The organism is Youhaiella tibetensis (assembly GCF_008000755.1).
GTDB lineage: Bacteria > Pseudomonadota > Alphaproteobacteria > Rhizobiales > Devosiaceae > Paradevosia > Paradevosia tibetensis.
On record NZ_CP041690.1, the window covers coordinates 3,510,172 to 3,865,000 of the forward strand.

Annotated in this window: 334 protein-coding genes, 4 tRNA genes, 2 rRNA genes, 1 other RNA gene, 5 pseudogenes and 1 riboswitch (2 of these 347 running past the window's edge); of the genes and pseudogenes, 171 read left to right on the forward strand and 175 right to left on the reverse strand. The window is 65.0% G+C overall.

All coding sequences use genetic code 11. The features are described from left to right. The 3 genes from FNA67_RS17180 to FNA67_RS17190 all read right to left on the reverse strand — a co-directional run. On the reverse strand, positions 1–1,215 hold the beginning of the coding sequence (locus tag FNA67_RS17180) for a DUF4082 domain-containing protein (RefSeq protein WP_147657184.1). The gene continues 3,951 nt to the left of window position 1, outside the view; the window shows 1,215 of its 5,166 coding nt (coding positions 1–1,215); it begins with the start codon at positions 1,213–1,215; its stop codon lies off the left edge, out of view. A 114-nt stretch (positions 1,216–1,329) separates the two neighbouring features. Continuing rightward, on the reverse strand, positions 1,330–1,557 hold the full coding sequence (locus FNA67_RS17185; protein WP_147657186.1) for a DUF4287 domain-containing protein: 228 nt from the start codon (positions 1,555–1,557) through the stop codon (positions 1,330–1,332). Positions 1,558–1,655: 98 nt separating this feature from the next. Further along, the gene (locus tag FNA67_RS17190) at positions 1,656–2,090 is read right to left on the reverse strand and encodes a PACE efflux transporter (RefSeq protein WP_049708110.1); all 435 of its coding nucleotides are present in this window, start codon (positions 2,088–2,090) and stop codon (positions 1,656–1,658) included. Between the two features lie 101 nt (positions 2,091–2,191). Between FNA67_RS17190 and FNA67_RS17195 the strand changes: the two genes are divergently transcribed. Then, on the forward strand, positions 2,192–3,088 hold the full coding sequence (locus tag FNA67_RS17195) for a LysR family transcriptional regulator (protein WP_147657188.1): 897 nt from the start codon (positions 2,192–2,194) through the stop codon (positions 3,086–3,088). A gap of 64 nt (positions 3,089–3,152) precedes the next feature. Then, the gene (locus FNA67_RS17200) at positions 3,153–4,187 is read left to right on the forward strand and encodes a Gfo/Idh/MocA family protein (RefSeq protein ID WP_147657190.1); all 1,035 of its coding nucleotides are present in this window, start codon (positions 3,153–3,155) and stop codon (positions 4,185–4,187) included. On the opposite strand, the gene FNA67_RS17205 is transcribed toward FNA67_RS17200, so the two are convergent. Continuing rightward, positions 4,184–5,938: a chloride channel protein gene (locus FNA67_RS17205; RefSeq protein ID WP_371874390.1), complete on the reverse strand. Its 1,755-nt coding sequence runs from the start codon at positions 5,936–5,938 to the stop codon at positions 4,184–4,186. The genes FNA67_RS17200 and FNA67_RS17205 overlap by 4 nt on opposite strands. A gap of 169 nt (positions 5,939–6,107) precedes the next feature. Here FNA67_RS17205 and mepA point away from each other — a divergent pair, with 169 nt between their 5' ends. Beyond that, positions 6,108–6,962, forward strand: a complete 855-nt coding sequence (gene mepA, locus FNA67_RS17210) for a penicillin-insensitive murein endopeptidase (RefSeq protein ID WP_147657194.1) — start codon at positions 6,108–6,110, stop codon at positions 6,960–6,962. Here mepA and FNA67_RS17215 read toward each other — a convergent pair whose 3' ends face one another. Continuing rightward, a complete protein-coding gene (locus tag FNA67_RS17215; RefSeq protein ID WP_147657196.1) occupies positions 6,963–8,210 on the reverse strand; it encodes an MFS transporter in 1,248 nt (415 codons plus the stop codon). It lies immediately after the preceding gene. A gap of 182 nt (positions 8,211–8,392) precedes the next feature. Between FNA67_RS17215 and FNA67_RS17220 the strand changes: the two genes are divergently transcribed. From FNA67_RS17220 to fabA, 3 genes are all read left to right on the forward strand, one after another. Continuing rightward, the gene (locus FNA67_RS17220; protein ID WP_147657198.1) at positions 8,393–8,875 is read left to right on the forward strand and encodes a winged helix-turn-helix transcriptional regulator; all 483 of its coding nucleotides are present in this window, start codon (positions 8,393–8,395) and stop codon (positions 8,873–8,875) included. Positions 8,876–9,324: 449 nt separating this feature from the next. Next, the gene (locus FNA67_RS17225; RefSeq protein ID WP_147657200.1) at positions 9,325–9,930 is read left to right on the forward strand and encodes a TetR/AcrR family transcriptional regulator; all 606 of its coding nucleotides are present in this window, start codon (positions 9,325–9,327) and stop codon (positions 9,928–9,930) included. An 8-nt stretch (positions 9,931–9,938) separates the two neighbouring features. After that, the gene (gene fabA, locus FNA67_RS17230; RefSeq protein ID WP_147657202.1) at positions 9,939–10,469 is read left to right on the forward strand and encodes a bifunctional 3-hydroxydecanoyl-ACP dehydratase/trans-2-decenoyl-ACP isomerase; all 531 of its coding nucleotides are present in this window, start codon (positions 9,939–9,941) and stop codon (positions 10,467–10,469) included. A gap of 3 nt (positions 10,470–10,472) precedes the next feature. Here the strand turns inward: fabA and FNA67_RS17235 are convergent, their stop codons facing one another. From FNA67_RS17235 to FNA67_RS17260, 6 genes are all read right to left on the reverse strand, one after another. Beyond that, positions 10,473–11,552 (reverse strand): ABC transporter ATP-binding protein, encoded by a 1,080-nt coding sequence (locus tag FNA67_RS17235; RefSeq protein WP_147657205.1) that lies wholly within the window; start codon positions 11,550–11,552, stop codon positions 10,473–10,475. Positions 11,553–11,579: 27 nt separating this feature from the next. Next, entirely contained in the window at positions 11,580–12,434 is an 855-nt protein-coding gene (locus FNA67_RS17240; RefSeq protein WP_049706313.1) for a carbohydrate ABC transporter permease, read from the reverse strand. Continuing rightward, entirely contained in the window at positions 12,424–13,362 is a 939-nt protein-coding gene (locus tag FNA67_RS17245) for a carbohydrate ABC transporter permease (RefSeq protein ID WP_049706314.1), read from the reverse strand. The genes FNA67_RS17240 and FNA67_RS17245 overlap by 11 nt, the downstream gene beginning before the upstream one ends. An 84-nt stretch (positions 13,363–13,446) precedes the next feature. Next, positions 13,447–14,664 carry an ABC transporter substrate-binding protein gene (locus FNA67_RS17250; protein WP_147657207.1) on the reverse strand — a complete coding sequence of 406 codons (1,218 nt, stop codon included), beginning with the start codon at positions 14,662–14,664 and terminating at the stop codon, positions 13,447–13,449. An 87-nt stretch (positions 14,665–14,751) separates the two neighbouring features. Continuing rightward, entirely contained in the window at positions 14,752–15,537 is a 786-nt protein-coding gene (locus tag FNA67_RS17255; RefSeq protein ID WP_147657209.1) for a DUF4037 domain-containing protein, read from the reverse strand. Positions 15,538–15,569: 32 nt separating this feature from the next. Then, the gene (locus tag FNA67_RS17260; RefSeq protein ID WP_049706317.1) at positions 15,570–16,886 is read right to left on the reverse strand and encodes an alpha-L-fucosidase; all 1,317 of its coding nucleotides are present in this window, start codon (positions 16,884–16,886) and stop codon (positions 15,570–15,572) included. 208 nt (positions 16,887–17,094) lie between these two features. Here FNA67_RS17260 and FNA67_RS17265 point away from each other — a divergent pair, with 208 nt between their 5' ends. The 7 genes from FNA67_RS17265 to FNA67_RS17295 all read left to right on the forward strand — a co-directional run bounded on the left by FNA67_RS17265 (position 17,095) and on the right by FNA67_RS17295 (position 23,998). Next, positions 17,095–18,102, forward strand: a complete 1,008-nt coding sequence (locus FNA67_RS17265) for a LacI family DNA-binding transcriptional regulator (protein WP_049706318.1) — start codon at positions 17,095–17,097, stop codon at positions 18,100–18,102. Positions 18,103–18,430: 328 nt separating this feature from the next. Next, the gene (locus FNA67_RS17270; RefSeq protein WP_147657211.1) at positions 18,431–19,414 is read left to right on the forward strand and encodes a LysR substrate-binding domain-containing protein; all 984 of its coding nucleotides are present in this window, start codon (positions 18,431–18,433) and stop codon (positions 19,412–19,414) included. A gap of 188 nt (positions 19,415–19,602) precedes the next feature. Then, positions 19,603–20,607 carry a TRAP transporter substrate-binding protein gene (locus FNA67_RS17275; RefSeq protein WP_147657213.1) on the forward strand — a complete coding sequence of 335 codons (1,005 nt, stop codon included), beginning with the start codon at positions 19,603–19,605 and terminating at the stop codon, positions 20,605–20,607. 11 nt (positions 20,608–20,618) lie between these two features. After that, positions 20,619–21,092 carry a TRAP transporter small permease gene (locus FNA67_RS17280; RefSeq protein WP_049706321.1) on the forward strand — a complete coding sequence of 158 codons (474 nt, stop codon included), beginning with the start codon at positions 20,619–20,621 and terminating at the stop codon, positions 21,090–21,092. Beyond that, positions 21,089–22,381: a TRAP transporter large permease gene (locus FNA67_RS17285; RefSeq protein ID WP_147657215.1), complete on the forward strand. Its 1,293-nt coding sequence runs from the start codon at positions 21,089–21,091 to the stop codon at positions 22,379–22,381. The genes FNA67_RS17280 and FNA67_RS17285 overlap by 4 nt, the downstream gene beginning before the upstream one ends. 10 nt (positions 22,382–22,391) lie before the next feature. Then, positions 22,392–23,558: an aminotransferase class V-fold PLP-dependent enzyme gene (locus FNA67_RS17290; protein WP_147657217.1), complete on the forward strand. Its 1,167-nt coding sequence runs from the start codon at positions 22,392–22,394 to the stop codon at positions 23,556–23,558. Beyond that, positions 23,555–23,998: an SRPBCC family protein gene (locus FNA67_RS17295; RefSeq protein WP_147657219.1), complete on the forward strand. Its 444-nt coding sequence runs from the start codon at positions 23,555–23,557 to the stop codon at positions 23,996–23,998. Before FNA67_RS17290 ends, FNA67_RS17295 begins: the two co-directional genes overlap by 4 nt. A 181-nt stretch (positions 23,999–24,179) precedes the next feature. On the opposite strand, the gene FNA67_RS17300 is transcribed toward FNA67_RS17295, so the two are convergent. From FNA67_RS17300 to FNA67_RS17335, 8 genes are all read right to left on the reverse strand, one after another. After that, positions 24,180–25,295, reverse strand: a complete 1,116-nt coding sequence (locus FNA67_RS17300) for an alpha-hydroxy acid oxidase (RefSeq protein WP_147657221.1) — start codon at positions 25,293–25,295, stop codon at positions 24,180–24,182. After that, on the reverse strand, positions 25,292–26,161 hold the full coding sequence (locus FNA67_RS17305) for an ATP-binding cassette domain-containing protein (RefSeq protein ID WP_147657223.1): 870 nt from the start codon (positions 26,159–26,161) through the stop codon (positions 25,292–25,294). The genes FNA67_RS17300 and FNA67_RS17305 overlap by 4 nt, the downstream gene beginning before the upstream one ends. Next, a complete protein-coding gene (locus tag FNA67_RS17310) occupies positions 26,154–26,996 on the reverse strand; it encodes an ATP-binding cassette domain-containing protein (RefSeq protein ID WP_082202220.1) in 843 nt (280 codons plus the stop codon). The genes FNA67_RS17305 and FNA67_RS17310 overlap by 8 nt, the downstream gene beginning before the upstream one ends. Before the next feature lie 3 nt (positions 26,997–26,999). After that, entirely contained in the window at positions 27,000–27,902 is a 903-nt protein-coding gene (locus FNA67_RS17315; RefSeq protein ID WP_147657225.1) for an ABC transporter permease subunit, read from the reverse strand. 7 nt (positions 27,903–27,909) lie between these two features. Continuing rightward, positions 27,910–28,917 carry an ABC transporter permease subunit gene (locus FNA67_RS17320; protein ID WP_147657227.1) on the reverse strand — a complete coding sequence of 336 codons (1,008 nt, stop codon included), beginning with the start codon at positions 28,915–28,917 and terminating at the stop codon, positions 27,910–27,912. Between the two features lie 114 nt (positions 28,918–29,031). Next, entirely contained in the window at positions 29,032–29,382 is a 351-nt protein-coding gene (locus FNA67_RS17325) for a RidA family protein (RefSeq protein WP_147657230.1), read from the reverse strand. A 101-nt stretch (positions 29,383–29,483) separates the two neighbouring features. Next, positions 29,484–30,581: an NAD(P)/FAD-dependent oxidoreductase gene (locus FNA67_RS17330; RefSeq protein WP_147657232.1), complete on the reverse strand. Its 1,098-nt coding sequence runs from the start codon at positions 30,579–30,581 to the stop codon at positions 29,484–29,486. Between the two features lie 92 nt (positions 30,582–30,673). Beyond that, positions 30,674–32,281, reverse strand: coding sequence for an ABC transporter substrate-binding protein (locus tag FNA67_RS17335; RefSeq protein ID WP_147657234.1), 1,608 nt, complete (start codon positions 32,279–32,281; stop codon positions 30,674–30,676). Positions 32,282–32,404: 123 nt separating this feature from the next. Between FNA67_RS17335 and FNA67_RS17340 the strand changes: the two genes are divergently transcribed. Continuing rightward, positions 32,405–33,415 (forward strand): LysR substrate-binding domain-containing protein, encoded by a 1,011-nt coding sequence (locus tag FNA67_RS17340; RefSeq protein ID WP_147657236.1) that lies wholly within the window; start codon positions 32,405–32,407, stop codon positions 33,413–33,415. 67 nt (positions 33,416–33,482) lie between these two features. Here the strand turns inward: FNA67_RS17340 and FNA67_RS17345 are convergent, their stop codons facing one another. Continuing rightward, positions 33,483–34,391, reverse strand: a complete 909-nt coding sequence (locus FNA67_RS17345) for a helix-turn-helix transcriptional regulator (RefSeq protein ID WP_147657238.1) — start codon at positions 34,389–34,391, stop codon at positions 33,483–33,485. Between the two features lie 95 nt (positions 34,392–34,486). Here FNA67_RS17345 and FNA67_RS17350 point away from each other — a divergent pair, with 95 nt between their 5' ends. After that, positions 34,487–35,230 (forward strand): SDR family oxidoreductase, encoded by a 744-nt coding sequence (locus FNA67_RS17350; protein ID WP_147657240.1) that lies wholly within the window; start codon positions 34,487–34,489, stop codon positions 35,228–35,230. Positions 35,231–35,448: 218 nt separating this feature from the next. Here FNA67_RS17350 and FNA67_RS17355 read toward each other — a convergent pair whose 3' ends face one another. The 8 genes from FNA67_RS17355 to FNA67_RS17390 all read right to left on the reverse strand — a co-directional run bounded on the left by FNA67_RS17355 (position 35,449) and on the right by FNA67_RS17390 (position 44,383). Next, the gene (locus tag FNA67_RS17355; protein ID WP_170267403.1) at positions 35,449–36,624 is read right to left on the reverse strand and encodes a mandelate racemase/muconate lactonizing enzyme family protein; all 1,176 of its coding nucleotides are present in this window, start codon (positions 36,622–36,624) and stop codon (positions 35,449–35,451) included. A gap of 8 nt (positions 36,625–36,632) precedes the next feature. After that, complete coding sequence (locus FNA67_RS17360; RefSeq protein WP_147657244.1) at positions 36,633–37,544, reverse strand: dihydrodipicolinate synthase family protein; 912 nt, start codon at positions 37,542–37,544, stop codon at positions 36,633–36,635. Next, entirely contained in the window at positions 37,541–38,377 is an 837-nt protein-coding gene (locus FNA67_RS17365; protein ID WP_049706334.1) for a carbohydrate ABC transporter permease, read from the reverse strand. Before FNA67_RS17365 ends, FNA67_RS17360 begins: the two co-directional genes overlap by 4 nt. A 1-nt stretch (position 38,378) precedes the next feature. Then, the gene (locus tag FNA67_RS17370) at positions 38,379–39,320 is read right to left on the reverse strand and encodes a carbohydrate ABC transporter permease (RefSeq protein WP_049706335.1); all 942 of its coding nucleotides are present in this window, start codon (positions 39,318–39,320) and stop codon (positions 38,379–38,381) included. 70 nt (positions 39,321–39,390) lie between these two features. After that, positions 39,391–40,668, reverse strand: coding sequence for an ABC transporter substrate-binding protein (locus FNA67_RS17375; protein ID WP_147657246.1), 1,278 nt, complete (start codon positions 40,666–40,668; stop codon positions 39,391–39,393). Between the two features lie 73 nt (positions 40,669–40,741). Then, a complete protein-coding gene (locus tag FNA67_RS17380) occupies positions 40,742–41,548 on the reverse strand; it encodes an SDR family NAD(P)-dependent oxidoreductase (protein WP_147657248.1) in 807 nt (268 codons plus the stop codon). After that, positions 41,545–42,639, reverse strand: a complete 1,095-nt coding sequence (locus FNA67_RS17385) for an ABC transporter ATP-binding protein (RefSeq protein ID WP_049706338.1) — start codon at positions 42,637–42,639, stop codon at positions 41,545–41,547. Before FNA67_RS17385 ends, FNA67_RS17380 begins: the two co-directional genes overlap by 4 nt. A 13-nt stretch (positions 42,640–42,652) precedes the next feature. Next, positions 42,653–44,383, reverse strand: a complete 1,731-nt coding sequence (locus FNA67_RS17390) for an SMP-30/gluconolactonase/LRE family protein (protein ID WP_049706339.1) — start codon at positions 44,381–44,383, stop codon at positions 42,653–42,655. A 130-nt stretch (positions 44,384–44,513) separates the two neighbouring features. On the opposite strand from FNA67_RS17390, the gene FNA67_RS17395 reads away from it, so the two are divergent. The 8 genes from FNA67_RS17395 to FNA67_RS17430 all read left to right on the forward strand — a co-directional run bounded on the left by FNA67_RS17395 (position 44,514) and on the right by FNA67_RS17430 (position 53,323). Next, positions 44,514–45,665: a mandelate racemase/muconate lactonizing enzyme family protein gene (locus FNA67_RS17395; protein WP_147657250.1), complete on the forward strand. Its 1,152-nt coding sequence runs from the start codon at positions 44,514–44,516 to the stop codon at positions 45,663–45,665. A gap of 8 nt (positions 45,666–45,673) precedes the next feature. After that, complete coding sequence (locus tag FNA67_RS17400) at positions 45,674–46,561, forward strand: 2-dehydro-3-deoxygalactonokinase (protein ID WP_147657252.1); 888 nt, start codon at positions 45,674–45,676, stop codon at positions 46,559–46,561. A gap of 507 nt (positions 46,562–47,068) precedes the next feature. After that, on the forward strand, positions 47,069–49,429 hold the full coding sequence (locus tag FNA67_RS17405; RefSeq protein ID WP_147657254.1) for an autotransporter family protein: 2,361 nt from the start codon (positions 47,069–47,071) through the stop codon (positions 49,427–49,429). 416 nt (positions 49,430–49,845) lie between these two features. Further along, positions 49,846–50,538, forward strand: a complete 693-nt coding sequence (gene modA, locus FNA67_RS17410) for a molybdate ABC transporter substrate-binding protein (protein WP_147657256.1) — start codon at positions 49,846–49,848, stop codon at positions 50,536–50,538. A 412-nt stretch (positions 50,539–50,950) separates the two neighbouring features. Continuing rightward, the gene (locus tag FNA67_RS17415; protein ID WP_147657258.1) at positions 50,951–51,703 is read left to right on the forward strand and encodes a Rossmann-like fold-containing protein; all 753 of its coding nucleotides are present in this window, start codon (positions 50,951–50,953) and stop codon (positions 51,701–51,703) included. Positions 51,704–51,751: 48 nt separating this feature from the next. After that, complete coding sequence (locus FNA67_RS17420) at positions 51,752–52,309, forward strand: alpha-ketoglutarate-dependent dioxygenase AlkB (RefSeq protein WP_147657260.1); 558 nt, start codon at positions 51,752–51,754, stop codon at positions 52,307–52,309. 151 nt (positions 52,310–52,460) lie between these two features. Next, entirely contained in the window at positions 52,461–52,769 is a 309-nt protein-coding gene (locus FNA67_RS17425; RefSeq protein ID WP_147657263.1) for a type II toxin-antitoxin system TacA family antitoxin, read from the forward strand. After that, a complete protein-coding gene (locus FNA67_RS17430; RefSeq protein ID WP_147657264.1) occupies positions 52,766–53,323 on the forward strand; it encodes a GNAT family N-acetyltransferase in 558 nt (185 codons plus the stop codon). The genes FNA67_RS17425 and FNA67_RS17430 overlap by 4 nt, the downstream gene beginning before the upstream one ends. 220 nt (positions 53,324–53,543) lie before the next feature. Here the strand turns inward: FNA67_RS17430 and FNA67_RS17435 are convergent. Continuing rightward, positions 53,544–53,936 (reverse strand): annotated as a pseudogene (locus tag FNA67_RS17435) (recombinase family protein); the annotation flags it as partial. A gap of 445 nt (positions 53,937–54,381) precedes the next feature. On the opposite strand from FNA67_RS17435, the gene FNA67_RS17440 reads away from it, so the two are divergent. From FNA67_RS17440 to FNA67_RS17455, 4 genes are read left to right on the forward strand one after another with little or no spacing between them, the layout of a single operon-like run. Next, positions 54,382–55,137, forward strand: coding sequence for an SDR family oxidoreductase (locus FNA67_RS17440; protein ID WP_147657266.1), 756 nt, complete (start codon positions 54,382–54,384; stop codon positions 55,135–55,137). After that, entirely contained in the window at positions 55,134–55,739 is a 606-nt protein-coding gene (locus FNA67_RS17445) for a glutathione S-transferase C-terminal domain-containing protein (protein ID WP_244616380.1), read from the forward strand. The genes FNA67_RS17440 and FNA67_RS17445 overlap by 4 nt, the downstream gene beginning before the upstream one ends. Positions 55,740–55,761: 22 nt before the next feature. After that, positions 55,762–56,226 (forward strand): carboxymuconolactone decarboxylase family protein, encoded by a 465-nt coding sequence (locus FNA67_RS17450; protein ID WP_147657268.1) that lies wholly within the window; start codon positions 55,762–55,764, stop codon positions 56,224–56,226. Continuing rightward, the gene (locus FNA67_RS17455; protein WP_147657270.1) at positions 56,210–57,085 is read left to right on the forward strand and encodes a sigma-70 family RNA polymerase sigma factor; all 876 of its coding nucleotides are present in this window, start codon (positions 56,210–56,212) and stop codon (positions 57,083–57,085) included. The genes FNA67_RS17450 and FNA67_RS17455 overlap by 17 nt, the downstream gene beginning before the upstream one ends. A 57-nt stretch (positions 57,086–57,142) precedes the next feature. On the opposite strand, the gene FNA67_RS17460 is transcribed toward FNA67_RS17455, so the two are convergent. Both FNA67_RS17460 and FNA67_RS17465 read right to left on the reverse strand, forming a co-directional pair. Continuing rightward, complete coding sequence (locus FNA67_RS17460; protein WP_147657272.1) at positions 57,143–57,883, reverse strand: SDR family NAD(P)-dependent oxidoreductase; 741 nt, start codon at positions 57,881–57,883, stop codon at positions 57,143–57,145. 91 nt (positions 57,884–57,974) lie between these two features. Further along, complete coding sequence (locus tag FNA67_RS17465; protein WP_147657274.1) at positions 57,975–58,562, reverse strand: TetR/AcrR family transcriptional regulator; 588 nt, start codon at positions 58,560–58,562, stop codon at positions 57,975–57,977. A 308-nt stretch (positions 58,563–58,870) separates the two neighbouring features. Between FNA67_RS17465 and FNA67_RS17470 the strand changes: the two genes are divergently transcribed. Then, entirely contained in the window at positions 58,871–59,182 is a 312-nt protein-coding gene (locus FNA67_RS17470; protein ID WP_147657276.1) for a phage integrase N-terminal SAM-like domain-containing protein, read from the forward strand. Positions 59,183–59,210: 28 nt separating this feature from the next. Here FNA67_RS17470 and FNA67_RS17475 read toward each other — a convergent pair whose 3' ends face one another. Then, entirely contained in the window at positions 59,211–60,674 is a 1,464-nt protein-coding gene (locus tag FNA67_RS17475; RefSeq protein ID WP_147657278.1) for a PIN domain-containing protein, read from the reverse strand. A gap of 233 nt (positions 60,675–60,907) precedes the next feature. Between FNA67_RS17475 and FNA67_RS17480 the strand changes: the two genes are divergently transcribed. Both FNA67_RS17480 and FNA67_RS17485 read left to right on the forward strand, forming a co-directional pair. Then, complete coding sequence (locus FNA67_RS17480; protein WP_147657280.1) at positions 60,908–61,192, forward strand: hypothetical protein; 285 nt, start codon at positions 60,908–60,910, stop codon at positions 61,190–61,192. Then, a complete protein-coding gene (locus FNA67_RS17485) occupies positions 61,192–61,959 on the forward strand; it encodes a nucleotide-binding protein (protein WP_308499101.1) in 768 nt (255 codons plus the stop codon). The genes FNA67_RS17480 and FNA67_RS17485 overlap by 1 nt, the downstream gene beginning before the upstream one ends. Positions 61,960–62,092: 133 nt before the next feature. Here FNA67_RS17485 and FNA67_RS17490 read toward each other — a convergent pair whose 3' ends face one another. The 4 genes from FNA67_RS17490 to FNA67_RS17505 all read right to left on the reverse strand — a co-directional run bounded on the left by FNA67_RS17490 (position 62,093) and on the right by FNA67_RS17505 (position 67,814). Then, the gene (locus tag FNA67_RS17490) at positions 62,093–65,683 is read right to left on the reverse strand and encodes an NACHT domain-containing protein (RefSeq protein ID WP_147657283.1); all 3,591 of its coding nucleotides are present in this window, start codon (positions 65,681–65,683) and stop codon (positions 62,093–62,095) included. Next, entirely contained in the window at positions 65,680–66,480 is an 801-nt protein-coding gene (locus FNA67_RS17495; protein WP_147657285.1) for an NACHT domain-containing protein, read from the reverse strand. Before FNA67_RS17495 ends, FNA67_RS17490 begins: the two co-directional genes overlap by 4 nt. Positions 66,481–66,868: 388 nt before the next feature. Beyond that, positions 66,869–66,945, reverse strand: a tRNA-Met gene (locus FNA67_RS17500). A gap of 89 nt (positions 66,946–67,034) precedes the next feature. Further along, positions 67,035–67,814: a UdgX family uracil-DNA binding protein gene (locus FNA67_RS17505; protein WP_342211036.1), complete on the reverse strand. Its 780-nt coding sequence runs from the start codon at positions 67,812–67,814 to the stop codon at positions 67,035–67,037. A 25-nt stretch (positions 67,815–67,839) separates the two neighbouring features. On the opposite strand from FNA67_RS17505, the gene FNA67_RS17510 reads away from it, so the two are divergent. The 3 genes from FNA67_RS17510 (at position 67,840) to FNA67_RS17520 (ending at position 71,425) form a co-directional block, all read left to right on the forward strand. Next, positions 67,840–68,793, forward strand: coding sequence for a ring-cleaving dioxygenase (locus FNA67_RS17510; protein WP_147657289.1), 954 nt, complete (start codon positions 67,840–67,842; stop codon positions 68,791–68,793). A gap of 210 nt (positions 68,794–69,003) precedes the next feature. Beyond that, positions 69,004–70,884, forward strand: coding sequence for a sensor domain-containing diguanylate cyclase (locus tag FNA67_RS17515; protein ID WP_147657291.1), 1,881 nt, complete (start codon positions 69,004–69,006; stop codon positions 70,882–70,884). A gap of 109 nt (positions 70,885–70,993) precedes the next feature. After that, on the forward strand, positions 70,994–71,425 hold the full coding sequence (locus FNA67_RS17520) for a VOC family protein (protein ID WP_147658231.1): 432 nt from the start codon (positions 70,994–70,996) through the stop codon (positions 71,423–71,425). Between the two features lie 46 nt (positions 71,426–71,471). On the opposite strand, the gene FNA67_RS17525 is transcribed toward FNA67_RS17520, so the two are convergent. From FNA67_RS17525 to FNA67_RS17540, 4 genes are all read right to left on the reverse strand, one after another. Next, complete coding sequence (locus FNA67_RS17525; RefSeq protein ID WP_147657294.1) at positions 71,472–72,647, reverse strand: GDSL-type esterase/lipase family protein; 1,176 nt, start codon at positions 72,645–72,647, stop codon at positions 71,472–71,474. Between the two features lie 17 nt (positions 72,648–72,664). Further along, positions 72,665–73,234, reverse strand: coding sequence for a TetR/AcrR family transcriptional regulator (locus FNA67_RS17530; protein ID WP_147657296.1), 570 nt, complete (start codon positions 73,232–73,234; stop codon positions 72,665–72,667). A gap of 122 nt (positions 73,235–73,356) precedes the next feature. Further along, the gene (locus FNA67_RS17535) at positions 73,357–75,360 is read right to left on the reverse strand and encodes a vWA domain-containing protein (RefSeq protein WP_244616381.1); all 2,004 of its coding nucleotides are present in this window, start codon (positions 75,358–75,360) and stop codon (positions 73,357–73,359) included. Then, positions 75,357–75,884 (reverse strand): RNA polymerase sigma factor, encoded by a 528-nt coding sequence (locus FNA67_RS17540; protein ID WP_371874389.1) that lies wholly within the window; start codon positions 75,882–75,884, stop codon positions 75,357–75,359. The genes FNA67_RS17535 and FNA67_RS17540 overlap by 4 nt, the downstream gene beginning before the upstream one ends. A 131-nt stretch (positions 75,885–76,015) precedes the next feature. Between FNA67_RS17540 and FNA67_RS21990 the strand changes: the two genes are divergently transcribed. Continuing rightward, on the forward strand, positions 76,016–76,171 hold the full coding sequence (locus FNA67_RS21990) for a hypothetical protein (RefSeq protein WP_170267350.1): 156 nt from the start codon (positions 76,016–76,018) through the stop codon (positions 76,169–76,171). Positions 76,172–76,422: 251 nt separating this feature from the next. Here FNA67_RS21990 and mnmA read toward each other — a convergent pair whose 3' ends face one another. Further along, positions 76,423–77,571 (reverse strand): tRNA 2-thiouridine(34) synthase MnmA, encoded by a 1,149-nt coding sequence (gene mnmA, locus FNA67_RS17545; protein ID WP_174851706.1) that lies wholly within the window; start codon positions 77,569–77,571, stop codon positions 76,423–76,425. 239 nt (positions 77,572–77,810) lie between these two features. On the opposite strand from mnmA, the gene FNA67_RS17550 reads away from it, so the two are divergent. The 3 genes from FNA67_RS17550 (at position 77,811) to sciP (ending at position 80,327) form a co-directional block, all read left to right on the forward strand. Next, complete coding sequence (locus FNA67_RS17550) at positions 77,811–79,208, forward strand: flagellar hook-length control protein FliK (RefSeq protein WP_147657302.1); 1,398 nt, start codon at positions 77,811–77,813, stop codon at positions 79,206–79,208. Between the two features lie 11 nt (positions 79,209–79,219). After that, positions 79,220–79,879 (forward strand): flagellar hook assembly protein FlgD, encoded by a 660-nt coding sequence (locus tag FNA67_RS17555; RefSeq protein WP_147657304.1) that lies wholly within the window; start codon positions 79,220–79,222, stop codon positions 79,877–79,879. 169 nt (positions 79,880–80,048) lie between these two features. Further along, positions 80,049–80,327, forward strand: a complete 279-nt coding sequence (gene sciP / locus FNA67_RS17560) for a CtrA inhibitor SciP (RefSeq protein ID WP_049706354.1) — start codon at positions 80,049–80,051, stop codon at positions 80,325–80,327. A gap of 92 nt (positions 80,328–80,419) precedes the next feature. Here the strand turns inward: sciP and FNA67_RS17565 are convergent, their stop codons facing one another. Next, positions 80,420–81,118, reverse strand: a complete 699-nt coding sequence (locus FNA67_RS17565; RefSeq protein WP_145976782.1) for a PilZ domain-containing protein — start codon at positions 81,116–81,118, stop codon at positions 80,420–80,422. A 591-nt stretch (positions 81,119–81,709) separates the two neighbouring features. Here FNA67_RS17565 and fliF point away from each other — a divergent pair. From fliF to FNA67_RS17605, 8 genes and pseudogenes are all read left to right on the forward strand, one after another. Further along, positions 81,710–83,350 (forward strand): flagellar basal-body MS-ring/collar protein FliF, encoded by a 1,641-nt coding sequence (fliF, locus tag FNA67_RS17570; protein WP_049706356.1) that lies wholly within the window; start codon positions 81,710–81,712, stop codon positions 83,348–83,350. A 5-nt stretch (positions 83,351–83,355) separates the two neighbouring features. Next, positions 83,356–84,429 (forward strand): flagellar motor switch protein FliG, encoded by a 1,074-nt coding sequence (gene fliG, locus FNA67_RS17575; protein ID WP_049706357.1) that lies wholly within the window; start codon positions 83,356–83,358, stop codon positions 84,427–84,429. A gap of 2 nt (positions 84,430–84,431) precedes the next feature. Further along, complete coding sequence (locus tag FNA67_RS17580; RefSeq protein ID WP_049706358.1) at positions 84,432–85,070, forward strand: FliH/SctL family protein; 639 nt, start codon at positions 84,432–84,434, stop codon at positions 85,068–85,070. A gap of 41 nt (positions 85,071–85,111) precedes the next feature. Continuing rightward, positions 85,112–85,402, forward strand: coding sequence for a flagellar motor switch protein FliN (gene fliN, locus FNA67_RS17585; RefSeq protein WP_244616711.1), 291 nt, complete (start codon positions 85,112–85,114; stop codon positions 85,400–85,402). Positions 85,403–85,412: 10 nt separating this feature from the next. Then, positions 85,413–86,783: a sigma-54-dependent transcriptional regulator FlbD gene (flbD, locus tag FNA67_RS17590; RefSeq protein WP_049706360.1), complete on the forward strand. Its 1,371-nt coding sequence runs from the start codon at positions 85,413–85,415 to the stop codon at positions 86,781–86,783. Positions 86,784–86,953: 170 nt separating this feature from the next. Continuing rightward, positions 86,954–89,091, forward strand: a pseudogene (flhA, locus tag FNA67_RS17595) (flagellar biosynthesis protein FlhA). Between the two features lie 63 nt (positions 89,092–89,154). Further along, positions 89,155–89,592, forward strand: coding sequence for a GNAT family N-acetyltransferase (locus FNA67_RS17600; protein WP_049708116.1), 438 nt, complete (start codon positions 89,155–89,157; stop codon positions 89,590–89,592). A gap of 162 nt (positions 89,593–89,754) precedes the next feature. After that, positions 89,755–90,855, forward strand: coding sequence for a TRAP transporter substrate-binding protein (locus tag FNA67_RS17605; RefSeq protein WP_049706362.1), 1,101 nt, complete (start codon positions 89,755–89,757; stop codon positions 90,853–90,855). 73 nt (positions 90,856–90,928) lie between these two features. On the opposite strand, the gene FNA67_RS17610 is transcribed toward FNA67_RS17605, so the two are convergent. Both FNA67_RS17610 and FNA67_RS17615 read right to left on the reverse strand, forming a co-directional pair. Beyond that, a complete protein-coding gene (locus FNA67_RS17610; RefSeq protein ID WP_049706363.1) occupies positions 90,929–92,320 on the reverse strand; it encodes a TRAP transporter large permease in 1,392 nt (463 codons plus the stop codon). Continuing rightward, entirely contained in the window at positions 92,320–92,883 is a 564-nt protein-coding gene (locus tag FNA67_RS17615) for a TRAP transporter small permease subunit (RefSeq protein WP_049706364.1), read from the reverse strand. Before FNA67_RS17615 ends, FNA67_RS17610 begins: the two co-directional genes overlap by 1 nt. Positions 92,884–93,308: 425 nt before the next feature. Between FNA67_RS17615 and FNA67_RS17620 the strand changes: the two genes are divergently transcribed. Continuing rightward, positions 93,309–94,253 carry a PRC-barrel domain-containing protein gene (locus tag FNA67_RS17620; RefSeq protein WP_147657306.1) on the forward strand — a complete coding sequence of 315 codons (945 nt, stop codon included), beginning with the start codon at positions 93,309–93,311 and terminating at the stop codon, positions 94,251–94,253. 63 nt (positions 94,254–94,316) lie between these two features. Here FNA67_RS17620 and fliJ read toward each other — a convergent pair whose 3' ends face one another. Together fliJ and fliI are read right to left on the reverse strand one after the other, a co-directional pair. After that, positions 94,317–94,736: a flagellar export protein FliJ gene (fliJ, locus tag FNA67_RS17625; protein WP_049706366.1), complete on the reverse strand. Its 420-nt coding sequence runs from the start codon at positions 94,734–94,736 to the stop codon at positions 94,317–94,319. Between the two features lie 63 nt (positions 94,737–94,799). After that, entirely contained in the window at positions 94,800–96,134 is a 1,335-nt protein-coding gene (gene fliI, locus FNA67_RS17630) for a flagellar protein export ATPase FliI (RefSeq protein ID WP_049706367.1), read from the reverse strand. Between the two features lie 405 nt (positions 96,135–96,539). Between fliI and ctrA the strand changes: the two are divergent. Continuing rightward, a pseudogene (gene ctrA, locus FNA67_RS17635) lies at positions 96,540–97,248 on the forward strand (response regulator transcription factor CtrA). A gap of 146 nt (positions 97,249–97,394) precedes the next feature. Here ctrA and FNA67_RS17640 read toward each other — a convergent pair. Beyond that, on the reverse strand, positions 97,395–98,411 hold the full coding sequence (locus FNA67_RS17640) for a VOC family protein (RefSeq protein ID WP_210246396.1): 1,017 nt from the start codon (positions 98,409–98,411) through the stop codon (positions 97,395–97,397). Positions 98,412–98,546: 135 nt separating this feature from the next. Between FNA67_RS17640 and FNA67_RS17645 the strand changes: the two genes are divergently transcribed. Beyond that, positions 98,547–99,599, forward strand: a complete 1,053-nt coding sequence (locus FNA67_RS17645; protein WP_170267351.1) for a LacI family DNA-binding transcriptional regulator — start codon at positions 98,547–98,549, stop codon at positions 99,597–99,599. Here the strand turns inward: FNA67_RS17645 and FNA67_RS17650 are convergent. The 3 genes from FNA67_RS17650 to FNA67_RS17660 form a co-directional block, all read right to left on the reverse strand. Continuing rightward, entirely contained in the window at positions 99,596–99,961 is a 366-nt protein-coding gene (locus tag FNA67_RS17650; RefSeq protein ID WP_049706371.1) for a response regulator, read from the reverse strand. The two genes, FNA67_RS17645 and FNA67_RS17650, sit on opposite strands and share 4 nt — an antisense overlap. A 76-nt stretch (positions 99,962–100,037) precedes the next feature. Then, positions 100,038–100,700 (reverse strand): histidine phosphotransferase ChpT, encoded by a 663-nt coding sequence (gene chpT / locus FNA67_RS17655; protein WP_082202224.1) that lies wholly within the window; start codon positions 100,698–100,700, stop codon positions 100,038–100,040. A 69-nt stretch (positions 100,701–100,769) separates the two neighbouring features. Then, the gene (locus FNA67_RS17660; protein WP_145976783.1) at positions 100,770–101,171 is read right to left on the reverse strand and encodes a YHS domain-containing (seleno)protein; all 402 of its coding nucleotides are present in this window, start codon (positions 101,169–101,171) and stop codon (positions 100,770–100,772) included. Between the two features lie 215 nt (positions 101,172–101,386). Between FNA67_RS17660 and FNA67_RS17665 the strand changes: the two genes are divergently transcribed. Beyond that, complete coding sequence (locus FNA67_RS17665; protein WP_053168024.1) at positions 101,387–101,968, forward strand: DUF1134 domain-containing protein; 582 nt, start codon at positions 101,387–101,389, stop codon at positions 101,966–101,968. Positions 101,969–102,121: 153 nt separating this feature from the next. Then, a complete protein-coding gene (locus FNA67_RS17670; protein ID WP_049706373.1) occupies positions 102,122–103,300 on the forward strand; it encodes a coiled-coil domain-containing protein in 1,179 nt (392 codons plus the stop codon). A gap of 7 nt (positions 103,301–103,307) precedes the next feature. Here FNA67_RS17670 and FNA67_RS17675 read toward each other — a convergent pair whose 3' ends face one another. Next, positions 103,308–103,667, reverse strand: coding sequence for a DUF6476 family protein (locus FNA67_RS17675; protein WP_147657310.1), 360 nt, complete (start codon positions 103,665–103,667; stop codon positions 103,308–103,310). On the opposite strand from FNA67_RS17675, the gene FNA67_RS17680 reads away from it, so the two are divergent. Beyond that, positions 103,666–104,685 carry an RluA family pseudouridine synthase gene (locus tag FNA67_RS17680; RefSeq protein ID WP_147657312.1) on the forward strand — a complete coding sequence of 340 codons (1,020 nt, stop codon included), beginning with the start codon at positions 103,666–103,668 and terminating at the stop codon, positions 104,683–104,685. The two genes, FNA67_RS17675 and FNA67_RS17680, sit on opposite strands and share 2 nt — an antisense overlap. 207 nt (positions 104,686–104,892) lie before the next feature. Continuing rightward, complete coding sequence (rpoH, locus tag FNA67_RS17685; protein ID WP_049706376.1) at positions 104,893–105,777, forward strand: RNA polymerase sigma factor RpoH; 885 nt, start codon at positions 104,893–104,895, stop codon at positions 105,775–105,777. A 60-nt stretch (positions 105,778–105,837) separates the two neighbouring features. Here the strand turns inward: rpoH and FNA67_RS17690 are convergent, their stop codons facing one another. From FNA67_RS17690 to FNA67_RS17705, 4 genes are all read right to left on the reverse strand, one after another. Further along, on the reverse strand, positions 105,838–106,173 hold the full coding sequence (locus FNA67_RS17690; RefSeq protein WP_170267352.1) for a HigA family addiction module antitoxin: 336 nt from the start codon (positions 106,171–106,173) through the stop codon (positions 105,838–105,840). After that, entirely contained in the window at positions 106,145–106,435 is a 291-nt protein-coding gene (locus FNA67_RS17695) for a type II toxin-antitoxin system RelE/ParE family toxin (RefSeq protein WP_147657314.1), read from the reverse strand. The genes FNA67_RS17690 and FNA67_RS17695 overlap by 29 nt, the downstream gene beginning before the upstream one ends. Before the next feature lie 138 nt (positions 106,436–106,573). Beyond that, complete coding sequence (locus FNA67_RS17700; protein ID WP_147657316.1) at positions 106,574–107,335, reverse strand: class D beta-lactamase; 762 nt, start codon at positions 107,333–107,335, stop codon at positions 106,574–106,576. 2 nt (positions 107,336–107,337) lie between these two features. Continuing rightward, positions 107,338–108,021 carry a thiamine diphosphokinase gene (locus FNA67_RS17705; protein WP_170267353.1) on the reverse strand — a complete coding sequence of 228 codons (684 nt, stop codon included), beginning with the start codon at positions 108,019–108,021 and terminating at the stop codon, positions 107,338–107,340. Between the two features lie 27 nt (positions 108,022–108,048). After that, positions 108,049–108,146, forward strand: a riboswitch (TPP riboswitch). Between the two features lie 75 nt (positions 108,147–108,221). Between FNA67_RS17705 and thiB the strand changes: the two genes are divergently transcribed. Genes thiB through FNA67_RS22000 form a run of 3 tightly spaced genes read left to right on the forward strand, consistent with a single transcriptional unit; the run spans position 108,222 to position 111,463 of the window. Beyond that, on the forward strand, positions 108,222–109,232 hold the full coding sequence (gene thiB, locus FNA67_RS17710) for a thiamine ABC transporter substrate binding subunit (protein ID WP_049706381.1): 1,011 nt from the start codon (positions 108,222–108,224) through the stop codon (positions 109,230–109,232). Continuing rightward, on the forward strand, positions 109,207–110,838 hold the full coding sequence (locus FNA67_RS21995) for an ABC transporter permease family protein (RefSeq protein ID WP_170267354.1): 1,632 nt from the start codon (positions 109,207–109,209) through the stop codon (positions 110,836–110,838). The genes thiB and FNA67_RS21995 overlap by 26 nt, the downstream gene beginning before the upstream one ends. Next, positions 110,825–111,463 (forward strand): ATP-binding cassette domain-containing protein, encoded by a 639-nt coding sequence (locus FNA67_RS22000; protein ID WP_170267355.1) that lies wholly within the window; start codon positions 110,825–110,827, stop codon positions 111,461–111,463. Before FNA67_RS21995 ends, FNA67_RS22000 begins: the two co-directional genes overlap by 14 nt. A gap of 143 nt (positions 111,464–111,606) precedes the next feature. Here the strand turns inward: FNA67_RS22000 and FNA67_RS22005 are convergent, their stop codons facing one another. After that, the gene (locus FNA67_RS22005) at positions 111,607–113,769 is read right to left on the reverse strand and encodes a hypothetical protein (RefSeq protein ID WP_170267356.1); all 2,163 of its coding nucleotides are present in this window, start codon (positions 113,767–113,769) and stop codon (positions 111,607–111,609) included. A 47-nt stretch (positions 113,770–113,816) separates the two neighbouring features. Next, positions 113,817–115,106, reverse strand: a complete 1,290-nt coding sequence (locus tag FNA67_RS17730; RefSeq protein WP_147657322.1) for an adenylosuccinate synthase — start codon at positions 115,104–115,106, stop codon at positions 113,817–113,819. Positions 115,107–115,253: 147 nt separating this feature from the next. Here FNA67_RS17730 and FNA67_RS17735 point away from each other — a divergent pair, with 147 nt between their 5' ends. Next, positions 115,254–116,216, forward strand: a complete 963-nt coding sequence (locus tag FNA67_RS17735; protein WP_170267357.1) for a DMT family transporter — start codon at positions 115,254–115,256, stop codon at positions 116,214–116,216. 64 nt (positions 116,217–116,280) lie between these two features. Beyond that, positions 116,281–116,982, forward strand: a complete 702-nt coding sequence (locus tag FNA67_RS17740) for a hypothetical protein (protein ID WP_147657324.1) — start codon at positions 116,281–116,283, stop codon at positions 116,980–116,982. A gap of 57 nt (positions 116,983–117,039) precedes the next feature. Here FNA67_RS17740 and serA read toward each other — a convergent pair whose 3' ends face one another. The 4 genes from serA to FNA67_RS17760 all read right to left on the reverse strand — a co-directional run bounded on the left by serA (position 117,040) and on the right by FNA67_RS17760 (position 121,673). Beyond that, positions 117,040–118,623, reverse strand: coding sequence for a phosphoglycerate dehydrogenase (gene serA / locus FNA67_RS17745; RefSeq protein ID WP_049706387.1), 1,584 nt, complete (start codon positions 118,621–118,623; stop codon positions 117,040–117,042). A 93-nt stretch (positions 118,624–118,716) separates the two neighbouring features. Beyond that, a complete protein-coding gene (locus FNA67_RS17750; RefSeq protein ID WP_147658236.1) occupies positions 118,717–119,889 on the reverse strand; it encodes a phosphoserine transaminase in 1,173 nt (390 codons plus the stop codon). A gap of 124 nt (positions 119,890–120,013) precedes the next feature. After that, entirely contained in the window at positions 120,014–120,715 is a 702-nt protein-coding gene (locus tag FNA67_RS17755; protein ID WP_170267358.1) for an MBL fold metallo-hydrolase, read from the reverse strand. A gap of 127 nt (positions 120,716–120,842) precedes the next feature. Then, the gene (locus FNA67_RS17760; RefSeq protein WP_147657328.1) at positions 120,843–121,673 is read right to left on the reverse strand and encodes a LysR family transcriptional regulator; all 831 of its coding nucleotides are present in this window, start codon (positions 121,671–121,673) and stop codon (positions 120,843–120,845) included. Between the two features lie 95 nt (positions 121,674–121,768). On the opposite strand from FNA67_RS17760, the gene FNA67_RS17765 reads away from it, so the two are divergent. Both FNA67_RS17765 and FNA67_RS17770 read left to right on the forward strand, forming a co-directional pair. Then, entirely contained in the window at positions 121,769–122,173 is a 405-nt protein-coding gene (locus tag FNA67_RS17765; protein WP_147657330.1) for an MAPEG family protein, read from the forward strand. A gap of 106 nt (positions 122,174–122,279) precedes the next feature. Continuing rightward, complete coding sequence (locus tag FNA67_RS17770) at positions 122,280–122,741, forward strand: Lrp/AsnC ligand binding domain-containing protein (RefSeq protein ID WP_049706391.1); 462 nt, start codon at positions 122,280–122,282, stop codon at positions 122,739–122,741. A gap of 14 nt (positions 122,742–122,755) precedes the next feature. Here FNA67_RS17770 and FNA67_RS17775 read toward each other — a convergent pair whose 3' ends face one another. Continuing rightward, on the reverse strand, positions 122,756–123,604 hold the full coding sequence (locus FNA67_RS17775) for a MurR/RpiR family transcriptional regulator (protein ID WP_147657332.1): 849 nt from the start codon (positions 123,602–123,604) through the stop codon (positions 122,756–122,758). A 247-nt stretch (positions 123,605–123,851) separates the two neighbouring features. Between FNA67_RS17775 and FNA67_RS17780 the strand changes: the two genes are divergently transcribed. From FNA67_RS17780 to FNA67_RS17820, 9 genes are all read left to right on the forward strand, one after another. After that, positions 123,852–124,343, forward strand: a complete 492-nt coding sequence (locus FNA67_RS17780) for a GNAT family N-acetyltransferase (protein ID WP_049706414.1) — start codon at positions 123,852–123,854, stop codon at positions 124,341–124,343. A gap of 3 nt (positions 124,344–124,346) precedes the next feature. Further along, a complete protein-coding gene (locus FNA67_RS17785) occupies positions 124,347–125,372 on the forward strand; it encodes a glycoside hydrolase family 3 N-terminal domain-containing protein (protein WP_147657334.1) in 1,026 nt (341 codons plus the stop codon). A gap of 29 nt (positions 125,373–125,401) precedes the next feature. Further along, the gene (locus FNA67_RS17790) at positions 125,402–127,060 is read left to right on the forward strand and encodes an ABC transporter substrate-binding protein (RefSeq protein ID WP_147657336.1); all 1,659 of its coding nucleotides are present in this window, start codon (positions 125,402–125,404) and stop codon (positions 127,058–127,060) included. An 82-nt stretch (positions 127,061–127,142) separates the two neighbouring features. Further along, positions 127,143–128,120, forward strand: coding sequence for an ABC transporter permease (locus FNA67_RS17795; protein ID WP_049706417.1), 978 nt, complete (start codon positions 127,143–127,145; stop codon positions 128,118–128,120). A 3-nt stretch (positions 128,121–128,123) separates the two neighbouring features. Beyond that, positions 128,124–129,011 carry an ABC transporter permease gene (locus FNA67_RS17800; protein ID WP_147657338.1) on the forward strand — a complete coding sequence of 296 codons (888 nt, stop codon included), beginning with the start codon at positions 128,124–128,126 and terminating at the stop codon, positions 129,009–129,011. Continuing rightward, positions 129,008–129,826: an ABC transporter ATP-binding protein gene (locus FNA67_RS17805; protein WP_049706419.1), complete on the forward strand. Its 819-nt coding sequence runs from the start codon at positions 129,008–129,010 to the stop codon at positions 129,824–129,826. The genes FNA67_RS17800 and FNA67_RS17805 overlap by 4 nt, the downstream gene beginning before the upstream one ends. Beyond that, positions 129,823–130,737: an ABC transporter ATP-binding protein gene (locus FNA67_RS17810; protein ID WP_147657340.1), complete on the forward strand. Its 915-nt coding sequence runs from the start codon at positions 129,823–129,825 to the stop codon at positions 130,735–130,737. Before FNA67_RS17805 ends, FNA67_RS17810 begins: the two co-directional genes overlap by 4 nt. Before the next feature lie 69 nt (positions 130,738–130,806). Next, positions 130,807–131,235 carry an antitoxin Xre-like helix-turn-helix domain-containing protein gene (locus FNA67_RS17815; protein ID WP_147657342.1) on the forward strand — a complete coding sequence of 143 codons (429 nt, stop codon included), beginning with the start codon at positions 130,807–130,809 and terminating at the stop codon, positions 131,233–131,235. Then, positions 131,236–131,934, forward strand: coding sequence for an RES family NAD+ phosphorylase (locus FNA67_RS17820; protein WP_147657344.1), 699 nt, complete (start codon positions 131,236–131,238; stop codon positions 131,932–131,934). A 25-nt stretch (positions 131,935–131,959) separates the two neighbouring features. Here the strand turns inward: FNA67_RS17820 and FNA67_RS17825 are convergent, their stop codons facing one another. The 3 genes from FNA67_RS17825 to ybaK are packed head-to-tail and all read right to left on the reverse strand — an operon-like array spanning position 131,960 to position 133,840. Then, positions 131,960–132,853, reverse strand: a complete 894-nt coding sequence (locus tag FNA67_RS17825; protein ID WP_147657347.1) for an NAD(P)/FAD-dependent oxidoreductase — start codon at positions 132,851–132,853, stop codon at positions 131,960–131,962. Next, positions 132,843–133,307 (reverse strand): Rrf2 family transcriptional regulator, encoded by a 465-nt coding sequence (locus FNA67_RS17830; protein WP_147657349.1) that lies wholly within the window; start codon positions 133,305–133,307, stop codon positions 132,843–132,845. The genes FNA67_RS17825 and FNA67_RS17830 overlap by 11 nt, the downstream gene beginning before the upstream one ends. A 59-nt stretch (positions 133,308–133,366) precedes the next feature. Next, positions 133,367–133,840 (reverse strand): Cys-tRNA(Pro) deacylase, encoded by a 474-nt coding sequence (gene ybaK / locus FNA67_RS17835; protein WP_147657351.1) that lies wholly within the window; start codon positions 133,838–133,840, stop codon positions 133,367–133,369. A gap of 182 nt (positions 133,841–134,022) precedes the next feature. On the opposite strand from ybaK, the gene FNA67_RS17840 reads away from it, so the two are divergent. From FNA67_RS17840 to dinB, 4 genes are all read left to right on the forward strand, one after another. After that, complete coding sequence (locus FNA67_RS17840) at positions 134,023–134,985, forward strand: Tim44 domain-containing protein (protein ID WP_147657353.1); 963 nt, start codon at positions 134,023–134,025, stop codon at positions 134,983–134,985. A gap of 386 nt (positions 134,986–135,371) precedes the next feature. Then, positions 135,372–136,235 carry a flagellar motor stator protein MotA gene (motA, locus tag FNA67_RS17845; protein WP_147657355.1) on the forward strand — a complete coding sequence of 288 codons (864 nt, stop codon included), beginning with the start codon at positions 135,372–135,374 and terminating at the stop codon, positions 136,233–136,235. A gap of 18 nt (positions 136,236–136,253) precedes the next feature. After that, a complete protein-coding gene (locus tag FNA67_RS17850) occupies positions 136,254–137,171 on the forward strand; it encodes a flagellar motor protein MotB (protein WP_049706428.1) in 918 nt (305 codons plus the stop codon). Positions 137,172–137,282: 111 nt separating this feature from the next. Beyond that, positions 137,283–138,548 carry a DNA polymerase IV gene (dinB, locus tag FNA67_RS17855; protein WP_147657357.1) on the forward strand — a complete coding sequence of 422 codons (1,266 nt, stop codon included), beginning with the start codon at positions 137,283–137,285 and terminating at the stop codon, positions 138,546–138,548. 456 nt (positions 138,549–139,004) lie between these two features. Here the strand turns inward: dinB and FNA67_RS17860 are convergent, their stop codons facing one another. Then, positions 139,005–140,216, reverse strand: a complete 1,212-nt coding sequence (locus FNA67_RS17860; protein ID WP_170267359.1) for an MFS transporter — start codon at positions 140,214–140,216, stop codon at positions 139,005–139,007. A 94-nt stretch (positions 140,217–140,310) separates the two neighbouring features. On the opposite strand from FNA67_RS17860, the gene FNA67_RS17865 reads away from it, so the two are divergent. Further along, complete coding sequence (locus FNA67_RS17865) at positions 140,311–141,246, forward strand: LysR substrate-binding domain-containing protein (RefSeq protein WP_244616384.1); 936 nt, start codon at positions 140,311–140,313, stop codon at positions 141,244–141,246. Here FNA67_RS17865 and FNA67_RS17870 read toward each other — a convergent pair. Then, entirely contained in the window at positions 141,227–142,390 is a 1,164-nt protein-coding gene (locus FNA67_RS17870) for a hypothetical protein (protein ID WP_147657361.1), read from the reverse strand. The two genes, FNA67_RS17865 and FNA67_RS17870, sit on opposite strands and share 20 nt — an antisense overlap. A 133-nt stretch (positions 142,391–142,523) precedes the next feature. On the opposite strand from FNA67_RS17870, the gene FNA67_RS17875 reads away from it, so the two are divergent. The 4 genes from FNA67_RS17875 (at position 142,524) to FNA67_RS17890 (ending at position 147,085) form a co-directional block, all read left to right on the forward strand. Then, positions 142,524–144,701, forward strand: coding sequence for an FdhF/YdeP family oxidoreductase (locus FNA67_RS17875; RefSeq protein ID WP_147657363.1), 2,178 nt, complete (start codon positions 142,524–142,526; stop codon positions 144,699–144,701). 106 nt (positions 144,702–144,807) lie between these two features. Beyond that, complete coding sequence (locus tag FNA67_RS17880; RefSeq protein ID WP_244616385.1) at positions 144,808–145,335, forward strand: invasion associated locus B family protein; 528 nt, start codon at positions 144,808–144,810, stop codon at positions 145,333–145,335. A 104-nt stretch (positions 145,336–145,439) separates the two neighbouring features. Beyond that, complete coding sequence (locus FNA67_RS17885; protein ID WP_147657365.1) at positions 145,440–146,564, forward strand: winged helix-turn-helix domain-containing protein; 1,125 nt, start codon at positions 145,440–145,442, stop codon at positions 146,562–146,564. 101 nt (positions 146,565–146,665) lie between these two features. Next, the gene (locus FNA67_RS17890) at positions 146,666–147,085 is read left to right on the forward strand and encodes a CBS domain-containing protein (protein WP_049706433.1); all 420 of its coding nucleotides are present in this window, start codon (positions 146,666–146,668) and stop codon (positions 147,083–147,085) included. A 59-nt stretch (positions 147,086–147,144) separates the two neighbouring features. On the opposite strand, the gene FNA67_RS17895 is transcribed toward FNA67_RS17890, so the two are convergent. From FNA67_RS17895 to FNA67_RS17980, 18 genes are all read right to left on the reverse strand, one after another. Further along, positions 147,145–147,846, reverse strand: a complete 702-nt coding sequence (locus FNA67_RS17895) for an outer membrane protein (protein WP_049706434.1) — start codon at positions 147,844–147,846, stop codon at positions 147,145–147,147. Positions 147,847–148,015: 169 nt separating this feature from the next. Continuing rightward, a complete protein-coding gene (gene glmM, locus FNA67_RS17900) occupies positions 148,016–149,359 on the reverse strand; it encodes a phosphoglucosamine mutase (protein WP_049708129.1) in 1,344 nt (447 codons plus the stop codon). Positions 149,360–149,523: 164 nt separating this feature from the next. Further along, positions 149,524–151,455: an ATP-dependent zinc metalloprotease FtsH gene (gene ftsH, locus FNA67_RS17905; protein ID WP_049706435.1), complete on the reverse strand. Its 1,932-nt coding sequence runs from the start codon at positions 151,453–151,455 to the stop codon at positions 149,524–149,526. Positions 151,456–151,599: 144 nt separating this feature from the next. Further along, complete coding sequence (gene tilS, locus FNA67_RS17910) at positions 151,600–152,859, reverse strand: tRNA lysidine(34) synthetase TilS (RefSeq protein ID WP_147657367.1); 1,260 nt, start codon at positions 152,857–152,859, stop codon at positions 151,600–151,602. Beyond that, positions 152,844–153,395: a tol-pal system protein YbgF gene (ybgF, locus tag FNA67_RS17915; protein ID WP_147657369.1), complete on the reverse strand. Its 552-nt coding sequence runs from the start codon at positions 153,393–153,395 to the stop codon at positions 152,844–152,846. The genes tilS and ybgF overlap by 16 nt, the downstream gene beginning before the upstream one ends. Next, positions 153,326–153,871, reverse strand: coding sequence for a hypothetical protein (locus FNA67_RS17920; protein WP_147657371.1), 546 nt, complete (start codon positions 153,869–153,871; stop codon positions 153,326–153,328). The genes ybgF and FNA67_RS17920 overlap by 70 nt, the downstream gene beginning before the upstream one ends. A 175-nt stretch (positions 153,872–154,046) precedes the next feature. Further along, positions 154,047–154,523, reverse strand: a complete 477-nt coding sequence (gene pal, locus FNA67_RS17925; protein ID WP_049706438.1) for a peptidoglycan-associated lipoprotein Pal — start codon at positions 154,521–154,523, stop codon at positions 154,047–154,049. A gap of 216 nt (positions 154,524–154,739) precedes the next feature. After that, a complete protein-coding gene (gene tolB / locus FNA67_RS17930) occupies positions 154,740–156,050 on the reverse strand; it encodes a Tol-Pal system beta propeller repeat protein TolB (protein WP_049706439.1) in 1,311 nt (436 codons plus the stop codon). Positions 156,051–156,100: 50 nt separating this feature from the next. Continuing rightward, the gene (locus tag FNA67_RS22415; protein ID WP_147657373.1) at positions 156,101–157,216 is read right to left on the reverse strand and encodes a cell envelope integrity TolA family protein; all 1,116 of its coding nucleotides are present in this window, start codon (positions 157,214–157,216) and stop codon (positions 156,101–156,103) included. Between the two features lie 4 nt (positions 157,217–157,220). Next, the gene (tolR, locus tag FNA67_RS17940; protein ID WP_308499100.1) at positions 157,221–157,604 is read right to left on the reverse strand and encodes a protein TolR; all 384 of its coding nucleotides are present in this window, start codon (positions 157,602–157,604) and stop codon (positions 157,221–157,223) included. Between the two features lie 70 nt (positions 157,605–157,674). Further along, complete coding sequence (gene tolQ, locus FNA67_RS17945) at positions 157,675–158,376, reverse strand: protein TolQ (RefSeq protein WP_147658239.1); 702 nt, start codon at positions 158,374–158,376, stop codon at positions 157,675–157,677. Between the two features lie 244 nt (positions 158,377–158,620). Continuing rightward, entirely contained in the window at positions 158,621–159,016 is a 396-nt protein-coding gene (gene ybgC, locus FNA67_RS17950; protein WP_049706442.1) for a tol-pal system-associated acyl-CoA thioesterase, read from the reverse strand. Continuing rightward, entirely contained in the window at positions 159,013–159,546 is a 534-nt protein-coding gene (locus FNA67_RS17955; protein ID WP_147657375.1) for a rhomboid family intramembrane serine protease, read from the reverse strand. Before FNA67_RS17955 ends, ybgC begins: the two co-directional genes overlap by 4 nt. Next, on the reverse strand, positions 159,543–160,589 hold the full coding sequence (gene ruvB / locus FNA67_RS17960) for a Holliday junction branch migration DNA helicase RuvB (RefSeq protein ID WP_147657377.1): 1,047 nt from the start codon (positions 160,587–160,589) through the stop codon (positions 159,543–159,545). The genes FNA67_RS17955 and ruvB overlap by 4 nt, the downstream gene beginning before the upstream one ends. Positions 160,590–160,640: 51 nt before the next feature. Further along, positions 160,641–161,258 (reverse strand): Holliday junction branch migration protein RuvA, encoded by a 618-nt coding sequence (ruvA, locus tag FNA67_RS17965; protein ID WP_147657379.1) that lies wholly within the window; start codon positions 161,256–161,258, stop codon positions 160,641–160,643. Beyond that, on the reverse strand, positions 161,255–161,758 hold the full coding sequence (gene ruvC, locus FNA67_RS17970; RefSeq protein WP_049706446.1) for a crossover junction endodeoxyribonuclease RuvC: 504 nt from the start codon (positions 161,756–161,758) through the stop codon (positions 161,255–161,257). Before ruvC ends, ruvA begins: the two co-directional genes overlap by 4 nt. Before the next feature lie 83 nt (positions 161,759–161,841). After that, positions 161,842–162,759, reverse strand: coding sequence for a lytic transglycosylase domain-containing protein (locus FNA67_RS17975; protein WP_082202233.1), 918 nt, complete (start codon positions 162,757–162,759; stop codon positions 161,842–161,844). A 56-nt stretch (positions 162,760–162,815) separates the two neighbouring features. Then, a complete protein-coding gene (locus FNA67_RS17980; protein ID WP_147657381.1) occupies positions 162,816–164,453 on the reverse strand; it encodes a Na+/H+ antiporter in 1,638 nt (545 codons plus the stop codon). A 97-nt stretch (positions 164,454–164,550) separates the two neighbouring features. On the opposite strand from FNA67_RS17980, the gene ssrS reads away from it, so the two are divergent. From ssrS to FNA67_RS18000, 4 genes are all read left to right on the forward strand, one after another. Then, a non-coding RNA gene (gene ssrS / locus FNA67_RS17985) (6S RNA) lies at positions 164,551–164,709 on the forward strand. A gap of 26 nt (positions 164,710–164,735) precedes the next feature. Next, positions 164,736–165,329: a 5-formyltetrahydrofolate cyclo-ligase gene (locus FNA67_RS17990; protein WP_049706449.1), complete on the forward strand. Its 594-nt coding sequence runs from the start codon at positions 164,736–164,738 to the stop codon at positions 165,327–165,329. Then, positions 165,326–166,141 (forward strand): TIGR00282 family metallophosphoesterase, encoded by an 816-nt coding sequence (locus FNA67_RS17995; protein WP_147657383.1) that lies wholly within the window; start codon positions 165,326–165,328, stop codon positions 166,139–166,141. Before FNA67_RS17990 ends, FNA67_RS17995 begins: the two co-directional genes overlap by 4 nt. Positions 166,142–166,219: 78 nt before the next feature. After that, positions 166,220–166,978 carry a YebC/PmpR family DNA-binding transcriptional regulator gene (locus tag FNA67_RS18000; protein ID WP_049706451.1) on the forward strand — a complete coding sequence of 253 codons (759 nt, stop codon included), beginning with the start codon at positions 166,220–166,222 and terminating at the stop codon, positions 166,976–166,978. Positions 166,979–167,054: 76 nt separating this feature from the next. Here the strand turns inward: FNA67_RS18000 and FNA67_RS18005 are convergent, their stop codons facing one another. The 3 genes from FNA67_RS18005 to FNA67_RS18015 all read right to left on the reverse strand — a co-directional run bounded on the left by FNA67_RS18005 (position 167,055) and on the right by FNA67_RS18015 (position 168,616). Continuing rightward, positions 167,055–167,834 (reverse strand): GGDEF domain-containing protein, encoded by a 780-nt coding sequence (locus FNA67_RS18005; RefSeq protein ID WP_170267360.1) that lies wholly within the window; start codon positions 167,832–167,834, stop codon positions 167,055–167,057. Positions 167,835–167,952: 118 nt separating this feature from the next. Beyond that, positions 167,953–168,327: a cell division protein ZapA gene (locus tag FNA67_RS18010; RefSeq protein ID WP_049706452.1), complete on the reverse strand. Its 375-nt coding sequence runs from the start codon at positions 168,325–168,327 to the stop codon at positions 167,953–167,955. Positions 168,328–168,334: 7 nt separating this feature from the next. Continuing rightward, the gene (locus FNA67_RS18015) at positions 168,335–168,616 is read right to left on the reverse strand and encodes a DUF4164 family protein (RefSeq protein ID WP_049706453.1); all 282 of its coding nucleotides are present in this window, start codon (positions 168,614–168,616) and stop codon (positions 168,335–168,337) included. Positions 168,617–168,874: 258 nt separating this feature from the next. On the opposite strand from FNA67_RS18015, the gene tkt reads away from it, so the two are divergent. The 10 genes from tkt to FNA67_RS18065 all read left to right on the forward strand — a co-directional run bounded on the left by tkt (position 168,875) and on the right by FNA67_RS18065 (position 179,569). Beyond that, the gene (gene tkt, locus FNA67_RS18020) at positions 168,875–170,848 is read left to right on the forward strand and encodes a transketolase (protein ID WP_147657387.1); all 1,974 of its coding nucleotides are present in this window, start codon (positions 168,875–168,877) and stop codon (positions 170,846–170,848) included. 57 nt (positions 170,849–170,905) lie between these two features. Next, positions 170,906–171,913: a type I glyceraldehyde-3-phosphate dehydrogenase gene (gene gap, locus FNA67_RS18025; protein ID WP_049706455.1), complete on the forward strand. Its 1,008-nt coding sequence runs from the start codon at positions 170,906–170,908 to the stop codon at positions 171,911–171,913. Between the two features lie 326 nt (positions 171,914–172,239). Further along, entirely contained in the window at positions 172,240–172,527 is a 288-nt protein-coding gene (locus FNA67_RS18030) for a hypothetical protein (protein ID WP_049706456.1), read from the forward strand. Positions 172,528–172,531: 4 nt separating this feature from the next. After that, a complete protein-coding gene (locus tag FNA67_RS18035) occupies positions 172,532–173,734 on the forward strand; it encodes a phosphoglycerate kinase (RefSeq protein ID WP_049706457.1) in 1,203 nt (400 codons plus the stop codon). 109 nt (positions 173,735–173,843) lie between these two features. Further along, on the forward strand, positions 173,844–174,866 hold the full coding sequence (locus tag FNA67_RS18040) for a class I fructose-bisphosphate aldolase (RefSeq protein WP_049708132.1): 1,023 nt from the start codon (positions 173,844–173,846) through the stop codon (positions 174,864–174,866). Between the two features lie 108 nt (positions 174,867–174,974). Further along, positions 174,975–175,586: a thiamine phosphate synthase gene (locus tag FNA67_RS18045; protein ID WP_170267361.1), complete on the forward strand. Its 612-nt coding sequence runs from the start codon at positions 174,975–174,977 to the stop codon at positions 175,584–175,586. After that, a complete protein-coding gene (locus tag FNA67_RS18050) occupies positions 175,586–176,581 on the forward strand; it encodes a tetratricopeptide repeat protein (RefSeq protein ID WP_049706459.1) in 996 nt (331 codons plus the stop codon). The genes FNA67_RS18045 and FNA67_RS18050 overlap by 1 nt, the downstream gene beginning before the upstream one ends. 64 nt (positions 176,582–176,645) lie before the next feature. Further along, positions 176,646–177,440 (forward strand): inositol monophosphatase family protein, encoded by a 795-nt coding sequence (locus FNA67_RS18055; protein WP_049706460.1) that lies wholly within the window; start codon positions 176,646–176,648, stop codon positions 177,438–177,440. Positions 177,441–177,524: 84 nt separating this feature from the next. Next, positions 177,525–178,517 (forward strand): hypothetical protein, encoded by a 993-nt coding sequence (locus tag FNA67_RS18060; RefSeq protein ID WP_049706461.1) that lies wholly within the window; start codon positions 177,525–177,527, stop codon positions 178,515–178,517. A gap of 29 nt (positions 178,518–178,546) precedes the next feature. Next, the gene (locus FNA67_RS18065) at positions 178,547–179,569 is read left to right on the forward strand and encodes a peptidoglycan -binding protein (protein WP_049706462.1); all 1,023 of its coding nucleotides are present in this window, start codon (positions 178,547–178,549) and stop codon (positions 179,567–179,569) included. A gap of 237 nt (positions 179,570–179,806) precedes the next feature. Here FNA67_RS18065 and FNA67_RS18070 read toward each other — a convergent pair whose 3' ends face one another. Together FNA67_RS18070 and FNA67_RS18075 are read right to left on the reverse strand one after the other, a co-directional pair. After that, positions 179,807–180,166, reverse strand: a complete 360-nt coding sequence (locus tag FNA67_RS18070) for a GFA family protein (protein WP_147657391.1) — start codon at positions 180,164–180,166, stop codon at positions 179,807–179,809. Positions 180,167–180,240: 74 nt separating this feature from the next. Then, positions 180,241–182,073 (reverse strand): ABC transporter transmembrane domain-containing protein, encoded by a 1,833-nt coding sequence (locus tag FNA67_RS18075; protein WP_147657393.1) that lies wholly within the window; start codon positions 182,071–182,073, stop codon positions 180,241–180,243. Positions 182,074–182,254: 181 nt separating this feature from the next. Between FNA67_RS18075 and rpmE the strand changes: the two genes are divergently transcribed. Continuing rightward, a complete protein-coding gene (gene rpmE / locus FNA67_RS18080) occupies positions 182,255–182,476 on the forward strand; it encodes a 50S ribosomal protein L31 (RefSeq protein ID WP_049706465.1) in 222 nt (73 codons plus the stop codon). A 131-nt stretch (positions 182,477–182,607) separates the two neighbouring features. Here the strand turns inward: rpmE and rcdA are convergent, their stop codons facing one another. After that, positions 182,608–183,126, reverse strand: a complete 519-nt coding sequence (gene rcdA / locus FNA67_RS18085; RefSeq protein ID WP_244616386.1) for a protease adaptor protein RcdA — start codon at positions 183,124–183,126, stop codon at positions 182,608–182,610. Positions 183,127–183,436: 310 nt separating this feature from the next. Next, complete coding sequence (locus tag FNA67_RS18090) at positions 183,437–183,622, reverse strand: DUF1192 domain-containing protein (protein WP_147657395.1); 186 nt, start codon at positions 183,620–183,622, stop codon at positions 183,437–183,439. Positions 183,623–183,706: 84 nt separating this feature from the next. Between FNA67_RS18090 and FNA67_RS18095 the strand changes: the two genes are divergently transcribed. From FNA67_RS18095 to FNA67_RS18110, 4 genes are all read left to right on the forward strand, one after another. Continuing rightward, a complete protein-coding gene (locus tag FNA67_RS18095) occupies positions 183,707–184,750 on the forward strand; it encodes an NAD(P)H-quinone oxidoreductase (RefSeq protein WP_147657397.1) in 1,044 nt (347 codons plus the stop codon). A gap of 95 nt (positions 184,751–184,845) precedes the next feature. Continuing rightward, positions 184,846–185,574, forward strand: coding sequence for a DUF1013 domain-containing protein (locus tag FNA67_RS18100; protein WP_049706468.1), 729 nt, complete (start codon positions 184,846–184,848; stop codon positions 185,572–185,574). A 47-nt stretch (positions 185,575–185,621) separates the two neighbouring features. Next, positions 185,622–187,529, forward strand: a complete 1,908-nt coding sequence (locus FNA67_RS18105) for a monovalent cation:proton antiporter-2 (CPA2) family protein (RefSeq protein WP_147657399.1) — start codon at positions 185,622–185,624, stop codon at positions 187,527–187,529. 33 nt (positions 187,530–187,562) lie between these two features. Further along, positions 187,563–188,336, forward strand: coding sequence for a sulfite exporter TauE/SafE family protein (locus FNA67_RS18110; RefSeq protein WP_147657401.1), 774 nt, complete (start codon positions 187,563–187,565; stop codon positions 188,334–188,336). Between the two features lie 63 nt (positions 188,337–188,399). Here the strand turns inward: FNA67_RS18110 and FNA67_RS18115 are convergent, their stop codons facing one another. Further along, the gene (locus FNA67_RS18115; protein ID WP_082202235.1) at positions 188,400–188,573 is read right to left on the reverse strand and encodes a YdcH family protein; all 174 of its coding nucleotides are present in this window, start codon (positions 188,571–188,573) and stop codon (positions 188,400–188,402) included. 168 nt (positions 188,574–188,741) lie between these two features. On the opposite strand from FNA67_RS18115, the gene FNA67_RS18120 reads away from it, so the two are divergent. The 4 genes from FNA67_RS18120 to rpsU all read left to right on the forward strand — a co-directional run bounded on the left by FNA67_RS18120 (position 188,742) and on the right by rpsU (position 190,979). Then, entirely contained in the window at positions 188,742–188,948 is a 207-nt protein-coding gene (locus tag FNA67_RS18120; RefSeq protein WP_049708134.1) for a YdcH family protein, read from the forward strand. A 64-nt stretch (positions 188,949–189,012) separates the two neighbouring features. After that, entirely contained in the window at positions 189,013–189,507 is a 495-nt protein-coding gene (gene purE, locus FNA67_RS18125) for a 5-(carboxyamino)imidazole ribonucleotide mutase (RefSeq protein ID WP_049706471.1), read from the forward strand. Further along, positions 189,504–190,595, forward strand: a complete 1,092-nt coding sequence (locus FNA67_RS18130) for a 5-(carboxyamino)imidazole ribonucleotide synthase (protein WP_147657403.1) — start codon at positions 189,504–189,506, stop codon at positions 190,593–190,595. Before purE ends, FNA67_RS18130 begins: the two co-directional genes overlap by 4 nt. Before the next feature lie 150 nt (positions 190,596–190,745). Then, positions 190,746–190,979 carry a 30S ribosomal protein S21 gene (rpsU, locus tag FNA67_RS18135; RefSeq protein ID WP_147657405.1) on the forward strand — a complete coding sequence of 78 codons (234 nt, stop codon included), beginning with the start codon at positions 190,746–190,748 and terminating at the stop codon, positions 190,977–190,979. An 81-nt stretch (positions 190,980–191,060) separates the two neighbouring features. Here rpsU and FNA67_RS18140 read toward each other — a convergent pair whose 3' ends face one another. Continuing rightward, entirely contained in the window at positions 191,061–191,600 is a 540-nt protein-coding gene (locus tag FNA67_RS18140; protein WP_049706474.1) for a cytochrome b/b6 domain-containing protein, read from the reverse strand. Positions 191,601–191,604: 4 nt separating this feature from the next. Beyond that, positions 191,605–191,871, reverse strand: coding sequence for a PepSY domain-containing protein (locus FNA67_RS18145; protein WP_049706475.1), 267 nt, complete (start codon positions 191,869–191,871; stop codon positions 191,605–191,607). A gap of 147 nt (positions 191,872–192,018) precedes the next feature. Between FNA67_RS18145 and FNA67_RS18150 the strand changes: the two genes are divergently transcribed. Further along, positions 192,019–192,675, forward strand: a complete 657-nt coding sequence (locus FNA67_RS18150; RefSeq protein WP_049706476.1) for a response regulator transcription factor — start codon at positions 192,019–192,021, stop codon at positions 192,673–192,675. Beyond that, positions 192,675–194,021: an ATP-binding protein gene (locus tag FNA67_RS18155; RefSeq protein WP_147657407.1), complete on the forward strand. Its 1,347-nt coding sequence runs from the start codon at positions 192,675–192,677 to the stop codon at positions 194,019–194,021. The genes FNA67_RS18150 and FNA67_RS18155 overlap by 1 nt, the downstream gene beginning before the upstream one ends. Here the strand turns inward: FNA67_RS18155 and FNA67_RS18160 are convergent. From FNA67_RS18160 to FNA67_RS18170, 3 genes are all read right to left on the reverse strand, one after another. Continuing rightward, complete coding sequence (locus FNA67_RS18160; RefSeq protein ID WP_147657409.1) at positions 194,018–194,848, reverse strand: alpha/beta hydrolase; 831 nt, start codon at positions 194,846–194,848, stop codon at positions 194,018–194,020. The two genes, FNA67_RS18155 and FNA67_RS18160, sit on opposite strands and share 4 nt — an antisense overlap. Continuing rightward, positions 194,845–195,495: a DsbA family oxidoreductase gene (locus FNA67_RS18165; protein ID WP_147657412.1), complete on the reverse strand. Its 651-nt coding sequence runs from the start codon at positions 195,493–195,495 to the stop codon at positions 194,845–194,847. Before FNA67_RS18165 ends, FNA67_RS18160 begins: the two co-directional genes overlap by 4 nt. 95 nt (positions 195,496–195,590) lie before the next feature. Then, positions 195,591–196,001 carry a hypothetical protein gene (locus FNA67_RS18170; RefSeq protein ID WP_147657414.1) on the reverse strand — a complete coding sequence of 137 codons (411 nt, stop codon included), beginning with the start codon at positions 195,999–196,001 and terminating at the stop codon, positions 195,591–195,593. Positions 196,002–196,080: 79 nt separating this feature from the next. On the opposite strand from FNA67_RS18170, the gene soxR reads away from it, so the two are divergent. Continuing rightward, on the forward strand, positions 196,081–196,515 hold the full coding sequence (soxR, locus tag FNA67_RS18175) for a redox-sensitive transcriptional activator SoxR (RefSeq protein WP_147657416.1): 435 nt from the start codon (positions 196,081–196,083) through the stop codon (positions 196,513–196,515). A gap of 159 nt (positions 196,516–196,674) precedes the next feature. Here the strand turns inward: soxR and FNA67_RS18180 are convergent, their stop codons facing one another. From FNA67_RS18180 to FNA67_RS18200, 5 genes are all read right to left on the reverse strand, one after another. Beyond that, entirely contained in the window at positions 196,675–198,078 is a 1,404-nt protein-coding gene (locus FNA67_RS18180; protein WP_147658240.1) for an NAD(P)(+) transhydrogenase (Re/Si-specific) subunit beta, read from the reverse strand. Positions 198,079–198,086: 8 nt separating this feature from the next. Next, on the reverse strand, positions 198,087–198,449 hold the full coding sequence (locus tag FNA67_RS18185) for a proton-translocating transhydrogenase family protein (RefSeq protein ID WP_035035626.1): 363 nt from the start codon (positions 198,447–198,449) through the stop codon (positions 198,087–198,089). Next, positions 198,450–199,871, reverse strand: a complete 1,422-nt coding sequence (locus FNA67_RS18190; RefSeq protein ID WP_147657418.1) for a Re/Si-specific NAD(P)(+) transhydrogenase subunit alpha — start codon at positions 199,869–199,871, stop codon at positions 198,450–198,452. It abuts the gene before it with no gap. A 179-nt stretch (positions 199,872–200,050) separates the two neighbouring features. Beyond that, complete coding sequence (locus tag FNA67_RS18195; RefSeq protein ID WP_049706483.1) at positions 200,051–200,293, reverse strand: aa3-type cytochrome c oxidase subunit IV; 243 nt, start codon at positions 200,291–200,293, stop codon at positions 200,051–200,053. A gap of 32 nt (positions 200,294–200,325) precedes the next feature. After that, positions 200,326–202,152: a M3 family oligoendopeptidase gene (locus tag FNA67_RS18200; RefSeq protein WP_244616387.1), complete on the reverse strand. Its 1,827-nt coding sequence runs from the start codon at positions 202,150–202,152 to the stop codon at positions 200,326–200,328. Between the two features lie 173 nt (positions 202,153–202,325). On the opposite strand from FNA67_RS18200, the gene FNA67_RS18205 reads away from it, so the two are divergent. Further along, positions 202,326–203,810 carry a sigma-54-dependent transcriptional regulator gene (locus FNA67_RS18205; protein ID WP_147657420.1) on the forward strand — a complete coding sequence of 495 codons (1,485 nt, stop codon included), beginning with the start codon at positions 202,326–202,328 and terminating at the stop codon, positions 203,808–203,810. Between the two features lie 172 nt (positions 203,811–203,982). Here the strand turns inward: FNA67_RS18205 and FNA67_RS18210 are convergent, their stop codons facing one another. Further along, on the reverse strand, positions 203,983–204,402 hold the full coding sequence (locus FNA67_RS18210; protein WP_147657422.1) for an SRPBCC family protein: 420 nt from the start codon (positions 204,400–204,402) through the stop codon (positions 203,983–203,985). Between the two features lie 125 nt (positions 204,403–204,527). Continuing rightward, positions 204,528–204,653: a type B 50S ribosomal protein L36 gene (ykgO, locus tag FNA67_RS18215; RefSeq protein ID WP_035035608.1), complete on the reverse strand. Its 126-nt coding sequence runs from the start codon at positions 204,651–204,653 to the stop codon at positions 204,528–204,530. 195 nt (positions 204,654–204,848) lie between these two features. On the opposite strand from ykgO, the gene FNA67_RS18220 reads away from it, so the two are divergent. Further along, positions 204,849–205,334 (forward strand): response regulator, encoded by a 486-nt coding sequence (locus FNA67_RS18220; protein ID WP_147657425.1) that lies wholly within the window; start codon positions 204,849–204,851, stop codon positions 205,332–205,334. A 92-nt stretch (positions 205,335–205,426) separates the two neighbouring features. On the opposite strand, the gene FNA67_RS18225 is transcribed toward FNA67_RS18220, so the two are convergent. From FNA67_RS18225 to FNA67_RS18260, 8 genes are all read right to left on the reverse strand, one after another. Further along, a complete protein-coding gene (locus tag FNA67_RS18225; protein WP_049706488.1) occupies positions 205,427–206,431 on the reverse strand; it encodes an ABC transporter ATP-binding protein in 1,005 nt (334 codons plus the stop codon). Next, positions 206,428–207,414 (reverse strand): ABC transporter ATP-binding protein, encoded by a 987-nt coding sequence (locus tag FNA67_RS18230; protein WP_049706489.1) that lies wholly within the window; start codon positions 207,412–207,414, stop codon positions 206,428–206,430. The genes FNA67_RS18225 and FNA67_RS18230 overlap by 4 nt, the downstream gene beginning before the upstream one ends. Next, positions 207,414–208,331, reverse strand: coding sequence for an ABC transporter permease (locus FNA67_RS18235; RefSeq protein WP_082202236.1), 918 nt, complete (start codon positions 208,329–208,331; stop codon positions 207,414–207,416). Before FNA67_RS18235 ends, FNA67_RS18230 begins: the two co-directional genes overlap by 1 nt. Next, the gene (locus FNA67_RS18240; protein ID WP_049706490.1) at positions 208,331–209,254 is read right to left on the reverse strand and encodes an ABC transporter permease; all 924 of its coding nucleotides are present in this window, start codon (positions 209,252–209,254) and stop codon (positions 208,331–208,333) included. Before FNA67_RS18240 ends, FNA67_RS18235 begins: the two co-directional genes overlap by 1 nt. Positions 209,255–209,359: 105 nt before the next feature. Further along, the gene (locus FNA67_RS18245; protein ID WP_371874386.1) at positions 209,360–210,949 is read right to left on the reverse strand and encodes a peptide ABC transporter substrate-binding protein; all 1,590 of its coding nucleotides are present in this window, start codon (positions 210,947–210,949) and stop codon (positions 209,360–209,362) included. Between the two features lie 363 nt (positions 210,950–211,312). Next, positions 211,313–212,596 (reverse strand): acetyl-CoA C-acetyltransferase, encoded by a 1,284-nt coding sequence (locus tag FNA67_RS18250; protein WP_147657427.1) that lies wholly within the window; start codon positions 212,594–212,596, stop codon positions 211,313–211,315. A gap of 14 nt (positions 212,597–212,610) precedes the next feature. Next, positions 212,611–214,572 (reverse strand): 3-hydroxyacyl-CoA dehydrogenase NAD-binding domain-containing protein, encoded by a 1,962-nt coding sequence (locus tag FNA67_RS18255; protein ID WP_244616388.1) that lies wholly within the window; start codon positions 214,570–214,572, stop codon positions 212,611–212,613. A gap of 9 nt (positions 214,573–214,581) precedes the next feature. Beyond that, positions 214,582–217,032: an acyl-CoA dehydrogenase gene (locus tag FNA67_RS18260; RefSeq protein ID WP_147657431.1), complete on the reverse strand. Its 2,451-nt coding sequence runs from the start codon at positions 217,030–217,032 to the stop codon at positions 214,582–214,584. Positions 217,033–217,241: 209 nt separating this feature from the next. Here FNA67_RS18260 and FNA67_RS18265 point away from each other — a divergent pair, with 209 nt between their 5' ends. Both FNA67_RS18265 and FNA67_RS18270 read left to right on the forward strand, forming a co-directional pair. Then, a complete protein-coding gene (locus tag FNA67_RS18265; protein ID WP_147657433.1) occupies positions 217,242–218,969 on the forward strand; it encodes a long-chain-fatty-acid--CoA ligase in 1,728 nt (575 codons plus the stop codon). Beyond that, positions 218,950–219,339: a MerR family DNA-binding protein gene (locus tag FNA67_RS18270; RefSeq protein ID WP_049706494.1), complete on the forward strand. Its 390-nt coding sequence runs from the start codon at positions 218,950–218,952 to the stop codon at positions 219,337–219,339. Before FNA67_RS18265 ends, FNA67_RS18270 begins: the two co-directional genes overlap by 20 nt. 47 nt (positions 219,340–219,386) lie before the next feature. Here FNA67_RS18270 and FNA67_RS18275 read toward each other — a convergent pair whose 3' ends face one another. The 7 genes from FNA67_RS18275 to FNA67_RS18305 form a co-directional block, all read right to left on the reverse strand. Further along, positions 219,387–219,692 (reverse strand): UvrB/UvrC motif-containing protein, encoded by a 306-nt coding sequence (locus tag FNA67_RS18275; RefSeq protein WP_147657436.1) that lies wholly within the window; start codon positions 219,690–219,692, stop codon positions 219,387–219,389. An 8-nt stretch (positions 219,693–219,700) separates the two neighbouring features. Further along, positions 219,701–221,278, reverse strand: coding sequence for a cisplatin damage response ATP-dependent DNA ligase (locus FNA67_RS18280; protein WP_147657438.1), 1,578 nt, complete (start codon positions 221,276–221,278; stop codon positions 219,701–219,703). Further along, on the reverse strand, positions 221,275–222,273 hold the full coding sequence (locus tag FNA67_RS18285) for a ligase-associated DNA damage response exonuclease (RefSeq protein WP_147657440.1): 999 nt from the start codon (positions 222,271–222,273) through the stop codon (positions 221,275–221,277). Before FNA67_RS18285 ends, FNA67_RS18280 begins: the two co-directional genes overlap by 4 nt. 183 nt (positions 222,274–222,456) lie before the next feature. Continuing rightward, entirely contained in the window at positions 222,457–225,369 is a 2,913-nt protein-coding gene (locus FNA67_RS18290) for an insulinase family protein (RefSeq protein ID WP_147657443.1), read from the reverse strand. A gap of 42 nt (positions 225,370–225,411) precedes the next feature. Further along, on the reverse strand, positions 225,412–226,092 hold the full coding sequence (locus FNA67_RS18295; RefSeq protein ID WP_147657445.1) for a phosphoribosyltransferase: 681 nt from the start codon (positions 226,090–226,092) through the stop codon (positions 225,412–225,414). A gap of 1 nt (position 226,093) precedes the next feature. Continuing rightward, positions 226,094–227,068 carry an aldo/keto reductase gene (locus FNA67_RS18300; protein ID WP_147657447.1) on the reverse strand — a complete coding sequence of 325 codons (975 nt, stop codon included), beginning with the start codon at positions 227,066–227,068 and terminating at the stop codon, positions 226,094–226,096. Between the two features lie 198 nt (positions 227,069–227,266). After that, complete coding sequence (locus FNA67_RS18305) at positions 227,267–228,865, reverse strand: peptide chain release factor 3 (RefSeq protein ID WP_147657449.1); 1,599 nt, start codon at positions 228,863–228,865, stop codon at positions 227,267–227,269. 97 nt (positions 228,866–228,962) lie between these two features. Between FNA67_RS18305 and hrpB the strand changes: the two genes are divergently transcribed. The 3 genes from hrpB (at position 228,963) to FNA67_RS18320 (ending at position 232,722) form a co-directional block, all read left to right on the forward strand. Beyond that, the gene (gene hrpB, locus FNA67_RS18310) at positions 228,963–231,416 is read left to right on the forward strand and encodes an ATP-dependent helicase HrpB (protein WP_147657451.1); all 2,454 of its coding nucleotides are present in this window, start codon (positions 228,963–228,965) and stop codon (positions 231,414–231,416) included. A gap of 32 nt (positions 231,417–231,448) precedes the next feature. After that, a complete protein-coding gene (locus FNA67_RS18315; RefSeq protein ID WP_147657453.1) occupies positions 231,449–231,691 on the forward strand; it encodes a hypothetical protein in 243 nt (80 codons plus the stop codon). 83 nt (positions 231,692–231,774) lie between these two features. Beyond that, a complete protein-coding gene (locus FNA67_RS18320) occupies positions 231,775–232,722 on the forward strand; it encodes a cation diffusion facilitator family transporter (RefSeq protein ID WP_147657456.1) in 948 nt (315 codons plus the stop codon). 15 nt (positions 232,723–232,737) lie between these two features. Here the strand turns inward: FNA67_RS18320 and FNA67_RS18325 are convergent, their stop codons facing one another. From FNA67_RS18325 to cpdR, 4 genes are all read right to left on the reverse strand, one after another. Continuing rightward, positions 232,738–233,880: a sensor domain-containing diguanylate cyclase gene (locus FNA67_RS18325; RefSeq protein WP_147657458.1), complete on the reverse strand. Its 1,143-nt coding sequence runs from the start codon at positions 233,878–233,880 to the stop codon at positions 232,738–232,740. Positions 233,881–234,038: 158 nt separating this feature from the next. Beyond that, positions 234,039–234,113 (reverse strand) — tRNA-Val (locus FNA67_RS18330). A gap of 34 nt (positions 234,114–234,147) precedes the next feature. After that, positions 234,148–234,222, reverse strand: a tRNA-Val gene (locus FNA67_RS18335). 107 nt (positions 234,223–234,329) lie between these two features. Continuing rightward, positions 234,330–234,689, reverse strand: a complete 360-nt coding sequence (gene cpdR / locus FNA67_RS18340; protein ID WP_049706506.1) for a cell cycle two-component system response regulator CpdR — start codon at positions 234,687–234,689, stop codon at positions 234,330–234,332. Positions 234,690–234,867: 178 nt separating this feature from the next. Between cpdR and FNA67_RS18345 the strand changes: the two genes are divergently transcribed. Further along, positions 234,868–235,749 carry an N-formylglutamate amidohydrolase gene (locus FNA67_RS18345; RefSeq protein WP_049706507.1) on the forward strand — a complete coding sequence of 294 codons (882 nt, stop codon included), beginning with the start codon at positions 234,868–234,870 and terminating at the stop codon, positions 235,747–235,749. 269 nt (positions 235,750–236,018) lie between these two features. After that, positions 236,019–236,843 (forward strand): histidinol-phosphatase, encoded by an 825-nt coding sequence (gene hisN / locus FNA67_RS18350; RefSeq protein ID WP_147657460.1) that lies wholly within the window; start codon positions 236,019–236,021, stop codon positions 236,841–236,843. A gap of 86 nt (positions 236,844–236,929) precedes the next feature. Here hisN and FNA67_RS18355 read toward each other — a convergent pair whose 3' ends face one another. Then, positions 236,930–237,904: an alpha/beta fold hydrolase gene (locus FNA67_RS18355; RefSeq protein ID WP_147657462.1), complete on the reverse strand. Its 975-nt coding sequence runs from the start codon at positions 237,902–237,904 to the stop codon at positions 236,930–236,932. 381 nt (positions 237,905–238,285) lie between these two features. On the opposite strand from FNA67_RS18355, the gene FNA67_RS18360 reads away from it, so the two are divergent. The 5 genes from FNA67_RS18360 to FNA67_RS18380 all read left to right on the forward strand — a co-directional run bounded on the left by FNA67_RS18360 (position 238,286) and on the right by FNA67_RS18380 (position 246,915). Then, on the forward strand, positions 238,286–238,738 hold the full coding sequence (locus tag FNA67_RS18360) for an Hsp20 family protein (protein ID WP_049706510.1): 453 nt from the start codon (positions 238,286–238,288) through the stop codon (positions 238,736–238,738). 664 nt (positions 238,739–239,402) lie between these two features. Then, positions 239,403–244,115, forward strand: coding sequence for a glutamate synthase large subunit (gene gltB, locus FNA67_RS18365; RefSeq protein ID WP_147657465.1), 4,713 nt, complete (start codon positions 239,403–239,405; stop codon positions 244,113–244,115). A 2-nt stretch (positions 244,116–244,117) separates the two neighbouring features. Next, entirely contained in the window at positions 244,118–244,720 is a 603-nt protein-coding gene (locus FNA67_RS18370; protein WP_049708139.1) for a glutathione S-transferase family protein, read from the forward strand. A gap of 9 nt (positions 244,721–244,729) precedes the next feature. After that, entirely contained in the window at positions 244,730–246,157 is a 1,428-nt protein-coding gene (locus FNA67_RS18375) for a glutamate synthase subunit beta (protein WP_147657467.1), read from the forward strand. 200 nt (positions 246,158–246,357) lie between these two features. Continuing rightward, positions 246,358–246,915 carry a DUF2087 domain-containing protein gene (locus FNA67_RS18380; RefSeq protein ID WP_147657469.1) on the forward strand — a complete coding sequence of 186 codons (558 nt, stop codon included), beginning with the start codon at positions 246,358–246,360 and terminating at the stop codon, positions 246,913–246,915. 52 nt (positions 246,916–246,967) lie between these two features. Here the strand turns inward: FNA67_RS18380 and FNA67_RS18385 are convergent, their stop codons facing one another. The 3 genes and pseudogenes from FNA67_RS18385 to galE form a co-directional block, all read right to left on the reverse strand. Then, positions 246,968–248,155 carry an SGNH/GDSL hydrolase family protein gene (locus tag FNA67_RS18385; RefSeq protein ID WP_147657471.1) on the reverse strand — a complete coding sequence of 396 codons (1,188 nt, stop codon included), beginning with the start codon at positions 248,153–248,155 and terminating at the stop codon, positions 246,968–246,970. Between the two features lie 48 nt (positions 248,156–248,203). After that, positions 248,204–249,436 carry a lytic murein transglycosylase gene (locus FNA67_RS18390; RefSeq protein WP_170267362.1) on the reverse strand — a complete coding sequence of 411 codons (1,233 nt, stop codon included), beginning with the start codon at positions 249,434–249,436 and terminating at the stop codon, positions 248,204–248,206. Positions 249,437–249,613: 177 nt separating this feature from the next. Continuing rightward, positions 249,614–250,599: pseudogene (gene galE, locus FNA67_RS18395) on the reverse strand (UDP-glucose 4-epimerase GalE). A gap of 91 nt (positions 250,600–250,690) precedes the next feature. Between galE and galU the strand changes: the two are divergent. Then, a complete protein-coding gene (gene galU / locus FNA67_RS18400; protein ID WP_049706517.1) occupies positions 250,691–251,578 on the forward strand; it encodes a UTP--glucose-1-phosphate uridylyltransferase GalU in 888 nt (295 codons plus the stop codon). A 112-nt stretch (positions 251,579–251,690) separates the two neighbouring features. On the opposite strand, the gene ligD (FNA67_RS18405) is transcribed toward galU, so the two are convergent. Both ligD (FNA67_RS18405) and ku (FNA67_RS18410) read right to left on the reverse strand, forming a co-directional pair. Beyond that, complete coding sequence (gene ligD, locus FNA67_RS18405) at positions 251,691–254,264, reverse strand: DNA ligase D (protein WP_147657475.1); 2,574 nt, start codon at positions 254,262–254,264, stop codon at positions 251,691–251,693. A gap of 3 nt (positions 254,265–254,267) precedes the next feature. Next, positions 254,268–255,119 carry a non-homologous end joining protein Ku gene (gene ku / locus FNA67_RS18410; protein WP_147657477.1) on the reverse strand — a complete coding sequence of 284 codons (852 nt, stop codon included), beginning with the start codon at positions 255,117–255,119 and terminating at the stop codon, positions 254,268–254,270. Between the two features lie 130 nt (positions 255,120–255,249). On the opposite strand from ku (FNA67_RS18410), the gene FNA67_RS18415 reads away from it, so the two are divergent. Together FNA67_RS18415 and FNA67_RS18420 are read left to right on the forward strand one after the other, a co-directional pair. Continuing rightward, entirely contained in the window at positions 255,250–256,230 is a 981-nt protein-coding gene (locus tag FNA67_RS18415; protein WP_049706520.1) for an SPFH domain-containing protein, read from the forward strand. Between the two features lie 9 nt (positions 256,231–256,239). Then, positions 256,240–256,689 (forward strand): NfeD family protein, encoded by a 450-nt coding sequence (locus FNA67_RS18420; protein WP_147657479.1) that lies wholly within the window; start codon positions 256,240–256,242, stop codon positions 256,687–256,689. Here the strand turns inward: FNA67_RS18420 and FNA67_RS18425 are convergent. Both FNA67_RS18425 and FNA67_RS18430 read right to left on the reverse strand, forming a co-directional pair. Then, on the reverse strand, positions 256,686–257,543 hold the full coding sequence (locus tag FNA67_RS18425) for an OmpA/MotB family protein (RefSeq protein ID WP_049706522.1): 858 nt from the start codon (positions 257,541–257,543) through the stop codon (positions 256,686–256,688). The two genes, FNA67_RS18420 and FNA67_RS18425, sit on opposite strands and share 4 nt — an antisense overlap. 16 nt (positions 257,544–257,559) lie before the next feature. Next, positions 257,560–258,330 carry a motility protein A gene (locus FNA67_RS18430; protein ID WP_049706523.1) on the reverse strand — a complete coding sequence of 257 codons (771 nt, stop codon included), beginning with the start codon at positions 258,328–258,330 and terminating at the stop codon, positions 257,560–257,562. A 188-nt stretch (positions 258,331–258,518) separates the two neighbouring features. Between FNA67_RS18430 and FNA67_RS18435 the strand changes: the two genes are divergently transcribed. Further along, positions 258,519–259,781: an outer membrane beta-barrel protein gene (locus FNA67_RS18435; protein WP_147657481.1), complete on the forward strand. Its 1,263-nt coding sequence runs from the start codon at positions 258,519–258,521 to the stop codon at positions 259,779–259,781. A gap of 37 nt (positions 259,782–259,818) precedes the next feature. Here the strand turns inward: FNA67_RS18435 and hemH are convergent, their stop codons facing one another. Both hemH and FNA67_RS18445 read right to left on the reverse strand, forming a co-directional pair. Continuing rightward, the gene (gene hemH / locus FNA67_RS18440) at positions 259,819–260,841 is read right to left on the reverse strand and encodes a ferrochelatase (protein WP_049706525.1); all 1,023 of its coding nucleotides are present in this window, start codon (positions 260,839–260,841) and stop codon (positions 259,819–259,821) included. An 82-nt stretch (positions 260,842–260,923) separates the two neighbouring features. Then, entirely contained in the window at positions 260,924–262,294 is a 1,371-nt protein-coding gene (locus tag FNA67_RS18445; RefSeq protein ID WP_147657483.1) for an Nramp family divalent metal transporter, read from the reverse strand. A 186-nt stretch (positions 262,295–262,480) separates the two neighbouring features. Here FNA67_RS18445 and FNA67_RS18450 point away from each other — a divergent pair, with 186 nt between their 5' ends. Beyond that, entirely contained in the window at positions 262,481–264,583 is a 2,103-nt protein-coding gene (locus FNA67_RS18450) for an ATP-dependent helicase (RefSeq protein WP_244616389.1), read from the forward strand. 119 nt (positions 264,584–264,702) lie between these two features. Here FNA67_RS18450 and xth read toward each other — a convergent pair whose 3' ends face one another. Genes xth through ligD (FNA67_RS18475) form a run of 5 tightly spaced genes read right to left on the reverse strand, consistent with a single transcriptional unit; the run spans position 264,703 to position 270,540 of the window. After that, positions 264,703–265,476 (reverse strand): exodeoxyribonuclease III, encoded by a 774-nt coding sequence (xth, locus tag FNA67_RS18455; RefSeq protein WP_147657485.1) that lies wholly within the window; start codon positions 265,474–265,476, stop codon positions 264,703–264,705. Next, the gene (locus tag FNA67_RS18460) at positions 265,473–266,096 is read right to left on the reverse strand and encodes an alpha/beta hydrolase family protein (protein WP_147657487.1); all 624 of its coding nucleotides are present in this window, start codon (positions 266,094–266,096) and stop codon (positions 265,473–265,475) included. The genes xth and FNA67_RS18460 overlap by 4 nt, the downstream gene beginning before the upstream one ends. Continuing rightward, on the reverse strand, positions 266,093–267,175 hold the full coding sequence (locus tag FNA67_RS18465; RefSeq protein ID WP_147657489.1) for a tetratricopeptide repeat protein: 1,083 nt from the start codon (positions 267,173–267,175) through the stop codon (positions 266,093–266,095). Before FNA67_RS18465 ends, FNA67_RS18460 begins: the two co-directional genes overlap by 4 nt. Before the next feature lie 6 nt (positions 267,176–267,181). Beyond that, a complete protein-coding gene (gene ku, locus FNA67_RS18470) occupies positions 267,182–268,054 on the reverse strand; it encodes a non-homologous end joining protein Ku (protein WP_049706529.1) in 873 nt (290 codons plus the stop codon). 38 nt (positions 268,055–268,092) lie between these two features. Further along, the gene (ligD, locus tag FNA67_RS18475; RefSeq protein ID WP_147657491.1) at positions 268,093–270,540 is read right to left on the reverse strand and encodes a DNA ligase D; all 2,448 of its coding nucleotides are present in this window, start codon (positions 270,538–270,540) and stop codon (positions 268,093–268,095) included. Positions 270,541–270,645: 105 nt separating this feature from the next. Here ligD (FNA67_RS18475) and FNA67_RS18480 point away from each other — a divergent pair. Then, a pseudogene (locus tag FNA67_RS18480) lies at positions 270,646–271,439 on the forward strand (DUF72 domain-containing protein). On the opposite strand, the gene FNA67_RS18485 reads toward FNA67_RS18480, so the two are convergent. Both FNA67_RS18485 and FNA67_RS18490 read right to left on the reverse strand, forming a co-directional pair. Further along, positions 271,436–273,136 (reverse strand): HoxN/HupN/NixA family nickel/cobalt transporter, encoded by a 1,701-nt coding sequence (locus FNA67_RS18485; protein WP_170267363.1) that lies wholly within the window; start codon positions 273,134–273,136, stop codon positions 271,436–271,438. The pseudogene FNA67_RS18480 and the gene FNA67_RS18485 sit on opposite strands and share 4 nt — an antisense overlap. Then, positions 273,133–274,032 carry a LysR family transcriptional regulator gene (locus tag FNA67_RS18490; protein ID WP_147657495.1) on the reverse strand — a complete coding sequence of 300 codons (900 nt, stop codon included), beginning with the start codon at positions 274,030–274,032 and terminating at the stop codon, positions 273,133–273,135. The genes FNA67_RS18485 and FNA67_RS18490 overlap by 4 nt, the downstream gene beginning before the upstream one ends. Positions 274,033–274,180: 148 nt before the next feature. Between FNA67_RS18490 and FNA67_RS18495 the strand changes: the two genes are divergently transcribed. Beyond that, on the forward strand, positions 274,181–274,603 hold the full coding sequence (locus FNA67_RS18495) for a hypothetical protein (protein ID WP_049706534.1): 423 nt from the start codon (positions 274,181–274,183) through the stop codon (positions 274,601–274,603). 114 nt (positions 274,604–274,717) lie between these two features. Here FNA67_RS18495 and nadA read toward each other — a convergent pair whose 3' ends face one another. After that, the gene (gene nadA, locus FNA67_RS18500; RefSeq protein WP_049706535.1) at positions 274,718–275,785 is read right to left on the reverse strand and encodes a quinolinate synthase NadA; all 1,068 of its coding nucleotides are present in this window, start codon (positions 275,783–275,785) and stop codon (positions 274,718–274,720) included. 117 nt (positions 275,786–275,902) lie between these two features. On the opposite strand from nadA, the gene eda reads away from it, so the two are divergent. Both eda and FNA67_RS18510 read left to right on the forward strand, forming a co-directional pair. Then, complete coding sequence (gene eda / locus FNA67_RS18505) at positions 275,903–276,544, forward strand: bifunctional 4-hydroxy-2-oxoglutarate aldolase/2-dehydro-3-deoxy-phosphogluconate aldolase (RefSeq protein WP_147657497.1); 642 nt, start codon at positions 275,903–275,905, stop codon at positions 276,542–276,544. 4 nt (positions 276,545–276,548) lie between these two features. Beyond that, the gene (locus tag FNA67_RS18510; protein WP_049706536.1) at positions 276,549–276,902 is read left to right on the forward strand and encodes a winged helix-turn-helix domain-containing protein; all 354 of its coding nucleotides are present in this window, start codon (positions 276,549–276,551) and stop codon (positions 276,900–276,902) included. Here FNA67_RS18510 and FNA67_RS18515 read toward each other — a convergent pair. The 4 genes from FNA67_RS18515 to FNA67_RS18530 all read right to left on the reverse strand — a co-directional run bounded on the left by FNA67_RS18515 (position 276,899) and on the right by FNA67_RS18530 (position 279,446). Further along, entirely contained in the window at positions 276,899–277,432 is a 534-nt protein-coding gene (locus FNA67_RS18515; protein ID WP_147657499.1) for a hypothetical protein, read from the reverse strand. The genes FNA67_RS18510 and FNA67_RS18515 overlap by 4 nt on opposite strands. 10 nt (positions 277,433–277,442) lie before the next feature. Further along, a complete protein-coding gene (gene rnk, locus FNA67_RS18520; RefSeq protein ID WP_147657501.1) occupies positions 277,443–277,847 on the reverse strand; it encodes a nucleoside diphosphate kinase regulator in 405 nt (134 codons plus the stop codon). A gap of 392 nt (positions 277,848–278,239) precedes the next feature. Next, entirely contained in the window at positions 278,240–278,674 is a 435-nt protein-coding gene (locus tag FNA67_RS18525; RefSeq protein WP_147657503.1) for an RbsD/FucU family protein, read from the reverse strand. Positions 278,675–278,696: 22 nt separating this feature from the next. Continuing rightward, on the reverse strand, positions 278,697–279,446 hold the full coding sequence (locus FNA67_RS18530) for a GntR family transcriptional regulator (RefSeq protein WP_147657505.1): 750 nt from the start codon (positions 279,444–279,446) through the stop codon (positions 278,697–278,699). Between the two features lie 76 nt (positions 279,447–279,522). Between FNA67_RS18530 and FNA67_RS18535 the strand changes: the two genes are divergently transcribed. Both FNA67_RS18535 and FNA67_RS18540 read left to right on the forward strand, forming a co-directional pair. Beyond that, complete coding sequence (locus FNA67_RS18535; protein ID WP_244616390.1) at positions 279,523–281,076, forward strand: UxaA family hydrolase; 1,554 nt, start codon at positions 279,523–279,525, stop codon at positions 281,074–281,076. Further along, the gene (locus FNA67_RS18540; protein ID WP_147657507.1) at positions 281,076–281,351 is read left to right on the forward strand and encodes an acylphosphatase; all 276 of its coding nucleotides are present in this window, start codon (positions 281,076–281,078) and stop codon (positions 281,349–281,351) included. The genes FNA67_RS18535 and FNA67_RS18540 overlap by 1 nt, the downstream gene beginning before the upstream one ends. 302 nt (positions 281,352–281,653) lie before the next feature. Here FNA67_RS18540 and secB read toward each other — a convergent pair whose 3' ends face one another. Together secB and FNA67_RS18550 are read right to left on the reverse strand one after the other, a co-directional pair. Next, positions 281,654–282,142: a protein-export chaperone SecB gene (gene secB, locus FNA67_RS18545; RefSeq protein WP_049706542.1), complete on the reverse strand. Its 489-nt coding sequence runs from the start codon at positions 282,140–282,142 to the stop codon at positions 281,654–281,656. An 86-nt stretch (positions 282,143–282,228) separates the two neighbouring features. Then, positions 282,229–282,663: an FxsA family protein gene (locus FNA67_RS18550; protein WP_147657509.1), complete on the reverse strand. Its 435-nt coding sequence runs from the start codon at positions 282,661–282,663 to the stop codon at positions 282,229–282,231. A gap of 150 nt (positions 282,664–282,813) precedes the next feature. Here FNA67_RS18550 and FNA67_RS18555 point away from each other — a divergent pair, with 150 nt between their 5' ends. From FNA67_RS18555 to FNA67_RS18565, 3 genes are read left to right on the forward strand one after another with little or no spacing between them, the layout of a single operon-like run. After that, the gene (locus FNA67_RS18555; RefSeq protein WP_147657511.1) at positions 282,814–283,539 is read left to right on the forward strand and encodes a Tim44/TimA family putative adaptor protein; all 726 of its coding nucleotides are present in this window, start codon (positions 282,814–282,816) and stop codon (positions 283,537–283,539) included. Positions 283,540–283,565: 26 nt separating this feature from the next. Continuing rightward, positions 283,566–284,171: a Smr/MutS family protein gene (locus FNA67_RS18560; RefSeq protein WP_147657513.1), complete on the forward strand. Its 606-nt coding sequence runs from the start codon at positions 283,566–283,568 to the stop codon at positions 284,169–284,171. After that, positions 284,168–284,545, forward strand: a complete 378-nt coding sequence (locus tag FNA67_RS18565) for a helix-turn-helix domain-containing protein (RefSeq protein WP_147657515.1) — start codon at positions 284,168–284,170, stop codon at positions 284,543–284,545. The genes FNA67_RS18560 and FNA67_RS18565 overlap by 4 nt, the downstream gene beginning before the upstream one ends. Here the strand turns inward: FNA67_RS18565 and FNA67_RS18570 are convergent. Next, positions 284,535–285,257 (reverse strand): hypothetical protein, encoded by a 723-nt coding sequence (locus tag FNA67_RS18570; RefSeq protein ID WP_147657517.1) that lies wholly within the window; start codon positions 285,255–285,257, stop codon positions 284,535–284,537. The genes FNA67_RS18565 and FNA67_RS18570 overlap by 11 nt on opposite strands. 171 nt (positions 285,258–285,428) lie before the next feature. On the opposite strand from FNA67_RS18570, the gene FNA67_RS18575 reads away from it, so the two are divergent. Next, on the forward strand, positions 285,429–287,018 hold the full coding sequence (locus FNA67_RS18575; protein ID WP_049706548.1) for an L-aspartate oxidase: 1,590 nt from the start codon (positions 285,429–285,431) through the stop codon (positions 287,016–287,018). Here FNA67_RS18575 and FNA67_RS18580 read toward each other — a convergent pair. Next, positions 287,015–287,965, reverse strand: coding sequence for a carbohydrate kinase family protein (locus tag FNA67_RS18580; protein WP_170267365.1), 951 nt, complete (start codon positions 287,963–287,965; stop codon positions 287,015–287,017). The two genes, FNA67_RS18575 and FNA67_RS18580, sit on opposite strands and share 4 nt — an antisense overlap. Positions 287,966–288,168: 203 nt before the next feature. Here FNA67_RS18580 and FNA67_RS18585 point away from each other — a divergent pair, with 203 nt between their 5' ends. The 3 genes from FNA67_RS18585 (at position 288,169) to FNA67_RS18595 (ending at position 290,006) form a co-directional block, all read left to right on the forward strand. Beyond that, complete coding sequence (locus tag FNA67_RS18585) at positions 288,169–288,579, forward strand: COG4315 family predicted lipoprotein (RefSeq protein ID WP_082202241.1); 411 nt, start codon at positions 288,169–288,171, stop codon at positions 288,577–288,579. Between the two features lie 111 nt (positions 288,580–288,690). Beyond that, positions 288,691–289,203 (forward strand): sigma-70 family RNA polymerase sigma factor, encoded by a 513-nt coding sequence (locus tag FNA67_RS18590; RefSeq protein WP_049708145.1) that lies wholly within the window; start codon positions 288,691–288,693, stop codon positions 289,201–289,203. Further along, complete coding sequence (locus FNA67_RS18595) at positions 289,200–290,006, forward strand: anti-sigma factor family protein (RefSeq protein ID WP_147657519.1); 807 nt, start codon at positions 289,200–289,202, stop codon at positions 290,004–290,006. The genes FNA67_RS18590 and FNA67_RS18595 overlap by 4 nt, the downstream gene beginning before the upstream one ends. A gap of 12 nt (positions 290,007–290,018) precedes the next feature. Here the strand turns inward: FNA67_RS18595 and FNA67_RS18600 are convergent, their stop codons facing one another. After that, a complete protein-coding gene (locus FNA67_RS18600; protein ID WP_145976914.1) occupies positions 290,019–291,182 on the reverse strand; it encodes an alpha-hydroxy acid oxidase in 1,164 nt (387 codons plus the stop codon). 149 nt (positions 291,183–291,331) lie between these two features. On the opposite strand from FNA67_RS18600, the gene FNA67_RS18605 reads away from it, so the two are divergent. After that, the gene (locus tag FNA67_RS18605; RefSeq protein WP_147657521.1) at positions 291,332–292,303 is read left to right on the forward strand and encodes a DUF1624 domain-containing protein; all 972 of its coding nucleotides are present in this window, start codon (positions 291,332–291,334) and stop codon (positions 292,301–292,303) included. On the opposite strand, the gene FNA67_RS18610 is transcribed toward FNA67_RS18605, so the two are convergent. Further along, entirely contained in the window at positions 292,300–293,652 is a 1,353-nt protein-coding gene (locus FNA67_RS18610) for a chloride channel protein (RefSeq protein WP_082202242.1), read from the reverse strand. The two genes, FNA67_RS18605 and FNA67_RS18610, sit on opposite strands and share 4 nt — an antisense overlap. A 94-nt stretch (positions 293,653–293,746) precedes the next feature. Continuing rightward, entirely contained in the window at positions 293,747–296,272 is a 2,526-nt protein-coding gene (locus FNA67_RS18615; protein WP_147657523.1) for a heavy metal translocating P-type ATPase, read from the reverse strand. Between the two features lie 160 nt (positions 296,273–296,432). On the opposite strand from FNA67_RS18615, the gene FNA67_RS18620 reads away from it, so the two are divergent. The 6 genes from FNA67_RS18620 to FNA67_RS18645 all read left to right on the forward strand — a co-directional run bounded on the left by FNA67_RS18620 (position 296,433) and on the right by FNA67_RS18645 (position 301,428). Beyond that, complete coding sequence (locus tag FNA67_RS18620) at positions 296,433–296,819, forward strand: GNAT family N-acetyltransferase (protein ID WP_147657525.1); 387 nt, start codon at positions 296,433–296,435, stop codon at positions 296,817–296,819. A gap of 57 nt (positions 296,820–296,876) precedes the next feature. Next, entirely contained in the window at positions 296,877–297,788 is a 912-nt protein-coding gene (locus FNA67_RS18625) for an SMP-30/gluconolactonase/LRE family protein (RefSeq protein WP_049706555.1), read from the forward strand. A 61-nt stretch (positions 297,789–297,849) separates the two neighbouring features. Beyond that, positions 297,850–298,596 (forward strand): molybdate ABC transporter substrate-binding protein, encoded by a 747-nt coding sequence (gene modA, locus FNA67_RS18630; RefSeq protein ID WP_147657527.1) that lies wholly within the window; start codon positions 297,850–297,852, stop codon positions 298,594–298,596. A 116-nt stretch (positions 298,597–298,712) separates the two neighbouring features. After that, the gene (gene modB / locus FNA67_RS18635; protein WP_147657529.1) at positions 298,713–299,396 is read left to right on the forward strand and encodes a molybdate ABC transporter permease subunit; all 684 of its coding nucleotides are present in this window, start codon (positions 298,713–298,715) and stop codon (positions 299,394–299,396) included. Further along, positions 299,393–300,466 (forward strand): molybdenum ABC transporter ATP-binding protein, encoded by a 1,074-nt coding sequence (modC, locus tag FNA67_RS18640; RefSeq protein ID WP_147657530.1) that lies wholly within the window; start codon positions 299,393–299,395, stop codon positions 300,464–300,466. The genes modB and modC overlap by 4 nt, the downstream gene beginning before the upstream one ends. A 110-nt stretch (positions 300,467–300,576) precedes the next feature. Next, positions 300,577–301,428, forward strand: coding sequence for a fumarylacetoacetate hydrolase family protein (locus FNA67_RS18645; protein WP_049706559.1), 852 nt, complete (start codon positions 300,577–300,579; stop codon positions 301,426–301,428). Positions 301,429–301,445: 17 nt separating this feature from the next. On the opposite strand, the gene FNA67_RS18650 is transcribed toward FNA67_RS18645, so the two are convergent. Next, complete coding sequence (locus FNA67_RS18650; RefSeq protein WP_170267366.1) at positions 301,446–302,618, reverse strand: FAD-dependent monooxygenase; 1,173 nt, start codon at positions 302,616–302,618, stop codon at positions 301,446–301,448. A 136-nt stretch (positions 302,619–302,754) separates the two neighbouring features. Here FNA67_RS18650 and chrA point away from each other — a divergent pair, with 136 nt between their 5' ends. Together chrA and FNA67_RS18660 are read left to right on the forward strand one after the other, a co-directional pair. After that, positions 302,755–303,936 carry a chromate efflux transporter gene (chrA, locus tag FNA67_RS18655; RefSeq protein WP_210246398.1) on the forward strand — a complete coding sequence of 394 codons (1,182 nt, stop codon included), beginning with the start codon at positions 302,755–302,757 and terminating at the stop codon, positions 303,934–303,936. A gap of 52 nt (positions 303,937–303,988) precedes the next feature. Beyond that, on the forward strand, positions 303,989–304,513 hold the full coding sequence (locus FNA67_RS18660) for a hypothetical protein (RefSeq protein ID WP_147657536.1): 525 nt from the start codon (positions 303,989–303,991) through the stop codon (positions 304,511–304,513). A gap of 12 nt (positions 304,514–304,525) precedes the next feature. Here FNA67_RS18660 and FNA67_RS18665 read toward each other — a convergent pair whose 3' ends face one another. After that, positions 304,526–304,900: a RidA family protein gene (locus FNA67_RS18665; RefSeq protein ID WP_147658245.1), complete on the reverse strand. Its 375-nt coding sequence runs from the start codon at positions 304,898–304,900 to the stop codon at positions 304,526–304,528. Positions 304,901–305,177: 277 nt separating this feature from the next. Between FNA67_RS18665 and FNA67_RS18670 the strand changes: the two genes are divergently transcribed. Genes FNA67_RS18670 through FNA67_RS18680 form a run of 3 tightly spaced genes read left to right on the forward strand, consistent with a single transcriptional unit; the run spans position 305,178 to position 306,825 of the window. Continuing rightward, positions 305,178–305,879, forward strand: a complete 702-nt coding sequence (locus FNA67_RS18670; RefSeq protein ID WP_049706563.1) for a DedA family protein — start codon at positions 305,178–305,180, stop codon at positions 305,877–305,879. A gap of 48 nt (positions 305,880–305,927) precedes the next feature. Further along, entirely contained in the window at positions 305,928–306,500 is a 573-nt protein-coding gene (locus tag FNA67_RS18675) for a tetratricopeptide repeat protein (protein ID WP_147657538.1), read from the forward strand. Positions 306,501–306,519: 19 nt separating this feature from the next. Beyond that, entirely contained in the window at positions 306,520–306,825 is a 306-nt protein-coding gene (locus FNA67_RS18680) for a GNAT family N-acetyltransferase (RefSeq protein WP_049706565.1), read from the forward strand. A gap of 6 nt (positions 306,826–306,831) precedes the next feature. On the opposite strand, the gene FNA67_RS18685 is transcribed toward FNA67_RS18680, so the two are convergent. The 4 genes from FNA67_RS18685 to FNA67_RS18700 all read right to left on the reverse strand — a co-directional run bounded on the left by FNA67_RS18685 (position 306,832) and on the right by FNA67_RS18700 (position 310,499). Further along, complete coding sequence (locus tag FNA67_RS18685) at positions 306,832–307,842, reverse strand: DUF3298 domain-containing protein (protein WP_174851688.1); 1,011 nt, start codon at positions 307,840–307,842, stop codon at positions 306,832–306,834. Positions 307,843–307,937: 95 nt separating this feature from the next. Further along, positions 307,938–308,948 carry a maleylacetate reductase gene (locus FNA67_RS18690; RefSeq protein ID WP_147657542.1) on the reverse strand — a complete coding sequence of 337 codons (1,011 nt, stop codon included), beginning with the start codon at positions 308,946–308,948 and terminating at the stop codon, positions 307,938–307,940. A gap of 15 nt (positions 308,949–308,963) precedes the next feature. After that, the gene (locus FNA67_RS18695) at positions 308,964–309,566 is read right to left on the reverse strand and encodes an alpha/beta hydrolase (RefSeq protein WP_147657544.1); all 603 of its coding nucleotides are present in this window, start codon (positions 309,564–309,566) and stop codon (positions 308,964–308,966) included. Further along, complete coding sequence (locus FNA67_RS18700) at positions 309,567–310,499, reverse strand: VOC family protein (RefSeq protein WP_147657546.1); 933 nt, start codon at positions 310,497–310,499, stop codon at positions 309,567–309,569. Positions 310,500–310,657: 158 nt separating this feature from the next. On the opposite strand from FNA67_RS18700, the gene FNA67_RS18705 reads away from it, so the two are divergent. Continuing rightward, the gene (locus FNA67_RS18705) at positions 310,658–311,458 is read left to right on the forward strand and encodes a siderophore-interacting protein (protein ID WP_147657548.1); all 801 of its coding nucleotides are present in this window, start codon (positions 310,658–310,660) and stop codon (positions 311,456–311,458) included. Between the two features lie 7 nt (positions 311,459–311,465). Here FNA67_RS18705 and FNA67_RS18710 read toward each other — a convergent pair whose 3' ends face one another. Continuing rightward, a complete protein-coding gene (locus tag FNA67_RS18710) occupies positions 311,466–311,909 on the reverse strand; it encodes an Lrp/AsnC family transcriptional regulator (RefSeq protein WP_049706570.1) in 444 nt (147 codons plus the stop codon). Positions 311,910–312,020: 111 nt separating this feature from the next. Between FNA67_RS18710 and rocF the strand changes: the two genes are divergently transcribed. Both rocF and rocD read left to right on the forward strand, forming a co-directional pair. After that, a complete protein-coding gene (rocF, locus tag FNA67_RS18715; RefSeq protein WP_147657550.1) occupies positions 312,021–312,947 on the forward strand; it encodes an arginase in 927 nt (308 codons plus the stop codon). 16 nt (positions 312,948–312,963) lie between these two features. Continuing rightward, positions 312,964–314,184, forward strand: coding sequence for an ornithine--oxo-acid transaminase (gene rocD, locus FNA67_RS18720; protein ID WP_147657553.1), 1,221 nt, complete (start codon positions 312,964–312,966; stop codon positions 314,182–314,184). On the opposite strand, the gene FNA67_RS18725 is transcribed toward rocD, so the two are convergent. From FNA67_RS18725 to FNA67_RS18745, 5 genes are all read right to left on the reverse strand, one after another. Next, the gene (locus FNA67_RS18725; RefSeq protein ID WP_145976800.1) at positions 314,181–314,330 is read right to left on the reverse strand and encodes a hypothetical protein; all 150 of its coding nucleotides are present in this window, start codon (positions 314,328–314,330) and stop codon (positions 314,181–314,183) included. The genes rocD and FNA67_RS18725 overlap by 4 nt on opposite strands. 35 nt (positions 314,331–314,365) lie before the next feature. Further along, complete coding sequence (locus FNA67_RS18730) at positions 314,366–315,844, reverse strand: alpha/beta hydrolase (protein ID WP_147657555.1); 1,479 nt, start codon at positions 315,842–315,844, stop codon at positions 314,366–314,368. Positions 315,845–315,903: 59 nt separating this feature from the next. Then, the gene (locus tag FNA67_RS18735) at positions 315,904–316,983 is read right to left on the reverse strand and encodes a helix-turn-helix domain-containing protein (protein WP_147657557.1); all 1,080 of its coding nucleotides are present in this window, start codon (positions 316,981–316,983) and stop codon (positions 315,904–315,906) included. Between the two features lie 193 nt (positions 316,984–317,176). Beyond that, positions 317,177–317,473 (reverse strand): SH3 domain-containing protein, encoded by a 297-nt coding sequence (locus tag FNA67_RS18740; protein WP_082202247.1) that lies wholly within the window; start codon positions 317,471–317,473, stop codon positions 317,177–317,179. A 123-nt stretch (positions 317,474–317,596) separates the two neighbouring features. Then, positions 317,597–319,918 (reverse strand): Tex family protein, encoded by a 2,322-nt coding sequence (locus FNA67_RS18745; protein WP_147657559.1) that lies wholly within the window; start codon positions 319,916–319,918, stop codon positions 317,597–317,599. A gap of 222 nt (positions 319,919–320,140) precedes the next feature. On the opposite strand from FNA67_RS18745, the gene FNA67_RS18750 reads away from it, so the two are divergent. Continuing rightward, the gene (locus FNA67_RS18750) at positions 320,141–322,516 is read left to right on the forward strand and encodes a DUF3772 domain-containing protein (protein WP_147657561.1); all 2,376 of its coding nucleotides are present in this window, start codon (positions 320,141–320,143) and stop codon (positions 322,514–322,516) included. Positions 322,517–322,539: 23 nt separating this feature from the next. Here FNA67_RS18750 and FNA67_RS18755 read toward each other — a convergent pair whose 3' ends face one another. Next, complete coding sequence (locus tag FNA67_RS18755) at positions 322,540–323,574, reverse strand: trans-3-hydroxy-L-proline dehydratase (protein ID WP_147657563.1); 1,035 nt, start codon at positions 323,572–323,574, stop codon at positions 322,540–322,542. 155 nt (positions 323,575–323,729) lie between these two features. Between FNA67_RS18755 and FNA67_RS18760 the strand changes: the two genes are divergently transcribed. From FNA67_RS18760 to FNA67_RS18810, 11 genes are all read left to right on the forward strand, one after another. Beyond that, a complete protein-coding gene (locus FNA67_RS18760) occupies positions 323,730–324,767 on the forward strand; it encodes an Ldh family oxidoreductase (protein WP_147657565.1) in 1,038 nt (345 codons plus the stop codon). 116 nt (positions 324,768–324,883) lie between these two features. Then, entirely contained in the window at positions 324,884–325,939 is a 1,056-nt protein-coding gene (locus tag FNA67_RS18765) for a LacI family DNA-binding transcriptional regulator (RefSeq protein WP_147657567.1), read from the forward strand. Positions 325,940–326,345: 406 nt separating this feature from the next. Further along, positions 326,346–328,250: an ABC transporter substrate-binding protein gene (locus FNA67_RS18770; protein WP_147657569.1), complete on the forward strand. Its 1,905-nt coding sequence runs from the start codon at positions 326,346–326,348 to the stop codon at positions 328,248–328,250. Between the two features lie 97 nt (positions 328,251–328,347). Beyond that, the gene (locus tag FNA67_RS18775; RefSeq protein ID WP_049706582.1) at positions 328,348–329,334 is read left to right on the forward strand and encodes an ABC transporter permease; all 987 of its coding nucleotides are present in this window, start codon (positions 328,348–328,350) and stop codon (positions 329,332–329,334) included. 10 nt (positions 329,335–329,344) lie between these two features. Continuing rightward, the gene (locus FNA67_RS18780) at positions 329,345–330,493 is read left to right on the forward strand and encodes an ABC transporter permease (RefSeq protein ID WP_049708149.1); all 1,149 of its coding nucleotides are present in this window, start codon (positions 329,345–329,347) and stop codon (positions 330,491–330,493) included. Positions 330,494–330,497: 4 nt separating this feature from the next. Then, a complete protein-coding gene (locus FNA67_RS18785; RefSeq protein WP_210246400.1) occupies positions 330,498–331,532 on the forward strand; it encodes an ABC transporter ATP-binding protein in 1,035 nt (344 codons plus the stop codon). After that, positions 331,525–332,574 (forward strand): ABC transporter ATP-binding protein, encoded by a 1,050-nt coding sequence (locus FNA67_RS18790; RefSeq protein ID WP_147657571.1) that lies wholly within the window; start codon positions 331,525–331,527, stop codon positions 332,572–332,574. The genes FNA67_RS18785 and FNA67_RS18790 overlap by 8 nt, the downstream gene beginning before the upstream one ends. Next, entirely contained in the window at positions 332,571–333,812 is a 1,242-nt protein-coding gene (locus FNA67_RS22125; RefSeq protein ID WP_210246401.1) for an HAD family hydrolase, read from the forward strand. The genes FNA67_RS18790 and FNA67_RS22125 overlap by 4 nt, the downstream gene beginning before the upstream one ends. Next, a complete protein-coding gene (locus tag FNA67_RS18800) occupies positions 333,809–336,271 on the forward strand; it encodes a hypothetical protein (RefSeq protein ID WP_147657573.1) in 2,463 nt (820 codons plus the stop codon). The genes FNA67_RS22125 and FNA67_RS18800 overlap by 4 nt, the downstream gene beginning before the upstream one ends. Positions 336,272–336,314: 43 nt before the next feature. Then, positions 336,315–339,413 (forward strand): alpha-mannosidase, encoded by a 3,099-nt coding sequence (locus FNA67_RS18805; protein ID WP_147657575.1) that lies wholly within the window; start codon positions 336,315–336,317, stop codon positions 339,411–339,413. 23 nt (positions 339,414–339,436) lie between these two features. After that, the gene (locus FNA67_RS18810; protein WP_147657578.1) at positions 339,437–340,546 is read left to right on the forward strand and encodes a CehA/McbA family metallohydrolase; all 1,110 of its coding nucleotides are present in this window, start codon (positions 339,437–339,439) and stop codon (positions 340,544–340,546) included. Positions 340,547–340,610: 64 nt separating this feature from the next. Here the strand turns inward: FNA67_RS18810 and FNA67_RS18815 are convergent, their stop codons facing one another. Next, positions 340,611–341,321 carry a GntR family transcriptional regulator gene (locus tag FNA67_RS18815; RefSeq protein WP_147657580.1) on the reverse strand — a complete coding sequence of 237 codons (711 nt, stop codon included), beginning with the start codon at positions 341,319–341,321 and terminating at the stop codon, positions 340,611–340,613. 68 nt (positions 341,322–341,389) lie between these two features. Here FNA67_RS18815 and FNA67_RS18820 point away from each other — a divergent pair, with 68 nt between their 5' ends. The 4 genes from FNA67_RS18820 to uxuA all read left to right on the forward strand — a co-directional run bounded on the left by FNA67_RS18820 (position 341,390) and on the right by uxuA (position 345,480). Further along, positions 341,390–342,373, forward strand: a complete 984-nt coding sequence (locus FNA67_RS18820) for a C4-dicarboxylate TRAP transporter substrate-binding protein (protein ID WP_147657582.1) — start codon at positions 341,390–341,392, stop codon at positions 342,371–342,373. 61 nt (positions 342,374–342,434) lie between these two features. Continuing rightward, positions 342,435–342,953, forward strand: a complete 519-nt coding sequence (locus FNA67_RS18825; RefSeq protein WP_244616392.1) for a TRAP transporter small permease — start codon at positions 342,435–342,437, stop codon at positions 342,951–342,953. Positions 342,954–342,956: 3 nt separating this feature from the next. Then, entirely contained in the window at positions 342,957–344,240 is a 1,284-nt protein-coding gene (locus FNA67_RS18830; RefSeq protein WP_147657584.1) for a TRAP transporter large permease, read from the forward strand. A 10-nt stretch (positions 344,241–344,250) separates the two neighbouring features. Next, a complete protein-coding gene (gene uxuA, locus FNA67_RS18835; protein WP_147657586.1) occupies positions 344,251–345,480 on the forward strand; it encodes a mannonate dehydratase in 1,230 nt (409 codons plus the stop codon). Positions 345,481–345,580: 100 nt separating this feature from the next. Here uxuA and FNA67_RS18840 read toward each other — a convergent pair. Further along, positions 345,581–345,657: transfer RNA gene (locus FNA67_RS18840), tRNA-Met, on the reverse strand. A gap of 457 nt (positions 345,658–346,114) precedes the next feature. On the opposite strand from FNA67_RS18840, the gene FNA67_RS18845 reads away from it, so the two are divergent. Both FNA67_RS18845 and FNA67_RS18850 read left to right on the forward strand, forming a co-directional pair. Beyond that, the gene (locus FNA67_RS18845; RefSeq protein ID WP_049706641.1) at positions 346,115–346,339 is read left to right on the forward strand and encodes a hypothetical protein; all 225 of its coding nucleotides are present in this window, start codon (positions 346,115–346,117) and stop codon (positions 346,337–346,339) included. 70 nt (positions 346,340–346,409) lie between these two features. Beyond that, positions 346,410–347,063 carry a DUF599 domain-containing protein gene (locus tag FNA67_RS18850; RefSeq protein WP_049706642.1) on the forward strand — a complete coding sequence of 218 codons (654 nt, stop codon included), beginning with the start codon at positions 346,410–346,412 and terminating at the stop codon, positions 347,061–347,063. 46 nt (positions 347,064–347,109) lie between these two features. On the opposite strand, the gene FNA67_RS18855 is transcribed toward FNA67_RS18850, so the two are convergent. Then, positions 347,110–348,435 (reverse strand): tetratricopeptide repeat protein, encoded by a 1,326-nt coding sequence (locus FNA67_RS18855; protein WP_147657587.1) that lies wholly within the window; start codon positions 348,433–348,435, stop codon positions 347,110–347,112. 184 nt (positions 348,436–348,619) lie between these two features. Here FNA67_RS18855 and FNA67_RS18860 point away from each other — a divergent pair, with 184 nt between their 5' ends. From FNA67_RS18860 to FNA67_RS18870, 3 genes are read left to right on the forward strand one after another with little or no spacing between them, the layout of a single operon-like run. Further along, positions 348,620–348,931 carry a (2Fe-2S)-binding protein gene (locus FNA67_RS18860; protein ID WP_049706644.1) on the forward strand — a complete coding sequence of 104 codons (312 nt, stop codon included), beginning with the start codon at positions 348,620–348,622 and terminating at the stop codon, positions 348,929–348,931. Beyond that, positions 348,897–349,382 carry a bacterioferritin gene (bfr, locus tag FNA67_RS18865; protein WP_049706645.1) on the forward strand — a complete coding sequence of 162 codons (486 nt, stop codon included), beginning with the start codon at positions 348,897–348,899 and terminating at the stop codon, positions 349,380–349,382. The genes FNA67_RS18860 and bfr overlap by 35 nt, the downstream gene beginning before the upstream one ends. Before the next feature lie 4 nt (positions 349,383–349,386). Further along, entirely contained in the window at positions 349,387–349,800 is a 414-nt protein-coding gene (locus FNA67_RS18870; protein ID WP_147657590.1) for a VOC family protein, read from the forward strand. A 24-nt stretch (positions 349,801–349,824) separates the two neighbouring features. Here FNA67_RS18870 and FNA67_RS18875 read toward each other — a convergent pair whose 3' ends face one another. From FNA67_RS18875 to FNA67_RS18900, 6 genes are all read right to left on the reverse strand, one after another. Then, positions 349,825–350,430, reverse strand: a complete 606-nt coding sequence (locus FNA67_RS18875) for a nucleotidyltransferase family protein (protein ID WP_147657592.1) — start codon at positions 350,428–350,430, stop codon at positions 349,825–349,827. Between the two features lie 33 nt (positions 350,431–350,463). Continuing rightward, positions 350,464–351,483 (reverse strand): alpha/beta hydrolase, encoded by a 1,020-nt coding sequence (locus FNA67_RS18880; RefSeq protein WP_244616393.1) that lies wholly within the window; start codon positions 351,481–351,483, stop codon positions 350,464–350,466. A gap of 101 nt (positions 351,484–351,584) precedes the next feature. After that, complete coding sequence (locus FNA67_RS18885; RefSeq protein WP_049706648.1) at positions 351,585–351,854, reverse strand: EscU/YscU/HrcU family type III secretion system export apparatus switch protein; 270 nt, start codon at positions 351,852–351,854, stop codon at positions 351,585–351,587. Next, complete coding sequence (fliK, locus tag FNA67_RS18890; protein WP_147657594.1) at positions 351,851–353,539, reverse strand: flagellar hook-length control protein FliK; 1,689 nt, start codon at positions 353,537–353,539, stop codon at positions 351,851–351,853. The genes FNA67_RS18885 and fliK overlap by 4 nt, the downstream gene beginning before the upstream one ends. Positions 353,540–353,682: 143 nt before the next feature. Then, positions 353,683–353,798: ribosomal RNA gene (gene rrf, locus FNA67_RS18895) — 5S ribosomal RNA — on the reverse strand. Between the two features lie 85 nt (positions 353,799–353,883). Then, a 23S ribosomal RNA gene (locus tag FNA67_RS18900) occupies positions 353,884–354,829 on the reverse strand; it runs 1,785 nt beyond the window's last position.

Below are 354,829 nucleotides of genomic sequence, written 5' to 3' on the forward strand. Positions count from 1 at the left end.
GTACCCGTTCTGCTCCAGCCACTGGATCGCCGGAAACTCCTCGCCGAACACGAAGTCCTGCGGACCGGCCAGCAGGAACCCGGTATTGGTCGAGGTGATGATCGGCCGGTTGTAGCTCACCGCATAGGCGCGCCCGATGGCCCCCAGGCCGCAGCCGCAATTGGGCGGCATGTAGGCGATCATGTCATTGGGATTGAGCGGGGTCGTCCCTCCATAGAGGTTGGCACCGCCCCAGGGATTGTAGGCCTGCCAGGTGGTGTCGGAAGTCTGGAAGACGATGTCGCTATGCGCCGAGTCGTCGCGCACGATGAAGGGGATGATGTTTTCGCCCGCCGTCCCGTCCTCGCGAACCAGCTTGGCGAAATACACTCCCGAAACCGCGTCGGCCGGAATGTCCCAGCTTGCCGAAACCGACCAGTTGCCCGCATCGATCAGGCCGATGGAAGCATCCACGATCGGGTGCGGCTGGATCTGCGCGCTGTCCAACTGCTTGTCGACCACGTCGACCAGTCGCGCGCCATCGCCGCCGTAATAGCCCATTCGATAGATTTCGAGGCGATAGTGGGTAGAATCGGTGGCGATCTTGAAATCGACCGTCCCCCCGATATTGGTGCTGATTTCGGTGGCAAAGCCCTGGATGTTGGCATCGCCGATATCGCTCTGCAGTGCCCAGACGCTGCGCGGCGTACCCTGCTTGAGGTTTTCGAGCGCAATCTTGTTGAGCGCTGGTGTCGTTGTCAGTTCCGCAACGACTGGCGCGGCAACCGAGAACGCTGCGACCTGGGGCGCCGCGTCGGTCGTCACCGCCGGATCCGTCGTCGGCGCCACGCTGTCGATGCTGATCGAGAAGGTGCTGGCGCTGCTGGTCGTATCGAGCGTGGCGGCCTGGACCTGCGGCGCGATCGAGATGCCGTCGAACGAGAGCGAGGTCATCACCACCGTCGTGCCGCCGCCAAACATCTGTTGCGGCGTGAAGTTGGGCACGCCCGAGGTTCTCGGTGCCGGATGAGCCTGCCCGCCGAGCACGCCGGCGCTATGGGCCAGCAACTGGGGCGTAGCGTGATCGGATCCGCCCGTGCCGGCTGACGCGGCGCCGCCGCCGGCACTGCCGGTATCGCCCTTGGGTCGGCTACCGCCGTCGGGCAGCGGATCGGCGAGGTTCCCGCCGAATACGCTCAGGAATTCATTGTCGTCTTTGCCACCAGTCTTGAGCATGGCCCACCGCACCGCTTCCGGTACGTCCCAAGAATCCAACTATGGTGACAATCTGCCCCTCTCGCGCGTGAACCGAACAGTAGTCCATTTGGACTGTTTGACGTCGCGACCGCCTCAGTCGCCCGGCTTCTTCTTGCCGCTCAGCAGCGCGTAGATCGCCATGGCGTGGCCATGGCCGAGTTCGAATTCATCGCGCAGCCATTCGACGATCTGTCCGGCCTTTACCTCGGGCTTGAGCCGCCCATCGACCGAGAAACCCTTGGCGTCCGCCATGGCCTGGAAGTCCTCCGGCCCCTTGCCGGTCTTGGCCTTGATGGTGTCGAGGTAGCCTTGAAATGTCATGTCGTCCTCCAGCGATTTGGTCGCCGGGACTGTGGCCGATCCGTTGCCGCAAGGGAACGGACCCATGCCGTCCCACGGGCGCGAAGGTGTGGAAAGGTTCAGCCGGCAAACGCCGGCTGGTTGCTTCGCACCGGGAAGACCCGGTCGTAGGCTATGTTGAAGACGAAGGCGTAGACCACGTAGAAAACCACCATCGACATATCCATCAGGAACGCCTGCACCAGGCTCACGCCCAGGTACCAGGCGATCATCGGCAGCAGCATCGCCAGCAGCCCTATCTCGAAGAGAACCGCGTGCGCCACGCGCACCGCCACGCTCTTGCGGGTATGGCCTTGAAGGCGCAACAGCGCATGGTCGAAACCGAGATTGAACACGAAGTTCCAGAGTGTCGCCACGGTCGCTCCCACGATGCCTATCACGCCCATATGGGCGGCAGGCAGGCCGAAAAGGTAGGAGCCGGCAGGAATCACGATCGCCAGGCCGACGATCTCGAACATCAGGGCATGACGCACGCGGTCAGGGAAAGAACGCATTGCCACGGGAAAATCCTCGTTTCTTTCGTTGTCATTGACGAGGCGCTTTCTATCGGCGATATCGATGAAATCAAGTTAGCTACCATCTCCAATATCGATAGATGAGCATTTCACTCGATCAACTGGAAGCGTTCGTCGCAGCTGCCGAGCACGGCTCGTTCTCGGGCGCGGCGCGCGCCCTGCGCAAGGCGCAGTCCGCCGTCAGCACTCATGTCGCCAACCTCGAGGTCGATCTGGGCCAGCCCCTCTTCAGCCGGGCCGGTCGCAATCCAGTGCTAACGGCCGCCGGCCAGCGCCTGCTGCCCGAGGCACGGGTCATCCTCGATAGGCGCGAGCACCTGATCGGCGTGGCCCGCAGCTTCCAGGCCAATATCGAAACCCGTCTGGTCGTCGCCATCGACGAGCTCTTCCCCGAGCGCGCCGTCGGACAGCTCTTCGCCGACTTCGTGCGGCACTTCCCCCATGTCGAGCTCGAACTGGTGTTCCCGCTCATGGAAGACGTCAGCCGCATGGTGCTGGCCGGTCGCGCCGATATCGGCGTTATGTGGCGCCAGGAAGCGCTGCCGACCGAGTTGGGCTTCCAGACCATGGGCTGGGTCCCGCTCAAGCTGGTGTGCGGCAGGCATCATCCTCTGGCCGGGCTGCGCGTGGATTGGGAAGACCTCAAGCGCTACCGGCAAATCCTCGTGGCCGCCCGCAACGACGGTCCCGAGAAGCAGCGCCTTCGCATTGCGGCCGAGGTCTGGTGGGTGGAAAGCCATTGGGTCATCCTGCAACTGGTCAAGCAGGGCATAGGCTGGGCGCTGGTTCCCGACCACATCATCGCCAACTCGCCCGTAATCGATGACCTCGCAATGCCCGAATTGCAGTTCGACGATGCCGACTGGCCCGTCGCGCTCGAAATGGTCTGGCACAAGCAGCACCCCTTCGGGCCGGCTGCTGAGTGGCTGCGCGAGCGCCTGGCGGCAACCCGTATCGGGCCAGACGCCGCACCATGAACACGCGGTTTCCCCTCGCACCGCATCGGGTGCTACTGCTCCCTCCTGAGGCTGGGAGAATCATATGAGCGTTCTGCGGGTAGGTATCATTGGCTTGGGCATGGCGGTGGCACCGCACGCCGAGGCGCTTCTGGCTCTTCCTGGTCGCATCGAGGTGGTTGCCGCATTCAGCCCCACCGCCTCGCGTCGCCAGGAATTCTCAGATCGCTACGGACTGCCCGTCGTCGACAGCCTTCAGGCCATCCTGTCCGATGCCTCCATCGACGCGGTGCTGATCCTCACGCCCCCCTCCAGCCATCTCGAGCTGGTTGAGCAGGCCGCCCGGGCCGGCAAGCACATCCTGCTGGAAAAGCCGCTCGATATATCCACCGAACGGGCCGAGGCCGTCATCGCCGCGGCACGCGACGCAGGCGTCAAGCTCGGCATCGTTTTCCAGAACCGCTTTCGGCCAGCGAGTCTTGCCCTGGCAGAACTGCTCTCGCAGGGCCGGCTCGGCGACCTCATCTCCGCGTCCGCGCGTCGAGACAACTGGCGCACGCAGAGCTATTACGATGAGCCCGGCCGCGGCACGCTCCAGCGCGACGGCGGCGGCGTCCTCATGAACCAGGCCATCCACACGCTGGACCTTCTGCTGTCCTTCGCAGGCACGCCCCTCGAGGTGACCGGCTATGCCCGGACCAGCCCCATCCACACCATGGAGACCGAGGATCTCGCCGCCTGCGTCCTCCGCTTTGCCAACGGCGCGATCGGCACGATAAGCGCCACCACCTGCGCCTATCCCGGGCTGCCGGAGCGGATCGAACTGATCGGCACGAAGGGAACGGCGGTCCTCATCGGTCCGCACCTGAGCGCCCAGTTCCAGGACGGGACCAGCCTCACGGTCGGAGACCCGGACGCCGGCCGGCTTGCGGATGCACAGATCATGGGTTTCGGCCACCAGTTGCACGAGGCCTTGCTGAGCGACTTCGCCGAAGCCATCGCCCAGGACCGCTCGCCCCGGATCACCGGAGAGATGGCGCTGAGGGCCCACGATCTCATCGACGCCATCCTGCTCTCCTCGCGCGAGGGCCGCGCCGTGACGGTTCGCGACCGGGCCTAGCCGGTCAGATCCTTCCATCCCTTGTCGAGTTCGGACGTATACCGCCGCAGGAGATAGGCCTCGGTCAGCAGGCCGATCACCTGCCGGTTGCCAAGATTATCCACAACGGCCAGCTCTTCGCTGCTGGCCTTCTCGAACATCGCGGCGGCATCGGCCACGTTGAGGCCCGGCAGCAGGAAGCGATCCTTGTACTTGAGCAGGCGCGCGATCGTGTTGCCGGCCTCCGCCTCCCCTTCGGTGGCGCCGTAGGCCTCCGCGACCAGCACGATCCCGGCATAGCGCCCCTTCCTGTCGGTGGCGATGACGCGTTCGGTCGAACCGAGCGGATACTTCTGCCGGAAGGCCTCGATCGTCGTGTCTTCGGGCACCGTCTTGACGTCGGCACGCATCATCTTGCCCACGGTGAGGTTCCGTAGCCGGCCCACGTCGTGCGGCGCCCGGATGGTTTCGCCGCGCAAATGCAGGCGCCAGGTCGAGAAGGAATAGCCGAAGGTCTCGCGCACGAAGATCGACGAGAAGGCCGACGCCACCAGCACCGCAGCGCTGATCGCCAGATCGCCCGTCGTCTCGAGCACCAGGAACGTCATGGTGAGCGGGCCGCCCACTATACCCACCGCCAGCGAGGCCATTCCGACCAGGCTCGAAATCACCGGATCGATTCCCGGCGCCAGACCCGAGGTCGCGATCCCTATCGCGAACAGCCGGCCGAAGAGCGCCCCCAGGAACAGCGAGGCAAAGAACAGCCCACCGCGAAAACCCGCCCCCAGCGACAGGCTGGACGCGGCAACCTTGAGCACGAAAAGCAGCGCGATAGCGCTGACGTCGGCCGCCTGGATGAAATGCACCTGGAGCGCGCCGTGACCCGATGACAGCACCGCCGGCGTGATGAGCGCGAGCGCGCCCACGGCCGCGCCACCGATGATGGGGCGCAAGGGTTGCGGACAGCGCAGCCAGCTGAACCCTCGCTCCACCTGGGTCACGAGCAGCATGATCCCCACCGCCAGCGCTCCCCCGACGATCCCGAGCGCCAGGAACGCGGGGATATCCGCCGATGCCAGCGGATTGATGCCGCCGACTTCGATGGGCGTCTGGAACGCGCTCAGGGCACGTGCCGTGAACGTCGCCGCCAGCGAAGCGGCGATGACGGGCGCTAGCAACGCCACCGAATAGACCCCGATGATGAGCTCGAACGCGTAGAATGCGCCGGTGATCGGGGTGTTGAACGCTGCCGCAATGGCGCCCGCAGCCCCGCACCCGACCAGCGTGCGGATCTCGTTGCGCCGCAGCCGTAGGAACGCCGCCGCCTTCGATCCGAGCACCGAGGCCATCTGCGTATAGCCCGCTTCCAGCCCCACCGAGGCGCCGAACCCGCTCGAGATGATGATCTGCCCCGTCACGATCAGGCTTTCGCGGAAGGACATCTGCCCGCCATGGATCGCGTTGGCCTCGATCGGGTCGACCGGGGGTCGCGCCCGGAAGCGGCGCGAGAGGATGATGCTGATGGCCAGCAGCGCCCCACCCACCGCCGGCACCAGCGCAAGCCATGGCGATTGCAGCACGGCTTGCGCGCTCAGTCGGGAATCGCTCGGCAGGTTGAAAAGCAGGTGATGCAGCGCATTGACCAGCCACCCGATGGCGGTGACCACCAGTCCGGCCGCAACCCCCACGCAGGCGCCAAGCACCACGATGAACACGTTGCGCAGCCTGCCCGATATGAGCTTACGCAGCCTGGGCAAGATGCGCTGTTGCAGCTTATTCACGTCAAGAGCCTCTGAATGGCCCTTTATCGCGCCCAGAGGTTGATATTCCGTCTCGCTCCAGCGCGTGCAGGCCACGTTTGGTAATCGTGATCGCCCCATAAATCGAATGGCGGCGGGATCACGTTATGATCCACCAAACTGATTCACTTCCGGTGCACAGATGAACCTTCCCCGCCTGCTTGGTTTTGCCTCGATCGCCCTATGCCTGCTGCTGACGTCCGCCAACGCCCAGCAACCGGCCCGTGACCTCTTCGGAGCAATGAGCCAGCCCACGGGCGGTCCCTCCATTCCCGTGGGAAGCTACGCCAAGGGGTGTATCGCCGGCGCCGTGCAATTGCCCACTGATGGACCGGGCTGGCAGGCCATGCGCCTTTCGCGCGACCGCCGTTGGGGAACGCCCGAGCTCGTCGGCTATATCGAAGCACTGGCAGGGTCCGCCGCGCAGGACGGTTGGCCGGGCATCATGGTGGGCGACATGGGCCAGGCCCGTGGGGGCCCGATGAAAAGCGGGCATGCCTCCCACCAGATCGGCCTGGATGTCGACATCTGGCTGCAACCGATGCCGAACCACACGCTGAGCGCCGAGGAGCGCGAGAAACTGAGCGCCGTTTCGGTGCTCCGCAAAGGCACCCGCGAGGTCGACCCGAAACGGTTCGGGGAGGCCGAACGCCTCCTTATCTATCGTGCGGCGCAACTGCCAGGCGTCGCGCGCATTTTCGTCGCCCCGGGGATCAAGAAGTCGCTCTGCGCCATCACCTGGCGGGATCGCAGCTTCCTCCACAAGATACGCCCCTGGTACGGCCACGACGACCATTTCCACGTGCGCCTTTCCTGCCCGCCGGGGGTCGCGTCCTGCCTCGATCAGAACCCGATCCCGGCCGGTGACGGGTGCGGCGGCGAACTCGACTACTGGTTCACCGACGCGCCCTATAAGCCCAGCACCAGCCCTCCTGCCCCGCCGCTGACGCTGGCGGACCTTCCGAAAGCCTGTGCGGCGGTGCTCAAGGCCCACTGATCAGGCGGGCTGCAGTTCCCCTGGGCCATCGCCCTCCTGCGCCTTGGCGGGGGGCGGAAAGGCCAGCGCCATCCCGGCCGCTGCCACCCCGACCGCGGCCGAGGCGATATAGAGCCAGTGATAGCTGCCGAACGTGTCGTAGAGCCAGCCGCCCCCGACGGGACCGAAGGCCATGCCGATGCTCGATGTCATGGTGGCGGCCCCGAGCACCGTCCCCATCACGCGCGGCCCGAAATAGTCGCGCGCCAGCACCGCATAGAGCGGCATAACCCCGCCATAGGCCATGCCAAGGATCACGGCGAGCATGTAGAAATGCGTCAGTTCGGAGACGTAGATGTAGGTGTAGATACCCACTGCCTGCAGCGCCAGGCCGCCCACGATGACGCGCCGCACGCCTAATCGATCCGCCAGGATGCCGAACACCAGCCGCCCCACCAGCCCCGACACCCCTTCGACGCTGTAGATGCTCGCCGCCGCCAGCGCCGAGGCACCGCAGATCATGGCATAGCTTACCGTGTGGAAAATCGGCCCCGAATGGGCCGCGCAGCAAAGGAAGAACGTCGTCGCGAGCACGATGAATTGCGGCGTGCGCAGCGCGGCCACGGCGGCGCTGCGCTGCTTGGTCGGCGCTGCTGCCTCGGTCGGCGCTTCGCTCGTCGCAACGGGAGCGGGCGCGTCCTCGACCAGGGGCGGGCGACGAATGAAGAGGCTGGCCGGTATCAGCAGAAACAGCGCGCCAATGGCGATGGTTAGCATGGCGCTGCGCCAGCCATTGGTCTGTATGAGGTAGCTGGCAAAGGGCGTGATGACCATGGGAGCCACGCCCCCGCCCACCGAGACCAGCGAAACCGCCAGGCTGCGATGCTTGTCGAACCAGCCGACGGTCGCCGCCATGATGGGCGCGAAGAAGGCGCCTCCCGATGCCCCCACAAGGCCGCCATAGGCGAACTGAAAAACCAGCAGGTCCGTTGCCCGGCTGGCGACGACGAGCCCGGTCACCAGCAGAACCGAGGCCGCCATGACCACCGGTCGTGCCCCGATGCGATCGCTGAGCGTGCCCCACCCGAAGCCGGCCACGCCCATTACGATGAAGCCGACCGTCATCGCCGCCGAGATACCGGCATGGGTCCAGCCGGTTTCCTCTGCAATGGGTTGAAGATAAACGGGCAGCGCGAACATCGCCCCCATCGCCACACAGGTGATCAGCGCACCCGCCGCCACCATGACCCAACCGTAACGCGTGTTCATTTCTCGGTTCCTCCGGACCTTCTGAGCACTAGACGAACAGGCGATGTGAAATTCGACAGCCGGCGCAGTTTTTCTTCCGGGCTTGCCTTGGACAGCTATCGACACCATAACCACTTGTGAAGTGCAAGCTGTACCCCAACCCGATACCACTTGTAAACTGCAAGTAGTCAGGAACCCCGCCTATGGACGAAATCAGGTCCGGATGCCCGATCAACCTCTCCGTTGAACTGCTGGGAGACCGATGGAGTCTGGTGGTGCTGCGCGACATGATGTTCGGCAACAAGCGCACCTATGGGGATTTGCACGCCAACTCGCTCGAAGGCATCGCCACCAACATCCTGGCCAATCGCCTCAAGCGCCTTGTTGGCGAAGGCCTTGTAACGGCTGCCCCCGACCCGACCCACAAGCAGCGCACCATCTATAGTCTCACCGAAAAGGCGATCGCCCTTGTGCCGGTCATGGTGCAGCTGGGCGCCTGGGGCGCTCATTATCTGCCGGCCAGCCCGCAACTGGCCGCAAGGGCCCTGCTCCTCGAAAAGGGCGGGCCGCAGATGTGGGCCGATTTTCGGGATGAACTGCGCCACCTGCACCTCGACGCCCCCGCCCCGTCCCGCTCGGTCCTTGCCGAACTCGACCGCGCCTACGAAGAGGCCGCCGAGGCGTGACCACCGCGCCGCCGCACGCAGCCCCGTTCGCCGGTCCGGCGCACCCAACCGTATTCGTCCCCTTCCGATCACCGCCCCGTGCGGCCCCACCCATCCGCCCTTGCCGACGCCGTCTCCTCGGGGCCCTTCTTCCACGTGGCATTCACCCGGCCTTCGCCCCTGTCTTCACGCCTATCTCCCCCGGTCTTCACCGAGCATTCGCCGTTGTCTTCTCGCCTATCGCTTCTGCGATCTTCGCCCCCGGATTCGACCCTCAGCTCCCTCACCCCCTCGCCCTCATCTCTCCCCCTCATCTCTCCCCCTCGCCCTTCCGTCACCCTCGCACTCACCCCTCACCCCTCACCCCTCACCCCTCACCCCTCCTTCCCCTTTCTCACGCCGCCCCTCCTCCCCCAATTAGCTCACCCTTCCGTGTTGAATTGAATTCAATTCAGCACTACAAGTACGGTATGACCGACACACGCACCAAGCTGCTTGCAGCCGCCCAGCAGGAACTTGTCGAAGGGCACGGCCATCTCGAGATGCAGGGCGTCGCCCGGCGGGCACAGGTATCCGTCGGCCTGGCCTACCACCACTTCGGCTCCAAGGCCGGGCTCGTCGCCGCCGTGGTCGAGAACTTCTATAACGAGCTCGATGCCGTGGCTTTCGGCGGCGCGCGCCTCGTGTCCCCGACCTGGGCCGGCAGGGAGAAGGAGCGTATTGGCCTCTACCTGCGCTTCCACTACGCGCATCCCTTCGCCCCGCTGGTCGTGGGCGCCTTGAGCCGGGCGCCGGAAGTTCTTGAAGTGGAGGCCGCCTTCACCAGCCGGCAGCTCGCCGACGGCGCCCGCATGCTCGAGGCCGCCAGGCGCGATGGCCGCGTTCCTGCCGATATCGATGCCCACCTCACCATCGCCCTCATGATCGGCGGCATCCGCCAGGCATTGCACGGCGTCCTTTCCGGCCCGACCCGGCCCGATCCCGCGACGCTCACCGACGACATCTGGCGTTTCATCGCCGCAGCCTTGCGGCTCGAGGACGATGACGAAATCCAACCGCCCGTCCCCTCCCCATAGGCAGTCCCGTGCACAACCCTCATGATTTCCACGTCCCGCAGGCGAGCTACTCCAGGGATGACCTGCTCCGATCGAGCGCCGGCGGCTATTTCGGCCCCGGCAACGCGCAACTCCCTGCCCCGCCCATGCTCATGATGGATCGCATCACCGCCATCACCCTGGATGGCGGCCGGCACGGCAACGGCCTCATCGTCGGCGAACTCGATATCGCGCCCGATCTCTGGTTCTTCGCCTGCCATTTCGCTGGCGATCCGGTCATGCCCGGCTGCCTGGGCCTCGATGCCATGTGGCAGATGATCGGCTATTGGCTGGGCTGGTCAGGCTCACCCGGCAAGGGCCGCGCGCTCGGCGTGGGCGAGGTGAAGTTCAGGGGGCACATCACCCCCGAGACGCGGCTTGTGCGCTACGAGGTCAGCCTGCGCCAGGTCCGGCGCGGCAAGCTGGCGCTCGGCATCGCCGATGGCGAGGTCCTGGCCGATGGCCAATCCGTCTATTCGGCCAGGGACATGCGCGTCGGCCTGATCCCGCCCAAGGGCTGAGTCTCAGCCCGGCGACAGCGCAAGCCGCGCGCCCGTCTCCCGGCAGAAGAGGTTCACGCGCTCAGGCAAGCTGGCGATGCCGATGGACGACCCTACCGCCCCCGCGAACCGGTCGCGCAGCACCACCACGATGGAATTGGCGCCGACCTGCACCTGCACATGCGTCTCCGCACCCGTCGGCTCGACATTGACCACCGTGCCGCTGATCGCGCCATCCCGGGTCACGATCTGCTCGGGCCGGATGCCCATGGTCACCGACCGGCCCAGATGCGCGCGCGCTGCCTCGGCAAGGCTCCAGTCCGCCCCGCCATCGTCCCGGAGCACGACCGTTCCATCCTTTTCCATTACCGTCCCCTCGATGAGGTTCATCGACGGCGAGCCGATGAATCCGGCCACGAAACTGTTGGCCGGGTTGTCGTAGATCTCGAGCGGCGTGCCCACCTGCTCGATCTTGCCGGCGCGCATCACCACGATGCGATCGGCCATGGTCATGGCTTCCATCTGGTCGTGGGTGACGTAGATCATGGTGGACCCGAGCCGCTGGTGCAGCGCCTTGATCTCGCTGCGCATCTGCACGCGCAGCTTGGCATCCAGGTTGGAGAGGGGCTCGTCGAACAGGAACACGGCCGGGTTACGCACGATGGCGCGGCCCATGGCAACGCGCTGACGTTGCCCTCCCGAGAGCTGTCGCGGATAGCGATCGAGGAGCGGCTCGAGCGCCAGGATACCGGCGGCACGGTTGACGGCTTCCTCGATCTCCTTGCGGCTGCGGCGCGCCAGCTTGAGGGAGAACCCCATGTTGTCGCGTACGCTCATATGCGGATAGAGCGCATAGGACTGGAACACCATGGCGATGTCTCGCTCCTTGGGCTCCAGTTCGTTGACGACGCGCCCGCCGATATCGATGTCGCCATCGGTGATGCTTTCGAGGCCCGCGATCATGCGCAGCAGCGTGGACTTACCGCAGCCCGAGGGACCGACCAGAACCACGAACTCCCCGTCCTGGGCGGCGAGCGAGACGCCGTGCAGCACTTCCATCGTGCCGTAGGACTTGACCGCGTTGCGGATCGTTACACTTGCCATTGTTGCTAGGCTCCCGTGTTTGCGCCGCTAGCGGCCGCCCATGCCGGCGTTGAGGGCAATGCTGTTGTAGATGAGCTTCTGCAGCAGGATCGCGAGGATGATGCCGGGAAGCATGGAAAGGGTGGCGCCCGCCATGATGTAGTTCCAGGCCGTCGACTGCTGGGTCTGGAAGAGCGTCAGCCCGACGGGCAGCGTGGCGTTCTCGGCGCCCGTCATGACGATGAGCGGCCAGAGGAAGTTGTTCCACTGCGCGATGAAGGTGAAAAGAGAGAGCAGCCCGATCGCCGGCATCGACAGCGGCACGATGATGCTCACGAGGATGCGCAGGCGCGAGGCGCCATCGACCCGCGCCGCCTCTTCGAGCTCGTTGGGGATGGAAAGGAAGAACTGGCGCAAGAGGAATGAGCCGAACGTGCCGAAGGCGACAGGCAGGATCACCCCCTGGAAGGTGTTGACCATGCCCAGGCTGTTGATGATGAGGTAGAGCGGGATGATGAGCATGATGCCCGGCACCATGAGCGTGCCCAGATACCCCATCAGCAACAGGTCGCGCCCGGGAAACCTCAGCCGCGCGAAGGCGTAGCCCGACAGGCACGAGACGACCACGGTAATGGCCGTGACGCTCGTCGCGATGACGAAGCTGTTGAAGAAGAAGCGGCCGAAGGGCTGCTCCGTCCACGCCTTGGCGAAATTGTCCCACTCGAAGACCGACGGCAGGAGCCGCACCGGAATGGCCAGCACCTCGGCATTGCTGCGCACGGCGTTCGACACCATCCAGAAGAACGGGAACAGGAACAGCAGTGCCACCAGCGCCAGGGCGCCGTGATTGAGGATATCGAGCACCAGGGCCCGACGCGCAGCGGCTTTGGACTTAGTTGTCATAATGCACCCACTTGCGCTGGAGCCAGAACTGCATGGCGGTGAGCGCCATGATGAGGGCGAACATGACCCAGGCAATCGATGAGGCGTAGCCCATCTGGAAGGCCTGAAAGCCCTTCTGGTAGACCGCGTAGCCGAGCGTGGCCGTGGCCGAACCGGGCCCGCCGCGGGTCATGACGTAGATCTGGTCGAAGACCTGGAGCGAGGTGATGGCCGTCATCACCGTGCCGAAAAACAGCGTCGGCGAGATGAGCGGCAGGCGGATTCTCCAGAACCGGTCCCAGGCCGTCGCGCCATCGATGCGCGCCGCCTCGAGATAGCTCGCAGGCACCATGTCGAGAGCGGCGTTGAAGAGCACGGTGTTGTACCCGACCCCGGCCCAGAGCGAGACCACCACGACCGCCTGCATGGCCAGCGTCTGATCGGTGAGCACGCCCGGCACGGTCCAGGAGAGCGCGCGCATCATGGTATCGAAAAGCCCGTCGGGCGCGAATATGAGCATCCAGACGATGGCGACGGCGATGGTCGGGGTGAAGGTCGGGAGGAAGAAGATCACCCGGAACCATCGCTGCCCCATCTTGAGGCTGGAGATCCAGACAGCCAGCCCCACGGAAATCACCAGGTTCAGCACCAGGTATTCGGCCGTGAAGAACAGCGTATTGCGCAGGATCGTCCAGAACTGCGGGTCGGCCGTGAAGAGCCGGACATAGTTGGCAAACCCCAGGAACTGCGGTTTGCCCAGCAGCTTCCAGTTGGTGAAGCTGAGCACGAGCGATGCGACGATGGGCACGACCAGGAAGAGAGTCACCCCGATCAGGCTCGGCAACAGGAAGAACAGGGCCGTACGCCCTTCCCGGGCGTCCAGTCGGCTTCGGCGCCGGGTGGTTGCAGCCGAAGCCGTGCTGGCGGCGGTTTCTTGCGCGATTGTCATGGGGCTCCTCCCTTCCGGCCGCGCCTCCGCACGCTGCCGGCAGTGTCGGTCGCCCGGCCGGACTGGCCAGCCGGGCGGCTTAGCTTACGGCAACTGGCTCTGGATGTCCGAGAGCGTCGCGTCGGTGGTCTTCTCACCGGTCAATGCCAGCGGCATGTACTGGGTGATCAGGTTCTCGAACTCGTTCCAGTTCTCGTTGATGCGGAACGGGGTCGAGTGCTCGAACGCATATTCCAGCGTCTCGCGAGTGCTGCTCACATCCTTGGCGGCCACGTCGTACCAGTAGGTCTGCTCGGCGAGGCGGCCGGGCAGCGCGCGGCCGGCAGAAGCCAGGATCTGGGCGGCCTTCGGACCCGTCAGCACCTGCAGAGCCTTGTAGGCTTCGTCCTTGTGCTGGCTGGCGGCCGAGATGCCCCAGCCAGAACCTGCGGTGATGAAGCGCGAAGCGCCTTCGCCGCGCGGCAACGGGGCGACGCCCATCTTGAAGTTGACCGCATCCTTGGTCGAGATCAGCGACCAGGGGCCATCGATATACATGGCCGCATTGCCCGAGGCGAAGCGGCCGCTGGCGGTGGCGGCATTGGTGCCCGAGGCAAAGACCGGCGAAGCCTTGTCCTTGGCGACGAGGTCGACATACTTGCCCACCGCGCCTTCATAGCCGGCATTGGTCAGGTCGAACTGGTCGGAGTCGTTGAAGTACTCCGCGCCCAGGGCAACCGGGGCGGCGATGAAGTCGAAGGCCTGCACGGCATAGCCGTAATTGTCGCCGCTCGTGAGCTTCTCGGCGGCCGCCTTGAAGTCATCGAACGTCCAGTCCATGGCCGGGTCGGCCAGGCCTGCCTCGGCGAACTTGTCGTGGTTGTAGAAGACGATCCACGGGCCCACGTCATAGGGCAGCGCATATTGCGTGCCGTCGTAGGAGAGCCCCTTGATAATCGAGGATTCGAACACCGACGTGTCGAACTTGTCGGAGGCAAAGTGCGCGTCGAGCGGCTCGAGCAGGCTGTAGAAGCTGGGCATGCGCATGGACTGCATGGCCACCAGGTCCCCGATCTGGCCCGACGAGGCGAGCACCGGCAGGCGCGTCCAGTAGTCGTTCCAGCCTGAGATCTGCGGAGTAACCTTGATGTTGGGGTATTCGGCGGTGACCAGGTCGGCAAGGCTCTGCCAGAGCGCGGTATCCTTCTCGTCGCCCCACATCTGCCAGGTCAGGTTGACCTGGTCCTGGGCATGGGCGGCGCCGATGGCGAACAGGGAGCTGCCGGCCATCGCCGCTGCAGCAAGAACAATCGATAGTCTCATAACGGGTCTCTCCTCGGTGACTTTGTGATTATCGGTAGTCGTTCTTAGTGACCCGGGCTTGTCGCCCGGCTTGGAAGCGGCCCCTCCTCAGGCCGCGGCCAGCACCTCCAGATCGGCGATCATGGCGATGAGTTCGGCACGCTGGCGCCCCCAGGCATCGGCATCGTGGCCGGGCTCGAGAATGGAGGTCATGCGTGAAAGAAAATCGGGTGGCAGCCGCTCCAGCTCGGCGGCCATCGGCAGGTTCCAGCCGTCGCCGGGGAAATAGACCCGGTTGAGCGCGAAGACGACTTGCAGGATCGCATTGGCGAGCTTGCCGGTGAGCCCGACGAGAAAGACGAGGTCACGCCGGGCGACCTTGCTTTCGTAGTGATAGTCGGCCGCCCAGTATTGGAGAATTTCCCCGTACTGGCGCAGGATCGAGGCGCGCAGCGTCTCCGGATAGGTGGCCAACTGCCCGCGCCAGTCTGCGAGCAGCCCCTGCGGATCGAAAATGATCTGCTGGTTGGCCAGATCCGTGGGCAGGTGGTAACCCCAGATCGTCCATTCGAAGGTCTTGGGCACGGCCGTGCCGGAAATCCAGGCATCGAGGTCGCGCCGGACGCCCGCATAGCTGCGCATCCAGACCCCATCCATGCGGAAGCCTTCGGCGACCCAGTCGTGCATAGCCGCCTCGAACCGTTTCCATTGTACGCTCTCGCGCACCTCTGGCCCGCGATAGGCGTCGGCATAGACGCGGAAATCATAGTCCGACTTGAGGTCGGACCGCCGCTTGCCGCGCGACCCGGCCAGAGCGACGGCGCCGCGTCCGTCCTCGGCCAGGTCCGCCAGCAGCGGCGTCATGATCGCGATGAGTTCAGCCTCTCGGCTCATGGCAACACCCGGTACTGTGCCTTGGCGCTCCATCAGTCCTTGAGGATCAACTCGACCACGGGCACCACGACATCGGGCTTGATGACGGGGAGTTCGAGCGTGAGCATGCCGTCGCCCACCGCCACGCCGATGTTGGAATCGACCTCGGCATCCGGATCGAGCCACTGGATCTCGCTGGCGTCGTGCAGGAACTGGGCGTACTTGATCTTGCGCCCCAGCCCTTCGATGTGGACGTGCCGGAACGGCCAATTCTGGATGTGGAGGTAGAGCCGGTTGCCGCGTTGGGTGAAGCGGCAGCCATTGGGCGCCTTGTATTCGGATGGCCCTGCCCCGTAGATCGAACGACCGTTGAGATGCATCCAGTCGCGATAGGTTTCGAGCGCCTTGTTGGCGCGGGCGTCGAACGTGCCGCGGGCGGTCGGCCCCACGTTCATCAGCAGGTTTCCGCCGAGCGAAACCGTATCGATGAGAATGTTGATGAGCTGCGGATCGTCCTTCCACGTACTCTCGTCGCGGTGGTAGCCCCAGGAGCCCGAGAACGTGTGGCAGACTTCCCAGCGCACCGGCTTGCCGTTGATGGTGGGCGCCACGCGCGGCGTATATTGCTCGGGCGTCGCCAGGTCCTTGGGGAAGTTGCCGTCGGTGGGCAGGTCCAGGCGGTCGCCCACGATGATGTTGGGCTGCAACTTGCGCACGAGCCCGATCAGTTCCTCGCTTTCCCAGTCCCCACGCCCCTTGCCGGGCATGCCGCGATACTCGCGCTTGGGGTAGCTGAAATCGAACCAGATGACGGAAATTTCGCCGAAATTGGTCAGCAGCTCGGTGACCTGGTCGCGCATGTATTGCGCGTATTTGCGCACGTCGCGCGTCTTGTTCATCTCGAGCGCATCGGGATGGTTGCGCAGCGGATGGATGCCGTCGATCGGGAATTCCGGGTGGTGCCAGTCGATCAGCGAATAGTAGAACCCGACCTTGAGGCCCTCGGCCCGGAAAGCCTCGACATAAGGCTTGAGCAAGTCCTTGCCGTAAGGGGTGTTGGTGGCCTTGTAGTCGGTGAACTTGCTGTCCCAGAGACAGAAGCCTTCATGGTGCTTGGCGGTGAGGACGACGTATTTCATCCCCGCTTCGCGGGCCCGGCGCGCCCATTCGCGCGGATCGTAGAGATCGGGATCGAAGTTCTCGAAATACTTGGCGTAATCCTGGCTGGATATCTCCTCGCGGTGCTGCACCCATTCGTGGCGCGCCGCCAGCGCGTAGAGCCCGAAGTGAATGAACATCCCGAAACGTTCGTTCGTGAACCAGGCCTTGCCGTCCGTGGCATCGCTGCTGGCTGTGAAAGCCTTATCCAACTCGTCCTCCTCTTGCCGGTTATCGAACCGGTTCGATTATTATCCTGTTAGCAGGGGCGCGCGAAGTCAAGATGGAATCTGGCTTCCCCTGCGCGGTAACATTTGCCATTGCATAAAGGGCTGCAAATGGTAGTTACTTCCTCGAAAAGGTTAAGGGGTTGAGGCGTCTATGGCGGCAAATAGGCCGTAGAAGCGGTTCGAGAAATCAATGGCCACCATTCGAGATGTCGCCAAATTAGCCGAGGTCTCCGTTTCGACGGTCTCCCTGGCGCTGAGCAATCCGGGCCGCGTCAGCCAGAAAACCCTGGAGCGGATCCGGGATGCCGTGGCCGCCGTGGGCTATGTCGCCGACCCTCTCGCGCAGAGCCTCGCCAAGGGCCGCAGCCGCATGATCGGCTTCGTAGTCGGCAATGTCGGCAACCCGTTCTTCGGCGACATCCGGCGCGAGCTTGAGAACTACGCGCTCGAGCACGATCACTTCGTGCTCATCACCGATTCCTCCGGCAAGCCCGACCGCGAGCAGGCGCTAGTGGAGCACCTGATCGGCCTCAAGATCGCGGGGCTCGCCCTCTCGCCGTCCTCGTTCGGCCCGGACTACGTGAACTTCGTGGAAGGCCTCAAGATACCCATCGTCTGCTTCGACCAGAAGGTGCGCGGCATCGAGCGAGATTTCGTCGGCTCAGACAATTACCTGGCCGGGGCGATGCTGACCGAACACCTGCTCCAGCTCGGCCACCGGCGCATTGCCTTCATCGCCGGCCCCCAGCACATGCACACGGCTTCCGAGCGCTATCGCGGGTTCGTCGAAACCATGGCCAGCGCGGGAGTCGAGGTGAACCCCAACTATGTGGTGGATGGCCAGTTCACGCGTTCGGCGGGATACGAGGCGGCCATGCGCCTCCTCATCCAGCCCGAGCGCCCCACCGCGATACTGGGCGCCAACAACGCCGTGGCCCTCGCCGCGCTCCAGGCCATGCAGGAGCTCGGCTTCAACTGCCCGGGCGACATCTCTCTGGCCATGATCGATGACGTGCAGTGGAGCAACGTCATCACACCGCGCATCACCATGGTGGTGCAGGACACCCTCAAGCTCGGCGGCATCATCGCCCGCCGCCTTCTCCACCGCATCACCAGCCCCGCCGCCGCCGACGAGCCCCCCCAGGATTTCGTCCTCGCCCCCAAATTCGTCCCGGGCAACTCCTGCCGCCGCATTTGAACTCTCACAAAGGGATTGCAAGCCCACGGCTGCTGCAACCCGGAATGCAACCCCGGCACTCCATGCCTGCGCGCGTCCATCGGACGACTGGACGGGCGGGCAGCACCCACCTCCACGGCGTCTCCAATGTCAACTTACGTGACTGCGCCCCGGGGCAAGCTGCGTTGCACGCGGCGAGAAAATGACTTGCGCGCGTTGGACATCTCAAGTGCCTGCCGCTGTGCGGGCACGTCAAATTTCGGCAAGATCGGCAAATCGAGGGCCGTTGGCGGGAGCTTGAAGCGACTTACATTTTGGACGATCTACTTGTGCTCCGGTGGTTCGCCAAATGTCGTGTCTGATCTCGGCGCCAGCGCATCAGTCAATTGGGAAGAAGACCGTCGAGATGAAACTGAACCCGCTCAGGATATTTCTCGCCATCGTCGACAGCGGTAGCCAGCATGCTGCCGCACGCGCCCTGGGCGTTACGCAACCGGCCGTGACAAAGGCCTTGCAACGGCTGGAGGCCGACCTGGACGTCAGGCTATTCGATCGTTCGGTTCACGGGGCCGAACTCACGGAATACGGCCAGGCGTTGCTGACTCGCGCGCGCCTCATCGATGCGGAACTGAAAAGCTGCATCGAGGCTCTTGATCAGATCAAGGGTCAGCAGCGCGGTTCGATCTCGATTGCCGTCTCGCACCTGCCCGGTACTCTGCTCCTGCCTAAGGTTTTGCACGTCTTCCGGCGAAAATGGCCCGACGTGAACCTTCGGGTCGCGGCCAGCGCCTACCCTTTCCTCCTGCCGCAAGTCCGCGAGGGATCCCTCGATTTCGCCATTGCACCTGCTCCGATAACCAGCTGGCCCGAGGACCTGATCCGCGAGCCGCTGATGGCGACCCGCCTGTCGCCTGTCGTCAGACGCGGTCATCATCTGGCTGAAACCAGGAGCCTAGAGGCGCTCGCCGCTGCCGAGTGGGTCTTGCCAACACAAGAGAGTGCTTCTGCGCAGGCCTTGCAGGCCGCGGCGCAACGGCTGGGATTGCAGCCGCCGACCTGCCGCCTGACTTGCGAAACCTTCACCGCGATGATCATGACCGTGGCGACCAGTGAACTCATCGGCCTCATTCCAAGCGAAATGGTGCCCAACATTGCCACCCTCGCGGGCGTTGTCGAAGTACCGATCGAAGACAGACTTAATGGTGCGGAGTTGTGCCTCATCCGGCGGCGCGCTGGTGTCCTCACACCAGCTGCGGCCGCGCTCGCTGCCGACTTCACTAGTGCCGCCCGCAGGCTCGCGCGGGAGCCCCGAGCTGACGATAGCCAAAGGTAATAGGGATAATTATTGCTCGTCTTATGCCCGCGCGAGGACTCACTATCCTTCAAGTTTCGGGGCAACGGCGATGCGTCGGTACGCGCTCATCTCGCTTCGAATTCATCTAGTTGCCGACATGCTGGGCTGAGGGGTCCGCGGCAACAGGGGTCTCGGGATACCGAGGTCCAACCAAAGGGGAGCATTCCATGAAATCGATACTCAAATCCGCGCTGGTCGCCAGCGCGTTTATCCTGGCCGGGGCTAACTTTTCGGCGGCCCAGGAAATCAAGGTTGGCCTGTCGTTGGCGCAAAACGCCTCAGGTTTCGACTTCGTCAACGGCATGTATGAAACCTTCAAGGCGGAAGTCGAAGCCAATTCGGATATGACCGTCGATCTGGTCTATGCTGGCGCACTCGGCGCTCCCAATGAACGCCTGAATCAAATGCGGCGCGGTGTCATCCAGATGACCGATGCCGCCGACGGCAACTACGCCACGATCCACCGCGACGTCCAGATTCTCAACATGCCGTACCTGTTCTCGTCTGAGAAGGCAGCGTGGACGGTGTTTGACGGTCCCTTCGGGCAGGCGCTGGCTGAAGACGTGCGCAAGAAGACGGGCATCAGGGTGTTGGGCTGGTGGGAATCCGGCGGCTTCAAGCACTTCAGTGCGACCAGGCCGATCAAGGGGCCGGAGGACATGAAGGGCTTGAAGGTCCGCGTGCTCGGCCCGCTCGCCACCATTCCGGTCGAGGCGCTCGGCGCGTCGCCCGCTCCCATCGCCTTCAGCGAACTTTATACCTCACTCAAGACCGGCGTTGTCGACGGCCAGGACAATTCGGTCTCGGTCTTCAACCTGGTCAAGCTCTATGAAGTGCAGCCGAACCTGACACTGACCGGCCACACCTACGCCTTCGGTCCGCTCGGTATCAACGACGCCTTCTTTGCTGGTCTCGACGAGGCAAAACAGAAGGTAATCACCGATGCCGCAACCAAGGCTATCGCTTTCAACCGCGCCAAGTCGCGCGAGGTCGAAGCAGCAGCAATCAGCTTCGCCAAGGATCACGGGGTGACGATGGTAGAACTCGACGCGTCGGCAAAAGAGGCTTTCCGAGACATCATGCAGCCCGCCGCCATCGCATGGCTCAAGGACAACGTCGATACACTCGAGCTGATAGACCAGGCTATCGCTGCTGCCAAGGCCGCCGAATAAGGACCGGTCTGATGTCGCGCATCGTTGATTTTGTTGAAAAGGCGTTGCGCGCCATCGGCGCGCTCTGTCTTGCGCTCCTCACGGCGCTTGTAGTCTTCCAGGTCATCACCAGGTACGCCTTCGGCAGCGTGCCTCTCTTCGCGGAAGAAACGGCCCGTTACGCCATGATCTGGATGGCATTGCTGGCCGCGGCCGTAGGTGTGCGGGAAGCTGCCCATATTCGCATCGACTTCGTGCCTGCGGGTATCGGCGCGGTTTCTCCGCGCGCCCGTCAGGTGCTCGAGATACTGCTCGACGTCATCTCGCTCACAGTGTTCCTGGTGCTGATCTGGTACGGATTTGACACGGTGACGTTCGCCGCCGGACAGACAAGCGAGGGAATGCGCATTCCGCTGTCCTACCCCTACAGCGTCCTTCCGATTGCTTTCTTCTTCGCATCGGTCTTTGCGGTGCTGCGTATTCTAGCCGGAGAACGTCAGTCATGACGTTTTCGCTCACTGCGCTACTTGTCAGCTTTGTTAGCCTTATCCTTACGGGGCTGCCGATCGCCTGGGCGATGATGGCTTCCGTTCTCGTCTGGGTTACCGTAACGGGCAATTGGCACTTTATGCCGGTTGCCTCTGAACGTGTCTACCAAGGCATGGACACGTTCGTGCTGATGGCCGTCCCACTGTTTATTCTCGCCGGAGAGCTGGTCAATGAAGGCAAGATCACCGACCGCTTGATCAACTTCGCGAATGCGATCTTCGGGTGGATGCGCGGCGGCCTGGCCCAGGTGAATGTCGGCGCTTCGATCCTGTTTGCCGGGATTACCGGCGTTGCGCTCGGTGACATCGCCTCGCTCGGTCGCGTATTCATCCCCTCGATGGTGCGCCAAGGATACTCGTCGGCCTACGCCGCCGCGGTCACCGCGTCATCCTCGATCATCGGCCCGATGGTGCCGCCATCGCTGATCGCAGTCATCTACGGTTCGATGACCGATGTCTCGATCGGCGCGCTGATGGCAGCAACACTCGTCCCCGGCTTGCTGATCGGCATCGCTCAAATGATACTGGTGGCCATCCAGGCCCGCATCTACAACTTTCCGCGGGTCGAGATGGACCGTTCGCCAAAGGCGCTCGCCAAGGTGACTGGCCATGCCATCGTGCCTCTGATGATCCCCGTCATCATCCTTGCTGGCATGCTCGGCGGCATCATGACACCTACCGAGGCAGGCGGTGTGGCAGCAGCCTATGCTCTTGTCGTCTCGCTGGTGCTGTTTCGTTCCATCAGGATCTCGGCGCTTGCTGACGTATTTAGTCGTTCGGCGATGTTTTCCGGTCAACTCCTGATCATCGTCGGCTGCGGCGCCGCGTTCTCCTGGGTCATGGGTATGGAAAACGTACCGCACATGATCGGCTCCATGATCGAGGGATGGGGGTTCGGCTATTTCGGCACCATGCTGGTGTTCAACCTCATACTTCTGGTGCTCGGGATGTTCATCGATCCCACGACTGTCATCATCCTGTTCGGACCGCTGTTGTCGTCCGCCGCGACGCAGGCCGGCATCGACCCGCTGCATTTCGGTGCGGTCGCGATCCTCAATCTTAACGTCGGCCTCCTCACTCCACCGCTTGGTGTCTGCCTCTTCGCCGCAGAACGACTGGCTGGATGCGGGATCGGCCCACTCCTGCGGTCCACCATTCCGTTCCTGCTGGTAACAATTCTCACGCTGGCACTGGTGTCAGCCTTCCCTGGTTTCAGCCTGTGGCTGCCCAATGCACTTGGTTTCTGAGAGCATGACGATGCAATCCAATTTCACCCAAGGGGTCGGACCGGCTGATGGTTCGGCGTATTTTCTGTACCACTCGATCGGGATGTACCCTGGCAAGGCCGAAGCCATGGCCGCCGCGTTTTCGGCCTTTAGCCAAAGCTGGGGTGCCTTCGACGATAGCCAGTGGGCGACCGCCCTCGCGATGCGTCAGGAGTTCATCGACCTATGGTCGGATCTGATCGGTGCGCCGCGGGGCACGCTGACTTCCGCCGAAAATGTCACGACAGCGCTCTACAGCCTGGTCGGTGCGCTGCCCGCCGAGCATCTGGATGGCCGCACCGTTCTGGTGGCGGGCGATTGTTTCCCGAGCCTCCATTTTCTGCTCACCGGCCTTGCTCCGCGGTTCGGGTTCACGCTGCGCACCGTGCCGTTGCGGGAAGGCGAGAGCTGGGTGAGGGATGAGGACATGATCTCGGCATGGGACGAAAGCGTCGGACTGGCGCTGCTGACCTTTGTCACCTCCACCGCATCGCACCGCTGCGACCTTGATGCCCTCGTTGCTCATGGTCGAAAGATGGGCAGTCTAGTCGGCGTTGACATCACGCAAGGGGTGGGCCTCCTGCCCTTCCGGGCGGACGAGCCTCAGGTAGATTTTGTCGTCTCCACCAGCCTAAAATGGATCGGCGGAACGCCAGGTGCGGGCGTCCTGCAAGTCGCACCGTCTCTTTTGACGACATGTCATCCGGAACTGCGCGGCTGGTTCAGCCAGGAAAATATCTTCTCCTGGGATCTCGATTCCTTTGCCTATGCCTCCGACGCACGACGCTTCGATCACGGTACGCCATCTGTCCTGGCCTGCGCCGGCTCCGTACCAGCGCTGAGATGGCTGGCTAGTCAGGACCGCACCTCCATACTGCGCCACAACCGCGAATGCGGTCAGACAATCATCGAAGCGGCACCCGCGCTCGGCATGACGCTCGTCACCCCGCCTGAAGAGGCTCGGCGTGGGGGCAGCATCATGCTTCGGCTGCCGGACGGCGCCTCTCCTGCAGAAGTGGTGGAACTCCTGCGCGACAGAAATATCTATGCTGATGTCCGCGGCTGCATTCTCCGGCTCTCGCCGGGAATCGTCACGACGCAAGACGGTATCCAACGCTTGCTAGAAAACCTTGGCGCGATCGTGAGGGCAGCCGCATGAACCCATCGCACGGTTATTCGCATTCGGTTACAGCACTCCTGGACGTGCCGGCCAGCATGGCCTTTGCCTTTATGGCCGATCCGGTGGCGCTCGGCCGCTGGTCAATCGGCTGCATGAACACTCAGCCAACCGGCGGGGACGGAATCTATGCCGGGGTTTCGCTTTTTGATGGCGTTGAGGGTTTTGTCGCGATCGACGCAGATCCTGAACGGATGATCGTTGACTATCGGCTTGGCAAACCCGGGGAAATGCGAGCCCGGATTTCGGCCCGCATCATGGACGCCGAAACCTGCGGCCTGGCAGAGCATCAGTCCTACGTGACGCTGACGGCATGGCGCACCAGCAGCATGGACGTCGCGCGCTGGCATCGTCTCTGCGCCACTCATGAAGCCGAAATACTGCTTATCAAGGCCCAGTGCGAGGCCTTACACCCCGCATAGGCGCAAACGAGGAGCGGATTGCCGGTAACGTCCCTGGCCGCGGCAACGCGATCTGCGCGGTCAGGAGCAGCATGTGAGGTCGAGCCAGCAGACCTGCCTGCTGTGCGTGCCATTCAGACCGCAACCATACGCCGGGTCGATGCCGCTGCTGCTTGGCGCTCAGGACGCCTGTCCTCTGGACTTAGAACAGTGGCGGAACCACCACGCGAGGATTGTTGGGCGTGGCGGCTTGAAGTTCGGAAACGCTCGAACAGCCGAGATGGCCAAGCGTGGTCCAGAACTCAGTCTTGAGCAGTTCGAGCACGCGGCGGGCACCGGCTTCGCCATCGGCAGCGAGGCCGTAGCCTACGGCGCGGCCGAGCGCGACGACGTTGGCGCCCAGTGCGATGGCCGCCGCGATGTCCGAGCCGCGGCGGATGCCGCTATCGAAGACGATCGGCACGTCGTTGCCGACCGCCGCACGCACCTTCGGCAGCGCCGAGATGGCGGAGGGCATGCGGTCGATGCTGCGGCCGCCATAGTTGGAGACGTAAAGGCCGGCAGCGCCGGCTTCCAGCGATTGCAGGGCCTCGCCCGGCTCCATGATGCCCTTGACGAAGATGGGCAGTGGCGAATTGCGGATCACTTCCTTTGCTTCGTCCCAGCCCCAGCGCTTGTGCTCGAACGCGAGCTGTTCGCGCAGCATTTCGGGGTCGGACTTGCCCGGCGCATAGTTGGAATCCTCCATCGTCGTGCCGATGGAGAAACGATCTTCCATCATGCGCTCGCGCCACTGGCGGATGGGGGAGTAGGTGGCGACGATCTGCTGGTAGCCAGCCTGGCGGGCGCGCTCGATCATGGCGAGCACAGAATCGACCTTGCCCACGAAGGTCATCTGGAACATCTGCGCGACGCCGGTGGCACCCGCGATGGTTTCGAGGCTATGGGCGGCGGCGACCGGCACGATCTGGCGGATGCCGACGGCGGCGGCAGCGCGGCCAGTGGCGCAATGGCCTTCGGCATCGAGCAATTGCTCCCCGCCGCCGAAAGGCGCGATCAGGGCCGGAAAGCTCAGTTCGTGGCCGAGGAAGCTGGTGCGCGTATCCGGGTTGGAAATGCCGGCAAAGAGCGGCGTGCGGAACTGCAGCTTGTCGAAATCGGCGGTGTTGGCGCGCAGCGTCACTTCGTCGCCGGTGCCGCAATTGAGGTAGTTCCAGACCACAGGCGACAGCTTCCGGCGCGCCTCGGCCTCAATGCCCCGGTTGGTCGTGAAGCGTTCGCTGGTGGCATAGCGGTTGTCTATCGGTGTGCTGGTCATGGCGTGCCTGCGGGATTGGTTGATCTTTTGCGGGGCGGATCGGCGCGCTTGGCATCGAGCCGCGCCCGGATCGCGTCGACGCCAGTGGAAGGCGTGGCCGCGAAAAGCTGCCTGGTATAGGGATGCTGCGGGGCGCCGAAGATGGCGTCACGCGAGGACGCTTCCACCACTTCGCCCGCCTGCATCACCATGACATCGTCGGCGAGATAGCGCACCACCGAGAGGTCATGGCTGATGAACACATAGCTCAGGCTCAGCTCGTCCTGCAGGTCCTTGAGCAGGTTGAGCACCTGCGCCTGAACCGAAAGGTCGAGCGCCGATACCGGCTCGTCCAGCACTACGATCTTCGGGTTGACCATCAGCGCCCGCGCAATCGCGACGCGCTGGCGCTGGCCGCCCGAAAGCATATGCGGATAGCGCCGGGCATGGCCGGCCGTAAGACCCACACGCTCCAGCATGGCGATGGATTTCTGCCGCCGCATCGACGCGGGATCGTCGGTGTTCAGATAGAGCTGTTCGGCCAGCGCGTCGCCGATATTCTGGCGCGGATTGAGCGAGGCATAAGGATTCTGGAAAACGATCTGCACGGCGCGGCGCAGCTCGATGTCCGGCTTGTGACGGGCGATGTCGACCGGCTTTCCGGTGATGCGCAGGCTCCCCGAAGTCTGGGGGTCGATCATGGTGAGGATGCGCGCCAGCGTGGACTTGCCGCAACCGCTCTCACCAACCACGGCCAGCGTGCTGCCCTTGCGCAAAGCGAGCGAAACGCCCTTGAGCGCGCGTACGCTCTTGCCCTTGGAGAGGAGCCCGGAGCCGCCATAATCGCGGACGAGATTGTCCGCCTCGAGGATGATGTCGTCAGCCATTGCCAAAGCCCTCCCCCAACGCTTCGGAGACGGTAGGCAGGCGTCCGCCAACGGCGTTTTCCGGCAGGGCGGCGAGGAGCGCCCGCGTATAGGGCTCCTGTGGGCTTTCAAAGAGCGCAAGCACGCCAGCCTCTTCGACCTTGCGGCCCATATGCTGGACGATGACGCGATCGGCGGTTTCGGCGACCACGCCCATGTCGTGGGTAATCATGATAAGGCCCATGCCGGTGTCGCGCTGGAGCGTGTTGAGCAGGTCCAGAATCTGCTTCTGGATAGTCACGTCGAGCGCCGTGGTGGGTTCGTCCGCGATCAGCAGGCGCGGATTGCAGGCAATGGCCATTGCGATCATGACGCGCTGGCACTGGCCACCCGACATCTGGTGCGGGAAGCGCCCCAGCTTGGCGGCCGGCTCGGGAATGCCCACCGCCTCCAGCAACTCAACGGCGCGATCCCGGCTGGCAGCACCACTTAGGCCGAGATGGAGCTTGAGCACTTCCTCGATCTGGAAACCGATAGTGAAGCACGGGTTGAGCGAGGTAATCGGCTCCTGGAAAATCATGGCAATGTCCTTGCCGATGATGCGTCGTCGCTGCCTGTCGGTCAGGGTCAGCAGGTCGGCGCCATCGAAGGCCATGCGGTCGGCCTCGACGAGGGCGCCGGCCGGCAGCAGGCCCATGACGGCGAGCATGGAGACGGATTTCCCCGAGCCGCTCTCGCCGACGATGGCGAGCACTTCGCTTTCATCGACCGAGATATCGACACCCTTGACCGCGTGGAAGCGACCGGAATTGGTGGCGAAGGAGACCCGCAGGTTGCGAATATCGAGTAGCGCCATGGCTCAGCCCTTCCTCAGCTTGGGGTCGAGCGTATCGCGCAGGCCATCGCCGACGAGGTTGATGCCGAGCACGGTGATGAGGATGGCGAGGCCCGGGAACGCCGCCACCCACCAGGCACGCATGATGAACTCGCGCGCCTCGGCCAGCATGGTGCCCCATTCCGGCGTCGGCGGCTGCGCGCCCATGCCCAGGAACCCGAGCGCCGCCGCATCGAGAATGGCGGTCGAGAACGACATGGTCGCCTGGACCACGAGCGGTGAGAGGCAATTGGGGAGAATGGTGAGGAACATCAGCCGCAGCGGACCGCCGCTGCCGACGCGGATGGCCGTCACGTATTCCTTTTCCTTCTCGGTCATCACCGCGGCACGGGCGAGACGGGCGAAATGCGGCTGGAGCACGATGGCGATGGCGATCATCGCATTGGTGAGCCCCGGTCCGAGCACGGCCACCAGTACCAGGGCCAGCAGCAGCGAGGGGAAGGAGAGGATAATGTCCATCACACGCATGATGACGGTATCGACCCAGCCGCCGGCATAGCCGGCTACCATGCCGATGACCACGCCGCCGGTCATGGCGATGCTGATGACGAGAAGGCCGACATAGAGCGAATAGCGCGTGCCGTAGATCAGCCGCGAGAGGATGTCGCGGCCCACCGCATCGGTGCCGAAGAGGTAGGCGCTGCGGCCGCCATCGACCCAAGCCGGCGGCACGAGCATGGCGTCGCGGAACTGTTCGGATGGCGAGAAGGGCGCGATCCAGGGCGCGAAGATGGCGACCACGACCAGCACGAGCATGACGCAGAAGCCGATCACGGCGCCTTTGTTGGAGGCGAAGCCGAGGACGAAATCGCGCACGCGCTCCATGCGGGGCGAAAGTTCGGCGGTGGCGGGGGAAGTGTCGCTCATCGCGGGCTCACCTGTGTCGGATGCGGGGATTGATGAAGGCGTAGAGCAAGTCGACGATGAGGTTCACCGACATGACGACGAGGGCGATCATCAGCAGGCCGCCTTGCACCACCGGGTAGTCACGGCGGCTGATGGAATCGACCATCCACTTGCCGATACCCGGCCAGGAAAAAATCGTCTCGGTGAGGATGGCGCCCGTCAGCAGGCCGCCGATCTGGAGGCCGAGCGTCGTGACGATCGGGATCAGCGCATTGCGGAAGGCATGCATGCCGACGATGCGCCTGGGCGCCAGGCCCTTCGCACGCGCGGTGCGCACGTAATCCTCGCCCAGCACTTCGAGCATGGCCGAGCGCGTCTGGCGCGCCAGCACCGCCATGGGGATGGTGGCGAGGACGACGGAGGGCAGGATGAGGTGGCGCAGCGCCGAGACGAAGGCGCCCTTCTCGCCCGAGCGCAAGCTGTCGATCAGCATGAAGCCGGTGGCGTCGGGGAAGTAGTACATGAGCCCGATGCGGCCGGCCACCGGAGTCCAGCCGAGCGTCCCGGAAAAGACGATGATGAGAAGAAGGCCCCACCAGAAGATGGGCATGGAATACCCGGTAAGCGCGATGCTCATTGAGATCTGGTCGAACCAGGAGCCCCGCTTGGCCGCGGCCAAGACGCCGAGCGGAATGCCGATCAGGGCCGCGATGAGGATGGCGCAGACGGCCAGTTCGATCGTGGCGGGAAAGAGCGTGGCGAACTCCTGCAGCACCGGCTTCTTGGTCACCAGCGACAGGCCGATATCGCCGTGGAAGATGTTGCCGAGGAAATCGAAATACTGCACCCAGAGCGGGCGGTCGAAGCCGAACTGGGCCATCAGCTGTGCGTGACGTTCGGGGGTCAGCCCGCGCTCGCCCGCCATGAGCATGATGGGGTCGCCCGGCAGGATGCGGACGAAACCGAAGGCGACGATGGTGATGCCGATGAAGGTCGGCACGATCACCAGCAGTTTTCGCAGCAGGAACCCGATCATCGCTGCGCCTCGCGCATGACGTCGTCTGCTGGTGCTGTGCTGTCGGGCATGGTTCGGTTCCGTCATGGGGATGGAGGGCCGGCGCGCCTGGCGCCAACCCTCCATGAAGCGGGATCAGTCGATGGCGGCGATCGAGGCGATCTCGATCAGGCGACGCGGGTCGCCGAGGTCGGCGACGCCGATGGTGGCGCGGGCCGGAAGATCTTCGCCGCCGAGCCATTCGAGCCAGGCGGTGTTCATCTCTTCCTTCTTGGACATGTCGGTGATGTAGATGCGGGCCTGCAGCAGCTTGGTCTTGTCGGTGCCGCATTCGGCCATGAGCGCATCGAGCTTCTCGCAGATCTCGCGGGTCTGGTCGCCCATGCCCTTTTCGAGGTCGTGCGCGGCGTGGCCGCCGATATAGAGCACGCCGTTATGCTCGACGGCTGCGTGCATGATGCGGGCCTTCTTATGCCGCTTGATCATAGTCATTTCCTTGTCGTTGAGAAAAATCGTCCCCGCGGTCCGAGCCGGTGCGGCTCGGGCCTTGGTGTTTCTGCGTTGTGGGTGTCGATGCCCGGTGCGGCTTACGGCGCGTAGGCGGCGACCGGCATTTCCGGTGTCCGGCCGCTGACGATGTCGGCAAGAAGCTTGCCGGCGAACGGCCCGATGGAGATGCCGCCTGCGCCAAGGCCATTGCCCACGCTCAGGCCTTCGATGCCGGGAATGCGCCCGAAGATCGGCTTGGTGGTGGGACCGGCGGGGCGGAAGCCGATGCGGGTCTCGATGATCTCGGCATTGACCAGGCCCGGCGCGATTTCCATGCCGGCGGCCAGCACCTCGGCCTGACCGGCGGCGGTGACGCGGTAGTCGAAGCCGGAATCGTCTTCGCGGGTGGCACCCACCACGACGCGGCTGTCATCGAAGGTCAGCATGTAGTGGCTGGTCATGGGCAGCAGCACCGGCCATTGCGCGGTGGCGACGCCAGCGAGGCGCAGGTGGATGATCTGGCCCTTCTGCGGCTTGACCGGATGGGTGATGCCCAGCGGCTCGAGGATCTGGCTGGCCCAGGCGCCGGCCGCGACCACGACCTCATCGGCTTCCAGATGCTGGCCCCTGCCGTCGCGGCAGCGCACGCGGCCATTGGCGAGTTCGAGCGTCACGTAGTCGTTGCGGTATTGCGCACCGTGCTTGACGGCGGCGCGGACCATTGCGGCGGAGAGCAGGCGCGCATCGACGCGAGCGCCGCCCGGAATGAAATAGGCTTCGAGCCCTTCGCGTAGCACCGGGAACATGCCCTGCGCTTCCTTTGGCGTGAGCAGGCGCACGTCGCCGGCTTCGGGCGCCGTCCCGACGCGGCGGGCAATGCGTTCGCCGGCGGAGCGCAGCTCGGCGGCATCGGACGAGGTCACGAGCGCCCCGACCTTGCGGTAGCCGAATTCGGTCTCGCCATCCTCGGCAAGCATGGCCACGAGCTGGTCGTAGAAGCGGCCGCCGGCAGCATACATCTCGTACCACTCCGGGTCGTCGATCTTGGTCGCCCATGGGCAGACGATACCGGCGCCGGCCATGGTGGCCTTGCCCGGATGGACGTGGTCGATGATGCTGACCTCGGCTCCGCTGCGGGCCAGCTGGTAGGCCGCGCTGGCGCCGAACATGCCGCCGCCGATTACGATTACGCGCATCTGAATATCCCCTGCCCGGCTCAGGATTGCCCGGCGAACTTTGGTCGGAATTAGCGCCCGTGTCGGCCACGGGCGCCAGAGGTTTGAAGGTCTTACTCTTCGACCGTCACGCCCGACATGCGGGAGGTGCCGAAGATGGCCGGGACGAAGCCCTTGACCGACTTGTTGACCGCCATGAGCTGGTCGGCGCCGCCGAACATCACCCCGGCATAGTCGTCATAGAGGATCTTCTGGGCCTTGACGTAGAGTTCGGCGCGCTTGGCCTGATCCGTGGTGACACCGGCTTCGGCCATGGTTGCGATGAAGTCGGGATTACACCACGAGCCAATGTTCGAGGGACTGGGCTTACCGGCGGAATCGCAGGTGAAATAGTTGTTCGGGATCTGGCTCGGATCGGGGAAGTCGTAGATGCCGCCGAACATGCCCACTTCGGATTCGAAGTTACGGGCACGCTGGATGTATTCGGCCCATTCATAGGTCACGATCTCGGCTTTGACGCCGATCGCCGCCCAATCCGCCTGAATCATCTCGGCCGCGCGACGGCCGTTCGGCATATAGGGACGCGACACCGGTACGGCCCACAGCTGGGTCTCGAAGCCATCGGGATAGCCGGCTTCGGCCAGGAGTTGCTTGGCCTTTTCGGGATCGTATTCATAGGGCTGCAGGTCGGCGTGCCCCCAGAAAGCTTCCGGGATGATGGCGCCGGTGAGGTGACCCATGCCGTTGAACACCGAGTCGATGAGCGGCTTCATGTTGATGGCATGCGCCAGCGCCTGGCGAACGCGGATATCCTGGAACTTCTCCATCTTGAAGTTGAAGGTCAGGAAGCCGGACGAGGCCACCTTGGCGGTGACGAGGTTGAGCTTGTCGCTCTGCTCGATCAGCGGGGCGTCGGCCAGGTTCGGAAAATAGGCGATCTGGCATTCGCCGGCCAAAGCCTGCTGCACGCGCACGGAAGCGTCCGGGCTGATGGTCATGATGATGCCGTCGACAAGCGGCGCGTTCTCGCGCACGCCCTGCTCGGCGCCCCACGTCTGGGCGAAGGGCAGCAGGCGCACGACCGCGTCGGTCTGGTAGGCCTGGAGCTGGAACGGTCCGGTGCCGACCGGGTTGCGGTCGAGGAGTTCGGGCGTGCCGGCAGCGAGAAGCTGGTCGGCATATTCGGCCGACGAAATGGTCAGCGAGCCGTGAGCCATGATACCGATGAAAGGCGCCAGCGGCTCCTTCAGGGTGAAGGCCACGGTATAGTCATCGACCTTCTCGACCGAGACGAGCGCATCGGCGAGCTTGGTGCCGAAGGTGATGTAGTTGCCGCCGTTGACCGCGTGGTAGGGGTGGTTCTCGTCCATCATGCGGGCGAAGGTGAACACCACGTCATCGGCATTGAATTCGCGGGTCGGGGTGAAGTCCGACGTTGTCTGCCACTTCACGCCCTTGCGCAGCGCGAACGTATAGGTCTTGCCGTCGTCCGAGACGGTCCAGCTCGTCGCCAGCGCCGGGGTGATCTGAGAGCCGCCGGCCTCTACAGCGACGAGGCCGTCGAAAATCTGGTCGAGCACCGTCGCCGTCGTGCCGTTGCTGGTGAGCTGCGGGTTGAATGTTTCCGGCGCGCCTTCCAGGCACACCGTCAGCGTGCCTGCCATGGCGGGAGCCGTCAGGCTTGCCATCACAAGTGCCGCCGCAGCAATAGTCTTCTTCATGTCACTGCCTCCAGGGTTCTTCCTGCCGAGCCCGGGCTAGGCCGCTTGCCACAAGGTGGCGCAGCCATTCTCCCTCCAACGGATACCGGCAAGGTGGTTTATGAAAGCTAGGCAACAGAATGAATGTCAAATATCGTTTCGACCCACCAATATAACTCAAACTCATGGTGGCTCATGAACATCCGGCAAATCGAAGCATTCCATGCAGTTATGGAGACCGGTTCGGCAACGCGTGCGGCAGAACGGCTCAACATCAGCCAACCCGCAGTCTCAAAACTGGTGAAGTCGTTTTCAGAAAGCTGCGGTTTTCGCCTCTTCCAGCGCAAGGGCGGCCAGCTCGTGCCGACGCGCGAAGCGCAGATTCTGGCCACGGAAGTCACCAAAGTCTTCGCCGGAGCCGGACGGATCAAAGAGGTTGCCCGGGCGCTGCGCTCCCACGAATGGGGTGACATCTCCATAGCCGCCCCTCCTGCCTTCGCGATCCGCTTCCTGCCGCAGCTGCTCGCCGAGAACATGCAGATGCCCGATTTGCGCATGCAGGTCTTGTCGCGCCCATCCCCTCAGATCATCGACATGGTGGCGACGCAGCAGGTTGACATCGGTTTGAGCGCGATTGCCGTGGATCATCCCGACATCGAAAGCCGACTCCTCGTGACGTTCCCCCTGATTTGTCTGTTGCCGGCAGGCCATCAGCTTGCAGATCGCGACGAGCTGCACGTCAACGACCTACGCAACGAGCCATTCATTTCCCTCCCGTCGAGCGACTGCTCTTTCTCGCGTGCCGAACGCTGGTTCCAACTGTTGGGCGGCACCATGAAACGACGGATCGAAGTGCCGTTTTCCGAGACGGCGGCCATGTTGGTCGCCCAAGGGGCCGGAATCGCCGTGGTGCCACCGATCGCAGGCATGGATATCGATCCGAACCTTGTCGTCCGGCGCAAACTTCTGCCAGCCGAGTACACCGATCTTTGGCTGCTCAAGCCCCGGTTGCGGCATACGCCCCTTGTGGTCGGCTACATCGAGAAACTGCTGGCCGACGCCTGCGACACTATTGAAGGTGATTTCCGTGCGCGCTCGGATCGCGGAGCTTTCGACAGTCGGCTCCCCGAGGACTTTTCCGAAGAATTGAGTTGAACGCCTCCGTCCGCCGGCTTGCGCATGTGAATCCGCGCGTCGATTAGCACCTTGCCTGCCGCGAATTTTACACTGAGGTTGTCTGGTCAGCTCGGCCATATTGGCTGGGTGGCGAGCCGGTAAACTTGGAGAATGCCACGCTGAAGGCGCTGGCTGATCCATACCCGACACGCCTTGCGATTTCTTTGATCCCTCCGTCACGGCGCCGCAGCATGTCCTTGGCCAGAGCCATGCGCCACGACAGCAGATATTCCATTGGGGCCATGCCCGTTTGCTTCTGAAACCGATCGAAGAAAACGGACCGCGACAGGGTCGCCGCACTTGCCAGCTCGTCCACTGTCCATGCCTTGGACGGCGCCTCGTGCAGGAGACGGATCACGGGGCCAAGTTGCCTATCCGCCAAGCCGCGTAATAGGCCGGGCGCTTCAAGGCCGGCAGCATCGGAGCGTAGCGCCTCGATCAAGAGCAACTGGAGTAGACGCTCGAGCACGATGTCTTTCGCGGCCCGGTCCGACTTTGCCTCCTCACGGATCATTCGAACAAGGTTGGTGAGCCGAGCTTGACCACGGATAAGCAGCAGGCAAGGCAGCAACGCGAAGACCAGCGTTGTGTCAGGCGTTTCAAAAGCAAGCCTGCCGATCAGGACACGCATATTGGGCTGCCCTGACGGATCGCCGTGACGCGTTTCATCGCCGATCTTGGTGACCCGCAACGGGTCTTCGCCATCGTCGGCCTCCTCATCGCTGGACATGGTGAAGGTATAGGCCGCTGGGATGAGGACAAAGTCATCCGCTTCCAAGCGGATATCGGGCTGGTCGTTGATCGACAGCCTTGTCGAACCTTCGAGAATGACCGCGAAGAACGGACTGCCATCTCCGGCGCCGTCCACCCGCCAATAACCAGAGCCGCTTGCCGCTTTTGAGAAGGGCAAGCTCGGTTGCAGCATCGAGACGATCTCGGCGAGCGGGTCAATCATTCGGACGATCTCTAACGTAATCAGGATGAAACACTATAGAAGGTCCGAACTTGGCGATCCACATAAGCGTCCTATCCACGGGAAAGGACATTCTCATGAAAACCGTACTCATCACCGGCTGCTCTTCCGGCTTTGGTCTCGACACCGCCCGGCACTTCCTCGAACAGGGCTGGAAGGTCATCGCCACCATGCGGTCACCCAAGCCCGACCTTCTGCCGGCATCCGATAATCTGGTCATCCTGCCGCTCGACGTCACCGATGATGTAAGCGTTCGCAATGCGATCCGCGCCGCCGGTCCGATCGACGTACTGGTCAACAACGCTGGCATTGGTTGGCTCAATGCGCTCGAAGGAACGCCGATCGACGTGGCCCAGGCGGTCTTTGAGACCAACACCCTTGGAACAATGCGCATGGTCCGCGCCGTCCTACCGCAGTTCCGGGAGTGCGGAGCTGGGCTCATCATCAACGTGACATCGAGCGTCACCATGAAGCCATTGCCCCTGCTATCAGTCTATACGGCCAGCAAGGCCGCAGTGAACGCTTTCACAGAGTCCCTGGCACTCGAACTGGCCCCGCTGGGGATCGCGGTCAAGATCGTCCTCCCTGGCGCGGCACCGGATACCAGCTTCGGCAACAACGCGTTGGCCCTTCTAACCGCCAATGGAGGTTTCCCGAACGCCTACTCGGATTTCGCCAATAGCGTTATCTCCGCCATGCGCGCACCGGATATGCTCAAGACACTGCCCTCCGATGTCGTGGACGCCGTCTGGCAAGCAGCTACTGATCCGTCCGCGCCAATGCGTATCCCTGCCGGTGCCGATGCCGTTGCCCTGGCCTGAATCACTGGAAAGTCCTTGGCGCAGTCCCTGGTGACTGCGCCAACAGCTTGAACGGCTAGGCAGGCGGGAAGGAGGTTCAGCCATCCGGACGGCTCTCCAGGCGCATAGCCATGGCTCGTCCGCAAATGGAGGACTGCTGCTTTCGGCACCCAACAATCGAGCCGCTGGATTACTGATAAGTGTTTTGCCCCTACGAGAATGCCTATCGTGCTGGATCGCTAAATTGAGCGACGCACAGCGTAGCGGAAGATTTCCTCAGTCGGTTCAACTCCGAGGCCTGAGCCGGTCGGGAGCAGGTACGCGCCTTGCGCGCACCCCATGTTGCCAGTGGTGTGAGCAAGATTGCGGTCAAAGATCGAGTGTTGGTACTCATGATAGGGCAGGTTCTGCAGAGTTGATGCAGCCTGCAGACTTGCCGCCATGAAGATACCGATGCTGATCGAGGCATGGGGGATGGTATTCATGTGAAAGGCCTGCGCCATGCGGCCGATCTGTATGAATTCGGTGATTCCGGTATGCCCGATTTCGGGCTGGACGATGCTCATGGCGCGGGCTTCGAAACGCGGGCGGAATTCGTAGGTCGTGCGCAACTCTTCGCCCAGCGCAAGAGGAACGCCAATGCCATTGGCCACTCGGGCCTGGCCCTCGAGATTTTCCGGTTGGACCGGCGCTTCGGCGAAATAGAGATTGTAGGCCTCGAGCCTCCGGATCAGGCGGATGGCTTCGGCGGCCTCGAACTTCCAGTGAAGATCGACCATCAGGTCGATATCGGGGCCCACCGCTTCGCGTAGGGCGGCCATTTCGGCGATAATGCCTTCGTCCGAGACGGCAGCGGCGAACTTGATGCCTTTGTAGCCCTTGCTGACCCATTCAAGCGCGAGATCGCAGCGTTCCTTGATGGTCGCACGCGGTAGGCCGGAGACATAGGCGGGAATGGTGTCGCGGCGGCGCCCACCCAGTAGGGTCGAGATCGGTACGTTCAGCACCTTGCCGGTCAGGTCGTAGAGGGCAATATCGACACCGGCAAGGGCGTCCAGGTAAAAGCCACCAAAGAACCCGCGCACCCGCATCAGGTCATAGAGATCTTCGTGGATGACTACCGCATCGGCCGGATCTCGTCCGATGATCACAGGTCCCAGCACATCATCGATGATAGCCTTGGTCGCCTCGGGCGCGACGATGCCATAGCACTCGCCCCAACCCACCTTGCCGCTTTCGCCGGTGACTTTGACCAGAAGCGTCATGTCGGTGGAGGGATAGATCGTGCGGTTGCCCTTGCGAACCAGATAGCCGCGCTCGTTGATCGCCTCACCCTCCTTGAGGGGGCCGAGATAGGGCACCTCGCGGGGGATAGAGATGATGAAGGTTTCAACCCTGACGATGGCATCGACGATGTTTGGCATCAGACGGGCTTGTGGTTCGAGTAGGGCAGATCGGCTTCGGCCAAGAGTAGCGCGAGTTCGGCATGGTCGCCCTCGTCGAATTTGGGACCCTTGCCCCGCACGAAGGTATTCTTGATCACGCCACGGCGGCGCAGCACTTCCTTGGTCATGTGCATGCGGAAGATAGCCTGAAAATTGAGTAGCGGCAGCGACACATTGTAGAGGCGGCGCGTCGTTGCCACGTCGCCGGAATGCCAGGCGTGGATCATCTGGGCATGAATGTCGGCCAGTTCGGCGGCCGGCATGGTGCCTGCAGCGCCGCGCGCCAGTTCGTCGGTGACATAACGTCCACCGGCGCCGCCGAATATGGCGTCGATCGCACCATTGGCTGCGGCCTTGATGCGGGTGAGGTTCTGCCCGCAGGGCGCGGTCTCTTCCTTGACGTACCGGATTTCCGGGACGGCATTGGCAATCGCCGCAACTTCTTCTGGCAGCAGGCCAGCGCCGATCGGCTTGGGTTGGTTCTGCAGCATGATGGGCACCCCTGCCCCGGCGGCGACGGCCTTGAAGTAGGTAGTCTGCGCTTCAATGTTGTTACCCAGGGAAAATGGGGCGATGACCATGGCAGCGGCGGCACCGATCTCGGCGCCCAACGCGATGTGCCTGGCGGCCATCTCCGGATCGGGGTCGCTTGCGCCGATGATGATCGGGATACGGCCGTCAATGCGCTGGGCCAACAGCCTGACCTGGCTCTGACGCTCTTCGGGCGTCAGCGTATCGACTTCGCTGGCGACGCCCGGATAGACGACGCCATCCACTCCGCTTTCGAGCACGAAATCGATGATGGACAGAAAATCGGCAGTGTCGATCTGGCCGTCGTCGCGGAAGGGCGTGGGCAATACGGGAAATGCACCGGCGAGGGGTTTGCTCATTTGACGGCTCCGGCGGTAACGCCTTGGATGAAATAACGCTGAAGGAACATGAAGGCGACGACGATGGGCAGCGACACCATCAGGGATGCGGCCATGGCCCCGCCCCAGTCGGCATTGGTTTCGTTGAGATAGGTGAGCAGCAGGCCGGGCCCGATGGTCCGCTTGTCGTCCGACACGATGATGGTCATTGAATAGAGCAGATCGTTCCAGCTCCACATGAAGGAATAGAGGAACACCGTGACGATGGGCGGGATCGAGATCGGCATGATGATGGTGTGGAAGATGCGCAGGTCACTGGCACCATCGGCGCGCGCGGCGTCGATCAATTCGTCCGGCACCTGGGTGAAGTAGCTGTAGAGCATGTAGGTGGCCACCGGCAGGGCAAAGACGATATAGCTCAGGATCAGGCCCGGCCGCGTGTCCAGCAGCCCCAGATTGCTCATCGTCGGATAAAGGCTGATGAGTAGCAGGCCGAATGGAAACATCTGCGCGCTCAGCATGAACAGCATGACCGGCTGGCGACCGAAATAGCGATATTTGGCAAAGCTGTAGCCCGCATAGAGCGCCAGGAGCGTATTGATGGTGGCGCTCGATCCTGACGTGATCAGGCTGTTGGTCAGGTAGGTCAGTAGCTTGCTCTCGGCGATGGCAGACCAGTAATGGGCGAGCGTGAACTCCTGAGGGAACCAGGTCGGGATGACCCGATAGAGTTCGGCATTCCCTTTGAGCGAGGACGTGACCATCCAGTAGATGGGAAAGAAAAGATAGAAGCCGATCAGCAGGAGCGTGAGGCCGAAAACGACCTTTGCGGTACGGCTGGATAGGTCGAACATCTCAGCGCCCCTTCACCAGTAGTCGCAGATAGAAATAGGCTGGCGGCAACAGGGTCGCGACCCACAGCACGCCGATTGCCGAGGCCATGCCGATGTCCCATTGCTCAAAAGCCTTGCGATAAACCTCGATCGACAGCACCGCGGTGGCCCGCACAGGTCCGCCGCCGGTCAGGGCGTAAATTGTGTCGAAGTCCTGCAGGCCCCCGATCACGCCCAGCACGACCACAACGATCAGTACGGGCCGCAGGTGCGGCAGTATGTGATCGCGCAGGATGGCGAAGTTGCTGGCGCCATCGACGCGCGCGGCATCGAGTTGCTCGCCGTCGACATTTTGCAGCCCGGCAAGGAAGAACGCCATGAACAGCGGGATCGAGCGCCAGATGCGCGTCAGCACCACCGCCACCATCGCCCCTTCGGGCGTCGACAGCCAGGCCTGCGGCACGTCGATCAGCCCCAATTCCAGCAGCATGCCATTGATGACGCCGAAGCGGCTATTGAAAATCCAGGCCCAGATAAAGGCGCTGACCGTGCTCGGCACCACCCAGGGAAGCAGCGTGAGCGCACGAATGGCGCCACGACCTCGAAACGGCTGGTTGAGGATCAGCGCCCAGCCCAGCCCAAGCACCAGCGTACCCGCGGTAGCGGAACCGACATAGATCGCCGTCAGCAGGAAGGACTGCCAGGTGTCGGGATTGCTCAGAACTTCCTTGAAGTTATCCAGCCCGACAAAGATGGGCTCGATGGTCTGCAGCGTATCCTCGAACATGGACAGGCCGAGCGCCTGCGCAAACGGATAGAGAATAATCAGAACAAACGCTGTGGCTGCTGGCAGCAGCATCAGCATGCCGATACGGCGCTGCGCGGCCTGCAACCCGCCACGCCGCGCATGGGGGGAAACCGGATAGTCAAGGCGGCGACCGCCGGGCGGCGCGAGATCGGTCATCGTCACTTCTCTTGTGTGTCGGGAAAGATAAGCGGGCGCCGCGCGTGTCGGGCGCCCGCTCCAGGTCTGCCTATTGCGCGAAACCGGCCTTGGTCATCGAGGCAGCCATGCGCTGGCTCATCGAGGTGATGGCCTCATCGGGCGTCTTCTGGCCCAGCAGGGCTGCCTGTACTTCTTCGGCCAGGATTTCGGTCAGTTCGCCGCCATTGCTCCAGGTGCCGACTTCGTTGACCTGGGGGTGGGTATTGTTCTGAGCCCAGGCGCTAAGATAGGCGTCATCGGCAACCACTGGATTGGCGCGGGCCGAGATCGTGCCCGGCAGGGCGCTCTGTTCCACCGGGAACTGGGTCTCCACCGCATCGTCACCAAGATACTTGACGAACTGCATGTTGGGATCCTTCTCGGTCGGCGGATTGCTCTGCGCGAACGAGATGATCAGGTGGGCCCACTGGATTGACACGGCCTCGTCGCCCTCATGCACGACCGGAACCTGCATCGGCTTGACGTTGACGTCGAAGGCCTTGTCCTGGCCCGAGAAGCTGCGCAGGAAGGCACGCGATTGCGGCGCGTCGAGATAGAAGGCTGCCGCGCTCTGGCCCACCAGGCGACGGGCATCGGGCCGGCCGATTTCGGGAGCAACCAGGCGTTCGTTCATCAGGTCGACGAGAAAGGTCAGGGCCTGACGGCTGGCGTCGCTGTCCACAACGACCTTCCCGCTCGGCTCGATCACGTGGCCGCCGAAATTGTACACCCACATCAAGAAGTCGACGAGGATGTCGCTATTGTTCTTGGTGGCCATGGCATAGGGCACCGAATTGGGCACGGCGTCACGGACCTTGATCAGGTCGGCCTTGAACTCTTCGACGGTCTTGGGCAGCTCGGTAATGCCGGCCTGGGTCAGCACCGCCTGGTTGGCCACCATGCCGATCGAGCCGGACATCAGCGGCAGCGCATATTGCTTGCCGTTGAACTGGCCCATGGCGAGGGCTTCGGGCGCATAGGTCTGGGCGAGGTAATCCTTGCCGAACACCTCGTTGTAGTCGACCAGGCCCGGCAGGGTGCTGAACATGGGCAGCCAGCGTTCGGAAATCTGCGCGACGTCGGGCAGCGTCTTGGAACGGGCGCGCAGGAACATGGTCTTCTGCATGTCGCCGAAGGCGGTGCCGATGGGTTCGACCGTCAGGCCGGTCTTGGCGGTGAAGCCGTCGATAATGCGTTCGACCGAGGGCTTGGCAGAGTCTTCAGCGTAGCTGTAGCCCATCCAGCTCAGATCGGCGGCCTGTACGGCCCCGACGGTGAAGATGCCTGCTGCCAGGGCAGTGGCCATCAGTTTGGTAATCTTCCTCACATTGTCCTCCCTATGGAACTGTGTTTCAAAGTAAAAAAAGTCGAAGCATCGGCATTTTCCCGGCGGTCAATGCCTAGATGACCCCTCCATCGACGATGAAAGTCTGCCCCGTGACCAACCGCGAGTCGTCTGCGGCCAGGAACAGCGCCATGCGCGCGATGTCAGGAGGAAGCAGGTGTTCCTTGAGGCATTGGCTCTCAAGATATTCGCTGAACTTGCTCTGGTAGATGGCCTTGGCGCGCACCACCTGTCGCTCGGTCAAGACCCAGCCCGGCGCGATGGAATTGACCCGGATATTGCGCTCGCCGACCTCGCGGGCCAGCGACTTGGTCATGCCCATCACCGCCGATTTGGCCGTGGTATAGAAGATCAGGCCCGCCGCCCCCTTCATCCAGGAGATCGAGCCCATATTGATGATGGCCCCGCCCCCGGCTGCCGCCATGCCGGGCAGCACCGCCTGCGCGGCGAAAAACTGGTGCCGCAAATTGGTGGCCTGCCGCTCGTCCCAGTATTCCGGCGTCACGTCTTCGATCGCCATGCGATCGTCATTGCCGGCATTGTTGACCAGTACGTGAAAGGCTCCGGTCCGTTCGGCGAGGCGCGCGATGGCGGTCTGCAAGGCGCCAATGTCGCGCAGGTCTGCAACTTCGTAATACGGCCTTGTCCCGCTGGTCTTCTCGACGGCGTCGGCATGGGCCGCGGCAACCGCGCCGTTCAGTTCGATGAAGCCGACCTTGCAGCCCTGCCCGACGAAATGCTCCACCAGCGAGGCACCGATGCCCGAGCCGCCGCCGGTAATCAGCACGCTCTTGCCCACAAGGCTCGGATAGCGCGCGGTGGCGACTTCGACCTTGGCGATCAGTTCGGGATGAATGGTCATAGCGCCTCCAGCGCCACTGCGCGGGCCGAGGCGATGGAGCGGCCATCGGCGGCGAAGACATGGATCATCTCGGGATCGAAGGCGACGCCGATGGGCTGATTGCGCGTGACAGCACGTTCGCCCGACAGCCGAACGACCAGCATGTCATCACTGCCGGCCAGCACCACGTAGGCATAGGTGTCGCTGCCCAGATGCTCGGTCATGCTGACCACGCCGGTCAGGGCATGCGGCTGGCTCAGATCGACCAGTTGGAGATGCTCGGGCCGGATGCCGATCTCCATCGGCGCGGTTGATAGACCTGCGGGAACAGTGACCTCCCCGCCCGCAACGGTGAACCGCTGCTCGCCCACCGCCCCGCCGAGCGTCAGGAAGTTCATCTTTGGCGAACCGATGAAGCCGGCGACGAAGCGGTTCTGCGGTGCGTTGTAGAGATCGAGAGGCGAGCCGACCTGCTCGACGCGGCCGCCATTGAGCACGACAATCTTGTCGGCCAGCGTCATCGCCTCGATCTGGTCGTGGGTGACGTAGACCATGGTGGTGCCCAGCCGTTCTTTCATGCGCGCGATTTCAATGCGCATTTCCACGCGTAGCGAGGCATCGAGGTTGGACAGCGGCTCGTCGAACAGGAAAATACGCGGCTCTCGCACGATGGCGCGGCCGATGGCGACACGCTGGCGCTGCCCACCCGAAAGCTGGCGCGGCTTGCGGTCGAGATAGTTTTCGATACGCAGCACCTTGGCGGCCGTCTCGACGCGCTTGTTGATTTCGTCCTTGCTGGTGCCGGCCAGGCGCAGCGCGTAGCCCATATTGTCGGCCACCGACATATGCGGATAGAGCGCATAGCTCTGGAACACCATGGCGATGCCGCGCTTGGCCGGGGGCACGTCGTTGACGATCTCGCCCTCGATGGCCATCTGCCCGGCAGTGATTTCGTCCAGCCCGCAGATCAGGCGCAACAGGGTGGACTTGCCGCAGCCGGAAGGGCCGACGAAGGCGACGAATTCACCGTCTTCGACGGTTAGATCGATGCCCTTGAGCACTTCGGTAGCGCCGAATGACTTCTTGATGCCGCTGAGTTCGAGCTTGGCCATGATATTCTTTCAATCAGCCGGCAAACATCGGGTCAGCCAGACCCTTGATGCCGGTATCGATAGCGAAGACGCTGCCCGAGAGCGGCGCGTCGGCGAGTTGAGCGGCCGAGAGGCGGATGCGGGCCGTCGTGACGAACAGGGTCTGCATATCGGGGCCGCCGAAGACGCAGGAGGTGGGGCGCGGTACCGGCAGGTTGATGACGCGCTCGACCTTGCCCTCGGGATCGTATCGGGTGACACACCAGCCATCCCAATGAGCGACCCAGACAAAGCCTTCGGCATCCACGGTCAGCCCGTCCGGCTTGCCTTCCGATGCGGGCACGGCGACGAAGGTCCTGCGATTGGCGATGGCGCCCGCTTCAAGGTCGAAGTCATAGGCATAGATCACCTGCTTGGCCGTATCGGCAAAGTAGAAGGTCCTGTCGTCCGGGCTCCAGCCCAGACCGTTGGCAACATGGAAACCGCGGTCCATTTCATAGGTTCGCCCATCAGGATCGAGGCGCCACAGCCGCCCCTGGTCGGGCGAGGTATCAATGGCCAGAGATCCGGCCCAGAGGCGCCCCTTGCGGTCGCATTTGCCGTCGTTGAAGCGATTGCCCGGCCGGTCGGCCTCGGGCCGTGCAATGGTGGTGATGCTGCCGCTGGCCAGGTCTAGCCCGCGAATTTCGCCGTGCATCGCGGTCACGAATCCGCCCCGCGTGCGGGGAATGACGAAGCCAACCAATTCGGGCACCGGCAGGCTCGTGTAGGTCCCCTGGACGGGGTCGCCGGTGTGCACGGCCGGCGCCAGAATATCGACGAAATAGAGCTTGCCGTCGCGCTGGGACCAATGCGGCCCCTCCCCCAGGAAGGTGCTGGCCGGAATCACGCAACGCACGTCGGCTCGGTCGACGCCCAGCGGGCGGGGCTGGATGCCAAGCGACATGGCGAACTCTCCGAAATTGCCGGATGTGCGGCGTGCAGCCTCAATGACCTCGCGTCCCAGCGCATGCAGGCGCTCGGCCGGCAGACGGAAGGACGGGCCGATAATGCCGATGGCCCCGATAGGCTCGCCGCGATGGTTGAGGACGGGCGCGGCGACCGACGAAATCCCGATATTCTGCTCGTCGATTGAGACGGCATAGCCGCGCGCCTTGGTCAGATCGAGTTGGCGGATCAGTTCGTCGAAGTCCGTCGTCGTGTGGGGCGTCAGGGCTTCAAGCGGCGTATCCACCAGCAAGGCGCGCCTTTTTTCCAGCGACATGTGGGCCAGAATGGCCTTGCCCAGACCGCTGGCATAGGCGCTTGCGCGGCTGCCGACGCCATTGTTGAGCCGCAGCGGCTGCGGGACTTCCCGCTGGTCGATGTAAAGGACACTGCCGCCATCCATCACGCCGAGCCGGATAGCCTCGCCGGTGAGGTCGCGCAGGCGCTCCAGTTCCGGCTCGGCGGCACCGCGCAGGTCGAAATCGTCCCAGACCTTATGCGCCCATTGGAAGAGGCGCGTGGCCAGTCGATAGGTCTGGTTACGCGGATCGAAACCCAAGAGCCGCTCTTCGACCAGCGCCTGCAGCAACCGATGCAGCGTGCCCTTGGGCATGCCGGTCTGCTCCAGTAGTTCGGTAAAGCGTAGTCCGGCCGGGGTTGACGCCACGATGTCGAGAATCTGGATTCCGCGCGTCAAAGCCTGCACGCCGGGGGTCGAAGGACTCTCCGCCTCGACCTCCTTTTCCGGCACGATCGTGCTCGACTGGGGCTTGCTCATACTCTCTCCCGCCGCCGGTATTGCCCGGCTGATCGACCCAAGGCTTGCTGGCCATGTTGCCAATCGAATATCTTGGAACTAAGTTCCATGTCAACACGCCAAGCGCGAACGGTCTCGTGCAGGAGGAAAAGTGCGCATCACCAAAGTTGACCATTGGCTGGTCCGAATGCCGTTTACCGAAGACATCTTATGGGGTTCGGGGCGGCGCATCGGCACCACCAGGCTGGTCTGCCGCATCGAGACCGATGCCGGAATCGTCGGCTGGGGCGAGACCATTTCGCTCATAGCCAATGTGCCGGCGGTCTTTGCCGACATAGTCGCGCCACTGGCCATCGGCTATCAGGTGTCCGATGTCGAGCGCCTGCACCGCCACGTCCTCGGCGCCGGCTTCTATCACCACAAACGCGCCGCCGTAATGGCGATCGCCGCGCTGGAAATGGCAATGTGGGATGCGCTGGGCAAGCAGGCCAAATTGCCACTTTACGCACTCTGGGGTGGCAAGTGGCGGCAGGACGTGGAAGCCGCCGCCTATCTGTTTACCAACGAGCCCAAGGGCCTGACCGAGCGCTTGCAGCGCTTTCTCGATCGCGGCTACGAGACGTTCAAGGTCAAGATCGGCTTTGACGAACACACCGACATCATCCTCGCCGAGGCGGCCCGCAAGGTTATCGGTTCGCACCCGCTGCGCCTCGACGTTAACGGCGCCTGGCACCCCGGCACCGCCAAGCGGCAGCTGGAAAAGTTACGCCCGTTCGATCCCGCCTATGTCGAGCAACCCCTCGAGCTTGACGATCTGGCCGGGCACGCCGCACTCGTCGCCAACTCGCCCGTTCCGATCGCCCTCGATGAAAGCGCCTATACCCTTGCCGATGTCGGCAATATCGTTCGTGCCAGTGCAGCCGACGTCGTCTTGCTCGATCCGCATGAAGCGGGCGGCTTGTGGCAGACCATCAAGGCTGCCGCGATCTGCGAAGCAGTCGGCATTCCGGTGACACTGCATTCCGGCGCCGAGCTTGCCTTGTCGCAATCGGCTTACATTCACCTCGCCGCGTCCATTCCCAATCTCTCGCTGGCCGTCGATACGGAACGCGCCTATCTCGGCGGCGATATCAGCCCCAATCCCCCCGTCCTGACCGGTGGCCGCTTTGCCATCCCCGAGGAACCCGGCCTGGGCGTCGACATCGATGTCGACATGCTTGAGCGCTACAAGGTCGATGCCATCGCCGGGGCCTATCTCGATACGTCCCGCAAGAACTGGTTCCCCATCAAACCCGCCTATTGAGGCCCGACATGTATATTGCGATCGAGTGGACCTCGTCGGCGTTTCGCGCCTGGCTCATGCAAGCGAACGGCACGGTCGCGGCTGAACACCAGAGCCTCGCCGGCGTCAATTCCGTGCGAGACGGTTCTTTCGAAGCGTGCCTTCGCAGCGAAATCGGCGCATGGCTGCCCCAAAGCAAGGCGATCCTGCTGTCAGGGATGGTGACAAGCCGCACCGGCTGGGTGGAAACGCCCTTCGCCATGGCCCCTGCCGGAATTGCCGACATGCTGGCCCAGGCCATACGAAGCGACCTGCCAGGCCTCCCGCCGCTCTATTTCCTGCCAGGCATCGCGCGCCTCAGCCCACTGCCCGACGTCATGAGGGGCGAAGAAATGAGTATTTTCGGACTGGAGTTGCCGCTGCCGGATCTACTCGTACTCCCAGGCGCCCATAGTAAATGGGTGCGCACCGATGGCGAACGCATTGTCGATCTGAGCACTTACATGTCGGGTGAAATCCTCAACTTGCTGCGCAAGGATTCGCTGCTGTCGAAACTGATCCCGGCGGACTATGCCCCGAGCGAAGCCGCGTTTGACCGTGGTGTGGCCATCGCTAGGGACAAAGGCGCCCTGCCCGGCGGCGTCTTGCAGCGCCTTTTCTCGGCGCGATCCCTCGTGCTCTTCGATCAGCTCAAGCCGCACGAGATCAGCGATTATCTTTCTGGCGTCATGATCGGCTCGGAAATCGCCGAGGTTCTTGCCGGGCAACCGGACCTGTCGTCGGTGGTCGTTTTGGGCGAGAACCCGGTCGCCCAATCGTACCGGCGAGCCCTGCACCAGTTCGGCATTCAATCGCCCGTAGAAGTCGGCTCGGCTGCTGCCGGGTTTGCGAGGCTGATCGTCGAATTGAGCGCATAGGCAGAAGCTTGCCCTCGCTGCAGGGCCCTATCGCGTTGTTGCAACGCGCGATGGTGGTGGTCTGCTCGAATTTCCCCTGGGACGAAAGGAGAAGCGCGCGGCGCGGGTAAGGCTGGTGTCGAGGACCACGTCGGCCAATGCATCAGCCGCGCTGGGGCGCCGGGGCGCTTGGGCGTCTTCATCGCCCCAGCACGTGCCTCGTCGGGATGGGCGTAACCACCAAAGGTCGTGGCACGGGGCTCCAAGCCCGGACCAGCGGCGACCGATCCGTGCGGGAAAAAGGATAAGGTCTGCCAGCCGCCGCGCCCGGATTAACGCGGAATTAACCGCAGACCTGACGGGGCGCGGGATAGCCCGGAAAAACGCGAGCGGGTCATTTGCAGAACGAATTCAGTCCGCTAACCTCGCCTTCGGGTAACGTACTGTTCCTGTTGAGCAATTCAGCAAGGCCCAACACACCCTTTTGCGGACCATCGGCGCGGCCACTCGCCGACAAAGAGAATTACCATGACCATTTTTGCAAACGCCCGCTCCGGGCGCCAAGGCGATCATTCACGCCGATATCGCGATGCCTCCATATCCACGCTGGCCAGAACGCTGGCGGCCACCTCGACGGCCATGATCGTTCTTGCCACGGGCGGACAGGCCGTGGCCCAGACCTGGAACGGCAGCGCCGACAATGACTGGACCAATGGCGCGAACTGGTCCAGCGGAGGAGCGCCTAGCGGTGCTGCCGGCGTCACCATCAACTTGACCTCGCCCATCGTTCTGGGCGTAAACGGTGCCGCAAGCGGCTTCACCAACGGCCTCATTCTGAACGGAAATCTGACTGTTCAGAGTGGCAGTACGCTGAACAGCGCTGGCGCGGGACTGCTTGCCTCTCCCTCGACTCGCACGGCCACGATGAGCGTCACGGGCGAAGGTTCGCAGTGGATCGTCAACGGAACCCTTGCAGTGGGCAGCGCAGGAATCGGCACGCTCAATATTTCGGACGGCGCACTGGTCAAGGCGCTCAACGGTGTGCGCGTCGGCAGCCAGGCCACCAGCCGGGGCATCTTGAATATCACAAATGGCACGCTCGAAACGACCGGCCTGGAGAAAGGCACGGGCGCCGCCCGGGTCAACTTCGACAATGCGATCCTGCGCGCGGCGGCCAGCGACCCCGCCTTCGTCGACACGCTGACGGCTTCGGAACTCGTCATCGCTGCGGGTGGCCTGACCGTCGACACCAATGGCTTTGCGATCGGCGCCCCCGGCTTCAGCGGCACCGGCAGCCTGACGACGACCGGAACGGGAACGCTGACGCTGAACGATGTCAGCACCTATACCGGCGACACCATTGTCGGCAGCGGCAGCACGCTGGCCCTCTCGGGCGCTGGCGCCATCGCTTCGAGCCGGCTGGTCGCCGACGGCACGTTCGACGTTTCCGGCATGGCAGCTGCGGGCATTACCATCTCGCGTCTTGAGGGGCTGGGAACAGTGGTTCTGGGCGGCAAGACGCTGACGGTAAGTCAGATCGCGCCAGGCGGCAACGCCATCGGCACCCTCACCCTCGACGGCGACTATGCTGGCACCGGCGCCACACTCAACATCCAGTCCACCCTCGCCGGTGACGGCGCCACCTCGGACCTTCTGATCATCACCGGCAACTACAGCGGCAATACCAATGTCGCCGTGACCAAGTCGGGCGGCACGAGCGCGATGACCGTGAACGGCATCAAGGTCGTCGATATCGGTGGATCATCCCTCGGCACGTTTACGCTTCTCGGCGACGTAGTGGTCAATGGCGAACAGGCCGTTGCCGCCGGCGCCTATCTCTATGGCCTCTACCAAGGCACACCAGGCAGCGCCGATGGCGATTGGTATCTGCGCACCCTCTCAGACCCATCCGATCCCGATACACCGCTGGTTCAGCCGGCCGCGCCGGTCGTCGAAGCCTATGTTGCCGCCGCCCTTCAGAGCCTCAACACCATGGAGAGCATGCAGCAACGCCTCGGTGGCCGCTGGTGGGTCGATAAGTCCAATGACGGCGGCGGCCTCTGGGGCCGCGTCGAAGGCGAGCACACGGTCGATGTCCCGGGTGCGTCCACCACCGGAGCCGGCTACACCGTCGATACCATCAGGCTCCAGGTCGGCCTCGACGCGGTGGCGCGCCAATGGGATGGCGGCAAGCTCATCGGCAGCGGCAATCTGCAACTCGGTGGAATCTCGGCCAGCATCGGCTCCACCTCGGGCAGCGGCACGGTCTCCGGCGCCGCCGTTGGCCTTGGCGGCGGTGTGACCTGGTTGGCCGACAGCGGGCTCTACCTGGATGCCCAGGGCAAGCTGAACTGGTTTGACACCAGCCTCTATTCGACCACGCTCGGCCGCTCGATCGTTTCAGGCAATGACGGTTTCGGCTATGCGTTTGGCCTTGAGGCCGGGCAGCGCTTTGCCATCGATGACACATGGTCGGTAGGGCCCCAGGCCCAGCTCTCCTATTCGCACGTGAGCTTCACCGACTTCCTCGATCCCTTCGGCAACACCGTCAGCCTCGATCGCAGCGACAGCCTCGTCGGACGCCTCGGCCTCTCCGCCGATTACAAGTCCGATTGGCAGAACACCGCCGGCAGGGCGGGCAGCACCCATCTCTATGGCCTCGCCAATGTCACCTACGAATTCCTGGACGGCACCGCGACCCTGATCGGCGGCGACAGCGTCGCGAGCAAGAGCGACCCGCTCTGGGGCAGCGTCGGCATCGGCGGCTCGCTCAACTGGCTCGACGACAAGCTCTCGCTCTTCGGCGAGGCCAATGTCACCTCCAGCCTCAACAATTTCGGCGAGAGCTACGGCCTGGGCGTCACGACCGGCCTGACCGGCAAGTTCTGATTCTCGGCCAGGCCCGTCCCGGCCAAGGGCCCTAAGGTCTTAATGATGCAAGCGAGCGGACCGCCAGGCGAAACCCTGGCGTCCGAACGCGTCGCGACGAAGCATGCCCCCCGCTGCGCCCACCAGATGTCGGCAAACGTCACGAACTATCGGCTGTACTTCTGATCGAGATTGGTAGCGGAGGAGCGTTTCGATGCGTACCCCCGCACCGGCCTCTGTTCTCGTATGAAAGACTGACCGGCTGACGTACGTGAATATCCAGCAGGCATTGAAATCGTCGCCTCGGAACCTGACGTCCCCCGGTGGTTTTCACGCCGGGGTGCTGAGGCGCCAGCACTCGCCTTCTTCCCCACATGACACTGAGCAAGCTATAAACGCGATTGAAGGGGCGCTTCCGACCACTTTCAGGTTAGGTCATGAACCAGGAAATCCGGCTTTTTGGCGCCGTTGCGGTCCGACCCGCCGTCCTTGCTCTTATTTCTCAGTTCGAAGCAGAGACAGGACACAGAGTTGGGGTCAAGTTCGAGCTCAATCCGGCAGTAAAGAGGCAGATTGAGGCAGGCGAGCCGTTCGATGTCGTGATCACCAATCCGAACCTGGTAAAGGATCTGACTGATTTGGGAAAGGTCGAGGCGGAGAGTCAGGTGGCCTTTGGCCGGATAGCGATGGGAATGGCGGCCAAGGCAGGCAGTCGACCGCTCGACATAGGTTCCGTGGAAGCGTTCGAACATGTGCTGAAGAGCGCCGGATCAATCGCCTACGCCGCCGACGGAACTAGCGGCGCCTACTTCTCCGGCCTACTGGAGCGTTTGGGAATCGCTGACCAGGTAAAGTCCAAGCTGGTGGGCATTCCAGGAGGACAGACAGCGCTGGCCGTAGCCCGCGGGAAAGCCGAGTTGGGGGTGGTTCCCGTGACTTCCATTCTCGCCGCCGCTCCCGAAGTCATGCTTGTCGGTCGGTTTCCGGCGGAACTCCAAAGCTACATCGACTTTGCCATTGGCATTAGCGCCGATCCAAGGGACACAGAAGCTGCTAGGCGATTGTCGGAGTTTCTGATCTCGGCTGATGTCGATAGCACTCTGGCTGCAATGGGCGTCGATCGCCACTAGTGTGTCCCTGATCAGTTCTTGCGCCGTGGGCTTCCGAACCCCGCAATTCTTAAAAAAATCTGAGGCCAGCGCGTAGTACACGGTCAAAAAATAAATTTAAGATCAATGGCTTAAGCGCGAATGGTAGCGGAGGAGGAATTTGAACCCCAACGCACGGATTATGATAACGCTTTATATATCAATCACTTAGAAACAATTCGACCCAGCCCGTTTCATGGACCGATTGTACGTGTTCAGGAATAAGTCACTGAACTGTCTCAAGCTTTTCAGCCCGTCGCATTCAAGCCCGGTGGTGCCTGCACCCCTATTGCAACCCAGAATACAGCAGTTAAGGGCCTCTCGTGGCAGAGTTATCCCCGCCGTTCGCGCGCGAGTTAACTAACGATCAACGTTTAAACAACGGAGACGGGGCGTGAACCAGAGATTTGCAGAAGCGGCGACGGTGGTGGAAGCAATAGACAAGGCACTTGGAAGACCGACGCCGAGGAATGAGGTGTTCGCTGAAGTGAAGGCTATTCAGGAATTTCTTGAATGGGCCATCGGCGATCAGCTGGTCGTTCACAAAGGAAAACTTGGCAATTTTGATTTTGCGGCTGCTGTATCGACCGGACCAACGTTGTTTGTGGGAGAAGGCAACATGAGCTTCTCTCTGGCGCTAGCCAAGCTGGCACCTAGGGCTGCACAGGACTTTGTAGTGACGACCTTTGAGCCCAGAATGCGAGTTTCTCTTGCGGCATATCAGAATGCAGTCAAGCTGACGAGGATTGGTGCGAAAGTCCTACACGGCGTCGATGCGACACGTCTGGATAGGTATTTCAACGCGACCAGGTTCTCTGCGATTGTTTTCAACTTTCCGAATGTGGCAAGCCGTATCCCTGTTTATGGTCACAACCCTAATCACAATCTCATACGACGCTTCCTACGCAATGCAGCACAGCGGCTCGCGCGAAATGGACGTGTCATTATCACTGTCGTCGACACACCATTTTATTCGGGCGCATTCGGCCTAACGGCGGCAGCGAAATTTGCCGGTTACAAAGAGCCCGACGTCTACGCGTTCAAACCAAGCCATTTTTCTGGCTATGCTCACGCCAATACTCTTGGCGGCCAGAGTGCTTTGGCGAAGTATCGGAACTTCCGCTCTTGGGTATTTCAATTGCCATGACGGGGCATTGATGGACTGTTAGCTTGTGGCCGAATGTGAGATTCGCCAATGTTGCCACCCTCCGCTCGTTATATGCCGGACTATGTCGATGAAGCGTACGAACTCGCGCTCTTGCACTCGATCGATAAATCCACGTGGCTCGGGGACCTCAAGCGGCGTGTTCAACACTATGGCTTTCGCTATGACTACAAGGCCCGACGTGTAACGAACGAATCCTATCTAGGCCCTTTGCCTGATTGGCTGGCGATCCTCTCAGATCGGCTGCGGAAGGATAGCATTTTCCAGGCTCACCCTGACCAGGTGATCGTCAATGAGTATTTTCCTGGCCAAGGCATCGCCCCACACGTGGATTGCGAGCCCTGTTTTGGCGAGATCATCGCGTCGCTCAGTCTTGGCTCGGCATGCTTGATGGAATTCTCAGATATCCATTCCGGACACACCGCAACTCAGGTTCTTGCTCCTCGTAGCCTGCTTGTACTGAGCGACGATGCCCGGTTCAATTGGACCCACGGCATTCCCGCGCGCAAATCAGACGTGATTGATGGCAAGAAAATCGCTCGCGGGCGGCGGGTGTCCCTGACATTTCGGACCGTCATCACAAAATAGACGTTCAAATTCGAAAACCGTCAGAAATGACGCTCAGATTGCACTCTGTGCTTCGGTCTCCGCAGACAGTGACCGTCCAAACTCTTTGGTCCCATTGAAATGTACGTCGCAAGAGCGTACGTTTCCAATCATGGAAATTAAGGAGGCGGCAATGGGCGCTTTCCACGACACGACCAAAGACATTGATGAGCGGGCAACCGAGCGGATGAATTTTCGCACCAAGCCCCATATCAAGGCTACGATCCACCGGGCGGCAACGCTGAGTGGTGTGGACGACAGCGTCTTCACCATGAACGCGGCCTATGCCTCAGCGCTTGAGACCATTGCGGCACACGAGCGCACAGTGCTTGAGCCTGTCGATCACGCGGCCTTTTTCAGCGCTCTCGACAATCCACCACAAGCCACGCCGAAACTGCGTGAAGCACTCGTCCGACACCAGAAGCGGGTTCTGTCCAGGTGACAGACGAGGCAACCGGCACGTTCACCATAGAGCCGTTCGATCCAGACAAGCACGATCGAACGGCTTTTTCCTGTGGCGTCAAGCAGGTTGATAATTTCTTCAAGAAGACAGCCAATAAGCTCTCCAAAGCCGACAATGCACGCATCTACGTGATGACCTCAGCGGATGGCGCCGTCGTTGGATTTTATGCGCTCAACGCTCACGCCATCGATTATCGAGACCTGCCGCCAAAGTTCGCGCGCAACCGTCCGTCGCACGGATTAGTTCCCGCCGCATTCCTATCCATGATCGGAGTCGACCAGCGCTACGCAGGACAAGGATACGGCGGTGATCTACTCGTCGACGCCCTCATCCGCATCGGCACGGCCGCCGAGAGCATCGGCATCGCCGTCGTCATCCTTGATGTGCTGGATGATGGCAACGCGGGCCTAATAGCGCGACGTCAAGCGCTCTACACAAAGTATGGATTTCAGCCCCTGCCCTCGAACCAGCTACGCATGCTCTTGCCGGTGGCAACGGTGAGTAAGCTTCTCGATGAGCAACAGCCAAGCTGATAGGCAATTCTCGAAGACATAGTCCGCGTGTCCAGCGTTCAGGTGGTTGCGGGCTATGCAGCCCATATGCACCCCCGATGCTAACGCCGGGATCATGCAGGAAAAACAGCGATTTCCACGGAAATCGAGCTGAAGAACCCGATGGGCTGCCACAATTCGTCCGCGTGTCGACTGGGCTAACTGACTGAAATAAATTAGAAATTCTGAACGCTAAATTCACCCGTTCAATGCCCTCGCGCTGGCGCTCCCTGATGAAACGTCGCTCCATCTGCGCAACCATGCCCAGCACCGTGATCACCATCTGCCCCATCTCGCCCTTGGTTGAGACCGCGGGGTCGAGCACCGTTACCGAAGCCCCGCGCTGCTCGCATTCATGAACGATGTTGAGGACGTCTCTGGTATCGCGGCCAAGACGATCTAGCCGTGTAACCACCAATTCGTCGCCCGGCCGGAGGAAGGCAATGATGGTTTGGAGTTCATCTCTGCCTGCCCTGCTGGCAGCAGATGCCTTCTCTGCCCGAACGACCGAGCATCCGGCTAGTTCGAGCTTTGCTCGTTGGCCGTCAAGGTCCTGGTCGGTGGTGCTGACGCGAGCATAGCCAATAAGTGCCATCTGTAACCTCAGGGTTTTGACCCAAGGCTAGCGCGTCACAAATAGTGCCCGTCAACCCAGAAGTGACGCAGCTTGACGGCGTAGAGTGACGTAACGGCGGGATATACCCTGATATGATGCCACTAGCGTTTACTAGCGGCAGCACAGCCGCTTCGCGCCCCAAATCAGTCATTTCAGACGGGCGTTGCGGTTTCCCAAAAGCTGCCGACCCTTAATGTCCAGCAGCGCTCGAACCTCAGCGCCAACCGCCATCGACTAATTCAGCTAAGTGCCTAAAGGTGCCTTGGGCTCCGCTCTCAAAGGTTCACTGGTACGTCTCTTCACCACGCCGTTCGGCGGGCGGCCCTGGCGGTTTTTGCTCGGTCGAAGAATAATTCCATTTTGATGTCACGTTGGCGCGCGCCATCTCGTCTTGTTCGTGAAGCATCCCAAAGGAGCCACGAACATGAAGATCCTCGTCATTGGAGGAACCGGCCTGATTGGGTCGAAAACCGTCGCCAAGCTGCGCGAACGCGGCCATGAGGCAATCGCCGCCGCCCCCTCTACAGGGGTGGACACAATCACGGGTGAAGGGCTGGACGCAGCCTTGGTCGGCACTTCGGTTGTCATCGACCTTGCCAACTCGCCCTCTTTCGAGGATGCGGCAGCAATGGAGTTCTTCCAGACCGCGGGCCGCAACCTTCTGGCGGCCGGGAAGAAGGCGGGGGTCGTTCACCACATAGCCCTGTCGGTGGTGGGCACCCCAAAGCTCCAGGCCAGCGGCTACTTCCGCGCCAAGCAGGCGCAGGAAGAGCTGATCGAAGCGTCTGGCACGCCCTATACGATCGTCCACTCCACGCAGTTCTTCGAATTCATGGGCGCCATTGCGCGCGCCGCGACGCAGGGCAACGAAGTCCGGCTGTCTTCGGCGCTGATACAGCCAATCATCTCCGACGACGTGGCTGAAGCCGTAGCCGACATCGCGCTGGGCGCGCCGGTTAACGGACTGGTCGAGATTGCCGGCCCAGACCGCGAGCCGATGGATCGCATGGTCGCACGCTTTCTGGCGGCCGCAAATGATCCGCGCATGGTCGTCACTGATCCTGCATCGCCCTACTTTGGCGTCGTGCTCGAGGAGACCTCGCTCGTGCCGGCTGGAGACGCCAGTCTCGCCAGAACCACGTTCGACGCCTTCCTTGCTCGTGAAGAGCTGCGTACATGAGCCGCCTGAAGCTCTATTACGCGCCAGGCGCCTGTAGCCTCGCCGACCACATCGCTTTGCATGAAGCGGGGGCGTCGTTCGATATCGAGCGCGTCGATCTTTACACCCACAACACCGAGAGCGGCATCGACTTCAGGACCATAAGCGCCAAGGGCTATGTGCCCGCGCTGATCCTCCCAGATGGCCAATTGCTCACCGAGAACATTGCCGTGCTCGACCATCTGGCAGCGCTTTATCCGCAGCTTGCGCCTGCCGGCCCGCTCGGCCGCACCCGGATGATCGAGGCGCTCGCAACGATTTCGACCGAACTGCATCGGGCCTTCAAGCCCATGTGGCATGGCGGCTCCGAGCGCGAACGCGCGCAAGCAGATGCCACGGTGACAGGTCTGTTGCTGATGCTCTCGAAAGGCATGAAGGGCGCATTCCTGTTCGGAAAAGAGCCGACGGTCGCCGACTTCTATCTGTTCGTCATGCTGCTCTGGGCCGAGCGGTTCAATGTGGAGGTGCCCGTCCCAATGGCCGAACTGCGCAGGCGGATGCGTGAGCGGCCTGCCGTCGCAGCTGCCATGGCCGCCGAAGGTCTCGCCGACCTCAAAATCTGATACACTTACCCCGGAGATCATGATGATACCGCGAATTATCGACCCGTTTTCTAAGGCTACCGCAGGCATCAAGGGCATGTATGCCGTCGAGGCCGCCATTGCAGGGAACCTGGACAAGACACTCCTCCACCTCGTCAAGCTGCGCGCCTCGCAGATCAATGGGTGCGCCTTCTGCCTGCATATGCATGCCACTGCCGCCCGTGCTGACGGCGAGACCGAAATGCGCATCTACCTGCTCGACGCCTGGCGTGAGTCCACCGTTTACTCGGCACGCGAGCGCGCCGCGCTCGCCTGGACTGAAGCCCTGACCGACGTCGCGCGCACCGGAGCATCCGACGCAGACTACGAACTGGTGGAAGCCTCGTTCGATGAAACGGAGCGGGTCTATCTGACCCTGGCAATCGGCGCGATCAACCTCTGGAACAGGCTGCAGGTCGGTCTGCGCGCCGTCCATCCACCCGAGGAGAGCAATGGACAGGCTGCCTGAAGCAACCCGTCTGTTCGAGGCGCAGCGGCCAAGGCTGCTGCGCCTTGCCTACCGGATGTTGAGTTCGGTGGCCGAGGCGCAGGACGTTGTGCAGAACGCCTGGCTGCGCTGGCAGCGCGCGGACGTGTCTGAGGTTCAGAACGCGCCGGCGTTTCTGACCCGTATCGTCACCCGGCTATGCCTCGACGCAATGAAATCGGCCCGCGCCCAGCGCGAGACCTATATCGGCAGCTGGCTCCCAGACCCGCTGCCCGAGCCCGACGACGATCTGAGGGCTGACAATCTCACCCTGACGCTTATGCTGGCACTGGAGCGACTGTCGCCGCTCGAACGCGCCGCCTTCCTTCTGCACGACGTGTTTGACACCCCCATGGACGAGATCGCCGCGACGCTTGACCGCGACGTCGCGACCGTGCGGCAACTGGCATCACGCGCCCGCCGTAATGTGCAGGCGGACAAGCCGCGCTATCCTGTTGCTCGCGACGACGGCGAGCGCATTGCCCTGGCCTTCCTCGACGCGACCAGGACGGGAGATGTCGGCGCGCTCCGCACCATCCTTGCCGAAGGGGTCAGGATCGTTTCGGACGGTGGTGGCAAAGTGCTGGCCTTCCCCAATGCCATCGTTGGCCGGGAAAAGGCCCTCCGCCTCTACGAAGGTCTCTTCCGGAAATACGGCGATACCGAAAGCTTGGTTCGGCAGGTCTGGATCGACGGGCTGCCGGGCTATGTCAGCATGTACAACGGCACACTGCAGACGACCTCGTTCGACATCGAGGATGGCCGCATTACCGCGATCTACAAGATACGGAACCCTGACAAGCTTGCGCATGTGTCCGGGCAGATCGGCGCCATACACTAGATGGCACCTCCGACGTCAGGGCCCTCGCTGTGCTTCGGCGAGGGCCAAGTTCACGGATCAGGCGGTCATGGCGCCATCGATGGTAACCGCTGCGCCGTTGATGAAGCCGGCGTCCGGCCCCGCGAGATAGGCCACCAGCGCCGCCGGTTCGGAGGCAGCCGCCATGCGACCCGCCGGTACTCGTCCGATGATGAAGTCTTCCATGCCCGACGTCATGTCGGTCGCGGTCGGCCCGGGCTGCACCGCATTGACCGTGATGCCCCTGGGTGCAAACTCGTGTGCCAGAGAGCGCGTCATGGCCGTCACCGCGGACTTCGACAACCCGTAGACGCTGGACCCGGGCACCGCTGCGCTGACTGCGACATTGCTCGATACGTTGATGATGCGGCCGCCCGCCAGCATATGACGAGCCGCTTCCTGCATGGCAAAGAACGGCGCCCGAACATTGATGGCCATAGTCCTGTCGAAGTCCGCATGGCTCATGTTCTCGAGCAGGGCATGAACCAGGATGCCGGCATTGTTAACGAGGATGTCCAGGCCACCAAGGGTTTCGACGGCTTCGCGGATCGCGTCCTGCAGCCCCGTTGCGTCGGCACTGTCGGCTTGGAGCCCGAAGGCCGAACCGCCACTTGCCTTGATATCAGCGACCAGACTTTGCGCCGCTTCGGCATTTGCCGAATAGGTGAAAACCACGGTCGCGCCTTGCTCCGCAAGCTTGCGAACAATGGCAGCGCCAATGCCGCGTGAGCCGCCAGTGACGATGGCGCGCTTGCCACGCAGAGGTTGGTAGTTGGTCATGTCAAAATCCTTTCAAGAGACATGGATGACGATTTCTGGACTGGTGAGTCCAGAATTGAGTAGGGCTTTTGGTTGAGTAGCTTGAGTGCGCCTACCGCATGGCTTTGAGCGCCTCTATGGTGAAATTGGCGACATCGGCCAGTTCAGCTCGACCGGCCCCGGCCTGGGCACGAACGGTCAGGCCCTGCAGGGCAGCGTAGAGGAAGCCCGCGGCTGGCCCTGCATCGAGAGTTTCTGCTAGCTCGCCGGCCTCCTGCGCGGCCGAAACAAGTTCGACAAGCATAGCCTCGACACCGGCGGCCGTGTTGCGCGCCAGTTCTGCAACCTCCGGTTCGGTGCGGCCGAAGGCGGTCGTGGCGTTGATGCCCATGCAGCCCCTGGCATTTTCCTCCGCGCTCCGGCGGGAAAAAATGGAGAGGAAGCCGTGCAGTACCTTCAACGGCGACGGATTGTCGCCCAGGTGGTCAAAGAAGTTCTTGTGGTCGAGCTTATGGTAGCTGCGCAGGCTCTCGAGGAAGAGCGCATGCTTGTCCCCGAACGTGTCGTACATGGATTGCCGGCCGATTTTCATCGCCCTGAGCAGATCATCAGTCGACGCGCCCTCATAGCCCTTGGCCCAGAACACTTCGAGTGCCCCGGCCAGCGCCGCGTCGCGATCAAACTCTTTGGGTCTTGCCATGACGGCTGGAGTAATGGTTCTGGACTATGGAGTCAAGAATAATGACACCTTCTAGGGAATCTGCCGGGTTGGCATCTGCCGGTCGTCAACGCGCCCCATTTCGGTCATTGGACCGGCACGCGGAGATGCCCGAAAGCGGACACCGCCGAACTGACAGGTCTGCGAGTTGTCAGGCCTGGAAGAACGAACCCGCTGCCGCGGGAGGGTGCGCGCGGTGAGGAACGGCGAAGCACCGGTCGCCACGGTTTGGTTGAGGTTCGCGTGGCTCGGGCGCTCCCTATTGGCGCCTTCAACCCAGGAGCCAAACGATGACGACGACCCTTCCCAACCTCCCTGTCAGCCCCCTGCGCCAGACGCTGATCGATGACATGACCATGCGGCATTTCTCGGCGGCGACCCAGGGCAACTACATCCGCGACGTCGAGCGCTTCGCCAGCTTCCTGCGGCGGCCACCAGTTACCGCGACCACCGAGGATGTGCGGCAGTTCCAGCTGGCCCAGAGCGAGGCCAACGTTCCGGTACCCTCCATGAACAGCAATATATCGGCGATGCAAGTCTTCTTCGCCAACACGCTTGACCGGCCTGACCTTGCTCGACCGCCTCGCGCCGCGATCATCTGAACACTCGACCTCCCCAAAAAGCGGGCGATCAGTCGGGAGCGTTATGGCTTGCACCGGTCGGGCATGTACATGCTCGTGCCGCCAAGTCGAGCTCTTTCCGCAGCGCCCGGGAAAACCTTTCTGGCACAAGTTCTAGCCTGTCTCGCAGATATCGGTGAAACGGGACCATCGAGGGATCGGGTGCAGTGCGCAACGCGGCGGTCAGCGTGGCGCCCTTCGCCAGGTCCCCACCGCGCATGCGCACGGTGATCGCACCCTTCGCATCTGCACGATCGGCCGCGATCAGCATGACGATCGACGACGTCGAATCCTGCCGGAACTCTTCGCACCGCCAGGAGATCATCGTGGTTCCGTCGGATTCGCCCGGAGCGTCCTGCGCATAAAACAGATCGACTCGCCTTGTCTCGGTCGGCAGGTAGGAGGCAGTCGATGCAAGTGGGCCGAATGGCGTAGGCTCGTCCGGTGGCCGGATGAACCCGTCTCCCAGTTCCCGAAAGTCATCGATGTCGAGGAAGCGAAACGGCCCGGTCAAGGACGCTTCCAAATGAACCCTATCGGCAGCGCGATCGCCCTTATTGCCGGCCAGCAGGCGCACGATCGTTATCGGTCCCCGGCGACTGAAGACAACGGGGAGTCCATACGCCCAAGCCTGCACCTGGGTGGCGAACTCCCTGTAGTCGGATTTGTAATCATCGAGGTGAGCTGCTGTCACTTCGCCGAGCCGGGTCGGGAACGGCATGTTGAAAACGCCGGTGCCGATCAGAGCGCTGGGATGGCGCGCCTCCAGCTGGTGTCGCGGTATTTCGGGATAGGCCGCAAGAACCGATCCGGCAACCCTGGCGGCACAATGGAAACATATGGCCTCGGGCGGATATTGAAGGGTGTGAAAGGCGGTTTCTCCATCGCCGTCGTGAAATTCGATGAACAGCTCGGGCTGCGGGCCGAGTTGGCGCCTGAGGTCTGCAATCTGCTGATCCCGCTCGTCGGGACCGTCTGGTCGTCTCCAGCTCACAGGAGGTCTCACGACGGGCAGGCCGGCATGATGGGCGAGACGGATGGGAAGCCCGTCATCGGACATGAAGGTGAGATCTTCGATATCTTGCGCCATCCTAAAGACTTCGGCGACGATCCGATTATCCGCATCGTCCAGATCAAAAAGCTCTCCGTCAAGATCCTTGGTCTTGAACAGCGGCCCGAACTCAAGCGTGACCAACGGTTTCGAGTCGCGCAGCGTTATTGGCGCGTAGCCATTGCTTTCGAGACGAGCCGCCAGGCGGCTGAAGTCAACCGCCCGTTTTCGGAGGCGCCCGCCGCTCGACTTGTGAGCGTCCATCTCCGCACTGACCTTTGTCGGAACGATGACACGGATCGCAGATGCGGCGGGAGCCAGTTCGCTCCATGGCAGATCACCCAAGGCACGAAACTCGATAAGGATGTTAGTATCGATGCAGATAGCAACGCTATCTGTTGAAAGCAGATCGGGGTGTTCCACCGTTGTAGCCTATATCGGATTTCATTCAGGTCCCGTGCGGGACTTACATCTAAGCGTGAGATGCCTCGGAATCCAATGCGTTCGAGGATAACACGGTCGTTTCCTGCGAGAGTCCGAAGGATGCGCTTCTTACACTTCGCCGAACGGAAAAGCAGAAGGACAGAAGCGCTTCAAGGCAACTGGTGCTTTCATGAACAAAAACGGAACTATAATGCCCCCAAGTCGGAGGGGACATGGTCAAAGTGCAGGGTTTCGACAAACTGACGAAGCAACTCGACGAGGCCCAACGGGCTTTCAAGGACTTAGACGGAGAGCTGGGATCTGTAGCATTCAATCCAAACGACCCCGGTAGTATCGAGGCCGCCATCCACCAGATGGAAGCGCTGATTGACGAGCGCCTCGGGCGATACTCGAATAGCCCCATTGTAGGGCCAATGGCCGAAGAGATTCGAGAAAACGTCCGGGCGCAGATTCTCGAAAAGGCCGCGCGGGCAAGGCTCAAAGGGAAGAGTGAGTGATGGCGACGTCGAACGTCTTTGACCAGATCAATAATGCCGTTCTTGACCTGCAGGCTGCAGAATACCAGACCTTCGAACGCCCGCTCAAGGCCTTGGCAAAACTGCTTCATCACCCCGATCTTGAAACCTTCAACCAGAAGTTGATCGCCGCCGCTGACTTGGAAGACTTCTTGAACGGAAATCCAAGCGGTGGCGGTATGGCCGGGAGCGATGTGCTCAACTGGCCCGAGGACACCGGGGCCTATCTCAGCATTTCGCTGCAGCTTATCGACCGCTTTGCGGCAGACCCAAATTTTATGCTGCACTTCGGGCACACGTACTACAATCCGAGCTTAAAACTGATTGCTTCGGTGCGTTCGATCGTCGGGCAACTAATCATTCCGTTCGTTCGTGACTACAAGGAATACGTCATGAATCAGGGCTCAACCCGGCCGCTCCCGCGTTCCATGCAATCGACCAAAGTCTTCATTGTCCACGGACACGACGGGGAAGCGCGTGAATCTGCTGCGCGGTTCATCGAAAAGATCGGCTTTGAGGCCATCGTACTTCACGAACAGGCTAATCAGGGCCGCACGGTCATTGAAAAGGTCGAAGCTGCCAGTGATGTGGGTTTCGCGGTCGTCTTGCTCACCCCTGACGACGAAGGCCGTCGTAAAGGAGACGCAGACTTGGAGGACCGCGCGCGGCAGAACGTAATCCTGGAGCTTGGTTACTTTCTTGGCCGGCTTGGGCGATCCATGTATGCGCTCTCCGCAAAGGCTCAGTGAATATCCCGAGTGATTTCGCCGGTGTCGTGTGGACGGACATGGACGCAAGCAACGGCTGGCAGACGAAGTTGGCCCGCGAACTTGATGCGGCGGGGTATCCGGTGGACTGGAACGTCGTCATGCGGCGTAGCGCCTAAGCCCCCAGCGGGTTCGGCCAGGCCACACCTTGCCTGATGTCTGGATGTCTTGGTTCGGTATCGACCCGGCCATAGTCTGACCTTAACGCTTCAAGTTCGGTCAGGCATCGCTTCCCAAACTCCGCTGCCGCTGCGTCGCCGCCATTGGCAAGACGGAGCAACGCCGCTCGCAAGGGCGATGCATCGACCGGGATAAGCGTGAAGCTTCCACTGCCGCGAACGGGCGGGTCGCGCCTGTAGGCTATGGATTGCAGGGCCATATGCAGCTGTCGCCTTATGGTTTCCCGACCTGCTGGGTCTTCCACGAGCTGCATGAACAATTCCGTCCTGCCGGTTTCCAACATCGCCTTCGCAAGAAACGCTTTAGTGCGAGGGAGAGTCGCAGCGGCAAAGGCGCTGCTTAGATTTTCCAAGCCACTTGGTAGCTGCTCAAGCGCATAGCCCAGATCGCCAGGGAAACTGTATGCCGTCCTGTCGGGAGACCACCCGCTTTCAAGATCGTCCGACATCTCCACGACCACCCGAAGAGCATCCATGGCGTCCAATGAGATCAATGCCTGATACCAGCTGTGATCATGCAGGAAGTCCGGGTGGTGCCTAGCAAGGTCACGAAGGAGACAAGGTCCGCCGTTACCGGGCATGTTGCGTACGGACGTGAGGAGCCCGTCGATGCCCCCGCGCAAGTTACCCCTGAAGTGCTTCGCTACGATATCGAGAGCGTCGAACAGGCTCTCGGGCTTTGTCGATTGGGGGAACAGTTCGAGCCATCGGAATACTTCCCATGGATCATTCTCCAATGACCACATGTTCCGGTCGTTCTCGGCAAACAAAAGCTGCAGGCCTTCAAGCAGGACTGTGTGATCGGGCTTGTGGCCACCCAGGAAAAGCTTGGTGATCAGGTCAAACTTACTCCGTGACGTCACCGCGAACTCGAATAGCCGACGAATGAGCTCGTCGCGATTGCCATGGGGGATCATGAAGCCCCATCCCGCCATGGTGATGGCACGAGCGGGAGCAATCGACTCCGGCAACAGGTGACGCTCTGCCTCAGCGAGTATCGCATCCGCTTCTGGCAAGGACAGGTTTGGGGCGGATTGCCTCGCCTGACGCGCAAGAGCGGCTCGCTTGTAATCTAGCCAGTGCCGGAACACGGGATTGCCTGTCTCTGTAGTGTCGGGTGACGGAGCAAACAGCTGGGCCAGCCCACATGCGGCGTGACTGCCAAATTGCTCATTACCAAGGCGAGCAAGCAGCGCCTGCTTGGCTGCTGTATCGCCAATTTCCCGAAGCAGGTCACGATACGTCCAGTCGTAGGACATGCGCGCATAGCGCACGCCACTGCGGCGCGACTCAGCCAATTCGGTGGTCCGTTCTTCCGCCGCTCCTTTGATATCGGCGTCCAATTGTTCCGCAGCCTTCACCAGACGTGAATCCGGAAAGCGCCGCATTGCGGTGGCCAAATCGTTCATTTGCCCCCGGTTGGTGCCGGGATTTGAAACCAACGCCCCTGTCCATGTGACCAACATGTCGACCACGCGACCCCGCATATCCTCGTCGACCGGTATGACCTTGCTCTCCCTGTCCGAGCCATGGCCGCGCAGGAGTTCGCTGAGCGCTGCGATGGTCTGAGGGTTGGTTTCGTCAGCGAATTGAAGAAGGACGGTCAGAAATGTCGCTGGCTTGGTGGCTTGGATCACGGTTGCCTTGAGGTTCTCAGTATCGCGCTGCTCCTTCGTTGCAGCGCGTCCCAAGGCCCGAATGCCCTGATCAAGGGCAAGCCATTCGTCAATCGTACGACGCACAATGATCGCCCCAACGACGGCGGCCGCGGCCATGCCAACGTCTCGGCTCGTTGCTTCAAGGGCGGCCTGGGCGACGGGGCCGGTATCTTGGGGTTGAATGGTCTCCAGCAGGGCCTCTGAGCCGTAGGGGATCGTCAAACCTTTGCCGAGCCGGGAAACCAGCGCTTTGGCGAGCATTTGCGGGGCTATCTCGTTGAGGCGTGTCAGCGTCCACCCGATGCCCTCTTTGCGCATGTCCAATTGCGGGCTTTCCAAGATGGGTAGTATCTCATCCTCATCCAGCGGGTTGCGCCTCACTTCGAGGATGAGCGACAGCTTGCGCGCCAAGGACGTTTCCCGACCAATGGCGGCGGCACGCTCGGCGCGAAGCCGTGCAATTTGGTCTGGCTTCTCGATGCCCTCCTCGTAATAGCCTTTTGTTGCGACAGCGGCCCAGACATCAGGGCCTGATACTTCCAGGATCTTAGACGCGTGCCGGCCTGCTCGACGGAATATCAGTGATTCAATCACCTCGATCTTGACCTTTGAACTGGCGTCGCCAAGTGCCCACCGGACAGCACCGTCAATGCCGTCCATGCCGCCGGCATCGACAAACTCGCCGAGTAGGGTGGCACGAGTTTCCTCGGCCAATCGGTCATAGCCTGCTGTCAACTGTGCCTCGAAAGCAGTGGGCGTGAACCTTCCCGCCATGCGCAGCGCCTCAAGCTGTTTCTGGCGATCGGACTGGCTGATGAGGGGCCAGACGGTCGCGGCGAATTCCGGGCGGCCCGTCGCCACCATGAATGAAAGTGCAAGGTCCGCGCTGTCCGGTTGATGCCATGCGAAGCTGAACTGCATGACGATCTCCGACACCAAGTCCCAAAGTTGTGCAGAACTTCTCCGAATGACGGCGGCCGCCAAGCTCGGGTCTATGCCGAGGGTGACACGTACGACCTTGGACACGGCCGCCAACCCAGCCGCATCCCGGCGAGAAAGCCGTTCACAAGCGAAGAGCACGCTTTCTTCCCAAGCACGCACGTTGATGACGTCGATGCACAAAGCATCGCTCAACAACAAGTCTGGGAACCTGTGGGCAAGCAGCATCACTTCGACCGTCTGCGAGGCATACCACTCCTGGAGTTGGTGGTGACTGAATCGCACCTTGCCGTCTTCATCACGTCGCAAGGCATGGACGTTGACCAGTGTATCCAGCACCTGTTTCGGGGACGGCAGTCCCGCGAAGGGCAATGACGCAGCGACGCTCGCGATCGCTGCCATGGCAAGCTCTGGACCTATGCTGGTCTGCCCGGCCTTTGTTGCGGCGGTGGCTATTTCTTGCAGCAAGAGCGCGTGCTGGCCGCCGAGTGTGGTCTCGATGGCGTCTGTCCTGCGCCAGTCCTTCTCATGGTCCTTGACCAGAGCAGCGACCACCTCGTCTTTTGTCTCGGGCAACGCCCCGTCCGGTGCCAGACGGAGGAGCGCCGAAAGATAGAGGGGTATGCCAACTAGGTCGCGAAGGCCTGCGGTGCGCCATGCATGATCCAGCATTTCCAGCCCCTCATCCCCATTGAGGGTGCGGGCGATCTCTTCCTGCTGGTCATCGGCGAGTTCTTGAATTTCGACCGTGGCCTTGCCGAACGGGATGTCGAGAGCTTGTCGCCTGGTGCTGATCACGAGCATCATTAGGGGGTATTCACGTCGCAACGTGTCCAAATGGGCGATCAAGCGGCTTCGTGTATCAACCGGCAACTCGTTGAGGCCGTCGAGCAGCAGGATTAGGTCGCCGGAAGCAATCAACTGTCTCATGCTTCCGGCCGGGAGGGCGCGAAGGCATGGAGGTCTGCGGCCCATTCCAACAGGTCCTTCGGGGACCCTGACCATTCGGGCAATGGAATAAGCAGGGGAACAGCGCCACCGGCTGCGATAGCATCACCGAGCTGAACCATTGTCGTCGTTTTGCCGGTGCCTGGCGGGGCGACGAGCTTGATCTCCCGGCTCAGGCGCACGATGCCGACCAACTGGTCGACAGTGAATTCTTGCCCGTTGCCGGCCAGATTGGAGAATGACATCCTTAGCTGCACGGCATGTCGTGGCCATTCGTCCAGCTTCTTAAATGACGCGAGGTGCTCAAGAGATGCCGTTCGGGCTATTTCGACCATGACGACGTGATCGGCGTCGGGCGAAACGGACGTCCATCCGTCGCTAAGTGCTACCCTCGCGCCGCCTCCCGTCATCAATTTGCCCGCAAAGTCCTCAGCGTCCGACTTCCACTTCCTGAGCACTTCGATGGTGAAATGGCTCACGTCGTGGTCGATCTGGTGAGCATGGTTCGCACACAACCAAATCCCGTTGTCGTAGGATGCACGGACTTCAGGGCTAAAGGTCGCGTCGTAACGCGGTCCACCTATGCTTGCGGCCGCGATATGGGCGGCCACGCCGGTTATGACGCTCTTGGCCTCGCCACGTCGGGGACCGATTGTCAGGATGCGGCACCCCGGATTGGAGCACAGGTAGCCCACCCTTTCCGCGAGAAGCCGCTTCGTTTGTGCGCTGAAATTATGGCGCACGCGCACCTCCGCGCTCGAATCGAGCTGCTCTTCCAACGGTAATGGATCTTTAGGCTCCGCCATGGGCAGAGCGTGGCAACTTTCGACGTTTTGTCAACGAGATGCCCGAGTGCCGTGCGCTATTCCACTGAACTGGACTGCGGCAATTTTAAACCGAGAAATTGTGCCGGCTTCCGACGCTCAAGCAGCGGAGGCGACCTTGGAGTCAGACCGCTTTTAGTAACTCAGGTCCCACAAGCCGACGGTCCGCTACCGGCCCCGTTGCGGAAGTTGCCGAGCGTTGCAGGATGAACGCGAGTGACCTGGGTTCCTTAGCGCCCTGCGCGGCATGACCAGCTACCTAGCTGCTACCTAGAGACTCTGCCGTGTGGGCCGTTTCGTTCACTACAACCGACGCAAGATATTGATATAATGAGAAGATTTTTGGTAGCGGAGGAGGGATTTGAACCCCCGACACACGGATTATGATTCCGCTGCTCTAACCAACTGAGCTACTCCGCCCCAGAACGTGGGCGGCGGAGCCGGCCCGGCACTGGCGTGCGGGCTGCTTATTAGGTTTGTGGCCGCGCCCTGTCAAGGGAAAGCCGGCACTAATGCAAAGCCAGTTTTCGCGCCGCCGTCAGATCCTCGATAAACCGCTGTCTTTCGGCCTCCGCCCGCTCCCTGTCGGGCATGCGCAGCAGGAACGAGGGGTGGATGGTGGCGATGAGTTTCGTGCCGTTTTCCAGTGCCATCGGCGTGCCGCGCAGGCTCGATATGGTGGCGTTGCGCTCGAGCAGGGCGCGCAGCGCCGTGGCCCCCAGGGCCACCACCACCTTGGGACGAACGAAACCGAGCTCGAGGCCGAGCCAGAACCGGCAGGCCTGGATTTCCCCCGCATTCGGCTTCTGGTGCAGCCGATTCTTGCCCCGCGGCGCGAACTTGAAATGCTTGACCGCATTGGTGAGGTAGATGTCCTCCCGCGCGATGCCGGCCTCCTGCAGGGCGCCCTCCAGCACCCGACCCGCCGGGCCGACGAAGGGAAGGCCTTGGAGGTCTTCCTGGTCGCCCGGCTGTTCGCCCACCAGCATCAAGGCCGCCCGCGCCGCGCCTGCCCCGAAAACCGCCTGGGTGGCATCGCGATTGAGGTCGCAGCGCCTGCAGGTCTGAACCTCCCGGCGAGCCTCGGCCAGGCTCTCGGGCGCCTCTCCTGACGCCCCTGCCGGGTTGGCGTGTCCATGCTGCTCGGCCATTGCTTTGTCTCCCGCTCCCACCAACAATGTCGCGCGAACGCAGGAGTTGCCGTGTTTCGTTCGCTTGGACGCAACAGTCAGTTGTTGCAATCGGCCTTCAGAATACCAATCGCAGTCTCTACCTTGGCGATGAGACACAACGATCCGCCCTCAGGAGGACGACATGACCTTGCAGCTTTCCGGCATCCACCACCTTACCGCCATTACCGCCCAGGCCCGCGAGAACCTCAAGTTCTATACCGAGGTCATGGGCATGCGCCTCATCAAGCGGACGGTGAACCAGGATGACACCAGCGCCTACCACCTCTTCTATGGCGATGGCGTGGCGAGCCCGGGCGCCGATCTCACCTTCTTTGATTGGCCCGTGGCCCGCGAGCGGCGCGGCACCCATTCGATCGTGCGCACCGGCCTGCGGGTGCGCAGCGAAGACGACCTGGCCTGGTGGAAGCAACATCTCAAGTCCCAGGGCATCGACAGCGGCAATATCAAGGAGCGCTTCGGCTTTCCCTCGCTCGAATTCGAGGATCCCGAAGGCCAGCGCTTCCGGCTCGTCGCCGATCCGGCGGCGGCCGAAAGCCATCCCTGGGAAAAGAGCCCTGTCCCCGCCGAACGGCAGATTCTCGGGCTCGGCCCCGTCACCATCAGCGTTCCCCAGCTCGATCGCACCGCGCGCGTCCTCACCGAGGTCATGAACATGCGCGAAACGCGCACCCATCCTGCCCGCGAGCGCACCGGGGAGGTGCACGTGTTCTCGATGGGCGAGGGCGGGGCCGCCGCCGAGCTCCATGTTGCGGTCGAACCGGACCTTTCCTTTGCCGGGCAGGGCGCCGGCGGGGCCCATCATGTCGCCTTCCGCACGCAGGACAAGGCCGGCCTCGACCAGTGGATCAGGCGCGTCACGGCGGCCGGCCTGCGTTCGAGCGGGGAAGTGGAGCGCTTCTATTTCACCTCGCTCTACTTCCGCGAACCCAACGGCGTCCTCTTCGAGATCGCCACCGACGGCCCCGGCTTTGCGGTGGACGAACCGCTCGAGACGCTGGGCGAGCACCTGTCCCTGCCCCCGTTCCTCGAACCGAACCGCGCCGCTATCGAGGCTAACCTCAAGCCCATCGACTGATCACTTCTTTGTCGAAAAGCCTGGAAGTTCCGGTCGGCAGGATTGACCGGGGCGTCCATGCTAATATCGTGATGGAAAGCCAAAAGCGTCATGGCTTCAAAGCGATATCCCGGCTCGCGGTGAACCGGGACGCATCCCGATGCATTCTATGGTGCCGGCGCCACTCCGGCAGCGTAGGGCGTGAGGAATGACGTGCCAGACAAGCAACCAATGTCCCTGACCCGGCGGACGGTCATCTACGTTATCGGTATCTGTCTCTCGCTCCTTGCGCTCGAGATCTGGCACGAATTCGATACCTATTCCGAAGAGATCGAGCAGGCCGAGACCGAAACCGCCAACCTCGCCGGCTCGCTCATCCAGCACGCCGAAGATACTTTCAACATCGCCGATGGCACGTTGGCCATCGTCGTCCAGCAACTGGGCGATGAAGGCATCACGGCCTCCGCGCTCCGCCATAGCCAGGCGATCATGGATGCGAGCCTGGAGAACGCCCGCCACTTTCGCGGCTTCTTCCTCTACGGGCCGGATGGCAAGTTCCTCACCGGTTCGCACCATTCGGGCAAGCCGGTGCCCGATGTCTCCGCGCGCCCCTATTTCACCATGCATCGGGACGATCCCAACCTGGGCGCGGTCATCGGCCGCCCCTTCCGCGGACAGGCCACCGGCGACTGGCTCATTCCCCTCTCGCGCCGCATCACCGGACCAGATGGCAGTTTCCTCGGCATCGTCCTCGCTGCCATCGACGCCACCTATTTCGCCAGTTTCTACCAGCGCTTCGATGTTGGCCGGCGCGGCTCGATCTCGCTCCTGCTGACCGACGGCACGCTGCTCTCCCGCTCCCCGTTCAATCCCGACGACGTGGGCATAGACCTTTCGAGCGCGGCCCTCTTTACCGACGCCATGCCCATGCAGGGCGCCTACCACCTGGTGTCTTCCATCGATGACACCGCCCGCATTGCCGGCTTCGCCCGCAGCCCGGAATTTCCCCTGGTTACCGTCGCCGGGGTGGCGCGCGACGATGCCCTGGCCTCCTGGTGGCGCGATGCCGCCATTCGCCTCTGCGTCATGATCGCCTTCGTGATGGCCGTGGCGCTGCTCGGGTTGCGCCTTGCCGACCAGCTGCGCCGCCGGCACAAGGCCGAAGCCCAGCTTTCCGCCCGCGAAACCGAGTTCCGCCTCATCACCGAGAGCAGCAGCGACCTCATCTCCCACATCGACAACGATGGCCGGCGCGTCTACGTGTCGCCCGCCGCTCCGCGCGTCCTGGGCTTCGAACCCGAGGAACTGCTCGGTCGCTCGGTTTTCGAGATCGCCCACCCCGATGATGTCGAAAGTCTCAAGGCAGCGGCCGACCGCATGCGGCGCGGTGAGGCCGGCGGGGAAACCCTGGCCTATCGCGCGCTCCACAAGGATGGCCACGAGATCTGGCTCGAAACGGCGCTGACCGTCGTCCCTGGCAAGGACGGTGCGCCGCCGGGCGTCATCTCGGTCACCCGTGACATCTCCGAGCGCAAGGCGCTCGAACTCCAGCTCATTGCCATGGCTCGCGTCGATGGCCTCACCGGCCTTGCCAACCGGCGTGCCTTCGATGCCGCGCTCGATGTCGAGTGGCGCCGCGCCCAGCGCGAGGGCGCGCCCCTTTCGGTGCTGCTCATCGACGTCGACCGCTTCAAGAACTTCAACGACCACTACGGCCATCTCGGCGGGGACGAGTGCCTGATCAAGATCGCCGCGGCCGTCGAAGGCGGCATCGAGCGGCCCGGAGACGTCGCCGCCCGCTATGGCGGGGAAGAGCTCGTGGTGCTGCTGCCGCAGACCGATACCCGGGGCGCCATGGTCATGGCCAACAAGCTCTGTGGACTGGTCGAAGGGCTGGGCCTCGCCCACGAGCACAACCCGCCCTGGAAGGTCGCCACGATCAGCATCGGGGCGGCCTCCGTCGTGCCGAACGAGACTTTCCCGGACCGCACCCCGCAATGGCTTCTCGGCCGCGCCGATGCGGCGCTCTACGCCGCCAAGGCCGCCGGCCGCAACCGTGCCATGTCGGCGCCGGAGCCGCCCGGGCGCAAGCTCAGCCTGGTGCGCTCCTGATCGAAAAAAATCTGCCGCGCGTTTGTCGAGCCCGGCCCAACCTGTTCGTCGTGTCATCGAGAAGTGAGAAGACTCACTCGAAAAATCAGGAGAAAACACCGTGACCAAGATGATCTTCGTGAACCTGCCCGTCGCCGACCTTACCGCCGCTACCGATTTTTACCTGGCGATCGGCTGCACCAAGAACGACCAGTTCTCCAACGAGCGGGCGTCCTGCATGGTGTGGTCGGACAGCATCTTCTTCATGCTGCTCACCCACGAATTCTACAGCACCTTCACCGACAAGCCGATCGCCGACAACGCCAAGGCCAGCGCCATGCTGCTGGCGCTCTCGCGCGACAGCCGCGCCGACGTCGATGCCATCACCGAAACGGCGGGGAAGGCCGGCGGCACCGCCGACGTGCGGCCGATCCAGGACATGGGGTTCATGTATAGCCGCACCTTCGCCGATCCGGACGGAAACGTCTTCGAGCCGATGTGGATGGACATGGCAGCCGCAGCCAACATGAGCGAGGAAGAATTCCATATGAAGGAAGCCTGATCGGGCCGAATTGGCCGGGCGAGGACACCCCTGCCCGGCCAATTCTTCAGGCCCGAAACGGTCTGCCGTCGCCGAACGCCAGATCGGCAAAGCGCTCTCCCATCAGCCGATGCGTCGCCGCATCGGGGTGAAGCCGATCGGGCAGCGGCAGCGCCTCATAGTCGGCCTCGCCATAAAGCGTTCGCCCGTCGAGATAGTGAAGGTTCGCGTCGCTCGCCGCCCGCTGCCTGACGATCCCGGCAAGCGTGTCCCGAATGACGTTGAGCGTCAGCTTGCCTGCGGCCCGTTCGGCGGCGTCGCCAGCCGCCCGGAACATCAGCCGTCCCGCCGCCAGTTCGCTCGTGTCGGTCGCACTCGGGCCCGGCGTGTCCTCGTGGATCGGGCAGAGAATCGGCGACACCACCAGCAACGGCGTGAGCGCGTGGCGCTCCCGGATGATGTCGAGGAACCCGTGCACGGCCGGCGCAAGGGCGCGCAGCCGCATGAGATCGGTATTGACCAGGTTAATGCCGAGCTTGAGGCTGATGAGGTCCGCCTCGGTCCGCGCAATGGTGCGCGCGACGAAGGGATCGAGAAGCGCGCTCCCGCCGAAGCCGAGGTTGATCAACTCCATCCCGCCCAGGCGCGCCGCGATCGCCGGCCAGGTTCCGGTCGGATGCTCGGCATTGGAGCCGTGACTGATCGAGCTGCCATGGTGCAGCCACACGCGCCCCGCCTGCCTGGCGCTCGCCTGGATCGGCGCGTCTGCCCGCAGCCCCACCAGTTCCGTGGTCTCGTTGTGCGGCAGCCAGATCTCGATTTCCTTATCCTCGGTCCCCAGCCCATCGAAGCGCAAGGTCGCGGCCGTGCCCGTCTCGTGGCTGGCCGACCCCGTGCTCATGTCGATGCGCAGGACATCCCCGCCCACGGCGCGTGCCTGCGCCCGCAGCGCGTCATCCACGCACAGGTCATAGACCCCGTCCGGCCGCGGCGGCGCGCCGACATAGATCCTCTTGGTCGGGATGGTATCGAGCTCAATGGTGCGCGCCCTGGTGCGGAACGCCAGCCGTACGCCCGCCGGCTGCGCCTCGGCCATAGTCATCTGCGCGTCCGCGCCCTGTGCCCGCGCCCAGCCCGGCAGGCGATGCGGCAGCAACCCGCGGCTGGTCGCTTCGAGTTCGAGCGCACCGCGCACGATATCGGGCGTGATCGTCCTTGCGATCAGGTGGTCGGAATTGTCCATGATGTGGTCTTTCGTGGTCAGGCCCGCGGCCAGTGCCTCAGCATCTCGTCGAGCGCATCGAGCATGCGCACCCACGACTGTTCGGATTCGGGCTCGCTGTGGCTGAAGCTGCCGGCCGACTCGAGGGTCGTGAACCCCAGGAAGGCGCTCCCGAGCATCCGCACCGCATGCGTCTGGTCGGGTTCGCCCAGCTCATAGCCGCGCAGCACGGCCCGCATCAGTTGCGCCAGCTTGACGCCCGCGCTCCCCGCCGCGGTCTCGGCATCCAGCCGGAACTGCGTGGCCGCAAAGAGCCCCGGGTGCTCCCGGGCGAAGTCGCGATGCACGTTCGCAAGCGCCACCAGCGCCTGCTTGCCCGCGCGCCCGGCCACCGCTTCGGAGGCCTTTTCGGCGAGGTCGGCGAGCGCCAGCAGCGCAATGCGCGTCTTGAGGTCGTTCGAGCTTTCCAGGTGCGAATAAAGGCTCGCCACCTGCACGTCGAAGGCGCGCGCCAATGCCGAAATCGTCACCTGCTCGAAGCCGATCTCATCGGCCATGCGCGCCGCCGCCGTCACCAGCTTCTCGGCAGTCAGTCCCGCCCGTGCCATAGTCTTTCAGCCAAATTCCAATATCATTCTGCCAATTACCTAATACTATTAGTTTTGGATTGCAAGAGGCCACCGCCGCGATCTCCCGCGGCGGTGGCCTCTTGCGCCAGAAATCGAAAAAGCTACTTCGCGTCCGGCTTGAGTGCCGCGGCCGTATCGACCAATTGCACGAACTCGGCCCGATACCCGTCCTCGTCCGTACCGCGTGCCCCTTGCGCCAGCGCCTTGATCGCCGCCCAGCTCATCTCGCCTCCATAGTTGGAGCCCTTGAGCCTCTGCCCGAAAGCGGCGACCGCAGTCGAGAACCGCGCGTCGCTCGAGGCCCTGGCGATATCGTCCACCGCCATGGCGCGTGTGATTGGCGTCTCGATCAGCGTGCTCGTGTCCGAGCCCGGCAGTTTGTAGCGCATCTTGAGGAACGCGATTTCGTCGCCCGCCGGCACCTGGACGCCCTGCCCCTGCTGCTGGTAGCGCAGCGGATCGATCAGTTCGGCGCCCGATCCGGTCGGGGTGATCTCGTAAAGCGCCGTCACCGTCGTGCCCGCCCCCACGTCGCCCGCGTCGACCTTGTCGTTGTTGAAGTCCTCGCGATTGAGCGCCCGCGTCTCGTAGCCGATCAGTCGATATTCCGAGACGAAAGACGGGTTGAACTCCACCTGGATCTTGACGTCCTGCGCGATGGTTTCGAGCGTGCCGCCGATCTCCTTGACCAGCACCTTCTGCGCTTCGCGGAAGCTGTCGATATAGCTGGCGTTGCCGTTCCCGTTCTGGGCCAGGCTCTGCATGGTCGCATCATCGAGATTGCCCTGCCCGAAGCCGAGCACCGAGAGCGAGACGCCTCCCGCCCGCTTGTCCTTGATGAAGCTCTTGAGCGCCTCGGGATCCGAGATCCCCACGTTGAAGTCCCCGTCCGTGGCCAGGATCACCCGGTTGGTCCCATTGGCGAGCTTGTTCTCCTCGGCCAGCCGATAGGCCAGTTCGATCCCCTCGGCCCCTGCGGTCGAACCGCCCGCCTCCAGATTGTCGAGTGCCGCCAGGATCCGCGCCTTCTGGTCGGCATGGGTCGGCTCCAGCACCACTCCGGCCGAGCCGGCATAGGCCACGATCGAAACCGTGTCGGCGGCCGAAAGCTGGTCGACCAGCAGCGCAAAGGCGCGCTTGAGCAGCGGCAGCTTGTCGGCCTCGTCCATCGATCCCGACGTATCGATGAGAAAGACCAGGTTGTTCGGCTTGCGCTCCCCTGCCGGTGGCTCGTACCCCTTGATGCCGATATGGACCAGTTGCGTCTTGGGGTTCCAGGGCGTCGGATAGACCTCGACGGCGGGCTTGAACGGCTCGCTCGAGCTTGCCGCTGCCGGATAGTCGTAAGGGAAATAGTTGATCAGTTCCTCGATCCGCACCGCATCCGGCGCGGGCACGAAACCCTCGCCCAGCATGCGCCGGACATAGGAATAGGAGGCCGTGTCGACGTCGATCGAGAATGTCGAAACCGGCGCTTCCGATACCGCCTTGACCGGGCTCTCGTCGAATTTGGTGAACGTGTCCCCGCTTTCTTGCCGGTTGCCCAGCATGGCCGGGGCCCCTGCGGTCATGGGGCTCGGCGCCATCTCGGTCAGCATCTGCGGCGCGGCCGCGGCCATTGGCGCGGCCATGCTGTCGGCGGCGATCTCGGCCTCGGGTTCGGGAGACACGGGCGCATTGGCCACGCGCTCTTGCGCCACCAGCCCCTCTGTCGCGGGCTTGGCGGCCTCTGCCGGCTGGCTTTGCGCCACCGCAACGGGTGGAGGCGCGGCCTCCCGGCTGGTGACGGCGGCGGGCGGGGTCATCGACGTGCTCGAATAGAGCTGGAGCCCGAGCGGAAAGAGCAGGAGAGCGACGGCGGCCGTGCCGATGGGAATGCGGTAGTCCATGATCCAAGTCCTCTTGCTTGCGAAGATGGACTTGAGACGCCCGGCCCAGCGCGAACCTTGGGCCTGCCCTTGCGTTTTTTTGCTTTCCCCGGCCTGCGCCGCCTCGAACGCCGTCATTGCCGCCGCCATGGCGCGGCGCCGTGCCGCCTCGTCGGGGGCCGGCGTCTGGATGTTTCTCAGCTTGCCGAGCTGATCGTCTTTCATGTCATCGCTCATAAAAGCCCCCTCAGGGTCTTTTTCGCCTCATGGATGTGCCAGGAAACGGTCGCTTCCTTGCAGCCCAGGATTTCTCCGGCCTGCCGGTGGCTCATGTCTTCGGCATAGACCAGCAGCACCGCATCGCGCTGCTGGTCGGGCAGCGCCCGCACCGCGGTCCACAATTCTCCGGCGGCCGTCGCCTCTTCCTGTTCGGCCGGCGCGTCCTCGGGCGAAACCAGCGCCAGCGCGTCGGCGCGCCGCCCCTGCCGTACGCGGGCGCGCTGCATGTCGCGCACCGCATTGAGCGTGACCCGGTAGAGCCAGCTCGAAAATGCCGATCGCCCGTCGAAGCTGCGCAGCGACGTTGCCAGCTTTACGCACACGTCCTGCGCCACGTCCTCGGCGTCCGCCCCATTGCCGCACCATTTGTAGGCGGTGCGATAGATGAGGTCGTAATGGCCCTCGACGATGGCCCCGAACGCTTCGCCATCGCCGTTGACGGCGCGCTTGATAAGCTCGCTGGTTTGCGCCGTTGCGTCCAAGTCCACTTCCAGCTCTTTCCGCCGAACCTGCCTCTTGTCGCGGATAGGACGCCGCGCTGGCAACATTCCTTTGGGTGCTGGACAGGAATTTTTCTTCGGTCTAGGACCGATCCAACGAAAGGCGGCAGGCAATGGCGGAAATCGACAAGACTCGGCAGCGGATCATCATCGCCGCCATGGTGGTGCTGGCGCTCGTGCTCGCCGGCATGACCATCTACAACACCTTCGCCACGCGTGCCGAAAACGCCGCCACCGACACGCCGGCGCCCGCCGCCACATCCAACTAGCGCAGGTCCGGTCAGCTCTCGGGGAAACGTTTCTACCGGCGGGAGTTATGAGATTTTGGGGGCTCGCCCCCGCCGGCAGAACATCAGCGCGTCACACGCCGATAGGTCATGACTTGCGGGGGAAGCGCCAATGGCGCTCGCCGCGCGATGACAATGTGGGATATTCCCATAAAAGCCGGTTTTGAGCAATGATGTCCGGCACGCCGCGATGCAAATCGCGCGTTAGCGTAAATATCGGTTTGGCCTCAGTGCTATGCGACCAGCGCCTGCGGCACCGCTTCGGCGATGAACCCGCCACCGAGCACTTCGGTCGTGGCGCCTTCATCCGCGTAGAATACGCAGGCCTGCCCCGGCGAGATGCCGTATTCGCCGGTAAGGAGGGTAACGAACACCTCGCCCTCCGAGACGAACAGCACACCCTCCTGCGGCGCCCGCGTCGAGCGCACCTTGGCCTGCACCGGCAGCCCGTTGCCTGCTGCGGCGGCCTCGATGGCTCCGGCGCCCAGCCAGTTGACGTCCCGCAGCTTGACGGTATGCGTCTTGAGCGCCTCGCGCGGCCCCACGATCACCCGGCCACTCTTGTGGTCAAGCTTGACCACGTAGAGCGGCTCGGCCGCCGCCACGCCGAGCCCCTTACGCTGCCCGATCGTGTAGTTGATGATGCCCTCGTGCCGGCCGAGCACGCGCCCGTCCATGTGCACGATCTCCCCGCCCGCCAGGGCTTCGGGGTGCATCTTGCGGATGATGTCGGTGTACTTGCCCTGGGGCACGAAGCAGATGTCCTGGCTGTCGTGCTTGTCGGCGATCTCGAGCCCGAATTCGCGCGCCAGCGCCCGCACCTCGGGCTTGGTCATGCCGCCCAGCGGGAAACGCAGGAAATCGAGCTGCTCGCGCGTGGTGGCGAAGAGGAAATAGGTCTGGTCACGGTCCGCATCGACCGGGCGCTTGAGATGGCGCTGCCCGTCCTCGCCCAACACGCTCTGCACGTAATGGCCGGTCGCCAGCACGTCCGCCCCCAGGTCCTGGGCCACGGCCAGCAGGTCCACGAACTTGACCGACTGGTTGCACGCAATGCAGGGCACCGGCGTCTCGCCCTGCCGATAGGCATTGGCGAACGGCTCCATCACCGCATTCTTGAAGCGCTCTTCATAGTCCAGCACGTAATGCGGAATGCCCAGCATCGCCGCCACGCGCCGCGCGTCGTGAATGTCCTGGCCCGCGCAGCACGCACCCTTCCGGTGCGTGGCTTCGCCATGGTCGTAAAGCTGCAGGGTAACGCCCACCACGTCATAGCCCTGGCGGGCAAGCAGTCCGGCCACAACCGAACTGTCCACGCCCCCGGACATGGCCACGACGACGCGCGTGTCCTCAGGGCGCTTGGCAATATCAAGCGAGTTCAACATCTCTTCTCTCATCCGGTTGGGTTCAAGGGCCAGCGGATCGCCGCCTTCTACTGGTTTTCCGCCCGCCCGGCAACGCACGACCCGGCAGCTTTTGCCGACCAGCAGCTTCTCGCCCCGCCACCCGACCAAGCGAGACTTACTAACGCTTTGAATTCACGAATGAAAATCTGACAGACTCAAGTTGGCAAAGCCCTTGCATCTGCATCGGGAGAGTTTCGTTTCAAAGGCATAGGTCCGTGTCAGCCATCCCGACGATCAGCCCCGTTCCCCCGGTCGCGCCCAAGCCGGCCGCGACCCCGGCCGAACCCAAGACCAAGTCCCGCAACGATTTTGCCGACCTGCTGAACAACCAGCCGGCCCAGGACACCAAGGCTCCCGCAGCCGACCCCGCCCAGACCGCGGCCGCTTCCGGCGACAGCACCGCAGCCGTCGACACGACTGCCGCGACCGAAGACGACAAGAATGCCGCCAAGGACCCCGGCAAGACCCTGCTCGATGACCTGCTGGACGCCCTGACCAAACTCGACGCGGCCCTCCAGGGCGACCAGCCCGTCGATCCCGCGCTGGTCGATAACGTCAACGGCGCCCTCTCGGCCTTCGCCAACTACCTGGGCATCGACATTTCGAACATCGATCCCTCGTCCCTGCCCACCGAAGGCGGCAGCAAGGCCATCGATCCGACCTCCCTGCTCGGCCAGCTGACGCAGAAGGCCGGCGACCTCTCCAAGCTTCTCGGGGACACGTCCGAGCTCGCCGGCAAGCTCGACGCCCTGACCCAGAAGCTCCAGTCGAACGGCCTCTCAAGCGAGACCCTCGCCAAGCTCGGCTTCGCGCTGGAGCCCGAACCGCTGCCCGCGCCCGAACTGGCGACGCCCGCGCTCAAGGTTCCCGAGACGAGCACCATCACAAAGACCGCCGAGGCCAGTGCCAAGCCGGCCGAAATCGCTCCCGCCAAGGCCCCCGAGCAGGCACCCGCTCCCAGCGCCACCGAAGCGCATCGCAAAACCGAAAAATCCCCCGATCCGGGCGCCGACGTCGCCGTCAAGAAGGTGGATGACAAGCCCAAGGCCGAAACGCACGCCGCCGCCAAGGTGGACGCCGATGCCGATCCGCAGCCGGCGCAGCTCCCCGGCACCTCGGCCGTGGCCAAGCTCGAAGTCGTGGGCGGCGTCCGCGCCGTGCAAGCCGCCTACCAGGCCGCCCCGACCCAGGTGAACGTGCCCCAGCTCGCCTTCGATATCGTCCGGCACGTCCAGGCGGGCAATTCCAAGTTCCACGTCCGCCTCGATCCGCCTGAGCTCGGCCGGATCGACGTGCGCATGGATGTCGACAAGTCCGGCAACGTCACCACGCGCCTGACCGTGGAGAAGTCCGAAACCCTCGATCTGCTCCAGCGCGACCAGCGCAGCCTGGAAAAGGCGCTCGCCCAGGCGGGCCTCGAAGGCAGCAAGACCAATCTCGAATTCTCGCTGCGCCAGAATCCCTCGTCCCATCGCGACCAGCAGGGTGATGGCGGCGGCTCCCCGTTTGCATCGGGCCCCGGCACCGCTGCCAATGACGATGCGGCCGAGACCGCCACCGTCACCCAGTACCGCGGCACCGCCTCTGCGAGCGGCCTCAACCTCTTCGTCTAGGAGACTTCCTCATGTCCGTCAGCGGCGTTGCCAACAACACCTCGACCAACACCACCTCGCTCACCGGCTCCGGCGCGACCATTGCGGGCAATTTCGACACGTTCCTGCAGATCCTGACGACCCAGCTCAAGAACCAGAACCCGCTCGATCCGCTCGATACCAACCAGTTCACCGCCCAGCTCGTGCAGTTCTCGGGTGTCGAGCAGCAGCTCAAGACCAATTCCTACCTTGAAGCCCTGCTCAACGTGAACGCCACGACCACGGGCACTCAGGCCATGAGCCTGATCGGCAAGCAGGTCACGGCCGAAACTGTCGCCTCCGAATTGCGCGACGGCAAGGCGAGCTGGGTTCTGGACGCCGATTCCCGGGCCGCCAGCGCCAAGATCCAGGTCAAGGACAGCAGCGGCAACGTCGTCTACTCCACCGAGACCTCGCTCGAGGCCGGCGAGAACAGCTTCGTCTGGGACGGCAAGGGCGACGATGGCCAGGTGCGCCCGGATGGCGTCTATTCCATCGCGATCTCGGCGACCAATGCCGCCGGCGGCACGGTTGGCGTCACCTCGCAGATGGCCGGCAAGGTCGATGGCGTCGACCTCTCGGGCGCCCAGCCCTACCTCCTGGTCGGCAAGGCCCGCTTCAGCCTGGGCAGCGTGACCTCGATCCGCGCCTGAGGCCAGACCCTAGCGTGGGTGCCGGCAGGACCGGCGCCCACCAAAGCTTTGCCATCCAGTTCTTCAAATCCCTCAATATCTTAACTGGTTGTAAGTTTCCCCTTAGTCAAATTTTAAGCGCAACGGGCTACCTTCTGAACTTATATGGTCAGGTTCAGTAGAGAGTAAAATGACCGTACAAATGCGTTCTCGCGTTAAGTACGTTATCGGCCCTGATGGCAGTCCATTGACGATTGCCGATTTGCCGCCAACAAACACCCGTCGCTGGGTGATACGCCGTAAGGCCGAGGTTGTCGCCGCCGTGCGCGGTGGGCTGCTGAGCCTTGAGGAGGCCTGTGCACGCTACACGTTGAGCGTGGACGAGTTCCTCAACTGGCAGGCAGCCATCGACAAGCACGGGCTTGCCGGCTTGCGTACGACTTGGATTCAGCACTACCGCGAAGGTTGAGCCTGGCTCGATCGCGAAAAGCTAAAGCCCGTTCCGGCTTGCCGGGACGGGCTTTGTGTTGTCCGCTCGCTCGGTCGGTCGGCGCTGCGCGCTTAGGGCACGACCGAGAGGATTGCGCTGTAGGTCTTGAGATTGGCCAGCCGGACCTCGTCCCCACCCAGGAGGAGCGTCGTCAGTTCGTCCTCGACCACCTTCTCGTCGTGAAGCGCCGGGAAGCCGACGGCGAAGCCGCCCTCGATATGGCGAACCACCCGCCCCAGCACGCCCCCGACTGCCAGCGGCGTACCCGGCGGCGGCTTGACCTCGGCCGACACCGCTACCCCCGAACGCGACAGGTCGATGATGAAGGCGTCCAGCTTCTCGCCATCGGCGAACATGATGCTGGTGCGCGGATTGCGCGGGAACCAGCGCGGATGGGCGCGCTTGTCGATGATGTGCTTGAAGCGCCGCTTCTTGATCCAGGCCAGCTTGGCGCCCACCTTGGCGCGCTCGTCCTCGTCCAGATGCAGCGTCACCGCCAGGCCGGTGGAGAGCTTCTTCTCCACTTCCCCGCGCAGGAGCCCCAGCTCTTCGAGCTTGACCGCCATGCGGTCGCCGGCTTCGCCGAACAGCGCGCCGTCGAGAACCAACCGGTCCGGCGAGATGCTCTGCGTTCGGCACGCATAGACCTTGAGCGCCCCCGTCAGCGGGTCGCGCTTGTTGGAGAGTGTGTAACAGCCACTGAGCACGCCGACATACCGGATGTCGCTGACGTTCACGGGCCGTTCCTGCGGATTCGTGGACACAGTCATGGCGCTTCTCACGCATAGTAAATATGTGTAAATACTCATATTTTCATGTGAAGAAACCCTTAACGACCAGACCAATTTCGGCCCGGTTGGACCAGTATTCATATAGTGGGATATGCGGATATCGTTATCATTCCACACGAGGTCCGCACTGTGATCCAAAAGAACCAGTCGCCGGAGGGCGATTGATCCTCGCCTGCCGCCACCGGTTCGCACCATGACTTCCGCGCTGCCGGGACGGGTCGATCCCGCCACGCCCGGGTAGCCCGTCCCATGATTCGGATCGCGCCCCGCTCCTGGCGCCCGTTTGTTCCCCATATCGCCGGCTATGACCGGTTCCAGGGGTGCGACATGTGTGCCCGTTAACGCCTCTGTTAACGCCTTCTTTCCCATGCCCTGCCGCCGCGCAAAAGCACGCCATGCGCCGGAAATCCTAGCAATTCCAACGATCTCGCCCTGTGCGGCCACCCGGCAATTTTTGCCGCGTGTCGCATTCCGCAACGGCCGGTTAATACAAAATTTACCATCGGCTCGGTAATTTTTGCCTATCGGGCCGCCAAGGAGGCAACGGCGGTCCGATTTAGGGGCTCGGTTGTGGATACTTTAAGTCAGTTTCTAAATCGCCTGGGGCTTGCCCGGGTAGCGGCGATGGGCGTGGTTGCGGTGCTCATGCTGGGATTCTTTGCATTCCTGGTCATGAGGGCTTCAAGTCCCCAGTTAGCGCCACTTTATTCAGGTCTGTCGCTCGACGACTCGTCGGCGATCGTGCGCGAACTGCAATCGATGGGCACGCCCTTCGAGCTGCGCGGCGATGGCGATACCATCATGATACCGCGTGACCAGATCACGACGGTGCGCATGAACCTGGCCGGCAACGGCCTGCCGGCCCGCGGCCAGGTCGGCTACGAGATCTTCGACCAGCAGAACACGCTGGGCGCCACCAGTTTCGTGCAGAACATCAACAACGTGCGGGCTCTCGAAGGCGAGCTGGCACGCACCATTTCCTCGCTGGCCCGCATCAAGAGCGCCCGCGTGCATCTGGTCCTGCCCGAGCGCGAGCTCTTCCGCCGCGAACGCAAGGACCCCACCGCTTCGATCGTGGTGTCGGTGCGCGGCGAGCTCTCGAACGGCGAAATCCGCGCCATTCAGCACCTGGTCGGTTCGGCCATCGAGGGGCTCAACCCCAACAAGGTCTCGATCATCGACGATTCCGGCCGCCTGCTCGCCTCGGGCGCCACCGACGGCGTGGACGGTATGCTCACCGCCGAAGCGCAGGATCGCGTCGTCAGCCTCGAAGAGCGCTACCGCACCCGCGTCGAGGACATGCTGGCCAACGTTCTGGGTGCCGGGCGCTCGCGCGTTCAGGTCAGCGCCGAGCTCAACCTCGATCGCTCGACCAAGACCTCCGAACGTTTCGACCCCGATGGGCAGGTCGTGCGCTCCACCCAAACGCGCGACAACGCTTCCAATTCCAGCAACGGCCAGACCGATGCCGGTGTTTCGGTTGCCAACGAGCTGCCCGGCTCCACCGCCAATGGCGGCGCCGGCAACAACAGCTCGGACCAGCAGCAGAACACCGAGGAAACCACCAACTACGAAATCTCCAAGACCACCGAGACGGCGGTCACCGAGGCCGGCGGCATCAAGAAGCTCTCCGTCGCCGTCGTGGTCGACGGTCGCTACACCACCGATGCCAGCGGCAACTCGGTCTACGCCCCGCGCGACGCCGCCGAGATCGATCAGATCAAGGCCCTGGTGCGCTCGGCCATCGGGTTCGACGAAGCCCGCGGCGACCAGGTCGAAGTGGTCAACATGCAGTTCGCCGAGCGCCCCGACGCACAGGGCCCCGGCAGCGACGGTCCCGGCCTCTTTGATTTCACGCGGGACGACCTGATCAACTGGGCGCAGATGGGCGTGACGCTCATCATCTCCCTGGCTCTGGTCTTCTTCGTGATGCGTCCCCTGGTCAAGCGCGTCCTCGCCCCCGAGGAGAAGGCGCCGCTCGCCCTGCCGCAGAGCGCCGAGATCGAGCCCGGCCTGCCGGCGATCCCCGAACTGCCCGAGGAACCCGTTCCGCCGACGGCGGCCCCCTGGGTCAACGGCGCCAAGGCCATGGGCGAAGCCCAGCTCGAAACGCTCAAGTCGGTCGGCCAGCTCGTCGACGAGAACCCCAAGCAGGCCGCGCTCATCGTGCGCGACTGGCTCTCCTCAAACAGCAATAGCGCTGCGGCGTAATCCAGATGGCCACTTCTCCCCAGCTCACCACCAACAATGCCCCGCGGGGTCCCCAGCTCATCGTCGGCGCCAACGCCACCCAGCGCGCGCTGGGCGGCGACGAGAAGGCCGCCGTGCTGCTGCTGGCGCTCGGCCCGGACTACGGCAAGCCCATCTGGGACGAGCTCGACGACGTCGAGATCCGCACCCTGTCGCGCGCCATGGCCCAGTTGGGTCCCATCACCCAGGAAATGCTGGACGAACTCCTGATCGAGTTCGTCACCAACATCTCTTCCTCGGGCGCCCTGGCCGGTAACGCCGAGACCACCCAGCGCCTGCTCTCCTCCTTCCTCCCCGCCGACCGCGTCGATGCGATCATGGAGGAAATCCGCGGTCCCGCCGGCCGCAACATGTGGGAGAAGCTGTCCAACGTCCAGGAAGACGTCCTGGCCAACTACCTCAAGAACGAGTACCCGCAGACCATCGCCGTGGTGCTCTCCAAGATCGCCGCCGAACACGCCGCCAAGGTGCTGGCCATCCTCCCCGAGGAACTGGCCATCGACGTCGTCCAGCGCATGCTCGGCCTCGACCCCGTGCAGAAGGACATCATCGAGAAGATCGAGCAGACCCTGCGCACCGAGTTCATGTCCACGCTCTCGACCACCAAGCGGCGCGACAGCCATGAGCAGATGGCCGAGATCTTCAACTCCTTCGACCGCCAGACCGAAGCGCGCTTCCTCACCACCCTCGAGGATCGCGATCGCGAGGCGTCCGAGCGCATCAAGGCCCTCATGTTCACCTTCGAGGACCTGACCAAGCTCGAGAACTCGGCGATCCAGACCATTCTCCAGCGGGTCGACAAGAAGGAACTGGCCGTGGCCCTCAAGGGTGCCAGCGATGCCATCAAGGACTTCTTCACCGCCAACATGTCCCAGCGCTCGGCCAAGCTGTTGCGCGATGACATGGCCGACATGGGCCCGGTTCGCCTCAAGGACGTCGACGACGCCCAGAGCCGCCTGGTCGGCATCGCCAAGGACCTGGCCGCCCGCGGCGAAATCGTCATCGCCAAGTCCAAGGGCGATGAGCAGATGGTGATGTAGCCATGGCCAACCCGCTTCGCCGCTTCACCTTCGATCTGGACCTCGGCCGCAGCGCCAGCGAGCCCAAGCAGACCTTTTCGGAGACCCAGTTCTCCGAAGCCACTGCCGATGCCCGCCAGGAAGGCTACGCCCAGGGTTATTCCGATGGCGAGAACAGCGCCTCGGTCCTCGCCGCCCGCGCCCTTGCCACCGCCGCCGAGAACATCGCCGCGCGGGGCGTCGAAATGGCCGCCGCCCTCGATGACGCCCGCGCCGAGACGCTACGCGATGCCGTCGGCCTTGCCGCCTCGGTGGGCCGCAAGCTGGCCGCCTCGCTCATCGCCCGCTACCCGCTGGCCGAGATCGAGGCGCTCATCGCCGAGTGCCTTTCGACCATCGACAACGCCCCGCACCTGGTCATCCGGTGCGATCCGGCCCTGGCCGACGCCGTCAAGGAGATCGCCACTGCCCGCATGGCCACGTCCAGCTTTGCCGGACGGCTCGTGGTGATGGGCGATCCCGAAGTCGCCATGGGCGACTGCCGCATCGAATGGGTGGACGGCGGCCTGGTCCGCGACATGTCCGCCATCTCCAGTGAAATCGACAAACGCATAGCGGCATACGTGGCCGCCCGCGGCGCCGCGCGCCGAGAGGAGAATTGATCATGAGCGATCCCACCGAAAACGGCCTCGACCTCGAAGAGATGGACGCCCCGGGCGCCGCCGACGGCATGCCGCTGACCGGCGAGAAGACCGCTGCCGACCTCGAAGCCGTCTTCGATGTGCCGGTGCGCGTTTCGGTCGTGCTGGGCCGCACCCGCATGCCCGTCGCCAACCTCCTGCGCCTCGACACCGGCTCGATCATCGAGCTCGACCGCCAGGTCGGCGAAGCCATCGAAATCTACGTCAACGACCGGCTGGTCGCCCGCGGGGAAATCGTCCTCGTGGAAAACCGCCTGGGCGTGACCATGACTGAAATCATCAAGGCAGCTTAAGGAGACTACAATGAGACTCCTGATTGTCGGAGCGCTCGAGGGCCAGCTCAGCCAGGCCACCAAGCTCGCCATGGAAGGCGGGGCCAAGGTCGCCCACGCCCCATCGGTCGAAATCGCCTTGGCCACCCTGCGCGCCGGTCGCGGCGCCGACCTGCTGCTCGTCGACGTCATGGTCGACATCCCGACCCTCATCGCCGGCCTCGAGGCCGAGCGCATCGCGGTACCCGTCGTCGCCTGCGGCACCGAGACCAATGCCGCTGCCGCGGTCAACGCCATCCGCGCCGGGGCCAAGGAATATATCCCGCTGCCGCCCGACGCCGAGCTGATCGCCGCCGTCATCGCCGCGGTGGCGCGCGACTCCTCCGAATTCCTCTTCCGCGATCCGTCCATGGGCCGCGTCGTCAAGCTTGCCGACCAGATCGCGCCCTCCGATGCCAGCGTCCTCATCACCGGGGAGAGCGGCACCGGCAAGGAAGTGATGGCCAAGTACATTCACTCCCGCTCCAAGCGCGTCCAGAAGCCGTTCATCTCGGTCAACTGCGCCGCCATTCCCGAGGCGCTGCTCGAGTCCGAACTCTTCGGCCATGAGAAGGGCGCCTTCACCGGCGCCGTCGCCCGGCGCATCGGCAAGTTCGAGGAAGCCAATGGCGGCACCCTCCTGCTCGACGAAATCTCCGAGATGGACATTCGCCTGCAGGCCAAGCTTCTCCGCGCCATTCAGGAGCGCCTGATCGATCGCGTCGGCGGCACCAAGCCGGTCCCGGTCGATATCCGCATCCTGGCCACCTCCAACCGCAACCTTGCCGAAGCGGTGCGCGAAGGCTCGTTCCGCGAGGACCTGCTGTTCCGCCTCAACGTGGTCAACCTCAAGCTGCCCCCGCTGCGCGAGCGCCCCGGCGACATCGCCGCGCTCTCCGAGCACTTCGTGGCCAAGTACACCAGCGCCAACGGCCTGCCGCCGCGCGCGCTCACCAGCGAGGCGCGCGAGGAACTACTGCGCGCGCCCTGGCCCGGCAACGTCCGCGAGCTGGAAAACACCCTCCACCGCGCCGTGCTGCTCGCCTCGGGCGACGCCATCGGGCCGGATGCCATCGCCATGCCCGACGGCACGGGTCTTTCGGACGCCGTCCGCGCCCATAGCCTGGCCAGCCAGGCCGCCCAGACCGCCGAGACCCTCTCGCGCGTCCTTGTCGGCCGCACCGTGGCCGATGTGGAACGCGACCTGATCCTGGATACGCTCGACCACGTGCTGGGCAACCGCACCCACGCTGCCAACATCCTGGGCATCTCGATCCGCACCCTGCGCAACAAGCTCAACCAGTACGCCGACGAGGGCATTTCCGTCCCCGGCCCCGGCGAACAGCGCTCGAGCGCGGCCTAGCTGATGCAAGCATCCGGCACGCTGTCCATCCCCGCTCTGTCCCTCCCCGCAAGGGGAAGGATGCCGCTGGGGCCCTGGCCGCGCCAGACATTCTCCTCCCCCCTTGCGGGGGAGGCCGGGAGCGGGGCGAGCCCCCGCCACGAGACCTCCGGCCCATCTAAGGACCATCAATGAGCGATATTCCGAGCACCGGCCCGAAACTGGGAGGCTTCAAGCTCCCCACCCTCGCCGAGATCAACCGGACGCTCCGCTCCGGCGACATCATCCTGGCGCTCGGGATCATGTCGATCATCGTGGTCCTCATCCTGCCCATGCCGCCGCTCCTGCTCGACGGCTTGCTGGCCATCTCGATCGTCTTCGCCATCCTGATCCTGATGACGGCGCTCTTCATCCAGACGCCGCTCGAGTTCTCGTCCTTCCCGACGGTCCTGCTCATCGCCACCATGATCCGGCTGGCGCTCAACCTGGCCACGACCCGCCTCATCCTGGCCAACGGCCACGAGGGCACCGATGCGGCCGGCCACGTCATCGAGGCCTTCGGCCAGTTCGTGATGCGCGGCAACTTCGTCATCGGCGTCGTGGTCTTCATCATCCTGGTGATCGTCAACTTCGTCGTCATCACCAAGGGTTCGGGCCGTATCGCCGAAGTGGCGGCGCGCTTCAACCTCGACGCCATGCCCGGCAAGCAGATGGCCATCGACGCCGATCTCTCGGCCGGCCTCATCGACGAGAACGAGGCCCGCAAGCGCCGCCAGACGCTGGAATCGGAAAGCGCCTTCTTCGGTAACATGGACGGTGCGTCCAAGTTCGTGCGCGGCGACGCCATCGCCGGCCTGCTGATCACCTTCATCAACATCTGCGCCGGCATGGTCATCGGCATGGTGCAGGAGGGGCTCTCCTTCCAGGAAGCGGGCAACAACTACACCCTGCTCACCGTCGGTGACGGCCTCGTCAGCCAGATCCCCGCCCTCGTCGTTTCCATCGCCGCCGGCATGCTCGTTTCCAAGTCGGGTGTCACCGGTTCGGCCGACAAGGCCCTTGCCAGCCAGTTCACCGGCTACCCCAAGGCCCTGGGCATGTCCTCGGCCGTCATGGCCGTGATGGCCTTCCTGCCCGGCATGCCCTTCATCCCCTTCGTCGCCGTTTCGGGCGCCATGGGCTACCTGGCCTTCACCTCGGCCCGCAAGAAGGCCGCCGCCAAGGTCGAGGCCCAGGTCGAGCAGGCCATGGCCAAAGCCGGCGTCTCCTCGCCCGAGCAGCTCGAGGAAGCCCCGATCACCGACAGCCTCAAGATCGACGAGCTCAAGCTCGAGCTCGGCTACGGCCTTCTACAGCTGGTCAAGGAAGACGAGAACGGGCACCGACCGCCTCACCGAGCAGATCAAGGCCCTGCGCCGCCAGCTCGCCAGCGAACTCGGCTTCATCATGCCGCCGGTGCGTATCCTGGACAACATGCAGCTCGAGCCGAACGACTACAAGGTCAAGATCAAGGAAGTCGAGGCCGGCCACGGCAACATCTACGCCAACCAGCTCATGGTGATGGACCCCGATGGGCAAGGAAATCACCCTGCCCGGCTACCACACCGTCGAGCCCACCTTCGGCCTTCCCGCCACCTGGATCGACCCGGCCCTGCGCGACGAGGCCGAGTTGCACGGCTACTCGATCATCGATCCGTCCACCGTCATCTCCACCCACCTGACCGAAGTGCTCAAGTCCAACGTGGCGGACCTGCTGAGCTACTCGAACGTCCAGACCATGCTCAACGGCCTCTCCAAGGAACAACAGAAGCTGGTGGAAGACATCGTGCCCTCCCAGATCTCGGTCTCGGGCATCCAGCGCGTACTCCAGGCGCTCCTCAACGAGCGCATCTCCATCCGCGACCTGCCCACGATCCTGGAGGGTATCGCCGAGATCGCCGGCTCGGGTCGCTCGACCCAGACCATGGCCGAGCACGTGCGCTCGCGCCTGTCGCGCCAGCTCTGTGCCGCCAACCTCGGTCCGGACGGCAACCTGCCGCTCCTCACCCTCTCCCCGCAATGGGAGCGCGACTTCGCCGAGGCCATGGTCGGCGAAGGCGACCACCGGCACCTGGCCATGGCCCCCTCGCGCCTCCAGCAGTTCATTCTCTCGGTCCAGCAGGCCTTCGAGAACGCCGCCCAGATGGGCGAGCTGCCAGTGCTCATCACCTCGCCCTCGATCCGTACGCACGTTCGTGCCATCATCGAGCGCTTCCGCCCGCAGACGGTGGTCATGAGCCAGAACGAAGTCCATCCGCGCGTCCGCCTCAAGACCATCGGCAGCGTCTAGCCATCGCGGCGGGGAGATTCGCTCCCCGCCCCGCATCCCTGGGAGACGAGGCAATTGCCCGCCATCCGACCCGATTCGCTCGCCATCCTCGAAGTCCCGGCCTTTTCGACCCTCTGCAATGCCGCTTTCGCGCTGCGCCGCGAGGTCTTCGTGCTCGAGCAGCACGTGCCGCCCGAGGAAGAGCACGATGCCTATGACCTCACCGCCACCCATCTCGTCGCCGTCTTGGAGGGCGAGGTCGTGGGCACGCTGCGCATCGTCTTCCTGCCCGAGCATGCCAAGATCGGCCGCGTCGCCGTCCATCGCCTGCATCGCGGCCGCGGCATAGCCCGCACCCTCATGGGCGCGGCCATGGAACTCTCCCGCGCCCGTGGACAGGAGCGATTCTATCTCACCGCCCAGATCGCCGCTCTCGGCCTCTACGAGAAGCTCGGCTTCGTCGCCTTCGGGGAAGAATTCCTCGATGCCGGCATCCCGCACCTTGAGATGAAGACCTACTGAGCCCTCCGGCCCGCGGCCTATGCCGGTAATTGCCCAATGTATCCAACAACAAGCTGGACAGGGCTACGCGACGTTGCTTTGTTAGCGGCAACTGATGCTACCGGCGCAAAGCCCGGGCGTCGGCGGCGTGCGCACGGGGCGCGCGCCTTTGGGAGGAAATTGATGAAGAGACGCGAATTCTTCAAATCGGCGTCGGCAGCTACGATCGGTGCCGCCGCTGCATCGACCCTGGCCGCTCCGGCCATCGCTCAGGGCAACATCACCTGGCGCATGGTCACCACCTGGCCCAAGAACTTTCCGGGCCTGGGCGTGGGCGCCCAGAACCTGGCCGATCGCATCACCAAGGCATCGGGCGGTCGCCTGACGGTCCAGGTCTTCGCCGCCGGCGAAATGGTCCCGGGCCTGCAGGCCCTCGATGCCGTGATCGACGGCTCGGCCGAAATGAGCCACGGCACCCCCTATTACTGGCAGAACAAGAGCCAGGGCCTCTCGTTCTTCACGGGCGTTCCCTACGGCATGACCAGCCGCGAGCTCACCGCCTGGGTCCGCTATCTGGGCGGCCAGGAGCTGTGGGACAAGATTTACGACCAGTTCGGCCTGCAGGGTTTCCTCTCGGGCGATACCGGCACCCAGGCCGGTGGCTGGTTCCGCAACGAGCTGACTGGCGTCGCCGACCTGCAGGGTCTGCGCTTCCGCACTCCGGGCCTGGGCGGCCAGGTTTGGGGCAAGCTCGGCGCCTCGGTGACCAACATGGCCGCCGGCGACATCTTCGCCGCGCTCCAGTCGGGCACGCTCGATGCCGCCGAGTTCGTCGGTCCCTATAACGACCTGGCGCTCGGCTTCTACCAGATCTGCAAGAACTACTACTTCCCCAGCTTCGTCGAGCCGGGCCTGGCCACCGAAATCGCGGTCTCCAAGTCCAAGTACCAGGAACTGCCCGAGGACCTCCAGGAGATCGTCCGCAGCTGCGCCCAGGCCGCCTATGACGACGTGGCCTCCGACATGTACGCCAACGACCCGCGCGCCCTGCGCGCCCTGGTCACCGATCACGGCGTCCAGGTCCGCCAGTTCCCCGAGGAAATCCTCGAGGCCGGCGCCAAGGCCTCCATGGAGCTGATCGCCGAGATCCGCGAAGGCGGCGATGCCCAGACCAAGGAAGTGGCCGAGAGCTTCGTGTCCGCCTTCAACCTGCTGCGCGAGCGCACCGAAGGCACCGACATGCCGTTCCTCGCCGCCCGTCAGAAGTACATCAAGTACACCTGACACCAACGGAACCCACACATCGAAAAGCCCGAGCTCCCGCCCGGGCTTTTCTCTTTTGGGCTGTTGATGCCGCCTAGTGGTAGAGCACGCTCGGCAGCCAGGTGATCAGCTGCGGCATCAGGAACAGGCAGGCCACCGCGATGATCTGCAGGATCACGAAGGGCAGCACGCCCTTGTAGATCATGCCCGTGCTCACCCGCGGCGGCGCCACCCCGCGCAGGTAGAAGAGCGCAAAGCCGAAGGGCGGCGTCAGGAAGCTCGTCTGCAGGTTCACGCCCACCATGACGCCCAGCCAGATCGGGTCGACATCGAGCGCCAGCAGCACCGGCGCGGTGATCGGGATCACGATGAAGATGATCTCGAAAGTGTCGAGGATGAACCCGAGCAGGAACATCACGAACATCACCACGATCATCGCCCCGATCGCCCCGCCCGGCATGGCCGAGAGGAACTCGTGCACCAGGTTGTCGCCGCCCATCATGCGGAAGACGATCGAGAACACCGCCGCCCCGAAAAGGATGATGAACACCATCGAGGTGATGGTGGCGGTCGAGATCACCACCTGGCGCAGGATGCCGAAATCGAGCTTGCGTCGGAACGCGGCCAGCAGCATCGCGCCGACCGAACCCACAGAGGCCGCCTCCGTCGGGGTCGCCACCCCGCCCAGGATCGAACCCAGCACCGCCACGATGAGCAGGAGCGGCGGCAGCAGCGCCACCACCACTTCGCGCGCCAGCGAGCCGCGCTCGGCCTCCGGCACCGGCGTTGCCGGGCAGGATTTGGGATCGGTGATCGCCTTGAAGATCACGAAGCCCGAATAGAGCGCCACCAGCAGCAGGCCCGGAATGATGGCGCCGGCGAAGAGCGCCCCCACCGACACTGGCGCCGGCGCGAAATTGCCCTTGGCCATCTGCACCTGGGCGTTGATGCCCGAGAGCATGTCGCCCATGAAGATGAGCACCGTCGAGGGTGGGATGATTTGCCCGAGCGTGCCCGAGGCGCAGATGACGCCGGTCGCGAGCTTGGGGTCGTACCCGGCGCGCAGCATGGCCGGAAGCGAGATGAGCCCCATGGTGACCACGGTCGCCCCGACCACGCCCGTCGAGGCTGCCAGCAGCGCCCCGACCACGATCACCGAGAGCCCGAGCCCGCCACGCAGGTTGCCGAAAAGCTTGCCCATGGTGAGCAGCAATTGTTCGGCGATGCCGCTTCGCTCCAGCATCACGCCCATGAACACGAAGAGCGGCACGGCCACCAGCACTTCGTTGGTCATCAGGCCCACATAGCGCCCGACGAGCGATGCGTAGTTGGAGGGGTCGTAGACCCCGAGCAGCCAGCCGACGAGGCCGAAGATGAGGGCGGTGCCCGCCAGCGAGAATGCCACCGGGAAGCCGAGCATCAGGACGCCGATGACGCCCAGGAACATGAGGGCGGAGAGGATTTCTCCAAGCATGACGGGATCCATCAGGGCGCCTCTTCCGGCTCGTTGGCGCCGTAGCGCAGGGCGGGCGGCAGCAGGTCCTGTCGGTCCGCCAGCACGAGGATCGAGCGTGCCGCCATGGCCAGGCCCTGGAGTCCCACCAGCACGGCGAACACGATGATGAAACTCTTGAGGATGAAGAGCCCCGGCATGCCCCCGATATTGGCCGACCCCTCGTAATAGCCCCAGGAGCGCGCCACCGCCGTCCAGCTATAGTGCACCACCACGAAAATGAACGGGAAGAGGAAGAACACCACGCCGAACAGGTCCGCCATCGCCTTGCGGCGCACGGGGGCGGGCCTGTAGAAAATGTCGACGCGCACATGGTCGTCGCGCAGCAGGGCATAGCCGGCAACGCCCGTGAACATGGCGCCGCTCATCCACACATAGAGGTCCTGCATCCACAGCACCGAGGTGTGGAAGAAATAGCGCTGCACCACCACGGTGAAACAAACCAGCACACAAGCCAGCGCCAGCCAGCACAGGGTTTCCCCCACGACACGGTTGACGCCGCTGATGGCTCTCACGAGCCAGGCGAGCCCAAGCAACTCTCCAGTCCTCCCGTTCCTGTCTCCAAAGCGGTTGTTGCCACCGCCTTGGTTCGGATTGAACAGCATTGAGGGGTGAGGTCAACTCAAACGCGGCTCCGGCGCGCTGCAAGTTGGTCATAACTCGCCGCGTTCCCCCGGAAACCGTGGCCCCCGCTCTCAGCCTCGGCGCCCGTTCGCTTCGGTAGGATACGGCCCTTTCCGTTAACCAATTAGCAACTGCTTAACCCCAGCCCGGCTTTGCTGCTGCCGCGCCGCGTTCCCTGCGCTATCGTGTTTCACATCAGGAGGGCTGCGCACCGCGCGCGCCTGATCCGCCAGGGAGGCGGCAAGGGCCGGACCCGCAAAGAGCGGGCCGGCCTTTTCACTTGCATGTGGCGGAACATCCCCGCCCCTCGCCGCGTTTGCCGACGAGGAGGTTTGCAATGTTCCCCAATCTGTTACCCAAGACCCTGCCCGTCCTGGTGCTCCTCGCCGCCGCGTCTCCCGCCTTCGCGCAGGATGCCACCAAGCCCTCGGCCCTCGACGCTCCCGTCGCGCCCAATGCCGGCATGACCGAGACCCAGTTGCACCGCCCCACCGTTCTTTCGGAAGGCTACCACCCGCTCTCGAGCGACAACCTCGCCTCGCTCGTCATCGGCATGAGCGTCTTTTCCGGCCCCTCCGACACCGCCGATCTTATCGGCTCGATCGATGACCTTGTCGTCGCCGCCGATGGTCATATCGCCGCCGTCGTCCTGGGCGTTGGCGGCTACCTGGGGATCGGGGAGAAGAGCGTCACCGTGGATTACTCCCAACTCCAGTGGAGCAAGGCGCCCGACGGCACCGACCGCATCGTGCTCAACGTCACCAAGGATGCCCTCGCCGCCGCGCCCGACTTCACCTGGAACCAGGACCTGAGCAACGCCCGCGCCGATCTCGCCGAGCAGCAGGCGGAAGCGGAGAACTTCGCGCCCAACCCCAACGACGCCTCCAATATCAGCCCGGACGCCACCACCGACATGCCCGAGCCCGGCCATGTCGATAGCGCCGCCCTCCAGCCGATCGATGCCGCCGCGCTCACGGCCGAGGACCTCAAGGGCATCGCCGTCTATGGCCCCGATGACGAACTCATCGGCACCATCGGCGACTTTGTCCTCAGCCCCGATGGCAAGGTCGATGCCGTGGTCGTCGATGTCGGTGGCTTCCTGGGCCTGGGCAAGAAGCCGGTCGCGGTTGGCTTCGAGAACCTCTCGTTCTCGGTCGATGCCAACGACAACCGCTATCTCTTCCTCAGCGCCTCCAAGCAGGAGCTCGAGGACCAGCCGGCTTTCGACAAGTCCACCTACGCGGCCGACCGCGCCGCCCAGCGCCTCGTCGTCCATCCCTGACGGATCGCAAAACGAAAGAGGGCTCCGCCTGGCGGAGCCCTCTGATCTCGTTGCGCGATGCGCTCAGCGCCCGTTATTGCGGAACCGCAGCCGGGCGATCTCGTCGAATTCGGCCTGCTCGATCTTGTTCTGCTCGGCCACTTCGCGCTGGTGTTCGCGCTGGTCGAGCAGTTCCACCTTCTTGAGGTCCTCGAGCGCTTCGGCCAGCGCGTCCTGCGCGCTTTCGAGCTTCTCGCGCATGTCGTTGGCCGAGGCCAGCAGGTTGTCGCGCCGTTGCAGCGCAGCCTTGGCGAAGGTCGAATAGGCGAAATGGGCAATGTCGGAAATGCCCGTCTTGGTGTGTTCGATCTCGATCTGCTGATCGAGGTCGGACGCCATGCGTTCGAAATCGGCAACCATCATCTCGATCTGAGTGACCTGCCGGCGCTTCTCGTCCACCTGGAATTTCTTGAGCCGTATGAGGCTCTCGCTGCGCGACTTCACGACTTGTACTCCTTACCCCATCAAGTCCTTCAGAGCCTAAAGGGATAACTGCCCCCGCTCGCCCTAGCCGGCCTGCTGCGCTTCCGCCATGTCCACGATCGCAGCCAGCATGTTGTAGCCGTCGGCGATCGATGTCCGCTCTTCCCGTAGCTGGCTCAGGAACGCCTCCAGCGCCGGGTTGATGGCAATAGCGCGGTCTACCTTGGGATCTGATCCTTTCCGGTATGCCCCCAGCCGGATCAGTTCCTCCATATCGGCGTAGACCGACATCAGTTCGCGCGCCTTGCTGAGCGTTGGCCGCAGGTTCGCTGGAACGCAGCCCGGCATGGTTCGCGAGATGGACCTCAGGACATTGACGGCCGGGTAACGTCCCCGTTCGGCAATGCCGCGTTCCATCACGATGTGCCCGTCGAGAATGCCGCGCACGGCATCCGCTATGGGCTCATTGTGATCATCACCTTCAACCAAAACGGTAAATAGTCCGGTAATAGAACCGGTAGAAGGCGTACCGGGTCCCGCTCTTTCCAACAGGCGCGGCAATTCCGTGAATACCGTCGGTGGATAACCCTTGGCCGTGGGGGGTTCCCCGATCGCCAGCCCGATCTCGCGCTGCGCCATGGCAAAGCGCGTCAGGCTATCCATCATGCAGAGCACCCGCCGGCCCTGGTCGCGGAAGAATTCGGAGAGCGAGAGCGTGAGATAGGCCGCCTGCCGGCGCATCAGCGCCGCTTCGTCGGAGGTTGCCACCACCACCACGGCACGCCGCAGCCCTTCTTCGCCCAGGTATTCGCTGATGAACTCGTGCACCTCGCGCCCGCGCTCGCCGATGAGCCCGATCACCGCCACGTCCACGTCCGTATTGCGCGCCAGCATCGACATGAGCACCGACTTGCCCACGCCCGATCCGGCGAAAATGCCCATGCGCTGGCCATCGCAGATAGTGGTGAAGGTATTGAGCACCCGAACGCCCAGGTCGATCGGCGCGCCCACGCGCACGCGGTCATGGGCCGCCAGCGGGTTCTGCCGCAGCGGATAGGGCACAGCGCCCGTCGCGATCGGTCCCTTCCCGTCTATGGGCTCGCCCACCGCGTTGACCACGCGCCCCAGCCAGGCCGAAGAGGGATAGACCGCCCCGTCGCTCGACTGGAAGATTGCCTTGCAGCCCAGCCGCACCCCCGAGAGCGGCCCGAACGGCAGGCACAGCGCATGGCCCTCGCGAAAGCCGATGATCTCGGCCGGCAGGAACTCGCCCGCCTGCGTCTCGATGGATACGCGCCCGCCCACGCGCAACTCGCGCACCGGGCCCACGATCTCGATCAAAAGGCCCTGCACGGTTTTGACGCGGCCGAACACTTCGACCTCGTCGATGGCATCGATGGCGGTGGTGAGCGACTTCAAGCGGCCCGCTCCGTGCGAATCATTTCGTGATCAGACCGTAACCGAACGTTAAGCAAAAAGCGTTACCAGCGAGTTTGGCGTCACTCCACCCGCCCTGCGTCGGGTTGCCACATTTCGCCACAATTCCCCCTTCCAGACCTGCAATTCAGTGAGTCCAAAGAGTCTCTTATTGGGCCTTCTTAATCCATTTTCTTAAGAAAAGTTGAGACAATTAACCCTTGCAACTCAATGACTTAGCCTAAATTGAGGTTACCAGAGATTGCGTATTGCGGATCAGAATTAAACTTTGTTAACTAATCGGGCTTAGTGTGGAGTCATATCCAGTAGGGTTGGATTGGGGCGGCCGGTCGCGCATGGACGTCGGGCCCCGAGTTCCAGCAGGAACCTGACGGCAAGGGGATTAACATGCGGGTACTCCTTATTGAGGACGACAGCGCTACGGCACAGAGCATCGAACTGATGCTCAAGTCCGAGAGTTTCAACGTCTACACCACCGATCTGGGTGAGGAAGGCGTCGATCTCGGCAAACTTTACGATTACGACATCATTCTTCTGGACCTGAACCTGCCCGATATGAGCGGGTACGAAGTCCTGCGGACCCTGCGCGTCGCCAAGGTGCAGACGCCGATCCTGATCCTTTCGGGTCTTGCGGGGATCGAGGACAAGGTTCGCGGTCTCGGCTTCGGTGCCGACGACTACATGACCAAGCCCTTCCACAAGGACGAAGCTGGTGGCCCGCATCCATGCCATCGTCCGTCGCTCCAAGGGCCACGCCCAGTCGGTCATCCAGACTGGCGAACTCACCGTCAACCTCGACACCAAGACCGTCGAGGTGGTCAACCCAGCGCGTGCATCTGACCGGGCAAGGAATACCAGATGCTCGAACTGCTCTCCACTCCGTAAGGGTACGACCCTGACCAAGGAGATGTTCCTTAACCACCTCTACGGCGGTATGGACGAGCCGGAACTCAAGATCATCGACGTGTTCATCTGCAAGCTGCGCAAGAAGCTTTCCGTTGCGACCGGCGGCAAGAACTACATCGAAACCGTCTGGGGCCGCGGCTACGTGCTGCGTGAACCCGACGAGAACGAAGTCTACTCCGAAAGCGCCTGATAAGCGCTTGGCTCCATCGTCACAAAACCTGACCCCGCTCCAGAATGGTGCGGGGTTCTTGTTTTGAGGGATCGTCAACTCAACCAACAAGACCCGCTTCCCCGGCAAACGCTGGGGTCCGGAAACCGCCGCGCAGTCCCCTCGCCCTACGCGGCACCCACCGCTTCAGCCAGGTAGGGCGCATCGGGCGGCGTCGCATACTCCCAGAAGCTTCCCGGCAGTCCCGTCCCCGTCCACACCGCCGCCACCGGCAACTGCGAAGCCGGCCACCGCACGGTCGCCCAGCTCGGATCGAACACCAACGCGCCCGGATCGCCCAGCATCTCGATGCGGTTGCCTCCCGGCTCGAACACATAGAGGAACGTGGTCTTGCCTATGCCGTGCCGGCCCGGGCCGTGCTCGATCCGCACGCCCTCCTCCCGGCAGAGGTCGGCAAAGTCGAACAGCGCCTCGTTCGTCCCCGCGCAGAAACATGCATGGTGCAGCCGCCCCGCCGCAGGACCAGGTTCAGGGACCAGCGCCATGTCGTGCGAGAGATTGGTGACGCTCAGCCAACTCGCCACCGTCGGCCCGTTCCCATCCACGACCACCGCCTCGCGCTCGGCAAAGCCGAGCGTTGCCGCCAGGAAGTCGCGGGTGCCCTCAACGTCCTTGGCCGTCAGGTTGAAATGGTCGAGCCGGCGGACCGGGATGCCGGTGCGCGGGCGCCGGAACGGCCGGTTGAGGAGCCCGGAGGCCTGGCCATCGGGCGCGCTCGCATAGTCCACCTCCCAGAAGATCTCCCAGCGCTGGCCATTGGGCAGGTCGAACTGATAGGCCGGCCCGTGTCCGGGCTCGCCCTCGATCCAGCCCCGTCCGCGGCCGCTGGCCTCGATCGCCGCCACGCGCCGCGCCAGCGCCGCCGCCGACCGTGTCCGCCAGGCGGCATGACCAAGCCCGGGTCGATCGGACCGCGTGAGCTTGAGGCTATGGTGGTAGCGCTCCTCGTAGCACGCCAGATAGGCCGATTGCCCGCTCCGTTCGGTAATGTGCAGGCCCATCAGCTCGGTAAAGAATGCGACGGACCCCTCGAGGTCCGGTGTCAGCAGTTCGATATGCGCCAGGTGCGCCAGGTCCAGAACCGGCTCGGCATCCATCGTCGTCGGTGAATCAGAAATCGTCATCGTCGGCTCCTTGTCTCGGGTTCGGTCAAGTCGCAGAGAGAGAAATTTGGATCGATCCACAAAATGGATGCGCGCCCGCCGCTCCGGAGTCAAGAAGGATTTGGAACGATCCAAGAAATCGGCTACCGTGTCACCATGAACAGCCAGTCCAAACCCACGCTGGTCGATGTCGCCCAGGCTGCCGGTGTCTCGCGCAGCACCGCCTCGAACGTCTTCGCCCATCCCCAGCGCGTCCGGCCCGCCATCCGCCAGCGCGTCGAGGAAGCCGCCCGTTCGCTTGGCTATCTCGGCCCCGATCCGCGCGGCGGCCGGCTTCGCGCCGGCAAGTTCAACGCCTTGGGCTTCATCATTCCCGGCACCTATGGGCTGGTCAATCTCATCGAGAGCCCCTATGGGCGCGAGCTCATCCTGGGCCTCTCCGACGCCTGCGACGCCGCCGGCGTCTCCCTGACCCTCGTCGATGGCGGGGGCGAACAGGCGAATACCGCCGTCGCCAATGCCCTCGTCGATGGCTTCGTGCTCACCAACACCCGCGACCCCGGCCTCGCCCGGACCATGGCCCAGCGCGCCCTGCCCTTCACCATCATCGACATGCCCGCCGCGCCCGAATTTCCCTCGGTAGGCATCGATGCCCATGGCGGAGCCCTCGAGGCGGCGCGGCACCTTCTCGCGCAGGGCCACCGCCGCTTCGCCATCGTCTCGGTGCGGCACGAGCCCGGCCCCGCGATCGTCCATCCGCCCGGTCGCGGCCGCCGCCTCCATGACGCCTTTCCGCTCGATGAAGCCAAACTGCGCGGCTATGCCGAGGCGCTGGCCGAAGCTGGCCTCTCCATCGACGACATGTCCATCGTCGAAAGCGTCCCCTGGGACCCCGAGATCGGATCGGCCATCCTAGAGGCCGCGCCCGACGCCACCGCTCTCCTCGTCATGTCCGACCGGCAGGCTCTCACGGTGCTGCGCGAAGCGCGCAAGCGTGGCATCGCCGTTCCGGGCGCCCTATCGATCGTGGGGTTCGATGGCGTTCCCGAGGGCGCCCATGCCAGTCCGCGCCTGACCACGGTCGTCCAGCCGATCAGGGAAAAGGCGCGCCTCGCCGCCGCCATGGTGCTGGGGCTGGAGCCGCATGCCCGGCATATCCTGCCGGCACGTCTCCATATTCGCGGTTCGAGCGGTCCCGCGCCCGCCTAGCCGGCGGTCTCGAGCTGGAACTTGGCTTCCAGGATATCGCGGTCGAACGGCTTCATCACGTAGTCGTCCGCGCCCGCCTTGAGCGCCAGCGCGATCTGGCCGATGTCGTTCTCGGTGGTCATGTAGACCACATGCGGCTTCTCGCCCCCGACATAGGCGCGCAACAGCTTGAGGAATTCCAGCCCGCTCATGATCGGCATCTGCCAGTCGAGCAGGATCGCGTCGGGCATTTCCTGGCGGCACTTGTCGAAGGCTTCCTGCCCGTCCTCGGCCTCCCCGACGATGAAGTCGATGTCCTCGAGGATTCGCGCGGCAACCTTGCGCACCACGCTCGAGTCATCGACGATCAGGCAGGATTTCATGGCGCGGCTCGCAAAACGGCTTTCGCCCCGATTATGGGGCGAAAGTCCCTACGAATGGTTAGCGAACGATTGGCGCTCAGGCCGCTTCCGCCGCGGCCGCCTTGGGCGTGGCGGTGAACACGAACTCTTCGTTCTCGATGCCGATCTTGAGTTCCATCTCGGTCATGCGCGCCAGGATGCCGGTGTAGAACGGCTGGATGCCCCGCGCGTCCACGCCTTCCTCGGGCGCGCCCGAGAGCAGCCCTTCCGAGCCCGCCGGGATCAGCGTCTTGGGGCCCTTGGCCGTCAGCCGGAAGGCTTCCTGCCCGGCCGGACCGGAGATCTCGGCCTTGACATACCCGCCGCGCGGCACCGAACCGGCCGCGATCAGCAGCATGTTCATGAAGAGCTTGGCCTTGTGCTTGGGCATCAGGATCGCCGGCACCTGCCAGTCGAGCTCGGCCTTCTCGATCTCGAACAGCAGCTTGGCCACGCGCTCGCATTCGCGCGTATCGAAATCGGTGCCCGCCGTCGAGGACGCCCCATAGGCGAGGCGGGCGAATTCGAGCTTGGCGCGCGACTGCTTGGCCGCGTTGGCGATGAGGTCGCGCGCGAAGGGCGCCATTTCCGCCTGTCCGGGGTCGGCCAGCACTTCCAGCCCGTTGCCGATCGCCCCGACCGGGTTGATCAGGTCGTGGCACACGCGCGAACACAGCATTGCCGCCAGGTCGGTCGCCTTGAGCTCGATGATGTCGGCCATGACATTTCCCCGCATAGAATCAATTTCTGCAACCATGACGCAGCCGCGCGCCTTGGGCAATCAAGCCGATCAGTTTGTCGAAAGGTCTTTGGAGAGTTCGGCCCAGTGCTCGATCGCGTCGGTCATCGCCTTCTTGGGCGAAAGCAGGAACGCGTCGCGATTGGCCGTCGAATAGAAGAGATAGAGCCGCTGGCCCACCATCGTATAGACACGTGGATTGCCGTCCGACAGGAACCCCCGGGCCACGCCCATGGCGCAATAGCCGCCGAACTGGGGGGCGTAGACCTCCGGATCGGCCTTGAACACGTCCAGGTTCGCCTTGTTGGCGAAATACCAGGTGACCCCGCCCCAGTCATAGGCCAGGTCCACGGTGCCCTGCAGCGGTTCCTTCTCGGTGAAATAGCTCACCGGATCGTTCCCATCCAGCGCCACCCCCGTTAAGGGATTGGAAACTATGGCGGTAGTGACCACTGAGGCCGCCAGAGCCGGCGAAACCTGAGCAAATCCGGGCCAGAACGCCGGGATGAGCAGCCCTATGGTTAAGATTTGTTTACGGATTTGCCGCATCATTGCCCCGATGGACGCTCAGCTTGAGCGCGACGTGAATCGGGCATCACCCTAGCGCACAAACCATGAGCCGCAGGTAAATGCCGGATGGGCCGCAAGCCCTTATGGAGGAACTCGAGATGTTCAATCGGCTCGCTAAGGGTCTGATCGCAGGCCTGGTCGTGCTCTCCGGCCTCCTGGCCCCGCAGCTTTCGCTCGCCCAGCAGGGCTCGCTCAGCGATACCTATTCGGGCGAGGAGCTGGTCAACAAGGGCGGCGCTTTCTTCGGCTCGGTCTCCCAGGGCCTGGCTTCGCTGGTCGAAAAAGTGGTGTCCCAGTATGGCCTGCCCAACGGCTATATCCTTGGCGAGGAAGCGGGCGGCGCCCTCTTTGCCGGCGCCAAGTACGGCCAGGGCGTGCTCTATACCCGCAACCTGGGCGAATACCCGGTCTACTGGCAGGGTCCCTCTGTCGGCCTCGATTTCGGCGGCGACGGCTCCAAGGTCATGATGCTGGTCTATTCCCTGCCCGACATCAATTCCATCTACGAGCGTTATCCGGGCGTCAACGGCTCGGCCTATGTCGTGGGCGGCTTCGGCATGACCGTGATGAAGCGCCAGAACGTGGTGCTCGTCCCCATCCGCTCGGGCGTGGGCGCGCGGCTCGGCGTCAATGTCGGCTACCTCAAATTCACCCAGGAGCCCACCTGGAATCCCTTCTGAGACGCATCGAGTCTCCGCCACGCAACAGCCCCTCACATTAGGCTGAGCCGGTAAGGTTAAGCCTTGGCAAGACTGGCCCCTTGCCGCCATAACTGCTTTTTGTCGCGGGGGTGCGCGGTTGCCGCCCTTCCCGCGGGCGTTGCGGAGTGATCCATGGGTATCGAGAACATCATGTACTTCGCGCTGGGGCTGCTGTTGGCGGCCCTTTTGGCGTTGGCGATCATGCCCGCCATCTGGAAGCGCGCCGTACGTCTCACCAAGCGCCGCATCGAAGCGGCCACGCCCATGTCGATGGCCGAGTTCCGGGCCGACAAGGATCAGTTGCGCGCCGAATTCGCCCTGTCCACGCGCCGGCTCGAAATGACTATCGAGACCCTGCGCAAGCGCCTGGCCGAGGAGCTCGGCGACGTCAGCCGCCGCAAGGCCGACATTGCCGGCATCAAGACCGAGCGCGAGCAGCACCAGGCCGTCGTCGCGGACCTTGAGGCGCGCGAGGCCGAGCTCAACCGCCGCGTTGCCGAGCTCGAAAAGGAAAGCACCGACCTCAACCAGCGCCTGCGCATGCGCGACCGCGATTTCGCCAGCCGCACCGAGGAACTGGACAAGGCCCGCAGCGCCATTCGCTCCGAATTCCCCGCCGGCACCGAAATCGATGGTGAAGCCCTCTCGGGCGACTACGACCAGGATACCGACCGGCTCCTGGCCGCGCTTGCCGTCGAACGCAAGCGCGCTGCCTTCCTCGAGGCGCAGACCCGCGCCCTTATCGAAAAGCTCGACGCGTCGCCCAAGCGCTCCGCCGACACCAACGCGGCCATCGCCGAACTGCGCCGCGCGCTGGCCGCCCGCGATGCCGCCGCCGACGCCTTCAATGCCGATCTCGCCACCGCCGAGGCGCGCCTCGCCAGCGCCGAGACCCAGCTCAATGCCCTGCTCCAGGAAACCGCGCCGCCGGCCGACGAGGGCGCCAACAAGGTCCAGCAACTGCTGGCCGAAAAACTCTCGCTCGAGGAAAAGACCGAAAAGCTCAAGCACAAGGTCGCCGGCATCGAATCCATCATCCTGGCCGGCTGGGGCACCCCTGCCGCCGATGCCACGGCGCTGCGCGAACGGCTGGGCGAAATCGCGTCCGACGTCAGCCGCATCGTCTATACGCTCGATGACGAGCCCGCCGCTCCCGAGGTGGAAGAGAGCCTTTTCGACCGCGTGCAGCGCTTTGCCGACGACAGTGCCGAGGTCGAGCCCCTGCCCATGCCTCCGCCGGCCAGTGCCAAGCCACGCGGCCGGGTTTCCAACCGCATGGCGGCTGTCCGCGACATCCAGGGCCGCGGCTAGGCCCGCCTTATTCCACTACGATGTCGAGCTGCTGCTTCATCTCGCCGGTGGCGCCGTCGAAGATCCGCACCTGCATGGCCGGGCCGATCCTGTAGGTCACGCTCACCGTGCCGTTGCTGGCCACGGCCGAAACCACCTCGGCGCCCTGCGGCAGCCGCAGGGCCTGGGCGGCATAGGCGCCGGCCGGAGCGGTTGCGCTCGCCGGCGCGCTCTGCGATGAGCGATAGACAAGTGCTATCGCGATGGCGATAAAGCCCACCAGCAACAAGCCGATCGAAAACATGAACGAGCGCTTGGCCCGCGCGATGATCGCCTGGGCTTCAGGCGACAGGGTTTGATTTTCGGCCGATGGATCAGGAGCGCTCATGCAGGACTTGTCCGGTGAGGAAATCGAATTCGAATACGTCGTCGAGCCCGCCGCGGCCGGCACGCGCATGGACGCCTTGCTGGCCAGGGCACACACCGTCTTCAGTCGCAACCGCATCAAGGATCTGATCCTTGAAGGCGCCGTGACCGTCGACGGGGCACGGGTCGACGAGCCCAAATACCGCGTCAAGGCTGGCGAGACAATCGTTCTCATCGCCCCCGAGCCCGAAGACCCCGATCCGCAGCCCGAGGATATCCCGCTCGACATCCTCTATGAGGACGACCAGCTGATCGTCATCAACAAGCCCGTCGGCATGGTCGTGCACCCGGCCCCCGGCAGTTGGACCGGCACGCTGGTCAATGCCCTCATCTTCCATTGCGGAGCGAGCCTCAAGGGTATCGGCGGGGTCAAGCGCCCCGGCATCGTCCACCGGCTCGACAAGGATACGTCGGGCGTCATGGTCGCAGCCAAGACCGAACGCACCCTCAAGCACCTGGCCGCCCAGTTCGCCGATCACGGCCGCACCGGTCCCCTGCATCGCGCCTATACCGCCTATGCCTGGGGACGCACCGAAAGCGCCCGCGGCACGATCGATGCCCCCTTGGGCCGCGACCAGCACAACCGCCTCAAGCAGGCCGTGCGCCGCGACGGCAAGGAAGCAATCACCCATTACCAGTCTCTCGCCCGCTTCGGCGACGAGGGCTGGGACATCACTAAGCTCACCTGCGAACTCGAGACCGGCCGCACCCACCAGATCCGCGTCCACATGACCCATATCGGTCATCCGCTGGTCGGGGACGCCGTCTATGCTCCCGGCTTCGCCACCAAGATCAACCGCCTGCCCGAGAACCTGCGCGCCATCGTCGCCGGTCTGGGCCGGCAGGCGCTCCACGCCGCCGAACTCGGCTTCGAGCATCCGGTGACCGGCGAGGAGATGTTCTTCGAGGCCGAACTGCCGGCCGATCTGCTGGCCCTGGACGAGGCGCTGCAACCTTACGACCGCGCCTATGCTCGTTAACAAAGCTTAAGGTGATTCCGCCCGCGTCCCGGTCTAGCTTGCAGATGCGCCCTTTCCCGGCAACCTTTCGGAAAATCGCGCATTAAGAGTGACGGGCGGGTCTTATCAGCGCCCAAAATCGACCTATATATGCCCATGTGCCCTCCTGTGCCGTAAAGGACGGGACGGGTGCGCTCTGCCCGCAAAAGCGGGGGAAAGGGGACTACAATGGCCCAGACCAATCTACCGGTTCTCTCGACCGAAGGTGGCCTTAGCCGCTATCTCCAGGAAATCCGCAAGTTCCCGATGCTGGAACCGGATGAGGAGTTCATGCTGGCCAAGCGCTACAAGGAGCACGCCGACCCCTCGGCTGCCCAGAAGCTCATCACCTCGCATCTGCGCTTGGTAGCGAAGATCGCGATGGGTTACCGTGGCTACGGCCTGCCGATCTCCGAGGTCATCTCGGAAGGCAATGTCGGCCTCATGCATGCCGTCAAGCGCTTCGAGCCCGACAAGGGCTTCCGCCTTGCGACCTATGCCATGTGGTGGATCCGCGCCGCCATCCAGGAATACGTTCTGCGGTCCTGGTCGCTGGTCAAGATCGGCACCACGGCTGCCCAGAAGCGCCTGTTCTTCAACCTGCGCAAGATCAAGGGACAGATCGCCGCCCTCGATGACGGCTCGCTCCATCCCGACCAGATCAAGCAGATCGCCACCACCCTCAACGTCTCGGAAGACGACGTGGTGTCCATGAATTCCCGCCTCACCGGCGACGCCTCCCTCAACGCGCCCATGCGCGCCGACGAAGGGGCTTCCGAGTGGCAGGATTGGCTCGTGGACGACACGCCCGACCAGGAGACGGTGCTTGGCGACAGCGAGGAATACGACGAGCGCATGGGTCTTCTGACCAATGCCATGGACGTGCTCAACGACCGTGAAAAGGCCATCTTCCAGGCCCGGCGCCTGAAGGAAAACCCGGCCACGCTCGAAGAGCTCGCCCAGCAATACGACGTCTCGCGCGAACGCATCCGCCAGATCGAGGTCCGCGCCTTCGAAAAGGTCCAGGAAGCCGTCCAGACCGCCGCCCGCGACCGGGCCCGCGAAAACGCCTGAACCCGACGCGATCGATAAAACCAGCAAAGCCGCCGCAAGGCGGCTTTGTCGCATCCGGGATCAGGCCGCCGCGGGCTGATACCGAACGACGTGTATTTCGGCTTCCCGCTTGCGCTGCTGGGCGATGTCCCATCCGGTCTGCATTCGCAGCATCGTCTCCATCCCGATCCCGAACGCCTTCTCGAACCGCAGCGCCATCTCCGGCGAAAGCGACGACCTCTGGTTGAGGAGCGCGGAGAGCGCCGGACGCGTCACCCCAAGGATGTTGGCGGCATCCGTGACCGTCAGCCCATAGGCCTCCACGATCTCGGTCTTGAGAAAGTCGCCGGGGTGCGGCGGCATCATGCCCATCTCTTCCATGTTGGCCTCAATGATAGTCTTCCAGGTCGAGGTCATCGACGATCGGGGGAACACCGACAACGTTGAATGTCAGGCGCCAGTTGGCAGAGATATGCGCCGACCAGACACCCTTGCGGTCCCCAGACAGTTGGTGAAGCCGCCAGGTCGGCAACGCCCGAAGCTCCTCGATCGTCTCCACGTACCTCAAAGCGGCAACGATCTTGCGAATCTTGTCCACGAGGGCGGGCGGCAACCCGGACGGATCGTCCGAGCGATAAAACCTTCGCAACCCCTTATGCCGGATCGTCCCGATGATCATAGCCTGCGAAGGTGTATCGTGTAAAGTTACACGATACACTCATCCCCTGAGCGCCCATTCGGCCGCCAGTCAACCGCAGCGACACGCGTCCGTCTCTTGGGATTTCTCCCATGCCGCTTAGCCGCTGGAATTCGCCGTTCAGATTCCCTTCAGAACACCGGAAATCTCGTTCAGGAATTCATCCTTGGCCCGGGGCCCGGCCATGACCGAGGTCTTTTTCTTGTCCTTGATCAGCTTGGCGAAAATCACCCGTTGCTCGCCCTTGTCGGCCCAGCCGACGAACCAGCCCAGCCGCAGCGGCCCCTTGGCGATGTAGCTCGTGCCGGTCTTGCCGCGCACGGTCCAGCCGCCCGCCTCGAACACCGGCATGGTCTCGCGCGTCTTGGCCAGCGCCTCGAGCGACACCGGCAGCCGGTCCTCCAGCAGCTTGGCGACGAACGCCACCTGCTGGCGCGGTGTGATCCGCAGCGACGTGTTGAGCCAGGCCTTGTTCAGCCCACCCGAGACGTCGGCGTTGCCATAGTCGAAATCGGCCACGAACCGGGCGAAGGTCTCCATACCCATTTGCCGGGTCAGCACCCGCGAATACCAGAGTACGGAATCGCGCAGCCAGGTCCTGGGCGTGGTCGTCGCCTTGTCCTCGGGCTTGTTGACCCCGTATTCGGCCTTCCACGGCAGCGCCGGGTGATCGCCGTCCTTGAGCCAACCGGTCTCGAATCCCATCACCGCCAGCGGCACCTTGAAGGTCGAGGCCGGTGTGTTGGGCTGGTCGCAGTCCTCGCCCGCCTCGTGGATCACCGCCTTGCTTTGCCCATCGACAATGAGCAGGCAACCCTCTTCCGCCATGGCCGGAGTGGCGAGGGCGAGCCCCAAAAAGATACCAGAAACCAAGTGCTTCACGCTTACCTCCGTAATGCGGAGAGCAAGGCCGGCAAGTGTGACTTTTCCACGATCAGCAGCCAGGGCGTATCGTCGGCCGGCTCGATTTCGATGCGTTCGGTTAAGGATTCGTTAGAGGTGCCGATGAGCCCGCCCTGCTCCAGGTGCAACCCGTCGAGGGGGTAGAGCAGTCCTTCCGAATGCACGAAATCGATCGGCGCCAGGGGGTAGATCGAGACCCGCTCGCCCTTGGGAAGACGGAACGCGAACGGCCCGCTCATCGCCAGTGCCACGTCGTGCTCGTCCGAGAGGATGATCCGCCGCTCGCGCGCGAACCGGGTTGCCGCGCTGATGGCCGAAAGCGTGTGGTCGAACCGCCGCCCCGTCATCCCCAGCGCCACCGTCACCGGCGCGCGCGTCGAATAAAGGCTCTTCTCGAAGTCGGTGGTGATCTGCTCGCCGATGTGAAACACCCGCGTCGCCTCCGGCCACCCTTCCGGGTCCGAGATCGAATCCAGGTCCCCGATGATGGCATCGGGCACCAGCCCCGCCTCCATGATGGCATCGCCCCCGCTGTCGGCGCCCACGAGCCGGGCGCCCTGGGCCGAAAGCCGTTTGAGCAGCGGCACGTCCACGGCGCCGCCGCCGACGATCACGAGAAGCCCATCCACGACGAAGGGCAGGCCAGACTGGTTTGGGTCTTGCACGGAACGATAACTCTCTCTATGTCTCAAGCCGTCTCGCTGGGGTGTTCCGGGTTTCCCGGAGCTGAGAGTTACCCATTGAACCTGAACCAGGTCATGCTGGCGGAGGAAGTTCGAGATGGCAAGGGTCGCCCGTCTCGCGTCCCCGACCATTCCTGTTCCCTTCTCGTTACATGACCGCAACGACCCGAAGGGAACGACCCATGGTCAAATCCATCCGCTTCGCGCTTGCGGTTCTTGCCGGCCTTGCCGCGGCTTTGCCCGCGGCGGCCCAGGAAGCGCCCACGCTCACCATCTACACCTATGACGGCTTCGCCTCCGAGTGGGGCCCCGGCCCCGGCCTCAAGAAAGGCTTCGAGGCTCAGTGCAACGGCTGCACCGTCAATTTCGTCGCTGCCGATTCCTCGATCGGCGCCCTGCGCAAGGTCCAGCTCGAAGGCGCCACCACCGAGGCCGACATGATCCTCGGCCTTGATACCGCCACCGCTGGAGAAGCCCGCGCCACCGGCCTCTTCGCCGAACATGGCCTCGATATCCAGGGGCTCTCCCTGCCCGTCGCCTGGACCGACAAGGAATTCGCTCCCTTCGACTGGGGCTATTTCGCCTTCGTCTACAACAAGACCAAGGTCCCCAACCCGCCCAGGTCCTTCGAGGACCTCATCGCGATGCCCGAGAGCTTCAAGATCGTCATCGAGGACCCGCGCTCGGACACCCCCGGCTTCGGCCTCCTTCTCTGGATCAAGGCCGCCTATGGCGACAAGGCTCCCGAGATCTGGAAGGGCCTCAAGCCCCATATCCTGACCATGGCCAAGGGCTGGTCAGAGGCTTACGGCCTCTTCCTCAAGGGCGAGGCCGACATGGCCATGTCCTACACCACCTCGCCCGCCTACCACGCCGTGGCCGAGAACGACGAGAACTACGCCTTCGCCGAATTCACCGAGGGCCATTACCCGCAGATCGAGGTGGCGGGCATCCTCAAGTCTTCGCCGCACCAGGAACTGGCCAGGCAATTCCTCGCCTATCTTACCAGCAAGGAAGCCCAGACCATCATCCCGACGACCAACTGGATGTACCCGGTGGTCGATATCGGCGATGCCCTGCCGGCCGCCTTCAACGCCCAGCCCAAGCCCGCCAAGGTGCTCGAGCTCGACGAAGCCACCATCACCGCCAATTCCAAGTCCTGGATCGATGAAGCCCTCGCTGCCATCCAGTGAGGATCGGCTGATCCTGCCGTCCCGCCCGCTCCGCCTTTTTGGCGGAGCGGCAACGGCCCTCTTCATTGCCGGCCTGGTGGTCATGGTCCTCTGGTCCATCCTCCATGCCGCCGCCAATGAGCCGCAGGTCGCCCAGTCCACCATCGACATTCCGCACCTCCTGCGGATGACTTCGATCCAGGCCGGTCTGACCACCATCCTCTCGCTTGTCGTCGGCACGGCGCTGGCCTGGTGCCTCAACCGCCTCACTTTTCCGGGCCGCGGGCTGGTCGTCGGTCTCTTCGCCGCCGCCATCGTCACCCCGGGGCTGATCGTTGCCTTCGGGCTGCTCTCGGTCTGGGGCCGCAACGGCTGGATCAACGCGGCCCTGTCCCCGCTCGGCCTTTCCATCGGCAACCCGATGTTCGGCCTGCCCGGCATCCTCTTCGCCCACGTCATTCTCGATGCCGCCTTCGCCGCCCGTGTGCTGCTCGCCCGGCTCGACGGCATCCCCACCGCGCGCCTCAAGACCGGCCAGAGCCTGGCGCTCGGCCCCGTCCAGCGCTTCGCCATGATCGATTGGCCCGCCATCCGCGGCGCCCTGCCCGGCCTCGCCGCCATCATCTTCCTCATCGCCTTCACCAGCTTCCCCATCGTGCTGCTGCTCGGGGGCGGCCCCGCCAACCAGACGCTGGAAGTGGCGATCTATTCGGCCGTCCGCCTCGATTTCGACCTGCGCGGCGCCGTCAATCTCGCGCTCGTCCAGATCGGGGTGTGCTCGGCCATCATCCTGCTCGCCTCGGCCCTGGCGCCGGTCCCGACCAGCCTCGGCCCGTCCGGGGGCCAATCCTGGGCCGACCGGCCGGCGGCTCGCGCCTTTCAATGGCTGATCCTCCTCGTCTGCCTCCTGGCCTTCGTGCTGCCACTGCTTTCGGTGCTCATCGATGGCCTCGCTCCCGGCCTGCGCGGCATTCTCGCCGTCACCGGCCGCGACAGCTTCAAGGCCGCCATTGTCACCAGCCTCGTCATCGGCCTGGCCTCGGCCACGCTCTGCGTGCTCTTCGCGCTGTTGCTCGCCATGGCGCGCGCCACTACCGCCCGGCACCTTGCCCGCATCGGCCTGGGCGCCCCCGCCTATGCCTATCTGGCCGTCCCCGCCGTGGTGCTGGCGCTCGGCTTCTTCCTGCTCGTGCGCAACATGGGCATCCGCGCCGACACGGCCGCGCCCTATGTCGTGGTCATCGCCAATGCCCTGCTCTCGCTGCCCTTCGCCATCGCCACCCTCGGCCCGCCGCTCGAGGCCATCGCGCGTGGCCAGGGCCGCCTCGTGCGCGCCCTGGGGCTCACCGGCTGGCAGCAGTTCGCACTGGTGGAATTCCCCCTGCTCGGGCGCGACCTCGGCGTCGCCTTCGCCCTCGCCTTCTGCTTCTCGCTGGGCGATCTCGGCGTCATCTCGCTCTTCGGCACGCAGGATTTCGCCACCCTCCCGCTCCTCATGTACCGGGCTCTTGGCACCTATCGCAGCAATGACGCCGCCGTCATCGCTGCCCTCATGCTCATCCTCGCCCTCCTCGCCTTCATCGGCCTGCCGCGCCTTTTCGAAAAGCTCGCCAATGCTCAAGCTTGATGCCCTGACCTACGCCCATCCGGGCTCCGGTCTCACCTACCGCTTCGACCTGCGCGCCTATCCGGGGCAGGTCACCGCCATCACCGGCCCCTCGGGCTCGGGCAAGTCGACCCTGCTCGATCTCATCGCCGGCTTCCTTCGCCCGACCTCGGGCACCATGACGCTCGACAGCCTCGATCTCGTGCCCCTGCCGCCCGAGAAGCGTCCGGTTTCGCTGCTCTTCCAGTCCGAAACCCTCTTCGAGCACCTCTCCGCCGAGCGCAACATCGCCCTCGGCCTGCCCCCGCGGACACCGCGCGCCGAAGCCGCGTCCCGCATCGCCGCCGCCCTTTCCGAAGTCGGCCTCCCCGAAGTCGGCACGCAGCGCGCCGCGACCCTCTCGGGCGGGCAGAAACAGCGCGTCGCGCTCGCCCGCACGCTCCTGCGCGGCCGCCCGATCCTGCTTCTGGACGAACCCTTCTCGGCCCTCGACGACGAAACCCGCATCGCCACCCGCACCCTGGTGCGCAACCTCACTCAGGCCCACCGCTGGCACACCATCCTCGTCAGCCACCACGCCGACGACGTCGCCTCGATGGCGACCGTGAAATACCGGATCGAAGCGGGAGAACTGGTCGAGGGCTAGGCGCCTCCCACCCGGGCACGACCGGGCCGGCACGTCTCCCTCCCCCTGTTGGGAGGGAGCAAGGTGGGGGTGGGCCAGCATCCCAAAACAAAAGTGGCCCCGACATCGCGTCGGGGCCACCAAATTCATTCGCGTGCCAAACCCTAGTTCTCGGCCAGCGGCGGTGCCTTGGCCCATTCGGCGAACACGTCATCGAAGAGCTTGGCCGCCTCGTCGCTCTTTTCGAGCGTGATGATGGCGCGCTTGCCCGTCGCATAGATGATCGCCAGGTCCATCCACTTGCGTGAGGTCAGCAGGTTCGTGTTCGTCGTCGAATCCGTTGGCGAGGCGCTCAGCGCAAAGAGGAACGAGTTCCCCACCACGCGGGCCGAAGCGCCGATGAGCGGAGTACCCTGCACCAGTTCCTCGTTCTTGAGCAGCACCCCGGGCAGCCCCGCGATTGAACCGCCGATAAAGGTCTGGCTGACGTCGAAATTGACTTCCATCAGGTGGCTGGCCGGCAGGCTCGGATCGGCATTGCGGCGGATGAGCACGTCAACGGTAAGGTTGCGGGCCGGAATCTTGGCCTTGCCCACCAGCGTCGGCTGGCCGACTTCATCCTTGCCCTGCGTCCAATCCACCGTGCCCGAGAACGGCACGGCGCCGGTCGTGCCGTCGTCGGACGCTTCGAGCAGCAGCGACTGGTTGCCCGCCAGGCTTCCCGCCGATGGCGTCGCCGCATCGGCATTGGCCACCTGCGGCGTCCCGGCCGGGTCGTCGCTGGCCGGCAGGCGATCGCTGCTCTTGTCTTCGGCATTGGGCGCGTTGACTTCCACCGGCGGCACCACGGCCGGCGCGGTCGTCTCGGCGGTCAGCCGGTCATCCTGCTTGAGCTCCTGGGTCGGCTCGGCTGTCTGCGCGGTCGCCACGGTATTGCCCGGGCCGGTTGCCGGCTCGGTGGTGGCGTTATCGGCCGTCGGCGTGCTCGCTGCCGCCGGCGTCGGGTCTGCGCTCGCCTCGGCGGCCGGAGCGCTCTGGCCGAACATGGCTGCCGGGTCGACATAACCCTCGCGCCAGGCCCAGTAGCCAGCCCCGCCGGCACCCAGCAGCAACAGCACGAAGACGGCCAGGAAAATGGTCACGGCATTGATGCCGCCACCGCGCCCGCCCTCGACCGGACCGGGCTCGAAATCCTCGTCCTCGTCGGTGAGCGCGATCGAGGGCTTGCCCGGCTTGGCCGGCGCATCCTCGCTCTTGCCGACATCCGGCGCCTCGCTCGCCTCGGCAGCGCCCGCCGGCGTCGCCTCCCCGCGTGCTTCGCGGTCGAGCGTGGCAATGGCACGGTCGATGGTGACCTGCGGATCGTTGGCCGGCGCATCGATCACCGCCGGTTCGACCTCGACCTCGCGCACGCTCGAGAGCGCGACCGCGCCCTGCTGCTCGATGGCGGCGATCGGCTCGGCCACATGCTGGCGCGCCACGGCCTGCGAATGCAGGGACGGCTCGATACGATGGGCGGCTGCGGCTGCGACGTGTCCGTCGCGGCGCGGCTCGAACGTCGGCCCCTTGAGCGGCGCGTTATGCGGCTTGACCGAGGGATTGTTAAAGGCCAGCGGCGTCGATGGCCCGCTCTTGTTCGCCTCGGCGCGCGCCACGATCGAAGGGATGGAGCGCTGGGGCTGCTCGTCCGGCTTTGCCGGCTCGGGCGTCTCGGCCACTTCGGGGGTGACTTCCACCACCGGCTCGGGCGCCGCTTCCACGGGCTCGGCCTCGGCGCGGTCGGCTTCGGCGATCAGCGCCTGGATCTGGTCGACCTCGGCTACCGGTTCTTCTTCCGCCACCGGCTCGGGTTCCGGCTCTGCCTCCGGCTCGGCTTCGATTTCTTCTTCCGGCTCGGCTTCCGCTTTCACCGGCTCTACCGGGGCCGCAACCACCGGCTCCGGCTCGGCTTCCGCGATCGGCTCGGGTTCGGGCTCGACCTCCGGTTCCGGCTCGGGCTCAGGCTCGGGTTCGGGCTCTGGTTCCACGGCCGGGGGCGGCGGCTCCGCCACGGCCTCGGGCACCCGCACGCGTGGCGCGGGTGCGTCTTCCTGGTTCTTGAGGTCCGCGATCACCGCCTCGCTGGCTTCGCGCTCGACCTGGCGGATGCAGTCTTCGAGCTGGAGACGGTGCTGGGTGATCTCGCGGGCAGGCAGGGGCGGATCGATGGCGCGCAGCTGTCCAACAAGCGCGGTCCGCGCCTTCTCATAGACCGCACGCCGAGCGGCGCCGTTGTTTTCAGGCAGGACAGAAATTGCCCGCCTTAACAGCTCTTTGTAATCCGCCATTGCCTACCTGGTACCCACAATTCAACGCGGTGTTTTAACAAATAATCTCAATCTTGGAACGGGTCATGTACCAGGATGGTATCCTCCCGCTCGGGGCTCGTGGAAAGCAATGCCACCGGGGCCCCGATCAACTCCTCGATGTAGCGGACATACTTGACGGCCTGAGCGGGCAATTCCGCCCAGCTCCTGGCCCCAGCCGTGGTTTCCGACCACCCTTCGAGGGTTTCGTAGATCGGCTTAACAGCGGCTTGTGCCCCCATTGAGGCAGGCAAATAATCAATTCGTGAGCCGTTGAGCTCGTAGCCGACGCAGACCTTGATCTCCTTGAGCCCGTCGAGCACGTCCAGTTTGGTCAATGCAATACCGGTAATCCCCGAGGTCTTCACCGTCTGTCTGACCAGTACGGCGTCGAACCAGCCGCAGCGGCGCGGGCGGCCCGTATTGACGCCCACTTCGCGCCCCACGGTCGCCAGGTGCTTGCCGATCTCGTCGTCCAGCTCGCACGGGAACGGCCCCTCGCCCACGCGGGTCGTATAGGCCTTGGTGATGCCCAGCACGTAGCCGATCGCCGTGGGGCCGAGGCCCGAACCGGCCGCAGCCTGGCCGGCAACGGTGTTCGAGGAGGTGACGAACGGATAGGTGCCGTGGTCGTTGTCGAGCAGGGCGCCCTGCGCGCCCTCGAAGAGAATGCGCGCGCCGGCACGGCGCTTCTCGTCGAGGATTTCGTAGACGCGGTCCATGAAGGGCAGGATCTGGCCGGCTACCGACATTAGCTCCTCATAGAGCGCGTTGGCGGAAAGCTCGGTGAGGCCCAGCCCGCGGCGCAGCGCATTGTGATGCGCCAGCAGCCGCTCGATCTTGGGCATGAGCGTCTCGGGCTCGGTCAGGTCGATCAGGCGGATGGCGCGGCGGCCGACCTTGTCCTCGTAGGCCGGGCCGATGCCGCGGCGCGTGGTGCCGATCTTGAGCCCCGAATTGGCGTCTTCGCGGATGCCGTCGAGCTCGCGGTGCAGCGAGAGGATCAGCGGCGCGTTATCGGCAATACGCAGGATTTCCGGGGTGATCTTGACGCCCTGCGCCGAGAGCTTTTCCATCTCGGCCACGAAGTGGTGCGGATCGACGACCACGCCGTTCCCGATCACCGAGAGCTTGCCGCGCACCAGGCCCGAGGGCAGCAGCGCAAGCTTGTAGCTCACCCCATCGATGACCAGCGTGTGTCCGGCATTGTGGCCGCCGTGGTAGCGCACCACCACATCGGCCCGCTCGGAGAGCCAATCCACGATCTTGCCCTTGCCCTCGTCGCCCCATTGCGAACCGACGACCACAACGTTAGCCATTGAAAACTTTCCTCGATCGGAAGGCCATCCGGGCCGGCGGCGGGCCGGGCACAGAGGATGACCGCGTTCAGTTTGACGCCGGTCACGATTAGCAGGTAGGCATGACGGCGCGTTTTTACGGCGCACCAATACATGAGAAGTGCGCCAATGACAAAGCCGCATGCAACGCCCGGTAGCGGCCTAACGTCTCTGGTTATGGACCGGCCCTATCTGCTGCTCACGCTGACCCCGCTGTTCTGGGCGGGCAACGCCGTCGCGGGCAAGATGGCGGTCGATCAGGTCGATCCCTATACGCTCATCGTCATGCGCTGGCTGGCCGCGCTCCTCATCGTGCTGCCCTTTGCCTGGCGGCATCTCAGGGCCGACTGGCCGGCCATTCGCAAGGGCTGGCTCATGCTCACCCTTTATGGCGCCATCGGCTATACCGGCTTCAACGTCCTGCTCTACGGCGCCGCCCACTATACCAGCGCGGTCAACACCTCCATCGAGCAGGCCCTGATCCCGGTGCTGGTCATCCTCGCCAACTTCGTGATCTTCCGGGTGCGTTCGACGCCCCTGCAATTGCTCGGCGTCTTCCTCACCATTTTCGGGGTCGTCTACACCGCCGTCCACGGCGACTTCGGTCGCCTGGTGACGCTCGACGTCAATTTCGGCGACGCCCTGATGATCCTCGCCTCCATTTCCTACGCCGCCTATTCGCTGCTGCTGCGCTACCGGCCCTCGATCCACTGGCTGAGTTTCCTCGTCACCACTTTCGCTGCGGCCCTGATGGCGGGCTACGTCTTCCAGGTGCTGCTGGGCGGCGGGTTCGGCGCCATCTTTACCGGCCTTGCCCACACCACTCCGCTCGGCTGGGCCATCATCGCCTATGTCGCGTTCCTGCCCTCGGTCATCGCCCAGCTCTTCTATGCCCGGGGCGTCGAGATCATCGGCCCCAACCGCGCCAGCCTCTTCATTAACTTGATTCCAGTTTACGGCACCATTCTCTCGATCGTGATCCTCTCCGAGCCGCTCGAGCCCTATCACATGATCACCGCCGTCCTCGTCATCCTCGGCATCGCACTGGCCGAGTTCTCGGTCAGGATGCTCAAGCGTTCCCCTCAGGGCTGAACTGGACTATAAGTGGAGGCGGGGCTCGCCCGGTGACTTCGAGGTAACTTGAAGGGGGCAGGCGATGACCTTGCACTCCGCCACTCCGACCCATCCCAAGGCCGTCAAGGCGCAGGCCGAGTTGCGCCGCATCGCCACCGTCGCGCTGCTCTCCATCGCGCTGGGCTTTTTCATGCAGGTGCTGATCCTGACCTCGCGCCTCCTGGCGGGCGCGGCCCTGCCCGGCATCACCATCCTCGCCGATCTCGCCCAGGGGATAACCTGGTCCTTCTTCGTGTGCACCGGCGTTGCGATAGGGGTCGCCATCGGCAAGGCGCGCAAGGCCCTGGCGGGTCTGATGGGCGTCATCTTCGCTCCGCTCGGGATCGCCCTATCCAAGTCCGCACAGAAGGCCATGCTCGTCGCCCTTGATGCCGCCGAGCAGCCGGCCCTGCTCTCGCTCACCACCATCGGCCTCGTGCGCGCCGTCGAATACGGCATCCTCGCCTGGGTGCTGGCGATCTTTGCCGAAAAGGAACTCTCCCGGCCCCTGCCCTATCTCGGTGTCGGCGCCGCCGTCGGCATTGTCTTCGGCGTCATCCTGGCCGCGCTCACCTGGGTGAGCCTGGAGGCGGCCGGCAAGGCCTTCACCGCCCCACAGCTCGCCGGAACCCTGGTCAACGAGATCGGCTCCCCCATCGGCTGCGCCTTCATCGTCTTCATCGGCCAGCTCGTCGCTCGCAACTTCAAGATCTACAAGGCCCACGTTCCAGCGGCCGCCAAATGAAAAACCGCTCCCCCGAAGCCGGGAGAGCGGTCGAAATTGCTTTCAAATTTTACTGATTCAGAAGCGCAGCGCCTTGGCCTGCTTGACGCCGTCGAGCTTGGCGATCGTGGAAAGCTGGTCGTCGGTGAGCGTACCGTCGATCGAGACGAGCGCGATGGCATCCCCGCCTTCCTCGACGCGGCCGAGGTTGAAGTTGGCGATGTTGACGCCCAGCTGGCCGAGCAGCGTGCCCAGGCGACCGATATGGCCGGGCTTGTCCTCGTTGGTGACATAGAGCATGGACGGGGTCAGTTCCGCCTCCATGTTGATGCCCTTGACCTGGATGATGCGCGGCTTGCCGTTGGCGAACACCGTGCCGGCCACGCCGCGTTCCTGCTTCTCGGTCTCGACCGTCAGGCGCATGTAGCTTTCATAGGCGCCCTGCTGCTCGCGGGTGATGACTTCCACCGAGATGCCGCGATCCTTGGCGATCTGCGGGGCCGAAACCATGTTGACGTCCTGCAGCAGCGGCTTGAGCACACCGGTGAGCGCGGCGGCGGTCATCGGACGCGTGTTGAGCCCGGCCACGACGCCCTCGTATTCGATCCGGATGCCCTTGATGCCCGTCTCGGTGAGCTGGCCGGCGAACGAACCCAGCGCCTCGGCGAGCTTGACGTAAGGGGTCAGGCGCGGGGCTTCTTCCGCCGAGATCGACGGGAAGTTGAGCGCATTGGTGATCTCGCCGGTCATGAGGTAGGCCGAGATCTGCTCGGCAACCTGCAGCGCCACGTTCTCCTGCGCTTCGGTCGTCGAAGCGCCCAGGTGCGGGGTGCAGATGACGTTGGGCAGCTCGAACAGCGGGTTGTTGACCGCCGGCTCTTCGAGGAACACGTCGAGCGCGGCCCCGGCAACCTTGCCGGCCTTGAGCGCATCGTAGAGCGCCGCTTCGTCGATCAGGCCGCCACGGGCGCAGTTGACGATGCGCACGCCGTCCTTGACCTTGGCCAGCGCTTCCCGCGACAGGATGTTGCGTGTCTGCTCGGTGAGCGGGGTATGGAGCGTGATGAAGTCGGCGCGGGCCAGGAGGTCATCGAGCTCGACCTTTTCCACGCCCAGATCGAGCGCGCGCTCGGGCGAGAGGAACGGGTCATAGGCGATGACTTTCATCTTCAGGCCCTGGGCGCGGTCGGCCACGATCGAGCCGATATTGCCGGCGCCGATGAGGCCGAGCGTCTTGTTGGTCACTTCCACGCCCATGAAGCGGTTCTTTTCCCACTTGGAAGCGCGGGTCGAAGCATCGGCTTCCGGGATCTGGCGGGCCAGCGAGAGCATGAGCGAGATGGCATGCTCGGCGGTCGTGATGGAATTGCCGAAGGGCGTATTCATCACGATGATGCCCTTCTTGGTGGCCGCCGGAATGTCGACATTGTCGACGCCGATGCCGGCGCGGCCGATGACCTTGAGATTGGTCGCCGCGGCGATGATCTTTTCGGTCACCTTGGTGGCCGAGCGGATGGCCAGGCCATCGTACTGGCCGATGACTTCGAGCAGCTTGTCCTTGTCCTTGCCAAGATCGGGCAGGTAATCCACTTCGACGCCATTGTCCTTGAAGATCTGGACGGCGGTCTTGGAGAGCTTGTCGGAAACGAGAACCTTGGGCATGTGAGCACCCTTTTTGCCGGAATCCTCAACGGATTCAGAATGAAGATGAACGGGGAGAAGGCGGCCGGATGCACCGGCCGCAGCAGTCCAGCCTTAGTTGGCAGCCTCGAGCGCGGCCTTTTCGGCGGCGAAGGCGTAGTCGAGCCAGGGCGTCAGCGCCGCGAGATCGGACGCTTCCACGGTCGAGCCGGCCCAGATGCGCAGACCCGAGGGCGCGTCGCGATAGGCGCCAATGTCATAGGCGGCACCCGCCTTGTCGAGGCGCGACACGATCGCCTTGGCGAAGGCGGCCTGCTTGTCGGCATCGAGCGCGGCGATCGCGGGATCCGTGATCACGAGACAGACCGAGGTATTGGAACGCTCTTCCGGCTTCTTGGCGAGGAAGTCGATCCACGGGGTCTTGGCGACCCAGTCGGCCAGCACCTTGAAATTGGCGTCGGCACGGGCCTGGAGGGCCTTGAGCCCACCCTCGCGCACGCCCCATTCCATCGCATCCACCGCGTCTTCGACGCAGAGCATGGAGACGGTGTTGATGGTGGCGCCCTCGAAGACGTCGGCCATGAGCTTGCCGCCCTTGGTCAGGCGGAAGATCTTGGGCAGCGGACGATCCGGCTTGAAGGTCTCGAGCCGTTCGACGGCGCGCGGCGAGAGGATCAGGATGCCATGGGCGGCTTCGCCACCCAGCGCCTTCTGCCAGGAGAAGGTGACGACATCGAGCTTGGTGAAATCGAGGTTCTGCGCGAAGGCGGCCGAAGTGGCGTCGCAGATGGTCAGGCCCTTGCGGTCCGCCGCGATCCAGTCGGCATTGGGAACGCGGGCGCCAGAAGTCGTGCCGTTCCACGTGAAGACGACGTCGCGGTCGAAATCGACCTGAGTGAGGTCGGGCAGTTCGCCATAGGGCGCCTTGAGGACGCGCACGTCATCGAGCTTGAGCTGCTTCTGGACGTCGGTGACCCAACCGTCACCAAAGCTTTCCCAGGTGAGCATGTCGACGCCACGAGCGCCCAGCATGCCCCAGAGCGCCATTTCGACGGCGCCGGTATCGGAGGCGGGCACGATGCCGATGAGATAATCGGCCGGCACTTCGAGCAGCTCGCGGGTGAGCTGGATCGCCTTTTCGATCCGCGCCTTGGCGGGCTTGGCGCGGTGCGACCGGCCAACGAGCGCGTTGGCAAGTGCTTCCACCGTCCAGCCGGGACGCTTTGCACAGGGACCAGAAGAGAAATTGGGATTAGCCGGTTTGACCGCCGGTGCGGTTAGGGGCATGTCAGCCATGAGCGACCCTCCCAGGTCGATTGCCTTGCGTTAGGGCAAGGTGTCCTGAGGCGGGAGATATGACGCCGGAGGGGTCGCTGTCAATGGGGAGCCGAAACTCATTTCTCGCGGCAACCTAGCCGAACGCGCGCGCGGCCTCGTCGATGGCCCGCGCGAGGGCCGGCGCGGGATCGCGTATGGCCGGGCCGTGAACGGGAAGCAATGCGGTCGGGGCCAGTGCTGCCAGCTTGCGGGCGCTTTCGAGCGCCTTCGGGCGGCTCGCGGTGGCGAAATAGGGGAACGGGAAACCGAGCCGGAAGACGCCGCTCACATGGAGCCCGCCGCCGGCCGACACCAGGGCATCGCCGCAGAAGACGAACCCGGTGGATACCTGTTGCCAGGAAACGTGCCCGACTGCATGGCCGGGCGTCGCGACCGCCCGGAACCCCGCGTATTCCTCCCCGTCCTCGACCAGGCGGGTCGGGGTCGTGCGGGTGGTTCGGTAGCCGCCCTTGAGCGCCATGCCGGCCTCGTCCGGATCGAGCGAACGATCACCGGACAGCAGGCGCGCCGTGCGCGCCGTCGTGATGATTTCGGCCTGCGGGAAGCGCTCGGCCAGGGCATCGAGCGACCCGACATGATCGGAATGGGCATGGGTGAGGAATATCTGCCGCAGAGGTTTTCCGAGCCGCGCGATCTCGGCCGCGATGCCCGGCGCCGATCCGGGCAGGTTCGTATCGAACAGCGCCAGCCCGTCGCCCCCCTCGACCAGATGGCAGGAAAAGACGCCCAGGCGCACGAGCTGGCGCACATTGGGGACTGGGTTCAATATAGCCATGTCGAGCCTCTCAAGCCTGTTTTCGGGTAACGATCGTGCCCGCCCGGCCCAGATAGAGCGACGGCCCCGCCGCGGCAACGCGCGCATTTGCCCGGCCGGCGTGCAGGCCTGCACGGACCGGACCGGGTCACCGGCCCGACCCCGCAAAGGCTTCGAACAGCGCCCTTATCCGCGCCGTCTGGCGCAGCTCCATCGGCGTCAGCAACCAGATGCCGATGGAAAAGGCCGGCGTTTCCTCGAGGCGAACAAGCCCGGGCGCCGTCTCGGCCAGCGCCGAGGGCACCAGCCCTGCCCCGAGCCCGCCCGCGACCGCCCGGAACATCATCAACGGGGTCGGCAGGCTGGCGCCGGGTCGCACCAGCGGGTGGTTGCGCCGCATCCATCGGCCCGCCGGCTGGCTGCAATCGGTCCCGCCATATTCGAGCCACGGCATCTCCGGGCCGAGATCGGCAAGGTTTGCCGCCGCATAGGGAAAGAAATCGAGACTCCCGAGCTGGCGCCCGAAAAGGTGGTCATCGGGCGCATTGGTTGCCCGCAAGGCCACCTGCGCCTCGCGCCGCGACAGGTTGCGCGGCTCGGCGGTCACCTCCAGCGCCAGCTCGATCTGCGGATGACGCGTGCGGAACTGCGTCAGCGTCGGCAGGTAAAGCCAGGCCAGCGCATCCACCGTGGTCAGCGTGACGTGCCCTGTGAGGCGATGGTCCCGGCCGGCGATGTCGCGCTCCAGCCCTGCCAGTTCGGTCTCGATGCGCCGCGCACTTTCAAGCAGCCGCTCCCCCTCGGGCGTGAGCACCACGCCATCGTCGCGCCGGTCGGCCAGGCGGGTGCCGAAATGGTCTTCGAGCTCCTTGAGCTTGCGCGAAACCGTGGTGTGGGCCACCCCGAGCTGGCGTGCGGCACTCGTGAAGCTCCTGGCGCTTTCGAGAGCCGTGATGATGGCGAGATCAGCTGCCTGCACTGAGCAACCCTGCACAATTGGCGCGCAATTCTGCGCGTTGACGGTGCACGAATGAACCACAAAATACGGGGCCTGACCAGCCAGGGAACAACCGCATGTCCATGACCATCCTGCTCCTCACCACCGGCGCGCTCGTCTTCATCTCGGCCGCCGTCCAGCACCTCAACACGATCTCGGCGAGGGGCCTGAGCTTCGTCTTCACCGACCGCGCGGTCCCCCTCAGCCGCGAGGGCTTTGCGGGTCGGGCCGCGCGGACCTTGCAGAACAATCTCGAATCCGCGGGCATGGTGCTTCCGGTCGCCCTTGTCCTGCTGGTCAACGGCGTCGACAATGCGCTCACCCTGCTTGCTGCCCTCGCCTATGCCGCCGTCCGGATCGGCTTCACCCTGAGCTACTGGACCGGGATCAACCGCCTGCGCTCCTTCTTCTGGGGCCTGGGCATGACCATGATCGCGGTACTCACCATCCAGGCCGCCCTCCTGATCGTTCCGTTGCCCTGACCCCGGGGACGCTACCAAAAGCCTAGTCCGCACTCCTCGTAGCGTGCTTGTCCCTTACCCGCAGATGCCGCATGATGTTCGCCAACTGATCTCCAGAGGCGGGCATATGACGGAATTGGACAGGATTGACCGGCGAATACTTGCAGAACTGCAAGTGGACGGCCGCATCAGCAACGCCGAGCTGGCGCAACGGGTCGGACTGGCCCCCACTTCCATGAGCGACCGTTTCCGGCGCCTCCAGAAGAACGGCTATATCAAGGGGTTTTCGGCCCAGCTCGACCCGCAGCGGCTGGGGTTTGGCCTCTTGGTTTTCGTCGAGGTCCTGCTCGACAAGACCACGCCGGACGTTTTTGCCAAGTTCGCCCAGTCGGTACGCAAGGCCCCCGAAGTGCTCGAGTGCCACATGGTGGCCGGCGGCTTCGACTACCTGATCAAGACCCGCCTGGCGGACATGACCGCCTACCGCCGCTTCCTCGGCGACGTGCTGCTCTCTTTCCCGGGCGTGCGCGAGACGCGCACCTACGCGGTGATGGAAGAGGTCAAGAACGACGGACCGCTACCGCTCTAGGCAGCTGACCGGCCTTAGCCCTTGAGGACCGTGACCGCCATTTCGCTGCGCTGGATGTATTCGTGGGCATCGGCCTGCCGGCGCAGCAGCAGGATGAACAGCATGTCCATCAGCATCAGTTGGGCATCGCGCGAGGTGATGGCCGAGGAGCGCACGCGCTCTTCGTCGCCGATCGTGAAGAGGCTGATATCGGCAAGGTCGAGCAGCGGGTTGGGCTGGAGGCCGGTCACCGAGATGATCGTGGCGCCCCGCTCCCTGGCCAGTTCCGTGATCCGCAGCGTCTCGGTGCTGCGCCCCGAATGGGAGAGCGCCATCACCACGTCCGCCTTGTTGAGGGCCGACGCGTTGGAAATCTGGATGTGGCTGTCGCTGTCCAGAAGCACCGTGCGCCCCAGCTTGAGAAGCTTGTAGGAAAAGTCCTTGGCCACCAGCGAGGAGGCCCCGACCCCGGCCAGCAGCACCTTGCGCGCGCCCATCAGCGCATCGAGAACCGCATCGATCGCCGCCTCGGGATTGGCCGCCGCCGTTTCGCGCATCGAGAGCAGCTTGCTGCCGATCAGCTTCTGCTGGATGGTGTTGTAGTCGTCATGGGCGTCGATCGTGCCGTGAATGACGCCCGGCGGCGGCTGCAGCTCGAGCACCTTGGCCTTGTTCACCGCCAGCTTGAGTTGCTGGTAGCCGTCATAGCCCATCTTCTGGCTGAACTTGACGACGCTCGACTGGCTCCGCCCCGTCTCCTCTGCCAGCGCCGCCGAAGACAGCGCCAGCATGCGCTCGGGATTGTCGATGATGAACTGTGCGATCTGCCGGTCGGCAGGCGTCATCGCTTCCAGTTGCGCGCCAAGTAGCTTGAGAATGGACATGCTCGTCTCCCCGACCCGGCAGGCCGCCCCTGTTTCCTCCCGCGGCGCACCGCGCGAATTCGGAATATAATATTCCAAACTTCGTTGACAGTTGGAATAGCTACTTCTAGCATTCCAGTGAAAAGGCAAGGCGGACGGCTTCTCTGAACGCGTGGCCGGGGCATCGCGTGGGGGAGGCGAAAATCCTGAAGCTGGTATTTGGCTGCTGTCCGGTTGCCACGACCCCGCCAGGCGGTCGAGGCTGAGGATGGACCTTCTCGTCAACCTTTACAGCCGCAAGCTCGCCGAACTTGGCCGCCGCGTCCAAGGCGTCGAGGCCACCATCCGCGTCGCCCTGCCGCCCGAGCAGCACATCATCAAGGATTGGGTGCGCAAGCACTTCAGCGAATACTGGGTGAGCGAAGTCACCGCCGCCATGGCCCACCAGCCTCCGGGGTGCCTGGTGGCCGTGGTCGATGGCGCCCTTGTCGGCTTTGCCTGCTACGACGCCACCGCGCGCGGCTTCTTCGGCCCGACCGGTGTCGACGAGAGCCAGCGCGGCAAGGGTATCGGCCTTGCCCTCTTCTATCACACGCTCGAAGCCATGAAGGCCCAAGGCTACGCCTATGCCGTCGTCGGCTCGGCCGGGCCGGTCGATTTCTACGTCCAGGCGGCCGGCGCCATGCCGATCCCCTCGGACAAGGAGGACATCTACCAGGGCCTCCTTCGCCTCAAACCCAAAGCAGAACCTACGGCCTGACCCATGCCTTCGACCACGCCACTCGCCCTTTTCGTCGGCATGCCGGGCCTCGAGCTCTCCGCCTCCGAGATCGCCTTTTTCCGCGAGGCCAATCCCTTCGGGCTCTTCCTCTTCAAGCGCAACCTGGACAATCCCGACCAGATCCGGCGCCTCTGCGCCCAGTTCCGCGAGGCGGTCGGGCGCGAGGATGCGCCGGTCTATATCGACCAGGAAGGCGGCCGCGTGCAGCGGCTCGATAACGGCAACTGGCCGATCTTCCGCAGCCTGGGCAGCTTCGGCGCCCTTGCCCGCAAGGACCTCGAGCTCGGCAAGCGCGCCATGCGCCTCTCCTCGCTCGCCATGGGCACCATGATGGCGCAGCTCGCCATCGGCAGCGGCACCACGCCCGTCGTCGACCTGGCGCGCAAGGGCACCCATGACGTCATCGGCCAGCGCTCGTTCGGGGACGATCCGGACCTTGTCATCGCCATGGCCCGCGAGGTGATCGAAGCCATGCTCGAAGTCGGCGAGATGCCGATCGTCAAGCATATTCCCGGTTACGGCCGCGTCACGGTCGATCCCCATTTCGATTGTCCCATCGTCGACGCCAGCGTCGAGGACATGCGCGAGACCGACTTCAGGCCCTTCGCCGCCCTCAGGGACGCACCCTGGGCCATGGTCGCGCACCTGATCTTCACGCAGGTCGACCCGGAACACCCGGCTTCCGTGTCGCCCGCCGTGTGCGAGCTCATCCGCCGTGACATTGGCTTTGATGGCGTCATCGTCACCGATTGCCTCACCATGGAAGCGCTCAAGGGCACCTGGCCCGAACGCGTCAAGGCGGCGCTCGATGCCGGCTACGACATCGCGCTCCACAGCCAGGGCGATCTCGCCGCCAGCGAAGCCGCCGCCAGGGCGGCGCGGCCGCTCACCGACGAGAGCCTGGCACGAATTGCCCGCGCCGAGGCGCGGCTCGGAACCCGACGCGTGGACGTCAACGCCGTCCATGCCGAGGTCGAACAGATTTTCAGGGAGAACGGCTTCGCCTGAGCGAAGCTGCAACAAAGGAGAGAACAGCAATGCTGAGAACCACGCTGATCGCCGCCGCTTCGGCAGCGGTTCTGGCCATGGCGGCGCCCGCCGCCGCCCAGACCGTGCTGACAGTGAGCGCCGAACAGACCACCACCTGGGTGCGCAACTTCAACCCGTTCGGCCAGACGTCGGCGCGCTTCACCACGCTCGATTTCATCTACGAGCCGCTGGTGGTGTTCAACCGCCTCAAGGGCAACGAGCCCAATTTCCGCCTCGCCGAGAGCTACGAGCTGGCCGACGATCTCAAGTCGATCACCTTCACGCTGCGTGATGGCCTCAAGTGGTCCGATGGTGAGCCGCTGACCGCCGACGACGTCGTGTTCACCTACGACTACATCAAGAAGTTCCCGGCGCTCGATTTCATCTCGGTTTCCGCCCAGCTCGCCTCCGTCGAGAAGGTCGATGACCGCACCGTGCGCTTCAACCTCGTCTCGCCCAACGCGCTGATCGCCAACACCATCGTCGGCATGCCGATCGTGCCCGAGCACATCTGGTCCAAGATCGAGGATCCGGTGACCTTCGCCAACGAGACCCCGGTCGGCTCCGGCCCGATGACCGAGATCACGCGCTTCACCCCACAGGTCTACGAGCAGTGCCGCAACCCCAACTACTGGGACGCCGCCAACCTCGCCATCGACTGCATGCGCCTGCCCCAGCTCGCCGACAACCCGCAGGTTCTCGCCGCGCTCGCCGACGGCTCCCTCGATTGGGCGACCAGCTTCATTCCGGACATCGACAACACGTTCGTCGCCAAGGATCCGGAGCACCACAAGTACTGGTTCACGCCCTCGAGCCTGGTCTCGTTCCAGCTCTCGATGACCACCCCGGACGAGAACAACCGCAAGGCGTTCAACGACGTCAACTTCCGCCGCGCGCTCTCGATGCTCATCGATCGCCAGACGATCGTGGACATCGCCGGCTACGGCTACCCGCTGGTCAACGAGGATCCCTCGGGCCTGGGCGAGCTCTACAAGGCCTTCGCCAACCCCGAAGTGGCCACCCAGTTCGGCCAGTACGGCAAGTTCGACAAGGACGCCGGCATCGCCCTGCTCGATAGCGCGGGCTATGTCGACGCCGACGGCGATGGCTTCCGCGACAATCCCGATGGCACCCCGATCGCCATCGACATCGAGGTCCCCAACGGCTGGACCGACTGGATCGACGCCGTCCAGATCTCGATGGAAACGCTCCAGGAAGCCGGCCTCAACGTCAAGATGAGCACCCCCGAGGCCGCCGTCTGGACCCAGGACCTGATCGAGGGCAAGTATTCGATGACGCTGAACGCCCTGGCGGCAGCGGCCAACCCGTACTTCCCCTATATCCGCTCGTTCAATCCGGGTGATTTCGGCAAGAGCCGCTTCACGGCCCCGCATTGGGACAATCCGGAAGTGATGGACCTGCTCAACAAGTACACGCAGGTCAAGGATCCGGCCGAGCAGAAGGCGATCATGGACAAGCTCCAGCTGATCGTGGCCGAGGCCCTGCCGCTCATCCCGGTCTACAACAGCCCGTCCTTCTACGAGTACAACACCAAGCGCTTCACCGGCTGGGCCGATGCGGAAAACCCGTTCATCTCGCCCGTCGTCTCCAACGCCAATCCCGGCCGCCTGCTCCAGCTCCTGGCGCTGCGTCCGGTGGCCCAGTGACGCTGAACTGACCTGAACCCGGGGCGCGCCGACGGCGCGCCCCTCCCCGCCTCGCGCGGGCACTCCAAAGAGGGAGAAGACCATGGCCTTTCTGCTGCGGCGTCTCACATTCTACATCGCCGCGTTCCTGTCGGCGGCCACGATCAATTTCTTCCTTCCGCGCATGATGCCGGGCGATCCGATCCAGATCATGTTCGCCAGCGCCGGCTCCGAGCTCTCGCTCGAAAACCTGAATGCCCTCAAGCTCACTTTCGGCTTCATCGACGCGCCGATCGGGGAACAGTACCTCGCCTATCTCAAGAGCGTGCTGACCGGCGATCTCGGCCGCTCCATCAAGTATTTCCCGCTGCCCGTCACTGAACTCCTCGCCCGCGCCCTCGTCTGGACGGTGGGCCTGGTCGGCATGGCCACGCTCTTTGCCTTCGCCCTGGGCACCATCATGGGCATCATGGCGGCCTGGCGACGTGGCACGCTTTTCGATTCCATCGTGTCGCTCTCGGCGATCTTCTCGAGCTCGGTTCCCGCCGTCGTCGTCTCTCTGATCATGCTCTTCGTCTTCGGCTATACGCTGGGCTGGTTCCCCAACGGCTATGCCGTCGACCCGCTGCTCGATCCCGCCTGGAACTGGCAGTACATCTCGAGCGTGATCTACCACGGCACCCTGCCCATGGTGACCATGATCATCGTGCTCACGGGCGGCTTCGCCGTCACCATGCGCAACAACATGATCAACCTGCTGGGCGAGGACTATATCGTCATGGGCCGCGCCAAGGGCCTGACCGACCAGCGCGTCATGTTCTGGTACGCGGCGCGCAACGCGCTCCTCCCCACCGTCTCGAGCCTCGCCATCGCCATCGGCACTGTGCTCGGCGGCTCGCTCGTCACCGAGGTCGTGTTCAACTATCCAGGCCTCGGCAACACGCTCTATCAGGCCATCATCGCCCGCGATTACCCGGTGATCCAGGGTCAGCTCCTGATCATGACCGCAGCCATGCTGCTCTCCAATTTCGTGGTGGACCTGAGCTATGTCGCGCTCGATCCGCGCCTCAAGAAGGCCTGACCGATGACGCTCCTCAAGCAACTGCTCAATAACAAGAAGGCTCTGGTCGGCCTTGCCATCCTGATCATCATCATCCTGGTGGCCATCTTCGCCCCGGTGCTCACCGAATACAGCCCCGTCAAGCGCGTCGGCCGCCCCCACCAGCCGCCCTCCTGGGAACATTGGCTGGGCACCACGCGTCTCGGGCACGATGTGTTCTCGCGCATGGTGCACGGCGCCCGCATCTCGCTGGCAGTCGGCTTCGGCGCCGGCCTCATGATCACCATCATCGGCACCGTGCTCGGCATCATCGCCGGCTACAAGGGCGGGGTGGTCGACGAGATCATCAACTTCTTCACCAACATGGTGCTGGTGGTTCCCAACCTGCCGCTGCTCCTGGTGCTCGCCGCCTTCATCGGCCAGGCCAGCCCGCTGGTCATCGCGGTCATCCTCGCCCTCACCTCCTGGGCCTGGGGCGTTCGCGTCACCCGCTCGGAGACCCTCTCCATCCGCCAGCGCGATTTCGTCAAATCCGCCGAGATGCTTGGCGAGCCCTCCTGGCGCATCATGGCCTTCGAGATCTTCCCCAACCTCATTTCGATCGTGGGCATCAACTTCATCGGCAGCGTCATCTTCGCTGTCATCACCGAAGCGACGCTCGAATTCCTCGGGCTGGGCGATCCCAATACCGTCTCCTGGGGCATCATGCTCTATAACGCCCAGAACGCCTCGGCCCTCTCGGTCGGCGCCTGGTGGGACCTGCTGACGCCCTGCTTCGCGCTGGCGTTGCTGGGCCTGAGCCTTGCGCTCATCAACTTCGCCATCGACGAAATCGCCAATCCGCGCCTGCGCACGGGAGGCATGCTCAATCGCTGGACCCGCATGGTCCGCCTCGGGGAGGGCAAGCTGTGAGCGATCCGGTCCTTTCCATCCGCAACCTGAACATCGACTACATCGGCGCCCAGAAGGACTTCCACGCCGTCAAGGATGTCAGCTTCGACATCGCCCCGGGCGAGTTCTTCGGGCTCGCCGGCGAATCCGGGTGCGGCAAGAGCACCATCGCCTTTGCCGTCAGCCGCCTGCATCGCCCGCCTGCCCTTATCCGGGCCGGCAGCCAGATACTGGTCGGCGGCCGCGACGTGCTCACCCTGGACGATGAAGCGCTGCGCAGCTTCCGCTGGCGCGAAGTCGCCATGGTCTTCCAGAGCGCCATGAACTCGCTCAACCCGGTGCTCACCATCGAGGCGCAGTTCTACGACGTGCTGCGCGCCCACACCCGCATCTCTCGGGCCGAAGCGCGCGAGCGCGCCGCCGAACTGCTGCGGCTCGTCGACATCTCGCCTGACCGGCTCTCGGCCTATCCGCACCAGTGCTCGGGCGGCATGCGCCAGCGCATTGTCATCGCCATATGCCTGGCGCTCAATCCCAAGCTCCTCATCATGGATGAGCCGACCACCGCGCTCGACGTCGTCGTCCAGCGCGAAATCCTCCAGCGCATCGATACCCTGCGCAAGCAGCTCGGCTTCTCGGTGCTCTTCATCACCCATGACCTGGGCCTGATGGTACAGGTGAGCGACCGCATCGGCATCATGCTCGAGGGGGAACTGGTCGAGGTCAACGAGGCCCAGACCATCTACCACGCGCCCCGGCACGACTACACCAAGCGCCTCTGGGCCTCGATGCCCAAGCTCCATGGCGAGCAGATCCGCGAGGAGGCCCGTTCATGAGCCAAGCCACGCCCATCCTGGCGCTCGACAATGTCTCCAAGGTTTTCGGCCGCGCCGACAACCCCGTCTATGCCGCGCGCTCGGTCTCGTTCGCACTCCGCTCCGGACGCACGCTGGCACTGGTCGGGGAATCCGGCTCCGGCAAGACCACCGCCGCCCGCCTCATCATGCGTGAATACCAGCCCGATGAGGGCCAGTTGCTCTTCCGCGGCGCCGCGCTCGGCAAGGCCGACAAGCAGAGTATCGCGGCCTATCGCGCCTCCGTGCAGATGGTCTTTCAGGATCCCTTTTCCTCGCTCAACCCCGCCCACACCATCCAGTATCACCTCGAGCGCCCGCTGCGCCTGCACCATAAGCGCCTTGGCCGCGCCGAGCGCAGGGGCCTGGTCGAGGAGCTGCTGGCCCGGGTCAAGCTCGATCCGGCCCTCGTCATGGCCAAGTATCCCCACGAGCTCTCGGGCGGCCAGCGCCAGCGCATCTCGATCGCGCGCGCCCTGGCGGTCAATCCGCAGGTCATCGTCGCCGACGAACCGACCTCGATGCTCGACGTTTCCGTGCGCCTGGGCATCCTCAACCTGCTCAACGACATGAAGGCGCAGTTGGGCCTGGCCCTGCTCTACATCACTCACGACATCGCCACGGCCCGTTACGTCGCCGAGGAGATCATGGTGATGTATTCCGGCCAGATCGTCGAATGGGGAGATATGGAAAGCGTGCTGGGCAACCCGCAGCACCCCTATACGCGCCTCCTGCTTTCGGCCGTTCCCGACCCCGACCGGCGCTTTGCCGAAACCTCGGCCGACGACGAACTCAACCGCATCGAGGTCATCCGCCGCCAATCGGCGCTGCCCCAGCCCGAAACGCTCCAGGTCGGCGCCAACCACTTCATCCGGCCGATGCCGCAGGCCTGATGGCTTGCACATTGGCCGCAAGACCATCATATGCTATACAAAATGACCCTCAAATGATGGGAGTATGGCATGCAACCCGCCCTTCAGTTCGATCCGCCCGCCTCTCCCCCGCAGGGATTTGCCAGCGAGGCGGATCGCAACCGGCTCTCGCTCGTGGCGCTCAAGGCCTTCCGTCGGCTCGTTGCCGCCTGGGGCCTGACCGGCCAGCAGTCTGCGGCCCTGCTTGGCGTCTCGATCAGCACCTGGGAGCGGCTCAAGGCTGACGAACGCGGCAAGTCGCTCAGCCAGGACCAGATGACGCGCATTTCCGCGCTCACCGGCATCTACAAGGGCCTGCACCTGCTCTTTGCCGACCAGATGGCCGACCGCTGGCCCTCCCTGGTCAACCGCGCCCCGCTTTTTGCCGGCTCGAGCCCCGTCGAGTCCATGATCCAGGGCGGCATCCCGCAAATGCTCGATGTGCGCCGCTACGTCGATGCGGTGCGCGGGGGCCTCTGATTGCCGCCGGACGCCATCCCTGTCGTCACCGAGGCCTTTGCCAGGACCGTGCGCCTCGTCACTACCGCGCGCCTGCGCGAAGCGGTCCTGCGCCCGCTCGTCGACGCCGACGAGGAGATGCGCATGCTTGCCGAGATCGAGGGCGCGACCAGCGCGCGCCTGATCGCGGAGGATCGCGGCATCTCCGGGCTCGCCGCAAACGAACTCGTCTATGACGTGCCGCACGCCCACTTCATCAACGCCGCCTTCGCCTATGCCAAGCCGCGCGAACCCAACCGCTTCAACGGCCCGCGGCGCGGCGCCTGGTACGCCGCGCTCGATGTGGCGACTTGCCTGAGCGAAGTCGGCTACCACCTGACGAACGCCCTGGCCGATGCCGGCGATTTCCACGCTGTCGTCGAATATGCCGAGATGTTCGCCAGCATGTCGGGGGAATTCGTCGACCTGCGCCAGGTTCCCGGCCATCCCGCGCTCGCCCCCGACAAGAAAGCGGCCTACCCCATCGGCAACGCCCTGGCCGAGCAGGCCCGCGCAAGCGGCCTCAACGGCATCATCTATCCCTCCGTGCGCCATCCGGGCGGCACCTGTATCGCCGCCCTGCGCCCGGCCGCCGTGCAGTCGGTGCGCCAGGGCGACGTCTACCGCATGACCTGGGACGGCGCCCCCGAGCCAAGGGTGGAAGGCCCGCCGCCCTCCTGACCCCGTCGGCGCCGGTTGCCGGTTCCTAGAACACCAGCGCCCTGTGGACGCCCGTGCCCGCCATCACCCCGTCCGAGGTCGCCCAGGTAACGTTGTGCGCCGAGCGCGTGATGTCGCCGGCGGCAAACACACCGGGCACGCTGGTCTGCTTCATCTCATTGGTCTTGACCACGCTGCCGAACATCCCGTCCTCGATCTCGCAGCCCAGTTGCTGGGCGATGTCGCTATTGAGCCGGTTGCGCGGCCCGATATAGAGCACGTTGAGCGGCAGGGTCCGCCCGTCCGCAAGGCGAATGCCTGAGAGGCCCGTGCCTTCCCCTTCCAGCCCCGCGACCGGTGTCCGCTCGATGGCGATGCCGCGCTTTTCGAGCTCGGCCAGCGTTGCCGCATCGGGCAGGTCCGCGCCGTTGAGATAATAGGTCGTGGGTCCCCATTCCGAGACCAGCATCGCCTGGTGGCTCGACATGTCGGAGGCGTAGAGCACCCCGATCTGCCGCCCTGAGAACTCGAAACCGTGGCAATAGGGGCAGATGATCACCGACTGCCCCCACCGCTCTGCGAGCCCGGGGAGCTTGGGCAGCTCGTCCGAAACGCCGTAGGCGAGAACGAGATAGCGGCTCGAAACCGTCTCGCCGCTCTCGAGCGCCACTGCGAAGATATCGCCGTCGCGCCGCGCCGTCGCCGCCTTGCCGGCGATCAGGTGCGTGGAGGGATAGGCGTCCACCTGCTCGCGCGCGATGGCCAGCATGTCGAGCGGCGAACTGCCGTCGCGCGAGAAGAAACCATGGGAATGGCTCGCGAACCGGTTGCGCGGCGCGCCCGCATCGATGATGGCGACGCTGCGCCGGGCCCGGGCGATATAGGTGGCGGCGGAAAGTCCGGCAAAACTGCCCCCGATGACAATGGCATCATGAACCATGGTGGTCCTCCAGAGTGTGCGTGCTGCCTCGTTCGAGGTAGCGTTGGTGGAAATCGGCGGCGAGCATGGCCAGCGTCACCTCGCCAAAGCGCTTGAGCAGCAGGGCCTCGGCCTCCTGGAAGGCCTCGTTGAGGGCGGAATTGACTGCCTGCTCCACGATGCATCCCGGCATCTCGGTGCGATTGCTCATGGCCAGCAGGTCCGGGCTACCGAGCGCCGCATAGATATCGCGCAGCGTCACCGCGTCGAGGTCGCAGGCCAGCGTCCAGCCGCCTCCATGCCCCTTCTCGGACTTGACGTAGCCCTCGTCGCGCAGCCCGCCCATGATGCGGCGGATGACGACCGGGTTGGTGCTCATGGCCATGGCCAGCATCTCCGAGGTCATCGGACGATCGAACTCGGCCATGTGCAGGAGGACGTGCAGGACGCCCGAAAGTCGGCTGTCATGTTTCATGTAACTTCATATGTTACATGATTGGGCGTGCGTCAACCCCGCTCCGAAGACGGGCCGTCTCAGGCGACGAGCGGGGCCGCTATCGCCTGGGCTGCGGTGAGGATGTCGGCGGGCGCCATGTGGATCTGCAGCCCGCGCTGCCCGCCATTGAGATAGACGCGCTCGTGGCCGAGCGCCGCCTCCTCGAGCGCCACGCGCACCTTGCGCATCTGCCCGAAGGGGCTGATGCCCCCGACCTTGTAGCCGGTGATGCGCTCGGCATCGGCCGGCTTCATCATCTGCGCCGACTTGCCGCCGAACGCTGCGGCGAGCTTTTTCATCGAAACCTCCCGGTCCGACGGCACGATCACGCAGACCGGCTTGTCGTCCACCAGCGCCATGAGGGTCTTGAGCACGCGCTCGGGCGTTTCGCCCAGGGCCTCGGCCGCCTGCAGGCCGATCCGGTCCGCATTGGGATCGTAGTCATAGGTCTTGACCGCGAAGGCGATACCGGCCTGTTCGAGCGCCTTGGTCGCGCGGGTGGTCTTGGACATCTGCTTCCCCGTGGCGAGATTGCTTGCCGACGAGCCATTTCACTAGGCCCATGATCGGCAAAGAGAAAGCGCTGGATACAATGTCGCGCCCGGGGCAGGAGTTTTTGCGCATCCGCCGCTTACAATGGGCCGCGTCCTACCCTACATCGGGGAAAGTTTTGTCTCCATCGGGGTACTCATCCATGTTCGCTTCCCGGAGCTTCCGGCTCGCCAGTTTGTTCGCTTCCATCGCCATGGTCGCCTCCATGGCCATGGTCGATCAGGCCGAGGCCCGCCGCGGCGGCAGCTTCGGGAGCCGCGGCACGCGCACGTTCCAGGCGCCCGCGCCCACCAACACCGCACCGATGACCACCCCGCCCGTGCAGCGCACCATGACACAGAACCCGCAGACCGGCGCCACCACGCCCGCGGCCGGCGTCGCCCAGCCGCGCGGCGGCTTCTTCGGCGGCTTTGGCGGCGCCATGCTGCGCGGCCTCATGTTCGGCGGCCTTCTCGGCCTGCTCTTCGGCGCCGGGTTCGGCGGCTTCGGCGGCATCCTCGCCATGCTCTTCCAGGTGGCCATCATCGGTGGCCTCATCTACCTGGCGATGCGCCTCTTCCGCTCGCCGCAACGACGCACGGCCACCGCCGGCGGCCCTGATTTCGCCTACGAGGCGCCGCGCGATCAGACCGCGCGCTACAATGCCGGCAACGCGGCCGGCGCCGGCTATGGCGCCAGCCGCCGCCCCGCCGACACCAACGAGATCGGCATCGGCCAGGCGGACCTCGAGGCTTTCGAATCCATGCTGACCCGTGTCCAGGCCGCGTTCTCCCAGGAGAATTACGCCGCCCTGCGCACCCTCACTACGCCCGAGATGATGTCCTATCTCTCCGAGGAGCTGGGCAATAACGCCACCAACGGCGTGCGCAACGAAGTCTCGGACGTGACGCTCCTGCAGGGCGATCTTTCCGAAAGCTGGCGCGAGGGCCGCACCGACTACGCCACCGCCGCGATGCGCTACTCCTCCATCGACGTCACCCGTGACCGCGTCACCGGTCGCGTGGTCGAGGGCGATCCCGACAAGGCCACCGAAGCCACGGAATTGTGGACCTTCACCCGCCCTGTCGGCGGCACCTGGCTGCTCTCGGCGATCCAGGAAGCCTGATCGCGGCAACCTCGCTTTGGCGGGGAGAGACACTCTGTCGCAGGCACGATGCCAAGGCGCCCGGTTTCGGGCGCCTTTTGCCATCTTCAGCTTTTCGCGCGCCGCACGTCGCTTCCCGGTTTCGCACTCTGCTTGCCGAATAAACTGGCCGTTAATGTAAATCCGCTGATTATGCAGTGGAGAGAATGACTTCACATCGACGTGCGGGGGCGGTCGCGAAACTTAATTAGCCGGTAATATTGGTTGCCGAACTACTAATTGCGTCTTCTGCGAGACCTACCGAACCCAATCGCCACGTGCTTCATGACTCGCCGCGTCGGATAGTTGTAAGCCGGGCAAGACCCCAGAGGGTCGTGTATCGGCGCTGAGTGTGAGTACCGAGTACAATGCGCCTCGCCATTGGTATTATTGTAGTTATTGCATCCGTGATCGGCGGTTATGCTGCGATGGGTGGGCACCTTGAAGTGCTCGTTCAGCCTTTCGAAGCCCTGATCATCCTTGGCGCCGCCTTCGGCGCCTTCATCATCGGCAATACCGGGCCGGTGCTCAAGCAGTGCGCAGGCATCTTCGGAACGCTGCTGCGCGGGCCGCGCTACAACAAGGCGGCCTATGTCGAACTGCTCGGCCTCCAGTACAGCATCTTCAAGCTGGTGCAGTCCAAGGGCATGCTGGCGCTCGAGCCGCATATCGAAAACCCCAAGGACTCCTCGCTCTTCGCCCAGTTCCCCAAGTTCGCGGCCAACCACCATGCCGTCGAGTTCATGTGCGACTACCTGCGCATGGTCACCCTGGGCACCAACAACGTCCACGAAATGGAAGCGCTCATGGACGAGGAACTGGAAACCCACCACCAGGAAAACCACCGCGTGGTCAACGCCATCCAGGCCCTGGCCGACGGCACGCCGGCCCTCGGCATCGTCGCCGCCGTGCTCGGCGTGATCAAGACCATGGGCTCGATCAGCGAGCCGCCCGAAGTGCTCGGCCACATGATCGGCGGCGCTCTGGTGGGCACGTTCCTGGGCGTGTTCGTCGCCTATGCCTTCTTCGGCCCGATGGCCCAGGCCCTGCGCAACATCTACGAGGCCGAAGCCAAGTACTTCCTTTCCATGAAGGTCGGCCTGCTCGCCCACATCTCGGGCAACCCGCCGGTCATGGCCATCGAATTCGCCCGCAAGATGCTGATGTCCGAAGATCGTCCGAGCTTCTCGGAGATCGATGAAGCGACCGCCAATCTTCAGGCCGCGGCCTAATCTCGGGATACCCAAGCTATGGCCGGCTACGACCAACCCATCATCATCAAGAAGGTCAAAAAGGGCGACCACGCCCATCATGGCGGCGCCTGGAAGATCGCCTATGCCGACTTCGTGACGGCCATGATGGCCTTCTTCCTCCTGCTCTGGCTGATCAGCATGACCACGCCCGAGCAGAAGAAGGGCCTGTCGGACTATTTCGCGCCCAGCAAGGTCAGCGAGAGCACGAGCGGCGCCGGCGGCTTCATGGGCGGCCGCGCGCTCGACCCCGAAGGCGCCAAGATGGCCGGCCCCTCGCCCAACCAGCGCGAAGTCGTCGCCACGCCGCCCCCGAGCACGCGCCAGGGCAACGACATGGCCGCCATTTCCGGCCTCGACGGCCAGAAGGGCAAGACCGAGGAAACCCGCACGTCCCAGGTCGACATCAAGGCCAAGGACGAACTCGCCTTCAAGAGCGCGGCCGCCAGCATCCGCCAGGCCTGGCAGGCCATGCCCGACATCACCAAGATCCAGGACAACCTGCTGCTCGAGGAGACCCCGGAAGGCCTCAACATCCTGATCGTGGACCAGGAAGGCCGCCCGATGTTCCCGGAAGGCTCGAAATATCCCTTCGAGCTGACCCGCAAGGCCATCGCCGCCATCGCCCCGATTCTCCAGCAGCAATCCAACCAGGTGACCGTTTCCGGCCACACCGCTGCGGGCGGCAACTATCCCAACGAGCACTACGGCCCCTGGCAACTCACCAGCGACCGCGCCAATGTCGTGCGTGAGATCCTTGCCGAGTTCGGGCTTTCGGACGACCACATCAGCTCGGTCGCCGGCCGCGCCACCGCCGAGCCGCTCTTCCCGAACGATCCGTACCTGGCGGCCAACGAGCGCATCAAGATCACGCTCCTGCACGAGCCGCCCCCGGTCCCGGCGGGCATGACACCCTGATCCAATCGGACGCCGTCGCCAGAAGCGACGGCGTTTCACTTTGCGCTCCCGCTTGACCGGCCAAATGTTCTTGTTATGTTCTCATGCAGGATCATCGGGAGCCACCTCGCGATGGCAAGCCAAGCCAGCCCTCCGCAAGCCAACATCCTCCATGCCGACCTCGATGCCTTCTATGCCTCGGTCGAGCAGAAGCTGAACCCGCAGCTGCGCGGCCGCCCGATCGCGGTGGGTGGCGGGGTGGTGCTCGCGGCCTCCTACGAGGCCAAGGCCTTCGGCGTTCATGGCGGCATGCCGGGCCGCAAGGCGCGCGAGCTCTGCCCCGGCCTCATCTTCGTGAACGGCCATTTCGAGCAGTACCAGGAGCTCGGCGACGCCGCGATCCGCGTCCTTGAGGACTTCACCCCGCTGGTCGAGCGCATCTCGATAGACGAGGCCTTCGCCGACGTCTCGGGAACCGAACGGCTCTTCGGCCCACCCATCGCCATAGCGCAGGCCGTCCGGCAGCGCGTCCGCGACGAGCTGGGCCTGCCCATCTCGGTCGGCATCGCCCGAACCAAGCATCTGGCCAAGATCGCCTCCCAGGTCGCCAAGCCCGATGGGCTGGTCCTGGTCGACCCGGCGGGCGAGATCGAGTTTCTCCACGCCCTGCCGGTCGAACTGATGTGGGGCGTGGGACCCGTCACCAGCCAGCGCCTGGCCGAGAAGGGCATCCGCACCATCGGCCAGCTGGCCGAAATGCCCGGCAAGTCGCTCGAACGGCTGATCGGGCATGCGGCGGGCGAAAAGCTCACCGCCCTCGCCTGGAACCAGGATCCCCGATTGATCGAAACCCGGCGCCGCGCGCGTTCGGCCGGGGCGCAATCGGCGCTCGGGCGCCGGCCCTTTGTCGAATCGGTCTTCCGCCCCACCCTGCGTCACCTCGCCGACCGCATCGGCTCGCGCCTGCGCGCCAGGTCGCTGGCCGGACGCACCATCACCGTGCGCGTACGCTTTGCCGACATGCGCGCGGTGACCCGCGCCGCCACCCTGCCTGCCCCCGTGGCCGCCACCGCCATCCTCGCCGAAATCGCCGAAAGCCTCGTCTGGCAGGTCCGCGAGGAATTCGCCTCCGAGCGCTTCATCTCGCTCCTCGCCATCTCGGTCTCCCATCTCGAGAAGCACCCGCTGCTCCAGCTCGAACTGCCGCTCGGCCTTGGCGACGAGCAATCGCGCCCCGGCACCGCCCGCGGCAAGGGACGCTGGACCGCCGACAGGGCGCTCGACGCGGTGCGTGATCGATTCGGCTGGGAAGCCATCGGCTATGGCTCGGCGCTGTTCGAAGGCTCGCGCTCGGTTCCCGACGCCTTCCGCGAACTGGCCGAACGCGACCTCTTCTAGCGCCCCTGGCAGCTTGCAGGACCACGCCGCCCCCGGCACTGCGCTCCGCTCCGCGATGTGATCGTTATCATCGACCAACTGACCGCCACGCGCCCTAAGTGACCGGAAAACCACACCAAAAATGCTTCGCCACTTGCCCGTTGACGAATGGCCGGTAAGCGACCAGCTATGACGCCGTATCGAGTGTTTGGGGGCTCGCCGGAGGACGGCAGCCATGACTCAAGACCGGGACAAAAGTGCCGGACGGTTGCGCCCGGTACTCGCAAGGATCGGTTGGGCGGCTATCGCCGTCCTGCTGTTGCTGATCATCGGCTGGCTCGAAATGTCCCAGCCGGTGCGTGCCGCAAGCGGGTCGGAAGCGGAGGCGCCTCCACGGATGACCGCATCGCCTGCGTCACAAGACTGCTAGATGGGACAGCACCCGGGCCTCGCCTGCGCGAGGGCCGGGTGTTCTTTTCAGGTGGGTCTTGTCCGCAGCGCCGTGAGCGAGGCCGCCGTTCCCGCCGCCAGCAGCACGATGAGGATCCCGCCCGAAAGCAGCGCCGCCGCCACGCCCCAGCTCGCCGCGATGGCGCCGCCCAGCACCGGGGCGGCCAGCATCGTGGCGGTAATCACCGCCTCGCTCGCCGCCGAGGCGCGCGCCATCACCGCCGATGGCACCCGCCTCTGCATCAACACGCGGAACGGCACGGTCATCATCGCGGTGGCCCCACCCATCGCAGCCAGTATGAGGAGGAACGGCGCCAGCGGCATCGCCCAGCCGTTGAGCGCCCAGAGCGCGACCCCGATCGTCGCCAGTCCCGAGATGGAAGCGGCAAGCACCATCAGCCGCAGCGGTTGCCCGCCCGAGAGGCGCCCCGCCAGCAGCGCCCCGGCGATGCCGCCGCCCCCCGAAGCCGCAACGCTCATTGCAAAGCCGCCCTGCCCCAGCCCGAAGAGTTCGGCGACCAGTCCCAGCTGGCTGTCGTAGAGAAAGAACGAAAAGAACGCGCCGGCGGCAAACAACAGCGCCACCATCAGCAGCCGGTCCCGCTGGAACACCGCAAACCCCGCCAGAAAACCGCCGCCTGCAACCTCGGGCGCCTCGGCCCCGTTCCGGCCCCTCCCCACCAGCGGCAGGCAGGCTAGTGCCGCCAGGAGCGAAAGGCAGGCATTGATCGCGATCACCCCGCTGAAGGGCAGCATCGTCAGCAGCACCCCGCCAAAGGCCGGACCGGCCACCTTGGCAGTCTGGTTCAACCCATGATGGAGCCCGTTGACCGCTCCCAGGTCACGGTCTTCGGTCACACGCTGGATCATGGCCTGCCGGGCCGGGGCAAAGGCGGAATCGACGCAGGACCTTAGGAACACTACGCCCAGCAGCACCTCCGTATTGGGCGCGGCCAGCACCATCGCGGTCGTCGCCGCCCGCCCGAGATTGGCGAGCAGCATCGCCCCGCCCGGATTGCCGCGATCCACCCAGCTCGCCAGGAGCGGTCCGACCAGCGCATAGGGTAGCGCCAGGCAGACGGCGAAGCCGGCCAGCGCCATCGGCCCCTCGCCCCACATGAAGACGAGCAGCGAGAGGATTGCCACGTAATCCACCCAGTCGGCGAGGTCCGCCGGGAGCGACACCGCCAGCAGCCAGCGCTGTGCGCCATCGCGCAGGAATGCATACGATCCGCTCATGTATCTACCCGGACTGGACAAGCCTGAGCCAGCAATTGCACAATCGGCCGTTGCGCGAAAATGAAACCTCCCCGGCCTTACATGAGGAATTTTCATGCCTCTGGATCGTACCAGCCTGCCGCCGCTCGCCACCCTGCAGGCCTTCTGCGCCATCGCGCGGACCGGCGGGTTCGGCAAGGCTGCCCAGGAGCTGCACCTCACCCAGACGGCTATCAGCCACCAGATCGCCCAGCTGGAGGAATGGGTCGGCGCCCGCCTCTTTGATCGTGGCCGTCGCGGCGCGGTGCCGACCGCGCTCGGCCAGCGCCTCCTGCCCGAGATCACCCGGGCTCTCTCAGGGCTCGAAACCGCCCTCTGGTCGGCGCGCTCGCAGGCGACTTCGCCCTCGCTATCGCTCTCGGTGACGCCCGAATTCTTCACGCAATGGCTCAGCGCCCGCCTGCCCGAGTTCTACGAGGCCTATCCTAGGGTCGAGATGCGCATGACGGTGAGCTACCGGGTGCCGGACCTTTCGCCGGGCGGCACCGACCTCGCCATCTGGCTGGGCACCGCCGGCCCCGAGGTCATGAGCGAGCCCTTCTGGCGCGACGAGGAGTTCGTCGTGTGTTCGCCCGAACTGGCCAGACGCCTGCCCAAACGCCAGGCGCTGCGCGCTGCTCCTCTGCTCAGCTACAGCGGCGCCCGCCATACCGCGCTCGATTGGCTGCGCTGGTACGAGCAGGGCCTTGCCCTTCCCGAGGATGCCGACACCGCCGCCTTCACCCGTGAAATGCAGCGCGCCATCGTCGACGGCCCGGACTACGCCGCCTTTCCCGAGATGCTCGAAGCCTGCCGGCAGGGCGCCGGCTTCGCTCTCGTGCGCAGTTCCCTGGTCGAGGACGACCTCGAGCGCGGCACGCTGGTCCGCTGCTTCGTCGAAAGCATGCCGGCCGCCGTCAACTATGCCCTGAACTACCGCCCGGGTGCGCTGGATGCGCCCGCGGCCAGGTGCTTTCGCGATTGGCTCCTGGCTAGCGCCAGAACGCCTTGAGCGTGTCCGGGGTGTGCATGTTGCCGTAAAGGTACTGCCAGAACTCGGCCCGGCGTTCGCGCGGCACCGTCTTCCACACGTCGTGCACCGCCATGTCGCCGCACCAATAGGCATAAACGAAGGGCGCGCGCAGTCCGTGGCGGAGGAACCCGAGCCGCGAGGCCGTGGTCGCCACGTCCATGTAGCCGGCCTCGGCATTGGCCGCGGCGATCTCCTCGATCGACTTGCCTTCCACGTGGTGCATCCAGGCCGCATTGCACCGCAGCGCCCCGCGCAGGCGCTGCAGCGCCACCGCCAGCTCGTCCTCGGGCGTTTCCACCAAGTCGATGAAGAAGAGGCCGTTATCGGCAATGCCTTCGAAAAGCGCGCTCGAAGCCGAGCTCGTCACCACCTGGGCGCCGTCGAGCGGCATCTTGCCCTCTGCCACATAGCGCTGGCGCAGCGCCAGATGCACCAGATGCCCCGGGAACGCCTCGTGCGTCGCCAGGTGCTTGAGGGCGTAGATGGTATAGGGGTGGTCGAGATTGAGCAGCAGCTTGCGGCCCGGATAGTCGCAATAGGCCGAGAACGGCACGCCGCGCACTTCGTCCGGCTCGAGCCAGTCGTCGCCCATTTCGTACATGGTCGCGCTGACCTTGGCGCGCGCATCGGCGGTCAGCTTGCGCATGGTGTCGAGCACCTGCTCGCGCGGCACGCGCACATCGGCTTCCCACCGGCGCACGTCGCTGCCCAGGTCCTGCCCGCCATAGCCGATCTCGCCAAGCTTTTCGGCGATGATGGCGCGGTAGCCATCGAGCGTCGCCTCGTCCACCTTCTGGGTCGAGACGCGGATCTGCCGGCGCACGCGGTCGGCAAAGGAAATGTCCTTTTCAGCGAAGGTCGTCACCAGCGCCAGGAGCGAGTCGATCATTTCGCTGACATAGGCGCGGCGCAGGTCGCTCTCGGCCTCGCCCGGCACGCGCGCCAGCAGCGCCTCGAGTGCGTCGGTGGCTTCGTCATAGTCGCGCAGTGCCGCCGGCTCGACCTCGGCCACCGCCACCGGAATGAGCCCTTCCTTGTCCAGGAAACCGTCGCTGCGAGGCGTCGAGCGGTAAAGCTTGTCGATGCCGGCGGTGAGGCGGGCGAGTTCGTTTCCGAGTTTCATGGGGGGACTCACAGTCACTTGCGGTAGTTAGGCGCCGGCAACTTGGGCCAGATGCACCTTCGGTGCAAGATGAGATTGTCGCGGCTTGTCCTTGCCGCGCCCGCCTGCCAGTGTGCCCCCGACGAGGAATATGATGACCGAACACAAGCCGATCGTGGGTGGCGGCCCCAAGAAGGTTCTCTACACTCTGGCAACCGTCTCGCGCATCGGGATCGGCAAGGCCGCCAAGGCGCTTACGGCCAGAAATACCTGCAAGGCCTGCGCCTATGGCATGGGCGGCCAGATGGGCGGCATGACCAACGAGCTGGGCGAGTTTCCCTCGGTCTGCAACAAGTCCGTGCAGGCCCAGTCCACCGACATCCAGCCCGCCATCCCCCACCAGGTCTTCGCGCACCCGATCCCCGATCTCATGGAACTGACGGGCCGCGAGATGGAGCGCCTGGGGCGCCTGGGCAACCCCATCGTCAAGGCGAAGGGCAGTGACCGGTTCCGCGAGGTCACCTGGGACTACGCTCTCGACCTTGCCGCTTCGCGCCTGCGCGCCATCGCGCCCGAGCGTTCGTTCTTCTATTCGTCCGGGCGCTCGTCCAACGAGGCCGGCTTCATCTTCCAGCTCCTCGCCCGGACCTACGGCACCAACAACGTCAACAACTGCTCCTACTATTGCCACCAGGCCACCAGCGAAGGTCTGGCCACCACCATCGGCAAGGGCACGGCCACCGTCGAGCTGGCCGACCTCAGGGGCGCCGACCTCATCTTCGTCATCGGCGCCAATCCTTCCTCCAACCACCCGCGCTTCATCCATATGCTCAAGGCCTGCCGGGACCGGGGCGGGGAGGTCATCGTCATCAACCCGGCGCGCGAGCCCGGCCTGGTCAGGTTCGCTGTTCCCAAGAGCCCCGGCTCCATGCTGGCGGGCGGCACCGAGATCGCCTCCTGCTTCCTCCAGCCACGCATCGGCTCGGACATTGCGCTCCTCAAGGGCATCGCCAAGGCCGTCATCGAGATGGGAGCGCAGGACAGCGCCTTCCTCGCCGCCCATGCCGGCGGCTGGGAGGCCTTCGCGGCAGACCTCGACACCCTCTCCTGGGAGACGATCGTTGCGGCCTGCGGCATCGCCCGGGAGCGCATCGAGGATGTGGCGCGCCGCTACTCCGCTTCCCGGAGCACCGTCTTCGCCTGGGGCATGGGCATGACCCATCACCTGCACGGCACCGCCAATGTCGAGGCCATCGCCAACCTCGCCATCCTGCGCGGCATGCTCGGCAGGCCCCATGCCGGCCTCCTCCCGCTCCGCGGTCATTCCAACGTCCAGGGCATCGGCACTATCGGGGTCAAGCCGGTGCTGGCCGAGGATGTGCTGGCGCGCATGGAAGAGGCCTTCGGCGTGCGTTTCCCCGCCCAGCGGGGCCTCGACACCATGGGGTGCATCGAGGCCGCGCACCGGGGCGAGGTCGATGCTGCCGTCATCATGGGCGGCAACCTCTATGGCGCCACCCCCGACACCGCCTTTGCCGAGGAAGCCCTTTCCCGCATCGGGTTCAAGCTCTTCCTCACCACCACCCTCAACCAGGGCCACGTCCACGGCCTGGGCGAGGGCGAGACCCTCATCCTGCCGGTAACCGCGCGCGACGAGGAATGGGAGCCCACCACCCAGGAATCCATGTTCAACTTCGTCCGCCTCTCCGATGGCGGCATTCGCAGGCTCGGAAACGTGCGGCCCGAAAGCGCCATCCTGTGCGAACTGGGCGAGCGCATCCTGCCCGGTTCACCGGTGCCCTTCGCCCAGCTGCGCCGGCACGCCAGAATCCGCGATGCGATCGCCAGGACGATCCCCGGCATGGAGCAGCTCGCCGACATCGAAGTGGCCCGCCGCGAGTTCCACATCGCCAACCGCGTCCTCCACACGCCGCGCTTCGGCACGCCCGACGGCAAGGCCCACCTTGTGCCGACGCCCATGCCGACCCTGGCGGACACCCCGCTCCGGCTCGCCACAGTGCGCAGCGAGGGCCAGTTCAACACCATCATCTACGAGGAACGCGACAGCTACCGGCACGGAGCCGGCCGCGATGCCCTCTTTCTCAACCGCGACGACATGGCCGCCTTCGGTCTCAGCGAAGGCCAGCGCGTGCGCGTCACCTCCCGGACCGGCGCCATGGAGGCCACCGTCGTTTCCTTCGACCTGCCGCCCGGCAGCGCCCTGGCCTATTACCCGGAGGCCAATGTCCTGGTGGATACCGGCATCGACCCGCGCAGCCGCACCCCCGCCTTCAAGTCGGTCGGCATCAGCGTCGCGCCTCTTCCCGGCTGACCGGCGAAAATAATCCGTCCTTCCCCGTCCGAACGGAGAGTGACAGGCGCGTTTGCCTGGGGTCTTTGCGGCCGATCTGTCCAGCATCGCACCGTGAGAGGCACACATGTCCACTTTCTTCAGGATCGCAGCGCTCGCCGCAACGCTTGCCGCCATGCCGCTTCCCGGCCTCGCCCAGGATGGTGGGCTGCCCGGCGGCGCCTCCCAGCTCCAGGAAACCTATGACGACTGGCAGGTGACCTGCTCATCCCAGGGCGAACGCACCCTGTGCGCCATGGCGCAGAGCCAGATCGACGGCCAGAGCCGCCAGCGCGTGCTCGCCATCGAGATCAACGCCATCAGCGGCGACGGCGCATCGGGCGTCCTGTTGCTGCCCTTCGGCCTTGCCCTGGCCCAGCCCGTGGCGCTCCAGGTCGATGAAGGCGCCGGCACCGGCCCGCTGGCCTACCGCACCTGCCTGCCCGCCGGTTGCCTCGTGCCCCTGGCCTTCGACGGCGGCATGGTCGGTGCGCTGCGCGCCGGCACGGCGCTCAAGGTCGCGGCCATCGCCGATGGCGGCAAGCCGGCCGATTTCTCCGTTTCGCTCAAGGGCTTCAGCAAGGCCCTCGATCGCGTCGCGAGCCTCGCGCGCTAGCCGCGCCGATTGCGAACACAACGAGAACATGCCCTAATGCCGGACCCGTTTGCCGATCAGGATGATTCGCGTTGCCGGCACGATCCAGGACCCGGACCATAACCATGAGCGAGGCGCGCCGTATCTGGCTGCGCGCCCAGAGGCTCGATGAAGCCGCCCCCTTTGGCGACGGCCCCGCCGCCACGCGCCTCGCCACCGAGCACCTGGGCTACGTCCAGATCGACACCATCAACGTCATCGAGCGCAGCCACCACCACATCCTCTTCACCCGCATCCCCGGCTACCGGCGCGAGGATTTGCGCGCCGCCCAGAGCCAGGACAAGAGCATCTTCGAGTACTGGACGCACGCGCTCTCCTACGTCCCCACGCGCGACCTCGTCTATTTCCTGCCGGACATGAAGCAGCACAAGCTCACGCCCAGCCGCTGGTATGCCGACGCCAACCCCGACGACCTGCGGCGCATGCTGCGCACCATCCGCAGGGACGGCGCCATTTCGATCCGCGATATCGACGATGACGAACTCGTCGAGAAGGACCATCCCTGGGCCAGCCGCAAGCCCTCCAAGCGCGTCCTCCAGCTCGGGTTCTACAATGGCGACCTGACCATTTCCGAGCGCAACGGCATGGTCAAAACCTACGAGCTGATGGACCGCCACTTCACCTGGAACCGTCGCCCGCGCCCGGCCACCGACAAGCAGGTGAGCGCCTATTTCCTCGATCGCGCCCTGCGCAGCCAGGGCCTGGTCAGCCTGGATTCGGTGGCCTACATGAACGCCCCGCGCAAGCCGGCGATCAGGGAACTCATCGAGAGCCGCGTACGCCGCAAGCTCCTGGTGCCGGTCGAGATCGCCGGGCTCGAAAAGCCCGTCGCCTATTACGCCGCGCCTGAAACTCTCGACACCCTGCCCGAGGCGCCGGCCGCCCTCACCCACATCCTCTCCCCCTTCGATCCGCTGATCATCCAGCGCAAGCGCACCAGCGCCATCTTCGGGTACGACCACATATTCGAAGCCTACGTGCCCAAGGCCAAGCGCAGGTTCGGCTACTTCACCCTGCCCGTGATCGTGGGCGAGGACATCGTGGCCGCCATCGACCTCAAGACCGACCGTGCCGGGCGAAAACTCCTCGTCCAGAGCTGGACCTGGGTCGGTCCGGGCGAAGCCTCCCGCCACAAGCAGCCCATCGAGGAGGCGCTCGATCGCTTCACCGCTTTCCAGCTCGGCGACTAGGGGCGCGCCGCCGGAACTCTCACGAGCGAGCAGGCGTTGATTCCCATGGGCACGGGATTCCCTCCCCGCCCGTCATTTCCAACCCGCGAGGGAGGCGGAAGATGAAAGTCAAAGACGTTATGCACCAGGGCGCGACCTGGTTCGGCCCCGACACCAGCATCCGCGAAATCGCGCGCGCCATGCGCGACCAGGATATCGGCGCGGTGCCGATCGGCGAGAACGACCGGCTGATCGGCATGGTGACCGATCGCGACATCGTATGCCACGGCCTCGCCAACGGGCGCGACCTCGACCAGATGGTGGCGCGCGACGTCATGAGCGGCCCCATCCTCTACTGCCGCTCGGACGAAGACCTCGATGACGCCGCCCATTTCATGGAGATCAAGGGCGTGCGGCGCCTGCCGGTGATCGACACCAACAAGCGCATGGTGGGCATGCTCTCGCTTGGCGACATCGCGGCCTTTGCGACCCGCGACATGTCCGGCCAGGTCATCGAGGCGGTGAGCGCCCACCACGCCTGAATGCGAAAACGGCGCCCCGCGAGGGACGCCGTCTTCAAGCCTTGTCTGGATCGATCCGCTTAGTTGAAGCGGTAGCGCAGCGTGCCGCGCACTTCGTGGATCCAGTTGTTGTTGATGTTGTAGGCGTTGGTCATGTTCGGCGGCGTGTTGCCGATGGTCGGCAGGTAGACGCCGCGATAGCCCACATCGGCAACCATGGCGCCCATGTCGTAGGTCACGCCGGCCATCACGGCCCCGGCCGCCTCGAAGCTGTCGCCCCAGGCCCAGGCCGTGCCGTCGGCATTGTTGACCGTCGTATCGACCCATGCACCGCCCAGGCCCGCGCCGACATAGGCGCCGAAGCCGCCGGCCGAGCTCGAAAGACCCGAGAAGTTGAAGTCGTAATAGACGTTGGCGAGCGCCAGGCCGCCGCGCAGGTTGGCCTTGCGGCCATTGGCGAAGGCAAGGCCGGTATTGTTGAGGTAATCCAGCGTGACGTCGGCGCGCAGGCCGTTGCCCGCTTCGTAACCGAAGCCGGCGCCCAGGCTGTAGCCGTAGCCCTTGTCGTTAACGTCCATGCCGCAGGCGCAGACGTTTTCAAGGTTGCGAGCCCACCACAGATTGGCGCCCGCGCTGCCGCGCAGATAGAAAGACCCGGCGACACCGTAGTCCACATTGGGCACATCGATGACTGGCGGATAGTACGGCATATCAGCGGCCCGCACTGGGCCGATGGCGAGGGTGGCTACTGCCACCATGACCAATGCGATCAGCTTGCGCATTTTTCTTCGAATCCTTCGTAAGTGCCACGACGCAGTCGTTTCGAAGGGGACTATGCGGGGATTTTCTTAAAGCGGGCTTAACCTTAGCGCTTAACCCTAATGAAATCCTGCAGGGCGCGGATGCGGTGCATCCACGCCCGTCCGCCCGGCACTTGGGCGGGGGATTGGGTCAGGCGACCTGACGGATGACGCTGGTGATGTCTTCCACGATCGAGGCGACGAGATTCTTGTCGTCCGCCTCGCCCATCACGCGAATGACAGGCTCGGTGCCGGACTCGCGGATCACCAGCCGGCCGGCTGCGCCCAGCCTGGCGCGGGCCGCCTCGATGACCTCGACCACCTTCTTGTTCTCGAGCGGCTTGCCCTGCCCGTAGCGCACGCTCTGGAGCAGTTGCGGCACGGGCTGGAAGCGCGAGCAGATCTCGGAAACCGAGCCGCCCGTCTCCTTGACCACCGAGAGCAGTTGCAGCGCGGCCACCAGGCCATCGCCGGTAGTCGTGAAGTCCGAAAGGATGATGTGGCCCGACTGCTCGCCGCCGACATTGAAGCCCTTGGCGCGCATGGCTTCGAGCACGTACCGGTCGCCCACCTGCGTGCGCTCCAGCCCCAGGCCAAGCGTGGTGAGGTAACGCTCGAGCCCGAGATTGGACATGATCGTGGCCACGATCCCGCCGCCCTGCAGCTGGCCGCGGGCCAGCCAGGATGCGGCGATCACCGCCATGAACTGGTCCCCGTCCACCACCGTGCCGTTCTCATCCACGATGATCACGCGGTCGGCGTCGCCATCGAGTGCGATCCCGACGTCGGCGCGCAACTCCCGCACCTTGGCCGCCACCGCTTCGGGCGCGGTGGAGCCCACCTTGTGGTTGATGTTGAAGCCATCCGGCTCGACGCCGATGGTGAAAAGCTCCGCGCCCAGTTCCCAGAGCGCGGTGGGCGCGACCTTGTAGGCGGCGCCATTGGCGCAATCGAGCACCACGCGCAGGCCCGACAGGTCCGTGCGCTTGGGCAGCGTCCGCTTGGCATATTCGATATAGCGCGTGCGCGCCTCTTCGTCGCGATAGGCGCGCCCGATGCCTCGCCCCTGCTGCAGGCGCGGCGTGAGATCGGTGTTCATCAGCTCTTCGATCTGGGCTTCCACCTCGTCGGAGAGTTTGTAGCCATCCGGCCGGAAGAGCTTGATGCCGTTGTCGTCGAATGGATTGTGGGAGGCCGAGATCATCACGCCCAGGTCCGCCCGCAGGGATTGGGTGAGCATCGCCACGGCCGGCGTCGGCATCGGTCCGAGCAGGAACACGTCCATGCCCACCGCGGTGAACCCCGCCGTCAGCGCCGTCTCGATCATGTAGCCGGAGCGTCGCGTGTCCTTGCCGATCACCACGCGATGACGGTAATCGCCGCGCTGAAAGGCAATGCCGGTGGCCATGCCGACCTTAAGCGCCAGTTCCGGCGTCAGTTTCTTGCCGTTGGCCAACCCACGAATGCCATCGGTGCCGAAATATTGTCTCGCCATGTACTCGCCCACATCGGTTCGCGCGGCCGCAATATAGCGCCGCACCATCCCCCTACAACAGAATGTAATCGAGGTTATTAACGCAGGATCGGGGCAAAATCAGGGAGTAGTGGCGGCCTCGCCCGCAACGAAAAGGCCGCCCCGAAGGGCGGCCCTGTGTTTCTTTAGCTGCCGGGCTGGGGCTCGAGGCCCGAATCCGGCTCCGGCCCCGGGCGCTTGCGCACCGACTTGCCGGCCGAGGGAACGCCCGTCGACTTGGGGGCGGTGTCCGAGTCGCTTTCGCGGAACGGGCTCTGCCCGTTCATCAGCCCGCGGATCTCGTCGCCCGTCAGCGTCTCGTATTCGATCAGCGCCTTGGCGATGGTGTGCAGGTCATCGATGTATTCGCGAATGACCTTCTGGGCGGTGCCGTAGCCCTCTTCCACGAAGCGCTTCACTTCCGCATCGACGAGCTGCTGGGTCTCGTCGGACAGGTGCGTGTTGCGCTGCATCATCGAGCGGCCCAGGAACACTTCGTCCTGCGCATCGCCATAGAGCAGCGGGCCGAGCTTGTCCGACATGCCGAATTCGGTGGCCATGGCCCGGGCGAGCCCGGTGGCCATCTTGATGTCGGCCGAAGCGCCCGAGGTCACCTTGTCGTAGCCGAAGATCTCTTCCTCGGCCACGCGGCCACCCATGGCGACGGCGAGGTCGGCGTAGCACTTCTGGCGGGTCAGCGACACCTGGTCTTTTTCGGGCAGGCGCATCACCATGCCCAGCGCACGGCCGCGCGGGATGATCGTCGCCTTGTGGATCGGGTCGGACCCTTCCATCTTGATGGCAAGGAGAGCGTGGCCGGCCTCATGGTAGGCGGTCAGCTTCTTCTCTTCCTCGGAGATGGCGAGCGTCCGGCGCTCGGCACCCATCATGAGCTTGTCCTTGGCGTCCTCGAATTCGGCCATGGTGACGAAGCGCTTGTTGCGCCGCGCCGCCAGCAGCGCGCCTTCGTTGACCAGGTTCATGAGGTCCGCGCCCGAGAAACCCGGGGTACCGCGCGCCAGGACCTTGAGGTCCACGTCGGGAGCCAGCGGCACCTTGCGCACGTGCACCTTGAGGATGCGCTCGCGCCCGGTGACATCGGGATTGGGAACGACGACCTGGCGGTCGAAGCGGCCCGGACGCAGCAGCGCCGGGTCCAGGACGTCCGGACGGTTGGTCGCCGCGATCAGGATGATGCCTTCATTGGCCTCGAACCCGTCCATCTCGACCAGCAGCTGGTTGAGGGTCTGTTCGCGCTCGTCGTTACCGCCGCCCAGACCCGCGCCACGATGGCGGCCCACGGCGTCGATTTCGTCGATGAAGATGATGCACGGGGCATTCTTCTTGGCCTGGTCGAACATGTCGCGGACGCGGCTCGCGCCGACGCCGACGAACATTTCGACGAAGTCCGAACCGGAAATGGTGAAGAACGGCACATTGGCTTCGCCCGCGACCGAACGCGCCAGCAGCGTCTTACCCGTACCCGGAGGGCCCACCAGCAGCACGCCGCGCGGAATGCGTCCGCCCAGGCGCTGGAACTTGCCCGGATCGCGCAGGAATTCGACGATTTCCTCGAGGTCCTGCTTGGCTTCGTCCACGCCCGCCACGTCCTCGAACGTGACCTTGCCCTGCGTTTCGGTCAGCAGCTTGGCGCGCGACTTGCCGAAGCCCATGGCGCCGCCACGACCCCCACCCTGCATCTGCCGGATGAAGAAGAACCACACGCCGATGATGACGATGAACGGCAGCCAGGACGAGAGCAGGATCGACCAGAACGGGCTCCCCTCGGCGGCCTTGGCCGTGATCGAGACGCCGCGCTGTTCCAGCCGCGGCACGATATCGGCGCCGGCCGGAATGACGGTCTCGAACTTGGAGCCGTCGCTCAGCGTACCCGAAACAACGTTGTCGGTGATGGTGACGGACGAAACCTTGCCCGCGTCCACATCGCTCACGAACTGGCTGTAGCTCCTGTCGGCCACCGAAATCGAGCGGGTCGACGATTGAAAGACCTGGAACAGGCCCATCAACATGAAGAGGATAACCAGCCAGATGGCGAAGTTCCGAAAATTGCCGTTCATAAAATCCTGTCCCGGATGGCCGGCTGTTGGGAGGAGCCGGAAGATAGGCCGAATGTAAGGCCAGCAATTGGGCGTTACAAGGGCATGCGGTCCAGCCACTATGCCGCTTTTCGGTTAATGCGCAGTCACGTGTGCTTGTTGCTTCTATTCTGTAAGAAAAGTCACCCTGATGCGCTCGTCGAACGCATGGGTCCCCAGGGAAAGTACCTTGTCCTGGCCATCCACGACCATGGGCGAGGTGCGGATCGCCTCCATGGGCGCTGTGATGCGGAACCCGAAGAGTTCCTCCAGGTGCCGGCGCTGCCAGTATTCGGCCGGCACCACCGCCAGCCCGGCGGCCGATGACAAGTTCGCGATGAGGAACCGCTGGTCCCAGACGAACTCGGTCTGGGGGTCCAGCCGCATCTTTGGAAGCGAGGTCCGCCCCGGCTCGCGCGCCACCGAAATGATCCCACCCGCATTGCGCACCACGCAGCCGAGCACGGTGCGTGTTTTTGACACGTCCCCCGCCACCAGCGCTTCGCGCAGCCGTTCGACGACGCCGAGCGCGCGCGGCTTCTGCTGCCCGCCCACGATGCGCAGCACCCGCGCCAGGATGCGGTCGGCAATGGCCTTGGGCACCGCGGCGAATTGGTCGGCATCCACTTCGGCCGAACCGAACCCGTCCAGCCGCACGATTTCGGCAAAGCTGATATTGGCCGTCACCGCCAGCGCTTCCTCGGCCTGCGCCGCGCGCTGGGAGAACCGGTAGAGAGCGTCGGCGTCCAGCCCCAGCTCGGCGAGCCTGGGCAGCACCTTGCGCCACCGGACGCGCTCGTAATGCGGGTCGTTGTTGCTCGGGTCCTCGGCCGGGGTCATTCCCTCCGCTTCCACCGTCGCCCGCAGCACCTTCGGGTCCACCCCCAGCAGCGGCCGGAAGATCGGCACGCCCTCGACCAGCGAGAACGGCTGCATGGCCGAAAGCCCGTCGAGCCCCGACCCGTGCGCCAGGCGCATGAGCACCGTCTCGGCCTGGTCGTTGATGTGATGGGCGGTGAGCAGGATTTCCGCCCCGTCCTCGGCCATGGCCTGCCCGATCAGCCCGTAGCGCGCCAGCCGCGCCGCCTCCTGGACGCCCGCACCCGGCTTGGCGCCGGTCCACCGCAACGCGCGGGCCGGCAGCCCCAGCCGTTCGGCTTCGCGCACCACCATTTCGACCTCCAGCCGCGCTTCCGGGCGCAGGCCGTGATCGACGCTATAGACGATGATTGCGGGCGGATTGGCGATATCGCGGGCCCAGCGCCGCACCAGCACCATGAGCGCCAGGCTATCGGCCCCGCCCGAGACGGCCAGGCCGATGGCTTTGCACTGGGCAACCGGAGCGAGGGCCGCCGCCAGGCCTTCCGCCGTTACGCTGGCGGACATTGGGCTTTGACTTGCTCCTGGCTCAGCCGCGTTTTGAACGCCGCGGTGAGGTTGGTGTAGCGCTTGGAGACCTCGGCGAAGGTCCGGCAGGCGGTTTCGCGCTCATCGGCGCCGGCCAGCGCGATGCCGAGCTTGAGCAGCAGGTCGGGCGCCCGGGGCGAGCTGGGGAACTTCTGGTAGCCGTCCACCAGCACCTCGGCGGCATCGCCATAGGCATGCCGCTGCAGCAGCGCCTCGCCCAGCCAGTTGGTGGCATCGGCAGCCTGCGCGTTGTCCGGATAGAGCTCCAGGAACTGCTTGAACTGCTGTTCGGCGAACGAATAGTCGCCCTTCACGATCGCGTCGTACCCGGCATTGTACTGGGCCTCCGCGTCGCTCGGCGTCGCCTTGGTTCCGGCGGCGCGGTTGAGGTCGAGCGGCTCCTTGGGCGTGGTCGGCACGTCGAGCGAGCCCTGCGGCAAGGGGGTCAGCGGCGCGCCTTCGGCGCCTTCGCCCGTGCCCAGCAGCGGATCGTGCGAGAGCCCGATATCGTCCATCGGCTGCTCGTCGGCGCCCAGCACCGGGGCGTCGGCCGCCGCGCCGCCGTCCAGCGTCTGGATCGAACCCTGGGGGCATTGGTGTCGGCGGGGGTCTGCGGCGCCTCCCCGGAAGGCGTCACGCCTCCGGCTTGAGGAGCCGCCTCAGTTTTTCCCCCGGCACCGCCCTGGGGCGCCCCGGTGGCGCCGCCTTCAAGCTGCTGGAAGCGGTATTCGTTGTCCTCGTTCATCTTCTGGACGAGCGTCTGCATCTGCGCGAGCTGGAACTGCAGCCCTTCGACCTGGCCGGTCAGGGTGCGGATCTGCTCCTCGAGCTGCTGGATGCGCAGCGCCAGTTGCGCTTCCTGGGCGTTCTGGGCCACCAGGATGCGGTCCTGCCCGACCGCGGCATAGGGGGAAGCCGCCAGCGAAGCGGCCAGCAATGCGGCAATCGTAACCCGTTTGGCGAGGCCGCCCTGGGGTTTTGGGATTGTCACCACGTATGTCTCCAAAGAAAGCGCGTTGAATGGCGGGTAGGCCGCCACTTTACGAATGCAGCCAGCGGCATAAAGACAAATTTTGGCGAAAAAAGAAGCGCCGGGGCCATAAACGCGGCTCCCGGCGCCATTGCCTCCAGTACTCTGGAGTTAGCGGGCTATGCGGGGCGCGTCCTTACTGGACCACGGTCACCGCACGGCGATTCTGCGACCAGCAGGAAATGTCGTTACAGATCGCAACCGGACGTTCCTTGCCGAACGACTTGGACTGGATGCGCTGCGCGTTCACGCCCTGGCTGATGAGGTAGTTGACCACCACCTGGGCGCGGCGGGCGCCGAGGGCGAGGTTGTACTCACGCGTCCCGCGCTCGTCGGCATGGCCTTCGATCAGGATGCGGTAGTTGGTGTAGCGGTTGAGCCAGGCGGCCTGCTTGTTGAGGGTATCCTGGGCGGTCGGGGTGAGCGAGGAAGAGTCGGTCTCGAAGAACACGCGGTCACCCACGGTTACGAGGAATTCCTGCTGGCTGCCGGGCGAGGCGGCGCCGGGACCGAGATTGCCAACGCCGGTCGCCGGAGTGCGCGAGCACGCCGCGACCAGGGCCACCAGGGCGACAAGCGCAAACGTGCGCAAAATGCCGATAACGGGCGTCATAGAGTACTCCAAAGGGATCGAATTTAGCGTTGGTATTTACTGCGCGTTATCTTAAGGCCGCGTTCTCGGGAATGGTTAATCGGGGCTTATTCTGGCCGGAATGTGGCTGGAGGGGGCCGGATTCCCTGGGTGTTGCCGTTATGCACGGGAAAGGGCCCCGACAACGAAAAGGGGGGGCCTAAACCTCCCCCTAACCACTTGACCAGAAAGCGCTCGCTACCCGCGCAGCGGCGACCAGGCCGGGTCCGAAGCGAAGGTCTCGGTCGGGATCTTCTGGATGTTGCGTCCCCACACGTCCACGGTGTGGAGCGCCGGGCCGTCATTGCCGCCCGGATCCTGGAAGAACATGATGACGCGCCCGTTGGGCGCCCAGGTCGGCCCTTCCGCATGGAAGCTCGAGACCAGGATGCGCTCGTTCGATCCGTCCGGACGCATGATGCCGATCTGGAACTGGCCGCCCGACTGGCGGGTGAAGGCGATGAGGTCGCCCTTGGGGCTCCACACCGGGGTCGAGTAGGAGCCCTGCCCGTAGCTGATGCGGTTGGCCCCGCCTCCGCCCGCGTTCATCAGGTAGATCTGCGGGCTCCCGCCACGATCCGATTCGAACACGATCTGGCTGCCGTCGGGCGAATAGGAGGGGCTGGTGTCGATCGCCGCGCCGCTGGTGAGCTGCACAGGCTGCCCGCCCCCGATGGCGAGCGAATAGAGGTTGGTCGCCCCGCCCGCCTCGACCGAGAACGCGATCTGGCGCCCGTCGGGCGAGAAGCGCGGCGCGAAGGTCATCTGGCCGAACGAGCCCAGCCGCTGCTGCTGGCCGGTCGAGAGCTGGAGCAGGTAGACCTGCGGATTGCCCTCCTCGAAATTCATGTAGGCCACCATGTCCGCGTTGGGCGAGAAGCGCGGCGTCAGCGCCAGGGTGCGCCCATCGGTCAGGTACTGCGAGTTGGCCCCGTCCTGGTCCATGATCGCCAGGCGCTTGACGCGGTTGGCCTTGGGGCCGCTTTCGGCCGTATAGACCACGCGGGTATCGAAATAGCCGCCCTCGCCGGTGAGCGAGGTATAGATGGCGTCCGAGATGATATGGGCCACGCGCCGCCAGCTGTTGGCATCGGTCGCATAGGACTTGCCCACCACCTGGGCGCCCTGCGCCGTGTCCCACACGCGCACCGAGGACTGGATCTGCCCGCCGCGCTCGACCGCGCCCATGACCAGGGCATCGGCCCCCACGCCCTTCCACGAACCGAAATCGGGCGTTGCCTGCACATCGCCCACCTGGGTGGGCAGCGAGGCCGGGTCGAGCGGGTTGAACAGACCCGAGCGGCGCAAGTTCGCCCGCACGATATCGGCGATGTCGGCGCCGAACTGCGGATCGGACGAGGCGAAATTGGGGATGGCGATCGGCAGCGGCTGGAAGTCACCACCACCCACGGTGATCTGCACCAGGGCCGAGGCCGGGCGCGCCGCCAACATCGCAGCCGAGCCGGCTATGCCGAGCTTGAGCGCATTGCGCCGGGTCAAGAGAGTCATGGGTCTTCTCCAATCTGGCCGCACCCCGTGGGCGCGGCTCGTCTTTCCTGTCAGAACTGGGCCGGGTCGAAGTTCACTTCGAGCTGCTTCAGCTCATCGTATCTCTGGGCAACAAGGTTGTATGGACCGCAACGGACGACGGCGCGGATGGCTGCGTTGGCCAGGGCCTGTTCGATCGTGGTCGTGATGGTGCTCGACACCTGCGGGTTGCCCTGCACGGTGCCGTCCGGCGAAAAGTCGATGCGCAGCCGCACGATGGCATTGGCTTCCACCGCACCCGGCGGCACCGCCAGGCACGAGCGGATCTGGGCCACGAGAGCGTCGAGTTCGGACTGGGACAGGCGCGCCGCGGTGCCGGTCTGCTTGCCCAGCGTCGGCTCGCCCCCCTGCCCGGTCGTGCCGCCACGCGACTTCTCGTTGTTGATGATGTCCGAGATGCGATCCGCCGCGTCGACGGCCGCCTGCTGCTGCTTTTTCGCTTCGGCTTCCTTCTTGGCCTGCTCTTCCTTCTGCTTGGCCTCGGCCACGCGCTTGGCCTCTTCCTCGGCCTTCTTCTTGGCCGCGTCCTGCTGCTTTTTGAACTCGGCGCGCTTCTGCTCGAGATTGGCGACGCGCGCGGCCGGGGCCGGCGCGACTTCCTGGGGCGTCTCGGCGGGCGTGGGGGTCGAAAGCTCCGGCGTTTCAGGCGCTGGCGTCGGCTCGGGTTCCGGGGTCGGCTCGGGCGTCGGCGCCGGGGTGGGCTCGGACTGCTGGGCCTGGGCGGGTTCGGGGCGCGGCGCCGGCTCTACCGGGGTCGGCGGCGTCGAGGGCGTCGGGGTCGGATCGGGCTCGGGGTCCGGCTGCGGGGTCGGCGCGGTATTGATCGAAGGCGCCGGGGAAGGCGTCGGCGCGATCTCGGGCGTCGGCTGGTCTTCCTGGGTATTGCCCGTCGGCTTGGCGATTTCGGCCGGCTTGTCGTCCTGGACGATCGAAGGGGTGGGCGTTTCCACCACCTGGCTCTCCAGCGAGCCCATGCGGATATTGGTCACGTCCTCGACCGGCACCAGGTCGACCGCGATCGAGTCGACAGCTTCCGGACGCAACTCCTTGGCCCCGCTCAGTCCGAACAGGACCAGAGCGAGGAGGGCTGCGTGCGAAACTGCCGAGACCGCTACGCCGACCTTCATCGGATCACTGCCCCGTCGGCGCCTGTTCCGTGATGAGGCCGATATGGGTGTATCCGGCGCCCGAAAGCGCTCCCATGACCTTCATCACCGAACCGTAATTGGCCTGCATGTCGCCGCGCACATAGATGCGCTGCTCGAGCCCCTCGGTGGCCTGGGTGGCGAGGCGCGCCGTCAGTTCCTCGAACGGCACCGCGTCCTCCCCGATATAGGTGGCCCCATCGGTGGTCACCGTCACGGTCACCGGCTTGCTGTCGGTGTTCAGCTCCTTGGCCTGCGTCTTGGGCAGGTCGATGGGCACGCCCACCGTCATCAGCGGGGCGGCCACCATGAACACGATCAGCAGCACCAGCATCACGTCGACCATCGGCGTGACGTTGATGTCGCTCATCGGCCGGTTGCCGCTTCTGCGTCTGCCGCGCCGGCTGCCGCCGCCGCTGCCGCCAACTGCCATCCCCATCTTACTTGCCCCTGGCTTCGAGCTGACGCGAGAGGATGGTGGAGAATTCGTCGGCGAAGCCTTCGAGGCGCCCGGTCATCTTGTTGGCGTCGCTCGAAAGCTTGTTGTAGGCGATAACCGCCGGGATGGCGGCGACGAGGCCCAGCGCGGTCGCGAACAGCGCCTCGGCGATGCCGGGCGCCACGACGGCCAGGTTCGTGCTCTTGGAGGCGGCAATGGAGGTAAAGGCGTTCATGATGCCCCATACCGTACCAAAAAGGCCAACGAAGGGCGCCGCCGAGCCGACGGTGGCCAAAAAGCCGAGATTCTTTTCCAGCACGTCGCTTTCGCGGTTGATGGCGACGTCGAGCACCTTGTCGAGGCGCGCCTGCATGCCGATGAAGGAGGCCGCGTTCTGCTCGTGGCTGCGCTTCCACTCCTTCATGGCCGCTACGAACACCGCGCCGAAGCCGGGGCTCGGGCGGTCGGACTGGGCCTGGTAGAGCTCCTCGAGCGACTGGCCCGACCAGAAGACCCGCTCGAACCGCCCCATCTCGCGCCGGTAGCGCCCGTAGAGCATCGACTTGTCAACGATGATCGCCCAGCACCAGATCGATGCGGCCAATAGGGCCAGCATCACGAACTTGACGATCCAGTCGGCTTGTACAAACAGACCCCAGATAGAAATGTCGGAGTGCGTGGCTACAGCCCCGACCGCGTCCATGGCTTCCATGAATTGTCCTTTCGGCTCGGTCTTTATGCACTCAACCGGCCCTTGCTGCGGTCCGATGGGGTCGAAATGCGTCAAATTTAAGAGAAAAGCCCCGGCATTCCGGACCTTTGCCGGAGCCTTCATCCATTGCCGCAATTATGGTCAAGGATCGGTTAACAAGCCCCCAAGATGCAGCGGCAGCTTCCCTGCCATGGCGGCGGGAGCGCCGCAACCGTTTCACGCAGCCTTGAGGGGCTCAGGCCCTGAGCGCGGCGAGCATCGTCCGCGGCAGGCGCGCCGCGCCGCCGCCCACCTTGATCGCCACCACCTGGACGCTCGCGCGCGTCAGCACCACGCCGTCGCGCCGGATGGTCTGCTCGAGCAGCAGCCGCGCCCCCGAAAAGCTGGCGACCGCCGTCTCGACCTCGAGCAGGTCATCGATATGGGCCGCTCCCTCGAACTCGATCTGCATCGCGCGCACGGCAAAGGCGATCCCCTCGCCGGCCAGTTCGGCGTGGTGGATGCCCATGTCCCGCAGGAATTCGGTGCGCCCGCGTTCGAAGAACTTGAGGTAGGAAGCGTGGTAGACATTGCCCGAAAAGTCCGTGTCCTCGTAGTAGACACGCACGTTCATGCGGTGCGCCTGGCTCATTGCGGGGCCTTTCCAAGCAGTCCGATCGCGCCGCCCACGAGGAGCGGCGGCCCGTGGATATCGCGATTGGCGATGAGCACCAAGCCTCCACCGAAACAGGCCAGCGGAAAGATGAACCGGGCGAGGACCGGCACTGCCCTGCGCCGCGCCTGCCAGCTCGCCAGCGCCCCGATGAGCCCGCACACGGCCACCGAATTGCCGGCCCCGATGGGCTGCCAGAAGATTCCGGCGATCTCGCCGGAAAGGCCGCCGATCACATAGGCAGCGACCCAGATCCAGCGGCCGAGCACCAGCTCAACGAAGGTCCCCGCGATGGCAAGGGCGGTGAAATTGAAGACGATCTGGCGCGCCCCCTCGTCATGGACGAGCCAGGCGGTGACGAACCGCCAGGCCTCGCCATCCGCCACCATCGAGGGTTGCCGGCGCAGCGCCGGCACCACGCCCGGCCAGGCGAACTGGGCGGCTGTCACCAGCGTGGTGAGAACGAAGACCGAGACGGTCAGCCAGGGAAACCGCCCTGCCGCCCTCATGGCTCTCCTTCCGGCTCTTCGAAAAGGTTGGCCTGGATGCCCACGAACCCCTGCGGCACCGACACACCAAGGTGCTGGAAGGCCAGCGCGGTCAGCATGCGCCCGCGCGGCGTGCGCTGGATGAAACCCTGCTGGATGAGATAGGGCTCCACGATCTCCTCGATGGCGTCGCGCGGCTCGGAAAGCGCCGCCGCGATGGTCTCGATACCCACCGGCCCGCCGCCATAGAACTGGGCTATGGTGTTGAGATAGCGCCGGTCGAGCTGGTCGAGCCCGCGCGCGTCGACATCGAGGCGCAGCAAGGCCTTGTCGGCCACCGAGCGCGTGATCTCGCGGGCATTGTCGACCAGCGCGAAATCGACCACGCGCCGCAGCAGGCGCCCGGCGATGCGCGGGGTGCCGCGCGAGCGGCGCGCGATTTCCATCGCCCCGTCCGGCGCCATGCCGATCCCCATCAGCCGCGCGCCGCGCTCGACGATCAGCACCAGTTCCTCGGGCGTATAGAAATTGAGCCGGATCGGAATGCCGAAACGGTCACGCAGCGGCGTGGTCAGCAGCCCCGCGCGGGTGGTGGCGCCCACCAGCGTGAACTTGGCCAGGTCGATCCGCACCGAGCGGGCCGCCGGCCCCTCCCCGATGATGAGATCGAGCTGGAAATCCTCCATGGCCGGATAGAGGATTTCCTCGACCGCCGGGTTGAGCCGGTGGATCTCGTCGATGAAGAGCACGTCGCGCTCTTCGAGATTGGTGAGAAGCGCGGCCAGGTCCCCCGCCTTGGCGATGACCGGACCCGAGGTCGCGCGGAACCCCACGCCGAGCTCGCGCGCCACGATCTGGGCCAGCGTGGTCTTGCCCAGGCCCGGAGGCCCCACGAACAGCACGTGGTCGAGCGCCGCCTGGCGCTGGCGCGCCGCCGCGATGAACACTTCCAGGTTCGCCCGCGCCGCCGCCTGCCCGATGAACTCGGAAAAGCCGGACGGCCGCAGCGAGACGTCAAGCGCGTCGTCCCGGCCTGCTGTCGAGTTTGTAAGGTCTTCAGCCACGGGGCGCGGTCACTCTCTGGCGGTATGCGAATAGGTCGAACGGAATGGCGGTCACGAACTAAGCTCCCGCAGGCCGAGCCGGATGAGCTTTTCGGTGGCGGTGTCCTCGCCCTCCCTGCTCACTACGCGCGCCACGGCGGCGGAAGCCTGCGCACTCGAATACCCCAGATTGGTCAGCGCCGAAACCGCGTCGGCCACATTGGACGTAGCCACCCCCGCGCCCAGCGCCGACTGCAGCCCGAGCACGCCCGCATCGACCGCCCCGGTCGCCGGCACCTTGCCCTTGAGCTCGGTGACGATGCGCACCGCGAGCTTGGGCCCCACGCCCGAGGCCCGCCCCACCATCGCCTTGTCCTGGAGCGCGATGGCGCTCGAGAGCTCGGACGGCGTCAGTGCCGAAAGGATCGCCAGCGCCACGCGCGCGCCCACCCCCTGCACCGTCATCAGCAGGTTGAACCAGGCCTTCTCGGTCTCGCTGGCAAAGCCATAGAGGCGGATGAGATCCTCGCGCACCAGCATCTCGATGAAGACGACGGCGGCCTCTCCCACGCGCGGCAGCGCCGAGAGCGTCTTGGCCGAGCAATGCGCCTCGTAGCAGACCCCGTTGACGTCGATCAGCACGTGATCGTCCCCGAAGGCATCCACCAGTCCCTTGAGCTTGCCGATCATGCGCCCACCGCCAGCTTGCGGAAGGAGCGGTGATGGGCGTGGCAGATGGCGATCGCCAGCGCATCGGCGGCATCCGCGCCCTTGAACTCGGCAGTGGGCAACAGCGTCTTGACCATCAATTGCACCTGATCCTTGTCGGCATGTCCGGTGCCGACGATCGATTTCTTGACGAGATTGGCGGCGTATTCGCCCACCGGCAGCCCCAGCGAGGCGGGCGTCATCAGCGCGACGCCGCGCGCCTGCCCCAGCAGCAGCGCCGAGCGGGCGCCCTGGTTGACGAACGTCTCTTCCACCGCCGCCTCGTCCGGCCGATAGAGCCCGATGAGATCGGAGAGCGCCGAAAACAGATTGGCCAGCCGCTGGGCCAGGTCCGTCGTGGTAGGCGGCGTCACCGTTCCGGCGGCAACGAAGGCCAGCCGGTTGCCCGTACTTTCGATGATCCCCCAGCCGCAACGCCGCAGCCCGGGATCGATCCCGATGATTCGCACCGTACCTGTCATGACAAACTCTTAGTTGCGTCGGCCGAGCCTACCAAGAGCAAAGTGAACAAACCGGCAACAAGCTGTGGGAGATGCCGAAACGCTCAGCGGTTCTTCTGCACGATGCAGTTCGCCCCCGCCGCCGTCAGCCGGTCGCAAAGGGCGGCGGCCTCCTTGCGGCTGTCGCGGCCGATCATCGCCGAATAGCGCAGGCGCTTGCCGAAGCTGGGGTTGCGCACCTTGACCAGCAGCATCGCTTCCCCGCCCATGAGGTCGGCATGGCGCGCCCTGACGCGCTCGAACACCGCCTGCGCCTTGTCCGGCGAGAAATCCTGCCAGATCAGCACGCCCCAGGGGCGCCAGTCCGCGCTTTGCGGCAGAGCCCTGGGCATCGGCCGCGCGCTGGCCATTTCGATGCAGGCGTCCTGGAAGGACTTCTCGGTCGAAAGGTCGTAGTCGACGCGCCCCGCTTCCCCGTCGAGCCAATGCTCCACCGGATGCCCGGTGATGATCGCCACGTAGTCGCGCGTCTCGTAGGGGACGAACCCGTTGCCCGCCGTCACCCGCGCCAGCGCTCCCTCCCCGGCATTATAGGCCGCGGCGGCGAGCCCCAGGTTGCCGAAGCGTTCTTCGAGGAAATGCAGGTATTCGGCCGAGCGCGCCAGCGCCTCGGCCGGATCGAAGGCGTCCCGCACGCCCCGGATCCGCCCGGTCCCCGGCATGAACTGGGCGATGCCCTCGGCGCCGGCCGGACTCACCGCTGCCGGATCGAACCGGCTTTCCTGCCAGATGAGCCGCGCCAGGAACCCCTTGGGCAGGCGCCAGACATTGGCGAAGGTCGATATGGCCCGGCAGACATCGGCATCGAAGGTGGCGAGCGAGATGCAGATGTCGCGTTGGCGGCCGTCGTCGCGGGTCAGGGTATGGCAGAACCGCTCGTTTGCCGGCGCTGCCGCGCGCACCGGCCCCTGTGCCTCCACCAGCAGGAGGCCGGCCACCAACAATGTCGTCCAGATCCGCAATTTGCCCTCCGGCTGACACCGTCATTGTCGGCACCGGTGCGGCGAAGGCAAGGCCCCTAGATGGGGCCCTCCTGTTCGTTGCGGGCCCAGTTGTCGAGCACGGCCTGCTGCATGTCGAGCTGCTCGAGCGTCTCGCGCAGGAACTCGTCGTCGAGCCGGCGCGCGTCGCGGGCGGCGATGAGGGCGGCGCGGCGGGCCATCAGCACTTCCTGGCCCAGCTCGATCATCAGCGGCCCGCGCCGGCCGCTCTCGGCGGTCTTGGCCTCGTCATGCTCGAGCCGGGAGCGCTCCTTCATCAGCTCGGCGATCTTGCGCCCTTCCTCGCTCGTCTGCCGTTCGGCGAAACGGTTGACGGTTTCGAGCGCCGCCTCGCGGCTGATCTGGCGCGCCAGCTTCTGCTGCCGCTCCAGTTCCTCCGCTTCGTTCGGATCGACCAGGTCAAGCGCCCGGATGAGCCAGGGCAGCGTCAGCCCCTGCACCAGCAGCGTGCCGATCGTCACCACGAACGCCACGGTCTGGATGACCGGGCGCTGCGGAAACGGATCGCCCGAAAGGGTGAAATAGGGAATACCGGCCGCCGCGGCGAGCGTCACCACGCCCCGCATGCCGCTCCATGCAACGACCAGGTTCTCCTTCCAGGTGAAGGGTTCGGCCGGGCGATGGCGTCCGCGCGGGCCCCCACGGGGCGGTCGTTCCCGGATGCGCGCGCCGCGCAGGCGTGAAAGATAGCCGCTCACCCCCACCCAGGCGATGCGCACCCCGATCACCGCGACCAGCACCAGCAGCGAGAAACCGAAGACCTGCCAGAAGTCGTATCCGGCCGCGAACGTATCCTCGACAACGAACCGCAATTGCAGCCCGATATAGGCGAAGACGAAGGCATCGAGCAGCGCATCGACCGTCTTCCAGAACTCGCGCTCCTGGATGCGTTCGGAATAGTCGGCCTCGGCCGCATTGTGGCCGAGCGAGAAGCCGGCCGCGACCACCGCCATCACCCCGGACCCGCCCAGTTCCTCGGCCGCGATATAGGCGGTGAAGGGTACGGCAACCGTGAGGACGGTCGCCAGCGACGGACTGTTGACCGAGAGCCTGATGCGATGCACCAGCATGCCCAGGATGACGCCGAACCCCGCCCCGACGACAGCCCGGTAGAGGAAGAACAGCACCACGTTGTCGGTGGCCAGGTGCACGCCCGTCACCGCCGCAGTGGTCAGGCTGAAAAGCGTCAGCGCCGCCGCATCGTTGATGAGGCTTTCGCCCTTGAGCACCGTCATCAGCCGGCTGGGCAGGTGCAACTGGCGCGCGATGGCCACCGCGCTTACCGCGTCTGGCGGCGACACCACCGCCCCCAGCACCAGCGCCGCCGGCAACGACAGGAACGAGCCGACGCCGAACGCGATCCAGCCGACCGCGAAGGTCGTCACCACGACCAGGAACACCCCCAGGTTGACGATCGAGCCGAGCCTCTTGATGAAGCTTTCGAACGAGAATTCGGTGGCCGCCGAGAACAGCAGCGGCGGCACCACGATCGTCAGGATCACCTCCGGATCGAGCTCGAGCCGGGGCAATCCGGGAATATAGGAGGCGACCAGCCCCAGGGCGACGATCAGCAGCGGCGCCTGGATGCCCTTGCCCTCGGCGAAGATGGAGATGGCGATGGCGCCGATGACGACGATCAGGAGCTGGGAAAACATGCCTGCCTTCCAATGGGGGCGTTTGATAAAGCGATAGTGAAGCAGCCGGTTTTTGGAAAGAACCGCTTTGCGCCGGGGTGGGTAACGCACTATATCAGTGAAGCTGCCCGGCGCGTGTTGGATCATCATTTCCCCGGGGCCTTATCGATCCTTAAGGGAGCTGTCCCTGACCGGGCCCGTGGGTCCGGACATACGGCGCCCACCTACGTGAGTAGGTTCCCGGGATCGCATATCCCACGGCCAGGGCGGCACCTGATTCTACCGAGGGTGCGGCCGCAGCCGATGACCGACGACATGATCGAAGAGGCCAAGGCCGCCCTGCGCACGCGCGCTCACGCCCAGCGCGACGCGATCGGCCATGATGCCCGCGTCGATGCCGGCAAGGCCGTCGCGGCGCACTTCTTCGACGGCATCGTTCTCGATCCCGGCGCCATCGTCGCCGCCTACTGGCCGATCCGCGACGAGCTCGACTGCCAGCCCATCATCATTCGCCTCATGGATAGCGGCCAGCCGGTCTGCCTGCCCGTGGTGCTGGGCGATGCCGAGCCGCTCGAAATGCGCCTCTGGCAGGAGGGGGCGGCTCTCTATCCGGCGGGCTTCGGCACCCTGGCGCCCGAAGACAGCGCCCCCAAGGTCGAGCCCGACGTCATCCTCGTGCCCCTGCTCGGTTTCGACAAGCACGGCACGCGCCTGGGCTATGGCGGCGGCTATTACGACCGCACCCTGGCGGGACTGGCCAGGCGGCCCAAGCTCATCGGGCTCGCCTTCGCTGCCCAGGAGTGCCCCGAGATCCCGCGCGAGGACCATGACGTCCCTCTCGATGCCGTCGTGACCGAGAACGGCGTCACCATGTTTGGAAACCAGGACGAGCGATGAGACTATTGTTTTTGGGTGACGTCGTCGGCAAGTCGGGCCGCGACGCCGTCAGCGATCGCCTGCCGGGCATCATCGAGCGCTACGGCTTCGATTTCGTCGTGGTCAACGGCGAGAATGCCAGCCACGGCCGTGGCCTCACCGAATCCCATTTCAACGGCATCCGCGATGCGGGCGCCGATATCGTCACCCTCGGTGACCACGCCTTCGACCAGCGCGAGACCCTCGTCTATATCGAACGCGAGAGCACCCTCATCCGGCCCATCAACATGCCCCCCGGCACGCCTGGGCGCGGCGCCATGTTCGTGGAAAGCCGTAATGGTTTTCGCGTGCTGGTGATCAATGCCCTGGGCCGCGTCTTCATGGACCCGATCGACGATCCCTTCCGCGCCGTCGAGGCGGCGGTGGCGGCATGCCCGCTCGGTGAACAGGCTGACGCGATTGTCGTCGATTTCCATACCGAAGCCACGTCCGAGATCCAGGGCATGGGGCATTTCCTCGACGGCAAGGTCACGCTCGTCGTCGGCACCCACACCCATATCCCCACCAGCGACCATCGCATCCTGCGCGGCGGCACGGCCCTGATGGCCGACGCGGGCATGTGCGGCGATTTCGATTCCGTGATCGGCGTGGACGCCGAGGAACCGGTCAACCGCTTCCTCACCGGCGTACCCCAGGGGCGGTTCACCCCGGCCGAGGGCGAGGCCACCCTCTGCGGCATCGCCGTCGAGACCGATCCGGGCACCGGCCTTGCCTCCCGGATCAGCCCGGTGCGGATCGGCGGCTCGCTCAGTCAGGCCTTTCCCGAGTTTTAAAGGCGGACGGCTTCACAATCGGCCTCCCCTTGCCTATAACGCCCCACCGAATTCCTGCATCTTTCGAAGGATTACCGAATGGCCGGCCATTCGCATGCCAAGAACATTATGCATCGCAAGGGCAAGAGCGATGCGGCGCGCTCGAAGGTTTTCTCCAAGCTGGCGCGTGAAATCACCGTCGCTGCCAAGCTCGGCGTGCCCGATCCCGCTTTCAATGCCCGCCTGCGCCTGGCAGTCGCCAACGCCAAGTCCCAGTCCATGCCCAAGGACAATATCGAGCGCGCCATCAAGAAGGCCGCCGGCTCGGACGGCGAGAACTATGATGAGGTGCGCTACGAGGGCTACGGCCCCGGTGGCGTCGCCGTCATCGTCGAGGCCCTGACCGACAACCGCAACCGCACCGCCTCGAACGTGCGCTCGACCTTCTCCAAGAATGGCGGCGCGCTCGGTGAAACCAATTCGGTTTCCTTCATGTTCGATCGCGTCGGCGAAATCGTCTATCCGCTCTCGGCGGGCGATGCGGACAAGGTCATGGAAGCGGCCATCGAGGCCGGCGCCGAGGATGTTGAGACCGACGAGGACGAAGAGGATGGTGGCCACACCATCTACACGACCTTCGAGACCATGGGCGAAGTTGCCGCCGCGCTCGAAAAGACCCTTGGGGAAGCGGAGTCCGTCAAGGCCATCTGGCGGCCGCAGAACGAGACCCCGGTCGACGCCGAGAAGGGCGCCACGCTCCTCAAGCTGATCTCGATCCTCGAGGAAGACGACGACGTCCAGAATGTCTACGCCAACTTCGACATCTCCGATGAGGACATGGCCAAGATCGGCGTCTGATTTCATTCAAATTTTATCGATTTGAAAGGCGCGTTCGGGGCAACCGGACGCGCTTTTTCTATTTAATTTCAAATAGTTAGACTATAGCGACCTGGCGCTGCAGGGCCGCGGCGGCCACCACTTCCACCCGATTCCGCCCGAAACGCTTTGCCTGGTAGAGGCTGCGGTCGGCCTGCCGGAAAAGATCGGTGAAGCCGATCCCGGTCTCGAAGACTGCGCCTCCCACGCTCACCGAAAGCTGGCTGGCCTGCCCGGTCGGCGCGAAGACCGCCAGGTTGATGGCCTTGCGGATGCGCTCGGCGAGCGAGGTGGCCGTGTCCATGTCCACCCCGGGCAGGAACACGCCGAATTCCTCGCCCCCGAGGCGTCCCACCAGATCGCCCGAACGCAGGATGGCGCGGATGGAGCGCGCGATGATGGTCAGCGCCTCGTCCCCGTGGTGATGGCCGAACCGGTCGTTGATCGATTTGAAGTTGTCCGCATCGATCACCAGCAGCGCCCCGCGCTGGCCACACGGACTTCCCACCTCGAGAAACCGGTCGATCTCCCGAGCGAAGGCGCCGCGGTTGAGAACATCGGTCAGGCTGTCGGTGGAGGCGTCTCTGCTCAGCCGCCGGTTGGCGCAGCGCAGCGCCACGATCTTGAGCGTCATGAACAGGAACAATGGCGGCGCCACCAGCAGCGGCATCACGATTGCACTGGTGAACGCCTGCTGCATGGCACGGGGTTCGAGCCCGAAAAATGCGGCGCGCATATAGATCAGACCGAACAGCATGCAGCCCAGGGTGCCCAGTGCCGTCCAGCCGATCACGAAGAGCCAGTCACGTGCCGTCGTCTGCTTGAATCGTTCGAGCATCAGGACTTCTCCGAGGGACGGCGGGACCCTAGGCTTGCCCATATAACGAGGTGTTGACCGGATCGATGCAATTGTATGCATCGCCCGCTTTTTCCCCTCTAAACCAATGGTATCGAAATCAATTGGGCGCCTGGCCGGTCTCGTCGATGGCGGTGGCGATGGCCTCGACCTTCCGCGCGGTCTCCGAGAGCTTCTTGGCGAACCGCGCTTCGAGCTCCTGGGCCTCCTGGGCGATGTGCTGGCCGGCATGGGTCAGCTCGGCCACTTCCTTCTGCAGGGTCGCGATCCGCTTCTCGGCTTCCTCGAGTTCATCGAGCGCCGCGATGCCCGCCATCACCGTCAGCCGGTTGTCGCCGATCTCGCCGAAAGCGTTCTTGAGATTGTCGATCGAGCGGTTGAAGCGATCGGCAAGCGCGATGAGGTGCGGCTCCTGCCCCTCTTCGCAGGCCATCCGGTACTTGCGGCCATTGATCTCTACATTGACCTCGGGCATTTCCGCCTCACTTCGTCAGGACTTCGCGCACCGTTTCCATGGCATCGACCAGGCGTCGGGACACTTCGTGCGCACTGTCATCGAGCCGCTTGGCCTTGGCCGAGGCCTTGTCCAGCTCACCGGCCAGCCGGGCGCGGTCGCGCACCAGTTGCTGGGTGTCGGCCTCGATGCGATTGAGCGCACGCATGCGCCCGTTGAGGCTTCTCACGCTCGCCTCGAGCCTGCCCACCGCGCGATCGAGTCGCGCAGACGCGCTTTCATAGCCGTCTTCAAGGGTTGTATCGCCCATTTCGGCTCCCCCGCCGCAATTTCGAATCCGCCACATCACTAAGCCCCAGCGCTCGGGCCAAAGCAACTGGCAGACCCCAGTGCTGCTAGGCTGACACGCCATTTCCGGCGCGATCAAGGCAGCGTGAACGCGCAGAGGAACCAAAGACCCTCTTTCGTTGACTCGATACCGGAACCTGCTATGCCTCGAACCCCGCTGGACCAGGCTGCATGCCGGTTCAAGAGTCCAGGTTTCTCCGAGGGAAGAGCAGGAAATTCGATGACCAATACCGCCCAGCAGAACGATATGGCCAACGCCATCCGGTCCTTGTCCATGGATGCTGTGGAAAAAGCCAATTCCGGTCACCCGGGCCTGCCCATGGGCTGCGCCGATATCGCCACGGTGCTGTTCACCAAGGTCATGAAGTTCGATCCGGCCAACCCCAAGTGGGCTGACCGCGACCGCTTCATCCTCTCTGCCGGCCACGGCTCGATGCTGCTCTACTCCTCGCTCTACCTGCTCGGGTACGGCGACATGACCCTCGACCAGATCAAGAATTTCCGCCAGCTCGGTTCCAAGACCGCCGGCCACCCCGAATACGGCTTTGCCCAGGGCATCGAGACCACCACCGGCCCCCTCGGCCAGGGCATCGGCAACTCGGTCGGCTTCGCCGTGGCCGAAGCCAAGCTCGCCGCCGAGTTCGGCTCGGACCTGGTCGATCACCACACCTGGGTGCTGGCCGGCGACGGGTGCCTGATGGAAGGCATCTCCCAGGAAGCCATTTCGCTGGCCGGGCACCTCAAGCTCAACAAGCTGGTGGTGATCTGGGACAACAACGGCATCACCATCGACGGCAAGGTGTCGAACGCCGACTCCACCGACCAGATCGCCCGCTTCCACGCCTGCGGCTGGAACACCATCGAGATCGACGGCCATGACCAGGCCCAGATCGAAAAGGCCCTGCTCGACGCCAAGAAGAGCGACAAGCCGACCCTGATCGCGGCCAGGACCACGATCGGCTTCGGCGCGCCCAAGAAGGCCGGCACCGAAAAGGTCCACGGTTCGCCCCTGGGCGCCGAGGAACTGGCCGGCGCCAAGGCCGCGCTCGGCATCACCTACCCGGCTTTCGAGGTTCCGGCCGAAATCATCAACGCCTGGCGCGCCGCCGGCACCCGCTCGCAGAACATCCGCGGCGAATGGGAAGCCCGCCTCGCCAAGTCCGACAAGCGCGCCGAGTTCGAGCGCCGCATGGCCGGCGACCTGCCGTCCGATTACGCGGCGGCCATGGACGCCTTCAAGAAGAAGCTCGCCGAGGACAAGCCCAAGGTCGCGTCGCGCAAGGCCAGCCAGAACGCCCTCGACGTCATCAATGCGGTGGTTCCGGAAACCGTGGGCGGCTCGGCTGACCTCACCGGCTCCAACCTTACCAACACGCCCCAGACCCTGCCCTTCACCGATGCAGACCGCACCGGCCGCTACATGCGCTACGGCATCCGCGAGCATGAAATGGCTGCGGCCATGAACGGTATCGCGCTCCATGGCGGCTATATCCCCTATGGCGGCACGTTCCTGGTCTTCACCGACTATGCGCGTCCGGCCATCCGCCTCTCGGCTCTCATGGAACAGCGCGTCATCTACGTGATGACCCACGATTCCATCGGCCTGGGCGAAGACGGCCCGACCCACCAGCCCGTGGAACACCTCTCGGCCCTGCGCGCCATTCCCGAGCTCCTGGTGCTGCGTCCCGCCGACGCCACCGAGACGCTCGAATGCTGGCAGATCGCGCTCGAGCACAAGGATCGCCCCTCGATCCTCGCCCTCTCGCGCCAGAACCTGCCGGCCCTGCGCACCGAATACGTCAAGGAAAACCTCTCGGCCAAGGGCGCCTACAAGATCGCCGGCGACGACAATGCCGACGCCGTGATCTTCGCCACGGGCTCCGAAGTCTCGATCGCTGTCGAGGCCCAGAAGCAGCTCGCCGAAAAGGGCGTGTCCGCCAAGGTCGTCTCGGTGCCGAGCATGGAGCTCTTTGCCAAGCAGTCGGACGCCTACCGCGCTTCGATCCTGGGCAATGCCAAGGCCCGCGTGGCGGTGGAAGCGGGCATCTCGATGAGCTGGGACAAGCTCCTCGGCGACAAGGGCCGGTTCGTGGGCATGCACGGCTTCGGCGCGTCCGCCCCGGCCGAAGCCCTCTACGAACACTTCGGCATCACGGCCAACGCCGTTGTTGAAGCCGTCACGGCACAGTTGTAAGAGAGGCGCTTTCTAGCGCCTCCCTCCGTTACCTTTTCTGCCCTCAAGGAGCACGTCATGGCAGTTCGCGTCGCCATCAATGGATTTGGCCGTATCGGCCGCAACGTTCTGCGGGCGATCATCGAAAGTGGCCGCACCGACATCGAAGTGGTCGCCATCAACGATCTCGGCCCGGTGGAAACCAACGCCCACCTCCTGCGCTTCGACTCGGTCCATGGCCGCTTTCCGCATGACGTGAAGGTCGTCGGCGACACCATCGACGTGGGCCGCGGCCCCATCAAGGTGACCGCCGTCAAGAACCCGGCCGAGCTGCCGCACAAGGACCTGGGCGTCGATATCGCGCTCGAGTGCACGGGCATCTTCACCGCCCGCGACAAGGCCGCGCTGCACCTGGAAGCCGGTGCCAAGAAGGTGCTGGTCTCCGCCCCCTCCGAAGGCGCCGACCTCACCGTCGTCTACGGCATCAACGACGCCAAGCTGGGCAAGGAGCACATCGTCGTCTCCAACGCCTCGTGCACGACCAACTGCCTGGCCCCGCTGGCTTTCGTGCTCAACGAGACGTTCGGCATCGAAAAGGGAATGATGACCACCATCCATTCCTATACCGGTGACCAGCCGACCCTCGACACCATGCACAAGGATCTCTATCGCGGCCGTGCCGCCGCGCTCTCGCAGATCCCGACCTCGACCGGCGCCGCCAAGGCCATCGGCCTGGTGCTCCCCGAGCTCAAGGGCAAGCTCGATGGCGTCTCGGTGCGCGTGCCGACCCCGAACGTGTCGCTCGTCGACTTCAAGTTCATCGCCAAGCGCAAGGTCACTGCCGACGAGGTCAACCAGGCCCTGATCCAGGCCGCCGACGGCAAGCTCAAGGGCATCCTGGGCTACACCCGCTTCCCCAACGTCTCGATCGACTTCAACCACGACTCGCACTCCTCGACCGTGGCGCTCGACCAGACCAAGGTCATGGAAGGCGACTTCGTCTCGGTGCTGTCCTGGTACGACAACGAATGGGGCTTCTCCAACCGCATGGCCGATACCGCCGTGGCCCTGGGCAAGACGCTCTGAGCCGATAGGCCCGACTGAATTGGTGATGGGCCGGCAACTTGCCGGCCCTTTGCTTTTGCGGCACGCCACCGCAGTCGCGGTCACCGCGCCGCAAACCCACTGCCTCCTCCCCGGCGCAGGCCGGGAAGAGGGACTAACGATGCCGAAGCGCCGCCTTCGCCGGCAGGTCTCCCTCCCCCTTGTGGGGAGGGAACAAGGGTGGGGGGAGAAGCAACCTCGGTGTCCCAGGCAGATCCCGAGACAACGACAATCATCCTTCCCCGTCGTCTTCCCGTAACACCCCGCCCCTATCCTCCACCCCGTTGATTCGTTGCGGGGGCAGCGGCGTGCGGGATCTCAAGAGACTTCTGACGGGAACCGTCCTGGCCGGGAGCGCCATCGGCGGATGGTTCCACCAGCCCGCCTGGCTGCTTGCGCCGGCCGCCGTTTCCCTTCTCTTCCTCCTCCTCGAAGACCGCGCCGTGAGAGGCCAGATCGGTGCCGCAGCCTGGGCCAGCGAGGGCTATGCGCGGTTTCTTGTGGGGACGAACCTGTCGCTGTTGCTGCGTAACGCTATTCTGAACGCTGCAATCCTTGCTATAGCATCGGCATTGCATTCAGCGCTTGGTGGATAGACTTATGGCCGGTTTCAAGACCCTCGGCGACCTTGACCTCAAGGGAAAGCGCGTGCTGCTGCGCGCCGATCTCAACGTACCCGTCGCCGACGGCAAGGTGACCGATGCCACCCGCATCGAGCGCATCGTCCCCACCATCCGCGAGATCATCAAGGCGGACGGCAAGGTCATCCTGCTCTCCCATTTCGGCCGCCCAAAGGGCAAGGTCGACCCGCAATATTCGCTCGAGCAGGTCGCCTCGACCGTCGCTGACGTTACCGGCCATCCCGTCGGCTTCGTCGCCACCGACTGGGTGGACGTCTCCGATGCCAAGGCAGCCATCGACGGCGCGCCGGCCGGCAGCATCCTGCTGCTCGAAAACACCCGCTTCCATCCGGGCGAGGAAGCCAACGACGTCGAGCTGGCCAAGCGCATGGCCAGCCTTGGCGACGTCTATGTCAACGACGCCTTTTCAGCCGCGCACCGCGCCCACGCCTCCACCGAAGCCCTGGCGCACCTGCTGCCGGCGGCGGCGGGCCTGGCCATGCAGGCCGAACTAGAAGCCCTTGAGGCCGGGCTGGGCAACCCCAAGAAGCCGGTCATCGCCATCGTGGGCGGCGCCAAGGTTTCGACCAAGATCGACCTGCTTGAAAACCTCGTGACCAAGGTCGACGGCCTCGTCATCGGCGGCGGCATGGCCAATACGTTCCTGCACGCTATGGGCTATGGCATCGGCAAGTCGCTGGCCGAAAAGGATCTGGCCGAGACCGCCAACCGCATCATGGAAACCGCCGAAAAGCACAAGTGCGCCATCATCCTGCCCATCGACGGAGCGGTGGCGTGGCACTTCGAGGCCAACGCGCCCCACCGCTTCTATGGCGTGGACGCCGTTGATCCTGAAGGCATGATCCTCGATGTCGGCCCCTCCTCGATTGAGCGCATCCAGGGCGCGATCGACGATGCCTCGACCGTCGTCTGGAACGGCCCGCTCGGCGCCTTCGAGATCGCCCCCTTCGATACCGGCACCGTCGAAGTCGCCCGCCACGTGGCAGCGCGCACCAAGGCCGGCAAGCTGGTTTCCGTGGCCGGTGGCGGCGATACCGTCGCCGCGCTTGCCCATGCCGGGGTCAAGGACGAGTTCACCTATGTTTCGACCGCCGGTGGCGCCTTCCTCGAATGGATGGAGGGCAAGCCCCTGCCGGGCGTGGAGGCTCTCAAGACGGCCTAGGCCGTCTACACGCCTTCCGGCTTAAATCGAACGTCTAATCGACGCTTCGCGGGCTGCCAGCATAATTTCGCGTCATCCAGTTCTCTTGAGGGTGACCTACATGCCGGCCATGTCGTTGAATGCCATTGCTCGAAAGCTAGTCGAGCCGGGCAAGGGCATTCTCGCCGCCGACGAATCCGAACCGACGATCGCCAAGCGTTTCGCGGCGATCGGCATCGGCAACACGCCCGAGCTGCGCCGCGATTACCGCGAGATGCTGTTCCGCTCGCGCGAGGCGATGACCAAGTACATCTCGGGCGCCATCCTCACCGAGGAAACGCTCAAGCAGGACGGTGCCGACGGCACCGCCTTCATCGCGCTCCTCGCCGATAGCGACGTCATCCCGGGCATCAAGGTCGATCGCGGCACTTTCCCGATGCCGGGTACCGATGGCGAAAAGATCACCGAAGGCCTCGATGGCCTGCGCCAGCGCCTGGCCGAATACGCAGCCCTGGGCGCCGGCTTTGCCAAGTGGCGCGCCGTCATCACCATTGCCGAGCAGGCCCCGACCCGCAACGCAATGCGCGCCAATGCCCATGCCCTCGCCCGTTACGCCATGCTCTGCCAGGAAGCCGGCATCGTGCCGGTGGTCGAGCCGGAAGTCGTCGGCGACGGCGAGCCGGGCGACCACTCCATCGAGCGCTGCCAGGAAGTGACCGAGGAAACCCTCGAAACCGTCTTCAAGGAACTCCGCCTCGCCGGCGTCGACTTCACCGGCATGCTGCTCAAGCCGAACATGGTTCTCGCCGGCCACAAGGCCGAGCGCCAGGCCGATGTCGAGGAAGTTGCGCGCCGCACCGTCGAGACGCTGCGCGCCACCGTTCCCGCCTCGGTCCCGGGCATCGCCTTCCTTTCGGGCGGCCAGACCGATGAGGAAGCCACCGCGCACCTCAGTGCCATGAACCGCCTGCCGGGCCTACCCTGGAACGTGACGTTCTCCTATGGCCGCGCCCTGCAGAATGCGGCGCTTCGCCTCTGGGCCGGGCGCGCCGAGAACATCGTGGGCGCCCAGGCCGCTTTCGCTCATCGGGCCCGCATGAACAGCCTGGCTTCGCTAGGCGAATGGCAGGGCGATCTCGATCGCGCCGCCTGATCGCACAGCAATCCCGACACGTTGATGGCGCTGGCCCTTGCCAGCGACCCTTTTCTTGACAAAATGCGCGGCCACTCAACGGCCGCGTCATTTTGTAAGAAAAAGTACATGTCAGCCCAGATCTTCCTTGTCGCCCCCGCCGATGCGGACATCGCCGCGTTCGCCCCGATCCTGGAGGGCGCGCTGGCCTCGGTCCCCGTTTCGGCCCTGTTCCTGCCGCGCGGCGCCCGCAGCGAGAATGCGTACAAGGATTTCGTCAAGACGGTCGCTCCGATCGCGCAGTCCGAGGGCTGCGCCGTGTTGATCGAAGGCGAACCGGGCTGGGTGCGCACCCTGGGCGCGGACGGGCTGCATGTCTTCGGTTCGGCCAAGGCGCTGCCCGCCACGCGAGAGGCCGCCGCCGCCCTCAAGCCGCAGATGATCGTGGGGGCCGGTCCGGCCGCCAGCCGGCACGACGCCATGGGGCTGGGCGAACTCGATATCGACTACGTCCTTTTCGGCCCGCTCGAGGGCGCGCTGTCCGCCGAAGCGCGGGACATGGCTTCCTGGTGGGCCCAGACCATGGAAGTGCCCGCCGTTCTCTCCGACCCGCAGGCCGATGGCGAAACTGCCGACGCGGCCGGCTGCGAATTCCTGGCCGTGGGTGAAAGCGTCTGGAAAGCGCCACAAGGAGCCGCTATTGCCTTGAGCGAAATCGCCCAGCGACTGGAGACTCTCTGATGCCCAAACGCTTGGCCAGCGCCATCGCCGCACTCATTCTCGCCTCGACCGCCGCCACCGCCACCCTGGCGCAGACCGAGGACGCCCGCGCCATCAGCGAAGACATCTTCGGCTCCAAGACCCCGCCCGACGAGGCCTACGGGGCCTTCCAGCGCGGCTATTACCTCACCGCCCTCGCCCTGGCCCTGCCCCGGGCCGAAAAGGGCGACCCCGCCGCCCAGACGCTCATCGGGGAAATCTACGCCCGCGGGCTCGGCGTCGCCGAGAATGTGGCGCGCGCCTCGGGCTGGTATGCGCTTGCCAGCAAGAACGGCGACATGATGGGCACGTTCGAGCTCGCCCTGCTCTACCAGGATGGCCGCGGCGTGCCCAAGAGCCGCGAAAAGGCCGCCGAGCTGTTCAAGAAGGCCGCCGACGCCGGCTACATGCCCGCAAAATACAACCTGGCCATGCTCTACGTCGAAGGCGTCTACGTCGAACCCAACATGACCAAGGCCGCCGAGTTGCTCAAGGAAGCCGCCGATTCCGGCATGCCTGAGGCGCAGTACGACTATGGCGTCCTCCTCATGGAAGGCGCCGGCGCTGCCCCCAACCCCAAGGAAGGCGCCCACCAGATCGGCCTGGCCGCCGACCAGGGCCTGCCGGCCGCCCAGGTCGAATATGCCACCATGCTCTATCTCGGCAAGGGCGTCGAAAAGAACCTGCCCGAGGCGGTTAAGTGGTACCGCAAGGCCGCCATGGCCGGGAATGCAGTGGCCCAGAACCGCTACGCCAAGCTGCTGGCGGTGGGCGAAGGGGTGGACCTCGACCTCCAGGAGGCCGCCATGTGGCGCTCGCTCGCCAAGCGGCAGGGCCTGAACGATCCGACGCTCGACAAACTCCTCGTCTCCATCCCTGCCGACGAGCTGGCACAGGCGGAAAACCGGGCCCGCTACTGGCCGGGCGAGCCCCCGACCACTACCGCCGATGCGGGCGAACCTGCCAAGGCCCCTTGAACCGGCGCGCTTCCAAGGCTAGAAGCGCCCATCTCCTTTCCGATCCACCTTTTCCGGCTGACCTATGGCCCGCTCCGCACTGCTCAATGTCATGGTTCAGGCCGCCATCAAGGCCGGCAAGTCCCTCACCCGCGACTTCGGCGAAGTCGAAAACCTGCAGGTGTCCCGTAAGGGCCCGGCCGATTTCGTCTCGGCCGCCGACCGCCGCGCCGAACAGATCGTCTTCGAGGAACTGCGCAAGGCGCGCCCGACCTATGCCTTCCTGATGGAAGAGAGCGGCGAAGTCGCCGGCACCGACGGCCAGCACCGCTGGATCATCGACCCGCTCGACGGCACCACCAATTTCCTGCACTCGATCCCGCTCTTCGCGGTCGCCATCGCGCTCGAGCGCGGCGACGAGATCGTGGCCTCCCTGATCTACAATCCCGTCATGGACGAGATGTTCACCGCCGAAAAGGGCGGCGGCACCTGGCTCAACGAGCGCAAGCGCCTGCGCGTGGCCGCCCGCCGGCACCTGGCCGACGCGGTCGTGGCCACCGGCATCAAGGTGATGAACCCATCCGAAGACGCCCTGGCCCTGCGCCAGGTCAATCACATTTCCCCGGCCGTCGCCGGCATCCGCCGCTCGGGCTCGGCCTCCACCGACCTGGCCTGGGTCGCGGCCGGCCGCTTCGATGCCTATTGGGAAAACCAGCTCAAGCCCTGGGACGTGGCGCCCGGCCTGCTGATGGTCAAGGAAGCCGGCGGGTTCGTGTCGGACTATGCCGGCACCGGCGGCAGCATCTGGAACGGCCAGGTCGTGGCCGGCAACGAAACCATCCAGGGCCTGCTGCTCAAGGAAATCAAAGCCGTCAAATAACCGTGCCAAGTCCTTGGGGCCATTGTCAGGGGGTTGCGTTGCACTTAGTGTTGCTAACGATTTGTTAGCAACACCGTGCGGGCCATGGCGACCAGTTACGACCCCTACAATCTGGCGAGCCCGCTCGTCTATCTCGTCAAGATCGTCGTATTTTTGATTCTGGTGGCCCTGATCGCCACGATCCTGGCGCCCCAGATCGTGACCTTCTTCTGGGCCAACCCCTTCATCAACTCGATGATTTTCCTGACCCTGGCGATCGGCATCTTCCTGTCGTTCCGCCAGATCATCCGGCTTTTCCCGGAAGTGAAGTGGGTGAATTCCATCCAGGACGGCACCATGGCCGATGTCCGCCCGCCGGTGCTGCTGGCCCCCGTGGCCGGCATCCTGCGCGACCGGTTGGGCGAAGCCATCATCACCCCGCAGTCGATGCGCTCCATCCTCGATTCGGTCGGCATCCGGCTGGACGAAGCCAAGGACACCTCGCGTTACCTCACGGGCCTGCTGGTTTTCCTGGGCCTGCTCGGCACCTTTTACGGCCTGCTCCAGACCGTGACATCGGTGGCCAGCGTCATCCAGGCGCTCGACGTCAACCAGGCCGATACCACCAGCCTCTTCGCCAATCTCAAGGAGGGCCTCACCGCCCCGCTCGGCGGCATGGGCACGGCCTTCTCGTCCTCGCTCTTCGGCCTTTCCGGCTCGCTGATCCTGGGGTTCCTCGATCTCCAGACCGGGCAGGCGCAGAACGCCTTCTACACGGACCTTGAGGACTGGATGACCTCCATGACCGAGCTCGACCACCCCATGACCGCCTTGCAGGCATCGGGCTTGGGCGTGCAGGGGCCGGAGATGCAGGCGATGTTCGAGCGCCTCGGCTCCACCATGCAGACCACCAATTCCTCCCAGAACGCCATCCGCGCCATGGCCGAGCTGGCCAAGGGCATTGACGGGCTGGTCAAGCACATGCGCGCCGAACAGGACACCTTGCGCGCCCATATCGCCGAGCAGAGCGAGAACAACGCCAAGCTGCGCGAGCTCATCGACGAGATGCTCTCGACCCTCAAGGGCGACCAGAAATGACGGCCCCCTCCGGCGCGCGGATCTAGACCATGGCCCTCAGCCGCCGCTCCCGCGAGGTCACCAATTACTGGCCGGGTTTTGTCGATGCCCTGTCGAGCCTTCTGCTCGTCATCATCTTCCTCCTGTCCCTGTTCATGCTCACCCAGTTCTTCACCAACCAGGAACTGCTGGGCAAGGACACCGCGCTTTCGCGCCTCAACTCCCAGATCGCCGAGCTAACCGACCTGCTCCAGCTCGAGCGCGCCAACAATTCCGACCTCGAATCCACAATCGCCAACCTCACGGCCACCCTGAGTGGGGCCGAACAGGAGCGCGACAGCCTCAAGGGCCAGCTTGCCGGGATCGGCCTGGGCGACACCGGCAAGGACCAGACCATTGCCGACCTCAACGCCCAGCTCGCCGGCGAGAAGGAAGTTTCCCGCGAGGCGGCGGCGCAGGTGGCACTGCTCAACCAGCAGCTCGCGGCGCTGCGCACCCAGATCGGCGCACTCGAGGAAGCCCTCCAGGCCTCCGAGACCCGCGACACCGAATCGCGCACAAAAATCGCCGACCTCGGACGGCGCCTCAACGTAGCGCTCGCCCAGCGCGTCCAGGACCTTTCGCGCTACCGGTCGGATTTCTTCGGTCGCCTGCGCCAGATTCTCGAGGGGCGCGCCGACGTGCGGGTAGTGGGCGACCGCTTCGTCTTCCAGTCCGAAGTGTTGTTCGAGCCGGGCAAGGCCGACATTTCGGAGGGCGGCATCGCCGACCTCCAGGGCCTGGCCCAGGCCATCCTCCAGCTCGAGCAGGAAATCCCGCCCGACATCAACTGGGTGCTGCGCATCGACGGCCATACCGACAAGCGCCCGATCTCGAACGCACAGTTCCCCTCCAACTGGGAGCTCTCGGCGGCCCGCGCCATTTCGGTGGCGAAATACCTGGTCAGCCAGGGTGTCTCGCCCAATCGCCTTGTGGCTGCCGGCTTCGGCGAGTTCTCCCCGCTCGATCCGGGCGACACCGAAGAGGCCTACCGCAAGAACCGCCGCATCGAGTTCAAGCTTACTGAAGGCTGATCCGAACTTTCCGGCCAGACTCCGAAAGCCGCGCGTCCCGACTGGGTCGCACGGTTTCTGTTTGATCGCCGACGCTAGCAGCCCCATCGCTTCCCTCCTCCCTGTGGTGAGGGATTGAGGGTGGGGGTAAGCCAATGGGCTCGTAGCTGCGGCGCCCCACCCTTGTTCCCCCCACAAGCGGGAGGCAGACGTGCCGGCACCTCCTGGCCACAGTGCTCACCAACTGCAAACCACATGCTACCAAAGATGCCGGCCATCCATCTTCGTGATCGTGAGCCCTGACGGATCGAAATCATCGAGCAGGCGTACATTTACGCCGATCCGGAACTTGTCGAGTTCATGGGAGCCATCGAGCGACCACTTGGGGGAAACCCCATAGGTCTGGCAGCCGCAGGTCGGACAGAAGTGGTGCTTGTTGTAGCCGGTCTTCGAATAGACGCGGTCCGGTCCGGCGGCGGAGAAGTCCTCCGGCTCGTAATAGGCCCAAAGGCCCCCCGCCTTGCTGCAATAGGTGCAGTTGCACTCGACCGCCTCGGTCGGCACGGTGGCGACTTCGAAGCGGGTGGCACCGCAATGGCAGGTTCCCGAGATGGTCATGGCACGTGTCCCTTCGTTGTGTTGACGAAGGGATTGTGCGCCGGGGCTGCTGACAAGGCCTGTCAGCAACCGCCCTATTCGGCCGCGCCCGCCTTTTCGACATCCTCGTCGGTGCGGAACTGCAGCTTGGCCAGCTCGGCGTAGCGCCCACCCTTCTTGACCAGCTGGGCATGGGTGCCCTGGTCGATGAGCTGTCCCGCCTCGAGCACGAGGATGCGGTTGGCATCGCGGATGGTGGCAAGGCGGTGGGCGATGACGAGCGTGGTGCGCCCTTCCATCAGCCGCTCGAGGGCGAGCTGCACCAGCCGCTCGCTCTGCGCGTCGAGCGCGCTCGTGGCCTCATCGAGGAGGAGGATCGGCGCGTCCTTGAGCAGGGCGCGCGCGATGGCGAGGCGCTGCTTCTGGCCGCCCGAGAGCATGACGCCGCGTTCCCCCACGATCGAATCGTAGCCATGGGGCAGCTCGACCACGAAATCGTGGACAAGGGCGGCGCGGGCAGCGGCTTCGATCTCGGCCTGGCTCGCCTCGGGCTTGCCGAAGCGAATGTTGTCGGCAACCGTTCCGGCGAAGATCGTCGGCTCCTGCTCGACATAGGCGAAGCGATGGCGCAGCTCGGCCGGATCGACATCGCGCACGTCAACCCCATCCACCAGGATGCGGCCGTCATCGACATCGTAGAAGCGCTGGATCAGCGCGAAGACTGTCGACTTGCCGGCCCCCGAAGCCCCGACCAGCGCCACGGTTTCCCCGTGCCGCACGTCGAAGGAGAGTCCGTCGATGACCTTCTCGTCATCGCGGTTGCGGTAGGCGAAGCTCACGTCCTGGAAGGCCACGGTGCCCAGCGGGGGCACAGGGAGCGCCTTGGGCTTGGGCGGGGCATTGAGGGTGGGCTGGGTGTCGATGATCTCAATCAGCCGCTCGGTGGCGCCCGAAACCGTCTGCAGCGTGCCCCAGATCTCCGAGATCGAGGTAAGCGCGTTGGAGGCCATCAGGGCATAGATCATGAACTGTGTGAGCTGCCCCACCGTCACCGCGCCATCGAAGACGGCGCGGGCGCCCCACCAGACCACGACCACCAGCGCGCTGGTGGCAAGGAACATGATGAGTGCCAGCAGCCCCGCACGCGCGCCCAGGCGCGTGACTTCGGCGTCGTAGCTCTCTTCGGCCCGCTCGGCATAGACGCGCGACTGCTCGGGCTCCTGGACGAAGGACTTGATGGTCTTGGTAGCGCCAAGGGCCTCGGTAGCCATGGCCGACATATCGGCCAGCGCGTCCTGCGTGCGGCGCGACATCCGGCGCAGCCGGCGGCTGAGGAGGATCATCGGGATGATGATCGCCGGGGCCAGGACCACCACGCCCAGCGCGAGGTATGGGCTGGTGAGGAACATCAGCACCACCGCGCCCACGATGGTGACCAGGCCGCGCAGCGTCATCGAGAGGCTCGAACCGATCGCGCCGCGAATGGTGGCGACGTCGCCGTTGAGGCGCGAGGTCAGCTCACCCACCCGGTGGGTGTCGAAGAACGTGGTGTCGAGCGTGAGCAGATGGTCGAACACCGCCCGCCGCAGGTCGGTCAGCACGCGTTCGCCCAGGATCGAGACGAAATAGAAGCGCGCTCCCGAAGCCACGGCCATCACCGCGGCAACGCCGACGATCAGCCAGCCATAGGAGGTGACCATGCCCAGGTTCTGCTCGGTGAAGCCCCTGTCGATCACCCCGCCCGCAAGGCTGGGAATGACGAGCGAGGAGATGGCCGCCACCAGAAGGAAGATGATGGTCAGCGCCAGCCGCCAGGGATAGCGCATGACGAAAGGAAACAGCCGCTTGAGCGGTTGCAGCGATTTTGGCGCAGCTTTCTCCGGCTCCTTGCCGGAGGAAAGTCGCGAACCGCGAACCGGTTCACTCATATCGGAAGGCCCATTGTGAAAACGCCCCTTACATAGGCAGTGACAAAAGCCCCCGCAACTGGTTTTGCCGCGACGATTGCGCCCTTGCGGAGGCAAGCATCTTTCTATATGAACCCGGCAACCAGTTTGACATCGGCTCTCCGGGCGCTCGCGGCGCCCGTTCCATTTGAGGGTAGGCCCCATGAAGAAAGACATCCATCCGGACTATCACAACATCAAGGTTGTGATGACCGACGGCACTGAATACCTCACCCGCTCCACCTATGGCGCCGAGGGTGACACGCTTCAGCTCGATATCGACCCGAAGACCCATCCGGCCTGGACCGGCGCCACCGGCCAGCTCATGGACCGCGGCGGCCGCGTCTCGCGCTTCAAGGAGCGCTTCAAGGGCCTGGGTATCTAGGACTTTCGCTCTGGAGAGAGTTTGGGAAAGCCCGGCATTGCCGGGCTTTTCTTTTTGCCCTGTCGACACCCGCAAAAAAGAAAAGCCGCGGAGGCCCCTGCCCTCGCGGCTCGTCATGGTCGGTTCTGGACTCAGCGCGCGGGCGAAAAGGCAGCGCGCAGGCGCGAAAGCTGGTCGGCAATGCCGTTCTCGCCCCCGCTCGAAAGCTCGGGCACCTTGCCGCGCTCGAGCTGGTCGTACTGCATGACCCGGTCGAAAAGGCGATCGCCCTTGGCGATATAGTCGCGCAGGTTATCGGGAAGATCCTCGAAACCGGGCCCGCCGCGCTCGGACGGGGTCGCGGAAAACTGCACCTTCTCCTTTTCGAGCCGGGCGTTCTCGGCGGAAATCTCACCTTCGTTGACGGCGCGCTGCAGCAGCAACCAGGAGGCGAGCTGCATCAGGCGCGTGGTCAGGCGCATGGATTCCGTGGCGTAGAGGAAGGAGGATTCGCGCGACAGCGCCTTGCTCTCGGCACGGCCGACACCGTCGAGATAGGCGGCAACCTCCTCGATCAGCGACATGCCCTCGCGATAGAGCATGTCAAACCCGCCCGACGCGACGATGCGCGGGCCAATGGCAACTGCCTGCTTTTCAGTAATCTCGCCCACCGGCGGTCCGATCTCTTATGCTGTTCGCGCGGGACTTTATGACTATTCGCCGGGCGCGTCACGGGTAAGGCGCAGGCAAGCTTGCGATAAGCTTAACGCCTTGCCGTCGCTTCGCAAAATGCAACAGCCAAAAAGAAAAAGAGCCGTCAGATGGCGGCTCTCGAAAGTTAACAGGGAGGCGTCAAACAGAGGGAGAAACCACTCTGAAAAATCCAGAAAGAACTGGATAACGTGAGGTTACCCGGAACCTCTTAATTGGAGGTTAACAGGACTCAGTTTCTTAACCTTGCCATTTCACTCCCTCGAAACGTTAAAATTTGAAGAGATTTTGAGCCTCCGACCGGCTCTTCTGGCGCGCCGCGATGGCGGCCTTGAGCCGCTCGATCTCATTGGACAGCAGCGCGATCCGGGCCTCGAGCTCTTCGACCGACATGGCGTCGAGCAGCATGCCGACCTCATGCGCCTTGGGCTTGCTGCGCGCCTCCTCCTCATCCATCTCGCCGCTCCTTTCATCGCTTTGGAGCGCAAGATTTAGCGCAACGGCCTTGCCGCGGAAACGCCTTCGCGGCACCTTGCTTCCATGACCCTGCCCGACGACATGCTGGCAATCGATGTCCGCGCCCCCGGCGGCCCGGATGCGCTTGCGCCGACCCGCGCGCCCCTGCCCGAGCTTCACCCCGGCCACGTGCTGATCCGCGTGGCGGCGGCGGGGATAAACTATCCCGACGTTCTCCAGCGCATGGGCCAGTACGACCCGCCCTCCTGGCATTCGCCGCGCCCGGGCCTGGAAGTGGCGGGCGAAGTGGTCGCCGTGGGCGAAGGTGCGCTCGGCCATGACCTGGGCGCCCCGGTGCTGGCGCTCTGCAATGGCGGGGGCTATGCCGAATACGTGGCGGTGCCGGCCGGCCAGGTCCTGCCGATCCCGGTGGGCCTCGACACGGCCTGGGCCGGCGCCATCGCCGAAACGTGGTTCACGGTCGAACAAACCCTGGTGATGCGCTCCGGGCTCGAGGCTGGGATGACCGTACTCGTCCACGGCGCCGCCGGCGGCATCGGGGCGGCAGCCCTGGCGCAGAGCTCCATCCACGGCGCCCGCCCGATCGCGGTGGTTTCGACGCTGGAAAAGGCCGACTACGTGCGCGAGGAACTCGGGGTTCCCGACGTCATCATCCACAGCGAAGAGGATTTCGTGGGCCGGACCAAGGCCATGACCGACGGCCGGGGCGCCGACCGCATCGTCACCTTCGCGGGCGGCGACATGCTGGCCCGCAACATCGCTGCGGCGGCGCGCGGCGGCACCATCGTGCAGCTCGCCTCGCTCTCACACGCCAATGCCGAGATCGCCATTCCACAACTTTTGGGCAAGCAGCTGGCGATCTTCGGCTCGGTCCTCCGCCCGCAATCGGACGGCACCAAGGCCGCGATCGCACAAAGCCTGAGGCGCCACGCCTGGCCCGCCTTCGCCTCCGGCAGAGTGGCGCGTCCGCGCCTGCGTACCATGCCCCTGGGCCAGGCGGCGGAGGCGCACCGGGCCATGGAGGATCGCGCCTCGTTCGGCAAGATCGTGCTGCTCACGCCCTTCGGGGAGCGGTTTTCCAGCGACAAATCCGTTGCAGAACCCTGACCTAATCCGTATATTTGCATCTATTCCCCTCAGCAAAAAGCAAGAGGCGGAGCGGACCAGTTGAGAACTGGCCGCGCCAACAGAGAGATTTTGCTATGGCCACTACCCTGCTGATGCCCAAGGCAACCGCCGTCTGGCTGGTCGACAACACTGCCTTGTCCTTCGAGCAGATCGCCGCGTTCTGCGCGCTGCATCCGCTCGAGGTTCAGGGCATTGCCGATGGCGACGTGGCAGGCGGCATCATGGGCGTGAACCCGATCCAGAACGGCCAGCTCACCCGCGAGGAAATCGAGAAGGCCGAAAAGGATCCGAACTACCGGATGAAGGTCTCCGAGCCGAAGGTGCGCGTGGCTGCCGCCAAACGCAAGGGCCCGCGCTACACCCCGATTTCGCGCCGCAACGAACGCCCCAACGCCATCAAGTGGCTGGTGCGCAACCATCCCGAACTCAAGGACGCCCAGATCATGCGCCTGGTCGGCACCACCAAGTCGACCATCGACGCGGTGCGTGACGGCACGCACTGGAACACGGCGAACCTGACGGCCATGGACCCGGTGACGCTCGGCCTCACCTCCCAGATCGAGCTCGATCTCGAGGTCAAGCGCGCCGCCAAGAGCGGCGGCCTGCCCATGGAAGACGAGCCGCAGGGCACCATGCTCCTCACCGCCGAGGAAGCCATGGCCAGCGCCAACCGCAGCCTGGCGCCCCAGGAGGGCGAAGAAGGCTCGGCTGACGTCCACGAGCAGGACGAGTTCGACGCCGACTCGGTGTTCGCCAAGCTCAAGTCGCTCAAGAACGACGCCAACGACGACAGCGACGAGTAAACGGGCGCGGTTCTGATCGCCGCAAACGCCCCTGGGAGGAGATTTCTTTGGAAGGCAATCTCCTCCTCGTCATCTTCGTGCTGCTCGCCGCGACCGTGGCACTCGTGCCGCTCGCCAAGTGGAGCGGCACCGGCACTATCCTGGGCTACCTCGCCGCAGGCATCCTCATCGGCCCCTATGGCCTCAAGCTCGTTTCCGACACGCACCTGATCTCCAACGTCGCCGAGTTCGGCGTGGTGATGATGCTGTTCCTCATCGGCCTGGAGGTGCAGCCCTCCGAACTCTGGCGGCTGCGCAACAAGGTGGTCGGCATGGGCATCCCCCAGGTCGCCCTATCGGCAGCGCTCCTGGCGGCCGTATTCCGCCTCACCGGCGTTCACTGGGCCATCGCCCTCACTATCGGGCTGGCGTTGTCGCTCTCCTCGACCGCCATCGCCATGCAGTCGATCGCCCAGCGCGAGATCACCAAGACCGATACCGGCAGGGCGAGCCTGGTGGTGCTGCTGGTCCAGGACATGGCCGTGATCCCGATCCTGGCCGCGCTGCCGATCCTCGCCGCCTTCAGCGGCTCGCCCTCGGCCATCATCCGAACCGACATCGGCAACGCCATCCAGGCCATTGACGATCCGATCGACCTGTTCACCCCGCTCCTCATCATCGTCGCCTTCGTCGGTGCCCTGCTCGGCGCGCGCTTCGTGGTGCGTCCGCTCATCTATTTCGTGGCCCGTGCCCACGTGCGCGAGGTCTTCACGGCCCTGGCGCTCGCCCTCGTCATCGGTGCGTCCCTGCTGACCCAATCGATCGGCCTCTCCCCCGCGCTCGGGGCGTTCCTGGGCGGGGTTCTGCTGGCCGATAGCGAATACCGCCATGAGCTCCAGAGCAATCTCGAACCCTTCAAGGGCCTGCTGCTGGGGCTTTTCTTCATCTCGGTGGGCATGTCGATCACGTTCTCGGTGTTCCTCGATGCCCCGCTCACCATCCTCGCCATCCTCCTGGCCATGATGGCCATCAAGATGGCGGTGCTCTATGGGCTGGGCTCGGTCTTCGGCATGCACTCGGCCGATCGCATGCTCTTCGCGATCCTGCTCTGCCAGGCCAGCGAGTTCAGCTTCGTGGTGCTGCAGGCCGGCGTTTCGGCCGGCGGCATCGGTCAGCACGACTACGAAGTGCTCAGCCTGATCGTGGCCCTCTCGATGGCCACGACCCCGCTCTTGCTCTTTGCCTTCGACCGGCTGATCGCGCCGCGCCTGCATGCCAGCCCCACGCCCGAGCCGAGCGAACCGATGAACTCGGACCAGAAGGTCATCGTGCTTGGCTACGGCCGGTTCGGCCAGATTGTCACGCGCCTGCTGCGCTCGCAGGGCTTCGAGATGACCCTGATCGACGACGACCCAGCCCAGATCGCGCTGATGCGCCGCTTCGGCATCAAGGTCTTCTATGGCGATGCCTCGCGCCTCGACCTGCTCGAGGCGGCCGATGCGCGCCATGCCCAGATGATCATCGTCGCCGTGGCCGGGCGCGAGCGCATCCTCTCGATCGTTTCCTCGGTCCGCCGCCACTATCCGCACGTCAAGATCGCGGCGCGCGCCGTCGACCGCGCCCACGCCCATCGTCTGATGGCCCTTGGCGTTGACGTCTTCGAGCGCGAAACTTTCCGATCCGCCCTCACCCTTGCCACCAGCTCTCTGGTCGCCCTCGGCTACGAACCGGAGCGCGCCCAGCGCCTGGGCGAAGCCTTTGCCGACCACGACATCCGCATGCTCCACCAGAGCTACGAGCTGCGCGACGACGAGGACGCCTATATCGGCTTCGTGCGCCAATCGGTGGAAATGCTGGGCAGCGTGCTCGAGGCCGACGAGGCGCGTGGCGAGGAAAACGGACACTCCACCGGCGATTCCGATCGCGCCCGCGACCGGCGCGATATTGACAACGGCTCCGCCGCAGGGTCGAGATAGCGCTCCAACCTTCCCGCCCCGGCTTTCCCGCCTATGTACGATCCCTATTTCCTGACGGTCTGCGTGATCGCGGTCTTCCTTGTCGCCCTTTCCAAGGCCGGCCTGCTCGGCAGCTTGGGCGTGGTCGGCGTACCGCTCCTGAGCCTGGTCATGCCGGCGCGCGACGCCGCCGGCATGATGCTGCCCGTGCTTCTTGTGATGGATGCCATCGCCGTCTGGTCCTACCGCAAGGAATGCGACTGGAGCATCCTCAAGATCATGCTCCCCGGTGCCATGGTCGGCACCCTCATCGGCTGGGTGCTCTGGTCCTTCGTCTCCGATTCGCTCGTGCTGCTGTTCGTCGGCGTGATCACGGTGCTGTTCATCCTCGACGCAGTCTTCCCCATCCGCAAGGCGTTGGTGGGCCTGTCCTCGCCGTCCACCGGCTGGGGCCGGTTCTGGGGCGCGTTTGCCGGCTTCACCAGCTTCGTCAGCCACACCGGCGGCCCGCCCTTCCAGATCTACGTGCTGCCCCAGAAGCTGGCGCCCGCGCTCTATTCGGGCACGTCGGCCTTTTTCTTTGCCATCGTCAACACCTCCAAGCTCGTGCCCTATTTCTTCCTGGGCCAGCTTTCAGTCAGCAATCTCGAACTGGCCGCGCTCCTGGCGCCAGTGGCCATCGTCGGGGTGCTGATCGGGGTGTACCTGGTGCGTCGCATCTCGGCCCGCTTTTTCTACCAGATCGCCTACGGGCTGGTGTTCCTGCTGGCGCTCAAGCTCATCTATGACGGCGCGATGGGCCTCTTGGCCGGGTCGGGCGTGGCCTGAGGCCCAACAAAAAAGGCCGCGTGGTGCGCGGCCTTCTCCCACAACTGAAATCGTTTGGCGCCGTCAGGCTTCGGCGCTGGAGAGTCTGGTGAGTTCGTCCTTCACCTCGAGCTTCTTTCGTTTCAGGGCCGAAATGTAGAGGTCGTCTTTGAGGTAGTTCTGCATCTCGGATTCGATCTTCTGATCGAGCTCCCGGTGACGCCGCTCGAGTGCGGCGATGTAGCCTTCAGTCGTCATGACAACTCCTTTGAGCTTGGTCGGACTCTGTGATCGTCACAAAAAATTCACGTCTTGTCGACTCAGACGAAGGGCGAGCGGGAAACCCCGTGCAAAATCGCTTTCGATCAGCTAACCAAGACCTCAGGCGTCCATAAGCATAAAGAAGTCGCGCGCCCGATGCTGCCTTTGACCAAGGAACAGGAAGCCGCTCTCGGCCTCGAACTGGCGACCAAACGCCAGGAACACGCTGATCTTGATGCGGCAATCGCCACGCTGGCGGCTTCGCACGTGGCCGACCGGATGCTGATCCAGCGCCTCAAGAAGCGCAAGCTGGTGCTCAAGGACCGGATCGTCCAGCTCGAAACCATCCTCATTCCAGACATCATCGCGTGAGGGCGCGCCTTGCACCTCACGACCTTTTGAGCTACACGCGCCTTTTGCAGGGGGACCGGGCCATATGCTGACCACGCCGCTTGTCGCCATCGTCATGGGAAGCCAGTCCGATTGGCCCACCATGCGGCATGCCGCCGAAGTCCTCGACAATCTCAAGATCGAATACGAAGCCCGGATCGTGTCGGCCCACCGCACGCCCGACCGGCTCGTCGATTTCGCCAAGAGCGCCAAGGCCGACGGCTTCAAGGTCATCATCGCGGGGGCCGGCGGCGCCGCGCACCTGCCCGGCATGATCGCCTCAATGACCACCCTCCCCGTCTTCGGCGTCCCCGTGCGCTCCAAGGCCCTTTCGGGCCAGGACAGCCTGCTCTCGATCGTACAGATGCCGGGTGGCATTCCGGTCGGCACCCTCGCCATCGGCGAGCCGGGCGCCATCAATGCCGCGCTTCTGGCTGCCGCCGTGCTGGCGCTCTCGGATGCCGAGATCGATGCCGCGCTCGATCGCTACCGCCGTGACCAGAGCGGCGCCGTCCCACTCTTTCCCCAAGACGACGAATGACCGCCACTGATCCCCTGCCGCCCGGCAGCACTATCGGCATCCTGGGCGGAGGCCAGCTCGGCCGCATGCTCGCCCTCGCCGCGGCGCGCCTGGGCATGAAGACCCATGTCTATTGCCCCGACGCCCTCAGCCCCGCCTTCGAGGTGACCCCGCACAGGACCGTGGCCGCCTATGACGACGAAGCCGCGCTCGCCGCCTTTGCCGAGGCCGTGGACGTGGTGACCTACGAATTCGAGAACGTGCCGGCGCAAACGGCGGAATTCATCGCCGCGCGCGTTCCGCTGCGCCCGGGCGCGCGCGCCCTCGCCGTCTCCCAGGACCGGCTCGAGGAAAAAGGCTTCCTCTCCGATAGCGGCGTGCCGGTGGCGCCCTACCGCCCGGTCTATTCGCTCGATGACCTCGAGGCCGCGCTCGCCGAACTGGGCACCCCCGCCGTCCTCAAGACCACGCGGCTGGGCTATGACGGCAAGGGCCAGCGCATCGTGCGCAGTATCAATGAGGCGGCCGCGGCATTCGACGCGCTTGACCCCAAGCCGCTGGTGCTCGAAGCCTTCATCGGATTCGACAAGGAAATCTCGGTAATTGCGGCGGGCAATGCCAGGGGCGAAGTGGTGAGCTTCGAGCCCTCCGAGAATGTTCACCGCGACCACATCCTCAAGACCTCGACGGTTCCCGCCGCCATCTCTGCCGAGCTCGCGGCCAAGGCCGCCGACGCGGCCAGGCGGATCGTTGGCGCGCTCGACTACGTGGGCGTGATGGGAATCGAGTTCTTCGTGCTGCCCGGTGGCGAGGACCTGCTCGTCAACGAGATCGCCCCGCGCGTCCACAATTCGGGCCACTGGACCGAAGCGGTATGCGTGACCGATCAGTTCGAGCAGCACATCCGCGCCGTGGTCAACTGGCCACTGGGTGATGTGACCCGCACCGCCGATGTCGTGATGGAAAACCTCATCGGCTACGAGGTTGATTCCATTGTAGAACTTCTCGGTCCCGGCATCCGCCCCCATCTTTACGGAAAGACCGAGGCCCGCCCCGGGCGCAAGATGGGACACATCAACCGCGTTGGCGAGCAAACCGGCAGAAAATAAGCAATTTGCACGGTTTGGGCAGTGGACAAGCCGCCGGGGTTGGACTATATACCCCGACCACGGTGACTGGCTCGGCCGGTCGGCGCAAGTACCATATGGCCCTTGCGCCCCACATCAAACACTGACGAGAATTCTGGAAGGCGGTTACGCTTGCAAGTAGTTGTCCGCGATAACAATGTCGATCAGGCGCTCCGCGCGCTGAAGAAGAAGCTCCAGCGGGAAGGCGTTTTCCGCGAGATGAAGCTTCGCAACTATTACGAGAAGCCCTCCGAGAAGAAGGCGCGCCAGAAGGCTGAAGCCGTGCGCCGCGCCCGCAAGCTGGCACGTAAGCGCGCCCAGCGTGAGAGCGGTGTCGCTGCAGCAGCCCCGCGTCGCGCCTCGTAAGCTTCGAGCGCAGACAAGATTTGAAACGCCGTCCTTCGCAGGGCGGCGTTTTCGCTCGTTCGGAAATGGGAATTGGGCGCCTCAGGCGATGTCTTCGGGCCCTGTCTCGCGCTTCCAGCCGGTGATCATGGCCCAGGGCAGGTTCTCGCGATGGCGCAGGCTCGCCAGGACGACCCCACCGATATGGACCACGACCAGGACCAGCAGCAGCTTGGCGAGCAGCTTGTGGCCATCCTCCACCCAACCCACTCCGAAGAACTGATCGGTCTGGGATAGCCAGCCAGTGAAGGCGAGCGAGCCCATGGTGAGGATCAGCGCCACGATCATGGCCCCACCCGCCGGATTGTGCCCCAGGTAGCGGCTCTCCTTGCCGGTGACGATATCGCGCAGGTAGCCGAGCACCTTGGAAGGGTGGTGCACGAACTGGCTGAACCTGGCATAGCGCGTACCCAGCAGGCCCCAGACCAGACGCAGCGCGATCAGAGCGCCGGCGGCATAGCCGGCCCAGTGGTGCAGCGTCTTGGACTGGTCGGCGCTGAGCCACGCCACCGCGAAGCTCAGCACCAGGCCCCAATGGAAAACGCGAACGACCGGATCCCAGACTTTCACGATCCCCGCCATGGCATCAGTCCGCCGGAACGTCGACGAGGTCCAGGGTGGCCGGATCGAACAGCGATTCCATGCGCGTGCCGTCGGTCTTGACCGCATAGGCCTCGTAGCAACCCTTGTCCTTCTTGATCTGGCGCACGGTCCAGCCTTCGCTGGTGAGCTTGGCGGTCAGTGCCTCCTCGGGCTGCCACTTGTCGGCGGCCACGGTACAGGCATCGGCCGCGAAGGCCGGAGCGGTCGCCAGGGTCATGAGGGCCGCGGCGGCGAATGCGATTTTCTTCATTGAAGCTTTCCTTGTGTCACTATGCCTTTGCTTGGCATGGCGCCAAGCTGGCGGCACTGGCTGACAACAAGCTGAACGCAGGCACCGATGCCGTTCAGACTGGTGTCAGCTTGGGCGCCTAGGCAGGTGCGATTCTAGTGGGGCAAGATGCGCGTATTGCTGATCGAAGATGACCGGGACCTGGGCGGCGCCGTGCGCGACCACATCGCCGCCGAGGGCTACGCGGTCGACTGGGTGCGGTTCCTCGAGGAGGCGATCGACGCCACCCTCGGCACGGTCTACGACCTGGTGCTGCTCGACCTCAACCTGCCCGACGGCAAGGGTCTCGATTTTCTGCGGCGCCTGCGCAAGCGCGGCGACACGACGCCCGTCATCATCCTCACCGCCATGGACCAGGTCTCATCGCGTATCGAGGGCCTCAATGCCGGGGCCGACGACTATATCGTCAAGCCCTTCGACCTGAGCGAGTTGTCGGCACGCCTCGCCGCCGTCGCCCGGCGCTATTCGGGCAACCCCAACCCCCTGCTCGCCTTCGGCGAAATCGAGATCGACCAGGCCCATAAGCTAGTAACGGTGGGCGGCAAGCCCGTCGACATCACCGCCCGCGAATGGGCAATCCTCGAACGACTGGTGCGGCACCCGGGAATCGTGGTCTCCAAATCACAGATGGAAGAGACGCTCTACGAGTTCGGCGCCGAGATCGAAAGCAATACAGTGGAGGTCTATGTGAGCCGACTGCGCAAGAAACTCGGGCGCGACTTCATCCACACCGCCCGGGGCGTCGGCTACAGGATCGAACGCTGATGGGTGGCCGGCTCAGCCTCACCGCCCGCCTCGTGCTGACGCTCACGGTCGGCGCCACCGTGCTCTGGATCCTCGCCGCGGCGGTGACCGTCAATATCCTGCGCGAGGAGATAGACAGCGCCTTCGATACGGGCCTGCAGGAGACCGCCCAGCGCCTGCTGCCGCTGGCCATGCACGGCCTGCGCGAAGCGGCGCGCGAGGGGCATGGCGACGACGATGGCGGCGAAATCCCGCTGCTGCGCGAAGGGGGCAGCGAATATATCGTCTACCAGATTCGCGACGCCTCGGGCGCCCTGCTGCTGCGCTCGCACGATGCCCCCACCACCGCCCTTACCGAAACGGTGCAGCCGGGCTTCGCCACCTCCAACAACCTGCGCGTCTATACCGAAGGCACTCGCGACGGCACCTTCCTGATCCAGGTCGCCGAATCCCTCGACCATCGCCAGAAATCCCTGCTCGAAAGCGCCACCGCCCTTTTCCTGCCGCTGGCGCTCCTGATCCCGCTTTCGGCGCTCGGCATCGGCCTCGCCGTGCGACGCGGGCTCGCCCCGCTCCACGAACTGAGCCAGGAGGTGAGCACGCGTGGCGCCGCCAACCTCGCTCCGCTCGAGCCGCACGTGCTGCCGGTCGACCTGCGCCCCATCGCCGAGGCCACTGACCAGCTTATCGCCCGGCTGCGCTCCGCGCTCGAAGCCGAACGTGCCTTCGCCTCCAACAGCGCCCACGAATTGCGCACTCCCATCGCAGCCGCCCTGGCCCAGACTCAGCGGCTCATCGCCGAACTGGGCACCAACCCCGAGGCGGCGCGTGCCCGCCAGGTTGAGGACGCGCTCAAGCGCGTGGGCGAACTCTCCGAAAAGCTGCTGCAACTGGCACGCGCCGATGCCGGCATGGCCGCGAGCGCCGTCGAGAGCGATCTGATGGCGGCCGTCCGCCTGCTCTGCCGCGACAGCGCCAGCCGCGCCGGCACGCCCGAGCGCGTCATCCTCGAGGCACCCGCCGGAACGCAATTGCTCGCCCCCATCGATATCGACGCCTTCGGCATCGCCTTCCGCAACCTGCTCGACAACGCCATCGCTCATGGCAGCCCCGAGGAGCCGGTCAAGGTGAGCGTGGGCGAGAAATGGGTGGCGGTGACCAATGGCGGACCGGCCATAACGCCAGACGTGCTCGAGGCGCTCAAGCGCCGCTTCGTGCGCGGCCAGACCCACAGCAGCGGCTCGGGCCTGGGCCTGGCCATCGCCGAGACCATCATGGCGCAGGTGGGCGGGGAAGTGCGCCTCTCCTCGCCCGCCCCGGGGCGCCAGGACGGGTTCGAGGCGCGGCTGGTGTTTCCTAGGGCCTAGGCTGCCGGCTTGGCGGCAGCGTATTCGGCATCCTCGAAGAAGGTCTTGGCCTTGCCCCAGATGCCACGGGCCCACAGGTCCCCATGATCGGCACCCGGCTCGATCCAGAGATCGTATTTGTGCGGCACGATCTGATAGAGGCGCTCGCCATTTGTCACCCCGATCGTCTGGTCGGCGGTGCCGTGAGCGATGAAGACGGGCTCCTCGACCTTGGTGATCCATTCGTTGACCGGGAACTGATCATCCATCAGCAGCCCCACCGGCAGGTAGGGATAGCGCTCGAAGGCGACGTTGACTGCCGACAGGAACGGCGTTTCGAGCAACAGCGCGTCGGCCTCGCGCACGCTCGCCACATAGGTCGCCGGCCCGGTGCCGAGCGAGCGGCCCCAGATGACGATGGGGAAGCCCTTCTCCTTGACCCAGTCGAAGGCGTGGGTGGCGTCATCGAGGATATGCTGCTGGCTGATCTCCCCGGGCGAGAGCGGGAAGCCGCGGTAATCGAAGGCGAGAAAACCGTAACCGTCCGCCGTCCAGGCTTCGAAGCGCTCGTGCTCTTCCGAGAAGCTCCCCGAATTGCCCTTGTAGTAGATGATGATCGGCTTGCCCGGCGAAGGCGGCGCATACCAGCCGTGGACCACCGCGCCATCGGCGGTGGGAATGGTGACTTCCTCGGCTCCGCTGAGCTTGGTGTCGGCCAGCGCCGTGATCTCTCCGGTCGCCGTGTACTGGAGCGCCCGCTGGTTGAAATAGATGTATCCGAGAACCGCCACGTAGGCGACGACCACGACGGCAAGCAGCGCGATGGCTACGCGGCGGAACAACTTCACTGGGAGGCAACCTCAGGGTTGAGCAGTTCGGCGAAGACCTGCTGGAAGACTTCCTCGGGCTGGGCGCCGGACATGGCGAACTTTGCGTCGAACACGAAGAACGGCACGCCGCTGATGCCCTGGTGGGCAGCGGCAGCCGCAAGGCGCTCGGTGGTTTCGAGCTCGTGCGGATCGTTCATCAAGCGCAACGCCTCTTCGCGGTCAAAGCCATACTCAGCCGCGATATCGGCAAGAACGGCATCGTCATTGATCTGCCGGTGCTCCAGGAAATAGGCATCGGCGATCGCGTTGGCCAGAGAATGCTGAGTACCCAGCGATTTGGCAAGCCGGGTGATGGTGTGCGCCTTGGCCGTGCGGAACATGCGCGGCTGGCGCGACAAGTCGAGATCGACGCCGGACTTCTTCGCCTCGGCCTGCGGGCGCGCCCACATTTCCTGCGGGTCCCGGCCATACCGGGATTTGAGCATCTCCCCGACATCGACGCCATCGGCGGGAACATTGGGATCGAGGTAGAACGGGTGGTTCTCGACTTCGACCTCGACGTCCTCGGGCAGTGCGGCAATGGCCTTGTCCAGCCGCACCGAACCGATGAGGCACCAGGGGCATACGACGTCGGTGAAGATGTCGACCTTGAGCTTGCGCGCCATGAGTCGCAGTTCCTTTCAGTAACTTTGGCTCTGAAATGGCGCGAAGTGCAGGTGAATGCAAGCAGGCACCCGCAGGTGACCGGGATCTCCCGCCCTCAGCTGAAAGCGAGAACGGCGGCGATGATTACCCCGAGCAGCGCCAGGCGGGACACCCAGGCGGCAACATTGGCCGCTTGCCTCATGCCTTGGGCGCGAAAGCGGCCTCCGGCACCCATGGCGATGGCGACAATGACGACGAGCCCCATCTTGACCCAGAACCACACCCCGATGCCATCGACCCCACCATAGCGCAGCCACACCATGAGGATGCCGGTGAGAATGAGCACGCCAAATGCGGCGCGCGAATTGCGCCCGAGCAGTTGTGCAATGCCGCCGAAACGCTTGCCGACCTCGGGCCCTGCGCCCGCCAGCTCGCGTCCGACAATGGGCAGCGCCACCACCGAGCCGCCTGCCACCATCAGCGCCAATAAATGCGCCACCAGACAAATCTGAAACAACAAATCCATTTTCTTTGCGTCCTTCACGTTGAAAAGGCGAGCTTCTGGTACGACCTCAACTTAACTTGAGGTCAAGGGGGAAACCGGCATGGCGAGGGAATTGACGGTGGGCCAGGTGGCCGCGCGAAGCGGCGTCTCGGTCTCGGCGCTGCACTTTTACGAATCCAAGGGACTGATCCGCTCCAGCCGCACAGCCGGCAACCAGCGGCGCTACCGCCAGGACGTGTTGCGGCGCGTGGCGATCATCAAGGTCGCCCAGGAGGTGGGCATTCCGCTGGCCGAAGTGGGCCGCTCCTTCGCGGCGCTGCCCGAGGACCACATCCCCAATCGCAGCGATTGGACGGCGATTTCCACCGCCTGGGCGGCCGACCTCGACCGGCGGATCGCGCAGTTGAAGAAGCTGCGCAACGGCCTCAACGGCTGCATCGGCTGCGGGTGCCTATCCTTGGACCAATGCCAGTTGTGGAACCGCCACGACCGCCTGGGCGCCGCGGGGCCAGGCCCGCGCAGATTGATGGTGTGAAGGCGCTGGCCGCCCTTAGGCTAGGCCCGCCAACCTTGTTCCCTGCCCACAAGGGTGGGGAGACCACTACGAGGCCCCGCGAAGGATCCAGCCAGCCCTCGCAAACAAAAAAACGCCCGCCGGTTTCCCGGCGGGCGCTTCGATCTCGTTCGGCCCAGCTTAGTGGCCGAGTGCCTTGACGATTTCTTCGGTCACCTTCTTGGCGTCGCCGAAGAGCATCATGGTGTTGTCACGGAAGAAGAGCTCGTTCTGGACGCCGGCATAACCGGCGGCCATACCGCGCTTGATGAAGAGCACGGTCCCGGCATCTTCCACGTTCAAGACCGGCATGCCGTAGATCGGCGAGGACTTGTCGGTCTTGGCCGCCGGGTTGGTCACGTCGTTGGCGCCGATGACGAAGGCCACGTCGGCCTGCGCGAACTCGGAGTTGATGTCCTCGAGCTCGAACACCTCGTCATAGGGCACGTTGGCTTCGGCCAGCAGCACGTTCATGTGGCCCGGCATACGGCCGGCAACCGGGTGGATCGCGTACTTGACCTCGACACCGGCGGCCTTGAGCATGTCGGCCATTTCGCGCAGCGCATGCTGGGCCTGGGCGACGGCCATGCCATAGCCGGGCACGATGATGACCTTGCCGGCGTTCTTCATCAGGAACGCAGCGTCGTCGGCAGCGCCCTGCTTGACCGGACGGGTCTCTTCCTCGGTCGAGGCGGAAGCGGACGTATCCGCGCCGAACCCGCCCAGGATCACCGAGATGAACGAGCGGTTCATCGCCTTACACATGATGTAGGAGAGGATCGCACCCGACGAACCCACCAGGGCACCCGTGACGATGAGGGCGGTGTTGCCCAGGGTGAAGCCCACAGCGGCCGCGGCCCAACCCGAATAGGAGTTGAGCATGGAGACCACCACCGGCATGTCGGCGCCGCCGATCGGGATGATCATGAGACCGCCCAGCACCAGCGCCAGCACCGTGATCGCCCAGAAGTAGATCGGGTTGGCGGTGGCGACGAGCTGCCAGATCAGGAACACCAGCAGCAGGCCCAGCACGATATGGATGAGGTGCCGGCCCGGCAGCAGGATCGGCTTGCCCGACATGTTGCCGTTGAGCTTGGCGAAGGCGATGACCGAACCGGTGAAGGTGAAGGCACCCACGGCGACGCCGAGGGCCATTTCGACCAGGGCCTGGCCATGGATTTCGCCGACATGGCCGATGCCGAAGGCTTCCGGCGCATAGAGCGCGGCGGCTGCCACGAACACGGCGGCAAGACCGACCAGCGAGTGGAAGGCCGCCACGAGCTGGGGCATGTCCGTCATCTTGACGTTGCGGGCGAGGTAGGCGCCGATGCCGCCACCAATGGCGAGACCGGCGATGATGAGGGCCCAGGACACGAAGTCCGACGGGGCGGCAAGAGCCAGCGTGGTCAGGATGGCAATGGCCATGCCGATCATGCCGAACTGGTTGCCGCGGCGCGAGGAAGCGGGGCTGGAAAGGCCGCGCAGCGCCAGGATGAACAGCACGCCCGAGACCAGATAGAGGACGGCTGCGATATTGGCGTTGATCATCTAGGTCAGCCCTTCTTCTTGTACATTGCCAGCATGCGCTGGGTGACGAGGAACCCACCGAAGATGTTCACGCTCGCAAAGACGAGGGCGATGAACCCGAAGACCTTCGAAATCCAGCTCGCATCCGAAGCGAGCTGCACGCCGACGGCGAGAAGGGCGCCAACCACGATCACCGAGGAAATGGCGTTGGTCACGCTCATGAGCGGGGTGTGGAGAGCCGGAGTCACCGACCAGACCACGTAATAGCCCACGAAAATCGCGAGCACGAAGATCGAAAGCCGGAAGATGAAGGGGTCGATCGCCCCGCCGGTGGCAGCGCTCGCGGCAGCAGCGGCCGCATCGGCCACGTTTTGTGCGGTCTGTTCCATTTACTTGGTTTCCTTGGGCGTGGCCGACTTGGCCGTGCTGGACTTGGTCGCTGCGGGCTTGGCAGCGGCAGGCTTCTTGGCAGCCGGCTTCTTGGCCGGGGCCGCGGCGGCAGCGTCCGCCGGCTTGGCGGCCGCCTTTGGAGCGGCGGCCTTCCTGGCCGGAGCCGGCTTCGCCTCGGCGGGCGCGGCAGCCTCGGCCTTGACGGCCGGAGCCTTCTTGGCTGCGGGCTTGGCAGCGGCCTTCGCCGCCGGAGCAGCCTTTGCGGCACGGGCCTTGGCCGCCGGAGCGGCGTCTACCTTGATATTGGGGTGGACGACGGCGCCATCCTTGGTGAGTACGGTCGCCTTGACCAGCTCGTCGTCCCAGTTGACGGCAAGCGCCTTGGCCTTCTTGTCGATCAGCGTATCGAGGAAGGCCAGGAGGTTGCGGGCATAGAGCTGGCTGGCGCTGGTCGGGATACGGCCCTGCGCGTTGACGAGGCCGAGGATGGTGACCCCGTTATGGACCACGACCTTGTTGGGCTGGCTCAGCTCGACATTGCCACCACGCTCGGAGGCCATGTCGATGATGACCGAACCGGGAGCCATCGACTCGATCATCGCCTTGGTGATCAGGCGCGGCGCCGGACGGCCCGGGATAAGCGCGGTGGTGACCACGATGTCCTGCTTGGCGATGTGCTGGGCGGTGAGTTCGGCCTGCTTGGCCTGGTACTCGGCCGACATCGGCTTGGCGTAGCCGGTGGCGGTCTCGGCCTGCTTGAACTCATCGTCCTCGACGGCGATGAACTTGCCGCCCAGGGACTCGACCTGTTCCTTGGCTGCCGGACGTACGTCATTGGCCGAAACCACGGCGCCCAGGCGCTTGGCGGTGGCGATGGCCTGCAGGCCCGCCACACCGGCGCCCATCACGAACGCCTTGGCCGGACGCACAGTACCGGCGGCCGTCATCATCATCGGGATGGCGCGGTTGAACAGCGCCGCCGCCTCGATGACGGCCTGGTAGCCGGCCAGGTTCGCCTGGGAGGAAAGAATGTCCATCACCTGCGCGCGCGTGATGCGCGGCATGAATTCCATGGCCACGGTCGTCACCCCGGCCTTGGCCAGGGCGAGGATGTCGCCCTCGTTGCCATAGGGATCCATGCCGCCGATGACCAGGGCGCCCTTGGCGACGCCATTGAGCAGGGCAGCGGACGGACGGCGGACGGTCAGGACGATATCGGCGCCTTTGAGGGCGGCCTCGGCGGTGGCGGCGATTTCGGCGCCGGCGGCTTTGTACTCGGCGTCAGGAATGCTCGAAGCATCGCCCGCGCCCTTCTCGATGGCGACACTGGCGCCCAGCGCGATCAGCTTGCCCACCGTCTCGGGGGTTGCGGCGACGCGCGTCTCCCCGTCGGTGCGTTCGCGCACGACTGCAATTTTCATGGGATTTACCTCAATGGACCCCGGCACCGCGACTGCGGTGCCGATGCTCTTTCAAACACGAAAGGACGCGAGTCGGCGCTGACAGCGCTCCCCCCTCTGCCCAAACCCGTCAAGGGACAATACAAAAAAAGTGGCCCGGCACAAGGCCGGGCCATTGATACTTTTGCCGCAGTATAGCGTCAGCGTCGGCGCGCCAGGATATTGACCAGCGGCGGAGCGATGATTGCCGCGAAGATCAAAACGCCACCGAAAAGCGGCTGACCGCCCTGGATGATGAAGAACAGGCCCACCATCAGGATCACAAGACCCAGGATCGACAGCTTCAACAGCTCGACAAAGCCGTGGTAAGTACGCTCGTGCTCAGCGTAATCCATTGCGGGGATGTCGGACGGGGCGCCGGCAGTGACGGGTTTCTTGGCCATCGGTTTCCTCAAACAGGCTCGATCAAAATACGTTAGTTGGGGTCCGTCGCCTCGAGCTCGTCGATGAGCCTTTCGATCATCGAAAGCCCCAGCGACCAAAACTTGGGATCCTTGGCATCCAGGCCGAACGGCGCGAGCAGTTCGGAATGATGCTTGGAGCCCCCAGCCTTGAGCAGCTCGAAATAGCGCTCGGCAAACCCCTCGCTGGACTTCTCATACTGTGCGTAGAGCGAGTTCACAAGGCAGTCCCCGAATGCATAGGCATAGACGTAGAAGGGGGAGTGGATGAAATGGGGGATATAGGCCCAGAAGATGTCGTATCCTTCATTGAGAAGGATGCCGTCCCCAAGGCTCTCGCGGCTGACTTCGAGCCACATTTCATTGATTTCATCGGTCCTTAGCTCGCCCTGTCGCCGGGCGGTGTGGACCTTGCGCTCGAAGGTGTAAAAGGCAATTTGCCGCACCACGGTGTTGAGCATGTCCTCCACCTTGGAGGAGAGCAGCGCGAACCGGTGGCGCGGATCGGTGGTCGCATCGAGCAGCGAGCGGAAGGTGAGCATCTCGCCGAAAACCGAGGCGGTTTCAGCGAGCGTGAGCGGGGTCGGTGCCATCAGCGCCCCCTGCGGAGCCGCCAGCCGCTGGTGCACGCCGTGCCCGAGTTCGTGGGCCAGCGTCATCACGTCCCGGGCGCGTCCGAGATAGTTGAGCATGAGATAGGGGTGGGCGCTGGGCACGGTCGGATGCGCGAAGGCACCGGGCGCCTTGCCGTCCTTGACCGGCGCATCGATCCAACCGCTCTCGAAGAACGGCTGGGCTACCTCGACCAGCTTGGGCGAGAACTTCCCATAGGCTTCCAACACGGTGGTCTTGGCCGTCTCCCAATCGAAGATGCGGTCATCGGCATTGGGGAGCGGCGCGTTGCGGTCCCAGGAATTGAGCTTGTCCTTGCCGAACCAGCGGGCCTTCATCTTGTAGTAGCGGTGCGACAGCCGCGGATAGGCCTCGCGCACCGCCTTTTCGAGCGCGTCGACCACTTCGCGCTCCACCGAATTGGCCAGGTGCCGGCTATCGGCGATGTCCTGGTAGCCGCGCCAGCGGTCCGAGATTTCCTTGTCCTTGGCCAGCACGTTGGTGATGTGGGTGAAGAGCCGCTCGTTCTGGTGAAGGGTCCTGGAAAGCGCGTTAAAGGCCGCCTCGCGCTTCTTCTCGTCCTTCTCGGAAAGCAGGTGCAGCGTGGCTTCCAGCCCCAGCGTCTCGCCGTCGACCTCGAACTTGAGGCTGGCCATCGTCTCGTCGAACAGGCGGTTCCACGCCGAGAACGCAGTGACCGACTTGTCGTGGAACACTTCCTCGACCCGGTCCTCGAGCTGGTAGGGCTTGGCCTTGCGCAGTTCGGCGAACCACGGGCGGTAATGGGCCAGGTTCGCATCCTTGGCGAACGCGGCCTCGAGCACACCATCCTCGATCCGGTTGAGCTCGAGTTCGAAGAACAGCACGCGCGTCGAGAGCGTAGTGAGGGCCTCGTTCATGTCGCCCAGGAACTTGGCGCGATCGGGGTCCTGGGTGTTCTGCGCATATTGCAGGAACGCGAACGAGCCGATGCGGCCCGAAAGGTCGGCCAGCGCCTCGCTGCGCTTGACCGCTTCGACCAGGCCACCATTGCGCGCGAGCTCGTCGAGCTTGCCCTTGTAGGCGGCCTCGAAGGCTTCGGCCTCGCGGCGGGCCTTGTCGAGGTCGGACTTGAGCTCCTGGGACTCGCGCCCCGGATAGAGATCGGTGAGGTCCCATTCGGGCATCGCGCCGAGCTGGTTGTGACCCTTCTGGCTCGTGGCTTCGGTGGCGCGCGGCAGATCGGTCATGGCAAGTCTCCGAGAAAGGCAATCGAGGCGCGGACCTTACCGAGCCGCCGCCGCGCTGCCAAGCGCCCGCTCGCCGCCCCGCAACGTGATTAAAGCCCTCTTAACTCCCCCACCCTAACCTGCACCAAAACGGCACAGCGCGATTCGAGCGCGCTGGCCAGGCAAGGATTTGCATGACGCGCGTTCTGATAGTTGATGACGATCCGGTGCAGTTGCGCCTAACGTCCGAAGTGGCCAAGCGGGCCGGTTTCACCCCCCTCACCGCCACCGGCGGCAAGGAGGCGCTGGCGCTGCTGCGCGAAGATTCCGGTATCGGGGCGATGGTGCTGGACCTGGTCATGCCCGATCTCGACGGCATGGCGGTGATGGAAGCCATGAAGCGAGACGGCCTGACGACGCCAGTGATCGTGCAGACCGCCAGCTCCTCGCTCGAAACCGTGGTAACCGCCATGCGCCAGGGCGCGGCGGATTTCTTCGTCAAACCTGTGGCCCCCGAGCGCCTCATCATCTCGCTGCGCAATGCCCTGAAGCTCGATGCGCTCGAAACCCTGGTGCGCACCGAGCGCTCGAGGCGCGCCGGCACCTTCTCGGTCTCCGATATCGTCACCCGCAGTCCCGCCATGGACCGGGTGATCGGGCTCATCCGCAAGGCCGCCAAGAGCACCATTCCCGTGCTGATCGAGGGCGAGACAGGAACCGGCAAGGAACTGGTGGCGCGCGCCATCCAGGGCATGAGCGACCGCGCCGGCAAACCTTTCGTCACCGTCAATTGCGGGGCGATCCCGCCCAACCTCGTCGAATCCACCCTTTTCGGCCACCGCAAGGGCGCCTTCACCGGCGCCACCGCCGACCACGAGGGCAAGTTCGCCGAAGCCCATGGCGGCACCCTGTTTCTCGATGAAGTGGGCGAATTGCCGCTCGATACGCAGGTGAGGCTCCTGCGCGCCATCCAGCACGGGGAGATCGAGCCCGTCGGCGCGAGCAAGGCCGAGAAGGTCAATGTGCGCGTGATCTCCGCGACCAACCGGCGCCTGCTGAACCTGGCCAAGACCGGCGCCTTCCGCGAAGACCTCTTCTACCGGCTCAACGTCTTCCCGATCTACGTGCCGCCCCTGCGCGAGCGGCCCGAGGATGTCCAGGCGCTGGTTGCCCATTTCATCGCGCGGCTTGCCGCCGAAGCCGGGCGGCGCGTGGTGGGCATCAGTCCGCCGGCGCTCGACCTGCTGCAGCGCTATGACTGGCCGGGCAATATCCGCCAGCTCGAAAACGCGGTCTACCGCGCCATCGTGCTCTCGGACGGTGCCTACCTCGAAACCCCCGATTTTCCGCAGATCGTGGCACAGACGGCCGGGCGCGAACAGGCGGCACGCGCCGCCATCGCCTCCCCGGTACCACCCGCCCCCATTCATATCGACCAGGCCCCCGCTCCGCGCCCGGCCGAACCGCCGGTCGGCGCCGCTGCCGACCGTTTCCTGGGCGAGGACGGCGAAGTTGCCGCCATGGCCGACGTCGAGCGCGCCCTCATCGTCTTCGCCCTCCAGCATTATTCCGGCCGCATGTCGCGCGTGGCCCGAGCCCTCGGCATCGGCCGGTCGACGCTTTATCGTAAGCTCAAGGACTATGGGTTGGAGGGAGAGGCCGAGAGCGACGCGGCCTAAGGCCAGGCTTTCCGCCGACGCGCGTGCCCTGTCGCGCCCCCGAAGTTCGCACCACCCTTCCCCGGCCGCAGAGCCGGGGCACATGGATGGCTCCCGCTGGTGAGAGGCGCAACAGGCCCGGTCTTAGCCGGGAATGCGCAATGGTGAAGGTGGGTTCACGCGAGGAACGGCCCTAGCGCTTTTCGCTCCAAGCCTCGAGCAGCGCCTTGAGGGTAAGGAGGTCCGTGTGCACCCATTCGACTTCGGATTCGAGTTGCTGGTCGCTCACTCCGGGTCGCTGGAAATAGGTGAACTGCAGGTCGCATCCGGACTGGTTGGCGAAGACGCGCAGCGGCACCAGCAGCGGCTCTTCGCCCGGACGGCTCACCTCGTAGTCGAGGACACCGAACTCGTTGCGCGGGCAGAAGCGGATGGTCAGCGGCCCGCGCGGATCAAGCGGCGCTGCCGCAGTCCACGCGCGCTCGCCCACCGGCTTGAAGGTCGGCCCGAGGGCCGGGGTCCAGCTGGGCATGTTCGCCGGCTCACTGAGATAGGCATACACATCCGCCACCGGCCGGTCGATCGATACCGTAATCGTCCTGCTTTTGAGCATTCTTTGCCTCCCGCGTCAGCTAAGTGGCGGGAGAATATTAAGAAGGGCGGCCGGCAAATGTCTAAAATTATAATAAAAAGGCCCGCTTTCGCGGGCCCTTCGTAGTCTGCAACCTGGGACGGCGCTTAGCCCTGGCGGGCCTTGTAGCGCTTGTCGACCTTGTTGATGATGTAGACACGGCCGCGGCGGCGGACGAGCTTGTTGGCGCGGTGGCGACCCATCAGCGCCTTGAGCGAATTGGCGACTTTCATCTTTTGACCTCGATCATACGAAAAAGAGGCGCCAAGCGCCCTTTGAGTTGGGCGTTTACATAGGGGCTTTGGTTTTGCCTGTCAACGCGCCAGCGCCGGTTTTGCGTCACAACGCGCCGTTAACCGGCGGGATAGCTTCGTGCGTTAGGATCGGGGGTTCTACTACCTGAAAAGTGGACACCCAAGAGATCGCGTATGGCCTCCCCCGATTTAGCCGACCTTTCCGTGCTCGTGGCCGAATCCAACATGCAGATGGCTGACCTGGTCAGCCAGATGCTGCGCGGATTGGGCGTGCGCAAGATCCAGGTCGCCACCGACGCCGTTGCCGCATCGAGCATCCTGCGCCGGGGCGGCATCGACGTGCTCATGATCGATGACGCCCTTTCGGGCCTCAACGGCACCACCTTCACCCGCCGCCTCCGGCGGAGCGACGACGAGAATAGCCGCCATGTGGCGGTCTTGATGATGTCGTCCCAGCCCAGCGCCGCTTCCATCACCCTGGCGCGCGACGCGGGCATCACAGAGTTCCTGCGCCGCCCGTTCTCGGCGGCCCAGATCGGAGAAAAGCTCGGCGCGATCGTTTCGGCGCCGCGCCCTTTCATCGACACCGCAGGCTACGCCGGCCCCGATCGCCGCCGCCGGAAGGCCGGCGTCGGTGGGGACGAACGCCGGAGCCTCTGAGGCAAGGGCATTGCTCCTTGCTTAAGTCGTGCCCCTTCTGTCCCTCCCCGCAAAGGGGAGGAGGCAAGGGGTTGAAGCTGGCCGCACCGAGGCTAGACCGCGGGAATCGGCTCTTCGAGGTCGAGGTCGCGCCAGCGATGGCAGGCCACCAGTCGGTCGCCCGCCAGCACTTCGAGCGCTGGGCGCACTTCGGCGCAGATCGGCTTGGCAAAACGGCAGCGCGTCCGGAAGGTGCAACCCGAGGGCGGGTTGATCGGAGAAGGAATCTCCCCGCGCAGCGCGTCGATATTGCGCTCGCGCGCCAGCCGCGGATCGGGAATCGGCACCGCCGTGAGCAGGGCCCGCGTGTAGGGATGCTTGGGGTCGGTATAGATGTCGTCCCCGCCCGCCAGTTCCACGATACGACCGAGGTAAAGCACCAGGATTCGGTCCGACACGTGCCGCACCACCGAAAGGTTGTGCGAGATGAACACCAGCGTCAGCCCGAACTCGTCCTTGAGCTCGGTGAGGAGGTTGAGGATCTGCGCCTGGATCGAGACGTCGAGGGCCGATACCGGCTCGTCGCACACGATGAGCTTGGGCTCGGTTATCAGCGCCCGGGCGATGCCGATGCGCTGCGCCTGGCCGCCCGAAAATTCGTGCGGATAGCGGTTGATCATCTCGGGGAGCAGGCCCACGGCCTCCATCATCTTGATGACCTTGGCCCGCCGCCCGGCCTTGTCGAGCTCGGGCATCAGCGTGCGCAGGGGGTCGCCGATGATCTCGCCCACGGTCATACGCGGATTGAGCGAGGCCAGCGGATCCTGGAAGATGATCTGGAGGTCCCGCCGCTTGCGGCGCATTTCCTCGTCCGGCAGCTTGGTCAGATCCTGGCCCAGCCAAAGCACCTTGCCCTGGTCGGGCGAGAGCAGTTGCAGGATGCAGCGGCCCAGCGTCGACTTGCCGCTGCCGCTTTCCCCCACGATACCCAGCGTCTCGCCCTTCTTGACCGAGAACGAGATGTCCTCGAGCGCAGTAAGCGTCAGCGGGCGGCCGAACAGGCCATTGGCGATGGAAAAGGTCTTCTTGAGACCATCGATGCGCAGGAGTTCGGTCATGCGACGTGCTCCGATACCCGTAGTGGCCCCTGGTAGAAGCAGGCGCGCTCGCGCCCGCCCTCATCGGCCACCAGAGGCGGCCGGCGTTCGAGGCATTCGGCGAAGCGGAACGAGCAGCGCGGATTGAAGGCACAGCCCTTGGGCAGATGCTCCAGGCTCGGCGGCAGCCCCTCGATGGGGCTGAGCTTGTGCGTACGGCGCTCGATGTGCGGCGTCGAGGCGAGGAGGCCGAACGTGTAGGGATGGCGCGGATCGTAGAACAACGTTTCGGTATCGCCCTTCTCGATGCAGCGCCCGCCATACATCACCATCACCTTGTCAGCCACGCCCGCCACCACGCCCAGATCGTGCGTGATGAGGACGAGGGCGGTGCCGAACTCGCTGGTGAGGTTGCTGAAGAGCTCGAGCATCTGGGCCTGGACGGTGACGTCGAGCGCCGTCGTCGGCTCGTCCGCGATCAGGATCTTGGGCTTGCACAGGAGCGCCATGGCGATCATGACGCGCTGACGCATGCCGCCCGAAAGCGCGTGTGGGTAGGCCTCGGCCCGCTTGGCCGGTTCGGGAATGCCGACACGTTCAAGCATTTCGATGGCGGCTCGCACCGCCTTGCCCTTGTCGTACCCCTGATGCTTGACCAGCACCTCGGCGAGCTGCGTCTTGATCTTGAGGCTCGGATTGAGCGAGGTCATCGGATCTTGGAAGATCATGGCGATGTCACGCCCGCGATAGACGTCGAGCTGGTCTGGGGAGAGCCCGACCAAGTTGACGTCCCCGAGCATGGCCTTGCCGCTGGCGCGGCCATTCTTGGCCAGCAGTCCCATGATCGAGAGGAACGCCTGGCTCTTGCCCGATCCGCTTTCGCCCACCACGGCGAGAGTCTCGCCCTGGTGGAGGGTGAAGTTGAGATCGGAAACGGCGGTCACTTCGCTCTCGTGGAGGGCGAACTTGACCGAGAGGTCTTGGACCTTGAGTACCTCTGTCATCATCTGTCCTTTGGATCGAGCGCGTCGCGCAGGCCGTCGCCGAGATAGGAGAGGCAGAGCAGCATGAGCACGAGGAAGATGGCCGGCGAGAACAGCATCCACGGGAGCTGCTCGACGACCGGTGCGCCGAAGGAAATGAGCGTGCCGAGCGAGGTCAGCGGCTCCTGAACGCCAAGCCCGAGATAGGAGAGGAAGCTCTCGGTGATGATTATCTCGGGAATGGTGAGGGTGGCGTAGATGACCACGGGGCCGGTGAGATTGGGCACGATGTGGCGCATGATGATGGTGAAGGGCTTGGCACCCCCTGCCCGAGCCGCCTCGACGAACTCGCGCTCCTTGAGCGAGAGCGTCTGGCCACGCACGATGCGGGCCATGGTCAGCCACTCGAGACACCCGATTCCCACGAAGAGCAGGATCGGATTGCGCCCGAACATCACCACTAGGATGATGACGAAGAGGATGTAGGGCAGCGCGTACATGATATCGACGAAGCGCATCATGATCGTGTCGATGCGACCGCCGAAATAGCCCGCGATTGCCCCGTAAACGATGCCGATCACCACCGAGACGAACGTGGCTACGAACGCCACGATCAGTGACATCTGCGTGCCCTGGAGCGTGCGCGCCAGCATGTCGCGCCCGTTCTGGTCGGTGCCGAAATAATGGCCCTTGGAGAAATCGGGCGGCTTGCGGATGGCAGACCAGTCGATCTCGTCGAGCTTCCAGGGCAGGAAGAACGGCCCGATGAAGGCGATGAGCACGATCGCGGCTAGGATGAAGATCGAGGCGACGGCAGCCTTATTGGCGTAGAGCCGGCGCAGCGCGTCCTGGGTCAGCGAGCGCCCCTTGGGCGCGTCGGTCGCCAGGGCCGCGGCGTAGTCGGTGAGGACGGCGTCCTTTCCAGTAATCCCGGCCATCAGCGGTACCTCACCTTGGGATCGAGCCATGCATAGACGATGTCGACGATCAGATTCAGCACCAGGATGATGAACATGTAGAGGATCGTCGTGCCCAGGACCAAGCCGTAGTCACGGTTGAGGGCGGCGGTGATGAAGTACTTGCCGATACCGGGCAGCGCGAACACCTGCTCGACAACGAGCGAGCCGGTGAGGAGATAGGAAAGGCCGGGCCCGAGATAGGAGACCACCGGCAGCAGCGCCGGCTTGATGGCGTGCCGCGCCAGGATCAGCCGCGTACCCAGCCCCTTGGAGCGGGCCGTGCGCACATAATTGGTGCCCAGCACCTCGATCATGGACCCGCGCATGAGGCGCGCGACGCGCCCGCCATGGGGCAGAACCAGGATGGTGATGGGCAGCACCATGTGGATCCAAGACCCGGGCACATAGCCGCCGGCCGGCAACCAGCGCAGATAGACCCCGAACAGGAGCTGCAGCAGGTTCGCCATGAGGAAATTGGGAATGATGAGGCCGATCAGCACCACGAAGACCAGCACGTAGTCGGGCCACCTGTTCTGGTAGAGCGCCGCCAGGGCGCCGGCGACCAGGCCGAGGACCGTGCCGATGATGAAGGCCGAAAAGCCCAGCGTCAGCGTGAAGGGCAGGCCGATCAGCATGAGCTGGCTGACCGAGAAATCCGTCATCACCATCGAGGGACCGAGGTCGCCGCGGAACACCCCCATCACGTAGATGAAGTACTGGACGATCAGGGGCTGGTCGAGGTGATAGAAGGCCCGCAGGTTCTTGAGCACATCGGGCGGAAGCGCGCGTTCGCCGTCGAACGGGCCACCCGGGGCAAGCCGGAGAATGAAAAAGCAGAGAGTGATGGCGATGAGCACGACGGGAATAGCCGACGCGACACGCCGCAGGGCGTAACCGAACATCTGTCCGTATCCTTGGTTTGCCGCCGCGCAGCCCTCCGCGAGGGGAGGGCCACTTGGCAGTAGCGGGAGCCGCGGCGACGCTTGGCCGCGACTCCCGCTATCGGATTATTCCGACTTGCTCATCCAGCGGACGCGGTGGATGTCCTGGGCGTTGTCCTCGAAGCCGGTGATCTTCGGGGACACGACGTTCTTGGACACATACCAGTAGATCGGCATGGCGCCGAACTCATCCATGGCCAGCTTTTCGGCTTCGTGCATGTAACCGGCACGCTTGACCAGGTCACGCTCGGCGGCGGCCTGGGCCATCAGCTCGTCGAACTTGGGGTTCGAATAGCGGCCATAGTTGTTCTCGACGCCCGTCTTGAGGAGGTCGAGAGTGTTGGAGGCATCGTTGTAGTCGAGCAGCCAGCCGGCACGGCCGACCTGGAAGTCACCGGCGCGCAGGGCGTCATAGTGGACGGCGACTTCGGCGTTGAAGAGCTCGACTTCCACGCCGATCGGCTTCCACATGGAGGCGATGGCGACGGCGATGCGCTGGTGGTTGTCGTTGGTGTTGTAGCGCAGCTGCAACTTGAGCGGATGGTCGGGCGTATAGCCCAGGCCGGCCATGATCTCGGCAGCCTGCTTGACCTTCTCGTCATAGGGGAGCTTGGACCACTCGGGGACATACTGCTCGCCTTCGTAGTTGGCGGTACCCGGCGGGACCCAGCCATAGGCCGGCAGTTCGCCCGTGCCCAGCACGTCCGGGCCGATCACGTCACGATTGACCGCCATGGAGAGGGCCTTGCGGATCTCCATGTTGTTGAGCGGTTCCTTGGACTGGTTGAAGACGTAGTAGTAGACGCCCAGGAACGGAGCCACGTGTGCCTGGCCCGGCAGGTTGTCCTGCAGCCACTGGTACTGGTCGGCCGGGAAATCGGTGAGGATATCCAGCTCGCCCGCACGGTAGCGGTTGAGAGCGGCGGTCAGGTCTTCGGTATTGTTGAAGCTGATCTCGTCGATCTTGAGGTTGTCCTTGCCGTAATAGGTGTCGCTCTTGACGGCCTTGATGTAGGAGCCGGGCACCCATTCGGTAATCTTGTAGGGGCCGTTACCCACGATATTGGCCGGCTGCGTCCACTGGTCGCCGAACTTCTCGATGATGTCCTTGCGGATCGGGAAGGCGGTGTAGTGGGTCAGGGCCTGCAGGAAGAACGGAGTGGGAGCCTCGAGGGTGATCTCGAGGGTCTTGTCGTCGATCGCCTTGACACCGAGCTGGCTGAAATCGGTGATGTCACCGGACGCGATCTTGGACGAATTCTTGATCGGGTACTGGAGATAGGCGTATTCGGCCGCAGTCTTGGGGTCGAACAGGCGCTGGAACGCGTCCACGAAATTCTGGGCGGTGACGGGCTCGCCGTCGGTCCACTTGGCATCGGCGCGTAGCTTGAAAGTATAGGTCAGGCCATCGTCCGAAACGGTCCAGGACTCGGCCTGGCCCGGAATGGCATCGGCCTGGATGTCTTCGGCGACCAGACCTTCGAGATATTCGCCGACGATACGGTTTTCCCAGTCGCCGGAGACCTTGTGCGGATCGAGCGAACCGGGTTCGCCCCCGTTACCCAGATTGAGAGTGACGGCCTGCGCCGCGCCTCCCATGAACAGCGCCAGAGCGCCGGCGGTCGCGACCGCTTTAAGGACTTTGGTAATTTTCATTATCGTCCCTACTCCTGTTGTTTCCTGAACCCTGCCGGGATTGTTTCCCGGTTTTGTACTTTTCGTGCAGGTGGTTTTTTGCCATTCCACTTGCAAAGAAGCGCAGACCGTAGACAAGCTTGACGCAAGCGTCAACGGGCGTTCGGAGGAAGACAAACAGGTATTATCCTGCTTTCGACGAGCGATATTCTTGAGACGACCGAACGGGTTTTGAAGTTCTGGTACGGCTCCAAAAACTCAATAAAATACAATGATGTCTGGACTCATGAAGTTCTCGCCGTGGGCCCCGCAATGCACGGGGCGCCGGATCGATAGGTAAGACAAACTGTCTTATCGGCGAGCTCGCGGCTGCTCTACTGGCAATCAGGCGGCGCGCTCGACCAGCGCCGCCACGCCCATGCCGCCGGCCGTGCAGACCGAGATCAGCGCCCGTTCCTTGTCCTCCGATTGCAGGAGCTTTGCCGTGACCCCCAGGATGCGCGCGCCGGTGGCGGCGAAGGGGTGGCCATAGGCGAGGCTTGAACCCTTGACGTTGATCCTCTCCGGATCGATCTCGCCCATCGGCGTCTCGCGCTCGAGCACTTCGCGGTTATACTTGGGGTCCCGCCAGGCCTTGAGCGTGCATAGCACCTGGGCGGCAAACGCCTCGTGCAGCTCGAAAAGGTCGATATCGGAGAAGGCGAGGTTGGACCGGCGCAGCATTTCGGAAACCGCAATGGTCGGCGCCATGAGCAGCCCGTCGCCGGCGGCAAAGTTGTTGGCCGAAACCTTGCCCATCGAAAGATAGGCCAGCACCGGCAGGCCATGGGCTCTGGCCCAGTCCTCGCTCGCCAGCAACACCGAGGCGGCGCCATCGGTCAGTGGAGTGGAATTGGCCGCAGTCAGCGTGCCATGGCCCGAGGACTTGTCGAAGGCCGGCTTCATCGTCGCCATCTTTTCGAGCGTGGTATCGGCTCGGACGTTGTTGTCACGCCAGATGCCGGCGCAGGAGACGAGCAGGTCATCGTGAAACCCCTCGTTATAGGCGCGCGCGGCGTTCTGGTGGCTGCGCAGCGCCAGCTTGTCCTGGTCCTCGCGCGAGATTTGCCACTGCCGCGCCATCAGTTCGCAATGCTGGCCCATGGAAAGGCCGGTGCGCGGCTCCTGGGTCGATGGCGCCACCGGCGCCAACTCGCCGAAGGAGAAGCCCTTGAGGGCCTTGAAACGTTCGCCGACCGAGCGGGCGCGGCTGAGCTTGGAGAGGCGGTGCTGGAACTTGTCGCCGACCACGATCGGCGCGTCGCTGACCGTATCGGAGCCGGCTGCGATGCCGCTCTCGATCTCGCCGGTCGCGATCTTGGCGCCCAGCATGAGCGCCGCCTGCAGGCTCGTGCCGCAGGCGATCTGCACATTGGTGCCCGGCGTGCTGGGGGAGAACCCGGCATCGAGGGTGGCCTCGCGCGCCAGGTTGAAGTCGCGGCTGTGGCCGATGACGGCGCCCGCCATAACCTCACCGATGGCCTCGCCCTTGAGGTTATATTTGTCGGCCAGCCCGGCGAGCGTCGTGCCGAGCATGGTGAGGTTGGATTCCTCGGCATAGCCGGTATAGCTCCGGCAGAAGGGAATGCGGGCTGATCCGACGATTGCGACGCGGCGCAGTTCAGTCATGAGCGGGATTTCCTTTATGCCCTGCCATCCTGCCGGGCCTTGATCGGCCCACCCAGGAACGGCGCAAATCCGGTGCCCAGGATCACGCCGATATCGGCGAGGTCCGCATTGGCAACGACGTTTTCGGCGACGACGGTCTCGGTGGTATCGACGAGTGGCTTGACCAGCTCGCGCCCGAGCGCGGCGAGATCCGGATGCTCGGGCACCGGCCCTTTTTGAGCCTTGCCCTTCTCCCATTTGTAAAAGCCAGCACCGGTCTTGCGCCCGAACTTCCCCGAAGCGACGAGCGCGGCGAACTTGCTGCCCTCGGGGACGGGATGCCCCAGTTCCTGGGCCACGGACTTGCCGACATCGAGCCCCACGGTATCCATGAGTTCGATCGGCCCCATCGGCATGCCGAAGGCAACCGCGGCGGCATCGAGCAGTTCCTTGCTCTCGCCATTCTCCACCCGCTGCACGGCGCCGAGCATGTAGGGCATGAGCACGCGGTTGACGAGGAAGCCGGGCGCCGATTTGACGACGACCGGACTCTTGGAGATGGCCAGCACGAAGGAGGCCCCCAGCGCAATGGTCTCGGCGCTGTTGAACCGGGACTGGATGACCTCGACGAGCGGCAGTTGCGCCACCGGGTTGAAGAAGTGAAGGCCGATGAGCCGCGCCGGCTCCTTCATGCCCTCCGCGATCCGTTCGAGTTCGATGGACGACGTGTTGGTGGCAAGGATCGCCGTGGGCTTGGCCCGGGCTTCGAGGTTGAGAAAGACCTTGTGCTTGATGTCGAGGTTCTCGACCACCGCCTCGATGATGACATCGGCGCGCGGCACGCCCTTGCCCTCGACATCGGCTTCGAGCCGCGCCATGGCCGCCGCAACCTCGCGCGGTTTCTTGAGGCGTTTCTGGAAGAGTTTTCTGGCTCGGTCGAGCGCGGGCTTTATGCGATCGAGATCGAGGTCCTGCAGCGTCACCGCCAGTCCGCGCAGCGCACACCAGGCCGCGATGTCGCCACCCATCACACCGGCACCGATGACATGAACGCGGTTGAACTGCGGCTTGGCGCTGCCCTTGAGCACCTGCTTCTTGAGCCCCTCGGAGAGGAAGAAGACGCGGCGCAGGTTTGTCGCGGTCTCCGAGCCCATGAGCGGCACGAAGCTGGTGATCTCGCCCGCCGACATGGTGCGCCAGTCGTCGCCGTGCTTTTCGAAGAGGTCGATGAGCGCATAGGGCGCCGGATAGTGCTCGGGTCGCGCCTTCTTGGCCACCTCCTCGCGCAGCCGCCGCACGAGCGACGGACGCGCCAGGCTCAGCCCCATGATACGCTTGGTCCAGCCTGCCGGATGGGACCGGCGCTTCTGAAGCACCGCCTTGCGGCCCTCCCAGCGCAGGTTGTCACGATGGCGCACCAGCTTGTCGACCAGCCCCATGCCGCGCGCGACCCCGGCCCTCAGCATGCGGGCGGCCAGCATGAGCTGCATGGCATCGATCGGCCCCGCCTGCCGCAACGAACGCCCGGTGCCGCCGAAGCCCGGGAAGATGCCCAGGTTCACCTCGGGAAAGCCGATGCGCGTCTTGTCGTTGTTGACCGCGATCCGGTAGTGGCAGGCCAGCGCCAGCTCGAGCCCGCCGCCCAGGCAGAAGCCGTGGATGCCGGCGACGAAGGGTATCTTGAGGTTCTCGATGCGCTGGAAGAGCGCATGGGTGCGCCGCAGCGCCTCGGACAGGATAGAAAAATCCGACATGGCGTCGAATTCTGAGATATCGGCCCCGGCGATGAAGCCGCTTTCCTTGCCCGAGAGCAGGACGACGCCGAGCAATTCCTCGCCATTGGCCATTTCCTCGATATGTCCGACCAGCGTTTCGAGCTCGACGATGGCCTCTCGCGAGAGCGTGTTGACGCTGGCGCCGGGAGTATCGATGGTCAGCCAGCCGATCCGTTCGAAATCGACGGTGAACGTCCAGTTCCGTAGTTCGGGAAGTGCCACGTGCAGCTCCTATTCGGCGGCGCGGGAAAGTTGGCGGGGGGCGAGCTCATCCGGATCGAAGTCGTCTACCTTGATGGCTCGGTCGGTGGCTTCGTCGGCGGCGCGCAGCAGCTTGGCTTCGTCCTCGGTGAGCACGCCCGCCGCCACCGCATCGATGATTGCGTCGCGATCGAGCCGACGCTCGATAATCCGCTTCTTGATGGCCCGCACGAACTTCGCCTCCGCTTCCTCGGCCGCCGTCACCTTGAGAAACCCGTCTTCGAGAACGCCGGTGATGTCGTTGGGATCCATGCTGACATAGGTGCCGGCGGTAAGCCGGTCGCGGAAGGCGCCCGGCCGCAGCACGGCGCGCACGAACCGGTAGTTGGCCCGATCCGAAGAGGCCTTGGCATGCCGGCCCAGCGGGAAGGCAAGGATGCGCATCACCCAGCCCAGGAACGGATTGGGGAAGTTGGCGAAGACCTCCCCGAAGCTCGCTTCGATGGCCGCGCAGCAATCGGCCATGATGGCGTCCACCACCGGCCGGTCTTCCTCGATGCGGCCCTCATCCTCGTAGCGGCGCAGCACCGCCGACATGAGGTAGAGGTTGGAGAGAATATCGGCCATGCGGCCCGAGAGCTTCTGCTTGCGCTTGAGGGCCCCGCCCAGGAACACCACGGTCCAGTCGCCCACCAGCGCAAAGTCCTGCGAATAGCGGTGGAGTTGGCGATACCAGCCCGCCATCTCGTGGTCGACCGGCGAGGAACAGAAGCGGGCGAAGGTCAGCCCGTGGAGGAGGCTGGCGATCTTGTTGTGGCCCATATAGGCGATGTGCCCGCCAAAGGCGGCGTCGAACGCCTTGAGCCCCTCGCGCTTATCCGGGTTCTGCACCGCCGCGATTTCGCGATAGAGATAGGGATGCGCCCGCAGCGCGCCCTGCGCGAAGGTGATGAGGGTGCGCGTGAGGATATTGGCGCCTTCCACGGTAATGGCGACGGGCGTGTTGGCGTAGCCCGAGAACATGTAGTTGCTCGGCCCGTCCTGGATGGCGCGGCCGCCATGGACGTCCATGGCGTCGTTGACCCGGTCGCGCATGGCGTCGGTGGTGCGGTACTTGAGCAGCGCCGAGAGCACTGACGGACGCTGGCCTTCATCGACCATCGAAGCGGTGAGGGCGCGCGCGGCCTCGAACGTATAGGCGGACTTGATCATGCGGGCGAGCGGGTCCGCCACTCCCTCCATGATGCCGACCGGAATGCCGAATTGCCGGCGAATGCGAGCATAGGCACTGGTGACGCGCAGCGCCTGCTTGATCGAAACCGTGCCGATGGCGGGCAGCGAGATGGCGCGGCCGGTGGCCAGGCACTCCATGAGCATGCGCCAGCCCTGCCCGGCATAATCGGTGCCACCGATCAGGAATTCCATGGGCACGAAGACGTTCTTGCCCTTGATCGGCCCGTTCATGAAGGCCGAGCGCGCCGGATAGTGCCGCCGGCCGATCTGGACGCCCGGAAAATTGGCCGGGATCAGAGCCAGGGTGATGCCGACATGCTCGCCCTTGCCCAGGTGGTTGTCCGGATCATGGAGGTTGAAGGCGAGCCCGACAAGGGTGGCGACGGGGGCCAGGGTGATATAGCGCTTGTCCCAGGAGAGGTTGACCCCCAGCACCTGCTTGCCGCGATATTCGCCGTAGGCGACGACGCCCACGTCGCGCATGCCCGCGGCATCCGAACCCGCGTGCGGGCCGGTAAGCGCGAAGCACGGCACTTCCAGCCCCTGCGCCAGGCGCGAGAGATACTGCTTCTTCTGTTCGGGCGTTCCGTACTTTTCGAGCAGCTCGCCCGGTCCGAGCGAATTGGGCACCATGACGGTGATGGCGGCCGCGACCGAGCGGCTGGCGATCTTGGAGACGACCATCGACTGCGCCTGCGCCGAAAAGCCCAGGCCGCCGTGCTCCTTGGCGATCAGCATGCCAAGGAACCCCTTGTCCTTGAGATATTGCCAGACTTCGGGCGGCAGGTCGGCTCGGTTGTGGCGGATGTCCCAGTCATCGATCATCGCGCACACTTCGTTGACGGGGCCGTCGAGGAAGGCCTTTTCCTCTTCGCTCAGCGTCAGCTTACGGATGTCCATGAGCTTGGACCAGTCGGGCTTGCCGGAAAACAGTTCCACATCCCAGCCGACGGTGCCGGCATCGAGCGCTTCCTGCTCGGTGGTCGAGACGCGCGGCAGGATGGATTTGACGAAGCGGTAAGCCGGCCCGGTCAGGACGACGAGACGGATCTGCTCGACCGAGAGCAACCCAAGGACGATGGCCGGAACCAGCGCGAGAACGAGCCAGAGGTCGAAGGCGAAGCCGGCCGCGATACGCGCCAGGATGCCGATCGCGAGGGCGGCAACCGCCCACTGCCAGAGCGGCGCCTTGCGCAGCGCCAGGGCACAGACCGCGACGATACCTACCAGCCAGACGATCAGGGTCATTGAGTCCTCCTCTCCGACACGCGTCACCCCTAGAACATAGGGCAAGCGGGTAAAGAATGCATGCCCTTTACGTATACGTCAACTCACGGCCTCAAAAGTAAGCGTGACCGCGTAGGTCATTCAAAAGTGTTAGGACAGCAATTTGACGCTTACGTAAGGCCATGGAATACTTCCGCCAAAACGAGGGAAATCCCCCGGAGGAAGACTGAATGGCATCTGCGGTCGAGACCCCTGACCACCCACGTCCCTGGCTGAGCCATTACCCGGAAGGGATAAGCTGGGAGCTCGATGCCGATTTCCAGCCGGTGCACGAGCAGGTCCTGGCGGCCTGCGCCCGCGAGCCCCTGGCGACGGCACTCGATTTCCTCGGCGGCACGATGAGCTTTGGCGAACTGGCCCGCTCGATCATCTCGCTTGCCGGCGCGCTCCAGAAGCAGTTCGGCGTCCGGAAGGGTGTGCGCGTGGCACTGATGCTCCCCAACACGCCCTTCTACGTCATTTCCTATTATGCAGTGCTCCGTGCCGGCGGCACGGTCGTCAACTGCAACCCGCTCTATACCGTGCACGAGTTGGCCCACATCGCCTCGAACGCCAAGGCCGACCTGATGATCACGCTTGATCTCAAGCAGATCTTCGAAAAGGCCGAGGCCCTGGTCGAGGCGGGCCACGTCAAGTCGCTGGTCGTCTGCCACTTCCCCGAAGCGCTGCCGCTGGTCAAGCGCGCGCTCTTTTCCATCGCCAAGCGCCGCGACCTGGCCAATGTCGGCAAGTCGCGGGTCGCAGCCCAAATTACCCGCTTCGCAGAAATGCTGGCGCGCAGGGAAACGCCCGAACCGGTGATCATCGACAAGACCAAGGACATCGCCGTCCAGCAATATACCGGCGGCACCACCGGGCTCCCCAAAGGCGCCATGCTCACCCATGCCAATATCGCGGCCAACATGGCCCAGATCGACGCCTGGGGCTGCGGGTTGTTCTACCCGCCCTCAAAGGTCATCGCCGTTCTGCCCTTCTTCCATATCTTCGCGATGACCGTGTGCATGAACGTGCCGCTGTGCAACGGCATCCAGGTGGTCATGCTGCCCCGCTTCGAGCTGAAGTCGCTGCTCGACATCTTCATGCGCACCAAGGCCAATATCCTGCCGGCGGTGCCGACCCTGCTCCAGGCCCTCGCCAAGGCCGACATCAAGGCCGAGCAGATCGCCAGCCTTGAGATCGCCATTTCCGGCGGCGCCGCGCTTCCCAATGAGGTCCGCTCCAAATTCGCCAGGATTTCACCGGCGCGACTAGCCGAGGGCTATGGGTTGACCGAGGCCTCTCCGGTCGTCTGCTGCGCCGCGCTCAAGGTGGCTTCCAAGCCGATGTCGATCGGCCTCCCCCTGCCCGGCACCGACCTGCGGTTCGTTGATGTCGATACCGGCAAGGCCGTCGGCATCGGCGAGCCCGGGGAACTTCAGGTCAGGGGCCCCCAGGTCATGGCCGGATATTTCGACGACGAGCAGTCCACGCGCGACGCCTTCATGGACGGCTGGCTGCGCACCGGCGACGTCGGCTATGTCGATGAGGACGGCTACGTCTTCCTCGTCGATCGCATCAAGGACCTCATCATCTCGTCCGGCTTCAACGTCTACCCGCGCAATATCGAGGAAGCGCTGATGGAACATGAGCTGGTGGACGAGGCCAATGTCATCGGCGTGCCGGACGACTATCGCGGCGAAGCGCCGGTGGCCTTCGTCAAGCTGGTCAGCGGCGCCTCGATCGGCGAGGCGGAGCTCAAGACCTTCATCTCGGCCAAGCTCAACAAGATGGAGATGCCGCGCGAGATCATCTTCAAGGATGCCTTGCCGAAAACCCTGATCGGAAAGCTCTCCAAGAAAGAGCTGCGGGAGGAATACAGCCAGAGGAAAGGGCAGCGCCGTGAACCGGCCAGAACCTGAGAACCGCGACCTCTTCGCGATTGCCGACCTCGCCCGCGAGTTCGGCATCTCGACGCGCGCCATCCGCTTTTACGAAGCCAAGGGCCTGATCGCGCCCGAGCGCGTCGGCGCCACACGCGTCTTCCGTCGCCGCGACCGCGCCCGGCTGATCCTGATCCTGCGCGGCAAGCGTCTGGGCTTTTCGCTGCGGGAAATCTCGGATTATCTCGGCCTCTACGACGCCAACCGCACCCAGCAGGCCAACATGCTGGTCGAAAAGGTCGACGAACGCCTCAGGATGCTCGAACAGCAGCTCAGCGACATCCAGACCACGATCGCGGAGCTGCGCGAGATGCGCAAGCTGGCAGTGGGCGAGATGGAGAAGGCTTGAAGGACTGAAGCGCAGGGAAGCGGCACAGACGCACTCCTGGTGCGCTACTAGCGCCCCTTGCGGTTCTTCACATTGCTCGTCATCGGGCTTGGCTTTTTCGGCTTCTTCCACCCCTTTGGCGGCTCAGCCACGGGAATGTGCGTGCCCAGCCCCATCGCGCCCGGCGGCGGCTGGCTGACCACCGTGGCGGCAGGCCCGTCATTCGGGTCCTCGGCCTGGCGCGGCGCCTTGCCCGAAAGCGCATCGATCTCGTTGCGCAGCCTGGCGGCCAGCTCGAAATCGAGGTTGGCGGCAGCCTCCTGCATCTGCTTTTCGAGTTCGACGATCTTCCTGTGGACAGACTGGAGCGACATGGCTCCTCCTAGCTGGCATTGACGAAGACCATCATGTCCTCGAGCGTTGCGGCCTCGTTCATGGGCTTGTCCCAGCGAATGCGGTTGATGCGCGGAAAACGCAACGCCACCCCGGACTTGTGCCGGTTCGATTGTTGCGCCGAGTCGAAGGCGATTTCGAGAACCAGTTCCTTCTTCACCTCGCGTACCGGCCCGAAGGACTGCACCGTATTAGCGCGCACCCAGCGGTCGAGCTGTTTCAGTTCCTCGTCGGTGAAGCCGAAATAGGCCTTGCCGATCGGCACGATCTCGTTGCCCTTCCATACCCCGAAAGTGAAGTCCGAATAGAAGGAGGAGCGCTTGCCATGCCCGCGCTGGGCATACATCAGCACGGCATCCACGACATTGGGGTCGCGCTTCCACTTGTACCAGTACCCCTTGGGACGGCCAGGTATGTAGGGCGCCGCGCGCAGCTTGACCATGACGCCTTCGTGTCCGTGCTCGTCGGCACCGCGCCGCCGCAGCTCGGCCAGTTCCTCCCAGGTCTCGAAGCCCAGGACCGGCGAGAGGTCGAGCCGGGTCTGGGGATTGCCGGCGAACCATTCCTCCAGGTGGCTGCGCCGCTCGGTCCAGGCCAAAGCCCGGATGTCTTCGCTGCCGTCGAACAGCATGTCGTAGACCCGGATGAAGGCGGGGAATTCGCTCAGATGCTTGCCGATGGCGACCTTGCGGTTGAGGCGCTGCTGCAGGTCGTTGAACGAGGCCGGCTCGAAATCGTGGCCCACGAGAAGCTCGCCATCGAGTACCGCCTCCCCGAAGACATTGTCCACGATATCGGGGAAGGCCTCGGCGATGTCATCGCCCGTGCGCGAGAACAGCGACACCCGTCCGCGCGACATGATGAGTTGCACGCGTATGCCGTCCCACTTCCACTCCGCGGCGAAATCGGCGGGCGCCAGCTTGCCGATATCCTTTTCCTCGTCGATCGGGTTGGAGAGCATCAGCGGGTGGAAGCGCGCCGCATGGTCGATGTCGGGCCGCCCGGCCTTGCCGTCGAGCCAGGCGAAGAGCTCGCTATAGGGCAAGGTGATACCGTGCCACACCTCCTCGATCTCTTGGAGATCCTTGCCGCTCATCTGCGCCAGTGCCGTCTTGGCGAGGCGTGCCGAAATGCCGATCCGCAAGGCACCCGTCGCCAGCTTCACCAGCGCCCAGCGCTCGTTGATTTCGGCGCGGGTAAGGAGCGAGGCGATGAGGGCCGGCAGCTCGCTTTTGGAGGTGGTGTTGAAAAGTTCGATGAGGTCGGTGAGGCTCGGCAGGTCTTCCGTGCCGCCATGATGGGGCCAGATGAGCGCGATGGTCTCGCCCAAATCCCCGACATAGTCGTAGGAAAGCCCGAAGAGGTAAGGATCGACCTCGCGCAACACCACCTCGCGCAGCACCGCGGGCTTGACGTTCTTGAAGGTCAGGGCCCCGGTCAGCACGGCCAGCGCAAAGCCGCGATCGGGGTCCGGCGTCTCGCGGAAATAGTTGGTCAGCGCCTCGATCTTGCGATTGCGCGACGGGGTCAGGGCCAGAAGCTCGAGGAGCTGGGCGAACCGCTTCATTCCTCTTCCCCGTTGTCTTCGAACCCCTGGATGTTGAGCGGCTCGGCCGTGAGGCCCTGCTGGCGGCAATAATAGACCAGCGCATCCTCTCGCCCATGCGTGACCCAGACCGTGCTGGCGCCAGTCTCGGCAATGGTCTGGCGCAATTCGTTCCAGTCCACGTGATCGGAAATGACCAGCGGCAGCTCGACCAGGCTCTGTCGCGCGCGCTGCTTGATGCTCATCCAGCCCGAAGCGAAGGCCAGCACCGGGTCGGCGAGACGTCTGCTCCAGCGGTCCTTCAAAGCCGAGGGCGGCGCGATGACGACCGCGCCCTCAAGTTCCGATTTCGGGGCATCGATGGCGAGGCGCAGCTCGCCCAGCGGCACGCCGCGCTCCTCGTAGAGTTCACACAGACGCACCATCGCCCCGTGAAGGTAGATCGGTGCCTCATACCCTGCCCCGCGCAGCAGCGAGATCACCCGCTGCGCCTTGCCCAGCGCGTAACAGCCGATGACGTGTGAGCGGTCGGCACTGTCGCGTAGCGAGCGCAGGAGGCGGGCTATCTCGATCTCCGGCTCGGGGTGCTGGAAGACCGGCAGGCCGAACGTGGCCTCGGTGACGAGAAGATCGCAGGGCACCAGTTCGAATGGCTGGGCAGTGCGGTCGGGGTGGCGCTTATAGTCACCCGTGACCACGACACGCTGGCCCTGATGTTCGATCAGCACCTGGGCGCTGCCCAGGATATGCCCGGCGGGATAGAGGGTGATGCGCACGCCGTCGATATCGAGCGGCTCGCCATAGGCGAGCGCCTGGAAGGAGCCGGCGCAATCCTCCCCGTAGCGCACCTTCATGATGGCGATGGTATCGGCCGTTGCCAGCACCTTGCCGTGCCCGGACCGCGCATGGTCCGAATGGCCATGGGTGATGATGGCCCGATCCTTTGGACTGGCTGGATCGATGAAAGTGTCGATCGCACGGATATGGAGGTTACGGTCGAGGATCGGGCTGGCCATGGTTCATACTAACGCGAAATTCGCCTTCGCGTTCAGTCCCGTGAGGCTGGCCGCCCGCGATGGCGCTACCGCACTTCCCAAGCCGAGGAACCGGGGCCCTCCGACATCTCCAACCCGATGGAGCGGGGCAATGAGCCCCGGGAAGCACAAGGGTGGGAGTGCATCGCCTCGGGGAAGGCCCGCCTAGAGCACCCGCGTTACCGTCATGAACCCGCCGCGCTCGGCATTTGCCGCGCCGATGGCAGCCTCCGACCCAAGCACAGCGACATGCCCCTCCCTGGCGACCACTTCGAGCAGATCCGCCATGGCGCGGAAATCCTTCGCGGTCGTGCCCAGCACCTGCTCGCGGCGCGTCTGGCGCGCCTCGTCGGTATCCCCGGTCATGACGCGCACCATGGCCGAATACCCCTTGGCATCGGGCAGCATGTAGCGGTCGATAGTGCCGATCGTGCCGATGATCGAGCGTGTGAGTTCGGTCTCCCCGATGGCCTGGCGCAGGAAGCTGGGCGTATTGTCGTAGACCGCCAGCGTCCCGAGAAGGTTCGGGTCGCGATAGGAGCTGAAGGCGAGGCTCCCGGTGAGGAAGTCGTAGCCGATGCTCGAGCCATAGGCACCGCCCAGCACGCGCACCTTGTCCCAGAGATAGGTGGTCTGGGTGTGGCGCAGCACGACCGCGATCGAGCCGGAATGGCTGTAGCCCAGGTCGAAGAGATTGGCGCCCTTGGCGACGTAGTTGACCTGCCCCGGGAAGGTGAAAGCCTCGTTGCGCGGCGTCAGAAGCGGAGACCACGCGCCAGTCGAGCCGGTTGAGACCGGCAGCCCCTTGAGGAAGGCTTCGAGTTCGGGCCGCGCCCCCTGCCAGATCGCCGCATCGGCGGTGATATTGGCGATGGCCGAGGCTCGAGCGAACAGCAGTTCGCGGATGCGCTCGAGCTTGGCCTGGACCGCGGGCCAGTCGTTCTGCACTTCATCGACCAGCTTGCGCAGGAAGAAGAGCTGGGTGATGCCGCCCATCTGCTCGGACGCCCAGTCTGCTTCCCGCAGCGCGGCGCTGATGCGGCTGGACATGAGGCCCGACCCGGCTCCCGCCAGCCGCCCCTCGAAGCCGGCCTTGTTCTCGAGCACCATCTGCTTGATGCGCTCGTGGTTATCCAGGCGTGCCGTGTGGATGATGTCGGCCATGATGGCCAGCATCTCGGAGACCTTGTCGGGCACCGCCTTGCCGCGCATCACCAGGTAGGCGGCGGTGCCGCCATCGACGCGCGAGGAAATCACCTGGCCCGGCGCGATGCCGCCGGTCGACCGGCCGATGCGCTGGGAGAGCGAGACGAAGTCCTGGTCCTTAGTGCCCGTCTGGAGCAGCGCTCGCGAGAAGATCGGCATGTAGGGCAGGAGATCCGCCGGCAGCACGCTCATGTCGAAGGCGAGATCGAGATAGAGGATGCCATTGGTGGCAAGATCGTGGGTCAGCACGCGCGTATCGGCGACCCGCTCTTCCTCGGTCGGGATGACCTTCCCTTCACGCGGCAGGTCGGCCAGTTGCAATGCCGGGAGCTTGGCCAGCGCCTCGGGAGCATCGATCGCCTCCTGCAGCGTCTTGAGTTCGTGCGTCTCAGCGATCGCCGCCTCGATGCCGGCATGGTCAAGCTCGGCCCGGTGTCCGGCCAGCCGCTCTTCCTCCTGGCGCGCCTCGCGCTGGCCCTGGCCGGGATCGGCCGTGAGGATGACCGTCGTGCGGTGCTGGTTTTCCAGCAGCAGGGTCTTGATCATATCCTCGAAGATCGGGCGACCGGCAGCGAGGTCCTGCTTTAGGGACGTGAAGGCTTCCTCGAAGGCCAGCGGGGTCAGAGGATCGTGGCCATGCAGCCAGGTGCGCATCGATCGCAGCATCAGCGAGATGCCGCGCGGCAGGCTGCCGGTATTGTTCTCGCGCAACGCGAACTCAATGGTGTTGAGCGAAGCCTCGATCTGGAGCGGATCGATGCCGCCCTCGGCCAGGGTCTTGAGGTTATCGAGGATCATCGGCTCGACCTTGGCCAGGTCGGCATCGGCAATGCCCTTGAGCCCAAACGTGGCGAAGGGCTGGAGGTAATCGTCCGAGAAGCCGCCCCCGGCAAAGCTCTCGCCGAGCCCGGAATCGGTCATGGCCTTGCGCAGCGGCGCGGCGGAGGTTCCCACCAGAACGTGCTCGAGGACATCGAGCGCCAGGCGCGCCTTGGGGTCGACGATCTCGTCGAGCATCCAGTTGACGGTCACCATGCCGGTGCGCTTGCCCGGCTGTGGCTCGCCCGAGGCATAGGTGCGCTCGACGCGCCGCGGCTCGGCAAAGCGCGGCTGCGGGCTCACCTGGGAGGTGACCGCCGCCTTGTCGAACTCGGAGAACACCGCATCGAGAATGTTGAGCCGTTCCTCCGGATCGTCGTCGCCATAGAAGAAGGCGCGGGTGTTGGACGGGTGGTAGAAGCGCTCGTGGAACGCCTTGAAGTCCTCGTAGGTGAGCTCAGGAATGACCTTGGGATCTCCCCCCGAACTCACGCCATAGGCGTTGTCCGGATAGATCGAGCGCTGCGAGACATCGCGCAGCACCGCCTCGGGCGAGGAATAGACGCCCTTCATCTCGTTGAAGACCACGCCCTTGTAGATGAGCGGCGCATTGCCGCCATCGAGCTCATAATGCCAGCCTTCCTGCTTGAAGGTGTCTTCCGAAATCAGCGGATGGAAGACGGCGTCGAGATAGACATCGACGAGGTTATAGAAGTCGCGCAGGTTCTGGCTGGCCACCGGATAGGCCGTCTTGTCCGGAAAGGTCATGGCGTTGAGGAAGGTGTGGAGCGAGCCCTTGAGCATCTCCACGAACGGCTTCCTCACAGGATACTTGCGGCTGCCGCACAGCACCGAATGCTCGAGGATATGGGCCACGCCCGTCGAGTCGGATGGCGGCGTCTTGAGCGTGACACCGAACACCTTGTTCTCGTCGTCGTTGATGAGTGAAAGCACTTCCGCCCCGGTCTTCTTGTGGCGGTAAAGACGCGCCAGCGAATTGACCTCGGGGATGGTCTGCTCCTGGAGCAGCTCGAAAGCATGGTGCTTCAACATGATGGGGCTCTCAAAAACGCGAACGAAACCAAGATGTAGGGGCTAGGGCGCCGATCCGCCAGCCCTGTGCGCTCTTGCGGCAGCGAGGAGCGCGATCACTTCCTCGTCGCTCGTCTGGGGAAAGTGCACGTAATGCTCCCCCACCGAGCTGAAGGGCTGCGGGGTATCGAGGCAAACCACCGCATCGGCCAACGGCCGCAGCGACCTGAGCACATCGGCAGGCGCCACCGGCACGGCGAGGACCACCGCAGCGGCCCCCGAGGCGGAAAGCCCCTTGAGCGCGGCTCGCACAGTGCCGCCCGTGGCAATGCCGTCGTCCACGAGGATAACCGTGCGCCCCGTCAACGACGGCAAGGGACGGTCGCCCCGGTAAAGCGCGCGCCGACGCTCCATCTCGGCGATCTGGTGCATGCGCTCGGTTTCCAGATAGGCACCCGAAGGAGCAACCGCAGCCATCACATCCTCGTTGAGCACCACCTGCGGCGGATCGCCCTCCACCAGTGCGCCGACGCCCAGTTCCTCGTAGCCCGGCGCGCCGATCTTGCGCACGATGAGGACGTCGAGTGGCGCTTCGAGCGCTTCGGCCACGGCGTACCCCACCGGAACGCCGCCGCGGGGCAGCGCCAGCACGATGGGGTGGCGGTCCTTGTAGCCCAGCAGGGCCCTGGCGAGTGCCGCCCCGGCAGCGCGGCGGTCCTGGAAGAGTCGACCGCCGGACGTCATCTCAGATCTGCCCGCGCACGTTCGGGCGCACCTTTTCGATATACCACCCGGCCAGCTGCTCGTGGAGCTCGCGCGACAGTGGCGGACGCGCCGCGGCGGCGACATTGTCGATCAACTGCTCGGACTTGGAGACGCCGGCGATGACGGTGGAAATGGGGGCGTAGTCGAGGATCCAGCGCAGCGCCATCTGCGCCATGGTCCAGCCCTGCGGCACGAAATGCTTGAGCTCGTCCGCCAACGCCACGCCGGTCTCGAAGGGCAGCCCCGAAAAGGTCTCCCCGACATTGAACGCCTGTCCGTCGCGATTGTAGTAGCGGTGATCCTGGGCGGCGAAATGCGTCGCCAGCCCGAACTTGCCCGAGAGCAGTCCGCTGGCCAGCGGCAGGCGCACGATGATGCCGACGTCGCGGTCGCGTGCCGCCGGCAGCAATTCCTTGGCGGCATCCTGCCGGAAGATGTTGAAGATGATCTGGAGGGTGGAAACGCCCGGATGCTGGAGGCAGATCAAGCCCTCCTCGACCGTCTCCACGCTGGCCCCATAGAACCTGAAAAGGCCCTCGGCCTGCAATTCGTCCATCCAGCCGAAGACATCGCCCTGCCGCATCACTTCGGTCGGGATGGTGTGGAGCTGGACGAGATCGAGCACCTCGACGCCCAGCCGCCGCGCCGAACCGGCCAGGCTCTCCTTGATCGCCTGCTTGGAGTATTTGTCCGGATAGAGCGTGCCCGAACGGCCGACCTTGGTGGCGACCGTCACCCCCGCCTTCGCCGGGAAACTGCGCACCCGGCTCTCGGAAAGCCCGGAACCGTAGACGTCCGCCGTATCCCAGAAATTGACGCCCAGCGCATTGGCCTTGGCCATGATCTCGGTCGCCATGTCATCGGACATGGGTCCGAAATCGCCGCCCAATTGCCAGAGCCCCAGCCCGATCTCGGAAACTTCGAAGCCGGTCTTACCCAAGCGGCGCTGCTGCATGTCGTTCCTCTCAAGCCATGATTCGCTCCCCTCATGCGGTCCGAATGCGGCGTTCCGATGAGGAAGACGAAAATTCTCGTCCCGCCCGAACGTTAGGACGCCTGAGGATCAAATGAAATATGGGGCGGGCCACCCACCCTCGCTCCCTCCCCACAAAGGGAGGAATAGAGGGTTGGGGGACCAGAGAATCGGGCCCGTCTACGCCCGCTCCCTGGTCGCGAAGAACTCGACCTTGGGATAGTCCTGCTGCATGCGGGTGAGCCACCAGTTGCTCTGCGCCAGGTAGATGGGGTTGCCATCCTTGTCCTCGGCCAGGGTCGAGCGGTTGGCGTCGATGAACTTCTTGAGCTCGGCCTTGTCTTCGGCCGCCACCCAGCGGGCCAGCTCGTACCCCACGCTCTCGAAGGCGATCGGCACGCCGTATTCCTTCTCGATGCGCGATTGCAGCACTTCGAGCTGCAGTTGACCGACCACCCCCACCAGCCAGTCCGCGCCGATCATGCGCCGGAACACCTGAGCTACGCCTTCCTCGGCAAGGTCGGATAGCGCCTTGGCAAGCTGCTTGGCCTTGATCGGATCGGTCAGGCGCACGCGGCGAATGATTTCGGGTGCGAAATTGGGAATGCCCGTGACCTTGATCGCCGCCCCTTCGGTCAGCGTATCGCCCACCGAGAGCGTGCCGTGGTTGGGAATGCCCACGATGTCCCCAGCCACCGCCTCTTCGGCCAGTTCGCGGCTCTGCCCGAAGAAGAACATCGGGTTGGTCACCGCCATGTCCTTGCCCGAGCGCACGTTTTTGAGGCGCATGCCGCGCTTGAACGTGCCCGAGGAGAGCCGCACGAAGGCGATGCGGTCGCGGTGGTTGGCGTTCATGTTGGCCTGCACCTTGAACACGAACCCGGAAACCTTGTTGTCCGAGGGCTGGATGGGGTTGGGTTCGGCCGGCTGGGGGCGCGGCTCGGGCGCCCAGGTGCCAAGCGCCATCAGGAGTTCGGCCACGCTGATGCTCTTGAGCGCCGAGCCGAAGATCACCGGGGTCAGGTGCCCTTCCAGATAGGTTGCGCGGTCGAAGGCCGGATAGCCCGAGAGCGCCAGGTCAAGCATCTCGAAGGCGCTGGCGAAGACCGGATCGGCAAGATAGGTCTCGTCGAGCATCAGGTCCTCGACATCCTCGAACGTCTCCAGCACCTCCCCCGAGGGGGAGAGCAGGCGCTTGCCGATGAGATCGATCGTCCCCTTGAAGTCGACGCCCTGCCCGACCGGCCAGACGACCGGCGACACGTCGAGCGCCAGCGTATCGGCGACGGTATCGAGGATTTCGAGCGCGCCCAGACCCTCGCGGTCCACCTTGTTTACGAAAGTGATGATGGGAATGTCGCGCAGGCGGCAGACTTCGAAGAGTTTCAACGTCTGGCTTTCGATGCCCTTGGCCATGTCGATGACCATGATCGCCGCATCCACCGCCGTGAGCGTGCGATAGGTATCTTCCGAAAAGTCCGAGTGGCCGGGCGTATCGAGAAGGTTGAAGGTCAGCCCGTCATGCTCGAACGTCATCACCGAGGAGGTGATCGAGATGCCGCGCTGCTGCTCGATCTCCATCCAGTCCGACCGGGTAGCGCGCATGCTGGCGCGCCCGCGCACGGCGCCTGCCTGCTGGATGGCGCCCGAGGCGGCCAGCAGCTTTTCGGTGAGCGTGGTCTTGCCGGCGTCCGGGTGCGAAATGATGGCGAAGGTGCGCCGCGTCTGATACGGGGCCAGGCCCGTGCGGGCAGTTGCGGTCGCGGTGGCGGCGGTCATGGCAATTCTGGGCTTTCGTCGGGAAGGCGCTCCTCCTAGACCGAATGGCCCTTCCGTTCAAGCTTGCCCTCGTGCGTGGAACCGGCGATGAAGCCGCATGCCGCTCCTTTCGCCGCTCCCCATCGATGCCGCCCTGCCCCTGCTTCTCGCCGCGCTCGAGGCCGGGCCGTTCGCCGTGCTCGTCGCGCCGCCGGGCGCCGGCAAAACCACTCGCGTGCCGCTGGCATTGCTCGATGCCCCGTGGCGTGGCGATGGCCGCATCGTCATGCTCGAACCCCGCCGCCTCGCCGCCCGCGCCGCCGCCCGCCGCATGGCGCAGACGCTGGGCGAGGAAGTCGGCGAAACCGTCGGCTACCGCGTCCGCCTCGACAACAAGATTACCAGGAAGACGCGCATCGAAGTCGTCACCGAAGGCGTCTTCACCCGCATGCTGCTCGACGATCCCGAACTCACCGGCATCGCCGCCGTACTCTTCGACGAATTCCACGAGCGCAGCCTCGATGGCGATCTGGGGCTCGCCTTGGCGCTCGACGCTGCCGCCCTGCGTGAAGACCTGCGGCTCCTGGTGATGTCGGCGACGATCGACGGCGCCCGGGTGGCGCGCCTCCTCGGCGATGCGCCGGTCATCGAAAGCGAAGGCCGCGCCTTCCCGGTCGAGACCCGCTATGTCGTCCCAGATCCACTGGCCCGCCTCGAAGATCAGGTGACGGCAGCCACGCTCGAGGCCATGAACAGCGAGCCCGGCTCCGCCCTCGTCTTTCTGCCCGGGCAGGCCGAGATCACCCGCACCGCGGAGCGCCTTGCCGGCAAGGTGCCCGCCAATACCGACATCGCCCCGCTCTATGGCCAGCTCACCCCAGCCGAACAGGATCGCGCCGTCCAGCCCGCCCCACGCGGCCGCCGCAAGATCGTGCTGGCAACCTCGATCGCGGAAACCTCGCTCACCATCGAGGGCGTGCGCATCGTCATCGATTCCGGCTTTCGCCGCGTCCCGACCTATGAGCCCGCCACCGGCCTCTCCTCGCTCGAAACCCGCCGCGTTTCCCGCGCCGCCGCCGACCAGCGACGTGGCCGCGCCGGCCGTACCGAACCGGGCATTTGCTTTCGCCTCTGGAACGAGGGGCAGAATTCGGCGCTCGACGCCTTCGACACGCCCGAAATCCTCGCCGCCGACCTTTCCGGGCTCGCCCTCGACCTCGCCTCCTGGGGCGTCACCGATCCCAAGGCGATGGCCTTTCTCGATTCCCCGCCCGCTCCGGCCTGGAGCGAAGCGGTGACCTTGCTCAAAGGGCTCGAGGCCCTCGACGCGCAGGGTCGCATCACGCCCGAAGGTCGAGCCCTCGCGCGCCTGCCGCTCCATCCGCGCCTCGCCCACATGGTCCATTGCGCCGCCGGCGAGAACGACGCCCTCACTGCCGCCGAGATCGCCGTCCTCCTCGGCGAACGCGGCCTTGGCGGCGCCGGCATCGACCTAGCCCACCGCCTCGACCGCTTCCGCCGCGAATCCGGCCGCCGCGCCGAGGAGGCGCGCAATCTCGCGCGCCGCTGGGCCGCCCTCGTCGGCAACAAATCCGGCAGCGGCGAAGACGCCGGCCGCCATCTCGCCCGCGCCTATCCCGATCGCGTGGCGCAGGCCTCGGGCGCGCGCGGTCGCTTCCGGCTCGCCAATGGCCGGGCCGCAAGCCTTGAAGAGACCGACGCCCTGGCCGCCGCGCCTTATCTTGTAGTGGCCGATCTCACGGGGAGCGCCGCGAACGGCCGTATCCGCGCGGCGGCCGCCATCGACCGGGCAACGATCGAGGAATTGTTCGCCGGCCAGATCACCAGCGAAACCGTGCTCGCCTTCGACAAGGGCGCCAGGAGCCTGCGCGCCCGCCGCATCCGTCGCCTGGGCGCCTTGCGTCTCACCGAGGAACCCCTGGCCGTGCCGACAAGCGAAGAGGCCGCGCGCCTCCTGGCCGCCGGACTGGCCGAAACCGGCATCGCCGCCCTGCCCTGGAGCAAGGACCAGAACGCGCTGCGCGCCCGCAGCACCTATCTGCATCAGACCCTGGGCGATGCCTGGCCCGACCTTTCGGACCCCGCCATTGCCCAGGATGGTGCCGCCACCCTCGCGCCCTACCTCTCTGGCCACGCTGGACTAGCCGACCTTTCGGCCGACGACCTAGCCGGGTTCATCGAGGAAGTGCTCCCCTGGGCCAGGCGCGCCGAGATGGACAAGCTGCTCCCCAGCCATTTCGCCGCCCCCTCCGGCTCGAACCTGCCGATCGACTATGCCGGTGAGAACGGCCCGACCCTTGAGATCCGCGTCCAGGAGCTCTTCGGGCTTGACCGCCATCCTGCCGTCGCCGGGGGCAAGGTGCCGCTCTTGCTGGTGCTGCTTTCGCCGGCTCACCGCCCCATCCAAACCACCCGAGACCTCCCCGGCTTCTGGCGCGGATCGTGGAAGGATGTCGCCAAGGACCTCAAGGGGCGCTATCCCAAGCACTACTGGCCGGACGACCCCCTGGCCGCCCAGGCGACGGCGCGCGCCAAGCCGCGCGGCACCTGACCGATCCGAACCGCAAGAGCGAGAATCACCTCATGGCCACCCCCACCAAGCTCGTCGTCATCATAGCCTTCGACAAAGGCGAAGACGGCGAACTGATCCCCGCGTTCGAGCCACGCGAGATGCAGAGCGAGTCCCGCGCCATCAGCGAGGCGCGCCAGCTCGCTCAACGCCATGTCGGGGTCATCGCCTGGTCGCGCGACGCCGACCCCGCCATGGGCGATTACGGCCCGCCGGTGGAGCTGTTCCGTCACGGGGAGGTGCCGGACCTCGACTGAGGCCTCCCGACGAACCGCCTCGATTGCCTGCATTTTTCGCCCGCGATAGGTTGTTCGCCCGAGACGGTCGAGACGGTGCGGCGATGCAGACAGAGCAGGGCGTATTGCGCCTTTCGATCACGGCCACGTTCCTCGTCGCCGCGATCGGCATCGTCTTCGGCCTGCTTTCGGGCTCCTACGCCATCGTCTTCGACGGCGTTTACGCGCTGACCGATGCCATCATGACGGTGCTGGCGCTCCTCGTGGCCCGGCTCATCGCCTCCTCCACCAGCGAGGACGCCGAGAGCACCTGGCTGGTCAAGCACTTCACAATGGGCTTCTGGCACCTTGAGCCGATGGTGCTCGGCCTTAACGGCATCATGCTGACGGGCGCCGCGCTCTACGCCTTCATCAACGCCGTCGGCAGCATCGTCCATGGCGGGCGGACGCTCGATTTCGACAATGCCATCGCCTATGCCGCGATCACGCTGGCCATGACCACCACCATGGCCGTCTACGCCTATCGCGCCAACCGACGGATCGGCTCGGATTTCGTGGCGCTCGACGCCAAGAGCTGGGTGATGTCCTCGGCCATGACGGCGGCGCTCCTCGTGGCCTTCGTCTTCGGCCTCTTCATCCAGGGGACGAGCCTTCAGTGGCTCTCGCCCTATATCGACCCGGTGGTGCTGGCCGTGATCTGCGTGGTGATCATCCCGATCCCGCTCGGCACCATCCGCCAGGCGCTGGCCGACATCCTCTTGGTCACCCCAGCCGACCTAAAGGCACATGTCGATGGCGTCGCCCAGGACTTCGTTGAGCGCTACGGCTTCCTCTCCTACCGCGCCTATGTTGCCCGCGTCGGTCGGGGCCGCCAGATCGAGCTCTATTTCATCGTGCCCCACGACCGTCCCGCTGCCCGCCTGGAGGAATGGGATCGCATCCGCGACGAAGTCAGCGCCGCCCTCGGCCCCGATTCGCCCGACCGCTGGCTAACCATTGCCTTCACGACGGACCCGGAATGGGCCGATGGCGTGAGCGTGGCGGCGGCCTGAGAAGCCGCACGCCTCTCAGGCGATCCGACGCGGTTCGCCCCTGCGGAACGGCTTCCTCGCCTTGTCGGCATAAAGGGCCTTGTCGGCCTCCACCACGACGTCGAGGTCATTCTCCTCCGGCGCACGCTCGGCAACGCCGACGCTGGCAGAAAGCCGGATCTCCTCGCCGGCGAAATCGAATGGCGTTGCCGACACGCTCGCACGCAAAGCCTCGGCGAGGCGCAATGCCTCGCCATACGCCGTTCCGGGGAACACCACGCAGAATTCATCGCCACCGAGGCGTCCGACGAAATCGGTCGGGCCCACCCCGCCGCTCAGGAGCCGCCCAAGATGCGCCAGCGCCCGGTCACCCGCGGCATGGCCATATCGATCGTTGAGCGGCTTGAAATCGTCGAGGTCGAAAAGCGCGACCGAATAGACTTGATCCCCCTGCCTGCTCAGTTCCGCCAACCGTATCTGAAGCCCGCGACGATTGGCGACCCCGGTAAGCTCGTCCGTCTCAGACAGATGCGCGAGCCGGGTCTGCAGGCGATCGATCATCATCAGGGCAAAACCCAGGTTCCATACCGCGCCGCTGAAGACCGTGCAGAGCAGCGCATAGGAAGCGAGCGCGTAGTAGACCGGAAACGCCATTATCCCGGTCAACACACTGATGTTGGAGCCGATGACCATAAGCTGGCCGAGCATTGCGACCGCGAACGCGACGACCGCCACGATCGCGCCGACACCCGGCTGGCGAAAGCGTAGCAAGTGCCGAATGGAAAGCCCCATGACCGTTGCTTGCCCGGCCGCATAGACCACGGCGCGGCCACGGTCGAACTCGAAACAGGCGATCATCGCGCAGGCGGCCAAGGCGGCAATGGCAAGCGCGAGCTTCTGCCCGCCGGCCTGGCCATCGAACCGGCGCAGCCCGATCCAGAACTGGGCGAAGCCCAGGATGATGAGCACGTTTCCACCGATCGCCGGCACCGGCGCGCCGGCATTGCCCTGAATGGCCAACACCGCTCCACCGACGACCGTCAGCCCCATGCCCAACAACCAGTAGAGGGCCGCCGGATTGGGTCTATAGCGATACGCGAACGCCGCCCAGACCACGCACACGGTCAGAGAATTGAGGAAAATGACGATGTAGAGCGTCAGGAAATCAAGACTAGGCATCGGACCACCCGTTTTCGGCCGGACCGATACGGGGCGAACCCCTAAGCCGCTGTAAATTCGGGCCGCCAAGTTGACGCGATCCCGTCCCGGCACGCCGCCACAACGCCGCTGGCCTAGCCACCAACACCCTGGACAATCGCCGTCGATTTTAGATGAAATGGTGGGTGCGACAGGGATTGAACCTGTGACCCCTGCCGTGTGAAGGCAGTGCTCTCCCGCTGAGCTACGCACCCGCGCCTGTACCCGGCGAGGAAAGACTTGAGAGAATGGTGGGCGTAACTGGGATTGAACCAGTGACCCCTACGATGTCAACGTAGTGCTCTCCCGCTGAGCTATACGCCCATCTCTCAAGAGCGCGGCCGGTGCAGCACCTGCCGTTGCCGCGCGATAGACCATAAAACCCCTTTCGCGGTCAAGGGGTCAATGGCGGACTTTTCACCGTGTGGAAATCAAGCCGCCAGAAGCCGCTCCACCTCGTTGACCAGGTCCTTGAGATGGAAGGGTTTGGAGAGCACCGAAGCGTCGCGCGGCGCGTCGCTGTCGGGGTTGAGCGCCACTGCCGCAAAGCCGGTGATGAACATCACCTTCAGGTCCGGATCGAGCTCGGTGGCGCGGCGGGCCAGCTCGATGCCGTCCATTTCCGGCATCACGATGTCGGAAAGCAGCAGGGAAAAGGGTTCCTCGCGCAACCGCTCATAGGCCGAACGGCCGTTGTCGAACGACACGACTTCATAGCCGGCATTCTTGAGCGCGCGCGTCAGGAACTGGCGCATGTCGTTATCGTCTTCGGCGAGCAGTATCCGCTTCATCGAATCCTCGTGAAAGGGCTGGGACTCTGTGGGGTCATATGTACTGCATGCGGCTATTTCTTCAATCACGCAAGGCGTAGTGCCCTCAGAAATTGTGATTGCTAGACATTCAGCCGCACGGGAGGCAAACTGGAAGGCAAATCGCGGCAAGCGCTTCGGCCCGTGGAGGAAATATACGGTGCAGTCCGACTACTGGGACAAGCCAGCCTTTGAAACTATCCGGCCGCGCCGGCTGACGGCGCCCCTTGTGTTCAACTCGGGCCACTCGGGCCGCGACTATCCGCAGCGCTTCCTCGAAATGACCCGGCTCGACCACCTTTCGATTCGCCAGTCCGAGGATGCCTTCGTCGACGAACTGTTCGGCCGTGCCCCGCACCTGGGGACCCCGCTCCTGCGCGCCCATTTCCCGCGTGCCTATCTCGACGTCAACCGCGAGCCCTGGGAACTGGACCCCCAGATGTTCGAGGAGCCGCTATCGGACCGCTACAACACCACCTCCCCGCGCGTGGCCGCCGGGCTGGGAACGCTGGCGCGCGTCGTAGCCGAGAACAAGCCGATCTACCGCGATAGGCTGACGCTCGATGATGCCTGCATGCGCATCGAGGGCATCTACCTGCCCTATCACGCCACTCTGCAGAAACTGCTCAGCGAAGCCCTCACCCAGTTCGGCGTGGCCGTGCTGGTCGATTGCCATTCCATGCCGCGCCTGGCGCGCAGCGGCGACAAGGCCGCGCCCGATATCGTCCTGGGCGATCGCTATGGCACGGCCTGCGCCCCGGTGCTGATGGACCTGATCGAAACCGTGTTTACGAGCGCGGGCCTGCGCGTGGCGCGGAACCGCCCCTATGCCGGAGGTTACGCGACCCGCACCTATGGGCGGCCACAATATGGCGTCCACGCCGTCCAGATCGAGATCAGCCGGCACCTCTATATGAATGAGGTCACGCTCTCCAGGAACGAGAGTTTTGACGCCGTGCGGCAACTGGTCGAAAAGCTGATCTTTGCGCTGATCGGGCTCGACCTGACCCTGCTCGCCACCAACAAGGCGGCCGCCGAGTAGGCTCTCCACAAAGGAAGAGCGCCGGTTGTGGCGCGGCGCTCCAGTCAAGGGAGGAAACGTGGGACGCCTGCGATACGCTTGGAGGTCCAGAGCCAGTCGCGAGCTTCCCGCCCATCATGCCTCTCTGGGATGAACCCAGTTGCCGAGTCGATCAAGTGCGCAGTGATCCCTAGCCAGCAAGTTACCATTCGTTGTTGCAAAAATGATCCACGCCGACTAACGGCATTCAGCGCCGTTTTGCCGCCCACCTCTTTGAGAAAAGCACACCCATGACTGGCAACAATTCTGCCCGCCCGCTCCTGGCCGGCCTCGAGCCCGCGCAAATTCTTGAGACCCTGCTGGCCGCCGCCGCCGCCGCTGCGCGCGAAACCCTGCCGCGCTTCCGCAGCCCCCTGGCCGTGGAAAACAAGCTGGCGGGCGGCTTCGACCCCGTCACCGAGGCGGACAAACAGGCCGAAATCGCCGTTCGCGACCTGATCGCCGCGCGCTTTCCCGATCACGGCCTGATCGGGGAGGAATGGGACCCAAAACTCTCGGACAATCCCTGCCAGTGGATCATCGATCCGATCGACGGCACGCGCGCCTTCATCTCGGGCGTGCCGGTCTGGGGAACACTGATCGGCTTCATGGTTGATGGGCGGGCCCAGGCCGGGCTCATGGCCCAGCCCTTCACCGGCGAAACCTATGTCGGCCTGCCCGGCCGCTCGATCTACCGGCGCGGCGTGGAGGAAATCGTGCTCAGGACCAGCGCCGTAACCGAGATCGGCCGCGCCAAGCTCTCCACCACCACGCCCGATCTCTTTGTGCAGACCGGCACGCAGCGCCCCTGGGACGCCCTTCGCGCCCAGGTGCTCCAGACCCGCTACGGGCTGGATTGCTACGCCTATTGCCTGCTGGCGGCGGGCCATATCGACCTCATCGTCGAGCCCGGCCTCAAGAATGTCGACATCGCCCCGCTGGTGCCGATCATCGAGAATGCCGGCGGCATCGTGACGACCTGGGAAGGCGGCGCGCCCGAGGAAGGCGGCAATTGCATCGCTGCGGCAACGCCCGAACTCCATGCCGCGGCCATGGCGGTACTCCGGGCTGCCTAGGCCTCAGCCCGCGCGTATTTCCCCCGCCACCGTGATTTGGATACACTACCCTTTGCGGGGAAAGCAGGGAACAACGCCCCGTTCGACTAGCCGCTCTGCTCGGTGATGAACGCATCGAACGCCGCCAGCGCTTGGCCACGAATCGCGTTGGATTCCATGAAGAGCTCATGCTGCGCCCCGGCGATCACCACATGGCGCCCGGTGCGCATGCGCAGGCCCATTTGCTCGATGGCCGGAGTCGAAACGATGCGGTCGCGCGCCGCCGCCAGCATTAGGACAGGGATTCGGACCGAGCCCGGAAAGCGGTCGCGCGCCGCTTCCCCCATCATCTCGGTAGCCGCGGCCACCCACCGGATGGTCGGCGTTCCCGCCCCCAGACCCGGCTGGGCCTTGAGAATTTCGGCCGTGCGCAGATAGCGCCCGGCATCGCCGGTCAGCGGATTGCCGGGGAACGTCTTTTCCGACATCGCCCGCTCGCCGCGCCCCGGCACGGGGAACTGCCCGAGCCCGATGAAAGAGAGCGCGTTGGCGAGGCGCGCCATTCCGACCATGCTCAGCGGCTGGCCATCGAGCGCGATCATCGGTGCCGAGACGAACATGCGGTCGAACATCAGCCGGTCGCGCCGTCCGGCGTCGAGCGCCACGAGCCCGCCCATCGAATGGGCCACCAGGTAGAACGGCGGCGGGCAATCGGGCAGCAGGATCTCGGCGTGAAAACTGCGCAGGTCCGTCCAGTAGTCCTCGAACCGGTCGACATAGCCGACCCGCCTGTTCCCGATCACGCGGTCCGATCCGCCCTGCCCGCGGAAATCGAAGGTCGCTACGGCGAAGCCGCGAGCCTGGAAATCGGCGACGGTCTCGAAATACTTCTCGATGAACTCGGAGCGCCCCTGCAGGATGCAGACGGTGCCGCGGTGTACCTCACCCTTGCGCGGGAACAGCGCATAGCGCAGCCGCGCATTGTCGCTCGTCACGAAATAGCCGGCCCGCACGCCTTCCGGCACCGGGTTGGACGGCACGACCGCAAGCGGTGGCCCGTTGGGATCGACGACGACGTTCATTGCGCGAACCTTGCCACGTTCGGGCAAGCTTTAGGGCTCCGGACAAAGAAAAACCAGCGCTCCGGGATGGAAACGCTGGTTTTTCCTCTGATGGCCCGTCGAGCGGGGGGCGGGGTGACGACGGGCGCATTTCGATGTGCAGGATCGACTGCACGATCAAAGTCTTGCGCCCCTGCGCCTGAACCGGGCCCGAGGCGGTCGTTCAGAATCCGTTCATAAAACTGGCGCGGGCCCCCTCTTGAAGCGCCGCCGGGGTTACCTAAATCTTTGTTGTCCGCCGGAAACGACCGGGGACCGGCACCTCGCCGCCCATGCTCGCCTATAGAGGGAGCGCCATGGCGGGACGCCGAAATCCACGTTGCTCACAGGAGAATGTGAACCATGCAGACCATTGATTTCTCGCCCTTTTATCGTTCGACCGTCGGCTTTGACCGGCTGTTTTCGCGCCTGGACAATCTCCAGGAGGCCAAATCCTACCCTCCCTACAATATCGAGCGCGTCGGTGAAGACGCCTATCGCGTGTCGATCGCCGTGGCAGGCTTCGCTCAGAGCGACATTGCCATCGAGAGCAAGGAAAACGGCCTGACCATCAAGGGCGCCAAGGCTCCGGAAACCGCTGAAAAAGCCCGTGAATTCCTGCACCGAGGCATTGCCGAGCGCGCTTTTGAGCTGCGCTTCCAGCTTGCCGAATATGTGGAAGTCACCGGAGCCAATCTCGAGAACGGGCTGCTCCATATCGAGCTCAAGCGCGTCCTGCCCGAGAGCAAGAAGCCGCGCCAGATCGCGATCAACACCGGCACGAAGTCGCTCGAAGACCAGGCCGCCGTCAACTAAGCGGCCCATCATCCCGAAATATGACGACGAGGCGTGGACCCTTGCGGTCCGCGCCTTTTTTGCATTTCCGGCGCCTTATTTCCTACATTTCCTATTCACAGTTGGGCTTCTCCTATTCTCTGCGTCAAAAAAGTGACCCTTGCCGCTTGCAGCACGGAAAAAAATGTGTAAACCTCCGGGAATAGGACAGCACTGTTGTCCATAAACAGCGGATCGGCGGAGGTTCTCCCGCACCGCTATAGGAAAAGGGGCATGAACCATGGAACCTTCGAAACGGTAGCCCCCGTCCTGCACCCGCGGCTGACCGGTCTCCCCGGCCCGGCCGCACGCAAATCCGGCTGGCCCGCTTATCGATAGCGGAAACGGAATTGCGGGGCCATCAGTGCCCACCGAGCGGCCATTTGGATGCAGAGCCGCTCTCAATCAGATAGGATTGCGCTGCCCGCCCGAGGCGTACATGGTACGGCCCGGCCAGCATGATCCCGGAAAGTGGCGACACTTTTCGGCAATGATCATGCCAAAAGTCGTGGGCGCTAGTGCATCCCGGAAAGGAATAGGGTGCGGTTCTCCAACAGGAACCGCGCGAAGGAACAGGCATCGCCCGGCACGAACCGGGCCCCGGCAGGGAAGCGAAATCCCTACGGTTCAAAGCGAGGAAAAAGACATGGCCCACGAACGGAACGGATCGATCGCGTATCCTGGTACGAACGGTATCGCCACTCGCAAAACCGGTCGGCCGGAGGCACAGGGCCTTTACGATCCGCGCAACGAGCGCGATGCCTGCGGCATCGGCATGATTGCCAACATCAAGAACAAGAAGTCCCACGAAGTGGTCGAGAAGGGTCTCGAAATCCTCGAGAACCTGGAACACCGTGGCGCCGTGGGCGCCGACCCGCTGATGGGCGACGGCGCCGGCATTCTCGTGCAGACCCCGCACGCTTTCTTCAAGAAGGTGGTTGATTTCGACTTGCCCGCGGCGGGCGACTACGCCGTGGCCATGCTCTTCTACCCCAACGAAGTCGCCCTGCGCGACCGCGTGGCCGAAGCTGTCCGCGCCTGCCTGCGCGACGAGGGGCTGGAGCTTCTGGGCGAGCGTGTCGTGCCGACCGACAACGGCAAGCTCTCCGAGGGCGTCATCGCCACCCAGCCGATCATCGAGCAGATGTTCATCGGCCGGCCGGCGGGCCTCTCCACCGACGAGTACGAGCGGCGCCTCTTCATCGCCCGCAAGGTGATCTCCAACACGGTCTACAACGCCCTGCCCGAAGTGGCCGGCGACAACGGCTTTTATGTCGTGTCGATGTCGGTGCGCACGCTGGTCTATAAGGGCATGTTCCTGGCCTACCAGCTCGGCGCCTTCTATCCGGACCTGTCGGACCCGGATTTCGAATCCGCCATCGCCCTGGTGCACCAGCGCTTCTCGACCAACACCTTCCCGTCCTGGAAGCTGGCCCACCCCTACCGCATGACCACGCATAATGGTGAGATCAACACCATCCGCGGCAACGTCAACTGGATGGCGGCCCGCCAGGCCTCGGTGAAGTCCGAGCTTTTCGGCGAGGAAATCTCCAAGCTCTGGCCGATCTCCTATGAAGGGCAGTCGGACACCGCGTGCTTTGACAACGCGCTCGAATTCCTCGTGCGCGGCGGCTATCCGCTGCCGCATGCGGCCATGATGCTGATCCCGGAAGCCTGGGCCGGCAACCCGCTCATGGATGAGAAGCGCCGCGCCTTCTACGAATACCACGCTTCGCTGATGGAGCCCTGGGACGGCCCGGCCGCCATGTCGATCTCGGACGGCCGCTACGTCGTGGCGACGCTTGACCGCAACGGCCTGCGCCCCGCCCGTTACCTCGTGACGCGCGAAGGCCATGTCGTCCTCGCTTCCGAATCGGGCGTGCTCAACATTCCCGAGGAAGACATTGTCGAGAAGTGGCGTCTCCAGCCCGGCCGCATGCTGCTGGTCGATCTCGAGGAAGGCCGCATCGTCTCGGACGAGGAGATCAAGACCCAGCTCGCCACCGCCAACCCCTATGCGCAGTGGCTCGCCCGCACCCAGATCGTGCTCGAAGACCTGCCGGCGGTTGCCCCCCAGGCCCCCGAGCCGTCCTCGAGCCTGCTCGATCGCGCCCAGGCCTTTGGCTACACCAGCGAAGACATCAAGCTGCTGATGGCGCCGATGGCGACCACCGGCCAGGAAGCCGTGGGCTCGATGGGCACCGACACGCCGCTTTCGGCGCTCTCGGACAAGTCAAAGCTCCTCTACACCTATTTCAAGCAGAACTTCGCCCAGGTCACCAACCCGCCGATCGACCCGATCCGCGAGGAATCGGTGATGAGCCTGGTCTCGTTCATCGGCCCGCGCCCGAACCTTTTCGACCTTGAGGGGCTCTCGACGGTCAAGCGCCTCGAAGTGCGCCAGCCGATCCTGACCAACGAGGACCTCGAAAAGATCCGCGGCATCGGCGACATCGCGGACAACCCGTTCAAGACCGAAACGCTCGACATCACCTATCCCGCCGACATGGGCGCGATCGGGATGGAAGCGGCGCTCAACGCCATCTGCGAAGCGGCGGAAGTGGCGGTGCGCGGCGAATACAACATCATCATCCTTTCGGACCGCCTGATCTCGGCCGACCGCATCGCCATTCCGGCGCTGCTGGCGACCGCGGCTGTGCACCATCACCTCATCCGCAAGGGCCTGCGCACCTCCTCGGGCCTGGTGGTGGAAACCGGCGAAGCGCGCGAGATGCACCATTTCGCCATGCTCGCCGGGTACGGCGCCGAGGCGATCAACCCCTACCTGGCTTTCGAGACGCTGGCCGCGCTGCACGCCGAGGGCGAGTACCCGCCCGAGGTCGACGCCGAGGAAGTCGTCCACCGCTACATCAAGTCGGTGGGCAAGGGCCTGCTCAAGATCATGTCCAAGATGGGCATTTCGACCTACCAGTCCTATTGCGGCGCCCAGATCTTCGATGCGGTCGGCCTCAAGTCCGACTTCGTAGCGCGCTATTTCTTCGGCACCGCTAACGCCATCGAAGGCGTCGGCCTGGCCGAGATCGCCGAGGAAACCGTCCGTCGCCACCGCCTCGCCTTCAGCAACGACGCCGTGCTGCGCCGCGCACTCGATGTGGGCGGGGAATATATGTACCGCATGCGTGGGGAGGCCCATGCCTGGTCGCCGGACGTCGTCTCGGACCTCCAGCACGCAGTGCGCAATTCCGACCTTTCCAAGGAAGGCGCCCAGGCGCGCTATGACGCCTTCGCCAAGGCGATCAACGAGGGCGAGAACCGGCACCTCTCCATTCGCACGCTCTTCGACATCAAGCCGCTCGGCGAAGCCGTGCCGCTCGAGGAAGTCGAGTCGGCCCAGGATCTGGTCAAGCGCTTCGTCACCGGGGCGATGAGCTTCGGCTCGATCAGCCGCGAGGCGCACACCACGCTCGCCATCGCCATGAACCAGATCGGCGGCAAGTCGAACACCGGTGAAGGCGGCGAGGAAGCCGACCGCTACAAGCCCCTGCCCGACGGCTCGCGCAATCCGCTGCGCTCCTCGATCAAGCAGGTGGCCTCCGGCCGCTTCGGCGTCACGACCGAATACCTGGTCAACGCCGACATGCTCCAGATCAAGGTCGCCCAGGGCGCCAAGCCCGGCGAAGGCGGTCAGCTGCCCGGCCACAAGGTGGACTGGATCATCGCCAAGACCCGGCACTCGACGCCGGGCGTGGGCCTGATCTCGCCCCCGCCGCACCACGACATCTATTCGATCGAGGATCTGGCCCAGCTCATCTACGACCTCAAGAACGTCAACGAGAAGGCTGACGTCTCGGTCAAGCTGGTGTCCGAAATGGGCGTCGGCACGGTTGCGGCCGGCGTTGCCAAGGCGCGCGCCGACCACATCACCATCTCGGGCTATGACGGTGGCACGGGCGCTTCGCCCCTGACGTCGCTCAAGCACGCCGGTGGCCCGTGGGAAATCGGGCTTGCCGAAACCCACCAGACCCTTGTGCTCAACCGCCTGCGTTCGCGTGTGAAGCTTCAGGTCGATGGCGGCCTCAAGACCGGCCGCGACGTCCTGATCGGGGCGCTTCTGGGCGCCGACGAATTCGGTTTCTCCACGGCTCCGCTGATCGCAGCCGGCTGCGTCATGATGCGCAAGTGCCACCTCAATACCTGTCCGGTCGGCATCGCCACCCAGGACCCGGTGCTGCGCAAGCGCTTCAAGGGTACGCCCGAGCACGTCATCAACTACTTCTTCTATGTCGCCGAAGAGCTGCGAGGCCTCATGGCCTCACTGGGTGCCCGCACCCTCAACGAGCTCATCGGCCGCTCGGACCTGCTCGACCAGAAGCGTCTGGTCAACCACTGGAAGGCCCGGGGTCTCGACTACTCCAAGCTCTTCTACAAGCCGGAGCCGCTGGGCGGGGATTCGATCTACCAGACCGAGTTCCAGAACCATCACCTCGAGGAAGTGCTCGACCGCAAGCTCATCGAGCTGGCAGAACCTGCCCTCACGGACCGCACGCCCGTGCAGATCGACATTCCGATCCGCTCGCGCGACCGCTCGGCCGGCGCCATGCTCTCGGGCCGCGTCGCCGAGGTCTTCGGCCATGAAGGGCTGGCCGACGATACCATCACGGTCAACCTGCACGGCACGGCCGGCCAGAGCTTTGGCGCCTTCCTGACCCGCGGCGTGGCCTTCGACCTCCAGGGCGATGCCAACGACTATGTCGGCAAGGGTCTTTCGGGTGGCCGAATCGTGGTGCGCCCGGCGCCCAACGCCAAGATCGTCCCCGAAGAGTCGATCATCGTGGGCAACACCGTGCTCTACGGCGCCATCGAGGGCGAGTGCTACTTCCGTGGTGTCGCCGGCGAACGCTTCGCCGTGCGCAACTCGGGTGCCGTCGCCGTCGTCGAAGGCACCGGCGACCACGGCTGCGAATACATGACGGGCGGCGTGGTGGTCGTGATCGGCGAGACCGGCCGCAACTTCGCCGCCGGCATGTCGGGCGGCGTGGCCTACGTGCTCGATGAAGACGAGACGTTCCGCTCGCGCTGCAACCTGGCCATGGTCGACCTCGAGCCGGTGCCCGAGGAAGAGAACCTGATGCAGAAGATCCACCACCATGGTGGGGACCTGGAGTGGCATGGCCGCGTCGACATTTCCGGCGACATGACCAAGCACGACGACGAGCGCCTGCACCAGCTCATCGCCAACCACTTGCACTATACCGGCTCGAGCCGCGCCCGGATGATCCTGGAGAACTGGGAGGCCATGCGTCCCAAGTTCGTCAAAGTCATGCCGGTCGAGTACCGCCGCGCCATCCGCGAAATGGAAAAGAAGCGCGGTTCTGCCGACCAGGTGGCTGCCGAATGACGTTGCAGATCTACGGCAACTTTGGGTCGGGCAACTGCCTCAAGGTCAAGTATATAGCCGACGCCACCGGCACGCCCTATGTCCTGCACGAAATCGGGTTGCGCTCGGGAGCCACAAAGACCCCCGAGTTCCTCAAGCTCAACCCGGCAGGCGAGATGCCGGTCGTCGTCCTTGACGACGGCCGCCCGCTGGCCCAGTCCAACGCCATCCTGCGCTACCTGGCGCAGGGCTCGCGGTTTCTGCCCAGCGATCGCTACGAGGCGGCCAAGGTCGATGAATGGCTGTTCTGGGAACAGTACAGCCACGAGCCGACCGTCGCGGTGGCCCGCGCCCGGGTGGTCTATGACAAGATGGCCATTGCCGACCTCGATCCCAATCTGGTCAGCCGCGGCAACAAGGCACTCGATCGCCTCGAGGAAGCCCTTACCGGCCGCGACTTCCTGGTCGGGGAGACCATGACCATCGCCGATATCGCCCTGCTGGCCTATACGCGCCAGGCTCACGAGGGCGGCTTCGATTTATCCGGGCGGCCCGCGCTCCTGCGCTGGATTGCCACCTGCGAACAAGAACTCGGACTTCCTGCCGTTTCGGCAGCAGCGCATTAGGAGGAAAGCATGGGTAAGGTTACAGGCTTTCTCGAGATCGAACGTGAGGAACCGCGCTACGAGCCGGCCTCCGATCGCGTCCGCCACTTCGGCGAATTCACCATTCCGCTCTCGGAGGGCCGGGTCATCGACCAGGCCGCCCGCTGCATGGATTGCGGCATCCCCTATTGCCACGGCGATACCGGCTGCCCGGTTCACAACCAGATCCCGGACTGGAACGACCTGGTCTATAACGGGGACTGGGAGGAGGCCGCGCGCAACCTCCACTCGACCAACAACTTCCCTGAGTTCACCGGCCGCATCTGCCCCGCCCCCTGCGAGGAAGCGTGCACGCTGAACCTGGAAGATACCCCGGTCGCCATCAAGACGGTGGAACAGGCTATTGCCGACCGCGCCATCCGCTCGGGCTGGATCAAGCCGCAGCTGCCGCTGGCCAAGACCGGCAAGTCCGTGGCCATCGTCGGCTCGGGCCCGGCCGGCATGGCCGCCGCCCAGCAGCTGGCCCGCGCCGGCCATGACGTCCATGTCTATGAACGCGAGCCCAAGGCCGGCGGGCTGATGCGCTACGGCATCCCCGACTTCAAGATGGAAAAGGACCACATCGACTTCCGCGTCTCGCAGATGGAAGCCGAGGGCGTTACTTTCCACTATGGCGAGAATATCGGCGTCACCCGCCCGCTCTCGGACCTGCAGGCGGCCCACGATGCGGTGCTGCTCTGCGGCGGTTCGGAAGCACCGCGCGCCGTCGATGCCAAGGGCACCGATTTCGCCGGCGTCCACTACGCCATGCCCTATCTCGTCCAGCAGAACCGTCGCCTCGGCGGCGAGGACGTGTCGGGCGAGCAGCAGCTCGTCGCGGCGGGCAAGCATGTCGTTGTCGTCGGCGGCGGCGACACCGCCTCGGACTGCATCGGCACGGCCTTCCGCCAGGGCGCCATCGCGGTGACCCAGCTCGATGTGCGTCCCCAGCCGCCCGAACTCGAAGACAAGCTCACCAACTGGCCCAACTGGGCGGTCAAGATGCGGACCTCCTCGAGCCAGGCGGAAGGCGCCATCCGCGAGTTCTCGGCCGGAACGATGGAGATCATCGGCAACAGCGCCGGCCAGGTCATCGGCGTCAAGGTGGCCCGCGTCGACCGCAAGCGCCAGCCAATTGCCGGCACCGAATTCGTCATCAAGGCGGACCTGGTGCTCATGGCCATCGGTTTCGCCCATCCGGTGCATGAAGGCATGCTGGCCGAGTTGGACGCCACGCTCGACAAGCGCGGCAACCTGTTCGCCGACACCTTCTCCTACCAGACCTCCAAGAAGGGCGTATACGCCGCCGGCGACATGCGCCGCGGCCAGTCGCTGGTGGTCTGGGCGATCCGCGAAGGCCGCCAGGCGGCCCGCGCCATCGACCTCGACCTCATGGGCAAGACCGACCTGCCCGCCTGATCCAAAATCGGGGCCGGCTTGCCCGCCGGCCCCGAACACGCTAAATGGACGTTCCGGTCTGCAGTTCACCGAGGCGTCGCCGCCCCATCTGGGGAGCTAAACCTGCATTCTTCCAAAGGACATTGACCCCTTTCGGGTGCCAAGTCGTAAGCCGGCGACCATCGACCGATCTTTCGTATTGGCACCTGACGAGGATTGTCATGTCGAGACCCCATATCCCTTTCGCCGTCGCCGACCTATCGGCCTTCGCCAAGTCCCTGCGCGCCCACTTGGCCAGCCACGACGGCCTGCCCAGCCACGTCGAGTTGCTCAACATGCTGGCGCGAGCCGGCGGCCACGGCAATTTCCAGCATCTGCGAAGCGAGGCCCTGGCGCCATCCACGGCCCCGGTCACATCTGCCCAGGCCACGCCGCCCCTCGATCGGGCCAAGGTCGACCAGGTGCTCAGGCATTTTGACGACAAGGGCCGCATGATGCGCTGGCCGGGCAAGACCAACCACCAGATGCTCTGCCTCTGGGGCATCTGGACCTACATACCATCGGGCCAGCGCCTCACCGAACGCGAGGTCAACGCCGCCATTACCGAGGGCCACACCTTCGGCGACTACGCCATCCTGCGCCGCTCGATGGTCGATGAAGGCCTCCTCGCCCGGACACCGGACGGCCGAATCTACCGGCGCATCGAACAGCTTCCGCCGCCCGAGGGCCTCGCAATCATGGCGGAAGTGCAGAAGCGAGCCGAGTGGGTAGCGGCCTAGCCGCTTCAGGCCTCATCTCTTCTTCCCTGGCCTCGCGCCAGGGAAGAGCACGTCACTGAGCCTCGACCCCGTCTTCCGGTGGCTCAGGGACGATGCCGACGCCGAAGGCGTCGACGCGCCCGACCGGTGCCTTCATCAGCGCATCGAGGTCGATAGGCGCGGCGGCCGGCGCATTCGATGCCGTGAGGAGGTCAGTCGCACGCGGCGGGGTCTTGGAGAGTGGGATCACGGCGCCCGCGACCTCGAGCAACCTGATCTGCCCCAGCCCCTGATAGGGCGGACGCAGCATGGGTTGGGCATCGGTGCCGAGCAGCGGATCGGCGACCGCGATGCTCACGCCGCCGCCGCGATAGAAGGCACGGATGGCCTGGCTGAGATAGAAGGCGAGCTTGTCCGAACCTGCCGTCGAGAAGTGGATGCCGTCATCCTTGCGCATGCGCACGTTCTGGCCCTTGAGGTCCGGACCGAAGCTCGTGAACTTGCCGTCCTCGTCGGCGAACTTCTCGTAGATGTCGAGGAACTCGGCACCGCCCGAAAAGCTCGCCATGCGCTGGAGCGAGGTGATCTGGCTGAGATCGGCCGAAAAACTGGCATCGGCCACCGGCGGCAGGCCGATCCACACCACTGGCTTGTTGGCGGCGCGCAGACGCGACAACACGTCGTTGAGGCGGGCCGTATAATGCTTGTCCCATTCGTCGGTGAGCGGGTCGAAGCTCTGCCCGGCCTCATCAAGCACCTGCATGTCATTGACGCCCAGGAAGATGACGGCGAGGTCGAAACTGTTGGCGGCGATCTCCTCGCCGATGACCTTGTTCCAGTCGTAGTAGTCGTGCCGCACGAACCCCGTGGACGCCTTGCTCTTGTTGATGACGACGAGGTTCGGATCTTCCGCGTAGAACCGATCGAGGGCCTTGGCGAGATCGATGCCGAGCGAATCCCCGAACACCATGAGCCGCGTGGCATTGGCGGCCTTTTCGACCGTCGGCTTGGCCGGCGCGGCGGCCGCCACCGGCGCGGGTTTGCGGCGCGGCTGCTCGACCGGCGCCTGCTGGATGACTTGCGGCTCGCGCGGCCCGAAGAGCAGGTCCATCAGGGTGCGGCGTTGGCGCGGCTGCTGTTGAGCGACCTGGATGGTCGCTCCCGCCTCCTGGGCCTGCACGAACATCGGGGCCAGATCGGTCAGCACGAGTGCGGCGACGATCAGCCCGATAATCCAGAGCTTTAGCGACTTCCTGTTCATCAGCCAGCTTCTAGCAGATTTGCACTCCGGCAGCCAATGAACACGCCGTCAGCGTGTCGCTGCCATCAGCTCGTTATAGGCCTCGATGGTGACGAATCCGTCTGCGACTTCGCCGCGAGCAGCCTGGAACCTGGCATAGGCCTGCTGCGTCACCGGGCCGATACGGCCATCCGAGGTTCCGTCGAGATAGCCGAGCCGGACGAGGGCCGACTGGATGGCCTTGCGCTGCGCCAGGTTCGGGAACCTGGCCTGCCGCGGCCAGGGTTGCACGAAATCACCCGCCCCCTTGAGCCGATCGGTCAGGTGGGCGACGGCCAGCGCGTAGCTGTCTGAGAAGTTGTAGCCCTTGAGAACGAGGTAGTTGGGGGTCATGAGGAATTTGGGGCCGCTCTTGCCGCCCGGCACGTAGAGGAAGACCGGCGTCCCCGGATCGGGGAACTTGCGATTGCCGACGCGCGTCACGCCGCGATCGGCGAAAAAGCCGATGGTGCGATAGCCCTCGCGGCCCGCCAGCGTGTAGTCGAACCCCGCAGGAAGCTGCACCTCGTAGCCCCAATCCATGCCCGGCTGGTAGCCCAGGCCGAGCAGGAAGCGCGACGTGGTGGCCAGGGCATCGGCGAGCGAATCGTGGAGGTCGATCTTTCCGTCCCCGTCGCCATCGGCGCCGTATTTGAGGACATTGGTCGGGTTGACCTGCAGATGGCCGATGGCGCCCGCCCACGAGCCCACGAGATGACGCGCGTCGAGCGGCCCGCGCTGCACGAGCAGCAGCGCGGCGATGAAATCCTTCTCGTCCTCCTTGAGGCGCGAGCGGCGTTGATGGACGACCGTGGCCAGCGAGCGCACGATCGGCTTGATGTACTTGGTGTTGGAAAGGATCGTGCCGTAATTGGTTTCGATCCCCCAGATGGCGCCCAGAAGATAGGGATCGACCCCGTATTGCCGACCAGCGGCGGCGAAAAGCGCCTTTGTTTCGCTCATGGATTTCTGCCCATGCGCGATCCGCTCGTTCGAAACGCGCCGGTCGATATAGTCCCAGACGGGCGTCGTGAACTCGGGTTGGCTCGAGACCAGGTTGGGGACGTTGGGATCCTGCGTCAGCCCGTCGGTTGCCCTCCGGTAGGTTTCCCGCGTCACCCCTGCCGCGAGGGCCTTGGGCTCGAAGGAACGCAGGAAGGAGCCGAAGCTCTCGGTCGGCTGGGCCAGGGCGGGGCCGGCGACTAGCGCCAGCGCCACGGCCAGCAGAATACGGAAGGGGGCCCGGTGGTCGGTATTGGCCATGCTGGTCTCCTCGAATTCCCGCATCATAGCAGAGTCGGAACCCGGACAGGGAGCGCGGCACTTTCCGTCTTTATATCAGTCGCTTGGCGACGTTTCAGCGGCCGGCCTCCGCACCGGGCCGCCACAGTTTGGCCAGCTCGATTAACCGATTCTGAACAACGTTCCGTCGCCCGCCCTTCAGCGGTTGCGCGTCATCAGATACCGTTCCCAATCGAGTGCCGACTGCACGATGCCCTCGAGGTCATCATGCGCCGGCTTCCAGCCGAGAAGGCGGCGCACCTTGTCGGCGCCGGCCACGATCGCCGGCGGATCGCCGGCGCGGCGCGGGCCCTCGTCCACGCGGAAATCGATGCCCGAGACCTGCTTGACGGTATCGACGACCTGGCGGACCGAATAGCCCCGGCCATAGCCGCAATTGAGGGTGGTGCTGTCCCCGCCCTTGCGCAGGTGCTCCAGAAGCAGAGCATGAGCCTCGACCAGATCGGTCACGTGGATGTAGTCACGCACGCACGTGCCGTCGGGCGTCGGATAATCGGTGCCGAAGATGTCCATCTTGTCGCGCTGGCCCAAGGCAGTCTGGCAGGCAACCTTGATGAGATGGGTGGCGAGCGGGGTCGACTGCCCGGTGCGCTTCTTGGGATCGGCGCCCGCAACGTTGAAGTAACGCAGCACCCCGTAGGTGATCGGGTGGGCAGCCGCGACGTCCTTGAGCATCCACTCGGTCATGAGCTTGGAACGCCCATAGGGCGACATGGGATTGAGGGGGTAGTCCTCGCCCACCGGCTCGAGCCCGGTCATGCCGTAGACCGCCGCCGTAGAGGAGAAGATGAAGTGCTTGACCCCGCCCTGACGGCCGCCTCGATAAGGTTTCGCGAGGCGGCGGTATTGTTGCCGTAGTACTTGAGGGGGTCGCTGACCGATTCCGGTACCACGATCGATCCGGCGAAGTGCACGATTTCGGTGATCTTGTGTTTGGCGATGATATCGCCCACAACCCCCATATCGCCGATATTGCCTTCCACAAGGGTGGCGCGGGGATCGACGGCCCAGTCGAAACCGGTCACGAGATTGTCCAGAACGACAACCTCATGGCCGGCATCGGCCAGCCGAAGCACCATATGACTGCCGATGTAGCCAGCGCCGCCCGTAACCAAAACCGCCATTACTGCCTCTGAATAACCAATGTGACGACAAGCTAGCCAACTGCCGTTGAAATAGCCTTACGTCGTCATCCTCTAGCACGGAGTTTGAGATTTGCCGAACCGCGTTCGTACGGCCGTTTTCCCCGTAGCCGGCCTTGGCACCCGCTTCCTGCCGGCCACCAAAGCCATGCCCAAGGAAATGCTGACGGTCGTCGACCGCCCGCTGATCCAGTACGCGGTCGACGAGGCCCGCGAGGCCGGAATCGAACACCTGGTCTTCGTGACCGGCCGCAACAAGGGCGTCATCGAGGACCACTTCGACCGCCAGTACGAGCTCGAGCATACGCTCGAAATCCGCGGCAAGACTGACGCGCTGCGCGAATTGCAGAAGGACCTGCCCTCGGCCGGCCAGACCAGCTTCACCCGCCAGCAGGAGCCGCTCGGGCTCGGCCACGCCGTCTGGTGCGCGCGCGAGCTGGTGGGCAACCAGCCCTTCGCCCTGCTGCTGCCCGACATGGTGTTCAAGGCCAAGCCGGGCGTGCTCAAGCAGATGATGGACGCCTATGAGGAGCGTGGCGGCAATATCATCGGCGTCGAGGAAGTCGATCCGTCCGAGGTTTCCTCTTACGGCATCGTCGCCCGCGGCGAGGGCCCCGATACCGGCTTCCCGATAACCGGTATGGTCGAAAAGCCCAAGGTCGGGGAAGCGCCGTCGAACCTCTTCATCTCCGGCCGCTATATCCTCCAGCCCGAAATCTTCTTCCTGCTCTCCGAGCAGACGAAAGGCGCGGGCGGAGAAATCCAGCTCACCGACGCCATGCAACGCCTCATGCACTCCCAGCCCTTCACCGGCGTGAAGTACGAAGGCCGGGTGTTCGACTGTGGATCGAAACTGGGGTTCCTTACGGCCAACGTGGCCTTTGCGCTCGACCGCCCCGATATCGCCGGAGAATTCCTGACCGAGATCCGCAAGCTGGCTCTGGACGGAACGCTGGGCTGAGCGCCGCCTGCCACGCGTGCCACCAGTCTTGGACCCTGGCTCTGCGGCCGGGGAAGATCTGGGTGGGGTGAGAGGGCCTAGTTGAGCCACAAGCGGGTTGCTACCGGAGCCGCTAACGCTTCGGTGCGCTCTTGCGGACTGGGCCGGCCACGGCATTGACCATCCCGTTGGTGATGGCCTGTTCCAGCTTGAAATAGTCGGGCCACGGGTTGGGGCCCGTTGCCCGTTCCGCCGCCTGGGCGAGCGAGAAGGCATTGGCGCGCTCGATGGTTTCCAGTTCCGCCCACGTCACCGGCGTTGCGACGGGGGCGCCTTCACGCGAGCGGGTGGAATAGGGCGAGATCGCCGTGGCGCCGCGTTCGTTGCGCAGATAGTCGATGAACATCTTGCCCTGGCGCTTCTCCTTGGAAAGCGTGGCGGTGAACCTTTCCGGTTCCGCCTCGGCCATCGTCTGGGCGAAGGTCTTGCAGAAGAGCTTGACCTCCGGCCACTCGGTGCGGCGCGCGATGGGCGCGATGACATGGATGCCCTTCCCGCCCGTCAGCATGGCAAAACTTTCCAAGCCCCAGCTTTCCAGGCCCTTGCGGATGTCGATGGCGGCGGCGCGGACGTGCTCGAACCCCAGGCCTTCATCCGGATCGATATCGAAGATGATGCGCTCGGGCAGTTCGATCTTGTCGCGGCGCGACCCCCAGAGGTGGAATTCGAGCGTGTTCATCTGGACGGCCGCGACGATGCCGGAGAGATCCGAGACGTAGAAATAGCTTTCCTTAGAGCCATCCTTCTCGGCGATCTCGACGGTCTTCATCGCCGCAGGGAACCCGCCGGTATCGTGCTTTTGAAAGAAGCAGGCCTTGGCGCGCCCCTGCGGGCAGCGCACCAGGCTGAGCGGACGATCCTTGATGTAGGGCAGCATGGCGTCTGCGACCGCATCGTAATAGGCAACGAGTTCGCCCTTGGTGACGCCCTGCCCCGGATAGGCGATGCGATCTGGGCTGGTCAGCCGGATGCCAAGGCGCTCGGCCGCCGCCACGCCCTTTGCCGGATCGAGGTGCTGCACGCGCGCTCCTTTGCCTTTTGACGGTGCCGCCCCTGCCGGCGGCGCACTGGCCACTTCCATCTTAACAGAGCGCGCCGGCTTGTCTTCCCGCAGGCCGATGAAGGAGGGGTGGCGCAGGGCGCCGTCGGGCGTGACCTCGCTATAGGCGATCTCGGCCACCAGGTCCGGCTCGACCCAGCGCGCTACCCGCGAGATGTCGCGCGGGGCGTTAGCGAAGGGCGTCTGCTTGCGCGCCCGCTCATCGAGCGCCTTCTGGAGGGCGGCCGCTTCCTTGGCGGAAAAGCCGGTGCCGACGCGGCCGTGATAGACGAGCCTGTCGTTCTCCCAGGCTCCCAGGAGCAACGAGGCGAAGGTGCGCTTCCTGTCCGAAGGCCGCCAGCCGCCGATGACAAATTCCTGGCGCTTGAGGCATTTGACCTTGAGCCAGGCCTTGGTCCGCTCGCCCAGGTAGTGCGAGTCCGCGCGCTTGGCGATGACGCCCTCGTGGCCCGCCGCGCAAAGCGTATCGAGCACCTTTTGCCCATTGCCCTCGATATGGTCCGAAAACTGGACCGGGGAGGTCTTGTCGACCTTCCCCAGGAGCCTGGCCAGCCGCTCCTTGCGCTCGAGCAGGGGCAGTCGCGTCAGGTCCTCGCCGTCCTCTTCGAGAAGGTCGAAAACGAAATAGACCAGCGGCGCACCCGTCGAGAGCGCGTTCTTGAGTGTCGAAAAATCGGTATGGCCCTCTCGGTCGAAGGCGCACAATTCTCCGTCGATGAGGGCGCTGCCCTTCGTCAAGCCGGCGAGCGGCTCGCGGATCGCACCGAACTGGGTGGTCCAGTCGTTCCCGTTTCGGGTGTAGAGCCGAACCTCTTCGCCCGCGATTGCCGCCAGGCACCGGTAGCCGTCGTATTTCATCTCGAAGATCCAGCCCGAGCCCTGGGGCACGGCATCGACGAGCGTCGCCAGCTCGGGCGGGCGGAAATCGGGAAGGCTTACTTCCTTGCCATGCGTCCAGACCTTGGGCTTGGCGGGCGCCTTCCTGGACTTGAGACCCTTGGCGATCCCCTCCAGGTTCCGGCCCGTTTCGACGCTCGTGGTGTTGTCTTCGACCAATGCCTCCCCGTCATCGCTCGCATATTCGTCCCGGTGCTTGATGAGCAGCCAGTTCTCCTTGCCGCCGCGATCGCGCTCCTTCATGTGGACGAGCACCCATTCGCCCTTCATGCGCTGCCCGTTGAGGCGGAACTTAAGGTCGCCCTCCTCGAGCCCCTTGTGGGGATCCCCCAGCGGCTCCCAGGTGCCCTCGTCCCAGAGCATGACGGTGCCCCCGCCATATTCGCCCTCCGGAATCGTGCCCTCGAAATGGGCGTAGTCGAGCGGGTGATCCTCGACCCGCACGGCGAGCCGCTTGTCCGAAGGGTTGTTCGATGGGCCGCGCGTCACCGCCCAGCTCTTTAGCACGCCATCCAGCTCGAGCCGGAAGTCCCAATGCATGCGGGTGGCGTCATGCTGCTGGACGACGAAGATGCCGGCCTTCCCCTTGCCGGTCCTGCCGGCCTGCTTGCCGGAGGGTTCGCGCGTCCGGGCGAAGTCGCGCTTGGCCTGGTAGTCCTTGAGCAACGTCTGGGCAGCGCGGGCGGCCATGGGTCAACTCGCCTTGCGCCTGGAACCCGAGCCCGTCCCGGATTTGGGCTTGGCGGACGCGCCTGTTTCAAGGCTCTTCTTGAGGGCCGACATCAGGTCCACCACATTGCTGCCTTCGGCCCGCTTCTCGGGCGGCTCGACATCGGTGGTGACCTTCTTGCCCTTGGACTTGAGCTTGCGGGAGATGAGTTCACGCAGCGCCGCCTGGTAGTGATCCTTGTAGTTGTCGGCGTCGAACGGAGCCGTCTTCTTGTCGATCAACGCCTCGGCGACCTCGACCATGTCCTTGTCGGCCTTGGCCTTGCCGATTCCGGCAAAGTAGGAATCCGACTTGCGGATCTCATCCTCGTAATGGAGGGTTTCAAGGAGCAGCCCAGTGCCCGAGGGACGGATGGCGACAAGGTATTCCTTGCCGCGCAGCGCTAGCTGGCCGATGCCGATCTTCTGGCTCTCGCGCAACGCGTCGCGTAGCACCCGGAAGGCATCCTCGGCGAGGTCGTCGGCGGGCACCACGAAATAGGGCTTGTCGTAGTAGATCGGATCGATGTCGCAGACGCCGACGAACTGTGTGAGTTCGAGCGTCTTGCGCGTCTCGAGCTTGACCGCGTCGATCTCCTTGTCGGTGAGGAGCACGTAATCGCCCTTCTCGTACTCGAATCCCTTCATGATCTCGTCCTTGTCCACGGGCCCGACGCCGGCCACCACCTTCTCGTAGTGGATGGGCTTGCCGGTCGGTTCGTGGATCTGGCGGAACGAGGGTTTAGCATTGGCCTTGGTGGCCGCGTAGAGCTCTACCGCGATCGACACCAGGGAGAGGCGCAGCTGGCCTTTCCACACGGGACGTGAAGCGGGCATCGCAATTCCTTCCGGTCTGGACGGGCTTTGCGAACAACGAGCGGTCCGCCCAAACGTTCCCGTGCCTGCTCATTGCGGGAATGCGCTGAATTTCCTACATGTTCACCACGCACATCCGTGGGAGGCAATGATGGATTCTTTTGGACTGGATGGGTTCAGCATCGCGCTGATTGCCGTCGGCATTCTCGTGATCCTGGTCCTGTTTTCGGGGGTCAAGACCGTCCCACAGGGCTTCAACTATACGGTCGAGCGCTTCGGGCGCTATACGCGCACGCTCCGGCCGGGCCTCAACCTCATCGTTCCGTTCATCGACAGCATCGGCAAGAAGATGAACGTGATGGAGCAGGTGCTCGACGTGCCGCACCAGGAAGTGATCACCAAGGACAACGCCTCGGTGACGGCCAACGGCATCACCTTCTACCAGGTGCTCGACGCCGCCGCGGCCGCCTATGAAGTGGCCAATCTCGAGCTTTCCATCCTCAACCTCACCATGACCAACATCCGTACCGTCATGGGCTCGATGGACCTGGACGAGTTGCTCTCCAACCGCGACGAGATCAACCACCGCCTGCTCAAGGTGGTGGACGCGGCGGTTTCGCCCTGGGGCATCAAGATCACCCGCATCGAGATCAAGGACATCGATCCGCCCAAGGACCTGGTCGATTCGATGGGCCGGCAGATGAAGGCCGAGCGTGAGAAGCGCGCCGCGATCCTGGAAGCGGAAGGCCGCCGCCAGGCCGCCATCCTCCAGGCCGAGGGCGCCAAGCAGGCCCAGGTGCTCGAAGCCGAGGGCCGGCGCGAAGCCGCCTTCCGCGACGCCGAGGCGCGCGAACGGTCCGCTGAGGCCGAGGCCCAGGCGACCAGGGTCGTCTCCGAGGCCATCGCGGCGGGCAACGTCCAGGCCATCAACTATTTCGTGGCCAACAACTACATCAAGGCCCTCGAAGGCATCGCGCGCTCGCCCAACCAGAAGCTGCTCATGCTCCCGGTCGAAGCCTCCAGCGTCATTGGCGCCATCGGCGGCATTGCCGAGATCGCCAAGGAAACTTTCGGCACGGCTCCGCGCAACACCACGACCAGCCGTCCGCCCTCGACCGGCCCGCAGCAATAGGAGGCCTTCGTGCATCTGCTCGACTGGATCGCAACTTACGGTGCCTGGGCCTGGGTGGTGGGCGGTGTGATCCTGCTCGCGCTCGAGCTGGCCCTGCCCGGCGGCGTCTTCGTCTGGCTGGGCAGCGCCGCAGTGGTGACCGGGCTGGTTTCGCTGGTCTATCCGCTGGACTGGGCCTTCGAATTCGCCTTCTTCGCCGTGCTGGCGCTCCTGGCGATCTTCGTCTGGCTGCGCTTCTTCCGGCACCGGATCAAGCCCACGGACAACCCGTTCCTCAACCAGCGCGCCTCGCGCTTCATCGGCCAGGAACTGGTGCTGGACGAGGCCATCACCGCCGGCTTCGGCCGCGTGTCGCTGGGCGACAGCGTCTGGCGGATTTCGGGCCCCGACCTGCCGGCCGGCGCCCGCATCAGAATCGTGGGCGCCGAAGGCGCCGTCCTCAAGGTCGAGCAGGCCTAGGGCCTCAGCCCCACCGGCACCGGCGGCTTCTCGGAGACCACCAGGATCTCGATACGCTGGTTGGCCGAGAGGTAGGGATCGTTCGGGAAGAGCGGCTCGGAATCGCCGCGGCCGACGACGCTGTAGATATGGGCGTCCGAAAGCCCGAATTCCTCCAGGATCTGGCGCGCCACATTGGCGCGGTCGAACGAGAGATCCCACTTGCCGTAACGCGGATTGGGGAACGTGGCGCCCGCCGCCGTATGGCCGGTGATGCGGATCTGGTTCGGCATCTTGTTGAGCAGCGGCGCCATGGCCGCGATGGCCTTGCGGGTCAGCTCGTAGGGATATTTCGACCCATCCGGGAACATGGCCCGCCCATCCTGGTCCGAGATGACGATGTTGAGGCCTTCCTCGGTGTTCTCGACCAGCAGGTTCTGGGAAATGGCGGTGATATCGGGCTGGTCCTGCCAGGCCTGCTTGAGGCTGGCGGCCGCGAGCGAGAACTGCTCGAGCCGATCCTCTTCAGTGCGCTCGTTGGTGAAGGTATTGGCTTCCTGTCCCTGCGCCTGCCGGTCCTCGCGATCCTCGGTCGCGAACTCGGACTGGGCCTCGGTCGACTGCTCGGCCATATGCTTGGGATAGGGCCGCTGCGGGTTGCCGGTGCGCTCGATCATCCCGGCCTTGTCCTGGACCAGGGTGATGCCGAAGGCATCCTTGACCGAGCCGGCCGCCTGCTGGAGCTTTTCCTGATCCTGCACCGAAAACGAGAGCAGCATCACGAAGAAGGCCATGAGCAGGCTCATCAGGTCGGCAAACGAAATGACCCACGAGCCGCCATGGGCACCGGCTGCGGCGCCTTTCTTCCGCTTCATCACGAACGCTCCCCGCCTAGGCTGCATCGAGCAGCTGGTCGCGATCGTGGAGCGGCAGGAAGCTGGCCATCTCGTCTCGGATCGTCGCCGGGTTGCGGCCCTCGCGGATCATGACCAGCGCTTCGATGATCATGGTGCGGTTGGTGCCCTCCTCCTGCGCCCGGTTGGCGAGCTTGTCGGAGATGGGAAGCGCGATGACGTTGGAGATCGCCGCGCCATAGAAGGTGGCAAGGAGCGCGACCGCCATGCCCGGCCCGATCTTCTTGGGATCGTCCATGTGGCCGAACATCGAAACGAGGCCGATAAGCGTGCCGACCATGCCCATGCCGGGCGCCGTATCGCCCAGGGTCTTGAAGATCTTGTGGCTTTCCTCGGTGCGCTCGTAGTCGAGGTCGCGCTCGCGCTCGAGCGAGGTGCGGATGGCCTCGGCGGTATAGCCGTCGGCGATCATGCGCACGCCGCGCTGGAAGAAGGGATCGGTGACATGGACGGATTCCAGCGCGATCGGACCCTGCTTGCGCATGCGGTCGGCGACTTCCGCGATCTGGTCGATGACCTTGGTGGGAGAGACGGGCTTGTAGAACAGAGCGCTCTTGAGGCCCATGTTGATGGCCGTGCCGAAGCTGGAAAGCGTGTAGCGCACCAGAATGGCCATGCTGGCGCCGCCGACCACGACCAGCGCGGGCAGGATGTTGATGAATGAAAGCGGGCTTGAGCCTTCGAGCAGAATTGCCCCGAGAAGCACGGCGAGGCCGCCGATCAAGCCGATAAGAGTGGCAATATCCATTTTGCGCCAAATCCCCTGCGCCGAAATACTGGTCTTCTGACCTTGCGGGGATCATGGGGAGGCAGGCGATAATTTGCCTTTAAGCGGGGCAGTAAACGCGCCGTAAAGCCAATCGATAAAATTTGAAAGAAATCGTTAACCTAAAATCGCAATGATCACTTAACTATTCGCCCTCCGGAGCGGTTGATTTGGGCTGTCCGAAACTCCCCGCCATTGCTGCCGGCGCCGCACTGCTAGCAGTGGCGGCGACAGGTGCCCATGGGCAGGATGGCTCCTACGCCGACAATCCCGATATCTTCCGCGACGGCTACAAGGTCGACTGGGTTCCCGCCAGCGCCGAGCTCCCGGGCGAGCGCGCCTCGGAAGATTTCGGCCTGCCCTTCAAGGTCGACTGGAGCCTGTCGTTGCGCGGCGCCTACCAGCACGACAATGCCGGCGACCACTACCAGGCGCTCCTCGTGCCGCAAGGCTCGCTGACGCGCATATTCGAGCGCGGGCAGCTGTCGGCAACCGGCGAGGCCGAACTGGGCAAGCTGAGCGGGGACATCCTGCGCCTCGACGCGCTCCGCCTCGCCATCGCCGGGGACTACCGGCTGGACAGCCTCACCACCACCAGCGGCAGCATCGGCTTGTCGCGCGCCCAGGACAGCATCCTCAACGCGGCCGCGGACGTGGCCCAGACCCCGGTGGTGACAGCGCTTTCAGGCGAAGGCACAGTGACCCGCCAGTTTGGCAAGTTCTCGCTCGCCCTGCGCGGCAGTTTCGGCCGCACGGTCTACGAACCGACGACGCTCACCGACGGCACGCTGCGCGACAATGCCTACCAGACCACGACCTGGTTCGGCGGCGGCCTGCGCGCCGGCTGGGAGGCCACCCCGATCCTGACCGTCTTCACCGACGCCAGCCTGCAGCGCAATCTCTTCGACGGCGCCTCGCCTTCGGTCGGGGTCAAGACCGACAATTACGACGCGGCGCTGCGTGTCGGCGTCGCGGGCAAATGGCAGGATCGCCTCGAGGCCGAAGTTTCAGGCGGTCTCGGCTTCGTGCGCTACGACGACGCCAGCCTGAGCGAAGCGACTTCGACGCTCTATGACGCCAGCCTCACCTATCGCCCGGACGAGACCATCGCCATCCGGGGCGCCTTCTCGACCGCCTTCGTGCCGCCGAGCAGCGAGGTGGCTTCGACACGCGTCGAATATGCGGCAACGCTCGATGCGAGCTACCAGATCAATGCCTGGCTGGCCCTGCGTGCCAATGCCGCCTGGTCGCAGGTGCGCCGCACCGACGGCACCGAGCCGGACACGAGCTATGGACTGGGCGTCGGCGCCGACTATGCGCTCAACCGCCATACGACCCTGACGGCCGACTACGCCTTCGCCCATACCGAGGACTACCCGGACCCGGCGCGCGATGCGCACCGGGTAACGGTCGGGGTGACGTTCAAGAAGTAGGGAAAGGGGCGCGGGAGAGGCCGCGCCGACCTATGGGCTAGAGCCAGCCCTTGAGTTCGCGCCGCACCATGTTCTCGATCATATCCATGCCCGCCGGGCTGGCGTTGAGGCAGGGGATGTAGGCGTAGCGCTCCCCGCCGGCATGCATGAACTCTTCCTCGCCGGTGATGGCGATTTCCTCGAGCGTCTCGATGCAGTCAGCCGAAAAGGCCGGAGCGAGGATGGCGACCTTCTTGATGCCTTTGCCGGGCAGCGACTTGAGCGTCTCGTCGGTATAGGGCTCGAGCCATTTTGTCGGCCCGAACCGGCTCTGGAAGGTGACCATGAGCTTGTCCTTGGACCAGCCCAGCTTTTCGCGCACGAGGCGCGTGGTCTTGAGACACTGGCAGTGGTAGGGGTCGCCCTTCTCCAGATAGTCCTGCGGCATGCCGTGATAGGACGTGATCACGAGGTCCGGCTCGAAATCGAGCGCAGCCACCCCGTCCCGGATCGAGTTGGCCAGCGTCTCGACATAGAAGGGATCGTCGAAATAGGCCGGGGCCGTGCGCACGGCCGGCTGCCAGCGCATCTTGGCCAGGGCGTCGAACGCCTTGTCGTTGGCCGTGGCGGTCGTCGTGGCCGAATATTGCGGATAGAGCGGCACCAGGAGGATCTTCTGGCACCCGGCCTTCTGGAGCGCTTCGAGGCGCGAGGCGGTGGAGGGGTTGCCGTAGCGCATGGCGTAATCGACCACCACGTTGTCCCCGGCCAGGCGCTGGCCCAGGCTCGTCGCCTGGTCGCGCGTGATCACCAGCAGCGGGCTCTCGTTGGTGCGCTTGTCCCAGATGCGGGCGTAGTTGGCTCCGCTCTTCTGCGGGCGAAACGAGAGGATCACCAAGTTGAGGATCGGCCACCACAGCCACTTGGGCGTCTCGATGACACGGGGATCGCTCAGGAATTCCTTGAGGTAACGCCGCACCGACCAGTAATCGGTCGCATCGGGCGTTCCGAGGTTGAGCAGCAATACCCCGATCTTGGGAGTGGCAACCGGCGGGTGGCCCGCAGGCAAAAGGTCCGGCATGAAAATCCGCGGCTTCTGGTTATGACTCGCGCCGGCAACATAGCCCGGTCCGCCACGAGTTCAAGGTGCGATCTGTCGCGGGTCAACCCATGGCAGCGGTGACGAAATCGAAGATCAGCTTGAGGTTGAGGGCAATGATGAGGGCCGCGATGACCGAGGCGGCGACGATGATCCAGGGCGGCGCCACCAGCGCGCCCATCTTGGACTTGCTGGAGGTGAACATGATGAGCGGCACCACCGCAAAGGGCAGTTGAAGGCTCAGCACCACCTGGGAGAGGATGAGGAGCTGGCCGAGCTGGGCCTCCCCGGCCCAGAGGATGACCACGATGGCCGGCACGATCGCCACCAGCCGCGTCACCAGCCGGCGCGCCCAGGCGGCCATCTTGATGTCGATGAACCCTTCCATGACGATCTGGCCGGCCATGGTGGCGGTGACGGTGGAATTGAGCCCGCAGCAGAGCAGCGCGATGCCGAAAAGGGTCGGCGCCACTGCGTGCCCGAGGAGCGGCAGCAGCATCTGGTGGGCGACCGCCAGGTCGTCGACCACCTGGCCGTTGGCGTGGAACGTGGCTGCCGCCAGCACGAGGATCGAAGCGTTGACGCCCAGCGCCAGGGTCAGCGCGATGGTCGAATCCCAGGTGGCGAAGGTCAGCGCCTCCTTCTTTTCGGGCAGCGTATGGCCGTAGGCGCGCGTCTGGATGATCCCCGAATGCAGGTAGAGATTGTGGGGCATGACGGTCGCCCCGATGATCCCGAGCGCCAGGTAGAGCATATCCGGATTGGTCACGACCTGGGTGGTGGGCGCAAAGCCGCGGATCACCTCGCCCCAGTTGGGATCGGCCATGGCGATCTGGACGATGAAGCACACCGCGATCACGCCCAGGAGCGTGATGATGAAGGCCTCGATCCAGCGGAAACCCTTGGTCTGCAACCAGAGGATGAGGAAGACATCGAGCGCGGTGACGAGAATGCCGATTTCGAGCGGCAGGCCGAAAATGAGGTTGAGGCCGATGGCGGTGCCGATGACCTCGGCAAGGTCGGTGGCGCAGATGGCCAGCTCCGCCAGCGCCCAGAGCGGCCAGGCCGCCCAGCGGGGGAAGGCATCGCGCGAAGCCTGGGCCAGATCCTTGCCGGTGCCGATGGCAAGGCGCGTGCACAGCGATTGCAGCAGCACCGCCATGATGTTGGAAAGCAGCACCACCGAGAGCAGCACGTAGCCGAACTGTGAGCCGCCCGCCAGCGACGTGGCCCAGTTGCCCGGATCCATGTAGCCCACGGCCACGAGATACCCCGGCCCCACGAAGGAGAGGAACCGCCGCCAGCCCGAACCCGTCGAGCGGACCGGAATGGTACGGAACGTATCGGCCAGGGGCGGCTGATCGCTCTGGCGCAGCCAGGCATGGTGCTTGGCCGGCTGCACAACGCCTTCCGGCTGGGAGGCTTCGGTGGTCATAGACAGGCTTCCTACTGGGCGGACGACACTAACCGCCAGTGACAATCATTTGCAACAGCTTGCATTTGCAACATAGCTTGTTGCAAACCGTTTGCAAGTAGCAGGAACGGATGGAACGCCGAAAAGTTGCAGTTCGCGCCAGCCACGGCCCCGGCCCGCTTGGCCGTTGCGAACAAAACGGGAAACATGATCCTATCGGCTATGCTAGCCGTCTCCGATTCGCCCCTTGCGCCTGCCGCCTATCTCGAAAAGCTCAATCCCGAGCAGCGCTTGGCCGTGGAGCATGGCGTGGGCGCCGCCAACGGGCCGCTGCTGGTGATCGCGGGAGCAGGCTCGGGCAAGACCAATACGCTGGCCCACAGGGTGGCCCACCTCATCGTCAACGGCGCCGATCCGCGCCGCATCCTGCTCATGACCTTCTCACGCCGCGCCGCCGCCGAGATGACGCGGCGGGTCGAGCGCATCTGCCGGCAGGTGATGGGCGAGAAGGCCGAGGCCATGACCGGAGCCCTCAACTGGGCCGGCACCTTCCACGGCATCGGGGCGCGGCTCATCCGCGACTATGCCGACCAGATCGGGCTCGACCCGGCCTTCACCATCCACGACCGCGAGGACTCGGCGGACCTGATGAACCTGGTCCGGCACGAACTGGGCTTCTCCAGGACCGAGACGCGCTTTCCCACCAAGGGTACGTGCCTGGCCATCTATTCGCGCTGCGTCAACGCCCAGCAGCCCATCGAGGAGGTGCTGGCCCGCGTCTTTCCCTGGTGCACCAGCTGGGCCAAGGAGCTCAAGCAGCTCTTCGGGCTCTATGTCGAGGCCAAGCAGAAGCAGAACGTGCTCGATTACGACGACCTGCTGCTCTACTGGGCGCAGATGGCGGGCGATGGCGCCATCGCCGCCGACCTGGGCAACCGCTTCGACCATGTGCTGGTGGACGAGTACCAGGACACCAACCGGCTGCAATCCTCGATCCTGCTGGCGCTCAAGCCCGACGGGGCGGGGCTCACCGTCGTCGGCGACGACGCGCAGTCGATCTATTCCTTCCGCGCCGCCACGGTGCGCAACATCCTCGATTTTCCCGCGCACTTTGCCCCGGCGGCGCGCATCGTGACGCTCGACCGCAACTACCGCTCGACCCTGCCGATCCTCACCGCCGCCAATGCCGTAATCGAAAAGGCCAGCGAGCGCTTCACCAAGAACCTCTGGACGGACCGGGATTCGGGCGGCAAGCCGGCGCTGGTGAGCGTGCGCGACGAGGCCGACCAGGCCCGCTACGTCGTCGACAGGATCCTCGAGAATCGCGAGACGGGGGCGTTGCTGAAACAGCAGGCGGTGCTGTTCCGTACCTCGAGCCACTCGGGCCAGCTCGAGGTCGAGCTGACGCGGCGCACCATCCCTTTCGTCAAGTTCGGCGGCCTCAAATTCCTCGATGCGGCGCATGTAAAGGACCTGCTGGCGGTGCTGCGCTTCGCAGAGAACCCGCGCGACCGGGTGGCGGGCTTCCGCATCCTGCAATTGCTGCCCGGCGTCGGCCCCTCCTCGGCGCAGCGCATCCTCGACGTCATGGCGGCAGCACCCAATCCGATCGCGACCCTTGCCGACCTCCCTGCCCCGCCGCGTAGCGGGGACGAATGGCCCGCCTTCGTGAGCCTGATGGCAACGCTCAAGGCCGACCGCGCCGACTGGCCGGCAAGCCTGGGGCTGGCGCGGCGCTGGTACGAGCCGCATCTCGAACGCATCCACGAGGACGCGCTGACGCGCCAGGCCGACCTGCTCCAGCTCGAGCAGATCGCCTCGGGCTACCAGAGCCGGGAAAAGTTCCTGACCGAGCTGACGCTCGACCCGCCCGACGCCACCAGTGACCAGGCTGGCGTGCCGACGCTCGACGAGGACTATCTCATCCTCTCGACCATCCACTCGGCCAAGGGCCAGGAGTGGAAGTCGGTCTATGTGCTCAACGTGGTGGACGGCGCCATCCCTTCGGACCTGGGCACCGGATCGCCCGACGAGATCGAGGAGGAGCGGCGCCTGCTCTATGTGGCCATGACCCGGGCCAAGGACGACCTGCACCTCATCGTGCCGCAGAAATTCTTTGTGCACGGGCAACACTCGAAAGGCGACAAGCACGTCTACGCCAACCGCACGCGCTTCATACCGCGGGAGCTGGGCGACCACTTCGAATGGACCTCCTGGCCGCCGCCGGCGCGGGCCGGGGAAACGGCCGTGGCGGCAAGCCAGCCCGTGCGGCTCGATATCGGGGCGCGGTTGAGGGACATGTGGAGCTAGGGGCGCATCTGGTGCCGGCACCACGGCATTTCCCCAGGACGGAGACCCGGGGCCTATTGCAGCGCTCCACTCGTATGGAGGTATCCGTGGTTCGATATAGAGGGCGTGGGTCGTGAGCGTCAGTCCTCGAGCACGATCCAGGCCGGGGCGTGGTCGCTGGCGTTTTCGGCGCCGCGGACCTCGCGGTCGACGCCGGCGGATACCAGCCGCTCCTTGAGCACTTCGCTTAGCAGCAGGTGGTCAAGGCGCAGGCCGGCGTCCCTCGGCCAGCGGTTTCGCATGTAGTCCCAGAAGGTATAGACGCGCTCGTCCGGGTGAAGCGCGCGGATGGCGTCGAGCCAGCCCTGATCGACAAGCCGCTGGTAGGCCGCCCGGCTTTCGGGCTGGAGCAATGCGTCATCGTCCCAGGATTTGGTGGGGTAGATGTCGATGTCGGTGGGCACGACGTTGTAATCGCCGGCCAGCACCACGGGCAGGCCGGAGGCATAGAGCTCGGCGGCATGGGCGTGGAGGCGCTCGAACCAGGCGAGCTTGTAGTCGAACTTGGGGCCGGGCTGCGGGTTGCCGTTGGGAAGGTAGATCGAGGTGACGATGACCCCGTTGACGGCGGCCTCGATATAGCGGGCCTGCTTGTCTTCCGGATCGCCCGGCAGGCTGTCGCGGGTCTGGATGGGCTCGGCGCCCTTGGCGAGGATGGCGACCCCGTTCCACGTCTTCTGCCCGCGCCATATGGCGCCGTAGCCGGCAGCATTGATCGCGGCGACGGGAAACTCGGACTGGTTGGCCTTGAGCTCCTGGAGGCAGACCACGTCCGGCTCCGCCTCCTCAAGCCAGGTCAGCAGGTTCGGCAGGCGCCGGTTGACGTTGTTGATGTTGAAGGTGGCGACCTTCATGGCCACTTGTCGGCGACGGCCTGCGCCAGGGTCCTCAGGTGATCGGCGGTCGAAAAGCCAGAAGCCTTGCGCGGCTTGAGGTCGTGGTCGCCGTCTTCGAGCCAGAGGATCGAGATCTCGGGCGAGAGCGCATAGGTCTCGACCTCCTCGCGCGTCCCGAACTGGTCGCGCGTCCCCTGGGCGATGAGTGCGGGCGTCTTGAGATCCTTGAGGTGCGCGGTGCGCAATTGCTCGGGGCGTCCCGGCGGGTGGAAGGGGTAGCCGAGGCAAAGCAGCCCGACGATCCTGCCTTCGGCCAGCATCTTGTCGGCCACCATCGAAGCGACACGCCCGCCCATGGACTTGCCGCCGATGACCAGCGGCGTCTTCGCCGCGAGCGCGGCGATGGCCGCTTCATATTCGGGCATGACCTTTTCGGCCTTGGGCGGCGGTTTGGGACCATCGGGACCACGGCGGCTCGCCATATAGGCGAACTCGAACCGCGCCACGCGAAATCCCGCCTCGGCCAGCGCTTTTGCCGCCGCGTTCATCGAGCCCGAATCCATGGGCGCGCCCGCGCCGTGGGCGAGGAGGATCGTAAGGGACGCGTCCTCCGGCCCATCGAACAGAAATTCGGTCATGCGATCTTGCCCTCGGCGGCCATGGTTATGTCGATGAGGAAGATGCCGCGCGCGGCGAGCTTCCCCCAGGCGGAATCGGGATCTATGGCGACATAGCGTGCCCAGAGCGCCCGGGCCTCGCCAAGCGCGCCGCTTTCGAATTCGAGCGCGGCGAGGTTGTAGATGGGGTCGGCATAGTCTGGATCGATCTCGATGGCGCGGGCGAGGTGCCGCCGCGCCAGGTCGGCCCGGCCGCGATCCTTCCAGAGCGAGCCGAGATTGAACCAGGCCTCGACGAACTTCGGATCGAGCTTGATGGCCAGCGCATAGGCGTGCGTGGCCTCCTCGACGTCTCCGGCCTTGCGCAATGCGTTGGCGCGATTGAAGGCGGCGACGGAATCGCCGGGCTCCATGGAAAGGTATTGCGAATAGAGCGAAGCGGCGCGGGCGAACTCCCCGCTCGCCTCGGCGGCCTCGGCCAGCTCGAACGCGAGGTCGGCATCGGCCTCTTCATCTTCGAGCGCCAGGAACTTCTGGCCGTCGATCTTGGAGAGATCGTCCCCGTCGCGCCGGTAGATGGTGTCGTCGCCCTGCGAGTGCAGCGAAACGGCGGTGAGCGAGGAGACCTTGCCGGCCAGTTGCACCGAGCGGGCGATGGCCGCCCAGCCGGTACCGGCATTGAGCAGCGCCGCATATTTGCGGGCGAGGATGAGGTCGCGAAAGGAATACGGTTCGGCGCTGTGCTCGAAGGCGTCAAAGAGCGAGAGCAGGTCGAAGGCGCGGGGATCGAGCCGAGCCTGATCGAGCAGCGACTGGCGCGAGAGCGAAGCGCCCTGCTCCTTCTTGAGCGCTCCCAGCCGACGCCGGAACCCGGCTTCGCTCAGAAGCTCGGCTCCGCTGGCCTGCGCGGAGGCATAAAGCGCCTCGATCTCGGCATCGCTCTTGTCGAGCAACTTGCGGCCGAAGAGTACATGCGTGGTCTGCCGCGTGAGGCCGCGCCGGACGATGCCGCCGCGCCGTGTGACGTCGCGCACCGCAAGCCGCCTCGGAAAGGCCACGAGGCCCCCAAGGATGCCGAAGGTTGCGCCTTCGAAGATCATGCGGCGTCAGGCTTTCTTCTTGGCTGCAGGTTTTGCGGCAGCGGCCTTTGCCGGAGCCTTGGCCTTGCTTGCGGCGGCCTCCTTGGGCTTGCTCTCGGCAGGCGGCTTGCTCTGGGAGAGGCTGGCCTTCAGGGCATCCATGAGGTTGATGACATTGCCGCGTTCCGGCGCCTCGGCGATGATCGGCTTGTGACCCTTGAGCTTTTCCTTGATCATCGCCATGAGGGCCACTTCGTAGCGGTCCTCGTAGTCGGCCGGGTTGAACTCGGTTTCCTTCTGCTTGACCAACTGCAGGGCAAGGGCCAGCATTTCGGGGTCCGCTGCGGCGTCCGGGATATCCTTGAAGTATTCGGTGGTGGCGCGCACCTCGTTGGGATTGCGCAGCACGGAAACGAACATGCCCTTGTCGCGCGCCGAAATGGTGATGACGCGCTCGCGGCTCGAGAGTACCAGGCGCGCAATGGCCAGCTTGCCGGACTGGCGCAGCGCCTCGCGCAGCACGATGAAGGTTTCCTCGGCCATGGCCCCGTCGGGCGCCAGGTAATAGGGGGCATCGAGATAGACGACATCGACGCTGTCCTCATCCACGAACGCCTCGATGTTCATGGTGTGGCTGGACTCGATCTTGACCGCTTCGAGGTCCTTGTCATCGATGATGACGTACTGGTTGTCCTCGTACTGGTAGCCCTTGACGAGGTCGGAGCGCTCGACCAGCCCCAGCTCGGGATCGACCGGCTTCATGTTGATCCGGTTGTGGGTGTCCTTATGGAGCTGGTTGAAGGTAATGCGCTCGCTGCTGCTGGTGGCCGGGTAGAGGCGCACGGGGCAGGTAACGAGGGAAAGCTTGAGGTATCCCTTCCAGGAAGAACGCGGCGCCATGCTTGTCTCCTACGCGACAACAAAATGGAACAGGCTACTTACCGATCGGGTTCCAGGTCTGAGGCGTACTCATCGATATCCGCCCACGGATCCCCGGAACTATTTAGAATTTGAGGCAAAGAAGAGTAGTTCAATTCTTCCGGGGCGTCGATGGACTCAAGCTGGTTCCAGTTAAGAGGAGTTGAAGCCGGCAGCCCCGGGCGCGCCCGCAGGCTATAGGGCGCCGCTGCCGTCGCGCCGCGCGCATTGCGGTGGAAGTCGATGAAGATACGGTTCTTGCGCTTGTCCTTGGCCATGTTGGCAACGAAGGTGTCGCGATCCCCCGCCGCGATCGCCTGCGCCATGGCTCCGGTGGCCTTGTGGACGGCCTTCCAGTCGAGCCGCGGCCTGATGGGGACGACGACGTGCAGCCCCTTGCCCCCGGATGTTTTCACGAAGGCATTGAGCCGCACGCTTTCGAGCGCGGCCCGCACGCGCCGGGACGCGTCAACGATATTGCGCCAGGTGATACCCTCGCCCGGATCGAGATCGAAGACGATGCGATCGGGCTTTTCGAGGAGCGCATGGTGGCAGCCCCAGGTGTGGAACTCGATGACGCCGAACTGGGCGAGCGCCAGGTAACCCTTGGGATCTTCGACGCTGAGATATTGCCGTGCCTCGCCATCCGAGTTGATGGCATCGAACGCGCCCACCGACTTGGGCATGCCCGAGAACGGGTGGCGCTGGTAGAAGATGTCGTCGGCCTTGCCCGAGGGGCTGCGCACCAGCGTGACCGGCCGCCCCATGATGTGCGGCAGCATGAAATCGCCGACGAGACCGTAATAGACGGCCAGATCGAGCTTGGTCGGACCGTCGTCCCCGAAGAGGCGCCGCGTGGGATTGGTGATCGAGACGGAGGCGAGGTCTGCATCCGAGATCAGGCGCTTGCGCTCCGGCCGGTTGGTTTCGAGTTCCGGCTCGATCAGCCCCATGAAGACGGCGTGGCGCAGGCTGCCGTCATTGGTGCGGTTGGCGAAGTGGACATGGGCGGAATAGACCGGCTCAACGCGGACGAGATCCTTTGGCGCGCGGGCCAGCGGCGCCCCCGCGGCGACAAGCGGCTCGAGCTTTTCGAGCAGTTCGCCCAGCATGTGCGCGTCAAAGCCGGTGCCGACCTTGCCGCGATATTCGAGCTTGCCATCGACCATTTCGCCCAGGCCCAGGGCCCCCAAGCCCCCGGCCGCTTCCGAGCGGGTGAACCCGACGATGAGGAAGTCGCCGACCTTGCGCGCCTTGGTCTTGACCCAGGTGGCGGTGCGCGCTTCCTCGTATCTGGCATCGGCACGCTTGGAGACGATGCCCTCGAGACCCTTCTCGGTCGCAAGGGCGAGAAGGCCTGCCCCCTCGCCCTCGAAATGGTCGCTGTACTGGATCGCCGACTTCCCCGAGATGATCGGGCCCAGCAGGTCGGCCAGCAACTGCTTGCGCTCGATCAGCGCCACGTTCCGCAGGTCGTAGCCATCAAGGTAGAGAAGGTCGAAGGCGAAGAACGTGAGGTCGTGGCTGCGGTTCTCGGCCAGCGCCTCCTGGAGCGCGGCGAAGGTGGTGACGCCATCGCTGCCGACCACCACCACCTCGCCGTCGATCACCGCCTGCCGGCAGGGAATCTGGGCGAAGGTATTGGCGAGACGCCGGTAGCGGTTGGTCCAGTCGAGCCCGGCGCGGGTGATGAGCCGCGCCTCGCGGTCTTCGAGGAAAGCGATGGTGCGATAGCCATCGAACTTGATCTCGTGGAGCCAGCGGGTCTTCTCGCCCGGCCCGGGCGGCGGATCGGCGATGGCCGTGGCCAGTTGCGGCTGGATCTTCGTGGGCATCGGGGCGGCCACGGCCCCCTTGAGCTTGCCGGGTTCGAGCTTGACCGGCCTTTTCGGCCTGGGCGGCGCGGGCCGCACTTCATCGATAGTGAGGCCCGACTTGACGCTTTGCGGGCGCGTTTCGAGGATGTTCTCGCTCGTCGAGGCAGCGGGATCGTGCTCCTTGAAGAACAGCCAGTTGACCTTGTCAGGGTCCTCGCCCGGCTTGGGCTTGAGGCGCTTGAGCATCCAGCCGCCACTGAGTTTTTCGCCGGCAAGGCGGAACTTGAAGTCGCCGGTGCGGAACGCCTCCTCGATATCGCCCATGGGCGCCCAGACGCCCCGGTCCCAGACGATCATGGGCCCGCCGCCGTACTCGCCCTCGGGGATTACCCCCTCGAAGTCGAGGTATTCGACCGGATGATCCTCGGTCTCGACGGCAAGGCGCTTGTCGTCCGGGTTGAGCGAGGGACCCTTGGGCACGGCCCAGCTCTTGAGGACCCCATCGAGTTCAAGGCGCAGGTCGTAGTGGTGGGACGTCGCGCCGTGTTCGTGGATGACGTAGCGGTTCCCGCCCGGCTGCGCGGCGCGGCCCGACGGTTCCGGTGTCTTGGAAAAATCCCGCTTGCCGCGGTAGGTGTTGAGCTGCGCCATGGCGCAAGCTAACCATTGCCGGCCCGCGCGCGCAATCGCGGCAAAAGCGGGCTGCGTGGAGCGCCAAACTCCGCTAACCTCTTCATTCAACACGAGGAGGTCAGCATGGCGGGCAAGATTCGGATCGGTGTGGGCGGCTGGACCTACGAGCCCTGGCGCGGCACGTTCTATCCCGAGGGCTGGCCCAGAAGCGCGAGCTCGAATATGCCGGCTCCAAGCTCTCCTCGATCGAGATCAACGGCACTTTCTACGGCTCCCAGAAGCCGGAGAGCTTCGCCAAGTGGCACGACGAAACGCCCGACGACTTCGTCTTCACGCTCAAGGGCACCCGCTATTCGACCAACCGGCGCGTGCTGGCGGAGGCCGGGGAATCGGTCGAGCGCTTCATCTCGAGCGGCATCCTCAACCTCAAGGACAAGCTCGGCCCCATCAACTGGCAGATGGCCGGCACCAAGAAGTTCGACCCCGACGATTTCGAGGCCTTCCTCAAGCTGCTGCCCAAGACCCATGAGGGCAAGGCCCTCCAGCATGCCGTGGAAGTGCGCCACCCCAGCTTCCGCGTGCCCGAGTTCATCGCCATGGCGCGCGAATATGGGGTCGGGGTGATCCTGGACGCCGACGGGGACTATCCGCAGATCGCCGACGTCACGGCCCCCTTCGTCTATGTGCGCATCATGGGCACGAGCGAGGACGAGACACTGGGCTATTCGCCCGCCGCGCTCGACACCTGGGCGGCCCGCGCCAGGGAATGGGCCGGCGGCGGCAGCCCCGAGGGGCTCGAATACGGCTCGGACGAAAAGGCCGGCAAGGCCGACCGGGACGTCTACCTCTACGTCATCAGCGGCTTTAAGGAACGCAACCCGGCCGCCGCCATGGCCCTGATCGAGCGCGTGGGCTAGTAAAAGCTCGCCACCAGCAGCACGGCGCCGAACGCGAACACCGCCACGGCGCCGGCCAGTTCCAGCCACCAGAAGACGCTCGAGGCCACCCCTTCCCGCTGCGCCAGCAGGCGCCGCGCCACGTCCTTGGCCGAAACGGCAATGGTGGCGAGGATGGCGACGGTGATGAAGGTGCCCAGCCCCATCAGGAACACCGAGAAGATGCCGACGGCGAGCAGACCCTGGCTCAGCGCGAAGACCAGCACCACCAGCGCCCCCGAACAGGGTCGAATACCCACCGCCAGGACGACACCGAGCTGTTCCCGCCAGCCGCCTTTGATCTGTTCGGGGGTCACGAAATGCTCGCCGTGATCGTGCCCGGCATGGTCGTGGTCGTGATGATGGTCATGATCATGGTGATGATCGTGGTCGTGGTGGTCATGTTCGCCCTCGTGAAGGTGCCCATGTGCCTTGGCGGCGAGATTGGCGTGCTCGTGGCTATGGCTATGGCCCCAACCCATGAGCTTGCGCACGATGAGCCAGGCGCCCAGCAGCATGACGAGTGCGTATGAGGCGACCACGATCCAGTTGGCGGCATCGCTCATGGCGAGCGAGGTCATGCGCAGGCCCACCGCCGCCACGAGGATGAAGGCCACGGCCACCAGCGACTGCATCATGGCCGAGGCGAAGCTGAGAGCGATGCCGCGCCGAACCTGGGATTCGTTGGCGAGGAGATAGGAGCCGATGACCACCTTGCCGTGCCCGGGCCCGGCAGCGTGGATGATGCCGTAAAGGAAGCTCAGGCCCCCCAGCACGATGAAAGCGGTATTGTCGGTCTTGAGACGGCCAAGCGCGGTGGTCAGCATCGCGTAGAAGGCGCGCTGCGCATCGGCGATCCACTTGAAGACGCCGACCTGGGGCAGGTAGTTGCTCTCGGACGGCGGGCCGCCGAAGGGCGCCGGCTTGACCTGCGCCACCTGTGTCACGGCCTCGAGCGCGGTCTGGGGCGTCGGTGGCACCGGCGCGGCGACGCCGGCTTCGTTGCAATGGACGAGGATGGCCCCCTGGACGCCGCGTACCGCCTTTTCGAGGTCGGGCGGCAATTGGGTGACATCGGCCGGCAGAGCGTAAAGCTCGTCCGCCAGCGCCGGGTCCATCTCCTTGGGCGGGTCCATGGTGACCCCGCACCCGGCCGGAGCGTTTTCGAGCGTGACCTTGCTCGTGTCGGCAAATGTTATGGCGACGTAGTATTCTGGGTCCGCAACGGCGACCTCGAGCGTATCCTTGATATGATAGGGCTGGTCGGGACGGATGGAGAAATCCAGCGTCGTCTGCTTGCCGTCATAGGTGAAGCGCGCTCCGGGCAGTTCGGAGAACTTGAGGTTGAAGTCGCCCTCGCCGGCGAAGGTGTAGAACTCGTATTCGGACAGCCCTTTCATGTTGTCCGAAGTGAGCTCGGCCAGCTCGTCATCGCTGAGCTTGCCGTCGTTATTGGTGTCGAGCCCCTGGACCGACCAGGAGGAGAACGCCTCGTCGAAGGTCCACGTATTGTGGATGGCGCTGACCGCGCCGCTGTCGTCGAAGACGATCTGGGCCTTCGCATCGATGAAGATGTGGGGATGGGCCAGCGCAGGAGCGGCATTTGCCGCCAGAGCCAGGGCGGCAAACAGGATAGTACGCGCGTTCAGAGCAACCTCCCCGACGACCCGCCCCGTCAATGCACGGGATGGATTTCGAACCACTTGACCAGGTGATCGATCAGCGCGCGCACCTTGCCGGCCAGATGCCGGCGGTGGGGATAGACGGCCTGCAACGTCTGCCCCGTCGGTACGCGATCGGCAAGCACGGCCTCAAGCTTGCCCTCTTCGATCACCGGTTCGGCGAGGTACGATGGCAACATGGCAAAGCCAAGGCCGGCCACCGCCGCCTGGCGCGCCACCAGGGGCGAATTGCACCGCACCGGCCCGTTGACATGCACCGAAACCGTGCGCCCGTCTTCGACGAACCGCCAGTTGGCCTGGCCCTGCAGGTTTATGTCCACGATGCAGGGCAGCGAGCGCAATTCGTCCGGGTTCCTGGGGACGCCGACCTTGCGCACGAGCGCGGGCGAGGCCACGACCATCACCTTCATGTCGGCGATCTTGCGGGCGATGAGCGAGGAATCGGTCATGGTCGAGATGCGCAGCGCCACATCGATCCCTTCATCGACGAGGTCGACATAGCGGTCCTCGAGGCGCAGATCGAGCGTCACCGCCGGGTGGTCGACAAGGAAGGCGAAGATGGCGGGCGCCAGGGTGCTCTCCCCGAAATTGCGCGGCGCCGAGACGCGCAGCAGTCCGCGCGGCTCGCTGGTCTGCTCGGAGATCGAGGCGTCCAGGTCATCGAGCTGCTGGAGGAGTTGGCTCGCCTCGCGGTAATAGGCCTCGCCCGCCTCGGTGAGCGAGAGCTTGCGGGTCGTGCGGTTCATCAGGCGCACGCCCAGATAGTCCTCAAGATCGGTGACATATTTGGAAAGCAGGGCTTTCGAGCGCCCGTGCTGGCGCGCGGCCGAGGAGAATCCGCCAGCGTCGAAGACCTGGACGAAGGCGCGGATACGGGCAAGATCCTGGGTCAATCCGCTGCGCTCCGTTTCTCCGGCTGTTCGCAAAACGCATAGCTTATTCGCCCGGAGCGAACAACAACGGGTCTTGGACGGCAAGCGATTAACGGTAGGATTGGCTATCGTTCGACAGCATCAGGGAGTTCGGACTATTTTCGCGCCTATGTCCAAACCCAGTTCCCGCTCAACCCTTTACCGGCTGATCGAGGCCGGCCAGCTCGCCCACAAGGCGCTGCTGACCCCGCTCGTGGAGCGCGGCCTCGAGCCGGGCGACGACGCCGTGCTCTTCATCCTGGGCCGGGCCGGCGTGACCGAGGAAGAACTGGCCGCCGAACTCGGTTTCTCCGAGGAAGCGCTCGAGCGCCGCATCGCCCGGCTGAGCGAACGCGAACTGATCGCCCGGCAGGCGGTCGGCCCCGAACTGCAGCCCGGCCTCGCCCTCACCGAACGCGGCGAACGCATAAAGGCAGTGCTGGCGGGCAATTGGGAAGAACTCGAGAACGCCCTGCTCGGCGAGCTGGGCAAGAAGGAGCGCAAGGGACTGGAAAAGGTCCTCAAGCGCTTCGTAGAGCTGCTGCGGCTCTAGGGACCACGATCTTCCCCGGGCGAAGACCCGGTCCAAATTCGTGGCGCAAATTACAGTTGCCGGATCAAGGCCGGTGTGGCGCAGCGCCGACCGCTACGCCCCCGGGCCGCGCCCTCAATCCCCCTTGCGGGACATCTCGATCATGCGCTGCACGGCCATGCGGGCCGGCTCGATAATGGCAGGGTCGACGGTCACTTCCTCGGTGCCGGTGTGCAGGGACCAGAGGATGTTTTCGAGATTGATGCGCTTCATGTGCGGGCAGATGTTGCAGCCGCGCAGGAAATCGACATTGGGGTTCTCGGCGGCAACGTTGTCACTCATCGAGCACTCGGTCACCATCACCACGCGCGGCGGCTTCTCGGTCTTGACCCAGTCGATCATGCCTGCAGTCGAGCCGGCATAGTCCACCGCCTCGATGACCTCGGGCGGGCACTCGGGATGGGCGATGATCTTGGCGCTCGGATAGGCGGCGCGCAGTTCGGCGATGTCCTCGGCGGTGAAGGTCTCGTGGACCTCGCAGGCGCCGGCCCAGGTGATGATCTTCTTGTGCGTCTTGCGGGCGGTGTTCTGGGCCAGGTACTGGTCCGGGATCATGATGACCGTGTCGCCCTCGACGCGATTGACGATGTCGAGCGCGTTCGAGGAGGTGCAGCAGACGTCCGTCACCGCTTTGACCTCGGCGGAGGTATTCACATAGGTGACGACCGGCACGCCCGGGTACTGAGCGCGCATCGCCATAACGTCCTGGGCGGTGATCGATGAGGCGAGCGAGCAGCCGGCGCGGCTATCGGGGATCAGCACCCGCTTTTGCGGATTGAGGATCTTGGAGGTCTCGGCCATGAAGTGCACGCCGCACTGGATGATGGTCGACTGGGTGACCTTCGTCGCTTCGATCGCCAGCTGCAGGCTGTCCCCGACGATGTCGGCGACCCCGTAATAGATCTGCGGCGTCTGGTAGTTATGCGCCAGGATCACCGCGTCCTTTTCCTTCTTGAGGCGGTTGATCTGGTGGATGAGGGGCGCGAAGAACGGCCACTCGATCTCGGGAATGCGGTCGCGCACGCGGTCGTAGATGGGCGCGGTCTCGGTTTCCACGGCCTTTGAGAACTTCAGGTCGAAGCTCTCCGCAAGGATGGCGCGAGCCTCCTCGAGCGGGGTCATGGCGTTGATCAGTTGAACCATTCCGGGTGCCCTCCACCGGCGCAAATCGCGTGCGGAACGTAGGTATATTTTTCGCCCGTTTCAATGAAGGCCATGCTATTGAGCGGCAAAATCGTTTGCACAATCGGGACCTTCCAGATGCCCCAAGACGCCCCCGCCCTCCGTTCCGTGCTTTCGCTGGCTCCGGTCATTCCGGTGATCATCCTCGATGACGTCGATGCGGCGCGCCCGCTCGCCGAGGCGCTGGTGGCCGGCGGCCTGCCGGTGCTCGAAGTAACCCTGCGCACCCCCAATGCGTTGCGCGTCATCGCCGAAATGGCCAAGGTTCCCGGCGCCATCGTCGGTTCGGGTACGGTGCGCAGCCCGCTCCAGATGGAGCAATCCGTGCATGCCGGCTGCCAGTTCATGGTGTCGCCCGGCGCCTCCCCGCGCCTGCTCGACGCAGCCGACGAGATCGGCATCCCGCTCCTGCCCGGCATCGGCACCCCGACCGAAGCGATGACCGCCTCGGAACGTGGTTACTCGTTCCTGAAATTCTTCCCGGCCGAGGCCATGGGCGGCGCGCCGGTGCTCAAGGCCTTCGCCTCCCCGCTTCCGGACATCACCTTCTGCCCGACCGGCGGCATCGATGTCGAAAAGGCCAGGACCTATCTCGCCCTGCCCAACGTCATCTGCGTGGGCGGCTCCTGGATCATGCCGCAGGATGCCATCGCCTCGGGCGACTTCAAGCGCATCGAGACCCTGGCGCGCGAGGCGGCGGGCCTCAAGAAGCCCGCCTGACCCCATGCCCGAGGTCCCGCCCGATGGCTTGACGCATCTGCGCGTGACCCTGAGCGAAGACGCCTATCTGGGCCCGGGCCGCGCCGACCTGCTGGAATTCATCGCCCAGACCGGCTCGATCTCGGCGGCGGGCAAGCGCATGGGCATGAGCTACAAGCGCGCCTGGGACCTGGTGAAGGCCATGAATGCCGGGTTCGGGCCGCTGGTCGAAACCTCGCGCGGCGGCTCCGAACAGGGCGGCGCCCGCCTCACGCCCGCCGGACAGCAGGTGCTCGGGCACTATCGCGCCATGCAGGACAAGACGCGCGCGGCCATCGCCGCGGACGTCGAGGCCCTGCGCGCCCTCCTGCCCCGCTAGGCCGCGCTCGGCCCCTGGGGCCCCGGATCGTCCCCATTGGCCGCGGGACTTCTGCGACGCAGCCGGTATTCGCTCAGGAGCGTCACCGCGCCCCTCGAGGTGCGCTGCGGCATGGCATCAGCTATGATCTCGGCTATCGGATCAGGATTGCGCTCGGCCTCGGGCTGGAACAGCACCGCCTCGACCACCAGCGTCTCGATCGTTCCGTCTCGCCGCGGTACCATGACGGCCTCGCCGGCCGCCATGCCCAGCATGGCCACGCCGCGCAGCGTTCCGAGCTGGATGGTCATGCCGCGCACCTCATGGCCGGGTTCGGCCACGAGCGTACGTTCCTCGGGCGGATTGGCATTGATGCGATAGCGCACGCGGCTGTTGAGCGTGACCACTTCCGGATCGATATCGCTGCCGAAGACGATCCTGGCCTCATCGAGCTTCTTGCGGATCAGGCCATGCGCCTGATCGCTTCCGCCGCCGGCGAGAAGCATCTGCTCGAGAAACGAGAAGTCCTTGGCAGTGAGGACGATAGCCAATTGATCCCCCTTATGACTGGTGCGTTACGGAAAGGACCGTCAGCGCGTGCTTGCGGGCGTCGCGGGCGACCCAGGTGATGGACTGGCCCTGCGCCAGCCCGATTAGGGCGGTGCCTATGGGCGTGAGCACGGAAATCCGCCCTTCCGAGATATCGGCGTCGGCGGGATAGACCAGCGTCACGGTGCGGTCGGTGCCGTTGTCGGGACGGTAGGTCACGGTCGAGCCCATGCACACCACTTCGGCCGGAAAGTCCTTCTCCGGCACGACGCGGGCGCGCTCGATTTCGTAAAGCAGGTCGTCGGCGGCATCCGAGCTCGTATTGAGCCCGGCCAGCGCCAGCACGGTGAGCTGCTTGTGGTCGGTTTCGCTCAAGACCAGCGAGGGCTTGAGGTCGTAATTGGTCAAAGAGGCCATTGTCGTTCTTCTTTCTATGCGTCTTCAGGCGTCGGCGGACCTTGGCCGCGACAGCCTGACGAATTCGATGTTGGTTTTGATGAGCGCCGATCCAGGTGCGCCACGAAGCGCTGCCTGGTTCCAAACCGTTGGTGTGGATGTGACGAGTTGCCCCTAAGCCCTACGGGCGCTCTTCGCGCGTGGGCCTAGGGCTGAAATCCTGCGACCGGGTGCTCCCGGTAGAGGGTCGCTGCAATGATGAAGCGGTTGGTCGTCATGAAGACAAAGGTAAGGGCCCCCCAGGGAAAGTCAAGCTTGGGGGACTTTTCGGGGCCGGAGCCGCGCCGGTCGGTGATTGAGCCAAGAAGCTTCCCTCCCCCTTGTGGGGAGGGAGACCTGCTGGCGTGATCCGATCAGGCGTCGGGGCGGATGATGCCCTTCTTGAGCAGGATGTTGCCGTAGAGCCGGCGCTCGCCAGTCTGGACGATGGCAAAGGCACTCTCTACCCGATCGTAGAAGGCGAAGCGCTCGACCAGCTTGAGTTTCATGCCCGGCTCGTAGCGGGCGACGATTGCATCGAACTCCTCCATCACCGGCATGCGTTTATCGGGCTCGCCCACCACCTGCATGCCGAAGACGGCATCGTCCACGAAATCGTCGAGCGGCATCAGGGTCAGGATGGCCTCGAGGATATCGGTGGCGGTGTGCCCGTCGAGCCGGACGACCTCGGGGCCGGCGGCCTCGGCCGGATAATTGGCGTCCACGATGGCGATCTCGTCGCCATGTCCCATGGCACGCAGGATGTGGAGCAGATCCGGTCCCAGGACCGGTGGAATTCCCTTGAGCATTTAGCCCTCCCTGAAATTGGTGCTATCCGAAGGGGAACGTGTCCTCGTCCCCCGAAAGCGTCTCGCCGTCCGCGAAGATCTCGGGCTGCGCCCGCGCGAAGACCAGCAATTCGGCCATGACCGAATCGATGTGCCCGCGCATGGCGGCGACCGCCCTTTCCGTTTCCCCCGCCACGATGGCATCGAACACCTGGTGGTGTTCGTCCAGCGAAAGCGCCAGCCGGCGCGGCGTGATGATGAGCCGGCGCGCCCGGTCGAGATTGGCGCGCGCGCTCTCGATGACGGCCCGCACCTTGGCGAAGCGCATGGCATCGAACAGCATCTCGTGGAATTCGAGGTCCTGGGCGTGAAAGCCGGAGCGATCGTCTCGCTCGACCGCCAGCCGCTGGCCGGCAAGGTTGCCGCGCAGGTCGGCGATCAGCGTGTCGTCATGCCGCCCCACCAGCGCCCGCACCGCCTCGCTCTCGAGCGCCTTTCGGATGAGCATGTATTCGCGCACGTCCGCGATCCGCACCAAGGAAACGATCGAGCCGCGCTGGGGCAGGATATCGACCAGCCCCTCCCCCTGCAGGCGCGCCAGGGCTTCGGAAACCGGAAAGCGTGACACCCCGAGCTGGTCGCAGATGGCGTTCTTGTCGAGCACCTCACCCGGCTTGAGCGCCAGCGAGACGATGGCGTCGCGCAGGGTATTGGTCACGTCCGTAGTGACGCTGCCCCGCGCCAGGCTGGCGGGACGCTCCAGAAAATCATAGGGACTCTGCGGGTTCTTCATGCTAACATGTTAGTTGTATCGCGTTGCACTGTCCATCGCGCAGCCACTCCGAAAGCAGCAAGCCAGAACCCTTCCCATGACCGAAACCATGTCCCGTCCGCAAGCCCGCACGCTCGTGCTCAACGCCGCCGACAACGTCGCGGTGGCCCTGAGCAACCTCGATGTCGGCACGATGACCCCGCAGGGCGTGACCACGCTCAAGCGCGTTCCCAAGGGCCACAAATTCGCCACCCAGCCGATCGCGGCGGGCGCCGCGGTGGTCAAGTTCGGCCAGATCATCGGTTTCGCCTCCCACGACATTCCGGCCGGCGAATGGGTGCACGAGCACAATTGCGGCATGGGCGGCGCCGACGGCACCCTCACGCACGACTACGCCTTCTCCGAAGGCGTCGTGGCCCCCGAAATGGTGCCCGAGGCCCAGCGCGCCACCTTCGAGGGCTATCGGCGCGCCAATGGCAGGGTCGGCACCCGCAACTATATCGGCATCCTCACCTCGGTGAACTGCTCGGCGACCGTGGCCAAGTTCATGGCCCAGGAAATCACCCGTTCGGGCATTCTGGACGATTACCCGGAAATCGACGGCGTCATTCCCTTCGTCCATGGCACCGGCTGCGCCATGGATACGGATGGCGAGGGCTATCACATCCTGCGCCGCACCCAGTGGGGCTACGCCTCCAACCCCAATATCGGCGGCGCGCTGCTGGTGGGCCTGGGCTGTGAAGCCTTCCAGATCGGCCGCATGAAGGAAGCCTACGGCATCGTCGACGGCGACACCTTCCAGACCATGACCATCCAGGAGATCGGCGGCACCCGCAAGATGGTGGAATGGGGCGTCGAACGCATCAAGGAGATGCTGCCCATCGCCGCCCGCGCCCGGCGCGAGACGGTGCCGGCATCCGAGCTCACCCTTGCCCTCCAGTGCGGCGGCTCGGACGGGTATTCGGGCATCACCGCCAACCCCGCCCTCGGGGTAGCGGTCGACCTGCTGGTCAAGCAGGGCGGCACGGCCATCCTCTCGGAAACCCCTGAAATCTATGGCGCCGAACATCTGCTCACCCGCCGCGCCGTCAACCGGCAGGTAGGCGAAAAGCTTATCGAGCGCATCCACTGGTGGGAAGATTACACCGCCCGCAACCGCGGCGAGATGAACAACAACCCCTCCCCCGGCAACAAACTGGGCGGGCTCACCACCATCCTCGAAAAGTCCCTGGGCGCCACCGCCAAGGGTGGCTCCACCCCGCTCACAGCCGTCTACGAATATGCCGAGCTCGTGACCGAGAAGGGCTTCGTGTTCATGGATACGCCCGGCTTCGATCCGGTCTCGGCGACCGGGCAGGTGGCGGGCGGCGCCAACGTCCTGGCCTTCACCACCGGACGCGGCTCGGCCTATGGCTGCAAGCCCGTGCCCTCGATCAAGCTTGCCACCAACTCGGACCTCTACCGGCGCATGGGCGAGGACATGGACATCAATTGCGGCGACATCGCCGAGGGCCTGGCCGAGGTCGACCAGAAAGGCGCCGAAATCTTCGATATGATGCTGCGCGTCGCCTCCGGGGAACGGACCAAGTCCGAGGACCTGGGTTATGGCGACAACGAATTCGTGCCCTGGCAGGTTGGCGCCGTCATGTGATGAAAGCGATCCACGTCACCATTTCCGGTCTGGTCCAGGGCGTGGGTTTTCGCGCCTGGGCCGAACGCGAGGCGGTGCTGCGCAACCTCTCGGGCTGGGTGCGCAACCGCCGGAACGGCACGGTGGAAGCCGTGTTCGCCGGAGAAGCGGCGGTTGTGGAGGACATGGTCCAGGCCTGCTGGACCGGCCCCTATTCGGCCATGGTGCGCGCGGTCGACGCCCAGACCTGGACCGAGCCGGTGGAGGATCGGTTCGAGGTGCGCGGAACGGCGTAGTTCGTAGGGGTTTGCGCCGATGCGCTCCAACGACCGATCTAACACACACCCACCTGTCGGAGGCCACCGCCGGTCGTGCCCCATTGCCTCCCTCTCCTTTGTGGGGAAGGATCGAGGGTAGGGGTGGGCAGCAGGCTCAGTGCGTGAGGCCCCCCACCCTTATTCCCTCCCCACGAGGGGGAGGGAGACCTGCTGGCTCAAATGAGTCGCACAGGCAATTAACCGCTGGCCAGACGGTACCCCCAAAAACAAAAAAGCCTCCCCGGTGGAGCCGGAGAGGCGGAAGATCGCGCGGCCCAGAATCAGTTGGTCTGCGGCGCGGTGCCCTGCTGGGCCTGCAGGTTGCGCAGGTTCTGCAGGTAGATGGCGTTGAAGTCGACCGGCTCCATCATCAGCGGCGGGAAACCGCCCTGCTGGGTGATCGAGGCCAGGACCTGGCGGGCGAACGGGAAGATCAGGCGCGGGGCTTCCACCATCAGGAGCGGGGCAAGCTGGGCTTCCGGAATGTTCTTGATGCGGAAGACGCCGCCATAGACCAGCTCGACGTTGAAGAGCAGGTTGCTCTCGCGCTCGGCCTTGGCATCGAGCTTGATCTCGACCGCGTAAAGCTCTTCGTTCTGCTTCTTGACCCCGACATTGATCGAGACGTTGAAGGTCGGCTGGCCGGTGCCGGCCATGATCGAGCCCGGGGCGCCGGGATTCTCGAAGGACATGTCCTTGATGTACTGGCCGATGAGCTGGAAGGAGGGCTGGTTCGCCGGATTGGGTGCTGCCGTAGTCTCGTCGGCCATAGGTTATCGTCCCTTTGGAGAAAAGAATTTGGCAGGCTGGCTAGCACTTTTGCCAATAAGGGACAAGGTTGACCCGCGTCTAAACCCTAGTGTTCGCGGTAATCGTCATCGTCCAGTTCAATGACGCGAGGCCGTTCCTGGCGCGGAGAGGCCGTGTGAACGCTCGCCACGACCGTGGTTCGTTTGGCCATGTGGGCATAGAGCAGGTTGCGCACCGGCGGGATCAGCAGGAGCAGCCCGAGCGCGCTGGTGAAATAGCCGGGAATGACCAGCAGCACGCCGGCCACGAACACCATCATGGCATCGGCGACCGTGCGCGCGGGCATTTCGCCCTGGTTCATGGCAGCGCGCAGCTGCGTTCCGAGGGCCAGGCCGCGGCTCTGGATCACCAGGACACCTAACACCGCGCTCACCACCACGCCCAGCAATGTCGGCCAGAGACCGATGGACTGGCCTATCTTGATGAACGCCGCGATTTCGATCAGCGGGGTCAACAGCATGAGCATGATGAACGAACGCATGGTGCCAATGAACCTCTAGAGGCGCCGTTCACGCCGACGATAAATTTCTCGCCCATTCGTGAACTGGTTTCAGGGTGAAGCTTTCCCTATATATAGGAGCGATCCTGCTATATGCGATCCTTCGCCCACGAAAACCCAGGTTAGTGCCCAATGGACGAGTTCTTCGATCTGCCCACCCTTATCGTCATCGGTCTGGCGATCGTCATCCTGTTCAGGCTGCGCTCGGTCCTGGGGACGCGCACGGGCAACGAACGCTCTCCGATCGAACGCCAGAAGCAGGCCGAGGTCGCCAAGGCGGCAAAGGCCGATGACGGCTCGGTGGTGCAGATGCGTCCGCGCCCGGTCGAGGCCGCCCCCGTGGACGAGGAGCGCCGCGCCCGCAAGCTCGAGGCCGAGATCGAACAGTTCTCGCACGGCGATGCCGAAGTGGCCTCGGGCCTCAAGGCCATTGCCGATGCCGACCCGACGTTCGGCCCCAAGAGCTTCATGGAAGGCGCCAAGGCCGCCTATGAGATGATCGTGACCGCGTTCGCCCAGGGCGACCGCCAGACGCTCAAGAACCTGCTCGACAAGGACGTCTTCGACGGCTTCGCCTCGGCCATTTCGGCGCGCGAGGCTTCCGGCCAGAAGATCGATTTCACCTTCGTGGGCCTGCCCAAGGTCGAAATCTCGGAAGCCGAGCTCGACAAGCGCGCCGCCCAGGTCACCGTACGCTTCAACGCCGAAGTGGTCTCGGCCACCCGCGACAAGGATGGCCAGCTCCTCGAGGGCAATGCCGACCAGGTGCAGGCGATCGCCGACGAGTGGACCTTCGCTCGCAATCCCAAGTCGCGCGATCCCAACTGGAAGCTGGTCGCCACCAACCAGCTCGCCTAGTGCTCTTCGTCCTGCCGGGTGCCGGAATGGCCAAGCGTGGCAAAGGCGGCCCCCCGCTCAGGGACTGGCACCTGTGGACCGAAGTCAAGCGGACCGTCGTCCCGCTCCGCCCGGAGCGGGAGCCGGTTGTTGACGAGCCCGAGGATACCCCCCTCCCGTTGCCGCCGGCCGAGCCGCCCCGCCCGAGCCTGCCGCGCAACTGGACCATCGGCAGCGCCGCTTCCCCCACCCCGCCCGCGCCGCCCTCCGCCGTTTCCCGGCGCACGCCACGCACCGAACGCCCGATAGAGCCCAAGCTGCGCCGCAAGCTCATGCGCGGACAGATGGAGATCGACGGCACCATCGACCTTCACGGCATGCGCCAGACCGAGGCCCGCGCCGCGCTGGTCCGCTTCGTCAATGCCCGGGTCAATCGCGGCGACCGCACCATCCTTGTCATTACCGGCAAGGGCCTCAAGAAGACCGACGAGACGGCGACGGTGATCGTCGAGCGGGGCATCCTGCGCTCCATGCTTCCCATCTGGCTCAACGAGCCCGACCTGGCCCCGCTGATCTCGGGCTGGGGCGCATCGGCCCAGGGACACGGCGGGGAAGGCGCCTTCTATGTCCGCCTCAAGAGGTTCGCGCCATGACCCCGCTCGGCGCCAAGCTGCGGGCGTTGCGCGAGGAGCGCGGCGTCACGCTCAAGGAAATGGCCAAGGCGCTCAATGTCTCGAGCGCCTATCTTTCGGCCCTCGAGCATGGGCGCCGGGGCAAGCCCACCTGGTTCCTGCTCCAGCGCATCATCGCCTATTTCAACGTCATCTGGGACGAAGCCGAAGAGCTCCAGCGCCTCGCCGAACTCTCCGACCCCAAGGTCACCATCGATACCGGCGGCCTGCCGCCCGAGGCCACCGAACTCACCAACCGGCTGCAGAAGGAAATCGCCAGGCTGACGCCCGACGACCTGGCATTCCTGCGCAACGAGGTCATCCGCCGCTCGACGCGCCGCGAGCCTAGCGCTTGAAGACGAAGCGCCGATGGTAGGCGAGATGGTCCTGTGAAGGCCAGTCCTCCTCCTGGTCCGGCAGCCGCAGCTTGAGACCGGGCTGGAGATGCTCGCGCAGCCGATGATCGAGCAGGTCGAGGTTGGCGATGGTCTCGTAGCTGCTCGAAATGGTGAAGTGCCCTGCCCCGAAAGCGCTGCCCAGCGGCGGCCAGAGCGCGATGAAATTGGTGATCGAGAGCGGTGCGCCGGGCGGATTGGGGCGGATGGCCGTGGGAATGGATCCCAGTTCCCCAACCGGCATGGCAATGCCGCTGAGCGCGCAACGCTCGTGATAGCGGCGCATGGTGAGCCGGCTGATATCGAACAGTTCGTGCTGCGTGGGAACATCGAACAGCGCCTGCTGCTCCTCGCCGAACCCGTCCCCGGCCTCGTCGACCCACTGGATGCGTTGCCCGAAGGGAAACGGCGGACACGGCTCGCCATTGGGATAGAGCTGGACCTTGCGCAGCTGCGCCACCAGTTCACCGGGAACCAGCCCCGGCCCCGCGACCGCTTCGAGCGTTGCCAGGCCGCAATAGACCGGCCCGCCGGCCGAGCCCGTTGCCAGGGCAACCACGTCCTCGATGGCGCGGACGATCTCGGGCGCGTCGTCGTGGGCGATGCGAATCAGGTCCTGCCGGCCCAGCAGGTCGAGATCGTCATGGTCGAGCAAGAATACCAGAGTGGACACCGACTACCCCATCGGCAGGACACGTAAGTATCTTCCTGACTTGTCAGCAAAAATCCAGACGGGAAGATGGCCGATGCAATTTTGCGGATTGGGACGGGGCGCACCGCGCGGGCTGGTCGCGCCCGCCGGACCTTGATAGGACTTGCCTCCCCCAAGGGAGAGGAGCCCAGATTGTCCATCTATGACAACACGCTGAACGCGGATGGCGTCCTGATCGTGGGCGCGGGCCTGGCGGGCCTCTTCTGCGCCCTCAAGCTGGCGCCGCTGCCGGTGACGGTGCTCTCGCCCAAGCCCCTGGGAAGCGGGGCATCCTCGGCCTGGGCGCAGGGCGGCGTCGCCGCCGCCCTCGGCCCCAATGACAGCCCGCACATCCACGCGCTCGACACCGAAAAGGCCGGTGCTGGCATCGTGGACGAACGCGTGGCCGAATCGGTGGCCGCCGAAGCCGCTGCGCGCATCGACGACCTGGCCCGCTGGGGCACGCCCTTCGACCGCGACCAGCTCGGCAATTTCCTGCTCGGCCGCGAGGCCGCCCACTCGGCCAACCGCATCGTCAAGGTCCAGGGCGACCGCGCCGGCGCCGCCATCATGGCCGCCATCATCGAGGAAGTGCGGCGCACCCCCTCGATCCGGATCGTCGAGGGCATCACGGCGGTCGACCTCGCCCGCGCCGATGGCCGGGTGGTGGGTGTGTTCTGCCGCAAGCTGGGCGACAAGTATATCGAGCCGGTCTTCATCCGCGCTCGCGCCACGGTGCTCGCCGCCGGCGGGCTGGGCGGGCTCTATGCGGTCACCACCAATCCTCCCGGCGTGCGCGGCCACGCCATGGGCATGGCCGCCCGCGCGGGCGCGGTGATCGGCGATCCCGAATTCGTCCAGTTCCACCCCACGGCCATCGCCACCGGCGCCGACCCGGCTCCGCTGGCCACCGAGGCGCTGCGCGGGGAAGGCGCCATCCTCATCAACGACCTGGGCGAGCGCTTCATGCCCGCCATCCATCCCGATGCCGAGCTCGCCCCGCGCGATATCGTGGCGCGGGCCAATTTCCGCCAGATCAAGGCAGGCCGGAAGGTCTTCCTCGATACCCGTCAGGCCCTGGGCGAAAAGATCCTCACCGCTTTCCCGACCGTGGCGCATTATTGCCTGGAAGCAGGCATCGACCCGGTGAAAGAGCCGATCCCGGTAACTCCGGCGGCCCACTACCACATGGGCGGGGTCAAGGTGGATACGCGCGGCCGCACCAGCCTGGCCGGGCTCTGGGCCTGCGGTGAGGCTTCATGCACCGGGCTGCACGGCGCCAACCGGCTCGCTTCGAACTCCCTGCTCGAAGCCACCGTCTTTGCCGCACGCATCGCCGAGGACGTGGGCGGGCTCGAACCGCCCCAGCGCACCCTGCCGCCGTTCGAAGGCATCGCCTGGGACGAGGCCAAGGGCGCCCAGTTCGAGGAAAACCTGCGCAACCTCAAGGCGGTGCAGGACCTGCGCCATATCATGACGGACCTGGTAGGCGTGGAGCGCGATGCCGAGGGCCTGCGCGAGGCGCTGCGGCGCATCCTCGAACTCGAGGAAACCGCCGAAAAGGTCACCCGCTCCTACCTCAACATGACGACATCGGCGACCATGGTGGCGGCAGCGGCCCTCAAGCGCACGGAAAGCCGGGGCGGACACTTCCGCATCGACTATCCGCACGAGGATCCGGCCTGGCTGAACCACACCGCCATGACGCTTGAGGAAGCGCGCAGGATCCGGGCAGACGCCTAGGCGTTGAGCACCGCATCGACCTCGGCGCGCGTCGGCGGCTTGCAGCCGACCTGCCCGCAATTGAGGCCCGCCACCACGGCTCCGAACCTGAGCATGGCTTCGAGCTCGCCATTGCCGAGCGTCTTGAGCTGGCCGGGCCGCAGCACGTTCTTCTCGCGCAGGTAGGAGAGCACGCCCGCCATCAGGCTGTCGCCGGCTCCCACCGTGTCGCCGAACACCGGCGGCGCCCAAATGCCGGCCTGCGCCCGCCCCGAGGCGGTATAGGCAAGCGACCCCTTTTCGCCCAGCGTCACCACGACCAATTCGCAATTGGGCCGGGCCAGGAGCGCGGCACTGTGCGCCTCGATGGAAAGGCTCGGCTCGAGCGCTGCGAGGTCTTCCTCGCTCATCTTGATGACATGAGCCAGGTCGAGGAAGGTCGAGAGCCGGGCCTTGTAGCCGGCGAAATCGTCAACCAGTGAGGGGCGGACATTGGGATCGATCGAGATGGTGGCGCCCTTGGCGATGGCCGCACGCACGACCTCGGACCAGATCGCGGCATCCTCCGGCACGATCGGGCAGAAGCCGCCGACCTGATAGAGCTCGAGCGCCTCGGGCAGCGCCTGGACCATCCCCTCCTGGGTGAAGGCGCGGTCGGCGCCGCGATAGAATTCGTAGGCTGCCTGGCGCTTCTCGTTGAGGGTCACCACCGCCAGGGTGGTCGGCGCCACCACGCGCTGCTCCAGCAGCGTGCTGACCCCGGCAGCCGCCAGCGGCTCGAGGAGGTAGGAGCCGAACCCATCGCGCGAAATGGGGCAGAGGAAACCGGTATCGTTGCCCAGTCGCGAAAGCGCGATGGCGCAATTATAGGGCGAGCCGCCCTGATGGGCGTGCATATGGATCACCCCGTCGGGCCCGCGCGGCTCGGAAACGAGGTCGATCAGGCTCTCCCCACCCACAACGAACATTGGTCCCCCCGAAATGGCAAATCGTCGATTGGTCCGCATCCCTACCCTATCAATGGCGCGGACGCCATGCCGGGGCCATGCGCCGTGGACGGCCCGGTGCGAAAAAAGTTGGCGCGGGCGGGAATAAATCCGCCCCTGCGGTGTTAGTGCTCTTGCGGGGGAAAATTCTTCGAGAGCCTCGCATCCAAGCAAGGAGAGACGTCATGACTTTTTCCAGACTGCACGGTGTGATTCTGGGCGCGGCCGCCTTCCTGGCGCTGGGCTCGGCGATGGCCCTGGCCGAGGACTATGCCGGCGGCGCGATCAAGACTTCCGATATCGGCGGCAAGACCGTCCTGACCGATGCCAACGGCATGACCCTTTACACCTTCGACAAGGACGAGGCCGGCAAGAGCAATTGCTATGACCAGTGCGCCAGCAACTGGCCGCCGCTCGCTGCCGATGCCAGCGCAGCCGCCGAGGGTGATTTCACCATCGTCGACCGCACCGACGGCACCAAGATGTGGGCCTACAAGGGCATGCCGCTCTATCTCTGGGTCAAGGACACCAAGGCCGGCGACACCACCGGCGATGGCGTGGGTGGCGTCTGGCACACCGCCGTCGAAGGCATGTAGTTTCGTGACCCGGCCGGTCGCCCCGATCGGCCGGCCGGGTCATTGACGGGCCGGGGGAGCCTCCAAGCCCCCTTGGCTTCCCCGGCTCAGCTCGCATTGAACAGGATCGAAGTGCCGAGTTTCCTGGACGAGATAGAAACCTGCGTCCCCGCGCTGCGCCGCTATGCGCGAGCGCTGACGCGCGACGCCGACCGGGCCGACGACCTGGTACAGGATTGCCTCGAGCGCGCCATCCGCAAGAATGCCCTGTTCCGTCCGCGCGGTCCCCTGCGCGCCTGGCTTTTCACCATCCTGCTCAACCTGCATCGCAACCAGGCGCGCGCCGAACGACGCCAGGGCCAGACCACTCCGCTCGATGGGCTTCCAAGCGAGCCATCGGTGCCGGCCAGCCAGCATGGCCATATCGCACTGGCCGAGATGGCCCGTGCCATCGACGCCCTGCCGGGCGAGCAGCGCGAAGCGCTGTTGCTGGTCGTGCTCGAGGACATGCCCTATGCCGACGCCGCCTCGATCCTGGGCGTTCCGCAGGGCACCCTGATGTCCCGGCTCGGCCGTGCCCGTGCCGCCTTACGCACCATGACCGGGGGAGACCCACAGGCCCCCCGTTTGAGGACCGTCAAATGACCGCGCCGCTGACCATCACCGAAGACGTGCTCCACGCCTATGCCGACGGACGGCTGGACGGCTCGGCGCGCGCGGCAGTCGAGGCTCACCTGGAGGCTCATCCGGAAGCGGCGGCCGAAGTGGCCCAGTGGCAGCGCCAGCGCGACGCCATCGAGACGCTGTTCGATCCCGTCGCCGGCGAGCCTGTGCCCGACCGGCTCAACCCGCATCGCATCGCTGCTGCCCGGCAGGGCAGCGCAGGCGGCTGGTTGCCATTCGCCGCTGCCGCCATCGTGCTGGTCGGACTGGGCGTGGGCGCCGGTTGGACGGCACGCGATCTTTTCCAGCCCGAGGAAACGCCCAGCCAGATGCTGATCGCCAGCGCCGTCAACGCCCACGCGCTCTACGTCAAGGAAAACCGCCATGCCGTGGAGGTTGCCGCCGCCGAGGAAGGGCACCTGACCACCTGGCTCTCCAACCGCCTCAACCACCAGCTCGACGCCCCGGACCTGAGCCCGCAGGGTTTCACCCTGGTCGGCGGCCGGCTACTGCCGCCGGACGTCTACCGCAATACCGGCCCGGCGGCCCAGTTGATGTACGAGAACGGCACCAAGGACCGGCTGACCGTCTATGTGACGGCGGCCCTGCCCGACAAGGCCAGGGCCTATCAGTTCGAGGCGGTCAACGGCCTGGACGCTTTCTACTGGGCCAACGATGCCATAACCTGCACGGTGGTGGGCGACCTGCCCCAGGACCAGATGCAGACGGTGGCCAAGCTGGTCTACCAGCAGCTCACCCGCCTGCCGGACCCGGTGAGAGGCTGAAGGCCTGCTGGCCTAGAAGCCCTGACGCCGGATGAGTTCGTTGGCGTAGATGTTGTGGGCGCCCACATTGTGGATGTCGCGCTCGCCCATCAGCGCCATGGTGACATCGGTCTCCTTGCGCAGGATTTCGAGCGCACGGGCAACGCCCGCCTCTCCGCCCGCCCCGACGCCGAAGGCGATGGTGCGCCCGAGCAGGGCGCCCCTGGCGCCCAGGGCAATGGCCTTGAGAAGGTCCTGACCCGAGCGGATGCCGCCATCCATGAGCACCTCGGTCTTCTCGCCCACCGCATCGACGATGTCGGGCAGCACCCGGATTGTGGAGGGCGCGCCGTCGAGCTGGCGGCCGCCATGGTTGGAGACGACGATGGCATCGGCACCGTTTTCGACCGCCAGGCGCGCGTCCTCGGGATCGAGAATGCCCTTGACGATCACCGGCCCGCCGAAGCGGTTCTTGATCCAGGCGATATCGCGCCAGTTGAGGGTGGGATCGAACTGCGAGCTCGTCCAGCCCGAGAGCTTGGAGAGGTCGCCCGTGCCCTCGACATGGCCGGCAATGTTGCGGAAGGTGTGGCGATTGGTGCCGAGCATGCCCATGGCCCAGCCGGGTTTGCGCATCATCTCGAAGACGAACTTAGGCGTGAACTTGGGCGGCGCCGACATGCCGTTGCGCAGGTCCTTGTGGCGCTGGCCGAGGATCTGCAGATCCATTGTCAGCACCAGCGCCGAGCACTTGGCCGCCTTGGCGCGGTCGATCAGGCGATTGACGAAATCCCGGTCGCGCATGACGTAGAGCTGGAACCAGAACGGCTTGGAGGTATTTTCGGCCACGTCCTCGATCGAGCAGATGCTCATGGTCGAAAGCGTGAAGGGAATGCCGAACTTTTCCGCCGCGCGGGCCGCCTTGATCTCTCCGTCCGCGCTCTGCATGCCCAGGAACCCGACCGGCGCCACGGCCACCGGCATGCTCACGGGCTGGCCGAGAATGGTCGAGGCGATGGTGCGGTTTTCCATGTTGACCGCGACGCGCTGGCGGAAGCTGACCTTCTTGAAATCGTCCTCGTTGGCGCGATAGGTGCCCTCTGTCCACGCGCCGCTATCGACATAGTCGAAGAACTGCTTGGGCACCTTGCGCCTGGCCAGGGCCTTCATGTCCGCGATTGTCAGTACCCGATCCAGCTCGCCCATGAGCAAACCCTTCATATGCAAATGCACCATCGCTGGTACAGGCTGAGGTCCCGGCGGTCAATCGGCCCTTGCCGGTAACGGCCGGCAATGGCTAACTCCCCGCACCTCGGCACCCTGCGCCGCCCAACGAGAATGCTACAATGTCTGTGACCGGCGCCCCCGCCAAGCCCCCCCGTTTTGCCATTGTCGACGTCCTGCGCGGCGTCGCCATCGTGGCGATGATCGTATATCACTGCGCCTGGGACCTAAGCTACTTCCAGCTCATTCCAATCGACATCACGGTCGATGACGGCTGGCGGCTCTTCCAGCACCTGATCCTGGGCGGCTTCCTGCTGCTGGTGGGCGTGAGCCTCACGCTCGCCCATGGCAATGCCATTCGGTGGCGTTCGTTCTGGCGGCGCTTCACCATGATTGCGGCCGGCGCGGCAGCGGTGACCATCGGGACCTACATTCTCTTTCCGCAGACCTTCGTCTTCTTCGGCATCCTCCATGCCATCGCGCTTTTCAGCCTCCTGGCATTGCCGTTCCTGCGGCTGCCGCCCTGGTTGACCGCAGCGATCGGCGCGGGATTCCTCATTGTGCCGCTGTTCTTTCAGCACCCGGCCTTCAACGATCCGAGGCTGGCCTGGATCGGCTTCTGGGAAGTGCCGCCTGCCACCAACGACCTCGTTCCCATCTTCCCCTGGTTCGGCATGGTGCTGGTGGGCATCGCCCTCGCCCGGCTGGTGCTGGCGTCGCCCCTTGCGGCGACACTCGCGGCCTGGCGGCCGGCAGCGGTTCTGCGACCCCTGATCGTCATGGGCCGCTGGAGCCTGGTCATCTACCTCGTCCACCAGCCCATCCTGCTTGGGATCATCTACCCGATCGCCAATGCCCGCCCGGCGGACGCGCCCACGCGCGTCGATTCCTTCGTCTCAAGTTGCGTGGCGACCTGCGAGCAGAACGGGAACGGCAAGGATCACTGCACGGCCTATTGCGGCTGCGCCGTCGAGCGGATCGTGCGCGATGACCTCTGGGCCGTCATCGAGCAACCTACGTCCTCGCCCGAGCAGAACGCGGCAGTGGCGGACATTGCCAAACAGTGCACCGCCACGATCCCGACCGCCCCCTAGGCCTCGACCTTTGCCGGCGGCGGCTGCTCCGGGTCGGGCGCCGGCTCCGGCGGCACGGGGGCCGGCTTGGTGAAGTTCTGCGAGAGGGCATGGTAGATGCCGTGCGGCATGATGAGCCGCGACATGCCCGAGGCGATGAGGGAACTGAGCAGGATCGGGAAGATCAGCGCGTGGTCATTGGTCATCTCGGCCACGATCACCGCCGAGGTCAGCGGCGCCTGCACCACGCCCGAGAGGTAGGACGCCATGAACAGCACCGCCAGCACGCCCACCGGCACCATGGGCATGAGCGGGGAGAGGTTGTAGGCAAGCCCCGCCCCCACCGCCAGGGACGGCGAGAAGATGCCGCCCGGAATGCCCGAGATTGCCGAAAGCCAGGTCGCCACCAGCTTGAGCGGCGCAAAGAGATGCGGCACCGCTTCGCCTGAAAGAATCTGCTTGGATTGTTCGTACCCGGTGCCGAAGACCGAGCCGTCCGCCGCGATGCCGCAGAGCGCCACGAGGAGCCCGCAGATGGCGGCGAATGCTATGGGCCAGCGCACGAGCCAGTTGCCCGCCCGCCCGGGCAGGCGCCCCGAGAACAGCACGACGAGGCGGCTGAAGACGCCGCCCAGCACGCCGCCTACGACGCCGGCAAGCAGGATCGCCAGGTACTGCCAGCCGACCTCGAGCGTGCCGGTGGCAATGCCGAAATAGGTGTAGTCGCCCAGGAGAAACAGCGAGGTCAGCCCCGCCGCGATGACCGTGGCGAGCACCAGGATCGAAGTCTTGGCCTCGAACGAGCGGCTCATCTCCTCGATACCGAACATGATGCCGGCCAGGGGCGCGTTGAACGCGGCGGCGATGCCGGCCGATGCGCCGGCCAGCAACAGGCCGGGCTGGCGATGGGGCGCGAAGCGCGCCAGCGCATACATCGTCGAGCCGCCCACCTGCACGGTCGGCCCTTCGCGGCCTGCCGAGGCGCCGACGCCCAGCCCGAGGGTGAGCAGGACGATCTTGCCCAGCGCGATGCGGATGGAGACCAGCGCCGAGCGCGCCTCCGGATCCTGGAGCTTGCGCGCCGCCATCACCTGGGGAATGCCGCTGCCCTGGGCGCCCTGGAAATAGGTGCGGGTCAACCAGGCCGAAAAGGCGAAGCCCGCCGGCGTCAGCACCAGCGGCAGCAGCGGCCAGCGGGCATGGCCGGCAAAGAACAGGGACTGGGACCAGTCGGCCAGCTTGGCCATGACCACCGCCATGACGCCGATGACGATGCCACCCATGACGAACAGGATCCGCCGTCGCCAGCGCGGCACGTAGCGGCGCATCCAATAGTCGACTTTCTGGCGGGGGGTGAGTTTTCGTTTCATCAGGCCGTAAGCTCCCGGATGCGGGACACCTAACAATCCTGAGCCGCCGGGGCCAGCCAAAACCGGCCCCGGAAGCGGATTAGTGCGCGCAAGCCTAGAGCTTGACGTTGCGCAGGCGCAGCGCGTTGCCGATGACGCTGACCGAGGAAAGGCTCATGGCGGCCGCCGCCACCATGGGCGACAGCAGCCAGCCGAAGAACGGGAACAGCACGCCTGCCGCCAGCGGAATACCCAGCGTATTGTAGCCGAAGGCGAACCAGAGGTTCTGCTTGATGTTGGAGAGCGTGGCTTCCGAGAGATGACGCGCCCGCACGATCGCCGAGAGGTCCCCCTGCATGAGGGTGATGCCGGCCGATTCGATGGCGACGTCCGCCCCGGTGCCCATGGCGATGCCGACATCGGCCGCGGCAAGGGCCGGACTGTCGTTGACCCCGTCCCCGGCCATGGCGACCTTGCGTCCCTTGGCCTTGAGGTCCTCGACCAGCCGGTGCTTGGCCTCCGGCGTCATGGCGGCTTCCACCCGGTCGATCCCCACCGCCTTGCCGACCGCGTCGGCCGGGCCGCGGGCGTCCCCGGTCGCCATGATCACCTCGATGCCGAGGCGCTGGAGCTCGCCGACCGCGGCCCTGGCAGTGGTCTTGATCGGGTCGGAAACCGTCACGAGGCCGATGAGCTTGCCGTCCTGGGCCAGAAGGATCGAGGTCCGGGCGCTGTTGGCAGCGCTGCTCATGAGGTCGAGATAGCGTTGCGGCACCGCGATGCCGAGGCTTTCCATGAGCGCAACGTTCCCCAGCGCCGCCGCCTGGCCGGCGACCGTGCCGGTGACGCCCTTACCGGTGACCGAATGGAAATCGGCAACCTCCAGCGAACGCGCGCCACGCTGCTGGGCGCCCCGCTCGATCGCGGCGGCGATCGGATGAGCCGAGCCCCGCTCGAGCGCGGCGGCCACGGCCAGCACCCAGCCCTCATCGAACCCCTTGTCGGCGATGACGTCGCCGAGCGTAGGCTTGCCTTCGGTGAGGGTGCCGGTTTTGTCCACGATCAGGGTATCGATGCGCGCAAAGCCCTCGAGCGCCTTGGCATCTTTAACCAGCACGCCCGCATGGGCGCCCCGACCGGTCGAGACCATCACCGACATGGGCGTGGCCAGGCCCAGGGCACAGGGGCACGCGATGATGAGCACCGAAACCGCCGCCAGGAGGGCATAGGCGATCTTGGGCTCGGGACCGAAGAACCACCAGATGCCGAAGCTGAGCACCGAAACGGCGATCACGGTGGGCACGAACCAGGAGGCCACCCTGTCGGCCAGCGCCTGGATGGGGGCACGGCTGCGCTGGGCCTTGGATACCAGCTCGACGATCTGGGAGAGCCGGGTCTCGGCGCCGACGCGCTCGGCCTTCATCACGAAGCTGCCTTCCCCGTTGAGCGTGCCGCCCGTGACGTCGACGCCGGCCGACTTCTCTGCGGGCACCGGCTCGCCGGTCAGCATCGATTCATCGACATAGGAGGAGCCCTCTACGACCGTGCCGTCGACGGGAACGGCATCCCCCGGCCGCACCCGCAGCAGGTCGCCCTGCCGGATGGCTTCGAGCGGCACGTCGGTTTCGACCCCGTTCTCGATGCGCCGCGCCGTCTTGGGGGCGAGGTCGAAGAGCGCGCGCAGCGCCTTGCCCGTCTGTTCGCGGGCGCGCAGCTCGAGCACCTGCCCCACGAAGACCAGCGTGATGATAACCGCCGCCGCTTCGAAATAAACGGGCGGAGCCCCGTTCATATGGGTCACCTCCATCGGGAAGATGCCCGGCAGCAGCACGGCGACGACCGAAAAGAGATAGGCAGCCCCCGTACCCAACCCGATCAGCGTCCACATGTTGGGCGAGCGGTTGACCAGTGACGACCAGGCTCGCCGGAAGAAGGGTTGCGCGGCCCAGAGCACCACCGGCGTTGCCAGCACGAGCTCGACCCAGCTCGCCAGCGGCTCCCCGATCCACTGGCGGAACGGCAGCCCCAGCATCGGACCCATCGAGAGCAGCAGCAGCGGCACGCTGAAGGCGGCGCTCACCCACATGCGGCGGGTGAAATCCACCAGCTCGGGATTGGGCGCATCGTCCACCGGCACGCCCATCGGTTCGAGCGCCATGCCGCAGAGCGGGCAGTCGCCGGCCTCCTCGCGCACGATCTCGGGGTGCATCGGGCAGGTCCACTTGGTGCCCTTGGGCACGTGGGCGTGTTCCTGGGCATGGGCATGGCTGTGGCCATGCTGCCCCGGCATCAGCGGGGCATGCAGCGAAACCGGGGAGGCATCGAGGTATTTCGCCGGCTCGGTCTCGAATTTGGCCTGGCATCCCTGCGAGCAGAAGTAATAGCGCTTGCCTTCGTGCTTGCTCATCCATTTGGCTTTGGCGCGATCCACGCTCATGCCGCAGACCGGATCGGTGGCCTTGAGGTAATCCTGCGGCGCCGCTTCGAACTTGGCCTTGCATCCGGCGCTGCAGAACCCGAATTCGCGCCCCTCGTAACTCGCCTTGTGGGCGGTCTTTTCCATATCGACCGTCATGCCGCAGACCGGGTCGCGGGTAATTGCGGGCGCAGCGGGGGTGGGATGGGTATTTTGCTCGTTCATGGACAGCTCCGTCGGCCGGGCTCACTGCCCGGCTTCATTCGTCCTGTCCGATGTAAGGCTTCCCATGATGGGAAGGTCAAGGGCTCGACCGGACATTGCTCCCGCCCTGCCGAACGCTTTATCGTTCCAGCACAATCTCTCCAACAGGAAAGCATCGCCAATGCCGATCCACTATCGCCTGGACCCGCATCCGGACGACGCCAGCCTCGGTGCCCTCTGGCGCGCCGCCTGGGAGGCCGAGCCTCCGCCAAGCTTCGCGCCCATCCTGGCCCGCAGCCTGGTTCATGTGGGCGCCTATGATGGCGAGGGCCTGGTGGGTTATCTCAATGTCGCCACCGATGGCGGCGTCCATGCCTTCCTGCTCGATCCCTCGGTCGATCCGCGCTACCGGCGGCAGGGCATCGCCACCGAGATGGTGCGGCTGGCCGGCGTTGCGGCGCGTGCGCGCGGCGCCCGATGGCTGCATGTCGATTTCGAGCCGCACCTGGCGGCCTTTTACAAGGGTTGCGGTTTCCGCCCCACCCAGGCCGGCCTCATCCAGCTCTAGCCACCTTGCCCGGCAACGCCAATTGCTGTTTGGATCACCCCAACAGGGAGGATCTAAATGGCCATCGTCGGCGACGCTTACGAATACTACGAAAAGAAGTTCTACGAGTTGACGGTGCCGATCGCCGACCTCGAACTGCTCTTCGATACCGGCCGCTGGACCGAGGGGCCGGTCTGGTTCAGCGATGGCGGCTACCTGCTCTGGAGCGACATCCCCAACAACCGCATGCTGCGCTGGGTGCCGGACCTGGGCGTTTCGGTCTTCCGCACGCCATCCAACTACGTCAACGGCAACACCAGGGACCGCCAGGGCCGGCTGGTCTCGTGTTCGCACGGCGCCCGGGCGGTATTGCGCACCGAGGCTGACGGCACCATCACCACCATCGCCGACACTTATCGCGGCAAGCGGCTCAACTCGCCCAACGACGTGGTGGTCAAGTCCGACGGCACGATCTGGTTCACCGACCCCAATTACGGGATCATGTCCGACTACGAGGGCTACAAGGCCGACATGGAGCAGGCGGGTTGCTACGTCTACCGGTTCGACCCACGCGATGGCTCGCTCGAAGTGGTCATCGACGACTTCGAAAAGCCCAATGGGCTGGCCTTCTCGCCGGACGAAACCACGCTCTACGTCGTCGAGTCCGGCCGCAGCCACAACCCGGATTGCCCGGCTCATATCCGCCAGTTCTCGGTTTCCGCAGACAACGCCGTCTCCAACGGGCGCGTCTTCGTGGACGTCGGCAACGCCGACGGCCTGCGTCTGGATACGCAAGGCAATGTGTGGACGAGCGCCGGCGCCGGGGTGAACTGTTACAACAGCGACGGGGTGGCGCTCGGGCGCATCAAGCTGCCCAACGCGGTCTCCAACCTCACCTTCGGTGGACCGCGCCGGAACCGGCTCTTCATCACTTCGACCAATGCCGTCTATTCGGTTTTCGTCGCCGCCAGCGGTGCACAACACCCCTAACCCCATGTTGCCATGAGCAAAGACCCTCGATATGTTTTGATGAACATATCGAGGGTCTTTCATGCGTTTCCCGTTCAAGCTTGCCGCCATCGTCCTCAGCCTGAGCGTGGCGCTGCCGGCCCACGCCACCACCGTGAGCGTTGCGGTCGCCGCCAATTTCACCAAGGTCGCCGAAGAGATTGCCGCCGCCTTCAGGGCCAAGACCGGCGATGATGTCGAACTGAGCTTTGGCGCCACCGGCCAGCTCTATACCCAGATCACCCAGGGCGCCCCCTTCCAGGTGTTTCTCGCCGCCGATGACCAGCGCCCGCAAAAGGCGGTCGACGAAGGCCATGGCGTGGACGGCACCGTCTTCACCTATGCGGTGGGCAAGCTCGTGCTTTACGGCGTTGCGGCGGACGTGACGGCGGGGGCGGACGTTCTCAAGGCCGGCAATTTCCAGAAACTGTCGATCGCCGACCCCGAGACCGCCCCCTACGGCGCCGCCGCCGTCGAGACGCTCAGGTCGCTCGATCTCTACGAGGCTCTCCAGCCCAAGATCGTCACCGCCCAGAACATCTCCCAGGCCCAGCAATTCGTCGAAAGCGGCAGCGCCGAACTCGGCTTCGTGGCGCTCAGCCAGGTGATCGGCGCGGACAAGGGCACCCAATGGCTCGTGCCGGCCGAGCTCTATGAGCCCATCCGACAGGATGCGGTGCTGCTCAAGACCGGCGAGAACGAGCCGGCGGCCAGGGCCTTCCTCGATTACCTGAAGAGCGACGAGGCCATCGCCATCATCAAGAAATCCGGCTACGAGGTCTCCCCCTGATCTGACCTCTTCCGGCAGGCGCGCCGCCACTTGCGTGGACGGCGTCCGAAAGGGCAGGGTGTTTGCCGGTTCCCCAGAACCTGCCAACCCCTGCCCAGTTCTTGAGGGAGCGCCCTTTGCTGGCTTTTTCCGACCTCTGGCCCCCCATCGCGCTGACGCTCTCCCTGGCGAGCATCACCACGGCGATCCTGCTGGTGATCGGCACGCCCATTGCCTGGTGGCTGGCCCGCTCGCAATGGCGCTGGAAGGAGGCGGTGGGCGCGGTGGTCTCCCTGCCGCTGGTGCTGCCGCCGACCGTGCTCGGCTTCTACCTGCTGCTCATGCTCGGCCCCTACGGCCCGGGCGGCGCCATTGCCGGGCTCTGGGGCGGACGAACCCTGGCGTTCTCGTTCTGGGGCCTGGTGATCGGGTCGGTGATCTATTCGATGCCCTTCGTGGTCCAGCCCATCCGCAATGCCTTCGAGGCCATGGGCAACCGGCCCATGGAAGTGGCGGCGACACTGCGCGCCTCCCCGCTCGACCGCTTCCTGACCGTCGCACTGCCCCTGGCGAGGCCCGGCTTCCTCTCGGGCGCCGTGCTGGGCTTTGCCCACACGGTCGGCGAGTTCGGCGTGGTGCTGATGATCGGCGGCAACATTCCCGGCCAGACCAAGGTGCTCTCCATCGCCATCTACGATTATGTCGAGCGCCTGCAATGGATGGAGGCGCACATCCTCTCGCTGGGCATGGTGATCTTCGCGTTCCTGGTGATCTTCATCACCCTGAGCATCGACAAGCGCGTGGCGCGGGTCCGGGCGTGACCAGTCTTTCGGCCGCCTTCACCGGAGAACTGGGCGCCTTCCGGCTCGACGTGGCTTTCGACGCGCCGCTCGATGGGGTGACGGCGCTTTTCGGCCCGTCGGGGTCGGGCAAGACCACGGTGCTGCGCGCCATTGCCGGACTCGAGCATCTAAAGGGTCGCTGCGCCCTGGGCCGCCACGTCTGGCAGGACGCCCTGCACTTCGTGCCCGTCCACAAGCGCGGCATCGGATATGTGTTCCAGGAGCCGAGCCTCTTCCCGCACCTTTCGGTGCGGGCCAACCTGCTCTACGGCAACCACCGCGCCCGGGGCGCGCGGGCCATAACCTTCGATGCCGTGGTCGAACTGCTCAAGATCTGGAAGCTGCTCGACCGCGCCCCCGAACGGCTTTCGGGCGGCGAGCGCCAGCGCGTGTCGCTCGGACGCGCGCTGCTCAGCCAGCCGCGCCTGCTGCTCCTGGACGAGCCGATGTCGGCGCTGGACCGCGGCGCCAAGGAGGAGATCCTTCCCTATTTCGAGGCGCTCCATACCGCCCTCGGCCTGCCGATGATCCTGGTGAGCCACGACATCGCGGAGGTCGAACGGCTCGCCTCGCACATGCTGCTCATGTCCAACGGCAAGATCACCGCCTCCGGCCCGCTCAACGAACTGCTGACGCGCCCCGACCTGCCCTTCCATCAGAACCGGGACGCGGCGGCCGTGCTGACCGCCCGGGTCGTCGGCCAGGAGAGCGACGGCCTGGCCGCGCTCGACATCGCCGGACAGCGGCTTCTCGTGGCCGGCGAAGCCGGTGCGCCGGGAGACGCGGTGCGCGTCCGGATCATGGCCCGCGACGTGAGCCTTGCCGTCGAGCCGCCGTCCAGGACGACGATCCTCAATATCCTCAAGGCCGAAATCACCGCGATCGAGGCGCTGCGCGGTCCGGACGCGGCCGTCACGCTCGGCCTGGGGAACCAGACGCTGCTGGCCCGGATTACGCAGCGTTCGGTCGCCGCGCTTGATCTCAGGGTCGGCCAGCCGGTATTTGCTCAGGTCAAGGGAGTGGCGCTGGTGACGGGGCCGGCGCAGTGACCAATCGATAAAATTTTGAGGAAATATCGAACGCTTTCGACCAAGGTCGCCCTCGACTCCATCCCCTGGTCCGCTTAAGCCTCGTTCAACCGCAAAAAGGGTATTGATCTATGAAGCTTCTTCGCGTGGGCGCCACGGGCGCCGAACGGCCTGCCATCCTGGCAGCCGATGGGACGATCCGTGATCTTTCGAGCGTGGTTCCCGACATTGCCGGCAACGTGCTGACCCCCGAGGGCCTCGCCCGCATCCGCGCGGTGGATGCCACCAAGCTTCCCGTGATCGACGCCTCGACCCGCATCGGCCCCTGCGTGGGCAATGTCGGCAAGTTCATCTGCGTGGGTCTCAACTATGCCGACCACGCCGCCGAGACCGGTGCTGCCATTCCGGCCGAGCCCATCCTCTTCATGAAGGCCACCAGCGCCATCTGCGGCCCCAACGACAATGTCATCCTGCCCAAGAACACCCTGAAGCCCGACTGGGAAGTCGAGCTGGGCGTGATCATCGGCAAGGAAGCGCGCTATGTCGATGAGAAGGACGCCCTCGACCACGTGGCCGGCTATTGCGTGGTCAACGATCTCTCCGAGCGGAATTTCCAGACCGAGCGCGGCGGCCAGTGGACCAAGGGCAAGTCGGCCGACACCTTCGGCCCCATCGGCCCCTGGCTGGTGACGCGCGACGAGGTCGCCGATCCGCAGAACCTCAAGATGTGGCTGGAGGTGGACGGCCACCGCTACCAGGACGGCTCGACCAAGACCATGATCTTCGGCGTGCAGTACCTGGTGCACTACATCTCCCAGTTCATGAGCCTGCAGCCGGGCGACGTGATCACCACCGGCACCCCGCCGGGCGTCGGCATGGGCATCAAGCCCGAGCCCATCTGGCTCAAGCCGAACCAGACCATGCACCTGGGCATCGAGGGCCTGGGCGAGCAGACCCAGCTCACCGTCCCCTATAGCGGCTGAACCAGGTTTCGCCGGCCTCAGTGAGGGGTCGGCGAAAACCCCTTCGACCCGAAGGAAAAGAACCGGCCGAGCAGTGCCGAAAAGCCGGCCGAGTTGACGATGTTGAGCGCGGCGTCGCGCACGATCAGGTGCATGCGGTCGGGCGGAACGAACCAGTTGGCGGTCCGCCGTCCCGCCTTCTGCTTTTCAAGGACGGCGGGCCGCAATTGCGCCTCCATCCGGGCCAGCGCCTCGGGAATGTCGGTTGCCTCTGCAAGCACCTCGCCGAGCAGGCGCCCACCCGCCAGCGCCATCGAGGCTCCCTGGCCGGCCAGCAGCGAAACCGCGTAGCCCGCGTCGCCCACCAGAACCGAATGCCCATCGTGCCAGGTCGGCATTTCGACCTGGGCGACGACGTCGTAATAGATGTCCGCGGACGCCGGCGCCGCCCGCAAGGCATCGGGAACCACCCAGCCCAGGTCGCCGAAAGCCTCGATGAGGGCGGCGCGCGGATCGGGCGGCAGCGTGGGCCCGGACGCGCGATGGACGAAAAAGCTCGCCAGCAATCCGTCCCCGACTTCATAAAGGCCGACCAGCCTGTCGGGCGCCGTCAGCAGCTTGAAATCGCTGCCAATCGCCTGGCGGACCGTGTCACTGCGCAGGAAATAGGCCGCCGTGTGATAGCCGAGGAACTTGAGATAGCGCTCCTCGGGCCCGAAGACCTGGGCCCGCACCTGCGAATGGATGCCGTCGGCTCCGACCAGGAGGTCCGCCTCCTCTCGCCCGCCATCCGAAAGCATGGCGTTGACGCCGGCCTCTGCCATCTCGACCGCCTTGAGCCGCGTGCCGAACCGGATTTCCACCGACTCGGGCAGCGCGTCATGAAGCACCCGCTCGATATCGCCGCGCAGGAGGGAAAAGAGCTGGCCGCCCGCAGCCTTGCGCGCCAGGCTGTAGTCGATGGCGGCATGGCGCCGCCCCTCCTCGTCAACGAAGAGGATTTCTTCCACGGCATGGCTTTTCTCGCGCAGACGCTCGATCAGTCCCAGCTCACGCGCGGCCTCGAAACCCGGACCGAAGAAGTCGACCATATAACCGCCGTCGCGCAGGTGCGGCGCCGCCTCGAGCATCACCACCTGCCAACCGGCGCGCTCCAGCGCCAGCGCCGAGGACAATCCCGCTATCCCCGCTCCTGAAATCAAGGCTTTCATAATGAACCTCCTTGCCCCGCTTGCGTCTCTCCGGGTCAACGGCCCGGAACGAGGCAACGTTCCGCCGCGCACGGACGGTTGAAGATGACAAAGGGCCATGCGATTTGCGTGGCACGCCAACCATGGACACCGTCCCGTGCCCGCCAGCCCAACCGCCCGCGTCATCGAGGTCTTCCTCGCCTTCCTCGCCCTTGGCCTGACGAGCTTCGGCGGCCCGGTGGCTCACCTGGGCTATTTTCGCCAGGCCTTCGTCGTCCGCCGCAAATGGCTGACCGAGGCCGCCTATGCCGACCTCGTGGCGCTCTGCCAGTTCCTGCCCGGCCCCGCCTCGAGCCAGGTGGGCATCGCCATCGGCCAGATGCGCGCCGGCTATGCCGGAGCCCTGGCGGCCTGGCTCGCCTTCACTATGCCCTCGGTCATCCTGCTGCTGGCCTTCGCCTATGGCCTTTCGGCCTTTCCCTGGGCCGCAGACGCGGGCGTGCTCCATGGGCTCAAGGTCGCCGCCCTGGCCGTGGTGGCACAGGCCGTCTGGAGCATGGGGCGCTCGCTCGCGCCCGATGCCCAGCGCCAGACCATCGCCCTGCTTGCCGCCATCGTAACGCTGCTCGTTCCGACCAGCCTGACCCAGGTCGCGGTGCTGGCCGGCGCCATCGCCTGGGGAGCGCTGGGAGGCAAGGCCGCCGACGGCGCCCCGGAGCCGGAGACGGGCACCGGACGGCGAACGGGCGCGGTGCTGCTCGTGCTGTTCTTTGCGCTGCTGGCCGGCCTGCCGCTGCTCGCCGGGCTCACCGGAAACGCCGCACTCGATATCTTGGACCGCTTCTACCGCACCGGCTCGCTGGTCTTCGGGGGCGGCCATGTGGTGCTGCCCCTGCTCCAGGGAGAACTGGTCGATCCCGGCCTCATCGATTCCAGCCTCTTCCTCGCCGGTTACGGCGCCGCCCAGGCAGTACCGGGCCCCCTCTTCAGCTTTGCCGCCTATGCCGGCGCGCTGCTCGACAACCCGCCCAACGGGCTGGCGGGCGCGGCCCTGGCACTGGCCGGCATCTACCTGCCGTCCTTCCTGCTGGTATTGGGCGCCCTGCCCTTTTGGCACCGCCTGCGCACCCTGCCACGCATGCGCGCCGCGCTCGAAACCGCCAATGCCGCGGTGGTGGGCCTGCTGCTGGCGGCACTCTATGACCCCGTCTTCACCAGCGCGGTAACTGGCCCGCTCGACTTCGCGCTGGCGCTGGCCGCCTTCGGTGCCCTCACCCTCGGGCGCGTCCCGCCGTGGCTGCTGGTTGTGGGGGCCGCTGCAACCTACTGGCTGCTTTAGCATTCTCCTTACGGCGGAAATTGCGTTCCGTCCCATTTCCAGGGGAATATGAATGGCGGTGACACGAACAGACCTGCGGCATGTGCTTTCCAAGGACGATGCCGATCTCGTCGAACAGGCCCGGCAGCCCGGGCTCTCCGAACTGACTTCGGACGAACTGCGCCAGCTCTCGATCCGTCTGCGCGAGCGTCGCGACCGCTCCAACAAGCTGGTCTCGGGCCACCGCCGCGCCACCAAGGGCCGCAGCAATACCCCGGTCGAAAAGTTCGAAGCCAACCAGCGCCGCCACGCCGCGATCTATGCCGAGGCCGTGGCCCGCACCAACAAGGAACGCTCGAGGCGCACGGCCCGCGCCCGCCACGAGGAACTGGTGGCCAATTCACGGCGCGCCCTGGCCCTCAGGCAGGCCGCCGAAGACGGCGGCACCAAGCGCCCGGCCGGCGGCGCCACCGCCAGCGCCGGGATGAAGGCCAAGGACAACGCCAAGACCCGCAAGGTCGGCTCCGCCAGCCAGAAGGGTCGTGTCTCCCAGGCCACCAAGGTCGCCCAGGCCAAGAGGGATACGCGCGGCGCCTGACGCCCGCCCCGCTCAGGGCCGGCGCGCGATGAGATCGATCTCGACCAGCGCGCCGACCGCCAGGGCCGTGACCCCGACCGTGGTGCGGCCCGGCAGCTTGCCCGGCTCGAAATAGCCCTGGTAGGTCGCATTCATCGCCGCATAGTCGCGCTCGAAGGCGGTGAGATAGATGCGCACGAAAGTGACGTTCTCGAGCCCCAGACCGATCCCCGCCAGCACCAGCTTGAGGTTGTCCATCACCCGGCGCGTCTGCGCCTCGATACCTTCGGGCAGCGGTGCATCGGGCGCTGCCGGGTCGGTCGGCATCTGGCCGGTGACGAACACCCAACCATCGGCCTCGACCGCGTGGGAGAACGGGGCGACCGGACGTGGGCCCGAGGCGATCATATGATGAATGGGCAGGGACAAGGACTATCTCCGTTACGGCACCGTGACGGGGAGTGTCGCTATCCCCTCAAACATTTGTCAACGCCGGCCAGCTTCCCCTCATCGCCGCCCCCCTATATCTGCTTGTAACTGATTGCTTTGCCTCACAGCGTTTTCAGCCTATTGATGCTTCGGGGCAAATGACAAGAAACGGTGGGACACCAGGGGGGCGGAGCTGCCGCCGGGTCCGGCCGGCAACGGCAAGATGGCTGTTGCAACAAGGGGATAGACCGGACGCATGATTGATTTCCTGCACCAGATCTCGGCGTATCTGGAAGCCTTCCTGAACAGCGTCTCGAACAACTTCTGGCTGTCGATACTGTTCATCTTCCTGGTCTCGATCGGGGAAGCCGTCTTCATTCTCGGGCTCTTCGTGCCCTCCACGCCCGTGCTGCTGCTGGTGGGCGGCATCATCGCCACCGGCAAGCTGCCCTTCTGGCCGATCTACCTCGCCGCCGTCCTCGGCGCCGTGATCGGGGACGCGGTGTCCTATACGGTCGGGCACCTGCTCAAGGACCGCATCAAGACCATCTGGCCGTTCAAGAATTACCTGCCGCTGCTGGCGCGCGGCGAAGTGTTCTTCGCCCGACATGGCGGCAAGTCGGTGTTCATCGGCCGCTTCATTCCGGGGGTCAAGGCCGTGGTGCCGGGCATCGCCGGCATGATGGGCATGACCTATCGCTGGTTCACTATCATCAACGTCACCTCGGCCTTCGCCTGGGCGGCCGCCCATATCCTGCCCGGCATGCTGCTCACCGCCTGGCTCAAGTCGATCGGGCTTTCGCTCGAACTGGTCATCATCGTGGGCGCGGTGGTGCTGACGGTGCTCTACCTGCTGGTGCATTTCCACCGCAAGATCCTGCTGTTCTTCGCGCCCTGGCTGGGCGGCTTCGGCCGCTCGCTGCAACTGCGCTGGCAGAAGACGGACGCCTCGCACTAGCCGAATTAGGGACTTGTCGCGGGCGCGCGGCGGGCGGACACTGCCCGCATGCGCGCACGCTCCGCCGTCAGCGTCTGGCCGGTCCTGGCCCTTCTGGGCCTGTGGCTGGTTTTCGCTGCCGCGATTCCCGCAAGGGCCCAGCCGGTGGACACGTCCGAGCTGGACGGGCTCTTCGCCCAGTTGCGCCAGGCCCCCGACGCGCCCACCGCCAAGAACCTGGAAAACCGCATCTGGGTCATCTGGCTGACCCCCGAGGACCCGGACCTGGCTAAGCGCATGGACCAGGTACTCATCGCACGCCGGCGCATGAACCTGCCCATCGCCCTGGGCATCCTCAACGGCGTCGTCCACGATTTTCCCACCTATGCGGAAGGCTGGAACCAGCGGGCGACGGTGTTCTACCTGCTCCACGACTTCCCCCACGCCCTGGCCGATATCGACAAGGTGCTCGAATTCGAGCCGCGCCATTTCGGGGCGCTCTCGGGCCGCGCCCTCATCCACCTGGCACTCAACCAGAGGGGCCTGGCGCTGCGCGATATCTCGGCGGCGCTGGCGCTGCATCCCTTCCTTGCCGAAAAGGCGCTGTTCCCCGAGCTCCTGGACGATATAACCCATATCTAGAGAGCCGGAAGGGAACCCGATGACCGAATTCGCCTATCGCGTCGAACGCGAGAATGGGCCCGCCATGGGCCGCTATGTGGTGCGCCTGGCCCCGGGCTTTGAGGGAGAAATGACCTATCGCTGGGTCAAGCCGGGCGTCATGTCCATCGACCACACCGGCGTGCCCCCGCAATATCGCGGCCAGGGCATCGCCGAGGAGCTGGTCAAGCAGGCGATTGCCGATGCGCGCCAGGAGGGGACCAAGATCATCCCCCACTGCTCCTATGCGGTCGCCCAGTTCCGGCGGCATCCGGAATGGGCGGACCTGCTCGAGGCGCGCGGCTGACCTGGCTCAGTTGTAGGTGAGCGAGGTCCCCGCTTCGGAAAGATCGTCCTGGAGCTGCATCCAGGGAATGAGCGCGGTGATCGCGCCTTCGGCGTAGGATCCGACCTCGTAGGGCTGGAACTGGATGACCAGCCCGCCATCGTCGAACTTCCAGCGCGCCGGATCGGCGACCGCTTCCTTGAGCCAGGCCGCATCGATATCCCAGAGCAGTTCGCCACGGTCTTCCTTGAGGCGCTTGAGAGTAAGGTCGGCCAGGTTCTGGTTCCAGCTCTTGCCCGCGAAGAGATCGTCGGCCACCAGCTTCCGGCCTTCCTCGCGCAGGAAGTGGAGATAGGTGATGCCGTAATTGCCGTGGGCGGCGCCGTGGCCGAACCAGTAGCTGGTGACTTCCACGTCGATCCGCGCGTCGTTGACGTTCGTGACCGCCAGCGAGAGATCGGTGTCGCTCGAGGTCCGCGAGGCGTCCTCCTCGCCCATCCCCTTGACCGCATCGGCCGTCTCGTCCGCGATCATGGCGTTGAAGGCCTTGGCCTCCTTGCCCGTGCCGTCGATGAGCGGCGCCGTGGTGGTGGCGGTGGCGACCCGGTAATAGGATTCCCCTTCCGGATCGGGCGCGGCCCAGTAGGTATCGCTCTGGTAGATGCGCAGCCCGCCCAGCATGCGGCTGCCTTCGAGCGCGCGGATGCGCGTCATGTACTGGCTCGACAGGCACGACACCCGCTCGTCTTCGAGCTTTTCCTGGCCCGGCAGCATGTCGTCGGCGCAGACCTTGTCGAGGAAGCGCAGCCAGTCGCGCTGGCCCTTGAGCATCACGTCGCTGGCAGCCTTGGACAGCCCGCCGGTCGCGGTCTTGTAGGCCACCGAGAGCACCTCGTCCTGGGCCGAGAGCGCGGGATCCGAGCAGATGGCCTTTTCGAACGGGCTCGACGCCTTGGCACAATCGAAGCTCGCCGCCTGGGCGGCGACGGGCGCCATGAACATGGCGAGCATGAAGGCGAGCAATAGGCGAAGCGGCATGGCGGGTTCCTCTCTTGACCGACGCGGGACACCTGGGTGCGACGTTGGTAGAAGCATAACGGAACCAGGACAATAGCCGAACGCAGGGGGAGACGCTAACCGGACCAGGCGGCCTCGAGCAACGCCCGGAGCGCCGTCGGCTCGACCGGACGCGGATTGGCGAAGGACGCGCCGGCGACCTCATCGACCACCGCCTCGATATCGGCCTCCTTCATCCCCAGCTCGCGCAGCGAACGCGGCGCGTCCACCGAACGCGCCAGTTCGGCAAGGCTTGCGCCGGGGGCGGGGCCAAGGAGAGGCGCGAGAAATTCGGCGTTGAAGCCGGCCACGTGCGGCAGCAGCACCGCGTGGGTCTGGGCGTGGGGCAGGTCCAACATGCCGCCCAGCACATGGGCGAGCTTGTGATGGAGACCCATCGTGGTCTGGCCGAGAACGAAGCCGGCAAGCCAGGCGCCTTGGAGCGCCTCGGCGCGGGCGGGGCCATCTCCCGGGCTTGCCACCACCACCGGGAGCGCGGCGCTCATGAGTGCGATGGCCTGGCGGGCCGCGAGATCGGTGAGGGGTGTGCGATCGGGCGCATAGAGCGCCTCGAGCGCATGGGCCAGCCCATTGAGCCCGCTGGCCGCCGAAATGGCCGGCGGCAGGCCGAGCGTGAGCGCGACATCGTAGATAACCGTACCGGGCCGCACGCGCTCGTCGCGCACCGTCGTCTTGCGGCCAGCTTCGGTCTGGCCGAGGACGGGGGTCATTTCCGAGCCGGCATAGGTGGTGGGAATGGCGACCTGCGGCAGGCCGGTGCGCAGCGCCAGCGCCTTGCCCAGCCCGATGGCCGAGCCGCCGCCGATGGCGATGATGCGTCCGGCCCCTGACGCGGACAGCGCATCGAGCGCCGCCTCGGTCACGGCGACCGGCGTGTGCATGCGGGCGCCGGACCAGACGTCCGCCTGCCCCAAGGCCTGCGCGATCGCCTCGGCCGCCGGCGCGTGGCCGGGGGTCGAGACGATGAAGTCGCGCCCGCGCTTCTCCAGTCCGGCCAGGACCGTCAGATGATCCTCGCCGAAAACCACCGTCTGTTCGTGACTGCGGGAGCGGAAGCGCGGGAGCATTTTTGCCGAAAGCCTTCAGGAATTGAGGAAAAGCTGGATGGCTGCCAGTTCGTCCTGGCGCAACTCGTGGCCACCCTCGTGCCAGTGCAGGGTCACTTCGGCCCCCTGCCGGCTGAAATAATCGGCAAGGCGTTGCGTCTCGGGGGCCGGGCAGATGGGGTCGCGCTTTCCGGCCGTGATCAGCACGCTGCGCCCCGCCAGGCCCGGCGCGTCATTGGGCGCGAACGGGATCAGCGGATGCATGAGGATGAGGCTGTCGAAAAGCTCGGGGCGCTCGAAGGCGAGTGACGCCAGGATATTGGCGCCGTTCGAATAGCCCAGGCCCACGACTTTGGAGGGCACGCGCTCGGCAAGCCGGTCCTCGACGAACCCCGCCATCTTCTGGACGGCGCGCGCCAGGTCCGCCATGTCGTAGACCCCTTCACCGGTGCGGCGGAAAAAGCGCGCCGCGCCGCCTTCCGAGACATCGCCGCGCGGCGCCACCAGCCGGGCGCCGGGCAGCATATGCTGGCCCAGCTCGAAGAACTGGTTCTCGTCCCCGCCGGTGCCGTGGAAGAGGAAGAGAGCCGGGGCTTGCGCCTCGGCTCCGTCTCGCTGGCGATAGGTGTATTCGCTCATCTATGCCTCCAGGGGCTGCAGGTGGTTCTCCAGCGCCGAGCGCAGGTGCTCGTGCTGATGGGGAAGCTTGAGGGCCTGCCCCAGATGCGCCGTGTCCTCGTCCCGGTCGAAGCCCGGCTCGTTCGTGGCGATCTCGAACAATACCCCGCCCGGGGTGCGGAAATAGATGGCCCAGAAGTAATCGCGATCGATGACCGGGGTCACCTGGTAGCCGGTATCGAGCAGCGCCTTGCGCACCTCCAGCTGCCGGGCGCGGTCCTCGACCGCGAAGGCGATGTGGTGCACCGAGCCGGCCCCGAGCGTGGCGCGCTGCGCATCGGGGAGCGTCTCGATATCGATGAAGTCCGCCCCGTTGCCGCCCGGAATGGCGAAACGCTTGATGCCGTTGCTGGTATCGGCTTCCTCGTAGCCCATGAACTTGAGCAGTTCCTCGGTGGCCCCGCCGTCCTGCAGGCGCAGCGATGCCGAATGGAAGCCGCGGATGGCCTCGTCATTGCCCACCCCGCCTTCGGTCCAGGCCGGGCGCTTGTCTGCCTTGTCCTCGACGAGGGCAAAGCTGTCGCCATCCGGCCCGGTAAAGGTCAGGCGCTTCTGGCCGAAGCTCTCGTCCTCGCTGACCCCGCCCACGCCGAACGCGGTGAAGCGTTCGCGCCAATAGGGCAAGGACCCCTCGGGCACCGAGAACACCGTGGTTCCCACTTCGCCGGTGCCCTGACGGCCGCGAATGATGTGGGGGAACGGGAAATAGGTCATGACCGTGCCGGGCGTGCCGACCTCATCGCCGTAATAGAGGTGATAGACGCTTGGCTCGTCGAAGTTCACCGTCTTCTTGACCCGGCGCAGGCCGAGCTTGCTGGTGAAGAAGGCATTGTTCTGGCGGGCGTCATCAGCCATCGACGTGACGTGATGCAGTCCCTTGATCTGGTTGAGCATGGTTCGTCTCCTTTCGTTGGCGAGGAAGATAGGCTCCTCTATTGTCTCTGATAATGCATCCTATCGAAAACCAATTGTTGCGCGTTCAAAGAACAATATCCCGGTCACCTCCAGGTGACCTCTTGCACGGGGCGCCGCGGCGCTGCATAAACATGAGCATGGATATCAAGAATTCACTCCCGACCCGCGTTCGCCACGACACCCGCGCGCGCCTGCTGACCGTTTCCGCCGTAACCGACGTCACCCCGCTGATGCGGCGCGTGACCCTGAGCGGCGACCAGCTCGAAGGCTTCACGAGCCTGGGCTTCGACGACCATATCAAGATGTTCTTCCCGCCCATGGGCGAGACCCTGATGCCACCCACGATAGGCCCGGAGGGCCTGGTATTCGAGGGCGCGCGTCCGCCGATGCGCGACTATACGCCCCGACGCTACGACCCCCAGGCCAAAACGCTCGAGGTCGACTTCGTGCTCCATGGGGACGGCCCCGCCTCGAGCTGGGCGAGCAACGTCAAGGTCGGCGACCCGGCGGTGATCGCCGGACCGCGCGGCTCGATGGTCGTGCCCGATGCTTTCGACTGGTACCTGCTGGCCGGGGACGAAACCGCCCTGCCCGCCATCGGCCGCCGCCTCGAGGAACTGCCCAGGGGCGTCAAGGCGCTGGTGGTGATCGAGGTGGCGACCCCCGCCGAAGAGCAGGCACTGACCAGCGCCGCAGACTTGGAGGTGCAGTGGCTCCACCGCAACGGCGTCGCGCCAGGGACCACCAGCCTCGTGATCGAGGCCCTGCGCAAGCTGACCCTGCCCGAGGGCCGCGGCTTCGCCTTCGTGGCCGGCGAGGCCCGTATCGGACGCGATGCCAAGCACCATCTGATCGAGGAACGCGGGATGCCCTCCGAACTGGTAAAGGCCGCCGGCTACTGGGCCATGGGCGAAGCGGACGCGCATCTGCCCCACTGAGGGCCGGCTAGAGCTCTGTCAGGCAGATGCTGGTTTCCGAGTGCGAGACACCGGGAACCTGGCGGATATGGGTGATGGCGGCATCAAGGCCCGCCAGATCCCGCGTCTGGATTTCGGCCACGAGGTCCCAGCGCCCATTGGTCGAAAAGGTGCGCACCACCTCGGGCATGCGCTTGAGCTGGGACACCACCGGCCTAATATCGCTCGATCGCACTTCGAGCGCGATGAGCGCCCGGACCGCGTCGGTCTCGATGTCCGAGCGCAGCCAGATGGTGAAGCCGCCGATGACGCCATTCTGGACCAAGCGGTCGATCCGGTTCTGCACCGTGCCGCGCGACACCCCCAGGCTTGCCGCCAACTTGGCGGCGGGCAGGCGTCCATTGGCGCGCAGCAACTCGATGAGTCGCCGATCGATGTCATCGAGTCCCGTTTCCGGCTGACGAACTGCCATCTTTCCCTGCCGTTTCGAGAGACCTTCTGACGATCTGTAGCACTTTTCCGGCTGTTTGTTGACACGCGCCGGCGCGATCCTCTTCGCCGTCAACGAGGAGGCACCGCGCCCATGGACATCTCACTGCTCGGCATTCCGCTCGAAGCGGGCAACAGCGTGGCCGGGACTCTGATGGGACCAGCGGCACTGCGGACGGCGGGCATCGCCGCCATGCTGGACGGGCTCGGCCACCGCGTGCGCGACTTCGGCGACGTCGCCCCGCCCCTGCCTGCCGAGGGCACCCGGATCGCCGGCTGCCGCAATGCCGGTGAGATCAAGGCGTGGACGCGAGTCATCCACGACCGCAGCCTCGAAGTCCTCGGCCAGGGTGGCATCCCTATTTTCATGGGCGGCGACCACGCCCTTTCGATGGGCACGGTGAGCGCCGTCTCGCGTCACTGCGCCCGCGCCGAGCGCGACCTCGTCGTGCTCTGGCTCGATGCCCATGCCGATTTCAACACCCCGGCGACGACGCCCTCGGGCAACATGCACGGCATGTCGCTGGCCTTCCTCAACGGCGAGCCGAGCCTCGCCGCGCTGCTCGCACCGGGCGAACTGGTGCCGGTGCCGACGCGGGCCATCCATATCTTCGGGCTGCGCTCGATCGATATCGAGGAGCGCACGCGCCTCGACGATCACGGCATCGACTGCATCGACATGCGCGCCATCGACGAGAACGGCGTCTCCAACCTGCTCCGCACCCTTCTGGCCGGGCTCGATCCGGAGCGGACGCACCTGCATGTGAGCCTCGATGTCGACTTCCTCGACCCCGCGCTGGCCCCGGCCGTCGGCACCACGGTGCCGGGCGGCGCCACCTATCGGGAGGCTCATCTGATCATGGAGATGCTCCACGATTCCGGCCTCGTCGGCTCGCTCGACATCGTCGAGCTCAACCCGTTTCTCGACGAACGCGGCAAGAGCGCCCGGCTGCTCGCCGAGCTTGCCGCCAGCCTTTTCGGCCGCACCGTGCTCGACCGGCGCACCCGCCAGACAACCTGACCCAGGGAGGAGCGCCATGACGCTCACAAGTGCTGAATTCATCGCCATCGAGCACAAGTTCGGGGCCCGCAACTACAAGCCGCTCGACGTCGTGCTGACGCGCGGCGAGGGGGTCTATGTCTGGGATGTCGAGGGCAACCGCTACCTCGATTGCCTCTCGGCCTACTCGGCCGTCAACCAGGGCCACTGCCACCCCAGGATCCTGAAGGCCATGGTCGAGCAGGCCCACAAGCTCACCCTCACCTCACGTGCCTTCCGCAACGACCAGTTGGGGCTCTTCTACGAGGAACTGGCCGAACTCACCGGCGCCCACAAGGTGCTGCCGATGAACTCGGGCGCCGAAGCGGTCGAAACCGCCATCAAGGCGGTGCGCAAATGGGGCTACGAGGTCAAGGGCGTGCCCGAGGGCCAGGCCGAGATCATCGTGGCCGCCAACAATTTCCACGGGCGCACGCTCGGGATCGTCGGCTTTTCCACGGACCCCGACGCCCGCAACGGCTTCGGCCCCTTCGCCCCGGGTTTCCGCATCATCGACTTCGGCGACGCCGGGGCGCTCGAGCGCGCCATCACCCCCAACACCGTCGCCTTCCTGGTCGAACCCATCCAGGGCGAGGCGGGAGTGATCGTACCGCCCCCGGGCTATTTCCGCCGCGTGCGCGAGCTGTGCACGCGCCACGGGGTCACCCTCATCCTCGATGAGATCCAGACCGGGCTCGGGCGCACGGGAAAATTCCTCGCCGAGGAACACGAGGGCATCGAGGCCGACGTGACCCTGATCGGCAAGGCGCTTTCGGGCGGCTTCTACCCGGTCTCGGCCGTGCTTTCCAACAACGACGTCCTGGGCGTGCTCAAGCCCGGCCAGCACGGCTCGACCTTCGGCGGCAATCCGCTGGCCTGCGCGGTGGCGCGCGAAGCGCTCAAGGTGCTGGTCGAGGAAGGCATGATCGAAAATGCCGCCGCCATGGGCGAGCGCTTCCAGGCCGGGTTACGCGCCATGCGCTCCAATATCATCACCGAGGTGCGCGGACGCGGCCTGATGATCGCGGTGGAACTGGCCCCCGATGCGGGCGGGGCGCGGCCCTATTGCGAGGCATTGCAGGCCGAGGGGCTGCTGGCCAAGGATACGCACGGCGCGACCATCCGCTTCGCCCCGCCGCTGGTGATCACCGCCGACCAGGTGGACTGGGCCGTCGAGCGGATCGAGAAGGTGCTCTCCGCCCACACCGCGCTCAACTAGTGGTGCTTGAAGTACTGGACTTCCCGCTCGTGCTTCTCGGCCGCCGCGCGGCTGTCGAAGGTTCCCAGGTTCCGGCGCTTGCCGGTCTTGGGATCGACCTTGCGCGAATAGAGACGGTAATGCCCGTCCTTGAGCTTGCGGATCATGGCGCGTTCTCCTTTCGGCTGGAAAACGTCCCCGCTCAGTCCGCGTTCCCGGCCGGGGGCGAACCGAGCAGCTCGAGAATGGTCGCATAGACCAGCTTGGTATCGGCCTGCGGCTCGCCCGGATTGATGAGGTCGTGCGGCAGGAGCCGCGAAAGCGCCAGCGTCTTGACCGTGACCTCCTGCCCATGGGAGCGCCAGGAGGCGATGAGTTGCTGGGCGAGGGCATTGGAGACGGCGATATCGGCCGAGTTGAGGAGCATGCCGATCTGCTTGACCGCCGGCGGCCCCTGCCGGGCCCCCTCCTCCACCACGCGCCCCAGCCGCATCACCTGGGCCAGCGTGTGCACGGAGGGCGTGGGGAAGGCATAGGTCTGCGCATCCTCGCCCACCGTTTCGGTCGGATTCCACCAGAGCATGATGTCGGGCAGCATCAACGCCAGCGTATTGGCGGCATTGGTCGCCCAGGGCGGAATGACGTAGGGGCCGAGGAACGGCGAGACGGCGATGGCATTGGCGACATCGGGACGATACTGGGCGATCCAGGTGACGATGGTGCCGCCGGCCGACAGGCCCACCACCGCGACCTCGTCCCCCAACCCCTGCGCCAGGTCGACCGACTGGTTGGCCAGATCCACCAGGTCCTCGGCGGTGAGGTCCATGAGCGCCAGGGTGTCCGGATCGGCGAGCCCGTGGCCCTTCATGCGCGGCAGGTAGACATTGTAGCCCTGCGCGAAGAGCGCCTGCGCCAGCTCTTCCCCCTGCGCCGGGCAGGAGGTGAGGCCGTGGAAATAGATGACGACCCGCGCGACCTTGTGGCCATGGGTGAGCAACTGGGACGGGCAGCGCTCGTGAAGACCCAGCCCCGCCTCGTCCTTGCGGATCGCTTCGAACGCGGCCATGGCCTCCTCGTAACTGGCGGCCGGATTGCCGGGCTTGCCGTCAGGCACGAGGCTCCTGGCATTGGTCGGGATGACCGAGAGCGTGACGAACGAGCCGACCAGTAATGCGAGGATGATCGCCGCCACGACGCCGGCCAGTTGCGCGCCCTTGCCCACCACCGGCATCCACGGCGCCGCCTCGGCCTGCGGGCGCGAACGGTTGACCGCATAGGCGATGACCGCCCCGACCACCGCCATGATGAGCGTCATGGCAAAGCCGGTGATCATGAGCGTGAGCCCGGTGACGAGGATGATGCCGCGCACACGTTCGGAAAGCGTGCCGACCGTCGCCGCGTCGCGCTGCAGGAGCTCGGTGAGGGTGAAGACCACCGGGTAGCTGACCACCGCGATGATGATGCCGGTGGCCGCGCCCCGCCAGAGCGAACGCGGGCCGGGCCGCACCATGATGGCCCACCAGAGCAGCCACCCGGTCAGGAATACGCCGAGGAAAAGCGTGGCCCAGGTGACCAGCCCATCCTTGTTGCCCAGATCCCAGCTGACCTCGAAATGCAGCACATTGGCTGCCGCCAGCGCCGCGATCGCGAAGACCAGCCCCGCCAGGGCGCTCGCCCCCATTGCTCTAACCCAACCCAACTGGCCAGCCCCCTCAAACCCTCAGGACGATGCGCGCCGCCCTACCATTGCGGCAGCGGATGCAAGCCCCTGAGCAAACCCACAAGATCCTCCTCGCCCGCCGTCCCGTGGGTCGCCGCCGGCCGCATCGGCCCCTGCGAAGCCTCGCGCCGCACGTCGCTGGGCGTGTAGCCGAACTCGCGCTTGAAGGCGCGGCTGAACTCGGCGGCATCAAGGAACCCGCGATCGGCCGCGATGTCGGCGATACGCCGCTGGTCCTGGGTGTTGGCGAGGGAAATATGGGCATCGAGCAGGCGCCGGGCGCGAATGTAGTGCGCGATGCCCCCGGCCGGTTCGAACAGCCGGTAGAGCCGCGAACGCGACACCCCCAGCCGCCGGCAGATGAGATCGACATTGAGGCGCGGCGAAAGCAGCTCCTCCTGGATCAGCCGCCGCGCCCTTTCGAGCAGGGTCGCATCGATCGGGCGCTGGGCCTGGGCCAGCCGCTCGGTCGTCGGCGCCAGGCATGCGAGCAGCATCGTGCGCGTGGTGGCGAGGATGCTGGGGAGCTCGTCCTGGGTCAGCACCGGCAGCCGCCGCTCGAGATCGAGCAGGTAGTCGGCCAGCAGCAGCGAGAGCCCGTTGGTGAGTTCGCGCTCCTCGGCGCTATCGAGAATGCTGGTGGAATCGCCGCAGAATTCGCGGGGCACGAACAGGAAAAGCGCGTCGAGCGCGTCGGCCTTTCCCTCGAACTCGCCCCGGAAGGAAGCGACGCGCAGCACGCGCTGCGGCACCGAGTTTGCCTGGCCGCGCCGTCCGAGCGTCAGCGCGCCTTCGCGCACGAAGATGATGACCCAGTGATCGATGGAGTCGGCGCGCACATGGCGTGCCGTGCGCTGGAACTGGAAAGGCGCCGTCTTGTTCTGAAGCAGCGCGATACTGCCCAGGTTCCAGGCGCTCTCCTCGACGAGGAAGCCCTGGCTGGCATCGCCTGCCTGTGTCTCGATCAGCGGTGCCACCAGGCCCCGCCAATATTCGAACTGCTCCGACCGGGGGACGCAGGCGGTCGTGATATCCATCCGCGCCAGGCTGCCGCCGTCCTCCAGGCGATCGCGCGGTCTGCTGAGAAGAGTGTTGTGCATGGGTCCGCTCCCGCACGTCTCAGGGATGTTGTCTTCTCGCTCCGGGCCTCTCTTCGCCGGTTCCCGGTTCGCATGTCCTCCTCTGCCATCCGGCCGTCAGCCTAGGACAGTTCCGGCCAGGAATCCATGGCGACGGTCCATGGCATCGGCCCCGGGGGCGGGGCGACGCATCGTTCGAACCGAGGAGACCGGGTCAGCGCGGCTGGACGACCAGGCGCTTTAGGTATCGTTCCGAGACCCAGCCTTGCGGGCCCTCATGAACGATGAGGCAGAAATTGTTCCGGCAACGGATCACTTCCACTTCCTCGCCGCGGTGCAGGATATCGACCACCGGATACCGGGTGCCGGCGCCCTGGCGCACGTTGACGGTGGCCGTGGCCATCGCCAGGTTACCCGAAGGGCGCATCTGGGCGACGGCGGGCGCCACCTCGATGGACGCGGCCATGGCTACGCAGACAAGTAGAGGCCGCAGGATTGACGCTAACTGCATGCACTGCACTCCCTGAAGTCAGAGCGCGATCATAACCCCGGCCACCGGGGCCGCGATTGGTCCCCAGTCCAGATTTTTGGCTTTTCGTCCCGAAGCGCCGGAGAGGGCATGACGCCCTCCCCTCTACTTGCGCTTGAGGGCTTCCGACAGCGCCGCGCCCAGCGCCCCCTGGGAGGGCGGCGGGTTCCGGTCCCGCCCCTGGCCCGGACGGGGGGAGCCGCCGCACGGCGGTGGCTTGCCGCCGTCACGAGGGGGCTGCTGGCGCGCCTCCCCGCCGCCACCGTCCTTGCGCATGGTCAGCCCGATGCGCTTGCGCTTGACGTCGACCTCGACCACCCGGACCTTGACGATGTCGCCCGCCTTGACGACCTCATGGGCGTCCTTGACGAAACGGTCGGCCAGCTGGGACACGTGCACCAGGCCATCCTGGTGCACCCCGATATCGACGAACGCCCCAAAGGCGGCGACGTTGGTCACCGTGCCTTCCAGCATCATGCCAGGCTTCAGATCCTTGATGTCGTCCACGCCATCGGCGAACGTGGCGGTCTTGAAGGCCGGACGCGGATCGCGGCCGGGCTTTTCGAGTTCGGTGATGATGTCGCGCACCGTCGGCAGGCCGAACCGCTCATCGACGAAGACGCGCGGATCGAGCGCCTTGAGGGCGCCGCTGTCGCCCATCAGGGCCCGCACGTCCCGGCCGCAGGCGGATACGATCTTGCGCGCCACCCCATAGGCTTCCGGGTGCACCGCCGAAGCGTCCAGCGGCTCGCTGCCGTCCCGGATGCGCAGGAACCCGGCGCATTGCTCGAAGGTGCGCTGCCCCAGGCGCGTGACGCCGAGCAGGTCCTGGCGGCGCGCGAAGGGCCCGTTGGCATCGCGATGGGCCACGATCGCCTCGGCCAGCGAGGCGCCCAGGCCAGAGACACGGGCAAGGAGCGAGGCCGAGGCGGTGTTGAGATCGACCCCGACCACGTTCACAGCATCCTCGACCACCGCATCGAGCGCGCGGGCCAGACGATACTGGTCGACGTCGTGCTGGTACTGCCCCACCCCGATCGACTTGGGCTCGATCTTGACCAGTTCGGCCAGCGGATCCTGCAAACGCCTTCCGATGGAAACGGCGCCGCGCAGCGACACGTCCAGTTCGGGGAATTCTGCGGCTGCCGCCTCCGAGGCCGAATAGACCGAAGCCCCGGCCTCCGAGACGATGACCTTGAGCGGCTTGGGCGAGGGCAGGGCTGCCAGCATGTCGGCCACGAGCTTTTCCGTCTCGCGGCTGCCCGTGCCATTGCCGATGGCGATGAGTTCGACCCCGTGCCGGGCGACGAGCGCGGCCAGTTCGGCCTGCGTGCCACGCACGTCGTTGCGCGGTGGGAAGGGATAGACCGTGGTCGTTTCGACCAGCTTGCCCGTGCCATCCACCACCGCCACCTTGACGCCCGTGCGGATGCCCGGATCGAGCCCCATGGTCGGGCGCGACCCGGCCGGGGCGGCCAGCAGAAGGTCCTTGAGGTTGCGCGCGAAGACCTGGATTGCCTCTTCGCCGGCGCGCTCGCGCAGATCGCCCATCAGGTCGAGCGAGAGGTGGAGGGAGAGCTTGATGCGCCAGGTCCAGCCCGCGACTTCGAGCAGCCATTTGTCGCCGGGCAGGTCGCGCCCGACCTGATAGGCATCGGCCACCATGCGCACGGCGGGTTTGACGGTCGAGGTGTCGTCGGCGTCCACCTCGATCTCGAGGGAAAGCACGTCCTCGTTGCGGCCGCGCAGCATGGCCAGGGCACGGTGGCTCGGCACGTTGGCCCAGCGCTCGACATGGTCGAAATAGTCGGAGAACTTGGCGCCCTCCTCCTGCTTGCCATCGACGACGCGTGCCCGCAGGAAGGCCTTTTCCTTCATGTAGTTGCGCAACCGCCCGACGAGATCGGCATTCTCGGAGAACTGCTCGGCCACGATATCGCGCGCCCCTTCGAGCGCCGCCTTGACGTCGGCGACATCCTCGCTGAGGTAGGATTGGGCCAGTTCGGCCGGCACCAGCCGCCGGTCGGCGAGGATCGCCTCGGCCAGCGGCCCCAGTCCGCGCTCGCGCGCGATCTCGGCCTTGGTGCGGCGCTTGGGCTTATAGGGCAGGTAGATATCCTCGAGTTCGGCCTTGGTGACGGCTCCGGCGATCCGCGCCTCGAGATCGTCAGTGAGCTTGCCCTGCTCGCGGATGGACTGGAGGATGCTGTCGCGCCGCGCGTCCAGCTCGCGCAGATATCCCAGGCGCTCCGAGAGCGTGCGCAATTGCGTATCGTCGAGCCCGCCGGTGACTTCCTTGCGGTAGCGCGCCACGAACGGCACGGTCGCCCCTTCGTCCAGCAGTCCGATCGCTGCCGCCGCCTGCTCGGGGCGGGCGCTGATTTCGGTGGCGATGAGGGCGGCGAGGCGCTTGACGTCGGTGGCCATGGATAACCCGGAATCGATATTGGGAGCGCGAACATAGTGGCAATGGCCTGCCCCTGCCAGCAGGCTTCGCCCCTGTGCAAGAACCTGTGACTTTCGGGCGAACCGGGCGCCAAACCCGGCTTTAGCGGCCGCCTTTGCCCGGAAAATCGCCCCGAAGCTATTGAAGAACAGGGCCGAAGCGGTCCAAATCGGTCCGGTGTCATCAGGTACGAGGAGAGTGATGTGAGCAGATACGGACAACGGATCGGGCTTTCGGGCCTGGCTTTGGTCGCCGCCCTGCTCATGGCGTTCTGGATCTCTCCCCTGCAGGCGCAGGACGCCTCCCCCTCCACGCTCGGCGTCGCCGGCTGGTCGCAATCGGCCAAGGACGCCGAAGCGGCGCTCAACAATCGCTACATCTCAGACGCCGATCTCGATGCGGTGCGCGAACGCGTCGCCTCCGACCGTGAAAAGGCCCGCAAGGTCATGGAGGCGGGAAGCGTCGAGGCCCGGGCGCTCCAGGCCCAGCTCGACGTGCTCGGCCCAGCTCCCGACCCCGCCGACTCCGAGCCCGAGCCGCTGCGCAAGCAGCGCCAGGCGCTCGAGCTGGCCATCGCCGAAGCCAATACCCCGGTCGTGCAGGCCGAAATGGCCTTCCGCCGCGCCGATGCGCTGGTCAAGGAACTCGACAACGAAATCCGCGTCCGCAAGAACAGCCAGCTCCTCTCGGGCGGCCCCTCCCCGCTCCTGCCCAACACATGGCTGGCCGCCTTCACCGAAGGCTCGTCCTTCTTCGTCAAATCGGTGACCGATATCGGCCGCTACATCGTCAGCCCCTCGGACGGCGTGCGCACGATCCAGCAGATCATCCTGGGCGCCATCATCCTCATCGCGGGCGGAGCGGTGTTCTTCTTCAGCTATCGCGGCTTGCTCAAGCGGTTCGAGACGCCGCCGGAGGGCAAGCGCCACCGCCGCCGCTGGGTGCTGATGGTGGGGGCCAGCTATATCACGCGCCTCGTGGTACCCATGGCCGGCGCCTATATGGTGGTCGCAGCCATCTTCATGCTCGGCCTCGTGAGTTCGACCGAGGGCGAACTGGGCGCCGTGCTGATCCTCGCCCCCTTCGCGCTCATCGGCGCACATTGGCTGGGCACGGTGGTGTTCGCGCCGAGCTCCCCCGCCCTGCGCTTCGTGGGCGTGGACGATGCCAGCGCCCGTTCCGGCCGCCGCTTCTGCGACGGACTGGGCTGGACGCTCGTCGCCGGCACGGCGCTCGAAGCCGCCAAGGCCGGCTACCGCTTCACCCCGGGCGCACTGGCGGTCTATTCGGCCATCGTCGTGCTGCTCGGCACCTTCTGCCTCTGGGGCCTGGCCCGCGTACTGCTCTCGGCCAAGGACGACCCGGACAGCATTCCGGCCAATGACGGGCTGATGAGCCAGAACATCCTCATCGCCATCGCCCGCCTGATCCAGCTCTCGGTGGCTGCGGCGCTCGGGGCGACGCTCATCGGCTTCACCCAGCTCGCCCAGCAGGCGCTCTTCCCGATGATCCTGTCGCTGGGCCTGGTGGTGGTCTCGCTCGTGACCCAATCGGTGCTGGTGGTGGCGATCCACGCCCTCATGGGCATCCGGCCGGTCAAGAACCAGGAACTGATGGGCCTCCTGCCGCTCATCATCGGCCTCATCGTCTTCCTCGCCTCGCTGCCGCTCTACGCCATCATCTGGGGCGCGCGGGTGACCGACCTCTCGGAGGCCTGGATCCTTGCCAGCCAGGGCGTCGACCTGGGCGGGGTGCGCCTCTCGGCCAATGCGCTGCTGACGGTGGTCGTGGTCTTCGTCGTCGGCCTGCTGCTGACGCGCTGGCTCCAGCGCTTCCTGCAATCCTCGGTGCTGCCGCGCACCCGCATGGACACCGGCGGGCGCAACGCCGTGCTGACCGGCGTGGGCTACCTGGGCGTCGTCGCCGCCGTCTTGCTGGCGGTGTCCCTCGCCGGGCTCGACCTTTCCAACCTCGCCATCGTCGCCGGCGCCCTCTCGGTCGGCATCGGTTTTGGCCTGCAGGCCGTGGTCTCCAATTTCGTCTCGGGCATCATCCTGCTGGTGGAACGCCCGGTGAAGGAGGGCGACTGGATCGAGGTGGCCGGCCAGACCGGCATCGTGCGCAAGATCTCGGTCCGCTCCACCCGCATCGAGACCTTCGACCGCCACGACGTCATCGTCCCCAATTCCGAGCTGATCTCGGGCGTGGTCAAGAACATGGTGCTGTCCTCGCGCATCGGGCGCGTGGTGGTGCCGGTGGGCGTCGCCTATGGCTCTGACCTCGAGGCGACAAAGACCGTGCTGCTGGGCGCGGCGACCGGCCACAAGGACGTGCTCAAGTATCCCGAGCCGTCGGTGTTCTTCATGGGGCTGGGCGACAGCGCCCTCAATTTCGAACTGCGCTGCTTCGTTGGGGAAATCTTCAACGGCGCCTCGGTCAAGTCCGACCTGCTGTTCACCATCTACGATGGCCTGGGCAAGGCCGGCATCGAGATTCCCTTCCCGCAGCGCGACCTGCACGTGCGCTCCATGCCCGAGGCGTTCCGCCCCGCGCCCGAACAGCCCCCGACGACGCAGTAGGGCGCCGTCGGCCGGGCGGCGGCCTAGTCGCCGAGCATCGGCCAGGTATCGGCCAGCCGGTATCCCGACGGCCAGGGATCGCTCGGGTCGAGCATGAGCTGGCTCGTGCCCGTCACCCAGGCCCGCCCCGAGATCACGGGGCGGATCGCCGGGCGACCGGCGATCTCGATATCGGCCGCGACATGGCAACGGAATTCGGAATCGATGATCGAGCGGCCGATGAAGGTCTCCCCGATCTCGATCTGGCCGCGGGCCCGCAGCACCGCCATGCGGGCCGAGCAACCCGTGCCGGTGGGCGAGCGGTCGATCTTGCCGGGGCGGATGACCACCGCGTTCTTGCCGACCAGCACGCCGTTCTCACGCGCCACGGGCGCGGCGATCTGGCAGAACGAGATATGGGACCAGTCCGGGTTCTGCGGATGCACGAAGCCCAGCTGCGCGTTGGCGGCAGCGGTGATGGCGATGCCGGTTTCGGTGAGGTCGCGCGCCTCGTCCGGCGTCAGCGCGAAGCCGAGCGCGGCCGCATCGACGATGACGAAACTGTCCCCGCCATAGGCGGTATCGACGGTGAACGTGCCGAGGCCCTCGACCTCGATGCTGGCGCCGAGCCTGTCCACGAACGAGGGGACATTGGTGACGGTGATGCGCTCGGCCTTGCCGTTCCGGCAATCGGCGGTGACGTCCACCACCCCGCCCGGAGCCTCGAGCACCATATGGGTCTGCGGCTCCTCCATGGGGATGATGCCGGTATCGAGCAGGACCGTGGAAACGCAGATCGAGTTGGAGCCCGACATCGGCGGCGTGTCGGCCGGCTCCATGATGATCCAGCCGATCTGCGCCCGCGGATCCTTGGCCGGCACCAGCAGGTTCACATGCCTGAAGACGCCGCCGCGCGGCTCGTTGAGCACGAAATTGCGCAGCGTCTCGTCCCTGGCGATGAAGCGCGACTGCTCCCAGAGCGTCTCGCCCGGCGGCGGCAGCACGCCCCCGACAATGACGTCGCCCACTTCCCCTTCGGCATGGGCGCCCACCACGTGAATGACCTTGCTCGATCGCATCGTCCTGGCTCCTGGCAGTCTTCGCCGCCCATCAATGGCACCATCGCGCCATCGATGCGAGCCTCCCCGCATGCACGAGCGCCCCAGGCAGCTTTCCGCTCCTGCCATGGCGCGCTAGATTTCCGATCAACAGTCCCGAGCAGAAACCCGGAATTATGACGGACCCCGCCCACCCGCAATCGGAAGACACCAAGGTCCTCGACCTCGCCCAACTGACGGACCTGCTCGAACGCGTTTTCCTGCGCGCGGGCGCCAGCCCCGATGTGGCTGCAATCCTGGCCCGCAACTGCGCCGGGTGTGAAAGGGACGGCGCGGCCTCCCACGGCATCTTCCGCATACCGGGCTACCTGTCCTCGATCGCGAGCGGCTGGGTGGACCCGCGGGCGCAGCCGCGCGTCGAGGACATCGGCGCGGCCATGGTCCGCGTGGATGCCATGAACGGCTTTGCCCAACCCGCGCTGGCCGCCGCGCGAAGCCTCGTGCTGGCCAAGGTCCGGGACGCTGGCGCGGCGGTACTCGCCATCCGCAACTCGCACCATTTCAGCGCGCTCTGGCCCGACGTCGAGCCCTTCGCCGATGAAGGGCTCCTCGCCATCAGCATGACCAACAGCTTCGCCTGCGCGGTGCCGCACGGCGCGCAGAGCCCCGTATTCGGCACCAACCCCATCGCCTACGCGGCGCCGCGCCTGGGCGGCCCGCCGCTGGTGGCCGACCTGGCGACCAGTTCGATGTCCAATGGCGACGTGCAGATCGCGGCGCGCGAAGGCCGGCAATTGCCGCAGGGCTATGCCGTGGACGGCGAAGGCCGGCCGACCACCGATCCGCAGACCGTCCTCGATTCCGGTGCGCTGCTGACTTTCGGCGGCCACAAGGGTTCGGCCATTTCGCTGATGATCGAGCTCCTGGGCGCCGCGCTCACCGGCGGGCAGTTTTCGTTCGAGGTGGATTGGTCGGCCTATCCCGGCGCCCAGACGCCCCACACCGGACAGCTCTTCATCGTCATCGATCCCGATCGCGGCAATCCGGGTAATTTCGCTGCCCGGGCCGAAACGCTGGTGGAGCGACTGCTCGATGCCGGCATGTCGCGCCTGCCCGGCACGCGCCGCTACCAGCAGCGCGAAAAGTCCGAGAGGAGCGGCATCGCCATTCCGCTCGCCGCCTACCAGCGGCTCGAGCAACTGGCGGCGGACTGAACCGGCGCAGGTCTTTTCGGGCACCGGCCGCATGCAATTTGCCGCTAACGCTTGCGCGCCTCACGCGCCTGGCCGAAAACAGGGCCCGGTTGGGGGCGATTGCATGGGCAAGCATTGTGAAGAATGAGCAGGGACGCAAGGTCGGCATCAAGGACGTGGCGGACCGGGCCGAAGTGGCGGTATCCACCGTCTCCCACGTCCTCAACGGCACCGCCCCGATCTCCCCGGAAGTGCGCGCCCGGGTCCTCGACGCCGCCAGCGCCATCGGCTACCTCGCCAAGCGCCGCGAGAAGGCCGCCATCGCGGTGCTGCGCAGCGTGCTGCTGGCCGTCCCCAGCGACACCCTGCCCCATAACGAGCACAACCTCTATTCCTGGACCCTGCTTTCCACGCTGATGCGCGAATGCGAGCGGCGCGCCATCCACATCGTTCCGCTCGAAGTCGACAGGCCCAGGGTGAGCGGCGCGCGGCTTGTGGAGCGGGCGCGCGCCGCCAAGGTCGACGGCATCCTGCTGCTCAACGATGACCGTCGCGAACTCCTGCACGAGATCGCCGAGGCCCGCATTCCCGCCGTCCTGATGAACGGGGAGGACCAGGAGATGCAGATCGACAGCGTCACGCCCGGCAACCGCTTCGCGGCGCAATACGCCACCAACTGGCTGATCCAGCAGGGCCATCGCAGCATCATGCACCTGACCTGGGAGGGCCGCAGCACGATTCGCCGGCGCCGGGACGGCTTCCTCGATGCCTTCCGCGCCAACGGCCTGTCGCTCGAAACCGCCTATATCCATCATGCCGCCGGCTACATGCCCGAAATGGCCGAGGCCGCCATCGACCGCTGGATCGAAAGGCACGAGGGGATGGGCGGCATCACCGCCATCTTCTGCGCCGCCGACAACCTGGCGCTCGGCGTGATGAAATCCCTGCGCCGCAATAGCTTCGCCATGCCCGAGGACGTTTCCGTCATCGGCTTTGACGGGGTGGCGCTGGGAGAGCTCACCTCCCCGCCCCTGACGACGGTCAGCGTGCCGCTCGAGCACATGGGCAATGCCGCCCTGCACCTGCTCGAGCAGCGCATCGTCAACGCCAACACCGTGCTTCCGGCCCATCGCCTGGAGCTCGGGTGCAAGCTGACGATAAGGGGCAGCGCGCAGACCCTGACCAGCCGCTGACGGGGTGGAAACCAGACCATCTTCGGGAAGATCGCCACCGTAAGTAACCAGTCGGTGAATTTTTCAACCCCTGCTTCGGCGCGTTCCATGACCTGGCCGGAACACCCTAGCGCGTTGATATTCATGCCGATCTTCCATACCAGCCGCCCGACCATGACCGGCAGATGACAGCAATGAAAATTGTTTCATATTGCGCCGCTCGTTAACAGCCGCAAAGATAGGCCCGTGATCAGCACAATCGCCAATAAGCAAGGACACATTGCTGAGGCGCCGTGCCGGTCCAGGAGGGGAAGGGAGGGGCATGCAAATATTTTTGCGAGGTAGCCGAGCACTTCCAGCGAGCACCATGCGCGAGCCTATGTCACCGGTTGGTTACATGGCGACGCTCAATTGGAGGAAGACGTCAATGAATACCAGGAAATGGATCGCGACGATCGCGACGGCGGTTCTGGCGACGACGGCGATGACCGGCATCGCCTTGGCTTTTCAGGAAGCACCCATGCTGGCCGACATGGTCAAGGCGGGCAAGCTTCCTCCCGTCGATGAGCGGTTGCCCGCTCACCCGACGGTCGTGGACGCACTCTCGGTGGGCCAGTATGGCGGCACCTGGCATCGCGCCTATAGCGGCCCGGGCGACCGCTGGGGCCCGACCAAGCTGATGGAAGAGCGCGTGCTCAAATGGACGGCCGACCCGGGCGGAGAGGCCGTGCTCAAGCCGGGCTACATCGAGAGCTATTCGGTCAACGACAATTCCACCGAGTTCACCTTCACCCTGCTCGAAGGCCTCAAATGGTCGGACGGGCAGCCGGTGACCACCGAGGATGTCGAGTTCTGGTACAAGGACGTGTTCCTCAATCCCGACATCGTCCCCAATATCGACCCGACCTTTGCCCCGGGCGGCAAGCCGCTCGAGCTCAAGATCGTCGACGACCGCACGTTCACGATCAAGTTCGCCCAGCCCTATGTCTACTTCCTGCAGATCCTGGCCAAGGATTCGACGGGCGAGCCGAGCCTCGACCGCCCGAGCTTCCTGTTCCCCAAGCACTACCTGAGCCAGTTCAACAACCACTACGCCAGCGAGGACGAGCTCGCCGCCGCGGCCAAGAAGTTCGGCGTCGAGAAATGGACGGGCCTGTGGGGCTCCAAGGGCGTCGCCACCGCCTGGTGGGTCAATCCCGACCTGCCCGTGCTTACGGCCTGGAAGATCGAAACCCCGGCGCCGGCCGAAGTCGTCACCATGGTTCGCAACCCCTACTATTACGCGGTGGACCAGGACGGTAACCAGCTGCCCTATATCGACCGCATCGAGCACCGCCTGTTCCAGGACCCGGAAACGCTCAACCTGATGGTCGCCCAGGGGCAGATCGACATGCAGGCCCGCTACATGGGCCTGGACAACTACACCTTCTACAAGGAGAACGAGGCACGCGGCGGCTACAATGTCGTGTCGGGCCGCGACTCCAACGTCTGGTCGATCATCCCGAACCTGACGGTCAAGGACAAGGTCCTCCAGGACCTCTTCCAGAACCGCGATTTCCGCCACGCCCTCTCGGTCGCGGTGGATCGGGAAGCCATCGTGGACCTGACCCAGTCCGGCCTAGCCTACCCCATCCAGACGGCGCCGGTGAACGGCTCGCCCTACCACAAGGACGAGCTCTCCTCCCACTGGACCGAGTACGATCCGGACCAGGCCGACAGCCTGCTGGATTCGGTCGGCCTCACCGAACGCGACAGCGCCGGGTTCCGCCTGCGCCCCGACGGCCAGCGCCTGAGCCTGACCATCGAGGCCAACGACGCCGCCCACGCCAAGACGCTCGAGATCCTCGCCGACATGTTCGCCGATGTCGGGATCGAGCTTCTGCCGCGCGTCATCGACCGCACCCAGTGGGACAACAACCGCGACAACAACGACTTCCAGCTCCAGTGGATGCCGTTCGACCGCCTCACCTACGTGCCGGCCGACCCGCGCCTGATGCTGGGCAGCCAGTCCTACGGCAACGAATACTTCAAGTGGTACCAGACCAAGGGCGAAAGCGGCACCGAGCCGCCTGCCGACAGCGCCGTACGGGCCATGTTCGCCTCCTGGGACAAGGCCTCCCAGTCCCTGTCGGTCGAGGAAGCCGACACGGCCGTCAACCAGATGATCGCCGACTTCGTGGATGCCGGCTACGTCATCGGTGTCTATGGCGGGGGCGTGGTGGTCAACATCGTCTCGGACAAGATGCACAACGTGCAGCCCGACCTGGTCCAGGACGACATCTTCCGCGGCGTGGGCATTGCGCGCACGCAGCAGTTCTGGATGGATAAGTAAAAACCAAGACCAGATCCGGGGCGGTTCGCCGTCCCGGGTCGCCCATCGGGCTTAGGCCAACAACTGCAACAGCACTTGGCCTGGGGGAGGAACAGCCATGATCGCCTTTATCGTTCGGCGCGCCCTACTGGCGATCCCGACGCTCGCCTTTATCTCGTTCGTCGCTTTCGTGATCATCCAGCTTCCGCCGGGCGACTACATCACCGCCTACGCGGCCGAACTGCGCCACCAGGGTGAATACATCACCGAGGCGCAGGAGGCCGCGCTGCGCGCCCAGTACGGGCTCAACGACCCCATGCTGGTGCAATACTGGCGCTGGATATCCAACATCGTCTTCCGGGGCGACTTCGGCTATTCGCTGCAGTGGAACGCGCCGGTTTCCTCCCTCATCTGGGACCGGCTCGCCATCACGCTGGCGATCTCCACCCTCAGCCTCGTCTTCACCTGGATCATCGCCATCCCGGTCGGCGTCTATTCGGCGACACGGCAATATTCGGTGCTGGACTACGTCTTCACCGTCTTCGGCTTTCTCGGCAAGGGCATCCCCGATTTCCTTCTCGCCCTGATCCTGATGTGGATCAGCTTCGTCTATCTCAACCTCGACGTCGGCGGGCTGTTCTCGGCGCAGTACCAGAGCGCTCCCTGGAGCATGGACAAGTTCGTCAACCTCCTCCAGCACCTCTGGATTCCCCTGGTCGTTCTGGCGACGGGCGGCGCTGCCGGGCTCATCCGCGTCATGCGCGCCAACATGCTCGACGAACTGGGCAAGCCCTATGTCGAGACCGCCTACGCGCAGGGGTTGAGCGAAGCGCGCGTGGTCTGGGGCTATCCCGTGCGCGTGGCCCTCAACCCCTTCATCTCGACCGTGGGCTGGGCCCTGCCGGCGCTGTTCTCGGGCGACATCGTCACCGCCGTCGTCCTCAACCTGCCCACCACCGGCCCGCTGCTGCTGCAGGCCCTCAAGATGCAGGACATGTACCTGGCGGGCAGCTTCATTCTCGTGCTCAGCGTCTTCACCGTTATCGGCACGCTGGTCTCGGACATCCTTCTGGCGTGGTTCGACCCGCGCATTCGCTACGCGTGAGGTGCTCGCCATGACCGAACAGACGATCCCCTCCAACACCGACGCCAAGGGCAAGGCGAACGCTGCCGACCGCAAGGAGGAGCTGTTCACCGCCAAGCCGTGGCAGCTCATCTGGCGCCGCTTTTCCCGTCACACGCTGGCGGTGATCTCGATGTGGTTCCTGGGCCTGTTGATCGTTTCGGCGATCTTCGCCGACATGGTCGCCCCCTATAGCCCCTTCGAGGTGCAGCGCCTGCGGACCCTGGCCCCGCCCACCCCGATCCACCTCTTCCACGAGGGCCAGTTCGTCGGTCCCTTCGTCTACGGCCTGGCGCGGGAGCGCGATCCCGAGACCGCCCGCGTCACCTTCACCGCCGATACCAACAAGGTGCTGCCGATCCGCCTCTTCGTGCGGGGCGACGAATACAGCTTCTTCGGCCTCTTCACCTCCGACATCCGCCTTTTCGGCGTCGAGGACCGGCGCAACCAGATCAACCTGCTGGGCACGGACGACCTGGGGCGCGATGTCTTCTCCCGGTTGCTCCACGGCGCGCGCGTCAGCCTTTCGGCCGGCCTCGTCGGCGTCGCCTTCGCCTTCGTGCTCGGGCTCACGCTCGGCTCGATCTCGGGCTATTTCGGCGGCTGGATCGACAGCTCCATCCAGAGGCTGATGGAGTTCATCCGCTCCATCCCCACCATCCCGCTCTGGATGGGCCTGGCGGCGGCCCTGCCCGTCGCCTGGGACCCGCTCTTCGTCTACGTGCTCATCACGCTCATCCTGGCCCTCATCGGCTGGACGCACCTGGCGCGCGTCGTGCGCGGGCAGTTCTTCGCCATCCGCAACGAGGACTATGTCCTCGCCGCGCGCCTCGCCGGAGCGACCGAGTTCCGGATCATCACCAAGCACATGCTTCCCTCCATGACCTCCTACATCATCGCCGCGCTGACCCTGGCGGTGCCGGACATGATCCTGGGCGAGACGGCGCTGAGCTTCCTGGGGCTCGGCCTGCGGCCGCCCGTCGTCAGCTGGGGCGTGCTGCTGCAGGATGCGCAGAACCTGCGCTCGATCTCACTCGCCCCCTGGCTGCTTTCGCCCGGCATCGCGGTCGTGCTGACCGTGCTTGCCTTCAACTTCCTTGGCGACGGCCTGCGCGACGCCGCCGACCCCTATGGGCAGTAGAGCCATGACCAATTCCACGATGCCTGTAGAGCGGCTGCTCGACCTGGAAAACGTCCAGGTGCACTTCCCCATGCGCGAAGGCCTGGTCAAGGCGGTCAACGGGGTCTCCTACCACGTCAACAAGGGCGAGGTGCTCGGCATCGTCGGCGAAAGCGGGTCGGGCAAATCCATCACCGCCCGCGCCATCATGCGCCTGCTGCCCAAGCGCGCCGTCGATGCCGGCGGCACCATCCGCTTCCGTCCGCGCGACGGGGAGGAAATCGAACTCTCTGCCCTTTCACGCAACAGCCGCGCCATCCGGCAGGTGCGCGGCAACCATATCGGCATGATCTTCCAGGAGCCGATGACCGCGCTCTCCCCGGTCCATACCATCGGCACCCAGATCATGCGCACCATCCAGTTGCACAAGGGCCTCTCCCGGTCCGCCGCGCGCGAGAGGGCCATCGATCTCCTCGCCAAGGTGCGGCTGCCGCGCCCGGCCGAGCTGGTCGATGCCTATCCGCACCAGCTTTCGGGCGGCATGCGCCAGCGCGCCATGATCGCGCTCGCCATCTCGTGCGACCCGAGCCTGCTGATCGCGGACGAGCCCACCACGGCGCTCGACGTGACGACCGAGGCGCAGATTCTCGATCTGCTCAAGCAGCTCCAGGCCGAACTGGGCATGGCGATCATCTTCATCACCCACAATTTCGGCGTGGTGGCCGACATCGCCGACCGCGTGTCGGTGATGTATCTGGGTCGCATCCTCGAGACGGCGAGCGTGGATGACATCTTCTATGAGCCCAAGCACCCCTATACCCAGGCCCTCCTGCGCTCGATCCCGCGGCTCGGGGTCGACCAGGGCCGGCGCCTCCCCACAATTCCCGGCATGGTGCCGGACCCCTTCAGCGTGCCGCAGGGATGCGAGTTCCATCCGCGCTGCAGCCACGCCCGCGCCGGGCTCTGCGATGTGAAAGCCCCGCCCGAACGGCGTTTCGGCAGCCAGATGTCGCGTTGCCACATCGCCGACCAGTTTGTGCAGGAGCCCGTCCATGTCTGACCTTTCCGCCGGTGCGGCCACCCTGCCGGACGACGTGCTGATCTCGGTGCGCAACCTCAAGAAATACTTCCCCATCCAGGCCGGATGGCTCCGCCGCAAGGTCGGGGACGTCAAGGCCATCGACGATGTCTCCCTCGATATCCGCAAGGGCGAGACGATGGGATTGGTCGGGGAATCCGGCTCGGGCAAGTCGACCGTCGCGCGGCTGATGCTGCGCGCCTATTCGCTGACGGGAGGCAGCATCCTCTTCCGGCAATCGGATGGTTCGGTGATCGATGTCTCCAACCTCACCGACCGGCAGATGCGCTCGCTGCGCCGCGAGATGCAGATGATCTTCCAGGATCCCTATTCCTCGCTCAATCCGCGCATGAACCTGCTCGAACTGGTGGGCGAGCCGCTGGTGATCCACGGCGTGGGCACCCAGGCCGAAATCCGCGACCGGGTGGCCGAACTGCTCGAAGTGGTGGGGCTGCGTCCCGAGTTCCTCAACCGCTACCCCCACGCCTTTTCGGGCGGCCAGCGCCAGCGCATCGGCATCGCCCGCGCCCTGGCGCTCAACCCCAGCTTTATCGCGGCCGACGAGGCGGTCTCCGCGCTCGACGTCTCGGTCGCCGCGCAGAACATCAATCTTCTGCAGGACCTGCAGGAAAAGTTCGGCCTCACCTATCTCTTCATCACCCATGACCTGGGCATGGTCGAGCACATCGCCGACCGGGTGGGCGTGATGTACCTGGGGCGGCTGCTCGAGGTCGCGCCCACCGAGCAGCTTTTCAGCAAGCCGCTCCATCCCTATACGGAAGCCCTCATGGCCGCCGTGCCGCAACCGGACCCGCGAGGCAACCGGACGCGAAAGCGCGTGCCGCTCAAGGGCGAGATCGCCAACGCGGCCAACCCGCCTGCAGGCTGCGCCTTCCATCCGCGCTGCCCCTACGCGCAGCCCCGTTGCAGCGCCGAGGTTCCCGCGCTCCGGGCGGTCGAGGGCGGCAGGCAGGTGCGCTGCCATTTTGCCGAGGAGCTGTCCCTGGCCGGAGCCGTGGCGTGACCGACATTTCCGTGGAGGCCGATGGCGAACTGGCGGCCCGCTATGCGCCGCGCCTCTTGCTCGATGCGCGCGAGCCCTACCGGCCGGTGGCCTACGGCTATACGCTCTTCCGCGAACCCGGCCAGTCGCCGTCCTCCAAGTTCCGGGTGGAACCGGCGGGCGCGCTCGCCATCGAATACGCCATCTATTACGACTGGGATATCGGGCACCTCTACGACCTCGAACACGTCTGGGTGCATGTCGATACCCAGGGGCAGATCGTCCTGGTCGAGGCCTCCGCCCATGGCGGCCGCCGGGTGATGGACGCGGGCCGCGGCAAGGCCCGGATGCTGGACGGACACCCGGCCATCTACGCCGAGGCCGGCAAGCATGCCCACTGGGCCGCCCCAGAGCACATGAGCGCCGCCGACCGCGAGAAGCTGGCGGTTCTCTGCGGCCCGGCCGCCGGCATCGAGGGCGTCCATCTGGGCAACCCCTTCGCCGAGCGCGGCGACTATCTGGCGAGCGAAGAGGACCACCGCCTCGCCCGGCTCCGGATGCGCCATGACGCCTTCGTGCCGAGCCACGACTACCTGCCGGTCGCCGACATGCCCGCGCTCATGCCCTGGGCCGACCTCCGGGCCGCCATTCCCGACCGCGTCCGTGCCGAGCTCGCGCGGCTGCGCGCAGGCCTGCCGCGCTTCGGCGCCATCCTGCTCGATTGCGGCGACACGCTGGTCGATGAGCGCACCGAGATAAAGCAACCGGGAAGCGAAGTGGTCCTGCGCGGCGACCTCATTCCCGGCGCGGCCGGCATGGTGCACACACTCAAGGCGCTCGGCTATCCCCTCGTCCTGGTGGCCGACGGACCGCGCCAGAGCTTCGTCAACCTTCTGGGCCAGCACGGGCTCTGGGAGCTTTTCGATGCCCATGTGATCTCCGAGGATGTCGGCGCGCTCAAGCCCGACGCCCGCATGTTCGATACGGCTCTCGCCGCCATCGGGCTCACCCGCGCCGACGCCTGGCGTTGCGTGATGGTGGGCAACAACCTTTCGCGCGACATCAAGGGCGCCAACGCCCTGGGCATAACCTCGATCTTCATGGCCTGGTCGACCCTTCGGACCCACGAGCCCATTGACGAGACCGAACAACCCGATTTCAGGATCGAGGCGCCAGGCGACCTGCCGGTGCTCCTCGACAGCCTCGAGCCCCTGCTGCGCTTCAAGGGGCGAAGCCCCATGCCGAAAGCCGTTTCATGACCGCACCATTGATGACCATCGCCCGGGGAAACAGTGTCACCGCCTGGGAGCTGTCCCCGGTCGAGGCGACCTACTACCCGGGCCAGCCGGCCAAAGCCCGCGATCCGCAGAACTACAAATACGTGAACGGCTTCGTCGATGTCGGCGACCTGCCATGCCGGGTCGCGACCTGGCGCGACGTGGCCACGCGCACCGTCACGTTGCGCACCGACTGGCCGGTCGAAAGCCTTTACCTCCCCGGCAGCAACCGGCGGGTAGAGTTCAGCCAGTTCCGCCATCGCCCGACGCGGCTGGCGCGCTGGTGCCGCACGACGCTGGCAGCCCCGGAGGATCGCTATTGCTCCTTCCGCCTCGAGACGCGCGGCGGCGTGCACATCTGGGTGGACGGCGAACTTGCCGGCCGCTTTGAGCCCTATACCCGCAACCACACGCAGCAGACGGTCGTCCACCTGCCGATCAGGGCCAGCGGCAGCGAGATCGTGGTGCTGACCGAGGACATGGCGGAGCGCGATACCAACTGGTTCTTCGAGTTGGTGCTGCTCGACGCCGTCGCGCTGGAAATCCACCTGCCCGGGGCGCGGCTGGGCGACAAGGTCGAGACCCTCAAGGCCCTCTCGACGCAGGTGCGCACCAGCGGCGACGTCATCACCGGGGACGAGGCTGTGACCCTCCTCTTCGATACGCCCTCGAGCCTTCCGGTGGACATCCGCGCCCGGGTCAAATCCACCTCTCATACCCATGCCACGCTCCTCGACCGGACGGTCGCGCTACCGGCGGGCGTTACCGAGGTGACGCTGTGCAAGGGCCGCGACCTTCCCGACGGCTACCATTCGCTCGAGCTCGAGTTCATCGCCGGCGACAGTCGCGTCACCCGTACCATCGGCTGTCCGATCCTGGGCGCGATCGCCCCGGAGCAGCTGGGCGCCGACCTTGCGGCGCGCAAGGCCAGGGCTCTCGAACATGCTGCGCTGCACGGCGAGTTGCGCATGGGCACGGCGGTGGCGCTGCTCGAAACCGGCCGCTCCGACGACCCGCGCCTGCGCCCCATCATCGAAGAAACGCTTCTCGCCATCGAGGAGCATCGCGACTGCGCCGACTTCGTGTCGGTGCCGCTGCTCTGGGCCTGGATGCGGCACGGCTCCGCCTTCCCGCCCGACCTGGCCGAGCGCATCCGAACCACCCTGCTCGGGTTCCGCTATTGGGTCGACGAGCCGGGCAATGACGTGATGTGGTTCTGGAGCGAGAACCACGCGCTGTGCTTCCACGTCTCCCAGTTGCTGGCGGGCCTGAGCTTTCCCGAGGACATCTTCACTGCCTCGGGCCGAACCGGTAACGAGCAGGCCACCATTGCCATCGAGCGGCTGGAGCGCTGGCTGGATTCGGTCGAGGAAGAAGGGCTGGCCGAATGGAATTCAGCCGCCTATTACCCGGTCGATTTCATCGGCTTGCTGGCCCTGGTGGAACTTGCCCCCCAAGCCATCGCCGACCGCGCCCGTCAATTGTGCGACCGCATCTTCACCATGGTCGCGCTCCACACCCTGGCCGGGGTTCCGTCCGGCTCGATGGGCCGCGCCTATGACAAGGAATTGCGGGCGGGTCCGCTGACCGAACTCGCCCCTTTTGCCGCGGTGGCCTTTGGCGAGGGATGGCTCAACCAGGGCGTCGCGTCGCTTCCCCTTTTTGCCGCCGGCGGCTACGCGCCCCCCGATGAAATCTCGTCCTATGTCGAGCCGGCCCCGGGCAAGGTGCTGACGGCGCGTTACAGCCAGGGCTTCGGCCCCGCCGCGCTGCTTACGCTCTACAAGACCCGGCACGTCCAGCTTTCGACCAATAGCGGCGCCCAGCCCGGTGGGCACGGCCATCAGCAGCACGTGCTCGACCTGCGCTTTGCCAGCCACCCGATGGCGCGCAGCTGGCTCAACCATCCGGGCGAGGACGACCCCTGGGGCCAGCAGCGCCCCTCCTACTGGGCCGGCAACGGCGTTCTCCCCCGCGTCGGCCAGCATCGCAATGCCGCCCTGGTGCTCTATCAGCTCGGCGCGCAGGCGCGGCTCGACTTCACCCATGTCTATGCCGCGCGCGCCGGGCTCACGCATCACCTTGTGGGCGACACCCTGATCCTTGAGAGCCACGACGGAGGCCTTGTCGCCTATAAATCGACAGGTCCGTTGCAGCCGATCACCACCGGCCCGGGCGCAGGCATCGAATATCGCAGTCTCGGCCCCCGGCAGGGCTGGGCGGTTCTGGTTGCCGAAGGGCAATCGCTTGACGCCTTTGCCGCCTATCTCGGCCAATGCCGGCTGCGGCTGGGCAGTGGCGGCGATACGCTGGAACTGGAAAGGCCCGATGCGGCGACCTTGACGCTCGACTGGGGACAAGGCCTCCTCTTCGGCGAGCAAACCCACGAACAAGGCTTCCCCGGCGTCTTTCCCGCCGTCACCCTGGAAGACCTTCCCTAGACCTTTCGCACACGGCCTGCCGCCAAATCGCACCTGGATCAACATGCGCCTCGAAAAACTCGATCATCTCCTCTCACGGCTGCGGGACCGGATTTTCACGCGGCTCGACATGCCGCTGCCGCTGCGGTTCCGCCGCGGCCTGCCGGAGGAGCGCGCCGGGATCATCGGGCAGGACCCGGCCGGCTGGGATCGGGTCGGGCCCGAACTTTCCTGGGGGGAGCCCGAAAGCTACTTCTGGTTCGCCACCGGGTTCGCGCTGCCCGAGGCTGCCGCCGGCCGCCGCATCTACCTGCGGGTGGATGCCCAGTTCGGCAACACACGCGGACGCTCGGACCCGCAATGCCTCGTGCGGGTCAACGGCACGATCGCCCAGGGCGTGGACGGCAACCATCGAGAACTGCTGCTCACCGAGGCGGGCGAGCCTGGGACGCACTACGACATCCTGCTCGAAGCGGGGACCATCGAGGACCGGCGCCAGCACGGCATGACCATGTCGCTCATGGTGCACGACCCGCTGGTCGAGAAGGTCTTTTACGATCTGAGCGTGCCGCTCAACGTGGCCCGTCTCCTCGCTGCCGACGATCCGCGCCGCCATTTCATCGTCACCCGCGTCGATGCCGCCCTCAGATGCGTCGACTTCCGGCCCGGCGACGCGGCGCGTTTCGCCGCCTCCCTTGAGCAGGCCGAGCAAATCGCGGCCGAGATCTATGCCGCCCAGGATTTCGAGAAGAAGCCGGTCATCACCGTGACCGGGCACACCCATATCGATGTCGCCTGGCTCTGGCGCATCCGGGAAACGCGCCAGAAGATGGCGCGCTCCATGTCCACCGCGCTCGCGTTGATGGAGCAGTACCCGGACTACCGCTTCATGTACAACCAGGGGGTGCTGCTGGACTACCTGTCCGAGGACTACCCCGAGATCTTCGCCCGGCTCAAGGAGCAGGTGGCGGCCGGCCGCTTCGAGATCGAGGGCGCCCTCTGGCTCGAACCGGACGCCAACATCACCAACGGGGAATCCTTCGTCCGCCATATCCTCCACGGCTTCGCCTATCACGAGCAGACCTTCGGGGTGAGCCCGCGCATCTTCTGGCTGCCCGATACCTTTGGCTATTCGGCCGCCCTGCCGCAACTGATGAAGCTCTCGGGGGTGGATGTCTTCATCACCCACAAGCTAAGCTGGAACGACACCAACCGCATGCCCAACGAGACCTTCCACTGGGAAGGGATCGACGGCAGCACGGTGGCCGCATATTTCCTGACCACCCAGCCCTATACCGCCACCGGCTTCGGCACGACCTATTGCCCCGACATCAAGCCCACCCATGTCATGGGCACCTGGCGCCGCCACGGCCAGCAGGAGCTCAACGACGAACTGTTCCTCGTCTATGGCCACGGCGACGGCGGCGGCGGGCCGACCCGCGAAATGCTCGAGAACATCCGCCGCATGGAAAAGGGCATCCCCGGCTGTCCTTCCGTGCGCCACGAACACATGCGTCCCTTCTTCGAGCGACTGCTCAGGCGCATGGCGGACCGCCCCGATGACTTTCCCACCTGGGTGGGCGAGCTCTATCTCGAGTATCACCGCGGAACGCTGACCTCGGTCGCCAAGAACAAGCGCAACAACCGGCTTGCCGAACAGGCGCTGCGCGAACTCGAGGCTCTCGCCGTCCTCGCCCGAGAGCGCCTCGGGCTGGCCTACCCCACCGCCGAGTTGCATGCGCTCTGGCGCATCGTTCTGCTGAACCAGTTCCACGACATCCTGCCCGGCTCTTCCATCGGCGCGGTGTTCGACGACAGCGACCGCGACTATGACGATTTCTTCGCCCGTGCTTCGGCGCTGCGCGACCAACTCGCCGGAGGCTTCGCCCCGGTTGGGGAACATGTGCTCTTCAACACTCTGGGTCGGCCGCGCGACGGCCTGCTCGAACTCGAGGCCGACGGGCCGCTGGAGGTGAGCGTGGGCGAAACCAGCCTGTCGACCCAGGCCGCCCATTCCCCCGACGGCGCGATCCGTCAGGTCGTTCCGATCCGCGCGCTGCCGCCACTGTCGGCCACCCCCGTGACCCTCAAGCCCGGATCGGCCGCGTCGGGCAACTCTGGCCTCAAGGTCAGCGAACGGCTGCTCGAGAACGATGCGATCAGCGTGCGGTTCGACGAAAAGGGTCGGATCGTCTCGCTGTTCGACAAAAAGATCGGACGCGATCTCATCGTGCCCGGAACGCTCTCCAACCGGCTCCAGGCCTATCGGGACATGCCGGTCGAGTACGACGCCTGGGATATCGACGAAAGCTTCGAGGATCAGGTCTGGGACATCGACGAACTGGTCTCGGCCCGGGTCGTCGAGACCGGCCCCTACCGCGCCGCGATCCGCTTCGAATGGCGCTATGAGCGCTCGAGGCTGGTGCAGGTCGTATCGCTGGAGGCGGGAAGCAGGCGGCTCGACTTCGACAGTTTCATCGACTGGCACGAGCACGACACGCTCATCAAGGCCGCCTTCCCGCTCGACCTCCTGGTGCGCGAAAGCATCGCCGAAATCCAGTTCGGCCACGTCCGCCGCCCCGCGCACCGCAACACCTCATGGGACCGGGCCCGGTTCGAGACCGTGATGCACCGTTGGGTGGACGTCTCCGAACCAGGGTTCGGCGCCGCTTTCCTCAACGACAGCAAATATGGTTACGACCTCAAGGGCGGCACCATGCGGCTGACGCTCCTCAAGTCGCCGACCTATCCCTGGCCGGAGGCCGACCAGGGCGAACACCGCTTCCGCTATTCCCTGCGCGTCCATGAAGGGCTGGCCGAGGACGACATTCCCGGAGAAGCCGAAGCCTTCAACCTGCCGCTGCGCCTGGTTGCGGGCACAAGCGGGAGGGGCTCGCAAGTCGCTTCGCTTCTCAAGGTCGAGGGAACGGGCGTGACGCTCGAGGCCCTCAAGCTCGGCGAGGATGGCGAGGGCATCGTCGCCCGCCTCTGGGAGACTCACGGACGCGCCACACAAGCCCTGCTGCACCTGCCGCCCGGCACCGTGAGCGCCGATCTCGTCAACCTGCTGGAGCGTTCCCCGACCCCGCTCGAGATCGTCGACGGCACGGTGCGGCTGGTTTTCGCCCCCTTCCAGATCGTCACCGTCAAGCTCGGTCGCTAACCCCAACAAAGGCCGGAGGCACCATGATCCCGCCCATTCCCGACGCGCTGCCACCCCTTGCCGGCATCGGCGGCGGCATCTGGCTCAAGGGCGATTGGCACCTCCACTCGCGCCATAGCACCGACTCCACCAACAATCCGCAATCCAAGATCATCGGCTTTGCCGAGCGCATGGGCTTCGATTACCTGGCGATCACCGACCACGACGTGCATGTGGGGGGCGCGGTGGCCCAGCACACCTGGGCGGACCCCGAATTCCGCTCGGACCAGGTCCTGCTTTTCTATGGCGCCGAACTGACGGCGGCGCGGGGCCACATCAACATCCTGTCTGCCGAACCCTACGACCACCAGCGCATGTTCGATGCGCGCGACGACCGGGACTGGAACATCCTCAAGGTCAAGCATGCGCTGGGCGTGCACATGTCGGCCAACCACCCCAGCACGAAGAACCACTATGGCTATTCCTTCGATCTCGCCGACTCGGTCGAGATCTGGAACGGCTGCGTCTGGCCCAAGAACGTGCCCGGAGTGCGGATCTGGGACGACATGCTCAAGTCCGGTCGCATGCTCGGCGCGCGCGGCGGCAGCGACTCCCATCACGGCGTCCCCGACACACCCGACCGGATCGTCCCGCAATCGGTCGAAGCCAGCGCCAACTATGTCGGCACGCCGACCACCTGGATCTACGCTGCGGCGCGCACCAAGCGGGCGATCCTCAGGGCGCTCGAACAGGGCAAGGCTTCGATCAGCGCCAACCCCTACAATCCGCGCGTCGAATTCTACGCCGACCTGGACGGCGACGGCGTCGTGGACATGATGATGGGCGATAACGCAAAGCCCAGCGGACGGCCGGTGACCTTCGAGGTGCGGCTGGTGGGCGGTGGCATTGCGGGCGCGAACTATGCCGTCCGCGTCATCAAGAATCGCGATCCCTTCGCAAGCCTCATCACCGACGCCACGACGCGCTCGGTGCAATTCACCGACACCCCGGGGATCGGCGAGCGCAACTACTACCGCGTCGAAATCGAAGGCCCCCAGGCCCCCTACCCGGAAGTGCCCAACTCGATGGCGCAAAGCCTCAACATGATCGCCCTCTCCAACCCGCTCTATTTCAACTACGACCCGGGATTCTAGGGGAGTAGCGGGCTGACCGGGAGGCCGGGTGCCTTGGCAACGCACACCCCCTCCCCGATTGCCGTCAGTCGGAAAACAGTTCCGGGTGGGCCTGGGCCAGTCGTGGGAGCGACAGCAGGATTTCGCTCAGGTGCGTGCGCGTCGCCGCTTCCGCGTCGTCGGGCGCATGTCGGGCGATGGCATCGACGATGGCCGCATGCTGGCCGACGAGAACGTCGATGGGTGTCGCATCCGGCATGGACAGGTGGCGGACGCGGTCCATCTGCGCCTTGAGGTTTTCGAGAACGCGCCACGCGTAGTCGGAATCGACCGAATAGGCGAGGGACTGGTGGAAGCTCTCGTCGAGCCTGAGGAACTCGATGTGGTCGCCCTGCCGCTCGGCGTTCCGTTGGGCCTCGAGGATGCGTCGGAATTCCTCGATCCTTTTGGGCGACGCCTCTAGCGCCGCCTTGCGCACGACGGCCACTTCAATCGCCTCGCGGACGAAGCGTACGTTCTGGACCTGGCGGATCGAGATGAGCATCACGAAGGTGCCCCTCTGCGGGCGAATCTCGACCAGGCCGACCTCCGCAAGCTTGATGAAGGACTCGCGCACCGGTTGCCTCGACACGCCCAGTTGCCGCGCGACCTCGGCTTCCGAGATCGGGTTGCCCGGCCGCAGCTTCAGCTGAACGATGGCTTCGCGTAGCGCGTCGAAAACACGGTTCGCCATGCGGCCCTGTCGGGTCGTGTGGCTATCGTCATCGAGCGGAAAAAGTTCGTCTGTCGTGCTCATGTTGACTCTCAACATACTACCATACTAGCATACTGACAATCGGCTTATGGCCGAGAAGGGAGGAAAGAATGAAACGCATTGCCCTAGAGGCCCTCGTTGCCGCTGGTGCGCTCGTGATCGCCACACCGAGCGCCGTCTTTGCAGTCGACTACACGCTTAGCGTCAATACGGCACTCGCCACCTCGGACCCGCTCTACAAGGGACTGGAGAGCTTCGTGTCGGGAGTGGCGGAAGCGAGCGGGGGACGGCTTGAAGTAAAGCTGTTCCCGAACTCGCAGCTCGGCCCGGACGAGGACGTCCTCGAACAGGCTCGGGCCGGCGCCCCCGTTGCAGTTATCGTCGACGGCGGTCGCCTGGCGACCTACGTGAACGAGTTCGGCATCATGGGAGCCCCTTACCTGGCGGATGGCTATGACGGCGTCAGGCGCGTTTCGGTGTCGCCCCTTTTCGAGGAATGGGTAACCAAACTCCACGACTCCGCGCAGCTCCAGGTGCTCAGCTTCAACTGGTGGCAGGGCGAACGACATCTTTGGACCAACAAGGAAGTGAAGACGCCAGCCGACCTGGCCGGCGTCCGGATGCGCACTCCGGGGGCGCCGGTGTGGACCGAGACCGTCACTGCCATGGGTGCCGTGCCCACGCCGATGCCCTTTGCCGATGTCTACTCTGCCCTCCAGCAGAACGTGATCGACGCCGCCGAGGCGCAGCTTCCGGCTGGTCAAGGCGCCAAGCTGTTCGAAGTGACGAAGTATCTGACCAAGACCGGCCACATCAATCTGATAACCGGGATGGTGACGAGCGGAAGCTGGTTCGACTCCCTGCCGGCGGACTTGCAGAAAGTGCTCCGCGACGAGGCCCTCAAGGCAGGCGACGTGGGATCCTACGGCACGCGCGACGCCCTTGCAAAGATCGAGGACGAACTCAAGGCATCGGGGATGACGGTCAACCAGGTCGACACCCAGGTCTTCAAGGACGCGACCGCCGTCGTCTACGAGAAGCTTGGATATGGCGAGCTGCGGGACAAGGTCCAGCAGATCGCGGCCGGCAACTAACCCATCTCGAACTCACTGCGGGGAGGAGGGAGTTCCCTGCGCCCCCTCCCGGACAGGACCCATGCTGCTCAAGCGCCTTGATCAAGTGGAGTATGCGCTGGCCGCGCTGCTGCTCGCCACTATCGTCATCCTCGTCTTCTCGGCCGCCCTGATGCGATTCTTCGGTCATCCGCTCATCTGGTCGGTGGACATGGCCCAGTTGCTGTTCATCTGGTTGTGCATGTTCGGCGCGACCCGCGCCCTGAGGACCAAAAGCCATCTGGGTATAGACATCCTGGTGCGCTACCTGCCGCACAAGCAGCGTTTTTGGCTGGAGCTCGCGCTTTCAGCGCTGATCCTGGCCTTCCTGGCCATGCTGACCGTCGAGGGTATCCGCCTGACGCTTCTCAACCTGGCACGCCGGTTCGGCGACAGCGGTATCAGCTACGGCTGGGTCACCGCCGCCGTCCCGGCGGGATGCGTGATGCTGGCGATCGCGCTGGTCGTCAACATGGTGCGGGCATGGAGACGCCGAAGCGATGGGGAGACCCTGGTCTACTCGCGTTCGGACTCCGAGATCGCCCAAGCGGTGGAGCACTGAGGCATGCTCCTTATCACCATCACCTTCTTCGCCCTGATGTTTCTCGGGCTCCCGGTGGCCTTCGCGATCGGCATGTCGGGCTTCCTCTTCTTCATGACCACCCAGACCATGCCCATGTCGATCGGGGTGCAGAAGATCGCCACCATGAGTCAGAGCTTCCCTCTGCTTGCGGTGCCGTTCTTCGTGCTGTCCGGTCACCTCATGAACGAGAGCGGCATTACCCAGCGCCTGTTCAAGTTCTCCCATATCGCCGTCGGCTGGATGGCGGGTGGTCTCGGCCAGGTCGCGATCGTCCTCTCCACCCTGATGGGAGGCGTCTCCGGCTCCGCCGTTGCGGATGCAGCCATGGAGGCGCGCGTCCTTGGGCCGAGCATGACCCGGCAGGGTTACGGAAAGGGCTTTTCCGCTGCGGTCATTGCCGTTGGTTCCCTTATCACCGCCACCATCCCTCCCTCGATCGGCCTCATCCTCTATGGCTATGTCGGCAACGTTTCGATCGGGCGACTGTTCATCGCCGGCGTCATCCCCGGGCTGCTGATGATGGCGGGCATGATGCTCACCACCTACCTGATCGCCAAGCGCCGCGGCTACGTGGTCGCCGATACCGAAAAGCCCAGTTTCCGCGCGCTTGTCAGCGCCGCCTGGCAGGCCAAGTGGGCCCTGCTCTTTCCCGTCGCCTTGCTCGTGACCATCAGGGGCGGGGTTTTCACCCCATCGGAAGTGGGCGCGTTCGCCGTCGTCTATGCCGTCCTGGTCGGCTTCCTGCTGCACCGCGACATGACCTGGGCAAAGCTCGGGCGCGCCTTTTCCCACGCCATCTCCGACATCGGCCTCATCATGATCATCATCCTGATGTCGGGCATGGTGGGATTTGCCATCATCTACCTGCAGGTGCCGCAGGGTATCTCTTCGTGGATGCTGTCCGGGATCACTCAGCCCCAGCTGATTGTCCTTGCAATCCTGCTGTTCCTGTTGATCGCCGGCTTCTTCATCGAAAGCACGGTTCTGGTGCTCCTGCTCACGCCGATCTTCGTGCCGGTAGCGACGGCCGCGGGTATCGACCCGGTGCATTTCGGCATCCTGATGATGAGCATCGTCACGCTTGGCGGCATGACGCCGCCGGTCGGCGTCGCCATGTTCGCCGTGTGCTCGCTCATGGGCGTCCGCATCGAGGAATATACGATCGAGGCATTGCCGTTTATCGGAACGGTTATCCTCATCATCCTCATCCTGCTCTTTTTTCCCGAGCTGGTGCTGTGGCTGCCCCGCCTCGCCTTCGGCAGCTAGGAGATCGACGATGAAGCAGACTTGGCGCTGGTTCGGTCCGCCCGATGTCGCAAAGGTGGACGACATCGTTCAGGCCGGCGCTGAAGGCGTGGTAACGGCCCTTCACCACATCCCCAACGGAGTTGCCTGGCCTTTCGAGGAAGTGACGCTGCGGCAAAGGCAGGTGGGCCTTCGCGCGGATGGATCGCCCTCGGGGCTGGCCTGGGACGTGGTGGAAAGCCTTCCTGTTTCCGAGGAAATCAAAAAACAGAAGGGCGAGTGGCGCGAGCACATTGCCAGCTACAAGGCGTCGCTGGAAAACATCGCTCGCGCCGGCATCGAAGTCGTTTGCTACAATTTCATGCCCGTTCTCGACTGGACCCGCACCGCGCTCCGCCACCGCGTGCCCAATGGCGGCACGGCCATGCGCTTCGACATCAACGATTTCGCCGTCTTCGATATCCATATCCTGGCTCGCGCCGGAGCCTCGGAGGACTTCAGCGAAATGGTTCGGCTCGAAGCTGCAAGACGCTTCGAGAAACTGAGCGATGCCGAGCGCGAGCGGCTGGCACGCAGTGTAACCATGGGCCTGCCGGGCTCCACGGAGAGCCTCTCCATCGCCGACGTGCGGTCGCATCTGGAAGAGTATGACCACATCTCATCCGATAGGCTCCGCGAGCATTTCGTCGATTTTCTCAGCGAGGTGGTGCCCGTAGCCGAGAGGCTGGGGCTGCGGCTATGCTGTCACCCAGACGACCCGCCGTTTCCCCTCCTCGGACTTCCCCGCGTCATGTCGACCGAAGCCGACTACACCTATCTCATGGCGAAGGTGAACTCCCCGGCGAACGGCATCACCCTCTGTTCAGGCTCGCTCGGCGCGCGCCCCGACAACGATCTTCCCGGCATGATGAAACGTCTGGGCGACAGGGTTCACTTCATCCACCTCCGCAACGTCAAACGCGATGGCAGCGACATCGCCGGCTCGTTCGTGGAAGCCGAGCATCTGGCGGGCGATACGGACATGGTCGCATTGATCGCCACGATCATCGCAGAGGAGCGCCGCCGCAAGGCCGCGGGCCGGTCCGACCACCAGATCCCGATGCGCCCCGACCACGGCCAGGATATTCTCGACGATCTGACGCGGAACTCGCAGCCCGGCTACCCCACTATCGGGCGCCTGAAGGGACTGGCCGAACTGCGCGGCGTCATCACCGCGCTCGAGCACCAGCAATTCGGTCTCGAGGGCTCCGAGCGCCGATAGTCGCAAAGCCTCCTCGCGCGTCGAGGAGGCCGCGACCAATGCCGAGCGAAACCCGTTACGGGGTCGTTCGAAGTCAGTTCGTAAAATCTGGGGAAGGGATTGGTTGCGGGGGCAGGATTTGAACCTGCGACCTTCAGGTTATGAGCCTGACGAGCTACCGGGCTGCTCCACCCCGCGCCAATCTGGAAGGCGTCTTTCAAGGCGGCCATCGCCGCGACGCAGGGCGTATATAGGCAACCCGGCCGCCGATCACAAGCGTAAAGTCGGCTGGCGTGACAGTTTTTTGAACCTGGCTCCGCCGGAGCCTCCCAACACGCCCGCAGTGCCTGGCTTTTCCGGGCTATGTCGCGGCCAGAGGATTGAAACTGCTGGGGAAAACCGGGGCATCTGCCCCGTTCTGCCATACCAGCGGCGCCCATTGCTCGCTGCGAGGAAAAAACAAAAACGGCTTTCGGGCGGCCGGCCGAGATTGGTCGACCGTTTCTCGACTGATCTACTAGAGTATTGCATCCTCATGGATGTCGGCACCGGGGTTTCCCTCCCTTTTCCCCGCGCCGCCGGATTGCCTCGCCGGCCGATTCCTCAGGGCCGGCGAGGCCCTTCAACCGGGTAACGAGAGCGCCAGGGAGCGCAAATGATGATCCACCATTTCGGCATCCTGCAGCCGCCCGAGGGCAAGGCGATCAACGGCCGGAAACCGTTTTTCGGCGGCGCCGAAAGCCGCGAGCGCGAAGACGGGCTATCCCGCCTCGAACGTGACTTCGCCCTTCTCGGCCTCGGCTGGACCGGGCTCGATACCGATCGCGCCGCGGAGGAACGTCCCCGCTTCGTAAGGCTGGTGATGCCGCCCTATCTTTGACGTCGAGCCAATCGCCTTTGCCGCGACGGAACGCTAGAACAGGAATCAGCGTCTTCGACCCGGTGGCACCATGACCGTTCTCGCAAGTTTCCTGCCGCTTATCTGCTTCCTGCTCTATCCGCTGGTGGTCGAGCGCCTGGAGGCGAAACATCCTACCCTTTCGGCCCTGATGAGCCGCCACCGCCTGCGCTGGGTCAACAACGCGGTCAGCCGCGATACCCCGATGGACGCCATCCTCTCGGGCAACCTGATGAGTTCGGTGTCTTTCTTCGCCTCGACCACCGTGCTGCTGATCCTGGCGCTCTTCGCCGTCTTCGGGCAGCTTTCCGCGCTGCGCTCGGCCACCGAGCATCTCCAGCCGCAACTCACCCAGTTCGACCTCGAGCTGCACCTGGCCGCCGTCCTCGCCATCTTCGTGGTGGCGTTCCTCGCCTTCACGCTCTCGCTGCGCAACTTCAATCATTTCTGCATCATGCTGGGCGCTGTCCAGCACGACGGCAGCGCTACCGCGGAGGAAATCCGGGTCATCGCCGCCCTCAACACCATCGGCGCGCGCAACTTCAACCACGGCATCCGGGCTTACTACTTCGCCATGGCCAGCCTGGCCTGGTTCGCTTCGCCCTGGCTGGCCATCGCCACGACCATCGTGATCATCGGCGTCCTCGCCTATCGCGAGTTCTTCTCGACTTCGCGCCACCTCATCGATTCAATCACCGCAAAGTAAGAGGCCGCCGGACGAACCGGCGGCCTTCAAGGCGGGCGGACAAGGATCAGTTGCTGATCTTGTCCTTGCTCTTGGACTTGGTGATCGGCGTCGGCTCGCTCGTATCGCCGGCGGGGGTCGACGTATCGTTCTGGAGGCGATTGAGGTTCTCCACGCCCAGCTCGTACCCCTGGTCCGCCGAGAGCTGGTACCAATGGAGGGCTTCCTCCCTGTCGGCCTTCACGCCCAGGCCATTCTCGTAGATGTGGCCCATGTTGTTCTGTCCGATCGGCTGGCCGGCATCGGCCGCCATCTTGGTCCATTCGAGGGCCTTGGCATAATCGACATCGGTTCCCGTGCCGTTGAGATAGAGCAGACCGAGATTGACCGCCGCCCGCATCTCGCCGCCATTGGCGGCCTTTTCGTAGAGTTCGATGGCCTTGTCGTAGTCCTGCTTGACCCCGCGCCCGTCTTCATAGAGCAGGGCGAGGTTGTGCTGGGCCAGGGCAAGGTCCTGGTCCGCCGCCTGCTGGTAGAGCTCGGCCGCGCCTTCGACATCGGTCTCCACGCCCATGCCGTTTTCCTTGAGGAACCCGAGGTTGTTGAGCCCGTACATGTCACCCTGGTCGGCTGCCGCCTGATAGAGTTCGGCCGCGCGGGCATCGTCGACCTCCACACCCAGCCCATCCTGGTAGATCTTGCCCAGGTTGACCTGCCCGGAGGCATCGCCGTGGTCGGCGGCGCGCTGGAACCAGGCCGCCGCCGCGATGTAGTCGCGCTCGACCCCCAGGCCTTCCTGGTACATCAGGCCGAGGTTGGACTCGGCGCGCGGCAGGCCCTGCTCGGCCGCGGCGCGATACCAGCGCTGCGCCTGATAGGAATCCTGGTCGACCCCGTCGCCATAATCATAGGAAAGCCCGAGGCTGTTCTGGGCCGGCGCGAACCCCTGGTTGGCTGCCTGCTGGAGCAGTTCGGCGCCATGCTCCATGTCCTTGTCCACGCCCTGCCCCATGATGAGCATGTCGCCAAAGGTGGTGAGCGCGAGGAGGTTCCCCTCGTCGGCCGCCGCCTCGAGGAGCGGCGCCGCCTTGTCGTCCTGGCTGTCGGCATAATAGGCCCTGCCCAGCCAGGTCTTGACCTGGGCCGAGCTGGCATCGGCCTTGAGAGCCTTCTGGCACGCTGCGATCGCCGCCTCGGTATCGATGGCCGACAGGTCCTTGCCTATGGACTCGAAACCCGATTCCCACTGGCTGGCGGCTTCGGCCGCGCAATCATCGAACGCTGCCGCCAGCACCGGCCCGGCGCCGAGCGGCATGAGCAATCCCAGCACCAATCCCGCAACCGCCGCTCCAGCGGCCTGTGCCGGCCGCCGCGGCGTCAAAAGCGATCCCATCTCAACAGTCTCCTGCTTTGCCTTGCCCCACCTCCTTTTACCCGGATGCGGTCACCAGCGGCAAGCTGGGGCAATTCGATCACATCACGGGGAACCGAGCGGTTGCGGCATTATCTGAGGTTGACAGTCAGGTTTAAACGGCCTTTTATCCCCTCGCAAAGAACTCCGGACCGCCAGCCTTCCAATGCTTGTCTGCCAGTGCAACGTGATCACCGACAAGGAGATCGAAGAGATCGTCCTGTCGTTCCTCAAGGAGGATCCCTGGCAGTTGGTGGTGCCCGCAAAGGTCTACCGCGCCATCGAAAAGCGTGGGCGCTGCGCCGGTTGCTTTCCGAATGTAGTGGACATTATCGCCCGCGTGACGGAAGAGTATCACCTCCTGTTGGACCGGAGTTCGGTCGACCTGGTGGACGTGAAGGCCCGCCTCGCCCGGCTCCAGAAGAAACGTATTGGAGGTCGGCGTGAAGGGCGAAGCACAGGTCATCGAGCGGCTTAACGAAGCGCTTTTTCTCGAACTGGGTGCAGTCAACCAGTATTGGGTGCACTACCGCCTGCTCAGCGACTGGGGCTTCCAGAAGCTGGCGGCCAAGGAGCGCGCCGAATCCATCGAGGAGATGCACCACGCCGATCGCCTGATCGAGCGCATCATCTTCCTTGAAGGGCACCCCAACCTGCAACGCGTGGCGCCGCTGCGCATCGGCCAGACCATCAAGGAAGTGCTCGAGGCGGACCTCGCCGGCGAGTACGACGCCCGCACCGCCTACAAGAAGTCGCGCGAACTGTGCGCGGACCTGGGCGACTACGTCTCCAAGGAGCTGTTCGACGAACTGCTCAAGGACGAGGAAGGCCATATCGACTTCCTCGAGACCCAGCTCCAGCTTCTCGAAAACATCGGCATCGAGCGCTACGGCCAGCTCAACGCCGGGCCGGCCAACGAAGCCGAATAATCCGATGCAGCTCCATCTCGGACGGCTGATCGATCACGTGCACCTGCGGGCCAGGGACCTGGAAAAGACCAGGACATTCTATGCCGGTGCGTTGCAGCCCCTGGGCATCGCCATTGCCAGTGCCGGGGATGGCTGGTTCCAGGTCGATGAGCTGTTCGTGAGCGAGGCCGGCGACGACGCGCCGCCGACCCATATCCACCTGGCCTTCCAGGCCAAGGATCGCGCCACTGTCGACGCCTTCTACGAGGCCGCGATCGCGGCAGGCGGCACCGACAACGGCAAGCCCGGCGAGCGCCACTACCACCCCGGCTACTACGGCGCCTTCGTGCTCGATCCGGACGGCAACAATATCGAGGCCGTCTACCACGGCCCCGGCCACCGTTCCGCTCCCTCGATCGTCATCGAGCCGATCCTCTAGGCCACGGCCAACTCGCCTAGCCTGCTACCAGGGCACCACCGTGACCTCGGGCCAGATCGAGACGGCCCGGGCGCCCTTGGTCTCGTGCGTTTCCCGATTGTCGAGCTTCCGGTTGGGCACCAGCCGGAACGAGAACATGTCATCGAGCCCATAGGGCGCGTAGATCTCCATCCGCCCGTCCCCAATCAGCCGCACCCCGACCGCATGGGTGAGGCAGGCGAACCTGTCGATGGCCTCGCGCGAGGACGCGAGCGGCGCATAGGGCCGCCCGAAATGCCTCTCGTACCAGAGATGCACTCGTGCCTGGTTGCGGATCTCGACCGGCACCGGCAAGCGCGCGAACCGCTCGGCCCCGTCCCGGATCACGCGGTCCTCGGCCTCGTAGCTCAGGTCCGACGCATCGAAATAGAAGAGGTCGATGTCCTTGACCCCCGTCATCGAGGGGCGGCCGGTGAGCGCATTCCACACATTGTTGTAGATGGCGCCCGAGACGATCCAGCTATCGGGCAGCGCCATTTCATCAAGCCCCTCCAGAGCCGCCATCAAGGACGGTTGGCCCCTGATGATCGCCTCCAGTTGCTGGCGTTGCGTCTCGAAATCACGTCCGGAAAATCGCAAATGCTCGTTCATGTACCGAGCTTAGGCGATTCCCGGTCGCCCCCGCTATTGGCTCGAAATGGGCGCGAACTGGGTATCGAGCTGATCGATGATGGCATGCATGGGTTCCATCGGCTCGCCATTGGGCAACACCCCTTCGGGCGGCGCCGGCACTATGGCCAGCCTCGGCACGCCGCTGGGGAAAGCCCCGAACCGGGTGAAGAACTCCACCATGTCGTCGAGGATAGGCATGCGCCAACGCCACATGGCTCCGATGGCGATCACCGGCTCCATATGCCCGAACCCGTCATAATACTTGGTCGTGACCCAAACGCCCTGCGAGCGCAGTCGCGCCGCCAGGTTCTCGGTGTTCTGCACCCGCACGATCGGGTCGGTCGTACCGGACGTCAGCAGCATGGGCGGGGCATCGGAGGTGACCAGGTTGATGGGCTGGGTGCCCTCGGGCACCGGCGCATCGCCGAAGGTGTTGCGCACCTCGTCATATTCGAAGGGGTAGAAATCATAGGGCCCCGAGAGCGCCGCCACGCCCCGGATAGGGATCGTGACGCCGTACTCCTTGAAATAGGACGGATCGAGCGCCAGCATCACGGCATTGTAGGCGCCTGCCGAGTGGCCGGCCATGAACACGCGGTTCGGATCGCCGCCATACTTGGCGATATTGTCCTGCACCCACCGCATCGCAGCGGCGTTGTCTTCGAGGAAATCGGGGAAGCGCACCTCCGGATAGAGGCGATAATCGGGGATGACCACGATGAAGCCGCGCGCCGCCAGGGCCCGGCCCACGAACTGGTAATCCTCGCGCGCGCCATTCTTCCAGCCGCCGCCATAGATGAAGAATACCACCGGAGCGATGTCGCCACGCTCTTCGGGCGCATAGACATCGAGCTTGAAGCGCGCGCCGTCGGCGAAGGGAATGCCGTCGCCGACCTTGGCCGTGCCGCCATCCATGGCAGCGGGCACGTTGAAGGGATCCATGAGGCTGAGGGCCTGCGCGCCCCCGGCAGCAGCGCCGAGGAAACCAAGCGTCAGCACGAGCATCACAAGCGATCGGAAGGCAGCGGGCATGGCGGACCTGAAGGGAATTCTACGGTGCCTTCTTGCCAAGAGAAGCTGAACAATTTGTGGCTGCGCCCGTCCGACCGCCGGGCGATGACGCAGTCTTGAACCTAGAGCCGGTGGCGGGCCCGCAGCACGAAGCCGATGACTTCGGCCGCCGCCTCGAACAGCTCGAGCGGAATCTTCTGGTCGAGCTCGACTTCTGCGAGGGCCCGCGCCAGCATCGGATTGGCGTCGATGGCGACATCGTTCTCCTCGGCCAGGGCCACGATGCGCTCGGCCATAAGCCCGAAGCCCTTGGCCGTGACGCGCGGCGCCAGCCGGGAGCCCTCCTCATAGTGCATGGCCACGGCGATACGCCGTTCGGGGCGCTCACTCATCGGGTCGCATCCACGTATAGGCCGGCCGGCTGCGGCCGCGTGCTCTTCGGGATCCCTTGTCGGCACCGCACCGACACCGCCTCGATCCCCTTGGCCGCCAGTGCCTCGACCACTTCGGGCAGCATCGCCTCGAGCGCCCGGGCTGTCGCGACGCGCTCGGCCCAGATCGAGACATTGACCTTATGACCCCAAAGCCCGATCTGGGCGCCTACCTCCCCGATGACGGAGAAGTTGACGGCGAAGCGCATCTGCCAGCCGCGTCGCGCCGGATCCCCGCCCTCGGGCGCATGCCCGTCGCGGCCGACCTGGAACTGGGCCATGCACAATTCCTGCCCCAGCCGCAGCGGCAGTTCAACCATCACCTGGGCCGGCTTCTCCCCGCCATTGGCCGAATGCGTCTCGGGGAGGGCCGCAAGTTGAAAGAGCCGCAGGCGATGGAGTGCCGAATTGGCCTCCCCCAGTAGCGCCTTGGCGAGATCACGCAACGGCATGGCATCGTCGTCTGCCGGAAGCGGGCTTGCCTGCGCCCGCGGAATGGCTCCGCGCGCCGGCGGCATCGTACGCCGCGCGCCCCCGGGTCCGAGCGCCTCGGGGCCAAGCCAGGCCAGCAGGGCCGAACGCAACCCCAGCAAGGCGGACTTGAGGTCCGGGCCGTTCGCGCCGGTCTGGCTCGGAAAGACACCGGACCGGGCAATCGCCTCGCGCAGTTCGGCGCCCCCCAGCTCGCCATCGAGCGCCAGTTGCGCATTGAGGAGGGCCTGGGCCGCCTTGGCGACATTCGCCGGCATCTCGTTGAGGCGCGGCAACAGCCTGTTCAGGGTGGCCAGCGCGGGCGCCAGATTGTCCTGGTCGGCGAGTGCAGCCTCGCTCACGGCCGCCAGCAGCGCCTGCAGGGGCGTCGACGTTGCGGGCTTCGCATTGGCGGCCGCTGGCGCCAGCGCTGTCAGCGTCAGGCGGGTCGTCGCACCCTCCGACTGCACCTCGAGATCCAGCATCGCGCCCGGATTGATCCGCTGCGGCAGCGTCACCACCAGCTTCTGGTTGGCAACGACGATCTCGGTTTCCCCGCTCGGGAGATTCCCCAATACCTGGGCCTGAACCCGCTGCCCCGGTTGCAGGGCGAGCGCCTTGAAGGCGGCTTGCGATTGCGGGGAAACCGCCACCGGCAGGTTGAGGGTTGCCGGCTGACTGGCACTGGAGTTGGGCAAGAGGCGCAGGCCGGCGCCGCCCGCGTCCACGGCGAACTTGAGCATGGTCCCGGGCATGGGCTGGCTGGGCAGTTCGAGGTCAACCACGAGATTGGCGATCGCCACCCGGGTCGTCCCATCGGCATTGCTGGCCAGCGCCTGGGCAATGAGGCTCTTGCCGGCATTGGCAAGCAAGGTCGCCTGCAACGCCGCCTTGGTTGCCGCTGGCAGGGGGACCGGTGATCCGGGCTCCGTGTCGGCGGGAACCAGCTTGCCATTGCCGTCGAACGCCAGCTTGACCGTGGCGCCCGCGGGCGGGCGCTCGCTGAGGTCGAGCGTGAGCACCTGTCGGCCGACGGCGACGAGCGTCTGTCCGTCCTGGTTCTGCCCGAGCGAACGCCCGTCCAGCGTCGCTCCGGGCAACGGACGCGCCGCCTCACCCGCGCGCAGGAGCGACGGCAGGGCAGAGGGAACCGGCAATTGGGCGGCGATCGGCATGGCAGCATTATTGCCGCATCGAGGTTAATGCCAGGGTAACCATGAGCGGGAGCCAGGCCCTGAATGCAACAAACCCCCGCGGCGTGAGCCGGCGGGGGTTTGTTGTGTTTCGATTATCGTATTGAGCTTGGTGTTTTTGGCAGACCTGGCGGCGACCTACTCTCCCGCGTCTTGAGACGAAGTACCATTGGCGCAGCAGTGTTTAACGGTCGAGTTCGGGATGGGATCGGGTTCTGGGCACTGCGCAAGAACCACCAGATCGGCGAAAAACACCAAGTGTGAAGTCTGGTTATGGTTTTGATTTGTGTTGCAGTCGTTATGACTGCGGGCATTGATTAATGAGAACGATCAAGCCGATCGAGCTATTAGTACCGGTAAGCTTCACACATTGCTGCGCTTCCACACCCGGCCTATCAACGTGGTGGTCTTCCACGGCTCTGATAGGGAATACTCGTTTTGAGGGAGGCTTCCTGCTTAGATGCATTCAGCAGTTATCCCGTCCGCACATAGCTACCCTGCAATGCGGCTGGCGCCACAACAGGTCCACCAGAGGTGCGTCCATCCCGGTCCTCTCGTACTAGGGACAGCTCCTCTCAATATTCCAACACCCACGGCAGATAGGGACCGAACTGTCTCACGACGTTCTGAACCCAGCTCACGTACCACTTTAAATGGCGAACAGCCATACCCTTGGGACCTGCTCCAGCCCCAGGATGTGATGAGCCGACATCGAGGTGCCAAACAATGCCGTCGCTATGGACGCTTGGGCATTATCAGCCTGTTATCCCCAGAGTACCTTTTATTCGTTGAGCGATGGCCCTTCCACACGGGACCACCGGATCACTATGACCGACTTTCGTCTCTGCTCGACTTGTCAGTCTCGCAGTCAGGCAGGCTTATGCCATTGCACTCGTCGAACGATTTCCGACCGTTCTGAGCCTACCATCGCGCGCCTCCGTTACTCTTTGGGAGGCGACCGCCCCAGTCAAACTACCCACCATACGCTGTCCCGGACACTGTAAATGCCGCGGTTAGACATTCATGACGATAAGGGTGGTATCTCATCTTGCGGCTCCACGAGAGCTGGCGCCCTCGCTTCAAAGCCTACCACCTATCCTGCACATGCCGACACGAATGCCAGCGTAAAGCTATAGTAAAGGTTCATGGGGTCTTTCCGTCTGACCGCAGGAACCCCGCATCTTCACGGGGAATTCAATTTCGCTGAGTCTATGCTGGAGACAGTGGGGAAGTCGTTACGCCATTCGTGCAGGTCGGAACTTACCCGACAAG

What these genes read in the sequence shown, in the direction of transcription:
- FNA67_RS17185 (WP_147657186.1), bottom strand. Translation starts at nt 1,557, where the DNA reads ATGACATTTCAAGGCTACCTCGACACCATCAAGGCCAAGACCGGCAAG.
- FNA67_RS17190 (WP_049708110.1), bottom strand. Translation starts at nt 2,090, where the DNA reads ATGCGTTCTTTCCCTGACCGCGTGCGTCATGCCCTGATGTTCGAGATC.
- FNA67_RS17195 (WP_147657188.1), top strand. Translation starts at nt 2,192, where the DNA reads ATGAGCATTTCACTCGATCAACTGGAAGCGTTCGTCGCAGCTGCCGAG.
- FNA67_RS17200 (WP_147657190.1), top strand. Translation starts at nt 3,153, where the DNA reads ATGAGCGTTCTGCGGGTAGGTATCATTGGCTTGGGCATGGCGGTGGCA.
- mepA (WP_147657194.1), top strand. Translation starts at nt 6,108, where the DNA reads ATGAACCTTCCCCGCCTGCTTGGTTTTGCCTCGATCGCCCTATGCCTG.
- FNA67_RS17215 (WP_147657196.1), bottom strand. Translation starts at nt 8,210, where the DNA reads ATGAACACGCGTTACGGTTGGGTCATGGTGGCGGCGGGTGCGCTGATC.
- FNA67_RS17220 (WP_147657198.1), top strand. Translation starts at nt 8,393, where the DNA reads ATGGACGAAATCAGGTCCGGATGCCCGATCAACCTCTCCGTTGAACTG.
- FNA67_RS17225 (WP_147657200.1), top strand. Translation starts at nt 9,325, where the DNA reads ATGACCGACACACGCACCAAGCTGCTTGCAGCCGCCCAGCAGGAACTT.
- FNA67_RS17235 (WP_147657205.1), bottom strand. Translation starts at nt 11,552, where the DNA reads ATGGCAAGTGTAACGATCCGCAACGCGGTCAAGTCCTACGGCACGATG.
- FNA67_RS17240 (WP_049706313.1), bottom strand. Translation starts at nt 12,434, where the DNA reads ATGACAACTAAGTCCAAAGCCGCTGCGCGTCGGGCCCTGGTGCTCGAT.
- FNA67_RS17245 (WP_049706314.1), bottom strand. Translation starts at nt 13,362, where the DNA reads ATGACAATCGCGCAAGAAACCGCCGCCAGCACGGCTTCGGCTGCAACC.
- FNA67_RS17250 (WP_147657207.1), bottom strand. Translation starts at nt 14,664, where the DNA reads ATGAGACTATCGATTGTTCTTGCTGCAGCGGCGATGGCCGGCAGCTCC.
- FNA67_RS17255 (WP_147657209.1), bottom strand. Translation starts at nt 15,537, where the DNA reads ATGAGCCGAGAGGCTGAACTCATCGCGATCATGACGCCGCTGCTGGCG.
- FNA67_RS17265 (WP_049706318.1), top strand. Translation starts at nt 17,095, where the DNA reads ATGGCCACCATTCGAGATGTCGCCAAATTAGCCGAGGTCTCCGTTTCG.
- FNA67_RS17270 (WP_147657211.1), top strand. Translation starts at nt 18,431, where the DNA reads ATGTCGTGTCTGATCTCGGCGCCAGCGCATCAGTCAATTGGGAAGAAG.
- FNA67_RS17275 (WP_147657213.1), top strand. Translation starts at nt 19,603, where the DNA reads ATGAAATCGATACTCAAATCCGCGCTGGTCGCCAGCGCGTTTATCCTG.
- FNA67_RS17280 (WP_049706321.1), top strand. Translation starts at nt 20,619, where the DNA reads ATGTCGCGCATCGTTGATTTTGTTGAAAAGGCGTTGCGCGCCATCGGC.
- FNA67_RS17285 (WP_147657215.1), top strand. Translation starts at nt 21,089, where the DNA reads ATGACGTTTTCGCTCACTGCGCTACTTGTCAGCTTTGTTAGCCTTATC.
- FNA67_RS17290 (WP_147657217.1), top strand. Translation starts at nt 22,392, where the DNA reads ATGCAATCCAATTTCACCCAAGGGGTCGGACCGGCTGATGGTTCGGCG.
- FNA67_RS17295 (WP_147657219.1), top strand. Translation starts at nt 23,555, where the DNA reads ATGAACCCATCGCACGGTTATTCGCATTCGGTTACAGCACTCCTGGAC.
- FNA67_RS17300 (WP_147657221.1), bottom strand. Translation starts at nt 25,295, where the DNA reads ATGACCAGCACACCGATAGACAACCGCTATGCCACCAGCGAACGCTTC.
- FNA67_RS17305 (WP_147657223.1), bottom strand. Translation starts at nt 26,161, where the DNA reads ATGGCTGACGACATCATCCTCGAGGCGGACAATCTCGTCCGCGATTAT.
- FNA67_RS17310 (WP_082202220.1), bottom strand. Translation starts at nt 26,996, where the DNA reads ATGGCGCTACTCGATATTCGCAACCTGCGGGTCTCCTTCGCCACCAAT.
- FNA67_RS17315 (WP_147657225.1), bottom strand. Translation starts at nt 27,902, where the DNA reads ATGAGCGACACTTCCCCCGCCACCGCCGAACTTTCGCCCCGCATGGAG.
- FNA67_RS17320 (WP_147657227.1), bottom strand. Translation starts at nt 28,917, where the DNA reads ATGATCGGGTTCCTGCTGCGAAAACTGCTGGTGATCGTGCCGACCTTC.
- FNA67_RS17325 (WP_147657230.1), bottom strand. Translation starts at nt 29,382, where the DNA reads ATGATCAAGCGGCATAAGAAGGCCCGCATCATGCACGCAGCCGTCGAG.
- FNA67_RS17330 (WP_147657232.1), bottom strand. Translation starts at nt 30,581, where the DNA reads ATGCGCGTAATCGTAATCGGCGGCGGCATGTTCGGCGCCAGCGCGGCC.
- FNA67_RS17335 (WP_147657234.1), bottom strand. Translation starts at nt 32,281, where the DNA reads ATGAAGAAGACTATTGCTGCGGCGGCACTTGTGATGGCAAGCCTGACG.
- FNA67_RS17340 (WP_147657236.1), top strand. Translation starts at nt 32,405, where the DNA reads ATGTCAAATATCGTTTCGACCCACCAATATAACTCAAACTCATGGTGG.
- FNA67_RS17345 (WP_147657238.1), bottom strand. Translation starts at nt 34,391, where the DNA reads ATGATTGACCCGCTCGCCGAGATCGTCTCGATGCTGCAACCGAGCTTG.
- FNA67_RS17350 (WP_147657240.1), top strand. Translation starts at nt 34,487, where the DNA reads ATGAAAACCGTACTCATCACCGGCTGCTCTTCCGGCTTTGGTCTCGAC.
- FNA67_RS17360 (WP_147657244.1), bottom strand. Translation starts at nt 37,544, where the DNA reads ATGAGCAAACCCCTCGCCGGTGCATTTCCCGTATTGCCCACGCCCTTC.
- FNA67_RS17365 (WP_049706334.1), bottom strand. Translation starts at nt 38,377, where the DNA reads ATGTTCGACCTATCCAGCCGTACCGCAAAGGTCGTTTTCGGCCTCACG.
- FNA67_RS17370 (WP_049706335.1), bottom strand. Translation starts at nt 39,320, where the DNA reads ATGACCGATCTCGCGCCGCCCGGCGGTCGCCGCCTTGACTATCCGGTT.
- FNA67_RS17380 (WP_147657248.1), bottom strand. Translation starts at nt 41,548, where the DNA reads ATGACCATTCATCCCGAACTGATCGCCAAGGTCGAAGTCGCCACCGCG.
- FNA67_RS17385 (WP_049706338.1), bottom strand. Translation starts at nt 42,639, where the DNA reads ATGGCCAAGCTCGAACTCAGCGGCATCAAGAAGTCATTCGGCGCTACC.
- FNA67_RS17390 (WP_049706339.1), bottom strand. Translation starts at nt 44,383, where the DNA reads ATGAGCAAGCCCCAGTCGAGCACGATCGTGCCGGAAAAGGAGGTCGAG.
- FNA67_RS17400 (WP_147657252.1), top strand. Translation starts at nt 45,674, where the DNA reads ATGTATATTGCGATCGAGTGGACCTCGTCGGCGTTTCGCGCCTGGCTC.
- FNA67_RS17405 (WP_147657254.1), top strand. Translation starts at nt 47,069, where the DNA reads ATGACCATTTTTGCAAACGCCCGCTCCGGGCGCCAAGGCGATCATTCA.
- modA (WP_147657256.1), top strand. Translation starts at nt 49,846, where the DNA reads ATGAACCAGGAAATCCGGCTTTTTGGCGCCGTTGCGGTCCGACCCGCC.
- FNA67_RS17420 (WP_147657260.1), top strand. Translation starts at nt 51,752, where the DNA reads ATGTTGCCACCCTCCGCTCGTTATATGCCGGACTATGTCGATGAAGCG.
- FNA67_RS17425 (WP_147657263.1), top strand. Translation starts at nt 52,461, where the DNA reads ATGGGCGCTTTCCACGACACGACCAAAGACATTGATGAGCGGGCAACC.
- FNA67_RS17440 (WP_147657266.1), top strand. Translation starts at nt 54,382, where the DNA reads ATGAAGATCCTCGTCATTGGAGGAACCGGCCTGATTGGGTCGAAAACC.
- FNA67_RS17445 (WP_244616380.1), top strand. Translation starts at nt 55,134, where the DNA reads ATGAGCCGCCTGAAGCTCTATTACGCGCCAGGCGCCTGTAGCCTCGCC.
- FNA67_RS17450 (WP_147657268.1), top strand. Translation starts at nt 55,762, where the DNA reads ATGATACCGCGAATTATCGACCCGTTTTCTAAGGCTACCGCAGGCATC.
- FNA67_RS17455 (WP_147657270.1), top strand. Translation starts at nt 56,210, where the DNA reads ATGGACAGGCTGCCTGAAGCAACCCGTCTGTTCGAGGCGCAGCGGCCA.
- FNA67_RS17460 (WP_147657272.1), bottom strand. Translation starts at nt 57,883, where the DNA reads ATGACCAACTACCAACCTCTGCGTGGCAAGCGCGCCATCGTCACTGGC.
- FNA67_RS17465 (WP_147657274.1), bottom strand. Translation starts at nt 58,562, where the DNA reads ATGGCAAGACCCAAAGAGTTTGATCGCGACGCGGCGCTGGCCGGGGCA.
- FNA67_RS17470 (WP_147657276.1), top strand. Translation starts at nt 58,871, where the DNA reads ATGACGACGACCCTTCCCAACCTCCCTGTCAGCCCCCTGCGCCAGACG.
- FNA67_RS17480 (WP_147657280.1), top strand. Translation starts at nt 60,908, where the DNA reads ATGGTCAAAGTGCAGGGTTTCGACAAACTGACGAAGCAACTCGACGAG.
- FNA67_RS17485 (WP_308499101.1), top strand. Translation starts at nt 61,192, where the DNA reads ATGGCGACGTCGAACGTCTTTGACCAGATCAATAATGCCGTTCTTGAC.
- FNA67_RS17490 (WP_147657283.1), bottom strand. Translation starts at nt 65,683, where the DNA reads ATGAGACAGTTGATTGCTTCCGGCGACCTAATCCTGCTGCTCGACGGC.
- FNA67_RS17510 (WP_147657289.1), top strand. Translation starts at nt 67,840, where the DNA reads ATGACCTTGCAGCTTTCCGGCATCCACCACCTTACCGCCATTACCGCC.
- FNA67_RS17515 (WP_147657291.1), top strand. Translation starts at nt 69,004, where the DNA reads ATGTCCCTGACCCGGCGGACGGTCATCTACGTTATCGGTATCTGTCTC.
- FNA67_RS17520 (WP_147658231.1), top strand. Translation starts at nt 70,994, where the DNA reads ATGATCTTCGTGAACCTGCCCGTCGCCGACCTTACCGCCGCTACCGAT.
- FNA67_RS17525 (WP_147657294.1), bottom strand. Translation starts at nt 72,647, where the DNA reads ATGGACAATTCCGACCACCTGATCGCAAGGACGATCACGCCCGATATC.
- FNA67_RS17530 (WP_147657296.1), bottom strand. Translation starts at nt 73,234, where the DNA reads ATGGCACGGGCGGGACTGACTGCCGAGAAGCTGGTGACGGCGGCGGCG.
- FNA67_RS17535 (WP_244616381.1), bottom strand. Translation starts at nt 75,360, where the DNA reads ATGAGCGATGACATGAAAGACGATCAGCTCGGCAAGCTGAGAAACATC.
- FNA67_RS21990 (WP_170267350.1), top strand. Translation starts at nt 76,016, where the DNA reads ATGGCGGAAATCGACAAGACTCGGCAGCGGATCATCATCGCCGCCATG.
- FNA67_RS17555 (WP_147657304.1), top strand. Translation starts at nt 79,220, where the DNA reads ATGTCCGTCAGCGGCGTTGCCAACAACACCTCGACCAACACCACCTCG.
- sciP (WP_049706354.1), top strand. Translation starts at nt 80,049, where the DNA reads ATGACCGTACAAATGCGTTCTCGCGTTAAGTACGTTATCGGCCCTGAT.
- FNA67_RS17565 (WP_145976782.1), bottom strand. Translation starts at nt 81,118, where the DNA reads ATGACTGTGTCCACGAATCCGCAGGAACGGCCCGTGAACGTCAGCGAC.
- fliG (WP_049706357.1), top strand. Translation starts at nt 83,356, where the DNA reads ATGGCCACTTCTCCCCAGCTCACCACCAACAATGCCCCGCGGGGTCCC.
- FNA67_RS17580 (WP_049706358.1), top strand. Translation starts at nt 84,432, where the DNA reads ATGGCCAACCCGCTTCGCCGCTTCACCTTCGATCTGGACCTCGGCCGC.
- fliN (WP_244616711.1), top strand. Translation starts at nt 85,112, where the DNA reads ATGGACGCCCCGGGCGCCGCCGACGGCATGCCGCTGACCGGCGAGAAG.
- flbD (WP_049706360.1), top strand. Translation starts at nt 85,413, where the DNA reads ATGAGACTCCTGATTGTCGGAGCGCTCGAGGGCCAGCTCAGCCAGGCC.
- FNA67_RS17605 (WP_049706362.1), top strand. Translation starts at nt 89,755, where the DNA reads ATGAAGAGACGCGAATTCTTCAAATCGGCGTCGGCAGCTACGATCGGT.
- FNA67_RS17610 (WP_049706363.1), bottom strand. Translation starts at nt 92,320, where the DNA reads ATGGATCCCGTCATGCTTGGAGAAATCCTCTCCGCCCTCATGTTCCTG.
- FNA67_RS17620 (WP_147657306.1), top strand. Translation starts at nt 93,309, where the DNA reads ATGTTCCCCAATCTGTTACCCAAGACCCTGCCCGTCCTGGTGCTCCTC.
- FNA67_RS17640 (WP_210246396.1), bottom strand. Translation starts at nt 98,411, where the DNA reads ATGACGATTTCTGATTCACCGACGACGATGGATGCCGAGCCGGTTCTG.
- FNA67_RS17645 (WP_170267351.1), top strand. Translation starts at nt 98,547, where the DNA reads ATGAACAGCCAGTCCAAACCCACGCTGGTCGATGTCGCCCAGGCTGCC.
- FNA67_RS17650 (WP_049706371.1), bottom strand. Translation starts at nt 99,961, where the DNA reads ATGAAATCCTGCCTGATCGTCGATGACTCGAGCGTGGTGCGCAAGGTT.
- chpT (WP_082202224.1), bottom strand. Translation starts at nt 100,700, where the DNA reads ATGGCCGACATCATCGAGCTCAAGGCGACCGACCTGGCGGCAATGCTG.
- FNA67_RS17665 (WP_053168024.1), top strand. Translation starts at nt 101,387, where the DNA reads ATGTTCAATCGGCTCGCTAAGGGTCTGATCGCAGGCCTGGTCGTGCTC.
- FNA67_RS17670 (WP_049706373.1), top strand. Translation starts at nt 102,122, where the DNA reads ATGGGTATCGAGAACATCATGTACTTCGCGCTGGGGCTGCTGTTGGCG.
- FNA67_RS17680 (WP_147657312.1), top strand. Translation starts at nt 103,666, where the DNA reads ATGCAGGACTTGTCCGGTGAGGAAATCGAATTCGAATACGTCGTCGAG.
- FNA67_RS17675 (WP_147657310.1), bottom strand. Translation starts at nt 103,667, where the DNA reads ATGAGCGCTCCTGATCCATCGGCCGAAAATCAAACCCTGTCGCCTGAA.
- rpoH (WP_049706376.1), top strand. Translation starts at nt 104,893, where the DNA reads ATGGCCCAGACCAATCTACCGGTTCTCTCGACCGAAGGTGGCCTTAGC.
- FNA67_RS17690 (WP_170267352.1), bottom strand. Translation starts at nt 106,173, where the DNA reads ATGACCTCGACCTGGAAGACTATCATTGAGGCCAACATGGAAGAGATG.
- FNA67_RS17695 (WP_147657314.1), bottom strand. Translation starts at nt 106,435, where the DNA reads ATGATCATCGGGACGATCCGGCATAAGGGGTTGCGAAGGTTTTATCGC.
- thiB (WP_049706381.1), top strand. Translation starts at nt 108,222, where the DNA reads ATGGTCAAATCCATCCGCTTCGCGCTTGCGGTTCTTGCCGGCCTTGCC.
- FNA67_RS21995 (WP_170267354.1), top strand. Translation starts at nt 109,207, where the DNA reads ATGAAGCCCTCGCTGCCATCCAGTGAGGATCGGCTGATCCTGCCGTCC.
- FNA67_RS22000 (WP_170267355.1), top strand. Translation starts at nt 110,825, where the DNA reads ATGCTCAAGCTTGATGCCCTGACCTACGCCCATCCGGGCTCCGGTCTC.
- FNA67_RS22005 (WP_170267356.1), bottom strand. Translation starts at nt 113,769, where the DNA reads ATGGCGGATTACAAAGAGCTGTTAAGGCGGGCAATTTCTGTCCTGCCT.
- FNA67_RS17730 (WP_147657322.1), bottom strand. Translation starts at nt 115,106, where the DNA reads ATGGCTAACGTTGTGGTCGTCGGTTCGCAATGGGGCGACGAGGGCAAG.
- FNA67_RS17735 (WP_170267357.1), top strand. Translation starts at nt 115,254, where the DNA reads ATGACAAAGCCGCATGCAACGCCCGGTAGCGGCCTAACGTCTCTGGTT.
- FNA67_RS17740 (WP_147657324.1), top strand. Translation starts at nt 116,281, where the DNA reads ATGACCTTGCACTCCGCCACTCCGACCCATCCCAAGGCCGTCAAGGCG.
- serA (WP_049706387.1), bottom strand. Translation starts at nt 118,623, where the DNA reads ATGCCCAAGGTTCTCGTTTCCGACAAGCTCTCCAAGACCGCCGTCCAG.
- FNA67_RS17750 (WP_147658236.1), bottom strand. Translation starts at nt 119,889, where the DNA reads ATGCCCCTAACCGCACCGGCGGTCAAACCGGCTAATCCCAATTTCTCT.
- FNA67_RS17755 (WP_170267358.1), bottom strand. Translation starts at nt 120,715, where the DNA reads ATGGCTATATTGAACCCAGTCCCCAATGTGCGCCAGCTCGTGCGCCTG.
- FNA67_RS17765 (WP_147657330.1), top strand. Translation starts at nt 121,769, where the DNA reads ATGTCCATGACCATCCTGCTCCTCACCACCGGCGCGCTCGTCTTCATC.
- FNA67_RS17770 (WP_049706391.1), top strand. Translation starts at nt 122,280, where the DNA reads ATGACGGAATTGGACAGGATTGACCGGCGAATACTTGCAGAACTGCAA.
- FNA67_RS17775 (WP_147657332.1), bottom strand. Translation starts at nt 123,604, where the DNA reads ATGTCCATTCTCAAGCTACTTGGCGCGCAACTGGAAGCGATGACGCCT.
- FNA67_RS17780 (WP_049706414.1), top strand. Translation starts at nt 123,852, where the DNA reads ATGGACCTTCTCGTCAACCTTTACAGCCGCAAGCTCGCCGAACTTGGC.
- FNA67_RS17785 (WP_147657334.1), top strand. Translation starts at nt 124,347, where the DNA reads ATGCCTTCGACCACGCCACTCGCCCTTTTCGTCGGCATGCCGGGCCTC.
- FNA67_RS17790 (WP_147657336.1), top strand. Translation starts at nt 125,402, where the DNA reads ATGCTGAGAACCACGCTGATCGCCGCCGCTTCGGCAGCGGTTCTGGCC.
- FNA67_RS17795 (WP_049706417.1), top strand. Translation starts at nt 127,143, where the DNA reads ATGGCCTTTCTGCTGCGGCGTCTCACATTCTACATCGCCGCGTTCCTG.
- FNA67_RS17800 (WP_147657338.1), top strand. Translation starts at nt 128,124, where the DNA reads ATGACGCTCCTCAAGCAACTGCTCAATAACAAGAAGGCTCTGGTCGGC.
- FNA67_RS17810 (WP_147657340.1), top strand. Translation starts at nt 129,823, where the DNA reads ATGAGCCAAGCCACGCCCATCCTGGCGCTCGACAATGTCTCCAAGGTT.
- FNA67_RS17815 (WP_147657342.1), top strand. Translation starts at nt 130,807, where the DNA reads ATGCAACCCGCCCTTCAGTTCGATCCGCCCGCCTCTCCCCCGCAGGGA.
- FNA67_RS17825 (WP_147657347.1), bottom strand. Translation starts at nt 132,853, where the DNA reads ATGGTTCATGATGCCATTGTCATCGGGGGCAGTTTTGCCGGACTTTCC.
- FNA67_RS17830 (WP_147657349.1), bottom strand. Translation starts at nt 133,307, where the DNA reads ATGAAACATGACAGCCGACTTTCGGGCGTCCTGCACGTCCTCCTGCAC.
- ybaK (WP_147657351.1), bottom strand. Translation starts at nt 133,840, where the DNA reads ATGTCCAAGACCACCCGCGCGACCAAGGCGCTCGAACAGGCCGGTATC.
- FNA67_RS17840 (WP_147657353.1), top strand. Translation starts at nt 134,023, where the DNA reads ATGTTCGCTTCCCGGAGCTTCCGGCTCGCCAGTTTGTTCGCTTCCATC.
- motA (WP_147657355.1), top strand. Translation starts at nt 135,372, where the DNA reads ATGCGCCTCGCCATTGGTATTATTGTAGTTATTGCATCCGTGATCGGC.
- FNA67_RS17850 (WP_049706428.1), top strand. Translation starts at nt 136,254, where the DNA reads ATGGCCGGCTACGACCAACCCATCATCATCAAGAAGGTCAAAAAGGGC.
- dinB (WP_147657357.1), top strand. Translation starts at nt 137,283, where the DNA reads ATGGCAAGCCAAGCCAGCCCTCCGCAAGCCAACATCCTCCATGCCGAC.
- FNA67_RS17860 (WP_170267359.1), bottom strand. Translation starts at nt 140,216, where the DNA reads ATGAGCGGATCGTATGCATTCCTGCGCGATGGCGCACAGCGCTGGCTG.
- FNA67_RS17865 (WP_244616384.1), top strand. Translation starts at nt 140,311, where the DNA reads ATGCCTCTGGATCGTACCAGCCTGCCGCCGCTCGCCACCCTGCAGGCC.
- FNA67_RS17870 (WP_147657361.1), bottom strand. Translation starts at nt 142,390, where the DNA reads ATGAAACTCGGAAACGAACTCGCCCGCCTCACCGCCGGCATCGACAAG.
- FNA67_RS17875 (WP_147657363.1), top strand. Translation starts at nt 142,524, where the DNA reads ATGACCGAACACAAGCCGATCGTGGGTGGCGGCCCCAAGAAGGTTCTC.
- FNA67_RS17880 (WP_244616385.1), top strand. Translation starts at nt 144,808, where the DNA reads ATGTCCACTTTCTTCAGGATCGCAGCGCTCGCCGCAACGCTTGCCGCC.
- FNA67_RS17885 (WP_147657365.1), top strand. Translation starts at nt 145,440, where the DNA reads ATGAGCGAGGCGCGCCGTATCTGGCTGCGCGCCCAGAGGCTCGATGAA.
- FNA67_RS17890 (WP_049706433.1), top strand. Translation starts at nt 146,666, where the DNA reads ATGAAAGTCAAAGACGTTATGCACCAGGGCGCGACCTGGTTCGGCCCC.
- FNA67_RS17895 (WP_049706434.1), bottom strand. Translation starts at nt 147,846, where the DNA reads ATGCGCAAGCTGATCGCATTGGTCATGGTGGCAGTAGCCACCCTCGCC.
- glmM (WP_049708129.1), bottom strand. Translation starts at nt 149,359, where the DNA reads ATGGCGAGACAATATTTCGGCACCGATGGCATTCGTGGGTTGGCCAAC.
- ftsH (WP_049706435.1), bottom strand. Translation starts at nt 151,455, where the DNA reads ATGAACGGCAATTTTCGGAACTTCGCCATCTGGCTGGTTATCCTCTTC.
- tilS (WP_147657367.1), bottom strand. Translation starts at nt 152,859, where the DNA reads ATGTCCGCCAGCGTAACGGCGGAAGGCCTGGCGGCGGCCCTCGCTCCG.
- ybgF (WP_147657369.1), bottom strand. Translation starts at nt 153,395, where the DNA reads ATGGACGATATCGGGCTCTCGCACGATCCGCTGCTGGGCACGGGCGAA.
- pal (WP_049706438.1), bottom strand. Translation starts at nt 154,523, where the DNA reads ATGACGCCCGTTATCGGCATTTTGCGCACGTTTGCGCTTGTCGCCCTG.
- tolB (WP_049706439.1), bottom strand. Translation starts at nt 156,050, where the DNA reads ATGACTCTCTTGACCCGGCGCAATGCGCTCAAGCTCGGCATAGCCGGC.
- FNA67_RS22415 (WP_147657373.1), bottom strand. Translation starts at nt 157,216, where the DNA reads ATGAAGGTCGGCGTAGCGGTCTCGGCAGTTTCGCACGCAGCCCTCCTC.
- tolR (WP_308499100.1), bottom strand. Translation starts at nt 157,604, where the DNA reads ATGAGCGACATCAACGTCACGCCGATGGTCGACGTGATGCTGGTGCTG.
- tolQ (WP_147658239.1), bottom strand. Translation starts at nt 158,376, where the DNA reads ATGGACGCGGTCGGGGCTGTAGCCACGCACTCCGACATTTCTATCTGG.
- ybgC (WP_049706442.1), bottom strand. Translation starts at nt 159,016, where the DNA reads ATGAGCCAGGCGCACCGCATGAACGTGCGTGTCTACTACGAGGACACG.
- FNA67_RS17955 (WP_147657375.1), bottom strand. Translation starts at nt 159,546, where the DNA reads ATGAGGGCGGCAGGGCGGTTTCCCTGGCTGACCGTCTCGGTCTTCGTT.
- ruvA (WP_147657379.1), bottom strand. Translation starts at nt 161,258, where the DNA reads ATGATCGGCAAGCTCAAGGGACTGGTGGATGCCTTCGGGGACGATCAC.
- ruvC (WP_049706446.1), bottom strand. Translation starts at nt 161,758, where the DNA reads ATGACAGGTACGGTGCGAATCATCGGGATCGATCCCGGGCTGCGGCGT.
- FNA67_RS17980 (WP_147657381.1), bottom strand. Translation starts at nt 164,453, where the DNA reads ATGTTTTCCCAGCTCCTGATCGTCGTCATCGGCGCCATCGCCATCTCC.
- FNA67_RS17990 (WP_049706449.1), top strand. Translation starts at nt 164,736, where the DNA reads ATGACCGACGACATGATCGAAGAGGCCAAGGCCGCCCTGCGCACGCGC.
- FNA67_RS17995 (WP_147657383.1), top strand. Translation starts at nt 165,326, where the DNA reads ATGAGACTATTGTTTTTGGGTGACGTCGTCGGCAAGTCGGGCCGCGAC.
- FNA67_RS18000 (WP_049706451.1), top strand. Translation starts at nt 166,220, where the DNA reads ATGGCCGGCCATTCGCATGCCAAGAACATTATGCATCGCAAGGGCAAG.
- FNA67_RS18005 (WP_170267360.1), bottom strand. Translation starts at nt 167,834, where the DNA reads ATGCTCGAACGATTCAAGCAGACGACGGCACGTGACTGGCTCTTCGTG.
- FNA67_RS18010 (WP_049706452.1), bottom strand. Translation starts at nt 168,327, where the DNA reads ATGCCCGAGGTCAATGTAGAGATCAATGGCCGCAAGTACCGGATGGCC.
- FNA67_RS18015 (WP_049706453.1), bottom strand. Translation starts at nt 168,616, where the DNA reads ATGGGCGATACAACCCTTGAAGACGGCTATGAAAGCGCGTCTGCGCGA.
- tkt (WP_147657387.1), top strand. Translation starts at nt 168,875, where the DNA reads ATGACCAATACCGCCCAGCAGAACGATATGGCCAACGCCATCCGGTCC.
- gap (WP_049706455.1), top strand. Translation starts at nt 170,906, where the DNA reads ATGGCAGTTCGCGTCGCCATCAATGGATTTGGCCGTATCGGCCGCAAC.
- FNA67_RS18035 (WP_049706457.1), top strand. Translation starts at nt 172,532, where the DNA reads ATGGCCGGTTTCAAGACCCTCGGCGACCTTGACCTCAAGGGAAAGCGC.
- FNA67_RS18040 (WP_049708132.1), top strand. Translation starts at nt 173,844, where the DNA reads ATGTCGTTGAATGCCATTGCTCGAAAGCTAGTCGAGCCGGGCAAGGGC.
- FNA67_RS18045 (WP_170267361.1), top strand. Translation starts at nt 174,975, where the DNA reads ATGTCAGCCCAGATCTTCCTTGTCGCCCCCGCCGATGCGGACATCGCC.
- FNA67_RS18050 (WP_049706459.1), top strand. Translation starts at nt 175,586, where the DNA reads ATGCCCAAACGCTTGGCCAGCGCCATCGCCGCACTCATTCTCGCCTCG.
- FNA67_RS18055 (WP_049706460.1), top strand. Translation starts at nt 176,646, where the DNA reads ATGGCCCGCTCCGCACTGCTCAATGTCATGGTTCAGGCCGCCATCAAG.
- FNA67_RS18060 (WP_049706461.1), top strand. Translation starts at nt 177,525, where the DNA reads ATGGCGACCAGTTACGACCCCTACAATCTGGCGAGCCCGCTCGTCTAT.
- FNA67_RS18065 (WP_049706462.1), top strand. Translation starts at nt 178,547, where the DNA reads ATGGCCCTCAGCCGCCGCTCCCGCGAGGTCACCAATTACTGGCCGGGT.
- FNA67_RS18070 (WP_147657391.1), bottom strand. Translation starts at nt 180,166, where the DNA reads ATGACCATCTCGGGAACCTGCCATTGCGGTGCCACCCGCTTCGAAGTC.
- FNA67_RS18075 (WP_147657393.1), bottom strand. Translation starts at nt 182,073, where the DNA reads ATGAGTGAACCGGTTCGCGGTTCGCGACTTTCCTCCGGCAAGGAGCCG.
- rpmE (WP_049706465.1), top strand. Translation starts at nt 182,255, where the DNA reads ATGAAGAAAGACATCCATCCGGACTATCACAACATCAAGGTTGTGATG.
- FNA67_RS18090 (WP_147657395.1), bottom strand. Translation starts at nt 183,622, where the DNA reads ATGGATGAGGAGGAGGCGCGCAGCAAGCCCAAGGCGCATGAGGTCGGC.
- FNA67_RS18095 (WP_147657397.1), top strand. Translation starts at nt 183,707, where the DNA reads ATGACCCTGCCCGACGACATGCTGGCAATCGATGTCCGCGCCCCCGGC.
- FNA67_RS18100 (WP_049706468.1), top strand. Translation starts at nt 184,846, where the DNA reads ATGGCCACTACCCTGCTGATGCCCAAGGCAACCGCCGTCTGGCTGGTC.
- FNA67_RS18110 (WP_147657401.1), top strand. Translation starts at nt 187,563, where the DNA reads ATGTACGATCCCTATTTCCTGACGGTCTGCGTGATCGCGGTCTTCCTT.
- FNA67_RS18115 (WP_082202235.1), bottom strand. Translation starts at nt 188,573, where the DNA reads ATGACGACTGAAGGCTACATCGCCGCACTCGAGCGGCGTCACCGGGAG.
- purE (WP_049706471.1), top strand. Translation starts at nt 189,013, where the DNA reads ATGCTGACCACGCCGCTTGTCGCCATCGTCATGGGAAGCCAGTCCGAT.
- FNA67_RS18130 (WP_147657403.1), top strand. Translation starts at nt 189,504, where the DNA reads ATGACCGCCACTGATCCCCTGCCGCCCGGCAGCACTATCGGCATCCTG.
- FNA67_RS18140 (WP_049706474.1), bottom strand. Translation starts at nt 191,600, where the DNA reads ATGGCGGGGATCGTGAAAGTCTGGGATCCGGTCGTTCGCGTTTTCCAT.
- FNA67_RS18145 (WP_049706475.1), bottom strand. Translation starts at nt 191,871, where the DNA reads ATGAAGAAAATCGCATTCGCCGCCGCGGCCCTCATGACCCTGGCGACC.
- FNA67_RS18150 (WP_049706476.1), top strand. Translation starts at nt 192,019, where the DNA reads ATGCGCGTATTGCTGATCGAAGATGACCGGGACCTGGGCGGCGCCGTG.
- FNA67_RS18155 (WP_147657407.1), top strand. Translation starts at nt 192,675, where the DNA reads ATGGGTGGCCGGCTCAGCCTCACCGCCCGCCTCGTGCTGACGCTCACG.
- FNA67_RS18165 (WP_147657412.1), bottom strand. Translation starts at nt 195,495, where the DNA reads ATGGCGCGCAAGCTCAAGGTCGACATCTTCACCGACGTCGTATGCCCC.
- FNA67_RS18170 (WP_147657414.1), bottom strand. Translation starts at nt 196,001, where the DNA reads ATGGATTTGTTGTTTCAGATTTGTCTGGTGGCGCATTTATTGGCGCTG.
- soxR (WP_147657416.1), top strand. Translation starts at nt 196,081, where the DNA reads ATGGCGAGGGAATTGACGGTGGGCCAGGTGGCCGCGCGAAGCGGCGTC.
- FNA67_RS18185 (WP_035035626.1), bottom strand. Translation starts at nt 198,449, where the DNA reads ATGGAACAGACCGCACAAAACGTGGCCGATGCGGCCGCTGCTGCCGCG.
- FNA67_RS18190 (WP_147657418.1), bottom strand. Translation starts at nt 199,871, where the DNA reads ATGAAAATTGCAGTCGTGCGCGAACGCACCGACGGGGAGACGCGCGTC.
- FNA67_RS18195 (WP_049706483.1), bottom strand. Translation starts at nt 200,293, where the DNA reads ATGGCCAAGAAACCCGTCACTGCCGGCGCCCCGTCCGACATCCCCGCA.
- FNA67_RS18200 (WP_244616387.1), bottom strand. Translation starts at nt 202,152, where the DNA reads ATGACCGATCTGCCGCGCGCCACCGAAGCCACGAGCCAGAAGGGTCAC.
- FNA67_RS18205 (WP_147657420.1), top strand. Translation starts at nt 202,326, where the DNA reads ATGACGCGCGTTCTGATAGTTGATGACGATCCGGTGCAGTTGCGCCTA.
- FNA67_RS18210 (WP_147657422.1), bottom strand. Translation starts at nt 204,402, where the DNA reads ATGCTCAAAAGCAGGACGATTACGGTATCGATCGACCGGCCGGTGGCG.
- ykgO (WP_035035608.1), bottom strand. Translation starts at nt 204,653, where the DNA reads ATGAAAGTCGCCAATTCGCTCAAGGCGCTGATGGGTCGCCACCGCGCC.
- FNA67_RS18220 (WP_147657425.1), top strand. Translation starts at nt 204,849, where the DNA reads ATGGCCTCCCCCGATTTAGCCGACCTTTCCGTGCTCGTGGCCGAATCC.
- FNA67_RS18225 (WP_049706488.1), bottom strand. Translation starts at nt 206,431, where the DNA reads ATGACCGAACTCCTGCGCATCGATGGTCTCAAGAAGACCTTTTCCATC.
- FNA67_RS18230 (WP_049706489.1), bottom strand. Translation starts at nt 207,414, where the DNA reads ATGACAGAGGTACTCAAGGTCCAAGACCTCTCGGTCAAGTTCGCCCTC.
- FNA67_RS18235 (WP_082202236.1), bottom strand. Translation starts at nt 208,331, where the DNA reads ATGGCCGGGATTACTGGAAAGGACGCCGTCCTCACCGACTACGCCGCG.
- FNA67_RS18240 (WP_049706490.1), bottom strand. Translation starts at nt 209,254, where the DNA reads ATGTTCGGTTACGCCCTGCGGCGTGTCGCGTCGGCTATTCCCGTCGTG.
- FNA67_RS18245 (WP_371874386.1), bottom strand. Translation starts at nt 210,949, where the DNA reads ATGAAAATTACCAAAGTCCTTAAAGCGGTCGCGACCGCCGGCGCTCTG.
- FNA67_RS18250 (WP_147657427.1), bottom strand. Translation starts at nt 212,596, where the DNA reads ATGACTGAACTGCGCCGCGTCGCAATCGTCGGATCAGCCCGCATTCCC.
- FNA67_RS18260 (WP_147657431.1), bottom strand. Translation starts at nt 217,032, where the DNA reads ATGACCCTGATCGTCTGGCTGGTAGGTATCGTCGCGGTCTGTGCCCTG.
- FNA67_RS18265 (WP_147657433.1), top strand. Translation starts at nt 217,242, where the DNA reads ATGGCATCTGCGGTCGAGACCCCTGACCACCCACGTCCCTGGCTGAGC.
- FNA67_RS18275 (WP_147657436.1), bottom strand. Translation starts at nt 219,692, where the DNA reads ATGTCGCTCCAGTCTGTCCACAGGAAGATCGTCGAACTCGAAAAGCAG.
- FNA67_RS18280 (WP_147657438.1), bottom strand. Translation starts at nt 221,278, where the DNA reads ATGAAGCGGTTCGCCCAGCTCCTCGAGCTTCTGGCCCTGACCCCGTCG.
- FNA67_RS18285 (WP_147657440.1), bottom strand. Translation starts at nt 222,273, where the DNA reads ATGGCCAGCCCGATCCTCGACCGTAACCTCCATATCCGTGCGATCGAC.
- FNA67_RS18290 (WP_147657443.1), bottom strand. Translation starts at nt 225,369, where the DNA reads ATGTTGAAGCACCATGCTTTCGAGCTGCTCCAGGAGCAGACCATCCCC.
- FNA67_RS18295 (WP_147657445.1), bottom strand. Translation starts at nt 226,092, where the DNA reads ATGACGTCCGGCGGTCGACTCTTCCAGGACCGCCGCGCTGCCGGGGCG.
- FNA67_RS18300 (WP_147657447.1), bottom strand. Translation starts at nt 227,068, where the DNA reads ATGCAGCAGCGCCGCTTGGGTAAGACCGGCTTCGAAGTTTCCGAGATC.
- FNA67_RS18305 (WP_147657449.1), bottom strand. Translation starts at nt 228,865, where the DNA reads ATGACCGCCGCCACCGCGACCGCAACTGCCCGCACGGGCCTGGCCCCG.
- hrpB (WP_147657451.1), top strand. Translation starts at nt 228,963, where the DNA reads ATGCCGCTCCTTTCGCCGCTCCCCATCGATGCCGCCCTGCCCCTGCTT.
- FNA67_RS18315 (WP_147657453.1), top strand. Translation starts at nt 231,449, where the DNA reads ATGGCCACCCCCACCAAGCTCGTCGTCATCATAGCCTTCGACAAAGGC.
- FNA67_RS18320 (WP_147657456.1), top strand. Translation starts at nt 231,775, where the DNA reads ATGCAGACAGAGCAGGGCGTATTGCGCCTTTCGATCACGGCCACGTTC.
- FNA67_RS18325 (WP_147657458.1), bottom strand. Translation starts at nt 233,880, where the DNA reads ATGCCTAGTCTTGATTTCCTGACGCTCTACATCGTCATTTTCCTCAAT.
- cpdR (WP_049706506.1), bottom strand. Translation starts at nt 234,689, where the DNA reads ATGAAGCGGATACTGCTCGCCGAAGACGATAACGACATGCGCCAGTTC.
- hisN (WP_147657460.1), top strand. Translation starts at nt 236,019, where the DNA reads ATGACTGGCAACAATTCTGCCCGCCCGCTCCTGGCCGGCCTCGAGCCC.
- FNA67_RS18355 (WP_147657462.1), bottom strand. Translation starts at nt 237,904, where the DNA reads ATGAACGTCGTCGTCGATCCCAACGGGCCACCGCTTGCGGTCGTGCCG.
- FNA67_RS18360 (WP_049706510.1), top strand. Translation starts at nt 238,286, where the DNA reads ATGCAGACCATTGATTTCTCGCCCTTTTATCGTTCGACCGTCGGCTTT.
- gltB (WP_147657465.1), top strand. Translation starts at nt 239,403, where the DNA reads ATGGCCCACGAACGGAACGGATCGATCGCGTATCCTGGTACGAACGGT.
- FNA67_RS18375 (WP_147657467.1), top strand. Translation starts at nt 244,730, where the DNA reads ATGGGTAAGGTTACAGGCTTTCTCGAGATCGAACGTGAGGAACCGCGC.
- FNA67_RS18380 (WP_147657469.1), top strand. Translation starts at nt 246,358, where the DNA reads ATGTCGAGACCCCATATCCCTTTCGCCGTCGCCGACCTATCGGCCTTC.
- FNA67_RS18385 (WP_147657471.1), bottom strand. Translation starts at nt 248,155, where the DNA reads ATGAACAGGAAGTCGCTAAAGCTCTGGATTATCGGGCTGATCGTCGCC.
- FNA67_RS18390 (WP_170267362.1), bottom strand. Translation starts at nt 249,436, where the DNA reads ATGGCCAATACCGACCACCGGGCCCCCTTCCGTATTCTGCTGGCCGTG.
- ligD (WP_147657475.1), bottom strand. Translation starts at nt 254,264, where the DNA reads ATGGCCGCCCGCGCTGCCCAGACGTTGCTCAAGGACTACCAGGCCAAG.
- ku (WP_147657477.1), bottom strand. Translation starts at nt 255,119, where the DNA reads ATGCCCGCTTCACGTCCCGTGTGGAAAGGCCAGCTGCGCCTCTCCCTG.
- FNA67_RS18415 (WP_049706520.1), top strand. Translation starts at nt 255,250, where the DNA reads ATGGATTCTTTTGGACTGGATGGGTTCAGCATCGCGCTGATTGCCGTC.
- FNA67_RS18425 (WP_049706522.1), bottom strand. Translation starts at nt 257,543, where the DNA reads ATGAAGCGGAAGAAAGGCGCCGCAGCCGGTGCCCATGGCGGCTCGTGG.
- FNA67_RS18430 (WP_049706523.1), bottom strand. Translation starts at nt 258,330, where the DNA reads ATGGATATTGCCACTCTTATCGGCTTGATCGGCGGCCTCGCCGTGCTT.
- hemH (WP_049706525.1), bottom strand. Translation starts at nt 260,841, where the DNA reads ATGCCGGACCTTTTGCCTGCGGGCCACCCGCCGGTTGCCACTCCCAAG.
- FNA67_RS18445 (WP_147657483.1), bottom strand. Translation starts at nt 262,294, where the DNA reads ATGACCACCGAAGCCTCCCAGCCGGAAGGCGTTGTGCAGCCGGCCAAG.
- FNA67_RS18450 (WP_244616389.1), top strand. Translation starts at nt 262,481, where the DNA reads ATGATCCTATCGGCTATGCTAGCCGTCTCCGATTCGCCCCTTGCGCCT.
- xth (WP_147657485.1), bottom strand. Translation starts at nt 265,476, where the DNA reads ATGAAGGTCGCCACCTTCAACATCAACAACGTCAACCGGCGCCTGCCG.
- FNA67_RS18460 (WP_147657487.1), bottom strand. Translation starts at nt 266,096, where the DNA reads ATGACCGAATTTCTGTTCGATGGGCCGGAGGACGCGTCCCTTACGATC.
- FNA67_RS18465 (WP_147657489.1), bottom strand. Translation starts at nt 267,175, where the DNA reads ATGATCTTCGAAGGCGCAACCTTCGGCATCCTTGGGGGCCTCGTGGCC.
- ku (WP_049706529.1), bottom strand. Translation starts at nt 268,054, where the DNA reads ATGGCGCCGCGTTCTTCCTGGAAGGGATACCTCAAGCTTTCCCTCGTT.
- ligD (WP_147657491.1), bottom strand. Translation starts at nt 270,540, where the DNA reads ATGGCGCAGCTCAACACCTACCGCGGCAAGCGGGATTTTTCCAAGACA.
- FNA67_RS18495 (WP_049706534.1), top strand. Translation starts at nt 274,181, where the DNA reads ATGTCCAAACCCAGTTCCCGCTCAACCCTTTACCGGCTGATCGAGGCC.
- nadA (WP_049706535.1), bottom strand. Translation starts at nt 275,785, where the DNA reads ATGGTTCAACTGATCAACGCCATGACCCCGCTCGAGGAGGCTCGCGCC.
- eda (WP_147657497.1), top strand. Translation starts at nt 275,903, where the DNA reads ATGCCCCAAGACGCCCCCGCCCTCCGTTCCGTGCTTTCGCTGGCTCCG.
- FNA67_RS18510 (WP_049706536.1), top strand. Translation starts at nt 276,549, where the DNA reads ATGCCCGAGGTCCCGCCCGATGGCTTGACGCATCTGCGCGTGACCCTG.
- rnk (WP_147657501.1), bottom strand. Translation starts at nt 277,847, where the DNA reads ATGGCCTCTTTGACCAATTACGACCTCAAGCCCTCGCTGGTCTTGAGC.
- FNA67_RS18525 (WP_147657503.1), bottom strand. Translation starts at nt 278,674, where the DNA reads ATGCTCAAGGGAATTCCACCGGTCCTGGGACCGGATCTGCTCCACATC.
- FNA67_RS18530 (WP_147657505.1), bottom strand. Translation starts at nt 279,446, where the DNA reads ATGAAGAACCCGCAGAGTCCCTATGATTTTCTGGAGCGTCCCGCCAGC.
- FNA67_RS18535 (WP_244616390.1), top strand. Translation starts at nt 279,523, where the DNA reads ATGACCGAAACCATGTCCCGTCCGCAAGCCCGCACGCTCGTGCTCAAC.
- FNA67_RS18540 (WP_147657507.1), top strand. Translation starts at nt 281,076, where the DNA reads ATGAAAGCGATCCACGTCACCATTTCCGGTCTGGTCCAGGGCGTGGGT.
- secB (WP_049706542.1), bottom strand. Translation starts at nt 282,142, where the DNA reads ATGGCCGACGAGACTACGGCAGCACCCAATCCGGCGAACCAGCCCTCC.
- FNA67_RS18550 (WP_147657509.1), bottom strand. Translation starts at nt 282,663, where the DNA reads ATGCGTTCGTTCATCATGCTCATGCTGTTGACCCCGCTGATCGAAATC.
- FNA67_RS18555 (WP_147657511.1), top strand. Translation starts at nt 282,814, where the DNA reads ATGGACGAGTTCTTCGATCTGCCCACCCTTATCGTCATCGGTCTGGCG.
- FNA67_RS18560 (WP_147657513.1), top strand. Translation starts at nt 283,566, where the DNA reads ATGGCCAAGCGTGGCAAAGGCGGCCCCCCGCTCAGGGACTGGCACCTG.
- FNA67_RS18565 (WP_147657515.1), top strand. Translation starts at nt 284,168, where the DNA reads ATGACCCCGCTCGGCGCCAAGCTGCGGGCGTTGCGCGAGGAGCGCGGC.
- FNA67_RS18580 (WP_170267365.1), bottom strand. Translation starts at nt 287,965, where the DNA reads ATGTTCGTTGTGGGTGGGGAGAGCCTGATCGACCTCGTTTCCGAGCCG.
- FNA67_RS18585 (WP_082202241.1), top strand. Translation starts at nt 288,169, where the DNA reads ATGACTTTTTCCAGACTGCACGGTGTGATTCTGGGCGCGGCCGCCTTC.
- FNA67_RS18595 (WP_147657519.1), top strand. Translation starts at nt 289,200, where the DNA reads ATGACCGCGCCGCTGACCATCACCGAAGACGTGCTCCACGCCTATGCC.
- FNA67_RS18605 (WP_147657521.1), top strand. Translation starts at nt 291,332, where the DNA reads ATGTCTGTGACCGGCGCCCCCGCCAAGCCCCCCCGTTTTGCCATTGTC.
- FNA67_RS18610 (WP_082202242.1), bottom strand. Translation starts at nt 293,652, where the DNA reads ATGAAACGAAAACTCACCCCCCGCCAGAAAGTCGACTATTGGATGCGC.
- FNA67_RS18615 (WP_147657523.1), bottom strand. Translation starts at nt 296,272, where the DNA reads ATGAACGAGCAAAATACCCATCCCACCCCCGCTGCGCCCGCAATTACC.
- FNA67_RS18620 (WP_147657525.1), top strand. Translation starts at nt 296,433, where the DNA reads ATGCCGATCCACTATCGCCTGGACCCGCATCCGGACGACGCCAGCCTC.
- FNA67_RS18625 (WP_049706555.1), top strand. Translation starts at nt 296,877, where the DNA reads ATGGCCATCGTCGGCGACGCTTACGAATACTACGAAAAGAAGTTCTAC.
- modA (WP_147657527.1), top strand. Translation starts at nt 297,850, where the DNA reads ATGCGTTTCCCGTTCAAGCTTGCCGCCATCGTCCTCAGCCTGAGCGTG.
- FNA67_RS18645 (WP_049706559.1), top strand. Translation starts at nt 300,577, where the DNA reads ATGAAGCTTCTTCGCGTGGGCGCCACGGGCGCCGAACGGCCTGCCATC.
- FNA67_RS18650 (WP_170267366.1), bottom strand. Translation starts at nt 302,618, where the DNA reads ATGAAAGCCTTGATTTCAGGAGCGGGGATAGCGGGATTGTCCTCGGCG.
- FNA67_RS18660 (WP_147657536.1), top strand. Translation starts at nt 303,989, where the DNA reads ATGGCGGTGACACGAACAGACCTGCGGCATGTGCTTTCCAAGGACGAT.
- FNA67_RS18665 (WP_147658245.1), bottom strand. Translation starts at nt 304,900, where the DNA reads ATGATCGCCTCGGGCCCACGTCCGGTCGCCCCGTTCTCCCACGCGGTC.
- FNA67_RS18670 (WP_049706563.1), top strand. Translation starts at nt 305,178, where the DNA reads ATGATTGATTTCCTGCACCAGATCTCGGCGTATCTGGAAGCCTTCCTG.
- FNA67_RS18675 (WP_147657538.1), top strand. Translation starts at nt 305,928, where the DNA reads ATGCGCGCACGCTCCGCCGTCAGCGTCTGGCCGGTCCTGGCCCTTCTG.
- FNA67_RS18680 (WP_049706565.1), top strand. Translation starts at nt 306,520, where the DNA reads ATGACCGAATTCGCCTATCGCGTCGAACGCGAGAATGGGCCCGCCATG.
- FNA67_RS18685 (WP_174851688.1), bottom strand. Translation starts at nt 307,842, where the DNA reads ATGCCGCTTCGCCTATTGCTCGCCTTCATGCTCGCCATGTTCATGGCG.
- FNA67_RS18690 (WP_147657542.1), bottom strand. Translation starts at nt 308,948, where the DNA reads ATGCTCCCGCGCTTCCGCTCCCGCAGTCACGAACAGACGGTGGTTTTC.
- FNA67_RS18695 (WP_147657544.1), bottom strand. Translation starts at nt 309,566, where the DNA reads ATGAGCGAATACACCTATCGCCAGCGAGACGGAGCCGAGGCGCAAGCC.
- FNA67_RS18700 (WP_147657546.1), bottom strand. Translation starts at nt 310,499, where the DNA reads ATGCTCAACCAGATCAAGGGACTGCATCACGTCACGTCGATGGCTGAT.
- FNA67_RS18705 (WP_147657548.1), top strand. Translation starts at nt 310,658, where the DNA reads ATGGATATCAAGAATTCACTCCCGACCCGCGTTCGCCACGACACCCGC.
- FNA67_RS18710 (WP_049706570.1), bottom strand. Translation starts at nt 311,909, where the DNA reads ATGGCAGTTCGTCAGCCGGAAACGGGACTCGATGACATCGATCGGCGA.
- rocF (WP_147657550.1), top strand. Translation starts at nt 312,021, where the DNA reads ATGGACATCTCACTGCTCGGCATTCCGCTCGAAGCGGGCAACAGCGTG.
- rocD (WP_147657553.1), top strand. Translation starts at nt 312,964, where the DNA reads ATGACGCTCACAAGTGCTGAATTCATCGCCATCGAGCACAAGTTCGGG.
- FNA67_RS18725 (WP_145976800.1), bottom strand. Translation starts at nt 314,330, where the DNA reads ATGATCCGCAAGCTCAAGGACGGGCATTACCGTCTCTATTCGCGCAAG.
- FNA67_RS18730 (WP_147657555.1), bottom strand. Translation starts at nt 315,844, where the DNA reads ATGGGGGCGAGCGCCCTGGCGGGGCTGGTCTTCGCGATCGCGGCGCTG.
- FNA67_RS18735 (WP_147657557.1), bottom strand. Translation starts at nt 316,983, where the DNA reads ATGCACAACACTCTTCTCAGCAGACCGCGCGATCGCCTGGAGGACGGC.
- FNA67_RS18740 (WP_082202247.1), bottom strand. Translation starts at nt 317,473, where the DNA reads ATGCAGTTAGCGTCAATCCTGCGGCCTCTACTTGTCTGCGTAGCCATG.
- FNA67_RS18745 (WP_147657559.1), bottom strand. Translation starts at nt 319,918, where the DNA reads ATGGCCACCGACGTCAAGCGCCTCGCCGCCCTCATCGCCACCGAAATC.
- FNA67_RS18755 (WP_147657563.1), bottom strand. Translation starts at nt 323,574, where the DNA reads ATGCGATCGAGCAAGGTCATTCACGTGGTGGGCGCCCATGCCGAAGGG.
- FNA67_RS18760 (WP_147657565.1), top strand. Translation starts at nt 323,730, where the DNA reads ATGACGGACCCCGCCCACCCGCAATCGGAAGACACCAAGGTCCTCGAC.
- FNA67_RS18770 (WP_147657569.1), top strand. Translation starts at nt 326,346, where the DNA reads ATGAATACCAGGAAATGGATCGCGACGATCGCGACGGCGGTTCTGGCG.
- FNA67_RS18775 (WP_049706582.1), top strand. Translation starts at nt 328,348, where the DNA reads ATGATCGCCTTTATCGTTCGGCGCGCCCTACTGGCGATCCCGACGCTC.
- FNA67_RS18780 (WP_049708149.1), top strand. Translation starts at nt 329,345, where the DNA reads ATGACCGAACAGACGATCCCCTCCAACACCGACGCCAAGGGCAAGGCG.
- FNA67_RS18785 (WP_210246400.1), top strand. Translation starts at nt 330,498, where the DNA reads ATGACCAATTCCACGATGCCTGTAGAGCGGCTGCTCGACCTGGAAAAC.
- FNA67_RS18790 (WP_147657571.1), top strand. Translation starts at nt 331,525, where the DNA reads ATGTCTGACCTTTCCGCCGGTGCGGCCACCCTGCCGGACGACGTGCTG.
- FNA67_RS18800 (WP_147657573.1), top strand. Translation starts at nt 333,809, where the DNA reads ATGACCGCACCATTGATGACCATCGCCCGGGGAAACAGTGTCACCGCC.
- FNA67_RS18805 (WP_147657575.1), top strand. Translation starts at nt 336,315, where the DNA reads ATGCGCCTCGAAAAACTCGATCATCTCCTCTCACGGCTGCGGGACCGG.
- FNA67_RS18810 (WP_147657578.1), top strand. Translation starts at nt 339,437, where the DNA reads ATGATCCCGCCCATTCCCGACGCGCTGCCACCCCTTGCCGGCATCGGC.
- FNA67_RS18815 (WP_147657580.1), bottom strand. Translation starts at nt 341,321, where the DNA reads ATGAGCACGACAGACGAACTTTTTCCGCTCGATGACGATAGCCACACG.
- FNA67_RS18820 (WP_147657582.1), top strand. Translation starts at nt 341,390, where the DNA reads ATGAAACGCATTGCCCTAGAGGCCCTCGTTGCCGCTGGTGCGCTCGTG.
- FNA67_RS18825 (WP_244616392.1), top strand. Translation starts at nt 342,435, where the DNA reads ATGCTGCTCAAGCGCCTTGATCAAGTGGAGTATGCGCTGGCCGCGCTG.
- FNA67_RS18830 (WP_147657584.1), top strand. Translation starts at nt 342,957, where the DNA reads ATGCTCCTTATCACCATCACCTTCTTCGCCCTGATGTTTCTCGGGCTC.
- uxuA (WP_147657586.1), top strand. Translation starts at nt 344,251, where the DNA reads ATGAAGCAGACTTGGCGCTGGTTCGGTCCGCCCGATGTCGCAAAGGTG.
- FNA67_RS18845 (WP_049706641.1), top strand. Translation starts at nt 346,115, where the DNA reads ATGATGATCCACCATTTCGGCATCCTGCAGCCGCCCGAGGGCAAGGCG.
- FNA67_RS18850 (WP_049706642.1), top strand. Translation starts at nt 346,410, where the DNA reads ATGACCGTTCTCGCAAGTTTCCTGCCGCTTATCTGCTTCCTGCTCTAT.
- FNA67_RS18855 (WP_147657587.1), bottom strand. Translation starts at nt 348,435, where the DNA reads ATGGGATCGCTTTTGACGCCGCGGCGGCCGGCACAGGCCGCTGGAGCG.
- FNA67_RS18860 (WP_049706644.1), top strand. Translation starts at nt 348,620, where the DNA reads ATGCTTGTCTGCCAGTGCAACGTGATCACCGACAAGGAGATCGAAGAG.
- FNA67_RS18870 (WP_147657590.1), top strand. Translation starts at nt 349,387, where the DNA reads ATGCAGCTCCATCTCGGACGGCTGATCGATCACGTGCACCTGCGGGCC.
- FNA67_RS18875 (WP_147657592.1), bottom strand. Translation starts at nt 350,430, where the DNA reads ATGAACGAGCATTTGCGATTTTCCGGACGTGATTTCGAGACGCAACGC.
- FNA67_RS18880 (WP_244616393.1), bottom strand. Translation starts at nt 351,483, where the DNA reads ATGCCCGCTGCCTTCCGATCGCTTGTGATGCTCGTGCTGACGCTTGGT.
- FNA67_RS18885 (WP_049706648.1), bottom strand. Translation starts at nt 351,854, where the DNA reads ATGAGTGAGCGCCCCGAACGGCGTATCGCCGTGGCCATGCACTATGAG.
- fliK (WP_147657594.1), bottom strand. Translation starts at nt 353,539, where the DNA reads ATGCCGATCGCCGCCCAATTGCCGGTTCCCTCTGCCCTGCCGTCGCTC.